This is a genomic window from Micromonospora sp. WMMD714 (assembly GCF_029581315.1).
GTDB classification, from domain to species: Bacteria; Actinomycetota; Actinomycetes; order Mycobacteriales; family Micromonosporaceae; genus Micromonospora; species Micromonospora rifamycinica.
Genome location: NZ_CP120744.1, coordinates 3,445,468 through 3,906,840, shown reverse-complemented (window position 1 = coordinate 3,906,840; position 461,373 = coordinate 3,445,468). Strand labels below are relative to the sequence as shown.

Below are 461,373 nucleotides of genomic sequence, written 5' to 3'. Positions count from 1 at the left end.
GCGGCGAGTTCCTGCATCAGCGCACGGCGGATGGCCCTGGTGATGTCTCCCCTCAGCACCGCCGCACCGGCCGGCGCACGCCTCTTGTCGCTGGTCATCGGGAACTCTTCGCACCTGTCACGTGGGCTAATGTAGCGCAACGACGGTACGGTTGCGTCCCGACGTGTTATGGACTACCGTCCACGCAGCGACGAGGCTGCCCCGGCACCGTGCCAGCCCACCGAATCCATCGTCGCGCGCATCCCGTTGGTACGAAAGATCGGAGCGCCCTTCCCATGGCCACCACCGCGCTGGTCGACCCCGAAACGGGCCTGACCCAGGCGCAGCTGGCCGCTCGGCACGGACTACGGGTCGCCGGCGAGCGCCCCTCCCTGACCGAGTACAGCCGCAGACTGTGGGCCTACCGGCACTTCACCGCCGCGTACGCCAACGCCAAACTGGTCGCTTCGTACAGCAACGCCAAGCTGGGCCAGATCTGGCAGGTGCTCACCCCGCTGACCAACGCCGCCGTCTACTACCTGATCTTCGGCGTGGTGCTCGGGCAGAACACCATCCCGAACTTCATCGCGTACCTGACCACCGGGCTGTTCATCTTCAACTTCACCCAGAGCGCGGTGCTGGCCGGCACCCAGTCGATCAGCGGCAACCTGGGGCTGATCCGGGCACTGCACTTCCCCCGGGCCTGCCTGCCGCTGGCCGCCACGCTGACCCAGTTCCAGCAGCTGCTGGCCTCGATGATCGTGCTGATCGGCATCGTGCTGGTGACCGGCGAGCCGCTCACCCTGGGCTGGCTGATGCTGCCGCCGGCCCTGCTGCTCCAGGCGGCCTTCAACGCCGGGGTCGTGATGGTCGTCGCCCGGATGGGCTCCAAGGCCAGCGACCTCAAGCAGGTCATGCCGTTCATCCTGCGCACCTGGATGTACGGCTCCGGGGTGCTCTACAGCGTCAAACTGTTCGACCGGCTGCCGGAGTGGGCCTCGACGCTCATCCAGTTCAACCCGATCCTGGTCTACATCGAGCTGGCCCGGTACGCCCTGTTGGAGCAGGCGCCACTGCTCAACGAGTCGCTGACCCAGCTCTGGCTGGTGGCGGCCGGCTGGGCGCTGCTGGGCGGGATCGCCGGGTACGTCTACTTCTGGCGCGGCGAACAGGAGTACGGCCGTGGATGACCGGTACGAGACGTCCAACGACGTCACCGTGACCCTGCCCCGGGTCGTCGAGCGGATCCCCACCGTGGTGGTGGACGACGCGCACGTGATCTACCGGGTGCACAAGGGCGCCGGCGGCGGGAGCACACCGGTGGCCGCGCTGCGCCGGCTGGTCAAGCGCTCGTCCGCGCCCAACATCCAGGAGGTGCACGCGGTCAAGGGGGTCTCCTTCACCGCGTACCGGGGTGAGGCGATCGGCCTGATCGGCAGCAACGGCTCCGGCAAGTCCACCCTGCTGCGGACCATCGCCGGGCTGCTCCCGGTCAACCGGGGCGCGGTCTACACCCAGGGCCAGCCGTCCCTGCTCGGGGTGAACGCCGCCCTGCTCAACGACCTGTCGGGGGAGCGGAACGTCACGCTGGGCTGCCTGGCGATGGGGATGCAGCCCGACGACGTGGCCCGGATGACGCCGGAGATCATCGAGTTCTCCGGGATCAACCAGCGGGGCGACTTCGCCAGCCTGCCGATGCGGACGTACTCCTCGGGCATGGCGGCCCGGCTGCGGTTCTCCATCGCCGCCGCCAAGAAGCACGACGTGCTGCTGATCGACGAGGCGCTCGCCACCGGCGACAAGGGCTTCCGCAAGCGCAGCGAGCAGCGGGTCCGGGAACTGCGCGAGGGGGCCGGCACGGTCTTCCTGGTCAGCCACCAGCTCTCCTCGGTACGCGACACCTGTGAACGGACGATCTGGTTGGAGTCGGGGCTGATCCGGATGGACGGCCCCACGGACGAGGTGATCCGGGCGTACGAGGCATTCGCCAACGGCAAGTAGTATTCCGGGCGCACGTACGGCATCGACCCGGTGCCCGACGGACCGCGTCGTCCCGTGGGGCGGCGCGGTCCGCGCGTTAAGGTTCATCCCGTCGCCACGCTGGCGCAACCTTCCGTTCAGGGCGACCCCCGGAACACGTGCAGACATCCCGAGAGTGAGGATCGGCAATGACGCAGGACCACACCACTGGCCCGGACGCCACACCGGAGACCCCGGCACCGTGGCGGCCCTCGCGGACGGTGGCGGTGGTGCTGGCCGGAGGCACCGGGACCAGGCTGGGCCTGGGCATCCCGAAGCAGTTGCTGAAGATCGCCGGCAAACCGATCATCGAGCACACCCTGGCCGTCTTCGAGGCCGCCCCGGAGATCGACGAGATCATCGTGCTGATGGCCACCGGCCACGTCGCCGACGCCCAGCAGATCGTCGACAAGGCCGGCTTCCGCAAGGTCAGCAAGGTGATCTCCGGCGGCGACACCCGCAACGCCACCACCCGGATCGCCCTGGACGCGGTCGGCGACGGTGACGTCAACATCCTCTTCCACGACGCGGTACGCCCGCTGGTCAGCGCCCGGATCGTCCGCGAGTGCGTGAACGCGCTGTGGAGCTACTCCGCCGTCGACGTGGCCATCCCCTCGGCCGACACGATCATCCAGGTCGACGAGGACGAGTGCATCACCGACATCCCGGTCCGGTCCCGGCTGCGCCGGGGGCAGACCCCGCAGGCGTTCCGGTCCGGGACCATCCGGGAGGCGTACCGGCGGGCCGAGGGCGACCCGGACTTCGCCGCCACCGACGACTGCGGCGTGGTGCTGCGCTACCTGCCCGGCACCCCGATCAAGGTGATCGACGGGTCGGACGAGAACATCAAGGTCACCCACCCGGTCGACGTGCACCTCGCCGACAAGCTGTTCCAGCTGGCCGCCGCCCAGGCCCCCCGGCTGTCGCACCGCAGCTACACCGAGGAGCTGGCCGGGCGGACGATCGTCATCTTCGGCGGCAGCTACGGCATCGGGCACGACCTGGCCGAGCTGGCCCGCGGGTACGGCGCGCAGGTCTTCCCGTTCAGCCGCTCCAGCACCGGCACCCACGTCGAGCAGACCGGCGACGTCGAGGCCGCGCTGAAGACCGCCTTCGAGGCCACCGGCCGGATCGACCATGTGGTGGTCACCGCCGGCATCCTGGAGAAGGGCGCGCTGGCCGAAATGGACGAGGAGACCATGGACCGGGTGCTCCAGGTCAACTTCGTCGGGCCGGTGATCGCCGCCCGGCAGTCCCTGCCGTACCTCCAGCAGACCAAGGGTCAGCTGCTGCTCTACACGTCCAGCTCCTACACCCGGGGCCGGGCACAGTACGCGCTCTACTCGTCGACCAAGGCGGCGCTGGTCAACCTGACCCAGGCGCTCTCCGACGAGTGGGCCGAGTTCGGGGTACGGGTCAACTGCATCAACCCGGAGCGCACCGCCACCCCGATGCGTACCAAGGCGTTCGGCGAGGAGCCGGAGCACACCCTGCTGGCCGCCGAGGCGGTCGCCCAGTCCTCGCTCGACGTGCTGATCTCCGACCTCACCGGCCAGGTGATCGACGTCCGCCGGGCCCCCGGCGAGCCGGCCACGGTGCCGGCCCAGCCGACCGCCGCCGAGCACGACCGGCTGCCCAACGGCGTCGACGCCGGCTGAACCCCGACCCCGGAGACGGTACGACATGCGTGGTGACCTGGTCAGGAAACTGATCGCACGGTGCCTGACCACCGGCCTGGCCGTGGTCGCCTTCCTGGTGGTGGCGCTCACCGGGGCCACCGGCTGGGGTCTGGCCCTGGCGGTGGCCGCGCTGGCCGCCGCCGGCTACGAACGCCGGGTCCGCCCGGACGCCGACATCGTCGCCGAGACGGTGCTGCTGGCCGCCGGCATCCTGGTCGGTCACGCCCGCCGGCTCGACGACGGGTTCGACCCGGTGCTGGCGCTGACCGCGCTGGTGCTGCTGGGCCTGGTGCTGCTGGTGGGGCCGCTGCGCGACGCCGGCAACCTGGAGATCCGGGCGGCGAACCTGCCGGTACGGACGTGGACCCCGCTGGTCGCCGCTCGGCTCGACGGCGTACTGCTGGGGCTGCTCGCCGTGGTGGCGGTGGCCGCCGCGTTCGCGCTGCCCGCCGGGGTCGCGCTGGCCGTGGTCCTGCTGGTGGCGGCCGGCTGCGGCGCGGTCGGCCTGGACCTGGCCCGGCGGCGGTTCCGGCCGTCGGGCGGCGGCAGCCCGGTGACCCGGGCGCTGCGGGCGCACCAGCCGGAGTTCCTGCTCTACTTCTCGGCCCCGCCCGGCTCGGAGTACCAGGTCACCATGTGGCTGCCCTACCTGGAACGGCTGGGCCGACCGTTCCTGGTGCTGCTGCGGGAGCCGGAGTTCCTGCCGACGATCGCCGCCGCCACCCGCGCCCCGGTGGTCTACTGCCCCACCCTCACGGCGATGGACGAGGCGCTGGTGCCCAGCCTGCGGGTGGCGTTCTACGTCAACCACGGGGCGAAGAACAGCCACTGCATCCGGTTCACCCAGCTCACCCACGTGCAGCTGCACCACGGTGACAGCGACAAGGCCCCCAGCGCCAACCCGGTCTCGGCCATCTTCGACAAGATCTTCGTGGCCGGTTCGGCGGCGATCGAGCGGTACGCGCGGGCCGGCGTGGAGATCCCCGCCGAGAAGTTCGTCGTGGTCGGTCGACCCCAGGTCGAGGGCATCGAGGTACGCCAGGCGGCCCGCCCGCTGACCGCCCCGACCGTGCTCTACACCCCCACCTGGACCGGCCACCACGCCGACGCCAACTACTGCTCGCTGCCGGTGGCCGAGCCGCTGCTGCGCCGGCTGCTCGACCGGGGCGCCACGGTGATCCTGCGCGCCCACCCGTACACCGGGCAGAACCCGGCCTCGGCCCGGCAGCTGGCCCGGCTCACCGAACTGCTCGCCGCCGACCGGTCCCGCACCGGCCGGGAGCACCTGTGGGGCGCGGCGGCCAGCCGCGAGCTGAGTCTGACCGACTGCGTCAACCGCTCCGACGCGCTGATCTCCGACGTCTCCGGGGTGATCTCGGACTACCTCTACTCGGGCAAGCCGTACGCGGTGACCGACCTGGGTGTCGACGGGGACGAGTTCGTGGCCCGCTTCCCGCTGGCCGCCTCCGGCTACGTGCTGCGCCGGGACATGTCCAACCTCGACGAGGTGCTGGCCGGGCTGCTGGACACCGACCCGCTGATGGCGGCCCGCTGGCAGACCCGCCGTCGCTACCTGGGTGACTTCCCGGCCGACTCGTACGCCGACGGTTTCCTCGACGCCGCCCGGCGGGAGCTGGAGCCGGACTGGAACCCGCCGACCCCCCGGGGCGCGTCGGACACCGCCTCCCTCTCCCACCGCCCCTGACCCACCCACCCCCGCCCACTCACCCCCCGCCCGCCCCCGCCCACCTTCCTCGGCAAGATCACGCTCGATCCATGGTCGAGTGGCCTCGCGAGCGCCGGATGCCACTGGAACATGGATACAACCTTGTTCGTCCGCCCGCGGGATTGGTCCTGCGACAGCGGACCGCCCCGGTGCCCGTGGTCGGGCGGCCGGGGCGGCCCGGTTGGTGGGGCGTCGGTCAGGCCGAGTAGCCCCGGGTGGCGATCCAGTTGGCCAGGGTGGTCACGCCGACCCAGTACGCCGGCAGCGACGGGTCCGCCGAGTCGGCGATCCGCACGGTACGACCGTTGTCCCGGTAGCCGACCACGGCGACGTAGTGGCCGCCGGGGAAGGAGTGCCAGCCACCGTCGAGGTCGGTGACGTCACCGGCTACGTTGGCGACCACGGCCCGCTTGGCGGCGACCGTCTCGACCACGTCGGCCCGCAGCCGCTCGACCTGCGCGTCGCTCGGGAAGCCGGCGAACATCCGGGTCCGGTACGGGTCGCCCTTCACCACGGCGTTGAGCACCCGGGTGGTGTCCTCGGCCGAGTTGGTGCCCATCTCGGTGGTGCCCAACTGGGCGGCGAGGTCGTCCTGGTCGCGCTCGATGCCGGCCGCGCTGAGCGCGTTGCGCACCGCCGCCGGACCGCAGTAGTAGTAGGTCGTCTGGGCCTGGTAGTCGTAGCGGAGCAGCTTCGACGACGGCGGCTTCGGGGCTGCCACCCGGCGGGTCAGGTCCGGGTCGGCGGTGGCCCTGGCCTTCACCCGGGTGGCCCGCGGCGACGGCGTGGCGCTCGCCGACGGGCTGGTCGTGGGGGTGGCCGACGGGCTGGTCGGGGCGGGGGCGGGGGCGGCGACCCGGGCCTCAGCCCGGCTGGCGACGTCGTCGAGGCGGGGGGCGGTCCCGGCGACGGCGGTCGTCCGCGGCTGGTCGGCCGGGGCGTCGTCGACGCCGGCAGCCAGCGCGGCGGCACCGGTGGCCAGGACGAGGACCGCGGCCGAACCGACCACCACCTGGTACGGACGCTGGCTGGTCAGGCGGCGTAGCTGACGCTTCATGTGGTGCTTCACGGGGTGTTCCTCCACGGGGCGAGGCGGCGGCACGCCGGACCGGCACGTGGTGGGCTACACCACGCGCGGATCGTCGGATGCGCCGCTCGTGCGGTCGGGACCGCCCGACGGGGGGCCGGACGGATCGGCGGGGGCCGCCCGACGAGGGCCGGGCGGCGGGGCGGACGGCCGGGTCAGCGCATCGGGCGCGACACTCCGGCGGTGCTCCGGCGCCGAGGTGGAGGAACTACCGAGGGGGTGGGGTCATGCTGCACGAGGAGGAACTCCTTCCGCTGCCGCCGACCGGGTTAGCTGACGGATTCGGGCGGGAAGATCGCCCTACCCCGGGCCGTGGCCCGGCGATTCACCCCAGTGGTACGTGTGGGTCCCCGGTTCGTGACTGGCACGATTGAGCGGGTCGGCGCGGCGTCGCCTTCGGCGATCGAAAACCGCACCGGACCGCAGCGACACTACTGGTCGCCTTCCTCCTCGCCAACCCCTGTGAGCTGCGCAAACATGCTCCGGTGAGCCCTCTTGCGGGGCACTCGGGCATCGACCTGCCGCCACGGGTCCGATGGTGCGTCCGGCCCCGTCGGGGCGGCAACCGGACAGGTCGCCGGCAACCACCGATGATCGCCACGCTCGATGTCACCGGGTGTGACCACCTGTCCGGATCCCGGGTCGAGGTGACGCCGGTCACAGCCGGCAGGTAACAATTCGGTCGCCCACCTGCCACCGAGCCGAGTCGGCCCCTGCCGGCCCACCGGGTACCGGCCCCGCCGACTTCCGGCCCGCCTGGTTCCAGCGCGCTGGCCGCCGGACCGGAAGAGTCGGTGAGCGGGCCGGGATCTCGGGCGGGGGTGCCGCCGGGTCAGTTCACCCGGGCCGGTCGCCAGCGGGCGGCGGCGGTCGGACGGGCCGCCGACGTCGCGGAGCGGGGCGAGGGCACCAGGGTCGGGAGCAACCGCTGCGTCGCCGCGTACGCCTCGACGGCCAGCGACCGGGCCGCCTCGGCGGCCAGTTCGGCGTCCCGCCACGCCGCCCGCTCCCACCCGGCCGCGGCCCGGTACGCCGTACGGCGGTCCTCACGGACGGCACGGGCGAGCATCACCTCGTGTTCGACCGGGTGCCGACGCGGATCCCACCCGTCGCGGTGCGCGAAGACGTCCCGCAGCCGTTCGACCGACAACTCCCCCCGCCAGTGCGCCGCCACCGCCTCCTGGTGCAACCACCGCTCCCGGTCGGCGTACTCGGCGGGGGTGCGGGGGGTGCGCGGGCGGGGCAGTGCGCCGGCACCGGCGAACCGACGGGCCACCGTGTCCGCCTCGTCGTACGCCTGCCAGGCCCGGTCCAGGGTGTCCTGCGCGGCCAGCCAGGCGGCCCGGCGACGGCGGGCGGTCTGGGCCGCCCCGGAAGCGGCCACCGCCACCTCCTCGGCGTAGCGGCGCAGGTCGGCGACCGGGGGTGGGGCGTCCGGCGGCGGGCCGGCGGCCGCCACGTCGGTCGGCTGGTCCCGCTCGGGGCGGGCCACCAGGACGGCGAGCCCGGTCAGCGCCAGGACGAGCAGCAGGGACCAGATCACGGTGGCGGTCGGGACCTCGATCAGGAACCGGGAGAGCACGGTGTTCACGGTCGACACCTCGTGGGCGGGATGCGGAGAAGCGGAGGCCGTACCGGCGGCGGGACCGGCCGGGCGGTGCGGGGTGGGGTTCGTCGTCGGTGGCGGCGCGGGTGGGTCGGCCCCGCGCGGGCCGGGTCAGCCCGCCGGGGGCGCCCGGGGGCCGGCAGCGGCGGCGGGCACCCGGCCGGTCGCCCTCGCCAGGGTCGCCGCCGACCGGCTCCGGGTGGTGCCGACCGGCACCACGAGCGCCACGATGCCGACCGGCTCCACCGTCACCGCGGTCGCCCGGTCGACCCGCGGATCACCGGTGCGGAGGATGTCGGACCTGCCGCCCGGGGCGACCGGGGCGGTGGCGGCGGGAACGGACGGGGACGCGTCGAGCGACAGGGCGGTCGCGGCCGGCCCGAACAGCGCGGGGCCGGGCAGCCCGGGGGCGGCGGCGGCGAACGCGAGCGCGACGGCAAGGCTGGTCAGGAGCCGGGACATCCCGCACACGACCCACCACAGGGGACTGACGGACGCGACCGGGGACACGCGACCACGCTACCGCCGGGCTGACCGGCCCGCAGCACCGCCGGGCGTGTCGCCGCGCCCACCACCGTGGACCCGGTCCGTCCCGCCGGAGGAAGCCCGATCGCCCGCTGTCGACCCCGCCCGGGGCGGCGGCTGCCGGTGGGACGGCGAATGCCGGGTGCCGGTGGTTGCGGGTGCCGATCGGGTGGCGGGCGCCGGTGGGATCAGCGCGGGTCGCGCGGCCCGACGTACTCGACGGGACGTCCGCCGTCGGCCGCCCTCGGCCCCGGCACGACGACCGGCCCGGCGGCTTCGGGGACGGCAGTGCCGGAGACGGCGGCACCGGAGACGGCAGCACCGGAGACGGCGGCACCGGCGGCGGCCGGAGCGGGTGGGGGGCGGCGGCGGGGGGCGAGGCGGCGCATCATCGGGGTCTCCACCCAGCGGTGCAGGGCGGCGGCCAACGCCAGGTTCACCACCAGGAAGCCGAGCACGGCCAGCGGCCCCGACCAGCCGGGCAGCCCCACGCCCCAGTGCCCGGTGAGCCGCAGCACGGTCATCATCACCAGCACGTGCACCAGGTAGAAGGCGAACGACACCTCGCCGAGCCAGACCAGGGTCCGGTGCCGCCACGGTGACCAGCGACCCTGCACATCCGCGCGGGCCGCCGCCGGGATGACCAGGATGTACGCCACCGACAGCAGCGCCGCCCACATCTCGGCCGGAATCCAGTGCGCCCCCACCCAGACGGCCACGAAGAGCAGGCTGGCCAGGGGCAGGCCGGGCCCCCGCCAGTGGCCGCGGCGCAGCAGCTCGGCGGCGGCCACGCCCAACCAGAACTCGGTGGACCGCACCAGCGGGAAGACCTGGGTGAACCACCAGTTGGTGCCCTCGGGCAGCAACGCCTGACCGGGCCAGAGTGCCAGGATCACCAGCGGCACCGCCACCACCACGGCCCAGAGCAGGCCGGAACGGGCCCGCCGGATCGCCGGCAGCACCAGCGGCAGGCAGAGATAGAAGAACAGCTCGCAGGAGAGCGACCAGCTCACGTTGTTGATGCTGTAGAAGTAGCCGGGGGTGGGATCCCAGGCCTGGACCAGGAAGAGGTTCTCCAACGCGGCGCGGGGCACCACCGGATCGGCGAACCACCACATCACCAGCAGCGCCGCCGCCCAGGTCAGCACGTGGTTGGGGTAGATCTTGGCGAGCCGGCGACGCCAGAAGTCCCGTCGCCGGTCGCCGTCACGCGCCGACCAGACCAGCACGAAGCCGCTGAGGATGAAGAAGAACTGCACCCCGGACAGGCCGAGGGTGAACAACCAGTCGACCACCGCCTTGGCGTCCGGCTGGGCGACGATCCGCATGGTGCCGGCGTGGTAGCCGAAGACCAGCATGGCGGCGATCCACCGCAGGCCGGTCAGCGACGGCAGCCGGCTCGACGCCGGGGACGCGGTGGTGGGCACGCTGGTCACGCCGGGCACCCTACCGGCACACCCCGGCCCCGGTGACGCGCCGGGGCGGTACGGATGTGCGGAAGGTGTACGAAATCCCTCCACTGCCCTAACATCGCGGAACCCCCCGGTGCCGACGTAGCCGTGGGTGGGTCGGCGGCCCGTCGGAGGCGCCCGGCCAACGAGGAACGGAGCAGACTGGTGCACCAGCGCATCCTGATGCGGGCGAAGAAGGACCCGTTCGACGTACGCGGCCCGGAGGAGGCGTACGAGGGGAACTGGATCGGGGAGAACAACGGCAACCTGGTCTTCAGCCACGCCGCGCACAAGCTGCTGCGCACCTCCACCGCGCGGATCACCTCCACCGAGTTCAAGGTGGACCTGCGCGACGTCGACCGGATCAACGAGCAGCACGACGTGTACGTCATCCCGCTGGCCAACGCCTTCCGGCGCAGCTACGCCCACCGTATCGAGCTGATGACGAAGCTGGTCGAGCGGCTGCGGATCCCGGTGGTGGTCCTCGGTGTCGGCGTACAGACCGACGTCACCGGCGACCGGGAGTACCTGCGCCCGATCGACGACGTGGTCACCCGGTTCGTGCGGGTGGCGCTCGACCGGGGGCCGAGCATCGGCGTCCGGGGGGAGATCACCGCGCAGTACCTGAAGACCCTGGGCTTCTCCGCCGTCGACGTGATCGGTTGCCCGTCGATGTTCCTGCACGGTGACCAGCTCCGGGTGGAGAAGTCCGCGGCGGCCCTGACGCCCGACGCCCGGGTGGCGTTGACCGTCTCCCCGTACGTCAAGTCGATGGCGAAGATCATCGCCTCACACCAGGCCCGCTACCCGAACCTGCGCTACCTCCCGCAGGACCTCAAGACGCTGGGCACCCTGCTCTACGGCGACGCCCCCGAGGACCGGGGCAAGACCAGCGCCATCCCGATCCACACCTCGCACCCGCTGTTCACCGAGGACAAGGTGCGGATGTTCCTCGATCCGTGGACCTGGATGGACTACCTCGCCGGCTTCGACTTCGCCTTCGGCACCCGGATCCACGGCACCATCACCGCGCTGGTCTCCGGCACCCCGGGCTACCTGTTCGCCCACGACTCGCGCACCCTGGAACTGGCCCGGTACTTCGACATCCCGCACCGGCTGATGAAGGAGGTGCCGGCCGACGTGGACGCGGCGCAGCTCTACGCCGAGGCCGACTACACCGCGATGAACACCGGGCACCGGGCCCGCTACGAGGTGATGCGGGCCTTCCTGGCCCGGCACGACCTGGGCAACGCCTTCGACGACGGGGACAGCGCGGCCCGCTTCGACGCACAGGTCCGCGAGACGCGGTTCCCCCCGGCCGTCCGACCGGCGGTGGCCTGCCCGCCCGAGGAGCTGCTGGCCCGCATCCAGTGGCTCCGGGACCGCAACACGGCCCTCGGTGACGACATACGGGAGCTGCGGGAACAGCGGCTGCGGGCGCGGGTCAAGCGGGCGGTTCCCGCACCGGTACGGCGGATCCTGAGCCGTTAACCCGCCGCTCGGTCGCTGTTCAGCAACTCCATCTCCACCGGATACGTCACGTTCCGTGGCCGTCCATGCCCGTGCACCAGGGTGGCGGGGTGGTCAACCAGCCCGCGCCCACCCCGCTGCTCAGCGTCGTCGTGCCCGTCCACGGGGTGGAGGCGTACCTGCACCAGTGCCTCGACTCGGTACGCACGGACGTCCCGGCCGACGCCGCGGGAGCGGTCGAGATCGTCGCCGTCGACGACGCCTCCCCGGACCGGTGCGGCGAGCTGCTGCGCGCGTACGCGGCCACCCATCCGGGCGTACGAACAGTGCACCTGGAGCGCAACGTCGGGCTGGGTCCGGCCCGCAACGCGGGCTTGGACGTGGCCACCGGGGAGTACGTCTGGTTCGTCGACAGCGACGACTGGTTGCCGCCGGGCACCGTACCGGCGGTGCTGGACCGGCTCCGGGCGCACCGACCCGACGTGCTGATGCTCGACCACCTGCGGGTACGCGACGACGGCCGGCGGGAGGTGGACGCGAGCAGCCACCTGCTGCGCGGCATCCCCGGGGTGGTCCGTCTCGCCGACCGCCCCGGGCTGCTGCGGGTGCAGCACACCGCGTGGAACAAGGTGGTCCGCCGGTCGTACCTCAACGACCTGGAGCTGCGCTTCCACCCCGGCTGGTACGAGGACATCCCGTTCAGCAACCCGCTGCTCATCGGCGCGGAGCGGATCTCGGTGCTGGACCGGGTCTGCTACCTCTACCGTCAGGGTCGGCAGGGCGCGATCACCTCCACCCGCAGCGGTCGCCACTTCGACGCCTTCGACCAGTACGACCGGCTGTTCGACTGGGTGGCCCGGCGGCATCCGGACCAGCGGCTGCGCGGTGAGCTGTTCACCCTGATGGTCAACCACATGCTGGTGGTGGTCGGCAACGACGGCCGGCTGCATCCGCACCTGCGGCGGAAGTTCTTCCACCGGGTCGCCGCGCACTACCGCCGGCACCTGCCGCCGGGCGGCTACCCGCGTCCGGGCGGCGTGGCCGGACTCAAGCACCGGCTGGTCGGCCGGGACAACTATCTCGCGTACGCGGTGCTGCGCCAGGCGCACCGACTGGCCGGGTGGCTACGCCAGGTGCCTGGACTGGCCGGGTGGCTGCGCCGCCCGGTCGCCGGGCCGGAGCCGGCCGCGCCGGTCGACGAGCCGGCCCGCACGGCGGACTCCCCCGCCGACCGGGACGCACTGGCAGGCCGCAGCAGCCGGTGAACGGACACCGCCCATACGGCGGCGATCCGCCCCGGGGGCCGGGGCGGGCGCACGGTCACCGCGGCCGGCGACGGCCCGCGATGACGGCTGCCGACGGCGGCGCGCGGTGCCAGCGTCCGGGTGACGACGACCGGGTACCAGGAACGAGCACAGGAAACAGGGGTCGGAGATGACGACGACAGTGAAGATCGGGCCGCACGTGGTGGGGGCCGGGGAACAGCCGTTCGTGGTGGCGGAGATGTCCGGCAACCACAACGGTGACCTGGGCCGGGCGCTGGCGATCGTGGACGCGGTGGCGGCCAGCGGGGCGCACGCGCTCAAGTTGCAGACCTACCGGCCGGACACCATCACCATCGACGTGGACACCCCGGCGTTCCGCATCTCCGGCGGGCACGAGCTGTGGGGCGGGCAGAACCTCTACCGCCTCTACGAGCGGGCGCACACCCCGTACGAGTGGCACGAGCCGATCTTCACGCGCGCCCGGGAGCGGGGGCTGACGGTCTTCTCGTCCCCGTTCGACCCGTCGGCGGTGGAGCTGCTGGAGGGGCTGGACGTCCCGGCGTACAAGATCGCCTCGTCGGAGCTGGTCGACCTGCCGCTGATCCGGCTGGTCGCCGGCACCGGCAAGCCGCTGGTGATCTCCACCGGGATGGCCACGGTCGCCGAGATCGACGCCGCGGTACGCACCGCCCGCGACGGCGGGGCCGGCGGCATCGTGCTGCTGGCCTGCACCGCCTCCTACCCGGCCCCACCGGCGGACAGCAACCTGCGCCGGATCCCGGTGCTGGCCGACGCGTTCGGGGTTCCGGTCGGCCTCTCCGACCACACCCCCGGCATCGGGGTGCCGGTCGCCTCGGTGGCGCTGGGCGCCTGCTTCATCGAGAAGCACGTCACCCTCGACCGGACCGACGGCGGCGTCGACTCCGACTTCTCGCTGAACCCCGACGAGCTGGCCGCCCTGGTGGTCGAGTCCGCGCGGGCGCACGCCGCGCTCGGCGGCACCGCCATCGGTCCCACCCCCGCCGAACGGGAGGGGCTACGCTTCCGCCGTTCGCTGTTCGTGGTGGCCGACGTACGGGCCGGTGACAAGGTGACCGCCGCCAACGTCCGCTCGATCCGGCCGGCCGGCGGCCTGCCCCCGGTGGAGATCGACCGGGTACTCGGCCGCACCTTCACCACCGACGTCCCCCGCGGCACCCCCCTCACCTGGGACCTCGTCTGAGCACACCCCACACCCCAAAACGGATACCCGCCCACACCCTCACCACCAACGTCCCCCGCGCCCCCCTCACTCACCTGAGCACACCCCGCAACTCAAGGCGGATACTCGCCCACACCTCCACCACCGACGTCCCCCGCGACACCCCCTCACCTGAGCACACCCCCGCAACCCAAGATCAGATTGCCGAAAAGCACACGACACGCCGAAGAAACTCACCATAACTGCAATATGATCATGCTGATCATGATCAACCGCGGTGCGGCAGGCGGAGCCTCGGGCAGGGCGGGGCACGGGCGGAGCAGGGCCGCGAGCAGAGCGGAGCGGGGGCGGCCGCAGGGGGGCGGGGCACTGGGCGGGCGGCCGCTCAGGGCGCGAAGGCGACCGTGATCACCAGGTCGGCCAGCTGCAGGGTGCGCCACACCGCCCGGGTGTGCGGGGGTACGGCCAGACCGTGCCGCCGCCACCAGGCGGCCACCGGCACATCGGCCAGCTTGCACAGGCACTCCGCCCGGGTCCACCGCGACCAGAAGTCGACCGGCCCGAACCGCGCGGCCAGCGCGGGCGGGACCTCGGCGGCAGCCCGTTCGGCGTCGATCGCCACCCGCCAGCCGGGGGCGACCGGGCCGTGCCAACCGACACAGCGCCCGTCGTCGAGGTGGCTCCGGGTCACCGCGTGCCGCAGCTCGGCGGGGGTACCCACGCGCAGGTGCCGCTCGGCGGCGCGCAGCAGCGCCGGCACCGGCCGCGCCCTCACCGACGGATACGGGTCGTCACCGGCCGCCACGAACCCGGGCGAACCGTCACCGGCCGCCACGAACCCGGGCGAAACGCCAGCGGCCGCCACGAACCCGGGCGAAACGCCAGCGACCGCTGCCGAAGCCGGCCGGCCACCGCCGACCGTCACCAAAGTCGGCGGGCCGCCGTCGGCCCCTACGCACCCGAACCGGCCGCCGTCGCCCCCCACGCACCCGAACCGGCCGCCACCGACCGCCACGGAACCGGGCGGGCCGCCGCCGACCGCCACGGGCCAGGGCGGGCCGTGGTCCGGGGGGTGGCCGGATCCGGCGAGGTCAGATCGAGGCGGCACCGTCGACCACGATGACCTGGCCGTTGATGTTGGTCTGCTCGCGCAGCAGCATCCGCACCACCGGTACCACCTCGGCCGGCTCGGTCAGGTGCCCGGTCGGGGTACGCCGGACGATCTGGTCGAGCTGGGTGCTGCCCAGCACGGCGGACATCTCCGAGGCGAAGAAGCCCGGGGCCACCGCGTTGACCAGCAGCCGTCCGCCCAGCTCACGGGCCAGCGACCGGGTCGCCGCGTCCATGCCGCCCTTGGTGGCCGAGTACGCCACCAGGCCGGGGAAGCCGCGCTGCGCGCAGATCGAGGTGACGTTGACGATCCGTCCGCGTCGCCCCTGGCCCAGCATCCGCCGGACCACCAGGCGGGTGAGCTGCAACGGCGCGGTCAGGTTGGTCTCGACGATCCGGGCGATGTCGGCGGTGGCGGTGTGCGTGTGCATCGAGTCCTGCCCGACGGCGGCGTTGTTCACCAGCCCGTCGATCGGGCCGAACCGCGCCTCCACCGCCCGGACGAAGCCCTGTGCGGCGGCGAGGTCGGTGACGTCCACCGCGCCGACGTGCACCCGGTCGGGGTGCTCGACGGCCAGTTTCTCCAGCTCCGGGGTAACGGTACGGGCGAAGGCGGCCACCGTGAGCCCGGCGTCGAGCAGGTCGGTGACGATGGCCAGGCCCAACCCCCGAGACCCGCCGGAGACGAGGACCACGGTGCTGGGTGGCACGGGTACGGAGTCAGACATCGCTCTTCAGGGTCTCCTTGACGGGAATCTCGGTCAGCAGCCGGATCCGGCGCGGTACGGCGTACTCGGGGAGCCGCTCGGCGCACCACCGCACCAGGGTGCCCTCGTCGGGCCACGCCGTCGCCGCCGCCGGCTCGGGCGACACGGCGGACGGCACGGGCAAAGCAGCGGGCGGGGTGGGCTCCGGCGCGGTGGTCGGGACGACCTCGGCGACCACCATCCGGCCGAGGACCGGTGCCCGCCGGCCGGTCACCCGTGCCCAGGCGACCCCGGGGTGGGCGGTGAGCACGTCGCGCACCAGGCCGGCGGAGACCTTGCTGCCGCCGACGTTGATCTCGTCGGAGTCCAGCCGACCGGTGATCACGACCCGGTCGTCAACGATCTGCGCCCGGTCGCCGGTACGGACCGGCCCGCCGTGCCCGACCCCGTGGTGGGGTGAGGTGATCACCAGTTCGTCGTCGCGCACCGAGAGGGTGGGGCGGCCGGGGGTCACCCGGTCAAGCCAGTCGACCGGGAAGCCGGCGCGGCCGTCGTGCACCACGATCGACGCGCCCACCTCGGAGGAGGCGTAGATCCAGGAGATCCGGGCGGCCGGGAAGATCGCCCGGAGCCGGTCCAGGACGGTCTGGTCGACGGGTTCGCCGCCGAGGGTGAGCTGCCGCAGCGGCACCCGGGCCAGCGCCTGCGGATCGCGGTGCAGGGTGCGCCGCCAGAAGGTGGGGGTGCCGGAGACGGCGTCGACCCCGTGCGCGGCGGCGATCGCCGGCCAGTCGTCCAGCTCCTGCGGGTCGACCACCACCAGGTGCTGACCGGGCTGGGTCAGCGACAGCGTGACCACCTGCCACCAGGCGTAACTGCCGGGGGCGTACGGGCAGAGCCAGGTCCGCTCCGGTTGGACCCCGCGCACCGTGGTCAATGAGTCGAGGGTGTGACCGACCCGCTTGGGCCGGCTGGTCGAGCCGGAGGTGAGCAGCCAGAGCCGGCCGTTCTCCGCTGCCCTGGGCACGGCCGGCGGCACGGTCCGCGCCACCCCGTCGGTGAGTACGGTGACGGCGAAGCCGGCGGCGCGCAGGTCGTCCCGCATCGCCGCGTCGATCCGGCCGGGGCCAGCGAGCAGCAGTTCGGTGCCGGACGCGGCGTGTTGCCGGGCGACGGCGAGCGCGTCGGCGGCACCGGCGGCGACGACCGCGCCGGGTGACGGCACCGTCGGGGTGGGCAGGTCCCGCCAGCTCCGGGCCACCCCGGCGACGACGACCCGGTTGTCCAGCCCGGCCGGTGAGGTCGTGACGGTCACTGCCGCTGGAGTTCGGCGAGGAAGTCGAGGACGTCCCCGACGGTGGCGATCCGCCGCAGGCCGGGGGCGTCGAAGTTCAGCTCCTCCCCGGTGACGTCCTCCACCCGCAGGGCGAGTTCCGAGAAGTCCAGCGAACGGAAGCCGATCTCCCGCAGGTCTGCGGAGTCGTCGTCGGGCAACGCCCGGCCCTGGTTCTGCAACACCTGCGCCATGAGGTCGCGGACCTGTGCGCGACTCAATTCTTCCATGCGGCGCAGTGTACAGCCCGGCAATTCCCCGGCCCATTTACCCGGGTATGGTCCGTAGGGATCCATACGGTTAACACAAAGGGGTACCAGTGCTGCGCGAGGCCACCGAGGACGACGTTAACCTGATGTTGTCCTGGCGTAATCAGGAAACCAACCGGCAGGTCAGCAAGACCAGTCACCGGATCACCGCCGACGAGCACGCCGCATGGTGGGCACGGGTCCGCGCCGACCCGGCCCACCGCATCCTGATGTACGTCCACGACGGCCTGACCGCCGGTGTGGTGACCTTCTCCGACCTGCGCCTCGACGGTCCACGGACCGCCTCCTGGGGGTTCTACCTGGACGCCGACGGGGTGGCCGGGCGGGGTGCCACCCTGCCCGCCTGGCTGGGCGTGATGCGGGCGGCGGTGGACTACGCCTTCGACGTGCTCGAGCTGGACCGGCTCGACGGCGAGGTGTTGGCGCACAACACGGTCGTCCGGCAGATGAACCGTCGTTTCCGGTTTGTCGAGGGCACCGTAGCCCGAGCGTCACACAACGGACGGGAAGTCGATGTCGTACCCATTTCCCTGACCCGCGAGAATCGCCGCCGGCGGTAATTTCCACCATTGTCCGACGGTCATTCACCGGGTGGCCATCCGACGTTAACCGGCCGCTGTCGGGGCCGTGCGGATCAGCGGCGGCGCCAGGCGGCCCAGTGCTGTTCCACATTGCCGCCCATCCGGACGAACCCGTGCCGGGCACCGTCCCAGTCGTCCGGCTCGCCCGGTGCCCACCGGACGAAGACCACGTCGGCGTCGGCCGGCGGGTTGTCCACGAACCACCGCACGTCGGCCCAGGTGACCTGGTGGCTGAGGTTGAACCGGAGCACCCACTGCACGCCGAGGGACGCCCAGACCCGGTCGCCGGGGCGTACCCCGACGTCGGCCACCCGAGGGGTCGGCGCGGTCGCGGCGACCATCGGGCGGACCAGCCGGTCGGTGATCACCTGCATGGTGCCGAGGTTCACCGCCACCAGCGCGGCGAGCACCGGCACCCGCCACCGGGGACGCCGTACCGCGACGACCAGCAGCAGGCAGCCGACCAACCCGACGAGCGCCCCGGTGAACGGCCGGAACTCCCGCCAGCCACCGGTCAGCGCCATCAGGTCCGGAGCGCCGAACCCGCCGTAGCGCAGTTCGTGCCCCCGGCTGGCCACCCAGGCCAGCCGGGCGGCGATCAGCGTCGCGCCGGCCAGCAGCACCCCCGCCGCGACCGCCGCACGACGCCACCGTGACCGGGGCGTCGCGGCCACCAGCAGCCCCACCCCGACCAGCAGCCAGAACGGGGCGAGCATCTGCACGTACCGACCGTAGATCGCATCCAGCGGCTTGGTGGTGATGCCGGCCAGGATCACCGACGCGCCGGCCGCCACCCCGACGCTGGTCACCAGCGCCACGCCGAACGTCCACCGGGTCGCCCCCACGTCGGCCGCCGACCGGCTCCCCCCGGCGGCGACGGCCGCGCCCGGAGCCGGGGCTGCGGCCGGGGCCAGGGTTGCGGCCAGGACCGGGGCCGCGCCCGGGGCGGGGGCCGGGGTCAGGGCAGCGCCCGGGGCGAGGGCCGGGGCTACGGCCGGAACCGGGGTGGTGGCGGTGGAGGTGTCCACGGCGGGGCGGCGGAGCAGGGCGGTGACGGCACCGGCCCAGGCGACGCCGGCCAGCCCGAAGGTGATGACCACCAGGTACCAGAGCTGGGTGGCGACCGCCGCGCCGACCCGTAGCAGCCCCGGCCCGGAGGCGACGGCCCGTACCGTACCGCCGCCGGGTGGGTCGCCCAGCAGGTACACCCGGTCGCCGAGCAGCCGGATGACCACCGCGTTGAGCAGTGCCGCCGCCAGCACCGGCAGCACCGCGGCGAGCACCTGCGCCGGGCTGATCCGCCGGCGCAGGAACAGCAGTAGCACCAGACCGACGTGCACCCCCACGATCACCAGGCCCCGGGAGTGCAGCAGGTGGAACGCCCCGACCAGGGCACCCGCCCCGGCGGCGACCAGCGGGCCGGGTCGGCGTACCCAGTGGTGCACGGCCAGCAGCCAGGCCAGCACCAGCGGCGCCAGCACCGCGTCGATCATCGCCACCCCGGCGTAGAAGACGGTCGCCGGCAGGGTCGCCGCGACGGCGGCGGCGGCCAGCGCGACCGCCCGGCGCACCGGCACCAGCCGACGGACCAGCAGGTACGCCAGCGGCAGGACCGTCGCGTTGACCGCCGCGTTGATCAGTTGCACCAGCCGGTAGCTGTCGGCGAAGTCCCGCTCGCCGAGGAACGCCGGGGAGATCAGCAGCGGGTAGCCGACCCGGCGCAGCGGCCCGTTCTCGCTGCTGAATCCGCCCGGCCCGCCGGCCAACGCACGGGCGGTGTGCAGGTAGCTGTCCTCGTCGGTGTGCGCGATGGGCAGCGGCACGTGCCGGGACAGCCACATCCGCCAACCGACGCCCAGCAGCCAGCCCACCGCCAGCAGCACCGGCACCAGCCAGCGGCGTCGGCCCGCCGGCCGCGCGGGCGAGCCGACGACCACCTCTCGCCTGACCTCGGTGCCGGACACCATCGTCGCCTCCCGCTCGTCGGAGTGCACCCGTTGCCCGGCGGGTGCCCACCGGTCGCGCCGGGCCACTGTAGTCAGCACCGTCTCCGCTGGTCAGCCCGGTCGGGGCCGGGTCGGAAGTGTTCGCCTGGCGGAGGTCCGGCATTCACGGGAGCAGCGCGGGCGGTTCACCCGGGAGCGTCGGGGTGTTAACCCGGCCTGGTTAGCGTCCGTCCGGTCGCCTGGCCCGAGCCGGTGGCGCAACGACCACGAGTTGGGGAGCACCAAATTGAGTGAGTTGAATGGGTCCTCCATTCTGATCACCGGCGGGACGGGGTCCTTCGGGAAGGCCTTCCTCCGGCACGTCCTCACCGTCGCCGACCCGGCCCGGGTGGTGGTGTTCTCCCGCGACGAACTCAAGCAGTACGAGCTACGTCAGCAACTCGGCGACGACCCCCGGCTGCGCTGGTTCATCGGCGACATCCGGGACCGGCACCGGCTCACCCGGGCCATGCACGGGGTGGACCATGTGGTGCACGCCGCCGCGCTCAAGCAGGTGGACACCGCCGAGTACAACCCGTCGGAGTTCATCGCCACCAACATCACCGGTTCGCAGCACGTGGTCGACGCGGCCATCGAGGCCGGCGTCCGGAAGGTCATCGCGCTCTCCACCGACAAGGCGTCCAGCCCGATCAACCTGTACGGCGCGACCAAGCTCGTCGGCGACAAGCTCTTCGTCTCGGCCAACCACTACGCCGCCCAGCACCCCACCCGCTTCGCCGTGGTCCGCTACGGCAACGTGGTGGGCAGTCGGGGCTCGGTGGTGCCGCTGTTCCGCCGGCTCGCCGACGAGGGCAGGAGCCTGCCGATCACCGACAAGCGGATGACCCGCTTCTGGATCACCCTGGACCAGGCGGTGCAGTTCGTCCTGGACAGCTTCGACCAGATGCAGGGCGGCGAGCTGTTCGTGCCCCGGATCCCCAGCATGCGGATCCTCGACCTGGTCGAGGCGGTCGCCCCGGAGGCCACCACGCACGAGATCGGCATCCGGCCCGGCGAGAAGCTGCACGAGGAGATGATCGCCCCGGACGACAGCCGCCGGACGCTGCGCGCGAAGGACCGCTTCATCGTCCAGCCGACGATCGCCACCTGGGGCTACCAGCCGCCGGTCGACTGCGAGCCGGTGCCGGACGGCTTCGCCTACCAGTCCGACGGCAACGACGAGTGGTTGAGCGTCCGGCAGCTGCGCGACATGCTGGGCATCACGGCGTGACGGCGATGCTCCCGTACGGCCGGCAGTCGATCACCGACGACGACGTCGCCGCCGTGGTCGCCACCCTGCGCAGCGACTGGCTCACCACCGGCCCGCAGGTCGACGCGTTCGAGGCGGACCTCGCGGGCTGGACCGGCGGGGCCGGCTGCGCGGCCGTCGCCAACGGCACGGCCGCCCTACACGTCGCGTACGCGGCGGCCGGGGTGGGGCCCGGCGACGAGGTGGTGGTGCCGCCGATGACCTTCGTGGCGACCGCCAGCAGCGCGGTCGCCCTCGGCGCGCGGATCGTCTTCGCCGACGTCGAGGACGAGACGTTCACCCTGGACCCGGCGGCGGCAGCCGCCGCGACCACCGCCCGGACGAAGGTGGTCGCCGCCGTCGACTACGCCGGCCACCCGGCCGACTACGACGCCCTGCGCGCCGCGCTGGCCGGCTCCGACGCGCTGCTGCTCGCCGACGCGGCGCACTCCATCGGGGCCACCTACCGGGGTCGGCCGGTCGGGTCGCTGGCCGACCTGACCACCTTCTCGTTCTTCCCCACCAAGAACCTCACCACCGCCGAGGGCGGCGCGGTCGCCACCGCCGACCCGGAGCTGCTGAAGCGGGCCCGCCGGTTCCGCAACATCGGCCTGGTCCGGGAGCGTGCCGAGCTGCGCACGCCGGACGAGGGCGGCTGGCACCAGGAGGTGCACGAGTTCGGGTTGAACTACCGGCTGCCGGACGTGCTCTGCGCGCTGGGCCGCAGCCAGCTGCGCCGGCTCGGTGACTTCCTCGCCGCCCGCGCCCGGCTGGTGGCCCGCTACGACGAGGCCCTGGCCGGCCTGGACGGGGTGCTCCCCCCGGCCCGCCGGTCGTGGGCCGCCCCCGCCTGGCACCTCTACCCGGTCCGGGTCCTCGACGGCCGCCGCCGCGAGGTGTACGACCGGATGCGCGCCGCCGGCATCGGCGTACAGGTCAACTACCTGCCGGTGCACTGGCACCCGGCCTTCGCCGACCTCGGTTACCGGCGCGGGTCCTGCCCGGTGGCCGAGTCGTTCTACGGTCAGCAGCTCTCGCTGCCGTTGTACCCGGGCCTCACCGACGCCGACCAGGACCGGGTGATCGACGCGCTCGGCGCGGCGCTGCGCGGCGTCACGGCGTCCGCCGCCGCCTGACCGGGGGAACCGATGCACCACGCGAACCACTTCTACGGGCACGCCCACGTGCTGGCCCGCTACTGCGGGCTGGGCGACGGCCACCCGCCCCGGATCAACGGGTACGTCCAGCACGGCTGGAACATCGGCGACGGGCTCGCCCCCGGCCACCCGTACGCCGAGCGCACCCCCAGCCTGCTCTGGTCGGAGCAGACCCGGCGACGGGCCTGGTCGGTGGGGCGGCGCAACGTGGTGGTCACCGGTGCGCCCTTCGCGTACCTGCTCGACCTGCGCCGCGACGACCCGCCGCCGCCCGCGCGGGAGGGCACCATCTGGTACCCGTTCCACGGCTGGGAGGGCCAGCACGTCAAGGGCGACCACCGGGAGCTGATCGCCCGGATCCGGGACACCGAGCCCGGCCCGGTCACCGTCTGCCTCTACTGGCACGAGTACGGCATGCGCCGGGTCCGGCGGCTCTACGAGAACGCCGGCTTCCGGGTGATCTGCCACGGCTACCGGGGACACTGGTGGCGCGACACCGACCCGCTCTTCCTCGACAAGCAGCTCACCGAGCTGCGCCGGCACGCCCGGGTGGCGTCCAACCGGTTGACCAGCGCCATCTTCTACGGCATCGCCGCCGGCTGTGAGCCGGCCGTCTACGGCGACCCGATGATCCTGGCCAAGGAGGACCCCACCTTCGGCGGCACCGCCCGGATCCGCCGGCAGTGGCCGGAGCTGCACGGCGAGTCGGTGGACCTGCCGACCGCCGTCGCGATCGCCCGCGCCGAGCTGGGCACCGACCACCGCTGCACCCCGGCCGAGCTTCGTGAACTGCTCGGCTGGGCACGTCCCGCAGGAGGCACGAGTTGACCACTGGAACCACCGCCCCCGTCGTCCTGCCCGGCGGGGAGATGCTGGCCTGGTCCGACCTGCCGGAGCAGCGGCTGGCCGACGGGGGGCCGCTGGGCGCGCTGGCCGCCCGGGTGGTGCCGGCCGGAGCGCGGGTACTGCTCGCCGGGCCGCACGACCCGGCGCTGCTGGACCGGCTCGCCCACGCCGAGGTGACCTGCCTGCTGCGCAGCCACCCGGACGCGGTGGCGCTGGCCGACCGGGCGGCCCGGGTGATCGTCGGCGGGCCGGCCGGGCTCGACCCGGCCGACACCTTCGACGTGGTGGTGGCCGGGTCCGGACTGGACGCTGTCGAGTCGGTCGAGGGCACCCGGCTGGGCTGGCCGGGGGTGCTGGCCCGGCTGGCCGCCGTGCTGCGCCCCGGCGGCACGCTGCTGCTGTGGCTGGACAATCCGCTCGGGGTGTCCCGGCTGGTCGCCACCTCCCCCTGGTACGCCGACCGGGCCGACGCGGCGTGGAGCATCGGCGGGGTGCTGGACGCCGGCCGCCCGGCCAACCGGGAGCAGCTGCGCGCCCGGCTCACCGAGGCGGGGCTGACCCCCGACGCCGGCTACGCCGGGTATCCCGGCGCGGGTGCCCCGACGGCCCTGGTCGCCGCCGACGCGCTGGAGCAGCGCCCCACCTCGGGGCTGCTCGACGCGGTGCTGCACGGCGCCTGTGCCGGTGGTTTCGCCACCGGCGCGGTGCTCCAGGACCCGGCCCGGTTGGCGGTCGACGCGCTGCACGCCGGGCTCGGCGCGACGCTGGCCCCGGGCTGGCTGGTCACCGCCCACAGCCCCACCGACCACGACCGGCCCGCTCCCGCGGCGCTGCCGGTGGTGCTGGTGCAGACCGGACCGCCCGGGGTCGGGGTGGTCGAGGTGCACGACGGGCCGGGCGGCTGGCGCTGGGCGGTCACCGGGGGCGGGGGCACCCGGGGGCGACCGGCCCCGTTCGCCAGCCGGGAGGCGGCCCACCGGGATCCGGCCGCGCTCACCGGGCCGGTGCCACCGGGGCGGCTGCTGCGGACCCTGCTGCTCGACGGCTGCCTGCGCCGTGACCTGGACACCCTGCGCCGGCTGCTGGGCGGCTACGCGGGGTGGCTCACCGGGCAGGCCGACCCGGACGGGCGGCTCACCGGCGCGGCGGCGCTGGCCGATCCGGACAACGTGGTCGTCGACGGGGACGCCTTCGCGGTGCTCGACCCGAGCTGGCAGGCCGCCGATCCGCTGGCCGGGCAGGTGGCGCTGGCCCGGGGGCTGTGGCGGTTCGCGGTCACCCTGCTCACCGGCGGCTACGCCCACCCGTGGCCGTCCACCCTGGACGTCGCCGGGTTGACCGTGGTGCTCGGCGGGGTCGCCGGGCACGACCTGGACCGGGCCACCGTCGACGCGGCCGTGCGGACCGAGGCGGCGGTCGCCGCCGCACTGCGCGGCCTGGACGCCGACGGGCGGGGGGCGCTCGCCACCGCGCTGCGCACGGTCACCGCCACCGACCCGCCCGCCGGGCCGCGCAGCTACCAGCAGATGCGTGAGGCCTGGGTACGCCAGCGGGAGGAGCTGACCCGGCTCGCCGCGCTGCTGAAGTGGACCGAGGAGCTGCTCACCTCGCGGGAACGGGCGCTGCGCCGCGCCGACGCCACGATCAACCTGCTCAGCGGCTCGCTCAGCTACCGGGTGGGCCGGCTCGCCATCACCCCGGCCCGGCTGGCCAAGCGGGGTGCCCGGGCGGCCAAGCGGCGGGCCCGCGAGGCGCTCGGCCCGAAGCCGACGGAGGAGCAGCAGTGACCACCCCGGCCACCCCGCCGTCGGGCCGACCCGGCGGCACCGGCATGGCGGCGGGCCGGTTCGACGTCGGGACGCCGGGCCGGCCCGACCACGCCGACCTCGTCGGACCCGACGCGGTCGCACCGGTCGGCTCCGACCTGCGGATCGTCGGGATCGTGCAGGCCCGGATGGGCTCGTCCCGGCTGCCCGGCAAGGTGCTGCGCCCGCTGGCCGGGCGCAGCGTCCTCGGCCGGGTGGTCCGGGCCGCCCGGGACAGCGGGGTCCTCGCCGACCTGGTGGTCGCCACCAGCGTCGACCCGGCCGACGACGCGGTGGTCACCGAGTGCGCGCGGCTCGACGTGCCCGTGCACCGGGGACCGGTGGACGACGTGCTGAGCCGGTTCGTCGGCGCCCTCGACGCCCACCCCGGCGACGCCGTCATGCGGTTCACCGCCGACTGCCCGCTGCTCGACCCGGAGATCGTCAGCCTGGTGGCGGCGGTGTACCGGGCGGTCCCCGGGCTCGACTACGCCAGCACCTCGATCGCCCGTACCCTGCCCCGGGGGCTGGACGTGGAGATCATCCGGGCGGACGCGCTGCGTACCCTGGACCGGCTCGCCACCGGGCACCACCGGGTGCACGTCACCTCGTACGCGTACACCCGGCCGGAGCTGTTCCGGGTGCTCGGGGTGACCCTCGCCCCGGACCGGTCGGCGCTGCGGCTCACCCTCGACACCGACCAGGACTGGGCGCTGGTCAGCGCGGTCGTCGACCACTTCGGCGACGTCAGCGTGCCACTGGCCAAGCTCGCCGACTGGCTGGACGGGCGGCCCGACCTGCGTACCCTCAACGCCTCGGTACGCCAGAAGCGGCTGGAGGAGTCCTGAAGCCGCCCCGGATCGGATTGCGCTGTGACGCCGGTCCGCGCACCGGCGTCGGGCACCTGGTCCGCTGCCTGGCCCTGGGCGAGGAGTTCCTGGCCCGGGGCGCCCGGGTCGAGCTGTTCGGGACCGTCGAGCGGGTCGGCTGGGCCAGCGCCCAGCTCACCGCGCGGGGCATCCCGGTCCGACCCGGCCCGGACACCCCCGCCGGGCTGGTCGAGGCGGCCCGCCGGCACGCCCTGGACGCGCTGGTGCTCGACTCGTACGAGCTGGACCCGGCGGGGGCCGGAGCGCTGCGGGCGGCCGGCGTGGTCACCCTGGCCATCGTCGACGGCGACACCCGGGGCCAGGACGCCGACCTCTACCTGGACCAGAACTTCGGTGCGGACACCCCCGCCCCGGCCCACGGCCTCCCCGACGGACCGACTGACGACAGACCCGACGGACCGGCTGACGACACACCCGGCGGACCAGCGGACGACGGACCGGCGGACGGCGCACCGGGTGGTGGCGCACCCGGTGCCGGGCGTCCCGGCGGGCGGATGCTGGCCGGCGTCCGGTACGCGTTGCTGCGCGACGCGGTGACCGCCGCCCGGCCGGCCGCCCCACCGCCGGCCAGCCCGACGCAGCGCCCCCGGGTGCTGGCCTTCTTCGGCGGCACCGACGCCGTCGGCGCGGCCCCGGTGCTGGCCCGGGTGCTCTTCGACACCGGCCACCCGCTGGAGCTGACCGTGGTGGTCGGGCGGCCGGAGATCGGGGCCGAGCTGGCGCAGGTCGTCCCGGGGCGGGGGCAGTCGCTGCACCCCGTCGCGCCGACCGACGCCCTGCCCACGCTGATCGGCGCGGCGGACCTGGTGGTCAGCGCCGCCGGCACCTCCACCTGGGAGCTGTGCTGCCTGGGTGCGCCCGCCGCGCTGGTCTGCGTGGTGGACAACCAGCGTGACTCGTACCGCCGGGTGGTGGCGCACGGGCTCGCCGCCGGCCTCGGTGAGCTGCCGGACCTCATCGCGCCGGGGCTGGCCGGCCGGACCGCGCGGGCGGACGCGGCCCGGACGCTGCGGACCCTGCTGGCGTCCCCGCGGCGACGGGCGGCGCTCGCGGCCCGCGCCTGGGCCACCGTCGACGGGCACGGCCGGACCCGGGTCGCCGACGCGGTCCTCGCCCGGATCGCCGATCGTACGGGTGTGCTAAACCCCTGATAGGGTGCCGGGTATGCCGCAGGCCGCCTACCAGCCGTCGATGCTCGACCTCGCCGACGCCGGCCCGACCCTGACCCCGCTGGCCGGGCTGCGCCGCCGGGTGCTCACCCGGGGCGCGTGGGTCGACCACCTGCCCGGCTGGGTGCACGGCTCCGACGCGGTGCTCGACACCCTGCGCACCGGGGTGCCCTGGCGGGCCGAACGCCGCACCATGTACGACACCGAGGTCGACGTCCCGCGCCTGCTCTGCTGGTACGGCCCCGACCGGCCGCTGCCGCACCCGCTGCTCGCCGCCGCCCGCACGGCGCTCGGCCGGCACTACGCGGCCGAGTTGGGCGAGCCGTTCGTCACCGCCGGCATGTGCCTCTACCGCGACGGCCGGGACAGCGTCGCCTGGCACGGCGACACCATCGGCCGCTCCGCGCACACCGACACGATCGTGGCGATCGTCTCCTTCGGGTCGCCCCGCCCGCTGCTGCTGCGCCCCCGGGGCGGCGGCGAGACGCTGCGCTTCCCGCTGGGCCACGGCGACCTGGTGGTGATGGGCGGCTCGTGCCAACGCACCTGGGAGCACGCCGTCCCCAAGACCGCCCGCCCGGTCGGCCCCCGGGTCAGCGTCCAGTTCCGCCCCGTCGACGTCGCCTGACGTCGACGGGGCGGCCGGTGCTCAGCCCTCGCGGCAGCCGGGGCGACCTCAGTCGCGTTCGATGAGGTGCCCGACGACGGTGGGGCCGAGCATCACGGCGAAGCCGGAGCCGTCGCGGCGCGGATCGGCCGGCGGCAGCTCCACCGGGTCGCCGGTCGCGGTCGCCCCGACCGGCCGCGCGCCGATCCAGGCCACCACCAGGTCCGTCTCGCCCTTGAGGAAGCGCTGCGCCCGCACCCCGCCGGTCGCCCTCCCCTTCGCCGGGTACGACGCGAACGGGGTCACCTTGACCGTCGCCCCGGTCGAGGTGACCACCATCGGCTCCCCGTGCGCGGCGTCGTCGGTGCGGACCGCGCCGAAGAACACCACCCGGGCGCCCGCCGGCAGGCTGACCCCGGCCATCCCGCCGCCCTTGAGCCCCTGCGGGCGGACCAGCGAGGCGGCGAACCGCAGCAGCGACGCCTCGCTGGTGACGAAGGTCAGCGTCTCGGCGTCGTCGGCGAGCCAGCTCGCCCCGACCACCTCGTCGCCCGCCCGCAACGAGATCACCTCGAACTCGTCCGAGCGGACCGGCCACTCCGGGGTGCAGACCTTGACCACGCCCTGCCGGGTGCCCAGTGCCAGCCCCGGGGAGCCCTGGGCGGTCGGGCCGAGCGGGGCCAGGCCGATCACCGTCTCCCCCGCCGCCAGCGGGACCAGCTCGGCGGCGGCCATGCCTCCGCGCAGCGACACCGTGCCGGCCTGCTCGGGCAGCACCGGCAGCGGCAACACGTCGACCTTGAAGGCGCGGCCGGCGCTGGTGACCAGGAGCACCCGTCCCCGGGCGGTGGTGTGCGCGACCGCGCGTACCGTGTCGTGCTTGACCCGGCCGTTGCGCCGACGCCCCTCGGACGCCTCCTCCGACTCGGCCGCGGTGCGGGCGACCAGCCCGGTCGCCGAGAGGATCACCTGGCAGGGGTCGTCGGCCACCTCCAGCGGCCCGGCCGGCGCGGACGCGGCGAGCACCTCCTTGAGATCCCCGTCGACCAGGGTGGTACGACGCGGCGCGGAGAACTGCTTGACCACCGCGGCCAGCTCGTCGGAGACGACCTTCCGGAGCACCTTCGGGTCGTCGAGGATCTTCGACAGCTCGGCGATCTCCCCGCGCAGCTTCTCCTGCTCGGCCTCCAGCTCGATCCGGTCGTACTTCGTCAGCCGGCGCAGCGGGGTGTCCAGGATGTAGGTCGCCTGGATCTCGGAGAGCTTGAACCGCTGCATCAGGCCGTCCTTGGCGGCCTGGGCGTCCTCGCTGGCCCGGATCAGCTTGACCACCCGGTCGATGTCGAGCAGGGCGATCAGCAGGCCGTCGACCAGGTGCAGCCGCTCCTGGCGCTTGCGCCGCAGGTACGCGCTGCGCCGGGTCACCACCTCGTAGCGGTGCGCCAGGAAGACCTCCAGCAGCGCCTTCAGCCCGAGGGTGCGCGGCTGGCCGTCGACCAGCACCAGGTTGTTGATGCCGAAGGACTGCTCCAGCGGGGTGAGCCGGTAGAGGTCGGCCAGCAACGCCTGCGGGTTGACCCCGACCTTGCACTCGACGACCAGCCGGGTGCCGCTCTCCCGGTCGGTGAGGTCCTTGACGTCGGCGATGCCGGTGAGCCGCTTGGTCTTGTTGACCTCGTTGGTGATCGCCGCGATGACCTTCTCAGCGCCGACGCCGTAGGGCAGCTCGACCACGGTGATGGCCTGCCGGCCCCGGCTGCCCTCCAGCGGGCCGATCTCGACCCGGCCGCGCATCCGCACCACGCCGCGCCCGGTCTCGTACGCCCGGCGCACCTCGTCCAGCCCGAGCAGCAGGCCGCCGGTCGGCAGGTCGGGGCCGGGGACGAACTCCATCAGCTTGTCGAGGTCGGCGTCCGGGTGGTTGATCAGCCAGCGGGCGGCGGAGACCACCTCGCCGAGGTGGTGCGGGATCATGTTGGTCGCCATCCCGACCGCGATCCCGGACGCCCCGTTGACCAGCAGGTTGGGGAAGGCGGCGGGCAGCACGGTCGGCTGGGTCAGCGAGCCGTCGTAGTTGGGCTCGACGTCGACGGTGTCCTCGCCCAGCTCACCGACGAGCAGCATCGCCTCCCGGGCGAGCCGGGCCTCGGTGTAGCGCGCCGCTGCCGGTCCATCGTCCGGGCTACCAAAATTTCCATGCCCGTCGATGAGTGGCGCGTTGAGCGAGAAGTCCTGGGCCATCCGGACCATCGCGTCGTAGATCGCGGTGTCACCGTGCGGGTGGTAGCGCCCCATCACGTCGCCGACCACCCGGGCCGACTTCACGTGCGAGCGGTCCGGCCGGAAGCCGTTCTCGTGCATCGAGTACAGGATGCGGCGGTGCACCGGCTTGAGGCCGTCGCGGGCGTCGGGCAGGGCGCGGGAGTGGATGACCGAGAAGGCGTACTCCAGGTAGGAGTCGGACACCTCGGTGACCAGCGGATTGTCGAAGACCCGCGCGCCGGCCTGGTCGAAGGCGGACAGGTCCACCTTGGCGCGGTCGTCCTTACGGCGTGCCATCGTTCAGCTCTCTTCTCAGGTGTGCGGCGGCCACGGTGCTCGTCATGCGTCGATCGCGTCGCGGTCGACCCGGTCGGAGGAGTCGATCAGCCAGTTGCGGCGCGGCTCGACCTTCTCGCCCATCAGCAGTTCGAGGATGCGCTCGGCGGCGTCGACGTCGTCGAGGGTGATCCGGCGGACCGCCCGGGTGGCCGGGTTCATCGTGGTCTCCCACAGTTCGTCGGCGTCCATCTCACCGAGGCCCTTGAAGCGCGGGATGGGGGTGACGATCTGCCGGCCGGCCTTCTCCAGCTTGCGGACCGTGGCCTCCATCTCGGCCTGGGTGTAGGTGTAGGTGGTCTGCGGGCTGCGCCCCTTCGTGGTGATCTTGTGTAGCGGCGGCATCGCGGCGTAGAGCCGGCCGGCCTCGATCAGCGGGCGCATGTACCTGGCGAACAGGGTGATCAGCAGGGTCCGGATGTGCGCGCCGTCCACGTCGGCGTCCGCCATGATCAGCACCCGGCCGTAGCGCAGCGAGGACAGGTCGAAGGTACGCCCCGAGCCGGCCCCGAGCACCTGCACGATCGCCGCGCACTCGGCGTTGTCGAGCACCTGCTGGAGATTGGCCTTCTGCACGTTGAGGATCTTGCCGCGGATCGGCAGGAGCGCCTGATATTCGGCAGAACGGGCAAGTCGCCCTGTGCCGAGGGCGCTGTCCCCTTCCACAATAAATAATTCACTCCTGTCGATGCCTGCGGCGCGGCAGTCGACGAGCTTGGCGGGCATCGACGCGCCCTCCAGGGCGGTCTTGCGCCGGGCCGCGTCCTTCTGCTGCTTCTGGGTCAGCCGGACCCGGGCCGCGTCGACGATCTTCTGGAGCACCGTGCGCGCCTCGGCCTTGCTGCGCTTGTCCTCCAGCCAGGCCTTGACGTGCTGCTCGACCAGGGTCTGGAGCACCTTGGTGATGCCGGCGGTGGAGAGCTCGTCCTTGGTCTGCGAGGTGAACTGCGGCTCGGGGATGCGGACGTGCAGCACCGCCGTCATGCCCTCCAGGACGTCGTCCAGGGTGGGCGGGTCCTCCTTGGGCTTGAGCAGCCCCCGGGTGTTGCGGACGGCGTCGGCCAACGTCCGGCTCAGCGCCCGTTCGAAACCCTTGCGGTGGGTGCCGCCGTGCGCGTTGCGGATGGTGTTGGTGAAACACTCGACGGTGCGCTCGTAGCCCGTCCCCCAGCGGAACGCGATCTCGACCTCGGCCCGGCGCTGCACGTTGGACTGCATCACCCCGTTGGCGTCGGCGGCGTTCTCCCGGTACGTCCCCTCACCGGTGACCAGCAGGGTGCCGGAGACCGGACGGTCACCGGCCGGGGCCAGGAACTCCACCATGTCGGTGAGCCCATTGGGGAAGTGGAAGCGCTCCTCGGCCGGCTCCTCGGCGGTCTCGTCGCGCAGCCGGTAGTCGACCCCGGGGACCAGGAAGGCGGTGTTGCGCAGCTTCATCCGAACGGCGTCGACGTCGAGGCGTGCGCCGGTCTCGAAGTACCGGGCGTCGTGCCAGTAGCGGATCGACGTGCCGGTGCGCTGCCCCCGCTTCATCGTCCCGACCACCTGGAGGCCGGGGCCAGGGGTGAACGGGGCGTCCGGGCCGTCCCCGGCGAAGACGCCGGGCACCCCGTGCCGGAACGACATGGCGTGCACCTTGCCGCCGCGCCGGACGGTCACGTCGAACCGGCGGGACAGCGCGTTGACCGCCGAGGCACCCACCCCGTGCAGGCCGCCGGAGGTCTTGTAGCCGGAGCCGCCGAACTTGCCACCGGCGTGCAACCGGGTGAGCACCAGTTCGACCCCGGAGATGCCGGACTTGGCGTGCACGTCGGTGGGGATGCCCCGGCCGTCGTCGTCGACCTGCACCGAGCCGTCGGCGTGCAGGATCACCGCCACGGTGGTGGCGTGACCCGCGACGCCCTCGTCGGTGGAGTTGTCGAGGATCTCGTTGACGAGGTGACCCACGCCACGGCTGTCGGTGGAGCCGATGTACATGCCGGGACGCTTGCGGACGGCGTCCAGGCCCTCCAGGTGGGTGAGGTCGTCGGCCCCGTAGAGGGTCTCAGGCTGTGCGGTCAACTGGTCGTACTCCCCGGTCTCGGCGGTGTGGTGCCGCTCACCGTCTAGATCTCCACGCGCGGCGTGCCGCAGCGAGCGTAGCCGTACGCCCCGACAGTGACGTGCAGCCCCACGTCGGACGGCGGGCGCGCGTCTCTCCGGGTCAACCACGCCGGCCGGCCGGGACTTCCCCGGTCGGGCCGTCGCCGGTCGACGAAGACCATTTCCGCCATTCGACGATCGTGTTAAGAGGCATTGACGCCCATCTCGCCAGGTGATCTGATCGCGGCCGGCAAGGATCTTTCACATTTCCATGGACAGATGGGGGACGTCATGTCCAGGTTCCGTCGGAGCGCCCTCGCGGCGCTCCTCACCGTCGCCACGGCCGCCACACCGGTCGCCGTCGGCCCCGCCACGCCGGCCGCCGCCGCCCTGCCCACCGCCGCGGTCGCCCTCGGCGACAGCTTCATCAGCGGCGAGGGCGCCGGGGCGTACGCGCCGGTGCCCGACCTCAACGGGGTGGCCCAACCCTTCCCCGGCTGGTCGGCGTCGAACAGCAACGCCTACTTCTGCCACCGATCACCGAACGCCTCACTGTTCAAGGCGGACCTGCCCGGGATCACCGACCGGTTCAACCTCGCCTGCTCCGGCGGCCAGCCGTACGACATCGCCAACGCCTCGGCCAGCCGGGCCAAGGGCCGGCAGGTGGCCGCCCAGCTCGACCAGCTCCGCGCCGTCGGGCAGACCCACGACATCGACCTGGTGCTGGTCGGCCTCGGTTCCAACAACAGCTCGTTCACCTTCGGCAGCGTTGCCGAGAAGTGCGCCAACCGGTTCATCGCCGACGCCTGGACCGGGTGGTGGGAGTTCTGGGCGTACCTGGGCGGGCCGGTGGAGCAGGAGCCCTGCTCGGACGCCGACCTGGCCACCGCCGCCCAGGTCAACGCCGCGACGGCGGAGACCACCGCGGCGGTCCGGCAGATCCTGACCACGCTCGACCAGATCGACGCCGACGGCCAGCACCGGATCGTCTTCCAGGACTACACGAACCCGCTGCCGCCGGAGCTGGCCTCGACCTACTGGGAGGAGGACAGCCGGGACGACACCCGGGACAAGTTCCGTGACCTGGGTGCCGAGCGGTACGCCGCCGGCTGCCCGATCCACCGGGCCAGCCTCGCCCCCGGCCAGCGCTTCTCGCAGGGCCTGGGCACCCTGGTCAGCTCGGTCCGCAGCACGCTGGCCGCCGAGTTCCCCGCCGCCGACCTGGTCTACCTCAACGTGCAGCGGGCCTTCGACGGCGCCCGGCTCTGCGAGTCGGCGGGCAGCCCCGGCAACGCGCTGGCCACCCCGATCCGGCTCCAGGACGGCACCTCGGGCGTCTTCGTGACCAGCCTCTCCGGCTACGACAAGCTGGACATCCAGCGGATCGCCAACACCTGCGGGACGTACTTCCAGACCTGCCAGGAGTCCTGGCACCCGAGCGCCGCCGGGCACCAGGTGCTCGGCCGGTGCCTGACCGGGGCGGCGGCCACCGCGGCCCGCACGGTCGCCTGCGTCCGGTCGACGGACGGCACGGTCCGGGTCAGCTGAACCGCCGGCCGGTGGGAGCGACCCTGATGGCCGCTCCCACCGGCCGGACCACTCCCGCCCCCGCCCGCCGATCTTGATGGCGGGCAGCTCACCACTGATGGCCGCTCCCACCGGCCGGGCCACTCCCGCCCACCGGCACGGCCGGGCACGCCCACCGGGGGCGGACGCCCGGTCAGGTCGCCACCGGGACGGTCGGGGCGAGGGTGAGCAGCGGCGGCACCGCCGGGTCGTCGACCAGCTCGCCCACCGGCACCTCGTCGAGCGCGGCCAGGAAGGCGGCCTGGGCGCGGCGGAGCTGGACCCGCAGGCGGCAGCCGGCACGCAGGGCGCAGCCGGACTCCTCGCAGGCGACCACCTCGCCCTCTCCCTCGAAGGCCCGCACGATCCGCCCGACGGTGATCCGCTCGGCCCCTTCGGCGAAGGCCACCCCGCCCGCGCGGCCCCGGACGGTGACCAGCACCCCGATCCGCTGCAACCGCTGCACCACCTTGGCCACGTGGCTGCGGGGCAGGTCGAGCCGGTCGGCCAGCTCGTCGATGGTGGTCCGGTGCGACACGGGGGCGGTGAGCATGGCTATCCGCAGGGCCATGTCCGTCGACCGGTTGAGCTTCACGCCCCGACCCTAGCCAGCGGCACCGGCGCCGGACAGGGGCCGGACGGCGGTGACCACCACGACCACGGACCCGGGACCTTCGGCCCTGAAGAGGACTATCAGATTCCTGTTTGAGTGTCCCCAGTAGCCAAACAGGAGGAGGAGCCGTGCTCTCGGAGTCGTCAGCCGCCGTCGTCACCGCCACCCTGCCCGTGGTCCGGGCGCACGCCGACCAGATCACCGGCCGGTTCTACGCCCGGATGTTCGCCGCCCACCCGGAGCTGCTCGACCTGTTCAACCGGGGCAACCAGGCGACCGGCCGGCAGCAGTCCGCCCTGGCCGCCTCCGTCGTCGCGTACGCCGGCCACCTCACCGGCACCGACGGGGCCGCGTGGACGGCGATCCTGGACCGGATCGCGCACAAGCACGCCTCACTCGGCATCACCCCCGGGCAGTACCCGCTGGTGGGACGCCACCTGTTGGCCGCCGTCGGGGAGGTGCTCGGCGCGGCGGTGACCCCCGAGGTCGCCGCCGCCTGGGACGAGGTGTACTGGCTGATGGCCTGCGAACTCGTCGCCCGGGAGTCCCGCCTCTACACCACCGCCGGGGTGGCCGGGGACGGCACGGGGTGGCGCGACTGGCGGGTCGTCGGGGTGACCCCGGAGGCCACCGACACCGTCTCGTTCACCCTCGCCCCGGCCGACGGCGGCCCGGTGCCGGGCTTCGTCCCCGGGCAGTACGTCTCGGTCGCGGTGGACCTCGACGGCGGGCTCGGCCGGCAGATCCGCCAGTACAGCCTCTCCGGAAGCCCTGACGCCGACCACTGGCGGATCACCGTGAAGCGGGTACGCGGCACCGGCGGTTCCCCCGACGGCCTGGTCTCGACGACCCTGCACGAGCGGGTCCGCCCCGGCGACGCCATCCGGCTGAGCCCGCCCTTCGGCGAGGTGAGCGCGGTGCCCGGCACCGGGCCGCTGCTGCTGGTCAGCGCCGGGATCGGCCTCACCCCGGCGATGTCCGCCCTGCAACACCTGGCGGCCACCGCACCGGACCGGCCGGTGGTGCTGGCCCACGCCGACCGGGACGCCGCCGCCCACGCTCACCGGGCTGAGCTGGTCGACCTGCATTCCCGGCTGCCCGGGCTGCGGCTGCGGCTCTGGTACGAGACCCCCACCGCCGCCGGCGACGCCCTCCCCCCGGCCGCCGAGGTGGCCCGGGGACGGATCGACCCGGAGCTCATCCCGCTCTCCCCGGACGCGCACGTACACCTCTGCGGACCGCTGCCGTTCATGAACCAGGTGCGGGGCGGCCTGCTGCGCCGGGGCGTACCGGTGGAACGGATCGCCTACGAGGTGTTCGGGCCGGGGATGCTGCCCGGCCCGAGCTGACCGCCCACCGGGTCGGCACGGTCGGGTCGTGACCGGGCGGCACGATCGGGTCGTGGGTCGTCACCGGGCGGAACCCCCGGGGGGCACGCAGAGCGGTGGGGCGGGCACGCAAAGTTGATGTTTACCGGTCCCCCGCTGGGCAACTGGTTCGGCATGCGTATCGCGATCGTCTCGGGGCACGCCAGCCCGCTCGCCGCTGCCGACGGACGAGCCGCCGGTGGTCAGCACCTGCACGTCGCGGAGCAGGCGGCGGCGCTGGCCGGCGAGGGGCACGAGGTGCGGATCTACACCCGCCGGGACTCCGCCGTGCTGCCCGACACCGTGCGGACCGACGCCGGATACCAGGTTTGGCACGTCCCGGCCGGTCCCGCCCGACCGCTGCCGCCCGACGACCTCCTGCCCCACCTGGGCGAGTTCGGCCGGTGGCTGGCCGGGCAGTGGCGACCGGACGGCTGGCGGCCCGACGTGACACACGCCCACTTCTGGCTCAGCGGCCTGGCCGCCCTGCACGCCGGTCGCCGTACCAACACTCCGGTGGTGCTGACCTACCACGACCTGGGCAGCGCGCACCGACGCCGGGCCGGGGGCCGTGACCCCGGGCCCCGCGGGCGGATCGGCTACGAGCGGGCGCTCGGCCGGGCCGCCGACCGCGTCGTCGTCCAGTCGCACGACGAGCTGGGGGAACTGGTCCGGCTCGGGGTGCCGCGGTCGAAGCTGACCCTGGTACCGGCGGGGGTGGACGAGACGGTGTTCGGCCCGACCGGGCCGGTCGCGGCGCGTGACCCGGACCGCCCCCGGATCCTCACCGTCGGCCCGATGCACGAGCGCCGGGGCTTCCAGGACGTCGTCCGGGCGCTGCCCACCGTGCCCGGAGCCGAGTGCGTGGTGGTCGGTGGGCCGCCCGCCGAACTGCTGCCGGCCGACACGGTGGCCCGCCGGCTGACCGCGCTCGCCTCGTCCTGTCGGGTCGCCGACCGGGTCCGGTTGGTCGGTGCGGTCCCCCGCGACGAGTTGGCGGCGTGGTACCGGTCCGCCGACGTCATGGTCGCCGCCCCCTGGTACGAGCCGTTCGGCCGGACCCCGCTGGAGGCGATGGCGTGCGGCGTGCCGGTGATCGGCACCGACGTCGGAGGGATCAGCGACAGCGTGGTCGACGGGCTGACCGGCGACCTGGTGCCGCCGCGTGACCCCCGGGCACTGGGCACCGCCATCCGCCGGCTGCTCGCCGACCGGGTCCGCCGGTTCTCGTACGCCACGGCGGCGCTGGACCGGATCCGGGTCCGCTACTCCTGGCGGCACTGGGCGGAGCAGCTCACCGCCGTCTACGCCGCGGTCAGCGGCGTCGGGCAGGTGGCCGGGGTGAACGTTGCCGGTCAGGCCGCCGCGGCGGCCGCCTGACCGACCGGACGGCGACCGGATCCGGCCGGGAGGGAGTCACCCGATCCGGTTATTACCGACCGGTAGGATGAGCCGGTGAGCGGGGACGCGGAATACACGCAGGAGTTCGTCGACGTCGACGGTGCCCGGATCGGCATCCAGGTCTACCCGGAGCCCGCCGGAGTCCCCGACGCCCCGGCGGTGGTGATCTGGCCGGCGATGGGGGTCCGGGCCCGGTACTACCGCCCGTTCGCCACCGGGCTGCGCGCCGCCGGCCTGGCCGTCGTCGTCGCCGACCTGCGGGGCACCGGGGCCAGCACGCCCGCCCCGTCGCGGGCCTGCCGGTACGGCTACCGCGAGCTGGCCACCGACGTCGGCGCGGTCCTCGACGCGCTGAAGCCCCGGCTGGACGGCCGACCGAGGCTGCTGCTCGGGCACTCCCTCGGCGGTCAGGCGGCCCTGCTGCACCTCGCCCTGCACGGTGCCGACCGGGTCGACGGGCTCGCCCTGCTCGCCGTCGGGATGCCGTACTGGCGCACCTATCCGGGCCGACGGAGGTACGGCGTGCTGCCGTACACCCAGGGGATCGCGGCGGTCGCCGGGGCGCTCGGGGTCTGGCCGGGCTGGGGGTTCGGCGGGCGGCAGGCGCGCGGGGTGATCCGCGACTGGGCGCGCACCGGCCGGACCGGCCGGTTCCCCACCCTGGACGGGGTGGACGCCGAGGCGGCGGTGGGCCGGTTGACCCTCCCGGTGCTGGCGGTCAGCGTCGACGACGACCAGTACACCCCGCACCCGACCGTCGACCACCTCTGCGCCAAGCTCACCGCCGCGCCGGTCACCCGGCACCGGTACACGGTGGCCGAGGCGGGCGCCCCGCTGGACCACTTCGGCTGGGTCCGGGCCGGGCTGCCGTTGACCCGGCGGGTGGCCGACTTCGCGGCGGGCCTGCCCCGACACTGACGCCGGACCACCCCCACCCGCCGCGCCGACGTGCCCGGTGGGCCGACGTGCCCGGTGGGCCGGCCTACCCGCCGCGCCGTGTGCGCTTTGGGCCGGGCGGCGGCCCCGACGACCGTCCGGCGGCCGGGCGCGTAGCCGCCGCCGGGACGGGTATGCCGCTGCGCCCGAACACGGTGGAGGGGGATCAGATGTCCGAACGACACACCGCGCTGCGCTCGATGCACGATCTGGGCCTGGCGGCCTGGTTCGGTGGCTCTCTGATGGGAGCGCTGGGCGTCAACGGAGCGGCGGCACGGATCAGCGACTCGACCCAGCGGCTCCCGGTGGCCTCCGCCGGCTGGTCGCGGTGGACCCCGGTCAACGCGGCGGCGATCGGGGCACACCTGGCCGGCGCGGTGGGCGAACTGGCCACCGAGAGTCCCCGGATGATGGCCCAGTCCGGGGTGGGCCGGATGAGCGCGGTGAAGACGGCGCTGACCGTCGGCGCGCTCGCGGTGACCGGCTACAGCCGGCTGGTCGGCATGAAGTTGCAGAACGCCGGCAACCCGCCGGTGTCCGGGACCACCGAACCCAACTACCAGACGCCCGCCGAGGTGGCACACCGGCAGCGGCAGATGAAGGTCCTCCAGTGGACCGTCCCGGCGCTGACCGGGGCGCTGGTGGTGGTCACGGCGTACATGGGTGAGCAGCAGAAGCCGGGCCAGGTGTTCCGGGGGATGCTCGGTCGGGCCGGTGGTCTGATGGGTGCCCCGATGACGATGGGCCGCCTGGCCGCGACCGGCGCGCGGCGGCGGATGGCGATGGCCGGCTGACCGTCGGCCGGGACCGCCCGGTGCGGGACCTGCCGTCGCGCCGTCGACGGCGGGCCCGCACCAGCGCGTCGGCCCGACCCTACGGCAGAGGTGGTGGCGCGCTCACCGGGCCGCCGCCGTGGTGGGGGTCACCCCGAGCAGCTCGGCCAGCCGGGCGGCGTCCCGCTGGGCCTGCCCCGCGCAGCAGTTGTTGAACAGCACGTGCAGCTCCCCGGACCGGTCGGCCAGGTCGGTCAGCAGGTCGCCCCACCGGCGCAGCTCGTCGTCGGCGTAGGCGTACCGGAACCGGTCCTCCTTGGAGCCGTCCGCCCAGTGCGCGCTGTGGCCGTGCATCCGCACCAGCGCCGGCTCGGCCGTGCCGACCAGCACCGGCGGCACCGAGGAGGGGTGTCCCTGCGGCATGTCGACGCCGACCAGGCTGAGGTCGTGGTCACGCAGGAAGGCCACCGTCTCGGCCGCGGCCGGGCCGTCGAACCAGGAGCCGTGCCGCAGCTCCACCGCGACCCGCCACGGCCGGCACCGGTCGGCCAGCTCGACGATCCGCCGCCGGGCGCCCTCCCCCCGCACCAGCCACGGCGGGAACTGCAACAACACCGCGCCGAGCCGGTCGGCCGCCGCGAGCGGCTCCAGCGCCGCCCGGAACCGGGTCCACAGCTCGTCGTACGCCGCCTCGGGCAGGTCCCGGCGGCGGATCCGGGACGGCCCGCCGTCCGGACGCAGGTCCTTCGGCAGCACCTGCACCGGGGTCGGGTGGCCGGTGAAGAGGCTGAACGCCTTGACGTCGAAGGTGAAACCCGGCGGGGTGGCCGCCGCCCAGCCGCTGGTGGTCGCCGGCACCGGGATGGCGTAGTACGAGGTGTCCACCTCGACCAGCCCGAACCGCCCGGCGTACCAGCCGAGCCGCTGGGCCGGGGTACGCGCCGACCGGGGATACCAGCCGGCCCGCAGCAGCGTCTGATCCGCCCAGGACGAGGTGCCGACCCTGATCACTCCCATGTGGTCCAGTGCACCGCCCGGCGGCCGGATCGGCAACCGCTGGCGGGCACCGGGAGTGTCGGAGGGTCGGCCTAGCGTGGTCCCCGACGACATCGACGATGGAGGGTTACCGCGATGACCACTACCGACCAGGTGCTCACCGGCGAACGGGCCGACCTGTTGCAGACCATCGGCAAGCACCGCGGTTTCCTGCGGCAGACCGTGCAGGGGCTGACCGACGAGCAGGCGGCGACCCGCAGCACCGCCAGCGAGCTGTGCCTGGGTGGCCTGATCAAGCACGTGACCTCGGTGGAGCACCGGTGGGCGCGGTTCATGGCCGGCGGGGCCGAGGCGATGGAGAGCGAGCCGGTGGACTGGGTCGGCATGTTCCGGATGTCCGCCGACGAGACCCTGACCGGCCTGCTCGCCGGCTACGCCGCGACGGCGGCCCGCACCGACGAGCTGATCGCCACCCTCGACCTGGACGCGAGCCACCCGTTGCCGGTGGCCCCCTGGTTCGAGCCGGGCGCGAGCTGGTCGGTGCGCCGCACGCTGCTGCACGTGATCGCGGAGACCGCCCAGCACGCCGGGCACGCCGACATCATCCGCGAGTCGATCGACGGGGCCAAGACGATGGGCTGATCTCCCGGCCGGTCGGCGGGGGCGGTCCCCGGTGGTTCCCGCCGTCGCCGCCCGGCTCCGGTGTGACCGGGGTCACCGGCAACCGTGCGGGCGTGACGTCCCGCCCGGGGACGGCGCTGAGGAACACGAGATGATCCGACACCCGCTGGACCCGGAAACCGCCGAACGGCTGCTCAGCGGGCCGACCACCGGGCCGGAGGGCGGCCTGGGGGCGCTGCTCGCGGCGCTCCGCGCCGCTGCGACCCCGGCCGAGCTGCGCGGTGAGCCCGCCGTGATGTCGGCGTTCCGGGCCGCCCGGTCCGGCCGCCCGCAGCCCGCGTCGCCCGGTCCGGCCGGCGGTTCCACTCCCCCTCCCGGTGTGCCCACCGGGCGATCGTGACCGGTGTGCCCGCCAGGGAAAGCGTGCCGGTCAGGGCCGGAGCAGGCCCCGCAGGTAGGCGGCCTGGCCGACGTGTTGCAGATCGTCGGAGACGATGCTGACCAGCCGGACCCCGAGGGTCACCGGGGGATCCCAGTGCTCGTCGACCACCCGGTCCAGGTCCGCCGGGCGCAGCCCGGCCAGGAACCCGCGGGTACGCTCCGCCACCGCCCCGTGGTAGCCGACCAGCGCCTCCGCGCTCTCCGGGCGCACCGCGGCGACCTGCTCCGGGGTGTGGCCGAAACCGGTGTCGGCGGGGTCGGCGGGCAGCCCGAACCGGGCCGCCCAGTCGCCGGTGACCCAGACCTGGTCGGCCCCGGCCAGCTCGGCGACCTGCTGGTCCTGGATCCGGGTGAGGTGCCAGACCAGCCAGCCGACCGGGTTGGCGCCCTCATCGGGTGCCCGGCGCAGCTCGTCGGGGCTGAGCCCGTCCACCGCCGCACGGACCAGGTCGGGCAGTTGGCCGTAGGCTTCGGTCAGCAGGTCGTCGACGTTCACCGGTTCCTCCTCGGCACGGGGCTTACCAGACCGGGATACCGCTGACGGACCCCGGCAAACCGCGTCGGGGTGATCTTCTGCCCGCGGCGCCGTCGTCCTCCCGTCCGCTGGCCGGGTGCTCAGCCGCTGACGGTGAACCAGTGGCCGCCGACCACGAGGTCGGCGGCGAGCACCCGGCCGTCGGGCAGACACTCCAGCCGGTGCGGCACGGCGTCGAAGACGCGGGTGTAGAACGCGATGGCGTCGGCCGCGTCGGTGACCGTGAGGCACGGCACGGCTGGGGGGAGCGCGGAGGTCATGATGGCGGTGCCGCCCTTCCCGTCGACCGGTGACGGATCGATCGTGATCGACGGTAGGCGGGCGGCGGGCACCCCGGCACCCTTACCCGACCCCTGACCCGCCCCGGGGGTGGTGGCGGAGCGGTCGACCGCACTAGCGTCGGCGGCACCGGACCGCGTGCCCGCGCGGGCTCCGGCCGAGGGACCGGGAGGCGTGGACGTGTCACTGCTGGCCGCGATGTCGTCGTCGATGGACGAGCGCCCCGACCGGATCCGGATCGGCGACCGGTCGGCCTCCCCGCCCCGGCTGCGGGAGTGGGCCGCCGCGGTCGCCGACGACCTGCACGGCACGGACCGGGTCGCGATCGAGACCACCCCCACGATGGAGACCGTGGTCGGCGTGGTGGGCGCGCTGCTGGCCGGTACGGCGGTGGTGCCGGTGCCGCCGGACGCGGGCCCCCGCGAGCGGGAGCACATCCTGCGCGACTCGGGGGCGCGGGCCCTGCTCGTGCCGGCGGGCGCGGGCACAGCGGGTACGACCCGGGGCGGCGGCCCGGCGGCGGACGGTTCCGGGCTGCCGGTCGTACCGGTCGACCTGCGGCGGACCTCGGCGACCAGGCATCCGGAGCCCGGGCCGGAGCGGACCGCCCTGATCCTCTACACCAGCGGGACCACCGGCGCCCCGAAGGGGGCGCTGCTCTCCCGGGGAGCGATCGCCACCTGCCTGGACGGGCTGGCCGAGGCCTGGCGGTGGACACCGGACGACCTGCTGGTGCACGGGTTGCCACTGTTCCACGTGCACGGGCTGGTGCTCGGCGTGCTCGGTCCGCTGCGGATCGGCAGCCGCCTGCACCACGTGGGTCGGCCGCAGCCGGAGCGGTACGCGGCGGCCGGCGGGACGCTGTACTTCGGCGTACCGACGATCTGGTCCCGGATCGCCGCCACGCCGGCCGCCGCGCGGGCGCTGCGGTCGGCCCGGCTGCTGGTGTCGGGCAGCGCGGCGCTGCCCACCGCGGTCTTCGACGGCCTGGCCGCGCTGACCGGGCACCGGATGGTCGAGCGGTACGGCATGACGGAGACCCTGATCACGGTGAGCGCCCGCGCGGACGGCCCACGCCGGCCGGGCGCCGTCGGGCTGGCCCTGCCCGGGATCCGCACCCGGATCGTCGACGAGCAGGGCCGGGACCTGCCGGCCGACGGGACCGCCATGGGTGAGCTGCTGGTCGCCGGTCCGACCCTCTTCGACGGCTACCTGAACCGGCCGGACGCCGACGCGGCGAGCCGCAGCGCCGACGGCTGGTTCCGGACCGGTGACGTCGCCACCATCGGCCCGGACGGGTGGCACCGGATCGTCGGGCGGGCGAGCACCGACCTGATCAAGAGCGGCGGCTACCGGATCGGGGCGGGTGAGGTCGAGGAGGCGTTGCTGGCCCACCCGGCGGTACGCGAGGCGGCGGTGGTGGGCCTGCCGCACCCCGACCTGGGGCAGCAGGTCACCGCGTTCGTGGTCGCCGACGGGGTGACCGGTGCCGAGCTGGTGGACTTCGTCGCCCGGCAGCTGTCGGTGCACAAGCGGCCCCGGGTGGTCCGGTTGGTCGACGCGCTGCCCCGGAACGCCCTGGGCAAGGTGCAGAAGAAGCGCCTCGTCGAGGGGTGACGGATCAGACCTGGGCGGGGGCGGGCAGCACCGGGCGCAGCCACGAGTCGAGGCGGGTCCGGTGCCGCCACTCCCGGGGGTAGCCGACGGAGACCTCCTCGAACCGGACCCCGTCGTGCCAGGTGACCCGGGGGATGTGCAGGTGGCCGTAGATCACCGTGCGGGCATGGAAGCGGCGGTGCCAGTCGGCGGTGAGTTCGGTCCCGCACCACTGGGCGAACTCGGGATAGCGCAGGATGTCGGTGGGCATCCGCACCAGCGGGTAGTGGTTGACCAGGACCTTCGGCACCGCCGGGTCGCAGTCGGCGAGCCGGGCCTCGGTACGGGTCACCCGCGCCCGGCACCAGGCGTCCCGGCTCGGGTACGGGTCGGGGTGCAGGAAGACCTCGTCGGCGCAGACCACCCCGGCGGCGTGGGCGCGGGCCAGGGACTGCTCCTTGCTGGTCACGCCCGGCTCGCGGAACGAGTAGTCGTAGCCGACGAACAGCGGCGCCACCAGCAGCGGGCCACCGGCCCCGGTCCAGACCGGGTAGTCGTCCTCGGGGGTGCTCACGCCCAGCTCCCGGCACTGCCGCACGATGGCCTGGTAGCGGGCCTCGCCGCGCAGCCGGACGGGATCCTGCGAGTGGGTCCACAGCTCGTGGTTGCCGGGTGCCCAGATGACCTTGGCGAACCGTTCGCTGAGCAGCTTCAGCGCCCAGGTGACGTCGGCGAAGAGTTCGGCGACGTCACCGGCGACGATCAGCCAGTCGCCGGCCGCGGCGGGCCGCAGGCTCTCCACGATCTTCCGGTTCTCCGGGTACGCCACGTGCAGGTCGCTGACCGCGTAGATGCCGGCGTTCATGTGTGGTCCCCTCGTTCAGCCAGGTCGGTTGCCGGGTCCTGGGGTGGCTCAGTTCGGTACGGCGACGACGGCCAGGGTCAGGCCGGCGTCGTGCAGGTAGCAGCCTTCGAAGTCCCGACCGCGACCGGGGACGAGGACGCGGGCGGTGAAGGTGCGGTCGGCCGGGTGGAGGGTGATCCGGGCCTCGTCGAAGCCGAGGAAGACCCCGGTCACCGGGAACCACGCCTTGTAGAGGGCCTCCTTGGCGCTGAACAGCAGCCGGTCCCAGTGCGGGCCGGGGGTGTCGGCGGTCAGCCGGCGCACCATGGCCCGCTCGTCGGGCAGGGCGATGGCGTCGAGCACGCCGTCGGGCAGCGGGGCGTCGGGTTCGGCGTCGATGCCGATGGTCTCGACGTCGTCCCGGCGGGCGACCACGGCGGCCCGGTAGCCGTCGCAGTGGGTGAGGCTGCCGACCACGCCGGCCGGCCAGACGGGCGCGCCCCGGTCCCCGGTGAGCACCGGGGCGGGTGGCTGACCGAGGGCGCGCAGGGCCCGGTGGGCACAGGTGCGGGCGGTGGTGAACTCGCGTCGCCGCTTCTCGACGGCGCGGGCCACCAGGGCCGCCTCCTCGGGGTGCAGCGGTTCGGTGTCGGTGTCGTCGAACGCCTCGACGGCGACGGCGCCGGTCGGCACGAGCTGCTCGATCATGCCTCGGCCAGCGGTCGGATCGTCCAGGTGTCGCCGGTGTGGAGGAGGGTGGTGAGTTGTTGTTCGGGGGTGTGGGTGGTGGTGTTTTTGGCGGTGGTGATTTGGTGTTGGACGGTGGTGTCGTAGGTGGGTCGGTTGATGTGGCGGAGGATGCCGATGGGGGTGTTGCGGAGGTCGTGTTGGGGGAGGCGGGTGAGGGCGAAGGCGTAGGCGGGGTCGGTGATGGTGGTGTCGTGGGTGACGATGTCTTCGGGTGGGGTGGTGGCGGTGTCGCGGATTTCGAGGCCGAAGCCGTGGGGTGGGTGGACGACGCAGTGTTGCCGGTCGCGGCCGAAGGTGATGGGTTGGCCGTGTTCGAGGGGGATGAGGTAGTCGTCGCGGGTGTCGGGTTGTTTGAGTTGGTCGAAGGCGCCGTCGTTGAAGATGTTGCAGTTTTGGTAGATCTCGACGAAGGCGGTGCCGTGGTGTTGGGCGGCGGCGCGCAGGACGGTTTGGAGGTGTTTGCGGTCGGAGTCGATGGTGCGGGCGACGAAGGTGGCTTCGGCTCCGAGGGCGAGGGAGAGGGGGTTGAAGGGGGCGTCGGCGCTGCCGGCGGGGGTGGATTTGGTGATTTTGCCGGTTTCGCTGGTGGGGGAGTATTGGCCTTTGGTGAGGCCGTAGATGCGGTTGTTGAAGAGCAGGATTTTCAGGTTGACGTTGCGGCGCAGGGCGTGGATGAGGTGGTTGCCGCCGATGGACAGGGCGTCGCCGTCGCCGGTGACGACCCAGACGGACAGGTCGGGGCGGGTGACGGCGAGGCCGGTGGCGATGGCGGGGGCGCGGCCGTGGATGGAGTGCATCCCGTAGGTGTTCATGTAGTAGGGGAAGCGGGATGAGCAGCCGATGCCGGAGATGAAGACGGTGTTTTCGCGGGGGATGTTGAGTTCGGGCATGAATTGTTGGATGGCGGCGAGGATGGCGTAGTCGCCGCAGCCGGGGCACCAGCGGACTTCCTGGTCGGATTTGAAGTCTTTGGTGGTGAGTTTCACGGCGACGGGTTCAGGCATTTTTGCAGACCTCTTCCAGCATCGTCTCCAGTTCGGCGGCGGTGAAGGGTAGGCCGCGGACCTGGTTGTAGGTGATCGCGTCGATCAGGTAGCGGGCGCGGATGACCTGGGCGAGTTGGCCGAGGTTCATCTCGGGGATGACGACCCGGTCGTAGGTGGTGAGGATGTCGCCGAGGTTGGCCGGGAGGGGGTTGAGGTGGCGTAGGTGGGCCTGGGCGATGGGTTGGCCGCGGTGGCGCAGGGTGCGGCAGGCGGCGCCGATGGGGCCGTAGGTGGAGCCCCAGCCGAGGACGAGGGTCCGGGCGGTGCCGTCGGGGTCGTCGACGTCGAGGTCGGGGACGTCGATGGCGTCGATGCGGGCGGCGCGGGTGCGGACCATGAAGTCGTGGTTGGCGGGGTCGTAGGAGATGTCGCCGGTCTTGTCGGCTTTCTCCAGGCCGCCGATGCGGTGTTGCAGTCCGGGGGTGCCGGGGACGGCCCAGGGGCGGGCCAGGGTGGCCGGGTCGCGTAGGTAGGGCAGGAACGTGACGCCGTCGTCGTGGTTGGGGGTGGTGGCGAAGTCGACGCGGAGGTCGGGGAGGTCGGCGACGTCGGGGAGGAGCCAGGGTTCGGAGCCGTTGGCGACGTAGTTGTCCGACAGCAGGATCACCGGGGTGCGGTAGGTCACGGCGATGCGGGCGGCTTCCAGGGCGGCGTGGAAACAGTCCGAGGGGGACTTCGCGGCGATGACCGCGACGGGTGCTTCGCCGTGGCGGCCGTGCAACGCCATGTTCAGGTCGGCCTGTTCGGTTTTCGTGGGCAGCCCGGTCGACGGGCCGGCGCGTTGCACGTCCACGATGACCAACGGTAGTTCCAGGGCCACGGCCAGGGAGATCGTCTCGGATTTCAGGGCGACCCCGGGGCCGCTGGTCGTGGTGACGCCGAGGGCGCCGCCGTAGGAGGCGCCCAGGGCGGCGCCGACCGCGGCGATCTCGTCTTCGGCCTGCATGGTGACCACACCGAGGCTCTTGTGTTTCGACAACTCGTGCAGGATGTCCGACGCCGGAGTGATCGGGTACGCGCCGAGGAACACCGGCAGACCCGACCGGACCCCGGCGGCGACCAACCCCAACGACAGGGCGGCGTTACCGGTGATGTTGCGGTAGGTGCCCGGGAGCATCTTCGCGGGTTTCACCTCGTACCGCACCGAGAACGAGTCGGTGGTCTCGCCGTAGTTCCAGCCCGCCTTGAACGCGGCGATGTTCGCCGCGACGAGATCCGGACGCTTGGTGAACTTCCGCTCCAGGAACCGCAACGTCGACTCGTACGGCCGGGAGTACATCCACGACAACAACCCGAGCGCGAACATGTTCTTCGCCCGCTCGGCGTCTTTCTTCGACACCGACAACTCTGCCAGGGCCCCGACGGTCATCGACGTCAACGCCACCGGATGCACCACGAACCCGTCCAGCGTGTCGTCGTCCAACGGCGACACCGCATACCCGACCTTCACCAGGTTCCGCTTCGTGAACTCGTCGGTGTTCACGATGATGTCCGCACCCCGACGCAGATCCGCCAGGTTCGCCTTCAACGCCGCCGGGTTCATCGCGACCAGGACGTTCGGCGCGTCACCCGGCGTCAAAATGTCGTAATCGGCGAAATGAACCTGGAAACTCGACACCCCCGGCAACGTCCCCGCAGGCGCCCGGATCTCCGCCGGGAAATTCGGCAACGTCGAAATATCATTACCCAACTGCGCCGTCTCCGAGGTGAACCTGTCCCCCGTCAACTGCATCCCATCACCCGAGTCACCCGCAAAACGGATCACCACCCGGTCCAACTGACGGATCTGCTTGGTGGTGGGCACGGCGTCGCCGGCCGGCTGCCCGTCGTCGTACCATGCCGTAGTGCTCATGGGCGATCACGTCCCTCTCTCCTGCGCGGCGCGCACCACGACGGCACGGCACCTCGACGCGACGGGACCGACGCCCGGCCGGCGGGCGGCACCCCCGTCGGTCGTCGCGCCCTCGGTGTCCGGCGTCTGGACGCCCGTACCCCCGGGGTCGGCGACCCCGTCGTCAGCCGGCGGGGCCGCCGACCGCGGCACGCGCCGGTGAGCGCGTGCGACCACACGTTAGGTTCCGCCTCCGGCGGTGCCAACCCTCAGCACGGTAGTTCCACCCCCAGCGGTGCCAACCCTTAGCGGCCCCCTACCCGGCACCGTCGCGCGACGCCGGCCGGGTGCGTCCATCGGGGACGGCTGAGGGGGCGCGGGCCTCGATCCGGCATGGGACACTCGTCTACATGGGCGAGCTGACCAGCGGCGCAGTGGCCGAGCCGGGGTCACCGCTGCGCCCGGGGGATCCGGAACGGATCGGGCCCTACCGGCTGCGCCGCCTGCTCGGCGCGGGCGGCATGGGGGTGGTCTTCCTGGCCGAGTCGCCCGACGGGGGCCGGGTGGCGGTCAAGGTCGTCCACGACGAGTTGCGGCCCCGGCCGGAGTTCCGCCGACGGTTCGCCCGGGAGGTCACCGCCGCCGGTCGGGTGGCCGACTTCTGCACCGCCCGGGTGCTCGACGCCGACCCGCAGGGGCCGGTCCCCTACCTCGTCACCGAGTACGTCACCGGGTCGTCCCTGCACGAGCACGTGGCCCGGCACGGCTCGCTCTCCGGCCCCCAGGCCGAGGCCTTGGCGGTCGGCGTGGCAGCCGGGCTCACCGCCATCCACGCCGCCGGGCTGGCCCACGGCGACCTGACCCCCGGCAACGTGCTGCTGTCCCCGTTCGGGCCGAAGGTCATCGACTTCGGGCTGGCCAGCCTGATCGAGGCGCTCGACCCGACCACCGGTCCGTCGTACGGCACCCCGGGCTGGCTGGCCCCGGAACGCCTCGCCGGTTCGCCGCCGGCCCAGCCCGCCGACGTCTACGCCTGGGGTGTCCTGGTCGGCTGGGCCGCCACCGGTCGACTGCCGGTCGACCCCCGGGTACACCCGCTCGGCGACCCCGAGCTGAACGGGCTGCCCGCCGGCCTGGCGGCGGTGGTCGCGCGGGCGCTGCGCGCTGACCCCCGGCAGCGCCCCACCGCCCGGGAGGCGATGCTGACCCTGGTCGGCAGCGCCGACACGGCGAGCATCCGGTCGGCGATGGAGCCGGTGGCGACCACCGGGTCGCTCGACGCCACCCGGCGGTATCCCGTCGCCGGCCAGCCGGTCACCCGGCCCGTCTCCGGGCCGCCGCGTCGACCGCCGCCGTCCTGGCCGGCGGTGCTGACCGGGGTGGTGGCGGTGGTGGCCGCCCTGGTCCTGGGCGGCGTCGTGCTGCGCCAGGGCGGGCACCGGGACACCCCGCGCGCCGGTCCGAGCCCGTCCCCGCCGGCCGTCCCGAGCCCCACCCCGAGCCCGCCGCCCAGCCCCACCCCGAGCCCGTCCCCGGCCCGTGCCACCGGCCAGGACGGGTCGCTGGAGTTCACCGTCCGGGGGGTGCACTGTGGGCAACGCGAGATCGGCTTCTGGCCGCTGACCCAGCAGGCGGACGGGGTGTACTGCATGGTCGACGTCGACGTGGCCAACCGGGGCGACAAGGGCGCCATCGTCTGGCCGCTCAGCCAACGACTGGTCGACACGGACGGCCACGGTCACACCCCGGACGCCCGCTCCCTGCTCTACTATCCGGACACCCAACGGTTGACGAAGAACATCAAGCCCGGCGCGACGGTCAGTGGATCCCTGGTCTACGACACGCCGGTCGGCACCGAGTTCCGTCAGCTCGTCGTCCACGACACGCCGCTGAGTGCGGGCACCACCATCGATCTACCGTGACCGGGAGAGCCGGAGAACATGGACGTCGCCGTCGCCATCGGACTCACCGGGCGGGCACTGACCCGTGCCCTGTCCGCCACCGGACGGGGCGTGGTGCTCGTCGCCACCGCCGCGCTCAGCCTGGCCCTCTTCATCACCACCGCCCTCGCCACGGCGTTCATCCTGCTCGGCGTCGGGGTGTTGCTGCTGCCGCTGGTCACCCCGCTGGTCCGCCGGCTGACCGGGCTGTGCCGGAAGGTCGCCGCCCGCAGCGGGGTGCCGATCGCCTCCCCCTACCTGCCGCTGCCGCCGCTCGAGGAGGGGATGTTCGGCTGGGTACAGCGCTGCCGGGCCATCCTCACCGATCCGGCGACCTGGCGCGACCTGCTGTTCCTGCTGCTCAACACGCTGGTCGGGTTCGCGCTGGGGCTGCTGCCGCTCACCCTGCTGGTCTACTCGGTGGAGGGGCTGGTGCTCTCCACCGGGTTCTGGATGCTGATGCGCGAGTCCGGGGTGAACTTCTGGTACGGCTTCACCGCGCTGGACTCCTGGCCGCACGCGGCGCTCGGCGCGCTGGTCAGCCTCGCGGTGTTCGGGATCTGGGCGGCCACCGCCCCGCACGTGCTCGCCGGGCACGCGCATTTCGCCAGGTCGCTCCTCGGGCCGAGTGAGCGGTCGGTGATCGCCTCCCGGATGCGGCACCTCTCCGAGACCCGCTCGGACGTGATCAACATCCAGGCCACCGAGCTGCGCCGGATCGAGCGGGACCTGCACGACGGCGCGCAGGCGCGGCTGGTCGCGATCGGCATGAAGCTCGGCGCGGCCAGCCGGCAGCTGCGCACCAATCCGGACGCGGCGGAGACCCTGCTGGTCGACGCGCGCACCGCCACCGCCACCGCGCTGGAGGAGCTGCGCTGCCTGATCCGGGGCATCCATCCACCGGTGCTCGCCGAGCGGGGCCTGGAGGACGCCATCCGGGCCATCGCGTTGGAGAGTCCGATCGAGGTCGAGGTCACCACCGACGTGCCCGGCCGGATGGCCGCCCCGACCGAGTCCGCCGTCTACTTCGCCGTCTCCGAACTGTTGAACAACGTGGTCAAGCACGCCAACGCCGACCGGGCCAGCATCGACCTGCGGCACACCGACGGGCTGCTGCGGGCGGTGGTGATCGACAACGGTCAGGGCGGTGCGGACGCCTCGCGCGGCACCGGTCTCCGGGGTATCGAACGGCGCTGTGCTACGTTCGACGGGACGCTCGTCCTCAGTAGTCCCGAAGGTGGGCCGACCGTCGCGATCCTGGAGCTGCCGTGCGCGTTGTTCTCGCCGAGGACCTCTTCCTTCTGAGACAGGGAATGGTCCAGCTCCTCGAATCCTACGACTTCGAGATCGTCGCGGCGGTCGACAACGGCCCGGCACTGCTCGACGCCCTGGTGACGCTGCGCCCGGAGGTCGCGGTGGTCGACGTGCGGCTCCCCCCGACGTTCACCGACGAGGGCCTGCAGGCTGCCCTGGAGGCTCGTCGCCGGGTGCCCGGCCTGCCCATCCTGGTGCTCTCCCAGCACGTCGAGCAGCTGTACGCCAAGGAGCTGCTCGCCGACGCCAGCGGCGGCATCGGTTACCTGCTGAAGGACCGGGTGCTCAACAGCGACCAGTTCGTCGACGCCATCCGGCGGGTCGCCGACGGGGGCACCGCGATGGACCCGCAGGTAATCTCGCAGCTCCTGGCCGGCAGGTCCCGCCGGGAGCCACTGTCCACCCTCACCCCCCGCGAGCGGGAGGTGCTGAAGTTGATGGCCGAGGGATGTTCGAATACGGCCATCGCGCAGCGCCTCATCGTCAGCCAGGGGGCGGTCGCCAAGTACACGACCAGCATCTTCACCAAGCTCGACCTCACCCCGGCGGACGACAGCAACCGTCGGGTGCTGGCCGTGCTGGCCTACCTCAACGGCACCCGCGCCGACGTCTCCTGACGCCCACCACGCCACCACGGCACGCCGCCCCGACACCACCCACGGCACGCCGCCCCGACACCACGTGCACGCGCAACGCCCCCGGCCGGTCGACCGGGGGCGCTGCGCGTGGTGCCTCCCGTGCTAGTCGACGGCGACCGCCGCCTCCGCCGGCCGGGAGAACATCGCCCGACGTCCCGGCAGCAGGGTGGCGGCGAAGGTGAGCGCCGCCGCACCGGCCACCACGGCGATGTAGATGAGGATCGACCCGGAGGGGACGGGCCGACCCAGCACCACGGCGCTGAACGGCAGCAGAGTGACGACCGAGGCGATGGTGCCGAGGATGACCCCGATGATGGTGATCATGCCGGCCTCGACCCCGAGCATCTGCAGCGCCTGTTGCCGGGTCGCCCCGATGAGCCGCTGCATGCCCAGCTCCCGGCGGCGACCCGCGGTCGCCACGATCAGGGTGTTCGCCACCGAGATCATGGTGTAGCCGGCGACCAGCGCGACGAGCAGGTAGTTGACCCAGGCCAGGGTCTTGGTCCGCTCGGCGAACGTGGTGATCGCGTCATGGTCCTCGATCAGGGTGCCGGGCTGGCCGGCGAGCTTCTGCCGCACGCTGGCCGCGAGCGCGTCCCGGTCGGTGCCGGGGGCGGCGGTGACCAGGATCTGACGGGCCAGCCCGGTGGTGCTGTGGGCGGCGAGCAGCTCGGCCGGCAGCATGATCGTCTCGAACCCCTCCTTGGCCGGGTAGAGCGCGACCACCCGCAGGTCCACCGCTGACCGGTCCCCGAGCCGCAGGGTGATCTGGTCGCCGACACCCACGCTGAGGTTCTTCCCGGCGACCTCGGGGAGCGCCACCGTGGCACCGGTGAGGTCGGCCAGGTTGCCGGCGGTCGTCCGCACCCCGGTGATGTCGGCGGCGCTGGCCCCGTTCACCCCCTGGAGGGGCCACGGCGACTCCACGTGCGACCCGTCGTACGGCTTGTTGATCCAGCCGGCGCTGGTGACGTACGCGGACACCGCCTGCACGCCCGGCGCGGAGCGGAGCGTCTCGACCGTGTCGGCGGGGAACCCGCCGGTGGTCGAGCTGAGCACCACGTCGGCGCGGAGGTTGTCGGAGTAGTAGCGCTCGGCGGCCTCGTTCTGCGTGGTCTGCAGGTAGAAGTTGGCCAGGGCCAGGCCCACCGCCAGCATGATCGGGGTGACCGCGGAGGCCACCCGGACCGCGCGGACCCGCACGTTGATCGTGCCGAGGTAACCGGCCAGCCCGAAGAACGCCCGCGCCGGCACGCTGAGGATGGCGGCCAGCAGCCGGGTCAGCCCCGGGCTGATCAACGCGATGGCGATCGCCCAGCACATCACCGCCGGACCGGCGGTCGCCGAGGCCACCGCCCCGCGCATCGCGATCGCCGTCACCAGCAGCAGGGCGAACCCGCCGCCGAAGAAGAGGATGGCGAACACGACCCGGGGCCAGCTCACCCACTTGCGTTGCAGGGCGGCCTCGGCGATACCGGCCGTCGGCCGGGTCTTGGCCGGACGCCGACCGGCGACGTTGGCCGCCATCAGCGCGGCGAAGATCCCGACGACCGGACCGATGAGGTACGGCAGGAAACCCTGGTGGAACTCGACCACCGGCGAGATGACCCCGGCCTCCCCGACGATGTGGTAGAGCAGTGGCCCCAGCACCACACCGGGTACGACGCCGAGGATCGCCGCACCGACCGCTACCACCAGGGCCTCGCGGCGCACCATCTTGCGGATCTGCCGGGGCGTCGCACCGATGGAGCGCAGCAGCGCGATCTCCTTCTGCCGCTGCTGCACCGACAGGCCGAGGGTGCTGGCGACCACGAAGATCGCCACGAAGACCGTCATGCCGGCGAAGACACCGGAGAGCGGGATGAGCTGGGCCTGCCCACCGACCGCCTCGGGGAACTCGGCCGTCCCCCGGTCGTCGCCGGTCAGCACGACCAGCTTGCGGTCGGCGAGGGTGCGCTCGATCCGGCCGCGCAGGGCGTCCAGGTCGGTGCCGGGCTTGGCCACCACGCCGATCGCGTCGGCGCTGCCGGTGTGCGGGTTGAGCCGCCGCTCGTCGTCGCCGGAGAAGAACAGCGCCGTCTGGTCCGTCTCACCCGGGGGCGTGGCTATCCCGCTGACCTGGAAGGAGGAGGTGACCCCGCCGGCCACCACGTCGACCCGGTCACCGACCTTGGCGCCGGCCAGCCGGGCCACCGCCCGGTCCAGCACGACCTGACCCGACTGGGTGGGCGGCTGCCCGTCGAGCCGGTACGGCCCGAGCTGGGCCGAATCCCAGCCGTGGCCCAGGGACTGGGTGCCGACGATCACCGGAGCGCCGTCCCGGACGACCGTGGCGGCGAAGGACGCCTCCGCGACCGCCCGTTCGACCCCGGGCACCTCCTGGATCCTGCTCACCAGGCCGGGGTCGATCCAGTACCGCTCGGCCAGCGGCACCGACTTGATGTCCTTGGTGTCCTGCGGGTCCTTCTTGGGCACCCCGTAGGTCTGCTTGCCGCTGACCACGACGTCGGCCGCCGCCAGGCGCTGCGGCGGGACGGCCAGCCGGATGCCCGTCTCCATCAACCCGCCACAGGCGACGATCAGCGCCACGCCGAAGAAGACCGCGACGAACGTCGCGATGAAGGCGAGCTTGCGGTAGCGCAGGGTGCGCCACGCGAGGTACGTCATCAGAAGCCACCCCTGCCGGTGGCCTGCGGAGCCCGGTTCTGCTGCCAGGCGGTCAGGTGGGTCATCCGCTCGGCCACCACGTCGGCGGTCGGGGCCTCCAGCTCGCCGATGAACTGGCCGTCGGCGAGGAACAGCACCCGGTGCGCGGCGGCGGCGGCCACCGGGTCGTGGGTCACCATGATGATCGTCTGGCCGCCGCTGGAGACCGTCTCGCGGAGCAGTTGCAGCACCTCGATGGTGGTCTGGGTGTCCAGCGCGCCGGTCGGCTCGTCGGCGAAGATGACCGCCGGCCGCATGATCAGCGCCCGGGCGATCGCGACCCGCTGCTGCTGACCACCGGAGAGCTCGCTCGGCAGGTGCTTGCGCCGCTCGGCCAGCCCCACCCGGCCCAGCACCTCCAGCACGGAGTGGCGGTCGGGCCGGCGGCCGGAGAGCCGGTAGGGCAGGCCGACGTTCTGCTCGACGTTGAGCGCCGACATCAGGTTGAACGCCTGGAAGATGAAGCCCACCCGCTCGCGGCGCAGGATGGTGAGCTGGTTCTCGTTCATGCCGCTGAGTTCCTTGCCGTCCAGCACCACCGAGCCGGACGAGGGCACGTCGAGCCCTGCCGCGCAGTGCAGGAAGGTGCTCTTACCGGAGCCGGACGGCCCCATCACCGCGGTGAAGCTGCCCCGCGGAAAGCTCATCGTCACGCCCCGCAGCGCGTCCACCCGGTTCTCGCCACGCCCGTACGTCTTGCGGACGTCCCCCAGACGGACCGCGTCGACGGAACCGCTCATGGCCATCCGACCGTCTTTATTCCTGTTCACCTCATGCTCCCCGCAGAAGAACGTCGCCAGCTGGCGGTGGTTATGTGTTCACCGTATGGACCGGTCGGTCGCCGCTCTATGGAGCTAATGACCCGAACGGGTAGGCCTAGGCCCACGTCCCGGGGTCGGGTTCCCCGCCCCGACGGCTCAGCTCGCCTGGACCGCCGTGGACTCCCACTGCGGCCAGGTACGCTCGGCCCCGCTCGGGGCCACCGCCAGCAGTCCGGACCCGGTGGCGTCCATCGGGAGCCCGAGCGACAGCTCGGTGCGCCGCCGGACGTTCAGCTTCCGGTAGACCCGGGTGAGATGCTGCTCGACGGTGCTCACCGTGATGTACAGCTTCTTGCCGATCTCCCGGTTGGTGTGACCGAGCGCCGCCAGCGTGGCGACCCGCTGCTCGGCGTCGCTGAGCCGGGACAGCTCCTCGTGCTCCGGCGCAGCGTCCGCCTCGTCGCCGCCGACCGGGTCGTTGCCGGGCAGCAGCCGGCGGCACAGCGCCTGCGCCTGGATGTCCTTGGCTAGCTGCGTCGCGCTGCGGGCCACCACCCGCGAGGTGTTGAACTCCCCTCGCCCGTAGTGCGCGCTGCTGAGCGCGGCGAGGGCGAGGAAGAGCTGGTAGCGGTCGCCGGCCTCCTGGAGCAGGTTGGCCGCCTGGCGCAGGGTCTCCACCCGTTGCTTGACGTCGAGGGCCGACCCGAGCAACCGCAGCGAGATGCCCCTGGTCCGGGCGTTCGCCGCACCGGGCCGGGCGAGCTGCTCGGTCACCATGCCCCGGGCCCGGTCGGGTCGGCCCGAACGCAGGTAGACCTGGGCCAGGTCACCGCGCCAGGGCAGCAGGGTGGGCAGGTCCAGCCCCCACCGGGTGGCCAGCTGCCCGCAGGTCTCGAAGTCGGCCAGGGCGGCGTGCACCCGTCCGCCGGCGAGGTGCAGGTGACCCCGGGCACGCAGGTACAGCGGCCAGAACCAGGTGTCCCGGATGGCGTCCGGGATGACGTGCTTGAGCTGTGCCTCGGCCTCGTCCAGCTTGTCCATGCCGATCTTGGCAAGCAGCAGGTTGGACAGCGGCGAACCGATCGCGACACCCCAGTTGTGCGGTGACAGCGCGTCCAGCGCCTCGCGGGCGAACCGCTCGCTGAGCGGCAGGTCGCCCTGCCGGAGCGCGATGTGCGACCGGACGTCGGAGAGAATGGCGTGCCAGGTGGTGGCGCCCCGCGCCCCGGCCTCGGCGCCGAGGACGTCACACCAGTGCACCGCCCGGTCCATCCGGTCGGCGTAGACCAGCGTCTGCAACGCACACAACGCCGACTCCAGCCCGACGTCGACCAGCAGGTGGCTGCCGAGCACCTGCTCGGCCCGGGCGATCACCTCGTCGGTAACCCCGTCGGCGAGCACGGCGGTCAGCGACGGGGTGGCCGGCCCGAGGGAGCCGTCGGACCGGGTCGGGGTGGCGGTGGAGGGAAAGCCGGGGGCGGCGTCGAGCTCGGCGAAGGCGACCGGGAAGTGCAGCCGCAGCCATTCGGCACACCCGGCCAGCTCGGCGGTGGTGGCGGCGTCCAGCCGCTGCCGCTCGTCGCGCAGGTGCCGCAGCGTCTCCTGGGCGTCCTGGCGGTGACCGTGCCAGAGCTGGTAGCGCAGCAGCGCCACGGCGTGCCGCTCCGAGAGGTGCCCGGCCCGCAACGCGTCGCGCTGGGACTGGAGGTGCTGGCTCACCGCCGCCGGGTTGACCCGCCACTGGCAATCGGCCAGCATCGCGGTCAGTGCCGCCCGACGAGGGGCGTCGTCGCACATCTCGTGGGCCAGCTTCAGCGACTCCATCGCGTCGTCGACCCGGTCCTCGGCGAGGGCGTGCGTCGCCGATTCCTGGAGCACGGTGATGGCCCAGGGCTCGGCGAGGCCACCCGCCGCGAGCAGGTGGCCGCCGATGGCCGAGGCCGGTGCGCCCTCGGCGTGCAGCAGCTCCGCCGCGCGGGCGTGCATCTCGGCCAGGGCGTCCGGGGCCAGGTCGTGCAGCACCGCGGTACGCGCCGCCGGGTGACGGAACCGGCCCCCGCGTAGCAGACCGGAGGTGGTCAGCGCGTCGAGCACCCACTGGACCCGGGCCGGCTTGCTGGCCAGCAGCCGGCCCAGCAGCACCGGGCTGGCCAGGTCGCCGAGCAGGGCCAACCCGTGGGCGATCTCCAGGATCGCCGGATCCCACCGCCGCAGGCAGGCCAGGACCGCCTGGCCGAACTGGTCACCGACGACCGGCTCGGTGCCGTCCACCGCGCCGGCGACGCGCCGGTCCTGGCCGAGCGCGTGCAGCAGCAGCGGGTTGCCGCCGCTGATCCGGTGGTACGCCGGGGCGAGCGCCGCGGCGGTGTCCCGATCGGTCCACCCGGCCAGCAGCTCGGCGACCCCCTCCTCGGACAGGGGGGACAGCTGGATGTTGCAGAAGCAGGCGTGCCGGGTGAGCTCGGCGCGGAACTCCGGGTTGAACGGCTGGGGTTGGGGCGACTCGGTGAGCACCACCAGGATCTGCGCCGCGGTGAGCCGGCGTTGCAGGTAGAGCAGGGTCTGCAGGGTGGTCTCGTCGGCGAACTCGACGTCGTCGACGAGCAGCACGAGCGGCCGGTTCCGGGCGATGTCGAGCAGCTCGGCGCACATCCCGCGGATCACGCCGATGTCGGCGACCCCCTCCGCGGTGGTGGTCGCGGGGTCGACGAACGCGCCGACGCGCCGCAGCGTCTCGGCCGGCAGCGGCACGCTGTGGAAGAGCTGCCCCATCACCGCGGCGGGCAGCAGCCGCTCCGCCCGCGAGCAGGCGGCGCTCAGCACCAGCCCACCGGCCGCCTCGACGTGCTCGGCGAAGGCCCGCAGCAGCTCGGTCTTACCCGTGGCACCGGGGCCGCTGACCAGTGCGACCCGCCCCCGGCCTGTGGCACTTCCGGAGTAAAGGCCCCGCAAGATGTCAAGCTCGCGGCTTCTCTCCACGAATTCCACCGGTCTCCCCCCAGGTCAGCGACGACGCATCGAACGGGGCGCTGTCGCCTGGCGGGACAGGCGCCCGACGCAACCGATCGGCTCGATGCCACGCGGTCCGTCGAGGCCCAACCGACCGCTGCCCACGTCAGCCCGCAAACCGGGTCTTTCAATGAGGATGGTCAATTGAATGATGACTTTGGCCGCGCCTCGACGGCGGACACAGCATACATAGACACCCGTACAAGACGGTAGTGGGGTAGCGATACTTCGTCACCGATATTACGTAGCGGGGTGGCGTTTTGTCGGTTCTCGGCGCCGGCCATCAAATTACCAATCAGTAACGGCCACCTGATCCAGAAATCACCCGCGCCCTCCCACCTGCACAAACGGCCGCAAGATCCACCCCGCCGCAGGCCGCTGACCTGGAAAAGGACTCCCTCCCCGGGTCCACACCGGAGATTTTGTGTCAATTCCCCTCTGATCACCATCCATCATAACGGCATCCGCACACCACCACCGAAGGGAACAGAAATAATAAATCGGGCAAATTACTCTTGAGGAAAAATTGAGTTTCGGGTCCGCGACGGCACCATTACAGACACAATTCAAAGGCCACCGCAATCCTGTCGCCTCCCCGACATCGGCGACCGGCATCGCAAATGCGAAGGGCCAGGCCGGGAAAGTGGCCGCAGGTTGACCGGCCACGGAAATCTGGTTGCCCACCGGCTAGTTAGGGGTCGCTTCCGGGTATACGCCGAACCCGCCGGCCGCCAGGCTGGAACCATCCGAGGGCAGTGACGCACAACACGATTTTCCGGAAGCGTGTCCGCCCCCAGCCGAGGAGGAAAGCGTGGATGATCTCGCACCGGTGAGCGGCGCGCGGCGGTTCGGCGACGGCCACGTCAACGTGGTGCTCGAAGGCGGACCGGTCGGTCTGCCGGCCGTCGACCGGGCCCGCAGCGCGCTGGCCGGCACCGGCCGCATCAAGGTGCCCTACCTCGGCGGATACGAACACTTCGAACGCCGCGGCGACCACGACGGCCGCGCCGACGACGCGTCCCGGGTGGTGGTCTTCCACTGGACCATGCGGACGAAGATCGCCGAATGAGGGCACGGCGGATGGGGGCACCGGTGAACCGGTGCCCCCATCCGCCACGTCAGGCGACTCAGCCCGCCGAGGATCCGGGCAGCGGCCGCCCCAGCTCGGCGCCGATCAGCCGGATCACCTCGGCGGCGTGCTCGTTGAGGAAGAAGTGCCCGCCCCGGAACACCCGCACGTCGCACTCGGCGCTGGTGTGCAACCGCCAGTCGCGCGCCTCGTCCACGGTGGTCATCGGATCGCTGTCGCCGGTGAGCACGGTGATCGGCGCGTCCAACCGCCGCCCCTCCTCGGCCCGGTAGGTCTCCACCGCCTTGTAGTCCCCGCGCAGTGCGGGCAGGATCATCGGCAGCAGCTCCGGGTCACCCAGCACCCGCGGGTCCGACCCGCTGAGCCGGGCCAGCTCCCGGAGCACCCCGGCGTCGTCGCGGGTGTGCACGTACCGCTCGTCCCGGGTGCGCGACGGTGCCCGGCGACCGGACGCGAACAGCCGTACCGGCGGCCGGCCGGTCTCCTGTTGCAACCGCAGCCCCAGCTCGTAGCCGAGCACCGCGCCCATGCTGTGCCCGAAGATCGCCACCGGCCGGTCCAGCCACGGTCGCAACGCGCCGAACACCCCGTCGACCAGGCCGGCGACCGTGTCCAGCACCGGCTCGTGCCGGCGGTCCTGCCGGCCCGGGTACTGGATCGCCAGCACCTCGACCCCGGGCGAGAGTGCCCGGGAGACCGGGAACAGGTAGCTGGCCGAACCACCGGCGTGCGGTAGCGCCACCAGCCGGATCGCGCTCGACGGCGCCGGATGGAACCGCCGCACCCACAGGTCGTTCTCTAGCGTTGCCGTCATCACTGTTCCTCTGGGGATCGACGCTGCGGGCCTGACCCGCAGCGGGACGCCTACAGCGGAGGGCACCCGGGCCGGCCCGCCGGTGGCGGATCGTCGGGGCGGCCCGCCGGTGGCGGAGGGCTCCCGGGCCGGACCCGCCGGTCACGTGCCGTCCGGGCGTGTCGTGACCGTCCCGGAACCGGCATCGCCGCTGCGTCGCCCGCGGGTGTCATCGCCGCTTCCGTGCCGGGGTGGCGGCGTCCCGTCGGGACACCGCCGCCGTCGACGAAGCGAGCGTAGGAACACCGGGGGACCGTGACAACCCCTAGCCGGCACCCCGGCCCCCTAGCCGACGCGGCGCGGACGGGCGGGCCGGATCAGCCGGATCCGGCGGGTACGCCGGGGGCCGCCCGGGAGCGCGGTCAGGCCACCGGATGCGCCGGGCGGTGCCCGGCCGGCGTGGTCGACTCCGGTCCGATCCGGATCTCGGCGCCCGGCCCGGCGTCGGCCCGGCCGGTGCCCCCGGTGACCGTGTCCCCCGACGCCGTGGCCTCGGCCGGCGCGGCAACCGGGCCGGCACCGGCGGCCGAGGTCGGGTCGGCCGGCGTCGGGGACGGGTCGGCCGGCGTCGGGGTGTCGTCCGGTCCACCGGCCGGCTGCTGCCCGGGGACCGACACGCCCACGTTACGCAGCAGCACGGCCGCCAGGACCGCCGTCACCACCAGGATGCCGGCCGAGACGACCGCGGCGACCCGCAGCTCGTCGGCGAACGCCGCACGGGCCACCGTCACCAGCGTCTCCGCCGCGGTGGTGGACAGCGTCCGGCTCTCCTCGACCGCGCCTCCGAGGGTCTCCCGCGCGGTGACCCAGGAGTCCGCCGGCACGCCGTCGGGGGCCGCCCCGGAGAGCTGCCGCCGGTAGACGAACGTGCCGATGCTGCCGAGGATCGCCACGCCGAGCGCGGCACCGAACTGGCTGCCCGTCTCGGAGAGCCCGGCGGCGGCACCGGCCCGCTCCGGCGGCGCGGTGGAGACGATCAACTCGGCGCTCAGGGTCAGCACCATCGCGATGCCGCCCGTCATCAGGGCCTGGCCGACCACCACCTGGGTCAACCCGACCTCGTCGCCGACCTGGGCGAGCACCAGGCAGCCGGCGGCCCCGACCAGCAGGCCACCGGCGGCGACGTAGGCACGCCGGAAACGCTGCGCCAGCATCGGGGCCAGCACCGCCGCGCCGACACCCGCCGCGCCCGCCGCCGGCAGCGACCAGAGGCCGGCGCTGAACGGCCGCAGCCCGAGCACCAACTGGAGGTACTGGCTGATGAAGAACATGAAACCGACCAGCGCGAAGTTGGCGAGCACGTTCATCACCACCGCCGCGCTGAACGCCGGGGCGCGGAACAGCCGGACGTCGATCACCGGGTCGGCGACCCGTCGCTGGCGCAGCACGAAGACGGCCAGCAGGATCAGCCCGCCGACCACCCCGGACACCTGGGGCCAGTCGACGCCGTCCTCGGCGAACTGCTTGACGCCCCAGATCATCGGCAGCACGGCGACGAAGGCCAGCACCGTGCTGAGCAGGTCGAGCCGCCCGGCCGCCGGGTCACGGAACTCCGGCAGCAGCAGCGGGGCGAGCACCAGCAGGAGCAGCATGATCGGCACGTTGATCTCGAAGACGGTGCCCCAGGAGAAGTACTGGAGCAGCGCACCCCCGGCCACCAGGCCGATGACGCCGCCCGCGGAGAACCCCGCCGCCCAGAGCCCGATCGCGGCCCGACGCTCGTTCTCGTCGTGGAACATGTTGCGGATCAACGACATGGTCGACGGCATCAGCGTCGCCCCGGCGGCGCCCATCACCGCCCGGGTGCCGATCAGCATGCCGGGACTGGTGGACAGGGCGGTGGCCGCGGAGGCCACCCCGAACACCGCCGCGCCGATCATCAGCAGCCGACGGCGGCCGATCCGGTCGCCCAGCGTGCCCATCGGGATCAGCAGGCCGGCCAGCACGAAGGCGTAGACGTCGGTGATCCAGAGGAGTTGGCTGCCGGTCGGCTGGAGATCCGCCGTGATGAACGGCAGGGCGTACGACAGCACGGTCATGTCCATGCTGATGATCAGAGTCACCAGGACGAGCACCGCGAGACCGATCCACTCGCGACGACCGGCCTTTGCCTGCGCTGTAGCCATGGCCGAAAGCTACCATCGAATTTATACAGGCGTATACATCCGATGGGTGAATTAGGGGGTGGTTCCGAGTAGGGTGACGCCCGTGGGTCATCGGGAACGCCTGCTGGCAGGGGCCAGAGTCTGCCTGTACGAGCGCGGCTACACGCGCACCACCGCCCGCGACATCGTTGCCGCCTCAGACACCAACCTGGCGTCGATCGGCTACCACTTCGGCTCCAAAGAGGCCCTGCTGACCGCCGCCCTGGTGCAGGCGTTCGAGGAATGGGGCGTCGAGATCGACCGGGTGCTCCGCGACGGCACCCAACCCGACCTGCTGGACCGGCTGGAGTCGATGTGGTCCGGCCTGGTGGAGTCCTTCGGCACCCACCGGCCGCTCTGGGTCGCGGGGATCGAGGCGTTCGCGCTGGCCGAACACCTGCCGGTGCTGCGGGAGCAGCTGGCCGACAGCTACGCCCGGGCCCGCCCGGCGCTGGCCGCCTTCGTCATCCGCGACGGCGGCGAGAACGTCAGCGACGGCACCCGCAAGGCCCTCGGCTCGTTCCTGCTGGCCCTGATGATCGGCCTGACGGTGCAGCGGCTGCTCGACCCCGAGGCCGCCCCGTCCGGCAAGGAGCTGGCCCGGGCGCTGCAACTGATCGTCGGCGCGATCAACACCCCCACCGGCGACTGACCCCACCCGGAACAGGGGTCCGGGCCGCCCCACCCCGACGGCCACCCCGCCGGCAGGGGGTCGGTAGGGGTACCGGGCCACCCGGTCACTCCACCCGCACCAGGCCGGCACGGAGCAGGTCCTCCAGCCACACGTCGAAATCCCGACGGGTGATCACCGGATCGGCCGCCCACTGTCGGGCGAGGACCCCGGCGGCGCGCTCCGGTGAACCGCCCTGCTGCTGCAACGCGATCCACATCGCCGCGGCGGTCGCCCCGAACCGGTAGCGCACTCCGGCCTGCTGGCAGGTCAGCTCCAGCTGCCCGCTCCGGGTGACCCTGGCGACGATCCCCTGTTCGAGTCGCACCCGCATCCTCCCTGCCTCCCCGTGTCCACCATGGTGGGACCTGCGGCGAACCGACACCTCCAGCCGCACGACCACTACCGTACGAGGTCACCTGGTGACGCGATACGGTCGTGGACCCACGCCGAAGGTGGACAAATACCCACCCTTCTCCGGGGAGGAAGCCCGAGGCCCGCCGAACGCCATGGGCGTCGACGGACCCCGGGCCGGCCCGACGGAGGCAGGTCAGTCCGATGCCTCCAGTTCGTCGTCGAGGATGTCGAACAACTCGTCGGCGGAGACCGATGCCAGGTCCCGGGCGGCCGGCTCCACCGCCGCCGCGCCGTACGCCGTGTTCCACCGGGCCACCAGCCCCTGGAGCCGGACGGAGATCCGGCCCCGCTCCGCCTCGTCCGGCACGGTGCCGTCCAGCAGCGCCTCCAGCCGGGCCAGCTCGGCCTCCAGCGACGGGGCGGCCGGCAGGTCACCGGTCAGCTCCGTCCGCACGAACCGGGCCACCGCCGCCGGACTGGGGTGGTCGTAGATGAGCGTCGCGGACAGCCGCAGGCCGGTGGCCGCACCGAGACTGTTCCGGAACTCCACGGCGGCCAGCGAGTCGAACCCCAGCTCCAGGAACCCCTTGTCCATGTCGACCACGTGTGGACGGGCATGACCGAGCACCTCGGCCGCCTGCCCCCGCACCAGCTCGGTGACCAGCCGGTCGGCCTCCTCCGCCGGCAGGCCGGCGAGCCGGTCGGCCAGCGACCGTTCCCCGGCCGCCGGGCCGCCCGCCGCCCGCCGCGCCGGGGCGCGCACCAGGCCGCGCAGCAACGGCGGCACCCCCTCGCTCCGGGCCCGGATCGCGGCCAGGTCGAGACGGACCGGGAGCGCCAGGGCCGGGACCGGCCGGGTGGTCGCGTCGAACAGCGCCAGCGCGTCCACGGTGGACAGCGCGGTCACCCCGGACCGGGCCATCCGGCGCAGGTCCGCCTCGCCCAGGTGACCGGTCATCCCACTGCCCGACTCGGCCCACAGGCCCCAGGCCAACGAGGTGCCCACCAGCCCGTGCGCCCGGCGGTGCTGGGCGAGGGCGTCCAGGTAGGCGTTGGCGGCGGTGTAGTTGGCCTGACCGGCGCCACCCAGCGTGGCCGCCGCCGAGGAGAACAGCACGAACCAGCGCAACGGCAGGTGCAGGGTGAGTTCGTGCAGGTGACGCGCGGCCTCCGCCTTGGCGGCCAGGACCGCCGCCAACCGCTCGCCGGTGAGCGCCGGCAGCAGACCGTCGTCGAGCACCCCGGCGGCGTGCACCACCCCGGTCAGCGGGTGCGCGGCGGGCACCGCGTCGAGCAGGTCCGCCACCGCCGACCGGTCGGCCAGGTCGCAGGCGACCACCGTCACCTGCGCACCGGCCGCCGACAGCTTGGCGACCAGCTCGTCCGCCCCGGGCGCGGCCGGGCCACGCCGGCTGACCAGCAGCAGCCGCCGTACCCCGTGCCGGGTCACGGCGTGCTCGGCGACCAGCCGGCCCAGCCCGCCGGTGCCGCCGGTGACCAGCACGGTGCCGTCCGGATCCGGGCCGGCGGGCAGCTCACCGGCGGGCACCGGCAGCGGCGCGAGCCGGGGCGCGAGCAGCCCGCCGGGGCGTACCGCGAGCTGTGGCTCGGCAGCGGCGGCGAGCGCCGCACGCAGCCCCGCCGGATCCGCGCCGTCCACGTCGACCAGGACGAACCGGCCCGGACTCTCCTCCTGGGCGGCCCGGACCAGGCCCCAGACCGTGGCGTCCACCGGCCGGGGCACGTCCTCGCCCTCGCCCGTGGCGACCACACGGGTGGTCACCAGCACCAGCCGCGCCCCGGTGAACCGGTCGTCGGCGAGCCACCGCTGGAGCAGCTCCAGCGCCCCGGTGGTCGCCGGCACCGTCGAGTCCCCCGCCGCCCGCCAGGGCACCACGACGGTCTGCGGCGCGACCCCGGTCCGCCCGACCTCGGCCGCCAGCGCGACGAGATCCGGATGGTGGGGCACCCCGAGGCCCAGGTCCGTCTCGCCGAGCACCACCGTACGGTCGGTCGGCCCGGCCGGCGGGGTCGGCACCGGGGTCCAGACGACCTGGTAGAGCGCGGAACGGTGGGCGGTGCCGGCCGGGCCGAGCTGGTCGGCGGCGAGCGGCCGGACCACCAGCGAGGCGACCGAGGCGACCGGAGCGCCGTCGGCGTCGGCCAGCTCGAAGGCGATCTCCTCCGGGCCGGTCCGGGTCAGCCGGACCCGCAGCGCCGTCGCGCCGGTGGCGTGCAGGGCGACCCCGCGCCAGGCGAACGGCACCTCGAGCCGGCCCTCGTCGGGCCGGTCCGGCTCGGCGAGGTCCAGGGCGTGCAGCACGGCGTCGAAGAGCGCCGGGTGCAGGCCGAACCGCCCGGCCGAGGACCAGGCGTCCTCGGGGAGCGCCACCTCGGCGTACACCTCGTCGCCCTGTCGCCAGGCGGCCCGCAGCCCCTGGAACAGCGGGCCGTAGTGGTATCCGGCCTCGGCCAGCCGGTCGTAGCGGCCGTCCAGGTCGACCGGGGTGGCACCGGCCGGCGGCCAGGTGTCCCCGACGGGCGCGGCCGGCGCGGCGGGGGCCACCGGGGCCAGCACGCCGGTGGCGTGCCGGGTCCACCCGTCGACCCCGTCGGCCGGGCGGGAGTGCACGGTGACCGGGCACCGTCCCGACTCGTCGGGCGACCCGACCACCACCTGGAGGTCCACCCCGCCCCGCTCCGGGACGGTCAGCGGGGCCTGCAGGGTCAGCTCCTCCACCAGGGAGCAGCCGACCTGGTCACCGGCGCGCACGGCGAGTTCCACGAACGCCGTCCCGGGCAGCAGCACCGTCCCGGCGAGGGCGTGGTCGGCCAGCCACGGGTGGGTCCGCAGCGAGAGCCGGCCGGTCAGCACGGTGCCGTCGGCGTCGGCCAGGCCGACCACCGCGCCGAGCAGCGGGTGGGCCGCCGGACGCTGGCCGAGGCCCGGCACGTCGCCACCGCCCGCCGGGGCGTCCAGCCAGAGTCGACGCCGCTGGAACGGGTACGTCGGCAGTGCGGTGACCCGGGCGCCGGTGGGCGCGAACCAGGCCCGCCAGTCCACCGGGACACCCCGGGTGTGCAGGGTGGCGAGGGCGGTCAGCAGGGTCGCCGCCTCGTCCCGGCCGCCCCGCAGCACCGGCACCAGGGCGGCCCGGTCGGTGTCGGTGACGCAGTCCCGGCCCATCGCGGTCAGCACCGCGTCCGGGCCGACCTCCAGGTACGTGGTGACGCCGGCAGCCTCCAGGGTGGCGATGCCGTCGCCGAACCGGACCGCCTCCCGGACGTGCCGCACCCAGTACCCCGGGTCGCAGATCTCGTCGGGGTCGGCGAGCCGGCCGGTCAGGTTGGAGACCACCGGCACCCGCGGCGGGGCGAAGGCCAGGCCGGAGAGGATCCGGTGGAACTCGGCCAGCATCGGCTCCATGTGCGGGGAGTGGAACGCGTGGCTGACCCGCAGCCGCTTGGTCCGGCGTCCCCTGGCCCGCCAGCCGTCGGCGATCGCGCCCACCGCGTCGTGGTCACCGGAGATCACCACCGCGTGCGGTCCGTTGACCGCGGCGATGCCCAGCTCCGCCTCGCGTCCGGCCAGCTCCCGGCGTACCTCCGCCTCGGACGCCTCGACGGCCACCATCGCGCCGTCCTCGCGCATGCCCTGCATCAGCCGGCCCCGCGCGGTCACCAGGGTGGCGGCGTCGGCCAACGACATCACCCCGGCCACGTGGGCCGCGGCGACCTCGCCGATGGAGTGCCCGGCGACCAGGTCGGGCCGGATCCCCCACGAGTCGAGCAGGCGGAACAGCGCCACCTCGATGGCGAACAGCGCACCCTGGCTGTAGACGGTCTGGTCGAGCAGGGCCGCGTCGGCGACGTCCGGCTCGGTGTAGAGCACCTCGCGCAGCGGACGGTCCAGCTTCGCGTCCAGGTGCGCGCTGACCTCCTCGAACGCCTCGGCGAACGCCGGGTACGCGGCGGCCAGCTCGCGGCCCATGCCGAGGCGCTGGGCGCCCTGACCGGTGAAGAGCATGGCGAGCTTGCCGGCCGACGGCGTGCCCCGGACCACCTCGGCGGGGTCGCCGCCCCGGGCCAGGTCCCGCAGGGCGCGCAGCGCGTCCTGGCCCTCGGCGGCCACCACGACGGCCCGACGTTCCAACGCCGCCCGGGTGGTGGCCAGCGAGTACGCCACGTCGAGGTCGGCACCGGTGTCGGCGACCAGGCCGGCCTGGACCCGCAGCGCCTCCGCCGACCGCGCGGACAGCAGCCACGGCAGCACCGGCGGGGCGACGGTCGCGGGGTTCTCGGCCGGCGGTTCCGTCACCCGGGGTGCCTGTTCGAGGATGACGTGCGCGTTGGTGCCGCTGATGCCGAACGACGACACCCCGGCCCGCCGCGGCCGGTCCAGCTCCGGCCACCGCTGCGGCTCGGTGAGCAGCCGCACCTCCCCGGCCGACCAGTCCACCTGTGGCGACGGCTCGTCCACGTGCAACGTGCGGGGCAGCAGGTCGTGGCGCATCGCCAACACCGCCTTGATCACCCCGGCCACCCCGGCCGCGCCCTGGGTGTGCCCGATGTTCGACTTCACCGAGCCGAGCCACAACGGCCGGTCCGTCGACCGGCCCTGGCCGTAGGTGGCCAGCAGGGCCTGCGCCTCGATCGGGTCGCCCAGCGTGGTGCCGGTCCCGTGCGCCTCCACCAGGTCGACCTGGTCGGCGGGGACGTCCGCGGCGGCCAGCGCCTGCCGGATCACCCGCTGCTGCGACGGGCCGTTCGGCGCAGTCAACCCGTTGGACGCGCCGTCCTGGTTGACCGCCGAACCCCGGACCACCGCGAGCACCCGGTGACCGTGCCGTTCGGCGTCGGAGAGCCGCTCCAGCAGCAGCATGCCGACGCCCTCGGACATCGTCGTGCCGTCCGCGCCGGCCGCGAACGACCGGCACCGCCCGGCGGCGGAGAGTCCGCGCTGGAGACTGAACTCGACGAAGGTGGCCGGGGTGGACATCACCGTCACCCCGCCCGCCAGCGCCAGCGAGCACTCCCCCGACCGCAGCGCCTGCACGGCCAGGTGGATGGCGACCAGCGACGACGAGCAGGCGGTGTCGACGCTGACCGCCGGCCCCTCCAGCCCCAGGGTGTACGAGATCCGGCCGGACGCCACACTGGACATGCTGCCGTTGCTCAGGTAACCGGCCAGCTCGTCCGGTACGGACGGCAGCCGGCTGCCGTAGTCGTGGTACATGACGCCGGTGAAGACGCCGGTCGGGCTGCCCTTGAGCGACAACGGGTCGATGCCCGCCCGCTCCAACGCCTCCCACGAGCTCTCCAGCAGCAGCCGCTGCTGCGGGTCCATCGCGGTCGCCTCGCGCGGGCTGATCCCGAAGAAGTCCGGGTCGAAGTCGGCCGCGTCGTAGAGGAAACCACCCTGCGTCGAGTACGTCCGGCCGGGCCTGCCGGGCTCCGGGTCGTACAGGGCGTCGAGGTCCCAGCCCCGGTCGGTGGGGAACGGCGAGATGGCGTCCGCCCCGTCGAGCAGGAGCTGCCACAGGTCCTCCGGGCTGCGTACCCCACCGGGGAAGCGGCAGCTCATCGCGACGATCGCGATCGGCTCGTCGGCCACCGGGCGGGGGGCGTCGGCCCGTACCACGTCGACCGGGCCACCGACGACCGTCTCGTGCAGGTGGTCGGCGAGCGCGGTCGGGTTCGGGTAGTCGAAGACCAGGGTGGCCGGCAGCCGCAGCCCGGTCGCGGTGTTCAGCCGGTTGCGCAGCTCGACGGCGGCGAGCGAGTCGAACCCGAGTTCCTTGAACGCCCGGGCCGGGTCGACGGCGGTGCCGCTGTCGTGGCCGAGGACCGCCGCGACGGCGGCCCGGACCAGGTCGAGCAGCATCCGGTGCTGGTCGTCCGGGCCGAGGGCGGCGAGCTGCCGGTGCAGGCCGGAGCCGGTGGCCGGGGCACCCCCGGTGGCCGCCGTCCGCCGGGCGGGCAGCCGGACCAGCCCCCGGAACAGCGCCGGCAACTGCTGGCCCTGGGCCCGCAGCGCGGCGGTGTCCAACCGGACCGGCACCAGCACCGGCGCGTCGGCGGCGACCGCCGCGTCGAGCAGCGCCAGGCCCTGCTCCGAGGCGATCGGCAGGACGCCGGAACGGGCCATCCGGGCCACGTCCGCCTCCCCGAGGTGCGCGGTCATCCCGCTGCGCTGCTCCCAGAAGCCCCAGGCCAGCGAGACCGCCGGCAGGCCGAGCGCCCGCCGGTGCCCGGCGAGGGCGTCGAGGAAGACGTTGGCGGCGGCGTAGTTGCCCTGCCCGGCCCCGTCGAGCACCCCGGCGGCGGAGGAGAACAGCACGAACGCGGACAGCTCCCGGTCGCGGGTGAGGTCGTGCAGGTGCCAGGCCGCGGTGGCCTTGGCCCGCCAGACCGCGTCGAGCTGCGCCGGGGTCAGCGTGGCCAGCAGCCCGTCGTCCAGCACGCCGGTGGTGTGCACCACGGCGGCCAGGGTGGGGATGCCGTCCAGCAGGGCGGCGACGGCCGCCCGGTCGGCCAGGTCGCAGGCGGCCACCTCGACGTCCGCGCCGAGCGCGGTCAACTCGTCGCGCAGCTCGACCGCGCCGGGGGCGGCCAGCCCCCGCCGCGACACCAGCACCAGGTCCCGGACCCCGTGCCCGGCGACGAGATGCCGGGCCACCAGCGCGCCGAGCACGCCGGTGCCACCGGTCACCAGCACCGGACCCTCGGCCCGCCAGGTCCCGTCGGCACCGGCCGCCCGGACCAGGCGGGGCACCCGGACCTGCCCGTCCCGCAGCGACAGCTCCGGCTCACCGGTGCCCACGGCGGCCAGGATCTCCTCCACCGGGGTCTCCGGATCCGCGTCCACCAGCACGAACTGGCCCGGGTTCTCCGCCTGCGCGGCCCGTACCAGACCCCACACCGGGGCGTGGGCGAGGTCGGTGCCGCCGTCGACGGCACCGTGGGTGACCACCACCAGCCGGGCGGCGGCCTGCGCCGGATCGGCGAGCCAGGACTGGAGCAGGGCCAGCGTCTCCGCCGTGGCCCGGTGGGCGGCGGCGGACCGGTCGGGGTCGTCGCCGGCCGGGGTGAGCGGGGCGAGCACCACGTCGGGGACGCCCAGGCCGATCCCTTCGAGGTAGCCCCACGACTCGGTGGCGGTGCCGGTGGGGACGGTCGTCCAGTCGACCCGGTAGAGGTCGCCCTCGGTCGGGCCGGCGGCGGTGAGCTGGACCGGACGGGAGACGAGCGCGCCGACGACGGCCACCGGGGCACCGTGCACGTCGGCGAGGTGCAGGGTGGCGGTCTCCGGCCCGGCGGCGGTGATCCGCACCCGCAGCGCGGTCGCGCCGGTGGCGTGCAGGGTCACCCCGGTCCAGGCGAACGGCAGGTACGGCGGCCGACCGGCGGGCACCGGCTCGCCGAGGCCCACCGCGTGCAGGGCGGCGTCCAGCAACGCGGGGTGCAGACCGAAGCGGCCCGCCTCCGCGTGCGCCTCCTCCGGCAGCGCCACCTCGGCGTACACCACGTCACCGACCCGCCAGGCCGCCTGCACGCCCTGGAACACCGGGCCGTACTCGTAGCCCTGGGCCACCAGGTCGTCGTAGAGGCCGGCGACCGGTACCGGCACGGCACCCGGCGGCGGCCAGGCGGTCAGGTCGAACGCGGCCCCGGGGTCGTCGGCGGAGAGGATGCCGGTGGCGTGCCGGATCCAGCCCCCGGTGTGCTCCGGCCGGGAGTGCACGGTGACCGTGCGCCGGCCGTCGTCGTCGGGGGCGCCCAGCAGGAGCTGCACCTGGACGGCCCCCCGCTCGGGCAGCACCAGCGGGGCGTGCAGGGTCAGCTCGTCGAGGTGGCCGACGTCGGCGTGGTCACCGGCGTGCAGCACCAGCTCGACGAAGGCCGTGCCGGGCAGCAGCACCGTGCCGTTGACGGCGTGGTCGGCCAGCCACGGGTGGGTGTCCAGGGAGATCCGGCCGGTGAAGAGCACCTCGCCGGAGGAGGCCATGCCGACCGCCGCGCCCCAGAGCGGGTGGCCGGCGGAGCCGAGCCCGGCCGAGGCCAGGTCGGCGGTGCCGCCGACGGCGTCGATCCAGTACCGGCGGCGCTGGAACGGGTAGGTGGGCAGCGGCACCTCGCCACGGGGACGCGCCGGCAGCACTGGCGACCAGTCCACCGCCACGCCCCGGGTGAACGCCTCGCCCAGCGAGGTCAGCCACCGGCGCAGGCCCCCCTCGTCCCGGCGCAGCGAGCCGACCGCGGCGACCTCGACGCCCGCGTCGGCGGCGGTCTCCTCGATCCCCATGGTCAGCACCGGGTGGGCGCTGCACTCCAGGAACACCCGCATGCCCGCGCCGAGCAGCACCCGGGTGGTCTCCTCGAAGCGGACCGTCTGCCGCAGGTTCGTGTACCAGTACCGGGCGTCCAGCCCGGCGGTGTCGAGGACACCCGCGCTGACCGTCGAGTAGAACGGCACGCTGGCGGCGCGGGGGGTGATCCCGGCGAGGACGTCGAGCAGCCGCTGCTCGATCCGCTCCACCTGGGCGGAGTGCGAGGCGTAGTCGACGTTGACCCGCTTGGCCCGGACGCCCTCGGCGGTGAGGGCGGCGACCAGGTCGTCGACCGCGTCGGGGTCGCCGGAGACGACGACCGAGGAGGTGCCGTTGACGGTGGCGACGGAGATCCGCCCGGCGTAGCCGGCCAGCCGCTCGGCCACCAGCCGCTCGGGCAGGCCGACCGAGGCCATCGCGCCCCGGCCCGCCAGCTCCTCCGCGATCGCCAGACTCCGCAACGCCACCACCGCCGCGCCGTCCCGCAACGACAGACCGCCCGCCACCACGGCGGCGGCGATCTCGCCCTGCGAGTGGCCGATCACCGCGTCCGGCCGCACGCCGTACGAACGCCACAGCCCGGCCAGCGACACCATCACCGCCCACAGCACCGGCTGCACCACGTCCACCCGGTCCATCGACGGCGCACCGGCGACTCCCCGCAACACGTCGGTCAGCCGCCACTGCACGAACTCGGACAGGGCTGCGCCGCACTCGGCGATCCGCTCGGCGAACACCGGCGACGAGTCCATCAGCTCCACCGCCATGCCCAGCCACTGCGAGCCCTGGCCGGGGAAGACGAAGACGGTGCCGCCCCGGAGCACGCCGGGGGCGACGCCGTCCTCGGCGAACGCCCGTGCCCCGGCGACGAAGTCGGCCCGGTCGCCGACCAGCACCGTCCGCCGGTCGAGCACCGCCCGCCCGGTCGCCAGCGCGTACGCCAGGTCACCGGCCCGTGCGCCCTCGTCGGCGGCCACGGCCGCCACCCGGGCGGCCTGCTCCCGCAGCGCCTGGTCGGTGCGGGCCGACAGCACCCAGGGCAGGACCGCCGGCTCGGGGGTGTCGGCCGGTGACTCTTCCACCGGGGACGCCTGTTCGAGGATGACGTGCGCGTTGGTGCCGCTGATCCCGAACGACGACACCCCGGCCCGCCGCGGACGGTCCGACTCCGGCCACTGCCGCGGCTCGTTGAGCAGCCGAACCTCCCCCGCCGACCAGTCGATCTGCGGCGACGGCTCCTCGGCGTGCAACGTCCGCGGCAACAGACCGTTCCGCATCGCCAACACCATCTTGATCACGCCGGCCACACCGGCCGCGCCCTGGGTGTGCCCGATGTTGGACTTGATCGACCCCAACCACAACGGCCGGTCCGCCGACCGGTCCTGCCCGTAGGTCGCCAGCAGGGCCTGCGCCTCGATCGGGTCGCCGAGGCTGGTGCCGGTGCCGTGCGCCTCCACCACGTCCACCTCGGTGGCCGGGATGCCGCCGGCCGCCGCGAGGGCCTGCCGGATCACCCGCTGCTGCGACGGACCGTTCGGCGCGGTCAACCCGTTGGACGCGCCGTCCTGGTTGATCGCCGAACCCCGGATCACCGCCAGCACGTGGTGACCGTGCCGCTCGGCGTCGGAGAGCCGCTCCAGCAGCAGCATGCCGACACCCTCGGACATCACGGTGCCGTCGGCTCCGGCCGCGAAGGACTTGACCCGGCTGTCGGCCGCCAGGCCACGCTGGAGGCTGAACTCGACGAAGGTGTCCGGGGCGGACATCACGGTGACGCCGCCGGCCAGCGCCAGCGAGCACTCCCCCGACCGCAACGCCTGCACGGCCAGGTGGATCGCCACCAGCGACGACGAGCACGCTGTGTCGACGCTGACCGCCGGCCCCTCCAACCCCAGGGTGTACGAGATCCGGCCCGAGGCCACGCTGGCCATGCTGCCGTTGCCCAGGTAGCCGACCAGGTCCTCGGGGACCTCCGGCAACCGGCTGGCGTAGTCGTGGTACATCACCCCGGCGAAGACCCCGGTGAGGCTGCCGCGCAGCGAGGTCGGGTCGATCCCGGCCCGCTCCAGCGCCTCCCACGAGGTCTCCAGCAGCAGCCGCTGCTGCGGGTCCATCGCGACCGCCTCGCGCGGGCTGATCCCGAAGAAGTCCGGGTCGAAGTCGGCCGCGTCGTAGAGGAAGCCGGCCTCCATCGAGTACGTCTTGCCGGGCTTGCCGGGCTCCGGGTCGTAGAGGTTGTCCAGGTCCCAGCCCCGGTCGGTGGGGAACGGGGTGATCGCGTCGCCGCCGTCGACGAGGAGCTGCCACAGCTCCTCGGGGGTACGCACGCCCCCGGGATAGCGGCAGCTCATCGCGACGATGGCGACCGGCTCGTCGTCGGCGACCGCGGTGGCGACGGTCGCCGCGACCGGGGTGGCCGCCCCGAGCAGCCGGGTGTGCAGGTAGTCGGCGAGCGCGGTCGGGTTCGGGTAGTCGAAGACCAGGCTGGCCGGCAGCCGCAGCCCGGTCGCGGTGTTCAGCCGGTTGCGCAGCTCCACCGCGGCCAGCGAGTCGAAGCCGATCTCCCGGAACGCACGGGTGGGTTCCACGCTGGCGGGGCTGTCGTGGCCGAGGACCGCGGTCACGTCCACCCGGACCAGGTCGAGCAGCAGGTGCCGCTGCTCGGTGTCGGTCAGCCCGGCCAGCCGCCGCTGCAGCGCCGATCCGCCGGCCGGCGTCGCGCCCGCCTCGGCGGCCCGCCGGGCCGGCAGCCGGACCAGCCCCCGGAACAGCGACGGCAGCTGCCGGCCCTGGGCACGCAGCGCGGCGGTGTCCAACCGGACCGGCACGAACACCGGCTCGTCGGCGTCGACCGTCGCGTCCAGCAGGGCCAAGCCCTGCGCGGAGCTGATGGGCAGGATGCCGGAGCGGGCCATCCGGGCCAGGTCGGCCTCGCCGAGGTGCGCGGTCATCCCGCTGCGCTCCTCCCACAGCCCCCACGCCAGCGCGGTCGCCGCGAGACCGAGCCCGCGCCGGTGCTCGGCGAGAGCGTCGAGGAACACGTTGGCCGCGGCGTAGTTGCCCTGCCCGGAACCGTCCACCACCCCGGCGGCCGAGGAGAACAGGACGAACGCCGTCAGGTCCCGGTCCCGGGTCAGCTCGTGCAGGTGCCAGGCCGGGGTGGCCTTCGCCCGCCAGACGCCGTCGAGCTGCGCCACGGTCAGCGAGGTCGTCAACCCGTCGTCGAGGACGCCGGAGGTGTGCACCACCGCCGCCAGCCCGGGGATCCCGTCGACCAGGGCGGCCACGGCGTCCCGGTCGGCCAGGTCGCAGGCGACCACCTCGACGGCGGCGCCGAGCCCGGCCAGCTCCTCACGCAGCCGGGCGGCCCCCGGGGCGTCCGGTCCGCGCCGGGAGACCAGCACCAGGTCCCGGACACCGTGCGCGGTGACCAGGTGCCGGGCGACCAGCGAGCCCAGCACGCCGGTGCCGCCGGTCACCAGGACCGGCCCGCGCGCCCGCCACCCGGTCCCGCCGGGGGCGGCGCGGACCAGCCGCGGCACCCGTACCTGCCCGTCGCGCACCGACAGCTCCGGCTCGCCGGTGCCGACCGCCGCCACGATCTGCTCGACCGGAGTCTCCGGGGCGGCGTCGACCAGCACGAACTGGCCGGGATTCTCCGCCTGCGCGGCCCGGACCAGACCCCACACCGGGGCCTGGACCAGGTCGGTGACGCCATCGGCCGCACCGCTGGTCAGCACCACCAGCCGGGACTCGGTCGACCGGGGGTCGGCCAGCCAGCGCTGGAGCAGGCCGAGCACCGCCGCCACGGTGGCCCGCGACGCCGACTCGACGTCGGCCGAGGCGGCCGACGGGTCGGCGAGGCGGGTGAGCACCAGCTCCGGGGCCTCGTCGGCCAGCTCCTCCAGGTAGGCCCAGGAGGTGGCCGGGGCGGCGGTCACCGGCACCGGCGTCCAGTCGACCCGGTAGAGGTTGCCGTCGGGGGCGTCCACGGCGGCGAGCTGCACCGGCCGGGACACCAGCGCACCGACCTCGGCCACCGGCGCACCCGTCGGATCGGCCAGGTGCAGCGACACCGCGTCAGTGCCCGCCGGGGTGACCCGGACCCGCAGCGCGGTCGCACCGGTGGCGTGCAGCGTGACGTCCGTCCAGGCGAACGGCACCGACGGCGGCCGGTCCGCCGACGCCTCCTCGCCGATCCCCACCACGTGCAGCGCCGCGTCCAGCAGCGCCGGGTGCAGCCCGAAACGCGCCGCGTCGGCGTGCGCCTCCGCCGGCAACGACACCTCCGCGTACACCGTCTCGCCGGCCCGCCAGACGGCCTGCACGCCCTGGAAGACCGGGCCGTACTCGTACCCCTGTGCCACCAGGTCGTCGTAGAACCCGGTCACCGGCACGGGCACCGCGCTCGGCGGCGGCCAGGCCGTCAGGTCGACGGCGGGAGCGGCTGGCGGGTCGGTGAGCACGGCGGTGGCGTGCCGGGTCCACGGCAGGTCCGGGTCGGCGTGCTCGGGACGGGAGTGCACGGTGACGGTACGTCGGCGTGCCCCGTCGTCGGCCGTCGTCAACAGCTGCACCTGCACCGCGCCGCCGCCGGTCAGCGGCAGCGGGGCGTGCAGGGTCAGCTCCTCGAGGTGCCGCAGCCCCACGTGCTCACCGGCGTGCAGCACCAGCTCGACGAAGCCGGTGCCGGGCAGCAGCACCGTGCCGGCGACCGCGTGGTCGGCCAGCCACGGGTGGTCGTCCACCGAGAACCGGCCGGTGAAGAGCACCTCACCCGACTCGGCCATGGACACCGACGCGCCCCACAGCGGGTGGCCCGCCGCCCCGAGACCCACCGACGCCACGTCGGTCGCCGCGCTGGTCGCGTTGATCCAGTAGCGGCGGCGCTGGAACGGGTAGGTGGGCAGCTCGGTGCCCCGGGCGCCGGTGGGCGCGAACCAGGCCCGCCAGTCCACCGCGACACCCCGGGTGTGCAGGGTCGCCAGGGCGGTCAGCAGGGTCGTCGGCTCGTCCCGGCCGGCCCGCAGCACCGGCACCAGCGTCACCGCGTCCTCGTCGGTCACGCAGTCCCGGCCCATCGCGGTGAGCACCGCGTCCGGGCCGACCTCCAGGAACGTGGTGACCCCGGCCGCCTCCAGGGCGGCCACCCCGTCGCCGAACCGCACCGCCTCCCGGACGTGCCGCACCCAGTAACCCGGGTCGCGCAGCTCCTCCGGGTCCGCCAACGCACCGGTCACGTTGGACACCACCGGCAGCTGCGGCCGGTCGTAGGTCAGACCGGCGAGGACCTCGTGGAACTCCGTCAGCATCGGTCCCATGTGCGGCGAGTGGAAGGCGTGGCTCACCCGCAGCCGCTTGGTCCGCCGTCCCCGCTCGCGCAGCTCCGCCGCGACCGACTCCACCACGTCGGCGTCGCCGGAGACGACCACCGCCCGGGGGCCGTTCACCGCCGCGATGCCCGCCCGCGCCTCCAGGCCGTCCAGTGCCGCACGCACCTCCGCCTCGGACGCCTCGACGGCGACCATCGCGCCGTCCTGCCGCATCGACTGCATCAGCCGGCCACGCGCCGCCACCAGGGTCGCCGCGTCGGCCAACGACAGCACCCCGGCCACGTGGGCCGCCGTCACCTCGCCGATCGAGTGCCCGGCCACCAGGTCGGGCCGGATCCCCCACGACTCCAGCAGCCGGAACAACGCCACCTCGACGGCGAACAACGCGGCCTGGCTGTAGACCGTCTGGTCCACCAGGGCGGTGTCGCCGGCCTCGGGCTGCTCGTACAGCACCTCCCGCAACGGCCGGTCGAGCTTCGGGTCCAGCTCCGCGCACACCTGCGCGAACGCCTCCGCGAAGGCCGGGTACGCCGCCGCCAGCTCGCGGCCCATCCCCCGGCGCTGCGCGCCCTGGCCCGTGAACAGCACGGCCAGCTTCCCGGCCGACGGCGACCCGTACACCACGTCGGCCGTGTCGGTCCCGTCCGCCACGCAGCGCAGGGCACGGAGCGCGTCCGCGCCGGTGGCGGCCACCACGACGGCCCGGCGTTCCAGCGCGGCCCGCGTCACCGCCAGCGAGTACGCCACGTCGAGGTCCGCGTCCGTGCCGGCGATCCGGTCCGCCTGCGCCCGCAGCGCCTCCACCGACCGGGCGGACAGCAGCCACGGCAGCACCGCCGGGACGACCGGCTCGGGGGTGTCGGCCGGCGGTTCCGCCGTCGGGGCGGCCTGTTCGAGGATGACGTGCGCGTTGGTGCCGCTGATCCCGAACGACGACACCCCGGCCCGCCGCGGCCGGTCCAGCTCCGGCCACCGCTGCGGCTCGTTGAGCAGCCGCACCTCCCCCGCCGACCAGTCGATCTGCGGCGACGGCTCGTCGGCGTGCAGGGTGCGCGGCAGCAGGTCGTTGCGCATCGCGAGCACCATCTTGATCACGCCGGCCACGCCGGCCGCGCCCTGGGTGTGCCCGATGTTGGACTTGATCGACCCCAACCACAACGGACGGTCCCCCGACCGCCCCTGCCCGTAGGTCGCCAACAACGCCTGCGCCTCGATCGGGTCACCGAGCGCCGTGCCGGTGCCGTGCGCCTCCACCACGTCCACCTCGGTCGCCGGGATGCCGCCGGCCGAGGCCAGGGCCTGCCGGATCACCCGCTGCTGCGACGGACCGTTCGGCGCGGTCAACCCGTTCGACGCGCCGTCCTGGTTCGTCGCCGAACCCCGGATCACCGCCAGCACCTGATGGCCGTGCCGCTCGGCGTCGGAGAGCCGCTCCAACAGCAGCATGCCGGCCCCCTCGCCCCAGCCGGTGCCGTCGGCCCCGGCGGCGAAGGACTTCGACCGGCCGTCCCTGGCCAGACCGCGTTGGAGGCTGAAGTCGAGGAAGGTGTCCGGAGTGGCCATCACGGTGACGCCGCCGGCCAGCGCCAGCGAACACTCCCCGGCCCGCAGCGCCTGCACCGCCAGATGGATCGCCACCAGCGACGACGAGCACGCCGTGTCGATCGACACCGCCGGCCCCTCCAACCCGAGGGTGTAGGCCACCCGGCCGGAGACGATGCTGGCGAGGCTGCCGTTGCCCAGGTAGCCGGCCAGCTCGTCGGGCACCTGGTGCAGCCGCAGCGCGTAGTCGTGGTACATGACGCCCGCGAAGACACCGGTCGGGCTGCCCTTGAGCGAGGTCGGGTCGATCCCGGCCCGCTCCAGCACCTCCCACGAGGTCTCCAGCATCAACCGCTGCTGCGGGTCCATCGCCGTCGCCTCGCGCGGGCTGATCCCGAAGAACTCCGCGTCGAAGTCGGCCGCGTCGTAGAGGAAACCCCCCTCCATCGAGTACGTCCTGCCGGGCTTGCCGGGCTCCGGGTCGTACATGCCGGCCAGGTCCCAGCCCCGGTCGGCCGGGAAGCCCGAGACCGCGTCGGTGCCGCTCTCCAGCAGCGTCCAGAGCTGCTCCGGGGTGCTCACCCCGCCGGGGAAGCGGCAGCTCATCGAGACGATCGCGATCGGTTCCTGGGTGAACGGGGTCGGCGCGGGTTCCGACGTCGTCACGTCCGCGCCGGAGCCCAGCACGGTGGCGACCACGAACTCGGCCAGCGCCGCCGGGGTCGGGTAGTCGAACGCCAGGGTCGCCGGCAGCCGCAGCCCGGTGGCCGCCTTGAGCCGGTTGCGCAGCTCCACCGCGGCCAGCGAGTCGAAGCCCAGCTCGTTGAAGGCCCGGCGCGGCTCGATCGCGTCCGCGCCGTCGTGCCCGAGCACGGCGGCGACGTGCTCGCGGACCAGGTCGAGGGTGAACCGGTCCCGTTCGGCCGGGCTGATCGTGGCGAACTGCCGGGCCAGCCCCTGCGTCGCGTCCGCCGGGCCGGCCGCCTGGGCGCTGCGCCGTGCCGGCAGCGGCACCAGGCCGCGCAGCAGCGCCGGCACCCCGTCCGGCCGGTTGCGCAGCGCGGTCAGGTCGACCCGGACCGGGGCGAGCACCGGCTCGTCGACGCCGAGCGCCGCGTCGAGCAGGGCCAGGTTCTCCGCCGGGGTGAGGCCGGGCATACCGGAGCGTTCGATCCGCTGCAACGCGGCGGCGTCCAGCTTGCCGCCCATCCCGCTGTCACCGGTCCACAGCCCCCAGGTGAGCGCGACGGCGGGTAGCCCGGCGGCCCGGCGGGCGACGGCCAGCGCGTTGAGGGTGGCGTTCGCGGCGGCGTAGTTGCCCTGCCCGGCACAGTCGAGCAGGCTGGCCAGGGAAGAGAAGAGCACGAAGGCGGTCAGGTCGGCGTCGCGGGTCAGCGCGTCCAGGTGCAGCGCGCCGTCCAGCTTGGCCCGCAGCACCGCGTCGAGCCGGTCCGGGGTGAGCGAGCCGATCGTGCCGTCGTCGACGATGCCGGCGGCGTGCACCACGGCCCGCAGCGGCCGGTCGGCCGGGACGGCGGCGAGCAGCGCGGCCAACGCGTCGGCGTCGGCGGCGTCGCAGGCGGCCACCTCGACGCTCGCGCCCGCTGCCTCCAGCTCCGCGCGCAGCGCCGCCACACCGGTCGCCGCCGGGCCGCTGCGACTGGTCAACAACAGATGGCGTACGCCGTGCCGGCCGGCCAGGTGCCGGGCGACGTGCGCGCCGAGCCCGCCGGTGCCGCCGGTGACCAGCACCGTGCCGTCGGTCGGCCAGCTGGTGGCGGTGCCGGTGCCGGCGTCGGCGTCGGCGTCCTTCGGGGCGGTGTCGGAGCCCGACAGGGCCGCGTCGGAGCTGGGCAGGGAGGGCGGGGCGACGGCGACCCGGGCGAGCCGGGGCACACTGATCCCGCCGTCGCGTAGCCGCAGTTCCGGTTCGCCGGTGGCCAGGGCGGCGGCCAGCAACGACGTCGGTGCGTCGGTGAGCTGGACGGTGACGAACCGGTCCGGGTTCTCCGTCTGCGCGGCCCGGACCAGACCCCGGACCGCCTCGGCGGCGAGGTCGTCGACCCGGCTGACGAAGACCAGCCGGGTGCCGGCCAGCCGCGCGTCGGCCAGCCACTGCTGGAGCAGCGCCAACGCGTCGGCGGTGGCGGCCCGCACGTCACCGGTGGTGACGCCGACGAACGCCCACTCCGGGGCGGTGGCACCGGCGTCGATCGCCGCGCCCAACGCGGCCGGGTCGGCGTGCCGGATCGCCGTGCCGATCCGCTCGTCGCCGAGCACCACCCAGCGGGGGGTGCCCGCCGGGGCGGGCCGGTGGCCCAACGTCGTCCACTCCAGCCGGAACAGCCGCTCGTGGTAGCCGCCCCGGGCAGCGGTGAGCTGCGCGGTCGAGACCGGCCGGGAGACGAAGGAGCGCACCGAGGCGACCGGTGCGCCGGTGGTGTCGGCGAGGGTCACCGACACGCTGTCCCCGGCGGCCGGGGCGATCCGGACCCGCACCTCGGCCGCACCGGCGGCGTGCAGGGTGACGTCGTTCCAGGCGAACGGGATACGCACCTCGCCGTCGGCGGGCTCCCCCCGGCGGGCCGCGTCGATGGCGTGCAGCGCGGCGTCCAGCACCGCCGGGTGCAGGCCGAAGCGGGCCGCCTCGGCCCGGCTGTCGGCGGGGAGCGCGACCTCCGCGTACACCTCGGGGCCGCGTCGCCAGACGGCCTTGAGCCCCTGGAACACCGGGCCGTAGCCGTAGCCCTGACCGGCCAGCTCGGCGTAGACGCCGGCCAGGTCGACCGGCCGGGCGTCGCGCGGCGGCCACTCGGTGAGCGGCTGCCCGGCGTCGGCGGCCTGCGGGGCGAGGAAGCCGCTGACGTGCCGGGTCCAGAGCTGCCCGTCCGGGTCGGCCCCGTCGGGGCGGGAGTAGACGGCCACCGGGCAACGGCCGGTCGGGTCGGCGACCCCGACGACCACCTGGAGGGCCACACCGCGCTCGTCCAGCGCCAGCGGGGCCTGGAGGGTCAGCTCCTCCACCGTGGGGCAGCCGACCTGGTCGCCGGCCCGCACGGCCAGCTCGACGAAGGCGGTGCCGGGCAGCAGCGCCACCCCGGAGATGGTGTGGTCGGCCAGCCACGGGTGGCTGCGCAGCGACACCCGACCGGTGAGCACCATCCCGTCACCGCCGGCCAGCCCGACCACCGCGCCGACCAGCGGGTGGCCGGCGGCGAGCTGACCGAAGCCGGTCGCGTCGGCGCTGCCCCCGCCGGAGGACATCCAGAACCGGCGACGCTGGAACCGGTACGTGGGCAGCGCCACCCGGCGGGCGCCCCGCCCGGCGAAGAACGCCGCCCAGTCCACCGGCACCCCGCGCACGTGGGCGTGGGCGACGGCGGCGACGACACCGGTCTCCTCGTCCTGGTCGGGGCGCAGCAGCGGGACGAAGGCGGCGTCGGCGTCCTCGCCCAGGCAGGCCGGACCCATCGCGGAGAGCACACCGGCCGGTCCGAGTTCGAGGAAGGTGCCGACCCCCTCGTCGGCCATCGCCCGCACCGCGTCGGCGAACCGGACGCTGTCGCGGACGTGCCGCACCCAGTACCCGGGGTCGCACAGCTCACCGGAGAGCACCGGCCGACCGGTCACCGTGGAGACGATCGGGATGGTCGGCGGACGGTAGCTGAGCACCTGGGCGAGCCGGTCGAACTCGGCGAGCATCGGGGTCATCAGCGGCGAGTGGAAGGCGTGGCTGACCCGCAGCCGCTTCGTCCGGTGCCCGGCGGCGGCGAGGGCGGCGGCGATCTCCAGCACGGCGTCCTCGTCCCCGGAGAGCACCACCGAGGTCGGGCCGTTCACCGCCGCCAGGCCCGCCTGCGCCTCGCGGCCGGCGAGCAGCGGGCGGACCTGCTCCTCGGTGGCCTGCACCGAGACCATCGCACCCCCGGCGGGGAGCTGCTGCATGAGCCGGCCGCGCGCGGCGACCAGGAGCGCCGCGTCCTCCAGCGAGAGCACCCCGGCGACGTGGGCGGCGGCCAGCTCACCGATCGAGTGCCCGGCGAGCAGGTCGGGCCGGATCCCCCAGGACTCCAGCAGCCGGAACTGGGCGACCTCCACGGCGAACAGCGCGCACTGGGTGTAGGCGGTCTGGTCGAGCAGGGCCGCCTCGGCGGTGCCGGGCTCGGCGAACAGGACGTCGGCCAGCGGCACGTCCAGTTGCAGGTCCAGCCAGCCGCAGGCGTCGTCGAACGCGGCGGCGTAGACCGGGTGGCTGCGGTACAGCTGCCGGCCGGCGCCGAGTCGCTGGCTGCCCTGGCCGGTGAACAGGAAGCCGAGCCCGCCACCGGTGGCCGGCCCGAGGTGTACGCCGGACGGGCCGCCGCCGTCGGCGAGGGCGGCGAGGTCCCGGGCCACGCCGGCCCGGTCCCCGGCCACCAGCACCGCCCGGTGCTCCAGCGCGGTCCGGGTGGTGGCCAGCGAGTACGCGACGTCCAGCAGCTCCGGGGCGTCCCCGTCGGTGTCCACGACGGCGAGCAGCGCGGCGGCCTGGTCGCGCAGCGCCGCCTCGTTGCGGGCGGAGAGCACCACCGGCAGCACCCCGCCGGGCTGCTGCGGCACGGCGGCGACGGCCTCGTCGGCGACGGCCGGCGGCTCCTCCACGATGACGTGCGCGTTGGTGCCGCTGACCCCGAACGAGGAGACACCGGCCCGGCGCGGGTGGCCCGGGTCGTCCCACGGCCGCGCCTCGGTGAGCAGGGCGACGGTCCCGGCGGACCAGTCGACGTTGGGGGTGGGCGCGTCGACGTGCAGGGTGCGCGGCAGCACCCGGTGCCGCATCGCCATCAGCACCTTGATCACACCGGCGACACCGGCGGCGGCCTGCGAGTGGCCGATGTTGGACTTCAGCGAGCCGAGCCAGAGCGGCCGGTCGGCGGGGCGGTCCCGGCCGTAGGTGGCGATGATCGCCTGCGCCTCGATCGGGTCGCCGAGCCGGGTGCCGGTGCCGTGCGCCTCGACCAGGTCGACGTCAGTGGGGGCCAGCCCGGCCGACGCCAGCGCGGACAGGATCACCCGCTGCTGGGACGGCCCGTTCGGGGCGGTCAACCCGTTGGACGCGCCGTCCTGGTTGATCGCCGACCCGCGGATCACCCCGAGCACCCGGTGGCCGTTACGAACGGCGTCGGAGAGCCGCTCCAGCACCAGGATGCCGACGCCCTCGGCCCAGCCGGTGCCGTCGGCCGCCGCCGCGAACGGCTTGCACAGGCCGTCCGGGGCGAGACCCCGCTGCCGGCTGAACGCGGTGAACGCGCCCGGGTGCACCATCACCGCGACCCCACCGGCGAGCGCGGTGGTGCACTCCCCCCGCTGGACGGCCTGGCAGGCCAGGTGCAGGGCGACCAGGGAACCCGAGCAGGCGGTGTCCACGGTCAGCGTCGGCCCCTCGAAGCCGAAGGTGTAGGCGAGCCGGCCGGACACCACGCTCGGCGCGTTGCCGGTGAGCAGGTAGCCGTCCAGGCCCTCCGGGGCCTCGTGCAGCCGGGGGCCGTACTCCTGCGGCTCGGCGCCGATGAAGACGCCGGTCTGGCTGCCGCGCAGCGATGCCGAGTCGATGCCGGCGTCCTCCAGCGCCTCCCAGGCGGTCTCCAGCACCAGCCGCTGCTGCGGGTCCATCGTCATCGCCTCGCGCGGGCTGATGCCGAAGAACTCCGCGTCGAACTCGGCCGCGCCCTCCAGGAAGCCGCCCTGGCGGACGTAGGTCTTGCCGGGCTTGCCCGGGTCCGGGTCGTACAGCCCCTCGGTGTCCCAGTCCCGGTCGGTCGGGAAGTCGGTGATCACGTGCCGGCCCTCGAAGACCAGCCGCCACAGGTCGTCGGCGGAGGTGCTGTGCCCGGGGTAGCGGCAGCCGATGCCGACCACCGCGATCGGCTCGTCGTCGGCGGTGGGCCGGCGCGACGGCGCGACGGCCGGGGCGGGGGCGGCGTCCCCGCCGAGCAGGCCGCGCAGCAGCCGGCCGACCGCCTGCGGCGTCGGGTGGTCGAAGACCAGGGTGACCGGCAGGTCCAGGCCGGTGGCGGCGGTGAGCCGGCGGTGCAGCTCGACCGCGGCGAGCGAGTCGAAGCCCAGGTCGCGGAAGGGCCGGCCCGGCTCGACCGCGTCCGGGCCGTCGGGCAGCACGGTCCGCAGCACGTCGCGGGCCTGCTCCCGGACCAGGGCGGTGAGCGCCCGGTCCCGCTCGTCGGCCGTGCGGCCCTCCAGCCGCCGCCGCAGTGCCGACAGCGCGTCGGGCTGGGCACCGGTGGGGTTCACGGACTCGCTCATGGCACGCTCCACTAGGTCTCCGGGTTCGACGCCCGGCTCGGTGTGTCGGCTTTCGGCGTCCGGTCACGGCGAGGCCGCCACGACCGGTAGGGGGACCGGTCGCGGCGGCCTCACGACGACCGGTGGGGGTTCACCGGTCGGGGCGGTGGTTCACTCCTCGGGCGCGAGCAGCGCGCCGGAGGCGGCGTCGCGGACCGTGATCGCGGACATCGGGCACATGTCGGCGGCGTCGATGACCGCCTCGTCGGGCTCGGTCTGCGGGGCCAGGGCGGACGCCTTGCCGTCCCGGATCTCGATCTGGCGGGGGGCCGCGCCGGCGCAGACCCCGGTGCCGATGCAGGCGTCCCGGTCGACGGTCACCGTCCAGCGGGTGTCCACCGCGCTCACCACGCCACCAGCAGCCGGTTCGGACCCCGGACCAGCAGACCGGACTTCCACGACACCCCGGCGTCACCGTCGGCCAGGCTCAGCTCGGGGAAGCGGTCCAGGATGGTGTGCAGGGCCACCTGGAGTTCCATCCGGGCGAGCTGCGCGCCGAGGCAGTGGTGCGGGCCGTGGCCGAACGCGACGTGCGGGTTCTGCTCGCGGGTGAAGTCGAAGGTCTCCGGGTTGTCGAAGACCTCCGGGTCGCGGTTGGCCCCGGGCAGGGAGACCAGCACCGGCTCGCCGGCGCGGACGGTGCCGCCGCTCAGCTCCACGTCCTCCACCGCGTAGCGGGGGAACATGGCGGCCGGGTTCAGCGGGATCATCCGCAGCAGCTCCTCCACGGCCGCCGGCACCAGGCTCCGGTCGGCGCGCAGCTGCGCCATCAGCTCCGGGTGGGTGAGCAGCGCGTAGACGAAGTTGGGGATGTGCGTGGAGACCGTCTCGACGCCGGTGAGCAGCAGCCCGACCCCGGCGATCGAGAGCAGCTCCTGCTCGGTCAGCCGGTCGCCCTCGTCACGGGCCTTGACCAGCGCGCCGAGCAGGTCGTCGGTGGGCTGCTCGCGGCGCTGGGCGACCAGCTTGCCCATGTAGCCGAAGAGCTGTTCGACGTAGCTCATGAGCTGCTCGCTGGTGCTGGTCAGCCCCTCGGTCCAGATCCGGAACTGGGCGCGGTCCTCGAACGGGACGCCGAGCAGCTCGCAGATCACCGTGATCGGGAAGGGCAGCGCGAACATCTCCACCAGGTCGCCGGGCGAACCCTTGGCGATCATGTCGTCGACGTACTCGTTGGCGATCCGCTGCGCGTCCGCGCGGATCTCGTTGACCCGGCGGGCGGTCAGCGCCTTGCCGGCCAGCTTGCGCAGCCGGGTGTGGTCCGGCGGGTCGAGGCCGATGATGCCCTCGTAGGTCATCTCCTCGCGGAGGCGGGGCTGGTCCTTGCCCTGCGCCGCGGCCCGGCTGAACCGGGGGTCGGTCAGCACGGTCTTGACGTCCTCGTAGCGGGTGGCCAGCCAGGACACCTCGCCGTAGGGGAGCTGCACCCGGGCCAGCGGCTCGGTGCTGCGCAGCAGCCCGTACGCCGGGTCGATGTCGATCCCGGGTGACTCGCTGAACGGGTACTTGCGGATCTCCTGATCGATGGTCACGGGGCAACTCCCTCGGTTCGCACCGGGCGCACGGGATCGGGCGCTGGCGTCGATGTCTGCACGGCCGCTCGGTGCGGTACGGCGTATCCGGGCGACACGCCGGGCGCCGGCCGGACCAGGCGAGGGATACGTAATCAGGAAAGGAAATCCACCTACACCCCCGCGACGCCCCTAGCCGCCCCCTACCGGCCCCGCTAAGGGGCGGCTCTGGGGTGCCGTTAGGGGTCCGGGCGCAGCGGTCGCCACTAGCGTGTGGGCGAGGCAACGCGCTGTTGACCGTTGACCGTCGAGCGATTCTCGCGGGCGCGCACCGGTGATTGATTCACGCCACGTCGGTGGGCGCAACCCCCCATGGAGGATGGTTGATGTCCCTGCTCGTCTCCACGACCGCCGATCCGGGGCGGTTCCACTCCTTCGGGCCGCACCACATCGACGAACTCGGTGCCCGGTACGGATTGTCGGCCGACAATCTGCAGGCGATCCGCACCATTTCCCAGGTGCTGCCGTTCCGGGTCAACGAGTACGTCCTGTCGCACCTGGTCGACTGGGACCGCATCCCGGACGACCCGATCTTCCGGCTGGTGTTCCCGCAGCGCGGCATGCTCGCCGCCGACGACGAGCGGATCCTCGGCGACCTGCTGCGCGCCGGCGACCGCAAGGGGCTGCGCGGCGAGGTGGCCCGGATCCGGGCCGGGCTCAACCCGCACCCGTCCGGGCAGCAGCAGCACAACGTGCCGAGCCTGGACGGCCAGGAGTTGCCGGGCATGCAGCACAAGTACCGGGAGACGGTGCTCTACTTCCCGCAGCAGGGCCAGACCTGCCACGCCTACTGCACCTACTGCTTCCGTTGGGCGCAGTTCGTCGGCGACGCCGATCTGCGGTTCGCCGCGCCCGGCCCGGAGCAGTTGGTGACGTACCTGCACCGGCACCCGGCGGTGACCGACGTGCTGGTCACCGGGGGCGATCCGATGATCATGTCGACGGAGCGGCTGCGCAGCCACGTGGAGCCGCTGCTGCGGGTGGACACCGTGCGAACCATCCGGTTCGGCACCAAGGCGGTCGCCTACTGGCCGTACCGGTTCGTCTCCGACAGCGACGCCGACGACCTGCTGCGGCTCTTCGAGCAGGTGGTGGCGTCGGGCCGCAGTGTCGCGGTGATGGCGCACTTCAGCCACCCCCGGGAGCTGTCCACCGAGGTCGCCGGCCGGGCGATCGCCCGGATCCGGTCGACCGGGGCGGTGGTCTACTGCCAGGCCCCGCTGATCCGCTACGTCAACGACGACGCCCGCGCCTGGAGCGAGATGTGGCGGGCCGAGCTGGCCGTCGGCGCGGTGCCGTACTACATGTTCGTCGAGCGGGACACCGGCCCCCGGGACTACTTCCAGGTGCCGCTGACCCGGGCCGCCGACATCTTCCGCACCGCGTACCAGGATCTGCCCGGTCTGGCCCGGACGGTGCGCGGACCGGTCATGTCGGCCACCCCCGGCAAGGTGCTGGTCGACGGCGTGGAGCGCACCCCGGACGGCGACTTCTTCCAGCTCCGGTTGATCCAGGCCCGTGACCGGCGGCTGGTCGGCCGGCCGTTCCGGGCCCGCTGGTCGGCCGACGCGGCCTGGCTGAGCGACCTGGAGATCGACCCGAGCGCCCCGGCGGACGTCCTCGCCGCGGTCAGCCCCAGCGCGGCCCGCCCCGGCGCGGCCGTCACCACCTGAACACCCACCCACCCCGAAGGGAGCTGGCGATGGCCGGCCGGAAGATCTCGCCCAACCTCGCGCTCGACCAGCTGGTCGCGCAGCGGATCGCCGCGGGCGAGTCCATCGTGCACCTGGGCTTCGGCGAGTCCCGCCTCCCGGTGTTCGCGCCGCTGCGGCGGGCACTGACCGAGGGCGCCGACCGCAACGCCTACGGGCCGGTGGTCGGTGACCCGGACACCCGGGACGCGGTCGCCGGGTACTTCTCCCGCCGCCGGCTGCCCACCGAGGCGGACCAGGTGATCATCGCGCCGGGCAGCAAGCCGCTGCTGATGGCCCTGCAACTGGTGGTCGGCGGGGACACCCTGGTCGCCGCGCCGAGCTGGGTCACCTACGCCCCGCAGGCCCGGCTGGCCGGCAAAACCGTGCTGGGGGTGCCGATCCCGGAGTCCTGCGGCGGGGTTCCCGACCCGGCGGCGCTGCGGGAGACGGTCCGCGCCGCCCGGGTGCTCGGCCACGACCCGCGCATCCTGGTGCTCACCTCGCCGGACAACCCGACCGGCACGCACGCCCCGGACGACCTGGTCCGCGAGCTGTGCGCGATCGCCGAGGAGGAGGACCTGCTGATCGTCTCGGACGAGATCTACCGGGACATCCTGCACACCCCGGGCAGCGACCTGCTCTCCCCGGCCGAGATCGCCCCCCGGCGGACGGTGGTGCTCACCGGGCTGAGCAAGAACCTGGCGCTCGGCGGCTGGCGGATCGGGGCGGCCCGGTTCCCGACCGGCGGGTGGGGCGAGCGGATCCGCGCCGACGTCGCCTCGGTGGCCAGCGAGATCTGGTCCACCCTGGCCGGACCGATGCAGTCGGTGGCCCGGTACGCCTTCGCCGAGCCGCCGGAGATCCGCGAGCGGCTGACCGCGGACGCCGCGCTGCACGGCGCGGTGGCCGGCGCGGTGCACCGGATCATGGTGGACGCGGGCGCCACCTGCCGGCCGCCGACCGGCGCGTTCTACGTCTACCCGGACTTCGCGCCGCTGCGGGAGCCGCTGGCCGAGCAGGGCATCACCGACGGCGCGTCGTTGCAGCACCACCTGCTGGAGGAGCTGGGCGTCGCGGTGCTCTCCGGCCACCACTTCGGCGACCGGCCGGAGGCGCTGCGCTTCCGCGCCGCGACCAGCATGCTCTACGGCGACACCCCGGAGCAGCAGCGGCAGACCCAGACCGCGGCCGACCCGCTGGCCGTCCCGCACGTCGCCGACGCGCTGGTCCGCATCGAGCAGGCCCTGGCCAAGCTCCCCCGGTGACCTCCCGTCCCGGCTCCCCCGCCGACCGCGCCCCGGCCGGTCCGCCCCGACGACAAGGACGCCCCCAGATGACCAGCGCCATCGTCTTTCCCGGGATGGGTCCGTGCGACTTCGCCGACGTCGCGAAGTTCATGCTCATCGACCGGGACGCCCGCGAGCTGCTCGCCGCCGCCAGCGACGCCCTGGACTACGACCTGTTCGCCAGGTACCGCGACAGCGACAGCGACTACTCCGAGTACGCCCAGGTGGCCTTCCTGGTCAACTGCCTGGCGTTGGCCCGCTGGGCGGAGCGGACCATGGACCTGCGGCCGGACCTGATCGCCGGCCCCAGCTTCGGGGGCAAGGCCGCCGCCGTGTTCAGCGGCGCGCTGGACTTCGCCGAGGCGGTCCGGATGACCGCCCGGCTGTCCCGGATCGAGACGGAGTACTTCACCGCCGAGCAGCGGGGCGTGGTGACGATGTCGTTCGTCCGCACCCCGGGCGAGCGGCTGCGGGAGATCCTGGCCGAGCTGGACGAGGCCGGCGAGTGGTACGAGATCTCCTGCTACGTGGACACCGACTTCTGGATGGTGACCCTGCACGAGGAGCGCGCCGACTGGTTGACGCAGCGGCTGCGGGCCGGCGGCGGGCTGCCGCTGTACGTGATGGACCCGCCGCTGCACGCCGCCGCGTTCCAGCCGCTGCGTGACCGGGTGGAGGCGGAGCTGTTCGGGTCGCTGCGCTTCACCGATCCGCAGATCCCGGTCGTCGCCGACCAGGACGGCACGGTCCGCACCACCGCCGACGGCGTCCGAGCCATGCTGCTCGACGGGATCGTCACCCCGGTGCGCTGGCCGGAGGTGGTCGCCACCTTCCAGCGGCACGGGGTGGAGACGGTGCACGTCTGCGGGCCGGACCGGCTCTGGGGCCGGGTCGGCGCCACCGTCCGCAATTTCCGGACCACCATCGTGGACCCCCGGCGGGCGATGCGGCCGATCCGCCGCACCGTGGCCGCCTGAGCGCGGCAGAGCACGGAGGACGAGATGACCCAGCACACCGACTACGCCCTGCACGGCCGGTTCCTCCAGGGGCTGGCCACCGCGCCCCGGGCCACCGCCCTGCACCTGCCCACCGGCCCGGTGAGCTACCAGGAGCTGCACGCCACCGCGCTGCACTGGGCCGGGGCGCTGGCCGCCGGCCCGGACGGGCCGCCCCGGGTGGTCGGCATCCTGGCCGGCAAGACCCTGGAGTCGTACGCGGGGCTGCTGGCCACCCTGTACGTCGGCGCGACCGCCGTCCCGCTGCACCCGGAGTTCCCGGCGGCCCGGACGGCGGGGATGCTCACCGCGTGCGGGGTCTCCACCCTGCTGCTCGACGAGTCCGGGTTGGCGGTCCGGGCGGAGCTGGGCGACGCGGTGGCCGGGGTGCCGGTGTTCGCGCCGGTGGTGGACCCGCGCGGCAGCGGCACCGGGCCACGGCTGTCGGTGGCCTCGGCGACGCCACTGGCCGCGCCCCGCCCCGCCGGCCCGGACGACCTGGCCTACGTGCTGTTCACCTCAGGGTCGACCGGGCGGCCCAAGGGCGTGCCGATCACCCACGGCAACCTGCGGCACTACTTCTCGCTGCTCGACGACCGGTACGACTTCGGCCCGGACGACCGCTTCTCCCAGTCGTTCGACCTGAACTTCGACTGCGCGATGTTCGACCTGTTCTGCGCCTGGGGCGCGGGGGCGAGCGTGCATCCGGTGCCGCCGGCGGCCTACCGGGACGTGCCGGCATTCGTCGCCGAACGGGGCCTGACCGTGTGGTTCTCCACCCCGAGCGCGATCACCCTGGTCCGGCGGACCGGCCGGCTGGGGGCGGCGGCGATGCCGTCGCTGCGGTGGAGCTTCTTCGCCGGGGAGGCGCTGCACGCGGCCGACGCGGTGGACTGGCAGGCGGCGGCCCCCGGGTCGACGCTGGAGAACATCTACGGCCCGACCGAGCTGACGGTGACCATCACCGGGCACCGCTGGTCACCGCAGACCTCCCCGGCGCTCTGCGTCAACGGCCTGGTCCCGATCGGCGCCCTGCACGACGGGCACGACGGGGTGCTGCTCGACGCGGACGGCGCGGCCAGCGAGGTGGAGGGCGAACTCTGCATCACCGGCCCGCAGCTCACCCCCGGCTACCTCGACCCGGCCGACGACGAGGGCCGGTTCCTGCTGCGCGACGGCCGGCGGTGGTACCGCACCGGGGACCGGGTCCGGCGGCTGGACAACAAGGAGCTGATCTATCTGGGGCGGCTCGACTCGCAGGTGCAGGTGCACGGCTGGCGGGTGGAGCTGGCCGAGATCGAGCACGCGCTGCGCGGCTGCCCCGGCATCGAGGACGCGGTGACCGTGGCCCGGGCCGGCGCGGGCGGCACCGAACTGGTGGTCTTCTACACGGGTGCGCCGACCGCCCCGGCGGAGCTGTCCCGCCAGCTGCGGCAGATCCTGCCCAAGGGGATGCTGCCGCGTTCGTACCGGCACGTGCCGGAGTTCCCGCTGAACTCCAATCGCAAGGTGGACCGGTCCCGGCTGGCCCGCGAGGCCGCCGAGGGCTGACCCGCACTCACCTCCCCCCACCTTCCCCGGCCCGGACCACTCCGGGCCGGGGATCTCCATGATCGACACAGTTTCGTGGTTGTAGTGGCATCCGCGCGCGCGGATGCCACTACAACCACGAAACTGCGCGCCCAGCGCCCCTCGGGCGGCGGGCGGCGGGCGGCGGGCGGCGGCAAGGAAAAGCCCCTGGCCGGTCCCCCTCCTGAAGGGACCGGCCAGGGGCCGTCGGGGCGCGGGATCAGCTCCGCGTGGGCTGCCCGGCGCGGGCGGCGAGCAGCCGGCGGTCGACCTTGCCGTTGGCGTTGACCGGCAGCTCGTCGAGGACCCGCACCTGCTGCGGCACCATGTAGTCGGGCAGCGCCTCCAGGCAGAACGCGCCCAGCTCCATCTCCTCCACGCCGGTCACGCCCTCGTCGAGCACCACGAACACGGCCAGCACCGGGTCCTTGCCCTCCTGGGGCAGCATCAGCGCGGCGGCTCCGGCGATGCCCGGGAAGTCCCGGACCCGGCGCTCCACCTCGCCCAGTTCGACCCGGTTGCCGCGGACCTTGACCAGGGAGTCGACCCGGCCGATGAAGTACAGCTCGCCGCCCTCCCCCCGGTAGGCCAGGTCCCCGGTGCGGAAGACCACCTGCCCGCTGGCCGGGTTGAGCGGGTCGGGGACCAGCGCGGCGGCGGTGGCCTCCGGGTCGTTCCAGTAGCCGTGGAACAGGGCGGCGCTGCGCAGGTGGATCTGCCCGACGACCCCCGGGGTGTCGACCGGCCGGCCGTCCTCGTCGATCAGCAGCATCTCGGCACCCGGGTGGGCGTGGCCGATGGAGATCCGGTCGACCTCAGCGGGCAGCGGGTTCGGCACGTCGGTGAAGGACGCGGCGATGGACTCGCTGCTGCCGAAGCAGTTGACCACCCGGGCGTGCGGCAGGGCGCGGTGCAGCTCCCGCATCTCCGGCAGGGGGAAGTTCTCGCCGGAGTAGAGCACCCCACGGATCTGCTCGCCGAGCGCGGCCAGCCCGGCGAACTCGTGCCGCAGCACCCCCCGCCAGATCGACGGAACCCCGTTGACCTGGGTCGCGCCGCTGTCGGCGAGGAACTGCACGAAGCGACGCGGCCAGCGCAGCAGTGACCGGGGCACCGGCACCACGGCCGCGCCGCTGCCCAGGGCCAGGCCGATGTCGAGCAGCGAGAAGTCGAACTGGAGCGGCGAGGTGGTGGCGACCCGGTCCTCGGCGGAGACGATGCCGTGCCGCAGCATGCCGCGGAAGAAGGCGAGCACGCCCCGGTGGCTCATCACCACGCCCTTGGGCCGGCCGGTGGTGCCCGACGTGAAGATCATGTAGGCCGGGTCGGTGGGCACCAGCTCGCGGCGGTGCCGGGTGCGCGGCGCGGGGGCCCGCTCGACCTGGATGCCGTCCGGGCCGAACCGGGCGGTGCCCAGCGGCGCGGGCACGGCCTCCCGGCGGCCGTCGACGGGTTGCAGGTGCAGTGCCGCCGCGGTGCTCTCGGCGATCAGCGCGAGCCGCTGGGCCGGCGTCTCCGGGCTGACCGGGATGAACGTCAGCCCCAGCGAGGAGCAGGCCAGGAAGACGGCGATGGCGGTCGGGGAGGTGTCCGACTCCAGGATCACCCGGTCGCCGATGTCCAGGCCGAGCTGGTCGAGAGCGGCGGCGTAGCCGTCGACCCGCTGGGCGAGCTGACGGTACGACAGGGAGCCGACCTCGCCGCCGACGACGTGGATGACAGCCGGCTTGTCGGGCGTCAGCCGGGCGCCCGCCAACAGGAACTCGTGCAGCGTCTCCACCGAGGCGTGCGTGCGCGCGAAGTTCTCTCGACTCATGGCCCGGAGCGTAGCGGCGGCCCCGGCCGTGCCCACCCGCATCGACCCCCCTAGCCGCCCCTTACCCCGACCTGCCGGCGACCGGAGATTTGTCGGGTCGTCACCGCCTGACAGCCGTTGTTAGCGTCTTCCTCACCCTGCACCGGAAGGAATCGCGGACATGTGGGATCAACGGTTCGAGGCCATCCTGCGCCAGCACCTGCCCTTCCTCGACGCCGAGGAGCCACTGCTGGGCGACACCAGCCTGCGCGACTCGGGCCTGGACTCCCTCGCCATGGTCGAACTGCTGGCGACGCTCGAGAGCGAGTACAACGTGCGGTTCGTCGACGAGGCGATGTCGATGGAGACGTTCGCCACCCCGCAGACGCTGTGGGGGGTCATGACCGAGCTGCTCGGTGCTCCCGTCTGACCGACCCGATCTGCGGAAAGGTCCCGTGACCGGCTCCGGTCACGGGACCTTTCCGTGCGGCCGGGGAGGCCGGCCCGCGCCAGGGGCCGGTGCCCACTCCCCGACTGCGGCCACCTCGTCGGGCGTCCGCCGGCCCGCGTCGGGGCCGGCGGGTCGCCCCGTCAGCGGCCGATCTTGTCCAGCTCGGCGAGGTCCTCGTCCGACAGGGCGAGCCCCGCGCCGACGACGTTCTCCCGCAGGTGGGCCACCGACGAGGTGCCGGGGATGAGCAGGATGTTCGGCGACCGGTGCAGCAGCCAGGCCAAGGCGACCGACATCGGCGTCGCGTCCAGCCGGGCGGCCACCGCCGAGAGCGCCGCGGACTGCAACGGGCTGAAGCCGCCGAGCGGGAAGAACGGCACGTAGGCGACCCCCTGCTCGGCCAGCGCGTCGATCAGCGCGTCGTCCTGGCGGTAGGCGAGGTTGTAGAGGTTCTGCACGCACACGACCGGCGCGATCTGCTGCGCCTCGACGACCTGTTCCGCCGTCGCGTTGCTCACCCCGAGGTGCCGGATCAGGCCCTCCTGGCGGAGGTCGGCGAGTGTCCCGAACGCCTCGGCGAGCGAGCCGGGCCGGGGGCCCTGGGCGTCGCCGAGCCGGAGGTTGACCAGGTCGAGCACGTCGAGGCCGAGGTTGGTGAGGTTCTCGTGCACGGCCCGGCGCAGCTGGGCCGGCTGCCGGGCCGGCGGCCACCCGCCCTGCGGGTCGCGGGTCGCACCGACCTTGGTCACGATGTGCAGCGCCTGCGGGTAGGGGTGCAGCGCGGCCCGGATCAGCTCGTTGGTGACGTGGGGGCCGTAAGCGTCGCTGGTGTCGATGTGGGTGACGCCGAGGGCCACCGCCTCCCGGAGGACGGCGAGCGCGCCGTCGGGGTCGGCCGGCGGCCCCATCACCCCGGGGCCGGCGAGCTGCATGGCGCCGTAGCCGAACCGGGTGACCGTCAGATCGCCCAGCGTCCAGGTGCCGCCGGGAAGGGACGTGGAGGACATGGTTCCTTACCTCGGATCTTCGTCGTCGGGCCAGGCGGTGTCTGGCGGGTGCCGGTTCCACTATCGTCAGGTAGCTTCCTGACGGGAAGTAGGCACCTACAGGTGCGTAACGTTCCGACGGGAAAGGAAGACACGGTGACGACGATGACGGCGGCCGAGCAGCGGTCCCGGGCCAAGGCGGAGTACGACGCGTTCGTGGCGCAGTGCCCCAGTCGCGACCTGCTCGACCGGATCTCCGACAAGTGGGTGGTGCTGGCGCTGGCCGCCCTGCGTGGCGACGGCGCGCAGCCGTTCGGCGCCGACTGCTCCGGCGAGCCCCGCCCGATGCGCTACTCGGAGCTGGCCCGCCGGATGGCCGGGGTCAGCCAGAAGATGCTCACCCAGACGCTGCGCTCGCTGGAACGCGACGGGCTGGTCGCCCGCACCGTCACGCCGACGGTGCCGGTCACCGTCACCTACGAGCTGACCGACCTCGGCCTCTCCCTGCACCAGGTGATCCGTGGCCTCAAGGGGTGGGCCGAGACGCACATGGACGAGGTCTTCACCCACCGCGCGACGTACGACGCCCGCACCGGCTGACCGGCGGGCGCGGGCGTCGTACCGGTCGGCTCAGAGCTTGTCGAGGAACTGGGTGAGCAGCTCGGTGAAGCGCTCCGGCGTCTCCAGGTGGGGCAGGTGGCTGGCGCCCTCGACGATCTCCCAGTGCGCCCCGGGGACGAGGTCGGCGAAGGGCCGGGCCGCCGCCGGGGTGACCTCGTCGTGCTCGCCGGTGATCACCAGGGTCGGCGTGTCGATCTGCGGCAGCCGGTCGACCAGCGAGTAGTCGCGCAGCGTCCCGGTGATGCAGAACTCGCTCGGCCCGTTCATCGTGTGGTACACCGTCGAATCGCTGTTGATCTCCATGAAGGTGGCCATCAGCTCCGGCGGCAACGGCTTGCACCGGCAGACGTGGCGTTGGTAGAAGACCATCATGGCGGCCTTGTAGGCCGGGCTGTCGGTGGTGCCGGCGGCCTCGTGCCGGCGCAGCGTCGCGTCCACCCCGGGTGGCAGCGCCGCCCGCAGCACGTCCAGCTCCGTCAACCACAGCGGGTACGACGCGGGCGCGTTGGCGATCACCAGACCCCGCAGCCCGGCCGGCCGCCGCACCGCGTGCGCCGCCGCCAGCACCCCGCCCCAGGACTGCCCGAACAGCACGTACTCCTCGGCGATGCCGAGCCGGCCCAGCAGGTTGTCCAGTTCGTCGAGGAACAGCTCCACCGTCCAGAAGTCCGCCCCCCGGTCCCGCAGGTGGGTGGAGCCGCCGTTGCCGAGCTGGTCGTAGTGCACCACCGGCCGGCCGGAGCGGCTCAGCCCGGCCAGGTTGAGCAGGTAGTCGTGGCTGCTCCCCGGGCCGCCGTGCAGCACCACCAGCGGCGGCCGGTCGCCGGGCAGCTCACCGGTGACCCGGTACCAGGTCCGGTACGCGCCGAACTCGACGGTGCCCTTGACGGTCGGTGCCAGTGTCATGTCGTCCACTCCCGCTGTCGTCACTGCGCGATCCAGTCCCGTACCACCTCGGCGGTCGTGCCGACCCGACCCTCCATCATGGTGAAGTGGTCGCCGGGCACCTCCCGGAGCGTGTGCGGGGTCTCCCAGGTGGCCCGCCACCCGTCGTTGTCGCCACCGGCCACGATCGACTCCTGCGGCCGGACGAAGAGCACCGGCGGGTCGATCGGCTCCACCGGGCAGCTCTGCAGCAGCTGCACGTACCGCCCCATCGCCGACAACCGGGCACTGCTGAACTCGCCGAAGGTGCCCTCCCGGTCCAGCAGCGAGTCGAGCATGTGGGTGAAGAACGTCGGCGTGGTGCTGCCGGTGGTCAGGTAGGTGTCCAGCAGCACCACCCCGGTCGGGGCGTACCCCTGCCGGGTCAGCTCACCGGCGGTGGCATGGGCGAACAGCCCGCCGGAGGAGTAGCCGACGATCACGTACGGCCCCTGCTCGGCGATCGGGCGGACCATCTCGGCGAAGACCCGTACCGCCGCGTCGGCCGAGGCGGGCAGGCTCTCGTCCCGGCCGAAACCGGGCACCGGCAGCGTCCACACGTCCCGGGTGCCGCCGAACTCGGCGGTGAACCGGGCGTACTGCTGGTCACCGCCGAGCGCCATCGGCGAGGGGAAGCAGACGATCGCCGGGCGCTGGTCGCCGCGGGCGAGCCGGCGGGGCGCGGGGACCTCCGGCAGGTCGGCCGGCCCGTCGAAGGTGGGCCGGATGTCCGCCACCGCGGAGAGTAGGGCCAGCCCCTGCTGCACCCGGCCGCCCTTGACCGCCGTGCGGAACAGCGCGCTCATCGTGTCGGCGGCGTCGGCCGGGCCGCCGCCGTCCCCGGCCTGCGGCGCGGCCAGCTCGGTCCCCAGCAGGGTGGCGAGCTCGTCGACGCTGCCGTGGTCGAAGACCACCCCGGTGGCCAGCCGCAGCCCGGTCGCCTCGTTGAGTGCGTTGCGCAGCTCCATCGCGGTGAGCGAGTCGAAGCCCAGCTCAACGAAGCGCAGCGCCGGATCGACGTCGCCCGGCCCGCCGTGGCCGAGCACCGTCGCGGCGCGGTCCCGGACCAGGTCGTGCAGCAGCGCCTGCCGGCCGTCGGCGTCCAACTCGGCGAGGGTACGCCGCAGCGCCGCCGGGTCGGGACGACCCGGACCGGATGCGGCCCGCCGCACCGGCGGGACCAGCGTACGCAGGATCGGCGGCACCTCGCCCTCCGCCGAGGAGCGCAGGTCGGCCTTCACCGGCACCAGCACCGCCTCGGTGCGGGCCAGCGCCGCGTCCAGCAGGGCGAGCCCCTCGGCGGTGGACATCGGCAGCACCCCGCCCCGGGACATCCGGGCCCGGTCGGTGCCGCCGAGCCCCTCGGCCATCCCCCCGCCGGCCCACGGCCCCCAGGCCAGGGACTGGGCGGGCAGCCCGGCCGCCCGCCGCGCGCCGGCCAGCGCGTCGAGGAAGGCGTTCGCCGCCGCGTAGTTGCCCTGCCCCGGCCCGCCGAGCACCCCGGCCGCCGAGGAGAACACCACGAATGCGGTGAGCGCCGCGTCGCGGGTCAGCTCGTGCAGGTGGGTGGCGGCGTCGACCTTGGGGCGCAGCACCGCGTCGAGGCGGTCCCGGGTCAGCGACGGGATGATCCCGTCGTCGAGCACCCCGGCGGCGTGCACCACCCCGGTCAGCGGGTGGTCGGCGGGCACCCCGGCGAGCAGCGCGGCGACCGCGTCCCGGTCGGCCAGGTCGCAGGCGGCCACGGTGACCTCCGCCCCGGCGGCGGTGAGGTCCGCGCGCAGCGCGGCCATCCCGTCCGCGTCGGGGCCGCGCCGGCTGGCCAGCAGCAGGTGCCGTACCCCGTACGCGTCGACCAGGTGCCGGGCGACGAGCCGGCCGAGGGTGCCGCCGGCGCCGGTGAGCAGGACGGTGCCCTCGGCGGTGAAGACACTGCCGGGGGTGCCGTCGGGCGCGGCGGCGGGCGTCAGCCGGGCGGCGTGGGCGACGCCCTCCCGGACTACCAACTGCGGTTCACCGCCGGCCAGCACCGCCGGGAGGGCCTGCGCCGACTCGTCGTGGTCGTCGAGGTCGACCAGGACGATCCGGTCCGGGTTCTCCGACTGGGCGGACCGGACGAGACCCCAGGCCGCCGCGGCGGCCGGTTCGGTGACCGGGGTGCCCTGTGCCCCCCGGGTGAGCACCAGCAGCCGGGACGAGGCCAGCCGCTCGTCGGCGAGCCAGCCCTGGAGCAGGGTGAGCAGCTGCCCGGTGGTGTGCCGGGCCCCGGCGGCGAGGTCCCGGGAGTCGGGCTGCACGCTGGCCACCAGCACCACGTCGGGCACGGCCCCGCCCGCGTCCAGGGCGGCCGCGAGGGCGGCCAGGTCGGGGTGGGTCTCGGCGCGCAACCCGACGGTGTCGAGCGCGGCGGACACCTTGAACTCGTCCACCCCGACCAGCGCCCAGCGGCCGGTGGCCGGGGTGGCGGGCAGCGGTACCGGGGTCCAGTCGACCCGGTAGAGGTGCTCCTGCCGGCCGGTGCGGGCGGCGGCGAGCTGCCCCGCGTCGATCTCCCGCAGCACCAGCGAGTCGACCCGGGCGACGGGCGCCCCGGTCTGGTCGGCGAGGGTGAGGGCGACCTGGTCGGGGCCGGCGGGGGTGACGGTGACCCGCAGCGCGCCCGCGCCGGTGGCGTGGACGGCCACCCCGGTCCAGGCGAACGGGACGGCGGTGGCCCCCTCGCCCCGGGTGAGCCCGATCGCGTGCAGGGCCGCGTCGAACAGCGCCGGGTGCAGGTGGAACCGCTCGGCGTCGAGCACGTCGGCGGGGAGCGCGACCTCGGCGTACACCTCGTCGCCGTGCCGCCAGGCGGCCCGCAGGCCCTGGAAGACCGGCCCGTAGACCAGACCCGCGTCGGCCATCCGCTCGTACAGGCCGTCGATCTCGACGGGGGTGGCGCCGGGCGGCGGCCAGGCGGTCGACGGGTCGGCCGGCGGGCCGGCCGGGGTCGGGGTGAGCAGGCCGGTGGCGTGCCGGGTCCACGGCGCGTCCCGGTGCCGGGAGTAGACGGTGACCGGCCGTCCGCCGTCGTCGCCGGGTGCGCCCACCGCCACCTGCACCTGTACGCCGTCGTCGTCCGGGACGACCAGCGGGGCCTGGAGGGTGAGCTCGGCGAGCCGGGCGCAGCCGACCTGGTCCCCGGCCCGGACGGCGAGTTCGACCAGCCCGGTGCCGGGCAGCACGACCGTCTCGCCCAGCGCGTGCTCGGCCAGCCACGGGTGGGTACGCCGGGACAGCAGCCCGGTGGCGATCAGCCCGTCGGTGTCGGGCAGCGTGGTGACCGCCGACAGCAGCGGATGGGCGGCGTCGAGCAGGCCGGCGGCCACCACGTCCCGCTCGGCGTCGGCGTCGCGCATCCAGTAGTACTGGTGTTGGAAGGCGTGGGTGGGCAGGTCGACCCGCCGGCCACCCGGGTTGACCGCCGGCCAGTCGAGGTCGACGCCGCTGACCCACGCCTGGGCCATGCCGGTGGCGTACGCCTCGACCTGACCCCGGTCACGGCGCTGCACGGCGATCGCCACCGCGTCGTCCACGCAGTCGGCGACCATCGCGGTGAGCACGCTGTCCGGGCCGATCTCGATGAACCGGGTGACGCCCCGGGCGGCTAGGGTGGCCACCGCGTCGGCGAACCGCACGGTGCCCCGGACCTGGCCCTGCCAGTACCCGGCCGAGCCGAGTTCGTCGTCGGTAGCCAGGTCACCGGTGGCGGTCGACACCAGGGGGATGTCCGCCGGGTGGGCGGTCACCCCGTCGAGGACCAGCCGGTAGCCGGCCAGCATCGGGTCCATCAGGTGCGAGTGGAACGCGTGTGACACCCGAAGCCGGCGCGTCTTCACCTCCAGGGAGGCCTCCAGCGCCGCGATCTGCTCCTCGGTCCCCGACACGACGACCGCGCGGGGGCCGTTCACCGCCGCCACGTCGATGTCGCCCAGGTCCAGCTCGGCCAGTGGGGCGGCGATGGCCAGCATCGCCCCACCGGCGGGCAGCGCCTGCATCAGGCCGCCCCGGGCCGCGACGACCCGGCACGCGTCCGCCAGGGACCACACCCCGGCCACATACGCGGCAGCCAACTCACCGATCGAATGACCCGCCACGAAGTCCGGCTTCAGCCCCCAGGACTCGGCGAGGCGGAACAGCGCCACCTCGACCGCGAACAACGCCGGCTGCGTCCACCCCGTCCGATCGAGCACACCCTCCGGATCGGTGAACATCACCTCCCGCAGATCACCGTCGAGCAGCGGCCCGAACGCGGCGCACACCTCGTCCAGGGCCTGCGCGAACACCGGGAAGGCCGCCGCCAGCTCACGACCCATCCCCACCCGCTGCGCGCCCTGGCCGGTGAACAACACCGCCGTCCGGCCGGTGGTGACCCGGCCCGACAGGCCGGTGCCGGCAGCCAGCGCCTCCAGACCGGCGGCCAGGTCGGCGGCCGTACCGCCGAGGGCGACGGCCCGGTGGTCCAGGGCCGCCCGGCCGGTGGCCAGGGAGTACCCGACGTCGACCGGTCGTTCGTCGGTGAGGAAGTCCCGCAGGCGGGCGGCCTGGGTGGCGAGGCCGCTGGTGGAGCGGCTGGCCAGCGGCCAGAGCGCCACGGCCGGTGCCGGCGTCGGCTCGGGCGCGACGACGGGCTGCGGGTACTCCTCGACGATGACGTGCGCGTTGGTGCCGCTGATGCCGAACGACGACACCGCCGCCCGACGGGGACGCCCACCGGCAACCCAGTCGACCGCCTCGGTGGCGAGCCGCACGTCGCCGGCGGACCAGTCCACGTGCGGGCTGGGCGCGTCCACGTGCAACGTCCGCGGCACCACCCCGTGCCGCATCGCCAACACCATCTTCATCACACCCGCCACACCCGCAGCAGCCTGCGTGTGACCCAGATTCGACTTCACCGACCCCAACCACAACGGCTCATCCCGGTCCCGACCGTACGTCGCCAGGATCGCCTGCGCCTCGATCGGATCACCCAACGTGGTACCCGTACCGTGCGCCTCCACCACATCCACCTCGCCCGCCGACAACCCCGCATTCGCCAACGCCTGCCGGATCACCCGCTGCTGCGCCGGCCCGTTCGGCGCGGTCAACCCGTTCGACGCGCCGTCCTGATTCACCGCCGAACCCCGGACCAGACCCAGGATGGTGTGCCCGTGCCGACGCGCGTCGGAGAGGCGTTCGAGCACCAGCACGCCGACGCCCTCGGACCACCCGGTCCCGTCGGCGGCCGCCGCGAACGGCTTGCACCGACCGTCCGGCGCCAACCCCCGCTGCCGCGAAAACTCCACGAACGTCTCCGGCGACGCCATCACCGTCACCCCACCGGCCAACGCCAGATCACACTCACCCGACCGCAACGCCTGACCCGCCAGGTGCATCGCCACCAACGACGACGAACACGCCGTGTCCACGGTGACGGCGGGGCCTTCGAGACCGAGGGTGTAGGCGATCCGGCCGGAGACGACGCTGCCGGCGCTGTGCCCGGTCACGTAGTCGTGGTACATCAGGCCGGCGAACACCCCGGTGGCGGAGCCGCGTACCGAGGAGGGGTCGATGCCGGCCCGCTCGAACGCCTCCCACGAGACCTCCAGCAGCTGCCGCTGCTGCGGATCCATCAGGACGGCCTCGCGGGGCGAGATGCCGAAGAAGGCCGGGTCGAAGTTGGCCGCGCCGGGCAGGAACCCGCCCTGGTCGGCGTAGCTGGTGTCGGGGCGGGTGCCGGTCGGGTCGTAGAGCCGGGCCAGGTCCCAGCCCCGGTCGGTCGGGAAGGCGCCGATCGCGTCACCGCCCTCGGCGACCAGCCGCCACAGGTCCTCCGGCGAGGACACCCCACCCGGGTACCGGCAGGCCATCCCCACGATCGCCAACGGCTCGTCGGCCGCCACGGTGCCGACCGGCCGCTCCTGCGGTACGTCGAGCGCGCCGGTCAGCTCCCGGTGCAGCAACTCGGCGAGGGCCGCCGGAGTCGGGTAGTCGAAGATCAGGGTGGCGGGCAACCGCAGGTCGACGGCGGTGGAGAGCGCGTTGCGCAGCTCGACGGCGGTGAGCGAGTCGAAGCCGAGGCTCTGGAACGTGCGGTCCGCCTCCACCGCCTCCGGGCCGTCGAGGCCGAGCACGGCGGCCACGTGGGTGTGCACCAGGTGCCGGACGGCCCCGGCCCGCTCGCTCTCCGGCAGCCCGGCCAGCCAGCCGCTGCCCGGCCGGTCCACCGCTCCGGCGGCGGCGGTACGCCGGGTCGGCCCGGCCAGGCCACGCAGCACCGGGGCCAGCCGGTCCCCGAGGGTACGCAGGGTGGGCAGGTCGAGCCGGGCCGGGACGAGGGTGGCCGGGCCACCGGCGACGGCGGCGTCGAGCAGCGCCAGCCCGTCCTGCGTGCTGAGCGGCAGCACCCCGCCCCGGGACATCCGCTCCCGGTCGGTGTCGGCGAGCCGGTCGGTCATCGCCGAACCGGTGCCCCACAGCCCCCAGGCCAGCGACACCCCGGGCCGGCCCGCCGCCCGACGGGTCACCGCGAGCGCGTCCAGGTAGGCGTTCGCCGCCGCGTAGTTGCCCTGACCGGGTGCGCCCAGCACCCCGGACAGCGACGAGAACAGCACGAACGCCGACAGGTCCCGGTCCCGGGTCAGCTCGTCCAGCAGCGCCGCCGCGTCCGCCTTGGGCCGCAGCACGCCGGACACCCGGGCCGGCGTCAACGACGAGACCACCCCGTCGTCGAGCACCCCGGCGGTGTGCACCACCGCCGACAGGTCCGGCACGCCGGCCAGGACGGCGGTCATCCGGTCGCGGTCGGCCACGTCGCAGGCGAGCAGGTCGACCCGCGCGCCGGCCCCGGTCAGCTCGGCGACGAGATCGTCGGCACCGGCCGCCGCCGTACCGCTGCGGGAGAGCAGCAGCAGCCGGGACACCCCGTGCGCCGTCACCAGGTGCCGGGCGACCGCCGCGCCGAGCGCGCCGGTCGCGCCGGTGACCAGCACCGTGCCGGTGCCGTAGCGCGGTGCCTCCGGTGGCGTCGCCGGCAACGTGCGCCGGACCATCCGGGGGATCCGGACGACACCCTCGCGGACCAGCACCTGCGGGTCGCCGGTGGCCAGGGCCAGCGGGAGCACGTCGTCGAGCCGGTCGGTGTCGGCGTCGACGAGGAGGAACCGGTCGGGATTCTCCGCCTGCGCGGACCGGACCAGGCCCCAGACCGCCGCGCCGGCCAGGTCGGTCACGTCGTCACCGACGGCGTAGCGGGTGAGGACGACGAGCGGGGCGGCGTCGTCCCCGGCCAACCGGTGCTGGACGATCCCCAGCACCCGGTTCACCTCGGCGTGCACGTCGTCGGTGCCGCCCGCGCGCACCACCACCAGCCCGGCCGGCCCGCTGGTGGGGCTGTCGCCGGCACCCGGGCCGGTGGCCGTGGTGGACGGCCCGCCCGTCCGGGTGGTGTCGGGGTGCCAGGCCCAGGTGGGGGTGGTCGCCGAGGGGGTGACGGCGACGGGTTGCCAGTCCAGGCCGAAGACCGCGTCGGCGACGCCGGTGGTGGCGGCGACCTGCACCGGGCGGAGCACCAACGACCGTACGGTGGCCACGGGTGCGCCGAGCGCGTCGGCGACCGCGATCCGGACCCCGCTGCCGGCGGGGGTGAGCCGGACCCGGAGGCTGGTCGCGCCGGTGGCGTGCAGCGTCACCCCCGTCCAGGCGAACGGCAGGCCCCGGTGGGTGTCGCCGTCGGCGCGGGTGAGGGCGTGCAGGCCGGCGTCGAACAGCGCCGGGTGCAGGCCGTAGCCGTCGTGCTCCGTACCGTCGGGGAGGTCGACCTCGGCGAACAGTTCGTCACCGGCCCGCCAGGCGCGGCGCAGGCCCTGGAAGGCCGGGCCGTAGTCGAGCCCGCCGGTGGCCAGGTCGTCGTAGAGGCCGGTCAACGGGACGGGTTCGGCGTCGGCGGGGGGCCACGCGGTGAGGGCGACGCCGGGGGTGTCCCCGGCGACGAGGACGCCGGTGGCGTGCCGGGTCCACGGGGAGTCGTCCCGTTCCCGCGAGTGCACCTGGACGGCACGCCGCCCGGTCGGGTCGGGTGGCTCCACGGCCACCTGCACCTCGACGCTGCCGGCGTCGGGGACGACGAGCGGCGCGTGCAGGGTCAACTCGTCGAGTACACCGGTGCCGACCTGGTCACCGGCGTGGATGGCGAGTTCGACCAGGCCGGTGCCGGGGAACACGACGGTGCCACCGACGGCGTGGTCGGCGAGCCAGGGGTGGGTGTGCGGCGACCACCGGCCGGTGAACACCACACCGTCGGTATTGGCCAGTGGTACGGCGGCGTCGAGCAGCGGGTGGGTGGCGGCGAGCAGGCCGGCGCCGACCAGGGCCGGGTCGTAGAGCCAGTAGTGCTGGCGTTGGAAGGCGTAGGTGGGCAGGTCGACCTGGCGGGCGCCGGGGTGGACGGCGGCCCAGTCGAGGTCGATGCCGCTGGTCCACGCCTGGGCCATGCCGGTGGCGTACGCCTGCACCTGCTCCCGGTCCCGACGCTGCAACGGAACCACCACCGCGTCGTCCACGCAGTCCGCGACCATCGCGGTCAGCACACTGTCCGGACCGATCTCGATGAACCGGGTGACACCCCGCGCGGCGAGAGCAGCCACCGCGTCGGCGAACCGGACCGTCCCCCGGACCTGACCCTGCCAGTACTCGACCGAGCCGAGCTGATCATCACTTGCCAGGTCACCGGTGGCGGTCGACACCAACGGGACACCCGCCGGGTTGGCGGTCACCGACTCCAACACCCGCCCGTAGTCGGCCAGCATCGGGTCCATCAGCTGCGAGTGGAAAGCGTGCGACACCCGAAGCCGCCGGGTCTTCACCTCCAGCGACGCCTCCAACGCCGCGATCTGCTCCTCGGTCCCCGACACGACGACCGAGCGGGGACCGTTGACCGCCGCCACGTCGATGTCGCCCAGGTCCAACTCGGCCAGCGGCGCGGCAATCGCCAACATCGCCCCACCGGCCGGAAGGCCCTGCATCAGACCACCCCGGGCCGCGACGACCCGGCACGCGTCCGCCAACGACCAGACCCCGGCCACATGCGCGGCAGCCAACTCACCGATCGAGTGACCCGCCACGAAGTCCGGCTTCAACCCCCACGACTCGGCAAGACGGAACAGGGCCACCTCGACCGCGAACAGGGCCGGCTGCGTCCACCCCGTCTCGTCGAGGACACCCTCCGGATCGGTGAACATCACCTCCCGTAGATCACCGTCGAGCAGCGGCCCGAACGCGGCACACACCTCGTCCAGGGCCTGCGCGAACACCGGGAACGCCCTTGCCAGGTCACGACCCATGCCGACCCGCTGCGCACCCTGGCCGGTGAACAGCACCGCCGTCCGGCCGGTCGTCAGGTGGCCGTGCACACCCTGGCCGGCGGCGAGGGCGCGGAGGCCGGCGACGCCGTCCCCGACGGCCACCCCCCGGTGCTCCAGGGCCGCCCGGCCGGTGCCGAGGGTCAGCGCCACGTCGGCGGGGTGCAGGTCGGCGTCGGCGAGGAAGTCGGCGAGGCGGGCGGCCTGGGCGGCGAGGCCGCCGGCCGACCGTCCGGAGACCGGCCACAGCGGCACCGGCGTCGGGGCCGGCGGGGCGGGCGGCGCGGCCTCGGGGGCCTGTTCCAGGATCAGATGGGCGTTGGTGCCGCTGATGCCGAACGACGACACCGCGGCCCGGCGCGGCCGGTCCACCGCCGGCCACCGCACCTCGTCGGTGGCGAGCCGCACGTCACCGGCGGACCAGTCCACGTGCGGGCTGGGCGCGTCCACGTGCAACGTCCGCGGCACCACCCCGTGTCGCATCGCCAACACCATCTTCATCACACCCGCCACACCGGCGGCCGCCTGCGTGTGACCCAGATTCGACTTCACCGACCCCAACCACAACGGCCCATCCCGATCCCGCCCATACGTCGCCAGGATCGCCTGCGCCTCGATCGGATCCCCCAACGTGGTACCCGTACCGTGCGCCTCCACCACATCCACCTCGCCCGCCGACAACCCCGCATTCGCCAACGCCTGCCGGATCACCCGCTGCTGGGAGGGACCGTTCGGGGCGGTCAGCCCGTTCGACGCGCCGTCCTGGTTCACCGCCGAACCCCGCACCACACCCAGGACCCGGTGCCCGTTGCGCACCGCGTCGGACAACCGCTCCAGCACCAGCACGCCGACGCCCTCGGACCACCCGGTCCCGTCGGCGGCCGCCGCGAACGGCTTGCACCGACCGTCCGGCGCCAACCCCCGCTGCCGCGAAAACTCCACGAACGTCTCCGGCGACGCCATCACCGTCACCCCACCGGCCAACGCCAGATCACACTCACCCGACCGCAACGCCTGACCCGCCAGGTGCATCGCCACCAACGACGACGAACACGCCGTGTCGACCGACACCGCCGGCCCCTCCAGGCCGAGCGTGTACGCCACCCGGCCGGTGACGACACTGCCGGAGCTGCGCCCGGAGACGTAGTCGTGGTACATCACCCCGGCGAACACGCCGGTGGACGAGCCGCGCAGGGTGCCCGGGTCGATGCCGGCCCGCTCGAACGCCTCCCACGACACCTCCAGCAGCAGCCGCTGCTGCGGGTCCATGATCACCGCTTCGCGGGGGGAGATGCCGAAGAAGACCGGGTCGAACTCGGCGGCGTCGGTGAGGAAACCACCCCTGTCCACGTACGTCGTGTCGGGGCGGGTGCTGGTCGGGTCGTAGAGCCGGGCCAGGTCCCAGCCCCGGTCGGTGGGGAAACCGTCGATGGCGTCCGCGCCGTCGGCGATCAGCCGCCACAGGTCCTCCGGCGAGGTGACGCCGCCGGGGTAGCGGCAGGCCATCCCGACGATCGCCAGCGGCTCGTCGTCGGCGACGGTCGTGGCGACCTTCCGGACGGCGTCGACGCCGTCCGGGCCGGCGATCTCGCTGAGCAGGTGCCGGGCCAGGTCACGCGGCGACGGGTAGTCGAAGATCAGGGTGGCGGGCAGCCGCAGGCCGGTGGCGGCGGAGAGCCCGTTGCGCAGTTCGACGGCGGTGAGCGAGTCGAAGCCCAGCTCCTGGAACGCCCGGCCGGCGTCGATCCGTTCGGCGGAGGCGTGCCCGAGCACCGCCGCCACCTGGCTGAGGACCAGGGCGGTCGCGGCGCGTTCGCGGTCGTCGGTGGACAGTGCGGCGAGGTCCGCCGCCCACCCGGTGGCCCCGGCGGCGGCGCGGGCGGCGGTCCGCCGGGCCGGGCGGACCAGGCCGTGGAACGGCAACGGCAGGTCCTCGCCGAGGGTACGCAGGGCGGCCAGGTCGAGCCGGGCCGGCACCGCGGTCGGGTACGGGTTGGCCACGGCGGCGTCGAGCAGGGCCAGCCCGTCGGCGGTGGCCAGCGGCAGCACCCCGCCCCGGGACATCCGCTCCCGGTCGGCGGCGCCGAGCCGGTCGGTCATCGCCGAACCCTCGCCCCACAGCCCCCAGGCCAACGACACCGCCGGCAACCCGGCGGCGCGACGGGACACCGCCAACGCGTCGAGGAACGCGTTCGCCGCCGCGTAGTTGCCCTGACCGGGTGCGCCCAGCACCCCGGACAGCGACGAGAACAGCACGAACGCCGACAGGTCCCGGTCCCGGGTGGCCTCGTCGAGCAGCCACGCCGCGTCCACCTTGGGCCGCAGCACCGCCGACAGCCGGGCGGTGGACAGCGCCGACACCACGCCGTCGTCGAGCACGCCGGCGGTGTGCACCACCGCCGACAGGTCGGCGCGGGCGTCGAGGAGGGCCGCCACCTGTGCCCGGTCGGCCACGTCGGCGGCGACCAGCTCGACCTGCGCGCCGGCTGCGGTCAGCTCGGCGACGAGGTCGTCGGCCCCTGGCGCGGCGGGGCCGCGACGGGACACCAGCAGCAGCCGGGTGACCCCGTGCGTGGCCACCAGGTGCCGGGCCACCGCCGTACCGAGGGCACCGGTCGCGCCGGTGACCAGCACCGTGCCGGTGCCGAACAGCGGGGCGTCCGGGGTGGCCGGTTCGACGAGCTGACGGGTGAGCCGGGGCACCGAGACCACCCCGTCGCGGACCCGCACCTGCGGCTCCCCGGCGGCCAGGGCCAGGGCGAGCGCCGACGTCACGTCCCCGGCGGGGTCGGTGTCGGTGTCGAGCAGCAGCAGCCGGTCCGGGTTCTCGGCCTGCGCCGAGCGGAGCAGCCCCCAGACCGCCGCCCCGGCCAGGTCGGTCACGTCGGCACCGACGGCACGGCGGGTGAGCACCACCAGGCGGTGGGTGTCCGGGCCGGTCAGCCACTGTCGTACCAGGCCGAGCACCCGGTTCACCTCGTCGTGCACCGCCTCCGGACCGGCGAGGTCCCCGGTCAGCCCGGCGGTCAGCACCAGCAGGTCGGCGGTGCCCGGGACCGCCGACTCCACCTCGGCGGCGACCGGGGTCAGGTCCGACCCGGTGCCGGTGGGCGGGGCGGCCGGGTGGCGGGTCCAGTTCGGGGTGGTCGGGGTGGTGGGGGTGCCGATCTCCTGCCAGGTCAGGTCGAACAGCGCGTCGGCGACCCCGCCGGGGCGGGTCACCTGGACGGGCCGCAGCACCAGCGAGTCGATGGTGGCGACGGGTGCGCCGACCACGTCGGCGACCGCCACCCGTACCCCGGAGCCCGCCGGGGTGAGCCGGACCCGGACGCCGGCCGCGCCGGTGGCGTGCAGGGTGAGGCCGGACCAGGCGAACGGCAGTCCCCGGAAGGTGTCCCCGTCGGCGAGGCCGAGGGCGTGCAGGCCGGCGTCGAGCACGGCGGGGTGCAGGCCGAACCCGTCGGCGTCCACCCCCTCCGGCAGGGTGACCTCGGCGTAGAACTCGTCGCCGCGCCGCCAGACCCGGCGCAGGCCCCGGAACACCGGGCCGTAGACGAGGCCGCCGGTCGCCAGGTGCTGGTAGAGGTCGTCGGTGGGCACCGGTTCGGCGTCGGCCGGCGGCCACTGGGTGAGGGCAATCCCGGCGGTACGCGAACCGGGGGCGAGCACCCCGCTGGCGTGCCGGGTCCACGGGGCGTCGGTGTCGGCGCTGCGGGCGTACACCTGGAGGGTGCGGGTGTGGTCGGTGCCGGCGGGGCCGACGACGACCTGGAGCTGGACACCCCCGTGTTCGGGCAGCACCAGCGGGGCTTCGATGGTCAACTCGTCGACGGTCTCGACGCCGACCTGCGCCCCGGCGTGCAGGGCCAGGTCGACGTAGCCGGTGCCGGGGAAGACCACCGCGCCGTCGACGGCGTGGTCGGCGAGCCACGGGTGCCGGTCGAGGGAGAGCCGGCCGGTGAGGACGGCCCCGTCGGCGTTGGCGAGGGTGACGGCCGCGCCGAGCAGCGGGTGATCGGCGGAGTCCAGGCCCATGGCGGTGGCGTCACCGGGGTCGGCCGGGGCGTCCAGCCAGAACCGCTGGTGCTGGAAGGCGTAGGTGGGCAGGTCGACGGTCCGACCGCCCGGGTTGACCGCCGCCCAGTCCAGGTCGACGCCGCTGATCCACGCCTGGGCCATGCCGGCGGCGTACGCCTCGACCTGCTCGCGCTGGCGCCGCTGGAGCGCGATGGCGGTGGTGTCCTCGACGCAGTCGGCGACCATCGCGGTGAGCACGCTGTCCGGCCCGATCTCGATGAACCGGGTCACGCCCCGCGCGGCTAGGGTGGCCACCGCGTCGGCGAACCGCACGGTGCCCCGGACCTGGCCCTGCCAGTACCCGGCCGAATTCAACTCATCGTCGGTAGCCAGGTCACCGGTGGCGGTCGACACCAGGGGGATCTGCGCCGGGGTCGCGGTGACACCCGCCAGAACCTGCCCGTAGTCAGCCAGCATCGGGTCCATCAGCTGCGAGTGGAACGCGTGCGACACCCGCAACCGGCGCGTCTTCACCTCAAGACGGGACTCCAGCGCCGCGACCCGCTCCTCCGTCCCCGACACGACGACCGAGCGGGGACCGTTGACCGCCGCCACGTCCACGTCACCCAGATCCAGCTCCGCCAGCGGCGCGGCAATCGCCAACATCGCCCCACCGGCCGGCAGCGCCTGCATCAGACCGCCCCGGGCGGCGACGACCCGGCAGGCGTCCGCCAGCGACCACACCCCGGCCACGTGCGCGGCAGCCAACTCACCGATCGAATGACCCGCCACGAAGTCCGGCTTCAGCCCCCACGACTCGGCAAGCCGGAACAACGCCACCTCGACCGCGAACAACGCCGGCTGCGTCCACCCCGTCCGATCGAGCACACCCTCCGGATCGGTGAACATCACCTCCCGCAGATCACCGTCGAGCAACGGCCCGAACGCCGCACACACCTCGTCCAGTGCCCGCGCGAACACCGGGAACGCCGCCGCCAGGTCACGACCCATCCCGACCCGCTGCGCACCCTGACCGGTGAACAACACCGCCGTCCGACCGGCGACGACCCGACCCGACAGGCCACCACCGGCAGCCAGCGCCTCCAGACCGGCCACGCCGTCGCCGAGCACCACGCCCCGGTACGCCGAGGCGGCCCGGGTGGTGCCCAGCGAGTACCCGACGTCCACCGGACGTTCGTCGGTGAGGAAGTCCCGCAGCCGCGTCGCCTGCCCGGCCAGCGCCGCCGCCGACCGGCCGGACAGCGGCCAGAGCACCACCGGCGGCTCGGCGGCCTCGGTCGACTCGACGGCCTCGACCGGCGGGGCCTGCTCCAGGATCACGTGCCCGTTGGTGCCGCTCACCCCGAACGACGACACCCCGCCCCGGCGGGGCTGGCCGTGGTCGGGCCACTGCCGTGCCTCGGTGAGCAGCTGCACGGTGCCGGCCGACCAGTCCACGTGGGTGGAGGGGACGCCCACGTGCAGGCTCTTGGGCAGCACGCCGTGGTGCAGCGCCATCACCAGCTTGATCACGCCGCTGACGGCGGCGGCGGCCTGGGCGTGGCCGATGTTCGACTTGACCGAGCCGAGCCAGAGCGGCCGGTCCGCCGGCCGGTCCCGCCCGTACGTGGCGATCAACGCCTCGGCCTCGATCGGGTCACCGAGGGTGGTGCCGGTGCCGTGCGCCTCGATCAGGTCGACGTCGCCGGAGGTGAGCCCGGCGTTGGCGAGCGCCTGGAGGATGACCCGCTGCTGGGCCACCCCGTTGGGGGCGGTCAACCCGTTGGACGCGCCGTCCTGGTTGATCGCAGAGCCCCGGATGACGGCGAGGACGCGGTGACCGTTGCGCTGGGCGTCGGAGAGGCGTTCCAGCAGCAGCATGCCGACGCCCTCGCCCCAGCCGGTGCCGTCGGCGTCGTCGGAGAACGGCTTGCAGCGACCGTCGGCGGCCAGCCCGCGCTGCCGGCTGAACGCGACGAACGAGCCGGGCGTCGACATCACTGTCACGCCGCCGGCCAGCGCCAGGCCGCACTCGCGTTGCCGCAGCGCGTGCGCGGCCAGGTGCAGCGCCACCAGCGACGACGAGCAGGCCGTGTTGACCGTGACGGCCGGCCCCTCCAACCCCATGCTGTACGCGACCCGCCCGGAGATCACCGCGCCGGAGCTGCCGGTGCTCATGTACGCCTCGACCGGCTCGGGCAGCACGGTGAGCCGGTCCCAGTAGTCCTGGCCGCCACAGCCGACGAAGACGCCGACCGGCCCACCGCGCAGCGAGTCGGGGTCGACGCCGGCCCGCTCGCACGCCTCCCAGCTCGCTTCCAGCACCAGCCGCTGCTGCGGGTCCATGGCCAACGCCTCGCGGGGCGAGATGCCGAAGAACTCGGCGTCGAACTCGGCGGCGTCGTGCACGAAACCGCCCTGCCGGACGTAGCTGCTGCCGGCGGCGTCCGGGTCGGCGTCGTACAGGGCGGTGGTGTCCCAGCCCCGGTCGGTGGGGAAGTCGCCGATGGCGTCGACGCCGTCGGCGACCAGCCGCCACAGCTCCTCGGGCGAGTTGACCCCGCCCGGGTAGCGGCAGGCCATGCCGACGATCGCGATCGGGTCCTGTTCCTGCGACTCGACCTCGCGCAGCCGTTCCCGGGTACGGTGCAGGTCGGCGGTGACCCGCTTCAGGTACCCGAGGAGCTTCTCTTCGTTCGACATCGGAACCTCACCAAACTCGTTGCCAGCGGGACACGTCGCTCCGGGAGCCGGGGGCGGCTCAGGTCATCCCGAGTTCCTTGTCGATCAGGTCGAACACGTCGTCCGCGGAGGCAGTTTCGAGCCGGTCGACCAGGGTGGTGCCCGTGGTGGTGCTGAGGGTCTCGTTGAGCTTCGCCAGCAGCGACTGGAGTCGGCCGGTGACCCGGTGGCGTTCGATCTCCTCCGGCGTCAGGCCGGCGACGGTGACCTCCAGCCGGTCCAGCTCGGCGAGCAGGCCACCGGCGGTGTCGCCGGTGTAGCCGAGTTCGGTCCGGAGCTGGTCGGCCAGCGCGGTCGGGTTGGGGTGGTCGAACACCAGGGTGGCGGAGAGCCGGACGCCGGTGGCGGCGCTGAGCCGGTTGCGCAGCTCCACGGCGGTCACCGAGTCCATGCCGAGTTCCTTGAACGCGCGCTGCGGCTCGACCAGTTCGGCGTCGCCGTAGCCGAGGACGGCGGCCACGTTGGTGCGGACCGTCTCCAGCAGCAGGGCGCGCTGCTCGGCCTCGGGCAGCGCACCGAGCCGGTCGACCAGCGCCGACGACGACGCCGGGTCGGCGGCCCCGGCCGGCTCGGGTGCGGCGTCGGGCAGCTCGGCGAGCAGTGGTCGCGACCGGGCCAGGGTGTAGATCGGGGTGAACCGCGTCCAGTCGACGTCGACGACGACGAGGTGACTCTCGTCGTGGTCGAGGGCCTGCCCGAGCGCCCGGACGGCGAGCCGGGGGTCCATCACGCCGACGCCGAGCCGGTCGAGGTGTGCACCGACCTCACCGCCGGCCATCCCACCGCCGCCGCCCCAGCTTCCCCAGGCGACCGAGGTCGCCACCGCACCCCTGCTGCGCCGCCGGTGCGCCAGCGCGTCGAGGAACGCGTTCGCCGTCGCGTACCCGGCCTGACCGGCACTGCCCCAGACCGCAGCTCCGGAGGAGAACAGCACGAACGCGTCCAGCGGCCGGTCCGCCAGCAACGCGTCGAGGTGCACCGCACCGAGCACCTTCGCCCGGCACACGTCGGCGAAGTCGTCGAGGCCGGTCTGCCCGAGCGGCACCTCCGGGTGCAGCGCCCCGGCGGCGTGGAAGACGCCGGTCAGCTCGTCACCGAGGTCGGCCAGCAGCGCGGCGACCGCCTCCCGGTCGGCCACGTCACAGGCCACCACCTCCACCCCCGGATACCGGGCCGTCAACGCGGCCGCGCCGGGGGCGGCCGGACCACGCCGGCTCGCCAGCACCACCCGCTGCGCGCCCTGCCCGATCAGCCACTCGGTGACGTGCCCGCCGACCCCGCCGGTGCCGCCGGTGACCAGCACCGTGCCGCTGGCCCGCCAGTGCCGCCCGGGCGCCCCGGTCACCGGGTGACGGACCATCCGGCGGGCCAGCGGACCGGCCGGCCGCAGCGCCACCTGGTCCTCGCCGCCGCCGGTCAGCACGTCGACCAGCCGGTCGACGGTCTGCGGCGTCCAGTCGGCGGGCAGGTCGACCAGGCCGCCCCACCAGCCGGGATAGTCGAGGGAGAGCACCGTGCCCAGCCCCCACAGCGCACCCTGGGCCGGGTCGGCGACCGGCTCGAACCGGTCGACGCCGACCCCGCCGGCGGTGACGCACCAGAGCCGGCCGGTGAAGTCGGCGGCGGCCAGCGCGTGCACCAGCGACACGGTGGCGGTGACCCCGGCGGACAGGCCGACGCCCAGCGGGTCGGGGCCGTCGTCCAGGGCGAGCAGGGAGAGCACCCCGGCGGGGGCCTCCCGGCCGGCGTGGTCGGTGCCGGTGACGGTGACCACCTCGGCGCCCCGGGCGGTCAGGCCGTCGGCGAGCGTACGCAGCCGCTCGTCGTCGGCCAGCGCCGCCGGGGCGACCACCCACCACGTGCCGGTGAGCCGCCCGCCGGCGGGCAGCTCGGTCGGCCGCCACGCCACCCGGTACCGCCAGCCGTCCACGGTGGCGACGTCGCGCTGCCGGGACCGCCACGACGTCAGGCCGGGCAGCACCTCGCCGACCAGGGCGGTGTCGACGCCGAGGCCGTCGGCGAGCAGGTCGACGTCGGCGCGTTCCACCGCGTCCCAGAACCCGGCGTCGGTGCCGGCGGTGGCCGGGGCGTCGGCGGTCGGCGCGATCCAGTAGCGCTGGTGCTGGAAGGCGTAGGTGGGCAGGTCCGCCCGGCGGGTGCCGGGCAGGGCGGCGGCCCAGTCCACGTCGACGCCCCGGACGTGCAGCTCGGCCAGGGAGGTGAGCAGCCGGTCCAGGCCGCCGTCGTCGCGGCGCAGGGTGCCGGTGACCACCGTCGGCTGGTCCGCCGACTCCAGCGTCTCCTGCATGCCCATGCCGAGCACCGGGTGCGGGCTGACCTCCACGAACCCGGTCCAGCCCTGCCCGGCGAGAGAGCGGATCGCCGGGTCGAACCGGACCGTGTTGCGGAGGTTGTCGTACCAGTAGCGGGCGTCCAGGGTGGCGGTGTCCACCCAGTCGCCGGTGACGGTGGAGAGCATCCGGATCGTCCCGGTACGCGGGTTGATCGGGGCCAGGTCCTCCAGCAGCCGGTGCTCCAGCCCCTCCACCTGCGCCGAGTGCGAGGCGTAGTCGACGGCGACCTGCTTGACCCGGATCCCCTCCTCGGTGAGCGCGGCGACGAGTTCGCGCAGCGCCTCCGGGGTGCCGGAGACCACCACCGAGCTGGCGCCGTTGACCACGGCGAGGGAGATGTCGCCCGCCCACCGGGCGATCCGCTCCTGCGCCCGGTCGGCGGGCAGCCCGATCGAGACCATCCCGCCCCGACCGGCCAGCTTCTCGCCGATGGCCCGGCTGCGCAGGGTGACCACCCGCGCCCCGTCGGCGAGGGAGAGTCCGCCGGCCACGCAGGCGGCGGCGATCTCCCCCTGCGAGTGGCCGACCACCGCGTCGGGTTCGACACCGTACGCCCGCCAGGTGGCGGCGAGGGAGACCATCATCGCCCAGAGCGCGGGCTGCACGACGTCCACCCACTCCAGCGACGGCGCACCGGGCACCCCGCGTACCACGTCGAGCAGGTCCCAGTCGACGTACGCGCGCAGTTCGGTGGCGCAGCGGCGCATCTGGTCGGCGAAGACCGGCGAGGAGTCCAGCAGCGCGGCGGCCATGCCGACCCACTGGGCGCCCTGGCCGGGGAAGACGAAGACGACCCGCCCGGTAGCGTCGGCGGTGCCGGTGACCGAGGTGGCGGACGGCTGGCCCTCGACGACCGGGACGAGCCCGGCCCGCAACTGCGGCAGGTCGCCGCCGAGCACCACCGCCCGGTGGCCGAGCCGGGCCCGGCCGGCGAGCGTACGGCCCACGGCGGCGGCGTCGGCGGGCACGGCGTCCAGGTGCGACAGCAGCCGCTCGGCCTGGGCGCGCAGGGCGCGTTCGGTGTGCCCGGACAGCACCCACGGCAGCACCGCCGGGGTGGCCGGCTGCTCGTCCTCGTCGGCCGGGGTCACCTCTTCGAGGACGACGTGGGCGTTGGTGCCGCTGATGCCGAACGAGGAGACCGCGCAGCGCCGGGCCCGGCCGGTCTGCGGCCACTCGACCGGCTCGGTGAGCAGCCGTACCGTGCCGGGTGACCAGTCGATCTCGCCGCTGGGCTCGTCGACGTGCAGGGTGCGGGGCAGCACCCCGTGCCGCATCGCCTGCACCATCTTGATCACCCCGCCGACCCCGGCGGCGGCCTGCGAATGGCCGATGTTGGACTTCAGCGAGCCGAGCCAGAGCGGCCGGTCGGCGGGGCGGTCCCGACCGTACGTGGCGAACAGCGCCTGCGCCTCGATCGGGTCACCGAGCCGGGTGCCGGTGCCGTGCGCCTCTACCGCGTCGATCTCCTGGCCCGCGAGCCGCGCGTTGGCCAGCGCCGCCCGGATGACCCGCCGCTGGGAGGGGCCGTTGGGGGCGGTCAGGCCGTTGGACGCGCCGTCCTGGTTGATCGCGGAGCCGCGGATGACGGCGAGCACCGGGTGGCCGTTGCGCCGGGCGTCGGAGAGCCGCTCCAGCACCAGCGCACCGGCGCCCTCGGCCCAGCCGGTGCCGTCGGCGGCGGCGGCGAACGACTTGCACCGGCCGTCGGAGGAGAGCGCCCGCTGCTGGGAGAACTCGATGAACGCGCCCGGGGTGCCGATGACGGTCACCCCACCGGCGACGGCGAGCGACGACTCCCCGGAGCGCAGCGACTGACAGGCCCAGTGCAGGGCGACCAGCGACGACGAGCAGCCGGTGTCGACGGTGACCGCCGGCCCCTCCAACCCGAGGGTGTACGCCAGCCGGCCCGAGACGATGCTGCCGGCACCCCAGCTGTTCGGGTAGTCGTGGTAGACGACGCCGGTGAACACGGCGGTGGGGCTGCCCTTGAGCGACGACGGGTCGATGCCGGCCCGCTCCAGCGCCTCCCAGGACGTCTCCAGGAACAGCCGCTGCTGCGGGTCCATCTCGGCGGCCTCGCGGGGCGAGATGCTGAAGAAGGTGGGGTCGAAGTCGCCGGCGTCGTAGAGGAAGCCACCGGTCCGGGTGTAGCTGGTGCCGGGGTGGTCCGGATCCGGGTCGTAGAGCCGGTCGAGGTCCCAGCCCCGGTCGGTGGGCATGCCGGAGATCGCGTCGGTGCCGGCGGCCACGAGGTCCCAGAGGGCGTCGGGCGAGTCGACCCCGCCGGGGTAGCGGCAGCCCATCCCGACGATGGCGATCGGCTCGACGGCGCGTTCCTCGACGTCGCGGAGCCGTTCGCTGGTCTCGTGCAGGTCGGCGGTGACCCGGCGCAGGTAGTCACGAAGCTTCTGTTCGTTGGACATCAGGAACCCATTCCTGGACGGAGCCGACGGATCATGAGGTGCCGAACTTGCTGTCGATGAAGTCGAAGAGGTCGTCGTCGGAGGCCGTGTCGAGATCCTCGGCGACGCTGGCGACCTCGGCCGGACGCTGCCCGGCGGTCCAGGCCGCGAGCAGGGCCTTGAGCCGCTCCCCCACCCCGGCCCGGGTGCTCTCGTCGAGGGCGGCCACCGCGTCGGCGTCCAGGGTGGACAGCGCGGCCTGGAGCCGGTCGAGGTCGTCGAGCAGGGTGACGCCCCCGGCGTCGGCGGGCACCAGCTCGGTGAGCAGCTGCTGGGCCAGCTCGGTCGGGGTCGGATGGTCGAAGACCAGGGTCGCGGGCAGCCGCAGCGCCGTCTCGGTGGCGAGCCGGTTACGCAGCTCGACGGCGGTCAGCGAGTCGAAGCCGGCCTCCTTGAACGCCCGCTCGGGGTCGACGTCGGCTCCGGAGGCGTACCCGAGGACGGCGGCGACCTGGTCGCGGACCAGGGCGAGGACGGTGTCGAGGCGGTCCGGGGACGGCATCGCGGCGAGCCGGCCGGCGAGGTCGGCGGTCGCGGTGGCCGGGACGGCCGGCTCGCTCTCCGGCTGGGCGTCGGGGAGCGCGGCGAGCAGTGGCCGGGGCCGGGCCAGGGTGTAGATCGGGGTGAACCGGGTCCAGTCGATGTCGGCGACGACGAGGTGGCTCTCGTCGTGGTCGAGGGCCTGCCCGAGCGCCCGGACGGCGAGCCGGGGTTCCATCGGCGGGGTGCCCTGCCGGCGGAGGTGGGCGGTGGCCTCCCCGTCGGCCATCCCGCCGCCGGCCCAGCTTCCCCAGGCGACCGAGGTGGCCACCGCACCCCGGCTGCGCCGCCGGTGCGCCAGCGCGTCGAGGAACGCGTTCGCCGTCGCGTACCCGGCCTGACCGGCACTGCCCCAGACCGCGGCACCCGAGGAGAACAGCACGAACGCGTCCAGCCGCCGGTCCGCGAGCAACTCGTCGAGGTGCACCGCACCGAGCACCTTCGCCCGGCACACCTCGGCGAACTCGGCCACGCTGGTCTCCGGCAGCGACTTCTCCTGGTGCAGCACCCCGGCGGCGTGGAAGACGCCGGTCAGTTCGTCACCGAGGTCGGCCAGCAGCGCGGCGACCGCCTCCCGGTCGGCCACGTCACACGCCACCACCTCCACCCCCGGATACCGGGCGGTCAACTCGGCCGCACCGGGGGCCGCCGGACCACGCCGGCTCGCCAGCACCACCCGGTCGGCGCCGTGGTCGAGCAGCCATCCGGTGAGCTGACCGCCGATGCCGCCGGTGCCGCCGGTGACCAGCACGGTGCCGCCGGGCTGCCAGCGCCGCTCGGGGCTGCCGGCGGCGGGCCAGCGGACCAGCCGGCGGGCCAGCACCCCGGCGGTACGCACGGCCACCTGGTCCTCCGCACCGGCGGCGAGCACGTCGGCGAGCCGCTCGACGTGCCCGTCGGTCCAGTCGGCGGGCAGGTCGACCAGGCCACCCCAGGAGTGCGGGTACTCCAGGGACAGCACGGTGCCCAGCCCCCAGAGCGCGCCCTGGGTGGGGTGCGGCAGGTCCTCGAACCGGTCGACGGCGACCCCACCCGCGGTGAGGCACCAGACCCGACCGGCGAACTCGGTCGCGGTGAGCGCCTGGATCAGCGCCACGGTGTCGGTGACGCCGACGGAGAGGCCGGCGCCGGTGGCGTCGGGGGTGTCGTCGAGGGCGAGCAGGGAGAGCACCCCGGACGGGGTGTCCCCGTCGGGCAGCACGGTGCCGGTGACGGTGACGACGTCGGCGCCCCGGGCGGCCAGCCCGTCGGCGACGGCCCGTACCCGTGCGTCGTGGCTACCCGGGTCGGCGAGCCCGTCCGGGCGTCCCCCGGTCGACCCGGCCGGTACGACGAGCCACCAGGTGCCGGTCAGCACACCGCCGACGGGCAGCTCGGTGGAGCGCCACACCATCCGGTAGCGCCAGTCGTCCAGGGTGGACGCGTCCCGCTGCCGGGACCGCCAGGCGGCGAGGCCGGGCAGCACCTCGGTGACCACGCCGGGCGCGACGCCGAGGCCGTCGGCGAGCAGGTCGGTGTCGGCCCGGTCGACGGCGTCCCAGAACCCGCCGTCGGCGGTGTCGGTGCCGGCGGTGCTGGGGTCGGGCTCGATCCAGTAGCGCTGGTGCTGGAAGGCGTAGGTGGGCAGGTCGACCTGCCGACCACCCGGGTTGACCGCCGACCAGTCCAGGTCGACCCCGCTGACCCACGCCTGCGCCATCCCGGTGGCGTACGCCTGCACCTGCTCCCGGTCCCGACGCTGCAACGCAACCGCCACCGTGTCGTCCACACAGTCCGCGACCATCGCGGTGAGCACGCTGTCCGGCCCGATCTCGATGAACCGGGTCACACCCCGCGCCGCCAGAGCAGCCACCGCGTCGGCGAACCGTACGGTGCCCCGCACCTGACCCTGCCAGTACCCGACCGAACCCAACTCATCGTCACCAGCCAGGTCACCGGTCACCGTCGACACCAGGGGGATCTGCGCCGGGCTCGCGGTGACACCCGCCAGAATCTGCCCATAGTCGGCCAGCATCGGGTCCATCAGGTGCGAGTGGAAAGCGTGCGACACCCGAAGCCGCCGCGTCTTCACCTCCAGGGAGGCCTCCAGCGCCGCGACCTGCTCCTCGGTCCCGGACACCACCACCGACCGAGGACCATTCACGGCCGCCACATCGACGCCACCCAGATCCAACTCACTCAACGGCGCGGCCACCGCCAGCATCGCCCCACCAGCCGGCAGCGCCTGCATCAGGCCACCCCGGGCCGCGACGACCCGACACGCGTCCGCCAGGGACCACACCCCGGCCACATGCGCGGCAGCCAACTCACCGATCGAATGACCCGCCACGAAGTCCGGCTTCAACCCCCACGACTCGGCAAGACGGAACAGGGCCACCTCGACCGCGAACAGGGCCGGCTGAGTCCACCCCGTCTCGTCGAGGACACCCTCCGGATCGGTGAACATCACCTCCCGCAGATCACCGTCGAGCAACGGCCCGAACGCCGCACACACCTCGTCCAGGGCCTGCGCGAACACCGGGAACGCCGCCGCCAGGTCACGGCCCATCCCGACCCGCTGCGCGCCCTGACCGGTGAACAACACCGCCGTCCGACCGGCGACGACCCGACCCGACCCGACACCACCGGCAGCCAGGGCCTCCAGACCGGAGACGAGACCAGCAGCGGAACCACCGACCACCACACCCCGGTGGTCCAACGCCGCCCGACCGACAGCGAGAGAGTGCCCGACGTCGACGGGACGCTCATCGGTGAGGAAGTCCGCCAGCCGGGTCGCCTGGGCCGCGAGGCCGGCAGTGGAACGGCTGGCCAGCGGCCAGAGCACCACCGGCGGCTCGGGGGCCTCGACCGGTTCGACGGACCCGACCGGCGGGGCCTCCTCGACGATCACGTGCGCGTTGGTGCCGCTGATCCCGAACGACGACACCCCGGCCCGACGGGGCCGCTCCCCCACCGGCCAGTCCACCGGCTCGGTCAACAGCCGGACGTCCCCGGCCGCCCAGTCCACCTGCCGGGACGGCGTAGCCGCGTGCAACGTGCGCGGCAGCGTGCCGTGCCGCATCGCCATCACCATCTTGATCACCCCGGCCATACCCGCGGCGGCCTGGGCGTGGCCCATGTTCGACTTGATCGAGCCGAGCCACAGCGGCCGGTCCCGGTCCCGGCCATAGGTGGCGAGCAGCGCCTGGGCCTCGATCGGGTCACCGAGGGTGGTGCCGGTGCCGTGCGCCTCGACCGCGTCGACCTCGTCGGGGGTGAGCCGGGCGTTGGCCAGCGCCGCCCGGATCACCCGCTGCTGCGCCGGCCCGTTCGGCGCGGTCAACCCGTTCGACGCCCCGTCCTGGTTCACCGCCGAACCCCGGATCAACCCGTACACCCGGTGCCCGTTGCGTTGGGCGTCGGAGAGCCGCTCCAGCACCAGCACACCGACCCCCTCGGACCAGCCGGTGCCGTCGGCGTCGTCGGAGAACGACTTGCACCGGCCGTCCGGGGCGAGCCCCCGCTGCCGGCTGAACGCCACGAACGGGGTGGGGTTCGCCATCACCAGCACACCGCCGGCGATGGCGGTGCCGCACTCCCCGGCCCGTAGCGCCTGGCTGGCCAGGTGCAACGCGACCAGCGACGAGGAACAGGCCGTGTCGACGGTCATCGACGGCCCTTCGAAACCGAACGCGTACGACACCCGGCCGGAGATCACCGACGCGGAGCTGCCGGTGCTCAGGTACGCCTCCGACTCGGCGGGGGCGAGGCCGAGCAGGTCGCCGTAGTCCTGGGCGCCGGAGCCGACGAAGACGCCGACCGGGCTGCCGCGCAGCGCCTCCGGGTCCATGCCGGCCCGTTCGCACGCCTCCCAGGTGACTTCGAGCATCAGCCGCTGCTGCGGGTCCATGGCGATCGCCTCGCGCGGCGAGATGCCGAAGAACTCGGCGTCGAACGCGCCCGCCTCGTAGACGAAACCGCCGGAGCGGACGTAGCTGGTGCCGGGCCGGTCCGGGTCGGTGTCGAAGAGCGCGTCGGCGTCCCAGCCCCGGTCGACGGGGAACGCGCTGATCGCGTCGGTGCCGCTGTCGACCAGCCGCCACAGGTCCTCCGGGGACCGCACCCCGCCGGGGTAGCGGCAGCTCATCCCGATGATGGCGATCGGCTCGTCGGGGTCGGACCCGGTGCTGGCCGGCGTCGCGGTGGCCGGGCCGGTGCCGCCGACGAGTTCGTCGTACAGGTGGCGGGCCAGCACGGCGGGGGTCGGGTGGTCGTACACCATGGTGGCCGGCAGTCGCAGCCCGACGGCCGCGTCGAGGGCGTCGCGCAGCTCCACGGCGGTCAGCGAGTCGAAGCCGAGTTCCCGGAACGGCCGCTGGACGTCCACGGTGGTCGTCGCGTCGTAGCCGAGGACGGCGGCGACCCGGGTGCGGACGGTGTCCAGCAGGTACGGCAGTCGGTCGGCGTCGGGCAGCCCGGCCAGGACGGAGGTGTCGGCCGGCACGTCCGGTACGACGGTCGCCGGGGTCTGGTGGGCCTCGGGGAGCGCGGCGAGCAGCGGCCGGGGCCGGGCCAGGGTGTAGATCGGGGTGAACCGGGTCCAGTCGATGTCGGTGACCACGAGGTGGCTCTCGTCGTGGTCGAGGACCTGCTGCAACGCGCCGAGGGCGAGACGCGGCTCCATCGGCGGGGTGCCCTGCCGCAGCAGGTGCCCGGTGGCCTGGTCGTCGACCATGCCACCACCGGCCCAGGTGCCCCAGGCCACCGAGGTGGCGGTCCGGCCCCGGCGGCGGCGCTGGTGGGCGAGGGCGTCGAGGAAGGCGTTGCCGGTGCCGTAGGCGGCCTGCCCGGCGCTGCCCCACACCGCCGCGCCAGAGGCGAACAGCACGAACGCGTCGAGTGGCCGGTCGCCGAGCAGCGCGTCGAGGTGGGTCGCGCCGAGAACCTTGGCCCGGCACACCGCGGCGAAGTCGTCGAGGTCGGTCTCGCCGAGCGGGGCGGGGTCGTCGAGCACCCCGGCGGCGTGGAAGACGGCGGTCAGGTCGTCGCCGATCCCGTCGAGCAGCGCGGCGACGGCCTCCCGGTCGGCCACGTCGCAGGCGACGACCTGCACGCCGGGCAGCCGGGCCGCCAGGTCGGCGGCCCCGGGCGCGGCCGGGCCGCGCCGGCTGGCCAGCACCACCCGCTCGGCGCCCCGGTCGAGGAGCCAGGCGGTGAGGTGGGCGCCGATGCCGCCGGTACCGCCGGTGACCAGCACCGTTCCGGTGGGCTGCCAGCGCCGCTCGGGGCTGCCGGCCACCGGCCAGCGGACCATCCGTCGGGCCAGCACCCCGGCGGTACGCAGGGCGACCTGGTCCTCGCCGCCGTCGGCGAGCACGTCGACGAGCCGGTCGAGGAGGCCGGGCGTCCAGTCGGCGGGCAGGTCGACCAGGCCGCCCCACCAGTCGGGGTAGTCGAGGGAGAGCACGGTGCCGAGGCCCCAGAGCCCGGCCTGCGCGGTGTGCGGCAGGTCCTCGTACCGGTCGACGGCGACACCGCCGGTGGTGAGGCACCAGAGCCGGCCGGTGAAAGCGGCGGCGGCGAGGGCGTGCACCAGGCGTACGGTGCCGGTGACCCCGGCGGACAGCCCGGCGTCGTACGGGTCGGGGGTGTCGTCGAGGCCGAGCAGCGACACCACCCCGGCGGGGGTGCCCCGGTCGGCGAGGGCGGCAGCGCCGCCGGTGGACAGGTCGGTGGCGGTGAGCCGGGTGACGGCAGCGCCGCGGGCGGCGAGCGCGTCGGCCAGGGCGGTGGCCCGAGGGTCGTCGGCGGGGGCATCCGGCGTGACGATCCACCAGTCGCCGGTCAGCTCCGGCCCGGTGGGCAGGCCGGTGTCCCGCCACACCACCCGGTACCGCCAGCCGTCGGTGACGGTGGCCGGAGCGGCGGTGGGCGCTTCCAGCCAGTAGCGCTGCCGGGCGAAGGCGTAGCTGGGCAGGTCGACCTGGATGCCCGGGTTGACCGCCGACCAGTCCAGGTCGACGCCGCTGACCCACGCCTGCGCCATCCCGGTGGCGTACGCCTGCACCTGCTCCCGGTCCCGACGCTGCAATGCGATGGTCACCGCGTCGTCCACGCAGTCGGCGACCATCGCGGTCAGCACGCTGTCCGGGCCGATCTCGATGAACCGGGTGACGCCCCGGGCGGCGAGGGTGGCCACCGCGTCGGCGAACCGCACGGTGCCCCGGACCTGGCCCTGCCAGTACCCGGCCGAGCCGAGTTCGTCGTCGGTAGCCAGGTCACCGGTGGCGGTCGACACCAACGGGACACCCGCCGGGTTGGCGGTCACGCTGTCGACGATCCGCCCGTAGTCGGCCAGCATCGGATCCATCAGCTGCGAGTGGAACGCGTGCGACACCCGCAACCGGCGCGTCTTCACCTCCAGCGACGCCTCCAACGCCGCGACCCGCTCCTCGGTCCCCGACACGACGACCGCGCGGGGACCGTTCACCGCCGCCACGTCCACGTCACCCAGATCCAGCTCCGCCAGCGGCGCGGCAATCGCCAACATCGCCCCACCGGCCGGAAGCGCCTGCATCAGACCACCACGCGCGGCCACCACCCGACACGCGTCCGCCAGCGACCACACCCCGGCCACATACGCGGCAGCCAACTCACCGATCGAGTGACCCGCCACGAAATCGGGCTTCAACCCCCACGACTCCGCCAGCCGGAACAATGCCACCTCGACCGCGAACAACGCCGGCTGCGTCCACCCCGTCCGATCGAGCACCCCGTCCGGATCGGTGAACATCACCTCCCGCAGATCACCGTCGAGCAGCGGCCCGAACGCCGCACACACCTCGTCCAACGCCGCCGCGAACACCGGGAACGCCGCCGCCAGCTCACGACCCATCCCCACCTGCTGCGCACCCTGACCGGTGAACAACACCGCCGTCCGACCGGCGACGGTCCGACCCGACAGGCCACCACCGGCAGCCAGCGCCTCCAGACCGGAGACGAGACCAGCGGCAGAACCACCGACCGCCACCCCCCGGAACTCCAGCCCGGCCCGACCCGCACCCAACGAGAACCCCACGTCCACCGGGCGCGCGTCGGTGCCGGCGGCGAACTCCGCGATGCTGGCGGCCTGCCGACCCATCCCCTCGGGCGAGCGCCCCGAGACCGGCCAGAGGGTGACCGGCGGGGTCGGTCCGGGTTCGGCGTCCTCGACGGGAGGGGCCTGTTCCACGATGAGGTGCACGTTGGTGCCACTGATCCCGAACGCCGACACGCCGGCCCGACGGGGCCGCTCCCCCACCGGCCAGTCCACCGGCTCGGTCAACAGCCGGACATCCCCGGCCGCCCAGTCGACCTGCCGGGACGGCGTAGCCGCGTGCAACGTACGCGGCAGCGTGCCGTGCCGCATCGCCAGCACCATCTTGATCACCCCGGCGACCCCGGCGGCGGCCTGGGCGTGCCCGATGTTCGACTTGATCGAGCCGAGGAAGAGGGGGCGGTCCCGGTCCCGGCCGTAGGTGGCCAGGATCGCCTGGGCCTCGATCGGGTCACCGAGGCTGGTGCCGGTGCCGTGCGCCTCGACCGCGTCCACGTCGGCGACGGAGAGCCGGGCGTTGGCCAGCGCCGCCCGGATCACCCGCTGCTGCGCCGGCCCGTTCGGCGCGGTCAACCCGTTCGACGCCCCGTCCTGGTTCACCGCCGAACCCCGGATCAACCCGTACACCCGGTGCCCGTTACGCCGGGCGTCGGAGAGCCGCTCCAGCACCACCAGGCCGGCGCCCTCGGACCAGGCCGCGCCGTCGGCCCCGTCGCCGAAGGAGCGGCACCGGCCGTCCGGGGACAGCGCCCGTTGCCGGCTGAACTCGACGAAGAGCTGCGGGGTGGCCATCACGGCGACCCCGCCGGCCAGGGCCAGCCCGCACTCCTCCTTGCGTAGCGACTGGCAGGCCAGGTGCATCGCCACGGACGACGACGAGCAGGCGGTGTCGACGGTGATCGCCGGTCCCTCCAGGCCGAGGTTGTAGGCGACCCGGCCGGAGACGAGGCTGCCGGAGGTGGTGCTGTCGACGTAGTCGTGGTGCATCACCCCGACGAAGACGCCGGTGGCGCTGCCCTTCAGGGCGAGCGGGTCGATGCCGCCGTGCTCGAACGCCTGCCAGGCCACCTCCAGCAGCAACCGTTGCTGCGGGTCGGTCTCCACCGCGTCCCGGGGGCTCATCCCGAAGAAGCCCGGGTCGAACTCGGCCGCGTCGTGCAGGAATCCGCCGTGCCGGGTGTAGCTCTTGCCGGGCCTGCCGGGTTCCGGGTCGTAGACCCCGTCGACGTCCCAACCCCGGTCGGTGGGGAAGCCGGAGATGGCGTCGGTGCCGTCGGCGACGAGCCGCCACAGGTCCTCCGGCGACCGGACCCCGCCGGGGTAGCGGCAGCCCATGCCGACGATCGCGATCGGCTCCTGGTCCCGGCCCTCCACCTCACGCAGCCGCCGGTTGGCCTGTTGCAGCTCGGCGGTGGCGCGCTTGAGGAAGGTCCGGAGCTTGTCGTCGTTCGCCATCGTTCACACCAATCTTTCCCGCGCCGCAGGTTCGTCGGAGGCTGTCCTCAGGAGATGCCGAGCTCGTTCTCCAGCACGTCGAACAGCTCCTCGTCGGTGGCGGACTCGTAGTCGTGCCGGGCGTCGTCGTCGGGGTCGCCACCGGCCCGGTCGTGCCAGCCGCGCAGCACCGCCTCCAGCCGGGCGGTGATCCGGCCGTGCTCGTCGTCGGGCACCCCGGTCAGGGCCTTCTCCAACCGGTCGAGGTCGGCGAGCACCGCGGCGGCCGGGTCAGCGTCGGGCACCACCAGTTCGGCCTTCAGCGCGCGGGCCAGGGCGACGGGTTCGGGGTGGTCGAAGACGAGGGTGGCGGGTAGCCGCAGCCCGGTGACGGTGCTGAGCACGTTGCGGAACTCGACGGCGGCGAGGGAGTCGAAACCGAGGTCCTTGAACGCCCGGCCGGGTTCCACCGAGGACGGGCCGGGGAAGCCCAGCACCGCGGCGGTGTGCGTACGCACCAGGTCGAGCAGCAGGGTGTCCCGGTCCGCGTCGGAGAGTCCGGCGAGCCGCTCGGCCAGCGTCGGGCCGCCGGCCGCCGCGCCCCCGGTGGCGGTGGCGGTGGGTCGGGCCGGGGTGCGGACCAGACCGCGCAGCACGGCGGGCAGCGCGTCGGTGCGCCGTCGCAGCGCGTCCAGGTCGACCCGCACCGGTACGACGCTGGCCCGGTCGGAGGCGACGGCCGCGTCGAAGAGTTCCAGCCCCTCGTCGACGGTCATCGCGGGCATCCCCAGCCGGCGCATCCGGTGCAGGTCGGCGTCGTCGAGGTGGCCGCCCATCCCGGTGCCGGTGTCCCACAGGCCGAACGCCAGCGAGGTGGCCGGCAGGCCGTCGGCCCGGCGGCGTTGGGCGAGCGCGTCGAGGAAGAGGTTCGCGGCGGCGTAGTTGGCCTGACCGGCACCCGCCACCCAGGCGGCCGACGAGGAGAACAGCACGAAGGCGGTCAGGTCGCGGTCCCGGGTGAGGTCGTGCAGGTGCCAGGCGGCGTCCACCTTGGGCCGCAGCACCCGGTGCAGCTGGGCGGGGGTGAGGGCGTCGACCAGCGCGTTCTCGGCGGTGCCGGCGGCGTGCACCACGGCGGCGACCGGGTGGTCGGCAAGCAGCGCGGCGACCGCGTCCCGGTCGGCGACGTCGCAGGCGGCGACCGTCACGTCGGCACCGGCGGCGGTGAGGTCCGCGACCAGTTCCGTCGCGCCGGGCGTGCCCGCACCGCTGCGCCCGGTCAACAGCAGCCGGCGTACGCCGTGCCGGGTGACCAGGTGCCGGGCGACGAGGCTGCCCAGCCCGCCGAGGCCACCGGTGATCAGGACGGTGCCGTCGGCGGGCCACGGGCCGGCAACGGTGTCGACGGGCAGCCGGGCGAGCCGGGGCACCAGCAGCCGACCGTCCCGGACTGCCACCTCGGGTTCGCCGGTGGCCAGCGCCGCCGCGAGGTGTCCGGCGTCGACCTCGCCGGTGCCGTCGGTGTCGACCAGGACGAACCGGCCGGGGTGTTCGGCCTCGGCGGCGCGGACCAGCCCCCACCGGGCCGCCGAGGCGGGGTCGACCCGGGTGTCACCGGCCGCCACCGCGCCACGGGTGTGCAGCACGAGCGTGCTGTGCGCGTACCCCGGGTGGGTGAGCCAGCGGCCCAGCAGCCCCAGCAGGCGTTCGGTGTCCCGGTGCACGGCCTCCGGTGCCGTGCCGGGCGGGTCGAGGGCGACCACGACGGTGCCGGCCCCGGGCTCGGGCAGGTCCGCGTCGACGTCGACCAGGGTCCAGTCGGCGGCGGCGACGCCGGGGGTGGGCACGGGCTGCCAGTCCACCTCGTACAGGTGGCGGTGCCGGTTGCGGGCGGCGAGGGCGTCGGCGGCGACCGGCCGGACCACCAGCTGCTCGATGGTGGCGACCGGGTTGCCGTGCCCGTCGGCGACGGTGACGGCCAGCTTGTCGGCGGCGGCCGGGGAGATCCGCAGCCGCAGGGTGGCGGCGTGCGCGGCGTGCAGGGTGACCCCGCGCCAGGAGAACGGCAGCGGGGTGTCCCCCGCGCCCTCGTCGACCAGGTTGGCGTGCAGTGCCGCGTCGAGCAGCGCCGGATGCAGCAGGAACCGGGGGGCGTCGGCGGCCGCCGCCTCGGGCAGCGCCGCCTCGGCCCAGATCTCGGCGGCGTCGCCGTCGCCCCGCCGCCACACCGCGCGCAGCCCCTGGAACGCCGGCCCGTAGCCGTAGCCGTGGTCGCGCAGTCGCTGGTAGAGGCCGTCGAGGTCGACGGGCTCGGCCCCGGCGGGGGGCCAGGCGGACAGGTCGGCCGCCGCCGGGTCGGCCCCGGCCTGCCGGACCAGGACCCCTTCGGCGTGCCGGGTCCACTCGGTGTCGTCGGCCGCGTCGCCGGGCCGGGTCCAGATCCCGAGGGTACGCGCGCCGCTGTCGTCGGCGGCGTCGACCGTGACCCGCAGGGCGAGGTCACCGTCGGCGGGCAGCACCAGTGGCGCGTTGATGGTCAACTCGTCGAGTACCGGGCAGCCGACCTGGTCACCGGCGCGCAGGGCGAGTTCGACCAGCCCGGTGCCGGGGACGAGCACGGTGTCGAAGACCGCGTGGTCGGCGAGCCACGGCTGGGCGGTGCGGGAGAGCCGGCCGGTGAGCACCACGCCGCCGGTGCCGGGCAGGTCGACGACGGCACCGAGCATCGGATGGTCGGCGGCCAGCTGGCCGAGCCCGGTGGTGTCACCGGCTCCCGGGGGCACGTCGAGCCAGTAGCGCTGGTGCTGGAAGGCGTAGGTGGGCAGGTCGACCTGCCGACCACCCGGGTTGACCACCGACCAGTCCAGGTCGACGCCGCTGACCCACGCCTGCGCCATGCCGGTGGCGTACGCCACCACCTGGTCCTCCGCGTCGCGCTGCACCGGGCCGGCGGTCCCGGACCGCACCCGACGCTGCAACGGAACCGCCACCGCGTCGTCCACACAGTCGGCGACCATCGCGGTGAGCACGCTGTCCGGCCCGATCTCCACGAACCGCGTCACACCCCGCGCCGCCAGAGCAGCCACCGCGTCGGCGAACCGGACCGTCCCCCGCACCTGACCCTGCCAGTACCCGACCGAACCCAACTCGTCGTCACCAGCCAGGTCACCGGTCACCGTCGACACCAGGGGGATCTGCGCCGGACTCGTGGTGACACCCGCCAGAACCCGCCCATAGTCAGCCAGCATCGGGTCCATCAGCTGCGAGTGGAAAGCGTGCGACACCCGCAACCGCCGCGTCTTCACCTCCAGGGACGCCTCCAACGCCGCGACCCGCTCCTCCGTCCCCGACACCACGACCGCACGGGGACCGTTCACCGCCGCCACGTCGACGTCACCCAGATCCAGCTCCGCCAGCGGCGCGGCAATCGCCAACATCGCCCCACCAGCCGGCAGCGCCTGCATCAGGCCACCCCGGGCCGCGACGACCCGACACGCGTCCGCCAGGGACCACACCCCGGCCACATACGCGGCAGCCAACTCACCGATCGAATGACCCGCCACGAAATCCGGCTTCAACCCCCACGACTCCGCCAGCCGGAACAACGCCACCTCGACCGCGAACAACGCCGGCTGCGTCCACCCCGTCCGATCGAGCACACCATCCGGATCGGTGAACATCACCTCCCGCAGATCACCGTCGAGCAACGGCCCGAACGCCGCACACACCTCGTCCAAAGCAGCAGCGAACACCGGGAACGCCGCCGCCAGCTCACGACCCATCCCCACCCGCTGCGCACCCTGACCGGTGAACAGCACCGCCGTCCGACCGGCGACGGTCCGACCCGACAGGCCGGTGCCGGCAGCCAGCGCCTCCAGACCCGCCGACAGCCCCGCCGCGTCCCGACCGACCGCCACCCCCCGGAACTCCAGGCCGGCCCGACCCGCACCCAACGAGAACCCCACCTCCACCGGACGCGCGTCGCTCGGCCGGGCACCCAGCCGTTCGGCCTGCCCGGCCAGCGCCGCCGTGGACCGGGCGGACAGCGGCCAGAGCACCACCGGCGGCTCGGCGACCTCGGCCGGCCCGGCGTCCTCGACCGGGGGTGCCTGCTCCAGCACCACGTGGGCGTTGGTGCCGCTGAGCCCGAACGACGACACGGCCGCCCGGCGGGGTCGCCCGGTCGTCGGCCAGTCCACCGGCTCGGTCAGCAGCCGGACGTCCCCGGCCGTCCAGTCGACGTGCGGGGTGGGCCGGTCGACGTGCAGGGTGCGGGGCAGGACGCCGTACCGCATCGCCAGTACCATCTTGATCACCCCGGCGATCCCGGCGGCGGCCTGGGTGTGGCCCAGGTTGGACTTCACCGAGCCCAGCCAGAGCGGCTGCTCGCGGTCCCGGCCGTAGGTGGCGAGGATCGCCTGGGCCTCGATCGGGTCACCGAGACGGGTGCCGGTGCCGTGCGCCTCGACGGCGTCCACCTGGTCGGCGGTGAGCCGGGCGTTGGCCAGGGCGTCGGCGATGACCCGGCGTTGCGACGGGCCGTTGGGGGCGGTGAGGCCGCTGCTGGCCCCGTCCTGGTTGACCGCGGTGCCCCGGACCACGGCCAGCACCCGGTGCCCGTGGCGCTGGGCGTCACTGAGCCGCTCGACCAGCAGCACCCCGACGCCCTCGGCCCAGCCGGTGCCGTCGGCGGCGGCGGCGAACGGCTTGCACCGGCCGTCGGCGGCCAGGCCCCGCTGCCGGCTGAAGTCGACGAACGTCTCCGGGGTGGCCATCACGGTCACCCCACCGGCCAGTGCCAGGGTGCACTCCTCGCGGCGCAGCGCCTGGATCGCCAGGTGCAGGGCGACCAGCGACGACGAGCAGGCGGTGTCCACGGTGATCGCCGGGCCTTCGAGGCCGAGCACGTAGGCGACCCGGCCGGAGACGATGCTGCCGGTGTTGCCGGTGCCGATGAAGCCCTCCAGCTCGGCGGGCACCGTCGGCAGCCGGCTCGAATAGTCGTGGTACATCAGGCCGGCGAACACGCCGGTACGACTGCCGCGCACCGAAACCGGGTCGATGCCGGCCGATTCGAAAGCCTCCCAGGACGCTTCCAGCAACAGTCGTTGCTGCGGGTCCATGGCGAGCGCCTCACGCGGGGAGATACTGAAGAACTCGGCGTCGAAAAGTGCGGCGTCGGAGAGGAAACCACCCGTCCTCGCGTACGTCTTGCCGGCCTTTGAATCGTCGGGGTCGTAAATATCGTCAACGTTCCAACCCCGGTCGTCGGGGAAGTCGGACACCGCGTCCGCCCCGTCGACCAGCAGTTGCCACAGGGCGGCCGGGCTGTCCACACCACCCGGGAACCGACAGCTCATGCCCACGATCGCGATCGGGTCGTATTCCCGGCGCTCGGCCTGACGCAGCTGCCGGCGGGCCTCACGCAAATCGGTGGTGGCCCGCTTCAGGTACCCGAGAAGCTTCTCCTCGTTCTCCATCTACGTCTCCCGCCACTAGACCCAGCCGGGCAGACCCGGGCCAATATCGACTCACGGGTCAGCGCGGCGGAAATTGTCGAAACAGAGAGCTTCTACAGGCATTCTTGGTTGTCCGCGATGACCCTACGGCGGCCCGCCGCACCCTAGACCCCCTACCGCCCCCAGAGCGCCCCCTAGGCGTCGGGGGTCCAACCTCGACTGACGGGCACGCGGTCGGCCCGCCGCGACCGCCGGCTGGGGTTGCCCGTCGGGCACCGGACCGGCGACGGACGTAAAGTCGGGAGAGTCCTGGCCCCACGATCCTCGACAGCCCGGCACCACACGGATCCACCACCGGCACCGGGCTGTCGGCCCCGAAGGAGCACAGTGAACAGACGCCTCCGGACCGCCCTCGCCCTCACCCTGACCGGCACACTGCTGACCACGGTCGCGGTGACGCCGGCGCAGGCCCACCCGGCGCAGCGCCTCCCCGACGTCATCGCCCTGCCCGACGGCTTCCAGCCCGAGGGCATCGCCACCGCCGGCCGGTACGCCTTCCTCGGCTCCCGCGCCACCGGCGCGATCCAGCGGGTCGACCTGGTGACCGGGCGCGGCAGTCAGCTCAGCCCGCCGACCGGTACCCCGTCGCTCGGCCTCAAGATCGACCAGCAGGGCCGGCTCTTCGTCGCCGGTGGCACCACCGGGGACGCCCGGGTGGTCGACACCCGGACGGGGCAGGTCCTGGCGACCTACCCGTTCGCCGGTGCGCCCAGCTTCGTCAACGACGTCGTGCTCACCCGCGACGCCGCCTGGTTCACCGACTCGTATCGGCCGGTGCTCTACCGGGTGCCGTTCGGCCGGCACGGGGCGCTGCCGGCGGCCGACGCCGTCACGACGGTGCCGTTGACCGGGGCATACCAGCAGGTCCCGGACACGATCAACCTCAACGGCATCGCGGACACCCCGGACGGTCGGGCGTTGATCGTGGTGCAGTCCAACACCGGGAACCTGTTCCGGGTGGACCCGGGCACCGGGGCGACCACCGTGGTGGACGTGCCCGGGCACTCGTTCGTCGCCGGTGACGGCCTCCTGCGCGACGGCGACACCCTCTACGTGGTGCAGAACCGGTTGCAGCAGATCACCGTGGTGGCGCTGGACCGGGCGGGCACCTCGGGCACGGTCACCGGGACGCTCACCGACCCGGACTTCGACGTGCCGACCACTGTCGCCAAGGCGCTCGGCCGGCTCTACCTGCCGAACGCCCGGTTCACCACGACGCCGACGCCGACCACGCCGTACGCGATCGTCGCGGTCCGCCCGGCCTGACCACCACCCCGGGGGTACGCGCGGACGTCGCGCGTGCCCCCGGGGCTCCGGCCGCGGACCGGCACGACGGGTTCCGGGATGCCCGGTCCACGACCGTCGGGCCGGCCGTCGCGGCCGGCCCGACGCGGCTCGGGCCGGTCAGGCCCGGGACCACTTCTGGCTGCTCACCCCGAGGCAGTCCCACAGGTGCAGTTTCCCGCCGTTGTTGGGGTTCTGGTCCCGCACGTCGACGCACCGGTTGGCGCTGAGGTTGACCAGGTCCCCCGCGCCGTTCAGGGTGAACCGCTGGGCCGGGTTGCCGTTGCAGGTGACCAGGTTGACCTCGGTGCCGTTGGCGGTGCCGGCCCAGGCCGGGTCCATGCACTTGCCCATCGCGCGCACGGTGCCGTCGCTCGCGAAGGTCCAGGCCTGCGCGGCGGTGGTGTTGCAGTCCCAGATCTGGAGCTTGGCCCCGTCCACCGGGTTGGAACTCGGGATGTCGATGCACCGGCCGCTCTGCGCGCCCCGCAGCCGGGTGGTGCCGGACGGCGGGTTGCCCCCGCCCGGCACGTAGCTGGAGACCCGGACGTAGTCGACGAGCATCTGCTGGGGGAACTGGGTGGAGCCGTCGGGGTAGCCGGGCCAGTTACCGCCCACCGCGACATTGAGGATCATGAAGAACGGGTGGTCGAAGACCCACCGGTTGCCGCCGAGCCGGGACGGGTCGACCCGGTGGTACTCGACGCCGTCGAGGTACCAGACGATCAGGTTCGGCTCCCAGTCCACCCGGTAGGTGTGGAAGGTGTCGGCGAGCGGCTGGCCGATGGTGCGGCTGCCGGTGATGCCGCCGCCGCCGGAGTAGCCGGGGCCGTGCACGGTGCCGTAGACCGTGTTCGGTTCCCGGCCGATGTTCTCCATGATGTCGATCTCGCCGGCGTTGGGCCAGCCGGCGCCGCCCATGTCGTTGCCGAGCATCCAGAACGCCGGCCAGATGCCCTGCCCGCGCGGGATCTTGATACGGGCCTCGAACCGGCCGTACGCCTGGGTGAAGGTGGCGGCGGTGAGCAGCCGGGCCGAGGTGTACTCGCACCGGCCGTAGTGGCACTGGTAGTTGGCCGGGTTCTCCCGGCGGGCGGTGATGACCAGGTTGCCCTGTCCGTCGTGGACGGCGTTGCTGGTGCTGTTGGTGTAGTACTGCCGCTCGTTGTTGCCCCAACCGCCACCGCCGATGTCGAAGCGCCAGCGGTTCTGGTCGACGGGGGTGCCGGCGCCGGCGTTGAACTCGTCCTGCCAGGTGATGCCGCCGATGGCGGCGGAGGCCGGCTCGGCCTGGGCGGGCAGGACCAGGGCGGCGGCGAGGGTGACGAGGGCGACGGCCGCGCGGGCGAGGGGTCGGGACCGGGGGACGGGTCGGGACCGGGGGACGGGTCGGGTTCCGGGCACGTGAGGCTCCTTCGGGGCGACATCGGGTGCGGGGGATCTGCCGGGGAGAGCGCTCTCCACGAAGGATGTCGATTTCCCGCACTTCTGTCAAGAAAGTTGACAGTTAATCCGACCGCCCCGCCCGCCCGCACGGAGATGGTGACCAAAAAGTCACTCTCGGTAATCGAGGGGTGTGGCGCGCGACGTCGCAGGGGGCGGGCCTCCCCGAAGGGGGCGCTCAGCCCGGGAGTTGCCGGTCGACCGGGGCCGGATGCGGGCGGCACGCGGTGCGGACCGCCCGCCGGCCCGCTGGTCAGCGGTGCAGACCGCGCCAGGAGGGATTGCTGCCGCGCCAGGCGTCGGCCAGGATGAGTGCCGCCGCCCGACTCGGGCACTGCTGCACGCGGGAGCGACCCGACGCCCCGCCGATCTGCGCCTGGACCTCCCAGGCCTCCCCGTCGGTACGGATGTACACGTCCCGCCGCCCGCGCGGGCTCGGGTCACCGTTCCACCAGTGCTCCTCGACCATCATTTACCGACCGTATAGCAAATCGGCGTCGGAACGTGAGTCACGAATTCGTCGAGGCCCGCCGACGGCCTCCCCGGTCACCCCTGCCGGGGGGCGAGCAGGTAGTCGTCGGCCTCCGCGCTCCACGCCAGGGTGACCTCGCCGGCGGTCGCGGCGGCCTTGCCGAACTGGAGGAAACTGCGGTAGCCGAGCTTCTTCTCGCTGAACTCCGGGCGGGCCCGGCGGAGCTGGTTCTTGAGCCCGGAGAGCGCCACCGGCCCCCCGGACGCGGCCAGCTCCGCCACCACGGTCCGCAACAACGCGAAGGCCACCTCCTGGTCGCCGTGCTCCGGCAGGGACACCTCCGGGTCACCCTTGGCCGGCCCCTCCGCCAGCTCGACGACGTTGTGCCCGGCGAGGTGGCGCAGCAGCTCACCGAAGGTGCGGAACCCGTAGTCGGACTCGCTGAAGGTGGGGTCCTTGCGCAGCAGGGTGCGCTTCAGCCGGGAGGCGGTCACCTCGCCGTCGGAGCTGCCCTGGAGCCCGGCGACGGTCTGGGCGACCAGCACCGCGAGCGCGTCCGCGTCGCGGGCCGGCTCCTCGGCGGCCGGCGGACGCTCCGGCTCGACCGGCTCGACCGGCTCCCGGTCCGCCTGGCCCGGCTGCGGCGGCTCCGTCGGCCGGGCGGCCGGCCGACCACGACGGCCCCGGACCGGCAGGACGTCGACGCCCTCCAGCCGGTCGTAGTAGAGGAACTCGTCGCAGGCGGGCGGCAGCAGCGCCGAGGTGGACTTCTCCACCCCGACCCCGATCACCCGCTTGTTGAGTTCGCGGAGCTTGTGCACCAGCGGGGTGAAGTCGCTGTCCCCGGTGCAGATGACGAAGGTGGAGATGTAGCCGCGCTCGAAGGCCAGCTCCACCGCGTCGACCGCCATCTTGATGTCGGCGGCGTTCTTGCGGGACGCCCCCATCCGCTGCGGGATCTCGATCAGCTCGACGTGCGAGCGGGTGAGCATCCGGCGGTCCTCGTCGAAGTACGACCAGTCGGCGTACGCCCGGCGTACCACCACCCGCCCCCGCTCGGCCAACGCGTCGGCGATCGGCCGGAAGTCGAACGCCCGCCCGCCATGATGGTCCCGCGCTCCCAGCGCCAGGTTCTCGTAGTCGAGAAAGAGCGCGATCCGATCCTCTTGATCCACCCGCCCACCGTACGCCCGCACCCGCCCGGCGCCACCCCGCCACGTCGAACCGTCCGGCGGCACCCGGTGGGCGGGCCTTCCGCCGGGTGCCGGCCGGGCCGGTGGGCGGCCACGGTCCGGCCTCCTGACGCGTTGTCGCAGCTCATGGGTAGAATCCCGGCCGGAAACGATCATCGGAAGGGCCATGACGAAGAGGTACGAGCTGCCGCTGCTGGTGCTGACCGCGGCGACCGGGGCGGTCGACGGCGTCAGCTACCTCGCCCTGGACCGGGTCTTCACCGGCAACATGACCGGCAACGTGCTCTTCATCGGCTTCGGGCTGGCCGGGGTATCCGGGCTGCCGGTGCTCAACAACCTGCTGGCGCTGCTGGCGTTCATGCTCGGCGCGGTGCTCGCCGCCCGGTTCACCCGGGGTGCATCGGGGCCGGCGAAGCTGCCCGCCGCCGGCCTGGCCATCCTGGTCGGCGGCAGCGTGCTGTCGCTCGTCCTGGCCGGCATCTGGCTCGCCACCGGCCCGCCGACGCACGGCACGATGCTGGTCGTCACCGCCCTGCTCGCCCTGGTGCTCGGCGCGCAGGCCGCGGCGGTCAAGCACATCGGCATCCGGGACCTCTCCACCGTCGTGGTGACCATGACCATGGTGAACCTCTCCGCCGACAGCCGGGCGGCCGGCGGACCCGGCACCGCCTGGCTGCGCCGGTTCGGGGCGATCACCGCGATGGGGCTGGGCGCCTTCGTCGCCGCGGTGCTGACCCTGCGGGTCAACGGGGCGGTGGCCCTGGTCGTGGCCGGGGCGCTGCTGGCCCTCGGCACGACGCTGATCGCGGTGGCCCGCCGTCGGGAGGTCGCGGCGGCGTCGACGCCCGACGGACCCGCCACCGGGGGCCGCTGACCCCCGTCCCACCGCCCCACCGCCGCCCGGCCCCGCGAGCTGCCCGGACGGCGTGGAGCCCGGCGGACCGGGCGGGGAAGACCAAAAACTTTTGTGGGTTTCCTACAACGGTCACCGCTCAGGGTTCGGTGATTACGACATGGCGCTACCGGCCGGCACCCGGAAGGGTGATCGCTGTCAGGGGTCGATGCCTTGCGGCGCGTACTCGTGGATCTACCGGAGGAGTCGATCGGGTGTTCAGCCGTGTCGCCATCGTCAACCGGGGTGAGGCCGCGATGCGCCTCATTCACGCGGTCCGAGAGTTGGCCGCGCAGACCGACACCCGGATCGAGACCGTGGCCCTCTATACCGACGTCGATCGCACCGCGACCTTCGTCCGCGAGGCCGACATCGCCTACGATCTCGGTCCCGCGTCCGCCCGGCCGTACCTCGACCTGAAGCGGCTGGAGCACGCCCTGGTCGAGACCGGGGCCGACGCCGCCTGGGTCGGCTGGGGCTTCGTCGCCGAGGACCCGGCCTTCGCGGAGCTGTGCGAGAAGATCGGCATCACCTTCGTCGGGCCGAGCCCGGACGCGATGCGCAAACTCGGCGACAAGATCGGCGCGAAGCTGATCGCCGAGGAGGTCGGCGTACCGGTCGCGCCGTGGAGCCGGGGCGCGGTCGAGACCCTGGAGGCCGCGATCGCCGCCGCCGCCGAGATCGGCTACCCGCTGATGCTCAAGGCGACCGCCGGCGGTGGCGGGCGGGGCATCCGGGTGGTCACCAGCGACGCCGAGCTGGCCGACGCCTACCAGCGCACCAGCCAGGAGGCGGCCCGCGCCTTCGGCAGCGGGATCGTGTTCCTGGAGCGCCTGGTCACCGGCGCCCGGCACGTCGAGGTGCAGGTGATCGCGGACGGCCAGGGCACCGCCTGGGCGCTCGGCGTCCGGGACTGCTCGGTGCAGCGGCGCAACCAGAAGGTCATCGAGGAGTCCGCCTCGCCGGTGCTCGGCCCGGAGCAGACGGCCGAGCTCAAGTCCTCGGCCGAGCGGCTGGCCGTCGCGGTCGGCTACCGAGGTGCCGCCACCGTCGAGTTCCTCTACCACCCGGGCGACCGGCTGTTCGCCTTCCTGGAGGTCAACACCCGGCTCCAGGTGGAGCACCCGATCACCGAGCTGACCACCGGGTTCGACCTGGTCAAGGCGCAGTTGCACGTCGCGGCGGGCGGCCGGCTCGACGGGGTGCCGCCGGTGGAGCGCGGGCACGCCATCGAGGCCCGGCTCAACGCCGAGGACCCGGACCGCGACTTCGCCCCCGCCCCGGGCCGGATCGCCCGGCTGGACCTGCCCGCCGGCCCCGGCATCCGGGTGGACACCGGGGTCAGCGAGGGCGACACCATCCCGGCCGACTTCGACTCGATGATCGCGAAGATCATCGCGTACGGGCGGGACCGGGACGAGGCGCTCGGCCGGCTGCGCCGGGCGATGGCCAACACCACGGTGATCATCGAGGGCGGCGCGACCAACAAGAGCTTCGTGCTCGACCTGCTCGACCAGCCCGAGGTGATCGACGCCAGCGCCGACACCGGCTGGATCGACCGGGTCCGCGGCGAGGGCCGGCTGGTGTCGCACCGGCACTCCGCCGTCGCGCTCGCCGCCGCCGCGATCGAGGCGTACGAGGAGCAGGAGCGCGCCGAGCAGCAGCGGCTGCTGTCCACGGCGTTCGGTGGACGCCCGCAGGTGCAGCACGCCAGCGGCCGCCCGTTGGACCTCAAACTGCGCGGCGTGGGCTACCGGATGCGGGTGGCCCGGATCGGCGCGCACCGGTTCCGGGTCGGCATCGAGGTCGGCGGCGACGTGCGGACCGCCGACGTCGAGCTGGACCGGTTCGACCGGCACACCGGCCAGATCGCCGTCAACGGCGCCCGGTACCGGCTGCTCACCGGCACGCACGGGGCGATCCACCTGGTCGAGGTGGACGGGGTGACCCACCGGGTCGGCCGGGACGAGGGCGGCGTGATCCGCTCGCCGATGCCCGCGCTGGTCGTCGCGACGCCGGTGGAGGTGGGCGGCGAGGTCGAGGCGGGCGCACCGGTGCTGGTGCTGGAGGCGATGAAGATGGAGACGGTGCTGCGGGCACCGTTCCGCGCCCGGCTCAAGGAGTGCGGCGTCTCCGTCGGCAGCCAGGTGGAGGCCGGCGCGGCGCTGCTGCGGCTGGAGCCGCTGGCCGACGACACCGACGAGCCGACCGACGCCCCCACCGCCCCACCGGTCGAGCTGGACCTGCCGGTCGCGCCCGACCTGGCCCCGGCGGTCGAGCGGTCCCGACGCGGCCAGGAGGACCTGCGCGGCCTGCTGCTGGGCTTCGACATGGACCCGCACGACGACGGCCGGGTGCTCGACGAGTACCTCGCCGCCCGGCGGGCCGCCATCGAGGACGGCCACCGCCCGCTGGCCGAGGAGATCGACCTCGTCGACGTCTTCGCCGACCTCGCCGAGCTGAGCCGCAACCGGCTGACCGGTGAGGACGGCAGCGGCGACAGCCACGTCCCGAGCGCCCGCGAGTACTTCCACACCTACCTGCAGAGCCTCGACGTCGAGCGGGCCGGGCTGCCGGCACCCTTCCAGGCCAAGCTGGCCAAGGCGCTCGGCCACTACGGTGTCACCGACCTGGAGCGCACCCCGGCCCTGGAGGCCGCCGTGTTCCGGATCTTCCTGGCCCAGCAGCGGGCCGCCGCCGACGCCACTGTCGTCGCGACGTTGCTGCGCTCCTGGCTGCGCGAACCGCCACCGGACGCGGTGCTGCGCGAGCCCGCCGGCCTCGCGCTGGAGCGGCTGGTGGCGGCGACGCAGGTCCGCTTCCCGGTCGTCGCCGACCTGGCACGCGGGGTGGTGTTCGCCTGGTTCGCCCAGCCGCTGCTGCTGCGCAACCGGGCCCGGCTGTACGCCTCGGTCCGCCGGCACCTGCGCCACCTGGACGCGCACCCGGACTCGGCGGACCGCGCCGAGCGGGTGGCGGAGATGGTCCGCAGCACCGAGCCCCTGGTCCGGGTGCTCGGCCAGCGGCTCGTCCGGCACCACCTCGACAACGCGGTGATGCTGGAGGTGCTGACCCGGCGGTACTACGGCAACAAGGGCCTGACCGACGTACGCACCCGTCGGGTCGCCGACTGCACGTTCGTGGTCGCCGAGCGGGCCGACTCCAGCCTGGTCTCCGCAGCGGTACGCTTCGACGCCCTCGGCGACGCGCTGCGCGGGCTCGGCGAGCTGGCCGGGGACGGCTCCGCCGTCGACGCCGACATCTACCTCGGCTGGGAGAACCAGCCGGAGGACTTCGACGCGATGGCCGCCGCGCTGCTGGAGGTCGTCAACGCGCACCCGCTGCCGTCCCAGGTCCGCCGGCTCACCACCACGGTGGCCGGGCGCGGCGGCGCGGTGATGCACCACCACTTCACGTTCCGCCCGTCGAGCACCGGGATGAGCGAGGAGCGGCTGATCCGGGGCCTGCACCCGTACATCGCCCAGCGGATGCAGCTGGAGCGGCTGCGCAAGTTCGACCTGACCCGGCTGCCGTCGTCGGACGAGGAGGTCTACCTCTTCCAGGCCGTGGCGCGGGAGAACCCGTCGGACGAGCGGCTCGTCGCGTTCGCCCAGGTGCGGGACCTGACCCCGCTGCGCGAGCAGGACGGCCGGCTGGTCGCCCTGCCGACGGCCGAGGACATCGTCGCCACCTGCCTGGACTCCATCCGCCGGGCGCAGACCCGCCGCCCGTCGAAGACCCGCTTCAACACCAACCGGATCGTCATCTACGTCTGGCCGCCGAGCGACCTGACCCGCGAGGAGATGGAGATGATCGCCGAGCGGGTCCGGCCGACCACGGTGGGCGCCGGGCTGGAGGAGATCCTCTTCATCGCGCGGCAGCGCGACCGCCGCACCGGCGAGCTGGCCAAGATCTCGGTTCGGATCTCCTTCGACGCCACCGGCGGAGCCGAGCTGACCATGGGCGAGCCGCCGGCCGACCCGGTCGAGCCGCTCGACGACTACCGGCTCAAGGTGCTGCGGGCCAGCAGCCGCAACACGGTGTACCCGTACGAGCTGACCGGGCTGCTCGGCAGGTTCGTCGAGCACGACCTCGACGACGACCACGCGCTGGTGCCGGTGGACCGGCCCCGGGGCCGCAACACGGCGGCGATCGTCGCGGGTGTGGTCACCACGCCGACGCCGAGGCACCCGCAGGGGGTGACCCGGGTGGTGCTGCTCGGCGACCCGACCAAGTCGCTCGGCGCGCTCTCCGAGGGCGAGTGCCGACGGGTGATCGCCGCGCTGGACCTGGCCGAACGGCTGCGGGTACCGCTGGAGTGGTACGCCCTGTCGGCCGGCGCGCGGATCTCGATGACCTCCGGCACCGAGAACATGGACTGGGTGGCGGCGGCGCTCAAGCGGATCGTCGAGTTCACCCAGGACGGCGGCGAGATCAACATCGTCGTCGCGGGGATCAACGTGGGCGCCCAGCCGTACTGGAACGCCGAGGCGACGATGCTCATGCACACCCGGGGCATCCTGGTGATGACGCCGGAGGCCGCGATGGTGCTCACCGGCAAGCAGTCGCTCGACTTCTCCGGCGGCGTGTCCGCCGAGGACAACTTCGGCATCGGCGGCTACGACCGGGTGATGGGTCCGAACGGGCAGGCGCAGTACTGGGCGCCCAACCTGACGGCGGCGCGGGACGTGCTGATGGCGCACTACGACCACACGTACGTCGCACCCGGCGAGGACGCGCCGCGCCGGGCGACCACCATCGACCCGGTGGACCGGGACGTCACCGTCTTCCCGCACACCGTGGCCGGCAGTGACTTCACCACGGTCGGGGAGATCTTCTCCGCGACGGCGAACCCGGACCGCAAGAAGCCGTTCGACATCCGCACGGTGATGCGCGCCCTGGCCGACCAGGACCACCCGGTGCTGGAGCGCTGGGCGGGCATGGCCGACGCGGAGACCGCGGTGGTGCAGGACGTCCACCTCGGCGGCATCCCGGTCTGCCTGCTCGGCATCGAGTCGCGGTCGGTGCCCCGGCGGGGCTTCCCGCCCACCGACGGCCCGGACACCTACACCGCGGGCACCCTGTTCCCCCGCTCGTCCAAGAAGGCCGCGCGGGCGATCAACGCGGCCAGCGGCAACCGGCCGCTGGTGGTGCTGGCCAACCTGTCGGGCTTCGACGGCTCACCCGAGTCGATGCGCAAGCTGCAACTGGAGTACGGGGCCGAGATCGGCCGGGCGATCGTCAACTTCCGTGGACCCATCGTGTTCTGCGTGATCTCCCGGTACCACGGCGGGGCGTTCGTGGTCTTCTCCAAGGCGTTGAACCCGAACATGACCGTGCTGGCGCTGGAGGGCTCGTTCGCCTCGGTGCTCGGCGGCGCTCCGGCCGCGGCGGTGGTGTTCTCCGGTGACGTCAACGCCCGTACCGCTGCCGACCTGCGGGTCCGCGAGCTGGAGGGCCGCGTGGCAGCCGCCACCGGCACCGAGCGGGCCGCGCTGACCGCGGAGCTCGACGAGATCCGTGCGGCGGTCCGCGCGGAGAAGCTCGGCGAGGTCGCGGCCGAGTTCGACCGGGTGCACAACATCCAGCGCGCGGTCGAGGTCGGGTCGGTCGACGCGGTGGTCCGGGCCGCCGAACTCCGCCCCCGCATCATCGAGGCGATCGAGTCCCGACTGGGCTGACCCGCCCGGGCCGGCATCGGCGTACCCCGCCCGGATCTGTTCGGGCGGGGTACGCCGATCCCGTCGGCCCACCCGCCGGTAGGGCCGGAGACCTCGACACCTGGCCGCCCGATGGTGGAGCCGGGGGCAACTCGCCCGGGACCTTCCCTGGTTGGCCGGGAAGTCGTTGTCGCAGACAGCCTTATGCCACACGGGCATAAACATGCCGCTGCGGCATAAGGCTGTCCGACGTAGTGATGTCACGACTCGTCGCCCAACCGGATCGGCCCGACCCTGGCGACACCAGGACAAGACGACCAACCGGACCGACCGACCCGAGCGATGCCGCGACCCGACGACCAACCGGCGGCGCGGCCGGGCAGAGCAGCGCGGCCGGACCCACCGCGAGGAGACACCGCCGGCGCTGGGGGTGGGAGGGGGTCAGGGGGTGGCGGGTGCGCCCGCGTCCGCCAGCAGCCGCTGACGCATCAGGAACTTGCGGACCTTGCCGGTCGGACCCATCACCACACCGTCGGCCGGCACCGTGACCACCCGCCGGAGCGTCCCGCCGACCACCGCGCCGAGCGCGGCGCGGACCTGGTCGGACCGGTCGAGGGTCGGATCGGCGTCGTCGGCGAGCAGCAGCAGCGCCTCGGTGACGATCCGGTCGTCGGCCTCCCGGACCGCGATGACGGTGCAGTCGCGTACGTCCGGGCAGTGCTTGAGGATGCGCTCCTCGGACAGCGCCGTGTAGAGCCAGTTGCCGTCGCCCAGGTCGACCGCGTCACTGGCCCGGTCGACGTGGTGGTAGTTGCCGTCCGGGTCGCGGTACATCAGGTCGCCGGTCAGGTAGTAGCCGTTGAGCCGGGTGCGGAAGGTGTTGACCGAGTCGTTCCAGTACCCGATCGCCAGCGTCGGCGACTTGAGCCCGACGTGCCCCACCTGCCCCTCGGCGACCTCCTCGCCGGTCGTGACGTCCAGCAGGGCGATCTGCGCGAACGGGTACGGCTTGCCGACGCAGCGGTCGTAGCGGTCGCTGCCGAGGCGGTGGCTGATCCGGAACGCGCCGTGGCCCATCTCGGTGGAGCCGAGCATGTCGACGAACTTGGAGCCGGGCACGTCGACCATGCCCTGCCGGGTGTACGCGGGGTGGCTGCCGACGGCGACCAGCCGCCGGATGTGCGACTCGTGGGCGCAGTCCCCGGTGTTGAACCAGTTGCGCACCGAACTCAGGTCGCGGGTGCTCAGGTCGTGCCGGGCCAGCTCGGACCAGGTCACCGCGAAGCCGAAGACGCCGGTCGGCCGCCAGCGCTCGATGGCGTCGAGGATCGTCTCGGCGCTGCGCTCGAACGGACCGCCCTGCGCCGACAGGTAGAGCAGCTGGTAGCCGTTGCAGAGCGCCTGGTTGACGGTGATGATGCCGGCGGTGTGCGCGGCCGGCAGGACGGACAGCTCCCGTACCTCGCCGTAGGGGCGGGACTCGGTGAGCCGGACCGCCCGGATGGCGGCGAACAACCCGTGGTGCGAGTGGACGATCGCGGCCGGCACCCGGGTGGTGCCGGACGAGTGGGTGATGACGACCGGGTCCTCGGGGTGGTGGCGGTAGTGCGGCGGGGCCTGCCCGGGGTCGCCGGTGCCGGTCTCGGCGGCGTCACCGAGGACCGGCGCCCCCAGGTCGTGCTCGCGCAGCGCGGCGTGGTCGGCGTCGAGCACCACCCCGACGCCGCGCAGCCGGCGGATGAACTCGGCCGCCAGCTCGATCGGCATGTTGCCGTTCATCAGGGCGGGGATCGCGCCGAGCCAGGTCAGGGCCAGGAAGTTGAGGAACACGTCGGGCGCGGACGTCACGTAGACCGCGACCGGGTCGCGCCGGCCGATGCCGCGCCGGCGGAACCAGTCCGCCCGTGCCGCGACCCGTTCGGTCAGGGTGGCCAGGGAGAGCGGCGTCCAGGCGGGGATGCCGTCCACGTCGACGTCGAAGGTGATCCGCGGCGAGTCCGGGTCGGCACCGTGTTCGGCCAGCCGGAGCAGCACGTTGCCGGCCCCCAGCTCCATGTCGGCCGCGAGCGTCGCCCGGAAGTTGTCGGCACCCAACGAGTTGTCTCCTCACCTGACACGCTCACGGCAGCGCACCGGCGGCGCGGCGGCCGATCTGGGACACGCTCAGGCTAGAGCGCCGACCAGCGGCAGACAATGGCCAACATCAATCATGGCCACCCGGTCGGGCTCAGGAGACCTCGCGGTTGAACAGGTGCGACGACCAGACCAGGCTGACCGCGGCCAGCCCGATCATGATCAACGCGCCCTGCCAGACCACGGGATCGGCGAGCTGACCGTTGAACAGCGCCCGCATCCCGTTGGTGGCCCAAGAGAAGGGGTTCCAGAACGCGACCCGCTGGATCCACAGTGGCGCGAGGACAAGCGGGATGAGCACCCCGGCGAGCAGCGACACCGGCTGCCCCACCGTGTTGACCAGCACACCGAGGCTGTTCTCGTTGCGTACCAGTAGGGCGATGTCGTACGAGATCGAGGTGCTCAACAGCACCATCACCGACAGCAGCGCGTACGAGATGAGCAGGTTGCCCAGGTGCACCCGCAACCCGAACGGCAGCGCCACGATCGTGATGATCACCGCCTGCACGACGTTCAGGCAGACGTGCATCATGGCCCGGCCCAGCAGCAGGCCGGTCCGGCTGACCGGGGTCACCCGGCACCGGTCGATGATGCCCGCCCGCAGGGCGCTGAGCAGCCCGTAGCCGGCGAACAGGCCACCGAACAGGCCCATCGCCACGAACAGGCCGGGCACGTAGATCCGGTAGGCGTCGGCGTAGGTGGAGGCCCCCCGGTCGACCATCACCACCTTGAGGAACGGGGCGAACAGCACGAGGTAGGTGATCGGCTGAGCCAGGCTGAACGCCACCATCACCGGGTTGCGCACCATCAGACCGACCTCCTGTTGGAAGATCAGCCAGGTGTCCCGGACCAGTTTCACTGCGGCTCCTCTCGTGCCGGCCGGTCACTCCTCGAGCGACCGGCCGGTCTTGGCCAGGAAGACGTCGTCCAGGCTGGGCCGGCGGGCCTCGATCGCCCCCGGCTCGATCCCGCGGCCCAGCAGCGTACGCATGATCTGCGGGATGGCGGTCGCCGCGCTGTCCACATAGAGCCGCAGGGTGCCGTCGACGGTCTCGGACGAGTGCACGTAGGGCTGCTCGCCGAGCAGCTTGCCGGCCGCCGCCAGGTCGGACTCGGCGTCGTTGTCCACCACGTCGGCCCGGGTGAGGTCGACCGCCACCACGTCCCCGGAGATCTCCCGCTTGAGATCCGACGGGGTGCCCTCGGCGACGATCCGCCCACCGTCGATGATGGAGACCCGGTCGCACAGGGTGTCCGCCTCGTCCAGGTAGTGCGTGGTGAGGAAGACCGTCATGCCCTCCGCGCGCAGCCGCCGGACCTCCTGCCACATCCGGACCCGGCTGGGCGGGTCCAGCCCGGCGGTCGGCTCGTCCAGGAAGATGACCTGGGGCGAGTGGATCACCCCGAGCGCGACGTCGAGCCGTCGGCGCTGCCCACCGGAGTACGTCCGGATCCGGCGGTCGGCGAAGTCGTCGAGCTGGAAGGCCCCGATCGCCGCCTCGGCCCGCTGCTGCGCCTCGGCCTTCGTCAGACCGTACAGCCGGGCCTGGAGCACCAGGTCCCGGCGGGCGGTCGAGTCGTCGTAGGTGCCGCTGGACTGGGCCACGAAGCCGATCTGCCGGCGCACCTGCGCGGGTGCCCGCAGCAGGTCGACGCCGGCGATCGTCGCCCGCCCCCCGTCCGGGCGGATCAACGTGGCCAGCATCCGCAGGGTGGTGGACTTGCCCGCGCCGTTGGGGCCGAGGAACCCGACGATCTCGCCGCGCCCCACGGCGAAGTCCACTCCCCGCACCGCCTCGACCGTGCCGGCCTTGCGGCCACGCCCGACCCGGTAGGACTTGCGCAGGCCGGTGGCCTCGATCATCGAGCCTCCTCGTACGGCGACGACGCCGGGCCACGTCGGTGTCGGCCGTGGACGGCGACCTCCGCGCGGGAGCGTCAGGTCAGGCTAGTGGCGCCGTACCCGTAGGACAATGGTCGATGTGCCGGGCGGCCAGGGCGGCGAGGTGCCGGGCCGCCGCGACCGCACCGCCGGCCGCGGCGAACGACGCGCCGACCCGGCGGGCCTGCGCCCGGTAGCCCGGTTCGTCGAGGAGCGCGGTGAGCGCGGCGGTGAGCTCCGCCGGGGTGGCGGAGCCGAACGAGACCTCGATGCCCGCGCCCGCCTCGACCACCTGGCGGGCCACCGCCGGATGGTCGTGCCGGATCGGCGCGACGATCACCGGGACGCCGTGGGCCAGCGCCTCGCTGACGGTGCCCAGCCCGCCGTGGGAGACCAGCGCGTCGAGCCGGGGCATCAGCTCCAGCACCGGCACCCGGGGGGCGACCAGCACGTGCGCGGGCGGGTCGGGCACCAGGTCGGGCGGGGCGGTGAGCACCACCTGCACCCGGTCGGCCAGCGGCGCCGTCGCCGCCATCATCCGCTGGTAGAAGTCCCGGGCCAGGTGCTCGGCCATGGTTCCGACGGTGACCAGCACGTGCCGGCGGGCCGGATCCCAGGCGTCCCAGGCGAAGCCCGGCGCGTCCGGCCGGTGGCCCAGGGCCGGGCCGGTCAGCACGCACTGCGCCGGCAGCGGCGTCGCGCCGGTCAGCGCCGTGCTGGTCAGACCGATCACCAGGTACGGCGAGAACCGCAGATCGATCGTCTCGTCGACCGGCAGGTCGGTCATCGCCCAGACCCGGGGCAGCTGCGCCCGCACCCAGTCGGTGAACTCGGGCATCTCCCAGGTCGGCGGGGTGAGTTCCAGGGTGCCCACGCAGAAGGTGGCCCACGGCACCCCGTGCCGGTGGGCGGCCAACGCGCCGGCCAGCGCGTACTGGTCGACGACGACGACGTCGGGGCGGTGCTCGGCGACCGCCCGGTCGGCCGCGTCCCGGATGAACCGGTTGACCGGCAGCACGTGCCCCTCCCAGAGGCTGCGCACCGAGGCCATCCCGGATTCGCCGTCGAGCCGGTAGTACCGCTTGCCGGTGGGATAGAGCGTCGCGTCCGGGCCGATCAGCGGACGCAGGTCGCTGCGCGGCCCGCACCAGGCCACCTCGTGCCCGGCCGCCTCCAGTGCCTGGGCGATGGCGAGCGGAGCGTTGAGATGGGACACCACCGGCAGCACGACGAACAGGAAGCGGGCCACGTCGATATTCTGGCACGCGTTGACATCAGCGGGGGCCGCTGATGGGATTCAGCCCGTGGTGGTCGACGGGCGACGGACGCGGACGGCACCCTCCACTGTGGGCGGATGGCGGCCGACCCCGGCGCCGGACACCCACCGACCGGCCCCGACGCCATCCGGTCCCCGGACGGTCGCCGGCCGCCGGAGCACCTCGGCGCCGGCCGCATGACGGCGCTCGACGCGGTCTCGGTCCACCTGCCGCAGCGCCGCGTCCCGATCGAGAGCCTGGCCGGGCCGCTCGGGCTGACCGAGATGCAGGTCCGGCTGTTCCGCCGCTTCCACGGCCTGGACCAGGTGCGACGCGATCCCGACCTCTCCCTGCACGACCTGCTGCTGGGCGCGGCGACCGGGCTCACCGCCCTGCGCGGGCAGGAGCACCGGGTCCGGTTCGTGCTGTACGGGCGGGCGTTCCCGGTCGTGGTGCCGTACCCGGCCAATCCGCTGCACGACGTCTGCCGCGCCCTGGGGCTCGGCCACGCGGTCGCCCTCACCCTGACCCAGCAGTCCTGTGCCAGCGCGTTGCTCGCCATCGAGCTGGCCGGCCGGCTCCTGGCCGCCGAACCGGCGGACCGGCCCGGGCCGGGCGAGGGGCCGCTGGCCCTGGTCCTCACCGGGGAGAAGGCGTTCACCCGGGATGCCGAGTTCATCCCGGAGACCTCGATCTTCAGCGAGGGGGCGTCCGCGTGCCTGGTCAGCACCGACGGCCCACGGGACCGGCTGCTCGGCTACGCGTGCGCCCAGCGGGGCGAGTTCGACGTCGCCGGTGGCGCGTCCGGCGCGCAGTTCCAACGCGAGTACCGGCCGGCGCTGGCGGAGGTGATCGGCCGGGCACTGGCCGAGGCCGGGGTGGCGCTCGACGACGTCCGGCTCGTCCTGCCGCACAACGTCAACGTCGTGACCTGGCAACGGCTGTGCCGGCTGCTCGGCTTTCCGCGGGACCGGGTGCTGCTCGACAACGTCCGGGAGACCGGCCACGTCTTCTGCGCGGACGCGTTCGTCAACTACCGGACGGCGTGCGAGCGCGGCCTGCTGCAGCCGGGGGACCACTACCTGGTCGCGGCCGTCGGGGCCGGCGACGGGGCGACGTTCGCCGCGATGGTCTTCACCCACTGACCGGATGTCGCAGGAGACCGGTCGGCCGCCCGCCGGCCGGCGTGAGGTGAGGAGAACCGTGCCGGCAGCAACCCCGACCGACCTGCACCTGACCCGGGCCGCCCGGCGGGCCTTCCCCGGCCCGGCCACGCTGCTGGCGGATCCGGCCCACCGGGAGCGGTCCCGCCGCTACCTGGCCGACCTGGCCCGGCAGGACGGCCAGGAGCTGCCGGCGGGCCTGTTCGACCCGGCGTCCGGGTCGCCGGGCCAGTCCTACGCGGAGATGGCCGAGGCGTTGGTCCGGGGGCTCGTCTCCCCGGACGAGCCGGTGGATCTGCTCGTGCTGGCGTTCTCCGGTCACGACATGCTGCCCGGCCGGGCCACCGCCACCTACCTGAGCCACGTCTGCCCGGGGAATCCGCTCGCTTTCGCCGTCTGCGACCAGGGTTCGGCGGCACCCTTCAGCGGGCTGCGGATCGCCCAGGCGTACGCGGCGTCGGGCGGTCGCGCCCTGCTGATCGCCGTCGAGCAGGCGGTCCTGCCCTACCGCACCCGGACGCCCGGCCCGGCCCGGCACCAGGGGGTCGCCCTGCTCCACACCGCCACCCCGGCCCCGCCGGCCGCACCCGGCGGGAGCCCCCGGATGACGGTGCTCCGCCAGCACCCGGACGTGGCGGCCGGTGACGTCGCCGCCCTGGCCACGGTGGAACTGGCCACCCTGTCGGCCGGGTGGCCCGACGCCCGGGTGGTGCTGGGTGCCGACCTCGCCGCGGCCTGGCCGGCGCACCCCACCGAGCGGGTCACCGTGACGCCACCGGGGCAGCCGGTCACCGGCCTGTGGTGGACCCTGCTCGACCAGCTCACCGCCGGCCCGCAGCGGCCCCGGCCCGCCGTCGGCGCACCGCTGTCCGGCCCGGTGCTGGCCGCCGACTACGACCCGGAGCTGCGGTACCTCTGCCTGGTCGGCTGGGACGGCACCGCTACCCCGGACGACCGGCGACCCGACCCCGGACGGTGAACGGCACCCGACGGCCGACCCGGGCCGGGCCGCCGGCACGCCGACCCGGGCCGGACCGCCGGCACGCCGACCCGGGCCGGGCCACCGGCACGGTGCCGCACCCGACGACCGGCGCGGACCCGGCCCGGCCACCGGCACGGTTCAGCGCGGGCCGACCCGGCTCAGAACCCGGCGGCCGACGCGGTCCGGACGAACGCGCACAGCCGCGCGTTCGCCTCGTCCGTGCCGACGGTGACCCGGACGCCCACTCCGGGCAGGGCCATCACCAGGATGCCGGCCTGCCGGGCCTGCTCGGCGAACGACGCCGACCGCTCCCCCAGCGGCAGCCAGACGAAGTTCGCCTCACTGGGGGCCACGGTGAGGCCGAGCCCGCGCAGCTCGTCGACCAGCCCGGCACGCGCCACCGCCAGCTCGGCGCAGCGCCGGGTCAGCTCCGGGGTGACCGCCTCGTCCAGACTGGCCACCGCCGCGGCCTGGGCGAGGCTGTTCGGGAAGAACACCGCGCCCGTCATCGCCACCGCCGGCGTCATCCGGGACGGCACCACCGCGTAGCCGACGCGCAGCGCGGCCAGCCCGTACGCCTTGGAGAAGGTCCGCAGGACGCAGACGTTGTCGTGGGCGCGGAACAGGTCCATCCCGTCGGGCACCTGCGGGTCGGTGACGAACTCCCGGTACGCCTCGTCGATGATCACCGGCACGTCGGCCGGGATCCGCGCCAGGAACTCCTCGATCTCGTCGCGGCGCAGCGCCGCCCCGGTCGGGTTGTTCGGGTTGCACAGCAGTACGCAGCGGGTCTGCCCGGTCACCGCGGCGGCCATCGCGGGCAGGTCGTGGCGGTAGCCGTCCATCGGCACGGGCACGTCCCGGGCGCCGACGTTGCGGATGATCAGCGGATAGCCCTCGAAGGACAGGGCCGCACGGACCACCTCCGGTCGCGGGCCGAGCGCCTGCACGAGGTGCTGGCACAGCCCGGCCGAGCCGGGGCCGACGACGATCGACTCCGGCCCCACGCCCAGCCGGCCCGCCAACGCGGCCACCAGCGCCGACGAGGTGCGGTCCGGATACCGCTGGAGCGCGCCCGCACCCTGTTCGACGAGTCGCCGGATACTCGGCAGCGGCGGGAACGGCGTCTCGTTCATCGACAGGTCGGCCGGCGGGTGGGTGCCGAGGGTCGGCGCAGTGGTCATCGTCGCTCACTTCGTTGCGGGGCCGGCGGGGCGGTTCGATGGGCGTTCCGGTCGACGAGCAGCCCGAGCTGGTACATCCGGTCGACCAGGGACAGCGGCCGGACGGCCGTGCCGGACAGGTTGCCGGCGGTGAGCCCGAGCAGCCGGGGGTTCGCCGCGGTACGCCGCATCATCCGCCCGCCGAGCAGCCGGGGCAGCCCGGACACACTGGTCAGCATGAGGGCCGCGCTGTGGCTGACCGTCGCGACGTGGTCGAGGCGGGGCCGGCGGGCGGCGTCGTAGTCCCGCAGCGCCCGGTCCACCCCGGCGTCGTCCGGGTGGCCCCCGGCGGTGAGGGTGGCCGCCAGGGTCTCGGCGTCGGCCAGTGAGCTGTTGACGCCCTGCGCCGCCATCGGGTGCACCGCGTGGGCGGCCTCGCCGACGAGGGCGAGCCCCGGCACGGTCAGCCGCGCCGTCCGCAGCCGGTAGACCGCCAGGAGCTGCCGCCGGTGCAGGTTGGCCCGCAGCGCCGTGCCCAGTGGCCGGATGGCGGGCACCTCGGCGAGCAGCCGGTCGCACCAGTCGGTCAGGTCGGCGGCGCTGCGTCCGCGGAACTCGTCCGGGGTCACCTGGACGTAGACCCGGCAGCGCCCGCCGGGCAGCGGATAGACCAGGCACAGCCCCCGGTCGGTGCGGTAGGCCGACACCTCGTCGGCCACCTCGACCCCGGCCACGTCGAAGGCGACCAGGCCGTGCGGGTACTCCCGCCGCTCGACGGTGATGCCGGCCGCCTTGCGCAGCGGTGAGGACATGCCGTCGGCGGCGACCACCAGCGCCGCCCGGATCTCCTGCTCGCCGTCGCCGTCGGAGACCCGGACCCCGGTCACCCGGCCGTCGGCGGCGCGCAGCGGGCCGGTGACCCGCTGTCCCCAGCGGACCGTCACGGTACCGGGCAGCCCGTCGGCGAGCACGCCGCGCAGGTCGCCGTAGTCGGCGCAGAGGATCTGCCGGTGGCTGCCCGGCAGGGCGCGGTAGTCGAGGGCGAGCAGCGGGCGGCCCTGCGGGTCACGGATGGCCAACTGGTCGACCGGGCACGCGCCGGTGGCCCGCAGGGCGTCGAGGACACCCCAGCCGTCGAGGATGCGTACCGTCTCGGGTTGGAGGATCTCGCCCTTCGCGATCGACGTGGGGGTGGATTGCCGGTCGAGCACCAGCACCCGCAGCCCCCGCCCGCCGAGGGCGCGGGCGGCGGCCAGGCCGCCGGCCCCGGCGCCCACCACGACGACGTCGGCGTTCACCGGGCCACCGCGCCGGGTGCGACGCCCGCCCGGCCGGCGACCGCGCGCCGGTACTCCCCGAGCGCCCGCAGCGCGACCGCCTGGGTGATCACCGCGTTGGGGTACCGCAGGTGGTGCCGGATGTAGTTGCAGACCCGGGTGGGCGGCCAGCCGCCGTCCGGGCCGGCGGCGGCGAGCAGCCAGCCCACCCCCCGGTCGACCGCCCCGGCGGCCTCCGGGTCACCGCTGGCCAGCAGCCCCTGTACGGCCCAGCCGGTCTCCTCGACCGACCCGGCGGTGCCGTCGCCCGGCCCCCACGACCCGTCGGGCAGTTGGGTGTCCCGCAGCCAGCGCACCGCCCGCCGGACCACGTCGTGCCGGGCGTGGCCGACCCGGGACAGCGCCGCCACCACCACGGCGGTGCCGGAGGTGTGGTCGCGGTACCAGAGGTTCTCGTAGCTGCCGTCGGGGCGTGCGGCGGTCAGCAACCAGGCCGCGCCGGCGGCGACCGCCGGGTGGTCGTCGGGGTGGCCGGCGTCGTGCAGGGCGAGCACCGCCTGGCTGGTGATGGCGGGGCACGGGCCGTCGTTGGCGAGCTTGGTGTCGCGTACCCACAGGCTCCACGAGCCCCGGCTGTCCTGCCGGCCGACCAGCCAGGCCAGGCCCCGGCGCAGCACCGGATCGTCGGCGGCGTCGGGGTAGCTGGCGAGCGCCGAGAGGATCTCGGCGGACTCCAGGGTCACCGGCCAGCCGCCCACGTTGGAGTAGCTCCACCCGCCCGCCGGCACGTCCAGCACCGTGAAGGCGGTCGGCTTCTGGGTGGCGTGGAAGAAGTCCCGGGTGGGGCGCAGCCGGGGGTCGGCGGCGTACCCGGCGGCGATCAGCCCGGTCACCGCGTACCCGGAGCGGGTCAGGTCGAGGTTGCGCACCGCGTCCCAGGCGCCGTCGGGGCGGACCGCGCGGCGCAGCCAGCCGACGACGGCGGTGGCGATGTCCGGCGCCTCGCCGGAGCGGGCCAGGCCGAGCAGCACCAGGGCGGCGGGCCACGGGTCCTCGCTCAGCGCGCCGGTGCGGCCCTCGTGGTCGTAGATCGCGCGTAGCAGCCGCAGCGCCGCCGGCCGGGCCCGGCGCAGGGTGGCCCGCCGCAGCCGGCCGGTGGGCAGCAGGTCCGCCTGCATCAGGGCCAGCCCGATGAACGGCGCGGTACGGAACGACAGCCGTTGCCGGCGGACCCGGTCGAACAGCACGATCTCCAGCGGCAGCCGGCGCAGCGGGCCGGCCTCGGTGGTCAGCCCGGCCATGGTGAGCAGTTGCCGGCAGAGCAGCGAGATGGCCGGATCGGTCACCGTGTCGACGCCGCCCATCGCGGCCAGCCGGGCGCGGCCGGCGGTGATCGCCTCGGCGCTGGCGGCCGGCGCGGTCAGGGCCAGCGCCGCGACCGCGACGGCGGTGGCGACGACCTCGCTGTCGGCCCCCACCACGCCGCCCCAACCGCCGTCGGCGTGCTGCTGCCGGCGCAGCCAGTCGGTGCCGGCGTCGACCAGGTCGGCGCTGCCCACCGGGTCGGCGGCGTGCAGGGCGGCCACCGATCCGGCGGTGCCCAGCACCGAGGCCGGCGGGTCGTCGCCGAAGACCCCGTCGGGGCGCTGCCGACGCAGCAGCGCCTCGGCGCCGTCGGCGATGGCCCGGTCGACGGCCTCGGTGGGCACAGCGGTCATGACACGTCCTCCAGGGCGGCTCTGCGAGGGGTGGTCAGGGTACGGACCGGTCGTCCGGTGCCGAGTTCGTGCCGGGTCCGCATCAGGCGCTGGGACCACCAGGTCAGCCCCACCATCGGCAGGGCCAGCGCCAGTTGCGGCCCGACTCCGAGACCGAGCCCGACCAGGGCCGAGGCCAGCACGACCCGCTCCACCACCAGGACGGCGTGCGCCCGCAGCGCCACCAGGACGGGCATGTCGGCGCGGTGGGTGACCAGCGGGGCGAGGGCGGTGCCGCCCAGGGCCAGCACGACGAGCAGGGTCACCAGGTAGCCGAGCCGCCCGGACGGCCCGGCCAGCAGGCCGGCGGTGAGCGCGGCGGCGACGGTGACGGCGTAGAGGGCCAGCACCGTGTTCACCGCGAACGGCGTGCCCCGGCGGACCGGCAGCGTCAGGTAGCCGCCGGCCCGGTCACCGTCGATGTCGCGCAGCGCACCGACCAGGTTGGACATCGTGTCGTGCGACCAGAAGGCCACCATGGACGCGAGCAGCACCGGCACGGTCGACAGGGTGTCCCCCGGGAGCCCGACGGTCAGCGCGCCGTAGAGCAGCGCGATCGCGCCGAGCGCGCCGCGGACCAGGTTGCCGGCGATGCCGCGCGCCTTGCCCCAGCTGCTGTAGGCGACGATGCCGCACGCGGCGAGCAGCGCGGCGGCGGTGGTGCCCCAGCCGCCGAGCACGGCCAGCAGCGCGAGCACGGCGAAGCAGGCACTGCCGCACCAGAGCGCCGTGCCGGGGCGCAGCCGGCCGGACGGGATCGGCCGGTGCGGCTTGCTCCCGGCGTCGAGGTCCCGGTCGAAGTAGTCGCCGAGGTAGTGCCCGCCGAGCCAGCCGGCGGTCGGGGCGGCCCAGGCCGACGCCAGCAGCCACGGGTGGTGCGGGCCGTCGGTCAGGGCCGCGCCGGCGAGGCCGACCATCCCGACGTACCACAGGGTGTACGGCCGCCAGGTCTCGACGTGGGCCCGCAGCGCCCGGGTGACGCCGGCCGTGCTCACGCCGTCTCGCTCGTCATCCAGTGCGCGATGCCGGCGAGCACGTCGACGCTGGGCGAGGGGGTGAGCGGGGAGAGTTCGGCCAGCGCCCGCTCGGCGTGCTCGACCATCTGCCGGCGGGCGTCCCGCACCGCGTCGACCTCGGCGAGCAGGCCGGCGACCCACTCGACGTCCCCCGGGCCGGCTCCCCGTCGGTGCAGCACCGCCATCAGCTCCACCCGGGCCGTGTCGGTGGCCGCGTCGTAGGCGAGCAGCAGCGGCAGGGTGGGCCGCCCGTTGTTGAGGTCGCTGGTGGCCGGCTTACCGGTCTGCTCCGGGGTGGCCACGTAGGACAGCAGGTCGTCGCGGATCTGGAAGGCGATGCCCAGGTGTTCGCCGTAGCGGGCCAGCCCGGCCGCGAGCTGCGGGTCGGCCCCGCCGAGCAGGGCACCGACGTGGCACACGGCGCGGAACAGCGCGCCGGTCTTCAACCGGATCATCTCCGGGTACCACTGCGCGCCCGCGTCCAGGTCGCCGACGAGCTGCGTCTCCAGCAGCTGCCCCCGGCAGAGGTCGCGACCCGCCTCGGCCAGCGCCGCGACGGCGGCGGCGACCTGCCCGGGGGGTGCCGTCGCACCTGCTTCCACAATGGACTGAAAGGCGGTGAAGATGAGGTGGTCGCCCACCACGATGGCGTCGGGGATGCCGAACGCGACAGGTACCGCGGGGCGGCCCCGCCGCAGCGTGTCGGCGTCGATGATGTCGTCGTGCACGAGCGTCGCGACGTGGAGGTACTCCATCCCCAGTGCGGCGGGCAGGACGGCGGACGGTGACCCGCCCACCGCCTCCGCCGCGTGCAGCGTCATCATCGGCCGGAGCAGCTTGCCGGCCGGCAGCAGGGCGTACCGGGCGATGGTGACCAACTGGTCGGTCGTCTCCGGCCACCGGCGCTCGAGTTCCGCGCGCAGCAGCCGCCCCGATTCGCTGCGGGCGAGGTCGTCGATGAAGGGCGGATAGCGCGTGAAACCAGTAACCGTCATAGCGTGTCGACCCTTTCGCAAAGGCTCGGCCCAGCCGGCACGCGAGACGTTACCTGCCGGTCCCGCCCCGAACAACCATCGGAAAACCACCCCGACGATGGAGAAACACGAATGTCGTAACCCTGTTCGCCAGCAAATCGGTTGATGGGCAGAGAAATCCGCTGAACCGCTCACCGTGCGTCACACAGATCGATGAGATTAGGTACGAAAGTCTGATCGCTGACCGGCGGATCAGGCAGCCGCGGCGAACTCCAACAGGGTCAGTCCGTCGGTGCCCCGGTAGGTCCGCACCGGGGCCAGACCCGCCGCCGCCGCCAACGCCACGTGCTCGGGCACGCCCCGCTCCCGGCCACCCACCAGCACCAGCATCTGCAGGTCGTACGGGGACCGGTGCGGCACGTACGGGTCGGTCGGCAGCACCTCCACCACCAGCACCCGCCCGGTGCTCCCGGCCGCCTCGGCGCACCGGCGCAGGATCGCCGTCGCGTGGGCGTCGCTCCAGTCGGTCAGCGCCCGGGACACCACGTAGACGTCGGCCCCGGCCGGCAACTCGGCGAAGAAGTCCCCGACCACGGTGTCGACCCGCCCGGTCAACCCGTGCTCGGCGAACGTCCGGGCCGCCGTCGCCACCGGCTCGCTCCGGTCGACCAGCGTGCCCCGCAGGTGCGGGTGGGTGTCGAGCAGTTCCCGCAGCAGCCCGCCGGCACCTCCGGCGACGTCGACGACGTGGCCCACCTGCTGCCACGGGTAGAGCGCCGCCACCTGGGGCGCGGTGAACCGCTGCTGGCTGAGCATCAGCGCGTCGAAGTAGGCCCGGTAGGCCGGGTGGGCGTCGAGGTCCGCCCAGAAGTCCCGTCCGTGCACCGCCTGGTAGCCGGGGCGGCCGGTGCGGACCGCGTGCGGCAGCCCGGTGTAGGCGAGGTCCATCCGGGCGCCCAGACCGTCGAGGTCCAGGTAGGCGCCGTGCCCGCCGCCGTCGCGGTCGCAGAGCAGCTCGCCGACGTCGGTCAGGGTGAACTCGTCCGGCGACGCCTCGACCACGACGCCCCGGTGGGCCAGGTAGCGCAGCAGCCGACCCAGGGCGTCCGGGTCGGCTTCGCAGGCGGCGGCCAGCTTGTCGAGGCGGGTCACGCCGGCCGCGATCCGCTCCGGCACCCGCAGCGTCACCGCCGTGCGGACCGCGAAGGGGGTGGCCAGGTCGGTCAGTCGGGCGAGGCGGGCGGCCGGGTCGTCCCCGGTGGGGTTCTCGATCGTCACCCGGACAGCCTCCCTGTCCCGCCGCGCGTCCACAATGCCCCTCGGGTGGATGCCGTCCGGCGGCCCGGATGCTCCCGGGGCCGGTGCGACCCGTCGACGACGGTGGAGAACCCATTCATCCCCGTGGAACAATGCGCCGACGGCCCCCCGCCCAGACCGGAGGAACCACCGATGACCACTTCCCTCGTGCCGGAGGTACGGCTCGTCGCGGGCGCCCTGGGCGCCGAGGTCCACGGCATCGACCTCAACACCCTGACCGACGAGGGGTTCGCCCACCTGCACCGGCTGCTGCTCCAGCACCAGGTGGTCTTCGTCGCCGGCCAGACCGGGTTGACGCCCCAGGCGCACATCGCCTTCGGCCGGCGGTTCGGCGAGGTCGAGCTGCACCCGTACCTGCCCCGGTTGGACGGGCACCCGGAGATCGTCGTGATCGACTCCGAGGACGGCGGGAAGGTCGACGTCTGGCACACCGACATGACCTTCCACCAGAGCCCGCCGATCGCCTCCATCCTGCACCTGGTCCAGCTCCCCGAGACCGGCGGCGACACCATGTGGACCAACCAGTGCAAGGTGTACGAGGCGCTCTCCGCGCCGCTGCGGGACCTCCTCGACGGGCTCACCGCCATCCACGTCATCCGGATCGGCAACGAGTTCACCAGCCGGGCCGAGCACCCGGTGGTCCGGATCCACCCGGAGACCGGCCGCCGCTCGCTGTACGTCAACCGGCTTTTCACCTCGCACATCCCGCAGCTCAGCCGCAACGAGAGCGACGCGCTGCTGGAGTACCTGTTCGGGTTCTCCGAGGGGCCGCAGTTCACCTGCCGGTACCGCTGGCGGGTCGGTGACGTGGCGATCTGGGACAACCGGGTCACCCAGCACTACGCGATCAACGACTACCAGGGGGTACGGCGCGGGCAGCGGATCACCGTGCTCGGCGACCACCCCACCGGCGACGCGCCCCGCTGGGACCACTACGTCGCCGCACCCGGTCAGCGGTACTGGCCGGACCGGGTCAACGCGGTGGACAACTACTGACCACCCGGCCGGCGGCGACGCCGGCCACCCGCGCGGGAACCCGGTCCACGTCGTTCCCGGCCCGTGTCGTCCCCGGTCACCAGGTGACCGGGAACGACGCGATGCCGCCGTTCATCCGGTCGTGCCGCCACGGGATCTCCTCGATCGGCAGCGCGGGGGCCAGCCCCGGTAGCCGGCGCAGCAGCTCGCCGACCGACAGCTCGACCTGCATCCGGCCCAACGCCGTGCCCAGGCAGAAGTGCGGCCCGAACCCGAAGGTCAGGTGCGGCACGGTCGGCACCCGGTCGATGTCGAAGACGTTGGGGTCGGGAAAGACCCGCGGGTCGCGGTTGCCGGCCCACGGGATGGCCATCACGCAGTCGCCGGCCCGCATCGCCACCCCGCCGAGGGTGAGGTCCTCGCGGACCACCTGGACCCGGAACATGCTGCTCACCGAGGTGTAGCGCAGGATCTCGTCGGTCGCCGAGGACAGCTTCCCCGGGTCGGCCCGCAGCTTCGCCAACTGCTCGGGGTGCTGGAACAGGGCGCGCAGCCCGGCGCTGGTGGAGTTGATCTCCAGCCCGCCGAGCAGCACCCCCATCGCCAGCTCGACCAGCTCGGCGTCGACCAGCTCGTGCGCGTCCCGGCCGAGCACCCAGGCCGAGAGCAGGTCGTCGCCGGGGCTCACCCGCTTGCGGTCGAGCTGCCCCGCCAGGTATTCCCGCAGCTCGGCCTGGGCGGTGGCCGCGTCGGCCGAACCGTACGCGGTGACCGAGTTCAGCCCCTCGATCCAGCCGTAGAACCGGGGCCGGTCGGCGACCGGAACCCCCAGCACGTCGCAGACCACGTACACGGGCAGGGGCGCGACCAGCGCGGCGACCAGGTCGGCCGGGCGCGGACCGGCCAGCAGGTCGTCGATCAGCCCGTCCACCAGCCGCCGCACCCGGGGGCGGAAGGTGTCGATCCGGCGGGCGGTGAACGCCCGGCTGGCCACCCGGCGGACGACCGCGTGCGCCGGACCGTCCATGTTCAGCTCGCGGGGACCGCCCCCGTCGGGGGTGCCGGTCGCCCCCAACGGCAGCCGGGAGAACCGGGGATCGGCCAGCACCGTGCAGCAGTCCTGGTAGCCGAGGACCAGCCAGGCCGGGCGGCCGTCGGGCAGCCGCACCCGGCTGACCGGATCGGACACCACCATGTCGAGCAGCTCGGCCGGCAGGTCGCCGGTGAACGGCTCGAACGGGTAGTTTCGCAGCTCGGAGACGACGGTCATGGCGAGCTGCCACCCGCCGGCCGGCGGTCCACATCGGGCATCGGGTAAGACTCGGCCATCGGTACGTCCGGCGTCAATATCCATCGGTACCACCGGCGACCTTCCGGGTCGGGACATCCATCGCCTAGCATCTGTGCACCGGAACTGCCCGGTTGGCGTGCGCGGATGAGGCGGACTTGACTGCGGCTTTGCGGATCCTGTTGACGACGTGGGGCTGGCGGTCGCACTTCTACGGCCTCGCCCCGCTCGGCTGGGCGCTCCAGGCGGCCGGTCACGAGGTGCGGGTGGCCAGCCATCCCTCGCTGGTGCCGGCGATCACCGCAGCCGGGCTGGCGGCGGTGCCGCTGGGCCGGGACCTCGACTTCGCCGAGGCCTTCGCGGGCCGGATCGGCGCGGTGGGCGCCCTCGACACGGCCGGACCCGCCGCCCCCGACCCGGCTCTACCCGCCGCCCCGGCTCCGGCGGTGCCCGCCACCCCCGACCCGGCCACCTCGGAACAGGACGACCCGCTCGAACCGGCGATCACCGCCGACGGCGGGGTGGTCCGGTTCGCCGACGCCCTCCTCGACGACCTGGTCGGCTTCGGCCGGGCCTGGCGGCCGGACCTGATGGTCTGGGAGCCGTTCAACCTCGCCGCCCCGGTGGCCGCCGCCGCGCTCGGGGTGCCCGGCGTGCTGCACCTGTGGGGGCCGGACTCCTCGGTCACCCTCCGGCTCGACCCGGAGTCGGTGCTCGGCCCGCTCGCCGGCCGGTTCGGGCTCGCCGCCTCCGACGTGTCACTCACCGGTGCGCTGACCCTCGACCCGGTGCCACCGCCGATGCAGGTGCCGACGGCCCGCCCCGGCCGGCCGGTCCGGTTCGTGCCGTACAACGGTCCGGCCGTGCTGCCGTCCTGGCTGCACGGCCCGGCGGACCGGCCCCGGGTCTGCGTCACGGCCGGCACCATGATGGCCGGGGTCGGGCTCGCCGACCGGCTGGGCCTGGCCCGGGTGATCCGGGCGGTGGCCGGGCTGGACGTGGAGGTCGTGGTGCTGGTCGAGCCGGCCCAACAGGCCCGGCTCGGCCCGCTGCCGGGCAACGTCCGGCTGGTCGACGCCCCGCTGGCCCTGCGCCTGGTGCTGCCGACCTGCGCCGCGCTGGTGCAGCAGGGCGGCGCGGGCAGCACCATGACGGCGCTCGGCCTCGGCGTGCCGCAGCTGGTCCTGCCGCAGGTCAGCGACCAGCACTTCAACGCCGAACGGCTGGCGGTCACCGGCGCGGGGACCTGGTTGTCCCCGGAGCGGGCCGACGACGACACCCTCCGCGCGCTGGTCGGTGAGCTGATCGGCGACGGCCACTGGCGGGAGTCCGCGGCGCTGATGCGGGACCGGGTACACGCGATGCCCACCCCCGCCGAGGTGGTGCCGGCGCTGGTGGCCCTCGCCGCGTCCACCCGGAGCTGATCCACCGGCCTGTCGGACCACCCTAGGAGTCACTGATGACGCAGCCGTCGCCCATTCCTTACCCGCTCGCTCCGGCACCCACGATCTACCACCCGTCGCCGGACTACACCCGGCTGCGGGAGACCTGCCCGGTGGCGCCCATCGCGCTGCCCGACGGGGCGTCGGCCTACCTCGCCACCCGGCACGCCGACGTGCGTCGGGTCTTCACCGACCACCGGTTCAGCCGGGCCGCCGCGGCCGGCCCCGACCGCCCGACCCGGGAGCTGGGGTCGCTGGCCGAGGACTCGCTGATCGGGATGGACCCGCCCCGGCACACGACCATGCGCCGGGCGGTGTCGCACGCGTTCACCGTCCGCCGGGTGGAGGCGCTGCGCCCGACGGTCGCCGCGCTCGTCGACCGGATGATCGACGACCTGGTAGCGGCGGGTCCGCCGGCCGACCTGATCCCGCACCTGTCCGCGCCCCTGCCGATCTACGTGATCAGCAAGCTGTTCGGCATCCCGGAGCACGACCAGGAGCGGGTACGCCAGTGGTCCGACGCGCTCGTCGGGGACTGGGACGCCGACCCGGCGGCCCCACAGGCCGCCCTCGACGCGTTCGGCGAGATGATCGTCGAGCGTCGCCGCAACCCCGGCGACGACCTGATGAGCGCGCTGATCGCCGCCTGGGACGCCCACGACGACCTCACCGAACGGGAACTCGTCTCGGTCACCGCCGGCATCTTCGTCGGCGGCCACGAGACCACCACCAACCAGCTCAACCTGTTCCTGCTCGTACTGGCCCGGCACCCAGAACAGTTGGCCGGGCTGCGCGGCGACGACCCGGTGGCGGTGGCCCGCGCGGTCGAGGAGCTGTCCCGGTTCATCCAGCTCGGCGACAACGGGGTGCTGCTGCCCCGGGTGACCACCGAGGAGGTGGAGCTCGGCGGGGTACGCCTGCCGGCCGGCACCCCGGTGCTCCCGGCGATCGCCTCGGCGAACCGGGACGCGTCGGTGTTCGCCGGGGCGGACACCCTCGACCTGGGCCGGGCCGACAATCCGCACCTGGCGTTCGGCGCCGGCCCGCACCACTGTCTCGGGGCGGCGCTGGCCCGGATGGAGTTGCAGGAGGCGCTCGGCGCGCTGCTGCGCCGGCTGCCCGGCCTGCGCCTGGCGGTGTCCGAGGAGGAGCTGCGGTTCAAGCCCGGCCTGGTGGTACGCAGCCTGGAGACGCTGCCGGTGAGCTGGGACCGGGTCGCCGGGTGAGCTGAGACCGCGTCGCCGGGTGCGCTGGGACCGGGTCGCCGGGTGACCGGTGACCCGGCGCTCAGCCGGTGACCCGGGTGGGGGCCGTCGGGTCGAACGCCGCCTCGACGGCGACCTCCTCCACCCCGCGCAGCAGCGCCTCGGCCTGGGCCTCGGTGAAGCAGCCCAGGTCGAAGATGACCTGGAGGAAGATGGTGTCGGGGTGGTCCTCGACGGTGATGAACGCCTGCTCGGGCAGGTGGTCGAGGGTGCCGTCCCAGACCAGGAACGTCTCGGCCGTCTTCCGCCGGATCTGCTCCGGCGTCACCTCCCCGGCGCGGGCGGCCTCCTCCGCCGCCTGCCGGGTCACCACCCGCCGGTCGTTTATCCGCAGGGTGACCCGGCCCGGATAGCCGCGCTCGTCGTCCAGCCGGGCGCTGGCCTCGGCGAGCTGCACCGGGTCGTAGTAGGCGTACATCCCGGCGGCGACCGAGGCCCGGCGGGCCCGGGTCACCACCTCGTCCACCGTGGTGTCGGTGGCGTCCACGGTGAGTACACCGTTCTGGCTCAGCGGGGCGATGGCCTCGGCGAACCCGGGCCGGAACCGGTTGCCCACGATGAGCTTGGCGGTCAGCGGGCTGACCCCGGTGGCCCGGCCGACCGCCACCGCGATGACCGCGAGCAGCACCCGGGAGGTGTCCGTCCTGGTCCGTCGGGCGATGGCCCGCACCGCCAGGTGGGCCGCGGGCGAGCTGAACCGGCCGTGCCAGAACCGCCGGCCGTGCCGCCCGGCCGGGTTGGTGACCTCGCCGAAGGTCGACGGCGGGATGGTCCGCAGGTGCGTCTCCCAGTGCCGGACCGCCCGGTCGCTGACCCGGCGCAGTGCCGGCGTGCGCTCCCGTCGGCCGAGGTCGAGCAGGTGTACGGTACGCGGGTCGGGGGTGCGGCGGGCCGCCAGGTCGACCAGCCCGAGGTCGGCCATCAGCAGGGCGGTCGCGGTGCCGTCGACCACCAGGTGGTCCAGGGTCAGTACCCGGTGCACCGGGACGCCCCGGTGCCGCACCACCGCCATCCGTACCGACCAGTCCCGGTAGAGATCGTAGTGGGTCAGCAGCCGGGCGTGGCCCAGCTCGTAGGCGAACTTCGCCACGTCGGCCGGGTCGGCGTCGTCCGGAACGTCCAGCACGTCGAGGGCGATCTCCCCGTCGGCGGACACCACCTGGCAGGGTTCACCCCGGTCGTCGGTGCCCAGCCGCATTCGCAGCGCCGGATACCGGCTCATCAGGTCGCCGAGCTGCGCCGCGAGCTGGGCCACGGTGACCCCCGCCGGCACCGGGTGCGCGCCGCTGACGTTGTGCGTCCACCCGGTCTCCCGCATGTCCTGCATGATCGCCAGTTGACCCCAGGTCAGCGGCGCGGTCCCGGCCCCCGGGCCGGCGAACGGGACGAGCACCTGCGCCTCGGCGGTCTCCGCGAACATCGGTCCATCAGAGCAACGCCGATCGGCGCGTGTCAACGTCACAAATCGCCGCCGACGGCCGGGCCGTCGGCGGCGTCGTGGTGCCGGCGGACCGGGCAGCGGCGTTAGGGTACGGCCATGCGGGACACCGTCCGGGTCTGGACCGTGCCGGCCCGGGTGACCCCGGACGAGCTGGCCCGGTACCACGCGGTGCTCGATGCCGGCGAGCGGTCCCGGGCGGCGGCGCTCGCCGACGCGGCGACCCGGGACCGGTTCACGGTGGGGCACGGGGCGCTGCGTCTGCTGGTCGGCCGGATCCTGGACGTGCCGCCCGAGCGGCTGCGCTGGTCACGGGGTCGGCACGGCAAGCCGACGTTGGCCGATCCCGGGGGCGGACCGCAGACGAGCCTGTCGTACTCCGCCGATCTCGTCGCGCTGGCGGTGGGCGGTCGCCGGGCGGTCGGGGTCGACATCCAGCACCCCTCGCCGGGGCTGGACCCGGTGGGTCTGGCCGGCCGGTTCTTCGCCACCGAGGAGGCGCGGCAGGTCGCCTCCGGAGCCACCGCCGCCGTCCGGGCCGACCGGTTCGCCCGGTTGTGGGCGCGCAAGGAGGCGGTGGTCAAGGCGGCCGGGGGTCGGCTCTGGCCCAATCTGGCGATGCCGGTGCACCGGGGCGACCTGGTGCGGTGCGCCGACCCGGTGGGCGTACACCGGGTGACCGACGTGGTGACCCCGGCCGGATACCGGATCGCGGTGGCCCTGACCGGGGACGCGCCGTACGTCGTCGAGTCGTGCCGGGGCCTCGCCGGGTGACGTGCACCGGGCACCGCGGACGAAGATCGCCGCACCCGTTGACACCCTCCGATCCCGTTTGCTCTGATGACTCCATGGTGGAGCGCAGGGTCCAGTGACAGAGTCCGACACGGCCGCCCCGCCGCGGCTACGCGCGCAGGTCGTCGACCGCATGACCACGCTGCTGACCCGGATGCTCAAGCCCGAGGCCCCGGTCACCGAGCGGACCCAGCTGATGGACGAGCTGGGTCTCAGCTCCTCCCTCGCGCTGGAGCTGCTGCTCGAGCTGGAGGACGAGCTGGAGATCCAGATCGACGTGGAGGACCTCGACGAGGACCTGATGACCACGGTCGGCGACCTGGCCGACTACATCACCGAGCACAGCACCCCCCGCTGACGGCCCGCGACCGGGGCCTGGCCGGCGTTTGCGAAGGAGTCCCATGCCGACCACGGACCGGCCCCGCCTGAGCGTGGTGATCCCCGCCCACGACAACGGCCCGGTGCTCGACACGACACTGGCGTCACTGACCCGGCAGAGCCTGCCGGCGGAGGAGTTCGAGGTCGTCGTCGGCGACGACGGCTCGGCCGTCCCGCTGGCCCCGGTCGTCGAGCGCTACGCCGACCGGCTGCGGATCAGTTGCGTGCGCAGCGACACCAACCGGGGCCGCAGCGCCAACCGCAACGCGGCGGCGGCCCGCGCCACCGCCGACACCCTGCTGTTCCTGGACGCCGACACGGTGGCGCACCCCGGCCTGCTGGCCCGGCACCGGGCCTACCACGCGGCCCTCGACGGGCGGCCCGGGGTCCTGCTGGGGCAGCGCTACGACCTCGACTGGGCCGGTGCGGACGCCCTGCGCCGGGGTGAGCCGATCGACCCGCTGATGCTGGACGCCGAGCGGGGCGACCCCCGGCTGGAGGACATCGCCCATCCGCAGCGGATCAAGGATTTCCCCAGCGCGCCCTGGGTGCTCGGGCTGACCCACAACGCGTCGGTGGACCGGGAGTCGTTCCTGCGGGTGGCCGGCTTCGACGAGGCGATGGTCAAGTGGGGGTTCGAGGATCTGGACTTCTTCTACCGGGTCTTCCACCTGCACGGTGCCCGGCCCGACCTGTTCCGGCTGGACGTCGAGGCGCTCTCCTACCACCTGCCGCACTTCCGCAAGACGTCCAACGGCATGGCCTCGATGGACAACATGAAGCACATGCTGCGCAAGCACCTGCGCTACGACGTCGAGGTGCTGTACGCGATCAACACGTTCGGCCGGCACCTGGGCCGGATCCGGCTCTACGGCGAGGCGATCGAGGCGTACCGGCGCAACGGGTTGGGGCGGCCGGACGCGCTGCCGGACGCGCTGCGGGCGGAGCTGGCCACCGGCACGGCGCTGGTGATCGGCAACGGGGTGTCCGCCCTGGAACTGGGGTCCGGCTCGCACACCTTCGACCACGACGCACCGCCCGGCCCGACCAACTCGCACCTGCTCGGCACCGTGCTTCAGCAGTTCCGGGCCGGTGCGCTGGATCTGATCGTCAATGTCGACCTGTGGCGCTTTCTCCTCCCCGACGATCTGCCGGCCTTCCTGACCCGGGGGCTGCTCAAGGCCGACCGGATCGAACTGGTCGCCACCCACGTCCCGGTGGACCAGCGGGCGATGCTGCCGGTGCCCTTCATGGCGGATCTCGACTACCTGGTCGACATGCTGCACCGGCACTTCACCGTCACGGTCGGCGTCCACGACGGCGCGACCCTGCTGACGGTGCGCTGAGCCGTCCGACGCGCCGCCTGCTGACGGTGCGAGCCGTCCGACGCGCCGCCTGCTGACGGTGCGCTGAGCCGTCCGACGCGCTGTCGGGTGACCGCCGGCGTGGTGCCGGCGGCGGCCGGTCACGCCCCCGGGTGGCCGAGGATCAGGCTGACGTTGTGGCCGCCGAAGCCGAAGGAGTTGGACATCACGGTGGCCACCGCGGTGGTCCGGGGCTGCTTGCGGATGTGGTCGATCTCGTCGGCCGGGTCCGGTTCGTCGAGGTTGTGGGTCGGCGGCAGCACGCCGCGCCGCAGCGCCTCGACGCCGATGGCCGCCTCGATCACCCCGGAGACGCCGAGCACGTGCCCGGTCACCCCCTTGGTGGAACTCACCGGCGGGGTGGCCGCACCGTAGACGTCCCGCAGCGCGGCCACCTCGGCCGCGTCGCCGGCCTTGGTGCTGGTGCCGTGGGCGTTGAGGTACCCGATGTCGTCGGGGCGCAGCCCGGCGTCGCGCAGCGCCGTCCGCATGCAGTGCGCGGCGCCGGAACCGTCGGGGCGCGGGGTGGTGGGATGGTAGGCGTCGTTGTTCGCGCCCCACCCGAGCAGGTCGGCGTGCCGCCGGGCGCCGCGCGCCACCGCGTGTGCGGTGCGTTCCAGCACGAACATCCCGGCGCCCTCGCCCAGGACGAGGCCGTTGCGGCGGCGGTCGAACGGGCGGCTCGCGGCGGTCGGGTCGGACCAGCCGCGGGCGAGCGCGCGGGCGTTGCCGAACGCGTCGGCGAAGGTCGGGAAGAGGGGTGCCTCGCTGCATCCGCAGAGCACCACGTCGGCTTCGTCGGCGCGGAGGATCCGCACCGCCTCGCCGATCGACTGGGCGCCGGCCGCGCAGGCGGTCCCGATCGACGAGGTATAGCCCCGGATGCCGTACCGAATGGCGATCCGGGCCGCGCCCATGTTGGGCAGCGTCCCGGGCAGCATGTACGGACTGACCCCGAACCGGCCCCGCTCGGCCCGCGCGAGTACCTGGTCGGCCAGCGTGGACAGCCCGCCGACCCCGGAGACGATCACGGCGACCCGGTACGGGTCGACGTCCCGGCCCACCTCGATACCGGCGTCGGCCAGCGCGTCCCCGGCCGCCCGCAGGGCCATCACGATCGAGCGGTCCGCCACCCGGGACTCGGGGCCGGGCAGCACGCTGGCCGGGTCGATGGCCGGGCTGAACGCCGCGACGTCGACGACGCCGTGCACGGGGTGCCCCTCGGCGGGTCGGGTCAGGCCGGACCGGCCCTCGCAGACCGCGTCGAACACCTCGGCGGCCCGGGAGCCGACGGGGCTCACCAGCCCGATCCCGGTCACCGTCACGCCGGCGGGCACGGGTGTCCCTTCCGTCCGGTCCCGTCGACCCGCCGCACCGGCGAGCCATGCCGGTGACCCGCTGGGCGGACGACGCGGGACGACGTGGCGGGCATGCTCAGTGCGCCGAGGCGGGCTGGATCCGCAGCGACACCGTGCGGCAGAACTCGCCGACGGTCATCATGGACAGCGCCTCCGCCTCGTCGTCGTCGAAGGTCACCCCGAACCGGTCCTCCACCCGCACCGCCAACTCGGCGAGGCCGAGCGAGTCCACGTCGAGACCGGCCGGACCGAACACGGTGTCGTCGTCGGCGTCGGAGATGTCGTACTTCATCTCGGTCAGCGCGGCGAAGAGGAACGCGCGGATCTCATCGGTCATGTCCGTTGTTTCCTTTCCGGAGATCGGCGTCGGCGGACCCGGCGGCCGGTGGGGACGCGGAAGGCGTGGCGGTGGCCGGGGACGCGGCCGGGAACCAGGGGCGACGTCGGTGTGAACCGTCGCCGGCTGGCCACCGGAGCAGCCGCTCCGTCGGAATTGACCTTACTCAATCAAGACGGTTCCGCAAGGTCCACCCGGACGGTGCGGACCGACCGATCGGCGTGCGGGGCGACCACGTGCACGGGCAGCCGGTCGTGGCCCCGCAGCATGAGTTCACGCCGCTCGCCGGGGGCCTCGGCGAGCGTCAGCCCGGGGAACCGGTCCAGCAGCCGGGGCAGGACGAGCCGGCCCTCCGCCCGGCCGAGCGCGGCACCGAGACAGTAGTGCGGCCCACCGCTGAACGCCAGGTGCCGATTGTCCCGGCGGGACGGGTCGAAGGAGTCCGGTGCGGTGAACCGGCGCGGATCGCGGTTGGCCGCCCCGGTCAGTACCAGCACCGACCGTCCCTTGGCGACGGTCACCCCGGCGATCTCGGTTTCCTCGGCGGCGTAGCGGACCGCGAAGTGCACCGGTGGCTCGTACCGCAGGATCTCCTCTACGTAGGAGGGTGCCAGCGACGGGTCGGCGCGCAGCGCGGCGAGCGCGGCGGGCCGCGCGACGAGCAGGGACAGCCCGTTGCCGAACAGGTTCGCGGTGGTCCGGAACCCGGCGTTGTACATGACGATGAGGTTGGCCGACAGCTCGGCCTCGGTCAGCTGGTCGGGCTGCTCGTCGCGGATCCGGACGAGGGCCGAGACGAGGTCGTCGCGGGGTTCCGCCCGCCGAGCGGCCACCAGGGCGGCGAAGTAGCCGGTCAGCTCCTCGGCGGCGGCGTTGGCGGCCCGGATCTCCCGGAACGAGCGCGGCCCGATCTCCAGCACGGCGTCGAACGCCCGGACCCGGGACGGGAACCAGTCCCAGTCGCGCTGCGGCACTCCGAGCAGCTCGCCGACGACGGCGCTGGGCAGCGGCAGGGCGAACGCGGCCATGAAGTCGACCGGCCGACCGTCGGCACCCGCCTCGGCGAGCCCGTCGAGCAGCCCGTCGGCGATCCGCAGGATGGCCGGTTCCAGCGCGGCGACCCGGCGGGCGGTCAGCGCCTGGCCGAAGAGCTGGCGCAGCCGGGCGTGCTCGTCGGGCGGGGCGTTGAACATACTGGCCTGGAGGGTGCGGATCACCGGGTGGTCGCGCCAGCGCAGGCCGGACCGGTCCAGGTGGTCGGCGTCGAGCACCCGGAAGACCGGATCCCGCAGGACCCGGTGGGCGGCGTCGTAGCCGTGCACCACTGCCGCGTACGGGGCCGTCGGGGGAAGCGCGGCCGCCTCCCCCAGCTCGTGCAGCCGGGCGTAGTACGGGTACGGATCGCGTCGTACCTTGTCGCCGAGCAGCTCGTCGAGGGAGACGGAGAAACCCATGGCGCTCCTCGGACGACGTGCACGGGCGGAGGATGCGCAGACCATAGACGCATCGGCGGCGACGTGTCCACGACCGCTCCGGCCGACGGCACCGGGCGCACCGGGCCGGTCGTCGGCCGCCGTGACGAACCGGCAGGTCAGCCGCCCCGCCGGGTGGCACGGTGGAATCCGGTGTGACAGTTACGGCGGAGGCGGACAGGTAGGGGGTGTGACAGCGATCGAGAGGCAGACATGAGCAGTGGTGACGACGGTGCCCGGGAGCAGCGGTTCCGTCGCGTGCACGCCGCGACGTACCCCGACCTGCTGCGGTTCGTCCAGCGGCGGGTTCCGCCCAGCGAGGCCGAGGACGTCGTGTCGACGGTCTTCCTCACCGCCTGGCGTCGACTCGACGACATGCCCGAGGACGCCCGGCCCTGGTTGTTCGCGGTGGCCCGCCGGACGATGGCGAACCAGACGCGCAGCTGGCTGCGGCGGCAGGCGCTGGACGTACGGCTGGTGACCCAGGACGAGCCCGCGTACGGCGACGGCACCGTCGACGCCGCTGCCCGGATCGACCTCGATCGGGCCTGGCGGAGTCTGCGGCCCGACGACCGGGAGGTGCTGGCGCTGGTGGCGTTCGACGGACTGACCGCCGGACAGGCCGCCACCGTGCTGGGGTGTCGCCGCTCGACGTTCGCCATGCGGCTGAGCCGGGCCCGGGAACGCCTCCGCGCCGCGCTCGAACCCGCCGCCGTCCGCCCGCACGCCCTCACCGTTCTCAAGGAGCAGCAGTCATGAAGGATCTGGAACAGCTCGCCGTGCTCGACCCGGCCGGTGGACACGAGCCGACTCCGGCCGAGTGGGCCCGGGCGAACGCGCTCGTCGACCGGATCGTCGAGGGCGGGACGACCGCCCACACCGCGCCGGCCCGCCGGCCGACGACCCGGCGGTGGGCGGTCGGCCTGGTCGCCGCCGGGGCGGCTGCGGTGGTCGGGGCGGTCACGGTCCCGTCGCTGCTGCCGGGATCCATGGACCGGGCCCTCGCCTCCTGGACCCCGGTGCCCGGTTCGCTCACCGGCGAGCAGGTCATGCCGCAGGCCCGTCGGTGCGCCGAGAGCGGGGTGGGCAGCGACCCGTCGGCGCCGGTCAGCCCGTCCGACGTGCTCCTGGCCGAACAGCGCGGGGTGGCCACCCTGCTGATCCAGCGGCGTGGCGCGGGCGTGATCGAGTGCATGAGCGTGGACGGGGATCGGCCCGCCGCGATGGCGTTGACGGACGGTCCCCTGCCGCCGCCCGCCGCCGGCACCGTCAACGTGGAGACGCGCAGTTCGGTCGGTGACGGTGATGACCAGTACTCGAATGTCGTCGGCCTGGTCGGTCCGTCGGTGACCGGCGTCGACCTGGTCCTCGCCGACGGCAGGACCGTCCGGACCAGCACCAGGGGTGGCTGGTGGGCCGCGTGGTGGCCGGGCCCGGAGGGTGGCGAGATCGGCAGCATCACCGTGCTGGTGCACCACACCGCCGGCACGTCCACCCACCGGATCGAGGACCTGTGACCGGCCGGGGCCGGCCGGTCAGGAATCGAGAAGCCAACGCTGTCACCTGGTCATAGCCTGTATCCGGTGGCCGGCAGGACGCCGCGCCTCGTCCACCCAGTGAGGGAGCCCGCGTGTCCACGAAGAGTTCGACCACCGCGTCCGGCGGCGACACCGCCGAGCCGACCACCGGAACCGACGGGTTCAGCCCCGAGGAGCGCGCCGCGATGCGGGAACGCGCCGCCGAGTTGCGCGCCGAGGGGAAGAAGGGAGCCAAGAAGGCCGACGGGATGCAGGCGGTGCTGGACCGGATCGCCCAGATGGCCCCGGCGGACCGGGTGCTCGCCGAACGGGTGCACCTGACGGTCACCGCGGCCGCCCCGCAGCTGTCCCCGAAGACCTGGTACGGGATGCCGGCGTACGCGAACGAGGACGGCAAGGTCGTCGTCTTCTTCCAGGACGCCGGCAAGTTCAACTACCGGTACTCGACCCTGGGTTTCCAGGAGTCGGCCCACCTCGACGACGGCGACATGTGGCCGGTGTCGTACGCGCTGCGCGCCTGGAGCCCGGCGGTGGAGAAGCGGGTCCGCGAACTGGTGACGGCAGCGGTGGCCTGACCGACGGGTGGCCGGACGGCGGGCGCCCCGGGGCGGCGGGGCGGGCGCCCGGGGTGTCAGCGCCGTGTCGACGGGTATCCGGCGGCAATGACGCCGACCAGCAGAGCCCTGATCGCCGGCGCGGCCGGTGCGTCCGCCCTCAACGCCGTCACCTACCTCGACATGGTGGTCCGGGCCCGACCGGCCAGCACCGCCGCCGAGGACAGCGCCGGCCGGCTGGCCGAACTGGCCCACGTCGACCTCGGCGACCAGCGAACCGCCGCCAACCGGCGGTCCGGGCTCGGGCCGCTGCTCGGCTACGCCACCTCGGTGGCGGCCGCCGCCGGCTACGCGGCGGCCGGTGGGCGCCGGCTGCCGACCGTCGTGTCCGTCCTGGCGCTGACCGGCCTGGCGATGATCGGATCCAACGGCCCGCTGACCGTCCTGCGGGTCACCGATCCACGGACCTGGTCGGCCACCGACTGGATCACCGATCTGGTCCCGCACCTGGCGTACGGCGCGGTCACCGCCGTCACCCTGCGCGCCCTGCGCTGAGCCGGACCGCTCTGCGGCGACCACCGGCAGCGGCAGGGCGTCGGGCCGCCCCTCGGCGGCCGGGCCACCGAGCCCGCCACGGCAGTGGGCTGGGTCCGAGGGCGGCAACTCCGGACGATACCCGCGTGTTTTGCGGTGGAGTGCCCGGGTAGGGGAAGAAGACCCGTTCCCCGCTCCACGAAGAGGTGCCACCCAGATGGAATCCCGCAAGCCGACCGAGGTCGTCAAGGACGTGGTGGACGCCGCGGCAGAGAAGGTGTCCCAGTTGACGGCCCCCGAGGTGCCCGGCGCACCGGGCAGCGCGCCGCCCACCGTCGACGAGCCCACCACCCCGCACGACCCGCTGCCGCCCAAGCAGGAGCAGGGCGCACCCGAGACGCGCACCCCGACCGGTGCGGTCACCGGGGCGCCGGCCGTCGCCAACGGCCAGCAGGGCGCGTTCCTGACCACCTCGCAGGGGGCCAGGCTGCGCGACACCGACCACTCGCTGAAGGCCGGGGCGCGCGGCCCGACGCTGCTCCAGGACCACCACTTCCGCGAGAAGATCACCCACTTCGACCACGAGCGCATCCCCGAGCGGGTGGTGCACGCGCGGGGTGCGGGCGCACACGGCGTCTTCACCGGGTACGGCGCACAGGAGGTCACCCGGGCCGGTTTCCTGCGCAAGGGGAAGGAGACGCCGGTGTTCGTCCGGTTCTCCACCGTGCTGGGCTCCCGGGGCTCGGCCGACACCGTGCGGGACACCCGGGGGTTCGCCACCAAGTTCTACACCGACGAGGGGACCTTCGACCTGGTCGGCAACAACATGCCGGTCTTCTTCATCCAGGACGCGATCAAGTTCCCGGACATCATCCACGCCGGCAAGCCGCACCCGGACCGGGAGATCCCGCAGGCGCAGAGCGCCCACGACACCTTCTGGGACTTCGTCTCGCTGCACACCGAGGCGCAGCACCACACGATGTGGAACATGTCCGACCGGGGCGTCCCGCGCTCGTACCGGACCATGGAGGGTTTCGGGGTGCACACCTTCCGGCTGGTGAACGAGGCCGGGGCGACGGTACTGGCCAAGTTCCACTGGAAGCCGAAGCTGGGCGTGCACTCGCTGGAGTGGGAGGAGGCGCAGCTGCTCGCCGGCATGGACCCCGACTTCCACCGGCGTGACCTCTACGACGCCATCGAGGCCGGCGCGTACCCGGAGTGGGAGCTCGGCCTCCAGGTCTTCCCGGACACCCCGGAGGAGACCTTCGCCGGCATCGACCTGCTCGACCCCACCAAGATCGTCCCGGAGGAGCTGGCCCCGGTGCAGCCGGTCGGCAGGCTGGTGCTCAACCGGACGCCGACGAACTTCTTCGCCGAGACCGAGCAGGTCGCCTTCCACCTCGGCCACCTGGTGCCGGGCATCGACGTCACCAACGACCCGCTGTTGCAGGGCCGGCTCTTCTCGTACGTCGACACCCAGCTCACCCGGCTGGGCGGGCCCAACTTCGCACAGATCCCGATCAACCGGCCGCACGCGCCGGTCAACGACATGCTCCGCGACGGGTTCCACCAGCACGCCGTGCACGCCGGGGTCGCGCCCTACCGGCCGAACTCGCTCGACGGGGGCAACCCGTTCCCGGCCGGGGACGCCGAGAACGCGTTTCTCGACGTGCCGGTGACCGTGGCCGAGGCCCCGAAGGTCCGGGCCAACCCGGTCTCCTTCGACGACCACTTCAGCCAGGCCCGGCTGTTCTGGCTGAGCATGTCGCCGGTGGAGCGGGAACACATCATCCGGGCCTACACCTTCGAGCTGGGCAAGTGCTACCACCAGGCGATCCGGGAACGGCAGTTGCGGTGCCTGGCCAACATCGACCCGGTGCTCTGCGCCGAGGTGGCCACCGGTCTGGGGCTGCCGACGCCGGAGCCGACCGTGCCGCTGGCCGACGTCACGCCCAGCCCGGCGCTGTCCCAGGTCGGCCGCACCTGGCCGGCCGACGGCCGGACGGTCGGCATCGTGGTCGACGCCGGAGCCGACGCGGACGGCGTCTCGCGGGTGTGCCGGGAGGTGTCCGCCGCCGGCATGGTGCCGCTGGTGATCGCCGCGCACGGCGGCACGGTGGACGGCCTGACCGTGCAGCGGACCTTCGCCACCGGCCGCTCGGTCGAACTGGACCTGTTGCTGCTGGCCGGGGCTCCCGCTCCCGCGCCGGACGCGCGGCCGGCCCGGGACGCCAAGGCCGGCGCGGCGGACGCCACCGTCGTGGATCCCCGGGTGCTGCTGCTGGTGCAGGAGTGCTGGCGGCACGCCAAGGTGATCGGCGCCTGGGGTGACGGCGTGCGGGTGCTGGAGCTGGCCGGGGTGGTCGGCGCCGCCGGGGTGCTGACCGGCGACTCGGGCACCGGCGTGCTCGCCGACGCGCAGCCGCTTCTGGCCGCGCACCGGGTCTGGGAACGGTTCCCCGCCGCGGTCTCCTGAGCACGGCTTGTCGACGGGGGCGTCCCTACTGGACGCCCCCGTCCGGTCTGCGCGTCTCCCGCACCGAGACGGAAGACCGCCGTGGAACGGGGTTGCCGGGAGCCCATACTGTCGGTTCGTGGCCACCGAGGCAGACCTCTCCACCCGTGGTTTCGTCATCCTGATCTTCGGCGTCGCCGTGCTGCTGTGCTGCGGTGTGCCGACCTCCGGCTTCTACCTCTACCTCAAGGACACCCGGGACGAGCCCGCCATCCGCGCTGCCGGCGAGGCGTACCTGTCCGCCGTTGTGCGGCGGGACCCCGGCGGCACGTACGACCTGTTGTGCGCGGCCGACCGACGCCGGGAGTCGCGGGCGGCCTGGGTGGGCCGGGCTCCGGACCCGTCCGGGCCGACCGGGTTCCGAATCACCGACGTGACCATCAAACGCCCGAGCGAGACCCCGACCCTGCGTTCGGTGACCGCCAAACTCACCTATCCCGACCGGGCGTCCCGGACGGTGCACCTGTCCGTCGAGCGGCAGGACGGCGACTGGAAGGTGTGCAGCCCGGAGGTGCGGTGACCGACGGCCCGGAAGCGGGAGCACAGGGCGGACAGGGCGGGGCACCAGGCGGGCGGCGGCCAGGACACGGGGGCGCTGGGCGGGCCGCCTGGACGCGGGGCACGGGGCGGGCGACCCCGGACGCCGGGCGGGCGCCGGCACCGGCCGCCGCCCCAGGGGCGTGTATTGACGTCAGATGTCAGACGAATTACGTTGGCGATCGTCGATGTATTTACCATCGCGGCCTGCACCCCGACGAGGAGCGTGCACATGTTCAGACGAAAAGTCGCCCTGCTGTCCCCGGTACTGCTCGCCGCGACCCTGGGCACCGCGGTGGTCACCGGCACGGTGCTGCTCAGCGGCGCCCCACCCGCGCAGGCGCTGGAGAACGGCCTGGCCCGCACCCCGCAGATGGGCTGGAACGACTGGAACTCGTTCGGGTGCAACGTCAACGAGACGCTGATCCGGCAGACCGCCGACACACTGGTCTCCAGCGGGATGGCCGCCGCCGGCTACGAGTACGTCAACATCGACGACTGCTGGTCGACCAGGCAGCGCAACGCCAGCGGCGACCTGGTCGCCGACCCGGCGAAGTTCCCCAGCGGCATGAAGGCGCTCGCCGACTACGTCCACGGCAAGGGCCTCAAGCTGGGCATCTACTCGTCGGCCGGGACGACCACCTGCGCCGGCTACCCGGCCAGCATCAACTACGAGCAGCGCGACGCCAACCTCTGGGCGTCCTGGGGCGTCGACTACCTCAAGTACGACAACTGCGGTGACCACCTCGGTCGCAACGGGCAACAGCGCTACACCGCGATGCGGGACGCGCTGGCGGCCACCGGCCGCAAGATCCTCTACAGCCTGTGCAACTGGGGCCAGGAGAGCGTCTGGACCTGGGGCGCGGCGGTGGGCAACTCCTGGCGCAACACCGGGGACATCGGTGGCAACTGGAACTCCATCATGGGCATCCTCGACCAGCAGGTCGGCAAGGACTCGTACGCCCGACCCGGCGCGTGGAACGACCCGGACATGCTGGAGGTCGGCAACGGCCCCACCGAGACCGAGTCGCGCGCCCACTTCAGCCTCTGGGCGCTGTTGAACGCCCCGCTGCTGGCCGGCAACGACCTGCGCACCATGTCGGCGGCCACCCGGACCATCCTGACCAACACCGAGGTCATCGCGGTCGACCAGGACTGGGGTGGCCGGCAGGGCTACAAGATCAGCGACAGCGGTGACCTGGAGGTCTGGCGCAAGCCGATGTCCTCGGGCGGGGTGGCCACGGTGCTGCTCAACCGGGGTGGCGGAACGGCCACGGTCTCCACCACGGCCAGCGCGCTCGGCCTCGGCAGCGCCTCGTCCTACGCGGTCCGGGACCTGTGGGCGCACAGTACCTCGACGTCGACCGGCACGATCAGCGCCTCGGTGCCGGCGCACGGCGCGGCGATGTTCGTGGTGACCGGCGGCGGCACTCCCCCGCCCACCACCCCGCCGCCGACGACGCCGCCCCCGACCACCCCGCCGCCGACGACGCCCCCGCCGGGCACGACGACGGCTGTCCGCAACGTCTCCGCCGGCCGGTGCCTGGACGTCAACGGCGCGACGCAGACCAACGGCGCCGCGGCCATCGTCTGGGACTGCCACGGCCAGGCCAACCAGTCGTGGACGTCGACCAGCAGCCAGGAGCTGCGGGTCTACGGCACCAAGTGTCTGGACGTCAACAACGCCGGCACCGCCAACGGCACCTCGGTGATCATCTGGGACTGCAACGGCCAGTCGAACCAGAAGTGGCGCTTCAACGCCGACGGCACCATCACGGCGGTCGGCTCGGGGCGCTGCCTGGACCTGGTTTCCAACGGCACGGCGAACGGCACCCGTACCCAGATCTGGGACTGCAACGGCGCCGCCGGTCAACGGTGGAGCCGCGGCTGACCCGGCCCACCGGCCGCCACCGTACCGCCGAAACCTGCCACCACCGGCCCGACGAGCGGTCTCGGCGACGCGCCGCCGCGGGCACGACCCGCGCGGCGCGTCGCCGCCGCGGTCCGGCGGACGGGCCTGCCCCGGGGGGTGTCGGACCTCACCCGCCCGGGCGGCACCGGAGGCGGGACCGGACCCACCTGTGTCAGCCGCGTCCGGTGATCTCCACGGTGACGCGGGCGAGCGTCCGGCCCGTCCCGTCCAGCACGGTCAGCCGGACCCGCCCGTCGGCGACGTCTACAGCGGTGGCGGCGACCAGGAACCGCTGGGCGTGGACGTCCGCCCGGACAGCCGACGACCCGACCAGGACCGTCCGCGCCTCCCGAAGGGGTAGGTAGCCCACCAGAGCACCCAGGATCTCGCTGACCGCGTACTCCGGTCCGCCGCCGCTGGTGCCGACCGCCGCCGCGGAACGGCCGGCGACGAGACTCTCCACGTAGCAACCCGACGGTCCTGTCCAGAGCCGCAGCGTACGACCGTCGTCCAGGGTGACCGTCTCGACATCGACATAGCCGGAGGGCGGCTGCCAGCTACCTGCGGACCCCGCCGGTGGGTCCGGTGCGACGACGACGACCGCCGCGATCGTCAGGGACACCGCCGCGAGCCCGAGGAGACTGCGCAGTGGCGAGCGGGGCGGGGCGGCGGTCATGCGGGGGTTCCGCCGGCCGGCGGTACGGGCGCGGTGAAGGTGTCGCGCAGCGCCGGCTCCAGGGACCGGCCGGTGGTCGGGGTGAGGAACAGCTCGGCGAGCAGGAGGTCGGCGAGGTGGGCCGGGTTGATCCCGGCCTCCCGGCCCGTCAGGGCGTGCACCGCGCCGCCACAGCGCAGCGAGGCGCGTACCGCTGCGGCGGGCAGCCGACCGACCCGGCGGGGACGGCCGACCGACCCGGCGATGCGGGTCATCATCTCCGCCCAGCTCAGGTTCTCGTCGGCGACCGGAACGTCCCCGCCACGGGCCTGTTCGAGCGCGTCGACCGCGATCTCGGCGACGCTGTCCACCGAGGCGGTGGCGGTCCCGCCGACGGGGGCGACCAGGGGTGCCCGGGACCGTGCCCAGCGGTCCAGCGGACCGGCCCAGTTGGGCAGCCGGTCGCCGACCCGGCCGAAGACGAACGGCAGCTCCAGCACGGCGACCGGCAGCCCCGGGCCGGCGGCGGCCCGTCCCTCCCCGGCCTGTTCCCGCCGGCACCTGACGTACGCGTGGTGTGCCGCGAGCCGCCACTGTGGATGCAGCCGGTCGAAATGGGTGTAGTACGAGCCCATGACGACCCCCCGGGTGAGTCCCTCGTGACGGGCGGCGGTGAACAGGCGTACCACCGGCTCGACGAGTTCCCGGCGCAGGGCCGGGTGGGCCGGCCTGGGTAACACCCGCTGTTCGTCCGCCCGGGTGGCCAGGACGACACCGTCGTGGCCGGCGAGCAACGGCCGGAGGTCGTCGATCGTGGCGGACTGCAGGTCGAGCAGGTGGTCGACGCCCGGCCGGGCGGTACGGGCGACCGAGGTCACCGCGTGCCCCCGCCCGCGCAGCACGTCGACCACCCGGGTACCGATCAGACCGCTGCCGCCCACCACGAGAATCCGCACGGCCCATCGTCCACTCCGGACCGGTCAGCTTGTCAAGCCGTACTCCCCCGGCACCGGTGGGTGGGTCACCCACGGCGCGGCGGCACCGGCCACGTGCGCCGGACCGGGTCCTCAGCGTCGACGTTCCGGTCTGCACCCGCCCGCAGCCGGTCGCCGTCGCCGCGCGGGTCGGGTCGGCAGCTCGGCGAGGAGCCGCTCGGCCCGCCGGGTGTGCAGGAAGGCCCCCCGGTCGGCGGAGACCGCCCGCGCCCGCTCGGCGGCGGCCCGGACGACCTCGACCGGCTCACCCCGCGCCTGGAGGAGCCGGGCCCGCAGCAGGAGTAGCAGCCCCTCCGGATGGCGCTGGCCGCACGACTCCAGATAGAAGTCGGCCCGGTCGAGTGCGGTCGCGGCCTCCTCGACCGCCCCACCGGCGATGAGCATCTCGGCGAGGAGACCGTGCCAGGCGGCGACGTCCGAGCGGGGCGGGTCGAGCAGGTGGGCGGCGATGAGCTGACGCGCCTGCTCCGCGTTGCCGACCGGATCCCGGCCGGTCACCGCCAGCGCCCAGCAGCGGGCCAGCCGCTGGTAGGTGCCGAGGAAGACGAAGGAGAAGCCGGGATCCACCGCGATGCCCCGCCCGGAGGCGCGCAGCGCCAGCGCCGGATCACCGACGAGCACCGCGATCCGGGTGGCGGCGCACGCCCACACGGTGAGCATGTACGGGTCCTCCCCGGCCAGGTCTTCGAGCCCGTCGAGCAGGGTCCGCCCGTCCGCGACCTCACCGTGCAACGTGGTCACCTCGGCCAGCATCGCGGCCATCAGCAGCTGGAGGTCGTGCCGCACGGGATCCTCGTCCCGACGGGGAATGTCGAAGATCATCTCCCGGGACCGGTCCAGCCAGCGCACCGCCTCACCGATCTCCCCGTAGTCCCACTGTTGCAGGCCCCAGGCGTGCAGTCCGCACGCGAGCACCCACGGGTCGCCGGACTCCTCGCCCCGTCGCCGCAGCCGGCGGGCCAGCGGGGCGCTGCGGTCGAGGTCGACCGCCTGGACCAGGGCGGCCCAGCGGGAGTAGAGGAAGCTGGCCGCCTCCCGTTCCAGGCCGAGGCCACGGGCCAGGTGCTCGGCCCGCTCCAGCAGATCGGTCACCGAGAAGCCGTACATCGAGCGCATGCCGAGGACCGCGGTGAGCTGGGCCAGCGCGGACAACTCCCCCTCGGCGAGGCCGGCGGCCCGGGCCACCTGCACGGCCGCGCGCAGACGTCGCTCGGCGACGTCGAGCGCCGACTTGCCCGCCGCGTGCCGGCCCGCGTCGACCAACGCCCGGACGGTCCGGGCCGGCTCGGCGAGCAGCCCGGCGGACCACAGGTGGTGCCCGAGACGTTCGGCCACCGTCTCGGCCTCCGGACCGCCCCGATCAGGCCGTACCGGGGTCGTCCCGGGGGGCGTTCGTTCGAGCGCGTCGGCGATCCGCAGGTGCAGCTGGCCGACCTGCGTCGGCCGGGTGGTCGCGGTCACCGCCTCGCGGACCAGGTCGTGGGCGAACCGCAGCGAGAACGGGTCGTCCGGCCGGCTCTCCAGCATGCCGAACGCCAGCGCGGGTTCCAGCCGTTCGAGGCAGCTGTCGAGGTCGAGACCGGCGGCGCGGGCGAGCAGCCCGAGTTCGACGTCCCGGCCGATCAGCGCGGCGATCCGGAGCAGGTCACGGGTCTCGGCGTCCAGCCCGGACATCCGGTCGATGACCACGTCCCGCACGGTCGCCGGCACGCCGGCCCGCCCCCGGGGCCGGTCGGCGAGCAGCCGGGACAGTTCCCGGACGAAGAACGGGTTCCCGCCGGTGCGGCTGAGGATGCCGCGGGTCGCGTCGGCGGTGGGAGCCGCGCCGGTCTCCCGGCGGACGAGTTCGGCCACCTCGGCCTCGTTCAGGTTGCCGAGCTGGATCCGCTGGTGGCCGGGGAGCCGGCTGACCGTGGCGAGCATCCGGGACAGCGCGGAGCCCGGCGTGGGGGCGCGGTCACGCAGCGCGCCGATCAGGGCGGTGCCGCCGGGGAGGCGGGCCGCCAGGTGACCGACCAGCTGGAGGGACGCGCTGTCGCCCCATTGCAGGTCGTCGAGCGCGAGCACGGTGGGCCGCCGCGCCGAGGCCGCGGCGACGATCGCGACGACCTGCTCGAAGAGCCGGAACGGGAAACCGTTGTCGGGCAGCACCGGCGCGGCGAGGACGTCCGGGCGCGGTTCCAGGAGGCTGCCCAGCTCCCGGCCGACCGGGACGTCCCGCTGCGCGGCGGGCAGACCGTCGAGGAGGCCGCGGACGGCCTGGACCCAGGGCCACATCGAGGGGGTGCCGCCGCCGTCGAGGCAGTGCCCCCGCACGACGAGCGCGCCGCGCTGTTCCGCCTCGGCGGTGGCCTCCCGGAGCAGCCGGGTCTTGCCGACCCCGGGCTCGCCCTGCACGATCACCAGCCCGGTGCCACCGGCGCAGGCGGCGGCGGTCGCGTGCCGGAGGGCGGCGAGTTCGCCGACCCGGCCGACCAGGCCGCCGCCCGTCGGGGTCCGTGGCGTGGGCGGCGTCGACGCCCGGCCGGACACCCGGTGGTACGCCTGCCACAGGGCCGGATCGGGACCGACCCCCAGTTGTTCGGCGAGGTCGGCCCGGACGGCCCGGAACACGGCCAGCGCCTGTGCCTGCTGGCCGGCGGCGGCCAGCGCGGTGACCAGCGCCGCCTGCACCGGCTCGTGCAGGGGCGCCATCGTGGCGGCCAGTCGCAGCGGAGCCAGCACCTGGTGCGGCTGCCCCGACGCGACGGCCAACCCGGCGGCGGCGACGGCGGCGGTGAAGAACTCCCCGTCCAGGGCGGAGAAGAGGGCGACGGCGCCCGGCCGGTGCGGGTGGCCGTCACCGGCCGGGCCGCGCCACAGCGCGAGCGCCCGGACGTACGCGTCGAGGGCGGCCCCGTCGCGGCCCTCGGCAAGGTGGGCGGTGGCAGCCCCGACGTGCTCCCGGAAGGCCATCAGGTCGAGCGTCTCCGCCGAGGTGGACAGCCGGTAGCCGGTCGGGTGCCGGAGCAGGTAGGAGCCGGGCGCGCGGGGCGGCAGCCCGGGCTCCAACAGCCGGCGCAGCGCGCCCACGTACTTGTGGATGACGTTGACCGCGCTCGCCGGGGCGTCGTCACCCCAGACGAGGTCGATCAGCTCGGCGGTGCTGACCGGCCCCCCGGCGCGGGCCAGCAGCAGGACGAGCAGGTAGGCCCGCTGGCGGGGCCCGGGGTCCAGCTCGACGCCGCCCCGCCGGACGCGGAGCGGGCCGAGGATCTGGAGTCGTAGTGCGCCTTCCGGCCGTGTCCGGTGCCCGCTCTCCCCCGACCACAGCCCAGCCACGCCTCGGTAACCCCCGGCCGTCGGTGATATCGACGCCCTTCAGCTTACGCCGAAGCCCCGCAATGCCGACCGGAGATCTGGGCGTGCCCCGGCCAGCAGCCAGCGGGCGGAGGGCGACGCCCACGGGCAGCGGGCGGCGAGCGGCGGTTCACGGGCGGCGGCCGGGGCTCACCACCGCCAGCCCTCCCGCCCGGTGTCCGGCACGGACTCCACGCTCAGGTGCGCGTGCAGGCCGTGGTCGGTGAGATAGGTCTGGAGGAGCTGACCCTGCACGACCGTGTTGTTGTAGATGGTCATCGAGGTGCTGTCCTGGTGGACGCACCAGAGCTGACCCTGGCTGTGCGGGTCGTAGGTGTCCAGCACGACGTGCGCGCCGGGCAGTGGCAGGCCGCCGTCCGGGCTGGACGTCAGGTACTCGTCGCCGTACAGCAGGTAGAAGCACCGGTCGGCACCGCGCTGCCCGGCCGGCACCGGCTGCCACTCCCGGCTGCCGGTGGTGGCCGGCAGCAGTTGCACCGGCCGGCCCTCGACGCCGTCCGGGCCGGCCACCCCCAGCTCGGCCGCCGTGCCGGCGGGGGCGACGACGGGCAGGATGTCCCGGCGCAGTTCGAGGTCGGTCGAGGAGGAGAAGAACCAGCGTTGGTACGGCGAGTCCGTCGCGTCCCGGGCGGCCAGCAGGAAGTCGCCCGGCAGGGTGGTGAGCGCCTGGCCGGTCAGGTAGTTGAGCAGGGTGTACGTGCCGTCGCCGTTGCTCACCGGCCGCCACAGCTGGGTCAACGACGGTGACCAGCCCAGTCCCGCGCGGGCGTCCGGGGCGGCGTCGGCCAGGCCCAGGAAGCGGTCGTCGGTCGAGTTGCCCTCCCGGACCCGTTGCAGGCGCAGGTAACCGGGGAACTCGTTGTCCCATTCCAGCCGCCACTGCTGTGCCCGCGACGGGTCGTACGCGGTGTCCACGACCAGCGGTCCGCCGTTGGGTTCGGCGTCGGCGACGGAGGTGGTGGCGGCGTTACGCAGCAGTGCCCGGCCGGGCATCGTGGGGGTGGCCAGCGGTGGCACCTCCGCGGCGGCGCGCAGGTCGAAGCCGTAGGTCACCGGGTGGTGGTCGGAGTTGGTGATGGTCCGTTCCGTGTGCGCCTGGAACAGTGTCGGTGCGCCGTTGCCGAAGTCGGTCACGGCGTAGTCCAGCATCCGGTCCGGCCCGAGGGTCGGGTGGGTGTTGGCGTCCGGGGCCATCACGGCGAACTGGTTGGCCGGCAGCGCGTTACGCAGGTTCTGCGGCTCCCGGTTGAAGTCGCCGAGCACGACCCACTCGTACGGGAGACCGGTCGTCGGATCGGGGTTGTTCTGGAGATACGTGCGGATGTTCGCCAGCATGGTCGGCATGTCGTTGCCGTTGCCCGACCAGCCGTGCACGGTGAAGAAGAACGTCGCACCGATCCGCACGCCGAGTGCCGGCCGGGCACCCGCCGCACCGGCGACCACGACGACCTGGTCGGCCCGCTGCGCGGTGGCGATGGCCAGGTTGACCCGGTTCGGGCCCTGCGTCGAGGTGTCCGTGTTCAACCAGTACAGGTGCCGGGTGGGTTCACCGAGCAGGGTGCCCAGGTAGTACTCGTAGACCGGGGGGAAGACGCCGTTGTTCTGGAACACCTGCTGGGTGTGCCGGCCCCGCTCGTGCGCGCTGCCGGCCGGTGGTGACCCGGCCTCCTGGAGCGCCACCGCCAGCACCCCCGCGCTGAGGAAGCCCGTCACGGTCGCGTACTTGTTCTCGTAGGTGCCGCCCGCGCTGGAGCCCGCGCCCTGCATGTTCCAGGTCACCACCGTCTGCCGGTTCCCGGCGCGCGGGTCGAGCTGGCCGACGTCGCGCAGGAACAGTGACGGCCACCGCTCGCCGGTCCGCACCGCCACGCCCTGCCCGGCGTAGTTCACGGTCTCCCGGCCGGACCAGTCCTTGATCGGCGCACCGCCCTGGCTCAGCGGGGTGAACGCGCGCGGGTTCGCCGCGTCGGAGCCGAACTGGTAGATCGCCTCCGCCTCGCCGCTGTCGCTGGAGTACGGCTCGTAGGGCAGGTAGGGGCCACCGGCGACGGACTGTTTGATCATCGTGTTGCGGTGGAAGACGTTCTGCGGGCCGGACGCGCCGGACCACTTGATCGCCTTGGCCGCCGCCGCCCACCAGATCGGGAACCAGGTGCCGTCCTCCAGCTCGCCGCCCTCGCCGCCGCAGTTGGCGGTGCAACTGCCCGACCGGTGCTCGTACGGGACGCGGACGGTGTTGCCCTCGAACAGGTTGTAGCGTTCCCAGCCGCCGTGCAGGTTGAGGTCGGAATCCAGGTCGTTGCCGAACGCCACGTTGCCGCTGGCCGACCACTGGAAGGTGAAGTGCCGCAGGTTCCGGCTGGTGTTGTAGGCCCACAGCGAGTCCCACACCCGGCTGCCGCGCAGGTAGCCGTTGCCGCCCTTGCCCTTGTTCCACGCCCCGTCGAACGTGTTGTGCTCGATCTGGAGGTTGCGGGCGACCTCGGTGACGATCGGGTGCGAGCCGGTCATCGACCCGGCCAGCCCACGTGCCCAACTGTTCGCCGCCCACTTGAAGGCGATGCCGTGCATGGCGTACTCGGGGGCCAGGTTGCCGTAGTTGTGCACGGCGTCGGTCGGGCTCGGCTGGTAGACGCCGCCGAGCAGCTTCGGCAGGCCGGACATCTCCTGGGAGAAGGCGAAGTTCTCGAAGCCGACGCCCTCCACCGCCCGCAGCGGCGTGATCTTGCTGGTGTAGACGGTGCCGGCGATCGGCGCCGAGCCGTCCGAGGTGGAGTCGACCGGCACGTCGTACTCCAGCGGACGGTCCAGCGTGACGGTCTTCGCCGACGTGTTCACGGCGGTCGCCCGGAACATCTGCTGCCGCATGTGCAGGTTCTCGCGGGTGCCGGGATCGTCCGGGGAGAGCCCCTGCTGCTCGTAGAAGCGCAGGCTGTTGGCGGCCCCGACCCAGACGTAGCCGCCGGCCCGGAAGCCGTCCATCTTCGCCTTGCTGTCGAGGCGGATCACGTTCTGCCCCGCACGCGCCGAGAAGCCCGGGTCGGCCGAGGCGGAACCCAGCTTCTGACCGGAGGCCCAGTGCTGGTTGATCGAGCCCTCGAACAGGTCCTTGCGGTTGGCCGGGGCGGCGGACCATTCGTCGGCGTACCGGTCGGCGACCTCGCGGGTCTGCACCTTGAACAGGGCACGGCCGGGCCAGATCCAGCCGCCGGTGCCGGTGTCCGGTGCCGAGCCGAACGTCATGGCGTCCTGGTTCCACCGGCTGCCGTCGGCGGTGAGCGTGTCGTACCGGGTGTTGACGTCCGGCCGGAACACGATCCGCGTCCCGCCGCTGCCGGACCCCTGGCCCCGGAGCACCAGGAAGTTCGCGTCGACGTAGATCTGCCGGGAGATGTCGATCCGCCCGGCCGGCAACGCGATCAGCGAGAGCCGGCGCGCGTTGCCCGACGGCGAGCAGGTGGCCTTGATCCGGTCGATGGCCGACTGGAGGCCCCCGCTGTCGTCCACCGCGTCGTCGGCGCGGACCCCGAACTCGGCGGCCAGCCGCGCCGTGTCGATCGTGCACGCGCCGCCCGCCAGATCCGCGTCGGTCGGCAACGACTGACCGCCGAGATAGCCGACCCGGGACCAGTCGGGCAGCCCGGCGACCCCGCCGATCCGGTTGCCGGCGGCCAGGTCGGCATCCCCCGCGACGCCCGCCACCAACGACGCCGCCACGCCTGTCGACGACGGCACCCCCGCCGGCCGGGCCGCCGTCCGCGCCGACGACGGCGGGGGCACGGCGACCGGCACGACGAGCAACAGCCCCAGCAGTACGCGGGCGGCGCGGACCATGGTCGTCTCCCCTGTTCCGGGTGGTTCAGTACCGGTAGTAGTGCGCGTCCTTGCGGCCACCGGAGGCGGTGGTGCCCTCGGCGGCGATCCCGATCCCGGTGACGCCGTTGTAGAACGTCTCGTACTTCCGGTTCGGGCCGATCACCGCGAAGGTGTCGGTGCTGGTGTTGAAGTGGCCGACGACCGAGATCAGGGTCGCCTCGCTGCCGGTCGGCACCGGCCCCCACCAGCAGTCGGCCCCCGGGTCGAGGACCGGACCCAGTTGCACGGTCTGGTTGTTGAGGGTCAGGTATTCGAGGTGCACCCGGTAGTTGCCCCAGGGGCAGAGCTGCACCCACCCGTCCCGGATGGTGGAGGCCGCGGCGGGTGTCGTCGGCGCCACGACCAGCGCGACCGCGCCGACTGCCGCGACGCCCGCCGCCAGCACCTGCCTCGGCTCGAAGTGCTTCGATGTCATGCCCGGGAGGGTAGGTCGCCCCACTGGACAGGAAGTGAACCCCCGATCCAGTACGCCGCCCGCGCCCCGCGGAGATTGGGCGTGGTCACTCCCGGAGCATTCGGCTGGAAGGGATCACCCCTGAGGACAGCCCCGGCTTCCGACCCCAGCGGTGAGGACCCATCAGGTTTCCTCCTTACTCCCCCGCGGACGCTGCGCCCGCTCGGTGACCTCGCCGATCTTGGATCTGGCTCGCCCCAGGGCTCCCGCACCGAGACGGCTGGCGGCACCAATGCCTCCCGCCCCTGCCTCCAGCACCTTGTCACGCACTCCCGTGCCCGTGTCGAGAACCCTGTCACGCACCTCCCCGGCCGCGTCCCGCCATCGCCTGGCACTCCAGGAACTATGGTCACGATCAATGCCGAGCCGTCCGTGGAATTCGACGACAGCGGTCCCTACCCGGTTGGTCGAATGCACGACGGCGCGGGAGGTGGTCGGATTGAGCAGCACCTTCGCGTTGGCCGTCCCAGCGGCCGCGTCCATCCGGGCCAGCAGGCGCTCGGTGCTACGGGAGATAAGATCCAGGCGATGGCGTCGGGCAATCCTGACGGCGACCCGGTGCTCCTCCAGGTCCTCCGCAGAGACCTCCAGAACCCGGTCGATTTCGAGCACGGCGACCGCGTCCTGGAGTTGGAAGCAGCGGGCCAGAACGGCGAGCCACTCCTGAACCTTGATCTCGGCTTCGCTGGTAGTCCTGACCAGATCGCCAACCTTGGTCTGGCTCTCCAGCTTCTCGGCGATGGCGTCCATCTGCCGCAACGCGTACGCCTGGGTCCGGGCCAGCGGGATCGGTGTGGTCTGCACCTTCGACCAGGTGACCTCGGAAACCCTGCCCACCCGTTCCCGGATCGTCAGTGCCTCGTCGATGACGAGTTCGACCCCGATCATGTCCGCCACCACGGCATCGGTCTGGGCGCGGAGCACCGCGTCGACCTTCGCATCGATCACGGCGAGATAATCGGTGATCTGGTCCATGGTCTGTTGCATGGCGAGTTGCGTCATGAGTCCGGCGACGCCGGTCAGCACCGCCGGGTTGGTCAGCAACGTTCGGGGATTCTTCTGCGCGATTTCCAACAGGCCCGTGATCTTTCCACGGTCGGTCAGTACAGCGCGGCTGATGCCGTCCCCCGAGCCCTTCATCAGGTTGTACTTCTTCATCGCCTGTGCCGATTCCGCAGTCAGCTGAACCCAGCGACCGGAGTGCTCGGCAATTTCGGAGCCGCTCTTGGCGAGCGTGGACCCGGTGCGGAGGGTGGAGCTGATCCGTTTGAACCCAAGGTCCTTCGACGGCAGCCGCTCAGCGGTGAGGAAACGATCGACAGCAGCCGGATGCCCGATGACCGCCAGACCATCGCCGTCACTGACCAGCTCGATCTCGTTCTCCAACGTCTGCTCCCAAAAAATCTGACAAGAACTTGCCCACGCTACCGGCGACGTCGCCACCCCTGCCATGGGCCGCTCGTCCCGTGGTTCCGGGCATCAAGTGGACCATCCATCTCCTGGCCCACACGGTCACGAACGCGGCGCATCCCAGCCACAGACGCCGACCATCGAGTCGTCGGGCCGGCGATGCTAAAAGGAATTGCTACCCGAGACTGAGATCGTGCTGCTCCAGTGCGCTCTGAAGGATCCCGAGCGCTTTCGGCCCCACCCCGTGCAGTGCGGCCAGCTCGGCGCGCGGCACGCCCGCGAGGTCGCGCAACGTCGGATAGCCGGCTCCGGTGAGCGCGCGCGTGGCCGGCGCACCGATCTTCGGCAGGGTGTCGAGGGAGGCGTTCACGTCGCCGACCCTACGCACCCACAGCCGCACCCGCAGCCACCGACGTGAACGTGCCACGAGGCCGGAAGGCCACTGCGGTCACCGGCCGGACCGCTGCCCGGCCAGCAGACAGTGGACTCCCGGCCGGTCGGATCGGGTGTCATCCGGCCTGGCGGCGCTGGTGTCGATCGGTTGCCGCCCTTCGGTGCTGCACCTCCGGCGGCTGTCTGGTCCAGCCGACGAAGCGGCGGTACAGGGGGCCGGCCGGTGCCCAGGGCATGTCCTCGGCCGCCCGGACGAAGCAGGCCCCGAGGTGGAGGGCCAGCGACACCGGCGCGTCGGCGTACTCCGCGCGCAGTTCCTGCCGCCGGGTCGGACACGGCCAGGGCCGGTCACATCCGCCGCAACTCCAGACCGGCGGCACCGGGCCGTGACTGGTCACTGCTCCTCCTCGGTCGGCCAGTGTCCACGGCTGATCGGGATGCGATGTCGACCCCGACAGGGCAGGTCGGCCCCGCACCGGCACAGCCGGCTCCACGTGCGCCACGACCACACCGGTCGATGCCGCCGCGCCAGGGTCATCGCCACGGCGATCAGGTACTGGTCGTAGGACACTCGTCGCCCCGGTGGCGTCCTGTCCCGCATCACTGGCCCCCCTCTGCCGGGCAGCGCCCCGTGGCCGATCCCCAACCTCGGGACCGGATCCAGAACGTTCGGTAACTGCGACGCTACGATCACGGCGGCGACTACGGGACTCACGCGTAGTACGAGTGAGCAGCCCACACGTCGACCGCAGCGGTTGTTTCAGGGCGGAAACGTCGACCACCGGTCAACATAGGGACGGCGGATGGCAGGTCGCGGACGATCAGCGCCACAGCGGGGCGAGGTGACCGGATACCTTCTCAAGTTGATCCGGGAGTCCATCCCGCTGACACAGGAACAACTCGCCGCCGACCTGGGCGTCGACCGGGTGACCGTGCAGAGCTGGGAATCTGGGCGCCGGCCATTCTCGGCGGTGCCGCTGGGGCAGGCGATCACCGTCCGACGCAGGCTCGGTCGGCTCGGAGCGAACACGACCCTGCTCGCCGCGCTCGACGACGCCGCCGAGGCAGACTTCATCCTTGGCGCAGTCCTCGACGGGCAGGTAGACGGCTGCGACATCGCCGAACAGCCGCTCGGCTGGTCCGTGCTCACCCACCGGCTGACCGACCTGATCCTCTGGGCTGTTCTCGGGCAGACACCGACCTTTGCCAGAGAACTACCCGTCACTCATACCCGGCGGGGACCGGTGGCCTCGGGGCCGATCCTGCCTGCCGACGAGCAACACGCGTTCTTCACCCGGCTTCACGTTCTCGCCGAACGCGCAGCCTCCGGAGGTGACCAGAGCGTTCTGCTGCATCGGCAGGCCTGCTTTCTCGCGGGCATGGATCCCACCGGGGCGGCAGCAGAATGGCTCGCCCAGACCACCACCCGCGCCCGCAGCACGATCGCATTCCGCACCTGGTCACCGCTGTGGCCTCACACCCGTTCCGTGGTCACCTCCCTGGCCCACCAGGGCGACCCGGAACCTCTACGGGACTTCCTCGCCCACGCGCATCCGGACGACGCCTGCCAGCGAGCAGCGCTCAACTACTCGGCCTACTGGGTCGGCGAGATCCCGTACCGCCAGCACGACGACTTCTTCATGCCTGGATCGCTCGCTGACTGGCACGGCTCGGTCCTTTTCCGGCACCTGGTCCAGCGCCTCGACGCAACTCACGCCTTCATCGACCTCAACGTCCATAACACCTGGGCTCTACTGGCCGTACGACGCGGCCTCACTCTGGACAACCCCAGCGAGGGCCGCGCGCTCCTCAAGCGCAGTACCCGGCTCTTGGACAGCGACCGTATCTCTGCGCAGTCCCGGCAGGAACTAACGTCTATTGTCTACAGCCTGCGAGCAGACGGAGTCACCGGCACAGGGACGGGCAGATGAACGACGACCACGACACCGCCGGAGTCATGCGCTTCATCTTCGAGGCCGGCGTCCTCAAGCGCGCCGCCCGCACCGGTTGGTGGTTCGCCGGCGTCAAAGATCCCGAATCCATTGCCGACCACTCGTTCCGGACCGCGCTGATCGGGATGATGCTCGCTGCCATGGAAGGTGCCGACCCGGCCCGGGTGTCGATGCTGTGCGTCCTGCACGACACCCAGGAAACCCGGATCACCGACATCCCGCACATCGCCAGGCGCTACCTCACCGCCGCGCCCAACACCACGGTCACCGCTGACCAGGTCGCCGCCTGCCCGCCGGCCGTCGCCGACCTCGTCAACGCCGCCGTCGCCGAGTACGAAGCGGGCGAGACACCGGAGGCCATCGTCGCCCGCGACGCCGACAAACTGGAATGCCTCGTCCAGGCGGTCGAATACCGCCACCAGGGCATCGACAATGTCCAACGCTGGATCGACAGCTCACACGCGGCCCTGAAGACCGCCAGCGCGCACCGCCTGGCGGAAGCCGCCCTCAGCGGTCAACCCCTCGCCTGGCTCACTCCACCCCCACCACCGGCATAGCCACCAGTCCGCCGCGACTCACCGGCGACTCATGATCTTGCGCCGGAATGAGGAGAGGCCGGCTGGAGTGGTCTCCAGCCGGCCTCTGACCTGCGGTACTAATGGTGGGCGATGACTCCTGTCGGCCGAAGTCGGTGACCGCCGTTGGCCTGCTCGTTGTGTTGCCCGCCATCGACCCTGGACCATGCCCGTCGACCGGTTTGGCTGTATAGCTCCTACAAGCTGACCTTGATCACGTAGAGCACTTCCTATCGGACCCGAGAACCGCAACCGATAGCCGGATAGGTTGGCCAGATTGATTAACCACGAAGAAGCGTTACCTTTCCGTTATAAATACTTAAAGTAACCGAATGAACACCCATGGTCCCTGAATGCCCAAGATCGCCCCCCGATACTCAGCACGGAGAGTAATGACTCAGTATCGGTGAGCTTCGCCCGGGCGGCACCGAGAGCATCGCAGTTGGTAGGTTCCTTGCACGCATGGGGACGGCCCACAGGATTGGGCCTGTGGGCCGTCAGACCCTCACGCGCGGAGGCGTCCTGAGAATCAGCAGCACTCTACTCCACAGACTCGGCCGAGTCGCCCTAGCCACCCTGGTGGTTAGCGCAGGCATTGCTGGCACGGAGATCCCGGCCTCAGCCTCTGCCGACACGAGCAAGCCAACCACGGCGGAGATCCGGGGAGCCCTCGATCGGATCTCGAAGGGCACGTGGAGCGAATCCGACATCGACCTTCTCAAGATAATTCCTGACGTTGGTCATGCCGTGCCAGACCCCAGGGATCCCGGCACCCTAACCACGACGCCAGCTCGACTGATCCCGCCTTCAGCGAAGGCGAAGTCGGCAGCGAAGAGCACTGGGACTCTCGCGATCACCTGCGCCACCCAGTGGAGCTACGTGGAGAAAAAAGACATCTTCGGAAGCAGAATCTACCGCTTCAACGTCGAGACTGAATGGTGTTGGGACACGTCAACGTACAAGTTGACGAATGTCGACCGCGCTGTCGGCTACATCAACTATGAGACGTGGGGCATTAACTTCACCGGCTGGCAGGTGGATAGCGCAGGCGTGCGCAGCACGAAGTGGAGCGGCTGGCACGACAAGAAGGCGAGCGTACAATACTGCGTAGGTGGCGACGTAGGCTGCTACACCACCACCTACCCGTACATCAACACCGAACTGGGCACCACCGCCGGCGACAACCCGTGGAACTGGAAGGTCGAAAGTAGTTCTGCAGGCTGAAACCCTCGGGTGGCCGTGCAGCTAGCAGGGGGCCAGAATGCAATCAGCGCTTCGATTCCTACTCATTACTACTTTACAAGTCGCTGGAGTGGTAATCGCTTTCGCCTTCCTCATGACGCTTGTATTCGAGCCAGGAGAATGGCGAAGATCAGACTGGATGATCGACCTGCTACCCTTGCTGACGACGGTTCTTGCAGTTAATGTGCTGGTGCAGGCCTTTCGACTGTGGCGACACTCAACCAAAAAGAACTAGTACGGCCATCATGTGGGCGCGTGTTCGTCGTTCAAAGTAGCGACGAACACGCGCCCCTGCCTTGCCATCCCCCACCACCCACAACCGTTCGGCAACTCCATCCCGGAGTCGTTGGACCCCGGCGGAGGCAGCCCTAACCCCAATCCCGCACCCACCCGCCGCCCCCTTCAACCACCTTGCATTCCTTCCCACAGCGGCTCCGAAGCAGCCAACGGTGTTCCGTTCGGCAACTCGACCGGCCGACCGTCGAACGGTCCGCGGTGAGGTTCACGAGGATGAAGAGGCCGGCGGGTGTGCTGTCGCATGATTCCGGTCAGTCCGGGACTCGTCACCGGTTCCCCTCACGGAACCAATAGGTGACGCGCGGGGCGGGCGTGGGCTTCGGGCCGGCTGACTCTCCGCCCCGCCGCCGAAGGCGAGCGGGGCGGCGGCTCCGCAGGAGCCGGTTACCGCGCCCGGCCCGCGCCGCGCGGAGCGCGCTTGATCTGGTACTGGCCAGTTCGGCAACAGATCACCGCGAGCTCCGAGCCAACCAGAGCCAGCACGGCAACACCAACCACTCCGGCGGCACGTTCCGCGCTCGGGTGTAGAAGCCATCGCTACAGCCGGCCGGCCTTCCGATCGGGCTGCGGTTCCACGGCCTGCGCCACTCGTACGCAACGTGGCTCGTCTCCGACGGCGTCCCGATCAGCGACGTCGCCAAGGTGATGGGACACGAGCAGACACCCACCACGTTGAACCGGTACACGCACTCCACCGGCAAACGTGACCGCCGGGTGCTGGCATCGTTCGCTGCCTTCTCGCTGCCCCCCGACCAGCATTGATCGACAGAAACGACTCAAGGCCCCTCGATCGAGGGGCCTTGAGCTTGCTATATCGAGGGTGGGCGATGCTGGTATCGAACCAGCGACCTCTTCGGTGTGAACGAAGCGCTCTCCCACTGAGCTAATCGCCCTCAGCGCCGTTGACTCTACCCGATCGTGCGGCGGAGCCAAAAACCCGGGGGGTGGGGTCAGGTGGTGGCGAGGTAGTGCAGCAGTTGGGCGACCAGGTCGATGCCGAGGCTGTACTTGAGCGAGAGCCAGAGGACGACGGCGACGAAGACCAGGCCGACGGAGCCGAGCAGGAACCGCACCGGCAGCGACCGGGTGGTGGCCCACCGGGTCCAGGCGTGCACGTGCCGGCGGGTGAAGCCGAGCAGGCGGCGGGCCCAGTGGAATTCGACGGCCCAGATGGCGAGGCCGGCGATGACGATCAGCCAGCCGGGGCCGGGCAGCGGGATGAGGGCGATGCCGACGGTCACCACGAGCGCCCCGGCGACGGCGATGAAGATCTTGAGGGCGACCCGGCCGGTGGGGTTGGCCCGGATCAGGTCGAGGGTGGTGCGCAGCCGCCAGCGCCAGCCGGCGGGACGGGCGGCCGGCGCGGTGCGCCCGGACCGGCTTCCACCGCCGCCTCGGGCGCGTCCGTTGGTGGCCGGGCGGGACCGGCCCCGGGCCGTCCGGGAGGGACGTCCGGCACGACCAGCGTCGGACATCGTCCGACCGTCCCGGTCCGGTGGCTTGATCGGCACCCCGTCACCCCGCCTTTTGGCTGCCCGGGCCCCTACTTTCGGTGACCCGGCCGTACTCACCGCATCCATTGAGGAACGCTTCGTGGCCATTTCACCCCCCAGTGTCGTCCCGGCCCGTCACTTGCGCAGACCACTGGACGTTACCGGAGTAAGTCGACGACTGAACCACCCGACTTCGGACGGGCTCCCGACTGGGCAGAACCGGAAATCCTACAAGAATCCTCACATTCTCGCAGCGATTCGGACCCCCTTCCCACCACTGGGTGAAGTCAGCGTATGGCGGAGCGTAGCCAGCAGTAGCACCTGAGTATGGGAAAAGCGGGACACGCGCGTTCCGCAGCGGTGCCGGGGGGAGAACGTCCATGAGTGTCATCCGACCGACGACCGTAGAGGTCGAGACGTCACTAAGGCTCGTCGCGCCTGACGCCACCGCCTTGCCGGTGCGTGCCAGTCTGCGTTACGACCCTGCTGACCCGTATGCGGTCCATGTCCTGTTCCACGCCGAATCGGCCGGCGGCGAGGCGGTGAGCTGGTCCTTCGCCCGCGAACTGCTGGTCACCGGCCTCGACGAGCCGGCCGGCATCGGCGACGTGCGGGTCTGGCCCTGGGCCACCCCGCGCGGCGACTTCGTCGCGCTGGCCCTGTCGTCGCCCGACGGTAACGCCCTGTTCGAGGTCCCGCGCAGCGTGCTGGTGCGCTTCCTGCGCCGGACCTACGTCGTCGTCCCGCGCGGCCGGGAGGCCGAGCACCTGGACGTCGACACGGCGGTGAGCCGGCTGCTCGCCGGCCGCTGACCAGCAGCCCCACCGGAGCCGCGCGGATCTGCCGAGTCCGCGCGGCTCCGGCCGTCCACCGCCCGGGTACGCGCGCCGGCAGCCGGTCACCCCCACCCGGCTCTCACCGGTCAGCCGTGCGTGGTGATGCCACCGTCGACCGGGATCACCGCGCCGGTCAGGTACGCCCCGGCCCGCGACGCCAGGTAGATCGCCGTGCCGGCCATGTCCTCGGGGCGGCCGATCCGACCGAGCGGCACCTGCTGCTCGATCGCCGCCCGGGACGTCGGGTCGTCGAGGGCGAAGGCCATCATCTTGCTCTCGAACGGCCCCGGGGCGATCGCGTTGACCGTGATCCGCTCGTGGGCGAGCTGGTGGGCAAGGCTGCGGGTGAGCATGTGCACGGCCGCCTTGGTGGCGGAGTAGGCGTACACCTCCATCATCGGAACCCGGAGACCGTCGATCGAGCCGATATTGATCACGCGGGCCGGGTCGTCGTCGCCCGCCGCGGCGCGCAGCAGCGGCAGCAGCGCGGTGGTGAGCCGGAACACGGCCTTCACGTTGACCGCCCAGAGCTTGTCGAACGCCGCGTCCGGGTACGCCTCCAGGGGTGCGCCCCAGGTCGCGCCCGCGTTGTTGACCAGCACGTCGAGCTGGTCGTACCGCTCGCGGACGGCGGCGGCGAGCCCTGCCGCGCCCGCGTCGTCGCCCAGGTCGGCCGGGATCGCCGTGCAGCGCCCCTCGGCGGACAGCTCCTCGGCCACCGCCGCGCACACGTCGGCCTTGCGGGAGGAGATGATCACGTCGGCTCCGGCCCGGACGAAGCCCCGGGCGATCATCAGCCCGATCCCCCGGGAGCCGCCGGTGACCAGCACCGTCTTACCGTCGACCGAGAACAGATCCGTCATGGGCACCCCATCGCGTGTCGCTTTTCTTACCGATCGGTAACGTAGCCCGGCCCGGGCGGACCGGACAACCCACGACGGTCGACCCCGCCGGGAGCCACCACCCGTGCCCGCCACGACGGTGCGCCCGAGGCCAACGGACGCGCCCGCCGGCCGGGAACGCGGCGGAGTCCCGTCGCCGGGATGCGACCACGGCCCTGCCCGGTTACGGTCGATGACGATGGTCCCTTCCGGTCAGCTCTCCCCGGCAACCCGTCCCGACCTGCCCCGCCCCGAGATCGAGATCCTGGAGCTGGGCGACCTCACTCCGGGCACGGGGCCACCCCGGCCGTTCCTGCTCGACGCCGACCTACTGGTCCTGGTCACCGGCGGACACGGCATCGCCGAGCTGGACTTCCGCGCGCTGCCGTGCCGGGCCGGCACCCTGCTGCGGGCCACCCCCGGGCAGGTGCTGCGCTCCCCCACCCGACTCGACGCGATCGTGGTCCGCTGGCGGGCCGACGCGCTGCGCGGCCTGGACGTCGATCCCGCCGCGGTCCCCCAACACCACCAACTCGTCGGCGAGGACGAGGACGCGGTCATCAACGAGGTCTCCCAACTGGTGGTGGACCACCGCCGGCACCGGGACGACCCGGCCGCCCACGCCCTGCTCCGGCACCAGCTCGCGGTGCTGCTCATCCGGCTCGCCCTGCTGCCCGGCGCCGCGCAGGCCCGGCGGACACCCGACGACGCCGACCCGCAGCGCACCGAGCTGGTGACGTTCCACCGGTTCCGCCGGGAGGTGGAGGCGGGTTACCCGTACACCCGCCGGGTCGAGGACTATGCGGCCCGGTTGGGCTGCTCGGTGCGTACCCTGACCAGGGCCTGTCTGGCGGTGACCGGGCGCAGCGCCAAGCAGGTGGTGGACGAGCGGGTCGCGCTCCAGGCCCGCCGGCTGCTCGCCGCCACCGACGAGCCGGTCGCCCGGGTCGGCCGCCAGCTCGGCTTTCCCGAGCCGACCAACTTCGGCCGGTTCTTCACCCGCGAGGTGGGGGTGAGCCCGGGGGCGTTCCGGGCCGCCCGGGACCGCCCACCGTCACGAATCGGCCGGCCACGGCGACCCGCCGACCCCGCCACCCCCGACGGGCAGGCATGATGGCATGGTGCAGATCTCCGCGCGCGGCGACTATGCGGTCCGAGCGGCCCTGAGCCTGGCCACCGCCTACCCCTCCCTGCTCTCCACCCAATCGATCGCCAGCGAGCAGGACATGCCGCGCAAGTTCCTCGAGGCCGTCCTGGCCGACCTGCGCCGGGCCGGCGTGGTCCGCGCCCAGCGTGGCGCCGAGGGCGGCTACACGCTGGCCCGCTCGCCGCGCGAGGTCACCGTCGGGGCGATCCTGCGCGCCGTCGAGGGTCCGCTGGCCGGGGTACGCGGGCTGCGTCCCGAGGAGACCCGGTACGAGGGCTCGGCGGAGAACCTCCCCCGGCTCTGGGTGGCCGTCCGCGCCGCCGTCCGGCAGGTGCTGGACGAGGTGACCCTCTCCGAGGTGGTCAGTGGCCGGCTCCCGATGCACGTGCGGAGACTGACCACCCTGCCCGACGCGTGGGAGCCGCGCTGAGGTCACCGGGTCCAGACCACCTCCTCGGTGGTGAGCCGGGGCAGCCGCTCCCGCCAGGCGTCCGGGCCGGGGCGGCCGATGTTCACCAGGAGCAGCACCTCGTGCCGTCCGTCGGGAAAGAACTCCCGCTGCACCCCGGCGGCGTCGAAGCCGGCCATCGGCCCGGCGGCCAGGCCGGCGGCGCGTACCCCGATCAGCAGGTAGCCGATCTGGAGGGTGGCGTTGAACCGGGCCTGGGCGACCCGTTCCGCCCGGTCGGCCAGCCACTGCCGCGCCTGCGGCCGGTGCGGGAACAGCTCCGGCAGTCGCTCGTGGAAGTCGACGTCGGTGGCGAGCACCGCCACCAGCGGCGCGGCGGCCGTCTTGGCCCGGTTGCCGCTCGACAGGTACGGCAGCAGCCGGTTGCGGGCCGCCGTCGAACGCAGCAGCAGCACCCGCAGCGGTTGACCGTTGAGCGCGGTCGGGCCGTACCGGATCAGTTCGTGGATCGCGGCGACCTGCGCGTCGTCGACCGGTTCGGCGGTGAACGTGTTGGCCGTGCGGGCCGCCCGGAACAGCAGGTCCTGGGCGGCGGGGTCCAGGGCGAGCGGGGACGCCCCGGCCCGGTCCGCCCGGTCGACGGCGGTGCCCGGCCGACCGGCGGCGGGTGCGCCCGGCCCCCCGGTCACGCCGGCACCCGCATCTGTGCGGTGGTGTAGTCGCCCCGGTGGTACACCAGCGGGTCGCCGTCGGGCCCGGAACCGAGGGCGAGTGGTTCGGCGATGACCAGGACGTGGTCGCCGGCCGGCACCCGGCGCACCACGCGGCAGAGCAGCCGGGCCAGCACCCCGTCGAGCAGCGGCACCCCGAACGGGCCGGGCGTCCAGGCCCGGTGCGCGGCGAACCGGTCGATACCGCTGGTGGCGAAGATCCGGGCCACCTCGGTCTGGTCGGCGCCGAGCAGGTGGACGGCGACGTGCTCGGCGCGGTCCAGCACCGGCCAGCTCGACGAGGTGACGCCGAGGCAGAACGACACCAGCGGCGGGGTCAGCGAGACCGAGGTGAACGAGGTGGCGGTGAAGCCGGCCCGGGCCGGACCGGCGTCCCGGCCGGGGCCGGTCGGCTCGGGGTGGCGGGCCACGGCGGTGACCACGGTGACCGTGCTGGCCTGCCGGCGCAGCAGGCCGCGGAACAGGTCGGGGTCGACGGGCAGCAGGTCGGCCGGACGGTCCGGGGTGGTCATGCGGTCACCAGCTCCCGGTCGCCCGCGTAACGCGAGCCCGGCCGGGGCAGTCCGTAGTGCTCGCGCAGCGTCCGGCCGGTGTACTCGTGGCGGAACAGGCCCCGGGCGCGCAGCAACGGCACCACGTGGTCGACGAAGTCCTCCAGCCCGCTGGGCAGTAGGGGCGGCATCACGTTGAAGCCGTCGGCGGCCCCCTCGGTGAACCACCGCTCGATCTGGTCGGCGACCTGATCCGGGGTGCCGGCCACCACCCGGTGCCCGCGTCCGCCGCCGAGCCGGCCGATCAGCTGCCGGACGGTCAGCCGCTCCCGCCGGGCCAGGTCGACGACGAGCTGGTAGCGGCTCTGGTGCGACTGTACGGTGGTCGCGTCGGGCAGCTCCGGCAGCGGACCGTCCAGCGGCAGGCCGGTGAGGTCGACGCCGATCATGCCGGACAGTTGCGCGAGGGCGTGCTCGGGGACGATCAGCTCCTCCAGTTCGTCGGCGAGCGCCCGCGCCTCGGCCTCGGTGCCGCCGAGCACCGGGGCGATGCCGGGCAGCACCTTCACCAGCTCCGGGTCACGGCCGGCGGCGACCGCCGCCTGCTTCACCGTCGCGTAGAAGCGCTGCCCGTCGGCGAGGGTCTGTTGGGCGGTGAAGACCGCCTCGGCGTACCGGCCGGCGAAGGTGATCCCGTCCGGGGAGGAGCCGGCCTGCACCAGCAGGGGTCGGCCCTGCGGTGGACGCGGGGTGTTCAGTGGGCCGCGTACCCGGAACCGTTCGCCGGCGTGGCCGATCTCGTGCACCCGGTCGGTGTCGGCGAAGATCCCGGTGGCCGGGTCCAGCACCAGCGCGTCGTCCTCCCAGCTGTCCCAGAGCTTCACCGCCACCTCGACGAACTCGGCGGCCCGCCGGTACCGGTCGGCGTGCGCCGGGTGGTCGTCCAGGTTGAAGTTCCAGGCTTCCCGTGCCTGGGCGGAGGTGACGATGTTCCAGCCGGCCCGGCCGCCGCTGAGGTGGTCCAGCGAGGCGAACGTACGGGCGGTGGTGAACGGCTCGTGGTAGCTGGTGGAGACGGTGGCGATCAGGCCGACGTGGGTGGTGACGGTGGCCAGGGCGGCGAGCAGGGTCAACGGTTCGAAGACGGCCTGGATGTTGTGCCGGACGGCCGGTCCGACGGCCAGCGAGTCGGCGAGGAAGACCGAGTCGAGGGTGCCGCGCTCGGCGGTGCGGGCCAGCTCCTGGAAGTGCCGCAGGTCGGTGACCCGACCCGGGTCGGTGCGCGGGTGCCGCCAGGCCGCCTCGTGGTGGCCGACGCCGAGCAGGAAGGCGTTGAGGTGCAGGGTGCGGGGCATGGTGGTCCTCTCAGGACGTGACGTCGACGCGCCAGGTGGAGAAGCGGCGTTCGACGACGACGAGGAGCTGGTTCACGGCCAGCCCGATGGCGGAGATGGTGACGATCCCGGCGTACATGTCGGGGATGGCGAAGTTGTACTGGGCGTAGTTGACGAGGTATCCCAGCCCGGCCTTGGCACCGACCATCTCGGCGGCGACCAGCACCAGGATCGAGTAGGCCCCGGCGAGCCGGACGCCGGTGAAGACGGTGGGCACGGCCGCCGGCAGGATCACCTTCTGGAACAGCCGCAGGTGGTTCAGGCCCATCGACCGGGCCGACCGCACCAGCAGCGGGTCGACGCCCTTCACCCCGGCGATGGTGTTCAGCAGGATCGGCCAGGAGCAGGCGTAGAGCACCAGGGCGATCTTGGAGGTCTCGCCCAGCCCGAGGATCAGCACGAAGACCGGCAGCAGGGCCAGCGCGGCGGTGTTGCGGAACACCTCCAGCAGCGGGCCGAGCAGTTCCGCGAGGGGCCGGTACCAGCCGATCAGCAGACCGAGCGGGATGGCGGTGAGCACCGCCAGGCCGAGACCAGACAACGACCGGGTCAGGCTGGCGCCGACGTGCTCGGCGAGCTGCCCGCTGGCCAGTAACGCCGACCAGGCGACCAGCACCTCCGACAGCGGCGGGAGGAAGACCCGGTCGACCAGCCCGACCCGGGGCGCGGTCTCCCAGAGCGCGGCCAGCGCCGCCAGCGCGGCGGTACGGTGCAGCACCCGCCCGCCGAGGCCGGCGAGCCGGGTGAGCGGGCCGGGCCGGGCGACGGCAGGCGGCGGTGCGACGGCGGGCGGCGGGACCAGCCGGGTGGGCCGGTCGGCGATGTCAACCAACGCGGGGCTCCTCGGTGTCTGTGGTGGACGCCCCGACCGCAGCGGAGGCGGGCACCGTGGCCGGGGCGGCGGCCTCGCCGGCGGGGCTGGCCGGGCGGAGGGGCCACCGGCGACGGGTGGGACGGGCGGGGCGGCCGGCCCGGCGCTCGGTGGACTGGGCGGCGCGGACCTCGGCCCGCAACGACGTCCAGATCTCGTGCCGGTGGTGACGGAAGGCGTCGGACGAGCGCACGTCGTCGACCGCGCCCCGGTCGCCCAGCTCGATGTCGACGACCTGTTTGATCCGCCCGGGGCGGGAGGTCATCACGGCGACCCGGCGACCGAGGTAGACGGCCTCGTCGATGCCGTGGGTGATGAAGACGACGGTCTTGCCGGTGGCCTGCCAGATCCGCACCAGCTCGTCCTGGAGCGCGTCGCGGGTCTGCGCGTCCAGGGCGGCGAACGGCTCGTCCATCAACAGGATGTCCGGGTCGTACGCCAGGCTGCGGGCGATCGCCACCCGCTGCTTCATGCCACCGGACAACTCGTGCGGGTAGTGCGCGGCGAATCCGCTCAACCCGACCAGTTCCAGGTGGTGGGCGACCAGGTCCGCGCGCTCGGCGCGGGGCACCCCCTTGGCCTCCAGTCCGAAGGCGACGTTGCCGGCGGCGGTCCGCCAGGGCAGCAGGGCGTACTGCTGGAAGACGATGCCCCGGTCGAGCCCGGGGCCGGTCACCGGCCGACCGTCGACGAGGACCCGGCCGGAGGTGGGCCGGGACAGCCCGCCGAGCAGGTCGAGCAGGGTGGACTTGCCGCAGCCGCTGGGGCCGACGACGACCAGGAACTCGCCGGGGCGTACCGCGAGGGTGAGCTGGTCCAGGGCGGTGACCGCGCCGGTGGGCGCACGCCGCCCGGGGCGGACGTCGAAGGTCCTGGTGACCCGGTCGAAGAGGACCTTGTCGGTGCTCATTGGGCACCCCCGCCGGTGGCGAACGGGTTGTAGTCGTTGGTGTAGACGTCACCGGGTTTCGGCCGGTCGCCCTTGAGTTCACCGGCGTCGGCGAGCCAGTCGATCCAGGTGGAGAACTCCCGGTCGGTGATCACGCCGCCCCGGCCGGCGACACCGTTGCTCTTCCAGTAGCGCACCAGGGCGGGGTCCTCGTTGCGTCCCCGCTTGGCGATGATCTGTTCGAGCCGGGCGACCACGGTCTCCCGGGGCTGGGTCCGCGCCCACTCGATGGCCCGGCCGACGCCGCCGACGAAGGCCCGGACGGTGTCCGGGTTGCGCCGGAGGAAGTCGTCCCGGAACACGTAGACGCCCGCGCTGAACGCGCCGAGCAGTTCGTGATCGGTGAAGACGGTGCGTACCCCGCCGTTGACGACGGCCTTGTCGCGGATCACGCCACCGAGCACCGCGACGTCGATCTGCCGGGCCCGCAGCGACTGTTCGGTGTTGACCGGCGGCAACGCGACCAGCTCGACCCGGGCGATCTCGACGGGGGTGAGGCCGCCGCGGGCCAGCCAGGTCTTGAGCACCGCCTCGGCGTGCGCGCCGAGGGTGTTCATGCCGACCTTCCGGCCGATCAGGTCACGGGGACCTCTGACCGGGCTGTCCTGGAGGACGTAGTAGCCCTGGAAGGTCTGCGCGTCGGAGCCGTAGTAGCTGACCACGGCGGTGATCGGTGCGCCCGCGGCGACGAGCTTGACGATCGCGCCGTTGAACGCCCCGCCGAAGTCGCTCTGCCCGGTGGCGGTGGCCTGGATGTCGGCCGGGCCACCGGTGACGTTGCCGATCCAGTCGAGCCGTACGTCGCCGAGGTAGCCGAGGTCGGCGGCGAGTTCGGGGAGGGTGACCTGGCCGACGGAGCCCTGGTAGCGCAGGGTGGTGGTCTGTCCGGCCGCCTCGGCGTCGGAGCCGCAGGCGGTGGCGGCGGTGAGGGTGAGCAGGGCCGCGACGGCGGCGAGGGTACGACGGAGTGGGGACATGGAGGTCTCCTGATCGGTGCACGGAGGGGCCGCGCGGCGCGCGGAGGTACGCCGCAGCGCGGGCGTCGGGCCGTCGTGGGCCGGGCCGGGCGGTGCGGCGGGCGGTGCGGGGGTGCGGGAAGAGGGGTGCCGGGGTGCGGACGGGCGTCAGCTCAACAGAGCGCGCTCGCGTGCCGGACCAGGTCGACGTGCACGCGAGCGGTGAGGTGGAGCTCGTCCCGCTGCGACATGACCTCATGTTGCCGGCCGCGAGGCGAACCGGTCAACGTTCTTCCATCAGATGGGACTTGCGTGTTTCGCCACGCTCTTTAACTCGCCTACCTGCGTTTATAAATCCTTAACACCTACCTACTAGCTAGAGTTTTCGAAACCGTCCAGCTCGGACCGGAGCAGGTTCCAGCTCGGACCGGAGCAGGTTTCGGATTTCGTGGATGCGGGCATCTACCGGGTCGAGACGGCAGCAACGACAGGGAACGCGAAGGGAGCGCCACGATGGGTCTGATGTTCCGCAAGCGCAAGAAGTACGGGCCGATCATCCTGAACTTCACCGAGAACGGCTTCTCCTCGTGGAGCATCAAGATCGGTCGCTGGTCCTGGAACTCCCGGGCCAAGGCGCACCGTGTCGACCTGCCGGGCCCGCTGTCCTGGAAGCAGGACAAGTCCCGCGCGTGACCCCTTCGATCGATCGGGGCGTCGACGGTTCGTCGACGCCCCGATCGGCGTTCGTGCACCGGGCACGGCAGCGGCCGGGTTCGGCGTTCGTGCACCCGGCGCGACAGCGACCGGGTTCGGCGTTCGTGCACCCGGCGCGACAGCGACCGGGTTCGGCGTTCACCGCATCGGGGCCGCCACGACGGCGCAGAATCGCCGCATGGCACGCGACGACGGGAGCTACCCACGGGCACGGCGGCACGCCCTGGCGTCCTGCGCCCTGCTGCTGGCCAGCTACTTCCTGATTCCGCTGGAGCCCGATCCGAACGGCCTGCGGCTGACCCTGCGGGCGGCGGGCACCCTGCTGCTGATCAGCGTGGTCACCTTCCTGGTCACCCGCCAGGTCAGTCGCCAGCTCGGCAACCGCGCGCCCGCCGGCGCGGACGAGGCCCGGTCGTTGAGCCGGCTGGTGGTGGCCCTGGTCGCCGGGCTGCTCGCCTTCGCGCTGGCCGACTACGTGGTGGCCGGCAGCGGACCGGGCCAGTTCGTCGGGCTACGCACCCGGTGGGACGCCCTCTACTTCGCGCTGGCCACCCTCACCACGGTCGGCTACGGCGACGTGCACGCCCAGGGACAGCTCGCCAAGGCGATCGTCTGCGTGCAGATGCTGTTCAGCATCGGGGTGATCGCCACCGGGGCGTCCATCGTGGTCAAGCGGCTGACCGGCCGGCCGGGGCGGGATCCGCGCTGATCAGCACGTCTCCGCCGAGCCGTCCGTGCGCCGGCTCCCGGGTGACCGCGCCGGTCTCCAGCAGGGCGGTCAGCGCGCCACCGGCGTCCACCGCCCGGTACGCCGTCGCGGTCAGTGCGTGCCGCCGCAGCTCGGTCACCGTACGCGGACCGTGCCGGGCCAGTTCGGCCAGGAGTTCGTCGGCCAGCGGGCCGGCCGGTGGCGGGACGACGGCCTCACGCAGCCCGCCGGCCGGATCGCGGTACCGCACCGGGCCGGAGGAGGCGGCCGTCCAGAGTGCCTCCTTGAAGGCTTCGAGGCTCTTGTCCAGCCCGCTGCCGAAGGCGACCAGCCGGGCCGGTGACCCGTCGGCGGGCACCAGTTCGACCTCGGCGACCAGGGGGTACCCGGCCGCCGTCAGGGCCGGTCGCAGGGTGGCGGTCGGGGCGGCGGTGAGCAGCACCTCGGCCGGGCGGCCGGTCGTGGTGGCGGCCAGCAACGCCGGTTCGGGTGCCGCGCCGTCGATCAGGGTGAGCAGTGGTGCGCCGGCCGCACCGGCCGCCCGGAGCACCACCGGCAACCGGGCCGGGTCGCCGGGCACCACGTGCACGGCAACGTCGGCCGGGAGGCCGGCCTCGACGGCACCGAGCCGGGTGGGTAGTTCCGGGTCGTCACCGGCGAGCACCAGCACGGTGAGCCGACGGCCCCGGAGCCGGTCGGCGACGCCGGCCACCGCCCGCAGGGCCGCCTCGGCGGTGCCGGGGTCACCGGCGTACGACAGCGCGAGGGTGGCCCGCCGGGAGCGGTGCAGCGCCCCCGGTAGCCAGTGGTCGAGCTGACGGACGAGCAGCTCCCGCAGGACGGCGTCGATCGACATGCTGTCGTTCTACCGTACGGCGGTTCAGACCGGCACGGAGATCCCCACCCCGCCCCGGGTCTGCCCGCCGTAGCGGGCGCGCTCCCGGTCGAGGTCGAGCCGGCCGATCCGCTTGCGGGCCGCGAGGGTCTCCTCGTCGAGCAGGTCGGCCGGGACGATCCAGACGATCTCGAACTCCAGCCCGTCGGGGTCGCGGCCGTAGAGGCTCTTGGTGGTGCCGTGGTCTGAGGTGCCGACCAGGGCGTCGGCGGCGGCCAGCCGCTGCGCGGTGGCGGCCAGCTCGTCGAGGGTGTCCAGCTCCCAGGCCAGGTGGTAGAGGCCGACGGTGGCCCGCCCGGCCTGCGAGCGGCCGGCGTTCGCGCCGATCTCGAACAGACCGAGGTCGTGGTCGTTGGTGGAGTCGGGGGCCTGGAGGAAGGCCGCGCCCCGGAAACCGTCCGGGGTCATCGGCACCGGGCGGAAGCCCAGGACGTCGCGGTAGAAGGCGATGCTGCGGCCGAGGTCGGAGACGTAGAGCACGGCGTGGTTGAGGCGATGGATTCCCATGCCGACGACGTTACCCGGATTTTGTTGAGCGTTCAACTATTCCGGCTATGATGACCGTCATGACCCGCTGGCTGGACCCCGACGAGCAGCAGACCTGGCGCGCCTTCCTGGCCGCCTCCCGGGCGCTGACCGACACCCTCGACCGCGAGCTGCAACGCGACGCCGGAATGCCGCACGCCTACTACGAGATCCTGGTCCGGCTCTCCGACGTGCCCGACCGGCGGCTGCGGATGAGCGAGCTGGCCGACCTCACCGGCTCCTCGCGCAGCCGGCTCTCGCACGCCGTCGCCCGGCTGGAGACCAGCGGCTGGGTCCGTCGCGAGGACTGCCCCACCGACCGGCGCGGGCAGATCGCCGTCCTCACCGACACCGGTTTCGCGGCCCTCGCCGCCGCCGCCCCGGGCCACGTCGAGGGGGTACGCCGGCATCTGTTCGACGCGCTCAGCCCGGCCCAGGTCGACCAGCTACGCCGGATCAGCGAGACACTGGTCGCCCACCTGACCGGTTCTTGACCAAGTTGCCGACCGGCAAGGGTTGTACTAACCGTCGCCGGCCAAGCACGATGGGGCGTGTCTTCCGGCTTCGGTGAACTGACCCTCCAGGCGCAGCACCTGGTGTCCGCCGGCGACCTGGCCGGTGCCCAACGACTGCTCGCCGACGCGCTGACCGACGCGGACCCCCGCCCCGACCACGCCTCCCCCGAGCTGGCCGAGGCCGCCGGGCTCCAGGCCCGACTGCTGGTCACCCTCGGCGAACCGCACTCGGCGCGGGGCTGGGCCGCCTTCGCGTACGCGGCGTCGAGCCGGTTGTACGGCATCTCCGACCAGCGGACCATCTCGACGGCGGCCACCCTGGCGGCGGTGCTGCACCGGGTCGGCAGCGACGCCCGCGCCGCCCGGCTCTACTCCGAGGTGATCCTGGAGCTGACCGCGCACGACGGCCCGGAGTCGCTGCGGGTGCTCGCCGCGCACGCCGACCTGGCCACCGTGGAGTACGCCCGCGGCCAGTGCGCCCAGGCCCGGGAGCGCCTCCAGGACGCCTGGGAACTGCACCGCGAGGTGTACGGCGACGGCCACGCCAGCGGGATCAAGATGCTCGCCCGGCTCGGCGCGATGCAACGCGACTGCGGCCGGTTCGACGAGGCGCACGACAATCTCGCCCTCGCCCGCGAGCTGGCCCGCCAGCACCTGGCCGCCGACGACCCGCTGGCCCGGCAGGTGGCCGCGCTGGCCCGGGCCGCCGCCGACCCGGACCACGTCTGCGACGACGAACCCGCCCCGGAGCGCGAAGCACCGGTGGTGCCGGCCGCCCGCACCCCGCCGCCCGCCGAGGGGCCACCCGACCCGCCGGCCTGGTCGGTCGGGGTGACGCCGCCCGACGAGACGTACCCGCCGACGGTGCCCGGCCAGCGGCTGCCCACCGAGGACGGCTACCCGGCAGGTGGCTATCCGGGAGGCGGCTACCCGGGGGACGACTACCCCGGGGACGGCTCGGGGGGTGGCTACCCGGGGGACGGCTACCCGGCCGGGGGCGGCTACCTTCCGCCGGACGGTCGTCCCGGCTCCGGCTACCCGGACGCGGGGCACCACGCCGGGGGCACCGGCGACACCGGCCGCACCGGCTACCCCACCGGCCCGGACTACCCGACCGGCCCGGACTACCCGATCACGCCCGACTACCCCACCGCGCCGGACTACCCGGCCGGATCGGGCCGGATCGGGGACGACGGACGCTGGCCGGCCGGGACGCCCGCCGGCCGGCGCGAACCCCCGTACGCCCCGCCGCCGACGCACGGTCGCGCCGACGACGAGGCAGCCGGGGTACGCCGGGTCCACGCACCGGCCCCGGTGGACCGGTCCCGGCTGCTGCCCGTGCTGGTGCCCCGCCGGCACGCCCCGCCGCCCCGGCGACCGGGGGCCGTGCCGATGGTGGCGGCCGGCGTGGCGGTGGTGCTGCTCGGTGCTGTCGCGGTGATCGCCGGGGTGTCCGGGGTGGGCGGTTCCGGCGACCCGTCGCCGGCCGCGCCGGGCAACCCCGGGACCGCCCCGAGCAGCGCCGGCACGCCGGCCCCACCGCCCGCGTCACCCGGCACCCCACCGGGGCGGGTGACCCTGCGCGACCGGCCCGACGGCATCACCCTGAGCTGGACGTACCCGGCCGGTAGTGAGGGTCCGGTGATCCTGTCCGCCGGCCGGGCCGGGCAGGATCCGCGTCCGTTCGAGACGTTGCCGCCCGGGACCGACAGCTTCGTCGTGCACGGCCTGGACCGCACCACCGACTACTGCTTCACCGTCGCCGTGGTCTGGTCCACCGACGTGGTGGCCCGGGCGAAACGGGTCTGCACCGCCCGTCGCTGACCCACCGCCCCGGCCGGACGACGCGGACAGCCGCACCCCTGCGGCCGCCACCACGTCCGGGTCGCCCCCGCCCGGGCACCGGAGTAGCCGCCCGGTCACCGGAGCGGCCCGGCGACGGTCAGTCGGGCTCCGGCAGGAGCGGTAGGCGCAGCCGCACCACCAGTCCGGGGCCGGCGTCGGCCAGCTCCACCGTGCCGCCGCCCCGGCGGACCAGTTCCCGGACGATGGCCAGGCCCAGGCCCGCGCCGCCCGCGTCCCGGGCCCGGCCCTCGTCGAGCCGGGTGAACCGCCGGAACACCCGTTCCCGGTCCGCGGCCGGGATGCCCGGCCCGTCGTCGGTCACCGTCACCAGGTGGTACGCCCCGTCCACCGCCGGCTCGACGGCCAGTACGATCCGCTCCCGGGCGTGCCGGACGGCGTTGTCGACCAGGTTCCCCAGCACCCGCCGCAACTCGTCGGGAACGCCGACCGTCCACGCCGACCCCGCCACGGCGACGGTCACGACCGGCGACGCAGGCGACCCCGGCACGACCGGCGACGCAGGCGACGCGGGCGACCCCGACGGAACTGGCGACCCCGGCACGACCGGCGACGCGGGCGACCCCGGGCCGGACACGGCGGTGCCGGCGGCCCGCGGCCCCGGCCGGCGGGCGGCCACCTCGGCGAGCAGCCCGCCCAGCTCCACCGGTTCCGCCTCGCGGGGCGGGCCGGGCGGCCGGGCCGGCTGCTCGTCGAGCCGGGCCAGCAGCAGCAGGTCGTCGACGAGCCGGCCCAGCCGCTCGGTGTCGACGAGCAGGTCGGCGGCGACGGCGGGCCAGTCGGAACGGTCACCGAGCCGCTGGGCCACCTCCAGCTCGGTACGCATGTTCGTCAACGGGCTGCGCAGCTCGTGTGCCGCATCGGCGAGAAACGACCGCTGCCGCGCCCGGGCCGCCGACAGCCGGTCCAGCATGTCGTTCAGGGTCACCGCCAGCCGGTGGATCTCGTCCTGCGAGGCGGGCACCGGCAGCCGGTCGGCCGCGTCCCGGCCGGTGATCTCGGCGGCCCCGCTGCGCAACGCCTCGACCGGCCGCAGGGTCGCCCCGACCACCCGCCAGGCGACCACCGCGAGCAGCCCCACCAGCAGCGGGAAGGCGACCAGGAGCACCGTCCGGGCGGCCTGGGTGGCGTGCCGGACGTCCACCGTGGAGCGACCCACCAGCACGGTCACCGGCTCCCCCGCCGCCTGGGCCGGCACCGCCACCACCCGGACCGGCCCCTGCCAGCCGAGCCGCTGGCCGGGCACCACCGTCCGTCGCCGGCCCTCCCCGGCGAGCTGGTCGGGGCGGACCATCGGCACCAGCCGGTCGGCGTCGATGGAAGCGGCCCGGATCCGTCCGGCCGAGTCGACCACCTGCACCCGCAGCTGCCCGCCCGCCACCGGCAGCGGATCGGGCACGGCGTCCTCCGCGGCCAGCCGGGCCACCGCGTCGGCCGTCCGGAACGCCTCCTCGTCGACGGTGCGTTGCAGCGTCCACCCCAGCGCCACCAGCAGCACCACCCCGCCCAGGGCCAGGCCGACCGAGAGCCCGGCCACCCCGAGCACCATCAGCCGGGCCCGCAGGCCCAGCGCCGACCAGCGCAGCCGGCTCACGGGATCAGCCGGTAACCGGCGCCCCGCACGGTCTCCAACCGGTCCCGGCCGATCTTGCGGCGCAGGTAGCCGACGTAGACCTCGACCGCGTTCGGCGCGGTACGCAGGCTCGCGTCCCAGACGTGGTCGAGCAGCTCGGTCTTGGAGATCACCTCGCCGGGCCGACGGATCAGGTACTCCAGCAGCGCGAACTCCCGGGCAGTGAGCACCACCTCGACGTCGGCCCGGGTGACCCGTCGGCGGGCCGGATCGAGCCGCAGGTCGCCGAGGGCGAGCACGGTCGGCCGCTCGGGGGCGCCCCGCCGCAGCAACGCCCGCAGCCGGGCCACCAGCACCACGTACGAGAAGGGCTTGGTGAGGTAGTCGTCCGCGCCGCAGTCCAGCCCGTCGGCCTGGTCGTACTCGCCGTCCTTGGCCGAGAGCATCAGCACCGGCAGCCAGCGCTCGTCGGCGCGCAACCGGCGGACCACCTCGTAACCGGACAGGCCGGGGAGCATCACGTCGAGGATCATCGCGTCGTAACCGCCGTGCCGGGCGGCGTCCAGCCCGGCCGGGCCGGTGCCCGCCGTGTCCACCACGAACCCCTCGGCGGTCAGGCCACGCTGCAACGCCGCCGCCAGCCGCGCCTCGTCCTCCACCACCAGCACCCGCATCGTCCCAGCGTGCCACCCCGACGCGACCGGCCGGGCGGGCGTCCTCAGCCGGCTCACAGCACCGAACCGGCAGGATGGTCCCAGGAGGTGCCGTCATGTCCGTACTGAAGAACCGTTCCACCCTGCGGTGGCTGGTGCCGCTGGCCGCCGCGGTCACCGTCGTCGGCGGGGGTGCCGCGATCGGCACGTTCGCGGCGAACGCCGAGCCAGCCCTGCCCCCGCGCAGCGCCGCCCAGCTCCTGGTCGACCTACAGACCGCCCGGCTGGACGGGCTCTCCGGCACGGTGGTGCAGCGTGCCGACCTCGGGCTGCCGCCGTTGGTCGGCCTGGCCGGTGGGGACGCCGCGCTGCTCGCCGGCACGCACACCCTGCGGGTCTGGTACTCCGGCCCGGACCGGCAGCGGGTCGCGCTGCTGGACACCCTCGGCGAACGGGACGTCATCCGGTCCGGCCGGGACCTGTGGACCTGGGACAGCCGGGCCAACAAGGCCACCCACCGGACCCTGCCGGAGTCGACCGGGCGGACGGCGGACGAGGCGCTGCCGATCACCCCGCAGGACGCCGCCGAGCGGGCGCTGGCCGCCGTGGACCCGAGCACCCTGGTCACCACCGGCCGGTCGGCCACCGTCGCCGGCCGGGACGCGTACGAGCTGGTGCTCACCCCGCGTGACGAGGCGTCCCTGGTGCACCAGGTGCGGATCGCCATCGACGCCACCGAGCACGTGCCGCTGCGGTTCGAGGTGCTCGCCGACGGCGCCGACCAGCCGGCGTTCGAGGTGGCCTTCACCCAGGTCGACTACCAGCGGCCGGACGCCGACCAGTTCACCTTCAACCCGCCGCCCGGGGTGAAGGTGACCGAGGCCACCGGTGACCGGCCGCACGCCCGGGACGGGGCTCAGCCGAAGGCCGGCGTCGGGTCGAAGCCCGGTGCGGCGCAGCGGTCCGGGGACGGCGACGACGCCGGTCTGCGTACCGTCGGGGACGGCTGGGCCACGGTGCTGGTGGCGCGGACGGGCGCGGCGGACGCGACCCGGACCCCGGCCGGCGGGGCGGCGAAGCCCGCACCGGCCGACGGTCCCGGCGCGGCACAGGCGCTCGACCTGCTCAACGGGTTGCCGAAGGTCAGCGGGGACTGGGGCAGCGGCCGGCTGTTCGCCGGGAAGCTGTTCAGCGTGCTGCTCACCGACGACGGGCGGGTGCTCGCCGGAGCGGTCACGCCGGAGCGGCTCTACCAGGCGGCGCGGGGCTGACCCGACACGCGACGACCTACGGGGGTCCGGACCGGCGGGAGTCGGTGCGGACCCCCGTAGGGTGTCCGGGGTGACCCGTCCGGTTCCCGCGGCCGGCCCGCCCGGCCTGGCGGGAGGCTTGGTGCGGGCCGCCGCAGGCGGTATCTTGAGCAGTTCCCGAAATAGCAGCTGGAATGACCGAAGAGCCGTTCCAGCGGCCTTTCCAGCACGAGGAGACGGCTTGTCGATGGGTCCGGACAAGCTGCGGCACCACGACGACGAGATCGGCCGCGAGCAGGAGTACGTCTCGATGCTCTACGACCGGCTGGACGCGATGCGCGAGCAGGCCGGCAGCCGGCTCGCCGACGCGCTGCGGGCCGGTGGCGGCGGCACCCAGCAGGACCGCTCCCAACGGGACAGCGCCCTGCGGATGTACGCCGACCAGGTCAGGCAGTTCTCGGCGGTCGCCCAGGGGCTGGCCTTCGGCCGGCTCGACGGCACCGACGGCAGCCGGCGCTACATCGGCCGGATCGGCATCTTCGACAACGACAGTGACTACGATCCGCTGCTGATGGACTGGCGGGCACCCGCCGCCCGCCCCTTCTACCTCGCCACCGCCGCCAACCCGCAGGGGGTACGGCTGCGGCGGCACCTGCGCACCCGCGAGCGCAAGGTCACCGGCCTCAACGACGAGGTGCTGGACATCGAGTCCGCCTCCCCCACCGGTCACGAGGAGCTGACCGGTCAGGCTTCCCTGCTCGCCGCGCTCAACGCGGGGCGTACCGGCCGGATGCGGGACATCGTGGAGACCATCCAGGCCGAGCAGGACCGGATCATCCGGGCCGACCTGGCGGGGGTGCTGGTCGTGCAGGGCGGGCCGGGCACCGGCAAGACGGCCGTCGCGCTGCACCGCGCCGCGTACCTGCTCTACACCCACCGGCAGCAGCTCTCCACCCGGGGCGTACTGCTGGTCGGGCCGAACGCCACCTTCCTGCGCTACATCTCGCAGGTGCTGCCGACGCTGGCCGAGACGGGCGCGCTGCTCAGCACCCCCGGTGACCTCTTCCCCGGGGTGAACGCCCGCCGGGCCGAGCCGGCCGGGACCGCCGCGGTCAAGGGCCGGGCGGTGCTGGCCGAGGTGCTCGCCGCCGCCGTCCGCGACCGGCAGTGGGTGCCCGACGAGCCGTTGGAGATCGAGCTTCCCCAGCGGGAGGTGCTGCTGCTGGACCCGGCGACCGTGCGGCTGGCCCGGGAGCGGGTCCGGCGCACCGGTCGACCGCACAACCTGGCCCGCGCCCAGTTCGACATCGAGATCGTGCACGCCCTGGCCGACCAGGTGGCCGAGCGGATCGGCGCCGACCCGCTCGGCGGCGACAACCTGCTGGAGGAGGCGGACCGCGCCGAGATCCGCCGGGAACTGCGCGAGGAGCCGGAGGTCACCGCCGCGCTGGACCGGCTCTGGCCGGTGCTCACCCCGCAGCAGTTCCTCGACGACCTGTACGCCTCGCCGGAGCGGATCGCCGCCGCCGCGCCGATGCTCACCGACGCCGAACGTGCCCTGCTGCACCGTCCGCCGGGCGACGGCTGGACGCCGGCCGACGTGCCGCTGCTGGACGAGAGCGCCGAGCTGCTCGGCGAGGACGAACGGGCCGCCACCGCCCGCCGGGAGCGGCTGCGCTCGTTCCAGCGCGAGTACGCCGAGGGGGTGCTGGACATCGCCCGGGGTTCCCGCTCGATCGACGTGGAGGACGACGCCGACGGCGGCGAGATCCTCGGTGTCACCGACCTGATCGACGCCGACCGGCTGCTGGAACGGCAGGAGGAGGGCGACCGGCTGACCACCGCTCAGCGGGCCGCCGCCGACCGGAGCTGGGCGTTCGGCCACGTCATCGTCGACGAGGCGCAGGAGCTGACCCCGATGGCCTGGCGGCTGCTGATGCGCCGCTGCCCGAGCCGGTCGATGACCATCGTCGGGGACGTCGCCCAGACCGGTGCGCTGGCCGGCACCCCGTCCTGGGCCGAGGCGTTGGAGCCGTACGTGGCGCAGCGGTGGCGGCTGGAGGAGCTGACCGTCAGCTACCGCACCCCGGCCGAGGTGATGGCGGTCGCCGCCGAGGTGCTCGCCGGGATCGACCCGGCGCTGCGCCCACCCCGCTCGGTACGCCGCAGCGGCGTGCCGCCGTGGGACCGGACGGTCGCCGCCGACCGGCTCGCCGCCGAGCTGGTCGAGGCGGCCAACCGGGAGGCCGCCGGGCTGGACGAGGGGCGGCTCGGGGTGATCGTGCCGGCCGGCCGGGCCGCCGAACTGGCCGGCGCGGTGCTCGCCGCGCTGCCCGAGGCGGGGGTCGGCGAGCAGCCCGAGCTGGAGAGCCGGGTGGTGCTGCTGACCGTCGGCCAGGCCAAGGGGCTGGAATTCGACTCGGTGCTGGTGGTCGACCCGGACGGGATCGTGGCCGAGTCCCCGCGCGGGCGCAGCGACCTCTACGTGGCGCTGACCCGCGCCACGCAGCGGCTGGGCGTGCTCCGTCCCGCCTCCTGACAGTGCTGATGTGGGGGGCGGGTCCACCCGGCCGGTCTGTCCCGACCCCGCCGCCCTCCGCGGTCAGTCGTCGGAGAAGTCACCGATCTCGACCGCGCTGGCGGCCTGGTCGCTGACGGCGCCGCCGGTCGGGGTGCTCAGGCCGCCGGTGCCGGCGTCGCCGGTGGTGGTCGGGGCCACCGTGCCCGGGTGCCGTTCGGGTTGCCGGGCGACCCGGCGCACACTGGCCGGGCCGGCGGTGCCGCCGGTGGTGGTCACCGCGCCCTGACCCCTGGTCGGGCCGCCGTCACGCAGCACCTCCGGGTCGATCGGCACGTCGGCCACGTCGTCCGGGTCGTCCTCCTGGATGGCCCGGGTCACGTCGACCTGGGGCACGGTCACCTCGTCGAGCGCCCCAGGGCCGTACACCCCGGCGGTGAGCCGTTCCTCGGCCTGCCGGGCGGACTGTCGCATCCTGTCGCTCTCGGCCACGTTCATCACCTCTCAGCAGTGGTGGTGGTGACCCGCTGCCTGCCCGCTGCGGTGCCGACCAAACCGGCCCCGCGCCGACGTACCACGGCGGGGGTGCCCCGGCCCGGACGTCGCCGGAACGCCTCCCAGCCCCAGCCCCGGTCGCGGGCCGCGGAGGGGCGGTGTCGCGGAGGGGCGGTGTCGCGGACTGCGCGCCGTGGGCCGGTCGGCGGCGACATTTTCGGTGCCGGTCGGTGTTACCTGCTCACGGTCGGGGGGTAGACCCAGGGTGCCCCCGCCACAGCAGGTGAACCGTGCCGTGGCCGACCGCGGTAGCGGGGCGAGGGAGTGCAGGTACTCATCAAATCCTGAGGAGGACCAGATGAGCACGCAGGCTGCATCCACCAGGCCCATGAACCGGCCGATGCAGGACACCGCCCAGCGCAACGCCATGATGAACGAGCAGACCCGGCAGATGCCGGCGATGCACGACGGGCACCGGGAACCGATGATGTCTCCGGGTACGGAGACCAAGCAGTCGTTCCTGACCACCGAGTTCTGGGTCTATGCCGCCGCCGTCGCGGTCGTGGTGATCTCCGCCTTCTGGCGTGGCACCACCACGAACGGCCTGAACATCAACAACCCGAACCAGGCGTGGTGGTTCCTGACCGCCCTGACCGGCGCCTACCTGGTGAGCCGGGGCCTGGCGAAGGCGGGTTCGGCGCGGCGCTCCGGCGCGGAACGCAGGGGTCGACGCTGACCACAGCTGCGCAGCGCGAGCTGCGGAGAACGATGGCCCCCGGGGTTTCTTCCCCGGGGGCCATCGCCGTCTTACGTCAGCCGCCGCACGCGGTGGGCGCCCGGCGGCCTGACCGCCTCGGAGCCGGGGCCGCCCGCCGGAGGTCGCCCACCGGCGTGGTCACCCACCGGCGTGGTCGGTCACCGCCGGGCGGTCACTCGAAGTCGCCGCCGAAGTCGCCGCCGTCGTCGTCACCCTCGAAGGCGTCCTCGATCAGCTCCCCGGCGACCAGGCCACCGGCGACGCCGAGCGCCGCGCCGGCCACCACGCCACCCATCCCCGGACCCCGGCCGTGGTGCCCGTGGCCCTGGCCGTGCATCGGGTAGCCGTGGGTGGGGGCACCGAAGCCGGAGGAGGCACGCAGGTTGCCGTACGTCGAGGTGGTCTCGCGCAGCCAACCGTCGACGACCTGCGCCCAGTCGACCCGGTCGGCGTCGGTGTGCGCGACGGTGTAGCGGCCGAACACGTCGTGCCCGGAGCTGAGGAAGCCGCCGCGCTTGTCGCACTCCAGCACCACCTCGACCCCGTGCGGGCTGGTGACGAAGGTCAGCTCGACCTCGGAGATGGCCTGCGCGTACTGGGGCGCGGCGAAGAACTCGATCTCCTGGTAGAACGGCAGCGTCTGCTGCGAGCCCCGGATGTGGCCCCGCTCAAGGTCGGCGTGCTTGAACCGGAAACCGAGCTGCTGGAACGCGCCCAGGATGTGCTCGTGCACCGGCAGCGGGTGCACGTTCACCTGGTCCAGGTCGCTCTTGTCGACCGCGCGGGCGATCGCCAGCTCGGTGCGCAGACCCATGGTCATGCCGTGCAGGCGCTGACCGTAGACGTCGGTGATCGGGGTCTCCCACGGCACCGGGAACTGGAACGGGATGGCGAGCTGCTGCTTCGGCGCGAGCTGGAGCGGGCCGCTGACCACCATCCGGTGGAACTCCATCACCCCGGCGTACTCGCCGTCACCGCCCTCGACCTCGACCCGGGTGACCAGGCCGAGGCCGATCTGTTCGATGTCGGCCGGGGCGTCACCGCCGACCAGGTTCACGTTGCCGTCGAGGGTCAGGCCGGGCCGGGTGTTCGGGTTGGCCAGGACGGTGTCGACGCTGGGCCCACCGACACCGAACGCGCTCAGCATCTTCTTGAAGACCATCGGAACTCCCGCTTCACGGTCGGCGTACTCCACCGTGGAGCACGCACGGTTACCCGGCGCACCCTAAACGGTAGGGCTGGGAAGTGGCTGAGAGGGCACGCCGCGGCGGGCCAGCAGGATCAGCGCCCCGGACGCCGCCACGAAGAAGACCGCCATCACCGACGCCATGGGCAGCAGGGTGGCGTACCCGAGGAGACCGGTGAGGGGCGTGACCAGCGCGCCGGCCAGGAAGCCCAGGCCACCCTGGAGGGCGGCGGCGGTGCCGGCGGAGCGTCGGCCCGCCTCCTGGGCCAGCGCGGTGGTCGCCGGCAGGGTCAGGCCCATCCCGGTGACCACCACGGCGAGCAGCGCCCACGGCACCGCCAGCGGCAACGCGGCCCGGCTGTCGACCAGGGCGACGACCAGCAGGGCGAGGGTGGCCACGGTGGACGCGGCCACCCCGACCGCCCGCAGCCGGGCCGCGCCGACCCGCACCACCAGCACCCGGAACAGCAGCCCGGAGGCGGCCATCCCGGCGGCGTTGGTGGCGAAGACGAGCGTGTAGCCGGCCTCGTCCACCCGGTAGACGGTCTGGAAGACGAACGACGACCCGCCGATGTAGGTGAAGAAGCCGGCGACGGCCAGGCAGAGCACGGCGAGATGGGCGAGGAACAACCGGTCGTGCAGCAGGTCGGCCATCCGGGCCACCGCCTGGCGCGGTCCGCCGGCCTGCCGGCGGTGCGCGGGCAGCGTCTCCGGCAGCCCGACCAGCGCGGCCACCGCCATCACCGCCCCGAGCCCGGTGAGCGCGAAGAAGACGGTACGCCAGGTGCCGTGGTTGAGGATCACCCCGCCGACTGCGGGTGCCAGCACCGGACCGAGGAAGGTCACCGAGGCGATGCTGCCGAACCGGGCGGCGGCCTGTGCGCCCTGCCAGGCGTCGGTCACCATGGCCCGGCCGAGCGCCAGCCCGGTGCCGGCGGCGACACCCTGGCCGAGCCGGGCGAGGACCAGGAGCCAGCCGGTCGGGGCGACCGCGCAGACCAGCGAGAGCAGCGCGAAGACCAGGGTGCTCGCCACCACGATGCCCCGCCGGCCCCGGACGTCGCTGACCGGCCCGAGCAGGAGCTGGCCGGCGGCCATCCCGACGATGAAGGCGGTCAGGGTCAGCTGCGCCACGGTGGCGCTGGTCTCCAGGGAGCGCCGCAGCTCGGGCAGGGCGGCGATGTACGCGTCGGTGGCGAACGGCCCCACCCCGGTCAGCAGCACCAGCGCCACCATGGACGGGGTGCCCGACGGGCGGCGTCGCCGTGACGGCGTGGGAGGCGTGTCGACCTTCGGCAGGGTCACCCATCGACCCTAGACGATCTGATTCGGATGGCGTCAGGGACGGTGCGGCCGGGAATCGTGCCGCCGCGCCGGCGACGTCCACTGTCGACAGGAGAGCAGGACACGGAGAGTAACTCATACGTCCGTTTAGATGATAATTCCGGCTTTCCTCCTGGCTGGTTGTGTTTTTTATTGACAGCTATTTGATCGATGGATAACTTCGTGACCAGACGCTTGTCGGGCAGCAAGGGAAACACGGGGGCTGTTCGGGGATCCGGTCGTGTCGAGTCGCGACCTATATGGACCACTGTCCAGACAGCGGATGATCTTTCCATGGTCGCCGACAGGCGACCACAACGGGGACTCGGTGCAGCAATGAACAATCGTCGCCAATTTTTGGCGTGCCCAGGGGCGTGCGGATGACCGCCGCCCTCACGCTCGTGGCAATTTCCCTCTTCCTGGCCATCGTGGTGCCCGCCGTCGTGCGGGCCGCGCGCCGCGTCAACCACGACCTGGCCGTGCTGGCGGAGCTTCCCGCCGACGCGGCGGCAGGGCGCACGTCCACCTGCCCGGAAGACACCTCGCCGGTCTGACTCTCGGCCGTTGTCGACACCCGTCCATGCGGGCGTCGTTCAGGCCCGCCCTGGGCCGGGTCCATCCGGTTCAGCGTGCGGCTTTTCGGTATGGCTCCACACCAGTGGAAATCCGTCCACTGGATTCATCGGGGAGATATTTGTGGGTCAACGCACCATCGTCGCGGGGATGTTATCCGCCCTGCTGACCACATCAGCACTGGCAATTCCGTCGGGTGGGGCGGCAACCGCCGCCGCGCCCGGGGGCCGGGACGGGGCGGGCAAGCCCGTCGTGTCTCCGAAGTCGAAGTCCTCGGTGTGGCTGTTCGACACGCCGGACAACACCCGGTCCCGGGTCGCCTCGCTCGCCGGGGCCGCGCCGTCGGTGCCGAAGGGCACCGGCCCGGTGCGCAACGCCACCCAACTGTCCTTCTCGCTCAGTGACCGGCTCCAGGCCAAGGTCAACGTCGGTTCGGGCAACCTGATGCTGAGCAGCACCGAGCTCACGCTGCCGGGCGTCGCGGGGGACGTCACCGTCGGCGCCACCTTCAACAGCCTGCTGCTGGGCAGCGATCTGGCCACCGGCGCGCACGGCGCGGGCTGGCGCACCCGGGCCGGCCAGGACGTCAAGCTCTACCCGGCCGACGACGACTCGGTCACGTACGCCGCCGCCGACGGCGTGGTCGGCAAGTTCACCGCCTCCGGCTCCGGCTACTCGGCACCGAGCGAGTTCAAGGCCACCCTGGCGCACAACGGGACGGGCTGGAAGCTCACCGAGCACGACAGCGGCCGGAAGCTGTTCTTCGGCTCCGACGGGCTGCTGGACAAGACCGAGGACCGCAACGACAACGTCACCGACGTCGCCTACAGCGGCGGACAGATGACCGGCATCACCTCCGACCGGGGCCCCACCGCGGCCCGTACGGCGGCGGCGACGTGGACCAGCGGGAAGATCAGCAAGTACCGGCAGACCGGCAGCGACGGCAGCTGGCGGGAGGTGTCGTACGCCTACGACGGCAACGGCCGCCTCCAGAACATCCAGTCGGCGACCTGGCGCAAGGTGCTGTTCGAGTACGACACCGCCGGTGACCTCACGAAGATCACCACGAAGGACAACACCTACGTCACCATCACCTACGACGGCCAGCACCGGGTCACCTCACTGACCCAGGTCACCGACAACGCCACCATGCGGGGCTCCACCACCCGGCTGGCGTACCCGACCTCCAGCCAGACGCTGGTCGCCGACGCCCGGCAGGACATCTCGCTGGCGGTCTCGGCGGTGCCGCACACCACCTACGACCTGAACAGCAACAAGCGGGTCACCAAGGCGACCGACCCGGCCGGCAACGAGCAGAGCAAGACCTACACGCCGTACAGCGACGTGGCGACCTCGGTCAGCCCGGAGAACTCCACGGTCACCAACACCTTCGGCGCGAACGCCGGTGAGTCGATGACCAAGTCGGAGTCCCCGACCGGGGCCAGCGCGTCCGCCGCCTACGCCAACGCCGCGACCTCGACGAACCCGACGGCGAACTTCCAGCCGTCGTCCTCGATCGACACCCAGAGCAACAGCTCCACCTACACCTACAACGGCGCGGGCAACCGCACCTCCACCGCCGACGCCCTCGCCGCCAAGGCCGAGGTCGACTACAACTCCGACGGCACCGTCAAGACCTCGACCGACCCGGCCAACACCGGCAACCCCACCAACTACAGCTACGACGGCAGCAAGCAGCTGACCACGGTCACCCCGCCGACCGGCAACGGCCTGGCGACCAGGACCATGACGTACGACCCGTACGGCCGGCTGAAGACCGTGAACGACGGCTGCACCACCACCTACACCTACAGCCTCGACGACCGGATCTCCCAGATCGACTACTCGGGCTGCGGCACGCAGCCGTCGGTCACCTACGACTACGGCGGCACCGGCAACCTGCTCACCCGGGTCGACGCCAGCGGCACCACGACCTGGTCGTACGACAATCTCAACCGGCTCCGCGAGCGGAGCAGCCCCGGCGGTGGCATCCTCACCTACGTGCCGGACGCAGTGGGCAACCTGGTGGAGCTGACCGACGGTCGGGGCACCACGACGTACTACTACAACACCCGCAACTGGCTGGTCCGGATGGACACCGCCGGGGCCACCCGCTACAACTTCCAGTACGACAAGGACGGCAACCGCACCTACACGTACTTCGCCACCAACGAGACCAACAGCAGTTGGGCGTTGCGGACCCAGACGAGGTACGACAAGTCCAACCGGCCGACCCGGATCACCGCCACCCGCAACTCGGCCAGCCCGGCCACCGTCTTCGACGTCACCTACTGCCACGCGAAATACACCGCAGGCCAGCCCTGCTCGACAGCCAAGGCCGACGACACCGGCCTGCGCCAGTGGCAGAAGGACGAGGTCAGCGGTGTGGTCAGCCAGTTCACCTACGACAAGGCCAACCGCCTCACCAAGGCCACCGACCACAACGGCAAGACCTACGAATACGCCTACAACAGCAACGGCAACCGGACCAGCGTCAAGGTCGACGGCACCACCACCCAGACCCTGACCTACAACACCGCCAACCAGATCACCACCACCAACAACACCTACGACAGCCGGGGCAACCAGACCCGGGCCAGCACGCCGACGGTCAACCCGGTGACGTACAACCCGGTCAAGCAGATGACCGTGGCGAACAGCGGCAGCTACTCCTACGCCGGCACCGACCAGGTCGAACTGACCCAGACCGCCACAGCCACCCTGCGGTACGGCATGCAGGACCAGCACGGCATGCCGTGGCTGCAATCCTGGACGGCCAACGGCTCCACCGCCTACGTCGAACGTGACGGCACCGGCACCCCCCTGGGCCTGCGGATCGGCTCCGCCGACCACGCCTACGTGCTCGACGCCCTCGGCTCACCGGTCGCCATCGTCAAGGCCGACGGCACCGTATCGGCCACCTACCGCTACGACCCGTACGGCAACGGCACGACCACCGACGAGTACGACCTCAGCCAGACCAACCTCATCCGCTACACCGGCGGCACCTACGACTCGACCACCGGGTTCACCAAACTCGGCCAACGCTGGTACAACCCGGCCCAGGGCCGCTTTACCCAACAGGACAACCTCAGCTTCATCGGCAACCCGAAGAACGGCAACCGCTACGCCTACGCCGGCTGCAGCCCAACCAATTTCATCGATCCCACCGGGCAGAGTTGGGAGTGCGAACTCGGAGGCATGATCGTCTTCGGCGCTTCTGCCGCAATTATTGCCGCCCCCCTGTCATACTTCGGACCTGGCGCAGCTTTTGCGGGCGTAGCAGCCGGCTCCGCAATCGGTGGCGGCTACAAGTCGGTATGTGAGAACATCCAAAAGGGCGAGCCCGTCAATTGGGGAGACGCCGCCGAGCAGGCGGCATGGGGCGTCGCCGGCTTTTTGACTAGCTAAATCAGCCAGTTCATGGGGGTCTCCGGAGAGCCCGCCGGAGACCCCCATGAACTTACTCCAACCTTTCCCACCCAGAAATCGATGAACTAAGGATGAACAAGATGCCGACCGTTGTTTTTGTCAGGGGAATCGACGCGATCGGCGCGGGCAGGAAATTTCGCATATATATCGATGGAAAATTAGCCGCAAAGCTGGGAAATTCTGATCGAATTTCGATAGAAATCGGTACCGGTAGCCATATCCTGCAAGCCCGACTCGACTGGCTCCGGAGTCCGCCGTTGACCTTGGACCTGACCACGGGTGACGTGGTAACGGTGGAAACGACGGCCCGGGGTAGGGCCACGAGCTTCACTGGCACGTTCCTCAGACCAAGAAGCGCCATTGATATGGTTGTCAAGGGCCACGAATAGCAGCCGTGCCGGATCTCACCGCCGGCACGCCCACCATCGGGAACAGGAATGACGACTTCCACCCACTGCGGTAGCGCGGAGCGGAGGGATCATCGATGGCGATGGTAACTGTCCGTCGACGCCACGACCTGGGCAGGCTGTTGCGGAGGTTGAAGGTCGAAATGGACGGCGTGGTGGTCGCTCGACTGAAACAGGGGTCGAGCGTCGACCTCCAGGTCGTGCCCGGTGACCACACCTTCAGGGCCAGACTGGATTGGCAGACCAGCAGCCCGCTCACCGTCTCGGTTGCGGACGAGCAGCGAGTTGTCCTGGAGGCAGCGGTGGGCGAACATGCCCAGACGTTCGAGGGAACGTTTTGCCAACCGGGAACCTCGCTGGAACTGTCTCCGGTCCCGCCTGCCGCTCGATGACCCAACCGCATCGGTCGAGGCCACCCGTCCGACCGCACGACAGCCCTACTGCCGACTCACGCGGCTTCCTCACCGAACGGTCCAGGCTGGATGCCGCGTACCGTCGTCTCGAAGAGGGCGCGGGCGCGGACAGTGACAGACCGGGGCATAGGACCCGACTCAGCCGGATCCACCGATCATGGGCGGAATTCGATGGAAAAACGATCGCTGCGGCTTTGGCTTCTCGTCACCTTCCTGGCGTTGCTGGCTGGACCGAGAAGCTGGAACAGGTGATCCCGGCGATAGCATCGTGGGATGGCCACGACGGCGAGCGGACCGAGGCCGCGCCACATGCTGATGGCATGGCCAGAGTCGACGGTGGTGGGATGCCCACCCGACACCGACCCCCATCGTCATCGCAGCACGGTCGGCCAGTTCAGGCGATGCAGCGACGACAGCAGCACGCCACCACGGGCAATGAACAGGAGTGTCCGCATGGGATTCGCCCGGATGCCCGCACCAGGAAGGATAAGCGTCCCTGAAAGCTCGTACTGGTACCTGACGTCCGTGTCGCCCTGGGTCATCACCTGGGGCGGGGTACGAACTGGTGTCGGGCGAGCGTAGCGATGCCCTGCCGTGGGTGTTGCTGATCGTTTCGATTGCGGCACTGGTCGCTGGTGTCGTCGGGCTGGTCGTGCTGAGGTCCCGGCGTCATTGACCCGCACCGCCGAAGCGACCGCTACGCCGGCAGGACGGCCCTGAGTCCCTGCCCGGACCTGTCGTCAAATCGACTCCGCCGGCGACCTGGGCGAGCCGTCCGCTCGACGGGAGTCCGGCATACTGGAGGCAGCGGAACTCCGGGAAGACCCTGCGCCGTTCCATGGACGGAGGCCGACATGCGTTGGCTCGTGATCCTGATCATCGTGGCGGTGGCCGCCGTCGCTGTCTGGCTGTGGCGTCGTTCCCGACAGGCATCGATCGACCCTGACCGTCGGGTTCTCGACCAGCGGGCGTCGACCGGAGCCCGGAACCGACTCGAAGAACTCCGCAACCGCACTGACGGCAGCAGCACCGGCGGCGGTGGGGGCGGGGGCTGGAGCCCGTAGGGTGCCCGGCTGCCGGCCCTAACCGGCGTCGTCGACGAGCAGGCCGCGCAGGACGCTGCGTACCGTCGTCTCGAAGAGGTCGCGGGGCGCGGGCGGTGACGGGGGCGCGGCGAGGGCGGCCGTGAGGTTCGGGAACGCCGCCACGTCGACCCCGGAGAAGCCGGCCGGCGGCCCGGCGGACTCCCGGCGGGCGAACAGCGACGTCACCCCGGTCATCATGGCGATCGCCTCGAACTTGGTGACGGTGGACGCCGGCACCGGCCGCAGGATGGCCAGGCAGTGGTCGAACCAGGCCAGGCTCTGCGGGCCGGGGGCGGTCGGCCGGGGCAGGATCTCCACCAGCCACGGGTGCCGGCGATAGAGCGCCAACTGCCGGTGGGCCAGGCGCAGCATCGCGTCGAGCCAGTCACCGCTGCCGTCCGGGTACGGGCGCAACTCCCCCGCCGCCCGGTCGACCATCAGGTCGAGCAGGTCGTCCCGGGAGGACAGGTAGCGGTAGAGCGAGCCGGCCCCGGTGTGCAGCGCGGCGGCGACCGCCCGCATCGAGACCGCGCCGATGCCGTCGGCGTCCGCCATCGCGATGGCGGCGGCCACGATCTCGTAGCGGGAGTGCGTCGGGGCGGGACCGCGCAGGCCCCGCGCCGGTCGGGACCAGAGCGGCGGACGCCCTGGCTCATCGGGTGAGGACACCGTTACACTCTAACTGCGAACGCCGTTCGCGGTTTCCAGGGGGAGGACGAGATGGAACAGGACTGGAGCGTCCAGCGGGTGCCGGCGGCCGACGGTGCCGAGATCGTGCTCCACTCGGTCGGCAGCGGGCCGGGCATCGTGGTCGTGCACGGGGGCGGCGTCACCATCGACATCTACCGTCGGCTGGCGCTGCGGCTGGCCGACCGGTTCACCGTGCACCTCTACAACCGGCGTGGCCGGGCCGACGCGGCGGCCCGCGCCGAGCCCTACGACGGCGAGCAGGACGTCGCCGACCTCGGCAGCGTGCTGACCGCCACCGGGGTTCGCAACGTGATCGGCCACAGCGGCGGCGGCTTCGTGGCCCTGCGCGCCGCCACCCGCGACCTGCCGATCGACCGGCTCGCCCTCTACGACGCGGCGATCCAGGTCAACGGGCTGTTCCCCCTCGGGTGGGTGCCCGCCGCCCGGAAGGCGGCGCAGGCGGGTGACATCGCCCGCGCCCTGGCGATCACCGGTGGCGGCCTCAACACCCACTCGCCCGCGTCGCGCCTGCCGCTGGCCGTCCGGACGACCCTCTGCCGGCTGTTCCTGCGGACCCCGGTCGGGCGCACCATGGGCGAGCTGCTGCCGACCACCCTCGACGAGAGCGCGCTGATCCAGCGGCACGACGGGCAGCCGGAGCAGTGGGCCGGTGTCACGGCCGAGGTGCTGCTGGCCTGCGGCGGCGCCGGGCCGACCTACTACCGGCCGATCAACGAGGCGTTGGCCGGGGTGCTGCCGCACGCCCGCACGCTGGTGGTGCCGCGCGCCAGTCACGACGCGCTCAACCGCGCCCCGGAGCACCTGGTGGACGCGCTGGCCGGGTTCTTCACCGCGCCGGCCACCGCACCGCCGACCCGTTCGTGAGAGGCCGGCACCTCCCGCGCCGTCCTGGTACCGACCCCTGGCGCGGGAGGTGCCAGAGGCGAAACGGCCGGAGGTGCCGGAGGCGGAACGGCGGGAGGTGCCGCGCCGCCACCCACGGGACGGGTCAGCCGGGCGACCCGGTCGCCACCGGTCCACCGGCGAGGAAGTCCGCCAGGATGCCGGTGAACCGGGCCGGCTGTTCCTCGGCGGCGTAGTGGCCGCAGTCCTCGATGATCGCCTCGGTGACGTCGTCGGCGGCCAGCCGCATGGTCCGGGCGACCAGCGCGCCGCTGTAGAGCGCGCCGCCGATGGCGAGCACCGGCAGCGTGAGCCGGGTCTTCGCCCGCCGTTCGTTCTGCGCGATCGTCTCGTCCAGTGCCCGGTAGTAGCCGAAGCTCGCCCGCAGCCCGCGCGGATCCGCGACGATCGCGTCGACGTAGACGTCGACCGCGTACCCGGGGATCGTGGTCGGGGTGGCGGCCTTCCTGGCGAACTGGTAGCCGAAGAACAGCCCCTCCCGCCCCCGGACGAGTTCCTCGTTGAGGTCGTCGAGCCGGTTGAAGCCGAAGTGCCAGAACCGCTGGTTGGCCGCGGCCGGGCTGAAGACCGACGGGCTCGGCGTGAGGCCGGGGATGATGGCGTCGACGACGGCGAGCTTTCCCACCCGCTCCGGGTGGTCGGCGGCGAGGGCGTACCCGGTCCACATGCCGATGTCGTGGCCGACCACGTCGAACCGGTCGTGCCCGAGCGCGGCCATCAGGGCGACCAGGTCGGCGGCCAGCGTGCCGGCGTCGTAGCCGGCGTCGGGCTTGTCGGAGAGCCCGGTCCCGCGCTGGTCGACGGCGACGACGGTGTGCGTACGGGCGAGCGCAGGCATCACCTCACGCCAGGCGTACCAGGTCTGCGGCCACCCGCCGACCAGCAGCAGCGGCGGGCCGTCCCCGCCGGTGACCGCGTGCAGGCGCAGCCCGTCCAGCTCGACGAGCCGGCTGGTGAAGACGTCGGTGAAGCCGGCGGGCAACCGCAGCGAACTCAAGGTTGTCATGCCGGCGACCATACCCATCTTGGAACGATCGATACAAGATGGGTATGGTGACCACCATGGCGGGCCGCAAGCAGTTCGACGTGGACGAGGCGCTACGACGCGCGATGCACGTCTTCTGGCGCTGGGGCTACTCGGAGGCCTCGATCGACCGGCTGACCGAGGGCACCGGCCTGGGCCGCAGCTCGCTCTACGGCACCTTCGGCGACAAGAGCGCCCTGTTCCGCAGCAGCCTCCAGCTCTACACGCAGACCTACCACCCGCTGTACGACCAGGCACTGCGCGGCCCTCATCCGGACCCGGGCGCCGTGGTGGCCGCCTTCCTCCGGGTCACTCTGAACCGCATCGCCGACCCGACGGTGCCGGACGGCTGCCTGGTCACCGTGTCGGCCACGCAGTTTCCCGCCCTCGACGCCGACGGCCGGGCGATGGTCCGCGCCACGATCGACGGCCTGCGGGCGATGCTGGAGCAGGCGCTGGTGGCGGCGGGGGCCGGCGAGCAGGAGGCGGCCGACCTGGCGTTGTGCACGCTGGCGACGAACAAGTCCCTGGCGGTGCTGAACCGCGCCGGCTTCACCGCCGAGGAACTGGCCACCGTCGCCGCAGCCGCCGCCCTCCCCCGGGACTGACGCCGACCCCGCCCGTTCCCGGGAGCGGTCAGTGCGTCCAGAAGGTCGCCGGGAGGGCTTCGACGTCGGTCGCGGACCGTTCGAGCAGTGCCGCGATGGGCAGCAGAGCGGTCGCCGCAGCATCCCCGGCGTCGGCCAGGTGACGGATCACCTCCGCCTGCCGCCGGGCACGCTGCGGCACGGCGGCGGCGAACCCCTCCCGGTCGCCCACGTAGCCGTACGCGTCGAGCAGCAGCCGCAGCCGGCGGGAGCGCTCGCGCAGGTCGTCGTCGCCCACCGGGCTGCCGTCGCGTGGTGCGGCCAGCGGCACCCAGGTCAGCGCCGAGAACGCCAGGTCCCACTCCCGGGACGACGGGCCGGCGGTGTCCCAGTCGCAGAAGCCGACCAGCCGGTCGCCGTCCACCACCGCGTTGTACGGGGAGGCGTCCTGGTGCCCGACGACCAGCCCGGGGCCCATCGTTCGGCCCACGAACCAGCACTCGTCCGACGGCGGGGTGAAGCCGGCGGTCAGGTCGTGGACCCGGCGCAGCCACCGGCCGACCTGGACCAGCATCGTGTCGGCCGTCGCCCAGCCGGGCCAGGGCTCCCGGCCGCCGATCGTCTCCCCCGGCAGGTAGCTGAGCATCTCGCGGCCCTGGTCGTCGAAGCCGAGCGCGCGGGGAGCGGCGTCGAACCCGGCGTCCTCCAGATGTCGCAGCACCGCGTGCACGGTGGGGGTCCACCGCGACGCCCGCTTGTGGACGACACCGTCGATCAACACGGCACCGGTGGTGTTACCGCCGGGCAGCACCTCTTCACGCATCCACCCGGTATACCGGGCGCCACGACACCGGCGACACCGAGTTTCCTCCGACCGGCCCCGGCTGTCCCACCCTTGTGCTCGAATGCCGGCATGCACATCGTCGTCTGTGGCGCGCTCGTGGCGAACGACGCGGTCCTGCTGGTGCACCGCAGCCCGACCCGCCGGGCCTACCCGGATCTCTGGGACCTGCCCGGCGGCCACGTCGAAGCGGGCGAGTCCGAACGGCAGGCCCTCGCCCGTGAGCTGCGCGAGGAGGTGGGCGTCGAGATCGTCGCGGAGGCCTGCTCACGGGTGGGTGACCTGTGGGCCGGCAGCGGCGAGGACGCCGTACACGTGGCTGTCTGGCACGTCGGAGCCTGGCTCGGCTCCCCCGCCAACCGTGCGCCCGACGAGCATGACGACCTTGCCTGGGTCGGGCTCAGCGAGCTGGACGGGCTACCCCTGGTGAACGGCGGCCTGCCGGCGTTGCTCCGCGCCCTGGACCGGCGGCCCGCCTCAGGCCTGATCGAGGAGGTGGCGTGACGGCAGATAGTCGATCTTCGTGTCGGCGTAGACGCCGAGCGTGCCGTCGTCGAGGCACCTCAGGCCGACGCTGATCCAGCGCACCTCGCCGTCGGCACCGAGCGCGTAGCCGACCGCGACGGCGAACTCCTCACCCCCGCAGGGGCAGGCGCAGGGCTCGTGACCGGTCTCGTCCCAGTAGTCGGCGCTGTCGCCGATGAAGGCGACCGCGCCGCAGGCGAGGCAGGTCCGCCGGGTCGCCTCCTCCTCGTCCAGGTCGACACGGAAGGCACGGCCGTCGCACCCGGCGCACCGGGACTCCATCACCGTGGCCACCGGGTAGCCGCCGGCCGCGAAGTGCCGGAGGTAGTCGGCGAGGTCGTCGACGTTCTCCCCACGCCACAGTTTTCCGGACCTGTCGATTGCCATCCCGGCATTCTGCCTGGTGCGGGCGGTGCGTCGGCGAGCCGACGGCCCCTCGTCCGGCTCAGACCCAGGTGGTGGCCAGCCAGGTGGCGACGGCGGCGGTCACCAGCAGGACGACGTTGAGCCCGATCTGGCGGGTCTCCCCCCGGGACAGGTGCACCGCGATGCCGCCGACCTGGATCAGGACGAGCCCGACGGCCGCCGCGACCGCCAGCCAGGGCGCGATCCCGGTCAGCGGCGGCAGGACCAGGCCGGCCGCGCCGAGCACCTCCAGCACCCCGATGGTCCGGACCAACGGCATGGGTACGCGGTCGACCCAGCCCATCATCGGCTGGAGCTGCTCCCGGCTCTGGACGGCCTTCTTGCCCCCGGCATACAGGTAGAAGACGGCCAGCAGGGCGGCGACGATCCAGTAGGCAAGGGTCATGACGGCTCCTTCGGCACTGGGCTCGATGGTTACGAGAAGGAAGTAGCCACATCATGTGTCAGTATCGAGGGGCTGACAAAAGGCACACGGATGTGCGTAACGCACAGGGGATGGTCATGTCGCAGTACGAACACACCTGCCTGATCCGGGGTGACGGCGGCCGGACGATCCGGGCGATCCTCGACCGGATCTGCAACAAATGGACGTTACTGATCGTGGCGACCCTCGACGGGGGCGCACTGCGCTTCACCGAACTGCACCAGCAGATCCCCGGCATCTCCCAGCGCATGTTGACGCTCACCCTGCGCCACCTGGAGCACGACGGCCTGGTGTCCCGGACGGCGTACGCGGAGGTCCCGCCCCGGGTGGAGTACGCGCTGACGCCCACCGGAAAGAGCCTCATCCCGCCCGCGCTGGCCCTCGCCGGCTGGGCCATCGAACACGTCCCCCACATCGAGGCGAGCCGAGCGCTCCACCAGACCCCGCCGGAATGACGGACGCCCGCCAGCCCCTGAGCCGACGCGACGCCGCCCGCCGGTGACGCCGGATGAGCCTGGTGGCGGCGTTCGTACCGATCTGGCTCCTCACCGCGGTCGGCTACGCAGCCTGCGCCGGGTGGCCTGTCAGGCCCCAGTGACCGGCGAGGTTCGGCCCTCTGCGGCCATGAGATCCCGGTCGCCTGCCCACGCTGGGTCGGTGGGTCGGCCGAACACACCCGTAAGGTCGTCCCATTCACGCCAGCTTCGTGGGCTGACCTGACCGAGCACGGCTGCCGGACGGCCGGCGAAGGTAATCGTCAAACGTTCACCTGCCACCCAGCCGGAACCATTGAGCAGTGGCCCTGCCTCCACGTAACTCCCGCCGTTGCTGTCGTTCTGGGTACTGATGTGCCAGGCAACCTCGGGCATGGCCTCGTTCAAGCCAACTCCTCTGCAACAGCCGAAAAGATGATCGACATGTCGACGACAACCTGCGCGGGGAGATCTTGGAAGAAAATGGCCCCCAGGAGGGCCGAAATCCTCCAAGATCTCCCCGGAAACCCGGCGCTCAGCGAGCAGGGGCGGTGAAGTCGAACTCGCCGTCCTTGACACCACCGACGAATGCCGCCCACTCGTCAGCCGTGTAGACGATCGTCGCCGCATCACGGGCTTTACTGTGCCGCACGCCCACCCGACCCGAGCCGTCGAGCAGCGGCCCCGCCTCCACACAACTCCCGCCGTTGCTGTCACTCTTGGTGCTGATGTGCCAGGCAACCTCGGGCATGGCCTCGTTCAAGCCAACTCCTCTGCAACAGCCGAAAAGATGATCGACATGTCGACGACAACCTGCGCGGGGAGATCTTGGAAGAAAATGGCCCCCAGGAGGGCCGAAATCCTCCAAGATCTCCCCGGAAACCCGGCGCTCAGCGAGCAGGGGCGGTGAAGTCGAACTCGCCGTCCTTGACGCCACCGACGAATGCCGCCCACTCGTCAGCCGTGTAGACGATCGTCGCCGCATCACGGGCTTTACTGTGCCGCACGCCCACCCGACCCGAGCCGTCGAGCAGCGGCCCCGCCTCCACACAACTCCCGCCGTTGCTGTCACTCTTGGTGCTGATGTGCCAGGCGACCTCGGGCATAGCGTCGTTCATGTCAACTCCTCTGCAATGGCCCCCATCAGGGCGGTCGACTCGTCCTTGCTGAGTGCGGACTTCGACAATCGATCGTACGCATGGAGAAAGCGTTCGGCTTTGGGCGACTCCATGTAGAGCCGGCCACCGAGGGATTCGACGTAAGCAACCGCAGGGTACGGCTCGGGAAGGTGGAAGATCCAGAACGTGCCGTCGAGCCCTTGGTGGAGGGCGACCGAGGACGGCATGATCTGGATACGAACCTGCGGTAGGGCCTGGAGTTTTACCAGGTGTGAGAGCTGGTCCCGAAGAACCTGGAGACCACCTACCCGGCGACGCACGACGGATTCGTCGATGACGACATTGATCGTGAGCGGTCGCTCCTTGGAGAGAACTTCCTGGCGCGAGAGCCGTAGCTCGACCCAGCGGTCGATCATCGACTCGGACGCCTCCGGCTCCGCCGCGTTCCGGATCACCGCCTCGGCATAAGCCCTGGTCTGGAGCAGCCCCGGCACCAGGGTCATGTGGAAGCAGCACACTCTGTCCGCGCAGCCCTCCAGCCACGGGTACTCGATGAAGGACGAGTCGACGACGTCGCCGTAGTCCTCGTCCCAGCGGTCGGTGCGTCACACGTCCTCGGCCAAGGCCAGCAGACGGGCCCGCTCGGCGGCGTGGTGGAAGCCGTAGAGGTCGAGCAGCGCGACGACGTCCCCTCTGCGGATCGGCCAGTCCGCCCGTTCGTAGCGGCCGAGCGCGGACATGTCCCGGTGCAGGTGCTCCGAGACGAGTTTCAAGGTCATTCCGCGTTCTTCCCGTAGGGCGCGGAGTTGTTGCCCGAGCCACTGCGCACGCAGGGTCCGTATGAACGGCTTGTGCGGCATGATCCACCTCTCGAAAAAGTTGACGAGGCCCGCGAAGGAACCATTGCTCCAGTTCCAGCCCACTGGAAATGTGGCCTTCGGGTGAGGGTGATCACCGGCCCCCGGGGACGCCCGGTGCAAGCGCAGTAACCGCGGCTGTGCCAACAGCCGAGAAGGTGACGAGAGACGGCCTCGCGGGTGGCAGCCGCATACCGGATCTCGTCGGGTCTCAACATGGGGCCGCATTTTCACGGCCCCGACCGACTTGCTGAATACCTATCACGGCGGCGTGGGTTCCCGCGACCCCGTACCCGCCAGGAGGCGACGAATGAACCGCGACGACGGCACCCTGCCGGCCCGGCTGCATCCGAGCCTGGTCCGCGACCATCAGTTTCCCACCGTCGGCTTCGGCCGTCGTGGTTTCGCCCGCCGGGAGGTGCGCCGGTTCCTGCTCCGGCTCGCGCTGGAGCTGGCCAGCCTGCATCGGGAGGTGACCCGGCTGACCGAGGAGAACACCAGGCTCAAGCGACTGCTGCGGGACCGCCGCAGCGCCCAGGCCAACCGTCCCCCGTGCTGAGCAACGACCGCGACGACGGCCCCCGCTACGTGCTGCACCTGCCCGTGACGGTCCCGACCGAGGATCAGGCGTTGCGGTTCGCGTACGCGCTGGCGCGGTCGTTGGCGTTGGTGCCGGGGGTCGAGGTGGCCGGGGCCACCGTGTCGGCCGAGGACGACCAGCACGTACGACGGTGGGTGTTCTGTGACCGGATCCTGGCCGACCGGCGGCGCTGCCGGGCGCGGGCCGACCACGACGGGCCGTGCGACCCCGACCGGTGACCGGGATCGGCGGGGATGCGGCGGCGGTCAGTCGACCTCGACGACGACCAGTTCGCCGACCTGCTCGCCAATCTGCCGGCGGGCGTCCGCCGGCAGCCCGGCGTCGGTGATCAGCAGGTCGGCCTCGGCCAGCGGGGCGATGGTGGCGATGCCGATGGTCTCCCACTTGGTGTGGTCGGCCAGCACCACCAGGTGCCGGGCCGCGCCGATCAGCCGCCGGTTGACCGCAGCTTCCAGCAGGTTGGGGGTGGTGAACCCGGTGCGCGGGCTCATCCCGTGCACGCCGAGAAAGAGCAGATCCACGTTCAGGGTACGGATCGCCGCCTCGGCCACCGGCCCGGTCAGCGCGTCCGACGGGGTACGGATGCCACCGGTCAGCACCACCGTCTGGTCGACGCGCGGGTTCTGGTAGAGCGCGTCGGCGACCGGGATCGAGTTGGTCACCACGGTCAGCCCGGGGACGTCGCCGAGCAGGGTGGCCAGCGCGGCGGTGGTGGTGCCGGCCGACAGCGCGACGGCCATCCCGGGCTCGACCATCCGGGCGGCCCGGCCGGCGATGGCCCGCTTCTCGTCCTGCTGGCGGATCGACTTCGCGGCGAAGCCGGGTTCCTCGGCCGATCCCGGACCGGCCAGGGTCGCCCCGCCGTGCACCTTGTCGACCAGTCCCCGCTCGGCGAGCACCTCCAGGTCCCGCCGGATCGTCATGTCCGAGACGCCGAACCGGCTGACCAGGTGGCTGACCCGCACCCCGCCGCGCTGCCGGATCAGCTCCAGGATGGCGTTCTGCCGTTGCTGAGCGAGCATCGGACCTCCCAACCGCGCGGACGAGGGAACGGTACGCAGGTCAGGCCGCTGCTGCCGGGGGTGGTTCAGCCGCTGGGACCGGCTGCGTCGCCGCCCGCTCCTCGCGGACCACCGCGACCTCCCCGGCGGGTACCCGCAACGCGCCGCCGCAGGGCTGGCCGGTGAGCAGGTCGGTGCCGGTCACGTCGAGGGTCGCCTCGGCCTCGGTGTGGTTGACCACGAACAGCCAGGACCGGTCGTCGGCGCGGCGGCGGACCACCTCGACGCCGGGCGGGGCGGCGACCGGCGGCCGGACCCCGGCCCCGGTGAGCAGCCGGGCCACCAGGGCGTCGGTGGCCGACTCGTCGAGCCGGGTGGCCAGGTACCAGGCGGTGCCGTCGCCGACCCGGTGCCGGGTGAGCGCCGGTACGCCCGGCAGCGGACCGTCCTCGTAGGACGCCACCACCTCGGCGCCCTCCGGGTGCAGCCACTCGGTCCAGACGTCGGCGGTGGACCCGTCGTCGAGGGTGACCTGATCACCGGGCAGCAGCGGGAAGAACTCCTCGGTACGCACCCCGAGCAGCTCCCGGAACGCCCCCGGGTAGCCGCCGAGCCGGATGTGGTCGTGCTCGTCGACGATCCCGCTGAAGTACGTCACCAGCGCCGTCCCGCCCCCGGCGACGTACCGGCGCAGCGCCTCGGCGTCGGCGTCGCGGACCAGGTAGAGGGTGGGGACGAGGACCAGCCGGTAGCCGGACAGGTCGGTCGACGGGTGCACCACGTCGGAGGTCACCCCGGCCCGCCACAGCGCGTCGTAGAGCGCCCGCATCCGGTCGGTGTAGGTGACGTCGACGCTGGGGTGGGAGTCCAGCTCGACCCCCCACCAGGCTTCCCAGTCGAACAGGATCGCCACCTCGGCCTCGACCCGGCTGCCGCGTACCTCGGCCAGGGCCCTGAGGTCGGCGCCGAGCCGGCAGACCTCGTCGAAGACCTTGGTGTCCGGGCCGGCGTGCGGGACCAGCGCGGAGTGGAACTTCTCCGCGCCGGCCCGGGAGGCCCGCCACTGGAAGAAGAGCACCCCGTCCGCGCCGCGCGCCACGTGGGTGAGGCTGTTGCGGCGGAGCTGACCGGGGGTCTTGGCGACGTTGCGGGGCTGCCAGTTGACCGCGCTGGTGGAGTGTTCCATCAGCAGCCACGGGTCGCCACCGGCGACGCCCCGGGTCTGGTCGGCGGCGAACGACAGGCCGAGGTGGGCGTTCGGGTCGGTGACGGTCAGGTAGTGGTCGTTGGCCACCAGGTCCACGTCGGACGCCCAGGAGTGGTAGTCCATGTGCTTCACGCCCATGCCGACCATGAAGTTGGTGGTGACCGGCTGGCCGACCCGCCGCTTGAGCACCTCCCGTTCGGCGCGGAGCTGGGAGCGCTGGGCGTCGGAGGAGAAGCGCAGGAAGTCGAGCTGCTGGGTGGGGTTGGCGAAGGTGGGCGCGGCGCGCGGCGGGTTGACCTCGGCCCAGTCGTGGTAGCGCTGGCTCCAGAAGGTGGTGCCCCAGGCGTCGTTGAGCCGGTCGAGGTCGCCGTATCGCTCGCCCAGCCAGCCCCGGAACGCCTCGGCGCTGACGTCGCAGTAGCAGTGCACGTTGTGGCAGCCCAGCTCGTTGGAGACGTGCCACATCACCACGGCGGGGTGGTCGGCGTAGCGGTCGGCGACCGCCTCGACCAGGGCCAGCGAGCGCTCCCGGAAGATCGGCGAGCTGGGGCAGTAGGCCTGCCGGCCGCCGGGCCACAGCACGGTGCCGTCGGCGGTCCGGGGCAGCGTCTCGGGGTGCCGGTGGGCCAGCCACGGCGGTGGGCTGGCGGTGGCGGTGGCCAGGTCGACCCGGATGCCGCCGGTGTGCAGGACGTCGAGGGCGCGGTCGAGCCAGTCGAACTCGTACCGCCCGGGGGAGGGTTCGAGCAGTGCCCAGGAGAAGATCCCGACGGAGACCAGGTTGACCCCGGCCCGGCGCATCAGCGCCACGTCGTCGGTCCAGACCCGCTCGGGCCACTGCTCGGGGTTGTAGTCGGCGCCGAAGTGGATCCCGTCGCCCTGCCAGCTGCCGTGTTGCCGCATGAGAGCAGAGCGTGCCCCTAGCGGACGATCAAGTCAACACTTTCCAACACCGGTCGATTTTCCAACGTTTACCCGGTGGATCGCCTGCCAGCGCTCGGATATCGATCCGGAGCTGCCCTCTTGACAGCGCCGCACGGACGGGTAGCTTCAAGCGCCACCGGGAGTTTGTGTTTGCCCATGTTGGTTCTCGGTGGATCTATGTTGGCATTCCCGAACCACCCTCCCCCACCACCACTGACGGCCCTCGGGCGCAGCGCACCTCTTCATCCGCAGGAGGCACCATGTCCCGTCCCCGCACCCAAGCCGAGTACCTGGCCCGGCTCGTACCGCCCTCCGTCGCCGGCATCGGCCGACGCTCCCTGCTCGCCGGGGCCGGCGCGGGCGCGCTGCTCGGCACCGGGCTGCTCGCCGGCTGCGGCTCCGACTCCGACTCGGGCAGCGACAGCAAGGAGGTGTCGGTCGGCTCCAACCAGTCCGACCCGCAGCCCAAGGCGGTCATCGCCAAGGTGATGGACGGGTTCACCACCGCGTCCGGCGTCACCCCCAAGATCAACACGGTGGACCACAACACCTACCAGGAGAACATCAACAACTATCTCCAGGGCAAGCCGGACGACGTGTTCATGTGGTTCGCCGGCTACCGGATGCGGTTCTTCGCCGCCAAGGGCCTCACCGGGGACATCAGCGACGTGTGGGGCAAGCTCTCCGGCTACTCCGACGCGTTCAAGAAGGCGTCCACCGGCGACGACGGCAAGCAGTACTTCGTGCCGTCGTCGTACTACCCGTGGGCGGTCTTCTACCGCAAGTCGGTCTGGAAGCAGTACGGCTACCAGGTGCCGACCACGCTCGACCAGTTCACCGCCCTCAGCACGCAGATGAAGCGGGACGGCCTGACCCCGATCGCCTTCGCCGACAAGGACGGCTGGCCGGCGATGGGCACCTTCGACATCCTCAACCTGCGGATCAACGGCTACCAGTTCCACATCGACCTGATGGCCGGCAAGGAGGCGTGGACCTCCGACAAGGTGAAGAAGGTCTTCGACACCTGGAACGGCCTGCTCCCGCTGCACCAGCCGGACAGCCTGGGCCGCACCTGGCAGGAGGCCGCCCAGTCGTTGCAGCAGAAGAAGAGCGGCATGTACCTGCTCGGCCTCTTCGTCGCCCAGCAGTTCGGCGCCGACGAGCAGGACGACATCGACTTCTTCACCTTCCCCGAGATCGACCCCGCCATCGGGGCCAAGGCGCTGGACGCGCCGATCGACGGCTACATGCTGGCCCGCAAGCCGAAGTCCGAGGCCAACGCCAAGAAGCTGCTGGAGTTCGTCGGCTCGAAGGAGGCCGCCGACATCACGGTGAAGAACGACCCGACCACCCTGGTCGCCAACAGCGGCGCGGACACCAGCGGCTACACCGCGTTGCAGAAGAAGGCCGCCGAGCTGGTCGGCTCGGCCACCGAGATCGCCCAGTTCCTCGACCGGGACACCCGGCCGGACTTCGCCTCCACCGTGATCATCCCGGCGCTCCAGCAGTTCATCAAGAACCCCAGGGACATCGACGGGCTGGTCAACAGCATCGAGAACCAGAAAAAGTCGATCTTCACCAGCTGACGGCGAGAGGGGGAGGACCGTCGTGTCCGACCTGCCCCTGATCCAAGCGGATCACGCCGTGACGTCGCCGGCCCCGACCGCCCCCTCCCGGGGTGGTCGCGGCCGGCGGCTACGGCTCCTGTCCCGTACCGACCGCGTGGTCATCACCCTGATGGTGGTCGTGCCGCTGCTGCTGGTGGTCGCCCTGGTCTGGCTGCCCGCGCTGGCCACCGTGGCGCTCTCCGGCACCGACTGGGACGGCATCGGCCCGCTGGGCGACATCGACTGGGTCGGTGCCCGCAACTACTCCGACGTGATCAACATCTATCCGCCGTTCGTGCCGGCGATGCAGAACAACCTGCTCTGGCTGGCCGCGCTGTTCGTGGTCGCCACCCCGTTCGGGATGTTCCTCGCCGTGCTGCTCGACAAGGAGATCCGGGGCAGCCGGTTCTACCAGACCGCGCTCTACCTGCCGGTGGTGCTCTCGCTGGCGCTGATCGGCTTCGTCTGGCAGCTCATCTACTCCCGCGACCAGGGGCTGCTCAACGCCGTCCTGGGCAGCCAGACCGACTGGTACGGCGACCCGAACGTCAACATCTGGGCGGTGCTGGTCGCGGCCGGCTGGCGGCACGTCGGCTACATCATGCTGCTCTACCTGGCCGGGCTCAAGGGCGTCGACCCGTCGCTGCGCGAGGCCGCCTCGGTCGACGGGGCCTCGGAGACCAGCACCTTCTTCCGGGTGGTCTTCCCGGTGCTGCGGCCCATCAACATCATCGTGCTGGTGGTGACGGTGATCGAGTCGCTGCGCGCGTTCGACCTGGTCTGGGTGATCAACAAGGGGCGCAACGGCCTGGAGCTGATCTCCGCCCTGGTCACCCAGAACGTGGTCGGCGAGGCGAGCCGGATCGGCTTCGGCTCCGCCCTGGCGACCATCATGCTGGCCGTCTCGCTGGTCTTCATCACCATCTACCTGGCCGTCGTCATGAGGGAGAACCGGCGATGAGCACGTCGACCACCAGCCGTGCACCGGTGGCGGAGCCGGCCCCGCGCCGCCGGCCGCTGCGTCCCGCCCGGGTGGTGCTGCACCTGTTCCTCGGCGCGGTCGCCGTCGGCTGGCTCTTCCCGATCCTCTGGGCGGTGCTGACCTCGCTGCGGTCCTACGAGTACACCGCCACCAACGGGTACGTCTCGTTCGGCGGCTGGACCCTCGACAACTACGTCACCGCCTGGCGGACCGCCGAGTTCGGCAAGCACTTCCTCAACTCGGTCTACATCACCGTCCCGGCGGTGCTGCTGACGCTCTTCCTCGCCTCCTGCGTGGCGTTCGTGATCGCCCGGTTCAGCTGGAAGCTCAACATCGTCCTGCTCGGGCTCTTCACCGCCGCCAACCTGCTGCCCCAGCAGGCGCTGCTGATCCCGCTGTTCCGGATCTTCACCGAGGTCCCGCTGCCGGAGTTCATGAGCGACTCCGAGCTGCTCTACGACAGCTACTGGGGGCTGATCCTGGTCAACGTCGCCTTCCAGTGCGGCTTCTGCGTCTTCGTGCTGAGCAACTACATGAAGGCGCTCCCCCGCGACCTCTACGAGGCGGCCATGGTGGACGGAGCGAGCATCTGGCGGCAGTACTGGCAGGTGACCATGCCGCTGTGCCGGCCGGCGCTGGCGGCCCTGGCCACCCTGGAGGTGACCTGGATCTACAACGAGTTCTTCTGGGCCACCGTGCTGATGCGTACCGGCGACAAGTTCCCGGTCACCAGCTCGCTGAACAACCTGCGCGGCGAGTTCTTCACCGACAACAACCTGGTGTCGGCCGGCTCGGTGCTGGTCGCCGTCCCCACCCTGGTGATCTTCTTCCTGTTGCAGAAGCAGTTCGTCAAGGGCCTGACCCTGGGGGCGTCCAAAGGCTGAGCCACCGCCCCCGCCCGCACCTGACGATCTCGGTGGCCCCCACCGCCCCGCCCGCATGTGCGCGCGAGAGCGGTATTCCTGACAGGCATAAATATGCCCCACAGGCATACCACTCTCGAGCGCTACCGACACCCCTCGACCTCACCCACCGTGACGGACGCCGGGTGCCCGCACCGGAGATGAGCGCCATGACCGATCCGACCGTGATCCACCTGCGCCGGGGCCGTACCAGCCTGGTGCTCGACGCGCGCGGCCCGGGGCTGCCCCGCGTCGTGCACTGGGGGGCCGACCTCGGTCCGGTGCCCGCCGACGACCTGCCGGCCCTGGTCGGGGCCACCGTGCCGCCGGTGGTGCCGAGCAGCTTCGACGCGCCGACCGTGCTGTCCCTGCTGCCCGAGGCGAGCGCCGGCTGGAGCGGTCGGCCCGGCCTCGCCGGCCACCGCGCCAGCCGGGACTGGTCGACCTCCTTCCACCTCGACGCGATCGACGTCGATGATCCGCGTGGCGACGTGGGGGACGCGGTGCGCGTAGCCCATGAGGAGGATGACCGGGGTGGAGTCGGCGCGGCGCGGGTGAGCGTGCGGGCGACGGACCCGGGCGTCGGGTTGACCCTGACCGTCGAGATCACCCTCGACCCGGTCGGGGTGCTGACCGTGCGGCACCGGCTGCGCAACGACGCCGACCAGCCCTACGAGGTACGCGAGCTGACGCCGGTGCTGCCGGTGCCGGCGGTCGCCACCGAACTGCTCGACCTGACCGGGCGGTGGTGCCGCGAGCGCGCGCCACAGCGGCACCCGTGGCCGCTGGGCGCCTGGGTCCGCGAGGGTCGGCACGGCCGCACCGGGCACGACGCCACCCTGCTGCTGGTCGCCGGCACCACCGGGTTCGGCTTCGGCCACGGCGAGGTGTGGGCGGTGCACACCGCGTGGAGCGGCGACCACGTGACCGCCGCCGAACGCCGCCCGACCGGGGAGTCCACCCTCGGCGGCGGGGAGCTGCTCGCCCCGGGCGAGATCGTCCTCGGCCCCGGCGACGAGTACGCCACCCCGCTGCTCTACGCGGCGCACTCCAGCACCGGGCTGGACGGGCTCAGCGAGGTGCTGCACACCCACCTGCGCGCCCGCCCGCAACACCCGCGCACGCCGCGCCCGGTCACCCTGAACGTGTGGGAGGCGGTCTACTTCGACCACGACCTGGACCGGCTGCGGGCGCTCGCCGACCGGGCCGCCGAGGTGGGGGTGGAACGGTTCGTCCTCGACGACGGCTGGTTCACCGGCCGCCGGCACGACCGGGCCGGCCTGGGCGACTGGCAGGTCGACGCCGACGTCTGGCCCACCGGGTTGGGGCCGCTCGTCGACCACGTCCACGGGCACGGCATGCAGTTCGGGCTCTGGGTCGAACCGGAGATGGTCAACCCCGACTCCGACCTGTTCCGCGCCCACCCCGACTGGGTGCTCACCGCGCCCGGCCGGCTGCCCCTGCCGTGGCGGCACCAGCAGGTGCTCGATCTGACCAACCCGGCGGCGTACGCGCACCTGCTCGACCGGCTCGACGCTCTGCTGACCGGGTACCCCGGCATCGACTACCTCAAGTGGGACCACAACCGGGACCTCACCGAGGCCGGGCACGCCGGACGGCCCGGGGTGCACACCCAGACCCTGGCGGCCTACCGGCTCTTCGACGAGCTGCGTGCCCGGCACCCGCACCTGGAGATCGAGAGCTGCTCGTCCGGCGGCGCCCGGGTGGACCTGGAGATCCTGCGGCGTACCGACCGGGTCTGGGCCAGTGACTGCAACGACGCGCTGGAACGGCTGTCGATCCAGCGGTGGACCGGCCTGTTGCTGCCCCCGGAGCTGATCGGCACGCACATCGGCCCGGGGCGCTCGCACACCACCGGTCGGGTGCACGACCTGGGTTTCCGGGCGGTCACCGCGCTCTTCGGCCACCACGGGATCGAGTGGGACATCGGCGCGATCAGCACCGCCGAGCGGGCCGAACTGGCCGCCTGGGTGGCCCTGCACAAGCGGCTCCGGCCGCTGCTGCACACCGGACGGGTGGTCCGGCTCGACCACCCGGACCCGGCCGTGCAGGCGCACGGCGTGGTGGCCCGCGACCGCTCCCGCGCGGTGTACGCGGTGTCCCGGCTGGCCACCTCCGTCGCGCAGACCCCCGGCCCGGTCCGCCTGCCCGGCCTCGACCCGGCCCGGCGGTACGCCGTCCGCCCAGCCGAGGGGGTGCCGGAGCCGGCCACGTTGCAGATCACCGCCCCCGGCTGGCTGCCCGCCGTGACGCTGGCCGGTGCGGTGCTGGCCGCGGTGGGCCTGCACCTGCCGGCCCTGCACCCGGAGCAGGCGCTGCTGCTGGAGGTCGACGCCGTCGACTGACCGGCACGGGGCGCTTGATCAGCCGCGGGGCGCTTGATCAGCCGCGGGCGCTTGATCGACTCAACGGGGGCGATATTGCGGTATCCGAGACAGGTGACACCGCAATATCGCCCCCACTGAGTGGATCATGAAACACCCGGGGCGGGGCCAGGCGGGGCGGGGCGTACCGGGACAGGACGGTGGCCGGGTCCGTGCGGACCCGGCCACCGGTGGCGCGGATGCGGTCAGCTCGCGGTGCAGGTCACCGTGGGGGCCGGGTTGCTGCCGTTCCAGCTGCCGATGAAGCCGAAGGCCGTGCTGGCCCCGGCGCCGAGCCGACCGTTGTAGTCGACGTTGCGGGCGGTCACGGTGCTGCCGCTGCTGCTCAGCGAGGCGTTCCAGGCCTGGCTGACGGTCTGGCCGTTGGCGTAGGTCCACTTCGCGGTCCAGCCGTTGACGCCCGCGCTGCCGGCGGTCACCTTGACCTCACCCTGGAACCCGCCCTGCCACGAACCGATGACCGTGTACGTCGCGGTGCAGCCACCGGTCGCCGGCGGGGTCGTGACCGGCGGGGTGGTCGGCGGCGGGGTGGTGCCGGAGTAGACCGACGCCTCCTTCGCGGTCGACTTGATGCCGTTGACGCCGTTGAAGATCCGCTGACCCCAGGTGGTCAGGGCGGCCGGGTTGAAGTTGGTGGTCATGTCCAGGTACTCCACCCCGCCGCCGTTGCCGCTCCACGACCAGCCCAGGTAGCCGATCCCGTTGGCCTGGGTGTACGACAGGATGGTGTCCTCGTCGGGGTTGCCGTCGGAGTGGTCGAAGCCGAACTCGCCGACCACGATGGGCAGCTTGGCGGTGCGGAACCGGCCCAGGTAGTCGCTGATCTCGGCGGCGGTGTCGAAGACGCCGTACATGTGGATCGAGAAGACGGTGTTCTTCTGCGGGTCGGCGGCGAACACCCCGGCCGCGTTGTCCCGCATGGTGAACGACCAGTCCTGACCCCAGTTCGGCGCGTCCACCATGATCGTGTGGGTGAGCCCGCCGGCCCGCAGCCGCTTGATCGCGTTGGCGTTGTCGGTGGCCCAGGTGGCGTAGCCCTGGTTGCCGTACGGCTCGTTGCCGATGTTGACGATGACGTACCGCTCCTGGCCCTGCAGGGCGCTGGCGATGCTCAGCCAGTAGTCGACCGCCCGGTCCAGGGTGATCGCCCCGGCCTGCTCGCCGTAGCCGGTGGTGTCGTGCACCTCCAGCACACAGATCAGCTTGTTGGCCTTGCAGAGCGAGATGACGTTGCTGACGTCGGCGGCGGTGTTCTTGGTCCAGCGGTCGCCGCTGGCCAGCACCACCCGCACGGTGTTCGCGCCGAGCGCCTTGATGTTGGCGAAGGAGGTGGTCTGCTGCGGGTACCAGGTGTGGGCGTGGTTGACGCCACGCATGACGAACTCGGTGCCGTTGGCGTCATAGAGCTTGCCACCGGAGACCGAGAAGCCAGCCGCGGCCTGGGCCGGCTGCCCGAAGGCGAACACGGCGGTGAGCACGGTGAGCAGGGCGACGGCGGCGACGGAGAGTCGCTTCTTCATGGGTTTCCTCAGGAAGGGTCGACCCCGTTGCCCTGGCGGGGTGGCGATGCTGGTGACGGTGGCGCTCGGCTGCAGCCCGACAGCCGCCGCCGGACTCCCTGGCCGCGTGCGGATCAGCGTAGGCCGATGGGATCGCGAAGGCAACCGGTTAAGTTGCCGGGCTGTTTCCGCCAGATCCGGTGGCGACCCACGCCGGACGCGGGTCGCCACCGGCGGCAGTCATCCCCACCACAGGATGTGACACCACCAGCCTGAACCGGTTAAGTCGGAGGCTAGACGCTGGCCCCGGCACCGTCAAGAGCGGCCCGCCGGACCGGTGGGCCGACGCCGGTGGGCCGACGCCGGTGGGCCGCCGCCGGTGGGCACCCCGTCGGGTGACGCGGCGGTATCCGAGGTTGACCGGTAGCGGGCAGGGGTATCCGGTGACGATCGTCTCCCGGAAGGAGAAACCAGGATGGTCAGCGTCGGCTACACCCTGATGTGCGAACAGACCGGTCCCAAGCAGTTGGTCGACCACGCGGTACGGGCGGAGGCCGCCGGCTTCGACCAGCTGGTCATGTCCGACCACTACTACCCGTGGCTCGACGCGCAGGGCCACTCCCCCTACGCGTGGTCGGTGCTGGGCGCGGTCGCCCACGCCACCAGCCGGGCCGAGCTGATGTCCTTCGTGACCTGCCCGATCCGCCGCTACCACCCGGCCGTGGTCGCGCAGAAGGCCAGCACCATCGGGGTGCTGTCCGACGGCCGGTTCACCCTCGGCCTCGGCGCCGGGGAGAACCTCAACGAGCACGTGGTCGGCGGCTGGCCGCACGTGCAGCAACGGCACGAGATGTTCTCCGAGGCGCTCCAGATCATCCGGCCCCTGCTCAACGGCGAGACGCTGACCTTCTCCGGCAACCACTTCGATGTCCCCGACGCCTTCGTCTGGGACCGGCCGGAACGCCCCGTCCCGATGGCCGTGGCCGCGTCCGGGCCGTCGTCGGCCGCGCTCGCCGCCGAGTACGCCGACGGCATCGTCGCCACCGAACCCGACTCCCGGATCATCCAGCTCTACGACGACGCGGGCGGCGCGGGGCAGCCCCGATACGGCCAGGTGGCCATCTGCTACGGCCCCGACGAGGCCGAGTGCCGCAAGATCGTGCACGACCAGTTCCGCTGGTTCGGCAACGGCTGGAAGGTCAACGCCGACCTGCCCGACCCGGACGCCTTCGCCGCCGCCACCCAGTTCGTCCGGGAGGAGGACGTCGCCGAGGGCGTCCCCTGCGGCCCCGACGTCGAGCGGCACGTCGAGGCGTTCCGCGCCTTCGTCGACGCCGGCTTCACCCACGTGGCGCTCCTCCAGGTGGGCGGGGACAGCCAGCCGATGTTCCTGGACTGGGCGCAGGAGCAGCTGCTGCCCCGACTCCGCGAACTGTGACCACGGTGGCCGGTCGGGACGGGTCGACCGCCCTGACCGGCCTGGTCAACCTAGTCCTCTGACGAGAAGAACCGGGTCGGGTGCCGGCTGGGCACCCGGCCAACCCGAGGACCACCCCCACCATGCCTCATGGGAGCCGATGTAGCACCGTAGGGCGAGACCAGACCTCGCCCCCTGAGTGGATCTACCCAGCGAGACGGGCCAGGACGCCATCCAGGAGCCGAACCATGATCACATTGCGATTTTGTACACGACACGCCGAGGCGAGTACGCAAAATCGCAATGCGATCATGGCAGCCCAGCGGAAGCAGCGACCACCTCGGCAACAGTGCCGGCGGAGTGCCCCACGGTCATGGGAACGTGGAAGAACCCGTCACCAGGCGTAGCGCAGTCCGTGCCGGTACGACCTCTACCCTGAAGCAGGTATGCCCGTCTGTCATATTCATGCCTGAGCGGCATGAAGACGTGTCACGATTCCCCCATCGGGGCCAGGGCGAGGTCCAGTTCGGCGACGACCGGGTAGTGGTCGGAGGCGTATTCGGCGTCGCCGCCGCGGACCACCCGGACGGCCCGCAGTCGGGCGGCGAGCGCCGGGCTGCCGAACAGGTAGTCCAGCCGCATGCCGGAGAACTCGCCCCCGCCGCCGTACCGGGTCGGCGCGGTCAGCCCGGCCTCGCCCGACGCGGCCGCACCGCCCCACCCCGCGGTATCGGTCGGGCCGGCCGCATTGGTCGGGTCGGCCGCCTCGCCCCACCCGGCCGCATCGGTCGGGACGGCTGCATCGCCCCACCCGGGCGTATCGGTCGGGGCGGGCGTATCGGTCGGGGCGGGCGGGCCGGCGGCGTGGGTCCAGAGGTCGACCAGGCCGGCGGCGAGCAGCCGGGCCACCGCCCGGGTGTCCACGGTCCGCCCGTCGCGGCGCAGGTGCCGCCGCCGGTACGCCGCCGGCAGCCGGGCCACCCGGTCGGTGTGGTCGGTGCCCGGGTCGAGGGTGTTCAGGTCACCGGCGAGCAGGGCCAGCTCCCCCGGCGCGCGGCGCACCGCCCCGACGAGCCAGCCGGCCTCGATGCGCCGCCGCAGCCCGGTGTACGGGTCGAGGTGCGCGCTGAGCACGGTGAGCGGGCCGGCGGTGGTGCCCAGCTCCACCCGTTGCACCGCGTGGTGGAACGGGCGACGGACCGGACCGGCGGACCGGGTCGGCCACGGCGGGCGGACCAGCACGGCCACCGGCTGGCCGAAACAGCTGCGGGCCAGGTGTGCCCGCATCCCCACCCGGTCGGCGAACCCGGCCAGCACGCCCGGCCGGTCGAAACCGCGCAGCTCCTGCACGGCCAGCACGTCGGGGGCCTGCGCGGCGACGACCCGGCACACCAGGTCCCGCCGGTCGGGCCCGGTACGGTCCCGGCCGCCGGTCCTGATGTTCCAGGTCATCACCCGCAGCACGGCTGACGGCTCACTCCGGTCGACCGGCCTTGGCCAGCTCGTCGTCCAGCTCGTCGACCTGCTCCGACTCGATCTCCGGCCGGTTGCCCTGGTAGACGTCGGCGTTGGGCCGGATCACCCAGTAGAGCAGGCCGATCCACAGGCCACTGAGGATGAGCGCGCCCATGAAGTCGGTCGGGTGGTGCATCCCCCGGTACATCCTGGAGACCGCCACCCCGACCGGCATGATCACGGCCAGCGCCACGAAGAGCCACCGCCACCAGCGGTCGGTCCGGACGAACACGATGATCGCGATGGCCAGCCAGAGGCAGGTGGTAGCCGCGATGTGCCCGGACGGGAAGGACGAGGTGGGCATCTGCCCGTCCAGGTTCTCCACCGCCGGGCGGGGCCGGTCCACCACCCGGGCCGAGGCGAGGAAGAGGCTCAGCTCCCCGATCAGCGCCAGCACCACGAACAGCACCGGCCGCCAGCGCTTCCAGACGGCCAGCACCAGTGGGCAGAAGACCAGCGAGACCATCAGGATGGCGTGGGTGTCGCCGAACTTGCTCCACCACCAGCTCAGCTCGGTGAGGAAGTCGGTGTGCCGGGCGGCGAACCAGCGCGGCACCTCGGTGTCCATGGTCTCGAAGACGGTGCCCTTGGCGTGGTAGCTGACGTAGCTGCCGAAGGCGTAGAGCGCGCCGAAGACGATCACCCAACCGACCAGCAGCTCGGCGACGGACGAACGGGGGTGCTCCAGCACGTGCTCCTCGGCCGGGGCCGGGGTGATCTTGTCACCGGCCTCCGGCTCCAGCCCCTCGGTCAGCGGCGGCACCGGCCGACCCCGCTCGCGCCGCCACAGCCGGAACGCGTACGCGGTGACGCCGAGCCAGGCCGCGCCGAGCAGCCAGCCGCCGAGCACGTCGGAGACGAAGTGCACGCCGAGCGCGATCCGGGTCAGCCCGACCAGCGCCACCAGCACGGCGACGATGGCGATCGCCGGCTTACGCCACCGGGGCGCCATGGCCGGCAGGAAGACCAGCAGCAACGCCCCGTAGGCGACGAACGAGCCGAGCGCGTGCCCGCTGGGGAAGCTGTTGCCGGGGGCGCTGGCGACCGGCACGTCGACCACCGGGCGGAGCCGGCCGACCAGGGCCTTCAACGACGGGTCGAGGATCAGCCCGCCCACCCCGGTCACGATCAGGTAGACCGCCAGCCGGGACTGGCGACGGATCAGCAGGGTCACCACGGCGATGGTGACCAGCCAGATCAGCACCGGTCGGCCGCCCAGGTCGGTGACCGCCTGGAGCACGGTGACCAGCGCGTGGTGCGGCGCGACGAGCCCGTTGAACCACTCGGCCACCTCGTGGTCGGCGTGGTACATCGGGCTCCACCTGAACCGGACGAGCATGAGCAGCAGCCCGAAGGCCACGCCCGCGCCGGCCACGGCCAGCAGGCCGACGACGCTCCGTTCGGCGAAATGGCCGAGCGGCCGTCGGGCCGTCGTGTCCTTGACCGCGGTCAACCCGCACCTCCCTGCGTCGACGTGGCGAGGCGCGCTGTACCCGATTCCGCCGCCGCGTACACGCCCGTCCGGTGTGGCGGGCTCAGAGCGCGGTCATCTCGCCGGTGTCGAGCAGCTCCACCCGCTCGGCCTCGGGCTCCCACAGGTCCGGCTGGGCCGGCTCCGGAGCGCCGATCCGGGTCGCCTCCAACTGGGCCGCGAAGGACAGCCCACCGAAGAGCGCCATACCGGTGAGGTTGGCCCACAGCAGCAGCGCCATCATCCCGGTCAACGCCCCGTACGTCTGGCCGAAGCCGCCGCCGAACTTGACGTACGCGGCGAGCAGCAGGCTGGCCAGCCACCACAGGGCGGTGGCGATGCCGGCGCCGAAGAAGAGCCAGGACAGGCCGGGTTGCTTGCGCCGGGGCGCGTACCGGAAGATCACCGCCACCGCGACCACGGTCAGCACCAGGCTCAACGGCCAGCGCACCGCCTCCCAGACACCGGCGGCGAGGTCCCCCCACTCGTAGTGCCGCTGCACCGACTCGCCCATCGCCCCGCCGCCGACCAGGATCAGGAACCCGGCCAGTGCGGGCAGGCCGGCGACCACGGCGAGCACCGCCGCCCGCAGGTACTTCCACAGCGCCGGGCGGTCCCGCTCCACGCCGTAGATCCGGTTCGCGCCGCGCTCGATCTGGGCCATCGTGGTGGTCAACGCCACCAGGCCGGTGATCAGGCCGAGGGTCAGCGCCAGCTCGCCGGTGCGCTCGGTGCGGTCGCCGTCGCCGAGGAGGTCCTGTACCACCTGCTCGCTCTGCCCGGGGGTCAGCGCCAGCACGGTGTCGGCGACCACCCGGCCGCCCTCCTCGACGCCCAGGTCGCTGATCAGGCCGGTGAGCGCGATCAGGAACGGGACCACGGCCAGGCAGAGTTGCAGGGCGAAGGCCCGGGAGTGGCTGAACCCGTCGCCGTAGCGGAAGCGGATGAACGCGTCGCGCAGCAGCTGCCAGCCCCCGGGCCGGCGCAGCGTCCGCCAGGCGTCGTCGGCGGAGAGTTCGTCCGACGCCATCAACCGGGTCTCGGGGACGAGTTTGGTGCTACTCACGGCGGGCTTCCTCGACCAGCTTCTCACCGCGCTTCGCTGCGGCGTCGGCGTCGTGGGCCAGGTCCGGGTCCTGGGCCGGGCGCGGCACGCAGAGCCAGAGCGACTCGGGTTTGATCTCGGCGGTCAGGGTGCGCCCCGGCGCGATCAGGTCGCCGTCGAGCTGCCGGGGCTGGGGCCGGTTGCTGGTGATGACGACCCTGCGGGCCCGGTGGACCTCCATCCGGGGGACGCTGCCTCGTCGACGGACCAGTGCCCAGCCCATGGCGAGCCAGTGCCGCACCCGGTTGGGGGTGAGCACCGCGACGTCGAGCCAGCCGTCGTCGGGCTCGGCGTCGGTGAGCAGGCGGACCCCGCCCTGGAGCCGTCCGACGTTGGCGACCAGCACGGTGCGGGCCCGGCGACGCACCGGCGGCCGGTCGTCGATGCGGATGGTGAGCCGCATCGGCCGGTCCCGCAGGTGCTTCGCCGCTCCCATCACGTAGGCGGGCCAGCCGATCCGGGCCTTGGTGGTCTCGGAGGTGTCCGCCAGCATCTGCGCGTCGAAGCCCATCCCGGCCATCACCGCGAAGCACTGGTCGTCGACGACGCCGACGTCCAGCCGGCGGCGTCCGCGCTCGACGGCCACCTGGAGGCCGGCGGCCAGGTCGTTGGAGAGCCCCAGGTTGGCGGCGAGCAGGTTGCCGGTGCCCTGCGGCAGCACGGCGAGCTCGACGTCGGTGCCGGCCAGCGCGGTGACGCAGGCCATCACGGTGCCGTCGCCGCCGCAGGCGAAGACCAGTTCGGCCCCGGCCTCGACGGCCTGCCGGGTCTGGCCCCGGCCGGGGTCCTCGGCGGTGGTCTCGTACCAGGTCGGGGCGGGCCAGCCGGCGGCGGCGAGCGCCTCGTCCACGGTCGCGCGGAACTCGTCGAGATCGGCCACCTTCGTCGGGTTGACCACCACCGCCGAGCGCGGGGCCCGGTCGTCGCCGGCCGCCGTACGCTTCTGCTCTGCACCGTCCACGGCGTCAGTGTGCAGCACCCCGGCCCGGTCAGCGACCCGGCGACGACCGACGTTGCATTGACCGCAAACAGGTTTGAGCGGGTGGGCCGACGACTGGGCTTGCTCAGGCCGCCGTACGGAGCGGCGGGCCGGCTTGCTCAGGCCGCCGTGCGGAGCGGCGGGCCGGCTTGCTCAGGCCGCCGTGCGGAGCGCCGACTCGACCCGTCGGCGCAGGTCGTCGAGGTCCGCACCCGCCTCGGTCAGCGCCTGGGCGCCCCGGCCGCCGCTCTCGCGGAGCAGGCCGAGCAGGATGTGCTCGGTGCCGATGTGGCGGTGGCGCAGCCGGACCGCCTCGCGCAGGGCCAGCTCCAGCACCGTGCGGGAGCGGGGCGAGAGCGGGCCGCCGCCGGGCCGGTGCGTCCACCACCGGCGGCGGGGGGCCGGGACCGCCTCGCGCAGGGCGTCCGGTCCGAAGCTGTCCTCGATCCGGGCGACGATGGCCGCGAGGTCGATGCCGATCTCGCGCAGCGCGGCGGCGTCCGCCTCGTCGAGCCCGGTCCCGCCGCCGGCAGTGGTCTGCCGCCGGACCCGGGCGCGCACGTCGTCGGGGTCGACGCCGGCCTCGGTGAGCACCTGGCCGGCGAGCCCGTCGCCGTCGTCGAGGACGGCGAGCAGCAGGTGTGCGGTGCCGACGGGGCGTCGCCCGTCGGAGCGGGCCTGCTCGACCGCGGCGCGGACGACCGCCCGCGCGCGGTCGGTGAACCGTTCGAACATCATTCCTCCCAGGTGCCGCGGACCGCCGGTCGCCCGGCGTGCTTCTTGTGGACCGCCTGCCGGCTGACCTCGAGCGCGTCGGCGATCTCCTGCCAGGACCAGCCCTGTCGTCGGGCGTTGTCCACCTGGACCACCTCCAGCCGTTCGAGGAGCCGGCGCAGGGCGAGCACCGCGCGCAGGCCGACCCGGGGGTCGGTGCTGCCGGCTGCCGCCGCGAGTTCCGTCGCCTGACTCATGGTGTCAATCTACGTTGACAACCTCCGCGCCGTCAACCCTGGTTGACAAAGCCGGCCCGCGCCGACACGACGTCGGACGCCCGGTCCGGGCCGGCGACGGTGCTACCGTCCGCTGGTGTTCCGTCGCCGCACCGCCGACCAGCCCGTCGAGGCCGCCCTCCGGCTGCCCGTCGGCCGGGTCGAATGGGAGGTCGCCGGCGGTTCCGTGGTCGGCCACCGCTACCCGGCCAACTTCGACGTCGTGCACGTCGACCCGGAACTGCCGTTCGTGGCGGTGGTCGACGGCATGGGCGAGGGCGAGGGCAGCCGGATAGCCGGCACCATCGCCCGGGACACCCTGCACGAGCTGATCCACGCCGGCTGGCCGGCCGTCGGCCCCCGCGGGCTGCGCGCCGCGGTCACCGAGTCCCAGATCCGGGTACGCCGGGCCGGAGCCGCCCTGGACGAGCTGGCCGGCTGCACGCTGACCGCGCTGCTCGCCGAGCCCGACGGCGAGCTGGCCTGGATCGTCCAGCTCGGCGACTCCCGGGCGTACCGGCTGCGCGACGGGCTGCTGGAGCTGGTGACCGTGGACCACACGATGGCCTGGCTCGGCGTGCTGCACGGCTGGTGGCCGGCGAACTCCCGGGAGGCGGCACACGCCCGCTACCAGCTCCTGCGCTACCTCGGCCACCCCGACCGGCCCGATCCGGACCTGCTCGGGGTGCCGCTGCGCCCCGGCGACACCTGGCTGCTGTGCACCGACGGGGTGAGCGACCAGCTCGACTACCACCGGCTGCGGGAACTGCTCGCCGAGCCGGACCCGACCCGGGCGGTACGCGCCCTGCTCGCCGCGAGCCTGGCCGAGGGGGGCAGCGACAACGCCACCGCGGTCGTGCTGCGCGTCCACCCGGCGACCCGGCCCCGCCCGTCCGACTGACCGGCTCCCGATCGGGCTCCACCGTCCGCCCGGCGCGGCTAGCGTCGGTGGGGACGGCGTGGCCGTACCGCGCGGGACGCCCGGGAGGTGAACCGGATGACCGGATCCACGGGCGGGCCGGTGGTGGTCGGCCTCGGGGCCACCCCGACGGACCTGGGGATGGTCCGGCTGGCCGCCCGGGAGGCCGACACCCACGGCCGGAGCCTGGCCCTGGTGCACGCCTTCAACTGGGAGGCCGCCCTCGCCGGCCCGTCGCTGGCCGGCAGCCGGGACACCGCCGAGGAGCTGATCGCCCGGGCCGCCACGGCCGCGAACGAGGTCGCCCCGGCGGTGCCGGTCAGCGGTGAGATCGTCGAGGGGGCACCCGTCGGCGTCCTGGTCCGCCGCTCCGAGACGGCGTTCCTGGTGGCCATCGGGGACGGCGGGATGACCGGCTGCGGACGGTGTGTCCCGGCCGACGCACCGGCCGTGCAGCTCGCCGCCCGTGCCGGCTGCCCGGTGCTGGTGGTCCGCCCCGAACCACCGCCCCCGGGGCCCGTGCTGGTCGGCGTGGACGGCTCACCCGGCTCCCGGGCCGTGCTCGACTTCGCCTTCGGCTGCGCCGCCCGCCGACCGGCCCGGGTCATCGTGGTGCGGGTGGTCGAGCCGGGACGACCCGACGGTGACGACGACCCGCTCGGCGCGCTGGTCGCCGAGGCCCGCCGGCACCACCCGGAGGTCGCGGCGGAGTGCCACACCGTCCACGGGGATCCCGGGACCGTGCTGGTGGAGCAGTCCCGGTCGGCGCAGGTGGCGCTGGTCGGCGCCCGGGGTGACCAGCCGGGGCGGGGCATGCTGGGCGAGGTGAGCCAGACCCTGCTCTACCACGCGCCGGCTCCGGTCATCGTCGTCCGTGGACTGGTTTCCGCCGTACCGGCCGGGGCATGACGTCCCCAGCGGCCGGGACCAACGGCCCTGACCGGTGAGCCCCCGAACGCGAAGACTGGATCTGCCCGGGGCGAAACGGCGCTTCCGGGTGCAGAACCCCCCGACCCGCGAGAGGCTTTGGCAGCATGGACACCGCTCTCGACCTGCACAGTCCCCTGACCGACGACGAGCTGCGCCGGCTGGACGCCTACTGGCGGGCGGCGAACTACCTGACCGTCGGGCAGATCTACCTGCTCGACAACCCGCTGCTGCGCGAGCCGCTCGCCCCCGAGCACGTCAAGCCCCGGCTGCTCGGCCACTGGGGCACCAGCCCCGGCCTCAACCTGCTCTACGCGCACCTCAACCGGGTCATCGTCAACCGTGACCTGTCGGCCATCTTCGTCACCGGCCCCGGCCACGGCGGCCCGGCCCTGGTGGCGAACACCTGGCTGGAGGGCACCTACAGCGAGCTGTACCACTCGGTGAGCCGCGACGAGACCGGCATGCAGCGGCTGTTCCGCCAGTTCTCCTTCCCCGGCGGCATCCCGAGCCACGTGGCACCGGAGGTGCCGGGCTCGATCCACGAGGGTGGCGAGCTGGGGTACGCCCTGAGCCACGCCTACGGCGCGGCCTTCGACAACCCGGACCTGCTGGTCGCCTGCGTCATCGGCGACGGGGAGGCGGAGACCGGCCCGCTGGCGGGGAGCTGGCAGTCCAACGTCTTCCTCAACCCGTCCCGCGACGGTGCGGTGCTGCCGATCCTGCACCTCAACGGCTACAAGATCGCCAACCCGACGGTCATGGACCGGATCCCCACCGAGGACCTGCTCAACCAGATGCGCGGCCACGGCTACCAGCCGTACCTGGTCGCCGGGGACGACCCGGCCGAGGTGCACCAGCTCCTCGCCGCCACCCTGGACCGGGCCTGCGACGAGATCGCCGAGATCCAGCGGGTGGCCCGCTCCGGCGGCCACGTGGAGCGTCCCCGCTGGCCGATGATCATCCTGCGGACCCCGAAGGGCTGGACCGGCCCGACCCGGGTCGACGGCAAGCAGGTCGAGGGGACCTTCCGCGCCCACCAGGTGCCCATCGCCGAGGTACGCGACAACCCGGAGCACCTGGCCGAGCTGGAGCGCTGGCTGCGCAGCTACCGTCCGGAGGAGCTCTTCGACGCCACCGGCGCCCCGGTCGCCGAGCTGACCGCACTGCCGCCGAAGGGCGAGCACCGGATGAGCGCGAACCCGGTCACCAACGGCGGGCGGTTGCTCCGTGACCTGACCCTGCCGGACTTCCGCGACTACGCCGTCGACGTCAAGCAGCCGGGTGAGCCGGTGGTCGGCGCGGCCGGGGTACTCGGCACCTGGGTCCGCGACGTGATCACCGCCAACCCGCAGACGTTCCGGCTGTTCGGCCCGGACGAGGTCGCCTCCAACCGGCTCGGTGCCGCGTTCGAGGTCACCGACCGGTCCTTCGACGGCCGGATCGAGACCACCGACGACCACCTCTCCCCCGACGGCCGGGTGATGGAGGTGCTCTCCGAACACCTCTGCGAGGGCTGGCTGGAGGGCTACCTGCTGACCGGCCGGCACGGCATCTTCACCAGCTACGAGGCGTTCATCCACATCGTCGACTCGATGGTCAACCAGCACGCCAAGTGGCTGAAGGTGACCCGGGGCATCCCCTGGCGGGAGCCGATCGCCTCGCTGAACTACCTGCTGTCCAGCCATGTCTGGCGGCAGGACCACAACGGCTTCTCGCACCAGGACCCGGGCTTCATCGACCACGTGGTCAACAAGAAGGCCGAGGTGGTCCGGGTCTACCTGCCGCCGGACGGCAACACCCTGCTCTCCACCATGGACCACTGCCTGCGCAGCCGGCACTACATCAACGTGGTGGTCGCCGGCAAGCAGCCCGCCCCGAACTGGCTGACCATGGACGAGGCGGTCCAGCACTGCCGGCGCGGCCTGGGTATCTGGGACTGGGCCAGCACCGACGACGGTCAGGAGCCGGACGTGGTGCTCGCCTGCGCCGGCGACGTGCCCACCCTGGAGACCCTCGCCGCCGCCGACCTGCTCCACCGGCACCTGCCCGAGCTGAAGGTGCGGGTCGTCAACGTGGTCGACCTGATGCGGCTCCAGCCGTCGTCGGAGCACCCGCACGGGCTGCCGGACAACGAGTTCGACACCATCTTCACCCGCGACAAGCCGATCATCTTCGCCTACCACGGCTACCCGTGGCTGATCCACCGGCTGACCTACCGCCGGGCCAACCACGACAACCTGCACGTGCGCGGCTACAAGGAGGAGGGCACCACCACTACCCCGTTCGACATGGTGATGCTCAACGACCTGGACCGCTTCCACCTGGTCATCGACGTCATCGACCGGGTGCCCGGCCTGGCCGCCCGCGCCGCCCACCTGCGGCAGGAGATGGTCGACACCCGGCAGGCCTGCCGCGACCACACCCGCCGGCACGGCGAGGACGACCCCCGGGTCGCCGAGTGGCGCTGGATCCGGGAGACCCAGCCCGCCCAGCTCGACGCCGAGTGACGCCACCCGACTCCCCCGGCGGGCCGACCGGTCCACCGCCCACCCACCCGACGCCCCGCACAGCTGAGAGGACGAGACGATGACTTCCGACGAGATCCTGGTCGGCTACGACGGCTCCGCCGACGCGGGGGTCGCCCTGGACTGGGCGCTGGCCGAGGCGCAGCGCAGCGGACGCCCGGTCCGCCTGGCGTACGTCTTCGAGTGGCTGACCGTCGCCGGGTGGGTCGGCCCCGGGGTGGCCCCCGGGGTATGGCCGGACGACGCCGCCCGCCGGCAGGTCGAGGAGCTGGTGCGGCAGGCCGCCTCGGACGCCACCGCCGCGTGGCCCGGCGTCACCGTGCACGGTGGGGTCTACGACGGCCCGCCCGCGCTGGTGCTGGAGGAGCGTTCCGCCGAGGCCGGGCTGCTGGTGCTCGGCAGCCGGGGCCACGGCGGCTTCACCGGCCTGCTCGCCGGCTCCACGGCGGTCTCGGTGGCCGCCCACGCGCACTGCCCGGTCGTGGTGGTGCGGGAGGCCCAGGCCAAGGTCACCGGCCCGGTGGTGGTCGGCTACGACGGCTCCGAGCAGGCCCGCACCGCGCTCGGGTTCGCCGTGGAACGGGCCGCGCAACGGGAGACGGCACTGCGGGTGCTGCGCGCCTTCGAGCCGCCGGACGACCGCTGGCGGCCCTCCGACCCGGACGCCGAGGCCCGGCTCGCGGCGGACCGGGCCGAGATCGAACAGGCCCTCGCCGGCTGGCGGGACACCTTCCCCGGGCTGCCGGTCACGGTGGAGATCGCCCCGGCCCGACCGGCCGCCGCGCTCGTCGAGGCGAGCCGGGAGGCGCAGCTCGTGGTGGTCGGCAGCCGGGGCCGGGGCGGGCTGCGCGGGATGCTCCTCGGCTCGGTCGGCCAGCAGCTCATCCAGCACGCGCACTGCCCGGTCGCCGTCGTCCGGGAACGCTGACCGGCCGTTGATCCGGGCCGCCCGCCGCCCGGATCAACGGCTCGGGGCCGGCGGGTCGGGGTCCAGGGCGAGGTAGTCCTCCTCTTCCTGGGCCAGGTGCAGGCGCAGCACCGCGTCCAGCCCGTACAGGCTGGCGAGCAGGTCGGGCACCTGGTCGGGGCGCAACCGCCCGTCCGCCCGGGCCAGGTGACCGCCGAGCGCGTCCACCAGCCGGTGGATCTCCACGTGTTCCCGGCTCATCGTGGACGTCACCTCCCCGCCCAGCGGGCCGGCCAACGCCGGGTAGAGCTGTTGCTCCTCGGCGCTGTCGTGCGGCAGCACCTCGTCGGTGAGCCGGCGGTGCGTGTCGCGCAGCGCCGGCAGGCACCCCTCGGCCGTCGGCCGGGTCGCCACCAGGTCGGCGGTGTCCCGTACCCGGGCGAGCACGTCCCGTACCCCGGCGTGCTGGCCCGCGTACCGGTCGAGCAGGGCACGGGTGGCCGGCGGGACGTCCGGACGACGCAGCCCGCCGCGCAGCGCCCGCAGCGCGTTGAGGATCACCAGCACGTCGATGCCCTCCTGGAGGAACGCGCCCGCCACCGGCGGCAGCCGACCGGCGGCGGCGACCAGCATCGCGGCCACCGCCAGCCCCATCCCCACGGCGGCGCTCTGCACCGCGATCCGGCGGGCGTGCCGGGCGATCTCGACGGCGTCGGCGAGCCGGTCCAACCGGTCCACGGTGATCACCGCGTCGGCGACGTCCGCCGAGGCGGTCGCCCCGGTCGCCCCCATCGCCACCCCGACGTGCGCCGCCGCCAGCGCCGGAGCGTCGTTCACCCCGTCGCCGACCATCACGGTGACCGCCCGCCCCGCCTCCTGCCGGACCCGGGCCACCTTCTGCTCCGGGGAGCACCGGGCCAGCGCCTCGTCCACCCCCACCAGCCGGGCCACCTGCTCGGCGGTACGCGGCCGGTCGCCACTGAGCAGCAGCAGCCGGGACAGCCCGGCCTCCCGCAGCCGCCGTACCGTCCGCCGGGCGTCCGGGCGGACCGGATCCTCCAGCAGGACCGCGCCGAGCGGGCCGTGGTCGTCGCTCACCCACACCGTCGACCAGCCGGCCAGCTCGGCCCGCTCCCGGGCCTGCTCCGCCCAGTCGGGCAGGTCGCCGGTGAACTGCCCGACCCGCACCGGCCGGCCGTCGACCCGGCCGCTGACCCCGCGCCCCGGTTCCTCGGTCACCTCCGTCGGCGTGGTCAGCCGCAGCCGCCGCTCGCGGGCCTGCCCCACCAGCGCCACCGCCAGCACGTGCGGGGAGAGCTGCTCCACCGACGCGGCCAGCCGCAGCACCTCGTCCCGGTCGCCGCCGGGGGCGGCCACCGTCTCCGCCGCCCGGGGGCGCCCGGCGGTCAGCGTGCCGGTCTTGTCGACCAGCAGGGTGCGGGCCCGGCCGAGCAGCTCCAGCGCGCCGCCGTCGCGCACCAGGACGCCCCGGCGGGCCGCCCGGGACAACCCGGAGACGATCGCGATCGGGGTGGCCAGCAGCAGCGGGCACGGCGTCGCCACCACCAGCACGGCGACCGCCCGGACGACCTCCCCCGACCACCACCACGCCACCCCGGCCAGCAGCAGGGTGAACGGCACGAACGCCGCCGCGTACCGGTCGGCGAGCCGGACCGTCGGCGCCCGGTGGGCGGTCGCCTCCCGCGCCAGCCGGACGATCCCCGCGTAGGTGCTGCCCGCCGCGTCCCGGGTGGCCCGCAGGCCCACGGCGGCACCCGCGTTGACCACCCCGCTGGACACCTGCTCCCCAGCGGCCCGGCCCACCAGCTGCGACTCGCCGGTCACCACCGACTCGTCGAGCGTCGCCGGGGCCGCGAGCACCCCGTCGACGGGCACCACGTCGCCCGGCCCGACCAGCAGGTCGTCCCCCACCGCGACCCGGTCCAGCGGAACCACCTCGATCCCCCCGTCCGGGGTGCGCCGCCGCGCCTGCCGGGGCGCCCGCGCCAGCAGCGCCCGCAGGTCGCGGGTCGCCCGCCCCCGGGCGTACGCCTCCAGCGCCCGGCCGGTCGCCACCATCACCGCGATCACCGCCCCGGCCAGGTACTCGGCGACCAGCAGCGCACCGGCCAGCGCCAGCACGGCGATGACGTCCACCCCGAACCGCCGCCGCCACCACTGACGCAGCACCGCCCCGACCGCCGGCACCAGCGCCCCCAGGGTCGCCGCCGCCCACACCGCGTCGGCCGGGCCGCGCCGCCCGGTCAGCCACAGCGCCGCCCCGACCAGCAACGCCCCGCCGAGCAGGGCCAGGGGCGTCCACTCGCGCCAGCGCACCGGACGCCGGTCGACCGGCCGCCGCGGAACACACTCCTGCGGTGCCGCGTCCACCTGCGGATCGTCCCAGCAGGGGGCCGGCGGGGGCCGGGAACCGGGAAACCGCAGGGCCGAAATGCCCCCGAGGGGGGACCTGCGGACCGTGCGCGGGGCCGGGTCGGCGGGCCAGGATGGAACGGTATCCCCGCCCCGGGGCCGACGGGGTGGGGCACGATGGGAAAGAGACGGAAAGGTCGTGCCGATGAGCCACCAGACGCCCGCGACGGACCGCCCGCTGACCACCGCGCTCGCGGAGGCGGCGGCGACGGCAGGTCACGCCCCCTCGGTGCACAACACGCAGCCGTGGCGCTGGCGGGTCCTGCCGGACGCCCTGGAGCTGCGGGTGGTCCGGGAACGGCAGCTCTCGGCCACCGACCCGGAGGGCCGGCTGACGGCGGTGAGCTGCGGCGCGGCCCTGCACCACGCCCGGGTGGCGCTCGCCGCCGAGGGCTGGACGGCGGTGGTCGAGCGGCTGCCCGACCCGCAGCAGCCGGACCTGCTGGCCCGGTTGACCGGCCTGACCCGTTCCGGCGGCGACCCGGAGGCGATGCGCCTGGTGCAGTGCATGCAGGTGCGGCACACCGACCGCCGGCCGGTCAGCGACGAGCCGGTGTCCGTCGGGGTGCTCGACGAGATCGTCCGCGCGGCCGACGCCGAGGGTTCCCGGTTGCAGATCCTCGACGCCGACCAGGTGATGGAGCTGGCCGCGACCGCCTCGCACGCCGGCACGGTCGAGGCGGAGGACCCGCAGACCCGCGAGGAGTTGCAGTACTGGACGCACCGGGCCGGCACCGGCACCGGCCTGCCGCCGGAGGTGCTGCCGCACGACCAGCCGCAGACCACCGTCCCGGCCCGGGACTTCGGCAGCCCCGGTGACCTGCCGGTCGGCCCGGGGCACGACAAGGCCGCCGGGTACGGGCTGCTCTACGGCGACGAGGACGAGCCGGACAGCTGGCTGCGGGCCGGCGAGGCGCTCTCCGCGCTGTGGCTCACCGCCACCCGGCACGGGGCGTCGGTGGTGCCGCTGTCCGGCGTGGTCGAGGTGGCTGGCACCCGGCAGACCCTGCGGCGCCTGCTCAGTGGGCTCGGCTACCCGTACCTGGTGCTGCGGATCGGGATCGCGGACCCGGCGCACGCCGGCCCGCCGCACACCCCGCGGCTGCCCGCCGCCCAGGTGGTCGACACCTCCGCGGTCCGCGACCAGCGGTCCTGACGATCTCGTGCCGGGCGGTCACCGGGCGGTAACATCGCCCGGGTGACCGCCAGCACGCCCACCCCCCGAAACGAACACCCGACCCCCTCGCTGGGGCTGAGCCCGTTGTCCCGGGTCCGGCTCGACGAGCTGCTCCAGGAGATGCTGGACCGGGTCGGCGACGTGGTGACCAGCCGGGAACGGCTGCGGGCGCTGCTCGACGCGGTGGTCGGCATCGGCACCGACCTCGACCTGCGCAGCACCCTGCAACGGATCGTGCAGGCCGCCTGCGAGCTGGTCGGGGCCCGCTACGGCGCGCTCGGTGTGATCGGGCCGGACCGGCTGCTGCACGACTTCATCACCCACGGCATCGACGCCGAGACGCACGCCCGGATCGGCGACCTGCCGCACGGGCGGGGGGTGCTCGGGCTGCTGATCGACGAGCCCCGCCCGGTCCGCATGCCGGACATCACCCAGCACCCCCAGTCGTACGGCTTCCCGCCGCACCACCCGCCGATGCACAGCTTCCTCGGGGTGCCGGTCCGCATCCGCGAGCAGGTCTTCGGCAACCTCTACCTGGCCGAGAAGCAGGGCGCCCCGGAGTTCACCGAGGACGACGAGGAGATCGTCGTGGCGCTGGCCGCCGCCGCCGGGGTGGCCATCGAGAACGCCCGGCTCTACGCGCTGGCCCACCGTCGGGAACGCTGGCTGGCCGCCACCGCCGAGATCACCTCGGTGCTGCTCGGCGAGGTACGCCGGACCGACGCGCTGACCCTGGTGGCCCGCCGCGCCCGCGAGGTCGCCGAGGCGGAGCTGGCGCTGGTGCTGCTCTACGACGAGGACGCCGGCCAGTTCACCGTCGAGGTGGTCGACTCCGCCGACGGGGACACCACGGCGCTGGTCGGCGCGCTCCTGCCGGCCGGCGAGACCAGCTTCGCCGGGTCGGTCACCGAACGTCGCCGGGAACTGCTCGACAACCTGGCCGAGGCGGCACCCTGGCCGGTGCCGGTGGTCGCCGGCCCGGCCGTGGTCTCCCCGCTCGCCGCCGCCGACACCCTGCACGGGGTGCTGGTGGTGGCCCACCGGCCCGACGCCGGCCGGGCCGCCGACGCCGACGTCACCCTGCTGGCCAGCTTCGCCGGTCAGGCGGCGCTGGCCATGGAGCGGGCCCGGGGCCAGGAGGAACGGGAGCTGCTGGTGGTCCTGGAGGACCGCGAACGCATCGCCCGGGACCTGCACGACGTGGTGATCCAGCGGCTGTTCGCCACCGGGCTGCAACTGCAGAGCGGCGCGATGCACGCCCGGCCCGACGTCGCCAAGCGGATCAACGCGGCCGTCGACGACCTCGACGCCACCATCCGGGACATCCGCCGCACCATCTTCGAGCTGCGTACCCCGATGAGCGCGGCGCTGCGCACCGAGATCCGGGAGGCGGTCGACGTGGCCGCCGGGTCGCTGGGTTTCCGGCCCGCCGTCGAGCTGGACGGCCCGATCGACAGCGCCGTGCCGGAGCCGGTCCGCCCCGACCTCACCGCCGTGCTCCGCGAGGCGCTGTCCAACGCGGTACGCCACGCCGAGGCCAACCGGGTCGCCGTCGCCGTCCGGGTCGACGCCGGCCGGGTCACCGTGACGGTCACCGACGACGGGGTGGGCTGCGACCCGGCCGCCGCCCGGGGTGGCCTGGTGAACCTGCGCGAACGCGCCGAGCGGCACGGCGGCGAGTTCGAGGTACGCCGGGTCGAGCCGCACGGCACCCAGCTCTGCTGGTCGGTCCCGCTGCGCGACTGATCCGGGCCGCCGGTCGGCTTCCGCTCAACCGGCCGCCACCGCCGGGCGGATCCCGCTCAGCGGCCGGCGCGGCGGTGGGTCAGTGGCGTTGGCCGAGCAGGCGGGTGGCGAGCACGGCGGCCTGGGTGCGGCGTTCCAGGCCCAGCTTGGCCAGCACACTGGAGACGTAGTTCTTCACCGTCTTCTCCGCCAGGAACATCTTGCCGGCGATTTCCCGGTTGGTCAGCCCCTCGGCCACGTACTCCAGGATGCGGCGCTCCTGCTCGGTGAGGGTCTTCAGCTCGCGCGGCTGCTCGACGCCGCTGCGGATGCGTTCCAGCACCCGGGTGGTGATCGCCGGGTCGAGCAGCGACTGCCCGGCCGCGACCCGGCGCACCGCGTCCACCAGGTCGGTGCCCCGGATCTGCTTGAGCACGTACCCCGCCGCACCTGCCATGATCGCGGCGAACAGCGCCTCGTCGTCCTCGTACGAGGTGAGGATCAACCCCTTGATCGACGAGTCCACCGCCCGCACGTCCCGGCACACGTCGATGCCGTTGCCGTCGGGCAGCCGGGCGTCGAGGATCGCCACGTCGGGCCGCAGGGCGGGAATCCGTCGGGCCGCCTCCTGGGCGGAGCCGGACTCGCCGACCACTTCGATGTCGCCGCTGCTCTGCAACAGGTCGGCGAGGCCACGGCGGACGACTTCGTGGTCGTCGAGAAGGAACACCCGGATCATCCCTCGTTTCTACCCGCCCGGACCGGCCCGCGCACGGGTCGAAGGTCCCTAACCTGGCACGTCGTACGGGAAGGGCGGCCCGGCGGGTCGGGACGTCCGGCCCTGCCCAGCCCATCCCCCGGTGACGGACCGTGGAGGGGAACCACCACCGGGAACCGGGTCGGCGTCGGCCGGCCGGGGCGACGCGTTCCCCGCTCGGGGTGGAGCGGCACGAACCGTCACGGAAGGAGCACGACCATGGGCACCGGGTACACCGAGGCGCAGCTACGGGCCGCCGCTGCGGACGCCGTCCGCGCCCCCTCCCTGCACAACACCCAGCCGTGGCGGTTCCGACTGCGCGACGGCGCGATCGAGGTCTGCGTCGACCCGACCCGCCGGCTGCCGGCCACCGACCCGAGCGGCTGGGGTACCCGGATCGCCGGTGGGGCGGCCCTGTTCAACCTGCGGCTGTCCCTGGCCGTGGCGGGCACCCCGGCGACGGTACGGCTGCGGCCCTACCCCGCCGACCCGGACGTGCTGGCCCGGCTGGTCCCGGACCTGCCGCGCCGCCCCACCCCCACCGAGCAGAGCCTGTACGCGGCCATCGGCCGCCGGTTCAGCAACCGGGCACCGTTCTGGCCCGACCCGGTGCCCGCCGACGCCCGCTGGCGGCTCGGTGAGGCGGCCCGCGCCGAGCAGTGCTGGCTGGAACTGGTGATCGGGGTGAGCGCCGTCAACGCCTTCGCCGAGATCGCCCGCAGCGCCCACCGGGTGCTCGAACGCGATCCCGCCTACCGGGCCGAACGCGCCGACTGGGTGCGTACCGAGCCCGCCCCCGACGGGGTGCCGGCCCGCGCCGGAGGCCCGCAGACCGAGCCGCAGGACCTGCTGCCGTCGCGCGGCTTCGGCGGCCTGGACCGCGCCCCCGGCCGCGACTTCGAACCGGAACCACTGGTGGCGGTGCTCGGCGCGGCCGGCAACACGGTCGTCGACCAGGTGCTCGCCGGGCAGGCGTTACAGCGGGTCCTGCTGACCGCCACCGACGCGGGGCTCGCGGTGTCGATGCTGTCGCAGCCGATCGAGGTGTCGGGGGCCCGGGAGGCGCTGCGACTGTCGCTGGGGCGTTTCGGCACGCCGCAGATGGTGATGCGGATCGGGTACGGCCAGCCGGGGGTGGCCACCCCGAGGCGGAGCGTGGACGAGGTGCTGGACGTGGCGGTGGCACCGGGCTGACGATGCCGGCCCGACGACGGGTGCCGGCGACGGCACCCGGGCGGCGGTAGCGGTGGGTCAGATCGGCCCGGCGGCGGCGAGCAGGGCGGCCTCGCGTGCCGGGTCCAGGCCGATCGTCGCCCGCACCGGTCGCCCCGCGCGCGGCGGGACCGCCCCCACCCGGTCCAGCCAACGCCAGGTATCGGCGACCGTCTCGGCCACCGGGCGGCAGGCCAGCCCCGCCGCGTACGCCCGCTCGACATCGAGCTCCTGCAACCACCGGTACTCGTGGCCCGGGGGAATCCAGACCGGCAGGTCGTTCCAGGGTTCCACCCCGGCGGCGAGGATGGGCTCCGGGTCGGTCCAGCGCAGCCGGGCGTCGGATCCGGTCGTCGCCACCACCTCACTCAGCAGCTCACCCATGGTGCTGTGCCCCGGACGGCTGACCACGTTGAACGCGCCGCCGACACCCTCGGCGGCCCGGTCCAGCGCGAAGGCCGCCAGGTCGCGGACGTCGACGTACTGCACGGGCAGTTCGGCCGGGCCGGGGGCGAGGACGTCGCCACCCCGGGCCACCCGCCGCAGCCACCACGGCAACCGGCCGACGTCCTCGCCCGGCCCGAGGATCAACCCGGCCCGCAGCAGCAGCGCACGCTCCCCGAACACCTCCGTCGCGGCCCGCTCACCGCCCGCCTTGCACCGGGCGTAGTCGTCGTCGCGGGGGTCGTCGGAGGCCGCTTCCACCACCGTCGCCTCCTCCCCCGCCCCGGCCGGCACCGGCATGGCGTAGACGGAGCAGCTGGAGACGTAGGCGTAGTGCCCGGCGGAGCGCAGTGCCCGGGCGGCGTCGCGTACCGCGCGGGGCATGCCGTCCCAGGTGTCGACCACCAGGTCCCAGTCGCCGCCGGCCAGCGCGGCCAGCCCGTCCGGCGCGGTCCGGTCACCCCGCAACCGGTGTACGCCCGGCGGAGGGTCGCCGTGTACGCCCCGGTTGAACATCGTCACCGTCCAGCCCCGGCGTACCCCTTCGGCCACGATGGCGGAGCCGACGAACCCGGTGCCGCCCAGCATCAGCAGTCTCATGCGTCCCACCCTGCCGGCCCGGGACGCCGATGGGGCGCCCTGTTCACCGGTAGCGGATCTGCCATCGGCAGAACCCGCCTCCCCGCCGGCCACCGGATCGCCGGGAAAGGTCCGGAGGACGGCTGATTTCCCGGACACCGGTATGCCGGTCAGGCATATTCATGACGCCCAGGCATGAGGCTCTCCGGGGCCACCTGACCCACCGGCCCCGCAGACCACACCGGCCCCGACGGAACCACCCGCGCCAGACGGCCCGACAGGTCCTGCTACCAGGCTCGATCCGGCGAGCACCGATGGAATGACCCGGCACCCGCGGTCGTTACACCCTCTGTACGACCGCAGCAGGACCCCAGCCCGGCAGGTCCCGCCGCCCCGGTGGAATGACCCAGGGCCGCCGGTCGTTACACCTGACTCGGCACGAGAGGCCGCCCCCCGGGCAGGCCCCGCCGCACCCCAGCACCCCACCCCCGCACGAGCGCCCGACGTGGTGCCCACGCCCCGACTCCCGCCCGTCCCCACACGGGCACCCCGGCCCCGGCCGGAGGGGCGTCGACCCCCGAAGGAGCATCCCCCATGAAGACCACCGTGCTGCGTAAGAGCGTCCTCGGTATCGCCGGTCTGGCCGTCGCCGGCGGCATCGCCGCCGGCCCGCTGAACCTCACCGACACCCCCACCATCGACACCCGGCCCGTGGCCGTGGTGCAGGCCGACAAGCCGGCGATGGACAAGCTGATCCCGCACGGTGTGCAGGGCGAGCAGTCCCGCATCGACCTCGACGACGAGCAGACCGCCAACGTCAAGGCCATCATCGCCGCGACGAAGAAGGCGGGCATGGACGAACGCGCCGCCGTGGTGTCGATCGCCACCGCTCTGCAGGAGTCGAAGCTGGAGAACCTCGGCCACCTCGGTGACCGCAACGACCACGACTCCCAGGGCCTGTTCCAGCAACGCCCCTCCTCCGGCTGGGGCACCGTCGAGCAGATCACCGACCCCGAATACGCCACCACCGCGTTCCTCAAGGGCCTCAAGCAGGTCGACGGCTGGCAGGACATGCCCCTGACCAAGGCCGCCCAGACCGTCCAGGTCTCCGCCTACCCCGACCACTACGCCCAGTGGGAACAGCAGGCCGCCGACCTCGTCACCGACCACTGGAACAGCTGACCCACCCCGCACCGTCACGACGAAGGCCCCGGCTCAGTGAGCCGGGGCCTTCGCGATGCTCTGGTGGGCGATACTGGGTTTGAACCAGTGACCTCTTCCGTGTCAAGGAAGCGCGCTCCCACTGCGCCAATCGCCCGTGGTCGAGAGCGGACGACGGGATTCGAACCCGCGACCCTCACCTTGGCAAGGTGATGCGCTACCAGCTGCGCTACGTCCGCGTGCCGCCCGGTTTCCCCGGCGACGCCCCGAACTCTACCCGATGGCAAGATCGCCCGTCCGGCGACCCCACCGCTTCGCCCCGGGCAGCGATCGCCCGGTTCATCGACGGGGTACCGCACGCCGACAGCACCTCGCCGTCCCACCCGGGACAGGACGCGCCTGCCCCGGTCGGCCACCGACCGCCTAGCGGTACAGGGTCAGCGAGACGTTCGCGCCGTACTGGATCGGGTAGTCGAGCGGTATCGGCAGGATCTCCCCCAACGGCGGCGGCGGGGGAGGCGGCGGACGCCGCCACCACCAGAGCAGCCACCACCAGAGGTCGTTGCCGCACCAACCCGCGTAGACGTAGTCCCCGACGGTGAGCACCGAGATCGACCCACCCGGCTTGGCGAACGCGGGGCCGGTGACGACGTACGCCTGCCACCCGCCGGCCGCGTTGGTCACGATCCGCACCGCACCGGCGGCGTCGGCGAAGTACACCCCGGTCGGGCCGTCGACGGGGCGGGTCGCGGCGAGCGCGGCGCCCACCGGCACCACGCCGACGTCGGACACGGCCACCCGGTTCCACGGGGCGGGCGGTCCACCGCTGGCCGGGCTGACCTGCCAGAGCCGGCCGTCCAACCCGGCGTAGTAGGCCTGCACACCGCCACCGGCCAACGAGGCCACCCCACTGCCGGCCGCCGCGACACCGGACGGGCCGACGGACGACGTCTGCCAGGTGCCGCCCGTCCGGGCGAGGTGACGCAGCCCGCCGTCGGTGCCGACGAAGAACGCGCCCGGCCCGCTGGACTGCCACGACCCGGCGAGTACCGCGCCCGGCGGGGCGACGCCGGGCACCGAGACGCGCTGCGGACCGGCACCGGGGCGTACCACCCGCGAGTACGAGGTGCTGTAGACGGCGCCGTCGACGCCGACGAAGAAGACGTACACGTAGCCGTCCGGGGCGGTGAACGCGGTCAGCCGGGCCCCGGGCGGGGCGAGGTTGCCCGCCCCGTCGCGGTAGACGGTGATGGTGGAGGTCGCCGAGCTGGTCACGGCGGCGACCAGGCCACCCTGGGTGCCGACGGTGAACACGGCGGTGTTCCCGTCGGGCTGTCGGACGGCGCTGACGTCGGCGCCGGGCGGGGCGACCGCCGTGGGACCGAACGGGCTGACTCCGGTCGACGACGTCAGGTAGAGGCGGCCGTCCAGGCCGACGGTGAAGCCGACGACCTGCGACGCCGCCGCCTGTGCGGTCGACGGGGGCGGGGCGGCCTGCGCGGGTGGCACACCGGCGGCGGTGGCGACGAGCGCCAGCGCCACCCCGGCCGCCGCCGCGCGGAGGCGTCCGATTCTGTGGGGGATCACGGTTGTCCTTTCGGTCGACAGGGAACCACGGAACAACAGGCTCGCCAACCGACAGCAGATCGGACAACGACTCCGGAGAAATTGACAGTCATCAGTAAATTGTCGTCGACGTTATTGACCCGGAGCGTAAAGAAATGCAGTAAAGGTCTTCTGAGCTGGCACGACGTCCGCAGTCGCGCACACTTTCCGGGCTTTTCCCGGATGCCGCCGACGGCCTGACTCCCGCCACCTGCAACAATTGTTTCCGGCCCTTCCGGAGCGTCCGGGAAATCACCGGACAGTGGATTCCCGGGAGACTATCGTGGGGCGGGTGGCGGCCCGTCGAGCCGGCCACGCACCAGGGCGGCGTCCGGGTGGCCGAGCCGGTCGAGCACGTCGAGGGCCTGCGCCCAGGCGACCCGGGCGGCGGCGGGCGCGGCTGCGGCCCGGTGACTGTCACCGAGATGCATCAGCGTGACGGACTCGTAGTACCGTTCGCCGGCCTCCCGCCACAGCGCGAGCGCGTGCGTGTAGCAGTCGACGGCGTCGCCGTGCCGGCCGAGCTGGTGGTGCGCGAAGCCGAGGCTGTCCCAGGCGTGCGCCTCCCAGTACCGGTTCCCGGCCTGCTGCTGCTGCACCAGCGCCCGCCCGCAGTAGTCCAGCGCGCGGAGGTGGTCGCCGAGCTGGATGTGGTACCAGCCGATGTTGTTGAGCGCGTTGGCCTGCCCCTGCGCGTGCCCGGCGTCCTCGAACAGGCGGTGCGCCCGCTGTGCGTGCTCGAGCGCCCGCCGGTGGTCGCCCTGGCGCTCCGCGAGGATGCCGAGGTTCAGCTCGGTACGGCCACCGCCGACCCCGTCGCCGAGTTCGGCGTACAGGTGTCGGGACCGCTCCAGGTGGTCGCGGGCCTCGTCGTACGCGCCGAGACGCAGGCAGGCGACGGCCCGGTTGCGGTGGGCGCGGGCCTGGCCGTCCCGGTCGCCGGCCGCGGTGGCGGCCCGCAGCGCCCACTCCTGGGCGCGGGACTGGTCCGGCCAGGCGCCCACCCGGTCGAGGTAGGTGTTCACACTCCACGCCAACTGCCAGGCGTGGGTGGGCAAGCCGTTCTCGGCGGCCAGGCCGATCGCGGCGAGCAGCGCCCGGTGTTCGGCGGCGAGCCACGCCCAGGCTTCGTCCCGGTCGGCCGGCACCAGCACCGCCGTCCCGGGTTGCGCCGCCGGCAGGTCGATGTCGTCGCGGTGCCGGTGCAGCAGCAGAGCAGCCGCGTACGCGGTGTGCAGGTAGTGGTCGACCAGCCGGCGCAGCGCCGCGTCCCGGAGCGCGGCGGAGTCGGTGGCCACAGCCAGCTCGACGGCGTACGCCCGCAGCAGGTCGTGCAGGGTGTACCGGCCGGGGGTGTGTTCGCTGAGCAGGTTCGCCCGGGTCAGCACCGCCAGCGGCCGGCGTACCTCGGCCGGCGCGACGGCGGCCAGGCTGGCGGCTGCCGCGACGGACACGCCGGGGCCGGGATGCGTCCCGAGCACCCGGAACAGCCCGGCCGCCACCGGATCCAGACCCCGGTACGACCAGGACAGCACCGCCCGCACGTCGACGTCGGTCTCCCCGCCGCTGAAGGCGTCGAGGGCACCCCGGGTGGCGGTCAGCTCGGCGGCGAGCCGGGCGAGCGGGAAGTCCGGGTAGGTGGCGGCCCGCGCCGCCACGATCGCCAGCGCCAACGGCAACCCCGCCGCCGCGGCGACGATCCGGTCCACCGCCGCCGGCTCCGCCGCGACCCGGTCCGCACCCAGCCGGCGGGTCAGCAGCTCACGCCCCTCCGTCGGGGACAGCACGTCCAACGGGAGCGGGCGGGCACCCTCGGCGGTGACCAGCCCCGGGAGCTGGCTGCGGCTGGTCACCAGGACCAGGCAGCCGGGTGAGCTGGGCAGCAGCGGCCGCACCTGGTCGGCGTCGCGGGCGTTGTCCAGCAGCACCAGCATCCGCCGGTCGGCGAGCAGGCTGCGGTACAGCGCCGCCTGCGCCGCCAACCCGACGGGGATGCGTTCCGGGGGTACCGCGAGGGCCTCCAGGAAACCGGCGACCGCCTCGGCCGGGCTCAGTGCCGGCGACTCGGGGTCGTAGCCGCGCAGGTTGACGTAGAGCTGCCCGTCCGGGAACCGGTCGGCGACCCGGTGTGCCCAGTGCACGGCGAGGGCGGTCTTGCCCACTCCGGCCGTACCGCCGACGGTGGAGATCGGCACCGTGCCCGGCGGGCCGGGCGGCTCGGCGAGCAGCGCGGTCAGGGCGGCGAGCGGGGCGGTCCGCCCCGCGAAGTGCCGTACCGCCGCCGGTAGCTGGCGGGGCACGAGCGCAGCCGGGGTCTGCTCGGCCGGGGCCGCCGGCGGGGAGCCGACACGCGCCCGGCGACCTCGTTCGGCGCGGGCAGCGGCGGCGAGGCGTTCGTCGGCCCGCGCCGCGTCCGCCGCCCCCAGCATCCGCCAGTGCGCCGTCTCCCACCCGGCCGGGTCGGTCAGCTCGGCGGGCAGCCGGATGCCGGCCTGTTCGGCGTACGCGACGCAGGCCCCCAGGTAGTCGACGACGAAGTCCCAGTCCGGCAGCGACTTGGCGTTGAGCTTGTCGCTGAGGGTGGAGCGGGCCAGTGGCCTGCCCCGGCGGGCGGCGACCGCGACCAGCGTGTTCAGCGACGGGGCGCCGGCGCGCTGTCGCAGCCGCCGCAGCTCGTCGGCGAACGCGAGCAGCGCCTCCCGACCGGTCTCCCCCATGCCCCACCCACCCGGCGTCGCGACGTCCCTCGGCAGAGTCGGAGCCAGGATAGGCATCGCATCGACGCAGAGCGATCATCTCCCATCAGCCGGGAGGACCGCCCGGACGGGCGGGGTGCCGGCTCCCCGGTCACGCCAGAGGCGCCGATCCTCGGCCGGCGACGCGGTGGACGGGGAAAGACGAGGTGGACCGAGGAAAGCAGTAGGGCCACCTCCCGATCTCGGGAGGTGGCCCTACTGACCGTGTGGGCGATACTGGGTTTGAACCAGTGACCTCTTCCGTGTCAAGGAAGCGCGCTCCCACTGCGCCAATCGCCCGTGCTTGTTACCGAGGTGGGGACGGGATTTGAACCCGCGTACACGGCTTTGCAGGCCGTTGCCTCGCCTCTCGGCCACCCCACCGAGGTTGCCCCCGTCAAATACGTGGCGGCAGCTCCGAGCGGACGACGGGATTCGAACCCGCGACCCTCACCTTGGCAAGGTGATGCGCTACCAGCTGCGCTACGTCCGCGTGCCCCCGGGCTCACCCGGTGACGGATGGAAACTCTAGCCGAGCGGTCGGACCGATGCCAACTCGGGCCGCCCGACGGCGCGTCCGGCCCACGCGCGGGTGCGCGCCGCCACCGCCCGTAGAGCATCCTAGGAGGTTGGGTCGCCAGTCCGGGCCGCGTCCGCCGGCCCCGGTCGTGGTGGGACACTCCCGACGCGCCGACGGCGTGCTGTCCGGCTTCCGACTCCGACCTGCCCGATCGGGCGGCTCGGTAACTCCCTGTGCTCGTGTTGATAGGTTACCGTAGCGGCGTGACGAGACGTGCCGCCGCCGATGTCCGCCTGGATTCCCTGCTGCGCACCGCGTGTGACGTGATCGTCGAGCGTGGACTCGCCAACACCCGCACCGCCGACGTGGCCGCCGCCGCCGGAGTCAGCCAGGCACTGGTCTTCTACCACTTCGCCACCAAGGAACGGCTGCTCGCCCAGGCCTTCGCGTACGCCGTCGAGCAGGAGCTGGCCCGGCTCGACGCGGTGCTCCGCGCCACCACCCCGCCGCTGACCAAGCTCCGGCGCATCCTGCGCCTCTACACCCCCACCGGCCGCCCCTGGACGATGTGGATCGACGGCTGGGCCGAGTCGCTGCGCACCCCGGAACTGGAGAAGGTCTGTCGCCGGCTCGACCTGCGCTGGCGACAGGACCTGGCAGCGGTGATCTCGGCCGGGGTGGCCGACGGGACCTTCGACTGCGCCGACCCGGCCGGGGCCGCCTGGCGGATCAACGCAGTGATGGACGGGCTCGCCGTTCAGCTCGCCGTCCACCAGCGGGTCATCTCCCGTCGGCAGTTCGGTGAGTGGATCCGGCTGGTCACCGCCCGGGAACTGGGCCTCGACCCGGTCCAGCTCGTCTGAGTCGGGCACCCCGCGGCCATTGCCTCCGTCGGGCCGGCCTGGTAGTCACGTATTCGCATGCGTACCCACGCCTGCCTCGGGCCGGCGTCGCGCCGGTCCCGCTCCCACAAGGAGGTTCCGTGCCCAGACCGGAGTGGACACCCCGAACGAGCCGGCTGCGACGCCGGCTCGTTCCCGTATTGGCGACCACCGCCGTGGTCGCCGCCCTGCTGCCCGGCGGGGGCACCGCCACGGCCGCACCGGGCGGCACCCCGGCCCCGGCCCCGGGCCGCTCCGGCTCGTTCGCCGACGACCGCCACCAGGCCGCCGACGTCGACAACCGCACCGGCACCGCCACCCCCGACGCCCGCCAGCGCGGCCTGGCCCGGGCCGCCGACGTCCCGGTGCGGTGGAACCGGTTCGGCACCCCGCACGCGCTCGGCCCGGCCCGGCTCGCCACCGGCCTGCCGGCCGACCCGGAGACCGCCGCCCGGCGCTACCTCACCACGCAACGTGACCTGTTCGGGCTGGATGCCGACGCGGTGACCACACTGGACCGGGTGCTGGTCCGGCGGATCGGCGACGGGGCGGTGGTCACCCTGCGGCAACGCTTCGGGGATCTGCCCGCCGGCCACGACGGCCTGGTGACCGTGGCGGTCGCCGACGGCACCGTGCTCTCGGTCAGCTCCTCGCTCTCCCGCGACTCCTCGGCCCCCGCCCCGGCCACCCGCACCGCCGAGCAGGCGTACGCCGCCGCCCTCGCCGACGCCGGCCTGGACGCCGCCGGGGTGGCCAGCCACCGGGTGCGCCAGGTCGCCGTGCCCACCCCGGTCGACGGCAACCGGGCCGCGTACGAGGTGACCCTGATCGGCCGGGACGGCGACCATCCGGCCGCCTTCACCACCTACGTCGACGGGATCAGCGGGGCGGTGCTGGTCCGCGAGGACCTGGTCGACTTCGACTCCGACAACCCGAGCTGGGCGGTCTACCCGGCCACCCCGCCGCAGGACCTCGCCCCCGGGGAGGACCCCCGGGTCCGCTGGTGCGCCAGCCCCGCACCCGACTGCGTCGCCGCCTTCAGCGACCCGGCGAGCGGGCAGCCCTGGGACGTCGACCTGGCCACCGGGACGCCCACCGGCACCACCCGGGGCAACTCCGCCAACACGGTGGTCTCCTGGGGCGCCGGCAGCCCCATGGTCAACGCCCCCGACCGCCCGGACCGGCGGTACGAGTACCCGTTCACCGACCAGTGGCACCAGTCCCGCTGCAACCCGGCGGCGTTCACCTCCGCCCAGCGCAACGACGCCGACGCCGCCACCGCCAACCTGTTCGCCATGCACAACCGGATGCACGACTGGGCCTGGCACCTCGGCTTCACCGAGGCCACCTGGAACCTCCAGGCGGTCAACGTCAGCGGCGCCGGCCTCGGCTCCGACGCCGAGCAGGGGCGGGCCCAGCAGGGCGCGCTGAGCGGCAACCGGAACAACGCCAACCAGTCCACCCCGCGCGACGGGCTGCCGCCGAGCACCAACATGTACCTGTGGCAGCCGCAGGCCGGTGGGCCGTACCCGCCGTGCGTCGACGGTGACTACGACATGACGGTGATCGGCCACGAGTACACCCACGCGATCACCAACCGGATGATCGCCGGCCCGGACACCGGGATCGGCGGACACCAGGGCGGGGCGATGGGCGAGTCGTGGAGCGACCTGCTCGCCGCCGAGTACCTCTACGAACACGGGCTGCGCGCCCCCGGCGAGACGCCCTTCGTCACCGGCGGTTACGTCACCGGCAACCTGGTCAGCGGCATCCGCAACTACGACCTGAGCCGCAGCCCGCTCAACTACTCCGACGTCGGCTACAACACCGGCGGCCCGGCGGTGCACGCCGACGGGGAGATCTGGGGCGCGACCAACTTCCGGATCCGCGCCGCCCTGGTCAAGAAGTACGGCCTGGGCACCCCGGCACGGCAGCTCGACTGCGCCCAGGGCCGGGTGGCCGCCGACAACTGCCCGGGCAACCGGCGCTGGGTACAGCTGGTCTTCGACTCGTTCCTGCTCCAGGCGGCCAGCCAGGTCAGCATGCTGGACATGCGGGACAACCTGCTCACCGCCGACCGGCTGCGCTTCGGCGGGGCCAACCAGGAGCTGATCTGGGCCGAGTTCGCCCGCTCCGGGATGGGCCGGGACGCCGCCACCGTCGGCGCGGCCGACACCGACCCGACGCCCAGCTTCGCCAGCCCGGCCGGGGGCAACGCCACGCTGACCCTGCGCACCCGGGGCGACAGCACGGACGCCCCGGTCCGACTCTACGTCGGCGACTACGAGGCGCGGGCCACCCCGGTCGCCGACACCGACCCGGCCACCCCGCTACCGGCCACCTTCGAGGCCGTCGCCGGGACGTACCAGGTGCTGGCGGTCGCCCCGGGCTTCGGCCACCAGCGCCTCGAGGTGGTCGCCAAGGCCGGCCAGCAGGGGTACGTCGACCTGCGGCTCAGCCGCAACCTGGCGTCCACCGCGTCGGGGGCGACGATCGCCGGTGACGGGGTGAACCTCGACCGGATCGGTGACGACACCGAGGCCACCAACTGGGCGTCGCTGACCGGGGTCGCCGGCAGACAGGTCACCGTGACCCTGCCCGGCGGCACGCCGCAGCCGGTGCAACGGGTCAACGTCAGCGCGATGCTCCGCCCGGCGATCACCGGGGACGCCGACCCCGGTGCGCAGAACGCGCTGAGCGCGCTGCGGTCGTTCGCGGTGTCCACGTGCAACGCGACCACCACCGACTGTGCCGACCCGACCCGCTGGACCCGGATCTACACCAGCGCCGACGACGCGTTCCCGGGCGGGAGGTACCGGGCCTACAGCCGGGACATCATCCTGCGGTCGTTCCGGGTGTCCAGCACCGTCGCCACCCATGTCCGGCTGGAGGTGCTGGCCAGTCAGTGCACCGGCGGGCCGGCGTACGCCGGCGAGCAGGACGACGACCCGGCGACCCGGACCGACTGCGCGACCGCCAGCCCGGCGCGTGACCAGGTGCGGATCGCCGAGTTCCAGGTGTTCGGGAAGTGAAACCCGCCGGGGCCGGGTGGTGGCGCCACCCGGCCCCGGCGGCCCCCGATCACCGTCGGACGGTGGTCCAGCGGACCGGGCGACGGACCGGACGGTCGTCGCCGCCCTCCACCCCGTCGGCCGCGGTCCGGGTGAGCTGCCGCAACCGCATCAGCAGGCCGACGCCGAGGAAGAGCAGCAGCCCGCCGAGCAGGAAGGCCGCCTGCACCACCCCGAAGCCGCCGCTCTGGTTGGCCGACCGGTTCGCCGCGGCCGGTGGCGGCACCTCGGCGAGGGCCTCCTCGGTCGGCTCGGCCTCCTCCGTCGGCTCCAGCACCTCCTCGGTCGGCTCCGGCGACGCGGTGGTCGGCTCGGGTGCCGCCGTGGTGGGCGGTGGCGCGGTGCCGACGACCTGCCGGGTGGCGCTCTGCCGGGCGAGCAGCCGCAGGTTCGGGTCGTACGCCTCGGCGGCCATGGTGATCCGGCCGCGGGTGACGTCCTCGGCGAAGGCCACCCGGTAGGTGGCGGTCACCGTGCGGTCCGGGCAGAGGGTGCCCGGGTCGAGCTGCCGGTCGGTCAGCCGGGCCACCGCACCCTCGGTCCGGATCTCCAACGGGAACGACCCGGTCTCCTCCACCCGGTCCATCTTGACCTGGTCCAGTCGCAGCCCCTGCACCGAGAGCACCATCGACCAGCGGACCTTCACACACCCGCCGTTGCCCTTGCGGGACACCACCGCCGAGACCGTTCGTACCTGGTCACCGGCGGTGAACTCGTCCGGCAGGCCACTCAGCTCGGTGGCGAAGCGGTCCGCCGCCGAAGCCGGTGCCGGCCCGGCGAGCCCTGTCCCCGTGAGGCAGGCCAGCACCGCCCCGACCCGTAGCGCGTTCCGCCACACCATCACCACCGCCTCGTCCTCCCGTCGGTCTTGTCCACTCGCCACGCTATGAGGAGGATGGGGAAGCCGGTAGACGGGCGTGTTCGCGCCGATCGGCAAGTGCGGGGCGGGTTAACACCGACAGTGGTGAACCGGTCACGCCCTCCCCACGACACGCCGGGAACCGGTGTGGGGAAGCACCCGTCCGCGGGTGGTGCGGGGGTGCCGGCCGGCGACTGACATCCTGGGCGGGTGTCCGAACTCTCCGCGGCCTTCGTCCGGCTGCACGCCCGGCTCACCCCGGTCGCCTTCGTCCCCGAGGTGCGGTTGCACCAGGCCGACGAGCCGATCGGCCTGTGGGAACTGACCGAGGGCGAGTTCCGCAGCGCCCAGCCGCCGCCGTTCTGGGCGTTCGCCTGGGCCGGCGGGCAGGGGCTGGCCCGCTATGTCAGCGACCATCCGGAGGTGGTCGCCGGCCGCCGGGTGCTCGACCTCGCGTCCGGCTCCGGCCTGGTCGCCATCGCCGCCGCGAAGGCCGGCGCGGCGGCCGTCCGGGCGGTGGAGATCGACGAGCGGGCCGTCGCCGCCGTCGCCCTCAACGCCGAGGCCAACGGGGTACGCGTCGACGCCGAGCTGGCCGACGTCCTCGACGCCGACGCCGGGGACGCCGAGGTGCTGCTCGCCGGGGACGTCTTCTACAGCGAGGCGATGGCCCGGCGGGTGCTGCGTTTCCTGCTGCGGGCCGCCCGGTCCGGTGCCCGGGTGCTGGTCGGCGACCCGGGCCGGGCGTTCCTGCCCCGGGAACGCTTCCGCGAGCTGGCCGCCTACGACGTGCCGGTGCCGGTGGCGCTGGAGAGCGTACGGGTGAAGCGCACCACGGTCTGGGAGCTGGATCCCGCCCCGCCGGGGGCCGCCCGCTAGCGTGTCCGGGTGCTGTTCCGGGGTTGGGAGGCGTCCGACGTCGAACCCTGGCCGGACGTGGCCACGGTGGTCGACCGGGTCGGCGGCGCCCACCTGGTGGTGACCCGGCACGCGCTGGTCCGGCAGGTGCTCGCCGACCCGGTGACCTGGCGGCCCGACAATGCCCTGGACGCGGTGACCCCGATCCCGGTGGCCGCGTTGCGGGTGCTCACCGGGCACCGGTTCCGGTTGCCGCCGACGCTGGCGAACAACGCCGGCCCCAGCCATCCGGAGATCCGCTCGATCGTCGCCGAGGCGCTGCACCCGACCCGGGTGGCCGCCCAGCGGCCGTGGCTGACCGCGCTGGTCCGGGAGCGGACCGCCGGCATCACCGCCGCCCTGGCCCGTGGGGAACCGGTCGACCTGCACGCCCGGCTCGCCGCCGACCTGCCGCTGCTGGCGCTGGCCCGGCTGGTCGAACTGCCGGACGCCCCGGTGAGCGCGGTGAAGGCCTTCGCCCGGGCCGCGCTGGAACTGTTCTGGGCACCCCTGGACGCCGACCGCCAGCAGGCCCTGGCCGCCGAGGTGGGCCGGTTCCACGCGGTGCTGCGGGAGTTCGCCGGTGCCGGCGGCGGGTTGGCCGCCCGGCTACGCGCCGCCGGGCACTCCCCGGACGTGGTGGTCGGGGCGCTGTTCTTCCTGCTGGTCGCCGGCCAGGAGACCACCAGTCAGTTCCTCACCCTGCTACTGCACCGGCTCACCGGCGAACCCGCGGTACGCGCCGGGTTGCGGGCCGGCACCATGGCCGTCGCCGACGTCGTGGAGGAGGGCCTGCGGCTGGAACCGCCGATCGTCACCTGGCGACGGATGGCCGCCACCGACACCACGCTGGGCGGCACACCGGTGCCGGCGGGCAGCTCGGCGCTGCTGTGGCTGGCCCGCGCCGGCCGCGATCCCGAGCTGGTGGCCGACCCGGCCGGGTTCCGCCCCGGGCAGCGCGGGTCGCGCCGGCACCTGGCCTTCGGGGCGGGGGCGCACCGCTGCGTGGGCGCGCAGTTGGCCCGGCTGGAGGCGGCGGTGGTGGTCACCGAGGCGGCACCGCTGCTGGACGAGGTGACGGTGGTCCGCGCGCCGTGGTGCCCGGACAACCTCACCTTCCGGATGCCGGACGCGTTCGTGGTGCGCCGCACCCGCCTGCCCTGAGCCCCGGCCCGCGTCCCGGACGCGTTCGTGGTGCGCCGCACCCGCCCCGAGCCCTGGGGCGGTGGGCCGGTTGCGACGGCGGGTGTCCCGTCGATTGCTCCCCGGTCTGCCGACGTCCGCCAATCGCCCCGCCACCTGCCCGGACAGGCGTAACCGCTGCTCACCCCCGAGGGTTGAACCCGACGTGACGCCCCGCGCCACACCACCCGGGAGGTCAGCGTGCACCCCAACCCAACCCCCCGTTCCCCCCGTTCCCCCAGCCCTCTCCCCTCCCTCCCCCCTCCACCCCCGCCCTCCCAAGTTGATCAAGAGGTTTTGGTCAGATCAAAGATCAACAGTGGCCTAAACCTCTTGATCACCGGGGCGAGCCGGGCGGGGGCGAGCCGGGTGGGGGCGAGTGGGGCGGGGGGTGGGTCGTGGGGGTGGGGGTGAGGTGGGCGGTGGTTCGGGCCGACCTGCCGGCGTCGCTCGTGGTGTTCCTCGTGGCGTTGCCGCTCTGCGTCGGGATCGCCGTCGCCTCCGGCGTACCGGTCGAACTCGGCCTGGTCACGGGGGTGGTCGGCGGGCTGGTGGTGGGGCTGATGCCGGGCAGCAGTCTCCAGGTCAGCGGGCCGGCGGCGGGGCTGACCGTGCTGGTCGCCGAGGCGGTGGAACGCTACGGTCTGGCCGGTCTCGGGACCATCGTGCTGGTCGCCGGTCTGCTCCAGATCGGGCTGGGCCTGCTGCGGCTCGGCCGGTGGTTCCGGGCCATCACGGTGGCCGTGGTGCACGGCATGCTCACCGGGATCGGTCTGCTGCTGGTCGCCGGCCAGCTCCACGTCCTGGCCGGTGCGGACACGCCGCCGACCGGGATCGCCGGCCTCACCGGGCTGCCGGCCGTGGTCGGTGCCGTCACCGGCTCCGGTACGGCACGGGTGTCCCTCGCCGTCGGTGCGGCCACGCTCGTACTCATGCTGCTCTGGGACAGCATGCCGCGCCGGCCGGGACTGGTCCCCGGGGCGTTGGTCGCCGTGGTCGCCGCGGCCGGGGTGAGCGCCGTCCTACGGCTGCCGGTCGACAGGATCGAGGTGGCGGGGCTGCTCGCGGCGATCGAGCCGTCGTTCGGGCACTGGACGGCCCTCACCGATCCGGGGCTGCTCGCCACCATCGTCACGTTCGCGCTGGTCGCCTCGGCGGAGAGTCTGTTCAGCGCGGCGGCGATCGACCGGATGCACGACGGTCCGCGCACCGACTTCGACCGGGAACTCGTCGCCCAGGGCACCGGCAACACCGTCTGCGGCCTGCTCGGTGCGTTGCCGATGACCGCCGTCATCGTGCGCAGCTCCGCCAACGTGCGGGCCGGCGCGCGGACGAAGGCCTCCCGGGTGCTGCACGGGGTGTGGCTACTCCTCTTCGTCGCCGCCGTACCCGGGCTGGTCGGGCTGATCCCGATGCCGGCGCTCGCCGCCGTGCTGGTGCACGCCGGGTGCAAGCTGCTGCCGTGGCGGGTCCTGCCCGAGCTGTGGCGGGAGCACCGGGGCGAGGCGGTGGTGCTGGTGGTGACCGCCGCCGCGATCCTCGGCACCGACCTGTTCACCGGCGTCCTCGTCGGCCTCGGGCTGGCGGTGGCGAAGACCGCCTGGGAGACGTCCCACGTGCGGGTCACCGTCCACGACGACACCGACCCGGTGCACGTGGCGATCAGCGGGAACGCCACGTTCCTGCGGTTGCCCACCATCCTCACCACGCTCGACGGGCTGCCCGACGACCGGAGGGTACGGCTGGACCTGGGTGGCCTGCGGCACGTCGACCACGCCTGCCGGGCCGCCCTGGACACCTGGATCGAGACACAGAACCGCAACGCCGACGTCGGCGTGCAGGTGGTCACCCCCCGGCCGGCTCCGGACGACCGGCCCCGACCGGTACCGGCCGCCGACTGAGGTCGTCCAGCGACGCGGCAGGGGAACGCTCAGCCGGCGTCCTCGGCCCAGGCCCGCCAGTCGTCGAGCACCCCGTGCAGGTCGGGGGTGAGCCAGCCCGGGGCTGACCGGCGGAAGACCCCCGGGTCCATCGCCCCGGCACCGGTCGGCAACGCGCCGAGCAGGTTCGGCACCAGCTCGGTCAGGTTCGCCCAGTGCACCAGCTGCGGCTCCGCCGGCCAGGCGCCGATCACCACCCCGGCGGGGACGGCCCGACGTTCCAACGCCTCCATGGTCAGCGCGGTGTGGTTGAGGGTGCCGAGGCCGGCGCGGGCCACCACCACCGCCGGCGCGCCCAGCGACACCGCCAGATCGGCGACGGTCCACGCCTCCCCCGACGGCCGCAGCCCCATCGGCACCAGCAGCCCGCCGGCCCCCTCGACGAGCACCAGGTCGTGCTTGTCGACCTCGGCCCGGATCGCGTCGACGGCGGTGTACAGCTCCAGCGGCTCCAGCCCGGCGACCCGGGCCGCGGCGAGCGGGGCGAGCGGGTCCGGGTAGCTGGCCAGGGTGCGGCCGGTCAGCGGGGCGGCCAGGCGGGTCACCGCGTCGACGTCGCCGGGATCACCGGTCGCCGTACCCGTCTGGCCCGGTTTGACCACCGCGACCCGCAGCCCGGCGGCCTGCGCGGCGGCGGTGATCGCCGCCGTCACCACCGTCTTGCCGACCTCGGTGTCGGTCCCGGTGACCAGCACCGCGCCCTTCCACCCGCTCACGGGGTCACCCGACCCGGGGCGTCGGTCACGCTCACGGCAGCACCTCCGGCTGCGGGGCACACTCCACGATGGTCTCCAGGGCCTGCGCGAAGGCCTCCCGGGTCACCCCGGCCGAGAGGGTGAGCCGGAGCCGGGAGCGGTGGTCCGGGGTGGACGGCGGGCGGAAGCAGCCGACCGCGACCCCCCGTTCCCGGCAGGCGTCGGCCCAGGCGGTGGCGGCCTCCGGGCCGGGGGCGGTCACCGACACCACCGCGGCGTCGGGGATGGAGACGGTCAGCCCGGCCGCGCCGAGGCGACGTACCGCGTACCGGGCCCGGTCGGCCAGCTCGGCGCGCAGGTCGTCGGCGGCCCGGGCCAGTGCCACGGCGGCCCGGACCCCGGCGGCGACCGCGGGCGGCGGTGCAGTGTCGAAGATGAAGGTCCGCCCGGTCTCCACCAGGTGCCGGACGAACTCGGCGGGAGCGGCGACCACCCCGCCGGCACCGCCGAGCGCCTTGGACAGGGTGGCGGTGACCACCACGTCCGGCGCACCGGCGAGCCCGGCGGCGGCCACCGCGCCGGCACCGGCCGGGCCGGTGACGCCGAGCCCGTGCGCGTCGTCGACCAGCAGCAGCGCGCCGTGCCGTCGGGCGACGGCGTGCAGCCGGGCCAGCGGGGCGAGGTCGCCGTCGACGGAGAAGACCGACTCGGTGACCACCACCGCGGGGCGACCCGGCGCGGCGGCGAGCGCGGCGGCCACCGCGTCGACGTCGGCGTGCGCGGTGACCACCGTCTCCGCGCCGGAGATCCGGCAGCCGTCGATCAGCGAGGCGTGGTTGTGGGCGTCGGAGACGAGCAGGGTACGCGGGGAGACCAGGCCCCGGACGGCGGCCAGGTTGGCCAGGTAGCCCGAGGAGAAGACCAGCGCCCGTTCGACGCCCAGCCAGTCGGCCAGCTCGTCCTCCAGCGCGTGGTGGGGGTCGGTGGAACCGCGGACCAGGCGGGAGCCGGTGGCCCCCAACCCGTAGCCGGAGAGTGCCCCGGCGGCGGCGGCCACCACCGCGGGGTGGGTGGCCAGGCCCAGGTAGTCGTTGCCGGCCAAGTCGACCATCGGATCACCGGCGGCGCGGGGGCGCAGGGTACGGGTGAGCCCCGCCTTCGCCCGCAGCTCGGCGCGGCGGTCCAGGGCCGCCAGCCAGTCCGCCACCGTCATCGCCTCCGTCCACCACTCGTGCCGCCCACCCGGCCGGGTGCGCCACCGTCGGCCGAGCGCCCGCCGGGGCCTACCGTCGACCGACCGGACGGCCCACCGACGGCCGCCCGGCGCGTGTCGGCGGCGGGCGGCGACGTTGCCGTCGCCGGCGAAATTACCACCCGCCGGGCGGGCACCGGCGTGGCGCGGGCTCGCCGCACCGATGCCCCGGAGCCGGCGGCCGGACCGGCCGGCGGACCTCCACCCGAGCCGGCGACCGGACCGCCGCAGCCCGCCACCGGCACCGCCGGAGCCGCCACCTGGCACCGCCGGGAGGCCGCCGCCGGACCAGGCCGGAGGGCGGGCCACCGCCCGGATGCGCGGGCGTTTCCCGGCCCGCACCGGCCTTGTAGGGTACGAGCCATGCCAGAGATCCTCGACCAGGCCCGGACCCAGGTGCTGGGCGACGGCGTCGGCCTCGACCAGGCCGGTGTCCTCGCCGTGCTGAACCTGCCCGACGAGCACGTCTCCGCCGCCCTCCAGCTCGCCCACGAGGTGCGGATGCGGTGGTGCGGCCCCGAGGTCGAGGTCGAGGGGATCGTCTCGCTCAAGACCGGGGGCTGCCCGGAGGACTGCCACTTCTGCTCGCAGTCCGGCCTGTTCACCTCGCCGGTCCGGTCGGTCTGGCTGGACATCCCGTCGCTGGTCGAGGCGGCGAAGCAGACGGCGGCCACCGGGGCGAGCGAGTTCTGCATCGTGGCCGCCGTGCGCGGCCCGGACGACCGGCTGATGAAGCAGATGCGCGAGGGGGTCGCCGCGATCCGGGCGGCGGTCGACATCCAGGTCGCCGCGTCGCTCGGGATGCTCAGCCAGGAGCAGGTCGACGAGCTGGTCGAGATGGGCGTGCACCGCTACAACCACAACCTGGAGACCTGCCGCTCGTACTTCCCGAACGTGGTCACCACGCACTCCTGGGAGGAGCGCTGGGAGACCCTGCGGATGGTCCGCGAGTCCGGCATGGAGGTCTGCTGCGGGGGCATCCTCGGCCTCGGCGAGACGGTGGAACAGCGCGCCGAGTTCGCCGCCCAGCTCGCCGAGCTGGACCCGCACGAGGTGCCGCTGAACTTCCTCAACCCGCGTCCGGGCACCCCGCTCGGTGACCGCCCGGTGGTGGAGGGCCGCGACGCGCTGCGGGCCATCGCCGCGTTCCGGCTGGCCATGCCGCGCACCATCCTGCGGTACGCGGGCGGCCGGGAGATCACCCTCGGTGACCTGGGCACCCGGGACGGCCTGCTCGGCGGTATCAACGCGGTGATCGTCGGCAACTACCTGACCACGCTGGGTCGGCCGGCGACCGCCGACCTCAAGCTGCTCGACGAGCTGAAGATGCCCGTCAAGGCGCTCTCCGCCACCCTGTGAGGCGACGATGACCGACGTGGGTGACCCGACCGCCGACGGCCGTGCGGCGGAGTCCGCCGTACTGACGTCGGCCGCGACCTGGTGCGACCGCTGTGGTGCGGACGCCACGGCGGGCCCGCACCCGGGGTGCGCTACGGCCCGGGTGCTGGAGCCGCCCCGCTACTGCGGGCGCTGCCGACGGCGGATGAAGGTGCAGGTGCTGCCGGTCGGCTGGTCGGCGGTCTGCGTCGAGCACGGCGAGATCCGGGGCTGACGGCGTGCTGCGGGGGCGGACGGTCACGCTGCGGCCGGTGACGGAGGCGGACGTGCCCGCCCTGGCCGCGATCCGGGCCACCCCGGAGGTGCGCCGCTGGTGGCGCGGCGACGACGACCTGGCCGCGTCGGTGCGGGCCGACCTGGCCGACGACACACTGGTGGTCTACGCCGTCGAGGACGCCGGTCGGCTGGTCGGGGCGATCCAGTGGTACGCCGAGCCCGACCCGGACTACCGCCACGTCAGCCTGGACGTCTTCCTCGACCCGGCGGTACGCGGCACCGGGCTGGGCGGGGACGCGATCCGCACCCTGGTCCGGCACCTGGTCGACGAGTACGGCCACCACCGGTTCACCGTCGACCCGGCGGCGGCGAACACGGCGGCGATCCGGGCGTACGCGAAGGTGGGGTTCCGGCCGGTGGGCGTCATGCGCCGCTACGAGCGGGGCGCGGACGGGCGCTGGCACGACGCGCTGCTGATGGACCTGCTCGCGGAGGACCTGCCCGACTGAACCGAACGGGCGTGCCCGGCACCCGCAGGTGCCGGACACGCCCCGGTCGTTCAGCGTGTGCAGGTGCGCCTAGCGCTGGAGGGTCAGGACCCCCGGCCGCCACGGCAGCAGGTTGTAGTCGGTGTTCGCGTTCGGGTCCTTGCCCTGGTAGAGCAGTTGCAGGTTGCAGGCGTCGATGGTCTTGGTCTGGTCGGGGTTGGTGCGGACCAGGTCACCGTGGCTGATGTCGTTGGTCCACGTGGCGCCGCTGTTGGCCTTGCCGGCGAAGGGGTTGCTCTCGCTGGTGGCCTGCGGGGTCCACGAGCCGCCCAGGCTGCTGGAGGTGAACGACCGGAAGTAGCGCTGCCCCTGGCTTCCGATCGCCTCGACGATCATCAGGTACTGGTTCTGGCCCTGCACCTTGTAGACCTCGACGCCCTCGAACAGGTTGTTGGTCGAGTCCGTCATGATCGTCGTGTAGCTCGAACCGAAGCTGCCCGGGAAGTTCCCGATCGGCATGCTCGACCGGTAGATCTTGCCGTTGTCCCCGGCGAAGAACAGGTACATGTTCTGGTCGTCGCCGATGAGGGTCTGGTCGATCACCCCGTACGGGGCGTCCGGCAGGGTGGCGGTGGACAGCGTCTGCGCCGAGGACCAGCCGTTGGCGTTGGTCGGGTCGCTCGACGTCTTGTAGCTGAACGAGGTCGGACCCCACTGGTACGCCAGCACCCAGATGTTCTTCGGGGCGAAGTAGAACAGGGTGGGCGCCACGGTGCCCTGGCTCATCCCGTTCTGGCTGGCCGAGGCCATGTCGGACCAGTTGGTGAAGGTGCCGAAGTTCATCGAGCTGTACTGGCCGCTGCTGTTGACGTACGAGCCGTAGACCAGGTGCTTGCCGTTGTAGACGACGTTGGTGAAGTCCTTGAGCGAGACCCAGCCGTTCTTCGGGTTGGTCAGCGCGCCGGTCGACGACCACCGGTAGGTCGACGGGAGCGCGCAGCCGCCACCGGGGGGCGGCGTGGTGGTGGGCGGCGGGGTGGTGGTCGGCGGCGGGGTGCTGCCCCCGAAGTCGGTCCGCCACTGCTGGTTGGTCTGCCCGTGGCAGTCGTACAGCTGGACCTGCTGGCCGTTGCCGGTGCCCCAGACGTCCAGGCAGCGGCCGGACTGCACACCGGTGATGGTGCCGTTGGCGTTGACGTTCCACTGCTGGTTGGCCCCGCTGTTGCAGTCCCAGATGATGATTCCGGTGCCGTTGGCGGTACCCGCGCCGTTCGCGTCCAGGCACTTGGTGCCGTAGACCCGCAGCTGCTTGCCGCTGGTGTACGTCCACTGCTGGTTGGACTGGCCGTTGCAGTCGTAGAGCTGCACCCGGGTGCCGTTGGTCTGGGTGGAGTTCGGCACGTCGATGCACCGGTTCGACGCCACGCCGACGATCCGTCCGGCGCCGCCGCTCGGCGGCGGGGTCGTGGTGGGCGGGGGCGTGGTGGGCGGGCCGGTGGTCGGCCCGGAGGTCGGCGGGGCCGCGTTGAGCGCGTTGAGGACCGAGTTGTACGCGGCCTTCTTGTTGCCGCCGCCGTCGAACAGAAGCGGGCTCTCGTTCGAGCGCCACGAGTCGCTGTCGCGGACGCCCCACACGGTGATGCCGATGCAGCGCGGCACGTTCAGGCACGCCTGGGTCAGCCCCGCGTACTGGGTCGTCGAGGAGTTCGTGACGTCGACCTCGGTCAGCGCCACGTCCACCCCGAGGGCGGCGAAGCTGGACAGCGTGGTCTGGAAGTTGCTCGGCAGCGAGCTGCCCCCGGTGAAGTGGGTCTGCAGGCCGACGCAGTCGATCGGCACGCCCCGGGACTTGAAGTCCTGGATCATGCGGTAGACGCCCTGCGTCTTGCCGTAGGACCAGTTCTCGATGTTGTAGTCGTTGTAGCAGAGCTTGACCGACGGGTCGGCGGCCCGCGCGGTGCGGAACGCCACCTCGATCCAGTCGTTGCCGGTGCCCTGGAGGTTCGACGACCGGCGGCTGCCGTCCTCGTTGAACGCCTCGTTCACCACGTCCCACGCGGCGAGCTTGCCCTTGTAGTGGGCCATCACGCCGTTGATGTGGTCGATCATCGCCTGGCGCAGGTTGCTGCCGCTCAGGCTCTGCATCCACGGCGGCTGCTGCGCGTGCCAGGCCAGGGTGTGCCCCCGGACCTTCAGGCCGCGCTGGGTCGCCCAGTTGTAGATCTGGTCACCGGAGCTGAAGGTGAACTGGCCCCGCTGGGGCTGGGTCGCCTCCGGCTTCATCTCGTTCTCGGCAGTGATCATGTTGAACTCGCGGCCGGCGATCGTGCTGTACGTCGAGTCGCCGAGCCTGCCGGCCGCGATGGCCGTGCCGAAGTACCGGCCCGACTGCGCGGCGGCGGCGCCCAGCGTGGTCGCGGCGGCGTTCGCCGACGGCATCATCACCGCGACGGCTGCCACCGTCACGACGCTGACCGCGCCGGCGAGCAGCGCCCGGACGGCGGGTGGTCGCCGTCGCCGGCTGCCGCCGTGGTGGACGGACGGGCTTGTTGCCATCGTGGCCTCCTTGCTGGCCAACACCCGGACCGTCGGGACGGGACGGCCGGACGTCTACGGTTGTTAAATCTAGTGCCGTCGATGTTTCCATCCTGCACCGGCTGGAACAAAGGTGTTTCGGAAAAGTTTCGGAACATTTTTGGCCCGATGTGACCCGACGCGACGTGGCCGGTCACCGCAGGTGCGGTGCCGGCCACGTCAGGTCGACGGTCAGGAGACCGTGCAGGCGGCCCCGTTGAGGGTGAAGCTCGTCGGCTTCGGGTTGCTGCCGGTGTGGGTGCCGTTGAACCCGATGCTGGTGGACGCGCCGGGGGCGAGCGCCCCGTTGTAGCTCATGCTGGTCGCGGTGACCGCCGTCCCCGTCTGGGCGAACGTCGCCGACCAGCCCTGGCCGACCTTCTGACCGCTGGTCGGGAAGGTGAAGGCCAGACTCCAACCGGTGAGCGCGGTCGTGCCGGTGTTGGTGATGCTGATGCTCGCGGTGAAGCCGCTGGTCCAGTCACTGGTGGTGTAACCGACCTTGCACGACGAGGCGGGCAGGGTCGGGGTGGGCGTCGGGGTGGAGGTCGGCGTCGGGGTCGGCGTCGAGGTGCCCGGCAGGGTCTGCACGGTGACGGTCTTCGACGGGGTGGACGGGTTGCCGGCGGCGTCCACCGCCACCACGTAGAACCCGTACGACGTGTCCGGCGTCAGACCGGTCACCTGGGCGGTGGTGCCGGTGCTCGTGGCGACGACGAGATGCGCCGGCCAGGACGTCTTGTAGACCCGGTAGCCGGCGACCCCGACGTTGTCGGTGGACGCGGTCCAGCTCAGCGTGACCCCGTTCGCGCCGATGTTCGACGCGGTCGGGGTGCCGGGCGGGGTCGGCCCGGTGGTGTCCGAGCCGGTGCCGGCCGGGGTGGCCACCGCGAGCGCCGACGACCACAACGAGCTGTTGCCGGCGCCGTCGCGGGCCAGCACCGAGAACCGGTAGTTGCTGGCCGGCGAGAGCGTGGTCAGGGTCAGGCTGTTGGTGGTGGTGCGGAACGAGGAGCGCACGTCGCTGCCGACCGGCTCCATGGCGACGTCGTAGCCGGCCACGCCGCTGCCACCGGTGTCGGTGGACGCGGGCCAGGTCAGCGTCAGGCCGGTGGGCGTGATCGCGGAGGCGACCGGGGTGCCGGGGACGGTGGGCGGGGTGGTGTCGGTCGGCGTCGAGGTCGGCTCGTCACCCCAGACCCGGGTGGTCCCGGCGTACAGCGGCACCTTCGGGTTCGGGCCGGCGGTGGCCTGGTACGACGGGTCGTTCGTCGGATCCCAGGTGCCGCCCTCCGGTACGCCGATCTTGAACTGCACCTCCATCCGGTGCTGCGACTGCCCGGCCGGGGCGATCGTGTAGCCGGTGCAGTCCACCTCGACGTACCAGATGTCGCCGGAGAGCTGCTTGGCGGTCGACGGCGACGGGCACCCCTGGGTGTAGCCGGAGGTGACCTGCACGGCGGTGCTGCCCTCGGGCCGGAAGTAGTAGCGGAACTTCCCGTTGGTCAGCGCCCGTGCCGGGAACGCCGACTTGTTGTAGACGACCGCCTTGAGCCCGGTCGCCCGGGGCTCGGCCTGCATCACCGTGGTCTCCACGGTCAGCTCGGGGATGTCCGGGGTCTCCGCGGTGGGAAAATTGGCGAGCGGGGTGCCGCCGTACTCCTGGGAGAGCCGGGCCAGCGCGGAGGTGAAGCCGGCGTTGTAGTCGGTGGCCACCTCGTTCATCACGTAGTCCGACCGGCTGTCGGTGTAGGCGTCGTTGGCCGAGGACGGGCCGCCGACCAGCGCGCCGTAGAGCACGTGCCGGGTCTCGACCGGCACCGTCTGGCTGTCCCACCAGGAGCCGTGCGCGGTGCGGTGGTGCGGGTTCTTCGGTGCGTTGGCACCGAACCCGATCATGTAGCTGGACTTGCGCGGGTTGTCGCCGAGCGCGTAGTTGACCTGCCGGACGGCGAAGTCGTGGAACCGGGCCTTGCGGGTGGCGTCGGTGGTCTTGTCGCTGTAGACCAGCGCCGCGAAGCTGGTGTTGGCGGCGTACCGCAGCGCGCCCCAGGAGTCGAGGACGGCCATCCCGCCCGGCGAGTAGGGCACCTTCTGGCCGTTGACGCCGACCGTCCAGTAGTCGAGCCACCGGTTGGCGTCGTCGACGTACTTCTGCTTGCCGGTCAGGTTGGCCAGCAGCACGTACGCCCCGAACTGCTTGTTGTCCCAGGCGATCGTCCACTTGTAGGACCGGGTGGTGGACTGCGGCTCGGTGCCGAGCTTGTCGTACTCGCTCTCGGCCTTGGCCAGGTAGGCCGCGTCGCCGGTGGCCCGGTGCAGCCAGATCGCGCCCCAGACCAGTTCGTCCTGGTAGCCGCTCCACGACTTGTAGAAGCTGGTCGCGTCGGTGATGCACTCGTGGTAGCTCTTCCGCACCGTGTCGGCGAACGTGTAGAGCTGCTTGGCGTGGGTGAGCAGCTTGTCGGCGTAGGCGGCGTCGGTGGGCCGGAACACCATCGACGACGCGGCCATCGCCGCCGCCGTCTCCCCCGCCAGGTCCGCGCCGCCACAGCTCGCATCGATCTTGTACGCGGGCCGCGCCATCGGCAGCACCTCGGCCGGACCCCACCACTTGTGGTCGTCGTCGCCCTTGCCCACCTGCCCGTAGAGCACGTTCGCCGACGGGTGCGCCTTGATGAAGTAGTCGTTGACGAAGCGCAGGTTGTTCAGCAGCGGGGTGAGCTGGCCGGCGGCGACGTACCCGTCGCGGTACTCGACCGCGCCCCAGGCGAGCATGGTGGCGCTGAACGCCATCGGGAAGCCGAACTTCACGTGGTCACCGGCGTCGTACCAGCCACCGGTGAGGTCCACGCCGACGTCGGAGCCGTCGGTGAGCGCGGAGTCACCCCGCCAGGAGACCCGGTTCCAGGACGGCTTCTTGCCGGACTGCTGCGCCTCGTAGAACAGCAGCGACTTCTGCAACGCCTCGGGGTAGTTGAACATGCCGGTGCCCGCGACGTCGGCGCGGTCGGCCGTGGCCGGCGCAGCCCCCGCGAGGGACGGGAGCGTGCTGATGGCGAGGGCCAGACCGCTGGTCAGGGCGGCACCGGCGGCGAGCAGGCGGCGGAGCCGGGGCCGGCCCCCGCCCGACCGGCCGGGCCGGTTCGGGTGCTGCATGGGCGGAACTCCTGTCGATAGGGGGGTGCCTCCGGCGGCCCCACCGGACGCGGGGACGGGGCGTCGCGGTTGGTGGGGCCGCCGGAGGCGGGTGGTGGTGGGGGCCGAAGGAGTCGCGGGAGCGCTCCCATGGACGTGCGCCAATGTAATCACTGTGTCACGAGTTTGTGAAGGGGCCGGGCACGACGAAACCCGGCGGAGCGCTCCGGGGCGTCCCGACCCGGGTCCGCCCCGGATCTCCCGGCCACCGGACATGTCACGCGGACTAGCCTGGATCGATGTCGATGATCGAACAGGTGTCGTTGGGGGTGGCCGACGACCGCCGCGCCGGCCGGTTCTGGGCCGCCGCGCTGGGCTACGTCCGTCGTCCACCCCGCTACCCGGGAGACGAGTGGATCGTGGTGGAGCCACCGCCCGGCACCGCCGGGGTGGCGCTCGCCATGGACGTCAGCGAGAGCCCGGTGTCCGAGTTCCCCCGCACCCACCTCGACCTGGACGCGGGTGACCGGGACCTCGACGAGGAGGTCGACCGGCTGATCGGCCTGGGTGCCGGTCGGGTCGACTGGCCGTACTACCCGGCCGAACCGGAGCCCGGCCAGCTGCCGTACGTCGTCCTCGCCGACACCGAGGGGAACCGGTTCTGCGTCTCCGGGCACCGCCGGGCGGGCGCCTTCTTCGGCTGATCACCGCCCCGACCCGGCACACCGGCCACCCGCGGGCCGCTGGCCGAGCCGGCACGCCGGTCACCCGCCGGGGCCACCCGCCGGCCCGGCACGCCGGTCACCGGCCGGGGTGGTCCCGCACATGGGCAGGGCCCCCGCACCGGGGGCCCTGCCTGTGCACCGTCCTCCGCATCGGAGTTCGGCCGTGCACCGGATGGAATGCCCCCGCCCGGTGCCGTACGGGTCGTCTTCAGATCTCGGCGGAGGTCAGCGCACCCCACCGCCGGGGTCGGTCCGCCGGGGGCCGCCCACCGTCGCACCGGCCCGTGGGGGCGCGTCGGCGACCGGACACCCGTCGGCGCGGGCGACCAGGGGAACGGTCACGGTGAGCAGCGTGCCGTCCCGCTCGACCGGCGTGGGCCGACCCAGCCGGGCCACCGTCCGGACCATCGGTGTGTTGTCCGCCTGGGTGTGCAGGACCAGCGCCGCGTACCCGGCCCGTTCGGCGTGGGCCAGCAGCCGGCGCAGCAGCGCGGTGCCCAGGCCACACCGCTGCCAGTCGTCCCGGACCAGCAGCGCCACCTCCGCCTCGTCGCCCTCGGCGAGCAGGTTGGCCAGCGCGACGACCGACTCCGCCGCCCCGCCGGAGCCGGTCGTCGTGGCCACCAGGGTCAGCCCCCGGGTCGGTGCGAGCAGCCGGCGCAGCCGGCTCGGCGAGGGCAGCGCCGCCCCGCTCAGGTACCGCCGTTGCCGGCTGTGTGCCGAGCAGCCCTCGTGCAGCTCCACCACGCCGGCCAGGTCGTCGGCGGTCGCCGGCCGGATGGCCAGCTCCGCCCCGTCGGGCAGCACCAGGGTCACCCGGTCGGCCTCCCGCCGGGTCACCGCCGCCGCCAGCTCCACCAGCGCCTGCGCCCGGGCGTACTCCGCCGGGGTGAAGCTCGGTGCCTGCCGGCGCAGCTCGTACGAGCCGCCGGCCGGGTCGGTCAGCAGCATGGTCGTGGTGCCGACCGCGTCGTGCGCGACGGCCGGCGTCGGCCGCCAGGTCACCTCGTCCAGCCCGAGCGTGGTGCGGAGCACCTCGCCGGCCTGCTCGGGATCCCGCACCAGCCGGGTGGCCAGCCCGAGCGCCCGGGTCGGCTGGTCGACCAGGCCGCGCGCCTCGCTGCGCGCCACCCAGCAGTCCCGCCCCCGACCCCGCTCGACGGCGGCGATCAGATCCGCCTCGCCGAGGGCGTCCGGCGCGTCGACGAGGAAGTCGTCCACCGCGCCGACCTCGGTGGTGTGCACCTGCACGGTGAGGATGTTGACCCCCCGCAACGCGAGGCTGGCCGTGAGGACCGACAGGTAACCCGGCCGGTCGTCCACGGTCGCCCGGATCCGCCACAGCGCCATGTCCACTCCCTTCCCTACCGGTGAACCCTGCCCGGCGCCTGTTGCCGTGGCGTTGCCCGGCGGTGTCGCACCGGGAACCGTTCGCCCAGGTCAGGTGACGGTGGTCACCGAACGCGGGCCGACCAGGTCGAGCCGGTCGCCGAGGATCACCGCGCTGGCCCGGACCAGCTGGGCGAGCCGGTCCACCTCGGTGGCGTGGAACCCGGCGGCGGTCAGCGGCTCGGTGTGGTCCCGGGCCACCACCAGCACCAGCCCGGCCCGGCCGAACGGCGCGATCGCGTAGTGCGTGCCGTCGGTCATGGTCAGGGTGCGGGCCCGCAGCGGGGTCACCTCGGGCAGCCGGGGCGGCTCGGGGGCACGCCAGCTGGCGTGCCCGACGGTCGCGGTCCCGCCGCCGGCCCGCGAGGCCCAGTCCACCGGTACGACGGCGGCCACCGCCCAGTCCGCGGCGAGCAGCCCGGGAACCGCGTCGACCAGGGTGGCCACCCCGTCGGTGGGGTTCGCCGCCACCTGGGCGAGCAGCTCGGCGTCCTGGCCCGTGGTGGTCGGGGCGCCGATCGCCCGCCAGACCCCGTCGACGCGTACCCCGGGGATGGCGGCGAGCCCGGCGAGCAGGCCCTCCACCCGGGCGGCACCCGGCCAGACCACGGTGAAGTCGTCGACCGCCCGGCCACCGAGCCGTTCCAGCACCACGACCTGGACGATGTCGGCACCGGAGACGCCGAGCGTGCGGGCCACCTGGCCGAGTGTCCCGGGTCGGTCCGGCAGGGTCACCCGAACTCTCAGCAACATGTCTGTCCCTCCGCTCGGCGGACCGGCCGCACACGGCCGGCAGGCTGGTTCCCAGCCTGCCGGTTGACCATTTCGCCCCTGTTGCCGCGGCATGTCCCGGGCGGAAAATCGCTGACCTTGACAACCCGGCTGAGCTGCCATCAACTATGCGGATGACCGAGCCGGCCGATGCTTCCCCCGGCAGCGCGGCGCCGGCCGGGTCGCCGCCGGGGCTCGACCTCGACCGGCTCGCCGGCTGGCTGGCCGTCCACCGGCCGGAGCTGGCCGACGGGCCGCTGCGGGCCAGCCTGGTCACCGGCGGCAAGTCCAACCTGACCTACCTGCTGCGCTGCGGTACGCGGGAGGTGGTGCTGCGTCGCCCGCCGCTGGGGCACGTGCTGGCCACCGCGCACGACATGGCCCGCGAGCACCGGGTGATCTCCGCGCTCGCGCCGACCGCCGTGCCGGTGCCCGAGGCGCTGCTGCTCTGCGCCGACCCGGCGGTGATCGGGGCACCGTTCTACCTGATGCAGCGGGTGCCGGGCGAGGTGCTGCGCAGCCGGGCGCAGACCGACCCGCTCACCGGCGCGCAACGCCGCGACCTGGCCTGGGCGATGATGGACACCCTCGCCGCGCTGCACACCGTCGACCCGGCCGCGGTGGGGCTGGCCGACTTCGGCCGCCCCGACGGCTATCTCGGCCGGCAGGTGCGACGCTGGGCCGGCCAGCTCGACCGGTCCCGCAGCCGGGAGCTGCCCGGGGTGGACGAGCTGCGCGACGCGCTGGCCGCCTCGGTGCCCGACGGGGTGAACGCCGGCCGGATCGTGCACGGCGACTTCCGGCTGGACAACCTGCTCACCACCGTCGACCCGGTGTCGGTCCGGGCGGTGCTGGACTGGGAGATGGCCACCCTCGGCGACCCGCTGGCCGACCTGGGGCTCCTGCTGACCTACTGGGACGTGCTCGGCGACAGCGACCTGGCCGAGGGCAACCCGGTCGCCGACGGGCTCGGCCCCCGCGCGGGTTTCCCCACCGGCGGCGAGCTGATCGACCGGTACGCCGGGCGCAGCGACGTCGACGTGGGGCCGCTGCACTGGCACCTGGCCCTCGGCTGTTTCAAGCTCGCGGTGATCTGCGAGGGCATCCACTACCGGCACACCCTCGGGCAGACTCTCGGCGGTGGGTTCGACCGGATCGGCGACATGGTGCCGCCGCTGGTCGCACACGGTCTGCGCGCGATCGGGGAGCACTGATGGACTTCGGGTACGACGCACGCACCGTCGAGCTGCGCGAACGGCTCGGCACGTTCCTCGACGAGTGCGTCCTGCCGGCCGAGCCGGTCCACGCCGAGCAGGTCGCCGCGGCGGGTGACCCGTGGGCGCGCTCCCCGGTGCTCGACGGGTTGAAGGTCGAGGCCCGCCGGCGCGGCCTGTGGAACCTCTTCCTGCCCGACCCGCGCTACGGCGCCGGGCTGACCAACCTCCAGTACGCCCCGCTCGCCGAGCTGACCGGGCGCAGCCCGCACCTGGCCCCCGAGGCGGTCAACTGCGCCGCCCCGGACACCGGCAACATGGAGCTGCTGGCCGAGTTCGGCACCGAAGCCCAGCGCGAGCGGTGGCTGACCCCCCTGCTGGCGGGCGAGATCCGCTCCGCGTTCTGCATGACCGAACCGGAGGTCGCCTCGTCCGACGCCACCAACATCGCCACCCGGATCGTCCGCGACGGCGACGAGTACGTGGTCGACGGACGCAAGTGGTGGTCCTCCGGGGCGATGGACCCGCGCTGCGAGATCTTCATCGTGATGGGCAAGACCGACCCGGCCGCCGAGCGGCACCGCCAGCAGAGCATGCTGCTGGTGCCCCGGGACACCCCCGGGGTGCACGTCCGCCGGGGGATGACCGTCTTCGGCTACTCCGACGCCGCGCACGGTGGCCACGCCGAGATCGACTTCACCGGCGTCCGGGTGCCGGCCGAGAACCTGATCGGCGTCGAGGGGGCCGGGTTCGCCATCGCCCAGGCCCGGCTCGGGCCGGGCCGGATCCACCACTGCATGCGGCTGGTCGGGATGGCCGAGCGGGCGCTGGAACTGCTCTGCCGGCGGGCCAACCAGCGGGTCGCGTTCGGCCGGCCGCTGGCCGAGCAGGGTGTCATCCGGGAGTGGATCGCCGAGTCCCGGGTACGGATCGAGCAGGCCCGGTTGCTGGTGCTCAAGACCGCCTGGCTGATGGACACGGTCGGCAACAAGGGCGCGCACACCGAGATCCAGGCCATCAAGATCGCCACTCCGGCGATGGCCGAGTGGGTGATCGACAAGGCGATCCAGGGGTACGGCGGCGCGGGGGTCAGCCAGGACACCCCGCTCGCCGGGCTCTGGGCCCAGGCCCGCACCCTGCGGCTCGCCGACGGCCCCGACGAGGTGCACCGGTCGTCCCTGGCCAAGCGGGAACTGCGCCGCTGGTCCTGACCCGGCTACCCCGGCCTACCTGTCGGCGCGGTCGGAGCCCGCGGGCGGAGACGGCGGCGGGTGGGGCGGGCGCGCCCGCCGGAGCTGTCGAAGCGCTTCAGGTGGAGGCACGCTGAATCAGCTCGGTGTCCAGCAGCAGGTGCGGGGTGGGCACGTCGTCGCCCCGGATCCGGGCCACCAGCAGCCGGGCCATCTGCCGGCCCATCTCCTCCACCGGCTGGAAGACCGTGGTCAGCGGCGGATCGGCCTGCTGGGCGACCGGGGAGTCGTCGAACCCGATGATCGCCACGTCCTCGGGCACCCGGCGGCCCGCCTCGCGCAGCGTGCGCAGCGCGCCGAACGCCATCAGGTCGGAGGCGACGAAGACGGCGTCCAGCTCGGGGCAGGCGTCCAGCAGTCGCCGCATGCAGGCCGCGCCGCTGCCCTCGCTGAAGTCCCCGTACGCGATCATGCGGGGGTCGAGCCCGCCGATGGTGGCCTCCACCGCCTCCCGGTAGCCGACCAGCCGGGCCAGGCCGACGCCCATGTCCTGGGTGCCGGCGATGGTGGCGATCCGCCGCCGGCCCCGCCGGGCCAGGTGCTCGACGGCCTTGCGGGCGCCACCGACGTTGTCGACGTCGACGAACCAGGACGGCCGGGCGCCGGGGCGCAGCATCCGGGCCGGTCGACCGCCCAGCACGGTGGGCAGGTCGCGCTCCTCCAACAGGGTCGGCAGCGGGTCGGAGTCGTGCAGCGAGAGCAGCAGGACCCCGTCGACGTGCTGGTTGGTCAGGTGGTTCTCCACCCGTTCCCGTTCGATCGGGGACTGCACCATGGCGAGCCAGAGTTGCAGCGGCGTCTCCAGCAGCCCGGAGCTGACGCCCCGGACGATGCCGGCGAAGAACGGCTCGGTGAAGACCCGCTCCCCCGACTCGGAGACCACCAGGGCCACCGAGTCGGTCCGCTGGGTCACCAGGGCGCGTGCCGCCCGGTTCGGGACGTACCCCAGCTCGGCGATGGCCTGTTGGACGGCGGCCCGCGCCTCCGGACTGACCTGGGGTGAGCCGTTGACCACCCGGGAGACCGTGCCCCGCCCGACACCCGCGCGAGCGGCGACCGCGTCGAGGGTCGGGCGCCCGAGTGACCGGGTGCGTTGCGTTGTCATCGTCTGCTCCTCCGACGTCGGACGGTCCCCGCCGGCCGCCCCCGGGGGCGGGCGGCACGGCGGGGCCGTCCGGAATACTGGCTGGCCTCTGCCTATTGTGCGGCCAGACCGTTGCGTCGGATCACCTCGGCGTACCACCTGGCACTGGACTTGGGGATACGGACCTGGGTGTCGTAGTCGATCCAGACCATCCCGAAGCGCTTGGTGTAACCCCAGGCCCACTCGAAATTATCCATCAGCGACCAGGCGAAGTAGCCCCGCAGGGGCACTCCTGCCGCAATCGCCTCGTGCGAGGCCCGCAGGTGGGCGTCGAAGTACGCCAACCGGTCGACGTCGTCGACCTGACCGTCCTGCACCGTGTCGACGAACGCCGAGCCGTTCTCGGTGACGTAGAGCGGCAGGTCGGTGTACTCCTCGTGCACCCGGCGCAGCGTCTCCACCAGGCCCGGGGCGTCGATCTCCCAGTCCATGTCGGTGACCGGCACCCCCCGGGTGACGAACCGGACGTCCTCGCTGCCCGGCCAGCAGGACGGCGCCCGCCAGTACTTCTCCGGCTCCTCGCCGGGCACCGGCGCGGCCACCACGTGCCGGCTGTAGTAGTTGATCCCGACCAGGTCCAGCGGAGTGGAGATAATCTCCAGATCGCCGTCGCGGACGTGTCCGAAATCGGTCACCTCGGCCAGGTCGGCGACCAGGTCCTCCGGGTACGACCCCCGCAGCATCGGGTCGAGGAAGAACCGGTTGGCCAGCCCGTCGATCCGGCGGGCGGCGTCCACGTCGGCGGGCGCGTCGCTGGCCGGGGTGACCGGGTAGAGGTTGACCGTGACGCCGAGCTGGGCCTGCGGCAGCGCCGCCCGCAGGGCCTGCACGGCGAGCCCGTGGCCGAGCATGAGGTGGTGCCCGGCCCGGACCGCGTCCGCCCCGTTGGAGCGGCCGGGGGCGTGCGCCCCGGAGCCGTAGCCGAGGAAGGCCGAGCACCACGGCTCGTTCAGCGTGGTCCAGTACTTCACCCGGTCACCGACGGCGTCGGCGACCAGGGAGGCGTAGTCGGCGAACCGGGCGGCGGTGTCCCGCACCGGCCAGCCACCGAGATCCTCCAGCGGCTGGGGCAGGTCCCAGTGGTAGAGGGTGAGCCACGGCTCGATGCCGTTGGCCAGCAGCTCGTCGACGAGCCGCCGGTAGAAGTCCAGGCCCTCCTGGTTGGCGACGCCGGAGCCACCCGGCTGCACCCGGGGCCACGACACGGAGAACCGGTACGACTTGAGGCCCAGCTCGGCCATCAGCCGGACGTCGTCGGGCATCCGGTGGTAGTGGTCGCAGGCCACGTCGCCGGTGTGCCCGCCGACCACCCGCCCCTCGGTGTGACTGAACGTGTCCCAGATCGACGGGGCCCGGCCGCCCTCGGCGGCGGCCCCCTCGATCTGGTACGCGGCGGTCGCCGCGCCCCACAGGAAGCCGGGCGGGAAGGTCGGTTCCGGCCCCTGGTCGAGTACGCCGACGGCGGGCGGGTGGGTCGGGTTGCTCACGACTTGACGGCACCTTCCATGATGCCGCCGATGATCTGGCGGCCGAACAGGATGAACACGATCACCAGCGGCACGGTGCCGATGGCGGTCGCGGCGAACACCTGCGAGTAGTCGGTGTAGTAGGCGTAGGACAGGAACGCCAGCGACACCTGCAGGGTCGGGTTCTCGGGGGTGAGCACGGCGTACGGCCAGAGGTAGGAGTTCCAGGTCTCCATGAAGGTGAGCAGGCCGAGCACGGCGGCGGCGGGGCGCAGCGCCGGCAGCACGATGTTCCAGAAGATCCGGAAGGTGCTGGCGCCGTCGACCCGACCGGCCTCGATCAGCTCGTCGGAGATGGCCTGGATGGCGTACTGCCGCATCATGAACACGCCGAAGGCGCTGACCAGGAAGGGCACGGTCACCGCGAAGAGGGTGTCGTACCAGCCGAGGTCCTGGATCATGCCCCAGAGCGGGATCAGGCCGAGCTGGGTCGGGATCATCATGGTCACGATGATCGTCAGCAGCAGGGCGTTGCGGCCCCGGAACCGCAGCTTGGCGAAGGCGAACCCGGCCAGCGAACCGGTGATCACCACCGAGACGGTGACCACCGCGGAGACGATCACCGAGTTGAGCAGACCGGTGAGGAAGTTCGCCGCCGGGTTGTCGAGCACCCGGCCGAAGTTCGCGCCGAACTCGCCGGCCGGGGTGAACGGCGGCGGCACGTCGTTGATCTGGTCGAGGCTACGGGTGGCGATGACCACCATGTAGTAGAAGGGGTAGACCGAGAAGAGCACCGCGACGACGAGCGCGATGTAGAGCAGCGGACTGGTGCGCCAGAGGCGCTGGGATGCCTTGTTCACGGCGTGGTCCTCACTTCACCGAACGGCGGACGAGCAGGAAGTTCACCAGCGAGACCAGGGCGATCATGACGAACATGGCCCAGGCCACCGCGGCGCCGTAGCCGGCGGAGCTGAGGTTCTCGATGCCGAGTTCGTACATGTACATCGCCAGGGTCTGGAACTCGCGCTGGTCGCCACCGATGATGTTGCCGTTGCCGAAGACCAGCGGCTCGGTGAAGAGCTGGAGTCCACCGATGGTGGACAGGGTGACCACGAAGACGAAGGTCGGGGTCAGCATCGGCAGGGTGATCCGCCAGAACTGCTTCCACTGGTTGGCGCCGTCGATCGCGGCGGCCTCGTAGAGGTCCTTCGGGATGGCCTGCATACCGGCCAGCAGGATCAGCGTGTTGTAGCCGGTCCACCGCCAGTTGACCATGGAGGCGATGGCCGTCCAGGAGCTCCACTTCTGGGCGTCCCAGTCGACCGCGTCGACCCCGACCAGGCTGAGCATCCAGTTGATCAGACCGAAGTCGCGCTGGAAGAGCATCCCGAAGACGATCGCCACCGCGGCGACGGAGACCACGTTGGGCATGAAGATGGCCATCCGGAACAGCGTCCGGGCCCGCAGGAAGGTGCGGTTGAGCATGGTGGCCAGGAAGAGCGCCAGGAGCAGCTGCGGAATCGTCGACAGGATGAAGATGCCGAACGTGTTGATCGTGGCGTTCCAGAAGTACTCGTCGGTGAACAGCCGGGTGTAGTTGTCGACCCCGATGAAGGTGTGGTCGCCGATGAGGTCCCAGTCGTGCAGCGACATCCAGGCGGTGCGCAGCATCGGGTAGAACCCGAAGATGCCGAAGACCACGAAGAACGGCGCGATGTAGAGGTAGGGCGAGAGCTTCAGGTCGAGGCGGTTCAGGGTGATCGCCCGGCTGCGCCGCCGGGGAGGTGTGGGGGGTGGTGCGCTGGGCGACGGCGGCGCCGTCGTGGCCGAGAGGCTCATGCGGGGTCCTTTCCCGGCTCCGGCGGGGCCGGTGAGGCGGGCGGTACGCGGAACGGGACGCCATTGGTGGCGCCCGGGACATGCCCGGACGCCACCGCCGGTGGTGGTGCAGTGATCAGAAGGCGCCCTGGGTCTTGGCGTCCTTGAGGAACTGCTCCCAGGCCTTGTCCTTGGGGGACTGCCCGTTCTCGTACGAGCGCAGCGCCGGCTCGAACGCGTTCTCCTTGACCGCCTGGTGCTTCGGGCCGAGGTGCAGCGGCTTGATCTTCTCGACGCTCTCACCGAAGATCTTGCCGGTCGGGGCACCGCTGAAGTACTCGTTGGTGTAGCTGGTGAACTCCGGGTTCTTCAGCGCCTCGAGGTTGGTCGGCAGCGGGCCCTTGAGCTTGAACGCCTCGACCTGGCTCTTCGCGTTGGTCAGGTACTCGGCGAGCTTGGCCGCTTCCTTCTGGTACTTGCTCTGGGCCGGCACGGCGAGCCAGGAGCCGCCCCAGTTGCCCGCGCCGCCGGGAACCGGCGCCAGGTCCCACTTGCCCTTGTTCTCCGGGCCGGAGTTGTCGGCGACGATACCGAGCATCCACGACGGGCAGAAGGTGGCCGCGAAGGTGCCCTGCTTGAAGCCGGCCGACCACTCGGGCGACCAGGTGGCGCTCTTCGCGGAGATCTTCGCGTCGGACATCGCGACGGCGGTGTCCCACGCCGTCTTCACCGCGGCGCTCTTGTCCGCGATGACGTTGTCCTCCTTGTCGTAGAACAGGTCACCGCCCTGCTGGACCATGACCGCGCTGGCCGCGGTGGTGGCGGAGTCGATCATGCCCTTGTTGGTGGCCGCCCGGTACTTCTTGCCGGTCTCGATGAAGGCGTTCCAGTCCGGCCAGAGCGCCGCCACCTGGTCCCGCTCGGTCGGCAGACCGGCCGCTTTGAACAGGTCCTTGCGGTAGCAGACGCCGAGGCTGCCGACGTCGGTGGGCAGGCCGATCAGCCGCCCGTCCGCCGCCTTGCCCAGCTCCCACTTCCACGGCAGGTATTCCTTGCTGTGGTCGGCCACCAGCGGCGTCAGGTCGGCCCAGTTGGCCGGGTTGGTCTTGAACTCGTTGAGGATGCCCTCTTCGAGCGCGGTCACGTCCGCCGCGCCCTTGCCGGTGGCCAGCGCCCGGACCACCTTCGGCCGGTACTCGTTGAGCTGCGCGGTCTTGCGCAGCTCCACCTTGATGCCGGTGTCCTTCTCGTACTGCTTGACGATCTCGTCGTAGCCGAACTCACCGAAGGTATCGACGACCAGCTTGCTGGGCTTTTCGCCGGACTGCTTCGGCTCGTCGTCCTTGCCGCAGGCCGCGAGACCGCCGATGGCGGTGACCGCAGCCAGGGCGGCGACCGCGAAGCGGTTACGCCGCGTGGTGACGCTCATCCTGACCCCTTTTCGATGGTGAGGCTGGGTGGTGTGTGGTGGGAGGTACCGCTGCACGTCCCGGGCCGGTCCGACGTCCACCGCCGGTCCGTCGGAGGTGGTCTCGGGTGATCCGCACCACGCCCTTGGGAACGCTCCCATGAGATTGCCGGGAGGTGTCGGGGGTGTCAATAGACCGTTGGGAGCGTTCCCAGATCGTTACCAGCTATGGCGTTTATCCCACTCCGTACGATGACCGGCGTCCGCTCCCGCCCGCGTGGGGTCAGCAGAAGCGGCGCAGCAGGACGGTGGTCCGATCCGCGTCGAAGGCCTCCGGGTCGTACCGTCCGCCCACCCAGTCCCGCATCGCGGCGTGCTCCCGATGGTGCGGATCGGTCAGCGCGGCCAGCAGCAGCGCCTGCCCGGCAGGACCGCCGACACCCTCCGGCGGACCGGCCCGCTCCCCCGCCGGGCAGCTCGGATAACGCTCGCCCGGGTCGGCGGCGAGGACGTCCTCCACCACCAGCTCGTGCTCCCACCAGTCACCGAAGTCGTAGACGTAGCCGAACCGGCTGCCCAGGCCGGCCACCGCGTCCAGCCGGGTGTCCAGCTCGTCGCGGACCGCCGGCTCGGCGTCCGGGTCGGGCTCGCCGTACGGCACCCCGTCGATCTCGAACGAGTGCAGGCGACAGTCCCGCCAGCCCATGGCGTGCTGCACCACCCGGTGCAGCCGGTCCAGGGTGTACCCGCCGGGGACCAGCACCCGCCGCCAGATCGGCGGGTGGACCCTGGTGAGGGACACCTTCAGCTGGAAGATCCGACGTGGCATGTTGACCCCTCCACCCACCGCATAGGCTGCCCGCATGATCTGTCGAGCGTGCCGACGACAGCGGCACGACGAGTGCCCCGGTCGGCAGTGGTGCGACTGTCAGCACCGTACCCCCGCACCCACCCCGGTGGTCACCGGTCCGGCCGGCGGATGAACGACGCAACGCCGATCCGGCGGATCTGGCCCGCGCCGGCCAGCGGCCCGCTCGACGACGCCGCGCTGACCGCGCTCTACGCCCGCGCCGACGACCCCCGGCTGCGGGTCAACTTCGTCGCCAGCGCCGACGGGGCGGTCACCCTCGACGGCTACTCCGCCGGGCTCTCCGGGCCGCCGGACAAGCGGGTCTTCGGGCTGCTCCGGATGCTCTGCGACGGGTTGCTGGTGGCCGCCGGCACGCTGCGGCACGAGGGTTACCGGGCGGTGCGGCTGAGCGAACCGCGCCGGGCCTGGCGACGCGCGCACGGCCTGGCCGAGTACCCGACCCTGGTGGTCGTCTCCGGGTCGCTGCGGCTCGACCCGGCCCAGGCCGCCTTCGCCGACGCCCCGGTACGCCCGGTGGTGCTGACCACCGGGACGGCCGTCGCGCCGCCCGGCCTCACCGCCGTCGTCGACCTGGTCCGGGTCGGCCGGGACGCCGTCGACCTCGCCGCCGGCCTGGCCGACCTGCGCCGACGGGGTCTGGGGCAACTGCTCTGCGAGGGTGGCCCGCACCTGTTCGGCGCGCTCACCGCCGCGGACCTCGTCGACGAGCTCTGCCTGACCGTCGCGCCGGTGCTGGCCGGGGCCGGTCCGGGACGGATCACGGCCGGTCCCGGCAGCACGCCCCGGTCGCTGCCGCTGCGGCACACGCTGGCCGCCGCGGACGGCGTGCTCATGCTGCGGTACGCCCGCGACGAGCCGGGTCCGCCGCCCGCCGGGGCCGCGCCCGCCGGCTGACGTCGCCGCCGGTGCCCAGGGTCGCGCCCGCCGGCTGACACCGCTGTCGGCCGGGCCGACCAGCAGCCCGCCGGGCACGGCTGCGGCAGCCGGCCGACCGCGCCGCACGCGGCGAGGGGCGTGGGCACACCGGTCGGTGTGGCCACGCCCCTCGGACGACCGGGCCGGTGCCGACGGAGCAGGAGCCGTCGACACCGGCCGGGGATCAGCTGACGCTCACGCCCGCCCAGGCCGCGGCGACCGCCTTGTACTCGGCGCTGGTGCTGCCGTAGAGGTCGGTGGCGGCCGACAGGGTCGCGGTGCGGGCGCCCTTGTAGTTGGTGGTGGTGGTCATGTAGCGGGTCAGCGCCCGGTACCAGATCGCCCCGGCCTTGGTGTTGCCGATCCCGGCGACCGTGGTGCCGTTGCAGGTCGTGCTGGTGCCGTACGACGAGGTGCCGCTACCCACCGCGAGCAGGTAGAAGAAGTGGTTCGCCACGCCCGAGGAGTAGTGCACGTCCAGCCGGCCGACCGAGCTGCTCCAGCAGTCCGCCGAGCTGCCGTCCTTGGAGGGCTTGTCCATGTAGCGCAGCGGCACACCGCTGCTGCGCAGCTTCTCGCCGATCAGGTAGTCGCCCGGGTCCTTGGCGCTGGCCGCCGAGAACTCGACCAGGGTGCCGAAGATGTCGCTGGTGGCCTCGTTCAGGCCGCCGGACTCACCGCTGTAGCGCAGCCCGGCGGTGTTGCTGGTGACACCGTGGGTCATCTCGTGCCCGGCCACGTCCAGCGAGGTCAGCGGGTACCAGCCGGAGCCGCCGTCGCCGTAGGTCATGCAGAAGCAGGAGTCCTGCCAGAACGCGTTGGCGTAGTTGCTGCTGTAGTGCACCCGGCTGTACGCGCCGACGCCGTCGTTGCGGATGCCGTTGCGGCCGTGCGCGCTCTTGTAGTAGTCCCAGGTCTTCTGCGCGCCGAAGGCGGCGTCGGCGGCGGCGGTCTGCCGGTTGCTCAGGGTGCCGTCACCGAAGACGTTGTTGGTGCTGGTGACCAGCGTCCCGGTGCCGGTGGTACGGCCGTTCAGGTCGTAGGTGCGGTGGTTGCCCCGGGCCGGGTCGGCGAGCTGGTAGGTGCTGCCCGACTGGGTGCTGCCGACCGACACGGAGCCGGAGTGGAACGTGTTGCCGGTGCCCTCCCGCTGCACCCCCTCCCAGGAGTCACGGACCGCGCCGGTGGTGGCGTCCACCAGCACGTGCAGCTCGCTGGGCGTACCGTCGGCGTGCGTGCCGCCCACGACCACCTCGTAGGCGAGGACGGTCGCGGTGTCGCCCGCGTCGAAGACGAGCTGGGCGCCGGCGACCGATCGGCCGGTGGCGGTCGAGGCGGCGTAGGCGATCTTGCCGGCGGCGGCCTCGCTGAGCTTGGCCTTCGGGGCGCGCTGCGGGGCGTCGGCGAGGCGGTGGGTCGCGCCCTGCCAGGAGTCACCCTTGCCCAGGTGGACGACCAGGTCGCCGCCGAGCACGGGCAGGCCGTCGGAGTAGCGGTTGAGCCGGACGTGCTGGGTGCCGTCGGCGTCGGTCACCACGCCACGCGGGGTGAACGTCTGCCCGTCGGTGGCGAGGCCGGCCTCGGCGTGGGCCTCGAGCTGGGCGACCGCGCGGGCGAACGGGTCGGCGGGGGCGGGGGCGGCGCTGGCCGCGGTGGGCACCGTGACGGCGGTGGCCAGGAGAGCGGCCGTGGCGAGGCCGCTCATCAGGGGGGTTCGACGCATCGGGTTTCTGCCTCCACAGGGACAGTCGGGGGGGTGCCGACTGACGGCGACCCGGCGGCGGTGGACCGCGGGTCGGCCACGTGTCCGCAGGTTACGGACGTGGCGACCGACATCGAAGGACAGAAGATCCTCGATGTCGACTGTGGCTATTCTGAGCCCAACCGGCCGCTTTCTGTCACGCCTAAAGTGAGGAATTTTTCGACGAATTTCCGAAGGGTGCCCCTACCTGCCGAAACACCGCCATCGGCAGCCGGTGGATGAACCGTCGGTGACCGCCCGCTCCCCGGCGGTCACCGGAAGCGGCGTCGACGTCGCCGTCCGCCGGGCCGGACCGCCGGCCCGGCGGGTGGCGCACGCCGCGTCGCGTGGCAACCTGTCGCACTCCTCGGGCAGGATGCAGGGCGTGCGCCCTGACCGAGACGACCAGCTGACCGGAGCCCGCGGATGACCGACGACCGGATCGACGGCCGGATCGACAGCCCCGGCGAGCCCGTCGGCCGGGTGCTCGGCACCGCCGACGCCACCCCGTTGCAGTTCTGGACGGCCGTCTCCCCCGGCAGCTACCTGCAGCTCGACGACGTGGTGGTCACCCGCCGCGAGCTGCCCGACCGGGAGCCGGTCACCATCGCCGGGGTGGTCACCCAGGTCCGCGCCCGGCACGAGGGCGCCCAGTTCGAGTCGGACGTCTTCGCCATCGCCGACGGCACCCTCCCCGCCCAGGTGCAGGAGGCCGCCGAGATCACCACCACCCGGGTCGACCCCGAGCTGTACGTGCCGCCCGCGCCGGGCGCGACGGTGCACCGGGCCGAGGGCGACGCCCGCGCCCGCGCGCTGCACTTCGACCGGATGGAACGGCGGATCCCGATGGGGATGGGCCGCGACGGCGTGCCGGTCTACCTCAACGCCGACTTCCTCGACGGCAGTCGGGGCGCACACGTGTCGATCTCCGGCATCTCCGGGGTCGCCACCAAGACCAGCTTCGCCACCTTCCTGCTCTACTCGGTGTTCCGCTCCGGGGTGCTCGGCGGCGACGCGGTCAACGCCAAGGCGCTCATCTTCAACGTCAAGGGCGAGGACCTGCTCTTCCTCGACCACCCCAACGCCCGCCTCGACGAGCCCACCCGGGCCGCGTACGCGAAGCTGGGGCTGGCCGCCGGGGCCTTCCCCGACGTGCGGGTGTACGCCCCGCCCCGGGTCGGCGACGCCGCCGGCACCCCCGACGTGAGCAGCCGGCTCACCGGTGTCGACGCCTTCTACTGGACGCTGAGCGAGTTCTGCGCCGACCGCCTCCTGCCGTACGTCTTCGCCGACGCCGACGACGAACGCCAGCAGTACACGATGGTGGTCCACTCGGTCACCGCCCACCTGGCCCGCCACGCACAGCCCGCCGACGGTGGGGTCAGCGTCGACGGGGTGCGCCTCGGCTCCTACGCCGACCTGGTCGACCACGTCGTCGAGCAGCTCAACGACGACGAGACCCGGGGCGACTGGGCGGGCAGCGCGGTCGGCCTGGGCACTGTCAACGCGTTCGCCCGCCGGCTGATCGGCAGCAAGAAGGACCTCGGCCGGCTGATCCGGGGCGACCTGGCCACCCGCCGCCCGCACGCGATCAACACCGCCGAGAGCGCCCAGGTCACCGTGGTCGACCTGCACAACCTCCCGGACCGCGCGCAGCGCTTCGTGGTCGGTGTGACGCTGCGCGGCGAGTTCGAGCGCAAGGAGAAGGCGGGCACCGCCAAGCCACTGCTCTTCGTCGTCCTCGACGAGCTGAACAAGTACGCCCCCCGGGAGGGCTCCTCCCCGATCAAGGAGGTGCTGCTCGACATCGCCGAGCGGGGCCGCTCACTCGGAGTGATCCTGGTCGGCGCACAGCAGACCGCGAGCGAGGTGGAGCGCCGGATCGTCACCAACTCGGCGATCCGGGTGGTGGGCCGGCTCGACCCGGCCGAGGCGTCCCGCCCCGAGTACGGCTTCCTGCCGCCGGCCCAGCGGCAACGCGCCCTGCTGGCCAAACCGGGCACCATGTTCGTCAACCAGCCGGACATCCCGGTCCCGCTCTGCCTGGAGTTCCCCTTCCCGGCCTGGGCGACCCGGGTCTCCGAGGCCGGGCGGGCCCCGTCGGAGACGCTGCGCTCGATCACCGGCTCGGTCGACCCGTTCGCCGTGGTCGGCTCCGGCGGCGTCGACGACGACATCCCGTTCTAGGGGGCTGGCAGCCATGAAGATCCTGCACACCTCCGACTGGCACGTCGGCAAGGTGCTCAAGGGACAGTCCCGGGCCGAGGAGCACAAACAGGTGCTCGCCGGGGTGATCGAGATCGCCCACGCCGAACGCCCCGACCTGGTCATCGTCGCCGGTGACCTCTACGACACCGCCGCCCCCGGCCCGGAGGCCACCCGGCTGGTCACCCGGGCGCTGACCGCGTTGCGGCGGACCGGGGCGGACGTGGTGGCGATCGGCGGCAACCACGACAACGGCCAGGCCCTCGACGCGCTGCGCCCCTGGGCGGAGGCGGCCGGCATCGTCCTACGCGGCGCGGTCCGGGAGAACCCGGCCGAGCACGTCATCGACGGCGTGACCGCCGAGGGGGAACGCTGGCAGCTCGCCGCGCTGCCCTTCCTCTCCCAGCGGTACGCCGTCCGCGCGGTGGAGATGTACGAGCTGACCGCCGCCGAGGCCACCCAGACGTACGCCGACCACCTCGGCCGGGTGCTGGCGAAGCTGACCGAGGGCTTCACCGAGCCGGACCGGGTGCACCTGGTCACCGCCCACCTCACCGTGGTCGGCGCGAGCACCGGCGGCGGCGAGCGGGACGCGCACACCGTCCTCGGGTACGCGGTGCCGGCCTCGGTCTTCCCGGGCACCGCGCACTACGTGGCCCTCGGCCACCTGCACCGGTCGCAGCGGGTGATCGGTCCGTGCCCGGTCCGTTACAGCGGCAGCCCGCTCGCGGTCGACTTCGGCGAGCAGGAGAACGTCTGCTCGGTGACCCTGGTCGAGGTGAGCGCGACCTCGGCCGCCCGGATCCGGGAGGTGCCGGTGTCGGCGGCGGTGCCGCTGCGCACGGTCCGCGGCACCCTCGCCCAGCTCGCCGAGGCGACCCCGCCGGAGGGCTGGCTGCGGGTGTTCGTCCGCGAGCAGCCCCGGGCCGGCCTGCGCGAGGAGGTCCAGGAGCTGTTCCCCCGCGCGTTGGAGATCCGGATCGACCCGGAGCTGCTGCCCGCCCCCGGCAGTGGCACCCGGGTCGCCCAGCGGGCCGGCCGGTCCCCCCGCGAGCTGTTCGCCGACTACCTGGGCAGCCGGGGCCACGACGACGACGGGGTCCGCGACCTCTTCGACGAGCTGCTGGAGGAGGTGGAGCGCTGATGCGACCGATGCGGCTGGACCTGGCCGGCTTCACCGTCTTCCGCGACGAGACCACCGTCGACTTCACCGACGCCGACTTCTTCGCCCTGGTCGGGCCGACCGGCTCGGGCAAGTCGACGGTGCTGGACGCGATCTGCTTCGTCCTCTACGGCTCGGTGCCCCGCTGGGGCGGGGCCCGGGGGCTGGCCAACGCGCTCGCCCCCTCGGCGGTGGAGGCCCGGGTCCGGTTGGTCTTCGAGTCGGCCGGCGACCGGTACGTGGCGACCCGGGTGGTCCGCCGGGACGGCCGGGGCGCGGTCAAGACCGCCAACGCCGGCCTGCAACTGATGCCGCCCGGGTTCGACATCACCAAGCTGGACACCGGGCTCAGCCCGGAGGACCTGGGCGAGGTGCTCGCCGGCACGCCGGCCGAGATGGAGTCGGCCGTGCTGGACGCGGTCGGGCTGCCGTACGAGCAGTTCACCTCCTGCGTGGTGCTGCCGCAGGGGCAGTTCGCCGACTTCCTGCACGCCAAGCCGGCCACCCGGCAGCAGATCCTGGTCAACCTGCTCGGCCTCGGGGTCTACGAGGACGTGCAGAAGCGGGCCACCGAGCGGGCCGGGCAGGCCGAGGCGAAGCTGACCGCGGTCGCCCGGGTGCTCGACGGGTTGACCGACGTCGACGACGCGACGCTGGCCGCCGCGTCCGCCCGGGTCGACCGGATCCGGGAGCTGTCCGGGGCGGTCGCGGCGGCCGTACCGGAGCGGGACCGGGCCCGGGCGGCGGCGCGCGAGGCCACGGCGGCGCTGGCCGCGCTCGACGCCGACCTGGCCGGGCTGGCCGGGGTGCGCGCCCCGGCCGGGGTGGCCGAGGTGGCCCACGCGGTGAGCGCCGCCCGGGAGGCGGTCGACGGGGCGGGCCGCGCGGTGGCGCTGGCCGAGGAGCAGGAGGAGAAGCTCCGCGGTGAGCTGACCGGCGCGGGTGACGAGAGCGCGCTGCGGCTGCTGCTGCGGGCGCACGCCGACGCGGAGCGGTTGACCGGCGAGGCGGACACCGTCCGGGCGGCGCTGGACGCGGCGCAGACCGACCACGACCGGGCGGTGGCGGCGCTCGGTGCGGCCCGGGAGGCGGCGGTGCGGGCCGAGGCCGAGCTGGAGGCGGCGTTCCGGGCGCACGAGGAGGCCAAGGCCACCGACCAGGCGGTCGCGTTGCGGGCGCACCTGGTCGACGGCGCGACCTGCCCGGTCTGCGAGCAGTCGGTGTCCCGGGTGCCGGCGGTGCCGGCCGGCTCGGCGGTGGCCGCGGCGACCGCCGCCGGCAAGGCGGCCCGCGCGGCCAGCAAGGCCGCCCAGGCGCTGGTCGACGAGCGGGACGCGGCGGCCCGGGAGCGGGACCGGACGCTGGTGCGGATCCGTGCCCAGCACGACCAGTTGCGCGGCCGGCTGACCGAGCTGAACGGCCAGCTCGCCGGCGCGGCCACCCCGGCGACGCTGCGCGGACAGCTCGCCGAGCACGCCCGGCTGCGGCAGGCGTTGGACGAGGCCGCGGCGGCGGTACGCACCGGGCGGGACGCCGCCCGCCGGGCCCGGGGGGCGGCGGACGCCGCCGAGGAGCGGCTGCGGGCCGCCTGGCGGGACTTCGACAGCGCCCGGGACGGGCTGGCCCGGTTCGCTCCGCCGGCCGCCGACCGGGACGACGTGGCCGACGCCTGGACGACCCTGGTCGACTGGGCCGGCGCGCAGGCCCGGCGACGGCAGGCCGAGCGGGACGGGCTGGTCGACGCGGTGCACGCGGCGCAGTCGGCCGCCGGGGCGGTCGAGGAACGCCTCGGTGACCTGCTCGACGCCGCCGGGCTGCGCCCCGCCGACGACCCGGCGCAGGCGGTCGCGGTGGCCGCCGAGCGGGCCGAGGCCGACCTGCGGCGGATCACCGAACGCCGTGCGCAGGCGCACCAGCTCCGGGAACAGCACGCCGAACACGAGCGGCAGGCGCGTACCGCGCGGGCGCTGGCCGGGCACCTGCGGGCCAACAACTTCGAGCGGTGGCTGCTGGCCGAGGCGCTGGACCTGCTGGTCGACGGAGCCTCCCGGATCCTGCGGGAGCTGTCCCAGGGACAGTACGACCTGGTCCACGACAAGGGCGAGTTCTTCGTCGTCGACCATCATGACGCGGGGCTGCGCCGGGGGGTGCGGACGCTGTCCGGCGGGGAGACCTTCCAGGCGTCGCTGGCCCTGGCGCTGGCCCTGTCCGAGCAGCTCGCCGGGATGTCCACCACGGCGGCCAGCCTGGAGTCGATCGTGCTGGACGAGGGGTTCGGCACCCTCGACGCGGCCACTCTGGACATCGTCGCCGCCACCCTGGAGAGCCTGGCCGCCCGGGGTGACCGGATGGTCGGCGTGGTCACCCACGTGCCGGCGCTGGCCGAACGGATCCCGGTGCGCTTCGAGGTCCGCAAGGACGCCCGCACGGCCCACATCGAACGGACCGGCCGGTGAGCGCGAGGAGTGCAGCGCAGCGGAGCCCCGCAGTCGCGAACGGAAGGTCGGACCGGTGAGCGCGAGGAGTGCAGCGCAGCGGAGCCCCGCAGCCGCGAACGACCGGACCGACCGGTGAGCGGGGCGGTGACGTGAACGGGCCACAGCTCTTCGTGGACGCCTGGGATCCGTCCTACGGGGCGTCGTTCGAGGCGACCCCGGGTGGGCCGGCGGCGCCGAGCAGCACCCAGGTCGACGCCGAGGTGGAGCTGCCGGCGGCGGACTGGCGGGCGATCGGTCCGCGCCCCGGGCTGGCCGCCCCGGACGTGGTGCTGCTCGTCGACGGGGTGCGCCGGATCGACGCCAGCGTGTGGACGGCCGAGGAGGACGGTGCCTCGTACCCGGGGATCGCCGCCTCCTACGCGGCCGGGGTGGTCCGCTGCGACCTGGAACGCGGCGCGGCGGAGCTGGCCGGGGCGCGGGTGGGCCGGGGCCTGTTCACCGCCAGCCCGTCGGCGCAGGAGGTGCGGTGCGGGCAGGTGCGCTACCCGGTACACCGGGTCGGCGGCACCGGTGAGCTGAGCAAGCTGCCGGCGGCGGTGCAGGCCCCGCTGACCGCGTTGGAGGTGGCCGTCTCCGACGCGGTCCGCACCGACGGGGACCTGCTGGTGGTGGACGGTCCGCTGCGGGCCCGCCGGCAGTTGCCGCGCACCCTGGGGTACATCAAGACCCAGCACAGCCAGTACCTCGACGCCCGGCTCACCGCCGTGGTCACCGCTCTGGGCTCCGGGCAGCGGTCCCCGGTGTTCCGGCTGGGCACCAGCTGGGGCGGCTGGTCGTGGTACCTGCGGCTGCCGGTGGCGGCGGGCTCCCCGTGGGCCGGCATCGTCCGGCTGGAGTGCTCGCCCGACCTGCCGCCGCAGGAGGCGATCGCGCTGGCCGACCTGTCCCTGGTCACCCTGCCCCGGTTCGCCTCCTCGCCGTACAAGGACCCGCGGGCACCGCAGAACCTGGTGCCGATCGCCGGGTTGGAGCGGCGGCTGCGCGGGTTGCTGGGCGACGCCCGACTGTTGCACCGGGCGTTGACCACGGCCACCCGCAGCGGTGGGGGGCCACGCTGATGCGTCATGATCGTGCGACGTTGTCGGGTCACGGTCACCGGGGAGGCTGCTGATGGGCCGCCGTCGTGGCGACGACCGGATCGTGGTGCCGGTGGACACCGGCCGGGCCGAGCTGGTGCCGGACGCGGACCGGCCCCGGTCGTGGACGCTGCTGCTCGACGACGCCCCGCAGTCGCACGTGGATCTGGCCGACCCGACGCACCTGGAGTTCGAGTACGTCCGGCGGCTCGGCGCGGCGCTGGACCTGATCGCCCCGCCCGGCACCCCCCTGCGGGTGCTGCACCTGGGCGGTGGCGCGCTGACCCTGCCCCGGTACGTCCAGGCCACCCGCCCGGGGTCGACGCAGCGGGTCGTCGAGGTGGACGGCGCGCTGGTGGAGCTGGTCCGCCGGGAACTGCCCTGGCCGGCCGATCCCCGGCTGCGGGTGCGGGTCGCCGACGCCCGCGCCACCCTGGAGTCGAGCCGGGACGCCGGGTACGACGTGGTGGTCGCCGACGTCTTCGCCGGTGCGCGTACCCCCGCGCACCTGACCAGCGCGGAGTACGCCGGGCAGGTGGCCCGGGTGCTCGCCCCCACCGGCTGGTACCTGGCCAACCTGGCCGACGGGCCGCCGTTGCGGCACAGCCGCGCCCAGGTGGCGACCGTCCGTTCGGTGCTCCCCCGGGCCGCGCTGGTCGGTGACGCGGCCGTGCTGCGCGGGCGGCGGCACGGCAACCTGGTGCTGATGGCGGGGCGGGTCGAACCACCGGTGCCGGAGCTGACCCGGCGGGCGGCCGGGGACTGGTTCCCGGGCCGGGTGCTGGCCGGCGACGAGCTGGACCGGTTCGTGGGCGGCGCGGCGGTGGTCACCGACGCGGACGCCACCGGCTCGACGCCGCCCCCGCCCGGAATTTTTTCGGTCCGCCGTTGATCCGCCGGCAAGAGCGGTCCGTATCAACGGACGGCGCCCTCCCCGTGGGCCCGCTGATGTCGGTGGACAGCAGGAGGTCTGGATGAGTGCGGTCGCGGCCGGCTTGCACGGAGAACTGGTCAGGCCAGGGTGGATGTTCGCCCGGGCGCAGCCGCAGTCGCGTGCGTCGAGGTCCAGCCGGGGGGTCGACGCCGGCCCCACCGATCGCCAGAATGGCCCGGTGACTCCGCGACCGGCGCCCGGACGGCACCAGGCCCCGGCCACCACGCCGGAGGCGAGCCACTCCGACCAGCTGGTCCGGTTGCTCTACGCCGAGCACGCCGGCCCGTTGCTGATGTTCGTGATGCGGTTGACCGGTGGTGACCGGCAACGCGCCGAGGACATCGTCCAGGAGACGCTGCTGCGGGCCTGGCGCAACGCGCACCGGCTGGGGGTGCAGGGTCAGGGTTCGCTGCGGCCCTGGCTGGTCACGGTGGCCCGGCGGATCGCGATCGACGAGCACCGCAGCGAGCAGGCCCGCCCACCGGAGACGTACGACCGGGATCTGACGGCGTTCGCCGAGGCGGACAGCACCGACCGGGTGCTGCGCACCATGACGGTGGCGGACGCCCTGCGCACGTTGAGCCAGTCGCACCGGGAGATCCTGGTGGCGACGTACTTCCGCGGTCGGACGGTGCCGGAGGCGGCCGAGGAGCTGGGCCTGCCGCTGGGCACCGCCAAGTCGCGGGTCTACTACGCGCTGCGCGCACTGCGCACGGCCCTACAGGAGAGGGGGGTGACGGAATGAGCCGGGCCGATCACATGGACGTCGCCGCGTACGCGCTCGGCGTCCTGGACGTGCAGGACACCGAACGGTTCGAGGAACACCTCGCGACCTGCTGGGCCTGTGCCGCCGAGTTGGAGACGATGGTCCCGGTGGTGGGGCTGCTCTCCGACATCGACGGCGAGACGATGATGGCGATGGAGCAGACCGCGACGGATCCGCGGCTGCTGGACCGTACCCTGGTGGCGGTCCGCACCCACCGGCGCAGGGCGCGGTTCCGGCAGGTGCTGTCGATGGCCGCCGCGGTGGTGGCGGTCGGCGCGCTCAGCGGTGTCGGGGTGGCCACCTTCGGCGGTACGGGCGGCGGTGACAACGCGGTGATCGCCGAGCCGAGCCGTTCCGCGCCGGTGGACGGGCCGGCGAGCCCGCAGCCGACCCGGACGGGGCCGGCGGTGGGTGGCACCGAGATCGAGGGCGACCAGTTCGACGCCACCGACGGCAGCACCGGGGTGAAGGCCACCATGTGGCTGGACAGCAAGGAGTACGGCACCTGGATCGGGTTCAACCTGACCCGGCTGCCCGGTCCGCGTACCTGTCGGCTGGTGGTGATCCGCAAGAACGACACCACCGAGGTGATCTCGACCTGGGCGGTGCCGGGGACGGGTTACGGCACCACCGCCAACCCGCAGAATCTCCAGCTGGAGGCGTCCACCTCGGCGCCCCGGGGGGAGATCGCGAAGTTGCAGGTGCAGTCGGTGGACGCCAACGGCGTGGCGAGCCCACTGGTCACCGTCGTCCCCTGAGTCGACGACCGCCGAAACGGCGTCCCATCCGGTCCGGGTGGGACGCCGTTTTCGCGTCTCCGGACCGGGGACGGCCGCTGCTGGCGCATACGTACGACCCGCCGGAACGGTTCAACGAGTCAAATGTGAAATGGCCCACTGTCGATAGTTCAACCTTGACAGTGGACGCTCCGTACTACTCGGTGAACCGCCAAGAATGAGGAGGGCACGTGGCAAAGATCAAGCGGACGACCGTCATCGTCGCGAGCGCGGTGGTCGCACTTACGGCCTGCGCTCCCGCAGGTTACGACGGAGCGAACTCCAGCGTCGCCGAGCCGGTCGCCGTCGCCGCGGCCGAGCCCACCGCGTCGGTCGAGCCGGACACCTCGGCCTCGCCCGGCGCACCCGGCGCCTCGGGTGCCCCCGCCGCCGACCAGGCGCCGCCGCCGGCCAACGTCCAGTTGACCGACCAGCTCGTCGGGAAGAAGATCGCCCGGATGGGCAAGGTCGTGGTGGACCAGGAGGGCTTCATCCTCTACCGCTTCGACAAGGACTCCGACGATCCGCCGTCGTCGAACTGCGTCGACAAGTGCGCCCAGGTCTGGCCGCCCGCGCTGACCGACGGCAACCCGCAGCTCCAGGGCGTCTCCGACGACAAGGTCGGCACCGTCACCCGCCAGGACGGCACCCGTCAGATCACCATCGGTGGCTGGCCGGTCTACCGCTACATCGGCGACAAGAAGGCCGGGCAGTGGAAGGGCCAGGGCGTCGGTGGCACCTGGTTCGTGGTCGACCCGAACGGCAAGAAGAACCTGACCTGCCTGCCGACCGGCACCCCGAAGGCGGTCGCCCCGCCGGCGGCCGGTGACTCGAGTGGCGGCGGGGACTACACCTACTGATCCGGTAGTCAGCCGAGACACGGTGGCCGGTCGCAGCCGGGGAGGGCGTGACCGGCCACCGTCACGAAACGGGACCGTCGACGTACCGGCAGCGTCCGTACGGTCCGGCCGCGACGCCGGCCCACCGGCCGGCGTCGCGGCACCACCTGCCGGAACCTCCCCCACCAGCCCCCGGAGCGGACGTGGGCGGTGCCGCGCCACACGCCAGCGGGCGCGGCACCGAAGGTCCCCCCAACCCCGCACCCAACGGTCGCTCGGGCGACCGGTCCGCCCCGGGACGGAGACACCGCCGACGTGCAGGGCGTCGGCGGTGTCGTCCGTTTCCGCCCCGGTCAGCAGGCACCGCCCGGCACGCCCCGGTCGGCACGCCAGGCGGGCACCGGCCCTGCCCGCGCCGCGCCCCGGTCGGCACGCCTGGCGGGCACCGGCCCTGCCCCGGCGGGCACGGGACACCGGCCGGGGCAGGGCCGGTGCCGGCCCGGAGCATGGCACAGTGTCGGGGTGACCTGGGACGAGCCGGCGGCACGCCGGGTGCTGCGACCGCCGGCCGACTACCGGCTCACCGCCTCCGTCCGGGCGCTCACCTTCAGCCCGTACGACCCGTGTGCGCGGATCGCCGCCGGCACCTTCTGGTGGGCCACCCGCACCCCCGCCGGGGCGGCCACCCTGACCCTGCGCCCCGAGGGCGGGGAGCTGATCGCCGAGGGCCACGGGCCGGGCGCCGACTGGGTGGTCGAACGGGCCGACGCGATCGCCGGTCTGCGCGACGACCTGACCGGGTTCGCCGAGCTGGCCGCCGCGCATCCGGTGGTGGCCGAGCTGGCCGCCCGGCACCGGGGACTGCGGATGCCCGCCACCGGTCAGCTCTTCCCCCGGGTGCTCCGGGCGGTCTTCGAACAGAAGGTCACCGGCCAGGAGGCCTACCGGGCGTACGCCGCGACCGTACGACACTTCGCCGAACCCGCCCCCGGACCGTTCGGGCCGCTGCTGCTGCCGCCCGACGCGGCCAGCGTGGCGGCGACACCGTACTGGGTGTTCCACCGGTTCGGGGTCGAGCAGCGCCGGGCCGACACGCTACGCCGGGCCGCCGCCCTGGCCGACCGGCTGGAACGCTGCGCCGACAGCGCCGAGGCGACCCGGCGGCTGACCGCGATCCCCGGCATCGGCCCGTGGACCGCCGCCGAGGTGGTCCGGATCGGGTACGGCGACCCGGACGCGGTCAGCGTCGGCGACTACCACGTGCCGAACACGGTGGCCTGGGCGCTCGCCGGGGAGGCCCGGGGCGACGACGCCCGGATGCTCGCCCTGCTCGCCCCGTTCCGGGGGCACCGGGGCCGGGTCTGCCTGCTGCTGGCCGCCGCCGGCATCCAGGCACCCCGGTTCGGTCCCCGGATGCCGGTCCGCTCCTTCGCCCGCTTCTGACCCCGGTCTTCCCCACCGCTCCCGGCCGGATCGGGCCGGCAGCCGGTGGGTCCGGTCGGAGCGGCCACCGGCGGAGCCGGGCCGGGTGGCTACCGGCGGGGCCGGCGACGGGTCACCGGCAGAGCCGGCGCAGGGTGCGGGCCAGCCGGTGGGCGTACCCGTGCTGGACGGCGCGACCGGCCGGACCGGCGGCGGCCAGGTACCACCGGTCCGGGCGGCTGAACGCGGTGACCTCGAAGCTGACCCCGCCCTCGACGTCGCAGCGGACCAGGAACGCCTCCTCGCCGCGTTCCGGATGGCCGGGCAGGGTGCCGTAGCCGAAGCCGGCCTCCCGGTCGCCCTCGACCGTCCAGACCACCTCGCACGGCCCCCACACCCGCAGCGGCCCCACCCCGAGCCCGGGGGTGACCCGTACGCCGGGCGCGGCCCGCAGCGCGTCGGTACGCATCCGCACCCCGGCCGCCCGGTGCAGCCGCCAGCTCAACACGGCCTCGGCGGCGACCATGAAGCTGCCGGGCGGCATCGGGGCGGTGTGCCGCAGGTGGTGGTAGCCCGCCGGCAGCGGCCCTCGTCGGGTCGCGCCCACCTCGGGGTACGTCAGCTCGGACATCCCACCTCCCTGGGGGTCGTCCCCAGCCTAGGGCCGCCGATGCCGACCGGCGACCCGGCCGGCCGCCGATGCCCGGGCGTCGACCCGGCCGGGTGGCGACCCGGCCCGACGGCGACTCAGCCGGCCTCGCAGCGCCGCCGGAGCCCGTCGGCCTCCAGCCGCAGGTAGCGGCGCACCAGCCGGCCGCCGAGCCAGCCGGTCAGCCCGGCCAGCGGACCGGTGAGCACCAGGGCCAGCTCCACCCGGACCCGGCCGTCGGGCAACGGCACGATCCGGTGTTCGCCCCGGCTGCGTACCCCGGGCGAGGTGGACTCCCAGACGAAACAGCGGGGCGGGTCGAACGCGGTGACCCGCCAGTACGTCGGACGGAGCCGGGGCTGCTCCAGCCGGGCGGTCGCGCCGAGCGCCAGCGGGCCGGCCTCGCCCCGGCGGGCGGTCCGCACCGAGGCGTTCCACTCCGGCCAGCGCTCGACGTCGGTCTGCACCGCCCAGACCGTGTCGATGTCCGCGTCGATCTCGGTCGTGGTCTCGAACCGCATGCCGCCTCCGTGGCTCCACCGGCGGCGCCCGCCGCACCGCCCGGGTCATGACGAGGCTGCCGCAACGATCGTGACCGGTCCACCCTCGGGTCGTCGTCCCGACGCCGACGCATCCGGCCCCGAGCCGCCCGCAGCCGGAGGACGAGCGGGTACGGACGGGACACGCCGGCCGGGCACCCACGGTGATCCGGCTCACCACTGTCGGTGGCGTCTGGTTGACTGGTCGACGTGGACCTGCCGATCAACCCCCCGGTCGAGCCGATGCTGGCCAGGAGCGTGGCCCGCCTGCCCACCGACCCCGGTCTGACGTACGAGCCCAAGTGGGACGGTTTCCGCTGCATCGTGTTCCGCGACGGCGACGAGGTCGAGCTGGCCAGCCGGGGCGGCAAGTCGATGACCCGCTACTTCCCCGAGGTGGTGGCGCAGGTCCGGGCGCAGCTACCCGAGCGGTGCGCGGTCGACGGCGAGTTGATCGTGATCCGGCGCGACGGGCCGGGCGGTCAGCCCCGGCTCGACTTCGAGCAGCTCGCCCAGCGGATCCACCCGGCCGCCTCCCGGGTCGCGCTGCTCGCCGAGACCACCCCGGCCGACTTCGTCGCCTTCGACCTGCTCGCCCTCGACGACGAGTCGCTGGTCGACCAGCCCTACCCGACCCGCCGGGAACGCCTGGTGCGGGCGTTGGCCGGGGTCCGGCCGCCGGTGCACGTCACCCAGGTCACCACCGACGCCGAGACGGCCCGGCGCTGGTTCGAGGTGTTCGAGGGGGCCGGGCTGGACGGGTTGATCGTCAAGCCGGCCGACCTGCCCTACCAGCCGGGCAAGCGACTGATGGCCAAGGTCAAGCACGCCCGTACCGCCGACGTGGTGGTCGCCGGGTTCCGCTGGCACAAGTCCGGGCCGGTGGTCGGTTCGCTGCTGCTCGGCCTCTACGACGACGACGGGGTGCTGCACCACGTCGGGGTGAGCGCGTCGTTCACCATGGCCCGCCGACAGGAGCTGCTCGACGAGCTGGCCCCCTATCGGGAGGGGGTCGACGCCCATCCGTGGGTGCACGGCGACCACGAACGCGGCCAGCGCATCCCCGGCGGGGTCAGCCGCTGGACGGGCACCAAGAACCTCGACTGGGTGCCGCTGCGGCCCGAGCTGGTGACGGAGGTCGGCTACGACGCGATGGAGGGCGACCGGTTCCGGCACACCGCCCGGTTCGTCCGCTGGCGGCCCGACCGCGATCCCCGCTCCTGCCGCTACGACCAGCTCGACCGCCCGGTGCGGTTCGACGTCGACCAGGTGCTCCGGGGCGACCCGGCGGCGACCGTGCCGCCGCAGGGCGGCAGCCCGGCGTAGCCTGGCTGTCACACGATCATGGAGGCTCGCTGGTGACCCGCACTGCCCACCGGATCCGTCGGATCCGGCTCACCCTGGCCGGGCTCCTCGCGGGCGCGCTGCTCGCCACCGGGTGCACGCTGCCGGCGTTCGCCCCGCGCGCCGAGGACTCCGCGGCCTCGGCCCCCGGCGACACCCCCGCCTGGCGGGCCTGCCCCGAGGTCGCCGACGACCTGGTCGGCCGGGGTGCTCCAGGCATGCGGTACGAGTGCGCCCGGATCGCCGTGCCCCGCAACTGGGGCACCGGGACGGGGGCGACCGCCGGGCCGGGCAGCGGCGAGACCTTCGAGATCGCGCTGCTGCGGGTCCGCTCCAGCAAGCAGCGGGACCGGATCGGCTCCCTGGTGATCAATCCGGGCGGGCCGGGCGGGTCCGGCGTGGACACCGCCGTCTACCTGTCGTTCGGGCCGTCGTTCGGCGGGCTGCCCACCGCGGTCACCGACCGGTTCGACATCGTCGGCTTCGATCCGCGCGGGGTGTCCCGGTCCAGCCCGGTGAAGTGCATCTCCGACGCCGACCTGGACGCCAGCTTCGGCTACGACCCCGACCCGCGCAGCCAGCAGTCGTTCGACGGCTACCAGGCGCTCAACCGGCGGATCGGCCGGGGCTGCGGCGACCGCTACGGCGACCAGCTCCCGCTCTACGGCACCGAGCAGGCCGCCCGGGACATGGACGCCGTCCGGGCCGCCGTCGGCGACGACAAGCTCACCTACCTCGGCTACTCCTACGGCACCCTGCTCGGCGCGACCTACGCCCAGCTCTACCCGCAGCGGGTCCGGGCGCTGGTGCTCGACGGCGCGGTCGACCCGCGGCAGCAGCTGGTGGCCGGGTCGGAGAGCCAGGCCCGGGGCTTCGAGCGGGCGTTCGACAACTTCGACCGGTGGTGCGCGGCGAACGCCGCCCGCTGCCCGATCGCCCCGGACGCCCGGGGCGCGGTGACCTCGGCGATCGACAAGGCGAAGGTCTCCCCGGTACGCGGGGCCGACGGGCGCGAGGCGACCTCGGGCTGGGTCTTCTACGCGGTGATCTCCTCGCTCTACACCGAGTCGGGCTGGCAGGAGCTGGCCCGCGCGATCGACCGGCTCGACGAGGGCGACCCGGCCGAGGTGTTCAAGCTCGCCGACGCGTACGCCGGGCGGGGCGAGGACGGGCACTACTCCAACCTTTTCGACGCCAATCTGGCGGTCAACTGCGCCGACGAGACCGAGAAGCCCTCCGTCGCGCAGATCCGCGACCTGCAGTCCCAGTGGCGGCAGAAGTACCCGCTGTTCGGCCCGGCCCTGGCGGTGGGGATGTTCGGCTGCGTCGAGTGGCCGGGCGGGCGGGATCCCTACCCGACCGGGCCGGCGGTCGGTGCGCCGCCGATCGTGGTGGTGGGCACCACCGGCGACCCGGCCACCCCGTACGAGCAGACCGCCCGGTTGGCCGACATGCTGGGGGTCGGCCGGGTGCTCACCTGGGAAGGCGAGGGGCACACCGCGTACCCGCAGACCAGCTGCATCACCGCGGCGGTGGACGCCTACCTGATCTCGCTGACCGTCCCCCGGGAGGGGCTGCGCTGCCCCGCCGGCTGACCAGCTTGGCCGGTGGACCGCCGGCTGACCAGCGCGGCCGGTGGGCCGCCGGCACCGACCGGTCGCGGCGCCCGGTCGGCGACGCTCGCGACGGCCGGTCAACGGCGGTTGCGGCGGCCGCGCAGCCGTTGCCGGACGAGGGTCGCGTGGTCCGGTGGGGCCGGGGCGGGCGGCAGGTCAGGCAGCACGATGCCCTGCCGGGCGGCCAGCTCCTCCAGCAGCGCCCGCATCCGGCGTACGTCGTTCTTCAGCTCCTCCTGCTCGACGTGCTCGAACGCGTCGTCGTCGACGATGAGGCGGCTGGCGAAGTGCGCGGTGATCAGCGGGATGACCAGCAGCACCATGGTGGAGATCAACAGCGCGGCCAGGGTACGTCCCTGCCAGCTGGTCGGCGAGATGTCGCCGTAGCCGACGGTGGAGGCGGTGACCACGGCCCACCAGACGGCGTCGGCGGCGCTGCGGTGCTCCACCTGGCCGTAGATCACGCCGGCCACCACGATCATCAACAGGTACGAGGTGATCAGCGTCCGGGGCGAGTTGGCGAAGTACACCAGGCCCCGGTAGACCCACCGGAAGGGCAACAACAACGGCTCCATGCCGCATCATGCTGCCCTCCGGCCGCCACCTCCGCCCGTCAATCGACCGGGCTCGCTGTGACAGGCTGCCGGCCATGACCGACGTGATCCTCCGCGAGGCGGTCCGGGCCGACCTGCCCACCATCCTCGCCCTGCTCGCCGACGACGTGCTCGGCCGGACACGCGAGCACCCGGAGGTGGACGAGGCGTACGAACGGGCCTTCGCCGACATCACCGCCGACCCGCGCAACCAGCAGGTGGTGGCCGAGCGCGCCGGTGAGGTCGTCGGCTGCCTCCAGGTCACCTACATCCCCGGGCTGGGCCGGCACGGCGCGGAGCGGGCGCTCGTCGAGGCGGTCCGGGTCCGTGCCGACCTGCGCGGTCAGGGGGTGGGCGAGACGATGATGAGCTGGGTGGTCGACCAGGCCCGTCGGCGGGGCTGCGGGCTGGTGCAGCTCACCACCGACAAGTCCCGCACCGGGGCGCACCGCTTCTACCGGCGCCTCGGCTTCGTGGCCAGCCACGAGGGCATGAAGCTCACCCTCTGACGACCCGCGCCGGCCCTGCGGCGACGCCGGTCGGTCGGCCCAGACGAACGCCGGCACGGCCCGGCCGGGCCGACGCCGGCACAGCCCGGTCGGGCTTGGTGTCAGCTGTCGACCAGTCGGCCGTCGCGCAGGGTCAGCGTCCGGTCGGCCATCTCGATCAGGGCCGGGTCGTGCGTGGCGACCAGGGCGGTCATCCCCCGGGCGTGTACCACCGCGCGGAGCAGGTCCATGATCGCCCGGCCGGTCTCGGAGTCGAGCTGACCGGTCGGCTCGTCCGCGATCAGCAGGTCGGGTTCGTTGGCCAGGGCACGGGCCACCGCGACCCGCTGCTGCTGCCCACCGGACAGCTCGTACGGGCGCTGTCGGGCGTGACCGCCCAGACCGACCAGCTCCAGCAGCACGGCCACCCGCTGTTCGCGCTCCGCCGCCGCGACCCGGGCCAACCGCAACGGCACCCCGACGTTCTCCGCCGCCGACAGGATCGGCACCAGCCCGAAGGTCTGGAACACGAAGCCGACCGTCCCCCGGCGTAGCCGCAACAGCTCGGCCTCGCCGGCACCGGTCACGTCCTGCCCGGCCACCCGCACCCGGCCGGCGTCCGGCCGGTCCAGGCCGCCGACCAGGTTGAGCAGGGTGGTCTTGCCGGCGCCCGAACGACCCCGCACCGCCACCAGCTCACCCCGGTCGGCGGTGAAGGAGACCTCCTGGACGGCGTGCACCGCGTGCCGCCCCCGGCCGAACGTCCGGCTCACCCCCTCGACCCGTACCACCTCGTCGGTGACCGCCCCGGCGGCCCGGACGACCGTCGGGTCGGCCCGGACGGCGGGAACCTGCTCGCTCATACGTCACTCCCCTCCTGCTCCGGCGTCCGGTCGCCGGGGCGGACCTGCACGTGGTCCGGTTCGAGGTCGAGGCGGACCCGGTCCCGCAGCGACAGGGCCGCCACGAAGGAGGCCGGTAGCTGCATCCGGCCGGTCCGGTCCAGCACCGCGTACTCCTCGCTGACCAGCTCGGTGCTGCCGTCGGCGCCGATCCGCGCGGTCCGGCGTACCTCCGAGGCGGTCCGGCCGTCGCGGATCGCCACGGTCCGGCGGACCTGGTCGGCGACGGCGTGGTCGTGGGTGACCACCACCACGGTCACGCCCAGCTCGGCGTTGATGGTGCGCAGCGCCGCGAAGACCTCGGCACCGGTCGCCTCGTCCAGCTCACCGGTCGGCTCGTCGGCGAAGAGCACCTCCGGGTCGTTGGCCACCGCCACCGCCACCGCGCAGCGCTGCTGCTCGCCGCCGCTGAGCTGGCCGGGACGCCGGTCCGCGCAGTGCCCCACCCCGACGAGTTCCAGCAGCTCCCCGGCCCGCTGCCGCCGTGCTCTGCTGCCACCGTCGCGCCGGGCCAGCCGCATCGGCAGCTCCACGTTCTCCCGGGCGGTCAGGTACGGCAGCAGGTTCCGGCCGGTCTGCTGCCAGACGAACCCGACGGTGTGCCGCCGGTAGCGCAACCGACGGCGGGCGGAGAGCGCCAGCAGGTCGTAGTCGGCCACCCGGGCGATCCCGGCGGTGGGGGTGTCCAGCCCGGAGAGGATGTTGAGCAGGGTCGACTTGCCCGACCCGGAGGCCCCGACGATCGCCACCAGTTCACCCCGGTCGATCACCAGGTCGAGCCCCTGGAGGGCGACCACCTCGACCCCTTCGGTCTTGAAGATCCGGACCAGGCCGTCGCAGACGATGTGCCCCCGCAGCCGGTCCTGCCCACCGGCCCGTTCGGCCGCCCGTTCGGCCGCCCGGCGCTGCAGCTCCGCCAGGTCGGGCACGACGGGATTCTCCGCGGTCGTGGTCATCTCAGCTCTCCTCTCCGAGCCGGAGCACCTCGCCGAGGCGCATCCGACGGTTGTTCAGGGTCTCCACCGCCAGGGCGAAGCCCAGCGCGACCGCGCCGAGCCCGACCGTGGCGGCGACCAGACCGGGCGCGAAGCCCACCCGTACCGCCGCGCCGCTGGTGAACGCGGCGAGCCCGAGCAGCGGGGTGAGCAGCACCGGCAGCAGCACCCCGACCAGCGCGCCGGTCAGCACCGACACCCCGACCAGCGGGGTCAGCTCCACCAGCAGCAGTCCGCGCCACTGCCGGCGGGACAGGCCCAGGGTGCGCAGCCGGGACAGCACCGCACCCCGGGCGCGGGCCCCGGACAGCACGGTGAAGGCGATGGCGAGCAGCGCCAGCACCCCGCCGGCCACCGCACCGGCGGTGAACCCGAACGCCAGCAGCCCGTTCGCGCCGCCGCCGCCCAGCCGCAGCCGGGTCTGCGACCAGGTCTCCACCGCCACGCTCCGGGGCCGTTCCCGGCCGGTCACCGCGCCACCGCTCTGGTAGCGGTGCTGCCCCTCGTCCCCGGCCTGACGCAGCAGCCCGGTGTCGAGCCGGTCGCCGGCCAGCAGGAAGCCGGTGGGCACCGGCCGGCTGTTCCGTGCGGGCAGCGCCTGCCAGGGCAGCACCACGTACCGGTCGGTGTCCGGTCGGGCCAGCGGGAAGTCGGCGACGGTCCCGGCGGGCGTGAACTCGTACCGCTGGCCCTGCACGGTGACGAAGGCGGACCGCAGGCCGGCGGCGGACAGGTCGGCGGCGACCGCCGGGGAGACCACCGCCGGCAGCGGACCGGCGCCCGGTCGGGCGTCGCGCAGCGGGCCGGGCACCGGGACGTCCCGGCCGGCGGCCCGCACGGTGCGGTCCAACCCGGGGCCGTCGACCAGCAGCACGCTGGTGTCGCGCAGCCGGGAGTCGGTGCCGTCGGCGTCGGTTGCCAGCCGCTGCGCCGGCTCGTCGGCCAGCCCGGCGACCGCCGCGACCCCGGGCAGCCGCTCCAGCGCCGGGCCGGTGTCGGCGGCGAGCCGGTCCCCCCGGATCAGCGCGTCCGCCGGCACGGCCCGGGTGGCGACGTCGTCCCGGGTGCTCTCGATGCCGGTGGCGACCACGGCGCAGAACGCGGCGGTGGCGACCGCGAGCACCACCACGACCAGCGGGGTGGCCGCCGCCGCCCGGCCGGCACGGGCCGTGCCCAGGAAGGCCACACTTCCCCGGGTACGCGCGGCGAGCCGCCCGGCCAGCCGCACCGGCCACGGGTACAGCCGCAGCGCCAGCACCGAGACGGCCACCGCGACCAGCGCCGGCACCGACACCAGCAGGGGGTCGATCTCGCCCGGGGTGAGGCCCCGCCGCCGCAGCAGCACCACCGCGAGCCCGGCCAGCAGCACCAGCGCGGCCTCCGTGGTGGCCCGCCGGGCCGACGGCCGCAGCCGGCCCAGGTCCCGCCGCCCGACCACCCCGGACGGTACGGTCAGCGTCGCCACCGGCAACGCCAGGGTGACCAGGACGGTCGCGCCGACGGCGAGCGGCCCGGTGCCGCCCGGCGTACCGGGCAGCAGGGTGCCGAGCAGCCAGCCGAGCCCCGCGGCGGGTGGGACGACCAGCAGCGACTCGGCGAGGCTGCGCCGCAGGCCGGTGCCGACCCCGCCGCCCCGGGCGCGGATCAGCACGAACTCGGTGCGGCGGCGGCGTACGGCCGACGCGGCGGCCAGCACCACCAGCCCGGCCAGGGTCGCCAGCACCCCGGCGGCGATGACGGCGAGCACGGTCCGCGCCGAGTCGACCGCCCGGTCGAACGCGCGCAGCGGAACGTCGATCCCCTGGGTCACCTGCGGAAAGGCGTCGGCCCGGGCGAGCCGCTGCACACCGTCGACGAACCGGTCGATCCGCCGGACGTCGATGGCCGCCGCGTCGAGCCGGTACCGCCAGCTGAACGACACCTTCCGCCCCTCGGCGGCCAGCCGGTCCAGCGCGCCGGTGGCGACCACCCCGACCAGGACGAACGGCTCGGCGTCCCCCTCCGGCTCGATCACCTGCAGCACCGCGGGCAGGGCGTCCCAGCTACCGTCGGCCGGGTCGACGGGCCGGAACAGCCCCACCACGGTCAGCGGGACGGCCGGCTTCCCGGGGTCGGGGGCGGCGAGCAGGAGTCGGCTGCCGACCCGCAGCTGGAACCGGGCGGCGAGGTCGGCGGGCAGGACGACCTGCACCGGGGCGTCCCCGGCGGCCGACCCGTCCGGCCAGTGCCCGTCGACCAGGGTGGCCGTCGCCTCGATCCCGGGCATGGCGCGCAGGCCCAGCTCCACCAGGTGGTCGCCCCGGGTCAGGTCGGGGCCGGTGACCTGCTCGGCGGTGGTCTGCGCGGTGTACCAGCGGTGCGCCACGGCGGCCCGGACGTCGGCCGGCATCTGCTGCTGGAGCACGTCGAGCTGGCCCGCCTGGCTGCTCGCCGGTGGACCACCACCGAAGGGCGGAACGGTGTACGTGAGGTCGCGGCGGCCGGCGGGCTCGGCGGCGAGGTGCTCCCGCAGCCCCTGCTCGGCCAGCCGGTTGACCACCCTGGGCACCCCGCCGAGCAGCAGGACGATCACCACTGTCAACACGGCCAGCAGCAGGAACTGCCCCCGGTGGGCGCGTACCCGGCGGATCACGGCGCCGATGCTCATCGCTGGTCCTCCCCCGGGCGCGGCGGCCCGGTCGTCGGTGTCCTCACCGGTCGTCCCCGCCGCGCAGCCGGGCGACGGCGACCCGCTGCCGCAGGCCGGCGGCCATCACCGCGCTGCCCGCCAGCGCGGCCAGCAGCAGCCCGGCCACGGTCACCCCGATCGGGGTCCAGGCCAGGGCGAACACCGGCTCGGGCACCGGCCGCCCGGCGGCCGGGGTGAGCACCACCAGCGGCGCCATGGTGGCCCCGACGGCCGCGCCGAGCAGCAGGCCGACCCCGACGCCGATCCCGGCCAGGAAGGTCTGCTCGGCGAGCAGCGCCCGCGCCAGCAGCCCGGGTGACGCGCCGAGGGTGTGCAGCACCGCGAACTCGCCGACCCGGTGCCGGGCGGTGGCCCAGACGTCCACCACCAGGCCGACCAGGGCGAGCAGCACCGAGCCGAGGGCGGCGGCGAGCAGCCCTGTCCGGGCGCCCTGCCAGTACGGGTCGGCGGCGGCCACCACGGCGGCCTGCCGGCGGTCGAGCAGGGTCACCGCGGGCAGCGCCGCGGCGGCCCGGGTCGCCTCGGCCCGGCCGGCGGGGTCGACCCGCAGCCACCACTCGGGCACCGCCCGGACGGTGCCGGAGTCGCGGATCAGCCAGTCGGTCGCGGCGGGCAGGTCGAGCAGCACCCCGTCCCCGGCGGTGGCGGGCAGCGCGGTCACCTCGCCGACCAGCCGGACCGGCAGCGACACCCCGGACAGCGCCAGCACCACGGTCTCCCCGGGGCGCACGTTGAGCGCGGCCCGCACGGCCGGGGTCATCAGCGCCGGCACGGCGGTGTTCGGGCCGTCCGGCACCACCGCGAAGCGGGACGACGGCTGGAACGCGTACCGGCCGCCCGCGACGAGCCCGACCTGGTGGTCGGCGGTCAGCCCGGCACCGGTGACCGTGACGGTGCTCTGCTCGGCGGGCTCGGCGGCGGCCACCCGCCACCGGCCGGTCAGCGCGACGGGGGTCGACCGCGCGTCCGGGCCGACGGCGCGCAGGTCGCGTACCTGGAGCGTGTATCCGCTGCCGGCGGCGTCCCCGCCGTCGGCCTCGAAGCCGACCAGGCGCAGCCCGCCGCCGGCCGGCAGGTCGACGGTGAACGCGACGGCCCGCCCGTCGCTGCCGGCGCTGGCCGCCGGCAGCCGGTAGGCCAGCCCGTCGTCGCGGGTGAGCAGCACCGCCACCGCGATCCGGTGCGGGCGGACCGGCTGCGCGACGGGGGTGCGGACGGTACCGGCGAGGCGGCCGGCAGCGGCCGGCAGCGGCACCCCGGCGGCCGGTCCCCGGGCGGCGGCCAGCGGGGGGAACAGCTCCCGGGCGGGCCGGTCGGCGAGCCGGTCGCTGAACGTCACCACGTCGGCGGCGTGCGCGGTGTCCAGGCCCAGCACGGTGGCCTGCCGGTCGTCCCGGCCGACCCGGACGTCGTCCCGCCAGACCGGCAGCGCCCGGTCGACCCCGGGCAGCGCGGCGAGCGCGGCGGCCCGGTCGACGGGGGCGACCCCGGTGCGCTCGACCAGCCGCAGGTCCGCGCCGACGGTGTGGTCGGCCTGGTCCGTCTGGGACCGTTCCCCGGTGGCGACGAGGGACCAGGCCAGGGTGCTGCCGCCGACGGCGAGGGCGAGCAGCAGCACCGGTCCGGCGTGCGGACGCCGACCGGCCTGCCACATCCCGAAGATGGTCGCGGTCCACGGTCGCCGGTCGACGAACCGCTCGGCGAACCGGGTGGCCGGCGGGAGCAGCCGCAGCGCCAGCACGGCTCCGGCCAGCACCCCGAGCGTCGGGGCGGCCACCAGCAGCGGGTCGACGCCGAGGTCGTTGCCGGCACCGGCCAGCGGGGAGGAGTAACTCCGCAGCTGCACCCAGGCCAGCACGGCGAAGGCGACCAGGGCCAGGTCGAGGCCGGCCCGGCTGATCGTGCCGGTCCGGTCGGGCCGGGACCGGGCCGCCAGGTCGCCCACGTAGCTGTCCGCGCCCCGCAGGGTGGGCGCGATCATGGCGACCAGGCAGCCGACGGCGGTGGCCAGGGCCACCGCCCAGACCCCGCCACTGCCGGCGCCGGCCAGGTCGACCGGACCGTCGGCGGCGAGCCGGTGCAGCGCCCCACCGGCGAGCAGCGGCCCGAGCAGGGCGGCCGGGACGACCACCAGGGTCGCCTCCCGGGCGGCCAGGCCGGCGAGTTGGCGGCGGGCCGCGCCTCTCGCCCGCAGCAGGGCGGTCTGGGCGCGGCGGTCCTCGTGCAGCAGGGCGGCGATCAGCACCAGCGCGTATCCGCCGAGGACCACGATCAGCAGCAGCGGGGTGGCCAGTGCCGAGCGGCCGGCCAGGTCGGCCCGGCCGATCCGGTCGATCAGCCGGTCCAGCGCGGTCGCCGCCTGCGCGGAGGAGCCCAGCCCGGCCGCCTCGGGGACCTCGGTCGCGGCGGTGGTGATCGCCCGGCGCAGCGCGGGCAGCCGGTCCGCCCCGACGGCGGCCAGGTCGGGGGCGACCACCCAGGCGGCGGAGACCGAGCCGGGGAAGGTGGCCGCGAAGTCGGCCGGGTCGAGCACGAACGGCCCGTGCGCGGCGTCGGCCTCCGCGGTGGTGCCGAGCCCGGGGGCGAGCCGCCAGTACGGGTCGGCCGGGTCGCGGGGCCGCCAGGTGCCGGAGATCAGCACCTCGGTACGCCGGTCGGCGCTGCGGTCGCGCATCGGCACCCGGTCGCCGGCCTTCAGGCCCAGCGCACCGGCGACCTTCTCCGGCAGGGTGGCCTGGAGCGGGCCGGCCCCGGGGGTCGGCCAGCCGCCGTCGACGAGGTCGGCGTGCCGGGGCAGGTCGTCCAGGGTGGCCAGGGTGGCGAAGACCGGGTCGGTTCCGGTGCGGACGACCGGGCCGAGGTCGCCGGTGAGTTCCCGGCCGGTGCCGTAGCGAGCGGCGACCACCCGGATCGGAGTGCCCGCGAGGGCGGTGCGGAACCCGTCCCGGACGGCCCGGTCCCGGTCGGCGTACTCGGCCGTGTCGCGCCCGCCGGAGCCGCTGACCAGCAGGCTGCGTTCCTCGACGGGGGCGGCGGTGACCAGCGCCCGCTGGCCGGCATCGACGGCCCGCCGGTTGTAGTCGGCCAGCCCGGTGACCAGGGCGACCGCGACCAGCGCGGCGGCCACCGCCGCGAGCAGCAGGCCGCGGGCCTCGCGGGCCCGCCTCCACACCAGCTTCATCGTGTCGCCTCCCCGTGATCGGCCCCGGGTCGAGCCGACGGAGAGCAAGAGCGCCGACCCGACGGGAAAGGTTGGCACCCGTTACGTGATCGTTACTCTGACGCCCCCTGGTTGGCCGGCCGGTGGTGATCTGGTGGGATCGGCGGCATGGAAACCGCGCTCGTCCTGTCGACCGTCGCCCTCGTGTTGGCCCTGCTGGCGCAGCTCCCCCGCCGGGACGACCGCGGCGGCGTGTCGTTCCGGCTGACGGAGATCGAGCGGCGGCAGCGGCTGATCATGGATCATCTCGGCATCGTGGACCGGGGGCCGGCGCTGCCCGGGGTGCGGGAACACCTGGCCCGGGGCGACAAGATCAAGGCGATCAAGGCGTACCGGGAGGCGACCGGCACGGATCTGCGTACCGCCAAGGAGGCGGTCGAGGCCATCGCCGCCGACCGCTGACCGGGCCATCTCGAGGCCGATCCACCTCGAGGACACCTCGCGACATCGTCCCGTTCCGACTCGAGACGTGCGATTATCGCACCATGGCCGGGGAGCAGCAGGACTGGCGTCGCATCGGTGAGCAGGTACGGCTGGCCCGCCTGTCGATGGGCGTGTCACAGCAGGAGCTCGCCGACGGGGTGGGCCTCGACCGGACCATGCTCGCCAAGATCGAGGCCGGCACCCGACGCCTGGACGGCGTCGAGCTGGCCCGCCTGGCCCGCATGCTCAAGGTGTCCATGGAATACCTGATCGAGCCCCGACCCGCGGTGCTGTCGCACCGCACCGCCCTGTTGACCGAGGAGACCGACACCGCGGCCGCCCGGTCGTCCGAACGGCTGGAGATCGCTCTGGTGCAGTGGCTGCACGACGTGCAGCAACTTGTCGACCTGGGCGTGCTGCGCAGCGGACCACCACTGCGGTACCCCGGCACGGTGGCGTCCGAAGCCGACGGGCGAGCCGCCGCCCGGTGGCTACGACAGGAAACCGGCCTGGGGACCGCACCGATCGACAGCATCGTGAACCTCTGCGAGCGGTCCGGGCAGTGGGTGCTCGTCACCGACCTGCCGGGTGACGGCGCGTCGCTCGTCGAGGGGGACCTGGCCGTCGCGGTGGTCAGCACCCAGGGGGAGCCGGGCCGCCGTCGCGCCACCGCCGCCCACGAACTCGGCCACCTGATCATCGGCGACGAGTACTCGACCGACCTGGGGGTCAGCACCTCCCGCGCGGCCCGGGAGGCGGTGATCGACGCCTTCGCCGCCGAACTCCTCCTGCCTGTCGACGCCCTGGCCGGTGCCCGCACCGACGACGGCCCGCCGACCCGGGACCAACTGATCAAGTACGCCGCCGACTACCGCACCTCGTGGCTGTTGGCGTTGCGCCAGGCCGAGCAGGCTGAGGTGATCGACGGTACGACCCGTCGCGCCTGGAGCCACCTCCGACCCACCCGGGCGGAGTTCCTGGAGGCCCTGGGCTGGACCCCCCAACCCGATCTCGCCGCGGTGCGGGTGTCGCCGAGTTACGCGCACGCGGTCTTCGCCGCGTGGCGGACCAACCGGATCACCAGGGCCAGGGCGATCGAGCTGATGTACGGCGAACTCACCGACGAAGACCTCCCCGCGCAGGAGGACGGGGAGCTCGCCCCGTGAACCTGCCGGTGCAGCGGGAACCGATCCTCGTGCTCGACACCATGGTCCTGGCCCACTTCACCCTCGCCGACCGGCTCGACGTCCTCCAGGATCTGCTGATCGGCGCGGATTGCTGGACGACGCAGGTCGTCCTGGAGGAGCTCCGAGCCGGAGCCTCCGAGCAGCCCGAATTGTTGGTCGCCTGCGAGGCGGACTGGCTGAAGCGTGCCCATCTGGACTCACTCGACGAGATCCGGTCGTTCACCGTGTGGGCGGGACGTCTCGGGGCCGGGGAGCGCGATCTCGGTGAAGCATCCGTCCTCGCCGCCGCCGAGCTACGCCACGGCGTCGCCGTCACGGACGACCGGCAGGCGACCAGGGTCGCCCGCACCTACGGGGCAGAGGTGCACGGCACGATCTGGCTCCTCGCCGCAGCCTGCCAGACGGGCAAGCAGACCGAGACCGGGGCCGGCAATCTCATCGACGCCCTGCGGGCGACGCACGCCCGGCTGCCCTGCTCCGGCGCGGAGTTCTCCGCCTACGCCCGCCGGCACCGCCTGCTGTAGCCCGGCCGCTCAGTCGTTCGCCAGCTCGGGCCGGTGCTCGCGGATCCACGCCTCGACGTCGGCCTTCCGCCAGACCTTGCCCATGGCCAGCACCGCCACGGGTTCCGGGAAGTTCCGCTGGTTGGCGATCACCGAGGCGCGCTGCCGGGAGACGTTCCCGAGCATCGTCCTGATCTCCGACACCCCGACGAGGTCCACGGGTTGACGATGACAGCATGAACCTACCTCGACTCCGACAACTACGCAGACTGTTGACACAGGCAATAGACGAGGCGACGATGGTGGGGTGACCCACACGACGAACGTTTCGACTGTTCATGACCGGAAGCCACGGCCCGGGGCGACGCACCAGCCGATGCGCCCGCTGTGGCGGTGCCGCACCTGCGCCGCACCCTGGCCGTGCCAACCCGCCCGACTACTGCTGACCAGGGAGTACCGACGGGACCGGGTGGCGCTCTCGATCTACATGGCAAGCCAGTTGTGCGAGGCCACCGCCGATGTCGTACGACTCAACCCGCACCCGACCCCGGCCCCGGCCGAACTGTTCGACCGCTTCCTGGCCTGGACGGCCCGACCATTTGCCCGTACCGGCGACGCCCCCGCGCGGGGCGACGGACTCCGGCCCGAGCCCGACCCGGGAGGCGAACCCGGACGCGAACCGTTGCCCGGCGACCGCGACGGGGCCGAGGCGGAGCTGCCCGGCGACCGTCCCGCCCCGGCGGCCCGATCCGGGGCGCAGACCCGCACCGGGCGGTGGCCCGCGCCGGAGCCGAACGGGGATCGCCCGGACCCCCGGGCGCCGGAGATCATCTGACGAGCAGGGTCAGCAGTCCGGTGAGCGCGACGAGCACCGCCGCCACCCCGGTGAGCACGGCCGGCAGGATCTTGAGGTATTCCAGGATCACCGAATGCTGGCCCCGGGTTCCGCCGATCCGCTGCGTTTTCCTCGTCGTGGCCGCCATGGTGAAACCCCTGTCCGGTACACGTGCCCGGTCGGATGCGTCAAGGCCGGTCGACCCCACCATTGACCGAGGGCATATGCCCTGGTCATACGAGTGCAGCCACCTTCCGCGCAGCCCACCTTTCATATTCGACCGTAGGCGCGACAACGGTACGAGCGCAATCATCAGTACCGGAAAGAGTGCGGAGGAAAGCAATTTTCACACGTGGGAGTGGCATCGTACGCACACGATTCGCACCCCCTGGCGGCACCTCGGGATAACGACGACCGCCGGCATTCCGGGCTCAGTCGGCGGGGTCGCCCGCCGGACGCTTCGCCCGGCTCGGCTGGACCCGTTTCGGCTCCCCGGGCATTTTCGGATGGTCCGGCGGATAGGGCAGGTCGCCCAGCCCGTCCGCGGCGTCCCGGTCCGCCCAGTCGAGCAGGGGCGTGATGTCGAACGACACGTCGTCGATGCCCGCGTGCGGGTCGCCCCGCTCGGCCAGCCGGGCCGGCACCGTACGCAGGTCGAAGTCGTCCGGGTCGACGTCGGGCAGCTCGTCCCAGCCGACCGGGGTGGAGACGGTGGCCCGGGCGTTGGCGCGCAGCGAGTACGCGCAGGCGATGGTGCGGTCCCGGGCCATCTGGTTGTAGTCGACGAAGACCCGCTGCCCGCGCTCCTCCTTCCACCAGGCGGTGGTGACCAGCTCGGGGCGACGCCGTTCCAGCTCCCGGGCCAGCGCGATGGTGGCCCGGCGGACCTCGGTGAACGTCCAGCGCGGGGCGATCCGCAGGTAGACGTGCAGCCCCCGGCCGCCGGAGGTCTTGGGCCAGCCGGTGGCGCCCAGCTCGGCGAGGATGCCGCGCAGCTCGGCGGCGGCGGTGGCCGCGTCGGCGAAGTCGGTGCCGGGCTGCGGATCGAGATCCACCCGCAGCTCGTCGGGGTGGTCGACGGCGGCGGCCCGCACCGGCCAGGGGTGGAACACCACGGTGCCCATCTGCGCGGCCCATGCGACGTGGGCGAGGTCGGTCGGGCGCAGCTCGTCGGCACCCCGCCCGCTGGGGAAGGTGATGCCGACCGTCCGCACCCACGGCGGCACCCCCCGGGTGGGCACCCGCTTGGAGTAGAAGGCCTCCCCCTCGATGCCGTCGGGGAAGCGTTGCAGGGTGGTCGGCCGGTCCCGCAGGGCGCGCATGATGCCGTCGTCGACCGCCAGGTAGTAGTGGAAGACGTCGGCCTTGGTGAAGCCACGCTCCGGGAAGATCACCCGATCCGGGCTGCTCAGCCGGACCGCCCGCCCGGCCACCTCGACCTCGGTCGCCGTCGCCTTCGCCATGGCGCGACCATATGCGATGCCCCCGACATCCGACGTACGGTTGACGGGTGAGTCTTGACGAGAACGAGCTGCCCCGCACCGAGGACGAGTGGCGGGTCCGGTTGACCCCGGAGGAGTTCCGGGTGCTCCGCGAGGCCGGCACCGAGCGCCCCTGGACGGGCGAGTACGTCGACACGAAGACCCCCGGCGTCTACCACTGCCGGGCCTGCGGGCTGGAGCTGTTCTCCAGCGACACCAAGTTCGACTCGCACTGCGGCTGGCCGAGCTTCGACGACGCCATCCCGGGCCGGGTCCGGGAGATCCAGGACCGCAGCCTCGGGATGGTCCGCACCGAGATCCGCTGCGCCCGCTGCGACAGCCACCTGGGGCACGTCTTCCACGGCGAGGGCTTCACCCCGAAGGACACCCGGCACTGCGTCAACTCGGTGTCGATCCGCCTGGAGCCGCAGCAGGGCTGAGCCGTCAGCAGTGCCGAACCGCAAGCAGGGCCGAACCGGCGCAGGGCTGAGCCGGGTACGGCCGGACCGTCAGCAGGGCCGAACCGGGTACGGCGGAGCCGGCTCGGCCCTGAACCGGGAGCGGCCGAGCCGGCCGGTGGCGTCAGAGCAGCAGCAGGCTGCCCTCGTCGTCCACCCGGTCGGCGGAGGAGTCGTCGAGCCAGACGCCCCCGGTGGCGAGATAGCGGAACCGGTGCTCGCCCGGGCCGAGCCGGACGGTCACCGTACGGGTGCCGTCCCGGCGGGCCACCAGTTCGTGCCGGCCCGGCTGCCAGTCGTTGAAGCAACCGACCACGCTGACCGGGCCGGGCGGGGTGTCCCGGGGCAGGCAGAAGGTGACCCGGGTCTGGGTGCCGAAGAGTTTGCTGCGCTTGATCACGTGATCCTCCCGGGGTCGGGGCGTCCTACCGGGTCCAACGCCCGACACGCCGGGGCGAAACGCCGTCCGAACCGATCAACCCGGGGCATTTCGCCCCGGACTGCCGCCGTCTGCCGCACGCTGGGGGGCAATGGTTCCAATTCGGGGGGTACGACAGGTGGCTACCTGTGAGGTCTGCGGCAACGACTACTGGATGGCGTTCGAGGTGCGTACGGTCAGCGGTGACGTGCACACCTTCGACTCCTTCGAGTGCGCGGCGCACAAGCTCGCGCCGATCTGCGAACACTGCGACGTGAAGATCATCGGGCACGGCGTGGAGGTCGGCGGCCGGTTCTTCTGCTGCGCGCACTGCGCCCGCGCGGTGGAGGCCCTGGGCGCCGAGATCCGCGACGCCGTCGGCGCCCGCCCGGCCTGACCTGACCCGACCGGGCGACCGACCCAGCCCGTCACGGCCCAGCCAGCCCGTCACGAGCCAGCCCCGTTGCGAGCCAGCCCCGTTGCGAGCCAGCCCCGTTGCGACCGCCCCAGCCCGTCACGGTCACGACCGAGCCAGCCCGTCACGACTGCCGGAGCGGGTCCGCCTACCATCGCGGGATGGCACCGCACCCCGTCGACGTCCAGGTCGCCCGGTTCGCCGACCTGGACCCGTACACCTTCCACGACCTGCTGCGGTTGCGCATCGACGTGTTCGTGGTGGAGCAGGACTGCCCGTACCCGGAGCTGGACGGTCGGGACGTCGAGCCGGACACCCGGCACGTCTGGCTCGCCCGCGACGGCGTCGTCCTGGCGTACCTGCGGATCCTGGCCGATCCGGGCGGCGTCGCGCGGATCGGTCGGGTGGTGGTCGCCCCGACGGCCCGGGGTGGCGGGCTCGCCGGCCGGTTGATGACCGAGGCGCTCCGGCTGGTCGGCGACCGGCCGTGCGTGCTGGCGGCGCAGGCCCACCTGGCCGGCTTCTACGCCGGGCACGGCTTCACGGTGACCGGGCCGGAGTACGTCGAGGACGGCATCCCGCACCTGCCGATGCGTCGGGAGAGCTGACCGACCCGCGACCAGGGGGACAGGACGGGACGGCACGGCGTCGGACCGGGCGGGAGCGCACGGGAGCACCGGGGGACGACCCGCCACCCTCACCCTGACATTGACGGATAACTCTTTCTTGTGCAAGCCTGCGTGAGTAGCCGTCGTGGGAGCCGCACAGCAGGCACGGGAGGGGCAACTCCTGGCCGTCCGGGCGTCGTTCGACCGACCCCTCACCTCGGAGGCTCCATGTCCACCGTCCTACGCAGACGACCCACCGCCATCGCGGGGTCGCTGCTCACCGTCGGCGCGATCATCGCGCTGCTGCTCACCACCGCCCTGGCCAACTCGGCGTCCGCGCACGGCGCGGTGGTGAACCCCGGGTTCCGCGCCTACAGCTGCTGGGAGCGCTGGGGTGCCGAGTTCCAGAACCCGAGAATGGCCACCGAGGACCCGATGTGCTGGCAGGCCTGGCAGGCCGACCCGCAGGCCATGTGGAACTGGAACGGCCTGTTCCGGGAGGGTGTCGCCGGCAACCACCAGGGCGCCATCCCGAACGGCCAGCTGTGCAGCGGCGGTCGCACCCAGAACGGCCGCTACAACGCCCTGGACACCCTCGGCGCCTGGAAGACCACGTCGGTGGCGAACAGCTTCCGGCTGAAGTTCTTCGACCAGGCCAGCCACGGGGCCGACTACATCCGGGTCTACGTGACCAAGCAGGGCTTCAACGCGCTGACCACGCCCCTGGGCTGGAGCAACCTGGAGCTGGCCGGGCAGATCGGCAACACGCCGGCCTCCCAGTGGGACAAGGACACCGGCGGCGTGTCGATCCAGATCCCGGTGAACGCGCCGGGTCGTACCGGGCGGCACATCGTCTACACCGTGTGGCAGGCCAGCCACCTGGACCAGTCGTACTACCTGTGCAGTGACGTGGACTTCGGTGGCGGCACCAACCCGACCACCCCGCCGCCCACCACCGCGCCGCCGACCACCCCGCCGCCCACCACGGCCCCGCCGACGACCCCGCCGCCCACCACGGCCCCGCCCACCACCGTCCCGCCGACCACGCCGCCGGCGACCGGTGGTTGCACCGCGACCTACCGGGTGACCTCCACCTGGAACGGCGGGTTCCAGGGTGAGGTGGACGTGACCGCCGGCAACTCGGCGATCAAGGGCTGGACGGTGAACTGGACGTACTCCGGGGGCCAGCAGATCAGCCAGGCGTGGAACGCCACGCTGACCAGCAGCGGGTCTGCGGTGACCGTCCGCAACGTCAACTACAACGGCGCGTTGGCCGCCGGCGGGAAGACCACCTTCGGCTTCCTCGCCTCGGGCACCAGCGGCACCAGCCCGACCCCGGTCTGCACCGCGACCGTCTGACCGGTCGGCCCAGCACAGCACACGCAACAACATGGAAATAGTGGCCTCCCGCGCGGCGGGAGGCCACTATTTCCATGATCGGGCACGATCATGACCGCCGGGGCACCGCGACCCGACCGACCGGGCGGGGCAAGGCGGGGCGGGGCAAGGGCAGGGCAAGGGCAGGTGTTAGACCAGGCAGTTGACGATGTCGGCGACCGAACGACGCCGGCCGGTGTAGAACGGGACCTCCTCGCGGACGTGCCGGCGCGCTCCGGAGGCGCGCAGGTCCCGCATCAGGTCGACGATCCGGTGCAGCTCGTCGGCCTCGAAGGCGAGCATCCACTCGTAGTCGCCCAGAGCGAACGAGGCCACCGTGTTGGCCCGCACGTCCGGGTAGCCGCGCGCCATCTTGCCGTGCTCGGCCAGCAGCTCCCGCCGCTCCGCGTCCGGCAGCAGGTACCACTCGTAGGAGCGGACGAAGGGGTAGACGCACAGGTAGGGGCGGGGGGCCTCGTCGGCGAGGAACGCCGGAATGTGGCTCTTGTTGAACTCCGCCGGCCGGTGCAGTGCCAACTGCGACCACACCGGGGTCAGCGCCCGGCCCAGGGTGGTGCGGCGCAACCGCAGGTAGGCGTCCTGGAGGGCGTCGCTGGACGACGAGTGCCACCAGATCATCACGTCCGCGTCGGCGCGCAGCCCGGCCACGTCGTACACGCCGCGGACCACCACGTCCTTGCCGGCCAGCTCCTCGAAGAGCGACTCCACCTCGCCGGTGACGTTCTCCCGCAGCGCCGGCAGCGCACCGGTGGCCCGGTACACCGACCACATGGTGTAGCGGACGGTGGCGTTCAGCTCCTTGAGCCGGGCCGCGTTGGTCTGCTCGGTGCTCTGCTCGGTCATGGACCCGATCCTCCCAGTGCTTCGATGATCTCCCCGGCCGCGCTCTCGCCGGAGCGGACGCAGACCGGGATGCCGACCCCGTCGAAACCCGCGCCGGCCAGCGCCAGCGTGGGGTGCGACGCGCGCAGCGCCGCCCGGACGGCGGCCACCCGGTCGGTGTGGCCGGGCGGGTACTGGGGCAGCGCGCCGCCCCAGCGCTGCACGTGACCGGCGACCGGCGCGGGCAGCGCCACCCCGAGCACCCGGGTCAGCTCCCGGTGCACGGTGGCGAGCAGGTCGTCGTCGGTGAGCTGGAGCGAGGTCTCCTCGCCGTACCGGCCGACGGAGGCGCGGACCAGGGCCAGCCCGTCCGGCGCGGCCAGGTGCCCCCACTTGGTGGTGAAGAAGGTGGACGCCTTGATCAGCAGCCCCTCGGTGGCCGGCACCAGGAAGCCGGAGAGCCGGGGCAGGGCCGGCTCGGGCAGCGCCAGGGTGACCAGCGCGACGCTGGCGTAGTCCAACCCGCCGACGGTCGCCGCCTGCGCCGCGGCGAACCCGGCGAGCAGCCGGGCGGCGGGCCGGGCCGGCACGGTGAGCAGCACCGCGTCCGCCTCGACCTGCTCGGGGTCGCGGGTCGGCCCGACGGTGAGCCGCCAGCCGTCGCCGGCGGGGGTCAGCTCGCGGACCGCCGCGTTGCGACGGATCGTCGCACCGCTGGCCGTGGCCGCCGCCTCCACCAGGGTGCCCAGCCCGCCGGCCAGGGTGCCGAAGACCGGTGCGCCGGGGGCGCGGGGCGCGGCGGCCTGCGCGGCCCGGACCGCGCCGACCAGGGTGTGTTCCACCCGGGCCGTCCGGGCCAGCGCCGGCATGGTCGTCACCAGGGACAGGTCGTCGGCCCGGCCGGCGTAGACGCCGCCGAGCATCGGGTCGACCAGCCGCTGCACCACCTGGTCGCCGAACCGGGCCCGAACCAGCGCGCCGACCGAGACGTCCTGGTCGGCGTCGAGCAGCGGCCGGCCGCCGTCGCGGTCGGCGTCCGCCGTGGGCTCGGCGACCGTCGCCACCGCCGCCAGATCCCCGGGTACGCCGACCAGCGTGCCGCCCGGCACCGGGCGCAGCTCCCCGTCGACCACCAGCGCGGCCTGCCCGACGGTGGGGTGGACGATCCGCCCGGCCAGGCCGAGCCGGCGGACCAGGGTCACCGCGGCGGACTCGCCGCCGGCCGGATCCCGCATCAGGAACGACTCCGCACCGAACTCCACCGGTCGACCGGCCAGCTCACCGGTGCGCAGCTTGCCACCGAGCGCGCCGGACTGCTCGTACACGGTGATCTCGGTGCCGGCGGGGGCGCGGTCGCGCAGCCGGACCGCGGCGGCCAGGCCGGTGATCCCGCCGCCGACCACCGCCACCCGCCATGGCCGTGCCCGCACCGCTCAGCCCTGCTCGGCCCGGTGCGCGGAGACCTCGTGCACCAGCGCGACCACCCGGGTCAGCACCTCGGGGTCGGTCTCCGGCAGCACGCCGTGACCGAGGTTGAACACGTGACCGGGGGCGGCCCGGCCCTGCTCGACGATCCGCCGGACCTCGGCCTCGATCACCGGCCAGGGGGCGAACAGCACGGTCGGGTCGAGGTTGCCCTGCACCGCGCGGTCCGGGCCGATCCGGCGGGTCGCCACGTCCAGCGGGGTACGCCAGTCCACCCCGACCACGTCGGCCCCGGCCTCCCCCATCGCGCCGAGCAGCTCGGCGGTGCCCACCCCGAAGTGGATCCGGGGCACCCCGGTGCCGGCGAGCCCGGACAGCACGGTGGTGGAGTGCGGCAGCACGAACCGGCGGTAGTCGGCCTCGGACAGCGCGCCGGCCCACGAGTCGAAGAGCTGCACGGCGGAGACCCCGGCGTCGACCTGGACCCGCAGGAACGCCAGGGTCACCTCGGCGAGCCGGGCGCAGAGCGCGTGCCACAGCTCGGGTTGGCCGTGCATCATCGCCTTGGTCCTGGCGTGGGTACGCGACGGCCCGCCCTCGACCAGGTAGCTGGCCAGGGTGAACGGGGCGCCCGCGAAGCCGATCAGCGGGGTGTCGCCCAGCTCGGCGACGAGCAGCCGGACGGCTTCGTCCACGTAGGACACGTCGGCGCGGTCGATCCGGTGGATCCGTTCCACGTCCCCGGCGGTGCGGACCGGCTCGGCGACCACCGGCCCGGTCCCGGCGACGATGTCCAGGTCGACGCCGGCCGCGGCGACCGGGACGACGATGTCGCTGAACAGGATCGCCGCGTCCACGCCGTGCCGGCGGACCGGTTGCAGGGTGATCTCGGCGACCAGGTCCGGCCGGCGACAGGAGTCGAGCATCCCCACGTTGGCCCGGATCTCCCGATACTCCGGAAGGGACCGGCCGGCCTGGCGCATGAACCAGACCGGGGTGTGCCCGACGGACTCCCGGCGGCAGGCCCGGACGAAGGTCGAGTCGGCTGGCCCGCCCCGGCGGGATTCTCCGTCTCGGGCGGCAGTGCCCGTGGTGTCGATGGTCATCACGGCAATCGTGCCACGCATCCGGTCGACACGGACGGGCAGTGCCGCCTTTTGTGACCCGCGCCCCGCCCGGTCGGCGGTCGAGCCGCGTCGACCGGCTGCCGCTTCGGCGTGCCGTCCGGGCAGGCGGCGACGCGGCGGCATAGGCTGCCGGTCATGGCCCCCCCGATCGCGCTCCCGGAGACGTTCGCCCGCGCGGTCGCCGGCCTGCGGTCGGTCACCCCCCGGGAGGAGATCGTCCTGGAGGAGGTCGGCGCTCCGCAGCGGCTCGCCCCGTACGCGTTCGCCCTCTCCGCCACCGTGCTGCGCGACCAGGACGAGGTGGCCGACGGACGGCTGATCCTGCTGCACGACCCGGCCGGGCACGACGCCTGGCAGGGCACCCTGCGGCTGGTCACCTACGTGACCGCCGAGCTGGAGGTCGACCTGGCCGCCGATCCGCTGCTGCCGGGGGTCGGCTGGACCTGGCTCACCGACGCGCTGGAGGCCTACGAGGCCCGGTACCGGGCGGCCGGTGGCACGGTCACCCAGACGGTGTCGACCCGGTTCGGCGAGTTGGCCGGGCCGCCCGCCGCCGGGGACGTGGAGATCCGGGCCTCCTGGACGCCGCTCGGCGACGACCTGGCCGCCCACCTGTCGGCCTGGTGCGCCCTGCTCGCCTCCACCGCCGGGTTGCCGCCGCCCGGGGTCACCGCGCTCTCCGAGCGCCGTCCGGCCGGCGCGGCCTGACCGCCTCCGGGCCGCCGGGCGACGCCGCCCGGGGACGGTCCGGCGGACCGGATTCCCGACCACCCGCTCGTGCGACACGCCCGGCCACAAGTAGATGTCCCGGGCACCGGGCGGACGTCCCGGACCAGAACGAATGTCCCGGGCGCGAGGTGGGTGTCCGTGCTGTCCGGCCCACTACCGGACACCGGGACGACACACACCGGACCGGCTGCGCACACCTTGTCGCCCCGGCGCACTAGGGTTGCCAGGTGACCGACGAACCACCCCTGCGCCGTCGGGCCGCCGAAAGCCGCACGGCAGACGTTCCGCCCCCGGCCCCCACGGAGCCGGCGGACCCGGGCACCGAGCAGCCCACCGGCGGGCCCGTTCCGCTGACCGCGCCCCGCGACGGCACCCCTCAGCCGGTGGCGACCTCCGCCGAGCTGGCAGAGGTCGTGGCCCGCTTCGCGGCGGGCTCCGGTCCGGTGGCCCTGGACGCCGAGCGCGCCTCCGGCTACCGCTACAGCCAGCGGGCCTACCTGGTGCAGCTCCGCCGGGCCGGGGCCGGCACCACGCTGATCGACCCGTTGCCGCTGCCCGACCTGAGCACCCTCGACGAGGCCATCGGCGACACCGAGTGGGTGCTGCACGCCGCCAGCCAGGATCTCGCCTGCCTGGCCGAGGTGGGGTTGCGCCCGCGCCGGCTGTTCGACACCGAGCTGGCCGCCCGGCTGGCCGGCTTCGAGCGGGTCGGCCTGGCCGCGCTGACCGAGCAGCTGCTCGGCTACACGCTGGAGAAGCACCACTCGGCGGCGGACTGGTCCACCCGGCCGCTGCCCGAGTCGTGGCTGACGTACGCCGCGCTGGACGTGGAGATGCTGGTCGACCTGCGGGACGCGCTGGACGCGGAGCTGGACGCGCAGGGCAAGTCCCCGTGGGCGGCGGAGGAGTTCGCCGCGCTGATCGCCTGGTCGGCCCGGCCGCCGCGGGTGCGGGCGGAGCCGTGGCGGCGGACCTCCGGCATCCACCGGGTACGCGGGGCACGGGCACAGGCCCGGGTCCGGGCGCTGTGGTACGCCCGGGACCAGATCGCCGTCCGCCGGGACGCCGCGCCCGGTCGGGTGCTCCCCGACTCGGCGATCATCGCCGCCGCCGAGCTGGACCCGAAGGACGAGAAGACCCTGCTGACCCTGCCCGGGTTCGGCGGCCGGTCGGTGCGCCGGCTGGCCCGGTCCTGGTTGACCGCGCTCGACGAGGCCCGCCAGCTGACCGACGACGCGTTGCCGGTCACCCCGACGGTGGAAGGGCCGCCCCCGCCGCACCGGTGGGCCGAGCGCGACCCGGTGGCGGCCGGTCGGCTGGCCCGCTGCCGCGAGGTGGTGGTCCGGGTCGCCGGTGAGCACCGGCTCCCCCCGGAGAACCTGATCACCCCCGACTCGGTCCGCCGGCTGGCCTGGCAGCCCCCCGAAGAGATCACCGTGGACACCGTCACCGAGGTGCTGCGCGGCTACGGCGCGCGCCAGTGGCAGCTCTCGCTCCTGCTGCCCGCGCTCGCCGAGGCGCTGCTGCCCGCACCCCGGGCCTGAGCCACCGCCCCGCACCGCCGGCGACCGGGGTGCGCCGCCACCACCGGCGCACCCCGCCTGCGAGTGTGGGGTGGGCCACACCGGGGGTGGTGACGGCTGTGGTTACTGGCGAGTAGCATTCCTCGGGAAACGCCAGTGCCGGCCGACCCTCACCCAGCCCGTGCCGCCCCCGCGGCGCGTCGGCCGGGTCGTGGTCGATAAGGAGGCTCCAAGTGCCCCGAGAAGTTCGGGACGTCGTCTTCGTCGACGGTGTCCGTACCCCGTTCGGCAAGGCGGGTGGCATGTACGCCAACACCCGCGCCGACGATCTGGTGATCCGCTGCATCCGTGAGCTGCTGCGCCGCAACCCCCAGCTGCCCCCGGAGCGGGTCGAGGAGGTGGCCGTCGCCGCCACCACCCAGATCGGTGACCAGGGCCTCACCATCGGCCGCACCGCCGCCCTGCTGGCCGGGCTGCCCAAGACCGTCCCCGGCTTCGCCGTCGACCGGATGTGCGCCGGCGCGATGACCGCCGTCACCGCCGTCGCCGGGGGCATCGCCATGGGCGCGTACGACATCGCCATCGCCGGTGGCGTCGAGCACATGGGCCGGCACCCGATGGGCGAGGGCGTCGACCCCAACCCGCGGATCGTCGCCGAGAAGCTGGTCGACCCGTCCGCCCTGGTGATGGGGGCCACCGCGGAGAACCTGCACGACCGGGTGCCGCACGTCACCAAGGAGCGCGCCGACGCGTTCGCGCTCGCCTCGCAGGTCAAGACCGCCAAGGCGTACGCCGACGGCAAGCTCCAGGCCGACCTGGTGCCGGTGGCGATCCGCGACGACGAGGGCGGCTGGGGCCTGGCCACCGCCGACGAGGCCCCCCGGGAGACCTCGCTGGAGAAGCTGGCCACCCTGAAGACCCCGTTCCGCCCGCACGGCAGGGTCACCGCCGGCAACGCCGCCGGGCTCAACGACGGCGCCACCGCCAGCCTGCTCGCCGACGAGGTCACCGCCCGTGAGCTGGGCCTGCCGGTCGCCATGCGGCTGGTGTCGTACGGCTACGTCGGGGTCGAGCCCGAGGTGATGGGGGTCGGCCCGATCCCGTCGACCGAGAAGGCGCTGCGGATCGCCGGCCTGAGCATCGACGACATCGGCCTGTTCGAGCTGAACGAGGCGTTCGCCGTGCAGGTGCTGGCCTTCCTCGACCACTTCGGCATCGCCGACGACGACCCCCGGGTCAACCCGTGGGGTGGCGCGATCGCCATCGGCCACCCGCTCGCCTCCTCCGGCGTACGGCTGATGACCCAGCTCGCCCGGCAGTTCGCCGAGCACCCCGAGGTGCGCTACGGCCTCACCGCCATGTGCATCGGCATCGGCATGGGCGGCACGGTCATCTGGGAGAACCCGAACTGGGAGGGCGTCAAGTGAGCGCGTTGGTCGCACCGAACGAGGTCGTCACCCGGGCGCTGCTGCGGCAGGTGACCGTGCCCGGGCTGGACCGCCCGGCCGCCCTGATCACCCTGGACAACGGCCTCGACCACACCAAGCCGAACACCTTCGGCCCGGCCGGGCTGGCCAGCCTGGACGAGGCGATCAGCGCCGCGCTGGCCGCGGACCCGGCGTTCGTCGCGGTCACCGGCAAGCCGTACATCTTCTGCGTGGGCGCGGACATCACCAGCCTGCCGGCCTTGGCGGACCGGGAGCAGGCGCTGGAGATCGGCCGGCTCGGCCACCGGGTCTTCGCCCGGCTCAAGGACAGCGCCGTGCCGACCTTCGCCTTCGTCAACGGCGCGGCGATGGGCGGCGGCCTGGAGCTGGCCCTGCACTGCCACTACCGGACGCTCTCCAGTGGCGCGGCGGCGCTGGCCCTGCCCGAGGTGTCGCTCGGCCTGATCCCCGGCTGGGGTGGCACCCAACTGCTGCCGAACCTGATCGGCATCCCCGCCGCCACCCAGGTGATCCTGCAGAACCCGCTGATGCAGAACAAGATGCTCAAGCCGAAGCAGGCCGCCGAGATGGGCATCGCGGACGTGCTGCTGGAGCCGGCCGACTTCCTCGAACGCTCCCTGGAGTGGGCCGCCGGGGTGGTCCGGGGCGAGGTCACCGTCACCCGGCCCGAGGTCGACAAGGACATGTGGGCGGGCGTGCTGTACTTCGCCCGGCAGACCCTCGACCAGCGGTTGCACGGCGCGGTCCCGGCCGCGTACAAGGCGCTGGACCTGCTGGAGACGGCCAAGGACGCCGACTTCGCCACCGGCACCGCCGCCGAGGACGAGGCGCTGGCCGACCTGATCTTCTCGGAGGAGCTGCGCAGCGGCCTGTACGCCTTCGACCTGGTGCAGCGGCGGGCCAAGCGGCCGGCCGGCGCACCGGACAAGGGCCTGGCCCGGCCGGTCACCAAGGTCGGCATCGTCGGCGCCGGCCTGATGGCCAGCCAGCTCGCGCTGCTGTTCGCCCGCCGCCTCCAGGTGCCGGTCGTCCTGACCGACCTGGACCAGTCGCGGGTGGACTCCGGCGTCGGCTACGTGCACACCCAGATCGAGAAGGCCGTCAGCAAGGGCCGGATGGACAAGGGCACCGCCGCCAAGCTGTACGGCCTGGTCTCCGGCTCGGTCGACAAGTCCGCCTTCGCCGACGCCGACTTCGTCATCGAGGCGGTCTTCGAGGACCTGGACGTCAAGAAGCAGGTCTGGGCCGAGCTGGAGAAGATCGTCTCGCCGGAGGCGGTGCTCGCCACCAACACCTCGTCGCTGTCGATCACCGCGATGGCCGCCGAGCTGGAGCACCCGCAGCGGCTGGTCGGCTTCCACTTCTTCAACCCGGTCGCCGTGCTGCCGCTGCTGGAGATCGTCCGGGGCGAGCGGACCGACGACGCCACCCTGGCCACCGCGTTCGCCGTGGGCAAGCAGCTCAAGAAGTCGTCGGTGCTGGTGAAGGACGCCCCGGCGTTCGTGGTCAACCGGCTGCTCACCCGCTTCCTGGGCACCGTGTTCGCCGCCGTCGACGCGGGCACCCCGCTGGACGTGGCGAACAGCGCGCTGGACCCGCTGGGCCTGCCGATGCGTCCGCTCGCCCTGCTCCAGTTGGTCGGGCCGGCGGTGGCCTACCACGTGGGTGGCACCCTGCACGCCGCCTACCCGGACCGGTATCCGGTCAGCGAGAACCTCCGCCGGATCGCCGACTCGGGCCGACCGATCGTCGTCGAAGACCGGATCAACGACGAGGTGGCCCAGCTACTCGTGGTCGGCGACCGGCCGCTCACCGGCGAGCAGGTGCGACAGAACGCGCTCGACGCCCTGGCGCAGGAGGTCCGGCTGATGCTCGACGAGGGAGTCGTCGCCGAGGCGCAGGACATCGACCTGTGCCTGATCCTCGGTGCCGGCTGGCCGTTCCACCTGGGCGGGATCACCCCCTACCTGGACCGGACCGGCACCGCCGAGCGGGTCACCGGCCGGCGTTTCCTGCCCCACGGGGTCGCCAGCCTGCCCGCCTGAACCCTCCCCGCTCCCCCGCGATCGCGGTGGCCGCCGATGTCCTCCCCCGGGACTATCGTGGCCACCGCGATCGTCGTTTGCGTACCCTCGTCAGACTCGGGGGGCTGCACGGCCGAGCCCCGGCTGGCTACGATCACGCGTTCTCACCCTCGCCTGGAGCTGATCTGATGACCACACCGCCGGTCGATCCCTGGTCCGGGCAGCCGGAGCACGGCTCGCCCACCGGTCACTACCCGCCCCCGTCCGACGGTCCGCACACCCCCACCCCGTCCGGCGGCCAGCACACCCCGCCGGCGGGCGGCGGCTGGCCCACCACGCCGTACCCGTCGACCCCTTCCGGCCAGCCCGGCGGGTGGCCGGTCGACCCGCAGTCCGGGCCCCCGGCCGAGTCCTACCCCGGCCCGCAGTACGGCGGCTGGCCGCAGTCGGATCCGGGCCAGGGCGGCGGCTACCCCGGTGTGCCGCAGTCGGGTCCGCCCGGCGTCCCGTCGTCCGGCTACCCCGGGGCGTCCGGCTACCCGGGTGCCCCGCAGCCCGGTTACCCCGCAGCCCCGCAGCCCGGCTACCCGGGTGCCCCGCAGCAGCCCGGTTACCCGGGTGCCCCGCAGCCCGGCTACCCGGGCGGCTACCCCGATCCGGCGCAGCAGCAGTACCCCGCCTTCGCCGGTGCGCCGTTCGGCCCGGCCCCGCAACGGTCGAAGGCGCCGCTGCTGCTCACCCTCGGGCTGGTCGGTCTGCTGGTGCTCTGCCTCGGCGGTGGCGGTCTCGTCTGGGTCGCGCTCGGCGACGACCAGGACAAGAAGACCGACCCGACGCCCTCGCCCACCGTGGCGACCTCGTCCAGCCCGACCCCCACCCCCGTCGAGACGGAGAGCCCGACCCCCGAGCCCACCCCGTCCGAGGACGTCGACGACCCCGGCCCGATCCGGCTGGTGACGCCGTCCACCCTCGGTGGCCGGGCCAAGAGCACCGACCCGGAGCTGCGTCGGATCGCCGACCAGATGGTCCGCGACATGAAGTCCGAGGTACGCAACGAGACCGGCGCGGTGAGCGCCTTCTACGGCAGCGCGGCCAGCCGCAACATGGTGATGATGGCGGGTGCGTCCGGGCCGGTCATCCTTCCGGAGCAGGAGCTGGACGACGCGGTCAAGGGGCTGGGCACCTCGCTGGCGGTCACCAAGATGTCGACCATCGAGCCCGGTCCGCTGGGCGGGGTGGCCAAGTGCGGTGACGGCAAGGCGTCCGGCATCGCGCTCGGCGTCTGCGTGTGGGCCGACCACGGCAGCGTCGGCATGATCGTCATGTACTTCTCCTCGGCGGCCAAGGCGCAGTCCGAGTTCGCCTCCATCCGGGGCCAGATCGAGAAGCGGGACTGATCCCGCGTCCGGCGGAGCGGCGGGCGGCGGGCGGCCTCCAGCGGGCGGTGTCCGGCGGATGTCGGTCACCCTGGCTAAGATCATCCGGCCTCACCCACGAAATCCTGGAGTAGACCTGATGTCCCAGCCCCCGACCAGCCCGTACGCCTCCGCCCCGGATGGCGGTACGCCGCAGGGCGGTCACCCGTCACCGCAGCAGCCGGACGGCGTCGGCGTGCCGCAGTACGCGGGTCCGCCGCCCGCCGTCCCGGCGAAGAAGCGGTCCACCGGCAAGATCGTGCTGATCGTGCTCGCGGTGCTGCTGGTGCTCTGCCTCGGCGGTGCCGCCATCGCCGCCTTCGCCGTCAAGGACGACGTCAAGGAGGTCGTGGACGCCGCCAACACGACGGTCTCCGCCCCGGCCACCCTCGCCGGCCGCCCGCAGGTCACCGACCCGGCCCTGAAGGCGGTCGCCGACGGGCTGGTCACCGAGATGAAGAAGTCCGTGCAGGGCGAGACGAGCACCGCCGGCGCCTTCTACGGCGACCCCACCAAGCAGGACCTGCTGATGATCGCCGCCGCGTCCGGCGTGATGGCCGACCCGAAGAAGGAGCTGGACGACGCCGTCGCGGGCATCACCACCGAACTGAACGTCACCAACATGGCCGGCGTCGACGCCGGCCCGCTCGGTGGCGACGCCCGGTGTGGCGACGGCAAGAGCGAGGGCGTCCCGCTGGGCGTCTGCGTCTGGGCCGACAAGGGCAGCGTCGGCCTGATCGTGCAGTACTACAAGTCGGCCGCCGACCTGAAGTCCGAGTTCGTCACGATGCGTGGGCAGATCGAGAAGAAGGGCTGACCCACCCCGGTCGGCCGACAGGCCCCGCCCACCGGTCGGTGGGCGGGGCCTGTGCCGTCCCTGGTGGGCGGGCCCTGTGCCGTCAGCCCGCCGGCGGGCGGGGGCCTGTGCCGTCCCCGCGGACGGGCGGGGGCGGCGGCCTCAGCCGGTCGTGGCGGCCCGCTCGGCGGCGCTGCGCAGCACGCAGAACTCGTTGCCCTCCGGGTCGGCCAGCACCACCCAGCCGGTGCCGTCCGGCCGACGCTGGTCGTCGATGTGGACGGCCCCGACGGCCAGCAGCCGCTCGACCTCCTCGTCCCGGGTCCGGTCCACCGGCTCCAGGTCGAGGTGCAACCGGTTCTTCACCGACTTCCCCTCCGGCACGGCCAGGAAGAGCACCTCCGGGCCGCCCTCGGGCAGGAGCATGGCCTCCGGGTCGCCGGGGAGGTCGTCGGGCTGGCGGGGACACCCGAAGACCTGCGCCCAGAAGCCGGACAGGGCATAGGTGTCCCGGCAGTCGATGCTGATGTTGTGGATTCGTACGCTCACGGTTCTGCCTCCGCAGCAGTGGGACGCGCCCCGTGGACGTGCGGTGTCAGCGGCGGGCGGGGCGGGGCGCGGGACGGGTCATCGTGGACATCAACCGCACCTCCGCTCCTCGATCCGGGCCGACCCGGGAATCGTCCCAGGCGGACGGCCGGTCGGCAAGCCGCTTAGCCGGGGGCCTGGTCGGCCGAGGGCAGGGTGACGGTCACCTCCAGACCACCGCCCTTCTGCGCCACCACCCGGACGGTCCCTCCGTGCGCGTCGCAGACCGCCCGGACGATCGACAGCCCCAGCCCGGAACCCCGCGCCCCGGTCCGTTCCCGCCCACCCCGCCGGAACGGCTCGAACAGGCCCGGCACGTCGGCCTGGTCCACCTCGAAGCCGGTGTTGCGCACCACCAGCCAGGAGGAACGCCCGTCGGTGTCGGTACGCACCCAGAGCTTGCCGTGCAGGTGGTTGTAGCGCACCGCGTTCTCGATCAGGTTCCCGGCCAGCCGGTCCAGCAGGCCCGGATCGCCGGTGACCGGGGCCGGTCGCAGCGAGGACTGCACCCGCAGCCCGATCCGCTCCACCTCCCGGGACATCGCGGACAACGCGTTGGCGGTGCCGGTGGCCAGGTCACACTCCGTCCGCCGGGCCAGCCGTCGACCGGCCTGCGCCTCACTACGGGCCAGCACCAGCAGCGCGTCCACCAGGCCGTTGGCGCGCTCCGAGGCGTCCCGGACCACGGTGGCCATCCGGCGGTACTCGGCCGCGTCCGCCTCGTCGTCGCTGAGGGTGACGTCGATCTCGGTACGCATCACCGCCAACGGGGTCCGCAGCTCGTGCGAGGCGTTGGCGACGAACCGTTTCTGCGCGTCGAACGCGGCGGTGATCCGGTCCAGCATCGCGTCGAAGGTCCGGGCCAGCTCGGCCACCTCGTCGTCCGGCCCGGACCAGCCAATCCGCTGGTCGAGCGTGGTTTCGCCGAGCCGGCGCGCGGTCGCGGTGACCTGGTGCAACGGCCGCAGGGTACGACCGGCCACCCAGTACGCCCCGGCCACCCCGACCACGCTGATCGCCAACAACGCCAGCAGGCCCTTGACCAGCAACTCGTCCGAGGCGGCGTCGACCAGTTGACGCTGCCACACCGCGGCGTCCAGCGAACGCCCGTCCGCCAGCAGCACCGTGGTGCCCGGCCGCAGCTCGTCGGTCGGGCGCAGCGCGTCCCGCACCAGCAACCAGGCCAGGGTCACCAGGATCGCCCCGGCCCCGACCAGCAGCACCCCGTTGAGCAGGGTCAACCGCAACCGCAGAGTGGGTCGCAACCGCCGGCTCACGAGCGCACCCCGGCCCGCCGCACCGGCCCGCTCCCCGCACCCACGGCACCGACCCCGGCGGGCGGCCGGCGGGCTCCGCGCCCCGGCCCGGTCCCCGCGTTCACAGGCCGACGACCCGGTAGCCGGCGCCGACCACCGTGTCGATCAGCGGCGGATCACCGAGCTTGCGGCGCAGTGTCCGCACGGTGACCCGGACGATGGTGGTGAACGGGTCGGTGTTGGCGTCCCAGACCCGTTCCAGCAGCTCCTCGCTGGAGACCACCGCGCCGCGCGCCTTGACCAGCTCGCTGAGCACACCGAACTCCTTGTTCGTCAGGTCGACCGGTGCCCCGGCCCGGGTGACCACCCGACGGGCCGGGTCGATCACCACGTCGCCCACCTGGAGCACCGGCGGGGCGGCCGGGGTGGCCCGCCGGCCCAGCGCCTGCACCCGGGCCACCAGCTCGTCGAAGGCGAACGGCTTGGGCAGGTAGTCGTCCGCGCCGAGACCCAGCCCCGCCACCCGGTCGGCCACGGTGTCGCTGGCGGTCAGCATCAGCACCCGGGTGAGAGTGCCGGAGGCGGCCAGCTCCGCGCAGATCTGGTCGCCGTGCATCCCGGGCAGGTCGCGGTCGAGGACCACCACGTCGTACCGGGTGACGAAGGCGGCCTCGTGACCGGCGTCCCCGTCGTACGCGACGTCGACCGCCATCCCCCGCTTGCGCAGCCCACGCACGATCGCGTCGGCGAGCGCCCGTTCGTCCTCGACCACCAGCACCCGCATCCCGACCTCCTCGCCGACCTGTCCGACAACCTAGCGCCGCCGACCAAACGGCTGGTCGCAGGACCACCGTCCCCCGCCGGGAACGCCACCCCGGCCACCGTCAGCCCGCCTCGATCGGGGTGGACGCAGGGCCGGCGCGGTGCCGTCAGTCGGGGAGCCGCCACACCCCGAGGGTGTCCCGTTGCCGCCAGCAGACCAGCACACCCTGGCGATGCCCGCAGGTGTCCCACCGGCCGGGCAGCACGTCCCGCACCCGCAGAGTGCCGTCGGCGGGGTCCAGCTCGGCCAGCAACTGCCGACCCCCGGCGGCCGGGCGGATGGCGAACAGCGGGGCGGTGCCCGGCCACCGGTACACCAGCTCCCACGGACCCAGCTCGGCCACCGGTCGGCCGGTCGCCGCGTCGAGCAGGGCCAGTCGTGGTCCACCGCCGTCGACGTTGCCACCGACCAGCCGGTCGCCCACCGACCCGACCGGCGTCCACCGGTCGGCCGACCACCGCAGCCTGCCGGTCGCCGGGTCGAGCACCCGGGTGCCGGCCGACGCGTCGAGGCAGACGGCGTCACCGCAGGCGTAGGCGTACCCGCTGCCCGGTCCCGGGAGGGCGGTGTCCCAGCGCCGCCGGCCGGTCCCCAGGTCGTACGCGGCGACCCGGCCCGGTTCCCCGTCGACCAGCAGCAGGTCCCCGACCGGCTGCGCCAGGTGGTGGTGGTCGCCCCGGGCGGGCGGCACCGGGAAGTCGAGACGGCGCACACCGGTGCCGACGTCGTACGCCTCGGCCCGGCCGGCGCTGGTGACCAGCACGAGTTCCTCGACGCCGCGTACCCCGGTGCGGTGGCCGACGGTGGCCGCCCCGGTGCTGACCGTCCACCGGACCGCGCCGGTCGCCGGGTCGACGCCCCGTACCACCGCCCGGTCGACGTGGACGTCCTCCAGCAGCAGCCCGCCGTCGCGGGTGGGCACCGCCCGGCCGGGCTGCCGCCAACGGGCCCGCCCGTCGGCGTGGTCGAGCACCATCGAGACCGGTTCGCCACCCGGGTCGGTGGTGATCGCCACGTCGTCGCCCACCTGCTTCAGCACCAGCAGTTGGTGCCGGGGCGACAGCGCCACCTGCCAGCGGATCCGCCCGTCGGCCAGGTCGACGGCGATGAGCTGCCGGCTGCCGGCCGGCGCGAGGGCCGACGGGTCGGCGAGCACCAGCAGGTCACCGACGACCAGGTGGCTGGGCTCCGGCACCTCCGGCACCGGCACCGCGACCAACCGGGTCGGCCCGGGTGCCGCGGCGGCCACGGTGAGCAGCAGGAACAGGCCGACCAGGACGAGGGGCACCGGACGGCCGACGGTCCGCCCGACCCGGGGCCGGCGCGGCGGGCGGGGCGCCGGCTCGTCGGGGTGACCCACCTCACCCAGGTCGATCACCGTCACCGGGGCAGCCGCCAGACCCCGAAGGCGCCGTCCACCAGCCGGCAGAGCAGCAGCCCGGCGTCGGTCCGGCAGTCGCCGGAGACGGTCGGCAGCACGTCGAGCACCCGGACCGTGGCGGCGGCCACGTCCACCTCGGCGACCGTCATCCGGCCCGCCCCCGCCGGCCGCCAGCCGAGCATCCGCCCGTCCGGCGTGGTCGGCTGGACCAGCTGCCAGGTGCCCAGGTCGGCGACCTGCCGCCCGGAGGCGACGTCGAGCACCACCAGCGGATGCCAGCCGCCCCGGCCCAGGCTGCTCACCACCGCCCGGCCGCCGCGTTGATCACTGGCGAACTCCCACCGCGCGTCCTGCCAGACCGTCCGTCCGGTCGCCGGATCCAGCGCCCGGATCCCGCCGGCCTGGCCGGAGGCGCAGAGCAGCGGCCCGCACGGGCCGAAGGAGGCCGGCGTCGTCGACGGCACCTGCCACCGACGCTCCAGCCCGTCGAGGCCGTACGCGGTGAGCCGGCCGGCACTGCGCTGGGTGGTGAGCAGCAGGTCGCCGACGACGTCGAAGCCGGTGTCCGACGGGGTACCGCCGTAGTCGAGCTGTGCACCGTGGAGCTGTACCCCGCGCCGGGCGTCCCAGACCTCGACCGTGTCGGGAGGTCGCACCGTCACGATCCGGTCCACCCCGTCGGCCGCGCTCCGGTAGAGCACGGCCGCCGACGGCAGCGACACCGACCAGCGGTCCCGGCCGGTCGCCGCGTCGACGAAGTGCACCGTCAGCGGCCCCTGCGGACCGTACTCGGTGAAGAGCAGGGCGGATCCCGCCGTCTCGCCACCGCCCGCCCGCTGCCACCGCAGCCGGCCGGTCCCCCGGTCGTGGGCGAACGTCCGGTGCCTCCCGTCCGGCCGACCGGTGGCACCGCTGAGCAGCAGAACGTCACCGTGCCGGCGCAGCGCCCCGGAACCGCTGGTCACCGGCACCGACGTCTGCCACCGCCGCACCGGCCGCGCCCCGGGGGAGGTGGGGATCGTCCAGGCGCTCAACCGGGCCGGGGCGGTCGGGTCACCGGTCGGCTCGTGCAGGAAGACCTCCCCGTCGCCGAGCAGCACCGACGTGCCGAGAGGGGCCGGCAGCACGAAGGCGGCCCGGTGCGCCACCGGCGCGGCGGCGGCCAGCACCAGCAGGGTGGACACCAGCACCGCGGCGAGTCGCAGCGGCCGACCGACCGCACGGGGCGCGTCACCGGACGGCTCCGGCCGGACCTCGCGGAGCTCACCCAGATCGATGACCGTCACGCGTACCCTCTTTTCGACCGCCGCGCCCTGCCGACCGTTACCCCCTCCGGCGGACGCGGATCGCCGCGCACCGGGTCACCGGAGCGGTCCGCCGCCGCCTGTACGATGGCCCGTCGTGGCCGTGCCGGTGGTAGATCCCTCGTTGAACCCGACGTCCGCGCCCGACGCGGTCGAGCCCGACGCGGTCGAACCGCAGGAGCGGCCGCGCCGACGGCCGGGCCGGGCCGACGTGCTCGCCATCGGAGCCTATGCGCTGATCGGCGTTCTCGTGTGCCTGAACTACTGGGTGGACGTGCAGCACCGGGTGTCGTCCCACCTGCCGACCGACCACAGCTGGTTCGAGTGGCTGTTCACCCATGGCGCGTACTCGGTGCGGCACCTGGAGAACCCGCTGTTCAGCGCCCGGCAGAACGCCCCGGACGGGGTGAACATGATGGCGAACACCTCGCTGCTGGGGATGACCATCCCGCTGGCCCCGGTCACGCTGCTGTTCGGCCCGCAGGTGACCTACGCGCTCTACCTGGGCGGGGCGCTCGCCGCGACGGCGGCCACCTCGTACTGGATGCTCTCCCGGCACCTGGTGCGGTCGCGGGCCGGCGCGTTCGTCGGCGGCGCGTTCCTCGGTTTCGCCCCGGGCATCGTGCACCACGCCAACGGGCAGCCCAACTTCGTCTCCAACTTCCTGCTGCCGGTGATCGTGGCCCGGGTGCTGCGGCTGGGCCGACCCGGCCGGTGGCGCCGCGACGGGGTGGCGCTGGGCCTGCTGGTGGCGTACCAGGTCTTCATCAACGAGGAGATGCTGCTGCTGACCGCGCTGGCCTGCCTGGTGGCGGTGGCCGCGTACGTGGTGCAGCGCCCCCGCCAGGCCCGTGCCCGGGTCGGCGGTTTCCTGGCCGCGCTGGGGCTGGGCGGTGGGCTGGCGCTGCTGCTCACCGCGTACCCGATCTGGTACCAGTTCAACGGTCCGCAGTCCTACCGGGGCCTGCAGGGCGGGGTGTTCCACAACTGGGGCGAGGACCTGATGGCGTTCGTCACCTTCGCCCGGGACACCGTGGCCGGGGACGAGGCGGTGGAGAAGACCATCGGCCTGACCGAGCAGAACACCTGGTTCGGCTGGCCGCTGGTGCTGGTCACACTGGCCGCCCTGGTGCTGCTCTGGCGTCGCTCGCTGGCCGCCCGGGTCGCCGGGGTGCTGGTGGTGGTCTTCACCGTGGCGGCGATCGGGCCGAAGGTGCGGCTCAACGGGGTGGAGACCACCGTGGACGGCCCGTGGGCGTACATCCCGGACGACCTGCCGCTGGTCGAGATGATGATGCCCACCCGGCTGACCCTGGTGGTGACCGGCGCGGTCGGCGTCCTGCTCGCGCTGGCCTGGGACGCCGTCGGCGCGGTCGGCCGGTCCCGGGTGCCCGCACCGCGCACCGCCGCCGACGACACCGCCACGCCCGGCACCAACACCCCCGTGCCCGCCACGCCCGGCACCACCACCGCCCTGCCCGCCGCTGCGGTCCGCCGCCGGTGGGTCCGGCCGGTCGGGTACGCGGCGATCGCGCTCGCCGTGCTGCCGCTGTTCCCCCGCCCGCTGCCCGCGCAGCACATCGACCTGCCGCCGCACTTCGTCACCGCCGGCGGCTGGCGACCGTACGTGCCGGCCGGGCGCACCCTGGTCCCGGTGCCGATCCCGAGCAACGTGCACGGCCTGTCCACGCTGCGCTGGAGCGCGTTGACCGGGCACGAGTTCCCGGTGCCGGGCGGCTACTTCATCGGCCCGAACGAGCTGGGCGAGGGGGTCTTCGGCGCGCCGAACCGGCCCACCAGCACCCTGATCTACGCCACCATCGACGCCGGCACGGTGCCCGAGCTGACCGGGGAGAACCGCCGACAGGCGCTGGAGGACCTGCGGTTCTGGCGGGCGTCGGTGGTGGTGCTGGGCGCCCACCCGCGCGAGGCGGTGCTGCGGGACCTGATGACCGGCCTGCTCGGCCCGGCGCAACGGGTCGACGACGTCTGGCTCTGGGACGTCCGCCCCCTGGTCGACTGATCCGCCCCACCCGGCGCGCGGCCCGACCCGGCCGGACCGTGGGCCAGCCGGGTCGGGCCGCAACGGCTCAGGCGGTACGGGCCGACAGCGGTCGGACGTCCCACACCCAGACGTCGAGTTCCCGGCGGGCGGGGCCGACGAGCTGCTCGACGGTCCGGCGCAGCGGCTCGGCGTTCTGCTGGCGCAGCGGCAGCACCAGCACGGCGGCGTTCCAGTGCCGCAGCTCGTCCAGGCTGCGCCGACGCTGCCGGTCGTCCAGCTTGGTGGTCCGCCCGGTGGTGGCGACCTCGTCGAGCAGCTGCCCGATCCCGCTGGGCCGCCCGCCGAACCGCCCCGGATCGCCGGTGTTGCCGTTGCGCGGGGCGAGGAAGTAGCCGCCCGGGATCTTGAAGTCGAGGTTGGTGGCCGCCGCCCAGCGCATCCCGTGGGTGTTGCCCATGCTGGGCACCGGCACCGGCACCAGGGTCTGCCCGGGGCCGACGTACTCCCGCCAGCGGTCGGCGGTGATGAAGTCCGGCACCGGCGGGCGGGAGGTCACCTTCAGCGGCATCGGCACGATCGGCAGCAGGGCCAGCACCAGGGCGGCCACCGTGACGGTCTTGGCGTGCCGCCACTGCGCGCCGCGCAGCGTCCAGGCCCGCTGCACGGCCAGCGCCAGCAGCATGCCGATCACCACGGAGGTGATCAGGGCGAACCGGGTGGGCACCACCGCGTCCAGCAGCGGCAGCCGCACCAGCAGCTCCCACGGCCCGGTCACCAGGTCCCGCCCCCACCAGGAGATCTGCTCACCGAGGGAGAGCAGCGCGAAGAAGGCGCCGGTCACGGCGAGCGCCCGGACCAGGCGTTCGCGGCGCAGCCAGAGCACGATGCCGACGGCGATCAGCGACAGGCTCCAGCCGAAGAAGGCGTTCTCCTCGGAGTAGTTCGGGGCCAGGTTGACATTGGCCCGTTCGTTGCCGCCGAAGGTGGGCGAGCCGGGGGCGAAGAAGGCGGCGATGTCGTTGCCGTAGTCCTGCACCGCGTCGCTGAGCCCGTGGTAGGCCATCGGCCCGGCGAACTGGACGTAGAGCGGGTACGCCAGCAGCGCCCCGGCCAGCACCGCGCACACGGCCAGCCCCTTGGCCAGCGGACGCCACGCCGCCGACCAGAGCGCCGGCCGCTGGGCCACCATGGCGATCAGGAAGACGCCGCAGGCCAGGGCGGTGAAGAGCAGGATCTCCTCGTTGATGAAGGCCTGGCCGGTGACCAGCACGGCGAGCAGCACACCGTCGCGCAGCGGCCGGGTCGAGCGGGTCAGCACCATCACCCGCCACACGATGAACGGCAGCAGGAACTGGCTGATGATGTTGGGGTGCCAGTTGGCGTGCGAGAGCATCGCCGGGGAGAAGCCGCAGAACCAGCCGCCGACCGCCGCGGCGAGCCGCCGGCGGACCAGGTGCCGGGACAGCACGTGGTACCAGGCGGCGGCGGTGCCGGCGAGGCCGAGGGTGACCAGCACCACGAAGGACACCGCCGGCCCGAACAGCAGGGTGACCGGCACCATCGGGATGCCCAGGGCCAGCACCGCCGTGTTGGCCATCAGGTTGACGCCGTCGGGGTAGTTGAACTGGTCGGTGTAGAAGGGGAACTCCCCGTGCAGCACCACCCGCACCGAGTGGGCCAGGAAGAACTGCACCTGCGCCGGGTCGCTGCTGTAGAGCGAGGCCACCCGGCCGGCCGGGTCGACCCAGATCCGGCTGGTCACCCAGAGCGCGACGACCAGGAAGATCCCGTAGACCACCAGGTCCTTGCGGCGGGGAGTCCAGCGCCAGCGCCGCCACCACCCGGCCGGCGTCGCGCCGTCACCCTCCGTGTCCGCCGACCCCCGCTCCGGTACGCCCACCGCCGCCGGGCCGCCGTCGACGGCCGGTCGCCGTGGAGCCGCCCCGAGCGGCGGTGCCCCCACTGGTGGCGCGTCGGCCGGCGACGCCTCGACCGTCCGGTCCACGGGGGCCGGCACACCCTTGGCGCGCAGGTCGACGGGGGTGGTCAGGGTCACGGGTGGGGGCGCCGTCGCGGTGGCCGTCGTGCCGCGGGCGGAGCCCCCGGAGTCGTCGGGGGCCGGTGCGGAGGCGCCACGGGGCTCGGCAGACGTCACAGTCGGCGGAGTCTACCGGAGCCGGGAAATAGTCCGAAATTCACTTCGGTGTCCCTTGTGGTGGTCGGGGGCACGGCTGCGGGGCGTCACCGGGCGTTGCGTACCATGTGGGTTTCCGACAACGACGGCGACGCGATCGGGGGCGTACAGATGGCTTCGGTTCGCCGTCGCGGCACGACGGTCACCGCGCTGCTCGGTCTGCTGCTGGCCGTCGCCGCCTGCGGCCCGGTCGCCGACCGTCAGGCCCGGGAGCTGCGGGTGGGCTACGACAGCCTGGACGGCACCCGGGCCGTGTGGCCGCCCCGTGGCGCGCTCGCCGGAGACGCCACCGCGACGGCGGCGGTGACCGCGGCGGTGCTCGGCTGGCGCTCGCCGATCGACGACCGGGTGCACCTGCCGTCCTCCGGCATCCTCTGGTCGGGCGAGGTCGACGGCGTCCCGCTCGCCCTGGTCGCCGCCGACGTGCCCGGGGAGAGCGCCTCCTGGCTGCTCCAGCTCACCGGCCACGATGGCTCCTACCAGGTGACCCGGGCCAGCGAGTACACCGACCCGGGTTACCTCGTCTACGCCGACGTGCTCCCGCTGTTCCTGCCCGACGGCCGGCGCTACCTGACCTCCGGTCGGGTGGAGCGGCTGCTCGGCCCGGACGGCCGGGCCCTGATGCTGACCGACGGGCTCACCGCCCCGGTGAAGGTGCCCGACTGCCGGGCCGCGCCGGTGACGGTGACGCTGCGGGCCACCGAGTCGCTGCCCCGGGGGCGGGCCGCCGATCGACTGCTCGACCTGGGTACGGCGACCGCCGAGCCGAGGTACCCGCTGGTCCGGGACGAGACCGGGTCCGGGCGGCGGGCCCTCGACGGGCTGGACACCTGCCTGCTCGCCGACGAGCAGGGGCCGTTCGGGAGCATCCCGCGCCGGATCGGTGACCGGGACGCGCCGCGTTCGGTCCCCGAGTCGTGGCCGATGGAGAAGGTGTCCGTCCGGGCCGTCGGCGAGATGACGCTGGGCGGCGGCGACGACCCCGGCGACCTGGAGCAACTGACCTGGGAGACCGATGCGGGGACGATGACCGCGGTCGTCTACCGGCCGGCGGGCGAGGGCAGCCCGGTGGTCTCCCCCGCCGACCGGTCCAACCCGCTCCAGGCGTACGTGCTGCCGGTGCCGGGGCAGCCCCTGGTGGTGCTGACCTGGCGGGGCAACCGGGACGCCTCCCTGTCGGTGCCGCCCGGCACCCCCCGCCTGGTGGACCGTCCGGGCCTGGTCGTGGTCCCGATGCCCGCCGCCCGGCAGACCTTCAGCCTCGCCACCGCCGAGAAGACCCACTACCGCTCCGCCGGCGGCCGCTGACCCCCGCGCTCCCCGCTCGCTCCCCTCTCCCCGCTTCTCCCCCCGCGCGCCGCGCCGCCCCGGCTCTCCCCGCGCGGCCCTCGGCTCTCGCCGTGCCACCCCCGGTGATCAAGAGGTTCAGGCCAACCACCCGCTCTCCGCTGAGCTGAACCTCTTGATCACCGGGCGGGGGCGCGGGGCGCGGCGGAGGGGAGGAGGAGGGGGAGGGAGAGGGGGAGGGGGAGAGCAAGGGTGAGGGCGGTCACGGCGGGGCCGTGACCGCCCTCAGGGAACGGTCGGGGGGGTGGGTCCGGTCAGTTCGGGCTGGTGTCGGTGGCCGGCAGGCGGACCGGCTCGACCGAGGTGGCGTCGCCGTCCAGGCCGGAGATCCAGCCGGTGACGTCCCGGGCCACGTCCTGGGCGGTCAGGCGCAGGTCGGTCAGGATCTGCGCGCGGGTGCCGTGCGGATGCCAGTCGGCCGGTACGCCCAGGTCGCGCAGCGGCACCCGGACGTCGGCGTCCCGCATCGCCTGACCCAGCGCGTCACCGACACCGCCGACCCGGACGCCGTCCTCGACGGTGACCACTAGGCGGTGCCCGGCGGCCAGCTCGACCAGCTCGGCCGGCACCGGACGCACCCAGCGCGGGTCGACCACGGTCACGCCGTATCCCTGCTCGGCCAGCCGGGACGCCACCTCCATGCCGAGCAGCCCGAAGGCGCCCACCGCCACCAGCAGCACGTCGGTACGCGCCGACTCGGCCAGCACGTCCACCGGGCCGACCCGGCGGATGGCCGGCAGGTCGGCGGCGACGGTGCCGGTGGGGAACCGGACGATGGTGGGACCGTCGTCGACGGCGATCGCCTCGCGCAGCTCCTCCCGGAGGCTGGCGGAGTCCCGGGGGGCGGCGATCCGCAGACCCGGCACCACCCCGAAGACCGACATGTCCCAGATGCCGTAGTGGCTCGGCCCGTCCGGCCCGGTGATGCCGGCCCGGTCCAGCACGAAGGTCACCGGCAGCTTGTGCATCGCCACGTCCAGCAGGACCTGGTCGAAGGCGCGGTTGAGGAAGGTCGCGTAGACCGCCACCACCGGGTGCAGGCCGCCCATCGCCAGGCCGGCCGCCGAGGTGGCCGCGTGCTGCTCGGCGATGCCCACGTCGTACACCCGGTTCGGGTGCTTGCGGGCCAGGGTGGCGATGCCGGTCGGCTCGGCCATCGCGGCGGTGATCCCCACCACGTCGGGCCGCTCGTCGGCGATGGCGACCAGCTCGTCGGCGAAGACCTGGGTCCACTTCACCGACGGGGCGGCGAGCAGCTTGCCGGTCTCGACGTCGAACGCGCCCGGACCGTGCAGGCAGTCCGCCTCGTCCTCCTCGGCCGGACGGTAGCCGTAGCCCTTGCGGGTCACCGCGTGCACGATCACCGGGCCGCCGAAGTTCTTGGCCGCGCGCAGCGCCGACTCGACGGCGGCGATGTCGTGCCCGTCGACCGGGCCGACGTACTTGATGCCGAGGTCCTCGAACATCGCCTGCGGGGCGACCGCGTCCTTGATGCCCTTCTTCACCGCGTGCAGCACCTCGTACATCGGCTTGCCGACGAAGGGGGTGTTGCCGAGGGCGTCCTTGACCGTGTCGAGGACCTTCTCGTAGCCGGGGTTGAGCCGCAGCGACGACAGGTGGTCGGCGAGGCCGCCGATGGTCGGCGAGTAGGACCGGCCGTTGTCGTTGACCACGATCACCAGCCGGTTGCCGGAGGTGGCGATGTTGTTCAGCGCCTCCCAGCACATGCCGCCGGTGAGCGCGCCGTCGCCGACCACGGCCACCACGCTGCGCTGCTCGCCGCGCAGGGCGTACGCCTTGGCCAGCCCGTCGGCGTAGGACAGCGCGGTGGAGGCGTGCGAGTTCTCGATCAGGTCGTGCTCGCTCTCGCCCTGGCTGGGGTAGCCGGAGAGGCCGCCCCGCTGGCGGAGCCTGTCGAAGCCGTCCTGCCGGCCGGTGAGGATCTTGTGTACGTACGACTGGTGGCCGGTGTCGAACAGGAGCCGGTCGCGCGGGGAGTCGAAGACCCGGTGCATGGCCAGGGTCAGCTCCACCACACCCAGGTTGGGGCCGACGTGCCCGCCGGTACGGGAAACCTTGGCGATCAGGAAGTCACGGATCTCGGCGGCGAGGATGTCCAGCTGTTCGCCGGTCATCCGCTTGACGTCATGCGGACCACGGACGGTGCCCAGTAGCCGACCGTGGTTGGCCGTGTCCTCGTCAACACTCATGACGAGAGAGTCTATCGGCCGCCGCACACTCCGCAGCCCGCCCATGGATCATCGCAGGTGAGGCCCCGGATCCCTCAGCGGAGCACCACCAGCCGGCGCGGTGGGGGCCACCCGGCCGGCCCGTGCGGCGGCCCCGACGGGGTCCACGACCCCAGCACGGCGGCCCGCCGGGCACCGGTCACCGAGGGCACCGCGCCGGGCAGGCCGTGCCAGGACAACCACCCCAGCAGGGCGAACGCGTACGCCTCCTTGGCCTGGGTGGGCACCCCCAGCTCGGCGGTGGTCCGCAGCTCCCAGCGACCGGCCCCGAGGGCGGCCAGCCGGCCCCACAGGGTGGGGTTGCGCACCCCGCCACCGGCCGCCACCACCTCGGTCACCCCGTGCCCGTCACAGGCGGCGGCCACCGTCCGGGCGGTCAGCTCGGTCACCGTGGCGAACACGTCGTCGCGGGCGACCGGCTCGGCGAGCGCCGCCAGCCGGTCGTCCAGGTAGCCGGGGTGGAACAGCTCCTTGCCGGTGGACTTGGGCGGTGCCGCCGCGTAGTAGGGCTCGGCGAGCAGCAGCGCCAGCAGCCCGGGGTGCACCCGGCCCGCCGCCGCCCGAACCCCGTCGACGTCGCAGGGCTGGTCGAGGAACCGGCGGGCCGCCGCGTCGAGCAGGGCGTTGGCCGGGCCGACGTCGTACCCGAGCACGGGTGCGCCCGGCGCGACCACGGTGAGGTTGGCGATGCCGCCCAGGTTGAGCGCCGCCCGCACCCCGCCGCCGGGTCGCCCGCCCAGGTCGCCGCGCGCCCCGGCCGGGTCGTCGGGGGCGAGCAGCAGGGCGTCGAAGGCGGGGACCAGCGGGGCGCCCTGCCCGCCGGCCGCGACGTCCGCCGACCGCAGGTCCGACAGCACGGGTACGCCCACCCGGGCGGCGACCCGGGCCGGCGCACCGAGCTGGAGGGTGCCCCGGACGGTGCCGCCGTCGACCCAGTGGAAGACGGTCTGCCCGGGTGAGACGACCACGTCGGCCCGTCCGCCGGCCAGCTCGACGCCGATCGCGGCGGCCTCGGCGAACACCTCACCGAGGGCGTTGTCGAGCCGGCAGACCGCCTCGACCGTGGTCGGACCCGGCGGCAGCACCGCCCCGATCCGTTCCCGCAACCCCTCGTCGTAGCCCAACTCCCGGTGCCCCAACGGACGCATCCGCAGGGTCTCCCCCACGGCGGTGAACTCGGCGGCGACCACGTCCACCCCGTCGTACGAGGTGCCCGACATCAACCCGACGATCCGCATCGCGCCGGGTCGGTCAGCGGGCCGGCGGCAGGAACAGGCCGACCAGTTCGACGTGCCGGGTCATCGGGAACAGGTCGTAGCCGCGCAGCGCGGCGAGCCGCCAGCCGGCCTGGCCGAAGGTGTGCACGTCCCGGGCGAACGCGGCCGGGTCGCAGGCCACGTAGGCGACCGCCCGGGGGGTGGCGGCGACCAGGTGCCGGACCACGGCCGCGCCGGCACCGGTGCGCGGCGGGTCGAGCACCACCAGGTCGACCGGGCCGGTCACCCGACGGCGGGCCAGCGCGGTCTCCACCCGGGCGGCGACCACCTCGACCCCGGACAGGTCGGCCAGGTTCCGCCGGGCGGCGGCGACCCCCTCGGCGGCGGACTCGACCACAGTGATCCGGGCCTGCGGGCCGACCCGGTCGGCGAGCGCGGCGGCGAACAGGCCGGCCCCGCCGTACAGGTCCCAGGCGGATTCGCCGGGCTGCGGGGCGAGCAGGTCGAGGACCGCGTCGACCAGGGTGTCGGCGGCGGCCGGGTGCACCTGCCAGAACCCGCCGGCCGGCACCGTCCAGTCCCGCCCGGCAGCGGTCTCCCGCACCGCCACCGGCCCGTCACCCGGAGCCGCCGGCCGTTGCGCCGCAGCCGACACCGGCCCGTCGCCCGCAGCCGCCGGGTGGACCGGGGCGTCGGGCGCCGCCGGGTGGGTCGGGGCGTCGGGCCGGGTGGACACCCCGTCGGGGAGGGTGGTGACGACGACGTCGCCACCGGTCGACGCGACCGTCGCCACCGCCTCGGCCGTCGGCCAGCGCTGCCCGAGCACCGGCAGCGCCTGGATCGCCGGGTGGGCGATCAGGCAGCGGTCGATCGGCACCACCTCGTGCGAGCGGTGCTTGAGCAGCCCGGCCCGGCCGGCGGCGTCGACCGCGTACCGGACCCGGGACCGCCAGCCCAGCGGGCCGCCGGGCAGCGCCCGGACGGTGACCCGCAGCCCGTCGATCTCGGCGTCGGTGAGCCCACCGAGGCGGGTCAGCTGCTCGCGGACCACGGCCGTCTTCCAGTCGAGCTGGGCGGCCGGGGTCACGTGCTGGAGGTCGCAGCCACCACACCCGCCCGGCCGGGCGTACGCACAGGGCGGGGTGACCCGGTCCGGTGACGCCGTGCGGATCTCGACGGCGTCGGCGCGGGCGAAGCCCCGGTGCAGCTCGGTCACCTCGGCGACCACCCGCTCACCGGGCAGCGCGTGCCGGACGAAGACCACCTGGCCGTCGACCCGGGCCACGCAGTGCCCACCCGGGGCGACCGCGTCGACGGTCAGCTCGACCCGCTCGGCCTCCTCCAACCCGGCACGGTCGGTGGTCACGGGGTGGGCGGGGCCGGGGCGAGCGGTCACGGGCGGTCTCCGGACGACGGGTCGGGCTCGGCGGGCGGGGTGGGGACGACCACCGGCGGCACGGGCGGGGGCAGGGTGCTGCGCGGCGCGACCCGTGGCCCCCGGGCGGGGGTACGGCTCAGCGTCTCGTCCAGCCGGTCGAGGTTCTTGGTCGCGGTGGACGCCAACTGCCACGGCACACTGGTCACCATCACGCCCGGCTCGAAGAGCAGCCGGCCCTTGAGCCGCAACGCGCTCTGGTTGTGCAGCAGGTTCTCCCACCAGTGGCCGACGACGTACTCGGGGATGAAGACGGTGACCACGTCGCGGGGCGACTCCCGGCGGGTGTTGGCCACGAAGTTCAGGATCGGTCGGGTGATCTCCCGGTACGGCGAGTCGACCACGGTCAGCGGCACCGGCAGTTCGCGCCGCTCCCACTCCTGTTGGAGCTGCCGGGTGTCCTTCTCGTCCACGTTGACGGTGACCGCGGTGAGCGTGTCCGGCCGGGTGGCGCGGGCGTACGCGATGGCCCGCAGGGTCGGTTGGTGCAGCTTGCTGACCAGCACGATGGCGTGGTTGCGGGCGGGCAGCACCCCGCGCACCTCGGTCGGTTCCAGCTCGGCGGCGATCCGGTCGTAGTGCCGGCGGATGGCCAGCATCAGCAGGTAGATCACCGCCATCGCGGCGATGGCGATCCATGCGCCGAGCAGGAACTTGGTGAGCAGCACGATGACCAGCACGGTGCCGGTCATCGCCATGCCGAACGCGTTGATCGCCCGGGAGCGGAACATCCGGCGGCGGGCCTCCGGATCCCGCTCGGTGCGCAGGTGCCGGTTCCAGTGCCGGATCATGCCGGCCTGGGAGAGCGTGAACGAGACGAAGACGCCGACGATGTAGAGCTGGATCAGCCGGGTCACCTCGGCCTGGAAGCCGACGATCAGCACGATCGCGAAGACGGCGAGGAAGACGATGCCGTTGGAGAAGGCCAGCCGGTCGCCCCGGGTGTGCAGCTGCCGGGGCAGGTAGCGGTCCTGGGCGAGGATCGAGCCGAGCACCGGGAACCCGTTGAACGCGGTGTTCGCGGCCAGGAAGAGGATCAGCGCGGTCATCCCGGCGACCACGTAGAGCAGCACCGACCCGCCGCCGAAGACGGTCTCGCCGAGCTGGGCGGTGACGGTCTTCTGCACGTACCCGTCGGGGCCGGAGAGGATCTGGGTGTTCGGGTCCTCGACGAACTGGAGGCCGGTCAGCCGGGCCAGCCAGATGATGCCGACCAGCATGGCCACCGAGATGCTGCCGAGCAGCAGCAGGGTGGTGGCCGCGTTGCGGCTCTTCGGGGCCTTGAACGCCGGCACCCCGTTGGAGATCGCCTCGACCCCGGTCAGCGCGGCGCAGCCGGAGGAGAAGGTGCGCAGCAGCAGGAAGACCAGCGCGAAGCCGGTGACGCTGTGCTCCGCCTGGATCTCCAGCCCGGCGCTGGGGGCGCGCAGGTCGTCACCGAGGACGAAGTACCGGACCAGTCCGGTGAGGATCATCCCGCCGATGACGATCACGAAGCCGTACGTCGGGATGGCGAACGCGGTGCCGGACTCGCGCAGCCCGCGCAGGTTCATCGCGGTCAGCAGCACCACCGCGGTCACCGCGATCAGCACCTTGTGGGTGGCCACGAAGGGCACCACCGAGCCGAGGTTGGCCACCCCGGAGGAGACCGACACGGCGACGGTCAGCACGTAGTCGACCAGCAGCGCGCTGGCCACCGCCAGCCCGGCGCGGGGGCCGAGGTTGACCGTGGCCACCTCGTAGTCGCCGCCGCCGGAGGGGTAGGCGTGCACGTTCTGCCGGTAGCTGGCCACCACGGTCAGCATGACCACGACCACCGCGAGGGCGATCCACGGGGAGAACAGGAACGCCGACGCCCCGGCGATGGAGAGGGTAAGCAGGATCTCGTCCGGGGCGTACGCGACGCTGGACAGGGCGTCGGAGGCGAAGACCGGCAGGGCGATGCGCTTGGGCAGCAGGGTGTGCTGGAGCCGGTCGGACCGGAACGGTCGACCGACGAGGAGTCGCTTCAGCAGCGAGGTGGGACTGGCCACAAGCGCTAAGGGTACGACCACCGGATGGTGGCCGCCGGGGGGTGCCTGGTCCCGTTCCCACGCCCCGGCGCGGTACGGTTCGGTCCCCCGGCGGCGGGGCGGACGTGGCAGGCTCGCAGACGACAGTCGCCGGCAGGCAGGCGCACCATGGGAGGGACACCGTGCACGTCGTGATCATGGGCTGTGGGCGGGTCGGCTCGACGCTGGCCTACAGCCTGGAGTCCCGGGGGCACTCGGTGGCGGTGATCGACCAGGACGCCGACGCGTTCCGCCGCCTCGGCCCCGACTTCGCCGGGATCACCGTCACCGGCGCCGGCTTCGACGGCGAGGTGCTGCGCCAGGCCGGCATCGAGCGGGCGGACGCCTTCGCCGCCGTGTCCAGCGGCGATAACTCCAACATCATCTCGGCCCGGTTGGCCCGCGAGACGTTCGGTGTCTCCCGGGTCGCGGCCCGGATCTACGACCAGCGCCGGGCCCAGGTCTACGAGCGGCTCGGCATCCCCACCGTCGCCACCGTGCGCTGGACGGCCGACCGGATGCTGCGCCACCTGGTCCCCGAGGGCAACGTGGAGATCTTCCGGGATCCGACCAGCACCGTGTCGATCATCGAGGTGCCGGTGCACAAGGACTGGATCGGTCGGCCGCTGCGCCAGCTGGAGGAGGCGGCCGGCACCCGGGTGGCGTACCTGACCCGGTTCGGCATCGGCATGCTGCCCACCGCGTCCAGCGTCGTGCAGGAGGGTGACCAGCTCTACGTGCTGGTCACCGACGACATCGCCGCCCCGGTCACCGCGGTGGCCGCGACGCCGCCCGAAGGAGGGCACTGAGCATGCGGATCGCCATCGCGGGTGCCGGCAACGTGGGCCGGTCGATCGCCCAGGAGCTGATCGACAACGGCCACCAGGTGATGCTGATCGAACGGCAGCCCCGGATGCTGCGCCCCGACCGGGTGCCCACCGCCGACTGGGTGCTGGCGGACGCCTGCGAGCTGGCCAGTCTGGAGGAGGCGAACGTCGCGGGCTGCGACGTGGTGGTCGCCGCCACCGGTGACGACAAGGTCAACCTGGTGGTGTCCCTGCTGGCCAAGACCGAGTTCGCGGTGCCCCGGGTGGTGGCCCGGGTCAACCGGGCCGAGAACGAGTGGCTCTTCACCGAGCAGTGGGGCGTCGACGTGGCGGTCAGCAAGCCCCGGGTGATGGCCGCGCTGGTCGAGGAGGCGGTCACCGTCGGCGACCTGGTCCGGCTGATGACGTTCCGGCAGGGCGAGGCGAACCTGGTGGAGATCACCCTGCCGCCGAGCGCGCCCTACGTCGGCCAGCCGATCCACGCCGTGCCGATCCCCCGGGACGCCGCGCTGGTGGCGATCCTGCGCGGCAAGCGGGTGCTGGTACCCAGCCCCGACGACCCGATCGAGGCCGGCGACGAGCTGATCTTCGTGTGCACCGCCGAGGTGGAGGACGAGGTACGCGGGGTCATCCTCGGCCCAGACAGCGTGGAACGGACCCGGGCCACCGGCTGAGCCGCCGGAGGTGACGGGCCGGCCCCGGGTCTCAGGGGGCGGACAGCGGCGGGGTGGCCGGTTCCCGGGTCACCCGCCGCACCGTCCAGACCGTGATCAGCAGCAGTAGCGCGTACGGCGGATAGCCGAGGGCGAGCCGGGCCACCCCCAGCGCGGTGTCCTGGTGGGCCAGGTAGAGCCCGGCCTGCACCCCGACCTTGGCCAGCCACACCACCCCCCAGAGCACGGTGAGCTGGGTGAAGGTGCGTACCAGCCGGGGATTGTCGCGCCACTCGGAGCGTCCCTTGGCCACCAGCACCGACCAGATCCACCCCACCAGGGGCTGCCGGATCGCCGCCGAGAGCAGCAGGACGATGCCGTAGCCGATCCCGTACAGGATGCCCGGGAGGTAGAAGTCCCGCTCGTCCCCCGTACGCCAGGCGATGGCCGCGCCGATCGCGACACCGAAGAGCCCGTTGACCGCGTGCCGGACCGGACGACGCTGCACCAGCCGGGCCACCGCGATCAGCACGGCCACCCCGATCGAGGCGATCACCGCCGGCCGCAGCTCGCCCAGCACGTTGGCCAGGACGAACACCACCACCGGGATGCTGGACTCGACCAGCCCGCGCCAGCCACCCAGCTGCTCGGCCATCTGCTCGGCCATGCTGGGCAGTTGTTCGTCGTCCGCCGGGGTGGTCTGCGGCTCGGTGGCCGGGGGCTGTCCCGTCGTCACTTCGGCGACTCCAGCTCGTAGTACGGGTTGTAGATGACCTTGCGGTCGTCCCGGACGGCCACCCGGCCCCGTGCGGTCAGGTGCCGGCCCGGCTCGATGCCGGCGATGTGCCGCCGACCCAGCCAGACCAGGGTGACCACGTCACTGCCGTCGTACAGGTCCGCCTCGAGGGTGGGCAGGTTGGTGCGCGGCGTGTAGACCACCGTGCGGAGCCGCCCGGCGACCGAGACCACCTGCCCCCGCATGCACTGCCGGGCCAGCACACCGCCGGACTCGGCACTCTCCCGGCGCAGCTCCTGGGCCTCGATCTCGGCCTCGCTGGCGGTGAACCGGCGCAGGATGTCCCGCAGCGACAGCCGGCTCTCGTCGGTCGACATGACCTCCGCGTCACCCTCTCCACGCTGACCGGTCGGCACCGGTGCTGCCCCGGCCCCGGGACGGGGCCGTGCCGCCAGCGTACGCCGGTCCGGCCCGATCAGGTCGATGCGGTGCTGTCCGCGCCGACGGACCGGGGCACCGGCCGGGCCGGCGGGGTCGGACAGCGGACCGGCCGAGGGGGTGCGGACGGCAGGCCGGGCCGGACGGCGCGTCACCGCGGTGACGCGCCGTCCGGCCCGGACGCGCGCGGTCAGGCCTCGCCGGGGGTGGCGCCTTCTCCGGCCTGCTCGGCCATCTCCCGGGGCAGCCGCAGCGGCAGCGGCTCGCGGACCGGCTTCGCCTCCTGGCCCCGGTCGACGACCAGGCCGTCCAGGCAGGTGGCGAGCGGGCCGGCGGCGGCCGGGTCGGTGGCGGCGGCACCCTGGTAGACGCCCCGGACCATCCAGCGCGGCCCGTCGACGCCGACGAAACGCAGGTCGGTGGGGCCGTCCGGGGTCCGCACCCGGGCGTGCAGCTCGACACCGTACTCGCCCTGGCTCTCCTGCACGGTCGCGCCGTCACCGACCAGCGACTGCCGGATCTCCTCGCGGACCTCGTCCCAGATGCCCTCGGACCGGGGGGCGGCGAAGACGCCGAGCTGGAGGGCGTTCTCCCCGTGCACCAGCACCACCTGCTGGACGACGCCCTGCGGGTCGGCCTGCACCCGCACCTCGACCCCGGGCACCGCCGGGATGTGCAGGCTGCCCAGGTCGAGCCGCTGCACGTCGTCCGGTGCCTCGGACAGGTCGTACGGCCCTCGGGGCGGGCCCGCCGCCTCGTACGAGTCGAGGACGTCGGCCCGCTGGTCACGGGCGTGCCGCCCGCCGTCGGCCCGCTTTCGGGAGAAGATCACTGCGCCCACCCTCCGCTGTTCGCACTCACCCTGCCACCTCTTCCGTCCGTTCGCCCGCCCGGTGGTCGTCCCCGGTCGGACCGCCGGGCGGGGGCACCAGCCCGGCGTGGCCACCGGTCGAACCGTGCCCGCCGGCTCCCCGTCGGGACTCGGGCAGCGCTGCCACCGGCTGGAAATCGACCCGCTCCACCCGCTGGACAACGAGCTGCGCGATGCGATCGCCACGGGAGATCTTCGCCGGTACGTCCCGATCATGGTTGATCAGGTTGACCAGAATCTCACCCCGGTAACCGGCGTCGACCGTACCGGGCGCGTTGAGCACCGTCACGCCGAGCCTGGCGGCCAGCCCCGAGCGCGGGTGGACCAGGCCGACGTAGCCCTCCGGCAGGGCCAGCGCCACGCCGGTGGGGACCAGTGCCCGGCCGCCCGGGGGCAGCTCGACGTCCGCGGCGGCCACCAGGTCCGCGCCGGCGTCGCCGGGATGGGCGTACGCGGGTAGCGGCAGCTCCGGGTCGAGCTGCCGCGCGGGCACGGGTACGACATGGGTCACGGGCTGCCTCTTCCGTCGACGTTCGCGGGGTGCTCCCGCCATCCTGCCGGGTCGACCGCCCCTCGGGTTCCGTACCCTGCCAGGTGTGAGCCTGTCGCCTTCCCCGTCGTCGCCGAGGTCCCCCGGCGCGGCGGCGTACTCCGAGCGGCTCGGCCTGCCGTGGTGGTGCTGGCTGGCCGGGGCGGCCCTGGCCGGGCTCGCCGCCGCCGAGGTCTGGATGGGGGCCGGCGGGGTCCGGGCCTGGCTGCCCTTCGTGCTGCTGCTGCCGGCCACCCTGGCCGGGCTGTGGTGGCTGGGCCGGGTCCGGGTCGCGGTCGACGACGCCGAGCTGCGGGTGGACGACGCCCGGCTACCGGTGCGGTACGTCGCCGACGCGGTCCCGCTCGACGCCGAGGGCCGGCGCGAGGTGCTCGGGGTGGGCGCGGACCCGCTGGCCTTCGTGGTGCAGCGGCCGTGGATCGGCGGCGCGGTGCAGGTGGTGCTCGACGATCCGGACGATCCGACCCCGTTCTGGGTGGTGAGTTCCCGCCGGCCGACCGAGCTGGCCGCCGCCCTGCTGGCCGCCCGCGACACCGCCTGAGCACACCACCCCGGCCTGAGCACGGCACCCCGGCCTGAGCACGGCACCCCGGCCCGAGCACGCCACCCCGACCTGGAGGCGCGGCCGACACGGCGGGGCGGTGGGGGCGGCGTCAGGGCAGGGCGGTGCCGCCGCCGGGCAGCTCCCGGCGTTGCCGGCGCAGGTCGCGGCGGAGTTGATCGGCGAGGGTCCGGGTGGCCCGGCGGTTCAGGTAGCTGGCCACGGCCGCCCCGGTGAGGAACGGCCCCAACGTGGTCAGGTTGCGGCCGAACCGCTTGAGCAGGGTGTCCCGCAGCTCCTTGCGGGCGGCGGTGCCGAGCACCGCGCTCACCCCGACGCCCGGGACCATCGGGTTGATGCCCCGCTGGCTGGCCCAGGACTGGACCAGGGCGACGGTCCGCGGGGTTCCGCCGGTCGGCAGCGGCGCTCCGTAGATCTCGTGCAGCTCGCCGATCAGTTTCAGCTCGATCGACACCACGGCCACCGTCTCGGCGGCGAGCAGCACCGGCGCGGAGAGCAGGGTCGGGGCGACCGTCCACTCCACCGCGGCGACCCCGCCACCGGCCGCGCCCACCCCGGCGGTGGCCCGGGTGGCGTTGCGCACCAGCCGGTCGGCGAGCGCCTCGTCGTCCAGCCCGGGGAAGTGCCGCCGCAGCGTCGCCAGGTCCCGCACCGGGATGTGCGGCGCGACGTCGGCCACCGCGTCGGTCATCCAGCGCAGCGCCGCCCTCGGCTTGAACAGGTCGGCGAGCCCTCGGCTGCGGGCCTGCCCGACCAGCCGGGTGAGCAGTTGCCGGCGGCGGGCCGGCGCGAGGTCGTCGGCGGTCAGCGCCGCCACCGTCGCGCCCAGTTCGTCACCGCTACGGTCGGCCGGTTCCGCCTCGTCCTCCCGTTCCGCGGTCCCGGAGGCGGCGTCCGGGGTGCCTGTGCGGCCACCTGTGCCCACCCGGGCCGCCTCGGCACCCGCGGACGGGTCCGGGGCCGCGACGTCCGCACGGAGGACGTCAGCGGGGCGCGCGGCCGCTTCCGGGGCACCACTGCCCGCGACGGCCGGGGTGCCACTGTCGGACGGCCCGGCTCCGGACACCGGACCGTCCGGGTCGGACCCGCCGTGCCGCTCGCCGTGCTCGTTCATCCGCCTGCCCTCCCGCGGCTCCCACCGCTCTGGTGGACTCCTACCACGAGTCAAGCAGCAACCCGCCGGGTCCGCACGGCGGCTCCGGCAGCGGCGGCCCCCCGAGGAGGCCGCCGCCGGGTGTGGTGGTTACTCGGACGCAGGTGCTCAGACGCACTCTCGGCAGATCAGATCGCCGTTGCGCTCGACCGCCAGCTGGCTGCGGTGGTGCACCAGGAAGCAGCGTCCGCACCGGAACTCGTCCTGCTGCATCGGGAGGACCTTCACGGTCAGCTCCTCGTCGGCCAGGTCAGCGCCGGGCAGCTCGAAGCTCTCGGCCACCTCGGCCTCGTCGACGTCCACGGCGCCCGACTGTGAGTCGACCCGCCGGGCCTTGAGCTCTTCCAGGCTGTCCTCGCCGAGGTCGACCTCGTCGCGACGCGGGGCGTCGTAGTCGGTGGCCATCGGTTCACTCTCCCATATCGATGTTGTCGCTTCCGGTTGTAACGCCGGACGACGCTGTTTCGGTTCCCACTGGCCGGCCACCAATGTTGTCGGTCGCCCGACCCGACGGCCTCCGGATCGAGGCCCTCGGGGGCGAGCACCGACGAGCGCGGTACCTTACCCCTCCCCCAGGCGAGGCATGTATACCGCCCTCGCGGCAGAGATGTACGCCCCAGCGCCCCAAGATGTTCCCAATGTGACTCAGGCGACACGAAGATAGGGGTAGTAGTACCCCGTTCCCGGTCGCCGCGCCGGCATGTCGGACTGTTTCCACGCGTCCGTCGGACAACCGTTAACCTCAGCGGCGTACTCGACGGCCGACGACGCCGCCCGCCGCCGACGTTCGCCGCCACCACCCACCGTCCGGGAGCACCCAGATGAGCTTTGCGCGAGTGCGAGCACTCGTTGTCGTCGGCCTGCTGGCGCTCGTCGCCCTGGTCTTCGTCGTGGTCGCCGTGGTCCGCGACACCCAGGGCAGCGGGGCCAACGCCCGGGGGTGCCCGGAGGGCTGGCCGCTGGCCGACCTGGCGCTGCGCAACTACAAGGATGTCAAGATCAACATCCTCAACGGCACCAACGAGCCGGGCCTGGCAGGCAGCGTGGCGGACGACTTCCGCAACCGGAAGTTCCAGGTCAAGAAGCAGGGCAACGGCGCGCACTTCGAGGGCGTGGCGCTGCTGCGCTTCGGCCCCAAGGGGGTCGGCTCCGCGCACCTGCTGCGGGCGTTCTTCCTCAACAACGCCGAACGCGACTACGACGCCAAGCGCCAGGACGACACGGTCGACGTGGTGCTGGGCGACGGTTTCCAGCAGCTGGCCACCACCACCGAGGTCAACCAGTCCCTCGGCGACCTGGGAGCGCCGGTCGCCCCGGAGGGCTCCTGCCCGATGCCGGCCGAGGACCGGTAACCGGCAGCGCGGTCGCGCCGGCCGGGAACCGGCTGGCCGGCAGCCCGGCCGGGCCGATCGAGAACCGGCGGCGCGGTCGAGCAGGGCCGATCGAGGACCGGTAACCGGCGGCGCGGCCGGGTCGCGTGGTCAGGGGCCGCCGGAGGCGTCCAGGGCGGCCAGCCGGGTGTGCAGCGCCGCGAACAGCGCCGGCGGGGCCGCGATGACCAGGTCGGGGCCGGGCGGCAGGCCGTTCAGCCCGGTCACCCGCAGCCCGGCCTCCGCCGCGACGAGTCCCCCGGCAGCCAGGTCCCAGGCGGCCAGCCCCTTCTCGTAGTAGGCGTCGACCCGCCCCTCGGCGGCCAGGCAGAGATCCAGCGCCGCCGCCCCCATCCGCCGGATGTCCCGGACGTCCGCGATCAGGTCGGCGATCACCCGGGCCTGGTGCAGCCGGCGGCGGGGGTCGTAGCCGAACCCGGTGGCGACCAGCGCCTGCCCCAGGTCGACCTCAGTGGAGCAGCGCAGCCGTTCGCCGTCCCGCCAGGCTCCGCCGCCCGCGGTGGCGGTCCACTCCTCGCCGGTCGCCACGTTGCGGACCACCCCGGCGACCACCTTCCCGTCCACCTCGGCGGCCAGCGAGACCGCGCAGTACGGGAGCCCGTACAGGTAGTTCACCGTCCCGTCGATCGGGTCGACGATCCACCGGACCACGCCCGCCGCGACCGACCCGGCCGCCGCGCCGCCGTACTCCTCGCCGAGCACCACGTCCTGCGGACGGACCGCGCGCAGGGCCTCCAGGACCTGCCGCTCCACCGCCCGGTCGGCGGCGGTGACCACGTCGGTGGCGGTGCTCTTGGTCGCCGCGACGGAGACCCCCTCGGCCCGCATCCGGGCCGCGGTGCCGGCCGCGTCCCGGGCCACCCCGATCGCGATCTCCAGCAGTTCCCGGGAGGTCGGCACGGAACCGGTCATGGAAGCTGCCCCTTTCGCACACGAGCTGCGCGCACCGGACGTACCGGACGGAGATCCCCGGGGTACGCCGAGCCGGCGTCCCCGCCGAAGCGGGCGCGACACGCCCAACGGATCCACGTCGTCGATCTCGCCCGGACAGCATAGGCACGCGCCGCACAGGCCGCGCGACGCGCGTCCCGCCAGGTCCCGACGTGTCCACGGACCGGCTGGACGGGTCGACGACCACCGGGCGGGTAAGATAACCACAAAACCGACATAACTCCCGAAACGGCGGTACAGACGACCGGTTGCCGTGCGCCGCAGGATGATCGCGGCAACCGGGGTTACAATTCACCCTGCCCACGCGCCACGGACCGCCGCCGCACAGCCGGACCGGGACACGGGGGTCACTCAACGACATCGCACGGCACGGCACGCCACGCTGCGCCGGACGACCCCGGCCGTGCTCGCTCTTCGCCTCCGGAAGGTCATTCGTGACAGAACCCCGCCAGCCCGGCGCCGACGTTCGCTCGCTCACCGACACCCTGATCGCCCACGCCCAGAGCGCCGGCGGCCAGTTGACGTCGGCCCAGCTCGCGCGCACCGTCGAGACCGCCGAGGTGACCCCGGCCCAGGCCAAGAAGATCCTGCGGGCGCTCTCCGAGGCGGGCGTGACCGTGGTGGTCGACGGCTCCGCCAGCACCCGCCCCCGCCGGGTGGCCGCCGCCCGCTCGGCCACACCGGCCTCGCGGGCCACCACCGCCAAGACCACCAAGAAGGCCGCCACACCGGCCCCCAAGCAGGCCCCCGCCGCCGAGGAGTCCACCGCGCCGGCTCCGCGCAAGGCGGCCCCACGCAAGGCCGCCACCCCCGCCGGGGTGGCCGCCAAGGCCGTCGCACCAGCCGCCAAGGCGACGAAGTCCACCCGGGCCACCAAGACGACCGTCGCCGACGCCGGCAAGGCCGCCACCAAGCCCAAGGGCGAGGGCGCCGAGGGGGAGATCGACCCCGAGCAGCTGGCCGCCGAGATCGAGGACGTGGTGGTCGAGGAGCCGGCCGAGCTGACCCGGGCCGCCGAGACCGACGCCGCAGCGTCCGCCACCGACAACGACTTCGAGTGGGACGACGAGGAGTCCGAGGCGCTCAAGCAGGCCCGGCGGGACGCCGAGCTCACCGCCTCAGCCGACTCGGTCCGGGCGTACCTCAAGCAGATCGGCAAGGTCCCGCTGCTCAACGCCGAGCAGGAGGTCGAGCTGGCCAAGCGGATCGAGGCCGGCCTCTACTCGGCCGAGCGGCTGCGGGCCGCCGACGAGGGCGAGGAGAAGCTCACCCGCGACATGCAGCGTGACCTGCTCTGGATCTCCCGGGACGGTGAGCGCGCCAAGAACCACCTGCTGGAGGCGAACCTCCGGCTGGTCGTCTCGCTGGCCAAGCGGTACACCGGGCGCGGGATGGCCTTCCTCGACCTGATCCAGGAGGGCAACCTCGGCCTGATCCGCGCGGTCGAGAAGTTCGACTACACCAAGGGCTACAAGTTCTCCACCTACGCCACCTGGTGGATCCGGCAGGCGATCACCCGGGCGATGGCCGACCAGGCCCGCACCATCCGCATCCCGGTGCACATGGTCGAGGTGATCAACAAGCTCGGCCGGATCCAGCGCGAGCTGCTCCAGGACCTGGGCCGCGAGCCCACCCCGGAGGAGCTGGCCAAGGAGATGGACATCACACCCGAGAAGGTGCTGGAGATCCAGCAGTACGCTCGGGAGCCGATCTCGCTCGACCAGACCATCGGCGACGAGGGCGACAGCCAGCTCGGTGACTTCATCGAGGACTCGGAAGCCGTCGTCGCCGTCGACGCCGTCTCCTTCTCCCTCCTGCAGGATCAGCTCCAGCAGGTCCTCCAGACGCTCTCCGAGCGGGAGGCGGGGGTGGTGCGGCTACGGTTCGGCCTGACCGACGGCCAACCGCGCACCCTCGACGAGATCGGCCAGGTCTACGGGGTGACCCGGGAACGGATCCGGCAGATCGAGTCCAAGACGATGTCCAAACTCCGACACCCGTCCCGTTCGCAGGTGCTTCGGGACTACCTGGACTGAGCCGGTCACGTCAACCCGTAGTGTCGGTTTGATCACCAGCCGTAGAACACCCGAAGCTACGCGGTCCAATACGCGTTTGTGATCGTTGACGTGGCACCCTGGGTGCACGGCACACTGTCCTTCCCGCCAGGTGTGACCTCGGTCCCCCGCGGGCACACTGGGAAGGCGGGGCCCGGTAAGGGTGTTGCACGATGAGTGAGCAACGACCGAAGAGAGTGTTCATCGGTGACGACCAGAGGAGGAAGGCGATGACCCCGACCCTCACGCCGCCGCCCGCAACGGTGGCGCCCCCAGCCGCCGATGAACGGTGCGACCGCTGCAATGCTGCCGGCAAGCTCCGTATCACTCTGGCGGGTGGGAGCGAGTTGGTGTTCTGTGGGCACCACGCGAACAAGTACGCCGAGGATCTCGTGAAGATCACGGTCAAGTTCGCGACGGACCCGGAGTTCACCTGGCGTGGCGCCGACCTGATGGCGAACTGAATTCCGTACCCGTACGAGACATAGCTGGCCGGAGGGATCCACAGGATCCCTCCGGCCAGCTTTCGTCCATCCCCCGCCCTCCCCGCCCGGCCCCGGCTCCGCCGGCTCTGCCCTGGCCCCGGTGATCAAGAGATTTCGGTCAGAAATCGGTGATCCGGTGACCAAAACCTCTTGATCACCGGGGCGGGAACAGCGCGGGGGCGGGGGGCGCGGGCGGGGAGGGCAGCGCGGGGTGTCAGAGGGTCTGGAGGGTGGCTATGCGTTCTTCGAGTTGCTCGATGGTCGCCTGGGCGCTCGGGGGGCCACCGCAGATCCGGCGGAGTTCCGCGTGGATCTTGCCGTGGGGTAGCCCGGTGCGGTGGTGCCGGGCGGCCACCAGGGCGTTCAGTTGACGCCGTAGGCCCACCCGGCGCTGGGCGGCACTCAGGGGTACCGGCGGTGCGACGGGGGCCGCAGCGGCCGGCTCAGCGGCCCGGACGGCTGCCCGGCGGCGCTGCGCGGCGAGCTGGTCGGCCTGGCGCTTGGTCAGCAGCTGCGAGACCTGGTCGGCGGTGAGCAGGCCGGGCAGCCCCAGATATTCCTCCTCCTCGGGGGTACCGGCCTGGGCGGCGGTGCCGAAGGACGCCCCGTCGAAGATCACCTGGTCGAGTTCGGCGGTCGCGGAGAGCGCGGTGAACCGCTTCTCCAGCTCGCCACTGGCCTGGTCGTCGCGCTGGGCGCGCTCCAGCAGCTCGTCGTCGAAGCCCTCCCGGTCCTTGGGCTTGCCGAGCACGTGGTCCCGCTCGGCCTCCATCTCGCTGGCCAGCCCGAGCAGGTGCGGCACGCTCGGCACGAAGACCGAGGCCGTCTCGCCGGAGCGACGGGCCCGGACGAACCGGCCGATGGCCTGGGCGAAGTAGAGCGGGGTGCTGGCGCTGGTGGCGTACACCCCGACCGCCAGCCGGGGGATGTCGACGCCCTCGGAGACCATCCGGACCGCCACCAGCCACCGCTGGGTGGACGCCGCGAACGTCGCGATCCGGGCGGACGCCCCCTGGTCGTCGGAGAGGACCACGGTGGCCTTCTCACCGGTCACCTGCTCGATGAGCTTGGCGTACGAGCGGGCGGTCTGCTGGTCGCTTGCGATGATCAATCCACCGGCGTCGGACATCCCGGCGTTGCGCAGCACGGTCAGCCGGGCGTCGGCCGCCCGCAGCACCTGCGGCATCCAGTCCCCGGCCGGGTCGAGGGCGGTCCGCCAGGCCTGGGCGATCAGGTCCTGGGTCATCGGCTCGCCGAGCCGCGCCGCCAGCTCGTCCCCGGCGTTGGTGCGCCACCGGGTCTCCCCCGAGTAGGCCAGGAACAGCACCGGGCGTACGACGCCGTCGCGCAGCGCGTCGGAGTAGCCGTAGACCGAGTCGGCGCGGGACCGCAGCAGCCCGTCGCCGCCGCGCTCGTAGCTGACGAACGGGATCGGGTTGTCGTCGGAGCGGAACGGCGTGCCGGTGAGCATCAGCCGGCGTACCGCGGGCTCGAACGCGTTCTTGACCCCGTCGCCCCAGGAGCGGGAGTCCCCGGCGTGGTGGATCTCGTCGAGGATGACCAGGGTGCGGCGGGTCATGGTGCGCCGCCGGTGCACCTGCGGGGCCATCCCGACCTGGGCGTAGGTGACGACCGCGCCGTGGAAGTCGGCGGCGGAGTGCAGGTCGGCGTTGCGGAACGCGGAGTCGAGCTGGATGCCGACCCGGGCGGCGGCCTGCGCCCACTGGGTCTTCAGGTGCTCGGTCGGGGCGACCACGGTGACCGCCTCGACGGTGCCGTCGACCAGCAGCTCGGCGGCGATCCGCAGGGCGAAGGTGGTCTTGCCGGCGCCGGGGGTGGCGACGGCGGTGAAGTCTTCGGTACGACGGCGCAGGTACTCCACCATCGCCTTGCGCTGCCAGGCCCGCAGGGGTGGGAACGTCTCCAACGCCGGCAACCGGGGTGCCACCCGAGGCTCCTCTCCGACCGCACGAGGCGGATCCGGGCCGAGGGCCACGGTACCGCCGCCCATGAAAACGCCCTCGCGCACCGCACGCCGCGAAGGCCGGCCCAGCATAACCAGCCGGGCCGGGCATCCCCAGCCGACACCACGCCGAGGGCGACCGCCCCTGGTCAGGACGGTGGGCGGTCCAGGCCGGTCTCCGGGGGACGCATCGTCGCCACCGGGGCCGACCAGCGCCGCCGCAGCGCCACCAGGCGCAGAACGAAGACCAGCAGCGCCGCCGCGGTCAGCCCGCCCACCCCGGCGTACCCCAACCCGGTCAACAGCACCACCATGATCGATCCGGCGAGCGCGGCGACGGCGTAGATCTCCCGGCGCAGCACCACCGGGATCTCGGCGGTGAGCAGGTCCCGGCCGAGGCCGCCGCCGATCGCGGTGAGCATGCCGATCACCACCGCGCCGACCGCCGGCACCCGGGCGTCGAGCGCCTTGAGCGTGCCAGTGACGGTGAACAGCGCCAGCCCGGCGGCGTCCAGCACCAGCACCGTGGTCCGCAGCCGGGCGAGCTGCGGGTGCAGCCAGAACACGGCGGTGGCGGTGACCGCGGCGGTGGCGGCGTACCGCCAGTCGGCGAAGGCGAGCGGTGGGACCTCGTCGATGGCCAGGTCCCGGAAGATCCCGCCGCCCAGCGCCGCGACGAACCCGACGAACACCACGCCGAACAGGTCGAGCCGCTTGGCCACCGCCGCGGACGCACCGGAGGCGGCGAAGACGGCCACCCCGGTCAGGTCGGCCAGGAGCAGGGCGGTGGAGGTGGTCACACCGCCGAAGGGTACGGGTGCGGCCCGTCGGGCCGCCCCGGATCACTCGCGGTACGAGTCGTAGATCTCCTTGCACTTCGGGCAGACCGGGGAGCCGGGCTTGGCGGCCTTGGTCACCGGGAACGTCTCGCCGCAGAGCGCCACCACGTAGGTGCCCATCACGGCACTCTCGGCGATCTTCTCTTTGCGCACGTAATGGAACATCTCGGGACCGGTGTCGGCGTCCTTCACCTCGGGACGCTCAAGAACCTCTGTACTCACAGTCACACCTCCAACAGCCCAAGTTTGGCAGGTCGACCAGGTCCGGTCCACCGCAGCCCACCCCGATGGTGGCCAGTTACGGTAGCCGACGTGACCACCTTCCACATCCGCCCCGGCACCGAGGTCGCCGCGGCCCTGCGCGACGGCCGTCCCGTCGTCGCCCTGGAGAGCACCATCGTCTCGCACGGTCTGCCCCGACCGGACAACCTGCGGGTCGCCCGGGAGATCGAGCAGACGGTACGCGACGCGGGCGCCGTCCCCGCCACCATCGGCATGGTCGGCGGCGAGCTCGTCGTCGGCCTCGACGACGAGCAGCTGACCCGACTCGCCACCGTCGACGGGGTGGCCAAGCTCTCCGTCCGTGACCTCGCCGTGGCCGCCGCCACCGGGGCGGACGGGGCCACCACGGTGGCCGCCACCAGTGCGGTGGCCGCCGCCGTGGGGATCGGTGTCTTCGCCACCGGTGGACTGGGCGGGGTGCACCGGGAGGCGGCGCAGACCTTCGACGAGTCGGCCGACCTGGTGACCCTGGCGCGTACCCCGATCACCGTGGTCTGCGCCGGGGTCAAGTCGATCCTCGACGTCGGGGCGACCCTGGAGCGGCTGGAGACCCTCGGGGTCGGGGTGGTCGGCTACCGCACCCGACGCTTCCCCGGTTTCTACCTGACCGACTCCGGTTTCGACCTGGACTGGTCGGTGGACTCCCCGGAGCAGGTCGCCGAGGTGCTGGCCGCCCGGGAGCAGCACGGCGTACACCGGGGTGGGTTGATCGTGGCCAACCCGCTGCCGGTCGACGAGCAGCTCGACCCGGCGCTGCACGACCGGACCCTCACCGAGGGGCTGGCCCGGCTGGGCCGCGACGGCGTCACCGGCAAGGCGGTCACCCCGTTCCTGCTGGCCCACTTCCACACAGCCACCGAGGGCGCCAGCCTGGCGGTCAACGTGCGGATCATCCTGCGCAACGCCGACCTGGCCGCGCGGATCGCGGTCGCGTCCGCCCGGCGCGGGGCGGCATGACCGGTCCGGGCCGGATCGTGGTGGTCGGCGACCTGATCACCGACGTGATCGCGGTGCTGGCCGGGGCGCTGGCCACCGGCTCGGACACCCCGGCCGCGATCAGGGTGACCGGCGGCGGCCAGGCGGCCAACACCGCCGCCTGGATCGCCGCCCAACACGCGCCGGTGACGCTGGTCGGCGCGATCGGTGACGACAGCGCCGGCCGGGACCGGGTGGCCGAGCTGGAGCGGGCCGGGGTGGACTGCGCGGTGGAGGTGCACCCGCAGACCAGCACCGGCACGGTAATCGTGCTGGCCACGGCCGACGAGCGGACCATGGTCACCGAACGGGGGGCCAACCTGCGGCTGACCGCCGGCCACGTGGACCGGGCACTGGCTGCCGTGCCCGACGCCGTCCACCTGCACCTGTCGGCGTACTGCCTGCTGGACGCCGCGTCCCGACCGGCCGGGCTGCGCGCGTTGGCCGCCGCCCGCGAGCGGGGGTTGACGACCAGCGTCGACGCGGCCTCCGCGGCACCGCTGCGGCGGATCGGCGCGGCGGCCTTCCTGTCCTGGGTACGCGACGTCGACCTGCTGCTGGTCAACGCGGACGAGGCCGGGGTACTGGCCGGCGGGCTGGACCCGGCGGCGCAGGCGCGGGCGCTGTCGGCGGCGGCCCGGCGGGTGGTGGTGAAGCGCGGCGGGGCGGGCGCGATCTGGGTGGACCGGCGGGCGACGATCGGGGTGACCCCCTCGCTGCGGGTCGCCGTGGTGGACGTCACCGGCGCCGGGGACGCCTTCGCGGCGGGCCTGCTCACCGCCTGGACGACCGGCGCGAAGCCGCGTGCGGCGCTGGCCCGGGCCGCCGACCTCGGCGCCCTGGCGGTCTCCACGGTGGGTGCCCGCCCCACGCCCGAGGCGGCGACCAGGTAGCGACCGGGCCGTGGGACCGGGCGGCCGATCGGACCACACGACCGGGCAGCCGGCCGGGCCGCGGGACCGGGCAGCCGGGGCCGGGGCCGCAGCCTCAGGGCAGCAGCCTCAGGGCAGCGGCGTCAGGGCAGCCGGCCGGGCCGCGGCGTCAGGGTTCGACGTCGATGATCCGGTGCGGGCGTTCCTCGGCGGTGAGGCTCATCGGCGGGGTCTCGTCGCGGTGCCGGGGCTGGAACCTGTTGGCGAGGCGGTGCTCCTCCTTGGGCGGACGGTCGTTGGCGAGCAGCACCGCCAGCCAGGGGATGAGGATCATGCCCAGCGCCACCAGCGGCAGCCAGAGCCAGAGCAGTGGGGCCTGCACGCCGACCAGGATCGCGCCGGCGATCACACAGGCCACCCGGATGCCCATCATCAGCACGTACCGCTTCTGTCGGCTGGTGAGCTGGTCGTCCTGGCTGCGCGAGGCGTCGGTGATCAGAATCGGCTGGTACGCCTGACGCTTCACCATGGACCTCCTGAGGGGGATTCCCCCCATCCTGTCACCGCACCACCTTGATCAGCGAAAATCGACGTACCCGGGCGGCGTGTTACGTTCGTGGTACGCTGCCCCGGTGGGCAGCCGGTTCAGCTTCACCGACGAGGCGTTGGCCAACCTACGGGTCTACGACGTCACCTCCGGGGAAGTCTGGGAAGCGCTGCACGGTACCCACCGGGTGATCCGGCACCTCGGCGAGGATCTGACGGTCGTCTACGCCGCGAACCGTCGCGGCCGACGGCTGGCCGTGCTGCTCGCCGAGGCCGACGGCACCGACCACGACTGGGACGTCCTCTCCGCCCGCGAGCTGAGCGATGTCGAGGCCAAGCGCTACGACGAGGCCGTGCGGAGAACGCGCCGATGAGGAGGCGACGGCGATGAACCGTAACGAGGCCATCAAGCGATTCCACGGCGGCGACGACACGTTCGCCGAGTTGATCGACGACAGCCAGCCGGTGGAGCTGCCCACCCCCGACACCGACGTGCCGATGGTCAGCCGCTCGGTACGCCTGCCGATGGACACCTACGAGCGGGTCCGGTCGGCGGCGGAGGCCCGCGGCATCGGGGTCACCACGCTGATGCGCCAGTGGATCGAGGCTGGCCTGGCCGATCTCGACGACTCGGCCACCGTCTCGCTCGCCGACGTCCGCCGGGCGCTCGCCGCGCTCTCCCGCCCCACCGCCGCCTGACCCCACCGCCGCCCGACCCGCGCCGGCCCTGGTCCACTGGTCGGCCCTGGCCCACTGGTCGGCCGTCGCCCGCCGGTCGGCCTTCACCGCCCGCCTCGGCCCGCTGCCTGTGCTCGCGGACCCGGCGCAGCGACTCCGCGTCGGTGACGTCCGCCCAGAGCCGGTCGGCCGCACCGTCGATGGGCAACGGGAACGTCGTGCCCCCGTCCTGCCCGTCCACCCCACCCGGCCCGCCGACGTCCGACCAGCCGCCGCGCCGGCTCCGCCGGAAACGCCCGCTGCCGGGCCGCAGCGCCGGAGGGCCGCCGGACGCGGTGCGGCCCGGTGGACACCGTGGGTGTCCACCGGGCCGGCCGGGACGCGGGGGGTCAGTTCACGACGAAGAGCAGCCGGTTCGGCGAGCCCGAGCCGGGGCTGGTCACCACGTTGGGGGTGGCGCTGCTGGTCAGGGAGCTGGCGACCTGGGCCGGGGTGTAGGAGGGGTTGGCCGACAGGACCAGGGCGGCGGCGCCGGCGACGTGCGGGGACGCCATCGAGGTGCCGCTGATCGTGTCGGTGGCGGTGTCGTTGGTGTTCCAGGAGGAGGTGATGTTCGAGCCCGGCGCGAACAGGTCGACGCAGGTGCCGTAGTTGGAGTAGGAGGCCCGCGCGTCGGTGTTGGTGGTGGCGCCGACGGTGATCGCCGAGGCGACCCGTGCCGGGGAGGAGCTGCAGGCGTCGGCGCTGGAGTTGCCGGCCGCCAGCGCGTACGTGATGCCCGAGCTGATCGAGCTGGCCACCGCGTTGTCGATGGCGGTGCTGGCCCCGCCGCCGAGGCTCATGTTGGCCACCGCCGGCTTGACCGCGTTGGCGGTCACCCAGTTGATGCCGTTGACCACGGCGGTGGTGCTGCCGCGACCCCGGCAGTTGAGCACCTTCACCGCGACCAGCCGCACGCCCTTGGCCACACCGTACTTGGTGCCGCCGACGGTGCCCGCGACGTGGGTGCCGTGGCCGTTGCAGTCGGTGTTGTTGGAGTCGACCGCGTTGGTGCCCCAGGTGGCCCGGCCGGCGAAGTCGGAGTGGGTGGTCCGGATGCCGGTGTCGATGATGTAGGCCCGTACGTTGGTGGCCGTGTTCGGGTAGGTGTAGCTGGAGTTCAGCGGCAGGTTGCGCTGGTCGATGCGGTCCAGGCCCCAGGACGGCGGGTTGGTCTGGGTCGCCTGGACGGTCATCACCCGGTCCTGCTCGACGTAGGCCACCGACGGGTCGGCGGCGAGCCGGCTGGCCTGGCCGGCGCTCATCTTCGCGCTGAAGCCGGTGAGCGCGGCGCTGTAGACGTCGGCGACCTTCCCGCCGTACCGCTTGGTGAGGCTGGCGGCCCGGTCGGGCACGGCGGTCCGGGCGGCGCGGCTGTTGGCGGCGCCGACGACGTCGCCCTTGAGCACGACCAGGTAGCTGCCGCTGATCGCGTCGGGGGCGGAGGCGTAGCGGATCTGGCCGGTGGGGGCGGCGAGGGCGGGGGCACCGGCGGCGACGGAGAAGGCCGCGGCGGCGGCCGCGACGGCGACCGCGCGGATCGCGCGACGCCGGGGAACGGACACGTCGGACATCGTCTGAACTCCCTACCGGGTACGAACGGACAGGCAGGGCCGTCCGAAACGTCCCATCGACTGATGTTGAGGGAATGCTAACCAGACATTGACAAACGTAAAAGAGATAACGGCTGGAGGATTGAGCTGGTGGTATGGATGTCCCGGGTGCCCGCCACCGGGCACCCGGCGCCAGGCAGGATGGCGAGGTGGACCGACACGACATGCTGCTCTCCCCCGCCGGCGTCGACGCGCTGCGCACCGCGCTCACCAGCGCCGACTTCACCGCCAACGGCATCGCCGGCCGGCTCGGCCCGCAGGCCACCGGTGGGGTGGCCCGCAACGACTTCCGGGCCGCGCTGCGCGCCACCGGGGACCGGGATCCGTTGGCCACCCTGATCCGGGTGTTCATCTGCGACCAGACCGAGCCCGAAGCGGCGGTCGCCGCCGCGCTCGCCCCGCTCGACCTGGCCGAGGCCGTCGCCGCCGGCCTGGTCGAGCCGTACGGCGACGGCCTGCGCGCCGGGGTGGACCTGGAGCCGTACGGGGACGCCTGGTGGGTGCTCGCCGACGTGCCGGCCAGCGCCCGCCCGGGTCGACCACTGCACAGCGAACACGTGCTCGGCATCGGCGGGGCCACCCACACCCTGATCGGGGCGACCGTCCGCCGCCCGGTGGACACCGCGCTGGACCTGGGCACCGGCTCCGGCGTGCAGGCCCTGCACCTGGCCACCCACGCCCGGCGGGTCACCGCCACCGACGTGTCGGAGCGGGCACTGCGCTTCGCCGCCACCACCGCCGCCCTGAACGGGCAGGACTGGGAACTGCTGCGCGGCGACCTGGTCGCCCCGGTGGCCGGCCGGCGGTTCGACCTGGTGGTCAGCAACCCGCCGTTCGTGGTCGGGCCGGGCACCACCACCCACGTCTACCGCGACTCCGGCCGGGTGGGCGACGCGATCGGCGCCGAGCTGGCCGCCGCCGCGCCGGGCCTGCTCACCGAGGGTGGGACCATGCAGTACCTGGCCAACTGGGTGCACGTCGCCGGGGAGGACTGGGCGGAGCGGGTCACCGGCTGGTTCGCCGGCACCGGGCTGGACGCCTGGGTGATCCAGCGCGAGGTCGCCGACCCGATGGCGTACGTGCACCTGTGGCTGACCGACGTCGGCGAGGCGGCCGACCCGCACCGGGCGGCGGCCTGGCTGGACTGGTTCGACGCGCACAAGGTCGAGGCGATCGGCTTCGGCATCGTCTCACTGCGCCGGGGTGGTCACGCCGACCCGACCGTACGGGTGGAGGACCTGCGCCAGCAGGTCGAACCGCCACTGGGCGACCAGGTGGCCGGCTGGTTCGACAGGCAGGACTTCGTGCGCGCCCGTGGCGTCGACGGCCTGCTCGACACCCGCTACCGGGCGGCCCCGGGGCTGCAACTGCGCCAGGAGGCGACGATCGGCGACGAGGGCTGGGCGGTCGACCGGCAGGTCCTGACCATGCCGCACGGGCTGCGCTGGAGCGAGGAGATCGACCCGCTGGTGCTGGCCCTGGTCGGCGGCTGCGACGGCCGGTTGCCGCTGCGTGAGCAGCTCGCCCTGCTCGCCGTCGCGCACGACGTCACCATCGACGAGCTGGCCGAGGCGGCCGGCCCGATCGTGTCACGGCTGGTCGAGCGGGGCATCGTCGAGCCGGTGACCGACTGATGCGGGCGGCCGAACAGGGCATCGCGATGCCGGCGGTCGAGCGGGGCATCGTGATGCCGGCGGTCGAACAGGGCATCGTCGAGCCGGTGACCGACTGATGCGGGCGGTGGTGCAGACGGTAGGCCGCGCCAGCGTCACCGTCGACGGCGAGGTGGTCGGCGCGATCACCGACGGCCTGCTGGTGCTGCTGGGTGTCACCCACACCGACTCCCCCGAGCTGGCCCGGACGATGGCCCGCAAGGTACACGAGCTGCGCATCCTCGACGACGAACGCAGCGCCGCCGACACCGGTGCCCCGATCCTGGTGGTCAGCCAGTTCACCCTCTACGGCGACACCCGCAAGGGGCGCCGCCCGAGCTGGACCGCCGCCGCTCCCGCCGAGGCGGCCGAACCCCTGGTCACCGCCATGGTCCAGGCGCTCCGTGACCGGGGCGCGACGGTCGAGACCGGCCGGTTCCGCGCCCACATGCTGGTCGAGAGCACCAACATCGGCCCCCGCACCCTCCTCCTGGACCTCTAACCCACCCCCTCCCCACCCCGCGCCCACCCCCGCACACACCCCCACCCGCCCTGGTGATCAAGAGGTTTGTGTCAATCCGAAGATCAAAGTTGACGCAAATCTCTTGATCACCGGGGACAGTGGGGGCGGGGACGCGGGGACGCGGGACGGGGACAGGGGGAGGGTGGGAAGAGGGGGACAGGGGGAGCGGGTCAGGAGAAGAGGCCTCGGCGTTGGAGGGACTGGCGGAGCCAGCCGTCGAGCTGAGCGGCCCAGTCGGTGCGGTCGGCGGTGGCGTGGTCGACGGTGAACCGGCCGAAGGCGTCCCGACCCTCGGTGAACAGGCCACCCCGCTTGTCCATCTCCAGCACCACCTGCACCTGGTGCGGGTCGGTGACGAAGGTGACCTCCAGCTGGTTGATCGCCCCGGCGTACTGCGGCGCGGGGTAGAACTCGATCTCCTGGTAGAACGGCAGGCTCTGCCGTACGCCATAGATGTGGCCGCGCTCGACGTCGGCGCGGGCGAACCGGAAGCCCAGCCGCAGCAGCGCCTCCAGCAGCCGCTCCTGCGCCGGCAGCGGGTGCACCGACACCGCGTCCAGGTCACCCTTGTCGACCGCGCGGGCCACCTCCAGCTCGGTGCGCAGCCCCATCGTCATCCCGTGCAGCCGGTGGCCGTACAGGTCGGTCAGCGGGGTCTCCCACGGCACGGCGAACCGGAACGGGATGTCGTACCGCTGCCCGGCCTCCAGCCGGAAGGGGCCGGTGACCTGCTGCCGGGCGAACTCCTGGGTGGTCTCGTACTCGGAGTCGGCACTCTCCACCTCGACCCGGGTGACCAGACCGAGCGCCACGTACTCGATGTCGGTGGCGTGGTCGCCGCCGGCCACGTGCACCCGCCCCTCCAGCACCCCGCCCGGACGGCAGTTCGGATTGGCGAGCACGGTCTCCACCGACGGACCGCCCACCCCCATCGACTGCATGAGCCGCTTGAAGACCACCACGTCCTCCATTGCCTGTTCAGGGCCGACCCTGATGGTCGACCGCTGGCACGGTAGCCGGAGCTGGCAAGACCGCCGACGGCCCACCCCGCATCCGACCGGATTGCTGTCGGTTCCCCGATCGCCTCACCCCCGTTTCACGTCCCGGTTGGAAAGCTGTGCATCACCGGGGCCGATGGCACCGGTAGGCGACACCGAAAGCGGACACGGGGAGACACAGAGATGGCCCTGCAGATGATCGATAACCAGACGCGCCCGGCCACCACCATCGACGCCGAGCACGGCACCGACGCCCTCACCGACCTGGACGCCACCGACGAGCGCGGGGTCTCCACCGACCTGGTCCGGGCCTACCTCAACGGGATCGGCCGGACGAAGCTGCTCACCGCGGCCCAGGAGGTGGAGCTGGCCAAACGGATCGAGGCCGGGCTGTTCGCCGAGGAGAAGCTGTCGACGTGCACCCCCGTCTCCGGCGACCTGCACGCCGACCTGACCCTGATCGCCCGCGAGGGCCGCGCCGCCAAGGACCACCTGCTGGAGGCGAACCTGCGGCTGGTGGTCAGCATCGCCAAGCGGTACACCGGGCGCGGGATGGCCTTCCTCGACCTGATCCAGGAGGGCAACCTCGGCCTGATCCGCGCGGTCGAGAAGTTCGACTACGCCAAGGGTTACAAGTTCTCCACGTACGCCACCTGGTGGATCCGGCAGGCGATCACCCGGGCGATGGCCGACCAGGCCCGCACCATCCGCATCCCGGTGCATATGGTCGAGCAGGTCAACCGGATGGTCCGGGTCCGCCGGGAGCTGTCGGTCAAGCTGGGCCGCGAGCCCGTCGTGTCCGAGGTGGCGCGGGCGATGGAGATCCCCGAGTTCCAGGTCATCGAGCTGATCTCGTACGACCGGGAGCCGGTCAGCCTCGACCAGGCCGTCGGCGAGGACGGCGAGAGCGCGCTCGGTGACTTCGTCGCCGCGGTGGACCCGCGCACCGAGCCGGGCGAAGCCGCCGCCAACGGCGAACTGCGCAACGAGGTACGCATCGTGCTGGCCACCCTGTCCCAGCGGGAGCAGGCGGTGATCCGGCTCCGGTTCGGCCTCGACGACGGCCGGCAGCGCACCCTCGACGAGGTGGGCAAGGAGTTCGGCCTGTCCCGGGAGCGGATCCGGCAGATCGAGAAGGTCACCCTGCTCAAGCTGCGCGACCCGGAGCGGGCGCAGCGGCTGGAGGCGTACGCCTGCTGAGCGCGACGGTGACGGTGCAGGCCCCTGGCGGTTCGCCGGGGGCCTGCCGCCTGTCCGGGGTGGCCCGCCGGTCGGTGACCGGGCCGGCTCACACCGGATGCCCGACGGCCCGCCGGGAGCCGCCGCGGGCGTCGGCCGGTCGGGTGCGGCGGTGCCGGCACCGGTCAGAGCCGGCGCGGGCCGGTGTCCGGGCGGTCGTCCGCCGTGCCGACCCCCACCGAGGCGTGCAGCACCGCGATGCCGTCCGGCCGGGCCAGCACCGGGTTGAGGGTGAGCGACCGCACCCGGGGCTGCTCGTCGGCGAGCCGGCCCACCCGCAGCAGCAGCTCGGCCAGGGCCGCCCGGTCGACCTCGGCGGCACCCCGGTGCCCGCGCAGCAGCGGCGCGGCCCGTGGCTCGTCGACCAGCTCGGCGGCGTCCCGGTCGGTCAGCGGCACCGCCCGCCAGGCCCGGTCACCGAGCAGCTCGGTGGCGACGCCACCCAGCCCGAAGCCGACCACCGGCCCGAACGCCGGGTCCTCGCGCAGCTCCACCACGCAGGCCACCCCCGGCGGCACCATCGGCTGCACCAGGACGTCCGCGCCGAAGGCCGCCGTCAGCTCCGCGTACGCCCGGCGCAGCGCGACCGGGTCGGCCAGGTCGAGGCGGACGGCGCCCAGGTCGAGGCGGTGCCGCAGGCCGGGCGCGGCGGCCTTCAACGCCACCGGCCAACCCCACCGCGCGGCGGCGGCGAGCGCCTCGTCGAGGGTGCCGGCCGGCGTCGACCCGACCACCTCGACGCCGTACGCGGCGAGCAGCGCGACCGGGTCGGCGGCGTCACCGCGCAGCGCCGCCTGCCCGGCGGACCGGTCCGTGCCGGGCAGCTCGGGCAGCGTGCCCGGATCCCGGCGCAGCCACTGCGCGTACCGGCTGACCCGGCCCAGCGCCCGGACGGCCTCCTCCACGCTCGGGTACGCGGGCAGCCCGGCCGGCACCCGGCCGGCGAGGAAGGTCGCCACGGTCGGCTTGCCCCCGGCCAGGACCGCCGGTAGGGCGGCGGTGAAGTCCGCCTCCTCCACGGTGAGCTGACCCGGCAGCGGCGGGGCGAAGACCGCCACCAGCGCGTCCACCCGGTCGTCGGCGGCGGCGCCGGCCAGCGCGGCGGTGAACTCGGCGGCACCGGCGTGCGGGCCGACGTCGCGGGGGTAGCCGGCGGCGACGGTGAGGCCCTGCCCGGCGCAGGCGGTGGCGGCCAGGCCGGTCAGCGCCGAGGAGTTGCCGACCACCCCGACCCGGGTGCCGGCCGGCAGCGGCTGGTCGGCCAGCAGCACCCCGACGTCGAGCAGCTCGGCGACGGTGTCCACCCGGATCACCCCGGACTGGGCGAACAGCGCGCTGACGGCGGCCTCGTCGAGCGCCCTGCCGGCACCGGGGCCGGTCGGGCGGGCCAGCGGGGCCAGCGCCACCACCGGTTTGTCCCGGCCGATCCGGCGGGCCAGCCGGGCGAACTTGCGCGGATTGCCGAAGGTCTCCAGGTAGAGCAGGATCACGTCGGTGCCGGGGTCGTCCTGCCAGTACTGGAGCAGGTCGTTGCCGGAGACGTCGGCCCGGTTGCCGGCCGACACGAAACTGGACAGGCCCAGCCCCCGGCGCTGCGCCTCGGCCAGCAGGGCCACCCCGAACGCGCCGGACTGGCTGAAGAAGCCCACCCGCCCGAGGGCCGGCAGCACCGGGGCCAGGGTGGCGTTGAGGCGTACCCGCCCGTCGGCGTTCGCCACCCCCAGGCAGTTCGGGCCGACCACCCGCATCCCGGCGGCGTGTGCCGCCCGGACCAGCGTCCGCTGGGCCGCCGCGCCCGCCGGCCCGGCCTCGGCGAAACCGGCGGAGACGACCACCAGGCCGTGTACGCCGGCGGCGGCGGCGTCGGCCACCACCGTCGGCGTCGCGTCGGGGGGCACCGCGACGACCGCCAGGTCGACGTCCACCCCCGCGTCGGCCGCCGACGGGTACGCGGGCAGCCCGGCCACCGTGCGTGCGCCCGGGTGCACCGGCACGATCGCCCCCCGGTAACCGCCGTCGCGCAGGTGCCCGAGCAGCGCCGCGCCGACCCCCTGACCGGTGGCGCTGGCCCCGTAGACGGCCACCCCGCGCGGGGCGAGCAGCCGGGCGATGGACCGCGCCTCGGTGCGGTGCTCGCGGCCGCGCTGCACCGCCAGGGTGGCCTCGGTCGGCGCGATCGGGAAGGTCAGGTGCACCACCCCGTCGGCGAACTGGCGCTGCACCTGGTAACCGAAGTCGGCGAAGACCCGCAGCATCGCGCCGTTGGTGGGCAGCACCTCGGCGACGAAGTGCCCGATGCCGGCCCGGCGGGCCGCGTCGGCCAGGTGTTCCAGCAGCACCGGACCGATCCCCCGGCCCTGGTGGGCGTCCTCCACCACGAACGCCACCTCGGCTTCGGGGGCCGCCGGCCCCAGCCGCTCGTACCGGCCGACGGCGATGATCCGGTCGCCGGCCAGCACCACGAACGCCTCCCGGTCCCGGTGGTCGACGGTGACGAACCGGTGCAGGTCCCGCTCCGGAATGCGTGGGTAGGGCGAGAAGTAACGCAGGTAGCGGGTGCGTTCCGAGAACCGCCCGTGCATGGCGACGATCTCCGGGGCGTCCTGCGGCCGGATCGGCCGCAGGCCGACGGTGCTGCCGTCGCTGAGCAGCACGTCCACCGGTTGGTCGACAGTGGTCACCGGCCCCTCCCCAGGTCCCCCGCTCAGTCGCGCGGATCGTACGGGTCCAGCCCGAGCAGCGGGAACACCGCCTTGCGGGTGGCCGCCACCGCCCGGTCCACCGAGTTCGGCTCCCCGGTCGGCTGCCACGGCTGGTGTTCCGGGTCGACGTCGTCGGTCATCCGCAGCGGGACGTCCCGGCCGGGGCGTCGCTGGGCGGCCAGCGCACGCCAGCCGGGCGGGGTGAGGGTGGCCGGGTCGAGCGGGTCGCCGGTGGCCACCGCCAGCAGGTGGGTCCAGGCCCGGGGAACCACCTCCACCAGGGCGTACCCGCCGCCGCCGGTGGCCACCCAGCGGCCGTCGCACAGCTCGTCGGCGAGCGCCCGCAACGCCAGGTAGGTGGCCCGTTGCCCGTCCACCGACAGGTGCAGGTCGGCCAGCGGGTCCATCCGGTGCCCGTCGGCGCCGCACTGGGTGAGCAGGATCTGCGGCCGGAACGCGCGCAGCACCGACGGCACGATCGCGTGGAAGGCCCGCTGCCAGCCGGCGTCGTCGGTGCCCGGGGGCAGCGGCACGTTGACGGCGCTGCCCTGCGCCCCCGGGCCGCCGGTCTCGTCGGGGAACCCGGTGCCGGGGAAGAGCGCCAGCGGGGTCTCGTGCAGGCTCACCGTGAGCACCCGAGGGTCGTGGTAGAAGACCTCCTGCACGCCGTCGCCGTGGTGCACGTCCACGTCGACGTAGGCGACCCGCTCCGCGCCCAGGTCCAGCAGCCGGGCGATGGCCACCGCCGGGTCGTTGTAGACACAGAACCCGGCGGCCCGGTCGGGCATGGCGTGGTGCAGCCCACCGGCCACGTTGACCGCCCGCCGGGCCTCGCCCCGCCAGACCGCCTCGGCGGCGGTCACGCTCGCCCCGGCGATCAGCGCGCTCGACTCGTGCATCCCGTCGAAGACCGGATTGTCCGAGGTGCCCAGTCCGTAGCCGGCGAAGAGCGGGTCGCGGGGCGCGGCCCGTACCGCCGCCAGGTAGTCGGGCAGGTGCACCCGGGTGAGCGTCGCGTCGTCGGCCGGCTCGGGCCGCACCAGCCGGACCCCGGGGCGGTCCAGGACGCCCAGCTCCCGGGCCAGCGCCACGGTCAGCTCGACGCGGACCGGGTCAAGCGGGTGCTCCCCCATGTCGTAGTCCAGCAGGGACTCGTCCCACACCACCAGCGTGTCGTCCGACATGCGGTCATCGTCGCACGTGGGTCACCGGTCGCCCACCACACGCGCTGGTCAACCGGCTGGTGTCGGGCCGGTGGCCACCGGCCGGAACGGGTCGGCGACCCACCCGCTCCACGATCCGACATAGAGCGCGGCGTCCGTCCGACCGGCCAGGTGCAGGGCCAGCACCGTCTGCGCGGCGGTCACCCCCGAGCCGCAGTACGCCCCCACCGGCCGGTCGGCGCGCACCCCGGCGGCGGCGAACCGGTCCCGCAGGGCGGCGGCCGTCGGGAAGCGACCCTCGGTGACGTACTGCGTGGCGGGCAGGTTGACCGCGCCCGGCACGTGCCCGGCGACCGGATCGACCGGCTCGGACTCACCCCGGTAGCGGGGTGCGGCCCGGACGTCCAGCAGTGTCCCGTCGTCGGTCGCCGCGAGCCGGGCCGCGCCCGCGGCGTCCAGCACCGGCAGCGCACCCGGTCGGACGGTCACGTCGCCCGGCGGCGGGGCGGGCACCTCGGCGGTGCCGGGCAGCCCGGCGGCGAGCCAGCCCGGCCAGCCGCCGGCCAGCACCCGCACCGGCCGGTGCCCGGCCCAGCGCAGCGTCCACCAGGCGCGGGCGGCGGCCATCCCGTCGCCGCCGTCGTACACCACCACCGGGTGGCCGGCGCGGACGCCCGCGGCGCGCAGCGCGGCCTGGAGGGTGCCCGGGTCGGGCAATGGGTGCCGACCCGCCGCGCCGGGCGGACCGCACAGCTCGGTGTCCAGGTCGACGAAGACCGCGCCGGGCAGGTGACCTGCGGCGTAGTCCGCCCGGCCGGGTGGCCCGGCCAGCCGCCAGCGGACGTCCAGCAGGGTCGGCGGGTCGGGCTGGGCCAGCTCGGCGGCGAGCCGGTCCGGCTCGATCAGCGGGTCGTCGGTACCGGACATGACGCCCAGTCAACACCATCGGGGCGCTGAGCCCGCGATTCGCCGCGGGTCGACCTTCGTACGTCGAGGTAGCATCGACCACCGGGAGGCCGCTGACGTGAAGCACGACCTGGTCGACACGACTGAGTGCCAGGGTACCTCCACGAACGGGAGGCATCGATGAAGCACGATCTGGTTGACACGACCGAGATGTACCTGCGCACCATCCTCGAACTGGAGGAGGAGGGGGTGCCGCCACTGCGGGCCCGGATCGCCGAGCGGTTGCGGCAGAGCGGGCCGACCGTCAGCCAGACCGTGGCGCGGATGGAACGCGACGGGCTGCTCACCGTCGAGGGCGACCGGCACCTGGCGCTCACCGAGGCGGGCCGGGGCAGCGCGGTGTCCGTGATGCGCAAGCACCGGCTCGCCGAACTGCTGCTGGTCAACGTGATCGGGATGCCCTACGAGGAGGCCCACGAGGAGGCCTGCCGGTGGGAGCACGTGATGAGCGACGCGGTCGAGAAGCGGGTCTACGACCTGCTCAACCGCCCGACCCGTTCGCCGTACGGCAACCCGATCCCGGGCCTGGAGGAGCTGGGCTCGCCGGAGGCCGAGAGCACCGACACCACCGAGGCCGAACGGAACCTCGCCTTCCCCGGGCTCGCCGGCCAGGTGGTGGTCCGGCGGATCTGCGAGAGCGTGCAGACCGACGCCGACGTGCTGCGCCAACTGCACGCCGCCGGGGTCGACCCGGGCGCCACGGTCACCGTCGCCCAGGAACGCGACGGCGTGTTCATCGACCGCTCGGGCGAACGGGTCCGGCTGCCCCGCGAGGTCGCCTCCCGGGTCTTCGTCGCCGCCCACTGACGGCCCCGCACGCCGGTCCAGGGCAGCCCGGGCCGGGGCAGCGGCCCCGGACCGGTGGTCACAGCGACCGGGTGTCGAGCTTCCTGGCCAGGTCGACCAGGCGGCTGGCCACCGCACCGGCGGTCGCCCGGTCGTCGCCCGGCGGGCAGGTCCAGCGGAGCACGGCGAGCCGGTCCTCGGCGGCCAGCCAGCCGACCTCGGCCGTCGGCCCGTGCTTCGCGGCTTTCGGGCCGGTCCGCCGGTAGCCGGCCTGGCCCAGCTTCGTCACCTTCGTCGCCCCCTCGGGCAGCACGTCGGCGGTGAAGGTGGCCACGTCGATCGAGGTGTCGGTGACCGTCAGGGTCAGCTCCGGCCAACTGGCGTCGGTGGCCCGCACCACACAGGTGCGGGTGTCACCGCGCTCACTGGCAGCGGCCACATCGAACCGGACCTCGGTGTGCTCCTCGATCACCGCGAAGTCGAGCAGCCGGCACGCCCCGCCCGACGAGGCGGCCTCCACCTCGACCGCGGCCGGCTCCTCGGCCGGCAGCCGCACCGGATCGGCCTCCGCCGGGCCGCAACCCGTGGTCAACAGCACGGTCACCCCGGCCAACCAGATCCGCCCGTGCACGGGCACACCTCCGCGATCGTCGACGGGAAATCCGCCGATGTCCGTCGGAAACCGTACGGGTTGCCGCGGCCGGACGGAAGACCCCGACCGACCCGCCCCACCGCCGCCGGGCCGCAGTGGAGAGCACGGCACGGCCACGGTGACAGTGGCCCGGATCAGTCGTCGACGTACGGGCAGTGCCGGCAGCCGCGCCCGCAGCAGGTGCCGCGCCGGGCCAGGAAACCGGCGGTGAGGACGAAGAGCCCGGTGGCCGGGTCGGGATAGCCGGCCTCCCCGGCGGCGAGCGCGGCGGCGTGGGCGGCCAGGATCCGCGCCCGGTCGGGGCGCTCCGGCGACAGCCGGGACTGATGCGGCTCGGTCAGCGGCCGGTCCGCCAACGGACGTCGTTCCTCCCTCATCGCGGGGAGTCTACGGACCTGTCGTCCCGACCAGTGCCCCCGTGCAGGTCAGCCTGGGTGCGGGCGGGGTCGGTCGTGGCCCGGGCGGGGTGGATCCCGGCGCGGGCGGGGTGGATCGTGGCGTGGGCGGGGTCGGTCGTGGGGCCGGGCGGGTCAGCCGTGGTGCGGGCAGGGTCGGTCGAACCAGTGGGCCGCCTGGCCGTGCGAGCGCATCCAGGCCAGCGGCGTCCCGTCCAGGGCGAGCACGTTGTGCAGCGCCCCGTCGGGCGGGGGCGGCACGCCGTCCCAGCCGAGCACGTCGGCCGCCTCGGCGGACACCCAGTGACCGGGCATGGTGCCGATCAACTCCCGGAAGGCGGCCCGGCGCGGCGGCGGCACCTGGTAGAGCACGGAGGTGTGCAGGACCACCAGCGTCGCGCCGGCCGGTGCCCGCGCGGCCAACGCCGGGAGGTCGTCCACCAGGTCGCCACGGACCAGCTCCGGCGGGTCGGCGGCGGCCACGGCGGCCGCCGACCGCAGCCGGTCCCGGCGGTGGGCGTGCTCCGGCCAGATCAGCGCGTCGAGCCAGGCCACGTCGGCCGGGTCGGTGACGTCGAGCGGGTTCAGGTCCAGCCCGGCCCGCCACACCACCTGCGGGCGGACGGTCGGTGGGTCGGTGCCGGTCAGCGCACAGTCGAGGACCGGCTCGCCCGCGCCGAGCAGGTGGTCGCCGTAGCGGTAGGCGTACCGGTCGGGATAGAGGCAGAGGCCGGCGGACGCGCCGACCTCCAGCAGCGCCAGCGGCTGCGGCAGCGCGGCCAGCACCGGCAGCAGCGCCGCACACCGCCCGGCCTCGTTGGTCTGTACCGCCCGGGTGAGCATCGCGGCCCGTACGGTGGCCCAGTGCGCCACGGTGTGGGTGCGGAACGCGGCCGGATCGTCGACCGGGCCACCGAGCCAGCGGACCACGCCGAACAGCAGCTGCGGCTGCCGCCTGGCCGGGGGCAGGTCGTCCAGCAGCGCCAGCAACCCGTCGTCCCGGGCGACCGCGTGGGCCAGCCGCTCGTAGGTCGGGGAGACGCCGTGCGCCTCCCGGGTGGCGAACTCGACGTACCGGTCGGCGGTGGTCATGCCCCGATCATCCCCGCCGCGCCCCGGCGGCGCGGCCCCGCGCGGTGCCGCGCCGCGCCGCCCCGTCCGGCCGCCCCGCAGTGCCCGCCATCAGCTTGATCCACTCAACGGGGGCGAGGGAGCGGTGTCCGGGTGGGACCGATACCGCTACCTCGCCGCACGGGAGTGGATCATCGAGATCGGCACCGGTCGGGACGCGGGAGGGCCGGCGCCCGATCGGCGCCGGCCCTCCGTTCGACGGGTACGTCAGCTGCAACCGCTGGTGGAGCCGCAGCCCTCGCAGACGTAGCAGCTACCGGCCGGGCGCATCTTCGTGCCGCAGGTGAAGCAGAGCGGCGCGTCGGCGGCCTTGCCGATCACGGCCTCCAGCAGTTCGGTGGAGGAGCCCACGGCCGGCGCCGGCTTGGCGGCGGCCACCTCGGCCAACTCCTGGGCCGGCTGGGCCAGCGGGCCGGTCTTCGGCTCGACCGCCTCGACCGGGGCCGAGGACGCCATCGCCGTCAGGTCGGTGCCGGCCACCTCCGCCTCGGCCTCGGCCCGCAGCTGTGCGGCCCGCTCCTGGGCGGTGAAGATGCCCAGCTCGGCACGGCGCTCGTAGGGCAGGAAGTCCAGCGCCAGGCGACGGAAGATGTAGTCCATCACCGAGGCCGCCATCCGCACGTCCGGGTCGTCGGTCATGCCGGCCGGCTCGAAGCGCATGTTGGTGAACTTGCTGACGTACGTCTCCAGCGGGACGCCGTACTGCAGGCCGATCGAGATGGCCACCGAGAAGGCGTCCATCACCCCGGCCAGGGTGGAACCCTGCTTGGACATCTTCAGGAAGACCTCGCCGAGGCCGTCGTCCGGGTAGGACGACGCGGTGAGGTAGCCCTCCGCGCCGCCGACGGAGAAGGAGACCGTCTCGGACGGACGCTTCTTCGGCAGCCGCTTGCGCACCGGGCGGTACTCGACGACCTTCTCCACGGCGGCCGGGGCGGGTGCCTCGACGACGGCCGGGGCGGCGGTCTTGTTCGGCTTGGCCACCGACAGCGGCTGGCCGACCTTGCAGTTGTCCCGGTAGATCGCCAGCGCCTTCAGGCCGAGCTTCCAGCCCTCGAAGTAGATCTTCTCGACGTCGGCGACGGTGGCCTGCTCCGGCATGTTGACCGTCTTGGAGATCGCGCCCGAGATGAACGGCTGGACGGCCGCCATCATCCGCACGTGGCCCATCGGGGCGATGGACCGCTCGCCCATCGCGCAGTCGAAGACCGGGTAGTGCTCCGGCTTGAGGCCCGGGGCGTCCACCACGTGACCGTGGTCGGCGATGTGCTCGACGATCGCCTCGACCTGCTCCTCGGGGTAGCCGAGACTGCGCAGCGCGCGGGGGACGGTCTGGTTGACGATCTGCATCGAGCCGCCGCCGACCAGCTTCTTGAACTTGACCAGCGCCAGGTCGGGCTCGACCCCGGTGGTGTCGCAGTCCATCATCAGGCCGATGGTGTTGTGGCTCACGAAGCCGGACGCCACGTAGGTGACGTTCGCCGGCACCGAGAGGTCGTAGGTCGGCTGGATGCCGCCGTCCTCGTTCGCCGCCACCGGCTCGAAGAGGTATCCGAGCGCGTGACCGAGCCGGTCGTCGCCGGTCTCGGCGAACAGCCGCATCGCCACCGCCCGGGGGACGCCCCCGGTCTTGCGCAACGACTGGACGACCGTGTTCCGCAACTCGTGCCCCACCGGCGCCAGCAGGTCCCACACTGCGCCGGGCAGGTGGATCCGGTCCCGGTTGCCGGTCTGGGTCGGCTCGACGACCAACTGCTGGGCCTTACGGTCACCGAGGAAACCGACGATCTCCTCGAACCCGACCGTGTGCTCCATGTTGCGCAGCCGGACCTGCCACACGTCCGAACCGAGGCCGCTCGTGGTACGTCGGGTGGTCGTGGCCATCCCCAGCGTCAGCAGCAGGGTACGCACCTCGGCGGCGAACGCCTCGGTGGACGTCGAGAGCGACGGTACGCCGGCTACCACCGTCCCGTCGGCTTCGAAGAGGCCGCGAAGGAACGCCGCGTACACGGTGACGTCGTTGGTCTCCAACAGCGCCGACGGCACCCGCGGTACCCAGCCCTTGCCGCTGTGGTCGCCGTGCGGCAGGGTCTTGGCGAACCCGGCCGCCCGCCACCACCTGGCGAGCCGCACCGACTGAAGGGTGACCTCCTGATAACCGGCCTGGGCCGCCACCACCGGCTCCAGGCCGAAGAGCCCCTTGCCGAGCACCCGGAGCCGCTCGACGACGTCCAGGTCGGTGTCGGCCACACAGAACCGGATGCCCTTGGCGTGCAGGCTGCCGTCGCCCATGAAGTAACCGACCAGCTCGGCCAGGTCCGCGTCGACCGAGTCGGGCACGTGCAACCGCCGGTCGTCGGTGTAGTACGCCTGGTCGAGCACCGGAAGCGGCACCCGCCTCGGCTCTCCCACCAGGGTGCCGAGCTGGACCGGCACGAGGTCACCCACGGCGACGTCCGCCATCCGCTTCCAGACCCACTCACCGGACTCCGGGTCGACGGCCTTGATCCGGTGGGCCAGGGTGCCCTGGATCCGGTAACCGCCCTCCGTGACCACCCGCCGGGTCGGCTCCTCGCCGTTGACGAAGAACTTCGTGGCCTGGCGGGCACCCTCGTCGGTGGAGACCTTCATGTCCAGGTCCTGCCAGCGGTCGCCGTACACGTCACCGATCTCGCCGAGCCGCGTCAGGCCCCGGTCGGTGGTGACCATCGTGTCGGCGGTGAGGCAGCCGGTCGGCGCGAGCACGCTGGCCTGCGAGTTGCGCCAGCCGTGCCGGTCACCGACCTTGTTGCCCTCGGTCCACTGCTTCGTCGCCTCCCGCAGGATGGCGGTGGCGACCGTGCCGGCCGGCCTGATCGCGTCGTTGGCGGCGGCGTGCTTGCGCATCACCCGCTTGTGCGGCTCGGCGTTGCGGGCGTAGCCCTCGTACGCCCCGACGACCCCGGCCAGCTCGGCCGAGCGGCGGTACGCGGTGCCGGTCATCAGCGAGGTGATCGCCGCGGCCACCGACCGGCCCTGCTCCGAGTCGTACGGCAGGCCGGAGGCCATCAGCAGCGCGCCCAGGTTGGCGTAGCCGATGCCGAGCTGCCGGTAGGCCCGGGTGGTCTCGCCGATCTTCTCGGTCGGGAAGTCGGCGAAGCAGATCGAGATGTCCATCGCGGTGATGACGAACTCGACGCTCTTGACGAACTTCTCCACCTCGAAGCCACCGTCGGCCTTGAGGAACTTCATCAAATTCAGCGAGGCCAGGTTGCACGAGGAGTTGTCCAGGTGCAGGTACTCCGAGCACGGGTTCGACGCGGTGATCCGGCCGGTCTCCGGGCAGGTGTGCCAGTCGTTGATGGTGTCGTCGTACTGCAGGCCGGGGTCGGCGCACTCCCAGGCGGCCTGGGCGATGGTGCGGAACAGTTTCTGCGCGTCGATGGTCTCGATGGTCTGCCCGTCGAGCCGGCCCCGCAGGTCGAAGCCGCCGCCGTTCTCCACCGCCGCCATGAACTCGTCGGAGACCCGGACCGAGTTGTTGGCGTTCTGGTACTGGACGCTGACGATGTCGGTGCCGCCGAGGTCCATGTCGAAGCCGGCGTCCCGCAGCGCGCGGATCTTGTCCTCCTCGCGCGCCTTGGTCGCCACGAACTCCTCGATGTCCGGGTGGTCGACGTCGAGGATGACCATCTTGGCCGCCCGCCGGGTGGCACCGCCGGACTTGATGGTGCCGGCGGAGGCGTCCGCGCCGCGCATGAAGCTGACCGGGCCGGAGGCGGTGCCGCCGGACGAGAGCAGCTCCTTCGAGGACCGGATCCGGGAGAGGTTGACCCCGGCGCCGGAGCCGCCCTGGAAGATCCGCCCCTCCTCCTTGTACCAGTCCAGGATGGAGTCCATCGAGTCGTCGACGGAAAGGATGAAACACGCACTGACCTGCGCCGGAGAGGGGGTGCCGACGTTGAACCAGACCGGCGAGTTGAAGCTGAACACCTGGTGCAGCAGCATCCAGGTCAGCTCGTGCCCGAAGACCTCCGCGTCGGCCGGGGTGGCGAAGTAGCCGTGCTGCTCCCCGGCGGCCCGGTAGGTCTTGACCACCCGGTCGATGAGCTGCTTGAGCGACCATTCGCGCTGTGGCGTCCCCACCGCCCCCCGGAAGTACTTGGTGGTGACGATGTTCGCCGCGTTGACGCTCCAGGACTCGGGGAACTCCACCCCGCGCTGCTCGAAGTTGATCGAGCCGTCCCGCCAGTTGGTCATGACGACGTCACGGCGCTCCCACGCCACCTCGTCGTACGGGTGCACGCCCTCGGTCGTCCAGACCCGCTGCACCCTGAGCCCCGTCACCGCGCCGTTCTTCGCCGCCCGCGACCGGCTTGTTGTCATGCCGTCCCCCGCCATCTCATCGGCCCCCTCGTCTGCGCGGCCGCCCGGCCGCGCGTCGTCACTGTCTGAATCGAAGTCTTCGCTGTCGGAAAAGCTGTCAGTCGGTACGGTGGGCCGCCCCGGCCGCATCGGCGCGGGCCTGCGCGGCGGCCCGGAGCGTCTCGATCTCCCGCTCGAAGTCGGCCAGTGAGTCGAACGAGCGGTAGACGCTGGCGAAGCGGAGGTAGGCCACCTCGTCCAGGTCGCGCAGCGGTCCCAGGATCGCCAGGCCCACGTCGTGGCTCGGCAGCTCGGCCGCCCCCTTGGCCCGGACGGTCTCCTCGACCTTCTGCGCCAGCAGGGCGATGGAGTCCTCGTCGACCGGTCGACCCTGACACGCCTTGCGTACCCCACCGATGATCTTGGTCCGGCTGAACGGCTCGGTCACCCCGCTGCGCTTGACCACCGCGAGCACCGCCTCCTCGACGGTGGTGAACCGCTTGCCGCACTCCGGGCAGGAGCGCCGCCGACGGATCAGCTGACCGTCGTCGGCCTCGCGCGAGTCGACCACCCGGGAGTCGGCGTGCCGGCAGTACGGACACCGCATCGCCCGACCTCCTTGATCGACCGGGGCACGCCACCCACCTCCGGGCACGCGTCGACCCGACGGAGCCGGCCCCGCCGGCCGTCGCCGTGATCGACGATACGGGAGTGCGGTGGGTAGTCGAACCCAACCTGTGGGCAACTTACGCCCGTGTGACTACTACATCTAGGGGTCGACCGTAGGCTTCCGGCCGAGTCGGGTCAAGTTGCCGGCGTGTCCGGCGCGTCACCTCCGGGCCGCCCGGCGAGCCGGTCACCCACCGGCGCCGACAGCCCGCCCGAGAGCCGGCCACCCACCGGCGCCGACAGCCCAACCGACCGGATCACCGGGAGGTTACCGACCGTCCGGACAGGTCCGGTGGAACGGATGACCCACCCGGACACCGCCGACCGGTCGAACACAGGTTCGACGAGGACGTACGATCTAGCAGAAACAGACGTCCGACGCGCCCACTTCTCCACCCGACACGCCGGGCCGCGTCGAACAGATGTTTGAAAATGACCGATCTCACCTATACGGTCATGAACGACCGGGCACGGCGCACCACGTCGGTCCGGCACCGCGACACCCCGCACGCACCACGAGCCGCCAAGGCACCCAGCGCCGACCAGGGAGGACGGACGTGACCGAGGACCGGGCCAGCCGGCAGAAGAACCCGCAGCCGATCGCCGAGGCGGGTCCGCCGGCCACTCGACGCCCCCGCGCCGCCCGCAGCCGGACCGGCCAGCCGGCCGTACGCCCGGTCACCCCGGTGGTCAGCGGCTTCCCCGACCCGGCCGCCGTCGACCTCACCGCCCGGCAGCGCCGCATCCTGGAGTTCATCCGCAGCTGGGTGGAGCGGCACGGCTACCCGCCGAGCGTCCGCGAGATCGGCGAGGCGGTCGGCCTGGTCTCCCCGTCGAGCGTCGCCTACCAGCTCAAGGAGCTGGAGAAGAAGGGCTTCCTGCGGCGCGACCCCAACCGTCCCCGGGCCGTCGACGTCCGTGCCCCCGGCGACGTCGACGACGAGCTGAGCCGCGCCCAGCGCCCCACCCCCGCGTACGTGCCGATGCTCGGCCGGATCGCCGCCGGTGGCCCCATCCTGGCCGAGCAGGCGGTGGAGGACGTCTTCCCGCTCCCCCGCGAGCTGGTGGGTGAGGGCGAGGTCTTCATGCTCCAGGTCAAGGGCGACTCGATGCTCGACGCGGCGATCTGCGACGGCGACTGGGTGGTGGTCCGGCAGCAGCCGATCGCCGAGGCCGGGGACATCGTGGCCGCCATGCTCGACGGTGAGGCGACCGTCAAGACCTACCGCCGGCGCAACGGTCACGTCTGGTTGATGCCGCAGAACCCGGCCTTCGATCCGATCCCCGGCGACGACGCCACCATCATGGGTCGGGTCGTGGCGGTGCTCCGGCGGATCTGACCCGTCCCGCGCCGGCCGCCTCCGACCGGGGCGGCCGACGCTGTCGTCCCGCGCCGGCCGCCACCCCGGAGATCGCGGCCGAACTGCGGAGCCGGTGGCTTCCGCCGCCGGCCGGGCCCTGCGCAGCCGGTAGCGTCCGCGCCGCTGCCGTCGAACTGCGGAGTCAGTAGCGTTCGCCGCCGCGGCCGGGCGGCGGACCGTACTGGCCGCCCCGCCGGTCGTCGTGGCCGCCGTCACGGCGCGGACCGGAGCGCGGCTCGCGGGGACCACCCTCGCGGCGCGGCGGTTCGGCCCGCCCGCCGCCGTAGCCGCCGGCCCCGTCGCGCCCACCAGCCGGAGCACCACCACGGCCCCGACCCCCCGCGGGCCCCCCACGCCCGCCCGCCGGGGCGCCACCGCGCGGATCCGCCGGGGCACCACCGCGTCCACCCGCCGGGGCACCGCCATGCGGGCCAGCCGGGGCAGCGCCGCGCCCACCAGCGGGGGCACCGCCGCGTCCACCAGCCGGAGCGCCGCCGCGTGGGCCGGCCGGGGCACCGCCGCGCGGGTCACCGCCCGCCGGCACGCCGCCCCGGATGGCACCCCGTGGCGCCGCACCGCGCGGACCGGCACCGTTGACCGGTGGGCCGCCGGCCGGGGCCGCACCGTAGACCGCGCCACCGCCGGGACGACCGCCACCGTAGACACCGCCACCCGACGGCCGTCCGCCACCCGACGGGTTGGCACCTCCCGGACCGCCGGGGGAAGCCGTTCCCGGCGCGGCCGGGGGTCGGCCACCGCCGTAGACGGCACCACCCGCAGGTCGGGCCGGTGGGCCGCCGGCCGGCGCCGGAGCGCCGTAGACGCCACCGCCACGCGGCCGTTCCCCGGCCGGCTCGGCACCCCGGGCGGGCACACCCGCCGGGAAACCCTCCGCCCGGGACACCGCACCGGAGGTGACGACCGCGTCGTCGGGGTCGTCCGCGTCGTCGCCGGCCGCCGCGGCCCGCCGACGGGACCGGACGATCCCGATGATGCCGGCCCCGACCAGCACCGCGCCGACCGCGCCGACCGCGCCGATCAGGTAGGTGATCTGGTCCAGGCTGAGCTTGTCGTACCAGGACTGCCCGGCCGCCGGCTTGGCCCCCGCCGCGCCCTCGACCGTCTCGGCGCCCTTGGTGGAGGGGGTGTAACCGAGGATGTCGATCGGGTCCTCCGGGGAGAGTTCCCCGCCGTCCGAGACGGTGACGAAGCCGGTGCCGTCCGGGGTGTACGCGATGGCCTCGCCGAACGGGTCGGCCAGCGGGGTGACCCGGGGCTTGCTGGTGGTCAGCGCGGCCACGATGTCGTCGCCGCTGACGTCGTACTCGAAGGCGTCGGCGTAGGTGCGCAGCACCACCCGGCTGCCGTCCGGCGACCGGGCCGCCCCGGTGATCGCCACCCGGCCGATGATGTTCAGCGGGTTGTCGGTGGTGGTCTTGGGCAGGGTGATCTCGCCGACCTTCTTCATCGGCACCGGCTCGGTGTTGCCGTCCGGGTCGAGCTTGGCCTCCGGGGTGAAGATCTCCGCCTTGCCGCTGGGCACCTTGGTGATCACCAGGGGCAGGCCGTCCGCGCCGACCAGCAGCGCCTCGGCGTCGTGCGGCTTGCGCTCCGGGTACGACAGCCGGTGCAGCACCGGCTGCTTCGACCCGCTGACCGGCATCGTCCAGACCGCGACCCGGGTACGCCGTTCCCGGCTGGTGACGTTGTCCCCGGTGTCGGCGATCCAGAGGGTCTTGCCGTCCGGTGAGAGGGCCAGGTCCTCGGTGTCGAACGGGCCGTCACCGGAGTACTTCACCGGCTCCTTGGCGATCTTGCACTTGGTGTCCAGGAAGAAGACCCGCTTGCGACTCTCCTCGAGGGTGCCGTCGTTGATCACGATGTAGCCGGTCTTCGTGGCGACCAGCCCGGACAGCTCGCGCAGCCGCTCGTCGGTGATCGTGCACTTCTTCTTGCCGGCGACCGCGGCGGCGACCGGGGGCACCGCGACCGGAACCCCGGCGGCGACCGGGGCCACCGCGACCGGGGCCACCGCGACCGGAACCCCGGCGGCGACCGGAAGCGTGGCGGACGGTCCCGCCCCGAGCGGGGCGGCTGAGGCCGGTGCCGCCCCGGCGGCAGCAGCGGACGCCACGGCCGCGCCCAACAGGGCGAGGGCAACCGTGACCGAGGAGACAGCGCGGCGCATTGCGTCAGTGTCGCATGCCACCGTGAACCTCAGATCACACCGGAGCGCTCACCGACTGCCGGCCACCGCCGGATCACCCACCGCCACGAACGGCGTCAGCTCGGCGGCGAGCGCCTCGGACACCCGGACGTGCAGCGACGTGCCCTCCGGCAGGTGGACGGTGCCGAGCACCTCACCCTGCCGGTGCAGCCGGGCGACCAGGTCCCCCCGGTCGTACGGCAGCACCACCCGGACCTCCACCGCCGGGCGGGGAAGCCGCTGCTCGATCGCCTCGCGCAGCCCGTCGATCCCGCGCCCGTTGTGCGCCGAGACGAAGACCGCGTCCGGCCAGAGCCGCTTGAGCCGCAGCAGGGACTCCTCGTCGGCGGCGTCGGTCTTGTTGACCACCAGCAGCTCGGGCAGCCGGTCGGCACCCACCTCGGAGAGCACCTCGTGTACCGCCCGGACCTGCTCCTCCGGGTCGGGGTGGGTGCCGTCGACCACGTGCACCACCAGATCGGCCTGGGCCACCTCCTCCAGCGTCGAGCGGAACGCCTCGACGATCTGGTGCGGCAGGTGCCGGACGAAACCCACCGTGTCGGACAGCGTGTAGAGCCGCCCGTCCGACGTGGTGGCCCGGCGGGTGGTCGGATCCAGGGTGGCGAAGAGCGCGTTCTCCACCAGCACGCCCGCACCGGTGAGCCGGTTGAGCAGGCTCGACTTGCCGGCGTTGGTGTAACCGGCGATGGCCACCGCGGGAACGGCGTTGCGGGAACGGCGGGCGCGCTTGGTCTGGCGTACCGTCTTCATCGCCTTGATCTCGCGGCGCAGCCGGGCGATGCGGTGCCGGATGCGCCGCCGGTCGGTCTCCAGCTTGGTCTCACCCGGACCACGCAGGCCCACGCCGCCGCCGGCGCCGCCACCGCGCCCGGAACCACCGGTCTGCCGGGAGAGCGTCTCGCCCCAACCACGCAGCCGGGGCAGCAGGTATTCGAGCTGGGCCAGCTCGACCTGTGCCTTGCCCTCCCGGCTCTTGGCGTGCTGGGCGAAGATGTCGAGGATCAGCGCGGTGCGGTCGACCACCTTGACCTTGGTGCGCTGCTCCAGGTTCCGCAGCTGGGACGGGGACAGCTCACCGTCGCAGATCACCGTGTCGGCACCGGTGGAGAGGACCACCGCGCCCAGGTCGTCGACCTTGCCCCGACCGACGTAGGTGGCCGGGTCGGGGCGGCTGCGGCGCTGGACCAGCCCTTCGAGCACCTGTGAGCCGGCCGTCTCGGCCAGCGCCGCCAGCTCGGTCAGCGAGTTGTCGGCGTCCTGCTGGGTGCCCTCGGTCCAGACCCCGACCAGGACGACCCGCTCCAGCCGGAGCTGGCGGTACTCGACCTCGGTGACGTCGGTCAGCTCGGTGGAGAGGCCGGGGACCCGCCGCAACGCCTGCCGCTCCGACAGCTCGTACTCGCCGGTCGTGGCGTCGAGGTCGTCGTCCGAGTAGGGGGTGTGGGTCTCCTGGTCTCGCAAGCTGTGTCTCCTGTCCGTTCTGTGCATGTACCGAGTAATCCTGACACGGGTCAACGCCGAACGCGACAGGTATATGCCCGTGGCGCGGGTCGCCGAACGCGGGGGCGGCTGCCGCCGGAGCCCGGTGGGCGAGTAGAAATGCTGACGAGCCGCCAGCGACGACGGAGGTATTTCCGTGGCCATCACCCGACTGCCGAGTGCCGGATTCTCGATCACGATCCGGATCGCGGTCCCCGCGGACGCCTCCTCGATCGGCCGGCTGACCACATCGGTCGGCGAGGCCGGGGCGATCGTCACCGCGCTGGACGTGGTCGACTCCGACCCGACCCACGTGATCGTCGACCTCACCTGCGACACCGCCGACGCCGGCCACGCCGACCAGGTCGTCGAGGCGCTCAGTGCGCTCGACGGGGTGGACGTGCGCAAGGTGTCCGACCGGACGTTCCTGCTGCACCTCGGGGGCAAGATCGAGGTGCACTCGAAGGTCGGGCTGCGCACCCGTGACGAGCTGTCCCGGGCGTACACCCCGGGGGTGGCCCGGGTCTGCATGGCGATCGCCGAGAACCCGGCGGACGCCCGGCGGCTCACCATCAAGCGCAACACGGTCGCCGTGGTCAGCGACGGCTCGGCGGTCCTCGGCCTGGGCAACCTCGGCCCGGCGGCGTCGCTGCCGGTGATGGAGGGCAAGGCCGCGCTGTTCAAGCGGTTCGGCGGGGTGGACGCCTGGCCGGTGGTCCTGGACACCCAGGACACCGACGAGATCGTGGCGATCGTCAAGGCCATCGCCCCGGCGTACGGCGGGATCAACCTGGAGGACATCGCCGCGCCGCGCTGCTTCGAGATCGAGGCCCGGCTGCGCGAGGCGCTGGACATCCCGGTCTTCCACGACGACCAGCACGGCACCGCGATCTGCGTGCTGGCCGCGCTGACCAACGCGCTGCGCGTGGTGGGCAAGCAGCTCGCCGACGTCCGGGTGGTCGTCTCCGGGGCCGGCGCGGCCGGCACCGCGATCATGAAACTGCTGCTGCGCCAGGGCGTCGGCGACATCATCGCGTACGACCGGCAGGGCGCCCTGCACCGCGGGCTGACCGGGCTCAACCCGGCCTGGCAGTGGCTGGCCGACAACACCAACGCCGAGAACTACTCCGGCGACCTGGCCGGTGCGGTCCAGGGCGCGGACGTCTTCATCGGGGTCAGCGCCCCCAACCTGCTCACCGGCGACGACGTCGCCACCATGGCCAAGGACGCGATCGTCTTCGCGCTGGCCAACCCCGATCCGGAGGTCGACCCCCGGGAGGCCCGCAAGCACGCGGCGATCGTCGCCACCGGCCGCTCGGACCAGCCCAACCAGATCAACAACGTGCTCGCCTTCCCCGGTGTGTTCCGGGGCATGCTGGACGCCCACGCCGAGGAGTTCACCGAGGAGATGGCGATCGCGGCGGCCCGCGCCATCGCCGACGTGGTCGGCGAGGACAAGATCAACCCGACCGTGATCGTGCCCAGCGTCTTCGACTCCCGGGTCGCCCCGGCGGTCGCCGCCGCCGTCCGCGCCGCCGCCCAGAACCCCGCCGTCACCCCGCCGCCGGCCGCCGACCCGGGCCCCGCCGACCTCCCCGAGATCGCCGCCACCGCCAGCGCCACCCCCTGACCCCCCACCCCACCCCTCCTCCCCCTCCCCGCCCGGTTCACCCCGCCTCACCCCGCCTCGCCCCGTCCCGCCTCGCCCCGTCCCGCCTCGCCCCGTCCCGCCTCGCCCCGTCCCGCCTCGCCCCGGTGATCAAGAGCTTTACGTCATCCAGACCGCTCGCCCTGCCCCAAACCTCTTGATCACCGCACACCACCCCCGTCGGGGCCGGGCGATCAAGAGCTTTACGTCATCCAGACCGCTCGCCCTGTCTCAAACCTCTTGATCACCGCAGGACACCCCCGTCGGGTGCCGGTGATCAAGAGGTTTGCGTCATTCGCCGCACCAGCGGGGTGACCTGAACCTCTTGATCACCGGGGCGAGGCGGGACGGGACGGGACGGGACGGGACGGGACGGGACGGGACGGGACGGGGCGGGACGGGACGGGACGGGGCGGGACGGGGCGGGGCGGGGCAAGACGGGGCAAGACGGGGCAAGACGGGATGCGGCGAGGCGAGGCGGGACAGGGCGGGGCGAGACGGGGACAGGGCGGGGCGCGGCGAGGCCAGAGCGTGGGGTGGTTTGTCAGGGGAGGGTCAGGGTGCCGGTGGCGACCAGGACGGCGGGGCCGGAGAGCCAGCAGGAGTCGTCGGTCACGGTCACCGTGAGCCGGCCTCCGGGGACGTCGACGGTGATCGTGCCGGTGTCCCGGGCGGCGTCGCGCAGGGCCACGGCGGCGACCGCGCAGGCGCCGGTGCCGCAGGAGAGCGTCTCGGCCGAGCCGCGTTCGTAGACCCGCATCAGCAGGTGACCGTCGGTGCCGTCCACCGGGTCGCCGGGGGTGGTGAACTCGACGTTCACCCCCTGCGGGAAGAGCCGGGGGTCGAACCCGGGTGCCCGGGTGAGGTCCAGGTCGGCCAGGTCGACGCCGGCCGGCAGGGCGCAGACCAGGTGCGGGTTGCCGACGTCCACCGCCGTGCCGGGCAGGGTGCGCCCGCCGAGGACGGCGCTCGACGCGTCGTACAGCCGGGGGCGGCGCATCTCGACGGCGATGGCGTCGCCCTCGAGCCGGGCCCGCACCACGCCGGCGCGGGTGGCCACCGGCAGGGTGCCGGCGGTCGGCGTGGCCAGCCCGCTGGCCAGCAGGTAGCGGACGAAGACCCGGGCGCCGTTGCCGCACATCTCGGCGAACGAGCCGTCGGAGTTCCAGTAGTCCATGAACCATTCGGCGGTGTCGGCGAGGGCGACCCCCTCGGGGTGCTTGGCCGCGCGCACCACCCGCAGCACGCCGTCGCCGCCGACGCCCCGCCGCCGGTCGCAGATCCCGGCGACCAGGCCGGGTGTCAGGTCGAGGGCGCCGTCCGGATCGGGCAGGATGACGAAGTCGTTGCCGGTGCCGTGGCCCTTGGTGAACTCCACGACCCCATCATCGCCGATGCCCGGCGACCACCCGCAGCGCACTGTCGACAAACGTCGGCGACGTCGGGTCCAGCCAGTGGATCCGCTGGTCGCGGCGGAACCAGGAGCGTTGCCGCCGGACGAAGCGCCGGGTGGCCCGAATCGTCTCGTCGTGCGCCTGTGCCTCGTCGGTCCCGCCGGTCAGGAAGCGCAGCACCTGCTGGTAGCCGAGCGCCCGGCTGGCCGTCCGTCCGTCGGCGAGGCCCTGCCCGAGCAGCGCACGGACCTCGGCGACCAGGCCGTCGGCCCACATCCGGTCGACCCGCAGCGCGATCCGCTCGTCGAGGAGCGGTGTGTCCAGGTCGACGCCGAGCTGTACGGCCGGGTAGTACGGCGTCGGGTCGGGCAGCGAGGCGGTGAACGGCGCCCCGGTCAGCGTGATCACCTCCAGCGCCCGGACGATCCGCCGACCGTTGCCGGGCAGGATGCCCGCCGCCGCCACCGGGTCGGCGTCGGCCAGCCGGGCGTACAGTGGGGCGGGGCCGAGCTGCGCCAACTCCGCTTCCAGCCGCCCGCGTAGCGCCGGGTCGGTGCCGGGGAACTCGAACTGTTCGAGCACCGCCCGCAGGTAGAGGCCGGAGCCGCCGACCAGCAGCGGCACCCGCCCCCGGGCCAGGATGTCGTCGACCGCCGCCCGGGCCAGGCGCTGGTACTCGGCGACGCTGGCGGGCTCGGTGACCGGCCAGATGTCCAGCAGGTGGTGCGGCACGCCGTCCCGCTCGGCCGGGCTGAGCTTGGCCGTGCCGATGTCCATGCCCCGGTAGAGCTGCATCGAGTCGGCGTTGACCACCTCGCCGCCCAGGGCGTGCGCCAGCGCGATACTCAGCGCCGACTTGCCCGCCGCGGTCGGCCCGACCACGGCGACGACGGTGCCGCTCACCGCACCCGCCCGGCCGTCCGCGCCCAGGAGGCCACCAGGTAACCGACGCCGTACGGCTGCGCGCGGTGACGCAGCTCACCGTGCCAGTCACCGCCGGCCGCCCGGACCGCCCCGGCCAGCACCTGCCAGGCCGCCCGGCCGGCGGCCTTCAGCTCCGCCGACACCACCGGGTCCAGGCCGAGCAGCGCGTCGACGTCCGCGCCGGCCAGGGCACGGGCCACCCCCTCGTCGTACGCCCCGGCGCGCGGGTCGTCGTAGCCGGGTGCCTTCGGTCCGTGGCAGGCCGAGCCGTCCCCCAGCACCAGCAGTGCCCACGGCTCGTCCGCCACGCGCCCGGCCTCGACGAGCCCGGCTCCGACGGCGGCACACCGGTCGACCGGTTCGTCCGGTGCGACGCTCACCATCCGCCAGGCGGTGGGCGTCGGCGGTCCCACCCGGTCCACCAGCCAGGCCCCGACCAGCAGACTCAACGGCAGCCCTCCGGCCCCCTCCCGGAGACCGGCAGCGGCCTCACGAAGATCGGGGACGGGACCGGGGCCTCGGGCACCCGTGACGGGACCGTCGAGGGCGGGCTCGGGACCGGTCGGCCCCGGGCCGAGGCGCACCGTCCGGGGCAGGCCCCACGGGGTGAAGCTGCCCTGGTAGGGCGGCTCCAGCTCGGCGGTGTGCTCGCCGGAGCCGACCAGCACGACGGTGCGTACACCGACGGCGTAGAGGGCGGTGACCGCGGCGGCGCAGGCGGCGCGCAGGTCCGCCAGCTCGGGCGCGGCGGCGCCGGCCAGCTCGGGCACGATCAACGGCGGGTGCGGACAGACGGCCGCGGCGACCAGGGGCACCAGGCCACGTTACCGGCCGGGCACCTCCGGCCCCCGGGGTCACCCCGAGGGCTCCGGCACCCCGCCGACCCACCGCCGCCGGCGGTCAGCCGGGTTGGCCGCCCCAGCCGCCCTGGATCATGGTCTGGAACCGCCACTGCCCGCCGGTGCGGACCAGCACGTCGGCGTAGCGCACCCGCTGCCGCTCGCCGTCGAGGGTGAACTCGGCCTCGGTGAGCACCACGGCCAGGCTGCGGGTGAGGAAGTACGGCGTGCGGCGGCTCTCCATCCGCAGGTCGCCGCCGCCACCGAGCACGCCGCCCATCATCTCCAGGTAGGCCGCCCGGTCGAGCTGGCGCGCGGAGCCCTCGCCCGCCGCATCGTCGGTGACCGTGTTGAGCGGGAACATCGCCAGCTCGGCGGTCCCGGTCACGTCACCCGCCCCGGCCAGGGCGTCGTAGTGCCGGAACCACTCGTCCAGCTCGGCGAGGTCGGTGGCGTCGGGCACGAAGCCGGGGTCGGCCGGGGGCGTCATCCGGGTGTGGGACTGGGTCATCCTGCTCCTCCTCGTCCGCCCGGAAGTGCGGGCGGCAGCATCGTGTACGTCGTACGGTACACCGTACGGCGAATGGCGACACTCCCCCCGCGGAGTCTGTATGTGGGTGCTAGGACACCGTATGGTCACGGTCAGACACAGGCGCTCGACGGGGACGGGGGCGGACCTGTGACAATGCCGGGAGCAAGTTGGCTGCGCCGTGGCGGCGATCGCGGGGGGTTTCCCGTCGACGCCGGGAGAACGAGGATGTGCACATGAGCGACTGGACTGCCTTCGGACGGGTGGACGCGGACGGCACCGTGTACGTGAAGACCGGCGACGGTGAGCGGGTGGTCGGATCCTGGCAGGCAGGTGCCCCCGAGGAGGGCCTGGCGCACTTCGCCCGCCGCTTCGCCGACCTGGTCACCGAGGTGGATCTGACCGAGGCACGCCTCAACTCGGGTACCGCCGACGCGGGTGGTTCGCTGAGCACGATCCGGCGGATCCGGGCTTCGCTGCCCGAGGCGCACGTCGTCGGGGACATCGACGGCCTCGCCACGCGGCTGGACAAGCTCGCCGTCGTCGCCGAGGAGAAGGCCGGTGAGGCGCGGGCCGCCCGGGAGGCGGCCCGGGGCGAGGCACTCGCCCGCAAGACCGCCCTGGTCGAGGAGGCCGAAAAGCTGGCCGCCGAGTCGACCGGCTGGAAGACCGCCGGTGACCGGCTCAAGGAGATCCTCGACGAGTGGAAGACCATCCGGGGGGTCGACAAGAAGGCCGACGGCGAGCTGTGGAAGCGGTTCGCCGCCGCCCGGGACGGCTTCACCCGGCGTCGGGGCGCGCACTTCGCCTCCCTCGACCAGCAGCGCAAGCAGGCGCACACGGTCAAGGAGGAGCTGGTCGCCGAGGCGGAGAAGCTCTCCGACTCCACCGACTGGGCGGCGACCGCCAACCAGCTCAAGGAGCTGATGAACCAGTGGAAGGCCGCGCCACGGGCCGCCAAGGAGTCGGAGCAGAAGCTCTGGGAACGGTTCCGCGCCGCGCAGGACGCGTTCTTCAGCCGACGTAGCGAGGTCTTCTCGGCCCGGGACAACGAGCAGCGCGCCAACCTGGAGCGCAAGCAGGCGCTGCTGGTGGAGGCCGAGGCGTTGGACGTCGACGGCGACCCGAAGGGCGCCCAGGCCAAGCTGCGGGAGATCCAGGCCCAGTGGCACGAGGCCGGCCGGGTTCCCCGGGAGGCCGCCGCCGGTCTGGAGCGGCGGCTGCGGGCGATCGACGACAAGGTCCGCGAGGTGATGGACTCGGCCTGGCGGCGGACCACCAAGGAGGACAACCCGCTGCTCGCGCAGATGCGGGCGCAGGTCGCCGAGGCCGAGGAGCGGCTGGCCCGCGCCCAGGCCGCCGGGGACGCCCGTCGGGTCCGGGAGGCCGAGCAGGCGCTCGCCTCCAAGCGGCAGTTCCTCCAGCTCGCCGAGCAGGCCGGCTGACCCCGACCACCCCGGAAGCCCTCGCTCCCCCTAGGGACCGGGGGCTTCCGCATGTCCCACCCCACCCCGACACCCACCCCGCCCGCCCCACCCCGCTCCGCCCCGACGAGCCCGACGAGCCCGACGAGCCCGACGAGCCCGACGAGCCCGACGAGCCCGACGAGCCCGACGAGCCCGACGAGCATGATCGTGCTCGATCGTGGATGTAGTGGTGTCCCGACGGTGTGATGCCACTACAACCAGGATCAGAGCCCACCGCCCGGTCAACGGCACGCCCGTCCGGTGGCGACCACCGGGGGTGCGGTTGACGCATCGAGGTGGGCTGATCAGAATGAGCGGCAGAGCCAGGTCTGTCCCACCGGCGCGAGGGCATCGACGACGGACACCGTCGTCGGGAGTCGCCGGGGCACCGCAGCGAGTGGCCGCGTCCACGTGACCCGGCACGTCGCGCGCTGTCCGCGTACCCGAGGAATGCGGGACGGACCGGCGGCGGCCGGCGTTCCCCTGGTTTTCCGCCCTGCGTCGCCGTGGTGACGCCGGGCATCCGAAGTGGAGCCCGAATGTACCGACCCCGTTTCATCGGCGCCGCGCTGACCGCGCTCGCCACCGCTGCGGCCGGCGTGATCGTCGCCGCCACCGTCGGCACCGCGCCGGCGTCCGCCGCCGGCACCGGCACCGGCTACCTGCACACCAACGGCAACAAGATCGTCGACAGCACCGGCGCGACGGTACGGCTGACCGGCATCAACTGGTTCGGCATGGAGACCGACAACCGGACGTTCCACGGGCTGTGGTCCAACAACCCGTGGCGCGGGCAGCTCGACAAGATGGCCAGCCTGGGCTACAACACGCTGCGCATCCCGTTCTCGAACGACGCCCTGAAGCCGGGGGCGACGGCCACCGGGATCAACGACTTCGTCAACCCGGACCTGGTCGGGCTCTCCCCGCTGCAGATCCTCGACAAGGTGATCAACTACGCCGGCAGCAAGGGTATGCGGGTCATCCTGGACCGGCACCGGCCGACCTCGGCCGGGCAGTCGCCGCTCTGGTACACCTCGACGGTCTCCGAGGCGACCTGGCTCGCCGACTGGAAGATGCTGGCCCAGCGGTACGCCGGCAACACCACGGTGATCGGCGCGGACCTGCACAACGAGCCGCACGCCGAGGGCACCAACCCGGCCGCGACCGGTGCGTGCTGGGGCTGCGGGGACACCGCCCGGGACTGGCGGCTCGCCGCCGAGCGGGCCGGCAACGCCATCCTCGGGGTGCAGCCGAACTGGCTGATCTTCGTGGAGGGGGTGAGCTGCCCCAGCGGTGGCCTGTCGAACGTCTGGGACAACGACACCAGCAACGACGAGGACTGCGGCTGGTGGGGCGGCAACCTGTCCAAGGCCGGGCAGTTCCCGGTCCGGCTGAGCGTGGCGAACCGGCTGGTCTACTCGCCGCACGAGTACGCCACCAGCGTCTACGAGCAGGACTGGTTCAAGGCCGCGGACTTCCCGGCGAACCTGCCGGCAGTCTGGGACCGCTACTGGGGCTACCTGTACAAGCAGAACATCGCCCCGATCATGATGGGCGAGTTCGGCAGCACCCTGGCCGACCCCCGGGACAAGGTCTGGCTGGAGAAGCTGATGGCCTACACCGGCACCGGGGTCAACGGGATGTCCTTCACCTACTGGTCGTGGAACCCGAACTCGGGTGACACCGGGGGCATCGCGCTGGACGACTGGACCAACATCAACACCGCCAAGCAGGCGATCCTCCAGCCGTACCTGATCCCGCCGACGGGTGGCGGCACCGACCCGACCGGCACCCCGACGCCGACCACCACCGGTCCGACGCCGCCGCCGACCACCACGCCTCCCCCGCCGACCACCACCCCGCCGCCGCCCACCACCACGCCCCCGCCGGCCGGTGGCTGCACCGCCACCTACAAGCAGGTCAACGCCTGGCAGGGTGGCTTCCAGGGCGAGCTGACCGTGAAGAACACCAGCTCGTCGGCGGTCAACCCGTGGTCGGTCACCTGGACCTGGCCGGCCGGGGTCACCCTGGTCAACGGCTGGAACGCCACCGTCACCCAGTCCGGCACGACGGTGACCGCCGCCGCGCCGGCCTACGCGGCGACCCTGGCGGCCGGCGCGTCGGTCACCGTGGGCTTCACCGCCAACGGTACGGCCGCCGCCCCGGGTGCGGTGAAGCTCAAGGGCACCCCCTGCTGAGCCACCACCACCACTGCTCCACCACCGGGTCGCCGGTCGACGTTTCCCGTCGGCCGGCGACCCGGCCGCTCGTTCGCACCGCCGGGCCGTTTCCACCGCTGTCACGGCGTGTCCGGCACGCCGATTTACATCTGCGCCTGTCTATGCTTTGCTCGGGAAAGCGCTTGTCCGGGCTGCGGGCGCACCACACGGGAGCCACCTCGTACCGACCTGACCCCCCGGCAGGGGCCGATCGGCGACGTCCCGAGTCACCGCGGGTGCCCACTGGCGCGGCAGCCCCACCGGCGGCTCCCCCGTCGACGGCAGCCCTGTCCCACCCGAAAAGGACGCAGCATGCGTACACCCCGGCGTCGTACGACGCTGATCGCCGCCACCACCGTCGCCCTGCTCGCCACCAGCGCACTCACCGCCGTCGCCGCCCAGGCCGCCCCCGGCTGCGCGGTCAACTACACCGTCGGCGGCCAGTGGCAGGGCGGATTCACCGGCAACGTCACCGTCACCAACCTCGGCGACCCGCTGTCGAGCTGGAGCCTGCGCTGGTCGTACGCGGCCGGGCAGACGGTCAGTGACGCCTGGAACGCCGCCGTGTCGCAGAGCGGCAGCACGGTGACCGCCGCCAACGTCGGCTACAACGGGAGCGTGCCGACCGGCGGCACCGTCTCCTTCGGCTTCAACGGCACCTGGAACAACTCCAGCAACCCGGCACCGACCAGCTTCACCCTCAACGGGGTGACCTGCACCGGAAGCACCGCCCCCACCGGCGCGCCGACCACCCCGCCGTCGAGCCCACCCCCGCCGACCACGCCCCCGCCGACCACCCCGCCACCGACCACCCCGCCGCCCGGCCAGCCGCAGACCGGCCTGGTGGGCTGGGCCACCCAGAACGGCGGCACCACCGGCGGCGGCAGCGCCGGCACGAGCACGGTCACCACCGCCTCGGCGCTGACCAGCGCGTTGAACGCCACCGGCGCGGCGGTGATCCGGGTCTCCGGCACCATCAACTGCTCGGGCATGCTGCGGGTCCGGTCCAACAAGACCGTGCTCGGCAACTCCGGGGCGACCATCGTCGGCTGCGGGTTCACCGTCAACGGCGACCGCAACGTGATCATTCGGAACCTGACGTTCCGCAACTGGAGCGACGACGCGATCAACGTGGAGAGTTCGGCCACCAACATCTGGATCGACCACAACACCTTCAGCAACGGCTACGACGGCACCGTCGACATCAAGCGGGGCTCGGACTTCGTCACCGTCTCCTGGAACCGGGTCTACAGCCACGACAAGACGATGCTGCTCGGGCACAGCGACGACAACGGCAGCCAGGACATCGGACACCTGCGGGTGACCTACCACCACAACTGGTACGACGGCAGCAAGCAGCGCAACCCCCGGGTCCGCTTCGGCAACCCGGTGCACGTCTACAACAACTACTACTACAACAACGCCGGCTACGGGGTGGCCTCCACCATGAGCGCCGGGGTGCTCGTCGAGGGCAACTACTTCGAGAACGTCAAGGACACCTACCACCTCGGTGAGGCCGACTCCGGGCCGGGCAGCCTGGTGGCCCGCAACAACCACTTCGTCAACTCGCCCGCCGGGCAGACCGGCGGCAGTGTCGCCGGCATCCCGTACTCGTACACCCTGGACAGCGCGAGCAGCGTGAAGTCCATCGTGACGGCGGGCGCCGGCGCGGGCCGCATCCCGGTCTGACCGCGCACCGGTCGGGGTCCGCCACGCCGGCGGACCCCGGCAGGTCAGTGCGCGGCGCAGCCGGTCGTCGGCGCGGGCTGCGCGGCCGGCGGCCCGACCGTGGGCAACCCGAGCGACACCCCCGGGGTACGCGGGGCGCGACCGGCCTCGGCGGCGTCACCGGCCCGGGTCCGCCGGTGGGCCAGCGGGGCGCCGTCGGCGTTGAGATGGTGCGGAGCGGCGTACGTGACGGTGGTGTGCACGATGTCGCCCGGCCGGATGGTGCCGGCCGCCCCGGGCTGACCGGCCGCCCCGGCCGCGAAGTGCACCAGACGCCCGTCCCGGGCGCGGCCGGACAACCGGCCGGTGCGCTCGTCCTTGCGACCCTCGCCGACGGCGACCAGCACCTCGACGGTCTCGCCGACCAGCTTGCGGTTCTCGGCCCAGGTGATCTCCTCCACGCAGGCGACCAACCGCTCGTACCGCTCCTGCACCACCTGCTTGGGCAGCTGATCGGGCATGGTGGCCGCCGGGGTGCCGGGGCGCTTGGAGTACTGGAAGGTGAACGCCGACGAGAAGCGGGCGGCGCGCACCACGTCGAGGGTCTGCGCGAAGTCCGCCTCCGTCTCGCCGGGGAACCCGACGATGATGTCGGTGGTGATCGCGGCGTCCGGCATGGCCGCCCGGACCTTGTCGATGATGCCGAGGTACCGCTCCGACCGGTACGACCGGCGCATCGCCTTCAGCACGTCGTCGGAGCCGGACTGCAACGGCATGTGCAGCGAGTGGCAGACGTTCGGGGTCTCGGCCATCGCGGCGATCACGTCGTCGGTGAAGTCCTTGGGGTGCGGGCTGGTGAACCGGACCCGCTCCAGCCCGTCGATGTCCCCGCAGGCGCGCAGCAGCTTGCCGAAGGCGTACCGGTCGCCGAACTCGACGCCGTAGGAGTTGACGTTCTGCCCGAGCAGGGTGACCTCCAGCACCCCCTCGGCGACCAGGGCGCGCACCTCGGCGAGGACGTCGCCGGGGCGGCGGTCCTTCTCCTTGCCGCGCAGGGCGGGCACGATGCAGAACGTGCAGGTGTTGTTGCAGCCCACCGAGATCGACACCCAGCCCGCGTACGTCGACTCGCGCCGGGTCGGCAGGGTCGACGGGAAGACGTCGAGCGCTTCGAGGATCTCCACCTCGGCGGCGGTGTTGTGCCGGGCCCGTTCCAGCAGCACCGGCAGCGAGCCGATGTTGTGGGTGCCGAAGACCACGTCCACCCAGGGGGCCTTCCGGACGATGTCGCCGCGGTCCTTCTGGGCCAGGCAGCCACCGACGGCGATCTGCATCCCCGGGTGCCGGTCCTTGACGGGACGCAGGTGACCGAGGTTGCCGTAGAGCCGGTTGTCGGCGTTCTCCCGGACGGCGCAGGTGTTGAACACCACCACGTCCGGGTTCTCGTCGGCCTCGGCGACCCGCACGTAACCGGCCTGTTCGAGCAGGCCGGAGATGCGCTCGGAGTCGTGCACGTTCATCTGGCAGCCGTAGGTACGCACCTGGTAGGTGCGCGGGCTGCCCGCCGCTGCGGTAGTCATGACGTGCACAGCGTATCCGGGCCGACCGACCCGGGCCGAGCGGGAAGACCCCAACGAGGAGGAGCCGTGTGCCGGAGCATCAAGACCCTGCGTGAGCCGTACGTGCCGGGGGTGACGCCGGCCGACATCGAGGCGGCGGCGTTGCAGTACGTCCGGAAGGTGTCCGGTTTCCGGGCCCCGGCCGCACACAACGCGGCGGCCTTCCAGGCGGCGGTCAGCGCGGTGACCGCCGCCACCGCGACCCTCCTGGACCAGTTGCAGGTCCGCGGCACCCGCCCCACCCCGCCCCCCTGACCCTCACCCCCCTCTCCCGCCCCCACCCCCGCTCCTGTCGATCATGGAGTTGTGGTGGACGGATTATGCCTATTTGACCTGTTCTGCGAGCGCCACAACTCCATGATCGACGGGGTCGGAGGTGGGGTGGGGGGTGGGGGTGGGGGTGGGGGTGGGGGTGGGGGTCAGGCGGCGGCGAGTGCCGGGTTGACCGAGTCGGGGGCCCAGCGGGAGCCGCGGCACCGCGACCAGCCCCGGCAGGCCGGGTGCGCCAGGGTGCAGAGCCGGCGACCCGAGAGCGCCTCGCCGTCGTCGGTCTCGGTGACCTCGAAGTGCACCGGCCGGATCGTGCCGCCCGGCGCGACCAGCAGGTGCCGGCCGGCGTCGAGGGTGTCGTCGGTGAGCAGGCAGTCCCGGTCGAGCAGCCGGGCCAGCGCGGCGATCGTGCCCAGCTCGTGCCGCGACTCCGGGACGCCGTAACAGTCGACCATGGTGCCGAACTCCCCCGGGGCCTGCCAGACGTCGCAGATCACCGCGTGCCGGGGCAGCCGGGCCGGGTCCGCCACCGCCAGCGGCATCACCACCCGGCCGAGCGCCTCGGCCAGGGCCGGGTAGACCGTCACGGGTTCGGCCCGGTCGATTCTCCAGTTCCACAGCTCGGTCATGCCGCCTCCTCGCTGCGTTAGTTCCCACCGGCCTCCGGATCGGGCCTTACTGACGATGGTGGGGGGCATTTGCCCCCAGACGGGGGCAAGTTACCGGTCTGTGACCATTCCGGGCAAAATTTCCCAGGGTGCCATTGCTGGGAGTGGCAGGAAGATGACAGTTTATCGGGTACGGTGCCCGGCGCGGGCCAGCCCGGCGGCGCGCCGCCGCCCCGACGCCCACCGGACGCGCGCCAGCAGGCCGGGCGCACGTCACCGGGCCGGGCAGGTCAGCAGGCCGGGCGCACGTCACCGGGCCGGGCGGGTCAGCGCACCACGACCATCGATGCGCCCCGGGGCAGCAGCTCGCCGATCACCGTGCCGCCGGGCACCTCACCGGCGACCAGCAGCCCGCCGGAGGTCTGCGCGTCGGCCAGCAGCAGCCGGTCCGCCTCGCCGGTCGACCCGAAGTCGGTCCACGGGCGCACCCAGTCCAGGTTGCGCCGGGTGCCGCCGCTGACGTGCCCGTCCCGGACCGCCGCCCGGGCCCCGGGGAGGTACGGCACCCGGGCGGCGTCGAGCGCCACCGTCAGCCCGCTCGCCCGGGCCAGCTTCGAGGCGTGCCCGAGCAGCCCGAAACCGGTCACGTCGGTGCCGCAGCGGATGCCGGCCGCGACGGCGGCGCGGGCCGCTTCCCGGTTCAGCGTGGTCATCGACGCCACCGCCTCGGCGGAGACCTCACCGGTCGCCTTGTGCCGGGTGTTGAGCACCCCGACGCCGAGCGGCTTGGTCAGCGACAGCGGCAGGCCGGCCCGGCCGGCGTCCAGGGTGATCAACTCGTCCGGGCGGACCAGCCCGGTCACGGCCAGGCCGTACTTCGGGCCGTCGTCGTCGACGCTGTGCCCGCCGGCCAGGTGGCAGCCGGCCTCCCGGGCCACGTCCTGACCGCCGCGCAGCACCTCCCGGGCCAGCTCCAGCGGCAGGACGTCCCGGGGCCAGCAGAGCAGGTTGATGGCGACCAGCGGGGTGCCGCCCATGGCGTACACGTCCGACAGGGCGTTCGCGGCGGCGATCCGCCCCCAGTCGTAGGCGTCGTCCACGACCGGGGTGAAGAAGTCGGCGGTGGTGACCAGCCCCGTCCGCTCGTCCAGCCGGACCACCGCGGCGTCGTCGCCGTGGTCCAGGCCGACCAGCAGCTCGGCGCTGCCGGTGGCCGGGCCGAGCCCGGCGACCATCGCCTCCAGCTCCCCCGGCGGGATCTTGCAGGCGCAGCCGCCACCACGCGCGTACTCGGTCAGGCGGACCCGGTCGGTCATCCCCCCATCGTCTCCGCCGGACGGTCGACCCGCCACCCGACGGTCCGACAGAAGGCGGAATTCGGACGTCCGTGCCCACCCGGCACCGGTGTTACCTCTCCGTGACCCGTGGAGTTGCGTTCCGCCACGTCGCCCCGCCTACAGTGGCCCAACCGGGGGGCAACCGCCCCCGCTTTCCGGTACGACGACAGGGACGGTGGACGACGTGGCGACCGGCGAACCGCTGATCGTGCTGGACAAGGTCAACAAGTGGTTCGGCCCCCTGCACGTGCTCGACGACGTGTCACTCTCGGTGGGCAAGGGTGAGGTCGTCGTGGTGATCGGGCCGTCCGGGTCCGGCAAGTCGACGCTCTGCCGGACGATCAACCGGCTGGAACCGATCAACGACGGGACGATCACCTTCGACGGGCAGCCGCTGCCGGCCGAGGGCCGGGCGCTGGCGAAGCTGCGCAGCGAGGTCGGCATGGTCTTCCAGTCGTTCAACCTCTTCGCCCACAAGACCATCCTGGAGAACGTCACCCTCGGGCCGATCAAGGTCCGCAAGGAGAAGCCGGCCGCCGCCCGCGAGCGCGGCCTGGCCCTGCTCGACCGGGTGGGCATCGCCAACCAGGCCGACAAGTACCCGGCCCAGCTCTCCGGCGGCCAGCAGCAGCGGGCGGCGATCGCCCGCGCGCTGGCCATGCAGCCCAAGGCGATGCTCTTCGACGAGCCGACCAGCGCGCTCGACCCGGAGATGGTCGGCGAGGTGCTGGACGTGATGACCTCGCTGGCGGGCGAGGGCATGACGATGGTGGTGGTGACCCACGAGATGGGCTTCGCCCGGCACGCCGCCAACCGGGTCATCTTCATGGCCGACGGGCAACTCGTCGAGGACGCCCCGCCGACGGAGTTCTTCGCCAACCCGCGCAGCGAGCGGGCCCGGGACTTCCTCTCCAAGATCCTCACGCACTAGGCGTCCGTAGTGGAGCGCGCCGGTTCCCGGTGCATTCCGACGAAGAAGGAGATCAGTATGCGTATGAAGCGCGTGGCGGCGGTCGCCGCGGCGGCTACTCTGGCGCTCGGTCTGGCCGCCTGCGGTGGCGACGACGCCGACGAGGGCACCGGTTCCGGCAGCAAGTCCTTCGCCGCCGGCAGCACCATGGAGAAGCTCAACAAGGCGCAGAAGATCAAGATCGGCACCAAGTTCGACCAGCCCGGCTTCGGCCAGAAGGGCCTGTCGGGCAAGCCGGAGGGCTTCGACGTCGAGGTGGCCAAGCTCATCGTCAAGGAGCTGGGCATCCCGGAGGACAAGATCGAGTACGTCGAGACGCCGTCGAAGGTCCGTGAGGACGTCATCGTCAACGGCACCGTCGACCTGGTCGCGGCGACCTACACGATCAACGACAAGCGCAAGGAGCGGATCGCCTTCGCGGGGCCGTACTACGAGGCCGGCCAGAACATCCTGGTCAAGAAGGACGACGCCACCATCACCGGCCCGGACTCGTTCAAGGACGGCGCCAAGAAGGTCTGCTCGGTCACCGGGTCCACCCCGGCCGAGGAGATCAAGAAGTACGTCAAGGACGTCGGCACCCAGCTGGTGCTCTTCGACACGTACGACAAGTGCCGTGACGCCCTCAAGGGCGGCCAAGTCGACGCCGTCACCACGGACAACGTGATCCTGCTCGGCTACATCGCCAAGGACGAGGCGTCGTTCAAGCTGGCCGGCGAGAACTTCACCAAGGAGCCGTACGGCATCGGGGTGAAGAAGGAGGACAACGACTTCCGCAACTTCGTCAACGACACGCTGGAGAAGGCGTTCAACGACGGCAGCTGGAAGAAGGCGTGGGACGACACCGCCGGCAAGTTCGGCGCGGAGCTGGGCAGCGCGCCCACCGTCAACCGTTACTGATCTGACCTCGATCTGGAGGGTGGGGAGGAACACCGGCCCGTGAGTGTGCTCATCGACAAGTTCGACGTCTTTGCGGGTGGTTTCTGGCTCACCCTCCAGATCTGCGTCCTCGCCGCGTTCGGTGCCCTGGTCCTGGGCGCCGTCATGGCGGTGCTGCGCATCTCGCCGGTGCCGCCGCTGCGCGCCGTCGGCACCGCCTACGTGAACATCTTCCGGAACATGCCGCTGACCGTGGTGATGTTCTTCGCCGCCTTCGGCCTGCCGGCGCTCGGCTCCAACGCCGACTTCCTGCGGATCCCGGTGCTGGACTCGCTGTTCACCCGGCTCGGCACCGACCTGCCGTACTTCCGGTTCGCGCTGATCGCCCTGGTGCTCTACACCGCCGCGTTCGTCTGCGAGGCGCTGCGGTCCGGGGTCAACGCGGTGCCCCCCGGCCAGGCCGAGGCGGCCCGCTCGCTCGGCCTGACCTTCGGCCAGAACCTGCGGCACGTCGTGCTGCCGCAGTCCTGGAAGGCCTCGGTCGTGCCGCTCGGTTCGGTGATCATCGCAATGATCAAGAACTCCGCGCTGATCGGCTTCTTCGGCGTGGTCGGCGACCTCTCCCAGAGCGCCGACCAGCTCACCTCCGCCGAGGGTTACGCCTTCATCCCGGTCGCCATCGGCATCTCGATCGGCTACCTGATCATGACTGTGCCGCTCGGCGCGCTGCTCGACCGGCTGGAGAAGCGACAGGCGGTCGCCCGATGAGTCAGCAGACCAGCGTCCTGTACGACGTCCCCGGGCCGCGCCAGCGGCGGATCACCCTGATCAGCAGCATCGTCGCCACCGTGCTGCTGGCCGTCGGGGCGTACTTCCTGATCTACCGCCCGCTGGACGACAAGGGCCAGTTCTCGATGGAGCTGTGGGGGCCGCTGGTCGACCCCTCCAACGAGAACTTCTCCCAGGTGTGGGACCGGATCGGCCTCGGCCTGAAGAACACCCTGACCGCCGCCGCGCTGGCCATCGTCGCCTCGCTGGTGGTCGGCACCCTGCTCGCGGTGCTCCGGATCCAGCTCAAGAGCCTGACCCGGCGGCGCTTCACCGGCATGGCCACTCCGGTGTCCTACCTGCTGCGCGGGCTCAGCGTCACCCTCTCGGCGGTCACCCGGGTCTGCGTCGAGGTGTTCCGGGGCCTGCCGGTGGTGCTCACCATCTTCTTCGTGGCCCGGGGCTTCCCCGAGTTCGGCATCTCCTTCGACACGCTGTGGTACCTGGTCATCGGCCTGACCATCTACAACTCCGTGGTCATCGCCGAGATCCTCCGCTCCGGCATGGAGGGGCTGCCCGGCGGGCAGGCCGAGGCCGCCGCCGCGATCGGCCTCTCCCCCGCCCAGACCACCCGGATGATCCTGCTGCCCCAGGCGTTCCGGATCATGCTGCCGGCGCTGATCAGCCAGCTCGTCGTGGTGCTCAAGGACACCTCGCTGGGCTTCATCATCAGCTACGAGGAAACCCTCAACATCGGCAAGCAGATCATCGGCGTGCTGGACAACCCGATCCAGGTCTACGTGGTGATCGCCGCCCTCTTCATCCTGGTCAACTACTCGCTGTCCAAGCTGGCCCAGTTCGTCCAGCGACGGCTCTCCCGGGGCCGCAAGTCCGCCGGCACGCCGGCCCCGCAGGCCCCGGCCACCGCGCTCGTCTCCCAGGCCGAGGGCGGGGGAGGCGGCGCGGCTGGTAACTGATCCGCATCCCTGCACGGCACGAGGGCCGGTCCGGAGTTCCGGACCGGCCCTCGCCGCGTCGTACCGTCGTCGTGTCCCCCGCGCCCCGACCGGTCAGCGGGCGATCTCGGTGACCCGGGACTCGCGGACCACCGTCACCCGGATCTGACCCGGGTAGGTCAGCTCCTCCTCGATCTGCTTGGCCACGTCCCGGGCCAGCACCGCCGCGCCGATGTCGTCGACGTCGTCCGGCTTGACCATCACCCGGATCTCCCGGCCCGCCTGCATGGCGAAGACCTTCTCCACGCCGAGCTTGCCGGCCGCGATCTCCTCGATCCGCTCCAGCCGCTTGACGTACGCCTCCAGGCTCTCCCGCCGGGCTCCCGGCCGCCCGCCCGAGCAGGCGTCGGAGGCCTGGGTGAGGACCGCCTCGATGGTCTGCGGCGGCACCTCGTTGTGGTGCGCCTCGATGGCGTGCACCACGTCCTCGCTCTCGCCGTACTTGCGGGCCAGGTCGGCGCCGATGATGGCGTGGCTGCCCTCCACCTCGTGGGTGAGCGCCTTGCCGATGTCGTGCAGGAACGCCGACCGCTTGATCGTCGGCACGTCCAGCCGCAGCTCGGCGGCCATGATCCCGGCGATGTGCGCGGTCTCCACCAGGTGCTTGAGCACGTTCTGCCCGTACGACGTGCGGTAGCGCAGCCGGCCGAGCAGGGTGACCAGCTCGGGGTGGATCTCGGTGATGCCCACCTCCACCAGGGCGTCCTCGGCCGCCCGGTGGCACAGCTCCTCCACCTCCTGCCGGGCCAGGTCGTGCACCTCCTCGATCCGGTGCGGGTGGATCCGCCCGTCGAGGACCAGCTTCTCCAGGGTGAGCCGGCCGACCTCCCGACGTACCGGGTCGAAGCAGGAGAGCAGCACCGCCTCCGGGGTGTCGTCGATGATCAGGTTGACCCCGGTCACCGACTCGAAGGCGCGGATGTTGCGCCCCTCCCGGCCGATGATCCGCCCCTTCATCTCGTCCCCCGGCAGGTGCAGGACGCTGACCACGCTCTCCGCGGTCTGCTCGCTGGCCACCCGCTGGATCGCGTCCACCACGATGTGCCGGGCGCGCTGCTCGGCGGTGTTGCGGGCGTCGGACTCGATGTCCCGCACCAGCAGCGCCGCCTCCCGCTTCGCCTGGGTCTCGATCGCCTCGATCAGCTCCGCGCGGGCCGACTCGGCGGTCAGCCCGGCGACCCGCTCCAGCTCCCGGCGGCGCTGCTCCTCCGCCACGGTCAGCGCGGCCTCCCGGGCGCTGATCGCCGCCTCCCGCTCGGCCAACGCGGCACTGGCGGCGGTGAGCTGACGCTCGCGCTCGGCCAGCCGCTCCACCTCCTCGGTGTGCAGCCGCTCCCGCTCGTCCATCCGGGCGGCCCGGCGTTCCACCTCGGCCGCCTGCTCCCGCGTCGTCGCGGCGAGCACCGCCACCTCACGCTCACCGCTGCGCCGGGCGCTGGCCCGCAACTGCTCGGCGTCCGCCTCGGCCTGCTTGTGCGCCCGCTCCAGGACGGTGTCCGCCTCGGCACGGGCGTCGTCGAGCACCCGGCGGGCCTCGGCGCGGGCCGACTTCGCCTCCGCCTTGGCACCGGCCGCCTCGGCGCGGGCCGCGGAGGCGGCGGACTTCGCCACGTCGATGGTGCTGTTCACCTCGTCGGCGGCGGTCCGCAGCGCGGCCAGCGACTGTTCCTGGCGGTCCTTCTCGGCGATGAAGGCGGGATCCTCCGGGGCGGGTGCGACGCTGATGCGGCGCAACGCGCGTACGCCGACCAGGACGGCGCCGACCACCACCAGGGCGAGGAGCCCGACGACGACCAGGAGCACCACGTCGAAGGTGCTCATGCCGGCGTCCCCTCAGCCGCGCCGACGGGGTGCCGCACCGGACCGACGGGGTGCCGCGCTGCGGCCACGGGGTGCCGTACCGGACCGTCGGGGTGTCCCGCACCGGCGGAATGCCCGGCGCCGCCGGGCAACCCGGGGGCGGGTAACCGGGCGGTGTCGGCGCGGGAGCGACCACCCGGCCGGGGTGGAGCAGCACCACCGGCAGTTCCCGGGGCGCGTCCGCGCCCACCACCGCCCCCTGGGGACCGCCGGTCCCTGTGCCGACCCACCATGGTCGCGCCTCCCCAAACGTCTACGCCGCAGGGGAACCGTGCCGAAGGGCACGCACCTCTGCGGCTCTGGACGCCCGACCGAGCGGCTGGCCGTGGGGATAGCTCTCCGTCGGCGGTGCCCACGGGGCATCGCCGACAGCCGGGTGCAGTTGTCGGGTCGGCTCCGGACCGGCTGTCCGGAGCGACCGTCAAGGCCGGTGGAGCTGGCCAAAGTGATGCGGTTCTGTTACGAGATCTATGTTGTGCGCTTAGCCTGCGCTGGTCGGGCAAAGTGAGCCTGTATGGCGAGGCTAGGTCGAGGAAGGCCGTTCGGTCAAGAACTCATGATCAAACCACCCGAACGGAGAGAGTCGGCAACGTCACCCACTGGTGATGCAAGTCCGGACACCACGTCACGAAAGCCGCATATTTCCGCCCGACCGGTCGTCCGCCGGCCTCGGCGAGCCGCGCCGGGCCGAGCCGACGGCGGACCGGTCAGCCCCGCTCGCCCTCGGCGTCGGCCAGCGCGTCGGCGTCGAGCTGGTCGGCGAACTCGGCGGCCTCGGCGCTCTGCGTGGCGAGTGCCTCCTTCACCGCCCGGATCGCCACCCCGGGCGGGTAGCCCTTGCGGGCGAGCATGCCGACCAGCCGGCGGAACACCGCATCCGGCTCGCCCCGGGCGGTCCGCAGTTTCCGGTCGACCAGGGCACGGGCGGTCTCCGCCTCGGTCTCCTCGTCCAACTCGTCGAGGGCCTCACTGGCCACCTCGCCGTCCACGCCACGCTGGCGCAGCTCGTTGGCGAGCGCCCGGCGGGCCAGCCCGCGACCGTTGTGCCGGCTGGAGACCCAGGCCCGCGCGAAGGCCGCGTCGTCGATGATGCCGACCTCGTCGTAGCGGTCGAGGACCTCGGCGGACACCTCGGCGGAGATGCCCTTCTTCGCCAGCGCCCCGGCCAGCTCGGCCCGGGTACGCGGTCGCACCGCGAGCTGCCGCAGGCAGATCTCCCGGGCCACCTCGCTCTCGTCGCGGGGCGTCGACTCACCGGACGTCGGCCCGGCCTCCCCGGACCGCCCCCGGCGGCCCTGGCGGGGGGTCGTGTCGTCGGCTCCCGCGCGGGGTGGGGCGGCGTCCCAGCCCCGCCCCGTGCGGGCGCGTCGTCCTGCCATCCGGCCGCGGCCGGTCAGAAGTCGACCGGCGGCAGCTCAGGGCCACCGGCGGCGTCACCCGCGCCGACCCCGACGCCGAGCTTCTCCAGGATCTTCTTCTCGATCTCGGCGGCCACGTCCGGGTTCTCCTTCATGAACTCCCGGGCCTTCTCCTTGCCCTGGCCGAGCTGGTCACCGTCGTAGGTGTACCAGGCGCCGGACTTACGGATGATCGACTGCTCGACGCCGACGTCGATCAGCGAACCCTCGCGGGAGATGCCCTTGCCGTACATGATGTCGAACTCGGCCTGCTTGAACGGCGCGGCGACCTTGTTCTTGACGACCTTGACCCGGGTGCGGTTGCCGACCACGTCGGTGCCGTCCTTGAGGCTCTCGATCCGGCGCACGTCGAGCCGGACCGAGGCGTAGAACTTCAGCGCCCGACCACCGGTGGTCGTCTCGGGGCTGTTGTGCACCATGACCCCGTCGACGAAGTAGTTGTGGTTGCCCTCCACCTCGATGTCGAACCGGTTCATCGCGCGGGTCCTGGGCTTGACGTGTACGTCGATGATCCGGGCCGGCACCGGGGTGAGTTCCGCCGAGGCGAACTGCGGTTCGACCGCGCGCTGCCCCTGGAACCGGGGAAGCAGCTTCGAGTGCATCGCCGCCGGCACGTACGGCGCGACCAGTTCCTGGAACCGGGCGGACGACGCCGTGGTGAAGATGATCGACGCCGTTCCCCGGGCACCCCGGGAAACCAGCTTCACCTCCATGCCGTACGCGTCGCGCAGATGCTCCACCAGCCGCTCACGGCTGCCTTCCGCCATCGCCTCGACGCAGATCTCGATCCGGCCGGAGCCACCGGCGGTGCGCTCCTGCACGCCCTTGGAGCGGACCGTGAAGCACCCGTCGTCCATGTACCACACGGCAAGGGCAAGCGGCGTGAGGGCCTTGAGGTAGTCCCAGCTGAGGTGCTTCCTGCCGTCGCCCAGATAGACCGCCCGACGCAACTCGTCCAGCTCGGGCAGGGGCGTGAAGTCGGCGAACGCGGCACCGCGCTCGTCGGTGCGGCGGGAGTGGGTGATGTTGCCGAGCAGGGACACCTTCCAGTCGAGGTAGTCGACCTGCGCAGCACCGTGCCCGAGGCGGAAACGGACACCGGAGCGGTCCGCCCGGTTGGGCGAGAGGGCACCGTCACCCATCAGCGAACCGAGCACGACCTGCCACTGCTGCTCACTCAGCCGCCGCGGCTCGGCCAGCATGACCCGGTCACCGGCGATCAGTTCGCCGGCCTCCCGCCAACCGCCGGGCGTGCGGATCAGGTGGTTGGCGGTGGCCGCGAACTGTGCGCGGCCGTTACCGCCCGACTTGGCCACGGTGAACTGGAGGAACTGCTCGGCGGGGCCGTTGTTGAACCAGTTGGTGATTCGCTTCGGCTCCACCCGGTCGGTTTCCGGGTTGTAGGAGAGGACCTCGACGTCCATCCGCTGATTGACGATCTTGCCGATCTTCTCCTGCGTGCCGTCGGCCAGGGTCACCCTGGTCGAGTACGACATACAGCCGAACATGACGCCGATCTTCTCGCGGAGCTGGTTGATGAAGATCGCCGTGGTGCCGGTGTTGTTGAGCACGCCGGTGATCTTCCGGAGCGCCTGGCTCATCAGCCGGGCCTGGAGGCCGACGTGGCTGTCGCCCATCTCGCCCTCGATCTCGGCGCGCGGCACCAGGGCCGCCACCGAGTCGATCACGATGATGTCGATCGCACCGGAGCGGACCAGCATGTCGGTGATCTCCAGCGCCTGCTCGCCGGTGTCCGGCTGGGAGACCAGCAGGGCGTCGGTGTCGACGCCGAGCGCCTTGGCGTAGTCGGGGTCGAGCGCGTGCTCGGCGTCGACGAAGGCGGCGATGCCGCCGGCCCGCTGGGCGTTGGCCACCGCGTGCAGGGCGACCGTGGTCTTACCGCTGGACTCGGGGCCGTAGATCTCGACGACCCGGCCCCGGGGCAGGCCACCCACCCCGAGCGCCACGTCGAGCGCGATCGAGCCGGTCGGAATGACCGAGGTCTGGACGACCGGGCGCTCGCCCAGCCGCATCACCGACCCCTTGCCGAACTGCTTGTCGATCTGAGCGAGAGCAAGGTCGAGTGCCTTCTCCCGGTCGGGCCCTGCGGCCATGTTTGCCACTCCTGCCTTCGCCGGCGTCTTTCCTGAGCTTCGCGTCACGCGGACACGCTAGGCGCTGGGTCCGACAGAAAACCAGCCGACGGGCCGCGAGCTGTGGACGAGCACCCCGCTGTGGACAATAGCCGAACAGGTGTACGAGTCGGCAAGCGACACACGGAAGTGCCGGATCGGCAGCTCAGCGTAGCCGTACGGGCACCCGGTCGGGGTACGCCGCGACCACCGCCCGCCACACGACGTGGGTCTGCTCACCGGCGGCGAGGGCCTGCGCGATGGTCCGCCCGTCGAGCTGGGAGAGCACCTGGTCGCTGGCGATGCTGGCCGCGTAACCCGGCCCGAACGCCTCGTCCAGCCGGGTCCAGAAGTCGGTCAGCCGCACGTGATCACTCCTCCTCCACGGATGCCGTCGACGGCACCCGACGCAACGCTAGCGCCAGCAGCGGCAGCACCGCGATCGCCGCCAGCAGGGTGAGCGTCGGATAACCCACCACCCGCATGACAAACCCGCTGGCCGCCGCCGCGCCCGCCCCGGCCAGCCCCATGGTCAGGTCGGACAGCCCCTGCACACTGGGACGCACGCCGGCCGGCACCGCCTCGGACAGCAGTGTCGAGCCGGCCACCATGGTCGCCGACCAGCCGAGCCCGAGCAGGGCCAGGCCGATCGAGAGGCGCGGCGTGTGGTGCCCGGCGGTGCCGGCCACCGCGCACGCGGCCAGCAGCATGCCCACGCCGCCGAGGATCACCGCCCGACGGCCCAGCCGGTCGGTGAGCCACCCGACCACCGGGGAGAGGGCGTACATGCCGGCGATGTGCACGCTCAGCACGATGCCGACCACCCGCAGCACGTCCGCGTCGGAGTGCGACTCGCCGAGGCGTACCGGGGTCATCGCCATCACCGCGACCATCACCAGGTGGCCGACCGCGACGGCGGCGATGCCCAGCCGGGCGGCCGGTCGCCCGCGCACCACCCGCCAGGCCGCCCGCATGCCGGCCCCCCGCGCGACCGGCGTGGTCTTCGCCACCGCCGGGGCGGCCCCGGCCACCGGCGTCCCGGCGTCGGCGACCGCCGCCGCCCCGGCCCCGACCGCTGGCGCCGCCCCGGCCACCGGCGGTGCCCCGGCCTCGGCCGCCGCGAGCCGCCGCGCGGTGAGCAGCGGGTCGGGCCGCAACAGCAGCAACAGTACGACCGCAGCCAGGCCGAACGCGACCGCGCTGAACGCGAACGGGCCGGCCAGCGACGGCAGGCCCCAGCCCCGGGTGACCCCGTCGGCGAGCGCGGCGAAGTTGGGTGCCGCCACCGAGCCGATGGTGGTGGCCCAGACGACCAGGGAGAGCTGACGGCCCCGGCGGGCGGGTTCGGCGAGGTCCACCGCCGTGTAACGGGCCTGGAGGTTGGCCGCCGTGCCACCGCCGAACAGCAGCATCCCGAGGAAGAGCAGCGGCACCCCGCCGGTGACCGTGGCGAGCACCACCAGCGCCGCCCCGACCGCCCCCACCAGGTACGCCACCACCAGCCCCGGACGACGCCCGTGCCCGTTCATGATCCGGGTGACCGGCACGGCGAGCAGCGCCGCGCCGACCACGCCGCAGCTCTGCGCCAGCCCCGCCACCGCCACACCGGCGACCCGGGCCGCCAGCAACGCGCCGACGGAGATCCCGATGGCCACCCCGATCCCCCCGATGATCTGGGTGGCGACGAGCAGCCGCAGCGTGCGCCGCTGGATCGGGGCGACATCGGGCCGGGTGGGCACACGCAGGTCGACGGTCATCGCAGACTCCTGGTTCGGGGAGCCCATCCTCGCGCAACCGGCCCGCCGTCCGCACGGGGGTAACCCGGTCGGCCGGCGGCGCGGGGGCCGGTCAGCCGACCAGGGCGCGGGCGGCCACGGTGAGGTCGTCGACCAGCCCCCTGTACGCGACGTCCTGGTTGTCGGCGCGCAGCACCGCCGACGGGTGGATGGTGGCCAGCAGGCGGGCGGCGGGCGCGGCGGCGACCGTACCGGCGTCCACCGGCACCCGGGTGAAGTCCGCCGGGTGCTCGGCGGCGGCCGGCCAGGGCAGCAGCTCGCCGCGCTGCCGGGTGACCCGGAACGCCGGGCCGAGCAGGGCCTTCGCCGCCGTCGCGCCGAGCACCACCACCAGCTCGGGGCGGAGCCGGGCGAACTCGGCGACCAGCCACGGCCGGCAGGCGACGAGGTGCACCCGGTCCGGGGTCTGGTGGATCCGCCGTCGGCCGCGCAGCTCGTGCCGGAAGTGCTTCACCGCGTTGGTGATGTAGAGATGGGCCGGGTCGAGGCCGGCGTCGTCGACCGCCCGGCGCAGCAGCCGGCCGGCGGGGCCGACGAAGGGCAGCCCGTGCTGGTCCTCCAGGTCGCCGGGCTGCTCACCGACGAAGACCACCCGGGCGCGTTCGTCGCCCCGGCCGAAGACGGTCTGGGTGGCGTCCCGGTACAGCTCACAGCCCCGACAGCCGGCGGCGGCGGTACGCAGCTCGGCCAGCGTGCCGGCCTGCGGCGGGATGAACTGCTGGGCACCGGGTGGATCGGTCTGCTCGGCCATGGCGAATGTTCTACCCGTTCCCACGGGAGCACCCGCGACGGACCCGCCGGGCCGGCACGTTCTCAGTGGTGACGGGCCACTCAGGCGAGGTCGATCAGATAGTCGAGGCGCACCCGGTCTCCCGGGAGCACGATATCGGCGACCTCCACGACCATGTCGTCCGCATAGGTCTGCCGAGTAATGGCGACTACCGGCACACCGCCCGGAATCCGTAGGGTGTTCATCTCGTCCGGCAGTGGCATTCGGGCGCTCACCTGTTCACGTACCGCGGTGATGGCATAGCCCAGGCTGTGCAGCTGCGATGTATTGCCGCCGGACCACGGCTCGTTCGCGGAGTCGGCCACCGGTGTGCCCGCCACCATGGACAGCAACAGGTACGAGGTGGACATCTGCTGCGGCACACCGTGGGTACGGAACACGAATCGACGCGCCAGCAGCATCGTTGCGGGCGTCACCCCGAAAAGCTCCGCCACCGGACCATCGGCGGGAATCTCACTGAACTCCCTGTCCAGGCTGTACACCGACCAGGCCACCTGCTGATCGACGGTGAAGGACGTCCCCAGTTCGCCGTTCCGTACCTGCTCAAGCTCGGCCCGGTACCGCTCGGAGCCGAGCCGACGAACGGGCACGGCCGGGCGAACGTAGGTCCCCCTGCCCTTTTCTGCCACGGTCAGGCCCTCTGCACGCAGCAGCGCCAGGGCCTCCCGCACCGTGCCCCTGGCAACGGAGAACTCCGCCATGAGCGTGGATTCGCTGGGCAGCAGGGAGCCGGGTGGGATCGCACCCTCCGTGATCCGGCGGCGCAACTCGTCGGCCACGATCCGGTACCGGCGCGGCTCTCCGTGCGGGGTAGGCACATCCGTCAACTTACCCACCGGTCGCGACGACCCCCAGCACACTCCTGTCTAGACAGGGTGACTAGACAGGAATAAGATGGGTGACATGGCGGATGCGGAGAGTAGCCCAGGAGTCGACCCCCGCGTTCGGTCACCCCCGCCTCACAGGGGCGGCGAGATACGCGAGGGCCGCATGGTTCCCACGCCCACCGAACCCCATGACGTATACCGTCGACTGACGACCGCAAAATTCGGTCACGACTCCTCGTCGACCTCGACCAGGTGAGGTCGCTTCTCAAGAATCCAGGCCTCCACATCGGATCTCAACCAGATCTGGCCCATCTTGAGAATGGCGGCCGGGGGCGGAAAGTCCCTGCGCCCGGTCAGGATGTACGTGCGCTGTCGTGAGATTCCCAGGCGCTCCTGGATCTCGGCAGCTCCCCACACCTCCACCCGGGTGCCTCTGAGCAGTGCCATACCAGCCATCCTAGATATGAGCTGCGTTGGCAACAAACCCACCGAGGCAACCTCTATTACTGCGCGGCATTGCGCAACACGCATACCACCGCCGCCATGCATTCGACTTGTCGTCAACCCCAGTGTCAGGAAACGCGCATGCCTCGTGGGAAATGGTTTCATCGGCCGGTTGAACCTGTCGACGACGTACAGCAGATCAGGCCTCGCCCCGCGGCCGGGACGGCCGGGCGGGACGCCACCGCCGGCAGCCCTCCGGCCGTGCCACGCCAACGGACCCCGGGCACCCGGAACGCTCGCAGGCCCAACCGGGGGGCCTGGCCGGATGCCTGAGCAGCGCCCCACCGAACCGCCGTTCGCGGTGGTGATGGCCGGCTACGTCGGGTCGCGTCCACGGGGGTGGTGTACGACTTGCCCGTGATGGGCGTGTTGCGTAGATGAGAGACGGCCACCGCGCGATCCTTCGAGACGGCTAAGTCCGAGTGAAGGAGAGTGATGCGCGATGGCCGCATCTGAGAGTGTGAACCCTGTTGAGCTGCTGTGCGAGCAGATCGCGGGCGCGTCGCCGGATGTGTTGCAGGCGATGATCAAGACGTTCGCGCAGGCGGTGATGTCTGCCGAAGCTGATGCGATCTGCGGTGCCGGCTATGGACAGCGCAGCGACGAGCGGGTCAACTCGCGCAACGGATACCGGCAGCGCGAGTGGGACACCCGGGCTGGCACGATCGACTTGGCGGTGCCGAAGCTGCGGCACGGCAGCTACTTCCCGGACTGGCTACTGACGCATCGTCGGCGGGCCGAGCAGGCTCTGGTCTCGGTGGTGGCCACGAGTTACCTGCTCGGGGTGTCGACACGGCGGGTGGAGAAGCTCGTCGAGCAGCTCGGTGTCCGTCAGTTGTCCAAGTCGCAGGTCTCGGAGATGTCCACGCACCTGGACGCGCAGGTCGAGGCGTTTCGCAACCGGCCCTTGGACGCCGCCCACTACACGTTCGTGTGGATGGACGCGCTGACAATGAAGACCCGTGAACACGGACGGACCGTCAACGTCCACGCCCTGATCGCGGTCGGGGTCAACGCCGACGGCCAACGCGAAGTCCTCGGTCTGGACGTCGCCTCCGACGAGGACGGCGCCGGATGGCTGGCGTTCCTGCGCTCGTTGACCGCCCGCGGTCTGTCCGGTGTCCGCCTGGTCATCTCCGACGCCCACGCCGGCCTCGTCGCTGCGATCGGCGCCGCCCTGCCAGGAGCCGCATGGCAACGATGCCGCACCCACTACCTGCGCAACCTGCTCACCAAAGTCCCGAAGTCCGCGCAGCCATGGATCGCTACCCTCGTCCGCACGATCTTCGACCAGCCCGACGCCGACGCCGTCCACGCCCAGTACCGGCGGGTCGTGACCACGATCGAAGCGAAGTTCCCGGCCGCCGCCGAGCACCTCGACACCGCCCGCGACGACCTCCTCGCGTTCACCGGCTTCCCCCGTGAGATCTGGCGTCAGATCTGGTCGAACAACCCGCAGGAACGCCTGAACAAGGAGATCCGCCGCCGCACCGACGTCGTCGGGATCTTCCCCAACCGGCCAGCGATCATCCGCCTCGTCGGCGCGGTCCTGGCCGAACAGACCGACGAATGGACCGAAGGCCGCCGCTACATGAGCCTGGAACTCCTCGCCAAAGCCCGCCTGATCACCCTCGACACCAGCCAACACGACACCGACCACACCGACCCCGCCCCGATCACCGCATAACATCAGACCGGATCACGCGATGGCCGTCTCTTACACCACCAGCGCGGACGTAACCCTACGTCGTCGACTTCCACCATCGCCACACCTGCTCCCGGTGCCGACCGGACGGCTCCTGCGCACGCCTGGCCGACGCGGGTGCGACGCTGCGCGCCTGGCGGGAGTGGCGGGTACGCCGGGAGCTACGCGCGCGGCAGCACCGGAACCTCCGGTGAAGGCCGGCGATCTGGTGTACGTGACCCGGGCCGCCAGTGTGCAGTTCCTCCGGCCCATCCGGTTCCGGGTGATCCGGGTGCTCGACTGGCCCACCTACGACGGCTGGGTCTGGCTGGAGGGTTACCAGGTGAACGCCGCCGGGGACGCCGTCTCCCGGCGGCGGATCTTCGTGCAGCGGGCGGGGCTGACCGCACCTCCTCCCGTCGTCCCGCCGCAGGCCGGTAGGAGGAGGTCGACGGGACGGGTCACGCGGTGAAGCCGAACGGGTCGGTGGGGCGGACCGCCGCTGCCAGCGCGTCGGCCAGCGGGACCAGGTCGGTGTCGTCGAGCGTGCTGACCGTGATCCGCACCGCGGGCGGGGCGCCGATCCGGTAGAGGCCGCCGGGGGCGACCGACCAACCGGCGTCACGCAGGGCGGTGACCGTGGCGGTCTCGTCGGGCACCGGCAGCCAGACATTGATGCCGCTGCGGCCGTGCCCCGTCAGGCCGCGCTCGGCGAGCGCGGCGAGCAGGCCGGACCGGCGGCGGTCGTACGCCTCGGCGGCCCGGTGGACCAGGGTCGCGGTGGCCGGGTCGGACCAGAGCGACAGGACGAGTCGCTGCAGGATGGTGGAGACCCAGCCCGCGCCCACCCTGGCCCGCCCGGCCACCCGGGAGACCGTCACCTCGTCACCGGCCAGCACCGCCAGCCGCAGGTCGGGACCGAAGGGCTTGCTCACCGAACGGACGAACGCCCAGGTCGCCACGGCCCCGGCCAGCGCGTGCAGGGGCAGCCGGGACAGCTCGGCGGCGTGGTCGTCCTCGATCAGCAACAGGTCGGAGCGGCCGGCGAGCAGCGCCCGCAGCTCCCCGGCCCGCACGGCGGAGACGGCGGCACCGGTCGGGTTCTGCGCCCGGCTGGTGACCACCAGCGCCCGCACCCCCAGGGTCAGCGCGTCCCGGACCCCGGCGACGGTCGGCCCGTCGTCGTCGACCGGCACCCCGACCGGCCGCAGGCCGAGCGCGGCGACCAGGTCGAGCAGGTTGGCCCAGCCCGGATCCTCCACCCCGACCGCGTCGCCGGGGCGCAGGTGGCCGGCGAGCAGCCGCTCGATGCCGTCGAGCGCTCCCCCGGTGACGGTCAACTCGTCGGCGGGCACCCCGTCGGCGGCGAGCCGGGACCGGGCTGCCTCGGCCAGCGCGGGGTGCACACCGGTCGAGGCGTAGCCGGCGGGCGGGCCGATCCCGGTGGCGAGCGCCGCCAGGTGCGGGCCGAGGGGTGGCAGCAGCCGCAGGTCGGGCTGGCCCTGGGACAGGTCGCGGGTGCCGGGGGCGGGTGCCGGCGGCCGGGCGGCCCGGCGGGTGGCGACCGGTGGCCGGGGCCGGACCCGGGTGCCGTGCCGGCCGGCGGTGGCGACCAGACCGCGTTGCCGCAGCTCCTGGTAGGCACGGGCGACGGTGGCCGGGCTGACCGCCAGCGTGGTGGCGAGGGCGCGGACCGGCGGCAACGCGGCACCGGCCGCGAGCGCACCGGTGCGGATGCCGGTCTCGACGCTCGCCGAAATCGCGGCGGACGTCGACCCGAGGATCTGATAATGTGCTGGCACAGTTTCAGGATAGTACTAGAACAAAGGCGGGATGTCACATGTACGCACCGACCGCGCGCACCACCGCCAGCCGCAGCCGGGACCGGATGAGCTACGACCGGGACGCCGCCCACGCGGTGCTCGACGAGGCGTACCACTGCGTGCTGGGGTTCGTGGTCGACGGTGCGCCCCGCCTGCTGCCGACCCTGCACGTCCGCGTCGACGACGTGCTCTACCTGCACGGGTCCACCGGCAGCCGGCCGCTGCTCGCCGCCCGGGGTGACGCCGGCCTGCCGGTCTGCGTGTCGGTGACCCTGCTCGACGGGCTGGTCTACGCCCGCTCGCAGTTCCACCACAGCGCCAACTACCGCTCCGTCGTCGTGCACGGCACCGCCCACCTGGTCACCGGCGACGACGACAAGCGTGCGGCACTCACCGCGCTGGTGGAGAAGGTCGGGGCCGGGCGGGCCGCCGACAGCCGGCCACCGTCCCGGCGGGAGCTGGCCGAGACGGCCGTCCTGGCCCTGCCCCTGCGCGAGGTGTCGGTGCGGTCCCGCACCGGCGGGGTCGGCGACGAGCCGGCCGACCTCGAGCTGCCGCACTGGGCCGGGGTGGTGCCGCTGCGGCTGACCGCCGGGGCACCCGAGCCGGCCGACGGGGTGGTCGCACCGGTCCCGCCCTACCTGCCCGCCCCCGGCCCGGTGGCGTGAGCCGGGTGGAGCGCACCGCCTGCCCCACCGAGCCGGGGGCCGGAGGCCGATCGAGGCGCACGGGCCGGGGGCCGATCGAGGCGCACGGGCCGGCCCGGGTGACCCGTCGGGCGGCGGCTCCCGCCGGGGCACCGGGCCGCCCGCGACCAACGGGGAGTGGTCGAACACACAGCCCAGGCTGCGGAATCGGTTTCGCTTTCCGGCGTCGCCGGGCGAGTATGACGGGCGTGCTGGGCATCACCGACATCTGGACGTACCTGTTGGGCACCGTGGCGATCGTCCTGTTGCCGGGGCCCAACTCCCTCTTCGTGCTCTCCACCGCCGCCAAGCGGGGCGTCGCGGTCGGCTACCGGGCGGCCGCCGGGGTGTTCCTCGGCGACTCGGTGCTGATGATCCTCTCTGCCGCCGGGGTGGCCTCGCTGCTCAGGGCGTATCCGCCGCTCTTCCTCGTGATCCGGTACGCGGGCGCGGCCTACCTGGGATACGTCGGGTTGACCATGCTGCGCGCGGCCCGGCGGCGCTGGCGTGACCGGCACGACCCGGCCGCACCGCGGTTGATCGACGCTGCCGAACCGGCGGCGCTGCGCAGCCCGTTCCGCAAGGCGCTGGTGATCAGCCTGCTCAACCCGAAGGCGATCCTCTTCTTCATCTCGTTCTTCATCCAGTTCGTCGACCCGGGCTACGCCTGGCCGGCGCTGTCGTTCCTGCTGCTCGGGTTGATCGCCCAGGTGACCAGCGTGCTCTACCTGACCGCGTTGATCTTCGCGGGCACCTTCCTGGCCACCCAGTTCCGGCAGCGGCAGCGGCTCGCCGCGGGAGCCACCACCGGTGTCGCGGTGCTCTTCCTGGGCTTCGGCGTCAAGCTCGCCACCGCGTCGATCTGACCGGCCACCCCGCGGGTCAGGTGCCGTCGCCACCGCCACCGCCGACACCGGCGCCACCACTGGTGCCGCCCAACCCGTAGCCGGGCCGCACCGGTTCGTCGGGCCGGCGGCTGACATGGGCCGACTCGGTGATCCGGGCCGACCAGTGCGCGTCCGAGGCCGCCGCCGCGTGCCGGTCGATCGCCGCGCGCAACCAGCCGTCGACCACGGACACCCAGTCCCGTCGCCCGTCGTCGGTGTGCCAGATCCGGAACCGGCTGATGCTCTGGTGGCTGATCCCGGTCAGTGAGAGACGCCGGTCCAGCCAGAGCAGCGCCTCCAGGCCGGCGGAATTGGTCACGAAGATCAGCTCCAGCTCGGTGATCGGGCCGGCGTACAGCGGGCCGACCCAGTAGCCGAGGCGCTGGTGCACCGGCAGGCTCTGCGCGACCCCCGGCAGCCGGCTGGACACCAGGCCCGCCTGCCGCAGCACGAACCCGAGCGTGTCCAGCGCCGCCAGCACCTGCTGCTGGGTGGGGAGCGGATGCACGAAGATCGGCACCAGCGGCCCCTGTTCCAGCTCCGGGTCCACCGACACCTCGGTACGCAGCGCGGTGCGCAGGCTCATCAACGGCACCCCGCCGAAGATCGTCACCGGGGTCTCCCACGGCAGCGGCACCGCGAAGTCGATGGCCCGCCGTCGCCCGGCCGGTACGACGAACCCACCCCCCACCGGCACCTGGTGGTACTGCACGAGCCGGCGGGGCGCACGCGGGTCCTCCGGTTCGGCGGTGGCCACCAGACCGAGGCGCACGTGCCGGATCGGCACGTCCTGCGACCCGGCGCTGAGCATCACCCGCCCCGGCAGCCGCAGGCCCGGCCGGGTGCTCGGATTGGTCAGCGTGGTGCTCACCGACAGTCCGGTCGCCCCGGACTCCCGCGACACGCCGGTCAACCGCATCGCCGTCCCCTCCCCCGCTCCCCCACTCACCGCCCCGGCTCGACCTGAGCCGACCCGGCCCGGCCCGGCGGCCCCGGGTGGCCAGCACCGCGAGGGCGGCGGCCTGAGCCGACCTGAGCCGGCCCGCCCCCACCCCGCCCTGAGCCGACCTGATCCGGCCGGACCCGAGCCGACAGCAGATGGTCCCCCTGACCGGCCCGGCAGGTGGCGGTTTCCCCCTGACCGGCCGGGCACTCCTCGACCACCCCGCCGGGAAAGCCCTCGACCCGGCCCGGGAGCTGGCCCGGGCCGGGTCGAGGTTCGTTGATCGGCTCCGTTGGGCCGAGGTAGCGGTGTCCACCACACCTCGAGACCGCTACCTCGGCTCAACTGTGTTGATCTTCCGCAGGTCCACCGGCAGCTGCGGTGTCAGCGCAGGCGGCGGCCCCGGGGGATCGGGTCGGTCTCGTCGTCGAACTCCCCGATGACCTCTTCGAGGAGGTCCTCCAGGGCCACGAAACCGATCGGCCGGGTCGGGCCGCCACCGTTGCGGACCAACGCCAGCTGGGCCTGGTCGGCCCGCATCGCGGCAACCGCCTCGGTGACCGAGGAGGTGGCCGGCAGGGTGAACGACCGGGTCATCAGCTCGGCGGCGGTGGCCGTCCGGCCGGTGGTGACCGCCCGGACCGCCTCCCGTACGTGCACCAGCCCGCACACCTCGCCGCCACCGTCCAGGACGGCGAGCCGGGACCGGCCGCTGTCCCGGCTGACCTGTTCGATCCGTTCGGCGGTGTCGTCCCGGCGGACCGTGACGATCCGGTCGAAGGGCTCCATCACCTGGGCCACGGTGGTCTCCTGCAACTCCAGCATGCTGGTCAGCATCTGGTGCTGCTCGGCACCGAGCAGGCCGTGCTCGCGGGACTGCTCCAGCAGGATGCGCAGCTCGTCCGGGCCGTGGACCTGGGCGAGCTGGTCCTGCTGCTGCACCCCGACCAGCCGCAGCATCGCGTTGGCCAGGGCGTTGAGCAGGGACAGCACCGGCCGGGCGACCCGGGCGAAGGCCCGGAACGGCAGCGCCAGCAGCGTCGCCGAGCGCTCGGCGTCGGTGATCGCCCACGACTTGGGGGCCATCTCGCCGACCACCAGGTGCAGGAACGTCACCAGCCCCAACGCGAAGATCAACGCGACGACGTGACTGGCCGCCTCGGGCAGACCGACGGTGTGCAGCAGCGGGCTGATCAGGTGCTCGATCGCCGGTTCGGCCAGCGCGCCCAGACCCAGCGTGCACAGGGTGATGCCGAGCTGCGCCCCGGCCAGCATCAGGGACAGCTCGCGTACCCCGTCCAGCGCGGCGCGGGCGGCCCGGCTGCCCGAGGCGGCGGTCTGTTCCAACCGGTAACGCTTGGCCGCCACCAGCGCGAACTCGGCGGCCACGAAGAAGCCGTTGAAGGCGAGCAGCAGCACCGACACGAGCAGTGCGACGACGGGGCTCACGACCGGTCCTCCCCGCTGCGGGCAGCGCTCAGATCCGTGCCTGCGCCCTGGTCACCGGCGATGGTGAGGCGGACGGAGTCGGCCACGTGCCGGTCCACCGCGAGCACCTCGACCAGGGCCTTCGGCCGCTCCACCGATTCCTCGCCGTCGGCCGGCAGGGTGATCTCCAGCCGGTCCCCCACCTCGGGCACCCGGCCCAGCTCCCGCATGACCAGCCCGGAGAGGGTGTCGTACTCGGGGGCCTCGGGCAGCGAGATGCCGGTGCTGTCGGCCACCTCGTCGATCCGCCAGCGGGCCGGCACCACCCAGGAGCCGTCGTCCTGGCGGGCCGGGGCGCGCTCGGGCGGGTCGTCCTCGTCGCGGATCGGCCCGACCAGCTCCTCGGCGATGTCCTCCAGCGTGATCACACCGGCGAAGCCGCCGTACTCGTCGACCACGCAGGCGAGCTGCCGGTGCCCGGACCGCAGCCGGTCCAGCACCGTGGGCAGCGGCAACGTCTCGGGCACCAGCAGCGGCGGCACGGCCACCGCGCTGACCGGGGTGGTGGCCCGCTCCGCCGGGGGGACGCCGAGCACGTCGGCGATGCCGATCACGCCGACCAGGTCGTCGACGCCGTCGGCACCGCGTACCGGGAAACGGGAGTGGCCGGTGTCGAGCAGCTCGACCACCCGGCTGACCGGCTCGTGCGACCGGACGGTGTCCACGTCGACCCGGGGGACCATGGCCTCCCCGGCGGTCAGCTCCCGGAAGTCGAGGCCCCGGTCGAGCAGGTCGGACATCTCGGCGTCGAGGTGCCCCTCCTCCCGGGACTCGGCGATGATCTGCTCCAGGTCGGCGGGGGTGGCGCCGCTGGGCAGCTCCTCGATCGGCTCGATGCCGACCCGGCGCAGCAGCCGGACGGCGGCCCGGTCGAAGAGCGTGATCAGCGGCCCGGCGATCTTCAGGTAGATCAGGGTGGACCGGCTCAGCGCCCGGGCCAGCGCCTCGGGCCGGGCGATGGCCAGGTTCTTCGGGGCCAGCTCGCCGAGGACCATCTGTACGACGGTGGCGATGACCAGGGCCAGCGCCACCGACAACGGCAGGCTGACCCCGGTGCCGACGCCGGCCCCACCGAGCAGCTCGGCCAGGCCGGCTCCCAGGTAGGGCTCGGCGGCGTAGCCGACCAGCAGGGCGGTCACCGTGATGCCGAGCTGCGCTCCGGAGAGCATGAACGACAGCCGGCCGGTGACCTCCAGGGCGCGGGCCGCCTTGGCGTCGCCGTCGTCGGCGAGCTGCTTGAGCTTGCCCCGGTCGACGGCGACGTAGCCGAACTCCTGGGCCACGAAGTAGCCGGTGGCGGCGGTGAGGACGATGATGAGTGCGAGGCCGACGACGATCAACACGGGTCGCTCAGGGCTCCCGTGGACGTCGGGGCGGGGGATTGCCGGGCACGACCCGGCTGGCTACTGCTGCCCTCCTGGGCAGAGGAGTCGATCATTCGGTAATGATATCCGCGCCGACTGCGAGCCCGCTGAGGGTGGGCGTAAAGTGCCCGGCCGTCACCGCCGGCCCCGGGGTCCGGGTTCGGCCAGTTCGTCGACGTCGAGCAGGCCGCGGTCGACCCGGCCCGACCGGTAGGCGGCCCGGCCGATCATCTGGGCGGCCACCGGCGCGGTGGCCAGCTGGAAGACCCCGACCAGGACGATCATGCCCAGGTCGGCGACGGTACGCAGCCGCAGCGCCAGCCCGACCAGCAACAGCAGCACCCCCAGCACCTGGGGTTTCGTGGCGGCGTGCATCCGGTCCAGCACGTCCGGGAAGCGCAGCACGCCGATCCCGGCGGCGAGGCTGAGCAGCGCCCCGCAGACCAGGGCGACGGCGGCCAGCCAGTCGAGTGCCGTACCCACGCTCACGACTCCTCCCGGGCGGCGAAGCGGACCAGGGCGACGGAGCCGACGAAGCCGAGCAGGGAGAGCACCACCAGCACCGGCAGGGTGGTGGCGTGCCGGTTGACCGCCGCCTCCGCGCCGACCGCGCCGAGCATGGTGGCGAGCAGCAGGTCGGCGGCGATGACCCGGTCCAGCAGCGACGGGCCCCGGTAGATCCGGGCCAGGGCCAGCAGGGCGGTGACCGACAGCAGGACGGTCAGGACGACGGCGAGGACGACGGTCACGGTGCCTCCGTGGGTGCGGTGCTGAGGTGGCGCAGTTCGGCGTCGGAGCCGACGGCCCGGACGATCCGTTCCTCGACGGCCAGGACCCGGTCCCGGCTGTCGGTCAGGTCGGCCGGGGACCGTACGTCGAGCACGTGGACGTAGAGGACACCCGCGTCCCGGTCCACCTCGACGATCAGGGTGCCCGGCACCAGCGAGAGCAGCTCGGCGGTGAGCGCCAGGTTCAGGTCGGTACGGACCCGCAGCGTCACCCCGATGATCGCCCCGCGCGGGCGGAAACCGGGACGTACCGCAATGGCGGCGACGTGGATGCTGGCGCTGACCAGTTCGACGATGAACACACCCGCGAGGGTCAGCAGCGCCCGGGGGCGCAGCCGGCCGCCGAAGGAGACCGGCGGGAGGGGGAAGAACAGCAGCACCGCCCCGCCGACGAGCAGGCCGGTGAGGACGTTGGCCGGGGAGAACTGCCCCCACAGCAGGTTCCAGACCACGACCAGCCAGCCGAGGGCGATGAGCTGGTCGCGGCGGCGTCCGCTGCGCGGCGGCGACGAGCCGGTCACGGTGGCCCACCGGGCAGGACGGCCCGCACGTACGGGGTACGCAGCCGTAGGTCGGCGGCGGCGTCGGCGGTGACCTGGAACAGCGGGCCGGCGACGACGGTGAGGCCCAGCCCCAGCACGACCAGGGCGGTGGTCGCGCCGACCATCAGCCGGGGCAGCCGCTCCACCGGGTCGGCGGTGGCCAGTCGGGGTGCCCGCCAGAACGCGATGTTCCACACCCGGGAGGCGGCGTAGAGGGTGAGCAGGCTGGTCACCGTGCCGGCGACGACCACCGCCCAGGGCAGCGGCCCGCCGTGCGCCACCCCGGCCTGGAGCAGGCCGACCTTGCCGAGGAAGCCGGAGAACGGCGGAATGCCGGCCAGGTTCATCGCCGGGACGAAGAAGAGCACCGCCAGCAGCGGGGCGACCCGGGCCAGCCCACCGAGCCGGCGCAGGTCGGTGCTGCCGGCCCGCTCCTCGACCAGCCCGGCGACCAGGAACAGGGTGGTCTGGACGGTGATGTGGTGCACCACGTAGAAGATCGCCCCGGAGAGCGCGGCGGTGGTGCTCAGCGCCACCCCGAAGATCATGTAGCCGATGTGGCTGACCAGGGTGAACGAAAACAGCCGCTTCAGGTCCGACTGGGCCACCGCGCCCAGCACCCCGACCATCATGGTCAGCCCGGCCCCGACCATCAGCAGGTTGCCCACCTCGGCGCCGGGGAAGAGGAGCGTCTCGGTCCGGATGATCGCGTAGACGCCGACCTTGGTGAGCAGGCCGGCGAAGACGGCGGTGACCGGTGCCGGGGCGGTCGGGTAGCTGTCCGGCAGCCAGGCGGAGAGCGGGAACAGCGCCGCCTTGATGCCGAAGGCGAGCAGCAGCATCAACTGCAACGCCAGCCGTACGCCGTCGGGCAGCGCGTCGAGCCGGCCGGCGAGCTGCGCCATGTTGAGGGTGCCGGTGGCCGCGTACACCAGTCCCACCGCGGCCAGGAAAATCATCGAGGAGAGGATGCTCACCGCCACGTACGTGGAGCCGGTGCGGATCCGCGCCTCGGTGCCGCCCAGGGTGATCAGCACGAAGCTCGCCGCGAGCAGGATCTCGAACCCGACGAAGAGGTTGAACAGGTCACCGGCGAGGAACGCGTTGCAGATCCCGGCGGTCAGCACCAGGTAGGTGGGGTGGAAGATGCTCACCGGCGCGGACTCGCTGGTCTCGGCCCGGCCCTGGCCGATCGAGTAGAGCAGCACGCAGAGGGTCACCGCCGAGGAGACCACCAGCATCAGCGCGGCGAGCTGGTCGGCCACCAGCACGATGCCCACCGGCGCGGGCCAGCCCCCCGCCTCGGACACCACCGGCCCCTCCCGGTGGGCGCGGACCAGCAGCAGCGCCGCGACGACCAGGTTGGTGCCGAGCGCGACCACGCTGACCGTGCGCTGCACCCGGGGCCGGTTGACCAGGATCAGGGTGAGCGCGGCACCGAGCAGCGGCACCACCACCGGCAGCGGGACGAGCCGGCTCACCGGGCACCGTCCGACCGGCGGCCGGGCCGCTGCGCCGGCTCCGGGGACACCTGCTCCGGGTCGTCGCCCGGCCCCTCGCCGCCGAGGTCGGCGTTGGCCACCTCGTTGCGGGCCGCGAGGGCGACGATCTGCTGGTCCTCCACGTCGTCCTGGACCTCGTCGTTGCCGCTGAGATACCAGCTCCGGTACGCCACGGCGGCGAGGAACGCGGTCAGCCCGAAGGTGATCACGATGGCGGTGAGCACCATCGCCTGCGGCAGCGCGTCGCTCATCCCCGCGTCCGGGCCGGTGCCGACCACCGGTGCCCCGCCCGCCCGGCCACCGACCAGGATGAGCAGGTTCACCCCGTTGCCGAGCAGGATGACGCCGAGCAGGATCCGGGTGAGGCTGCGCTCCAACAGCAGGGTCACCCCGGTGGCGGTGAGCACGCCCACGGCGACCACCAGCACCAGCGTGGGTCCTGCGCCGCTGTCCCTCACCGCCGGTCCCCCTCGTGGTCGACGACGAGCCCCCGGTCGGCCTTGCCGGCCGCCTCGGCGTGCCGGTCGATCTCCGCCCCGAGGCTGCGCAGGATGTCCAGCATCAGCCCCACCACGATCAGGTAGACCCCGATGTCGAAGAAGAGCGACGTCACCAGGTAAGGCCCGCCGAGGCCGGGCAGCGGCAGGTCCACCTTGGTGCTCTCCAGCACCGTCCCGCTGGCCAGCAGGCTGAGCACCCCGCCGCCGACGCAGATCGCCAGACCCGCGCCGAGCACCGTGCCCGCCCCGACCGGGGCCGCCTCGGCCAGCTCGTAACGGCCGCCGGCCAGGTAGCGCACGGCCAGCGCCAGGCTCGCCACCAGGCCACCGGCGAAGCCGCCGCCGGGGGCGTTGTGGCCGGAGAAGAGCAGGAACAGGGAGAAGAGCACGATGGTGTGGAACAGCAGCCGGGTCACCACCTCGAAGACGATGGAGCGCCGCCGCTCGTGCAGCGTCGTGCCGCCGCGCAACCAGACCGGCCGGTCGTCGCGCCGGGGTGAGGAGGGTTCGACCCGGCGCGGTCGCGGCCCGGTGCGGGACCGCTCGAAGATCAGGCTGGCCACCCCGGTGGCCGCCACCACCAGCACGGCGACCTCCCCCATGGTGTCCCAGGCCCGGATGTCCACCAGGGTCACGTTGACCACGTTGCGTCCGTACCCCTGCGCGACGGCCAGCGCCGGGAAGTCGGTGGAGATGGACACGGCGGTACGGGCCCCGGCGGCGATCAGCGCCAGCCCGGCCAGCACCGCCCCCACCGCGGAGCCGAGCAGCCGGCGGGCCCACCGGCTGCGGCGCAACGGCCGGGCGGAGAACCGCTCCGGCAGTCGCCGCAGCACCAGGACGAAGACGGCGATGGTGGCGGTCTCCACCAGGAACTGGGTCAGCGCCAGGTCGGGTGCGCCGTAGAGCACGAACAGCATCGCGGTGCCGTACCCGGTCACCCCGACCAGCAGCATCGCGGTCAGTCGCCGCCGGGCGTTGACCGCGAAGACGGCCGCCACCCCGACGATCACGCCGACCACCAGTTGCAGCGGACTGTCCCAGACCGCGATCCGGGTCCGCCACGGGCTGGTGCTGACCAGCGCGGTACCCGGCAGCAGCACCAGGGCCAGCAGGACGGTGCCGAGGTAGAGCGGCAGCGAGCCGCGCTGGGTGGCACCGGTGACCTCGATGGCCAGCCGGTCGAACCGGTGGGTGGCCCACTCGTACCCCCGGTTGCCGGTGAACGGCAGCCGCCACCGGGCCAGCGTCGGTGCGAGCGGGCCGCGCACCGCGTGCAGCAGGAACCCGCCGGCCACCGCCAGCGCGGACAGGCCGAGGGCCGGGGTGAACCCGTGCCAGAGAGCGAGTTCGTCGTCCGGTGGGCCGAAGAGTGCCGCGTACGGGGCGAGCAGGCCGTCCAGCCCGGCGGCGGCCGGACCGGCGACCAGCCCGACCAGGGCGAGCAGGGCCGGCGGGGCGAGCATGGGTAGCGGGATCGGGTCCGGCGCGGTGACCGGTACGTCCGGCCGGGTGGCGAAGGCGCCCCAGAGGAACCGGATGCTGTAGGCGACGGTGAGCACCGTGCCCAGGACCAGGCCGACGAGCACCACCGGCCGGTCGGCGGTGGCGGCGAAGACCGCCTCCTTGGCGACGAAGCCGAACAGTGGCGGCAGGCCCGCCATCGAGGCGGCGGCGAGCGCGGCGACCACCGCCAGCACCGGTGCCCGACGCCCGAGGCCGGAGAGTTCCCGCAGGTCGCGGGTGCCCACCTCGTGGTCGATGATGCCGATCACGAGGAACAGCGCCGCCTTGAACAGGGCGTGGGCGAGCAGCATCGCCACCCCGGCGAGCGCGGCGTCCGCACTGCCCGTGCCGATGACCACGGTGAGCAGGCCGAGCTGGCTGACCGTGCCGTAGGCCAGCAGCAGCTTCAGGTCGCACTGGCGCAGCGCCGCCCAGCCGCCGACGAGCATGGTGACCAGGCCGAGGGTGAGCAGCACGGGACGCCACGGCCCGACGTCGGCGAGGGTCGGGGCGAGCAGGCCGATCAGGTAGACGCCGGCCTTCACCATCGCCGCCGCGTGCAGGTAGGCGCTGACCGGGGTGGGCGCGGCCATCGCCACCGGCAGCCAGCCGTTGAACGGCACGACCGCCGACTTGGCGAGCGCGCCGGTCAGGACCAGCAGCACCGCGGCGACCAGCGTCCCGCCACCGGGCAGCGGCGCGGCGGCGATCTCCGACCAGCGGTAGGTGCCGGCGTGCCCGCCGAGGATCAGGAAGCCGAGCAGCATGGCCAGCCCGCCCATGGTGGTGACGGTCAGTGCCTGGGCCGCCGCCCAGCGGCTGGCGCGTCGTTCGGTGCTGTGGCCGATGAGCAGGTAGGAGAAGACGGTGGTGAGTTCCCAGAAGACGTAGAGCAGCAGCAGGTCGTCGGCGAGGACGAGGCCGAGCATCGCCCCGGCGAACGCGACCAGCACCGCGACGAACCGGGGCAGCCCCACCGAGTCGGCCGCGAAGTACCGGCCGCAGTAGACCAGGACCACCGCGCCGATCCCGCCGACCAGCAGGGTCATCAGCCAGGACAGCGTCGTCATCCGCAGCGCCACGTCGAGGTGGAGCTGACCGATCCAGCGGTACGTCTCGACGACCGCGCCGCCGTCGCGGACGGTCGGGGTGCGGGCCAGCGCCCAGCAGCACGCGGCGGCGGGCACCAGCGCGAGCGGGTAGCAGGCGCGGGCGCCCCACCAGCGGACCAGCAGCGGCGCGAGCAGCGCCGCCACCAGGTGGAGGAGCAGCAGTACGAGCACGCGTCCTCCCGTCGAACTGGCGGCGCGCACCGGGCGAGATGTCCCGGCCAGCACCGATCACACGCCAGTTCCGCCCGCTATGGGGCGTTTTCGGGAAATCGTCCGGTCAGCCGGCCGGGGCGTCGCCCCCGGTGAGCACGGGAGTCAGCTCCCGGGCCGGCTCGACCAGCAGGTCGGGGCGACCGAGCTGGCGGGCGACCTTGTCGACCACCCGCTGGGCCACCCTGAGCGAGCGCACCGGCAGCAGCGTGCCGCGGCTCTCCCGGCGGAGCACGAAGTAGTGCACGGCGACCCGCACCTGACCCCGGTCGGCGGCGCTGGACTGGGCGGTGGAGGCAACCAGCTCCCGCAGGCTGCCGGCGAGGCGCTCGGCCAGCTCCAGCTCGGGGCCGCGCAGACTGGTCCGCAGGGCGGCGAGGTGGCTTTCGACCTTGCGGATGAGCACGTCGGTGCCGGGCGTGGGGCCACGTTCCTCGACGAACATCCGATTCCTTTCGCCCGTTGCTACGTCCCGAGTGAAGTTACTTTATGTCGCCGGGCACAAGCAAGCAGTTAAGTAAGACTTAACGTACCAAAAAGGCAATCAGCCTTTAATTGCTTTATACGGACAAGTCACGCGACGCTTCGGAGGAATGTCGGCCGGTCGGGGCAGGATGGACGGGTGACGGGGCGACGGGGCACGGCGGGCGCGGAGGCGGTCCCGCCCGGCTTCGGCCCGGCCACCCGGGCCTGGTTCAGCGCCGCCTTCGCCGCACCCACCGCCGCCCAGCTCGGCGCCTGGCAGTCGGTGGCCGCCGGCCGCAACGCCCTGGTGGTGGCACCCACCGGCTCGGGCAAGACCCTCGCGGCGTTCCTCTGGTCGCTCGACCGGCTGGCCGGCACGCCGCCCCCGGCCGACCTCCGGCGACGCTGCCGGGTGCTCTACGTCAGCCCGCTCAAGGCGCTCGCGGTCGACGTCGAGCGCAATCTCCGCACCCCGCTCGCCGGTATCCGGCAGGCGGCCACCCGGCTCGGGACGCCCCCTGCGGACATCACCGTCGGAATGCGTACCGGCGACACGCCGGCCGACGAGCGCCGGGCCTTCGCCCGCACCCCACCGGACATCCTCATCACCACCCCGGAGTCGCTGTTCCTGCTGCTCACCTCCGCGGCCCGGGATTCGCTGCGCGGCGTCGAGACGGTCATCCTCGACGAGGTGCACGCCGTCGCGGGCACCAAGCGGGGCGCGCACCTGGCGCTGTCCCTGGAACGCCTCGACGCGCTGCTGGAACGGCCCGCCCAGCGGATCGGCCTGTCCGCGACGGTCCGGCCGGTCGACGCCTGCGCCCGGTTCCTCGGCGGGGCCCACCCGGTCGACGTGGTGCAGCCGGCCACCCCCAAGACGATCGAGGTCAGCGTCGAGGTCCCGGTGGAGGACATGACCCGGCTCGACGAGGCCGAGCAGCCGCCCGAGGACGACCTGGGTGGCCCCGGGCCGCGCCGGGCGTCGATCTGGCCCGCCGTGGAGGAACGGGTCTTCGCCCTGGTCCGGGCGCACCGCTCCACCATCGTCTTCACCAACTCCCGACGCGGCGCCGAACGGCTCTGCGCCCGGCTCAACGAACTGGCCGCCGAGGACCTGGCCGCCGCCGCGCCACCGGCCGGGGACGGACCACCCGCCGGGGACGCGCCGCCGGCCGGAGACGGACCAACGACCGGGGACGGACCAACGACCGGAGACGGACCAACGACCGGGGACGCGCCACCGGCCGGGGACGCGCCACCGGCCGGGGACGACGGGCCGCCGGCCGGCCCGGGTGACGAGCCGGGCGGGGCGCGGCGGTGGGGCGGGCCGGTGGGTCCGCAGCGCACCCCCCGCCCCCCGGCCGAGGCGATGGCCCAGTCCGGCACGGCCTCCGGGGCCGCCCCGGTGATCGCCCGCGCCCACCACGGCAGCGTCTCCCGGGAGGAACGCAAACAGATCGAGGAGGCGCTCAAGTCCGGCCGGCTGCCCGCCGTGGTGGCCACCTCCAGCCTGGAGCTGGGCATCGACATGGGCGCGGTCGACCTGGTGGTGCAGATCGAGGCCCCGCCGAGCGTCGCCGCCGGCCTGCAACGGGTCGGCCGGGCCGGGCACCAGGTGGGCGCGGTGTCCCGGGGGGTGGTCTTCCCCAAGCACCGGGGCGACCTGCTCTCCTGCGCCGTAGTCGCGGAGCGGATGACCGTCGGCGCCATCGAGGAGCTGCACTACCCGCGCAACCCGTTGGACGTGCTCGCCCAGCAGGTCGTCGCCATGGTCGCCCTCGAACCGTGGTCGGTCGGCGACCTGGCGGGGCTGGTCCGCCGCGCCGCACCCTTCGCCGAGCTGCCCGACTCGGCGTTGCACGCCGTGCTCGACATGCTCTCCGGCCGTTACCCGTCGACCGCCTTCGCCGAGCTGCGCCCCCGGGTGGTCTGGGACCGGACCACCGACGTGCTGACCGGCCGGCCGGGTGCCCAGCGGCTCGCCGTCACCAGCGGCGGCACCATCCCCGACCGGGGGTTGTTCGGGGTCTTCCTGGCCGGGGCGGAACGTGCCGCCCGGGTCGGCGAGCTGGACGAGGAGATGGTCTACGAGTCCCGGGTCGGCGACGTCTTCCTGCTCGGCTCCTCGTCCTGGCGGATCGAGGAGATCACCCCCGACCGGGTGCTGGTCTCCCCCGCCCCGGGCCAGGCGGCCCGGATGCCGTTCTGGAAGGGCGACCAGCCGGGCCGTCCGGTCGAGTTGGGCCGGGCCATCGGCGCCCGGATCCGGGCGTTGCTGCGCCTGGACGACGCCGCCGCCGTGGCCGCGTTGCACGCCGGTGGCCTGGACGACTGGGCGGCCGGCAACCTGATGGCGTACCTGCGGGAGCAGCAGGCCGCCACCCGCTCGCTGCCCGACGACCGGACGGTGCTGGTCGAGCGGTTCCGCGACGAGCTGGGCGACTGGCGGCTGGCCGTGCACAGCGTGCTCGGCGCCCGGGTCAACGGGCCGTGGGCGTTGGCGATCGGCCGCCGGCTGGCCGAACGCTACGGCGTGGACGCCCAGGTGATGCCCGCCGACGACGGGATCGTGGTGCGCCTGCCGGACACCGCCGACGAGCCGCCCGGCGTCGACGTGGTGGTCTTCGAGCCCGACGAGATCGCCCAGCTGGTCGAGGAGTCGGTGGGCACCTCCGCGCTCTTCGCCGCCCGGTTCCGCGAGTGCGCCGCCCGGTCGCTGCTGCTGCCCCGGCGTGACCCGCGCCGCCGGCAGCCGCTCTGGCAGCAGCGCCAACGCGCCGCCCAACTCCTCGACGTGGCCCGCGAGTACGCCGACTTCCCGGTCACCCTGGAGGCCGCCCGGGAGTGCCTGCAGGACGTCTTCGACCAGCCCGCCCTGGCCGGGTTGATGCGCGACCTGGCCAGCCGGAAGATTCGCCTGGTCGAGGTGGAGAGCGAGCGGCCCTCACCGTTCGCCCGGTCGCTGCTCTTCGGCTACGTCGGCGCGTTCCTCTACGAGGGGGACGCCCCGCTGGCCGAGCGGCGGGCCGCCGCGCTGGCGCTCGACTCGGCCCTGCTCGGCGAGTTGCTCGGCCGGGTGGACCTACGCGAACTGCTCGACCCGGCGGTGCTCGCCGAGACCGAGCGGCAGGTGCGCTGGCGCACCGACCAGCGTCGCCCGCGCGACGCCGAGGACGTCGCCGAGCTGCTCCGGGTGGTCGGCGATCTGAGCGAGGCGGAGCTGGCCGAGCGGGGCGTACCGGTGGACTGGCCGGTGGAGCTGGCGGCGGCCCGCCGGGCGTTGCGGGTCCGGATCGCCGGCGAGGAACGCTGGGTGGGCATCGAGGACGCCGCCCGGCTGCGCGACGCGCTCGGGGTGGCGCTGCCGGTGGGGGTGGCCGAGGCGTACCTGACGCCGGTGGCCGACCCGCTCGGCGACCTGGTCGCCCGGTACGCCCGCACCCACGGGCCGTTCGCCGCCGCGAGCTGCGCCGCCCGCTTCGGGCTGGGGGTGTTCGTGGTGGAGCAGGCGCTGCGCCGGCTCGCCGCGACCGGGCGGGTGGTCTCCGGCGAGTTCACCCCGGACAGCGTGGGCACCCAGTGGTGCGACGCCGAGGTGCTGCGGCTGCTGCGCCGCCGGTCGCTCGCCGCGCTGCGCCGGGAGATAGAACCGGTGCCGCCCCGGGTGCTCGCCGGCTTCCTGCCCCGGTGGCAGCAGATCGGGTCGTCGGCGCGCGGGGTCGAGGCGGTGGCCGCCGCGGTCGAGCAGTTGCAGGGCACCGCGGTGCCGGCGTCGGCGTGGGAACGGCTGGTGCTGCCCGCCCGGGTCGCCGACTACTCCCCCGCCCAGCTCGACGAGCTGTGCGCCGGGGGCGAGGTGGTGTGGTGCGGCTCGGGGGCGATCTCCGGCGGCGACGGCTGGATCACCCTGGCGTACGCCGACGTCGCGCCGCTGCTGCTCCCCCCGCCGGACGACGCCTTCGCCGCCACCCCACTGCACACCGCCGTGCTGGACGCGCTCGCCGACGGTCAGGCGCTGTTCTTCCGGCCGCTGGCCGACCGGGTGGGCTCGACCGACGACGCCGCCCTGACCGCGGTGGTCTGGGATCTGGTCTGGGCGGGGCTGCTCACCAACGACACCCTGGCCCCGCTGCGGGCGGCGCTCGGCGCGGGCGGGGCGCACCGGTCCCGCCCGGCCGCCCCGCGCACCCGCTACCGCCGCCCGGGTCGGGTGGCGCTGCCCAGCCGGGGCGGCCCACCCACGGTGGCCGGGCGCTGGTCGCGGCTGCCGCAGCGGGACACCGACCCGACCCGGCGGGCCGCCGCCCTGGCCGACCTGCTGCTCGACCGGCACGGGGTGGTGACCCGGGGCGCGGTGCTGGCCGAGCAGGTGGTCGGCGGGTTCGCCGCCGTCTACCCGGTGCTCGCCGCGCTGGAGGAGCGCGGCGCGGCCCGGCGGGGCTACTTCGTGGAGGGGCTGGGGGCGGCGCAGTTCGCGGTGCCCGGCGCGGTGGACCGGCTGCGGGCGCTCGCCGAGCCGACCGACCGGGGCCGGGGCCACGGGCCGACCACGGTGCTCGCCGCCACCGACCCGGCCAACCCGTACGGCGCGGCGCTGCCCTGGCCGGAGCGGGCCGTCGACTCCGGTGACGGCACCGCACCGAGCAGCGGGCACCGGGCCGGGCGCAAGGCCGGGGCGGTGGTGGTGCTGGTCGGTGGCGACCTGGCGCTCTATGTCGAGCGGGGTGGCCGGACGATCCTCTCGTTCACCGACGACGCCGACACGCTGGCCGTCGCCGGCAAGGCGCTCGCCGACGCGGTGCACTCCGGGGCGTTGGGGGCGATGTCGGTGGAGCGGGCCGACGGCGGGGCGGTGCACTCGTCGCCGCTGAGCGACGCGCTCACCGCCGCCGGTTTCCGGGCCACCCCCCGTGGCCTGCGCCTACGCGGCTGACCGGGCCGGCCACCCCCGCCGGGCCTGGGCCTACGCGGCTGACCGGGCGGCGATCCCCGCAGGGATGAGGGGCCACCCGCACCGGTGCCACCCGGTGCGGCGACGACCGGCCGGTGGCGGGCCGGCCGGGTCAGCCGAGCTTGGTCAGCACGTCGTTGTAGCGCTGCTGCTCGGCGGCGCTGGTCCGGGTGCCCAGGTAGTTGAGCACCACCGCACCGGCCCGGTACGCCTTGGCCCCCCACACGTCGGTCTGGTTGGTGGCGCTCGCCTCGTCGGGGAAGACGTAGACGGAGACCGCGTCGGTGACCATGAGTTGGGCGCAGCCGACACCCGTACCGTCAGGGCCGCAGTCCTTGGACCGGTCACGCGGGTCGGGCACCTTCAGCCCGGCGGCCTTGAACGCGTCGACCACCTTGCGGGCGGCGGGTGCGCTGGTCTCCTTGGTCGGCCGCACGAACGGCGGGGTGGAGGGACTCTCCCGGGGGGTGGTGCCCGGCTTGGCGGTCTTCGGCGGGCCGTCCGCCGGGGCGGCCTCGGTGGTGGCCGGGGCCTTCGACCGGCCGTCGGCCCACGCCCCGCCGTCCCGCTCGTCGGCGGGGTCGTCACCGCAGCCGGCCAGGGCCAGGGCGGCGAGGACGGCAGCGGTCGCGGACAGGATACGAAGGCGTTTCGTCACCCCGGCAGTCTGCCGAACCCGGTCCGTGGACGGCACCGGCCGGTCGGCCGATCGGGGTGTCCGGTCAGTGATAGTGCGCCCGCCGCACTAGCCTGCCGGCATGACCCCGACCCCCTGGATCTCACTGACCACCGACTACGGGCTCACCGACGGCTTCGTGGCCGTCTGCCACGGGGTGATCGGCCGGATCGCCCCGGCGGCGCGGGTGCTCGACGTGACCCACCTGGTGCCGCCGGGGGACGTCCGCCGGGGCGCGGCGGTGCTCGCCCAGACCGTGCCGCACCTGCCGTACGGGGTGCACGTGGCGGTGGTGGACCCGGGGGTCGGCACGGCCCGGCGGGCGGTGGCGCTGGTCACGCCGGGCGGGCTGCTGGTCGGGCCGGACAACGGGGTGCTGCCGGCGGCGGCGCGGGCGCTGGGCGGGATCACCGCCGCAGTGGAGCTGACCGCACCGGGGTGGCTGGCGGCGGAGGTGTCGGACACCTTCCACGGCCGGGACGTCTTCGCTCCGGTGGCCGCCCGGCTGGCCCTGGGCGGGCGGCCGGCCGATGCCGGGCCGCAGGTCGACCCGGCGACCCTGGTGACCCTGCCCCCACCGGTGTCGCGCCGGGAGGCGGATGGGTTCACCGCCGAGGTGCTCACCGTGGACCGCTTCGGCAACGTGCAGCTCGCCGCCGGGGCCGACCTGCTGGCGTCGCTGCCCGACGGGGTGGAGGTCGCCGGCCGGCCGGCGGTACGGGGCCGGACGTTCGGCGACGCGCCGGCCGGTGGGCTGCTCGTGTTCGTCGACTCCGCCGGCCTGGTGGCGGTGGCCCGCAACGGCGGCCGGGCGGTGGACCTGCTCGGGGTCGCCCCGGGCGCCCTCGTCACGGTGCGGGGACGTATCAGGGGGTGAGCTGCGCTCCCTGCCGGACGTCCGGTGTGGAATGCTGCTGCGGTGGGTGAAGTGTGGGTTCCGGTGGGCTGTCCCTGTTGTGCGTCCCGGACGGGTGGGGGCACCTGTCCGGTCTGCTTCTGGACCGATGACGGCCAGGGCGACGCCGATGCCGACGTGGTGCGGGGCGGGGCGAACGGTGAGCTGAGCCTCACCCACGCCCGGCTGAACTTCGCCGTGTACGGCGCCAGCCACCCCCGCTACCAGGACATGGTCCGCCCGCCCCGCCCGGACGAGCGGCCCTGAGCCGGGCCGTCCCCCGACCGGCCGGGGTCGCACCCGGGGTCGGGGGCGGTCCCGTGCGGCGACGGGCGGCCCGGTCAGCAGGGTGACACGGTGCCGCCGTACACGGCGGAGACGTAGGCGTGGCTGACGTACTGGCCGCCGGCCAGCCGGTTCCACCGGTTGGTGGTCCGGTACGTCCCGGCGACCGTCTGCCCCTTGACGTAGCACTGGATCGGTACGTCGGCGTGCGTCGCGGCGAGCCCCCGGGTGGCGTACGAGGTGCCGGGGCCGGTGCGGATGTTGAGCGGCCCGGAGCCGACGACGCCGCGCGGGCCGCTGCCGGTCCACAGGTAGGTCACGTCGACCCAGGCGTTGTCGGTCAGCAGCAGGCCGTCCCAGAAGGTGCCGTCGGCGAGGTCGATGCCGGCCGGGTTGAGCACGGTGCGCCCGAACTGGTCCCTGCCGCCGTTGTAGCCGTACTGGTAGGCGGCCTGGGCCTCGGGCCGCCCCTGCGGCAGGTCCTTCCAGTTCTCCCGGACGGCGGCGGGGTTCCAGTAGTCGTCGCGGGTGTTCCACGGGCCGACGTCCCAGACCGGCGCGTACTCGCAGCGGCTGCCGCTGGTGGTGCAGACCCGGACGGTGTAGTCACCGCTGTCGAGCGGGGAGAGCCCGCGCCGGGAGGGCAGGGCGACGAAGTGGTCCCGGGGTTGGATGGTGCGGCCGTTGGCGGTCACCCCGCCGACCTCGCCCTCCCGGGTGGCGAAGACCCGGTAGCTGCGGACCGCGGCGGGGGCGGGTGCCGCGACGGTGGCGGTGTCGGCGGTGAGCCGGACCGCGCGTACCGAGGCGGCGGCCTTCGGGTCGCGGGTGGTGAGCAGCACCCGGGTCTGGACCCGGCTGACCGGCCGGTCGAAGACGACCGGAGCGCCGCCGGCCTCCCGCCACTCCGTCCAGCCGGTGGACCGCGCGCCCCGGACCTGTACCTGGGCGGTGGTGCCGGGGGGTGTCTCGGCGGTGAGGTCGGCGTGGATCCGGTTGGCCGGGCCGGCGAGGGTGCGCGCGGGGGCGAGCAGCGCCCCCTCGGCCACCGGCGCGGCCAGCGCGGCGGGCCGGGTCCGCCGGGTGGGTCGGGTGTCGGCCAGGCGCAGCAGGCCCGCACCGGTGCGGACGTTGACGTCGTCGCCACCGCCGACCGCGAGGTCGACCGACCACCGCTCGCCGGCGGCCGACGACGCGGCCCACGGCCCGGCCCGGTCCAGCGCGGATCGGTCGAGCGCGACCCGGTCCAGGGCGGTCCGGTCCAGGGCGGTCCGGTCCAACGCGGGTTGGTCCAGGGCGGGTCGGGAGAGGTCGGTGGTGGGGGCGCGGGGTGTGGCGGCCACGGTGGTCGGGGTGAGCGCGCCGGCCAGGGTCACGGCCAGCAGACCGACCAGCAGGGACGACGGGGTACGACGGGGGCGAACTGCCATAATATTCTCCTCAGAACTCCCCCATAGTGCATTTATTGGTAGATCGAGAGAAGCACGCTACAAATAGCGATACATGCGAATTCTGTTCGGACGGGGGAGAATGCCGGGGTGCCCGAAGGAGACACCGTCTGGAACACCGCCCGCGTCCTGCACCGGGCGCTCGCCGGGGTGCGGCTCACCGGCAGCGACTTCCGGATTCCCACCCTCGCCACCACCGACCTGACCGGCTGGACGGTGCGCGAGTCGGCCAGCCGGGGCAAGCACCTCCTGCTCCGGCTGGCCGCACCGCCGCAGGCCTCGCCCACCGCCGCCTGGACGCTCCACTCCCACCTGCGGATGGACGGCGTCTGGCGGGCGTACGCCCCGGGGGAACGGTGGACCGCCCGGCCGGCGCACCTGATCCGGGTGGTGCTGCGCAGCCCGGAGGCGGTGGCCGTCGGCTACCACCTGCACGAGCTGGCCCTGCTCCCCACCGCCGGGGAGGAGAGCCTGCTCGGGCACCTCGGCCCCGACCTGCTCGGCGCGGACTGGGATCCGGACGAGGCGGTCCGCCGGCTGGCCGCCGCCCCCGGGGTGACCATCGGCGAGGCCCTGCTCGACCAGCGCAAACTGGCCGGGGTGGGCAACCTCTACAAGTGCGAGCTGCTGTTCCTGCGCGGCCTGTCCCCGTGGACGCCGGTCGGCGCGGTGCCCGACCTGCCCGCCGTGGTGGCCCTGGCCCAGCGACTGCTCGCCGCCAACCGGGGCCGGTGGACCCAGAGCACCACCGGTTCCCTGCGCCGGGGGCAGACCAGCTACGTCTACGGCCGGCGGGCGCAGCCGTGCCGCCGCTGCGGCACCGCCATCAGCCGGGAGGAGCTGGGCGAACGGGTCACCTACTGGTGCCCGGTCTGCCAGCCGCCCCCGGCGGCCCACTGAGTCCGGCCGGCACGGGCGGGCCGACTTCCGCACCGCACCCTCCCGGCTGGCGGGACGAGCCGGCAGACACGGACGAATGGGTAATTCCTATCCGCCCACCCAGGTTGCATGCTGCATTGGAGTGCTCACCGTTCGTCACCACCGGACGCGACCGTCCACCACGCCGGGGTGGGGGTCGGCGCGTCCCCGTGCCCGGGGAGAGCCATGGCCCTGTTCCGCAGACCACGACTGCCCTGGACGACCCGGGTCGTCCGCACCGACCGCACCGACCGGCCCGCCGTGCCGGCGGCCCGGACCGGCGAGTCCGGTCCCGCCCCGGCGAGCCTGGACCCGGCCGCCGTGCCGCGCTGCTTCGGCCCGGTGCCCAACTTCGCCGGCAGCCCACTGCCGGTACGCGACCGGCAGGGCCGGGTGCTCACCGGCACCGGCCTGCGCAAGTTCGTCGACGCCCTGCCGCTGCCCGGCCCGGTCCGCACCGAGCTGGGCGGCTGGCTGCCGGTTGCCACCCCGGACACGGTGAGCTGGCCGGGCTGCGACTACTACGAGATCGGGCTGGCCGAGTACACCCAGCGGCTGCACCGGGACCTGCCCGCCACCCGGCTGCGCGGCTACCGCCAGCTCAACCTGGGCACCGACCGGGACGGGCACAACACTGTCGCCCCACCGGAGCGGCCCTACCACCTGGGACCGCTGATCATGGCGCGGCGGGACCGTCCGGTCCGGATCAAGTTCATCAACCAGCTCCCCACCGGCCCGGCCGGGGACCTGTTCCTGCCGGTGGACACCAGCCTCTCGGGTGCCGGGCCGGGGCCGCTGGAGGGGCCGGCGCCCTACCCGCAGAACCGCGCTGTGCCGCAGCTCTCCGGGGCGCACACCGGCTGGATCAGCGCCGGCAACCCGTGGCAGTGGGTGACCCCGGCCGGGGAGATCACCCCGTACCCGACCGGGCCGGGCCTGACCCACGTGCCGGACATGCCGGCGCCCGGGGCCGGAGCCACCACGCTCTACTACCCGAACGCGCAGAGCGGCCGGCTGATGTGCCTGCAGGACAACACCGTCGGGCTGTCCCGGCTGACCGTCCTGTCCGGTCAGTTCGCCCTCTACCTGCTCACCGACCCGGCCGAGGAGGACCTGGTCGCCGACGGGGTGCTCCCCGCCGGGCAGATCCCGCTGGTGATCCAGGACCGGACCTTCGTCCCGGACGACGCCCAGCTCGCCGCCGAGGATCCCACCTGGGACCGGGACCGCTGGGGCACCCGGGGCGACCTGTGGCACCCGCACGTCTACCAGCCCCGGCAGGACCCGCACCGGGACTCCGGGCGGAACCCCACCGGACGCTGGGACTACGGCCCCTGGCTGCCCGGCGGCGAGGGGCGGGACGGGCCACGGGTCGGCCCGGTCGACAACCCGCACCACGATCCGGTCGCCGCCCCGCAGGAGCCGCCCCGCATCCCCGGGGTGCCGCACCCGAGCGCCGTGCCCGAGGCGTACGGGGACACCATGCTGGTCAACGGGGTCGCCTACCCGTACCTGCGGGTGCGGCCGACGGCGTACCGGTTCCGGATCGTCAACGGCTGCGCCGACCGCGCCCTCAACCTCCAGCTCTACCGGGCCCGCTCGGACGGGCCGATGTGGCGGGCCGACGGCAGCCTCGCCGACGCCGACGCCGGCGAGGTGCCGATGGTGGCCGCCGTACGGGCCGCCGGGCGGCCGACCGACTGGCCGGTCGACGGGCGGGACGGCGGGGTGCCCGACCCGGCCGCCGCCGGCCCACCCATGATCCAGATCGGCAACGAGTGCGGGCTGCTCCCCGCCCCGGTGGTGGTGCCGAACCGCCCGGTCGGCTACCGGTACGACCGCCGCGACCCAACCGTGCTCAACGTGGACTCGGCCGCGCTGCTGCTCGCCCCGGGGGAACGGGCCGACGTGCTCGTCGACTTCTCCGCCCTGCCCCCCGGCGCGACGGTACTGCTCTACAACGACTGCCCGGCCCCGCTGCCCGGCTTCGACCCCCGCTACGACCGGCACACCGACGCCCCGGACCGGCGCGCCGAGGGGGGCGGCCCGGTCACCCTGCCCGGCTACGGCCCGAACACCCGTACCGTGCTCCAGTTCCGGGTCACCGGCACCCCCACCGAGCGGTACGACCTGGCCCGGCTGACCGACCGGCTGCCCGCCGCGTACGCGGCCAGCCAGCGGCCACCGGTCGTGCCGCAGCCGGAGTACGACCGGGCGTTCGGCACCACCACCCACCGGGGCGTGGTCGCGCCCGCGCACGCCACCTCGGTCACCTTCACCCCGCCGGTGGGCACCGGGCCGGTCACCCTGCCGATCCGGGTGAAGACCGTCGGCACCGTCTTCGAGCCGGAGTACGGGCGGCGGGCCGGCCGGCTCGGAGTGGCCCATCCGAACGCCGGACCGCTCGGCCCGACGACCCTGCCCCTCGGCCCGGCGGACCCGGCGACCGAGATCCTCGTCGCGGTCGACCCGACGGCAGGGGCGGGGGAACCCGCCGACGGCGTCGAGCTGTGGCGGATCCGCGGCACCGGTCGGCAGACCCACCCGGTCCGCTTCGACGGCTGCGACGTGCAGGTGGTCAACCGGACCGGCGGGGACGGCACGGTCCGCCCCCCGGACGGCGGCGAGCGGGGCTGGAAGCAGACCGTCCGGGTCAACCCGGCCGAGGACGTGGTGGTGGCGCTGCGCCCCGAGGTGCCGCCGTTGCCGTTCAAGGTCGCCGACAGCCTGCGGCTGCTCGACCCGACCCGCCCGGCCGGGGTACGGCTCGACGCCACCCCGGTCAGCCCGTGCGACGGCCAGCCGGCGACGGTGGTCAACCAACCGGTCAACCTGGGCTGGGAATTCCGCTGGTCCAGCGGCGCGGCCGGGCTGCGGGACCTCGGCATGAGCCGGCCGCTGGTCCTGCGGGTCTCCCCCCGCGCGCCGACCGGGCTGACCGCGACCCCGGTGCCCGGCTCGGCGACCGCGCTGCCGGCTATCGCGCTGGCCTGGACGGGCCACGGCAGCCGGCCGGCGGCCACCAGCCACCTGCTCCAGCGGGCCACCGACGTCGACTTCACCACCGGGCTGACCACGATCACCGTGGCGGCGACGGCCATCCGCTACACCGACGCCACCATCACCCCGGGGGTCACCTACCACTACCGGATCCGGGCCGAGAACGCCGCCGGCTGCTCGGCCTGGTCG

At 73.6% G+C, this 461,373-nt stretch carries 347 protein-coding genes, 6 tRNA genes, 9 pseudogenes and 1 riboswitch (2 of these 363 cut by a window edge); of the genes and pseudogenes, 162 read left to right on the top strand and 200 right to left on the bottom strand.

Features of this window, described 5'->3' with window-relative positions:
• A protein-coding gene (locus O7625_RS17145; protein WP_282339874.1) for a TetR/AcrR family transcriptional regulator crosses the window boundary here: on the bottom strand, positions 1–98 show its 5' portion. Its footprint begins 541 nt before the window's first position; the window shows 98 of its 639 coding nt (coding positions 1–98); the start codon lies at positions 96–98; its stop codon lies off the left edge, out of view.
• A 177-nt stretch (positions 99–275) separates the two neighbouring features.
• On the opposite strand from O7625_RS17145, the gene O7625_RS17140 reads away from it, so the two are divergent.
• The 4 genes from O7625_RS17140 to O7625_RS17125 all read left to right on the top strand — a co-directional run bounded on the left by O7625_RS17140 (position 276) and on the right by O7625_RS17125 (position 5,382).
• On the top strand, positions 276–1,169 hold the full coding sequence (locus O7625_RS17140; RefSeq protein WP_067303420.1) for an ABC transporter permease: 894 nt from the start codon (positions 276–278) through the stop codon (positions 1,167–1,169).
• A complete protein-coding gene (locus O7625_RS17135; protein ID WP_067303417.1) occupies positions 1,162–1,980 on the top strand; it encodes an ABC transporter ATP-binding protein in 819 nt (272 codons plus the stop codon). The genes O7625_RS17140 and O7625_RS17135 overlap by 8 nt, the downstream gene beginning before the upstream one ends.
• 167 nt (positions 1,981–2,147) lie before the next feature.
• Positions 2,148–3,656 (top strand): bifunctional cytidylyltransferase/SDR family oxidoreductase, encoded by a 1,509-nt coding sequence (locus O7625_RS17130; RefSeq protein WP_282339872.1) that lies wholly within the window; start codon positions 2,148–2,150, stop codon positions 3,654–3,656.
• Positions 3,657–3,681: 25 nt separating this feature from the next.
• Positions 3,682–5,382, top strand: coding sequence for a CDP-glycerol glycerophosphotransferase family protein (locus O7625_RS17125; protein ID WP_282339871.1), 1,701 nt, complete (start codon positions 3,682–3,684; stop codon positions 5,380–5,382).
• 217 nt (positions 5,383–5,599) lie between these two features.
• Here O7625_RS17125 and O7625_RS17120 read toward each other — a convergent pair whose 3' ends face one another.
• The 4 genes from O7625_RS17120 to O7625_RS17105 all read right to left on the bottom strand — a co-directional run bounded on the left by O7625_RS17120 (position 5,600) and on the right by O7625_RS17105 (position 10,057).
• The gene (locus O7625_RS17120) at positions 5,600–6,460 is read right to left on the bottom strand and encodes a C39 family peptidase (RefSeq protein WP_282346986.1); all 861 of its coding nucleotides are present in this window, start codon (positions 6,458–6,460) and stop codon (positions 5,600–5,602) included.
• A 273-nt stretch (positions 6,461–6,733) separates the two neighbouring features.
• Positions 6,734–6,877, bottom strand: a riboswitch (cyclic di-AMP (ydaO/yuaA leader).
• Between the two features lie 445 nt (positions 6,878–7,322).
• Complete coding sequence (locus O7625_RS17115; RefSeq protein WP_282339870.1) at positions 7,323–8,081, bottom strand: hypothetical protein; 759 nt, start codon at positions 8,079–8,081, stop codon at positions 7,323–7,325.
• Positions 8,082–8,207: 126 nt separating this feature from the next.
• Positions 8,208–8,558: a hypothetical protein gene (locus O7625_RS17110; protein ID WP_282339868.1), complete on the bottom strand. Its 351-nt coding sequence runs from the start codon at positions 8,556–8,558 to the stop codon at positions 8,208–8,210.
• Positions 8,559–8,809: 251 nt separating this feature from the next.
• A complete protein-coding gene (locus tag O7625_RS17105) occupies positions 8,810–10,057 on the bottom strand; it encodes an acyltransferase (protein ID WP_282339866.1) in 1,248 nt (415 codons plus the stop codon).
• 180 nt (positions 10,058–10,237) lie between these two features.
• On the opposite strand from O7625_RS17105, the gene O7625_RS17100 reads away from it, so the two are divergent.
• The 3 genes from O7625_RS17100 to pseI all read left to right on the top strand — a co-directional run bounded on the left by O7625_RS17100 (position 10,238) and on the right by pseI (position 14,029).
• Entirely contained in the window at positions 10,238–11,563 is a 1,326-nt protein-coding gene (locus O7625_RS17100; RefSeq protein WP_282339864.1) for a polysaccharide pyruvyl transferase family protein, read from the top strand.
• Between the two features lie 65 nt (positions 11,564–11,628).
• A complete protein-coding gene (locus O7625_RS17095) occupies positions 11,629–12,807 on the top strand; it encodes a glycosyltransferase (RefSeq protein ID WP_282339862.1) in 1,179 nt (392 codons plus the stop codon).
• Positions 12,808–12,976: 169 nt separating this feature from the next.
• Positions 12,977–14,029 (top strand): pseudaminic acid synthase, encoded by a 1,053-nt coding sequence (gene pseI, locus O7625_RS17090; RefSeq protein ID WP_067311893.1) that lies wholly within the window; start codon positions 12,977–12,979, stop codon positions 14,027–14,029.
• A 364-nt stretch (positions 14,030–14,393) separates the two neighbouring features.
• On the opposite strand, the gene O7625_RS17085 is transcribed toward pseI, so the two are convergent.
• From O7625_RS17085 to O7625_RS17070, 4 genes are all read right to left on the bottom strand, one after another.
• Complete coding sequence (locus tag O7625_RS17085; protein ID WP_282339858.1) at positions 14,394–14,783, bottom strand: hypothetical protein; 390 nt, start codon at positions 14,781–14,783, stop codon at positions 14,394–14,396.
• A 316-nt stretch (positions 14,784–15,099) separates the two neighbouring features.
• Positions 15,100–15,846, bottom strand: a complete 747-nt coding sequence (locus O7625_RS17080; RefSeq protein WP_282339856.1) for an SDR family NAD(P)-dependent oxidoreductase — start codon at positions 15,844–15,846, stop codon at positions 15,100–15,102.
• Positions 15,839–17,140: an AMP-binding protein gene (locus tag O7625_RS17075; RefSeq protein WP_282339854.1), complete on the bottom strand. Its 1,302-nt coding sequence runs from the start codon at positions 17,138–17,140 to the stop codon at positions 15,839–15,841. The genes O7625_RS17080 and O7625_RS17075 overlap by 8 nt, the downstream gene beginning before the upstream one ends.
• Positions 17,137–17,388, bottom strand: a complete 252-nt coding sequence (locus O7625_RS17070; protein ID WP_067311903.1) for an acyl carrier protein — start codon at positions 17,386–17,388, stop codon at positions 17,137–17,139. The genes O7625_RS17075 and O7625_RS17070 overlap by 4 nt, the downstream gene beginning before the upstream one ends.
• A gap of 89 nt (positions 17,389–17,477) precedes the next feature.
• On the opposite strand from O7625_RS17070, the gene O7625_RS17065 reads away from it, so the two are divergent.
• Positions 17,478–17,987, top strand: coding sequence for a GNAT family N-acetyltransferase (locus tag O7625_RS17065; RefSeq protein ID WP_282339852.1), 510 nt, complete (start codon positions 17,478–17,480; stop codon positions 17,985–17,987).
• 74 nt (positions 17,988–18,061) lie between these two features.
• Here the strand turns inward: O7625_RS17065 and O7625_RS17060 are convergent, their stop codons facing one another.
• Positions 18,062–20,053, bottom strand: a complete 1,992-nt coding sequence (locus O7625_RS17060) for a hypothetical protein (RefSeq protein ID WP_282339851.1) — start codon at positions 20,051–20,053, stop codon at positions 18,062–18,064.
• 187 nt (positions 20,054–20,240) lie between these two features.
• Here O7625_RS17060 and pseB point away from each other — a divergent pair, with 187 nt between their 5' ends.
• The 7 genes from pseB to O7625_RS17025 all read left to right on the top strand — a co-directional run bounded on the left by pseB (position 20,241) and on the right by O7625_RS17025 (position 27,737).
• Positions 20,241–21,224 (top strand): UDP-N-acetylglucosamine 4,6-dehydratase (inverting), encoded by a 984-nt coding sequence (gene pseB, locus O7625_RS17055; RefSeq protein WP_067311915.1) that lies wholly within the window; start codon positions 20,241–20,243, stop codon positions 21,222–21,224.
• A complete protein-coding gene (locus O7625_RS17050) occupies positions 21,221–22,378 on the top strand; it encodes a DegT/DnrJ/EryC1/StrS family aminotransferase (protein ID WP_282339850.1) in 1,158 nt (385 codons plus the stop codon). Before pseB ends, O7625_RS17050 begins: the two co-directional genes overlap by 4 nt.
• Before the next feature lie 12 nt (positions 22,379–22,390).
• Positions 22,391–23,227 (top strand): hypothetical protein, encoded by an 837-nt coding sequence (locus O7625_RS17045; RefSeq protein WP_282339849.1) that lies wholly within the window; start codon positions 22,391–22,393, stop codon positions 23,225–23,227.
• Positions 23,228–23,268: 41 nt separating this feature from the next.
• The gene (locus O7625_RS17040; RefSeq protein ID WP_282346985.1) at positions 23,269–25,032 is read left to right on the top strand and encodes a class I SAM-dependent methyltransferase; all 1,764 of its coding nucleotides are present in this window, start codon (positions 23,269–23,271) and stop codon (positions 25,030–25,032) included.
• A gap of 137 nt (positions 25,033–25,169) precedes the next feature.
• Positions 25,170–25,898, top strand: a complete 729-nt coding sequence (locus O7625_RS17035; RefSeq protein WP_282346983.1) for a glycosyltransferase family protein — start codon at positions 25,170–25,172, stop codon at positions 25,896–25,898.
• On the top strand, positions 25,895–27,091 hold the full coding sequence (locus O7625_RS17030; RefSeq protein WP_282346982.1) for a spore coat protein: 1,197 nt from the start codon (positions 25,895–25,897) through the stop codon (positions 27,089–27,091). The genes O7625_RS17035 and O7625_RS17030 overlap by 4 nt, the downstream gene beginning before the upstream one ends.
• Before the next feature lie 13 nt (positions 27,092–27,104).
• Complete coding sequence (locus O7625_RS17025; RefSeq protein ID WP_282339848.1) at positions 27,105–27,737, top strand: alpha-ketoglutarate-dependent dioxygenase AlkB; 633 nt, start codon at positions 27,105–27,107, stop codon at positions 27,735–27,737.
• 48 nt (positions 27,738–27,785) lie between these two features.
• On the opposite strand, the gene O7625_RS17020 is transcribed toward O7625_RS17025, so the two are convergent.
• Positions 27,786–30,275, bottom strand: coding sequence for a DNA topoisomerase IV subunit A (locus O7625_RS17020; protein WP_282339846.1), 2,490 nt, complete (start codon positions 30,273–30,275; stop codon positions 27,786–27,788).
• A 42-nt stretch (positions 30,276–30,317) separates the two neighbouring features.
• Positions 30,318–32,375 carry a DNA topoisomerase IV subunit B gene (locus O7625_RS17015; RefSeq protein WP_282339844.1) on the bottom strand — a complete coding sequence of 686 codons (2,058 nt, stop codon included), beginning with the start codon at positions 32,373–32,375 and terminating at the stop codon, positions 30,318–30,320.
• A 312-nt stretch (positions 32,376–32,687) separates the two neighbouring features.
• Here O7625_RS17015 and O7625_RS17010 point away from each other — a divergent pair, with 312 nt between their 5' ends.
• Complete coding sequence (locus O7625_RS17010; protein ID WP_282339842.1) at positions 32,688–33,944, top strand: hypothetical protein; 1,257 nt, start codon at positions 32,688–32,690, stop codon at positions 33,942–33,944.
• Positions 33,945–34,116: 172 nt separating this feature from the next.
• Here O7625_RS17010 and O7625_RS17005 read toward each other — a convergent pair whose 3' ends face one another.
• Positions 34,117–34,557 carry an Rrf2 family transcriptional regulator gene (locus tag O7625_RS17005; protein WP_282339841.1) on the bottom strand — a complete coding sequence of 147 codons (441 nt, stop codon included), beginning with the start codon at positions 34,555–34,557 and terminating at the stop codon, positions 34,117–34,119.
• A 146-nt stretch (positions 34,558–34,703) separates the two neighbouring features.
• Here O7625_RS17005 and O7625_RS17000 point away from each other — a divergent pair, with 146 nt between their 5' ends.
• The 4 genes from O7625_RS17000 to O7625_RS16985 all read left to right on the top strand — a co-directional run bounded on the left by O7625_RS17000 (position 34,704) and on the right by O7625_RS16985 (position 39,073).
• Positions 34,704–35,924 (top strand): globin domain-containing protein, encoded by a 1,221-nt coding sequence (locus O7625_RS17000; protein ID WP_282339839.1) that lies wholly within the window; start codon positions 34,704–34,706, stop codon positions 35,922–35,924.
• 153 nt (positions 35,925–36,077) lie between these two features.
• Positions 36,078–37,322: a glycosyltransferase gene (locus O7625_RS16995; RefSeq protein WP_282346981.1), complete on the top strand. Its 1,245-nt coding sequence runs from the start codon at positions 36,078–36,080 to the stop codon at positions 37,320–37,322.
• Positions 37,323–37,397: 75 nt separating this feature from the next.
• Complete coding sequence (locus O7625_RS16990; protein ID WP_282339837.1) at positions 37,398–38,261, top strand: alpha/beta fold hydrolase; 864 nt, start codon at positions 37,398–37,400, stop codon at positions 38,259–38,261.
• 188 nt (positions 38,262–38,449) lie between these two features.
• Positions 38,450–39,073, top strand: a complete 624-nt coding sequence (locus O7625_RS16985) for a hypothetical protein (protein WP_067311729.1) — start codon at positions 38,450–38,452, stop codon at positions 39,071–39,073.
• Positions 39,074–39,175: 102 nt separating this feature from the next.
• On the opposite strand, the gene O7625_RS16980 is transcribed toward O7625_RS16985, so the two are convergent.
• Positions 39,176–40,069, bottom strand: coding sequence for a DUF72 domain-containing protein (locus tag O7625_RS16980; protein ID WP_282339835.1), 894 nt, complete (start codon positions 40,067–40,069; stop codon positions 39,176–39,178).
• A 114-nt stretch (positions 40,070–40,183) separates the two neighbouring features.
• Here O7625_RS16980 and O7625_RS16975 point away from each other — a divergent pair, with 114 nt between their 5' ends.
• Together O7625_RS16975 and O7625_RS16970 are read left to right on the top strand one after the other, a co-directional pair.
• The gene (locus tag O7625_RS16975) at positions 40,184–40,690 is read left to right on the top strand and encodes a DinB family protein (protein ID WP_282339833.1); all 507 of its coding nucleotides are present in this window, start codon (positions 40,184–40,186) and stop codon (positions 40,688–40,690) included.
• 130 nt (positions 40,691–40,820) lie between these two features.
• The gene (locus O7625_RS16970; protein WP_282339832.1) at positions 40,821–41,069 is read left to right on the top strand and encodes a hypothetical protein; all 249 of its coding nucleotides are present in this window, start codon (positions 40,821–40,823) and stop codon (positions 41,067–41,069) included.
• Positions 41,070–41,099: 30 nt separating this feature from the next.
• On the opposite strand, the gene O7625_RS16965 is transcribed toward O7625_RS16970, so the two are convergent.
• Both O7625_RS16965 and O7625_RS16960 read right to left on the bottom strand, forming a co-directional pair.
• Entirely contained in the window at positions 41,100–41,606 is a 507-nt protein-coding gene (locus tag O7625_RS16965; protein WP_282339830.1) for a DinB family protein, read from the bottom strand.
• A 119-nt stretch (positions 41,607–41,725) separates the two neighbouring features.
• On the bottom strand, positions 41,726–41,977 hold the full coding sequence (locus O7625_RS16960; RefSeq protein WP_282339828.1) for a hypothetical protein: 252 nt from the start codon (positions 41,975–41,977) through the stop codon (positions 41,726–41,728).
• Between the two features lie 127 nt (positions 41,978–42,104).
• Here O7625_RS16960 and O7625_RS16955 point away from each other — a divergent pair, with 127 nt between their 5' ends.
• Positions 42,105–43,541, top strand: coding sequence for an acyl-CoA synthetase (locus O7625_RS16955; RefSeq protein WP_282346980.1), 1,437 nt, complete (start codon positions 42,105–42,107; stop codon positions 43,539–43,541).
• A 4-nt stretch (positions 43,542–43,545) separates the two neighbouring features.
• On the opposite strand, the gene O7625_RS16950 is transcribed toward O7625_RS16955, so the two are convergent.
• From O7625_RS16950 to O7625_RS16935, 4 genes are read right to left on the bottom strand one after another with little or no spacing between them, the layout of a single operon-like run.
• On the bottom strand, positions 43,546–44,385 hold the full coding sequence (locus O7625_RS16950) for a metallophosphoesterase (protein WP_282339826.1): 840 nt from the start codon (positions 44,383–44,385) through the stop codon (positions 43,546–43,548).
• A gap of 48 nt (positions 44,386–44,433) precedes the next feature.
• Positions 44,434–45,072 carry a 4'-phosphopantetheinyl transferase superfamily protein gene (locus tag O7625_RS16945; RefSeq protein ID WP_282339824.1) on the bottom strand — a complete coding sequence of 213 codons (639 nt, stop codon included), beginning with the start codon at positions 45,070–45,072 and terminating at the stop codon, positions 44,434–44,436.
• A complete protein-coding gene (locus tag O7625_RS16940) occupies positions 45,069–46,118 on the bottom strand; it encodes a 2-oxoacid:ferredoxin oxidoreductase subunit beta (RefSeq protein ID WP_282339823.1) in 1,050 nt (349 codons plus the stop codon). Before O7625_RS16940 ends, O7625_RS16945 begins: the two co-directional genes overlap by 4 nt.
• Positions 46,111–48,012 (bottom strand): 2-oxoacid:acceptor oxidoreductase subunit alpha, encoded by a 1,902-nt coding sequence (locus tag O7625_RS16935; RefSeq protein WP_282339822.1) that lies wholly within the window; start codon positions 48,010–48,012, stop codon positions 46,111–46,113. Before O7625_RS16935 ends, O7625_RS16940 begins: the two co-directional genes overlap by 8 nt.
• Positions 48,013–48,401: 389 nt before the next feature.
• Between O7625_RS16935 and O7625_RS16930 the strand changes: the two genes are divergently transcribed.
• The 3 genes from O7625_RS16930 to O7625_RS16920 are packed head-to-tail and all read left to right on the top strand — an operon-like array spanning position 48,402 to position 51,862.
• Complete coding sequence (locus O7625_RS16930) at positions 48,402–49,913, top strand: serine/threonine-protein kinase (protein ID WP_282339821.1); 1,512 nt, start codon at positions 48,402–48,404, stop codon at positions 49,911–49,913.
• A gap of 18 nt (positions 49,914–49,931) precedes the next feature.
• Entirely contained in the window at positions 49,932–51,236 is a 1,305-nt protein-coding gene (locus O7625_RS16925) for a sensor domain-containing protein (protein ID WP_282339820.1), read from the top strand.
• Positions 51,200–51,862, top strand: a complete 663-nt coding sequence (locus O7625_RS16920) for a response regulator transcription factor (RefSeq protein ID WP_067311849.1) — start codon at positions 51,200–51,202, stop codon at positions 51,860–51,862. The genes O7625_RS16925 and O7625_RS16920 overlap by 37 nt, the downstream gene beginning before the upstream one ends.
• A gap of 123 nt (positions 51,863–51,985) precedes the next feature.
• Here O7625_RS16920 and O7625_RS16915 read toward each other — a convergent pair whose 3' ends face one another.
• The 3 genes from O7625_RS16915 to O7625_RS16905 all read right to left on the bottom strand — a co-directional run bounded on the left by O7625_RS16915 (position 51,986) and on the right by O7625_RS16905 (position 58,338).
• Positions 51,986–54,550 carry an FtsX-like permease family protein gene (locus O7625_RS16915; RefSeq protein WP_282339819.1) on the bottom strand — a complete coding sequence of 855 codons (2,565 nt, stop codon included), beginning with the start codon at positions 54,548–54,550 and terminating at the stop codon, positions 51,986–51,988.
• Positions 54,550–55,359, bottom strand: a complete 810-nt coding sequence (locus O7625_RS16910; protein WP_067311856.1) for an ABC transporter ATP-binding protein — start codon at positions 55,357–55,359, stop codon at positions 54,550–54,552. The genes O7625_RS16915 and O7625_RS16910 overlap by 1 nt, the downstream gene beginning before the upstream one ends.
• A gap of 147 nt (positions 55,360–55,506) precedes the next feature.
• Complete coding sequence (locus tag O7625_RS16905) at positions 55,507–58,338, bottom strand: AAA family ATPase (protein ID WP_348773953.1); 2,832 nt, start codon at positions 58,336–58,338, stop codon at positions 55,507–55,509.
• An 832-nt stretch (positions 58,339–59,170) separates the two neighbouring features.
• Here O7625_RS16905 and O7625_RS16900 point away from each other — a divergent pair.
• Positions 59,171–59,428 carry a DUF5988 family protein gene (locus tag O7625_RS16900; protein ID WP_282339815.1) on the top strand — a complete coding sequence of 86 codons (258 nt, stop codon included), beginning with the start codon at positions 59,171–59,173 and terminating at the stop codon, positions 59,426–59,428.
• Between the two features lie 58 nt (positions 59,429–59,486).
• Here O7625_RS16900 and O7625_RS16895 read toward each other — a convergent pair whose 3' ends face one another.
• Both O7625_RS16895 and O7625_RS16890 read right to left on the bottom strand, forming a co-directional pair.
• Positions 59,487–60,263 carry an alpha/beta fold hydrolase gene (locus tag O7625_RS16895; RefSeq protein WP_282339813.1) on the bottom strand — a complete coding sequence of 259 codons (777 nt, stop codon included), beginning with the start codon at positions 60,261–60,263 and terminating at the stop codon, positions 59,487–59,489.
• A 401-nt stretch (positions 60,264–60,664) separates the two neighbouring features.
• Positions 60,665–62,428 (bottom strand): MFS transporter, encoded by a 1,764-nt coding sequence (locus O7625_RS16890; RefSeq protein WP_282339812.1) that lies wholly within the window; start codon positions 62,426–62,428, stop codon positions 60,665–60,667.
• A gap of 82 nt (positions 62,429–62,510) precedes the next feature.
• Between O7625_RS16890 and O7625_RS16885 the strand changes: the two genes are divergently transcribed.
• A complete protein-coding gene (locus O7625_RS16885) occupies positions 62,511–63,098 on the top strand; it encodes a TetR/AcrR family transcriptional regulator (protein WP_282339811.1) in 588 nt (195 codons plus the stop codon).
• 85 nt (positions 63,099–63,183) lie between these two features.
• Here O7625_RS16885 and O7625_RS16880 read toward each other — a convergent pair whose 3' ends face one another.
• The 4 genes from O7625_RS16880 to O7625_RS16865 form a co-directional block, all read right to left on the bottom strand.
• Positions 63,184–63,450, bottom strand: a complete 267-nt coding sequence (locus tag O7625_RS16880) for a PqqD family peptide modification chaperone (protein ID WP_067311877.1) — start codon at positions 63,448–63,450, stop codon at positions 63,184–63,186.
• 216 nt (positions 63,451–63,666) lie between these two features.
• A complete protein-coding gene (locus O7625_RS16875; RefSeq protein WP_282339809.1) occupies positions 63,667–84,978 on the bottom strand; it encodes a type I polyketide synthase in 21,312 nt (7,103 codons plus the stop codon).
• Between the two features lie 150 nt (positions 84,979–85,128).
• Complete coding sequence (locus O7625_RS16870; protein WP_067314812.1) at positions 85,129–85,365, bottom strand: ferredoxin; 237 nt, start codon at positions 85,363–85,365, stop codon at positions 85,129–85,131.
• Positions 85,362–86,549 carry a cytochrome P450 gene (locus O7625_RS16865; protein ID WP_282339805.1) on the bottom strand — a complete coding sequence of 396 codons (1,188 nt, stop codon included), beginning with the start codon at positions 86,547–86,549 and terminating at the stop codon, positions 85,362–85,364. The genes O7625_RS16870 and O7625_RS16865 overlap by 4 nt, the downstream gene beginning before the upstream one ends.
• Before the next feature lie 365 nt (positions 86,550–86,914).
• Between O7625_RS16865 and O7625_RS16860 the strand changes: the two genes are divergently transcribed.
• The 4 genes from O7625_RS16860 to O7625_RS16845 all read left to right on the top strand — a co-directional run bounded on the left by O7625_RS16860 (position 86,915) and on the right by O7625_RS16845 (position 92,114).
• Positions 86,915–88,261, top strand: a complete 1,347-nt coding sequence (locus tag O7625_RS16860; RefSeq protein WP_067314806.1) for a lysine 2,3-aminomutase — start codon at positions 86,915–86,917, stop codon at positions 88,259–88,261.
• Between the two features lie 29 nt (positions 88,262–88,290).
• Positions 88,291–89,547: a pyridoxal phosphate-dependent aminotransferase gene (locus O7625_RS16855; RefSeq protein WP_282339802.1), complete on the top strand. Its 1,257-nt coding sequence runs from the start codon at positions 88,291–88,293 to the stop codon at positions 89,545–89,547.
• Positions 89,548–89,615: 68 nt separating this feature from the next.
• Positions 89,616–90,545 (top strand): ACP S-malonyltransferase, encoded by a 930-nt coding sequence (locus tag O7625_RS16850; RefSeq protein WP_282339800.1) that lies wholly within the window; start codon positions 89,616–89,618, stop codon positions 90,543–90,545.
• Positions 90,546–90,569: 24 nt separating this feature from the next.
• Entirely contained in the window at positions 90,570–92,114 is a 1,545-nt protein-coding gene (locus O7625_RS16845; RefSeq protein WP_282339798.1) for an AMP-binding protein, read from the top strand.
• A 238-nt stretch (positions 92,115–92,352) separates the two neighbouring features.
• On the opposite strand, the gene O7625_RS16840 is transcribed toward O7625_RS16845, so the two are convergent.
• The gene (locus tag O7625_RS16840) at positions 92,353–93,948 is read right to left on the bottom strand and encodes an AMP-binding protein (protein ID WP_067314915.1); all 1,596 of its coding nucleotides are present in this window, start codon (positions 93,946–93,948) and stop codon (positions 92,353–92,355) included.
• Positions 93,949–94,108: 160 nt separating this feature from the next.
• Between O7625_RS16840 and O7625_RS16835 the strand changes: the two genes are divergently transcribed.
• Positions 94,109–94,357 (top strand): phosphopantetheine-binding protein, encoded by a 249-nt coding sequence (locus tag O7625_RS16835; protein WP_067314908.1) that lies wholly within the window; start codon positions 94,109–94,111, stop codon positions 94,355–94,357.
• 161 nt (positions 94,358–94,518) lie between these two features.
• Here O7625_RS16835 and O7625_RS16830 read toward each other — a convergent pair whose 3' ends face one another.
• Positions 94,519–95,385: an aldo/keto reductase family oxidoreductase gene (locus O7625_RS16830; RefSeq protein WP_282339796.1), complete on the bottom strand. Its 867-nt coding sequence runs from the start codon at positions 95,383–95,385 to the stop codon at positions 94,519–94,521.
• Positions 95,386–95,520: 135 nt separating this feature from the next.
• On the opposite strand from O7625_RS16830, the gene O7625_RS16825 reads away from it, so the two are divergent.
• Complete coding sequence (locus O7625_RS16825) at positions 95,521–95,964, top strand: helix-turn-helix domain-containing protein (RefSeq protein ID WP_282339794.1); 444 nt, start codon at positions 95,521–95,523, stop codon at positions 95,962–95,964.
• Between the two features lie 30 nt (positions 95,965–95,994).
• On the opposite strand, the gene O7625_RS16820 is transcribed toward O7625_RS16825, so the two are convergent.
• The 5 genes from O7625_RS16820 to O7625_RS16800 are packed head-to-tail and all read right to left on the bottom strand — an operon-like array spanning position 95,995 to position 132,390.
• Positions 95,995–96,900: a proline iminopeptidase-family hydrolase gene (locus tag O7625_RS16820; protein WP_348774020.1), complete on the bottom strand. Its 906-nt coding sequence runs from the start codon at positions 96,898–96,900 to the stop codon at positions 95,995–95,997.
• A gap of 11 nt (positions 96,901–96,911) precedes the next feature.
• Positions 96,912–113,003, bottom strand: coding sequence for a type I polyketide synthase (locus tag O7625_RS16815; RefSeq protein WP_282339790.1), 16,092 nt, complete (start codon positions 113,001–113,003; stop codon positions 96,912–96,914).
• Between the two features lie 58 nt (positions 113,004–113,061).
• Positions 113,062–117,822, bottom strand: a complete 4,761-nt coding sequence (locus O7625_RS16810) for a type I polyketide synthase (RefSeq protein ID WP_282339788.1) — start codon at positions 117,820–117,822, stop codon at positions 113,062–113,064.
• 31 nt (positions 117,823–117,853) lie between these two features.
• Complete coding sequence (locus O7625_RS16805; protein WP_282339786.1) at positions 117,854–126,931, bottom strand: type I polyketide synthase; 9,078 nt, start codon at positions 126,929–126,931, stop codon at positions 117,854–117,856.
• Positions 126,932–126,978: 47 nt separating this feature from the next.
• A complete protein-coding gene (locus tag O7625_RS16800) occupies positions 126,979–132,390 on the bottom strand; it encodes a type I polyketide synthase (RefSeq protein ID WP_282339784.1) in 5,412 nt (1,803 codons plus the stop codon).
• Positions 132,391–132,756: 366 nt separating this feature from the next.
• Here O7625_RS16800 and O7625_RS16795 point away from each other — a divergent pair, with 366 nt between their 5' ends.
• Positions 132,757–133,695, top strand: coding sequence for a superoxide dismutase (locus O7625_RS16795; RefSeq protein ID WP_282339782.1), 939 nt, complete (start codon positions 132,757–132,759; stop codon positions 133,693–133,695).
• 138 nt (positions 133,696–133,833) lie between these two features.
• Here the strand turns inward: O7625_RS16795 and O7625_RS16790 are convergent, their stop codons facing one another.
• From O7625_RS16790 to O7625_RS16780, 3 genes are all read right to left on the bottom strand, one after another.
• Positions 133,834–135,117, bottom strand: coding sequence for a family 16 glycosylhydrolase (locus O7625_RS16790; RefSeq protein ID WP_282339781.1), 1,284 nt, complete (start codon positions 135,115–135,117; stop codon positions 133,834–133,836).
• Positions 135,118–135,409: 292 nt separating this feature from the next.
• Positions 135,410–135,628 (bottom strand): hypothetical protein, encoded by a 219-nt coding sequence (locus O7625_RS16785; RefSeq protein WP_067305065.1) that lies wholly within the window; start codon positions 135,626–135,628, stop codon positions 135,410–135,412.
• Between the two features lie 74 nt (positions 135,629–135,702).
• Positions 135,703–136,803 (bottom strand): NYN domain-containing protein, encoded by a 1,101-nt coding sequence (locus O7625_RS16780; protein WP_282339780.1) that lies wholly within the window; start codon positions 136,801–136,803, stop codon positions 135,703–135,705.
• 184 nt (positions 136,804–136,987) lie between these two features.
• Here O7625_RS16780 and O7625_RS16775 point away from each other — a divergent pair, with 184 nt between their 5' ends.
• Both O7625_RS16775 and O7625_RS16770 read left to right on the top strand, forming a co-directional pair.
• Positions 136,988–137,695: a YoaK family protein gene (locus O7625_RS16775; RefSeq protein ID WP_282339779.1), complete on the top strand. Its 708-nt coding sequence runs from the start codon at positions 136,988–136,990 to the stop codon at positions 137,693–137,695.
• Positions 137,696–137,928: 233 nt separating this feature from the next.
• On the top strand, positions 137,929–143,394 hold the full coding sequence (locus tag O7625_RS16770; RefSeq protein WP_282339777.1) for a carboxyl transferase domain-containing protein: 5,466 nt from the start codon (positions 137,929–137,931) through the stop codon (positions 143,392–143,394).
• A gap of 420 nt (positions 143,395–143,814) precedes the next feature.
• Here O7625_RS16770 and O7625_RS16765 read toward each other — a convergent pair whose 3' ends face one another.
• From O7625_RS16765 to O7625_RS16750, 4 genes are all read right to left on the bottom strand, one after another.
• Entirely contained in the window at positions 143,815–145,428 is a 1,614-nt protein-coding gene (locus O7625_RS16765; RefSeq protein WP_282346979.1) for a class I adenylate-forming enzyme family protein, read from the bottom strand.
• Between the two features lie 172 nt (positions 145,429–145,600).
• Positions 145,601–146,365 carry an ABC transporter permease gene (locus tag O7625_RS16760; RefSeq protein ID WP_067305055.1) on the bottom strand — a complete coding sequence of 255 codons (765 nt, stop codon included), beginning with the start codon at positions 146,363–146,365 and terminating at the stop codon, positions 145,601–145,603.
• A gap of 24 nt (positions 146,366–146,389) precedes the next feature.
• The gene (locus O7625_RS16755; RefSeq protein ID WP_282339775.1) at positions 146,390–147,370 is read right to left on the bottom strand and encodes an ATP-binding cassette domain-containing protein; all 981 of its coding nucleotides are present in this window, start codon (positions 147,368–147,370) and stop codon (positions 146,390–146,392) included.
• A 79-nt stretch (positions 147,371–147,449) separates the two neighbouring features.
• Positions 147,450–148,637 (bottom strand): glycosyltransferase, encoded by a 1,188-nt coding sequence (locus tag O7625_RS16750; protein WP_282339773.1) that lies wholly within the window; start codon positions 148,635–148,637, stop codon positions 147,450–147,452.
• A 105-nt stretch (positions 148,638–148,742) separates the two neighbouring features.
• Between O7625_RS16750 and O7625_RS16745 the strand changes: the two genes are divergently transcribed.
• Complete coding sequence (locus O7625_RS16745) at positions 148,743–149,789, top strand: 3-oxoacyl-[acyl-carrier-protein] synthase III C-terminal domain-containing protein (RefSeq protein WP_282339771.1); 1,047 nt, start codon at positions 148,743–148,745, stop codon at positions 149,787–149,789.
• 58 nt (positions 149,790–149,847) lie between these two features.
• Positions 149,848–150,786 carry a 2-hydroxy-acid oxidase gene (locus tag O7625_RS16740; protein WP_282339769.1) on the top strand — a complete coding sequence of 313 codons (939 nt, stop codon included), beginning with the start codon at positions 149,848–149,850 and terminating at the stop codon, positions 150,784–150,786.
• A gap of 161 nt (positions 150,787–150,947) precedes the next feature.
• Here the strand turns inward: O7625_RS16740 and O7625_RS16735 are convergent, their stop codons facing one another.
• From O7625_RS16735 to O7625_RS16710, 6 genes are all read right to left on the bottom strand, one after another.
• Complete coding sequence (locus O7625_RS16735; RefSeq protein WP_282339767.1) at positions 150,948–151,973, bottom strand: aminotransferase class I/II-fold pyridoxal phosphate-dependent enzyme; 1,026 nt, start codon at positions 151,971–151,973, stop codon at positions 150,948–150,950.
• A complete protein-coding gene (locus O7625_RS16730; RefSeq protein ID WP_282339766.1) occupies positions 151,970–153,250 on the bottom strand; it encodes an NAD(P)/FAD-dependent oxidoreductase in 1,281 nt (426 codons plus the stop codon). The genes O7625_RS16735 and O7625_RS16730 overlap by 4 nt, the downstream gene beginning before the upstream one ends.
• Positions 153,247–154,947 (bottom strand): prenyltransferase/squalene oxidase repeat-containing protein, encoded by a 1,701-nt coding sequence (locus O7625_RS16725; protein WP_282339764.1) that lies wholly within the window; start codon positions 154,945–154,947, stop codon positions 153,247–153,249. The genes O7625_RS16730 and O7625_RS16725 overlap by 4 nt, the downstream gene beginning before the upstream one ends.
• Positions 154,944–155,981: a UbiA family prenyltransferase gene (locus O7625_RS16720; RefSeq protein WP_282339762.1), complete on the bottom strand. Its 1,038-nt coding sequence runs from the start codon at positions 155,979–155,981 to the stop codon at positions 154,944–154,946. The genes O7625_RS16725 and O7625_RS16720 overlap by 4 nt, the downstream gene beginning before the upstream one ends.
• The gene (locus O7625_RS16715; RefSeq protein ID WP_282339761.1) at positions 155,978–156,997 is read right to left on the bottom strand and encodes a polyprenyl synthetase family protein; all 1,020 of its coding nucleotides are present in this window, start codon (positions 156,995–156,997) and stop codon (positions 155,978–155,980) included. The genes O7625_RS16720 and O7625_RS16715 overlap by 4 nt, the downstream gene beginning before the upstream one ends.
• A 231-nt stretch (positions 156,998–157,228) precedes the next feature.
• The gene (locus O7625_RS16710) at positions 157,229–158,254 is read right to left on the bottom strand and encodes a methyltransferase (RefSeq protein WP_282339759.1); all 1,026 of its coding nucleotides are present in this window, start codon (positions 158,252–158,254) and stop codon (positions 157,229–157,231) included.
• A 171-nt stretch (positions 158,255–158,425) separates the two neighbouring features.
• Between O7625_RS16710 and O7625_RS16705 the strand changes: the two genes are divergently transcribed.
• Positions 158,426–159,289 carry a TauD/TfdA family dioxygenase gene (locus tag O7625_RS16705; RefSeq protein ID WP_282339757.1) on the top strand — a complete coding sequence of 288 codons (864 nt, stop codon included), beginning with the start codon at positions 158,426–158,428 and terminating at the stop codon, positions 159,287–159,289.
• Between the two features lie 76 nt (positions 159,290–159,365).
• Here O7625_RS16705 and O7625_RS16700 read toward each other — a convergent pair whose 3' ends face one another.
• Complete coding sequence (locus tag O7625_RS16700) at positions 159,366–160,538, bottom strand: cytochrome P450 (protein ID WP_282339755.1); 1,173 nt, start codon at positions 160,536–160,538, stop codon at positions 159,366–159,368.
• A 176-nt stretch (positions 160,539–160,714) separates the two neighbouring features.
• Here O7625_RS16700 and O7625_RS16695 point away from each other — a divergent pair, with 176 nt between their 5' ends.
• Together O7625_RS16695 and O7625_RS16690 are read left to right on the top strand one after the other, a co-directional pair.
• Positions 160,715–161,980: a nucleotide disphospho-sugar-binding domain-containing protein gene (locus O7625_RS16695; protein WP_282339753.1), complete on the top strand. Its 1,266-nt coding sequence runs from the start codon at positions 160,715–160,717 to the stop codon at positions 161,978–161,980.
• Between the two features lie 35 nt (positions 161,981–162,015).
• On the top strand, positions 162,016–163,224 hold the full coding sequence (locus O7625_RS16690) for a cytochrome P450 (protein WP_282339752.1): 1,209 nt from the start codon (positions 162,016–162,018) through the stop codon (positions 163,222–163,224).
• 61 nt (positions 163,225–163,285) lie between these two features.
• On the opposite strand, the gene O7625_RS16685 is transcribed toward O7625_RS16690, so the two are convergent.
• Positions 163,286–164,683: a condensation domain-containing protein gene (locus O7625_RS16685; RefSeq protein WP_282339751.1), complete on the bottom strand. Its 1,398-nt coding sequence runs from the start codon at positions 164,681–164,683 to the stop codon at positions 163,286–163,288.
• A 117-nt stretch (positions 164,684–164,800) separates the two neighbouring features.
• Here O7625_RS16685 and O7625_RS16680 point away from each other — a divergent pair, with 117 nt between their 5' ends.
• From O7625_RS16680 to O7625_RS16670, 3 genes are all read left to right on the top strand, one after another.
• Positions 164,801–165,475, top strand: coding sequence for a 4'-phosphopantetheinyl transferase superfamily protein (locus O7625_RS16680; RefSeq protein WP_282339750.1), 675 nt, complete (start codon positions 164,801–164,803; stop codon positions 165,473–165,475).
• 94 nt (positions 165,476–165,569) lie between these two features.
• A complete protein-coding gene (locus O7625_RS16675; RefSeq protein ID WP_282339748.1) occupies positions 165,570–165,851 on the top strand; it encodes a phosphopantetheine-binding protein in 282 nt (93 codons plus the stop codon).
• Between the two features lie 43 nt (positions 165,852–165,894).
• A complete protein-coding gene (locus O7625_RS16670) occupies positions 165,895–167,217 on the top strand; it encodes a glycosyltransferase family 2 protein (protein WP_282339747.1) in 1,323 nt (440 codons plus the stop codon).
• A gap of 119 nt (positions 167,218–167,336) precedes the next feature.
• On the opposite strand, the gene O7625_RS16665 is transcribed toward O7625_RS16670, so the two are convergent.
• The 3 genes from O7625_RS16665 to O7625_RS16655 form a co-directional block, all read right to left on the bottom strand.
• Positions 167,337–168,572 carry a beta-ketoacyl-[acyl-carrier-protein] synthase family protein gene (locus O7625_RS16665; protein ID WP_282339745.1) on the bottom strand — a complete coding sequence of 412 codons (1,236 nt, stop codon included), beginning with the start codon at positions 168,570–168,572 and terminating at the stop codon, positions 167,337–167,339.
• 97 nt (positions 168,573–168,669) lie between these two features.
• Positions 168,670–168,930, bottom strand: a complete 261-nt coding sequence (locus O7625_RS16660) for an acyl carrier protein (protein ID WP_067305017.1) — start codon at positions 168,928–168,930, stop codon at positions 168,670–168,672.
• A gap of 170 nt (positions 168,931–169,100) precedes the next feature.
• Positions 169,101–170,384: a cytochrome P450 gene (locus O7625_RS16655; RefSeq protein ID WP_282339743.1), complete on the bottom strand. Its 1,284-nt coding sequence runs from the start codon at positions 170,382–170,384 to the stop codon at positions 169,101–169,103.
• Positions 170,385–170,615: 231 nt separating this feature from the next.
• On the opposite strand from O7625_RS16655, the gene O7625_RS16650 reads away from it, so the two are divergent.
• The 7 genes from O7625_RS16650 (at position 170,616) to O7625_RS16620 (ending at position 177,971) form a co-directional block, all read left to right on the top strand.
• Positions 170,616–171,161 carry a sigma-70 family RNA polymerase sigma factor gene (locus tag O7625_RS16650; RefSeq protein ID WP_067305011.1) on the top strand — a complete coding sequence of 182 codons (546 nt, stop codon included), beginning with the start codon at positions 170,616–170,618 and terminating at the stop codon, positions 171,159–171,161.
• A complete protein-coding gene (locus O7625_RS16645; protein WP_282339742.1) occupies positions 171,158–171,919 on the top strand; it encodes a hypothetical protein in 762 nt (253 codons plus the stop codon). Before O7625_RS16650 ends, O7625_RS16645 begins: the two co-directional genes overlap by 4 nt.
• Positions 171,920–172,032: 113 nt before the next feature.
• Positions 172,033–172,515, top strand: a complete 483-nt coding sequence (locus tag O7625_RS16640) for a hypothetical protein (protein WP_282339741.1) — start codon at positions 172,033–172,035, stop codon at positions 172,513–172,515.
• 87 nt (positions 172,516–172,602) lie between these two features.
• Positions 172,603–173,049, top strand: coding sequence for a hypothetical protein (locus O7625_RS16635; RefSeq protein ID WP_282339740.1), 447 nt, complete (start codon positions 172,603–172,605; stop codon positions 173,047–173,049).
• A 196-nt stretch (positions 173,050–173,245) separates the two neighbouring features.
• The gene (locus tag O7625_RS16630) at positions 173,246–175,504 is read left to right on the top strand and encodes a catalase (protein ID WP_282339738.1); all 2,259 of its coding nucleotides are present in this window, start codon (positions 173,246–173,248) and stop codon (positions 175,502–175,504) included.
• Positions 175,505–175,622: 118 nt separating this feature from the next.
• Complete coding sequence (locus O7625_RS16625) at positions 175,623–176,063, top strand: hypothetical protein (RefSeq protein WP_282339736.1); 441 nt, start codon at positions 175,623–175,625, stop codon at positions 176,061–176,063.
• Positions 176,064–176,312: 249 nt separating this feature from the next.
• Positions 176,313–177,971 carry a lectin gene (locus O7625_RS16620; protein ID WP_282339734.1) on the top strand — a complete coding sequence of 553 codons (1,659 nt, stop codon included), beginning with the start codon at positions 176,313–176,315 and terminating at the stop codon, positions 177,969–177,971.
• A gap of 193 nt (positions 177,972–178,164) precedes the next feature.
• Here the strand turns inward: O7625_RS16620 and O7625_RS16615 are convergent, their stop codons facing one another.
• The 8 genes from O7625_RS16615 to O7625_RS16580 all read right to left on the bottom strand — a co-directional run bounded on the left by O7625_RS16615 (position 178,165) and on the right by O7625_RS16580 (position 189,533).
• Positions 178,165–178,668 carry a hypothetical protein gene (locus O7625_RS16615; RefSeq protein WP_282339732.1) on the bottom strand — a complete coding sequence of 168 codons (504 nt, stop codon included), beginning with the start codon at positions 178,666–178,668 and terminating at the stop codon, positions 178,165–178,167.
• Positions 178,665–179,603, bottom strand: coding sequence for an NAD(P)H-binding protein (locus O7625_RS16610; RefSeq protein ID WP_282339729.1), 939 nt, complete (start codon positions 179,601–179,603; stop codon positions 178,665–178,667). The genes O7625_RS16615 and O7625_RS16610 overlap by 4 nt, the downstream gene beginning before the upstream one ends.
• Positions 179,604–179,714: 111 nt before the next feature.
• Positions 179,715–182,963: an AAA family ATPase gene (locus O7625_RS16605; RefSeq protein ID WP_282339727.1), complete on the bottom strand. Its 3,249-nt coding sequence runs from the start codon at positions 182,961–182,963 to the stop codon at positions 179,715–179,717.
• 168 nt (positions 182,964–183,131) lie between these two features.
• On the bottom strand, positions 183,132–186,836 hold the full coding sequence (locus O7625_RS16600; RefSeq protein WP_282339725.1) for a hypothetical protein: 3,705 nt from the start codon (positions 186,834–186,836) through the stop codon (positions 183,132–183,134).
• 25 nt (positions 186,837–186,861) lie between these two features.
• Positions 186,862–187,293 carry a hypothetical protein gene (locus O7625_RS16595; RefSeq protein ID WP_282339724.1) on the bottom strand — a complete coding sequence of 144 codons (432 nt, stop codon included), beginning with the start codon at positions 187,291–187,293 and terminating at the stop codon, positions 186,862–186,864.
• A gap of 162 nt (positions 187,294–187,455) precedes the next feature.
• Entirely contained in the window at positions 187,456–188,718 is a 1,263-nt protein-coding gene (locus O7625_RS16590) for a hypothetical protein (protein WP_282339723.1), read from the bottom strand.
• 199 nt (positions 188,719–188,917) lie between these two features.
• A complete protein-coding gene (locus O7625_RS16585) occupies positions 188,918–189,112 on the bottom strand; it encodes a helix-hairpin-helix domain-containing protein (RefSeq protein ID WP_282339722.1) in 195 nt (64 codons plus the stop codon).
• 139 nt (positions 189,113–189,251) lie between these two features.
• Entirely contained in the window at positions 189,252–189,533 is a 282-nt protein-coding gene (locus O7625_RS16580; protein ID WP_282339720.1) for a hypothetical protein, read from the bottom strand.
• Positions 189,534–189,938: 405 nt separating this feature from the next.
• Here O7625_RS16580 and O7625_RS16575 point away from each other — a divergent pair, with 405 nt between their 5' ends.
• From O7625_RS16575 to O7625_RS16560, 4 genes are all read left to right on the top strand, one after another.
• The gene (locus O7625_RS16575; RefSeq protein WP_282339718.1) at positions 189,939–191,066 is read left to right on the top strand and encodes a helix-turn-helix transcriptional regulator; all 1,128 of its coding nucleotides are present in this window, start codon (positions 189,939–189,941) and stop codon (positions 191,064–191,066) included.
• Positions 191,063–191,644, top strand: a complete 582-nt coding sequence (locus O7625_RS16570) for an HD domain-containing protein (protein WP_282339716.1) — start codon at positions 191,063–191,065, stop codon at positions 191,642–191,644. The genes O7625_RS16575 and O7625_RS16570 overlap by 4 nt, the downstream gene beginning before the upstream one ends.
• Positions 191,645–192,151: 507 nt before the next feature.
• The gene (locus O7625_RS16565; RefSeq protein ID WP_282339714.1) at positions 192,152–192,886 is read left to right on the top strand and encodes a hypothetical protein; all 735 of its coding nucleotides are present in this window, start codon (positions 192,152–192,154) and stop codon (positions 192,884–192,886) included.
• An 873-nt stretch (positions 192,887–193,759) separates the two neighbouring features.
• The gene (locus tag O7625_RS16560; protein WP_348774019.1) at positions 193,760–193,963 is read left to right on the top strand and encodes a tyrosine-type recombinase/integrase; all 204 of its coding nucleotides are present in this window, start codon (positions 193,760–193,762) and stop codon (positions 193,961–193,963) included.
• A gap of 59 nt (positions 193,964–194,022) precedes the next feature.
• Here the strand turns inward: O7625_RS16560 and O7625_RS16555 are convergent.
• Positions 194,023–194,094 (bottom strand) — tRNA-Val (locus tag O7625_RS16555).
• A 57-nt stretch (positions 194,095–194,151) separates the two neighbouring features.
• On the bottom strand, positions 194,152–194,781 hold the full coding sequence (locus O7625_RS16550) for a TIGR02611 family protein (protein ID WP_282339712.1): 630 nt from the start codon (positions 194,779–194,781) through the stop codon (positions 194,152–194,154).
• Between the two features lie 293 nt (positions 194,782–195,074).
• Between O7625_RS16550 and O7625_RS16545 the strand changes: the two genes are divergently transcribed.
• The gene (locus O7625_RS16545) at positions 195,075–195,506 is read left to right on the top strand and encodes an SsgA family sporulation/cell division regulator (RefSeq protein WP_067311359.1); all 432 of its coding nucleotides are present in this window, start codon (positions 195,075–195,077) and stop codon (positions 195,504–195,506) included.
• A gap of 110 nt (positions 195,507–195,616) precedes the next feature.
• Here the strand turns inward: O7625_RS16545 and O7625_RS16540 are convergent, their stop codons facing one another.
• Positions 195,617–196,393 carry a glucose 1-dehydrogenase gene (locus O7625_RS16540; RefSeq protein WP_282339710.1) on the bottom strand — a complete coding sequence of 259 codons (777 nt, stop codon included), beginning with the start codon at positions 196,391–196,393 and terminating at the stop codon, positions 195,617–195,619.
• Positions 196,394–196,610: 217 nt separating this feature from the next.
• Between O7625_RS16540 and O7625_RS16535 the strand changes: the two genes are divergently transcribed.
• Positions 196,611–197,525, top strand: coding sequence for a helix-turn-helix transcriptional regulator (locus tag O7625_RS16535; protein WP_282339708.1), 915 nt, complete (start codon positions 196,611–196,613; stop codon positions 197,523–197,525).
• A 7-nt stretch (positions 197,526–197,532) separates the two neighbouring features.
• On the top strand, positions 197,533–197,988 hold the full coding sequence (locus O7625_RS16530) for an Rrf2 family transcriptional regulator (protein ID WP_067311383.1): 456 nt from the start codon (positions 197,533–197,535) through the stop codon (positions 197,986–197,988).
• 2 nt (positions 197,989–197,990) lie between these two features.
• Here the strand turns inward: O7625_RS16530 and O7625_RS16525 are convergent, their stop codons facing one another.
• Genes O7625_RS16525 through O7625_RS16500 form a run of 6 tightly spaced genes read right to left on the bottom strand, consistent with a single transcriptional unit; the run spans position 197,991 to position 203,380 of the window.
• The gene (locus O7625_RS16525) at positions 197,991–198,656 is read right to left on the bottom strand and encodes a malonic semialdehyde reductase (protein WP_282339703.1); all 666 of its coding nucleotides are present in this window, start codon (positions 198,654–198,656) and stop codon (positions 197,991–197,993) included.
• Complete coding sequence (locus O7625_RS16520; protein ID WP_282339701.1) at positions 198,653–199,210, bottom strand: flavin reductase family protein; 558 nt, start codon at positions 199,208–199,210, stop codon at positions 198,653–198,655. The genes O7625_RS16525 and O7625_RS16520 overlap by 4 nt, the downstream gene beginning before the upstream one ends.
• Positions 199,207–200,544: an LLM class flavin-dependent oxidoreductase gene (locus O7625_RS16515; protein ID WP_282339699.1), complete on the bottom strand. Its 1,338-nt coding sequence runs from the start codon at positions 200,542–200,544 to the stop codon at positions 199,207–199,209. The genes O7625_RS16520 and O7625_RS16515 overlap by 4 nt, the downstream gene beginning before the upstream one ends.
• Before the next feature lie 10 nt (positions 200,545–200,554).
• The gene (locus O7625_RS16510; RefSeq protein ID WP_282339697.1) at positions 200,555–201,415 is read right to left on the bottom strand and encodes an ABC transporter permease; all 861 of its coding nucleotides are present in this window, start codon (positions 201,413–201,415) and stop codon (positions 200,555–200,557) included.
• Positions 201,408–202,364 (bottom strand): ABC transporter ATP-binding protein, encoded by a 957-nt coding sequence (locus tag O7625_RS16505; RefSeq protein WP_282339695.1) that lies wholly within the window; start codon positions 202,362–202,364, stop codon positions 201,408–201,410. Before O7625_RS16505 ends, O7625_RS16510 begins: the two co-directional genes overlap by 8 nt.
• Positions 202,361–203,380 (bottom strand): ABC transporter substrate-binding protein, encoded by a 1,020-nt coding sequence (locus O7625_RS16500; protein ID WP_282339694.1) that lies wholly within the window; start codon positions 203,378–203,380, stop codon positions 202,361–202,363. Before O7625_RS16500 ends, O7625_RS16505 begins: the two co-directional genes overlap by 4 nt.
• A 492-nt stretch (positions 203,381–203,872) precedes the next feature.
• On the opposite strand from O7625_RS16500, the gene O7625_RS16495 reads away from it, so the two are divergent.
• Positions 203,873–204,052, top strand: coding sequence for a DUF4236 domain-containing protein (locus O7625_RS16495; RefSeq protein ID WP_007075522.1), 180 nt, complete (start codon positions 203,873–203,875; stop codon positions 204,050–204,052).
• 199 nt (positions 204,053–204,251) lie between these two features.
• On the top strand, positions 204,252–204,782 hold the full coding sequence (locus O7625_RS16490; protein WP_282339692.1) for a potassium channel family protein: 531 nt from the start codon (positions 204,252–204,254) through the stop codon (positions 204,780–204,782).
• Here O7625_RS16490 and O7625_RS16485 read toward each other — a convergent pair.
• Positions 204,742–205,638 (bottom strand): hypothetical protein, encoded by an 897-nt coding sequence (locus O7625_RS16485; RefSeq protein WP_282339690.1) that lies wholly within the window; start codon positions 205,636–205,638, stop codon positions 204,742–204,744. The genes O7625_RS16490 and O7625_RS16485 overlap by 41 nt on opposite strands.
• 24 nt (positions 205,639–205,662) lie before the next feature.
• Positions 205,663–206,184 carry a VOC family protein gene (locus O7625_RS16480; protein WP_282339688.1) on the bottom strand — a complete coding sequence of 174 codons (522 nt, stop codon included), beginning with the start codon at positions 206,182–206,184 and terminating at the stop codon, positions 205,663–205,665.
• Positions 206,185–206,234: 50 nt separating this feature from the next.
• Between O7625_RS16480 and O7625_RS16475 the strand changes: the two genes are divergently transcribed.
• On the top strand, positions 206,235–206,696 hold the full coding sequence (locus tag O7625_RS16475) for a MarR family transcriptional regulator (RefSeq protein ID WP_067312354.1): 462 nt from the start codon (positions 206,235–206,237) through the stop codon (positions 206,694–206,696).
• 57 nt (positions 206,697–206,753) lie between these two features.
• Complete coding sequence (locus tag O7625_RS16470) at positions 206,754–208,541, top strand: tetratricopeptide repeat protein (RefSeq protein WP_282339685.1); 1,788 nt, start codon at positions 206,754–206,756, stop codon at positions 208,539–208,541.
• 118 nt (positions 208,542–208,659) lie between these two features.
• Here the strand turns inward: O7625_RS16470 and O7625_RS16465 are convergent, their stop codons facing one another.
• Together O7625_RS16465 and O7625_RS16460 are read right to left on the bottom strand one after the other, a co-directional pair.
• Complete coding sequence (locus O7625_RS16465) at positions 208,660–210,129, bottom strand: ATP-binding protein (RefSeq protein WP_282346974.1); 1,470 nt, start codon at positions 210,127–210,129, stop codon at positions 208,660–208,662.
• 41 nt (positions 210,130–210,170) lie between these two features.
• The gene (locus O7625_RS16460) at positions 210,171–210,827 is read right to left on the bottom strand and encodes a response regulator transcription factor (RefSeq protein WP_282339684.1); all 657 of its coding nucleotides are present in this window, start codon (positions 210,825–210,827) and stop codon (positions 210,171–210,173) included.
• Between the two features lie 95 nt (positions 210,828–210,922).
• Here O7625_RS16460 and O7625_RS16455 point away from each other — a divergent pair, with 95 nt between their 5' ends.
• Positions 210,923–212,077 carry a sigma-E factor regulatory protein RseB domain-containing protein gene (locus O7625_RS16455; RefSeq protein ID WP_282339683.1) on the top strand — a complete coding sequence of 385 codons (1,155 nt, stop codon included), beginning with the start codon at positions 210,923–210,925 and terminating at the stop codon, positions 212,075–212,077.
• Between the two features lie 226 nt (positions 212,078–212,303).
• Positions 212,304–214,595: an AAA family ATPase gene (locus O7625_RS16450; RefSeq protein ID WP_282346973.1), complete on the top strand. Its 2,292-nt coding sequence runs from the start codon at positions 212,304–212,306 to the stop codon at positions 214,593–214,595.
• 63 nt (positions 214,596–214,658) lie between these two features.
• Here O7625_RS16450 and O7625_RS16445 read toward each other — a convergent pair whose 3' ends face one another.
• Positions 214,659–215,048 carry a hypothetical protein gene (locus O7625_RS16445; protein WP_067312370.1) on the bottom strand — a complete coding sequence of 130 codons (390 nt, stop codon included), beginning with the start codon at positions 215,046–215,048 and terminating at the stop codon, positions 214,659–214,661.
• 421 nt (positions 215,049–215,469) lie between these two features.
• Between O7625_RS16445 and O7625_RS16440 the strand changes: the two genes are divergently transcribed.
• Entirely contained in the window at positions 215,470–215,805 is a 336-nt protein-coding gene (locus O7625_RS16440; RefSeq protein WP_172898502.1) for a hypothetical protein, read from the top strand.
• Positions 215,806–215,998: 193 nt separating this feature from the next.
• Here the strand turns inward: O7625_RS16440 and O7625_RS16435 are convergent, their stop codons facing one another.
• Both O7625_RS16435 and O7625_RS16430 read right to left on the bottom strand, forming a co-directional pair.
• Positions 215,999–216,988, bottom strand: a complete 990-nt coding sequence (locus tag O7625_RS16435; RefSeq protein ID WP_282339682.1) for a sporulation protein — start codon at positions 216,986–216,988, stop codon at positions 215,999–216,001.
• A gap of 63 nt (positions 216,989–217,051) precedes the next feature.
• Complete coding sequence (locus O7625_RS16430; protein WP_282339680.1) at positions 217,052–218,317, bottom strand: multidrug effflux MFS transporter; 1,266 nt, start codon at positions 218,315–218,317, stop codon at positions 217,052–217,054.
• A 398-nt stretch (positions 218,318–218,715) separates the two neighbouring features.
• Between O7625_RS16430 and O7625_RS16425 the strand changes: the two genes are divergently transcribed.
• The 4 genes from O7625_RS16425 to O7625_RS16410 all read left to right on the top strand — a co-directional run bounded on the left by O7625_RS16425 (position 218,716) and on the right by O7625_RS16410 (position 224,224).
• Complete coding sequence (locus O7625_RS16425; protein ID WP_282339678.1) at positions 218,716–218,889, top strand: hypothetical protein; 174 nt, start codon at positions 218,716–218,718, stop codon at positions 218,887–218,889.
• A 271-nt stretch (positions 218,890–219,160) separates the two neighbouring features.
• Positions 219,161–222,319, top strand: a complete 3,159-nt coding sequence (locus O7625_RS16420; RefSeq protein ID WP_282339676.1) for an RHS repeat-associated core domain-containing protein — start codon at positions 219,161–219,163, stop codon at positions 222,317–222,319.
• Positions 222,320–222,890: 571 nt separating this feature from the next.
• Positions 222,891–223,139 carry a hypothetical protein gene (locus tag O7625_RS16415; RefSeq protein ID WP_282339674.1) on the top strand — a complete coding sequence of 83 codons (249 nt, stop codon included), beginning with the start codon at positions 222,891–222,893 and terminating at the stop codon, positions 223,137–223,139.
• An 875-nt stretch (positions 223,140–224,014) separates the two neighbouring features.
• Positions 224,015–224,224, top strand: a complete 210-nt coding sequence (locus tag O7625_RS16410) for a hypothetical protein (RefSeq protein ID WP_282339672.1) — start codon at positions 224,015–224,017, stop codon at positions 224,222–224,224.
• An 18-nt stretch (positions 224,225–224,242) separates the two neighbouring features.
• Here the strand turns inward: O7625_RS16410 and O7625_RS16405 are convergent, their stop codons facing one another.
• Entirely contained in the window at positions 224,243–224,914 is a 672-nt protein-coding gene (locus O7625_RS16405; RefSeq protein WP_282339669.1) for a TetR/AcrR family transcriptional regulator, read from the bottom strand.
• 51 nt (positions 224,915–224,965) lie between these two features.
• On the opposite strand from O7625_RS16405, the gene O7625_RS16400 reads away from it, so the two are divergent.
• Positions 224,966–225,820, top strand: coding sequence for an alpha/beta hydrolase (locus O7625_RS16400; protein WP_282339667.1), 855 nt, complete (start codon positions 224,966–224,968; stop codon positions 225,818–225,820).
• A gap of 124 nt (positions 225,821–225,944) precedes the next feature.
• Here the strand turns inward: O7625_RS16400 and O7625_RS16395 are convergent, their stop codons facing one another.
• Positions 225,945–226,865 carry an alpha/beta hydrolase gene (locus O7625_RS16395; protein WP_282339666.1) on the bottom strand — a complete coding sequence of 307 codons (921 nt, stop codon included), beginning with the start codon at positions 226,863–226,865 and terminating at the stop codon, positions 225,945–225,947.
• Between the two features lie 44 nt (positions 226,866–226,909).
• Between O7625_RS16395 and O7625_RS16390 the strand changes: the two genes are divergently transcribed.
• Entirely contained in the window at positions 226,910–227,491 is a 582-nt protein-coding gene (locus tag O7625_RS16390) for a TetR/AcrR family transcriptional regulator (protein ID WP_282339664.1), read from the top strand.
• A 28-nt stretch (positions 227,492–227,519) separates the two neighbouring features.
• Here the strand turns inward: O7625_RS16390 and O7625_RS16385 are convergent, their stop codons facing one another.
• On the bottom strand, positions 227,520–228,293 hold the full coding sequence (locus tag O7625_RS16385; protein WP_282339661.1) for a phosphotransferase: 774 nt from the start codon (positions 228,291–228,293) through the stop codon (positions 227,520–227,522).
• Between the two features lie 90 nt (positions 228,294–228,383).
• Here O7625_RS16385 and O7625_RS16380 point away from each other — a divergent pair, with 90 nt between their 5' ends.
• A complete protein-coding gene (locus O7625_RS16380) occupies positions 228,384–228,815 on the top strand; it encodes an NUDIX domain-containing protein (protein ID WP_282339659.1) in 432 nt (143 codons plus the stop codon).
• On the opposite strand, the gene O7625_RS16375 is transcribed toward O7625_RS16380, so the two are convergent.
• Together O7625_RS16375 and O7625_RS16370 are read right to left on the bottom strand one after the other, a co-directional pair.
• The gene (locus O7625_RS16375) at positions 228,789–229,223 is read right to left on the bottom strand and encodes a hypothetical protein (RefSeq protein WP_282339657.1); all 435 of its coding nucleotides are present in this window, start codon (positions 229,221–229,223) and stop codon (positions 228,789–228,791) included. The two genes, O7625_RS16380 and O7625_RS16375, sit on opposite strands and share 27 nt — an antisense overlap.
• Positions 229,224–229,281: 58 nt before the next feature.
• Positions 229,282–229,647, bottom strand: coding sequence for a DoxX family protein (locus tag O7625_RS16370; RefSeq protein WP_282339656.1), 366 nt, complete (start codon positions 229,645–229,647; stop codon positions 229,282–229,284).
• 116 nt (positions 229,648–229,763) lie between these two features.
• Between O7625_RS16370 and O7625_RS16365 the strand changes: the two genes are divergently transcribed.
• A complete protein-coding gene (locus O7625_RS16365; protein WP_282339653.1) occupies positions 229,764–230,141 on the top strand; it encodes a helix-turn-helix domain-containing protein in 378 nt (125 codons plus the stop codon).
• Between the two features lie 129 nt (positions 230,142–230,270).
• Here the strand turns inward: O7625_RS16365 and O7625_RS16360 are convergent, their stop codons facing one another.
• The 5 genes and pseudogenes from O7625_RS16360 to O7625_RS30280 all read right to left on the bottom strand — a co-directional run bounded on the left by O7625_RS16360 (position 230,271) and on the right by O7625_RS30280 (position 232,137).
• On the bottom strand, positions 230,271–230,483 hold the full coding sequence (locus O7625_RS16360) for a type II toxin-antitoxin system prevent-host-death family antitoxin (RefSeq protein ID WP_348774018.1): 213 nt from the start codon (positions 230,481–230,483) through the stop codon (positions 230,271–230,273).
• Positions 230,460–230,567: pseudogene (locus tag O7625_RS30285) on the bottom strand (DUF397 domain-containing protein); the annotation flags it as partial. The pseudogene O7625_RS30285 and the gene O7625_RS16360, both read right to left, overlap by 24 nt.
• Positions 230,568–230,694: 127 nt before the next feature.
• Entirely contained in the window at positions 230,695–230,922 is a 228-nt protein-coding gene (locus tag O7625_RS16355; protein WP_282339650.1) for a DUF397 domain-containing protein, read from the bottom strand.
• 127 nt (positions 230,923–231,049) lie between these two features.
• On the bottom strand, positions 231,050–231,277 hold the full coding sequence (locus O7625_RS16350) for a DUF397 domain-containing protein (RefSeq protein WP_282339649.1): 228 nt from the start codon (positions 231,275–231,277) through the stop codon (positions 231,050–231,052).
• Positions 231,274–232,137 (bottom strand): annotated as a pseudogene (locus tag O7625_RS30280) (helix-turn-helix transcriptional regulator). Before O7625_RS30280 ends, O7625_RS16350 begins: the two are co-directional and overlap by 4 nt.
• Positions 232,138–232,444: 307 nt before the next feature.
• On the opposite strand from O7625_RS30280, the gene O7625_RS16335 reads away from it, so the two are divergent.
• A complete protein-coding gene (locus O7625_RS16335; RefSeq protein ID WP_282339648.1) occupies positions 232,445–232,693 on the top strand; it encodes a DivIVA domain-containing protein in 249 nt (82 codons plus the stop codon).
• Between the two features lie 29 nt (positions 232,694–232,722).
• On the top strand, positions 232,723–232,953 hold the full coding sequence (locus O7625_RS16330; RefSeq protein WP_282346970.1) for a hypothetical protein: 231 nt from the start codon (positions 232,723–232,725) through the stop codon (positions 232,951–232,953).
• 27 nt (positions 232,954–232,980) lie between these two features.
• Here O7625_RS16330 and O7625_RS16325 read toward each other — a convergent pair whose 3' ends face one another.
• Both O7625_RS16325 and O7625_RS16320 read right to left on the bottom strand, forming a co-directional pair.
• Positions 232,981–233,757, bottom strand: coding sequence for a DeoR/GlpR family DNA-binding transcription regulator (locus O7625_RS16325; RefSeq protein WP_067314832.1), 777 nt, complete (start codon positions 233,755–233,757; stop codon positions 232,981–232,983).
• Positions 233,758–233,797: 40 nt separating this feature from the next.
• On the bottom strand, positions 233,798–235,846 hold the full coding sequence (locus O7625_RS16320) for a beta-galactosidase (RefSeq protein WP_282339647.1): 2,049 nt from the start codon (positions 235,844–235,846) through the stop codon (positions 233,798–233,800).
• 281 nt (positions 235,847–236,127) lie between these two features.
• Between O7625_RS16320 and O7625_RS16315 the strand changes: the two genes are divergently transcribed.
• The 4 genes from O7625_RS16315 (at position 236,128) to O7625_RS16300 (ending at position 241,724) form a co-directional block, all read left to right on the top strand.
• Complete coding sequence (locus O7625_RS16315; protein ID WP_282339645.1) at positions 236,128–237,453, top strand: ABC transporter substrate-binding protein; 1,326 nt, start codon at positions 236,128–236,130, stop codon at positions 237,451–237,453.
• Positions 237,454–237,475: 22 nt separating this feature from the next.
• Positions 237,476–238,435, top strand: coding sequence for a sugar ABC transporter permease (locus tag O7625_RS16310; RefSeq protein ID WP_067314825.1), 960 nt, complete (start codon positions 237,476–237,478; stop codon positions 238,433–238,435).
• Positions 238,432–239,340, top strand: a complete 909-nt coding sequence (locus tag O7625_RS16305) for a carbohydrate ABC transporter permease (protein ID WP_282339642.1) — start codon at positions 238,432–238,434, stop codon at positions 239,338–239,340. Before O7625_RS16310 ends, O7625_RS16305 begins: the two co-directional genes overlap by 4 nt.
• A gap of 188 nt (positions 239,341–239,528) precedes the next feature.
• Positions 239,529–241,724, top strand: coding sequence for an alpha-galactosidase (locus O7625_RS16300; protein WP_282339641.1), 2,196 nt, complete (start codon positions 239,529–239,531; stop codon positions 241,722–241,724).
• Between the two features lie 224 nt (positions 241,725–241,948).
• On the opposite strand, the gene O7625_RS16295 is transcribed toward O7625_RS16300, so the two are convergent.
• Positions 241,949–243,283: a cellulase family glycosylhydrolase gene (locus O7625_RS16295; protein WP_282339640.1), complete on the bottom strand. Its 1,335-nt coding sequence runs from the start codon at positions 243,281–243,283 to the stop codon at positions 241,949–241,951.
• A gap of 454 nt (positions 243,284–243,737) precedes the next feature.
• Here O7625_RS16295 and O7625_RS16290 point away from each other — a divergent pair, with 454 nt between their 5' ends.
• Positions 243,738–244,700 (top strand): TIGR03557 family F420-dependent LLM class oxidoreductase, encoded by a 963-nt coding sequence (locus O7625_RS16290; protein WP_282339638.1) that lies wholly within the window; start codon positions 243,738–243,740, stop codon positions 244,698–244,700.
• Between the two features lie 468 nt (positions 244,701–245,168).
• On the opposite strand, the gene O7625_RS16285 is transcribed toward O7625_RS16290, so the two are convergent.
• The 6 genes from O7625_RS16285 to O7625_RS16260 all read right to left on the bottom strand — a co-directional run bounded on the left by O7625_RS16285 (position 245,169) and on the right by O7625_RS16260 (position 250,720).
• Positions 245,169–246,143 carry an endonuclease/exonuclease/phosphatase family protein gene (locus tag O7625_RS16285; RefSeq protein WP_282339636.1) on the bottom strand — a complete coding sequence of 325 codons (975 nt, stop codon included), beginning with the start codon at positions 246,141–246,143 and terminating at the stop codon, positions 245,169–245,171.
• Between the two features lie 10 nt (positions 246,144–246,153).
• Positions 246,154–247,647 carry a phosphatase PAP2 family protein gene (locus tag O7625_RS16280; protein WP_067310051.1) on the bottom strand — a complete coding sequence of 498 codons (1,494 nt, stop codon included), beginning with the start codon at positions 247,645–247,647 and terminating at the stop codon, positions 246,154–246,156.
• Between the two features lie 82 nt (positions 247,648–247,729).
• Positions 247,730–248,731: a YihY/virulence factor BrkB family protein gene (locus O7625_RS16275; RefSeq protein WP_282339634.1), complete on the bottom strand. Its 1,002-nt coding sequence runs from the start codon at positions 248,729–248,731 to the stop codon at positions 247,730–247,732.
• A complete protein-coding gene (locus tag O7625_RS16270) occupies positions 248,724–249,731 on the bottom strand; it encodes a diacylglycerol kinase family protein (protein WP_067310103.1) in 1,008 nt (335 codons plus the stop codon). Before O7625_RS16270 ends, O7625_RS16275 begins: the two co-directional genes overlap by 8 nt.
• A 171-nt stretch (positions 249,732–249,902) precedes the next feature.
• Positions 249,903–250,484 carry a Clp protease N-terminal domain-containing protein gene (locus O7625_RS16265; RefSeq protein WP_282339633.1) on the bottom strand — a complete coding sequence of 194 codons (582 nt, stop codon included), beginning with the start codon at positions 250,482–250,484 and terminating at the stop codon, positions 249,903–249,905.
• On the bottom strand, positions 250,484–250,720 hold the full coding sequence (locus tag O7625_RS16260; protein ID WP_067310060.1) for an HTH domain-containing protein: 237 nt from the start codon (positions 250,718–250,720) through the stop codon (positions 250,484–250,486). Before O7625_RS16260 ends, O7625_RS16265 begins: the two co-directional genes overlap by 1 nt.
• 115 nt (positions 250,721–250,835) lie before the next feature.
• On the opposite strand from O7625_RS16260, the gene O7625_RS16255 reads away from it, so the two are divergent.
• From O7625_RS16255 to O7625_RS16240, 4 genes are all read left to right on the top strand, one after another.
• Positions 250,836–251,639, top strand: coding sequence for a PP2C family serine/threonine-protein phosphatase (locus O7625_RS16255; RefSeq protein WP_282339632.1), 804 nt, complete (start codon positions 250,836–250,838; stop codon positions 251,637–251,639).
• A 96-nt stretch (positions 251,640–251,735) separates the two neighbouring features.
• Positions 251,736–252,566 carry a universal stress protein gene (locus O7625_RS16250; RefSeq protein ID WP_282339629.1) on the top strand — a complete coding sequence of 277 codons (831 nt, stop codon included), beginning with the start codon at positions 251,736–251,738 and terminating at the stop codon, positions 252,564–252,566.
• A gap of 125 nt (positions 252,567–252,691) precedes the next feature.
• A complete protein-coding gene (locus O7625_RS16245; RefSeq protein WP_282339627.1) occupies positions 252,692–255,094 on the top strand; it encodes a phosphoketolase family protein in 2,403 nt (800 codons plus the stop codon).
• A 79-nt stretch (positions 255,095–255,173) separates the two neighbouring features.
• On the top strand, positions 255,174–256,040 hold the full coding sequence (locus tag O7625_RS16240; RefSeq protein ID WP_282339625.1) for a universal stress protein: 867 nt from the start codon (positions 255,174–255,176) through the stop codon (positions 256,038–256,040).
• Positions 256,041–256,073: 33 nt separating this feature from the next.
• Here the strand turns inward: O7625_RS16240 and O7625_RS16230 are convergent, their stop codons facing one another.
• Entirely contained in the window at positions 256,074–258,356 is a 2,283-nt protein-coding gene (locus O7625_RS16230; protein WP_348774017.1) for a heavy metal translocating P-type ATPase, read from the bottom strand.
• A 241-nt stretch (positions 258,357–258,597) separates the two neighbouring features.
• Between O7625_RS16230 and O7625_RS16225 the strand changes: the two genes are divergently transcribed.
• Positions 258,598–259,608, top strand: a complete 1,011-nt coding sequence (locus O7625_RS16225; protein ID WP_282339623.1) for a nitroreductase family protein — start codon at positions 258,598–258,600, stop codon at positions 259,606–259,608.
• A gap of 96 nt (positions 259,609–259,704) precedes the next feature.
• Entirely contained in the window at positions 259,705–261,375 is a 1,671-nt protein-coding gene (locus tag O7625_RS16220; RefSeq protein ID WP_282346967.1) for a GAF domain-containing sensor histidine kinase, read from the top strand.
• 79 nt (positions 261,376–261,454) lie between these two features.
• Here the strand turns inward: O7625_RS16220 and O7625_RS16215 are convergent, their stop codons facing one another.
• Positions 261,455–262,093: a response regulator transcription factor gene (locus tag O7625_RS16215; protein WP_067310092.1), complete on the bottom strand. Its 639-nt coding sequence runs from the start codon at positions 262,091–262,093 to the stop codon at positions 261,455–261,457.
• A gap of 237 nt (positions 262,094–262,330) precedes the next feature.
• Between O7625_RS16215 and O7625_RS16210 the strand changes: the two genes are divergently transcribed.
• Positions 262,331–263,305, top strand: a complete 975-nt coding sequence (locus O7625_RS16210; RefSeq protein WP_282339621.1) for a nitroreductase — start codon at positions 262,331–262,333, stop codon at positions 263,303–263,305.
• 57 nt (positions 263,306–263,362) lie between these two features.
• Here O7625_RS16210 and O7625_RS16205 read toward each other — a convergent pair whose 3' ends face one another.
• Complete coding sequence (locus tag O7625_RS16205; RefSeq protein ID WP_282339620.1) at positions 263,363–264,367, bottom strand: NAD-dependent epimerase/dehydratase family protein; 1,005 nt, start codon at positions 264,365–264,367, stop codon at positions 263,363–263,365.
• Positions 264,368–264,940: 573 nt separating this feature from the next.
• Between O7625_RS16205 and O7625_RS16200 the strand changes: the two genes are divergently transcribed.
• On the top strand, positions 264,941–265,528 hold the full coding sequence (locus O7625_RS16200) for a hypothetical protein (RefSeq protein ID WP_282339618.1): 588 nt from the start codon (positions 264,941–264,943) through the stop codon (positions 265,526–265,528).
• Between the two features lie 61 nt (positions 265,529–265,589).
• On the opposite strand, the gene O7625_RS16195 is transcribed toward O7625_RS16200, so the two are convergent.
• From O7625_RS16195 to O7625_RS16165, 7 genes are all read right to left on the bottom strand, one after another.
• A tRNA-Val gene (locus O7625_RS16195) sits at positions 265,590–265,664 on the bottom strand.
• A 9-nt stretch (positions 265,665–265,673) separates the two neighbouring features.
• A tRNA-Gly gene (locus tag O7625_RS16190) sits at positions 265,674–265,746 on the bottom strand.
• A gap of 184 nt (positions 265,747–265,930) precedes the next feature.
• Positions 265,931–267,094 (bottom strand): hypothetical protein, encoded by a 1,164-nt coding sequence (locus O7625_RS16185; RefSeq protein WP_282339617.1) that lies wholly within the window; start codon positions 267,092–267,094, stop codon positions 265,931–265,933.
• Between the two features lie 296 nt (positions 267,095–267,390).
• Positions 267,391–269,829 (bottom strand): tetratricopeptide repeat protein, encoded by a 2,439-nt coding sequence (locus O7625_RS16180; protein WP_282339615.1) that lies wholly within the window; start codon positions 269,827–269,829, stop codon positions 267,391–267,393.
• A gap of 246 nt (positions 269,830–270,075) precedes the next feature.
• Positions 270,076–270,147 (bottom strand) — tRNA-Val (locus O7625_RS16175).
• A 13-nt stretch (positions 270,148–270,160) separates the two neighbouring features.
• A tRNA-Cys gene (locus tag O7625_RS16170) sits at positions 270,161–270,231 on the bottom strand.
• A 36-nt stretch (positions 270,232–270,267) separates the two neighbouring features.
• Positions 270,268–270,340, bottom strand: a tRNA-Gly gene (locus tag O7625_RS16165).
• Positions 270,341–270,630: 290 nt separating this feature from the next.
• On the opposite strand from O7625_RS16165, the gene O7625_RS16160 reads away from it, so the two are divergent.
• Together O7625_RS16160 and O7625_RS16155 are read left to right on the top strand one after the other, a co-directional pair.
• Positions 270,631–271,230, top strand: coding sequence for a TetR/AcrR family transcriptional regulator (locus O7625_RS16160; RefSeq protein WP_067315129.1), 600 nt, complete (start codon positions 270,631–270,633; stop codon positions 271,228–271,230).
• 119 nt (positions 271,231–271,349) lie between these two features.
• Positions 271,350–274,280 (top strand): M36 family metallopeptidase, encoded by a 2,931-nt coding sequence (locus O7625_RS16155; RefSeq protein ID WP_282339614.1) that lies wholly within the window; start codon positions 271,350–271,352, stop codon positions 274,278–274,280.
• 49 nt (positions 274,281–274,329) lie between these two features.
• Here the strand turns inward: O7625_RS16155 and O7625_RS16150 are convergent, their stop codons facing one another.
• Entirely contained in the window at positions 274,330–275,202 is an 873-nt protein-coding gene (locus O7625_RS16150) for a hypothetical protein (RefSeq protein WP_231932740.1), read from the bottom strand.
• A gap of 186 nt (positions 275,203–275,388) precedes the next feature.
• On the opposite strand from O7625_RS16150, the gene O7625_RS16145 reads away from it, so the two are divergent.
• The 3 genes from O7625_RS16145 to O7625_RS16135 all read left to right on the top strand — a co-directional run bounded on the left by O7625_RS16145 (position 275,389) and on the right by O7625_RS16135 (position 279,158).
• Entirely contained in the window at positions 275,389–276,057 is a 669-nt protein-coding gene (locus O7625_RS16145) for a 50S ribosomal protein L11 methyltransferase (protein WP_067315134.1), read from the top strand.
• A 9-nt stretch (positions 276,058–276,066) separates the two neighbouring features.
• The gene (locus O7625_RS16140) at positions 276,067–277,239 is read left to right on the top strand and encodes a cytochrome P450 (protein ID WP_282339613.1); all 1,173 of its coding nucleotides are present in this window, start codon (positions 276,067–276,069) and stop codon (positions 277,237–277,239) included.
• A gap of 440 nt (positions 277,240–277,679) precedes the next feature.
• Positions 277,680–279,158: a SulP family inorganic anion transporter gene (locus tag O7625_RS16135; protein ID WP_282339612.1), complete on the top strand. Its 1,479-nt coding sequence runs from the start codon at positions 277,680–277,682 to the stop codon at positions 279,156–279,158.
• Positions 279,159–279,187: 29 nt separating this feature from the next.
• Here the strand turns inward: O7625_RS16135 and bioD are convergent, their stop codons facing one another.
• Together bioD and O7625_RS16125 are read right to left on the bottom strand one after the other, a co-directional pair.
• Positions 279,188–279,892, bottom strand: a complete 705-nt coding sequence (gene bioD, locus O7625_RS16130; protein ID WP_067314986.1) for a dethiobiotin synthase — start codon at positions 279,890–279,892, stop codon at positions 279,188–279,190.
• Positions 279,893–279,944: 52 nt separating this feature from the next.
• Positions 279,945–281,099 (bottom strand): 8-amino-7-oxononanoate synthase, encoded by a 1,155-nt coding sequence (locus O7625_RS16125; RefSeq protein ID WP_282346965.1) that lies wholly within the window; start codon positions 281,097–281,099, stop codon positions 279,945–279,947.
• Positions 281,100–281,507: 408 nt separating this feature from the next.
• On the opposite strand from O7625_RS16125, the gene bioB reads away from it, so the two are divergent.
• From bioB to O7625_RS16110, 3 genes are read left to right on the top strand one after another with little or no spacing between them, the layout of a single operon-like run.
• The gene (gene bioB / locus O7625_RS16120) at positions 281,508–282,503 is read left to right on the top strand and encodes a biotin synthase BioB (RefSeq protein ID WP_282339611.1); all 996 of its coding nucleotides are present in this window, start codon (positions 281,508–281,510) and stop codon (positions 282,501–282,503) included.
• A gap of 7 nt (positions 282,504–282,510) precedes the next feature.
• The gene (locus O7625_RS16115; protein WP_282339610.1) at positions 282,511–282,756 is read left to right on the top strand and encodes a hypothetical protein; all 246 of its coding nucleotides are present in this window, start codon (positions 282,511–282,513) and stop codon (positions 282,754–282,756) included.
• 4 nt (positions 282,757–282,760) lie between these two features.
• Positions 282,761–283,267: a GNAT family protein gene (locus tag O7625_RS16110; RefSeq protein WP_067314975.1), complete on the top strand. Its 507-nt coding sequence runs from the start codon at positions 282,761–282,763 to the stop codon at positions 283,265–283,267.
• Between the two features lie 69 nt (positions 283,268–283,336).
• Here the strand turns inward: O7625_RS16110 and O7625_RS16105 are convergent, their stop codons facing one another.
• Entirely contained in the window at positions 283,337–285,802 is a 2,466-nt protein-coding gene (locus O7625_RS16105; RefSeq protein WP_282339606.1) for a non-reducing end alpha-L-arabinofuranosidase family hydrolase, read from the bottom strand.
• A 210-nt stretch (positions 285,803–286,012) separates the two neighbouring features.
• Positions 286,013–288,979, bottom strand: coding sequence for a glycoside hydrolase family 9 protein (locus tag O7625_RS16100; RefSeq protein WP_282339605.1), 2,967 nt, complete (start codon positions 288,977–288,979; stop codon positions 286,013–286,015).
• A 278-nt stretch (positions 288,980–289,257) separates the two neighbouring features.
• Here O7625_RS16100 and O7625_RS16095 point away from each other — a divergent pair, with 278 nt between their 5' ends.
• Complete coding sequence (locus O7625_RS16095) at positions 289,258–289,662, top strand: VOC family protein (protein WP_282339603.1); 405 nt, start codon at positions 289,258–289,260, stop codon at positions 289,660–289,662.
• A gap of 246 nt (positions 289,663–289,908) precedes the next feature.
• Here the strand turns inward: O7625_RS16095 and O7625_RS16090 are convergent, their stop codons facing one another.
• Together O7625_RS16090 and O7625_RS16085 are read right to left on the bottom strand one after the other, a co-directional pair.
• Positions 289,909–291,033 (bottom strand): GNAT family N-acetyltransferase, encoded by a 1,125-nt coding sequence (locus O7625_RS16090; protein ID WP_282339601.1) that lies wholly within the window; start codon positions 291,031–291,033, stop codon positions 289,909–289,911.
• A 90-nt stretch (positions 291,034–291,123) separates the two neighbouring features.
• Positions 291,124–291,825 (bottom strand): amino acid-binding protein, encoded by a 702-nt coding sequence (locus tag O7625_RS16085; RefSeq protein ID WP_282339599.1) that lies wholly within the window; start codon positions 291,823–291,825, stop codon positions 291,124–291,126.
• A 152-nt stretch (positions 291,826–291,977) separates the two neighbouring features.
• Between O7625_RS16085 and O7625_RS16080 the strand changes: the two genes are divergently transcribed.
• Entirely contained in the window at positions 291,978–293,057 is a 1,080-nt protein-coding gene (locus O7625_RS16080) for a phosphotransferase family protein (RefSeq protein ID WP_282339597.1), read from the top strand.
• Positions 293,057–294,268: an acyl-CoA dehydrogenase family protein gene (locus O7625_RS16075; protein WP_282339596.1), complete on the top strand. Its 1,212-nt coding sequence runs from the start codon at positions 293,057–293,059 to the stop codon at positions 294,266–294,268. The genes O7625_RS16080 and O7625_RS16075 overlap by 1 nt, the downstream gene beginning before the upstream one ends.
• A 97-nt stretch (positions 294,269–294,365) precedes the next feature.
• Here the strand turns inward: O7625_RS16075 and O7625_RS16070 are convergent, their stop codons facing one another.
• From O7625_RS16070 to O7625_RS16045, 6 genes are all read right to left on the bottom strand, one after another.
• Positions 294,366–295,412 carry a LacI family DNA-binding transcriptional regulator gene (locus O7625_RS16070; RefSeq protein WP_067310851.1) on the bottom strand — a complete coding sequence of 349 codons (1,047 nt, stop codon included), beginning with the start codon at positions 295,410–295,412 and terminating at the stop codon, positions 294,366–294,368.
• 92 nt (positions 295,413–295,504) lie between these two features.
• Positions 295,505–296,938 (bottom strand): GH1 family beta-glucosidase, encoded by a 1,434-nt coding sequence (locus tag O7625_RS16065; RefSeq protein WP_282339595.1) that lies wholly within the window; start codon positions 296,936–296,938, stop codon positions 295,505–295,507.
• The gene (locus O7625_RS16060; protein ID WP_067310844.1) at positions 296,935–297,777 is read right to left on the bottom strand and encodes a carbohydrate ABC transporter permease; all 843 of its coding nucleotides are present in this window, start codon (positions 297,775–297,777) and stop codon (positions 296,935–296,937) included. Before O7625_RS16060 ends, O7625_RS16065 begins: the two co-directional genes overlap by 4 nt.
• 10 nt (positions 297,778–297,787) lie before the next feature.
• Positions 297,788–298,756 carry a sugar ABC transporter permease gene (locus tag O7625_RS16055; protein WP_067310841.1) on the bottom strand — a complete coding sequence of 323 codons (969 nt, stop codon included), beginning with the start codon at positions 298,754–298,756 and terminating at the stop codon, positions 297,788–297,790.
• A 115-nt stretch (positions 298,757–298,871) separates the two neighbouring features.
• A complete protein-coding gene (locus O7625_RS16050; RefSeq protein WP_282339592.1) occupies positions 298,872–300,164 on the bottom strand; it encodes an extracellular solute-binding protein in 1,293 nt (430 codons plus the stop codon).
• Between the two features lie 262 nt (positions 300,165–300,426).
• Positions 300,427–300,972: a plasmid pRiA4b ORF-3 family protein gene (locus O7625_RS16045; protein ID WP_282339589.1), complete on the bottom strand. Its 546-nt coding sequence runs from the start codon at positions 300,970–300,972 to the stop codon at positions 300,427–300,429.
• Positions 300,973–301,122: 150 nt separating this feature from the next.
• Between O7625_RS16045 and O7625_RS16040 the strand changes: the two genes are divergently transcribed.
• Complete coding sequence (locus O7625_RS16040; protein ID WP_282339587.1) at positions 301,123–301,908, top strand: pyrimidine reductase family protein; 786 nt, start codon at positions 301,123–301,125, stop codon at positions 301,906–301,908.
• A 205-nt stretch (positions 301,909–302,113) separates the two neighbouring features.
• On the opposite strand, the gene O7625_RS16035 is transcribed toward O7625_RS16040, so the two are convergent.
• Positions 302,114–303,652 (bottom strand): M4 family metallopeptidase, encoded by a 1,539-nt coding sequence (locus O7625_RS16035; protein WP_282339586.1) that lies wholly within the window; start codon positions 303,650–303,652, stop codon positions 302,114–302,116.
• 444 nt (positions 303,653–304,096) lie between these two features.
• Between O7625_RS16035 and O7625_RS16030 the strand changes: the two genes are divergently transcribed.
• The 9 genes from O7625_RS16030 to O7625_RS15990 all read left to right on the top strand — a co-directional run bounded on the left by O7625_RS16030 (position 304,097) and on the right by O7625_RS15990 (position 315,369).
• On the top strand, positions 304,097–305,857 hold the full coding sequence (locus tag O7625_RS16030; protein ID WP_282339584.1) for an ATP-binding protein: 1,761 nt from the start codon (positions 304,097–304,099) through the stop codon (positions 305,855–305,857).
• Positions 305,858–305,870: 13 nt separating this feature from the next.
• Positions 305,871–307,019 (top strand): exonuclease SbcCD subunit D, encoded by a 1,149-nt coding sequence (locus tag O7625_RS16025; protein WP_282339582.1) that lies wholly within the window; start codon positions 305,871–305,873, stop codon positions 307,017–307,019.
• Positions 307,019–309,493 (top strand): SMC family ATPase, encoded by a 2,475-nt coding sequence (locus tag O7625_RS16020; protein WP_282339580.1) that lies wholly within the window; start codon positions 307,019–307,021, stop codon positions 309,491–309,493. Before O7625_RS16025 ends, O7625_RS16020 begins: the two co-directional genes overlap by 1 nt.
• Positions 309,494–309,624: 131 nt before the next feature.
• A complete protein-coding gene (locus tag O7625_RS16015) occupies positions 309,625–310,593 on the top strand; it encodes a hypothetical protein (protein ID WP_282339578.1) in 969 nt (322 codons plus the stop codon).
• Between the two features lie 52 nt (positions 310,594–310,645).
• Positions 310,646–311,503, top strand: a complete 858-nt coding sequence (locus tag O7625_RS16010; protein ID WP_282339576.1) for a fused MFS/spermidine synthase — start codon at positions 310,646–310,648, stop codon at positions 311,501–311,503.
• A gap of 82 nt (positions 311,504–311,585) precedes the next feature.
• Positions 311,586–312,290, top strand: coding sequence for a sigma-70 family RNA polymerase sigma factor (locus tag O7625_RS16005; protein ID WP_067307495.1), 705 nt, complete (start codon positions 311,586–311,588; stop codon positions 312,288–312,290).
• The gene (locus O7625_RS16000) at positions 312,287–313,069 is read left to right on the top strand and encodes a zf-HC2 domain-containing protein (protein WP_282339575.1); all 783 of its coding nucleotides are present in this window, start codon (positions 312,287–312,289) and stop codon (positions 313,067–313,069) included. The genes O7625_RS16005 and O7625_RS16000 overlap by 4 nt, the downstream gene beginning before the upstream one ends.
• Before the next feature lie 209 nt (positions 313,070–313,278).
• Complete coding sequence (locus tag O7625_RS15995) at positions 313,279–313,947, top strand: hypothetical protein (protein ID WP_067307488.1); 669 nt, start codon at positions 313,279–313,281, stop codon at positions 313,945–313,947.
• Between the two features lie 501 nt (positions 313,948–314,448).
• Positions 314,449–315,369, top strand: a complete 921-nt coding sequence (locus O7625_RS15990) for a DNA-3-methyladenine glycosylase 2 family protein (protein WP_282339574.1) — start codon at positions 314,449–314,451, stop codon at positions 315,367–315,369.
• A gap of 112 nt (positions 315,370–315,481) precedes the next feature.
• Here O7625_RS15990 and O7625_RS15985 read toward each other — a convergent pair whose 3' ends face one another.
• Positions 315,482–315,979, bottom strand: a complete 498-nt coding sequence (locus O7625_RS15985) for a DUF1990 domain-containing protein (RefSeq protein ID WP_282339572.1) — start codon at positions 315,977–315,979, stop codon at positions 315,482–315,484.
• 116 nt (positions 315,980–316,095) lie between these two features.
• The gene (locus O7625_RS15980) at positions 316,096–316,518 is read right to left on the bottom strand and encodes an SRPBCC family protein (RefSeq protein ID WP_282339570.1); all 423 of its coding nucleotides are present in this window, start codon (positions 316,516–316,518) and stop codon (positions 316,096–316,098) included.
• 228 nt (positions 316,519–316,746) lie between these two features.
• Between O7625_RS15980 and O7625_RS15975 the strand changes: the two genes are divergently transcribed.
• Together O7625_RS15975 and O7625_RS15970 are read left to right on the top strand one after the other, a co-directional pair.
• Positions 316,747–317,862 (top strand): ATP-dependent DNA ligase, encoded by a 1,116-nt coding sequence (locus tag O7625_RS15975; RefSeq protein WP_282339568.1) that lies wholly within the window; start codon positions 316,747–316,749, stop codon positions 317,860–317,862.
• A gap of 32 nt (positions 317,863–317,894) precedes the next feature.
• A complete protein-coding gene (locus O7625_RS15970) occupies positions 317,895–319,475 on the top strand; it encodes an alpha/beta hydrolase (RefSeq protein ID WP_067307466.1) in 1,581 nt (526 codons plus the stop codon).
• Positions 319,476–319,573: 98 nt separating this feature from the next.
• On the opposite strand, the gene O7625_RS15965 is transcribed toward O7625_RS15970, so the two are convergent.
• Positions 319,574–320,071 (bottom strand): potassium channel family protein, encoded by a 498-nt coding sequence (locus O7625_RS15965; RefSeq protein WP_067307463.1) that lies wholly within the window; start codon positions 320,069–320,071, stop codon positions 319,574–319,576.
• Between the two features lie 74 nt (positions 320,072–320,145).
• Here O7625_RS15965 and O7625_RS15960 point away from each other — a divergent pair, with 74 nt between their 5' ends.
• Entirely contained in the window at positions 320,146–320,598 is a 453-nt protein-coding gene (locus O7625_RS15960; protein ID WP_282339565.1) for a GNAT family N-acetyltransferase, read from the top strand.
• 101 nt (positions 320,599–320,699) lie between these two features.
• Here the strand turns inward: O7625_RS15960 and O7625_RS15955 are convergent, their stop codons facing one another.
• The 4 genes from O7625_RS15955 to O7625_RS15940 are packed head-to-tail and all read right to left on the bottom strand — an operon-like array spanning position 320,700 to position 328,344.
• Complete coding sequence (locus O7625_RS15955; RefSeq protein WP_282339564.1) at positions 320,700–321,440, bottom strand: ABC transporter ATP-binding protein; 741 nt, start codon at positions 321,438–321,440, stop codon at positions 320,700–320,702.
• On the bottom strand, positions 321,437–322,435 hold the full coding sequence (locus O7625_RS15950; protein WP_282339563.1) for an ABC transporter ATP-binding protein: 999 nt from the start codon (positions 322,433–322,435) through the stop codon (positions 321,437–321,439). The genes O7625_RS15955 and O7625_RS15950 overlap by 4 nt, the downstream gene beginning before the upstream one ends.
• Position 322,436: 1 nt before the next feature.
• Positions 322,437–325,121, bottom strand: a complete 2,685-nt coding sequence (locus tag O7625_RS15945; protein ID WP_282339561.1) for a hypothetical protein — start codon at positions 325,119–325,121, stop codon at positions 322,437–322,439.
• Between the two features lie 43 nt (positions 325,122–325,164).
• Positions 325,165–328,344 carry an FtsX-like permease family protein gene (locus tag O7625_RS15940; protein ID WP_282339559.1) on the bottom strand — a complete coding sequence of 1,060 codons (3,180 nt, stop codon included), beginning with the start codon at positions 328,342–328,344 and terminating at the stop codon, positions 325,165–325,167.
• Between the two features lie 147 nt (positions 328,345–328,491).
• On the opposite strand from O7625_RS15940, the gene O7625_RS15935 reads away from it, so the two are divergent.
• The 3 genes from O7625_RS15935 (at position 328,492) to O7625_RS15925 (ending at position 330,517) form a co-directional block, all read left to right on the top strand.
• Entirely contained in the window at positions 328,492–328,785 is a 294-nt protein-coding gene (locus O7625_RS15935; protein WP_282339557.1) for a hypothetical protein, read from the top strand.
• Positions 328,786–328,868: 83 nt separating this feature from the next.
• Positions 328,869–329,972, top strand: a complete 1,104-nt coding sequence (locus O7625_RS15930; RefSeq protein ID WP_282339555.1) for an XRE family transcriptional regulator — start codon at positions 328,869–328,871, stop codon at positions 329,970–329,972.
• Positions 329,969–330,517 (top strand): hypothetical protein, encoded by a 549-nt coding sequence (locus tag O7625_RS15925; RefSeq protein WP_282339553.1) that lies wholly within the window; start codon positions 329,969–329,971, stop codon positions 330,515–330,517. The genes O7625_RS15930 and O7625_RS15925 overlap by 4 nt, the downstream gene beginning before the upstream one ends.
• Positions 330,518–330,526: 9 nt before the next feature.
• On the opposite strand, the gene O7625_RS15920 is transcribed toward O7625_RS15925, so the two are convergent.
• Complete coding sequence (locus tag O7625_RS15920; RefSeq protein WP_282339551.1) at positions 330,527–330,715, bottom strand: hypothetical protein; 189 nt, start codon at positions 330,713–330,715, stop codon at positions 330,527–330,529.
• Positions 330,716–330,872: 157 nt separating this feature from the next.
• On the opposite strand from O7625_RS15920, the gene O7625_RS15915 reads away from it, so the two are divergent.
• Positions 330,873–331,331, top strand: a complete 459-nt coding sequence (locus O7625_RS15915; RefSeq protein WP_282339549.1) for a hypothetical protein — start codon at positions 330,873–330,875, stop codon at positions 331,329–331,331.
• Here O7625_RS15915 and O7625_RS15910 read toward each other — a convergent pair.
• Entirely contained in the window at positions 331,324–331,479 is a 156-nt protein-coding gene (locus O7625_RS15910; RefSeq protein WP_282339548.1) for a hypothetical protein, read from the bottom strand. The genes O7625_RS15915 and O7625_RS15910 overlap by 8 nt on opposite strands.
• A 283-nt stretch (positions 331,480–331,762) precedes the next feature.
• Positions 331,763–332,794 carry a non-homologous end-joining DNA ligase gene (gene ligD, locus O7625_RS15905; protein ID WP_282339547.1) on the bottom strand — a complete coding sequence of 344 codons (1,032 nt, stop codon included), beginning with the start codon at positions 332,792–332,794 and terminating at the stop codon, positions 331,763–331,765.
• Positions 332,795–332,841: 47 nt separating this feature from the next.
• Here ligD and msrB point away from each other — a divergent pair, with 47 nt between their 5' ends.
• On the top strand, positions 332,842–333,252 hold the full coding sequence (gene msrB, locus O7625_RS15900; RefSeq protein WP_282272296.1) for a peptide-methionine (R)-S-oxide reductase MsrB: 411 nt from the start codon (positions 332,842–332,844) through the stop codon (positions 333,250–333,252).
• 142 nt (positions 333,253–333,394) lie between these two features.
• Here the strand turns inward: msrB and O7625_RS15895 are convergent, their stop codons facing one another.
• Entirely contained in the window at positions 333,395–333,670 is a 276-nt protein-coding gene (locus tag O7625_RS15895) for an isoamylase early set domain-containing protein (RefSeq protein ID WP_282339545.1), read from the bottom strand.
• Between the two features lie 157 nt (positions 333,671–333,827).
• Here O7625_RS15895 and O7625_RS15890 point away from each other — a divergent pair, with 157 nt between their 5' ends.
• From O7625_RS15890 to O7625_RS15880, 3 genes are all read left to right on the top strand, one after another.
• Positions 333,828–334,085 (top strand): Prokaryotic metallothionein, encoded by a 258-nt coding sequence (locus O7625_RS15890; RefSeq protein WP_067307431.1) that lies wholly within the window; start codon positions 333,828–333,830, stop codon positions 334,083–334,085.
• A gap of 179 nt (positions 334,086–334,264) precedes the next feature.
• Positions 334,265–334,711 carry a GNAT family N-acetyltransferase gene (locus O7625_RS15885; RefSeq protein ID WP_067307428.1) on the top strand — a complete coding sequence of 149 codons (447 nt, stop codon included), beginning with the start codon at positions 334,265–334,267 and terminating at the stop codon, positions 334,709–334,711.
• 228 nt (positions 334,712–334,939) lie between these two features.
• Positions 334,940–336,070, top strand: coding sequence for a lytic polysaccharide monooxygenase (locus O7625_RS15880; protein ID WP_282339543.1), 1,131 nt, complete (start codon positions 334,940–334,942; stop codon positions 336,068–336,070).
• Positions 336,071–336,238: 168 nt separating this feature from the next.
• On the opposite strand, the gene hemQ is transcribed toward O7625_RS15880, so the two are convergent.
• From hemQ to hemE, 3 genes are read right to left on the bottom strand one after another with little or no spacing between them, the layout of a single operon-like run.
• Positions 336,239–336,952 carry a hydrogen peroxide-dependent heme synthase gene (gene hemQ, locus O7625_RS15875; RefSeq protein WP_282339541.1) on the bottom strand — a complete coding sequence of 238 codons (714 nt, stop codon included), beginning with the start codon at positions 336,950–336,952 and terminating at the stop codon, positions 336,239–336,241.
• Positions 336,949–338,361, bottom strand: a complete 1,413-nt coding sequence (gene hemG / locus O7625_RS15870; RefSeq protein WP_282339539.1) for a protoporphyrinogen oxidase — start codon at positions 338,359–338,361, stop codon at positions 336,949–336,951. Before hemG ends, hemQ begins: the two co-directional genes overlap by 4 nt.
• Positions 338,362–338,364: 3 nt before the next feature.
• On the bottom strand, positions 338,365–339,462 hold the full coding sequence (gene hemE / locus O7625_RS15865; protein WP_282339536.1) for a uroporphyrinogen decarboxylase: 1,098 nt from the start codon (positions 339,460–339,462) through the stop codon (positions 338,365–338,367).
• Positions 339,463–339,618: 156 nt separating this feature from the next.
• On the opposite strand from hemE, the gene O7625_RS15860 reads away from it, so the two are divergent.
• The 6 genes from O7625_RS15860 to O7625_RS15835 all read left to right on the top strand — a co-directional run bounded on the left by O7625_RS15860 (position 339,619) and on the right by O7625_RS15835 (position 347,439).
• On the top strand, positions 339,619–340,191 hold the full coding sequence (locus tag O7625_RS15860; protein WP_067307411.1) for a DUF3000 domain-containing protein: 573 nt from the start codon (positions 339,619–339,621) through the stop codon (positions 340,189–340,191).
• A gap of 248 nt (positions 340,192–340,439) precedes the next feature.
• Positions 340,440–341,756, top strand: a complete 1,317-nt coding sequence (locus O7625_RS15855; protein WP_282339534.1) for a ribonuclease D — start codon at positions 340,440–340,442, stop codon at positions 341,754–341,756.
• Between the two features lie 212 nt (positions 341,757–341,968).
• Positions 341,969–343,162 carry an acetyl-CoA C-acyltransferase gene (locus O7625_RS15850; RefSeq protein ID WP_282339532.1) on the top strand — a complete coding sequence of 398 codons (1,194 nt, stop codon included), beginning with the start codon at positions 341,969–341,971 and terminating at the stop codon, positions 343,160–343,162.
• Positions 343,159–345,228: a 3-hydroxyacyl-CoA dehydrogenase NAD-binding domain-containing protein gene (locus O7625_RS15845; RefSeq protein WP_282339530.1), complete on the top strand. Its 2,070-nt coding sequence runs from the start codon at positions 343,159–343,161 to the stop codon at positions 345,226–345,228. Before O7625_RS15850 ends, O7625_RS15845 begins: the two co-directional genes overlap by 4 nt.
• Positions 345,229–345,395: 167 nt before the next feature.
• Positions 345,396–346,604: a hypothetical protein gene (locus O7625_RS15840; protein ID WP_282339528.1), complete on the top strand. Its 1,209-nt coding sequence runs from the start codon at positions 345,396–345,398 to the stop codon at positions 346,602–346,604.
• Positions 346,605–346,722: 118 nt separating this feature from the next.
• Positions 346,723–347,439: a hypothetical protein gene (locus tag O7625_RS15835; RefSeq protein WP_282339526.1), complete on the top strand. Its 717-nt coding sequence runs from the start codon at positions 346,723–346,725 to the stop codon at positions 347,437–347,439.
• 141 nt (positions 347,440–347,580) lie between these two features.
• Here the strand turns inward: O7625_RS15835 and O7625_RS15830 are convergent, their stop codons facing one another.
• The 5 genes from O7625_RS15830 to O7625_RS15810 form a co-directional block, all read right to left on the bottom strand.
• Positions 347,581–347,967, bottom strand: coding sequence for a VOC family protein (locus tag O7625_RS15830; protein ID WP_282339524.1), 387 nt, complete (start codon positions 347,965–347,967; stop codon positions 347,581–347,583).
• Positions 347,968–348,131: 164 nt separating this feature from the next.
• A complete protein-coding gene (locus O7625_RS15825; protein ID WP_067313736.1) occupies positions 348,132–349,283 on the bottom strand; it encodes a HAMP domain-containing sensor histidine kinase in 1,152 nt (383 codons plus the stop codon).
• A gap of 100 nt (positions 349,284–349,383) precedes the next feature.
• A complete protein-coding gene (locus O7625_RS15820) occupies positions 349,384–350,046 on the bottom strand; it encodes a response regulator transcription factor (RefSeq protein ID WP_282339522.1) in 663 nt (220 codons plus the stop codon).
• Positions 350,047–350,191: 145 nt separating this feature from the next.
• The gene (locus tag O7625_RS15815; protein WP_282339520.1) at positions 350,192–351,469 is read right to left on the bottom strand and encodes a PQQ-binding-like beta-propeller repeat protein; all 1,278 of its coding nucleotides are present in this window, start codon (positions 351,467–351,469) and stop codon (positions 350,192–350,194) included.
• Complete coding sequence (locus tag O7625_RS15810) at positions 351,466–352,752, bottom strand: hypothetical protein (RefSeq protein WP_282339518.1); 1,287 nt, start codon at positions 352,750–352,752, stop codon at positions 351,466–351,468. Before O7625_RS15810 ends, O7625_RS15815 begins: the two co-directional genes overlap by 4 nt.
• Before the next feature lie 142 nt (positions 352,753–352,894).
• Between O7625_RS15810 and O7625_RS15805 the strand changes: the two genes are divergently transcribed.
• The gene (locus tag O7625_RS15805; RefSeq protein ID WP_282346964.1) at positions 352,895–354,793 is read left to right on the top strand and encodes a hypothetical protein; all 1,899 of its coding nucleotides are present in this window, start codon (positions 352,895–352,897) and stop codon (positions 354,791–354,793) included.
• 67 nt (positions 354,794–354,860) lie between these two features.
• On the opposite strand, the gene O7625_RS15800 is transcribed toward O7625_RS15805, so the two are convergent.
• Complete coding sequence (locus tag O7625_RS15800) at positions 354,861–356,738, bottom strand: hypothetical protein (protein WP_282346963.1); 1,878 nt, start codon at positions 356,736–356,738, stop codon at positions 354,861–354,863.
• 342 nt (positions 356,739–357,080) lie between these two features.
• Here O7625_RS15800 and O7625_RS15795 point away from each other — a divergent pair, with 342 nt between their 5' ends.
• On the top strand, positions 357,081–358,277 hold the full coding sequence (locus O7625_RS15795; RefSeq protein ID WP_282346742.1) for a hypothetical protein: 1,197 nt from the start codon (positions 357,081–357,083) through the stop codon (positions 358,275–358,277).
• A 293-nt stretch (positions 358,278–358,570) separates the two neighbouring features.
• Here O7625_RS15795 and dxs read toward each other — a convergent pair whose 3' ends face one another.
• The 4 genes from dxs to O7625_RS15775 form a co-directional block, all read right to left on the bottom strand.
• Positions 358,571–360,526, bottom strand: a complete 1,956-nt coding sequence (gene dxs / locus O7625_RS15790; protein ID WP_282346740.1) for a 1-deoxy-D-xylulose-5-phosphate synthase — start codon at positions 360,524–360,526, stop codon at positions 358,571–358,573.
• A 74-nt stretch (positions 360,527–360,600) separates the two neighbouring features.
• Positions 360,601–361,803, bottom strand: a complete 1,203-nt coding sequence (locus tag O7625_RS15785) for an anhydro-N-acetylmuramic acid kinase (protein ID WP_282346739.1) — start codon at positions 361,801–361,803, stop codon at positions 360,601–360,603.
• Positions 361,804–361,816: 13 nt separating this feature from the next.
• Complete coding sequence (locus O7625_RS15780; RefSeq protein WP_282346738.1) at positions 361,817–363,178, bottom strand: TRAM domain-containing protein; 1,362 nt, start codon at positions 363,176–363,178, stop codon at positions 361,817–361,819.
• Entirely contained in the window at positions 363,175–365,250 is a 2,076-nt protein-coding gene (locus tag O7625_RS15775) for an APC family permease (RefSeq protein WP_282346737.1), read from the bottom strand. Before O7625_RS15775 ends, O7625_RS15780 begins: the two co-directional genes overlap by 4 nt.
• Positions 365,251–365,411: 161 nt before the next feature.
• On the opposite strand from O7625_RS15775, the gene O7625_RS15770 reads away from it, so the two are divergent.
• Entirely contained in the window at positions 365,412–366,077 is a 666-nt protein-coding gene (locus O7625_RS15770) for a TrkA family potassium uptake protein (RefSeq protein ID WP_067315220.1), read from the top strand.
• A 2-nt stretch (positions 366,078–366,079) separates the two neighbouring features.
• Positions 366,080–366,769 (top strand): TrkA family potassium uptake protein, encoded by a 690-nt coding sequence (locus tag O7625_RS15765; RefSeq protein ID WP_067315217.1) that lies wholly within the window; start codon positions 366,080–366,082, stop codon positions 366,767–366,769.
• A 31-nt stretch (positions 366,770–366,800) separates the two neighbouring features.
• Here O7625_RS15765 and O7625_RS15760 read toward each other — a convergent pair whose 3' ends face one another.
• From O7625_RS15760 to dut, 4 genes are all read right to left on the bottom strand, one after another.
• Complete coding sequence (locus O7625_RS15760) at positions 366,801–367,484, bottom strand: DUF3159 domain-containing protein (RefSeq protein WP_067315215.1); 684 nt, start codon at positions 367,482–367,484, stop codon at positions 366,801–366,803.
• Positions 367,481–367,861, bottom strand: a complete 381-nt coding sequence (locus O7625_RS15755; protein ID WP_067315225.1) for an OB-fold nucleic acid binding domain-containing protein — start codon at positions 367,859–367,861, stop codon at positions 367,481–367,483. Before O7625_RS15755 ends, O7625_RS15760 begins: the two co-directional genes overlap by 4 nt.
• A gap of 251 nt (positions 367,862–368,112) precedes the next feature.
• Entirely contained in the window at positions 368,113–368,754 is a 642-nt protein-coding gene (locus O7625_RS15750) for a DUF3710 domain-containing protein (protein WP_067315211.1), read from the bottom strand.
• Positions 368,755–368,779: 25 nt separating this feature from the next.
• Positions 368,780–369,346, bottom strand: a complete 567-nt coding sequence (dut, locus tag O7625_RS15745) for a dUTP diphosphatase (RefSeq protein ID WP_282346733.1) — start codon at positions 369,344–369,346, stop codon at positions 368,780–368,782.
• A 43-nt stretch (positions 369,347–369,389) separates the two neighbouring features.
• Between dut and O7625_RS15740 the strand changes: the two genes are divergently transcribed.
• Positions 369,390–369,884: a DUF3093 domain-containing protein gene (locus tag O7625_RS15740; RefSeq protein ID WP_067315201.1), complete on the top strand. Its 495-nt coding sequence runs from the start codon at positions 369,390–369,392 to the stop codon at positions 369,882–369,884.
• Positions 369,885–369,996: 112 nt separating this feature from the next.
• Here O7625_RS15740 and O7625_RS15735 read toward each other — a convergent pair whose 3' ends face one another.
• Complete coding sequence (locus tag O7625_RS15735; protein ID WP_089004298.1) at positions 369,997–370,734, bottom strand: hypothetical protein; 738 nt, start codon at positions 370,732–370,734, stop codon at positions 369,997–369,999.
• A gap of 432 nt (positions 370,735–371,166) precedes the next feature.
• A complete protein-coding gene (locus O7625_RS15730) occupies positions 371,167–371,463 on the bottom strand; it encodes a DUF4193 domain-containing protein (RefSeq protein WP_067315205.1) in 297 nt (98 codons plus the stop codon).
• Between the two features lie 431 nt (positions 371,464–371,894).
• On the opposite strand from O7625_RS15730, the gene O7625_RS15725 reads away from it, so the two are divergent.
• Positions 371,895–372,410 carry a LytR C-terminal domain-containing protein gene (locus O7625_RS15725; RefSeq protein ID WP_172898504.1) on the top strand — a complete coding sequence of 172 codons (516 nt, stop codon included), beginning with the start codon at positions 371,895–371,897 and terminating at the stop codon, positions 372,408–372,410.
• Between the two features lie 129 nt (positions 372,411–372,539).
• On the opposite strand, the gene O7625_RS15720 is transcribed toward O7625_RS15725, so the two are convergent.
• Entirely contained in the window at positions 372,540–373,361 is an 822-nt protein-coding gene (locus tag O7625_RS15720) for an inositol monophosphatase family protein (protein ID WP_282346730.1), read from the bottom strand.
• A 473-nt stretch (positions 373,362–373,834) separates the two neighbouring features.
• On the opposite strand from O7625_RS15720, the gene O7625_RS15715 reads away from it, so the two are divergent.
• Together O7625_RS15715 and O7625_RS15710 are read left to right on the top strand one after the other, a co-directional pair.
• On the top strand, positions 373,835–375,436 hold the full coding sequence (locus O7625_RS15715; RefSeq protein ID WP_282346729.1) for an RNA polymerase sigma factor: 1,602 nt from the start codon (positions 373,835–373,837) through the stop codon (positions 375,434–375,436).
• Positions 375,437–375,684: 248 nt separating this feature from the next.
• Positions 375,685–375,918, top strand: a complete 234-nt coding sequence (locus O7625_RS15710) for a hypothetical protein (protein WP_067313888.1) — start codon at positions 375,685–375,687, stop codon at positions 375,916–375,918.
• Between the two features lie 235 nt (positions 375,919–376,153).
• On the opposite strand, the gene O7625_RS15705 is transcribed toward O7625_RS15710, so the two are convergent.
• From O7625_RS15705 to O7625_RS15695, 3 genes are all read right to left on the bottom strand, one after another.
• Positions 376,154–377,887 (bottom strand): DEAD/DEAH box helicase, encoded by a 1,734-nt coding sequence (locus tag O7625_RS15705; RefSeq protein WP_282346728.1) that lies wholly within the window; start codon positions 377,885–377,887, stop codon positions 376,154–376,156.
• A 164-nt stretch (positions 377,888–378,051) separates the two neighbouring features.
• Entirely contained in the window at positions 378,052–378,702 is a 651-nt protein-coding gene (locus O7625_RS15700; RefSeq protein WP_067313869.1) for a trimeric intracellular cation channel family protein, read from the bottom strand.
• Between the two features lie 42 nt (positions 378,703–378,744).
• Positions 378,745–378,969, bottom strand: a complete 225-nt coding sequence (locus tag O7625_RS15695) for a DUF3039 domain-containing protein (protein WP_172898387.1) — start codon at positions 378,967–378,969, stop codon at positions 378,745–378,747.
• Positions 378,970–379,053: 84 nt separating this feature from the next.
• On the opposite strand from O7625_RS15695, the gene O7625_RS15690 reads away from it, so the two are divergent.
• Both O7625_RS15690 and O7625_RS15685 read left to right on the top strand, forming a co-directional pair.
• Positions 379,054–379,980 (top strand): pseudouridine-5'-phosphate glycosidase, encoded by a 927-nt coding sequence (locus O7625_RS15690; protein WP_282346727.1) that lies wholly within the window; start codon positions 379,054–379,056, stop codon positions 379,978–379,980.
• Positions 379,977–380,891 carry a carbohydrate kinase family protein gene (locus tag O7625_RS15685; protein ID WP_067313876.1) on the top strand — a complete coding sequence of 305 codons (915 nt, stop codon included), beginning with the start codon at positions 379,977–379,979 and terminating at the stop codon, positions 380,889–380,891. The genes O7625_RS15690 and O7625_RS15685 overlap by 4 nt, the downstream gene beginning before the upstream one ends.
• 148 nt (positions 380,892–381,039) lie before the next feature.
• Here O7625_RS15685 and O7625_RS15680 read toward each other — a convergent pair whose 3' ends face one another.
• On the bottom strand, positions 381,040–381,399 hold the full coding sequence (locus tag O7625_RS15680) for a DUF3099 domain-containing protein (protein WP_282346723.1): 360 nt from the start codon (positions 381,397–381,399) through the stop codon (positions 381,040–381,042).
• Positions 381,400–381,502: 103 nt separating this feature from the next.
• Here O7625_RS15680 and O7625_RS15675 point away from each other — a divergent pair, with 103 nt between their 5' ends.
• Positions 381,503–381,790 carry a hypothetical protein gene (locus tag O7625_RS15675; RefSeq protein ID WP_231932742.1) on the top strand — a complete coding sequence of 96 codons (288 nt, stop codon included), beginning with the start codon at positions 381,503–381,505 and terminating at the stop codon, positions 381,788–381,790.
• A gap of 13 nt (positions 381,791–381,803) precedes the next feature.
• Entirely contained in the window at positions 381,804–382,115 is a 312-nt protein-coding gene (locus O7625_RS15670) for a hypothetical protein (RefSeq protein ID WP_067313878.1), read from the top strand.
• 368 nt (positions 382,116–382,483) lie between these two features.
• Here O7625_RS15670 and O7625_RS15665 read toward each other — a convergent pair whose 3' ends face one another.
• The gene (locus tag O7625_RS15665) at positions 382,484–383,707 is read right to left on the bottom strand and encodes a S8 family peptidase (protein WP_282346721.1); all 1,224 of its coding nucleotides are present in this window, start codon (positions 383,705–383,707) and stop codon (positions 382,484–382,486) included.
• A 188-nt stretch (positions 383,708–383,895) separates the two neighbouring features.
• Here O7625_RS15665 and O7625_RS15660 point away from each other — a divergent pair, with 188 nt between their 5' ends.
• Together O7625_RS15660 and dtd are read left to right on the top strand one after the other, a co-directional pair.
• Entirely contained in the window at positions 383,896–385,380 is a 1,485-nt protein-coding gene (locus O7625_RS15660; RefSeq protein ID WP_282346719.1) for a methyltransferase, read from the top strand.
• 97 nt (positions 385,381–385,477) lie between these two features.
• Positions 385,478–385,900, top strand: coding sequence for a D-aminoacyl-tRNA deacylase (gene dtd / locus O7625_RS15655; protein WP_282346718.1), 423 nt, complete (start codon positions 385,478–385,480; stop codon positions 385,898–385,900).
• 191 nt (positions 385,901–386,091) lie between these two features.
• Here the strand turns inward: dtd and O7625_RS15650 are convergent, their stop codons facing one another.
• Positions 386,092–386,880, bottom strand: a complete 789-nt coding sequence (locus O7625_RS15650) for a sporulation protein (protein ID WP_089004299.1) — start codon at positions 386,878–386,880, stop codon at positions 386,092–386,094.
• A 234-nt stretch (positions 386,881–387,114) separates the two neighbouring features.
• Here O7625_RS15650 and sigB point away from each other — a divergent pair, with 234 nt between their 5' ends.
• Positions 387,115–388,119: an RNA polymerase sigma factor SigB gene (gene sigB, locus O7625_RS15645; protein ID WP_282346962.1), complete on the top strand. Its 1,005-nt coding sequence runs from the start codon at positions 387,115–387,117 to the stop codon at positions 388,117–388,119.
• Between the two features lie 164 nt (positions 388,120–388,283).
• On the opposite strand, the gene O7625_RS15640 is transcribed toward sigB, so the two are convergent.
• From O7625_RS15640 to O7625_RS15630, 3 genes are read right to left on the bottom strand one after another with little or no spacing between them, the layout of a single operon-like run.
• Entirely contained in the window at positions 388,284–390,839 is a 2,556-nt protein-coding gene (locus tag O7625_RS15640) for a bifunctional GNAT family N-acetyltransferase/acetate--CoA ligase family protein (protein ID WP_282346717.1), read from the bottom strand.
• 23 nt (positions 390,840–390,862) lie between these two features.
• Positions 390,863–392,044, bottom strand: coding sequence for an acetoin utilization protein AcuC (locus tag O7625_RS15635; RefSeq protein WP_067313780.1), 1,182 nt, complete (start codon positions 392,042–392,044; stop codon positions 390,863–390,865).
• Positions 392,045–392,092: 48 nt separating this feature from the next.
• Complete coding sequence (locus O7625_RS15630; protein ID WP_282346716.1) at positions 392,093–392,950, bottom strand: sulfurtransferase; 858 nt, start codon at positions 392,948–392,950, stop codon at positions 392,093–392,095.
• A gap of 159 nt (positions 392,951–393,109) precedes the next feature.
• On the opposite strand from O7625_RS15630, the gene O7625_RS15625 reads away from it, so the two are divergent.
• Complete coding sequence (locus O7625_RS15625) at positions 393,110–393,796, top strand: metal-dependent transcriptional regulator (RefSeq protein ID WP_282346715.1); 687 nt, start codon at positions 393,110–393,112, stop codon at positions 393,794–393,796.
• Between the two features lie 58 nt (positions 393,797–393,854).
• Here O7625_RS15625 and O7625_RS15620 read toward each other — a convergent pair whose 3' ends face one another.
• From O7625_RS15620 to nrdR, 7 genes and pseudogenes are all read right to left on the bottom strand, one after another.
• Positions 393,855–394,406, bottom strand: a complete 552-nt coding sequence (locus O7625_RS15620) for a hypothetical protein (protein WP_282346714.1) — start codon at positions 394,404–394,406, stop codon at positions 393,855–393,857.
• 155 nt (positions 394,407–394,561) lie between these two features.
• Complete coding sequence (locus tag O7625_RS15615; protein ID WP_282346713.1) at positions 394,562–394,804, bottom strand: DUF5522 domain-containing protein; 243 nt, start codon at positions 394,802–394,804, stop codon at positions 394,562–394,564.
• 153 nt (positions 394,805–394,957) lie between these two features.
• The gene (locus tag O7625_RS15610; protein ID WP_282346711.1) at positions 394,958–395,914 is read right to left on the bottom strand and encodes a DUF2332 domain-containing protein; all 957 of its coding nucleotides are present in this window, start codon (positions 395,912–395,914) and stop codon (positions 394,958–394,960) included.
• A gap of 246 nt (positions 395,915–396,160) precedes the next feature.
• Positions 396,161–397,486, bottom strand: a pseudogene (locus tag O7625_RS30275) (vitamin B12-dependent ribonucleotide reductase); the annotation flags it as partial.
• Between the two features lie 258 nt (positions 397,487–397,744).
• Positions 397,745–398,245 (bottom strand): annotated as a pseudogene (locus O7625_RS30270) (LAGLIDADG family homing endonuclease); the annotation flags it as partial.
• Between the two features lie 435 nt (positions 398,246–398,680).
• Positions 398,681–400,333, bottom strand: a pseudogene (locus O7625_RS30265) (vitamin B12-dependent ribonucleotide reductase); the annotation flags it as partial.
• A gap of 82 nt (positions 400,334–400,415) precedes the next feature.
• A complete protein-coding gene (nrdR, locus tag O7625_RS15600) occupies positions 400,416–400,904 on the bottom strand; it encodes a transcriptional regulator NrdR (protein ID WP_067313767.1) in 489 nt (162 codons plus the stop codon).
• 619 nt (positions 400,905–401,523) lie between these two features.
• On the opposite strand from nrdR, the gene lexA reads away from it, so the two are divergent.
• Positions 401,524–402,306 (top strand): transcriptional repressor LexA, encoded by a 783-nt coding sequence (lexA, locus tag O7625_RS15595; protein ID WP_282346710.1) that lies wholly within the window; start codon positions 401,524–401,526, stop codon positions 402,304–402,306.
• Between the two features lie 163 nt (positions 402,307–402,469).
• Here lexA and O7625_RS15590 read toward each other — a convergent pair whose 3' ends face one another.
• Together O7625_RS15590 and hflX are read right to left on the bottom strand one after the other, a co-directional pair.
• A complete protein-coding gene (locus tag O7625_RS15590; protein WP_282346960.1) occupies positions 402,470–404,344 on the bottom strand; it encodes a hypothetical protein in 1,875 nt (624 codons plus the stop codon).
• A 219-nt stretch (positions 404,345–404,563) separates the two neighbouring features.
• Positions 404,564–406,042, bottom strand: a complete 1,479-nt coding sequence (hflX, locus tag O7625_RS15585; protein WP_282346709.1) for a GTPase HflX — start codon at positions 406,040–406,042, stop codon at positions 404,564–404,566.
• 148 nt (positions 406,043–406,190) lie between these two features.
• On the opposite strand from hflX, the gene O7625_RS15580 reads away from it, so the two are divergent.
• The gene (locus O7625_RS15580) at positions 406,191–407,663 is read left to right on the top strand and encodes an NAD-dependent malic enzyme (RefSeq protein ID WP_282346708.1); all 1,473 of its coding nucleotides are present in this window, start codon (positions 406,191–406,193) and stop codon (positions 407,661–407,663) included.
• A 562-nt stretch (positions 407,664–408,225) separates the two neighbouring features.
• Here O7625_RS15580 and dapF read toward each other — a convergent pair.
• From dapF to O7625_RS15560, 4 genes are all read right to left on the bottom strand, one after another.
• Positions 408,226–409,059 (bottom strand): diaminopimelate epimerase, encoded by an 834-nt coding sequence (gene dapF / locus O7625_RS15575; protein WP_282346707.1) that lies wholly within the window; start codon positions 409,057–409,059, stop codon positions 408,226–408,228.
• Positions 409,060–409,066: 7 nt separating this feature from the next.
• Positions 409,067–409,978 (bottom strand): tRNA (adenosine(37)-N6)-dimethylallyltransferase MiaA, encoded by a 912-nt coding sequence (gene miaA, locus O7625_RS15570; protein WP_282346706.1) that lies wholly within the window; start codon positions 409,976–409,978, stop codon positions 409,067–409,069.
• Entirely contained in the window at positions 409,975–410,814 is an 840-nt protein-coding gene (locus tag O7625_RS15565) for a class III extradiol dioxygenase subunit B-like domain-containing protein (RefSeq protein WP_282346705.1), read from the bottom strand. The genes miaA and O7625_RS15565 overlap by 4 nt, the downstream gene beginning before the upstream one ends.
• A gap of 85 nt (positions 410,815–410,899) precedes the next feature.
• Positions 410,900–411,349, bottom strand: a complete 450-nt coding sequence (locus O7625_RS15560) for a hypothetical protein (RefSeq protein ID WP_282346704.1) — start codon at positions 411,347–411,349, stop codon at positions 410,900–410,902.
• 254 nt (positions 411,350–411,603) lie between these two features.
• On the opposite strand from O7625_RS15560, the gene O7625_RS15555 reads away from it, so the two are divergent.
• The 3 genes from O7625_RS15555 (at position 411,604) to O7625_RS15545 (ending at position 416,741) form a co-directional block, all read left to right on the top strand.
• Positions 411,604–412,812 (top strand): DUF349 domain-containing protein, encoded by a 1,209-nt coding sequence (locus O7625_RS15555; RefSeq protein ID WP_282346702.1) that lies wholly within the window; start codon positions 411,604–411,606, stop codon positions 412,810–412,812.
• A 560-nt stretch (positions 412,813–413,372) separates the two neighbouring features.
• Positions 413,373–415,031, top strand: coding sequence for a cellulase family glycosylhydrolase (locus O7625_RS15550; RefSeq protein WP_282346701.1), 1,659 nt, complete (start codon positions 413,373–413,375; stop codon positions 415,029–415,031).
• Between the two features lie 333 nt (positions 415,032–415,364).
• Positions 415,365–416,741, top strand: a complete 1,377-nt coding sequence (locus O7625_RS15545) for a cellulose binding domain-containing protein (RefSeq protein ID WP_282346700.1) — start codon at positions 415,365–415,367, stop codon at positions 416,739–416,741.
• A gap of 44 nt (positions 416,742–416,785) precedes the next feature.
• Here O7625_RS15545 and miaB read toward each other — a convergent pair whose 3' ends face one another.
• The gene (miaB, locus tag O7625_RS15540; protein WP_282346699.1) at positions 416,786–418,300 is read right to left on the bottom strand and encodes a tRNA (N6-isopentenyl adenosine(37)-C2)-methylthiotransferase MiaB; all 1,515 of its coding nucleotides are present in this window, start codon (positions 418,298–418,300) and stop codon (positions 416,786–416,788) included.
• A gap of 66 nt (positions 418,301–418,366) precedes the next feature.
• On the opposite strand from miaB, the gene O7625_RS15535 reads away from it, so the two are divergent.
• Positions 418,367–418,594 carry a DUF2277 family protein gene (locus O7625_RS15535; RefSeq protein ID WP_282346698.1) on the top strand — a complete coding sequence of 76 codons (228 nt, stop codon included), beginning with the start codon at positions 418,367–418,369 and terminating at the stop codon, positions 418,592–418,594.
• Positions 418,595–418,758: 164 nt separating this feature from the next.
• Here the strand turns inward: O7625_RS15535 and O7625_RS15530 are convergent, their stop codons facing one another.
• Together O7625_RS15530 and selD are read right to left on the bottom strand one after the other, a co-directional pair.
• On the bottom strand, positions 418,759–419,238 hold the full coding sequence (locus tag O7625_RS15530; RefSeq protein ID WP_282346697.1) for a hypothetical protein: 480 nt from the start codon (positions 419,236–419,238) through the stop codon (positions 418,759–418,761).
• A 305-nt stretch (positions 419,239–419,543) separates the two neighbouring features.
• A complete protein-coding gene (selD, locus tag O7625_RS15525; protein WP_282346696.1) occupies positions 419,544–420,533 on the bottom strand; it encodes a selenide, water dikinase SelD in 990 nt (329 codons plus the stop codon).
• A 196-nt stretch (positions 420,534–420,729) separates the two neighbouring features.
• Between selD and O7625_RS15520 the strand changes: the two genes are divergently transcribed.
• Genes O7625_RS15520 through O7625_RS15505 form a run of 4 tightly spaced genes read left to right on the top strand, consistent with a single transcriptional unit; the run spans position 420,730 to position 424,145 of the window.
• A complete protein-coding gene (locus tag O7625_RS15520) occupies positions 420,730–421,485 on the top strand; it encodes an amino acid ABC transporter ATP-binding protein (RefSeq protein WP_067314364.1) in 756 nt (251 codons plus the stop codon).
• A gap of 57 nt (positions 421,486–421,542) precedes the next feature.
• Complete coding sequence (locus O7625_RS15515) at positions 421,543–422,421, top strand: glutamate ABC transporter substrate-binding protein (protein ID WP_282346695.1); 879 nt, start codon at positions 421,543–421,545, stop codon at positions 422,419–422,421.
• 39 nt (positions 422,422–422,460) lie between these two features.
• A complete protein-coding gene (locus tag O7625_RS15510) occupies positions 422,461–423,168 on the top strand; it encodes an amino acid ABC transporter permease (RefSeq protein ID WP_282272177.1) in 708 nt (235 codons plus the stop codon).
• Positions 423,165–424,145: an amino acid ABC transporter permease gene (locus tag O7625_RS15505; protein WP_282346694.1), complete on the top strand. Its 981-nt coding sequence runs from the start codon at positions 423,165–423,167 to the stop codon at positions 424,143–424,145. Before O7625_RS15510 ends, O7625_RS15505 begins: the two co-directional genes overlap by 4 nt.
• Positions 424,146–424,238: 93 nt before the next feature.
• Here O7625_RS15505 and rny read toward each other — a convergent pair whose 3' ends face one another.
• From rny to O7625_RS15455, 10 genes and pseudogenes are all read right to left on the bottom strand, one after another.
• A complete protein-coding gene (rny, locus tag O7625_RS15500) occupies positions 424,239–426,005 on the bottom strand; it encodes a ribonuclease Y (RefSeq protein ID WP_282346693.1) in 1,767 nt (588 codons plus the stop codon).
• 746 nt (positions 426,006–426,751) lie between these two features.
• The gene (locus tag O7625_RS15495) at positions 426,752–427,423 is read right to left on the bottom strand and encodes a regulatory protein RecX (RefSeq protein WP_282346692.1); all 672 of its coding nucleotides are present in this window, start codon (positions 427,421–427,423) and stop codon (positions 426,752–426,754) included.
• A gap of 14 nt (positions 427,424–427,437) precedes the next feature.
• A pseudogene (locus O7625_RS15490) lies at positions 427,438–427,974 on the bottom strand (recombinase RecA); the annotation flags it as partial.
• Between the two features lie 135 nt (positions 427,975–428,109).
• A pseudogene (locus O7625_RS15485) lies at positions 428,110–428,958 on the bottom strand (recombinase RecA); the annotation flags it as partial.
• Between the two features lie 3 nt (positions 428,959–428,961).
• A pseudogene (recA, locus tag O7625_RS15480) lies at positions 428,962–429,576 on the bottom strand (recombinase RecA); the annotation flags it as partial.
• Positions 429,577–429,760: 184 nt separating this feature from the next.
• Positions 429,761–429,961 (bottom strand): DUF3046 domain-containing protein, encoded by a 201-nt coding sequence (locus O7625_RS15475; protein WP_067315769.1) that lies wholly within the window; start codon positions 429,959–429,961, stop codon positions 429,761–429,763.
• 4 nt (positions 429,962–429,965) lie between these two features.
• The gene (locus O7625_RS15470; RefSeq protein ID WP_282346691.1) at positions 429,966–431,378 is read right to left on the bottom strand and encodes an MFS transporter; all 1,413 of its coding nucleotides are present in this window, start codon (positions 431,376–431,378) and stop codon (positions 429,966–429,968) included.
• A gap of 64 nt (positions 431,379–431,442) precedes the next feature.
• Positions 431,443–432,141, bottom strand: coding sequence for a UdgX family uracil-DNA binding protein (locus O7625_RS15465; RefSeq protein WP_282346690.1), 699 nt, complete (start codon positions 432,139–432,141; stop codon positions 431,443–431,445).
• An 80-nt stretch (positions 432,142–432,221) separates the two neighbouring features.
• The gene (locus O7625_RS15460; protein WP_282346689.1) at positions 432,222–432,959 is read right to left on the bottom strand and encodes a GntR family transcriptional regulator; all 738 of its coding nucleotides are present in this window, start codon (positions 432,957–432,959) and stop codon (positions 432,222–432,224) included.
• A gap of 273 nt (positions 432,960–433,232) precedes the next feature.
• Positions 433,233–433,454, bottom strand: coding sequence for a DNA-binding protein (locus O7625_RS15455; protein WP_348774006.1), 222 nt, complete (start codon positions 433,452–433,454; stop codon positions 433,233–433,235).
• 499 nt (positions 433,455–433,953) lie between these two features.
• On the opposite strand from O7625_RS15455, the gene O7625_RS15450 reads away from it, so the two are divergent.
• Positions 433,954–435,198, top strand: a complete 1,245-nt coding sequence (locus tag O7625_RS15450) for an IS256 family transposase (RefSeq protein ID WP_282345713.1) — start codon at positions 433,954–433,956, stop codon at positions 435,196–435,198.
• 208 nt (positions 435,199–435,406) lie between these two features.
• Positions 435,407–435,667, top strand: a complete 261-nt coding sequence (locus O7625_RS15445; RefSeq protein WP_282346687.1) for a hypothetical protein — start codon at positions 435,407–435,409, stop codon at positions 435,665–435,667.
• Here the strand turns inward: O7625_RS15445 and O7625_RS15440 are convergent.
• Entirely contained in the window at positions 435,657–436,997 is a 1,341-nt protein-coding gene (locus tag O7625_RS15440; protein WP_282346686.1) for an aminotransferase class I/II-fold pyridoxal phosphate-dependent enzyme, read from the bottom strand. The two genes, O7625_RS15445 and O7625_RS15440, sit on opposite strands and share 11 nt — an antisense overlap.
• Positions 436,998–437,035: 38 nt before the next feature.
• Between O7625_RS15440 and O7625_RS15435 the strand changes: the two are divergent.
• Both O7625_RS15435 and leuE read left to right on the top strand, forming a co-directional pair.
• Positions 437,036–437,690: pseudogene (locus O7625_RS15435) on the top strand (pyridoxamine 5'-phosphate oxidase family protein); the annotation flags it as partial.
• Between the two features lie 214 nt (positions 437,691–437,904).
• Positions 437,905–438,570 (top strand): leucine efflux protein LeuE, encoded by a 666-nt coding sequence (leuE, locus tag O7625_RS15430; RefSeq protein WP_282346685.1) that lies wholly within the window; start codon positions 437,905–437,907, stop codon positions 438,568–438,570.
• A gap of 16 nt (positions 438,571–438,586) precedes the next feature.
• Here the strand turns inward: leuE and O7625_RS15425 are convergent, their stop codons facing one another.
• From O7625_RS15425 to O7625_RS15380, 10 genes are all read right to left on the bottom strand, one after another.
• Complete coding sequence (locus tag O7625_RS15425; protein WP_282346684.1) at positions 438,587–439,510, bottom strand: sporulation protein; 924 nt, start codon at positions 439,508–439,510, stop codon at positions 438,587–438,589.
• 408 nt (positions 439,511–439,918) lie between these two features.
• A complete protein-coding gene (locus tag O7625_RS15420) occupies positions 439,919–440,983 on the bottom strand; it encodes a hemolysin family protein (RefSeq protein ID WP_067302749.1) in 1,065 nt (354 codons plus the stop codon).
• Entirely contained in the window at positions 440,980–442,365 is a 1,386-nt protein-coding gene (locus O7625_RS15415; RefSeq protein ID WP_282346680.1) for a hemolysin family protein, read from the bottom strand. Before O7625_RS15415 ends, O7625_RS15420 begins: the two co-directional genes overlap by 4 nt.
• A gap of 156 nt (positions 442,366–442,521) precedes the next feature.
• Positions 442,522–442,875 carry a monovalent cation/H(+) antiporter subunit G gene (gene mnhG, locus O7625_RS15410; protein WP_282346679.1) on the bottom strand — a complete coding sequence of 118 codons (354 nt, stop codon included), beginning with the start codon at positions 442,873–442,875 and terminating at the stop codon, positions 442,522–442,524.
• Positions 442,872–443,135 carry a monovalent cation/H+ antiporter complex subunit F gene (locus tag O7625_RS15405; protein ID WP_067302741.1) on the bottom strand — a complete coding sequence of 88 codons (264 nt, stop codon included), beginning with the start codon at positions 443,133–443,135 and terminating at the stop codon, positions 442,872–442,874. Before O7625_RS15405 ends, mnhG begins: the two co-directional genes overlap by 4 nt.
• The gene (locus O7625_RS15400; RefSeq protein WP_282346678.1) at positions 443,132–443,695 is read right to left on the bottom strand and encodes a Na+/H+ antiporter subunit E; all 564 of its coding nucleotides are present in this window, start codon (positions 443,693–443,695) and stop codon (positions 443,132–443,134) included. Before O7625_RS15400 ends, O7625_RS15405 begins: the two co-directional genes overlap by 4 nt.
• Positions 443,692–445,197 (bottom strand): Na+/H+ antiporter subunit D, encoded by a 1,506-nt coding sequence (locus O7625_RS15395; protein WP_282346677.1) that lies wholly within the window; start codon positions 445,195–445,197, stop codon positions 443,692–443,694. The genes O7625_RS15400 and O7625_RS15395 overlap by 4 nt, the downstream gene beginning before the upstream one ends.
• Positions 445,194–445,676 carry a Na(+)/H(+) antiporter subunit C gene (locus O7625_RS15390; protein ID WP_282346675.1) on the bottom strand — a complete coding sequence of 161 codons (483 nt, stop codon included), beginning with the start codon at positions 445,674–445,676 and terminating at the stop codon, positions 445,194–445,196. The genes O7625_RS15395 and O7625_RS15390 overlap by 4 nt, the downstream gene beginning before the upstream one ends.
• Complete coding sequence (locus tag O7625_RS15385; RefSeq protein WP_282346674.1) at positions 445,673–448,507, bottom strand: Na+/H+ antiporter subunit A; 2,835 nt, start codon at positions 448,505–448,507, stop codon at positions 445,673–445,675. The genes O7625_RS15390 and O7625_RS15385 overlap by 4 nt, the downstream gene beginning before the upstream one ends.
• A gap of 106 nt (positions 448,508–448,613) precedes the next feature.
• Positions 448,614–448,991 (bottom strand): hypothetical protein, encoded by a 378-nt coding sequence (locus O7625_RS15380; protein ID WP_067302725.1) that lies wholly within the window; start codon positions 448,989–448,991, stop codon positions 448,614–448,616.
• A 177-nt stretch (positions 448,992–449,168) separates the two neighbouring features.
• Here O7625_RS15380 and O7625_RS15375 point away from each other — a divergent pair, with 177 nt between their 5' ends.
• The gene (locus O7625_RS15375; RefSeq protein WP_282346673.1) at positions 449,169–453,944 is read left to right on the top strand and encodes a DEAD/DEAH box helicase; all 4,776 of its coding nucleotides are present in this window, start codon (positions 449,169–449,171) and stop codon (positions 453,942–453,944) included.
• A gap of 130 nt (positions 453,945–454,074) precedes the next feature.
• Here O7625_RS15375 and O7625_RS15370 read toward each other — a convergent pair whose 3' ends face one another.
• Positions 454,075–454,620 (bottom strand): hypothetical protein, encoded by a 546-nt coding sequence (locus O7625_RS15370; protein WP_282346672.1) that lies wholly within the window; start codon positions 454,618–454,620, stop codon positions 454,075–454,077.
• 100 nt (positions 454,621–454,720) lie between these two features.
• On the opposite strand from O7625_RS15370, the gene O7625_RS15365 reads away from it, so the two are divergent.
• Positions 454,721–455,515: an SAM-dependent chlorinase/fluorinase gene (locus tag O7625_RS15365; protein WP_282346671.1), complete on the top strand. Its 795-nt coding sequence runs from the start codon at positions 454,721–454,723 to the stop codon at positions 455,513–455,515.
• Positions 455,516–455,557: 42 nt separating this feature from the next.
• On the top strand, positions 455,558–455,800 hold the full coding sequence (locus O7625_RS15360; RefSeq protein WP_084261072.1) for a CPCC family cysteine-rich protein: 243 nt from the start codon (positions 455,558–455,560) through the stop codon (positions 455,798–455,800).
• Positions 455,801–455,874: 74 nt separating this feature from the next.
• Here the strand turns inward: O7625_RS15360 and O7625_RS15355 are convergent, their stop codons facing one another.
• Positions 455,875–457,248, bottom strand: coding sequence for a hypothetical protein (locus O7625_RS15355; protein WP_282346670.1), 1,374 nt, complete (start codon positions 457,246–457,248; stop codon positions 455,875–455,877).
• Between the two features lie 108 nt (positions 457,249–457,356).
• Between O7625_RS15355 and O7625_RS15350 the strand changes: the two genes are divergently transcribed.
• Both O7625_RS15350 and O7625_RS15345 read left to right on the top strand, forming a co-directional pair.
• Entirely contained in the window at positions 457,357–458,166 is an 810-nt protein-coding gene (locus O7625_RS15350; RefSeq protein WP_282346669.1) for a zinc finger domain-containing protein, read from the top strand.
• 204 nt (positions 458,167–458,370) lie between these two features.
• Positions 458,371–461,373, top strand: the 5' portion of a protein-coding gene (locus O7625_RS15345; protein ID WP_282346668.1) for a hypothetical protein. 600 nt of this gene lie beyond the right edge of the window; only the first 3,003 of its 3,603 coding nucleotides appear in the window; it begins with the start codon at positions 458,371–458,373; its stop codon lies beyond the right edge, outside the window.

Bases quoted from the DNA above. Each gene is read 5' to 3' on its own strand.
- O7625_RS16705 (WP_282339757.1), top strand. From the start codon at position 158,426: ATGACCACTTCCCTCGTGCCGGAGGTACGGCTCGTCGCGGGCGCCCTG.
- O7625_RS16030 (WP_282339584.1), top strand. From the start codon at position 304,097: ATGACCGACGACCGGATCGACGGCCGGATCGACAGCCCCGGCGAGCCC.
- O7625_RS16115 (WP_282339610.1), top strand. From the start codon at position 282,511: ATGACCGACGTGGGTGACCCGACCGCCGACGGCCGTGCGGCGGAGTCC.
- O7625_RS16765 (WP_282346979.1), bottom strand. From the start codon at position 145,428: ATGGAGCTGGGGGCCGGCAACGTGCTGCTCCGGCTGGCCGAACACGGT.
- leuE (WP_282346685.1), top strand. From the start codon at position 437,905: ATGACGGGCGTGCTGGGCATCACCGACATCTGGACGTACCTGTTGGGC.
- O7625_RS16930 (WP_282339821.1), top strand. From the start codon at position 48,402: ATGGGCGAGCTGACCAGCGGCGCAGTGGCCGAGCCGGGGTCACCGCTG.
- O7625_RS15515 (WP_282346695.1), top strand. From the start codon at position 421,543: ATGCGTATGAAGCGCGTGGCGGCGGTCGCCGCGGCGGCTACTCTGGCG.
- O7625_RS16490 (WP_282339692.1), top strand. From the start codon at position 204,252: ATGGCACGCGACGACGGGAGCTACCCACGGGCACGGCGGCACGCCCTG.
- O7625_RS17020 (WP_282339846.1), bottom strand. From the start codon at position 30,275: ATGGCACGCCGTAAGGACGACCGCGCCAAGGTGGACCTGTCCGCCTTC.
- O7625_RS16325 (WP_067314832.1), bottom strand. From the start codon at position 233,757: ATGCTCGCTCAGCAACGGCAGAACGCCATCCTGGAGCTGATCCGGCAG.
- O7625_RS15455 (WP_348774006.1), bottom strand. From the start codon at position 433,454: ATGGCACTGCTCAGAGGCACCCGGGTGGAGGTGTGGGGAGCTGCCGAG.
- O7625_RS15960 (WP_282339565.1), top strand. From the start codon at position 320,146: ATGACCGACGTGATCCTCCGCGAGGCGGTCCGGGCCGACCTGCCCACC.
- O7625_RS16875 (WP_282339809.1), bottom strand. From the start codon at position 84,978: ATGAGCGAGTCCGTGAACCCCACCGGTGCCCAGCCCGACGCGCTGTCG.
- O7625_RS16250 (WP_282339629.1), top strand. From the start codon at position 251,736: ATGACCGGATCCACGGGCGGGCCGGTGGTGGTCGGCCTCGGGGCCACC.
- O7625_RS16290 (WP_282339638.1), top strand. From the start codon at position 243,738: ATGGTCAGCGTCGGCTACACCCTGATGTGCGAACAGACCGGTCCCAAG.
- O7625_RS16830 (WP_282339796.1), bottom strand. From the start codon at position 95,385: ATGTCCTCCACGTCCCTTCCCGGCGGCACCTGGACGCTGGGCGATCTG.
- O7625_RS16845 (WP_282339798.1), top strand. From the start codon at position 90,570: ATGACCCAGCACACCGACTACGCCCTGCACGGCCGGTTCCTCCAGGGG.
- pseI (WP_067311893.1), top strand. From the start codon at position 12,977: ATGACGACGACAGTGAAGATCGGGCCGCACGTGGTGGGGGCCGGGGAA.
- O7625_RS16020 (WP_282339580.1), top strand. From the start codon at position 307,019: ATGCGACCGATGCGGCTGGACCTGGCCGGCTTCACCGTCTTCCGCGAC.
- O7625_RS16300 (WP_282339641.1), top strand. From the start codon at position 239,529: ATGACCGATCCGACCGTGATCCACCTGCGCCGGGGCCGTACCAGCCTG.
- O7625_RS16545 (WP_067311359.1), top strand. From the start codon at position 195,075: ATGAGTGTCATCCGACCGACGACCGTAGAGGTCGAGACGTCACTAAGG.
- O7625_RS16000 (WP_282339575.1), top strand. From the start codon at position 312,287: ATGAGCCGGGCCGATCACATGGACGTCGCCGCGTACGCGCTCGGCGTC.
- O7625_RS16450 (WP_282346973.1), top strand. From the start codon at position 212,304: ATGGGTCCGGACAAGCTGCGGCACCACGACGACGAGATCGGCCGCGAG.
- O7625_RS16945 (WP_282339824.1), bottom strand. From the start codon at position 45,072: ATGATCGAGCAGCTCGTGCCGACCGGCGCCGTCGCCGTCGAGGCGTTC.
- O7625_RS17010 (WP_282339842.1), top strand. From the start codon at position 32,688: ATGTCCAGGTTCCGTCGGAGCGCCCTCGCGGCGCTCCTCACCGTCGCC.
- dut (WP_282346733.1), bottom strand. From the start codon at position 369,346: ATGGCGGGAGCACCCCGCGAACGTCGACGGAAGAGGCAGCCCGTGACC.
- O7625_RS15765 (WP_067315217.1), top strand. From the start codon at position 366,080: ATGCGGATCGCCATCGCGGGTGCCGGCAACGTGGGCCGGTCGATCGCC.
- O7625_RS17040 (WP_282346985.1), top strand. From the start codon at position 23,269: ATGCTGGCCTGGTCCGACCTGCCGGAGCAGCGGCTGGCCGACGGGGGG.
- O7625_RS16535 (WP_282339708.1), top strand. From the start codon at position 196,611: ATGGTCCCTTCCGGTCAGCTCTCCCCGGCAACCCGTCCCGACCTGCCC.
- O7625_RS16315 (WP_282339645.1), top strand. From the start codon at position 236,128: ATGTCCCGTCCCCGCACCCAAGCCGAGTACCTGGCCCGGCTCGTACCG.
- O7625_RS16080 (WP_282339597.1), top strand. From the start codon at position 291,978: ATGACCGAGCCGGCCGATGCTTCCCCCGGCAGCGCGGCGCCGGCCGGG.
- O7625_RS17080 (WP_282339856.1), bottom strand. From the start codon at position 15,846: ATGTCTGACTCCGTACCCGTGCCACCCAGCACCGTGGTCCTCGTCTCC.
- O7625_RS15730 (WP_067315205.1), bottom strand. From the start codon at position 371,463: ATGGCCACCGACTACGACGCCCCGCGTCGCGACGAGGTCGACCTCGGC.
- O7625_RS15795 (WP_282346742.1), top strand. From the start codon at position 357,081: ATGGCTTCGGTTCGCCGTCGCGGCACGACGGTCACCGCGCTGCTCGGT.
- O7625_RS16570 (WP_282339716.1), top strand. From the start codon at position 191,063: ATGAACGACGACCACGACACCGCCGGAGTCATGCGCTTCATCTTCGAG.
- O7625_RS17095 (WP_282339862.1), top strand. From the start codon at position 11,629: ATGCCCGTGCACCAGGGTGGCGGGGTGGTCAACCAGCCCGCGCCCACC.
- O7625_RS16320 (WP_282339647.1), bottom strand. From the start codon at position 235,846: ATGCGGCAACACGGCAGCTGGCAGGGCGACGGGATCCACTTCGGCGCC.
- O7625_RS16445 (WP_067312370.1), bottom strand. From the start codon at position 215,048: ATGCGACAGTCCGCCCGGCAGGCCGAGGAACGGCTCACCGCCGGGGTG.
- O7625_RS16855 (WP_282339802.1), top strand. From the start codon at position 88,291: ATGGCCGGCCGGAAGATCTCGCCCAACCTCGCGCTCGACCAGCTGGTC.
- O7625_RS15470 (WP_282346691.1), bottom strand. From the start codon at position 431,378: ATGGGCTCCCCGAACCAGGAGTCTGCGATGACCGTCGACCTGCGTGTG.
- O7625_RS16800 (WP_282339784.1), bottom strand. From the start codon at position 132,390: ATGGAGAACGAGGAGAAGCTTCTCGGGTACCTGAAGCGGGCCACCACC.
- O7625_RS16860 (WP_067314806.1), top strand. From the start codon at position 86,915: ATGTCCCTGCTCGTCTCCACGACCGCCGATCCGGGGCGGTTCCACTCC.
- O7625_RS16735 (WP_282339767.1), bottom strand. From the start codon at position 151,973: ATGACCACTGCGCCGACCCTCGGCACCCACCCGCCGGCCGACCTGTCG.
- O7625_RS16660 (WP_067305017.1), bottom strand. From the start codon at position 168,930: ATGACCGATGAGATCCGCGCGTTCCTCTTCGCCGCGCTGACCGAGATG.
- O7625_RS15955 (WP_282339564.1), bottom strand. From the start codon at position 321,440: ATGAGCGAGCAGGTTCCCGCCGTCCGGGCCGACCCGACGGTCGTCCGG.
- O7625_RS16500 (WP_282339694.1), bottom strand. From the start codon at position 203,380: ATGTCCCCACTCCGTCGTACCCTCGCCGCCGTCGCGGCCCTGCTCACC.
- O7625_RS16880 (WP_067311877.1), bottom strand. From the start codon at position 63,450: ATGCGGGTGCGACTCGAACAGGGGATCGTCGCCAGGGTCACCCGGAGC.
- O7625_RS15450 (WP_282345713.1), top strand. From the start codon at position 433,954: ATGGCCGCATCTGAGAGTGTGAACCCTGTTGAGCTGCTGTGCGAGCAG.
- O7625_RS16645 (WP_282339742.1), top strand. From the start codon at position 171,158: ATGAAGGATCTGGAACAGCTCGCCGTGCTCGACCCGGCCGGTGGACAC.
- O7625_RS15860 (WP_067307411.1), top strand. From the start codon at position 339,619: ATGGCCCCCCCGATCGCGCTCCCGGAGACGTTCGCCCGCGCGGTCGCC.
- O7625_RS16225 (WP_282339623.1), top strand. From the start codon at position 258,598: ATGAGCCACCAGACGCCCGCGACGGACCGCCCGCTGACCACCGCGCTC.
- O7625_RS16085 (WP_282339599.1), bottom strand. From the start codon at position 291,825: ATGTTGCTGAGAGTTCGGGTGACCCTGCCGGACCGACCCGGGACACTC.
- O7625_RS16520 (WP_282339701.1), bottom strand. From the start codon at position 199,210: ATGACCACCCCGGACCGTCCGGCCGACCTGCTGCCCGTCGACCCCGAC.
- O7625_RS15530 (WP_282346697.1), bottom strand. From the start codon at position 419,238: ATGACCGAGCTGTGGAACTGGAGAATCGACCGGGCCGAACCCGTGACG.
- O7625_RS16515 (WP_282339699.1), bottom strand. From the start codon at position 200,544: ATGCCCCGCACCCTGCACCTCAACGCCTTCCTGCTCGGCGTCGGCCAC.
- O7625_RS16655 (WP_282339743.1), bottom strand. From the start codon at position 170,384: ATGGGTTTCTCCGTCTCCCTCGACGAGCTGCTCGGCGACAAGGTACGA.
- O7625_RS16035 (WP_282339586.1), bottom strand. From the start codon at position 303,652: ATGCGTCGAACCCCCCTGATGAGCGGCCTCGCCACGGCCGCTCTCCTG.
- O7625_RS16295 (WP_282339640.1), bottom strand. From the start codon at position 243,283: ATGAAGAAGCGACTCTCCGTCGCCGCCGTCGCCCTGCTCACCGTGCTC.
- O7625_RS16985 (WP_067311729.1), top strand. From the start codon at position 38,450: ATGTCCGAACGACACACCGCGCTGCGCTCGATGCACGATCTGGGCCTG.
- dxs (WP_282346740.1), bottom strand. From the start codon at position 360,526: ATGAGTGTTGACGAGGACACGGCCAACCACGGTCGGCTACTGGGCACC.
- O7625_RS15720 (WP_282346730.1), bottom strand. From the start codon at position 373,361: ATGACCGGTTCCGTGCCGACCTCCCGGGAACTGCTGGAGATCGCGATC.
- O7625_RS15755 (WP_067315225.1), bottom strand. From the start codon at position 367,861: ATGTCGACCGACGAGAGCCGGCTGTCGCTGCGGGACATCCTGCGCCGG.
- O7625_RS15625 (WP_282346715.1), top strand. From the start codon at position 393,110: ATGAAGCACGATCTGGTTGACACGACCGAGATGTACCTGCGCACCATC.
- O7625_RS16540 (WP_282339710.1), bottom strand. From the start codon at position 196,393: ATGACGGATCTGTTCTCGGTCGACGGTAAGACGGTGCTGGTCACCGGC.
- O7625_RS16805 (WP_282339786.1), bottom strand. From the start codon at position 126,931: ATGGCGAACGACGACAAGCTCCGGACCTTCCTCAAGCGCGCCACCGCC.
- ligD (WP_282339547.1), bottom strand. From the start codon at position 332,794: ATGGCGAAGGCGACGGCGACCGAGGTCGAGGTGGCCGGGCGGGCGGTC.
- O7625_RS15945 (WP_282339561.1), bottom strand. From the start codon at position 325,121: ATGAGCATCGGCGCCGTGATCCGCCGGGTACGCGCCCACCGGGGGCAG.
- O7625_RS16040 (WP_282339587.1), top strand. From the start codon at position 301,123: ATGAACGACGCAACGCCGATCCGGCGGATCTGGCCCGCGCCGGCCAGC.
- O7625_RS15495 (WP_282346692.1), bottom strand. From the start codon at position 427,423: ATGGCAGGACGACGCGCCCGCACGGGGCGGGGCTGGGACGCCGCCCCA.
- O7625_RS16370 (WP_282339656.1), bottom strand. From the start codon at position 229,647: ATGACCCTTGCCTACTGGATCGTCGCCGCCCTGCTGGCCGTCTTCTAC.
- O7625_RS16180 (WP_282339615.1), bottom strand. From the start codon at position 269,829: ATGGGGGAGACCGGTCGGGAGGCGCTGCTCGCGTTCGCCGACGAGCTG.
- O7625_RS15635 (WP_067313780.1), bottom strand. From the start codon at position 392,044: ATGTCGGACGACACGCTGGTGGTGTGGGACGAGTCCCTGCTGGACTAC.
- hemE (WP_282339536.1), bottom strand. From the start codon at position 339,462: ATGACCATCGACACCACGGGCACTGCCGCCCGAGACGGAGAATCCCGC.
- O7625_RS16595 (WP_282339724.1), bottom strand. From the start codon at position 187,293: ATGACATCGAAGCACTTCGAGCCGAGGCAGGTGCTGGCGGCGGGCGTC.
- O7625_RS16600 (WP_282339725.1), bottom strand. From the start codon at position 186,836: ATGGTCCGCGCCGCCCGCGTACTGCTGGGGCTGTTGCTCGTCGTGCCG.
- O7625_RS16495 (WP_007075522.1), top strand. From the start codon at position 203,873: ATGGGTCTGATGTTCCGCAAGCGCAAGAAGTACGGGCCGATCATCCTG.
- O7625_RS15555 (WP_282346702.1), top strand. From the start codon at position 411,604: ATGAGCGACTGGACTGCCTTCGGACGGGTGGACGCGGACGGCACCGTG.
- O7625_RS15885 (WP_067307428.1), top strand. From the start codon at position 334,265: ATGGCACCGCACCCCGTCGACGTCCAGGTCGCCCGGTTCGCCGACCTG.
- O7625_RS16045 (WP_282339589.1), bottom strand. From the start codon at position 300,972: ATGCCACGTCGGATCTTCCAGCTGAAGGTGTCCCTCACCAGGGTCCAC.
- selD (WP_282346696.1), bottom strand. From the start codon at position 420,533: ATGACCGACCGGGTCCGCCTGACCGAGTACGCGCGTGGTGGCGGCTGC.
- O7625_RS16475 (WP_067312354.1), top strand. From the start codon at position 206,235: ATGACCGTCATGACCCGCTGGCTGGACCCCGACGAGCAGCAGACCTGG.
- O7625_RS15820 (WP_282339522.1), bottom strand. From the start codon at position 350,046: ATGCGGGTGCTGGTGGTCGAGGACGAACGGGCGCTCGCCGACGCGATC.
- O7625_RS15880 (WP_282339543.1), top strand. From the start codon at position 334,940: ATGTCCACCGTCCTACGCAGACGACCCACCGCCATCGCGGGGTCGCTG.
- O7625_RS16025 (WP_282339582.1), top strand. From the start codon at position 305,871: ATGAAGATCCTGCACACCTCCGACTGGCACGTCGGCAAGGTGCTCAAG.
- O7625_RS16630 (WP_282339738.1), top strand. From the start codon at position 173,246: ATGGAATCCCGCAAGCCGACCGAGGTCGTCAAGGACGTGGTGGACGCC.
- O7625_RS16205 (WP_282339620.1), bottom strand. From the start codon at position 264,367: ATGAGACTGCTGATGCTGGGCGGCACCGGGTTCGTCGGCTCCGCCATC.
- O7625_RS15665 (WP_282346721.1), bottom strand. From the start codon at position 383,707: ATGTCCGACGTGTCCGTTCCCCGGCGTCGCGCGATCCGCGCGGTCGCC.
- O7625_RS16410 (WP_282339672.1), top strand. From the start codon at position 224,015: ATGCGTTGGCTCGTGATCCTGATCATCGTGGCGGTGGCCGCCGTCGCT.
- O7625_RS16375 (WP_282339657.1), bottom strand. From the start codon at position 229,223: ATGGCAATCGACAGGTCCGGAAAACTGTGGCGTGGGGAGAACGTCGAC.
- O7625_RS15365 (WP_282346671.1), top strand. From the start codon at position 454,721: ATGACCCCGACCCCCTGGATCTCACTGACCACCGACTACGGGCTCACC.
- O7625_RS16620 (WP_282339734.1), top strand. From the start codon at position 176,313: ATGTTCAGACGAAAAGTCGCCCTGCTGTCCCCGGTACTGCTCGCCGCG.
- O7625_RS15680 (WP_282346723.1), bottom strand. From the start codon at position 381,399: ATGGTGAAGCGTCAGGCGTACCAGCCGATTCTGATCACCGACGCCTCG.
- O7625_RS16005 (WP_067307495.1), top strand. From the start codon at position 311,586: ATGAGTGCGGTCGCGGCCGGCTTGCACGGAGAACTGGTCAGGCCAGGG.
- O7625_RS16745 (WP_282339771.1), top strand. From the start codon at position 148,743: ATGGCGGCCGACCCCGGCGCCGGACACCCACCGACCGGCCCCGACGCC.
- O7625_RS15545 (WP_282346700.1), top strand. From the start codon at position 415,365: ATGCGTACACCCCGGCGTCGTACGACGCTGATCGCCGCCACCACCGTC.
- O7625_RS17125 (WP_282339871.1), top strand. From the start codon at position 3,682: ATGCGTGGTGACCTGGTCAGGAAACTGATCGCACGGTGCCTGACCACC.
- O7625_RS16890 (WP_282339812.1), bottom strand. From the start codon at position 62,428: ATGGCTACAGCGCAGGCAAAGGCCGGTCGTCGCGAGTGGATCGGTCTC.
- O7625_RS15560 (WP_282346704.1), bottom strand. From the start codon at position 411,349: ATGACCCAGTCCCACACCCGGATGACGCCCCCGGCCGACCCCGGCTTC.
- sigB (WP_282346962.1), top strand. From the start codon at position 387,115: ATGATCGATAACCAGACGCGCCCGGCCACCACCATCGACGCCGAGCAC.
- O7625_RS16615 (WP_282339732.1), bottom strand. From the start codon at position 178,668: ATGACCGCCGCCCCGCCCCGCTCGCCACTGCGCAGTCTCCTCGGGCTC.
- O7625_RS15465 (WP_282346690.1), bottom strand. From the start codon at position 432,141: ATGGCCGAGCAGACCGATCCACCCGGTGCCCAGCAGTTCATCCCGCCG.
- O7625_RS16635 (WP_282339740.1), top strand. From the start codon at position 172,603: ATGACGCCGACCAGCAGAGCCCTGATCGCCGGCGCGGCCGGTGCGTCC.
- O7625_RS15910 (WP_282339548.1), bottom strand. From the start codon at position 331,479: ATGGCGGCCACGACGAGGAAAACGCAGCGGATCGGCGGAACCCGGGGC.
- O7625_RS15835 (WP_282339526.1), top strand. From the start codon at position 346,723: ATGTCCCAGCCCCCGACCAGCCCGTACGCCTCCGCCCCGGATGGCGGT.
- O7625_RS16700 (WP_282339755.1), bottom strand. From the start codon at position 160,538: ATGACCGTCGTCTCCGAGCTGCGAAACTACCCGTTCGAGCCGTTCACC.
- O7625_RS15930 (WP_282339555.1), top strand. From the start codon at position 328,869: ATGGCCGGGGAGCAGCAGGACTGGCGTCGCATCGGTGAGCAGGTACGG.
- O7625_RS16350 (WP_282339649.1), bottom strand. From the start codon at position 231,277: ATGAACGACGCTATGCCCGAGGTCGCCTGGCACATCAGCACCAAGAGT.
- O7625_RS15615 (WP_282346713.1), bottom strand. From the start codon at position 394,804: ATGAGGGAGGAACGACGTCCGTTGGCGGACCGGCCGCTGACCGAGCCG.
- O7625_RS16095 (WP_282339603.1), top strand. From the start codon at position 289,258: ATGTCGATGATCGAACAGGTGTCGTTGGGGGTGGCCGACGACCGCCGC.
- rny (WP_282346693.1), bottom strand. From the start codon at position 426,005: ATGAGCACCTTCGACGTGGTGCTCCTGGTCGTCGTCGGGCTCCTCGCC.
- O7625_RS16245 (WP_282339627.1), top strand. From the start codon at position 252,692: ATGGACACCGCTCTCGACCTGCACAGTCCCCTGACCGACGACGAGCTG.
- O7625_RS16240 (WP_282339625.1), top strand. From the start codon at position 255,174: ATGACTTCCGACGAGATCCTGGTCGGCTACGACGGCTCCGCCGACGCG.
- O7625_RS16265 (WP_282339633.1), bottom strand. From the start codon at position 250,484: ATGTTCGAACGGTTCACCGACCGCGCGCGGGCGGTCGTCCGCGCCGCG.
- O7625_RS16090 (WP_282339601.1), bottom strand. From the start codon at position 291,033: ATGGCGCTGTGGCGGATCCGGGCGACCGTGGACGACCGGCCGGGTTAC.
- O7625_RS15915 (WP_282339549.1), top strand. From the start codon at position 330,873: ATGCGCCCGCTGTGGCGGTGCCGCACCTGCGCCGCACCCTGGCCGTGC.
- O7625_RS16670 (WP_282339747.1), top strand. From the start codon at position 165,895: ATGCCGACCACGGACCGGCCCCGCCTGAGCGTGGTGATCCCCGCCCAC.
- O7625_RS16465 (WP_282346974.1), bottom strand. From the start codon at position 210,129: ATGGTGCTCGGGGTGGCCGGGCTCTCGGTCGGCCTGGCCCTGGGCGGG.
- O7625_RS16335 (WP_282339648.1), top strand. From the start codon at position 232,445: ATGAACCGCGACGACGGCACCCTGCCGGCCCGGCTGCATCCGAGCCTG.
- O7625_RS15710 (WP_067313888.1), top strand. From the start codon at position 375,685: ATGACCCCGACCCTCACGCCGCCGCCCGCAACGGTGGCGCCCCCAGCC.
- bioB (WP_282339611.1), top strand. From the start codon at position 281,508: ATGCCAGAGATCCTCGACCAGGCCCGGACCCAGGTGCTGGGCGACGGC.
- O7625_RS16210 (WP_282339621.1), top strand. From the start codon at position 262,331: ATGGGCACCGGGTACACCGAGGCGCAGCTACGGGCCGCCGCTGCGGAC.
- O7625_RS16055 (WP_067310841.1), bottom strand. From the start codon at position 298,756: ATGAGCCTCTCGGCCACGACGGCGCCGCCGTCGCCCAGCGCACCACCC.
- dtd (WP_282346718.1), top strand. From the start codon at position 385,478: ATGCGGGCGGTGGTGCAGACGGTAGGCCGCGCCAGCGTCACCGTCGAC.
- O7625_RS16935 (WP_282339822.1), bottom strand. From the start codon at position 48,012: ATGAGCACTACGGCATGGTACGACGACGGGCAGCCGGCCGGCGACGCC.
- O7625_RS15840 (WP_282339528.1), top strand. From the start codon at position 345,396: ATGACCACACCGCCGGTCGATCCCTGGTCCGGGCAGCCGGAGCACGGC.
- O7625_RS15980 (WP_282339570.1), bottom strand. From the start codon at position 316,518: ATGCGGTTCGAGACCACGACCGAGATCGACGCGGACATCGACACGGTC.
- O7625_RS16070 (WP_067310851.1), bottom strand. From the start codon at position 295,412: ATGACAACGCAACGCACCCGGTCACTCGGGCGCCCGACCCTCGACGCG.
- O7625_RS16925 (WP_282339820.1), top strand. From the start codon at position 49,932: ATGGACGTCGCCGTCGCCATCGGACTCACCGGGCGGGCACTGACCCGT.
- miaB (WP_282346699.1), bottom strand. From the start codon at position 418,300: ATGACTACCGCAGCGGCGGGCAGCCCGCGCACCTACCAGGTGCGTACC.
- O7625_RS16725 (WP_282339764.1), bottom strand. From the start codon at position 154,947: ATGACCGCTGTGCCCACCGAGGCCGTCGACCGGGCCATCGCCGACGGC.
- O7625_RS16975 (WP_282339833.1), top strand. From the start codon at position 40,184: ATGACCACTACCGACCAGGTGCTCACCGGCGAACGGGCCGACCTGTTG.
- O7625_RS17120 (WP_282346986.1), bottom strand. From the start codon at position 6,460: ATGAAGCGTCAGCTACGCCGCCTGACCAGCCAGCGTCCGTACCAGGTG.
- O7625_RS15940 (WP_282339559.1), bottom strand. From the start codon at position 328,344: ATGAAGCTGGTGTGGAGGCGGGCCCGCGAGGCCCGCGGCCTGCTGCTC.
- O7625_RS16810 (WP_282339788.1), bottom strand. From the start codon at position 117,822: ATGTCCAACGAACAGAAGCTTCGTGACTACCTGCGCCGGGTCACCGCC.
- O7625_RS16105 (WP_282339606.1), bottom strand. From the start codon at position 285,802: ATGGCAACAAGCCCGTCCGTCCACCACGGCGGCAGCCGGCGACGGCGA.
- O7625_RS16915 (WP_282339819.1), bottom strand. From the start codon at position 54,550: ATGACGTACCTCGCGTGGCGCACCCTGCGCTACCGCAAGCTCGCCTTC.
- O7625_RS17025 (WP_282339848.1), top strand. From the start codon at position 27,105: ATGCCGCAGGCCGCCTACCAGCCGTCGATGCTCGACCTCGCCGACGCC.
- O7625_RS15965 (WP_067307463.1), bottom strand. From the start codon at position 320,071: ATGGAGCCGTTGTTGTTGCCCTTCCGGTGGGTCTACCGGGGCCTGGTG.
- O7625_RS16010 (WP_282339576.1), top strand. From the start codon at position 310,646: ATGGGCCGCCGTCGTGGCGACGACCGGATCGTGGTGCCGGTGGACACC.
- hemQ (WP_282339541.1), bottom strand. From the start codon at position 336,952: ATGACCGAGCAGAGCACCGAGCAGACCAACGCGGCCCGGCTCAAGGAG.
- hflX (WP_282346709.1), bottom strand. From the start codon at position 406,042: ATGCACAGAACGGACAGGAGACACAGCTTGCGAGACCAGGAGACCCAC.
- O7625_RS16840 (WP_067314915.1), bottom strand. From the start codon at position 93,948: ATGAGTCGAGAGAACTTCGCGCGCACGCACGCCTCGGTGGAGACGCTG.
- O7625_RS15685 (WP_067313876.1), top strand. From the start codon at position 379,977: ATGACCGGTCCGGGCCGGATCGTGGTGGTCGGCGACCTGATCACCGAC.
- O7625_RS16755 (WP_282339775.1), bottom strand. From the start codon at position 147,370: ATGATCGAGGCCACCGGCCTGCGCAAGTCCTACCGGGTCGGGCGTGGC.
- O7625_RS15505 (WP_282346694.1), top strand. From the start codon at position 423,165: ATGAGTCAGCAGACCAGCGTCCTGTACGACGTCCCCGGGCCGCGCCAG.
- O7625_RS16435 (WP_282339682.1), bottom strand. From the start codon at position 216,988: ATGGTCTTCAAGAAGATGCTGAGCGCGTTCGGTGTCGGTGGGCCCAGC.
- O7625_RS15610 (WP_282346711.1), bottom strand. From the start codon at position 395,914: ATGACCACCGCCGACCGGTACGTCGAGTTCGCCACCCGGGAGGCGCAC.
- O7625_RS16305 (WP_282339642.1), top strand. From the start codon at position 238,432: ATGAGCACGTCGACCACCAGCCGTGCACCGGTGGCGGAGCCGGCCCCG.
- O7625_RS16550 (WP_282339712.1), bottom strand. From the start codon at position 194,781: ATGGATGCGGTGAGTACGGCCGGGTCACCGAAAGTAGGGGCCCGGGCA.
- O7625_RS16690 (WP_282339752.1), top strand. From the start codon at position 162,016: ATGACGCAGCCGTCGCCCATTCCTTACCCGCTCGCTCCGGCACCCACG.
- O7625_RS16075 (WP_282339596.1), top strand. From the start codon at position 293,057: ATGGACTTCGGGTACGACGCACGCACCGTCGAGCTGCGCGAACGGCTC.
- O7625_RS16390 (WP_282339664.1), top strand. From the start codon at position 226,910: ATGGTGACCACCATGGCGGGCCGCAAGCAGTTCGACGTGGACGAGGCG.
- O7625_RS15425 (WP_282346684.1), bottom strand. From the start codon at position 439,510: ATGCGGTTGACCGGCGTGTCGCGGGAGTCCGGGGCGACCGGACTGTCG.
- O7625_RS16950 (WP_282339826.1), bottom strand. From the start codon at position 44,385: ATGAACGCCGGCATCTACGCGGTCAGCGACCTGCACGTGGCGTACCCG.
- O7625_RS16650 (WP_067305011.1), top strand. From the start codon at position 170,616: ATGAGCAGTGGTGACGACGGTGCCCGGGAGCAGCGGTTCCGTCGCGTG.
- O7625_RS16685 (WP_282339751.1), bottom strand. From the start codon at position 164,683: ATGTTCGCGGAGACCGCCGAGGCGCAGGTGCTCGTCCCGTTCGCCGGC.
- O7625_RS16680 (WP_282339750.1), top strand. From the start codon at position 164,801: ATGCGGGACACCGTCCGGGTCTGGACCGTGCCGGCCCGGGTGACCCCG.
- O7625_RS17110 (WP_282339868.1), bottom strand. From the start codon at position 8,558: ATGTCCCGGCTCCTGACCAGCCTTGCCGTCGCGCTCGCGTTCGCCGCC.
- O7625_RS16050 (WP_282339592.1), bottom strand. From the start codon at position 300,164: ATGAGCGTCACCACGCGGCGTAACCGCTTCGCGGTCGCCGCCCTGGCT.
- O7625_RS15670 (WP_067313878.1), top strand. From the start codon at position 381,804: ATGAACCGTAACGAGGCCATCAAGCGATTCCACGGCGGCGACGACACG.
- O7625_RS15785 (WP_282346739.1), bottom strand. From the start codon at position 361,803: ATGCGGATCGTCGGGTTGATGTCGGGCACCTCGTACGACGGGGTGGAC.
- O7625_RS15950 (WP_282339563.1), bottom strand. From the start codon at position 322,435: ATGACCACGACCGCGGAGAATCCCGTCGTGCCCGACCTGGCGGAGCTG.
- O7625_RS15550 (WP_282346701.1), top strand. From the start codon at position 413,373: ATGTACCGACCCCGTTTCATCGGCGCCGCGCTGACCGCGCTCGCCACC.
- O7625_RS16785 (WP_067305065.1), bottom strand. From the start codon at position 135,628: ATGATGGTCGAGGAGCACTGGTGGAACGGTGACCCGAGCCCGCGCGGG.
- O7625_RS16425 (WP_282339678.1), top strand. From the start codon at position 218,716: ATGACCGCCGCCCTCACGCTCGTGGCAATTTCCCTCTTCCTGGCCATC.
- O7625_RS16415 (WP_282339674.1), top strand. From the start codon at position 222,891: ATGGACGGCGTGGTGGTCGCTCGACTGAAACAGGGGTCGAGCGTCGAC.
- O7625_RS15935 (WP_282339557.1), top strand. From the start codon at position 328,492: ATGGAAACCGCGCTCGTCCTGTCGACCGTCGCCCTCGTGTTGGCCCTG.
- O7625_RS16940 (WP_282339823.1), bottom strand. From the start codon at position 46,118: ATGCCTGAACCCGTCGCCGTGAAACTCACCACCAAAGACTTCAAATCC.
- O7625_RS16455 (WP_282339683.1), top strand. From the start codon at position 210,923: ATGTCCGTACTGAAGAACCGTTCCACCCTGCGGTGGCTGGTGCCGCTG.
- O7625_RS16835 (WP_067314908.1), top strand. From the start codon at position 94,109: ATGTGGGATCAACGGTTCGAGGCCATCCTGCGCCAGCACCTGCCCTTC.
- O7625_RS17140 (WP_067303420.1), top strand. From the start codon at position 276: ATGGCCACCACCGCGCTGGTCGACCCCGAAACGGGCCTGACCCAGGCG.
- O7625_RS16715 (WP_282339761.1), bottom strand. From the start codon at position 156,997: ATGACGGTTACTGGTTTCACGCGCTATCCGCCCTTCATCGACGACCTC.
- O7625_RS15380 (WP_067302725.1), bottom strand. From the start codon at position 448,991: ATGTTCGTCGAGGAACGTGGCCCCACGCCCGGCACCGACGTGCTCATC.
- O7625_RS15630 (WP_282346716.1), bottom strand. From the start codon at position 392,950: ATGTCCGGTACCGACGACCCGCTGATCGAGCCGGACCGGCTCGCCGCC.
- O7625_RS16260 (WP_067310060.1), bottom strand. From the start codon at position 250,720: ATGAGTCAGGCGACGGAACTCGCGGCGGCAGCCGGCAGCACCGACCCC.
- O7625_RS17130 (WP_282339872.1), top strand. From the start codon at position 2,148: ATGACGCAGGACCACACCACTGGCCCGGACGCCACACCGGAGACCCCG.
- O7625_RS16385 (WP_282339661.1), bottom strand. From the start codon at position 228,293: ATGCGTGAAGAGGTGCTGCCCGGCGGTAACACCACCGGTGCCGTGTTG.
- O7625_RS16850 (WP_282339800.1), top strand. From the start codon at position 89,616: ATGACCAGCGCCATCGTCTTTCCCGGGATGGGTCCGTGCGACTTCGCC.
- O7625_RS17070 (WP_067311903.1), bottom strand. From the start codon at position 17,388: ATGGAAGAATTGAGTCGCGCACAGGTCCGCGACCTCATGGCGCAGGTG.
- O7625_RS16775 (WP_282339779.1), top strand. From the start codon at position 136,988: ATGACGAAGAGGTACGAGCTGCCGCTGCTGGTGCTGACCGCGGCGACC.
- O7625_RS16400 (WP_282339667.1), top strand. From the start codon at position 224,966: ATGGAACAGGACTGGAGCGTCCAGCGGGTGCCGGCGGCCGACGGTGCC.
- O7625_RS16100 (WP_282339605.1), bottom strand. From the start codon at position 288,979: ATGCAGCACCCGAACCGGCCCGGCCGGTCGGGCGGGGGCCGGCCCCGG.
- O7625_RS16995 (WP_282346981.1), top strand. From the start codon at position 36,078: ATGCGTATCGCGATCGTCTCGGGGCACGCCAGCCCGCTCGCCGCTGCC.
- O7625_RS16815 (WP_282339790.1), bottom strand. From the start codon at position 113,003: ATGTCGAACGAAGAGAAGCTCCTCGGGTACCTGAAGCGGGTCACCGCC.
- O7625_RS16395 (WP_282339666.1), bottom strand. From the start codon at position 226,865: ATGACAACCTTGAGTTCGCTGCGGTTGCCCGCCGGCTTCACCGACGTC.
- O7625_RS16895 (WP_282339813.1), bottom strand. From the start codon at position 60,263: ATGACGGCAACGCTAGAGAACGACCTGTGGGTGCGGCGGTTCCATCCG.
- O7625_RS16365 (WP_282339653.1), top strand. From the start codon at position 229,764: ATGTCGCAGTACGAACACACCTGCCTGATCCGGGGTGACGGCGGCCGG.
- O7625_RS16200 (WP_282339618.1), top strand. From the start codon at position 264,941: ATGAAGACCACCGTGCTGCGTAAGAGCGTCCTCGGTATCGCCGGTCTG.
- O7625_RS16485 (WP_282339690.1), bottom strand. From the start codon at position 205,638: ATGTCGATCGACGCCGTCCTGCGGGAGCTGCTCGTCCGTCAGCTCGAC.
- O7625_RS16970 (WP_282339832.1), top strand. From the start codon at position 40,821: ATGATCCGACACCCGCTGGACCCGGAAACCGCCGAACGGCTGCTCAGC.
- O7625_RS17045 (WP_282339849.1), top strand. From the start codon at position 22,391: ATGCACCACGCGAACCACTTCTACGGGCACGCCCACGTGCTGGCCCGC.
- O7625_RS16505 (WP_282339695.1), bottom strand. From the start codon at position 202,364: ATGAGCACCGACAAGGTCCTCTTCGACCGGGTCACCAGGACCTTCGAC.
- O7625_RS16480 (WP_282339688.1), bottom strand. From the start codon at position 206,184: ATGGGAATCCATCGCCTCAACCACGCCGTGCTCTACGTCTCCGACCTC.
- O7625_RS16460 (WP_282339684.1), bottom strand. From the start codon at position 210,827: ATGCGGGTGCTGGTGGTGGAGGACGAGGCGCGGCTGGCGGCGGCGTTG.
- O7625_RS15985 (WP_282339572.1), bottom strand. From the start codon at position 315,979: ATGTCCGAGCTGACGTACCCCGAGGTGGGCGCGACCCGACGAGGGCCG.
- O7625_RS16215 (WP_067310092.1), bottom strand. From the start codon at position 262,093: ATGATCCGGGTGTTCCTTCTCGACGACCACGAAGTCGTCCGCCGTGGC.
- nrdR (WP_067313767.1), bottom strand. From the start codon at position 400,904: ATGCGGTGTCCGTACTGCCGGCACGCCGACTCCCGGGTGGTCGACTCG.
- O7625_RS16440 (WP_172898502.1), top strand. From the start codon at position 215,470: ATGCAGGACACCGCCCAGCGCAACGCCATGATGAACGAGCAGACCCGG.
- O7625_RS16575 (WP_282339718.1), top strand. From the start codon at position 189,939: ATGGCAGGTCGCGGACGATCAGCGCCACAGCGGGGCGAGGTGACCGGA.
- O7625_RS16380 (WP_282339659.1), top strand. From the start codon at position 228,384: ATGCACATCGTCGTCTGTGGCGCGCTCGTGGCGAACGACGCGGTCCTG.
- O7625_RS16980 (WP_282339835.1), bottom strand. From the start codon at position 40,069: ATGGGAGTGATCAGGGTCGGCACCTCGTCCTGGGCGGATCAGACGCTG.
- O7625_RS15355 (WP_282346670.1), bottom strand. From the start codon at position 457,248: ATGGCAGTTCGCCCCCGTCGTACCCCGTCGTCCCTGCTGGTCGGTCTG.